Origin of the sequence: Methanosarcina acetivorans C2A (genome assembly GCF_000007345.1) — an archaeon.
GTDB classification, from domain to species: domain Archaea; phylum Halobacteriota; class Methanosarcinia; order Methanosarcinales; family Methanosarcinaceae; genus Methanosarcina; species Methanosarcina acetivorans.
In genome coordinates this window covers 1-461,373 of sequence record NC_003552.1, presented here as the reverse complement: position 1 = coordinate 461,373, position 461,373 = coordinate 1, and the positions used below count along the sequence as shown (strand labels likewise).

Sequence of the window (461,373 nt, the reverse complement as noted above, 5' to 3'; positions counted from 1 at the left end):
ACCTGCCTCCCCACCACCAGTACCTCGCATTCTACCTCTGGCTCCAGAATGAGTACGGAGCCGATGCGATTGTGAATATGGGCCGCCACGGGACTGTGGAATGGCTTCCCGGAAAAGAATTCTGCCTCTTCAGTGACGAGTGGCCTGCAATCATTAGCGGGGACATACCGGTAATTTATCCCTATATCATGGACGGGATGGGAGAAGGAATGCAGGCAAAGCGCAGGGGCAATGCGGTGATTATAGACCATCTGGTCCCGCCGGTTGTGCTTTCCGAAAGTTATGGGAATTACACCGAGTTGAGCAGCAAGATTTCCCAGTACCAGACCCTTCCCAGCGAATCCGAATTGAAAGAACTTCGTATGCAGGAAATCGTTAATCTCACCATGGAACTTAGCCTTGACGAATTTGTGAACGTAAGCCTGTCCGAAAGTGAGGATACGGAAGAAGAGTTCCTTGACGAGCTTGACGATATTCTGGAGGAACTTAAGACTACTTCCATGCCCTATGGGCTTCACATACTCGGAACTTCTCCTGAGGGAGAAAACCTCACACAGATGGTCTACTCGATGCTGGGAGACGATTTTTCCGAAGAGGTGGCTGAATACAATAGTTCTGAAAACGCTTCTCTTGACCTTCTTGACCTTGTCCTCCTGCAGAACGTGAGTATTGAAGACGCCCAGATACAGGTTCTCGGGAGCAGTTCCGAAGAAGTGACCGGTTACCTGACCACGGCCCAGGAATACGCAGAAAAACTCGGAGAAAGTAAAAATGAAATCCAGCAGGTTCTTAAGGCTCTGGACGGTGAATACATCGAACCGAATATTGGTGGAGATCCCATACTCCGGCCGGACGCGCTTCCCTCGGGGAGGAACTTCTACGCCTTTGACGAACAACTGTCCCCCACGAAGCAGGCGTGGGAACTTGGTAAGGAAATGGCTAACCAGACAATCGAAACCTACCAGGCTAATCACGAAGGGCAGTATCCGAAGAAAATAGGCCTGATCCTCTGGGCTGGGGAATCTACCCGGAACGAGGGAGTAACCGAGGCTGAAATCTTCTACCTCCTGGGAGTAAAGCCGGTCTGGGACGACGACGGAGATGAGGTCATAGATGTCGAACTGATCAATTCTTCGGAACTGGGCAGGCCGCGCATTGACGTGCTTGTACAGATTTCGGGGCTCTACAGGGACACTTTCCCCCATAAGGTAGAGCTGATCGATAAAGCAGTCTACCTTGCTTACAACGACCCTGACAACCAGTACGGAAAAGATGAGGAAAGACCGACCCCGGAGTATATCTCCTATGACCCGGAAGAAAATACGAATTATGTCCGGGAGAATACCAATGACCTTTTCCTTGTCCTTAACGAATCTCTCCAAAACGAGACCGCTTCAATGACCGTGGCTCTTCTGAGGGTTTTCGGACCCGAGGACGGCACTTACGGGACCGGATTGTCAAATGTTGTTTCTGCGAGCAACTCCAGCACCAGTGAAATTGCTGAACTTTACATAGACAGGATGAGCTATGTTTATGGAGAAGATGTATGGGGAGAGAGTATAGCCGATATTGTCTCGCAGTTCCAGGTAGATGGCAGTTCCCTTGAGAATACGGACATTTTTAAGGATAACCTTGGAGATGTTGAGGCTACGGTTTTCAGCCGCAGTTCAAGTACCTACGGAATCCTGGATAATAGTGATGCCTTTGAGTATCTTGGCGGCCTTAACCTTGCAGTTTCCTCAGTTTCAGGCGAGTACCCCGATTCGTACATAATGAACCTGCAAAATTCGGGGGATGAAGAGATAGAAACCCTGAATGAGTATCTTACAAGGGAAATTATCACCCGTGTCCTGAACCCCAAATCCATTGAAGGAATGCTGGGAAGCGGTTTTGAAGGGGTGAGCCAGTTAGCGGACTATGTTGAAAACCTCTGGGGCTGGGAAAAGACAAACCCTGACCTGGTAAGTGACGATATCTGGAACAAGGTGTATGAAACCTATGTCGCCGATTCCGAACTCAATGCCGAGCTCAAAGCTACCAATGCCTATGCATACCAGTCCATCACGGCCAGAATGCTGGAAACTGCCCTGGAAGGCAACTGGGATGCTTCGGATGAGGCCCTCAAGAACCTTGCTACGGAGTACGCAGAATCCGTTGTAGAAAACGGAGTTGCCTGCTGTCACCATACCTGCGGAAACCCGACCTTAAACAGCTATGTTGCAGGTCTGGTCTCAGTCCCCGGTTTCACCGAGGCTATTGAACAGGCAACATCAAGCGAGACTTCTCAGGAGCCGAGTGAAAGCAGCAGTAGCAGCAGTGGCGGTTCTGGTACAGGGGAAGCTACCGTAGTTTCAAAAGAAAGTATGTCCAGCAACCAGACCGCAGAAACAAACTCCGGGGAATCGGCCAGCAACCAGACCTCGCAGACATCAGATGCGGGGTACGGTGTTGATTCTCCGGAGATCGCTCCGGATGTCCGACAGGCAGCAGATTCAAATTACGTCGAGGGTTATGAGATGCAGAAAGAATCCGTAGAAAATGCAGAAAACGGAGATTTCTCTTTTTCAGGGGCCGATATTGTCGGAATTCTCTTTGTAGTAGTAGCAATGGGTGGAATCTACCTGGGCATGCGGAAGAAGAAAATGTAAAAGAAGATGTAAAAGAAGATGTAAAAGAAGATGTAAAAGAAAATGTAAAAGAAGATGTAAAAGAAGATGTAAAAGAAAATGTAAAAGAAGATGTAAAAGAAGATGTAGAATTTGTATTGAAGGAGAGCACTTTTCATTCTGTGCTCTTCTCTTTCCATTTCTTTTACTAAAAATCCGGACCCTGTATTGATCCGGTCGGCTAATCTTTTCCCTGTTTGAATGAGTAACATTTCTTCCTGTTCTTTGCCTTTTTTCTGTACTTTTTTCTTTTGTCCTTTTTTTCTGTACTTTTTGTTTTTGTTCTTTTTCCCCTTGACTTTTTTTCCTTTTTTTTCCCTTCACCCTTTCATATTTTTTTGTTATCTTCGCAGCTAATAATTATTATCTAAAATCTCCGTTTTTTATGTAAGTAAAGTAAAATTGCGTTAAAATGTTCTGGCATTGTATATATTTTGAGGTGAGCAGTCAATGATTTGTTGAGGCGATTGCTGTCTAAAACATCTTTAAAATTCAAAATATTGAGAGATGTTGCCTCTGCATTATTAAATAAAGTTTACTTTAGCTATTTATTTGCTGTGTACTTCATTTTTTCCTGCCAATCTGATTTGCCATGTCTGCTGATGGGAATTTAAAGCTAAAAATAGGGTTTACTGCAAACGGCTAACAGAATCAGGATTACGATCTGAGCTTTCCACATACCAAATTTAATCATCTTCTGGAGTAGGGATTATGAAAGAATGGATAAATAACGAAATAGACCCTTTGAATAAAATAAAAGCTGCCGGATTAGCAGTTTTAATCCTTTTAATGCTGTTTTCCGCAACTCCTGCGGCATGCAGTACTGACATTAAGTACGAACTTATCGCCAACACTACCAGTGACGCTGAAGGCAATTACGTGCTTTCCGGGATTCCGAACGGAAACTATACGCTTGTTGCTCTCTACAACGAGGACAAATGGCGCCGTGCCGACGAACAGGTCCGGGTCCTGGGTACGGATCTTTCGGTGAATCTTGATACTTCTAGCAGGGATATCGATGCAAACGGGTCCCAGGCGCTTCTTGACCTTAAGGGCAGCGGGGGTGACCTTACAGGCAGTGCTGTAATCAGCGGGCTCACCCGCCAGAAGCAGATGAATGCCGACCCTCTGCCTCTGGGCTTTACAGATGTTCTTTTGTTGAGGGAAGTGGTAATAAACGAAACTCTGGTTTCCTCCGGTTCCGGCCAGCACTTGGACATTGCCGTTGTGACCGGATACCGGAGCCATGAGCTTCCCCTCAAGAACCTTATGGAAGAGATCAACAATAACAGCAGCCTGAACCTCACTTTCAGTTATTTTATGGCGGATTATGTGACGGAAAATGACGTCGACCTGAGCGGGATGGACGTTATCTACATCAACATGTTAAGCGCCTCAACCGCCCTGAAGCTCACACCCACGGTGGACAGTGCGATTACTAACGGATGTGTGGTTATTGATGACGACACCCTGCTAAACGAAAGTATTCCCCTTCCTGAAGACCAGATAGAGAGCTTCAGAGAAAAACTGAACAATTACTGGCTTAACGGGGCTTACGACCAGAGCAACCTGAAAAACCTTGTATTCTGCATCTCCAGCGACTGCTGCGGGAGGACCGACCTCCTGTATGAGGACCCGCACACGCTTCCCGAAAGGGCGATCTATCATACGAACATGACAGGGTATTTCACCGATTCCCTGGATGACTATCTTGCCTGGTACTCAAACAGAAGTGACGGAGGGCATGTCTACGACCCGGCAAAGCCCACAGTTGCGATTACCATGTACCAGAGTTATTTCCCCTTCCAGATTGAGCCCATCGATGCCTTGATTTCGGAACTGGAAGCCAGGGACTATAATGTTATCGCCACTTACGGGGCGGATTCCCTTCCTTCCGGGGACTTTTTCAAGCAGGGGGACGAAGTCCTTGTGGACGCCATCATCTCGTTTACGTACTTTGGCAACAAGTTTGATGCCGAGGAACTTGATGTGCCCGTAATCAACGGCATCGTAAACAATTACATGAACAGGACCGAGTATGAAGCCAGCAGCAGGCCGCTTCCTGCGGATAAGATGATGAAGATCGATTTGCAGGAACTCTGGGGAGCTATCGACCCTGTAATAATGGCTGCAACGGAAGTAGACCCTGAGACCGAGACCGAGATGTCAGTTTCCATAGACTACCAGGTGGACTGGCTCATTGACCGCGTCGAAAGCTGGGTAGAGCTCGGGGAGATTCCCGAATCCGAGAAAAAAGTTGCTATCATTTATTATAACCATGGAGGGGGAAAGGACAACATCGGAGCTTCCTATCTTGATGTCGTCCCCAGTCTCTCCGGCCTGCTTGATGCTATGGCTGCCGAAGGATATGCCCTGAACGAAAGCCAGGCCCCGAACGAGACCGAACTCCTTAACCTGATGCTGACTCAGGGCATAAACATAGGAACCTGGGCCCCCGGAGAACTCGAGAAGATGGTTGATACGGGCAAAGTCGTTCTTCTCCCTGAAAGCACATATGAGGAATGGTTTTCGGAGCTTCCCGAAGAGAGGCAGCAGGAAGTCATCGACCAGTGGGGGCCGGCTCCAGGGGAAATCATGGTCTGGGAAAACGAGAGTGGAAAATACCTTGTAATCCCCAGAATCGAGGTTGGGGATAACGTGCTTCTTGCTCCTCAGCCTTCCAGAGGCTGGCTTGATGACAATGAGGCCCTTTACCACGATTCGGAACTGCCTCCCCACCACCAGTACATTGCGTTCTACCTCTGGCTCCAGCATTCCGAAGAGGAAGGCGGGTTTGGCAGTGATACCCTCGTGCATTTCGGCAGGCACGGGACTCAGGAATGGCTTCCCGGAAAAGAATTCGGGCTTACGCGCTACGACTGGCCTTCCCTGATGCTCGGGGACCTGCCTGTGATTTATCCTTATGTGATGGACGGGCTTGGAGAGGGCAATGAGGCAAAACGCAGAGGTGGAGCAGTTATAGTCGATCACCTTGTCCCTCCGATTGTTTCCGCTGGAAGTTATGGGGATTATGCAAACCTGAGCGAAGCGATCTTTAACTATGAACAGGCAGAAGCAGACGCCACCCTTAAAGCGGCTCACAGGTCTGAGGTTTTAAACCTGACCCTGTCCCTTTCCCTGGACGATGAGTTCAACATGACCGAAGCGGAAAACAACGAGACTTACTTTGATAACGTTTTCCTGGAAGGCCTTGAGGAACTTCTGGATGAGTACAAGAGCCAGTCAATGCCTTACGGGCTGCACATCCTGGGCACAAGCCCGAAAGGGGAACAGCTTACGGGGATGGTAAATTCGATGCTTGGCACTGACTTTGCCGATTCGGTAAACGAATTCAACGAAACCGAAGGGGCCCAGCTCTATCTGCTGGATCTGGTCCTGAACCGGGGTGCCAATTCTTCCGAGGCGCAGATAGAGGTTCTCGGGACAGAGAACGAAACCGTCAGTACCTTCCTTTCCAGTGCGGAAGAATATGCTGCAAACCTGGCTCTCGGAGAAGAGGAAATTCGGCAGGTTCTAAACGCACTGGACGGCAGGTTCATTCCCGGAAATCAGGGAGGAGACCCTGTCAGAAATCCGGATGCTCTGCCTTCGGGAAGAAACTTCTATGCTTTTGACCAGCGCATAGTGCCAACAGAAGCTGCCTGGACGCTCGGGCAGGAAATGGCTGACCAGGTGCTTGAAGCCTATGTTGCCGAACACGGGACCTACCCGAAAAAGGTAGCTTACATCCTCTGGGCCGGGGAGACCACAAGGCACGAAGGAGTCATGGAAGCAGAGATCCTCTATCTGCTCGGGGTCAAGCCTGTGTGGAAAAGCGGCAGGGTAGTTGATGTGGAAGCGATCCCCATGGAGACTCTGGGCAGGCCCAGAATTGATGTCGTGATCCAGATATCGGGCCTTTACAGGGACATGTACCCTGATAAGGTGCGCTTGCTGGACAAAGCCGTAAAAGTGGCTTATGCCCAGGAAGATTCTCCCAATTATGTCCGGGAAAATGCCGAAGCCCTTAAATCTTCGCTGATGAGTGAGGTCTCCCTTAATGAAACTGAGGCTCTGGACCTGGCCCTGCTAAGGATTTTCGGGGCTGCGGACGGGGACTACGGCACAGGGCTCCCCAATGCGATCGCTGCAAGTGATACCTGGGAGAGTAATGATGCGCTTGCAGAACTTTATCTCAGCAAGATGTGCAACGCCTACGGAGAAGACATCTGGGGGGAAAACCTGAGGGAGCTTTTCGAAAAGAACCTTGAGGGCGTCGAAGCCACGGTGCACAGCCGGAGCACAAACCTTTACGGGACTCTGGACAATGACGATTTCTTCCAGTACCTCGGAGGGTTGAATCTCGCAATCAGCTCCGTTTCGGGAGGGAAGTACCCGGATTCCTTTATCACGAACATGCTGACCGGGGGAGACGAGAAGGTCGAAACCCTGGAAGAGTTCCTCACAAGGGAAACTTATTCCCGCTATTTCAACCCGAAATGGATCGAAGGCATGCAGGGGAACGGCTATGCGGGAGCCGGGGAAATGGCGGATTTCATTGAAAACCTCTGGGGCTGGGAAGCCACAAACCCTGACCTGATCAGTGATGATATGTGGAACCAGGTGTATCGGACTTACATGGCAGACCGGGAACTCAGCGACTGGATCAAGCAGAATAACCCCTATGCTTATCAGTCCATGACAGCCCGGATGCTTGAGACGGCCCGTAAAGGCAACTGGGATGCCTCGGACGAGATCCTCGAAAGCCTGGCTGCGGATTACGCGGAGTCCGTTGTCGAAGACGGGGTCACCTGCTGCCACCATACCTGCGGAAACTCTCTCCTCAACAGATACGTATCGGGTCTGGTCTCTGTTCCCGGTTTTACCGAGGCAATCGAAGAGGCTACGCAGGAGTCCCTTGAGCAGGAAGAACCTGAAAAGCACAGCAGCAAAGGTCACCAGACAAGTGTTGCCGAAAAACTCAACCAGACTGCCAAGTCAAGCCCCGAGGATTCTGCCAGCAACCAGACAGTTCAAAATTCCGATGCCGGGTATGGCGTCGATTCTCCTGAGCCTGCTCCTGAGGTCCAAATGGCAGATAATCCCGATTATGTGGAGGGCTACGAGATGCAGAAAGAGGCTGTTGAAAATGAGGATGGAGGAGGCATGTCCTTCTCGGGTGCGGATATTTTCGGGACCCTCTTTGTGGTTGCAGCTGCCGGAGGAATCTACCTGGGCATGCGGAAGAAGAAAATGTAAATTCAGGTGGGGATGAGTCCGGTGAATTTCAGGAAAGTGGGGTTTTAACATGCCTTATTCTCCACTTTCTGTCCTTTTCTAAAGGCCAAATTTTAAAGGTCAGATCCAAAAACACTCTCAAAAATATATTATCCACTTTATGTTTTTTTCCTTAAAAAAGTCCCAAATTCAGAAAATAATTGAAGATCGGTCCGTACCTCCGTTTTCACACACACAGGCACGGACTGCATACTACAGGTGTTTCGATATGTTTGAAAATAGATGTATCTCTATTCAAAAAAACTTTTGTATAAAATTTTTAACTTCGGTATTGCTATTAATGCTCTTAAGCTCGCTGATATCGACAGCCGCGGCAGCGGAAAATACATTCAGTTTCGTGCTGGGAGCGGAGAACAATACGGAGGCATTTGAAGCCGTGCTTGCTGAAGGTGATCCGGGAGTGACTATAAATCTCTATAATGCCACCGAAGCAAATTCCACGGACTTCAGTTCAGAAAAGGTGCTCTTTCTTGCTTCCCTTGACGAGGAGGCCCTCGCAAACATCAACAGTACGCTAAACCAGAGTGCACACATCGTTTCTTATGACCTTCCCGAAGGTTTTGACCTGGGGAACTCAAACGATCCGAATATGACGGAGCTCTGGGAAGCCGGAGGGTACCACAACATCAAAACGCTCATAAGATACATGAACGACACGTTTTATGGAGGTGGCGTTCAGGACCCGGAAAAGCTTGAAGTTGCTTTTGTCTTTTCCAGGGAAAGTGCCGTACTGACGATGGATAAAGTGGCTCTTGACCCTGAGCTCTCCGGAGTCATTAATATCAGTACGTACTTCGGGCGTTCCAATGAGGATCTGAGCTTCGATCTGAGCGACAAGGATATTATAATAATGAGAAACCTTGACGCCCAGGTAATAGAAGCTATCTCTCCTACCGTCAATCAGGCAAAAGCCAACGGGGCTTATATTATCAGTTTGGGAGACCTGATCCAGTCTTACAACCTGCACAATGTCAACCTCTCGGACCCGAATTATGCTGATATTACTGAATATTTCACATACGATTCGGAAGAAAACTTCAAGAGGCTTGCTACTTTTGTGGGGGTTAAGTTCGCAGACAGGTATGACGTGATCGAAGAGCCCGTTTCGCGTCCTTTATACGGGCTTTACCACCCCGATGCCCCGGAAGTCTATTCCTCTGCCAGCGATTACCTTGACTGGTACCTTAACAGAGGCGATGATGAGCATGTTTATGACCCTGCAAGGCCCACTGTGGGGATTATCTCGGATAGTTTCACGTACATTGACACCAGGGATGCACCGCTTGTGGAGGCTCTTGTCGATTCCTTCGAATCCCGGGGCTGCAATGTGGTTGTTGCTACTTATTCATATAAAGACGAAGGCTCCAGGGACTACTTAATGATGAACGGGAGCTGTATCGCAGACAGTGTGGTCATAATTTCCCGGGGTTCTCGCTTCAACTATGCCGACTCCGAACAGGGAATCGAGGACCTTAAGACCTGGAATGTGATCCCCCTGAATGGAATCCGCCTTTTCTACGATGTGAGTGCGGAGGAATGGGAAAACTCCTCTCATGGGGTCGGGCCCGAGCAAACTTACCAGCTTTCGGCTGCGGAGATGGACGGGATCATAGAGCCCATAGTAATCGGTTGCAAGGACCCTTCCATCGGAGATTCGGTTTACTATCCGATCGACTATCAGGTGGAATGGCTGGTAAACAGGACAATTTCCTGGACCGAACTCCACCGCAAAGCAAACTCCGAAAAGAAGATCGTAATCCCCTATTATGCTGCAGAAGCCGGGAAAGCTGAAATCGGGGCTGACATTGATTACTACCTGGACGCTCAGGCAAGCCTTGCAAACCTCCTTTTAGCAATGAAGGAAAGGGGATACAACCTCGGAAACGACAGTCTTCCGGACAGGGACGAACTTGCCGAAATCATGCTGGAAAGAGGACATAATGTGGGGGTCTGGGCTCCGGGAGTTCTTGATTCCCTTGTTGAAAACGGAGATGTTATCCTCATTCCTGAAGCCAGGTATCTTGAGTGGTTTGATTCTCTCCCTGAAGAGAAGCAGGCTGAGATGGAAGAGATCTGGGGGCCTGCTCCCGGAGAGATCATGGTCTGGGAAAACGAGACCGGAAAGTATCTCGTAATTCCGAAGCTCGAATACGGAAATATACTGCTTGCTCCCGATCCGATGTGGGGCTGGGACCAGGATGAGTCCGTGACCTACTATGACGGTTCGATCCCTCCGACCCACCAGTGTCTGGCTTTCTACAAGTACATGGGAGAGGAGTACGGAGCAGATGCTCTTTTCACGATTTTTTCGAGTATTGAGATGATGCCCGGAAAAGAATCCGGGCTTTCCGCAAAGGACTGGGGTGCGATTCTCCTGCAGGATATGCCTATGGTTCATGTACTTCCGATGGATGCCGAAGGGATTTTTGACAGGCGAAGGGCGAACATGCTGATTGTGGACTTCCTGACCCCAACCATTGTACCTTCCGGGCTTTACGGAAACCTGACGCTGCTCCAGCAGGACATAAACCTGTTCGAACAGGCATATGACCCGGCAGTCAAGGCCGAATACAGAGAGCTCATCCTTAATACTACCAGGGAGCTTGACCTTGACACGGACCTGGGAGTGGACCTTGAAAGCATTTCCGGAAACGAAACAAAAACCGATGCTTTCATCGAGGACCTGGACGCCTACCTCGGAGAACTGAAGACTATCTTCATGCCTTACGGTTCGCATACCCTGAGTGAGCCCCCTACGGGAGAAAGCCTGGTTGCAATGGTCGAGGCAATGCTCGGGGATGATTTCAAAGCCCATGTTGAGGAAGTAAACTCTACGGATGGGTTGACGACGTTTCTTCTCAATGAGACTGTACTTTCCGGAAGGACAGCCGAAGAAGCCCAGAACTTGGTGCTGGGTACGACTTCGGAGAATGTAAGCTCTGACCTTGAGCTTGCCCTTGAGTATACGGAGAGAATCAATGCCTGTACCATTGAGATTCCGCGCATTCTCGATGCTCTGGAAGGGAAATACATCCCTCCGGGACCTGCAGGGGACCCTATCAGAAACCCGGATGCTCTTCCGACCGGAAGAAACCTCTGTACCTTTGATGACCGTTTGGTGCCTACTAAGGCAGCCTGGAATGTGGGAGTCAAACTCGGAGACGAACTTCTCGAACAGCGGCTTGCTGAAAACGGGACCTATCCTGAAAAAGTCTCTTTCCTGCTCTGGTCCATAGAGACTTCGAGGAACCAGGGGACTATGGAGTCCGAGATCTTTTACCTCCTTGGCGTGAAGCCGGTATGGGACAGCAAAGGGCGGGTACAGGACGTGGAATTGATCGATTCGGATGAACTCGGAAGGCCCAGAATAGATGTTCTGGTCACGACTTCCGGGTCCTACCGCGACATGTATGCAAGCCGGCTCCAGTTGATCGATAGGGCGGTCAAACTTGCAGCAAATGCTTCTGATGATGAAACTTATCCTAACTACGTAAAACAGAACTCTGAGAGGATTGAGGAATCTTTGCTGGCTGCCGGGTATGATCAGGAAACTGCTGAAAACCTTTCCACATCTCGTATTTTCTGCCCGTCACCCGGTTCGTATACTCCGGGAATCGAAAATGCCATTTCCGGAGCGGACTGGGAAGACAGGGAAGATATCGCAGATCTCTATATCGACCGTATGGGATACGTCTACGGGGAAAATATCTGGGGAGAACAGTATACGGATGTCTTCCGGGAAAACCTTGCTGATGTGGAAGTCGGGGTCTTTAGCCGGACATCCAATGTTTACGGAGTGCTTGAGCACCCGATGGTTGCAGCCTATTTCGGAGGGCTTTCCATGGCAGTGGAAAGTGTTCGAGGCAGCAGTCCTGACATGTACATCAATAACCTGCGCAGCTCCGGACAGGAAGGAGTGGAAACCCTGCAGCATTTCTTGAGCCGGGACCTCCGTTCTCGTTATATGAACCCCACATGGATCGAAGGCATGATGCAGGACGGGTATGACGGGACACGTTATATGAATGCTTTTGTTGAGAATATGCGGGTATGGGAAGTTGCTACCCCCGATCTGGTTACGGAGGACATGTGGAATGAAGTCTACAAAACCTATTTCCAGGACCAGTATGACCTGGGGGTTACCGAACACCTGAAAAATACGAACCCTTATGCCTATCAGTCAATTGCCCTTAACCTCATCGAATCCGTAAGGAGGGGAGACTGGAATCCTTCCGATGAAGTCCTGGAAGAGCTTGCCAGGGAGTATGCGGAATCCGTTGTGGAAGACGGAGTCACATGCTGTCATCACACCTGCGGAAACCCCACTCTCAACAGCTATGTTGCAGGTTTGGTCTCAGTCCCCGGTTTCACCGAAGCAATTGAAGAAGCTACGCAGGAATCCCTTGAGCAGGAAGTATTTGAAAAGCACAGCAGCAGTGGGAACAAGGGGAGTTCAACTCCTGTGATTCGGAGTTCTGAGAGCAGCAATCAGACTGTTATGGAGGAAGATGCCGGATACGGGGTTGATTCTCCCGAACCTGCACCCGAAGTCTCAAGATCTTCTGCAGATCCTGATTATGTCGAAGGCTATGAAATGACGCAGGAGACTGTTGAAAATGAGGATGGGGGAGGGATGTCCTTCTCGGGTGCGGACATTTTAGGAACCCTTTTCGTACTGGTTGCGGCCGGAGGAATTTACCTGGGCATACGGAAGAAAAAGTTTTAAGGTATAAATAAACCCGAATGTTAAAAACAGCTAAGGTATCTGGAAAAGGGGAAACCCTTTTTTTCCTTTCTTTTTATGCGGGAAAGACCTTTTCCAGTTCTCTATTTTATTTCTCTATTTTATTTCTCTATTTTATTCCTGTATGCCTGGTTTTATCTCTCAATATCTGATTCTTAATGTCTGATTTTTATTTCGAGTGTCAGGTTTTTGTTCCTGAACGCCTGTTTTTTCTGCCTTTTGCCTTCTAATATCTTTTTCAGTCTTTACTTTCTTCTGTTTTTTCTTCAAGCTTTTTTATATAGGGTTTTATATCCAGTACAGGGGTCCCGTTGATGGCATCCAGGCCCTTTACGTAGAGCACGTTGCCTTCTACTTTTAAGAACTCTACGATGGTCAGTCCTATCCCATTCGGGCGGAATGGGCTTCTGCTGGCAAAAACCCCGGACATCTCCCCGTCATAATGGCGGCGGTGGATCAGTTTATACCCTTTTGATTTGCTGAAATAAAAGAGAATATACAGTTTTTCAAGTTCGTCTACCCTGTAAAGCCCGTCTTCCAGGTCTTTTCTGAGGATAATTTTTGAAACCTTTCCGTAGATCTCTTCGTTATGCCCGGGCTCAAGGTAATCATTCTCAACATAGCCTATGGGGGTAAATTCGACTTTTTCGGGGATTGGCTCTGCACTTTCATTCATTTTTTGCCTCAAAACAGGGAATACAGACTATTTCTCCGTTTTTCACCCTTCCAAGGGGCTCCATAAAGCCTTCTCCGCATTTGCTGCATATAATGGTAGGATAGATTATGGCTTTTTCCGGGGGCTCGATTTCCACTTCACTCACGAAGAAAAGTTCCTCTTCAGGCATTTCCAGAATTCTCTGGCTTTTTGCTGCGTGGGAAACCCTGAATTCCTCTGCTTCTTCAGGGCTTGCAGCGCCTGCTCTCAGTTTTGCGAAGAGTGCCGTGTGTCTGTTGTCCTGGGGGAAGGCATCTGGGTTCATGGAAATTCGGAGGGCTTTTTTGTCCCCTCTCTTGAAAAAAGTATATACATGCTTTCCGTGTTCTTTAAAGATGAGATTCCCTTTCCCGCAGGTGCAGCCATTGATCGCCTGAATCGCATCCACTGCACACGACCTGTTTTCCACGACTGCAACGAGCTCTTCGTCTTCGCTCCTGTCCTTGAAACGGTCGGCAGCCAGAGCAGCGACTCTGTATCCTATGGAAATGCCCGGACAGACATGTCCGTGGAACTTTACAGCAGTATCAAAATCAGCGTTATTGAATTCCAGGTTTCCAACTCCTACTTTAATTCCTTTTTCTGGTATCTCTGATTAATTTAATAGATCAGTTTCATATTCGTTGACTATTATTTATAAATTCTGTATTTCATTGATATTACAAAAAAAATATGAAGTATTAATCGCAGATCAATCTCCTGCATTGTTTTTAGCAGCTGCAAAGTGTGGTATATCCCTCTTTTTTCGGTGCTTTTTTTCTCATGTACCTTAACATCAGGAGAGTTGGACTTTTCCTCCACTATTTTATTTCTCATTTACTATCTATCTCAGGTATGCTTTCATAGAATTTGTCTCCTGATACTATTGGTATTTAGAGAAAGAAGAAACACTGGTCAAGAAACACTGTTTAAGAAACACTGTTTAAGAAACACTGTTTAAGAAACACTGGTTAAGAAAAATTATGTCGGCTTAAAAATAGTTCTTTAATTCCGGAAAAAAAGTTCAAGCTTTACGCTATATCCTGATTAGGATAATAGGGACCATTTTTCCCTTATACAGGTCCCTACCGATGATCCAACCCCATCAGACCGAGAGCTAACCCCTTGCTCTCAATCTATATTCCTTTTTATGGTTTCTAATTATATAACATAAACGACATGAAAAATTGCTTATTCATCAAAAAAATGAGGTCACTACTTTTTTATATTTCTTTAAAATATTTATTTACATCAAATTTTTTGACGATATTAAAACTTTCAACATAATTGAAAACGCTAAATATTTTTTCCCTTTCTTTCATCTTTAAAATTTATTTCCGGATTTTAAAATACACAATCAGAGTTTTTTTAACTCAAAAAATTCATGTGTGGGGTTTCAGCTATCGATTTTTCTCTACCAAAAACTTTCCTTTTCATAGTTCTTCCACCCGGCCCCAAACTTCTTTAATTTATTTTGTCCAGCTAACCGGTTTTTTAAAAAATTAAATGCCTGGATAGTCTGGATTACTCCGTTTTTCGTGGATTTTGGCTCTTAAAAAATATTAGTGTTAGAATTGGGAGCCGTTTGCCACCTCTGATTCGGCTCCCAACTGTGTGATTCAACCCCTATACGATTAAGAGAAAAACCCCTTAACTCTTAATCGTCAACTTCCTCTTTATGTTATTGAGGTATATAACCTATACGACCTTAAAATTTGTTTCTCATTAAATAATTTAGCAGCTTCAAAATCAAGGCCTTTTGACCTGAAAATTCAATTTCACATCCTTAATTCCTCTAATTTTTTACTCTGCAATATTTATTTGGATTTATACTTTTCTATAAGGGCTATAAAATAAATTTTTTTTATATAGACACATGGTAATTTTTAGTTAATTGATAATTTTTCTGGGAAAAGCGGTGAAATATACGAAAGATACTTATCACGTGCTTACCTATATTTCAAAAACATGAACAGTCAGCTTCTTGAATTAATTTTCTTCTCTGAGAAAAGAAAAGATATTCTTTTATTCTTGAAAGAGGGGCCAAAAACTACCGAAGAAATAAAAAAATATCTGAATACCAGTGCGGTAGCTGTACTTCCTCAACTAAAAAAATTAAGGGATGATTCTCTTGTATTCAAGGCAGAAGACGTTTACAGCCTGTCTCCTCTTGGCATAGCTGTAGCTGGCAGAATGCAGGCAATGGTAAGTTTATTAAATGTTTTTGGTAAGAACTACGAATACTGGTCAAAACATGCAGTTGAGTGTATCCCACTCTCCTTAAGGAACAGGATTGGAGATCTGGAAAACTGCACATTTTCCGAACCTCCTGACTGGACCCATCTCTTTGAACCTCATAAGGAATTTGTGGAAAAACTTTCAGTATCAAGAAGGATCAGGGGTATTGCTTCTATTTTTCATCCACTTTACCCGTATCTTTTTCTCTCTTTCGCAGCAAAGGGGGCGGATATTTCTCTTCTTGTTACCCGTACGGTTTACGGGAGAGTAATAGAGGAATATCAAACTGAATTAAGAGAATTTCTAAAGTTGTCTAATTCCAGTTTCTATGTATGTGACGAAAAAATAGATTTTTCTCATGTTGTTACTGACAGGTTCCTCTCTCTAACACTTCCTTTTTCAGACGGCACTTTTGACCATAAACAGGATGTTCTGTGCTTCGATCCCGCTGGTCTTCAGTGGGGAGAAGATCTTTTTGCTTACTACAGGGACAGGTCCGAAGAAATAATCGGGGTTTGAATTTAAATAATCCGGGGTTAAATCTCCGGACTTTGCCGGAAGATAGCTATAAATCGGACTCTATCTATCCTCTATATTATGGAAAAAGTTCAGGAAACCGCAGAAAAGATCCGGACAATGGAAGTCCGGGGTGCAGGCAGGATTGCAAAAGCAGCCGCTGAAGCCATCAGGGATTACGCTGCAGGGCTGGAGGTCGCTTCAATGGAGGAGTTTGCAACCAGCATCCAGGAAGTTTCGAGTTTTCTTATCAGTACCCGCCCAACAGCTGTTTCCCTTCCGAACGCCGTAAAACTTGCTTCAAGGTATTCTTCGGGAAATGTGGAAGAAGCAAGACAGGAAATCATCACAAATGCAAACCTTTTTATTAAAAGAGCAGACCGCGCACTTGAAAAAATCGGAAAAATAGGGTCGAGAAGAATTCAGGACGGAGACGTTATTATGACCCACTGCAACTCGCATGCTGCTCTTTCCATAATCACCACGGCCTTTGATACCGGAAAGGATATTTCAGTTATCGCTACCGAAAGCCGCCCGCGGCGTCAGGGCTTATTGACGATCCGGCACCTTAACGATTTTAGCATCCCAACAACCCTGATCGTGGACTCTGCCGTACGTTACTACATGAAAGGCGTGGACAAAGTTATCGTTGGGGCGGACGCAATTGCAGCCAACGGGGCTCTTGTAAACAAGATAGGGACTTCTCAGCTCGCTCTTGCCGCCCACGAAGCCAGAAAAAGTTTTATGGTAGCTGCCGAAACTTTCAAGTTCAGCCCGAGCACCATTGTGGGAAACCCGATAGAAATCGAAGAAAGGGCTGCAGACGAAGTAGTCGCCCCTTCCGTCCTTGCAGATCTCCCTCACGTACAGGTAAGAAATCCGGCTTTTGACTTCACCCCTGCAGAATACATCGATATGATCGTAACAGATATTGGAATCATCCCGCCTGCGATGGCATATACCGTCATAAAAGAGCACCTGGGCTGGGAGTTTGAAGAGATCTAGGATGTCTAAAGAGATATATAGACATATAGGGCGTACTGCGCTAAATAACAAGAAGGAAAAAACATGATTAATGTTGAATATATAGAAGGCGCACAGGAATCACTATCTTTAATAGAACCTTTATGGCAGAGTCTTATAATCTACCACAAAAATAAATCGAAACATTTTGAAGATACTTATGAGAATAAAAGATTTCAAGATAGAGTTAACGAATTAACAGATGATTCAAAAGTGGCTATGAGAGTTAACTTAGTAAAAGATAAAGATACAGGACAATATATTGGATACTGCATTAGCACAATTAATACAGAAATGATAGGGGAAATAGACTCACTGTATGTGGAAAAAGAATATCGCAAACATGGAATTGGAAGTCAATTGATGGAAAATGCCCTGGAATGGCTGGATAAAAATAAGGTAAAATCAAAAATAGTCGCTGTAGGAGGTGAAAATGAAAACGTAATTGATTTTTATAATCACTATGGTTTCCATGTACGAAAAATAATCTTAGCACAAGTTTCGAATTGAGCCATTTTGAACCCTGATCACCCCTTATCACCTTTTTAAATGGGTTTAGGACGAGCTCTTTACTATAATTGTTTTAATTCCTGTAGCCTAATAATCTTTAATCGTTCCATCCGTAATCCTGAGCACTCTTGAACATTCCTTTGCAACTTCAGGGTCGTGAGTTACTACAAGAATTGTCTGTCCCTTCTGGCTTAATTCCTTGAAAACCCGCACAATAGAATCTCGGGTTTTGCTGTCCACCTCTCCTGTCGGCTCGTCTGCAAGGATCAGGGCAGGTTTATTCGCAAGTGCCCTTGCAATAGAAACCCTTTGCTGCTCTCCCCCGGACAGCTCGGTGGGTTTATGGTTCAGGCGGTCTCCCAGGCCCAGGTCTTCAAGCAGGGTTTTTGCTCTTTCCTTCCTCTCTTTTTTTGGCACCCTCGAAAAGCGCATTGCAAGTTCCACATTCTCAAGGGCAGAAAGTGTAGGGATCAGGTTGTAGTGCTGGAAAATAAAGCCGATTTTCTCTCTTCTCACGCTCGGAAGCAGCTTTTCCGGAACTGAGGTAAGGTCTGTCCCTTCAAGAATGACTTTCCCGTCCGTGGCTTTTTCAAGGGTACCTATCAGGGCGAGAAGAGTTGATTTCCCTGATCCAGAAGGTCCCATGATAGCAAGAAACTCTCCTTTCCTTACGGTTATACAGGCACAGCGAAGGGCATGGACAGGAATTTTCCCCTGCATATAGGTCTTGGAGAGGTTTTCAACCTGCATGATGATTTTTTGTCCGTTGTTCTGTCCATTATTTCCGGATTTTTCTGCCGACATCGGGCCCTCCATTTTTTTCAGGCATGCTTCAAAACCTCCATTGGGATCGTCTTCGAAGCTCATCTTTTGATAACAATCTATGTTTTCAGAATATCTAATTTAAATGTTTCATGCCTCAGCTTTTTATTTGCTGTAATTGATGGTAAAATTTCATCGGAAACGAGTTTTATTGTAAAATCTCTGCATTCTTGAAGTTTTGGCTCAGAATTTTCTATAGATATTTTTCCGGTCTCCGACTTCGAGAACCAGGATTATCAGTTCAAAATCATGGATCGACATAATTACCCGGTACTTGCCGACTCTATAAGCAAAAATAGGAGAATTATAAGGAGTTTTTAACTTCTTGACATGCGCATAAGGATCATCTGCTATCTCTTCAAGAGCATCGTGCACGCGATCCTGAACATCTGCAGGCAACCTCTTCAAGTCTCTTTTAGCTGCAGGAGAATAAATTATTCGGTACATTCTTCAACCTTTGTTTTCCCGGTCCTTCCTCTTCTTTCTTTTTCGATTTCTCCCCAGACTTCTTCATGAGTAAAAAACTTGCCTTCTCTATAATCACGCAGTCCTTCTTCGATTTGTTTGATTGACTCTTCACTCAGCGGCTCCCAGTCATAAGCATTGGTAGCCAATCGTTTCACGACAGAGTTATAAGATTCCTGCGGATGGATCTTCAATCCATTAAGTAACTCTTTTACTTCAGGTTCAAGACAAATTGTAGTTGTGGCTGCCATAGTATCCTATAGGTGCCTATATGTTATAACATATATCTTTGCAGGTACTGTCAAGTCTTCGGGAAAATCAGGTATTTTTTCAGCTCTTTATCCCCCATCTCACGCATGCTTCAAAGCCTCCATTGGACTCATCTTCGAAGCCCTGTAAGCCGGATAAAGCCCCGAAAGAGCCCCTATCAGCAAGGCAAAAAGCATGGAAATTACAAGAAGTCTGGGGGTTATCAGGAAAAGCACAATCCTTGTCGTTTCAAGCCAGGCATTCATGATCTGGACAGCCCCGACCCCAACTATAATTCCAAGGATTCCCCCTAAAAGCCCCATGAATGAAGCTTCTCCAAGGGTAAGGAGCAGGATGTCCCGGGTTTCTGCGCCAATGGCCTTTAAAATTCCGAATTCCCTTGTTCTCTCGGCAACGGACATTAGCATCGTATTCATCACGCAGAGCCCGCCTATGATTGCTGCAAGGAGCCCTGAGCTGATCGTTATCACGCTGAAAATCATAAAGGACTGTCTTGCCTGCACCTCAAGTTCTCCCGGAGAAAGGGTACTTGTGCCTTTTACGCTTAACTCGATGCGTTTGGAGAGCATCTCTGCATCCACTCGCTCATCAGGCACGGCAAAGATGTAGGATACGGAATTTCCCACGCTGTAAAGGTCCTGGGCAGTTTCAAGGGGGATTATAACGGCGTTGTCAAAGATCGAGCCCGTATAATCAAGGATCCCAACCACGGTAAAATATTTATCATGAATTTCGAATTTGCTGCCCATTTCTAGTTCGTATTCTCTTTTGATGTTGTTCCCGACGACCACACTGTAGGAATCCCCGGGATTGAGGAAGCGGCCTGCTTTCAGCTCCACCGGGTTAAGGGCAACGCTGGACTTTTCAGGAGGGACACCGAGGATTTGCTTTCCGGTCATTCCCATCTTGTCCTCATCAAAGGTGGTCATTAAAAGCCCGTAGGCATCTTTTACCCCGGCTACTCGAAGCACATCGCTTACCTTATCGTCCGTGAGCCCTCCTCCGAAGACCCCGCTTTCGGCAAAAACCCGGATCTTATCGCTGGTTACACTCATGGAACGCTCAAAAGTCTGGTGGAAATTCTCGGACATTGCGCCCATAACTATAACAGCAAAAATCCCGAGGGCTATCCCGCAGATTGTCAGTGCGCTCCGGACTTTCCTGTTCGTTATGTTTCGGATGATCAGGTCAAACATAGTAATCCCGTATACGGATGCGTTTTAAGTTGTCAGTGTAAGCTGTTGTTTTGGACTTATCGAGAACACTTAGCGTGCTTCTTTTCTCCCTCTCTTTTTTCTCCCCAGCAAAATTGCAAAACACAGGAAAATTCCAAATGCTGTCTTAATCCCGAAGGCTGGTGACTCTTCCGATTGGGTTATTTCGGCTACTGGCTCAAATACCCGCAGAACTGTTTCGTGGCTGTCAAGGACTTCCCCATCAAGGTTTAACGCATATATTTTCACATTATAGTCTCCTCTGGGAACTCCCTGCCAGATAATTCCCACGGTGTCTTCTTTTCCCGCGGTCAGGATATCGGCAGTTTCTTCAAAGACCTGTACGTCTCCGTCTTCAGGAGTCAGCACGACCCTGATGACTCCGTCAAAGGGCACCTGGGATTTCCCTGCGACCGTAACGCTAGCTCCGTATTCGTCCACATCGATGTCCGTATCGATGATTTCCACTTTTTCTCCGGCCCTGAAGTCCGATGTATAAGCCGTGGTAATGTCAGGGGAGTGGGAATGTAACTTCAGGAGGGCTGTGTAATTTCGGTCTTTTTCGAGCAGGAAGGGCCAGATAATTGCTTTATAGTATGCGTCCGTTACGGGGACGTTTTCCGTCTTCTCGGAGTATATTATGTCCGTACCTGAAAGGAGTTTAAGGTCCAGGTCTACCATGGCGGGCTCGGGCATCTGAACGAATCCGAGATTTGCAGAGCTCATAAGGGTTATCAGAACGGAAGCTTTTTCGGAGTCTGCAGAGAAATCCACGATTTTGAGGTTTGAAAGATACTGGTTATTGTAAGAAAAGGAAAGTTTTCGGGATTCAAGTGTTTTGCTTCCGTCCTTTACAAAAATCTGTGCCGTATAGGAGTCTCGGTCTTTCCCATAGTCCTCTTCAAGCTCCCAGAAAAGGACTTTCGTAATTTCCTGTCCTTCTTCTACGGAGCCAAGGTTGAAAGTTTCCGATTTCAGAATTTCTTTTCCCGAGCTGAGGGTAAAAACAAGAGAAACGTTTTCAAGGGACTCTTCAAACCTGACCGTTGCGTCGCTCAGGTCATGGTCCGAGAAAAAATCAATAATAAGGGTATTTTCCGCTCCGACAGCTGTCCCGTTCGCTGCTGAAACAGGTCCTGCCTGGACACAGAAGAATATCAGGAATGCAATTAAAGAAAATAAACGGAAAGTAAAATCTCTCTGTTTTAAACAGTTCTTTTTTCCTGGCAGAATCAAGCCCGGTTCCTCCTTTTTCCAAAAACTGCCGGGAACCAGAGTCGGAGACCTATCTGGCTCTCTGCAATATGAATGTATGTAGGAACCTCTATGTTTAGGTTTTGATGTATTTGAAGCCGGTTTTTGATATATCGGAGTTCGGTTTAATTCCCCGGAGAAAGGCTCAAAAGCCCTGCTTCAGGTTTTTTATTTTCTTGCCGTAATCCAGGTCCCGCAGGAAACCGGAGATTTCTTGGCTACCTCTTCACCCAGAATTTCTCCAAGCAGGGAAGGGTCCCGGGCGTCCATAACTAGGGCGTCGAGCTTGCAACGTTCGATGATCTTTGCAGCTACCGGGTCTACAGGGGACTTGGAGCCCGCCTTCATCTCAATTGCCATTACTATGTTTATGAGCTTTTCAGGAGAGATCTTATCGTATTTGACCGCACTCGGGTCGCAGTTCGGGTCAGAAGAATAAACTCCGTCAATTGAGGTTGCAATTGTCAGGAGGTCTGCCCGCAGATACTCGGCAAGGATTGCAGCTACGGCGTCCGTGGTCTGACCGGGGGTAACTCCTCCCATTACCACGACTTTTCCTGAGTTTATGGCTTTTGAAGCTTCAAGATAGTTTGTGGGAATTTCAGGGTATCCGTCGGGCCCGAGAGCTGCAATAAGCAGTCTTGCGTTCAGACGAGTGATATCGATGCCTATGTAATCGCAGGTTACTTCATCTGCTCCCATAGCCCTTGCAGCACCGATATAGTTCCGTGCCGCTTCCCCACCGCCAGTTATTACGAGCAGTGTATGTTTTTTGGATATGTCGCGCAGAACATTTGCATATTTTAAAAAACGATCCGAATCAAGGTTTTTTGCGAGAATTGAACCGCCTAATGAGAGTACTATGAGCATGATGATCTCTACACATTGACAATTCGGATTTTTAAATGTATCGATGATATTTTTTACTCGAAGTTTTCCACATTTTTCCCATTCTCAATGCAATGCAGGGTTTCCGAGGTTTTTCCGTTCCATACTTTTTCAATGTTTATGACGGAAATTTACACATCTTTACTTGATTTTGATCTACTTTTCTATCCAGATTTTTATTTTCTTGCGGTAGTCACAGTGTTAATACATAACTATTTACATGGCTTATTTTAAACTATTGAGGGGAAATACTTTAAATTTACTTTTTGGAGGAGGCGATATCTTTTGAATAACGAAGTATATGCCGCAGTAATGGCTTCAATATCAAGTATCCAGAATCTTACAAATGATAGAATAGAAGCCCTTACCAAAGGCCATGGGATGACAAATATAGGTGCTATCTGTGCTGCAAACGCTATCTCTACGGAGCTTTTCCGGGGTGTGAATATCCAGCTTACCGACGAAGATAGCGGCAGCCTGGAAATCGATCACGTACTCAAGAAGGGCATTGAAGCTGCGGAAGAAGCCGGAGCAAGCCCGGCAAATGCAGCCCTTTTTGCAGCTACGATCTGCTATTTTGCAGGCTCCAATGCCCAGGCCGGGGTTCCTGCAGGAAACCGGAAACTTGGGGCTCTTGCACGTATGATTGCCGGAGCTGACAGGACAGGAGTTATAGCAGTTCCCACTCCCAAGTCCAACAATAAGGTATCGGGCTTTGCGGCGGTTCAGGCTATTTACAACGCCATGGCAGAAGGCAAACTAACCCGTATAGATGGAAGGAAGCTTCCTCTGGGTGTTGCCGGGGGTCCTCTTTATGGACACAACACTCTTGGGGAAGACATCGGTTTTCCTGAAGTTGCCATGAATTCGGCGAGAGTTGGCACTGAAGCTATGATGCAGGCTTACTGGGGGGCAGGGATTTCCGCAAGCCCTATAATTTCGGCCATTCTCGGAGCCGCAGCAGCTCTTGAAATTGTTCACCCTGATGCTTTTGTGGGGGAGGAATACGGAGGCTTTTTTGAAGTAAATAGTGCCTATCTTGCAGGCAAAGCTGCTTGCCAGGCTGCAGGCATCCCGGAAAAGCTCCATATGCGCGGCACGGACGAAGAATATGACTCCTTCAGGCTGGTAGGAGACCTCGGGGTCATCTTGAAAGACATAGGAGCTCCCACTGTTGTCGGGATGATGTCTTTTGGCGAGATGCTGTGTGCTTTTAAAGAGTCTGTCGAAATAGGGGCAGGTTTTTCCGGCGGACCTATAATGCCTCCTCTGGGGCATATGACTGCAGATGCCATAATTGTCCTGAGAGCCCTGATTAAGTTCGAAGGCAATACCGAACAGGCTGCAGATATCGTTGCAGAAGTAAAAAAGAACGAATGGCTTGACCCGGAAATCGCTGCGGTTGCCCTTAATACGATTGCAAGAAAAACCGAACAGGTCAGGAGAGGCCCTATTACACGTACCATGATCCTCGGGACTGACGGTGTTCGCTCAGCTGCCATTGTCAGGAGGGCAAAAAAGGCATATGAAGACATAAAAGCCGGAAAGTCGGTAGAGGACGTCGTGATGGAACTGGACCTGGAAAGGAAGAAAACTGTTGAAACCAGGGCAGCTGCGATGCTCGGGGCTATGACAGGGCACGATATCAAGATTGAAATCAAAAAACTGGTCGGAGGTGCCCGCAGGTGCCATCCCTTCACGAATTCGTATTATGGGTTTGACACCGATGCCGATATTGAATTAACTATAGACGGTAAGGTTTTCGAACTGCTGGGGCTTGGACAGAACGTGATCCCGGATGCTATTTTCAATGATCGAAAAGATCTTCTGGAAATCATTCCTCTCGCAGCCATACCCGTCTCCGAACTTCAGCTTTCGGGGCACTCAATTATCAATATCACGGTACCTGCAGCCGTTGCAGCTGCAATGAAAGTTACCGACCCGAAAGATGTTGCAAAGCTTGCGGAAAAGGGGGGTAAGTCCTGTTCAGCTGCAATTCCGGGAGCCCGGGAAAAGGCTGTGGACGTTGCAAAACTGGCAGTCAGAATAATGGAATCCATGGAAGGTATCTGAGTACCGTCCGGATGAAATCACACCAATCCACAAAAAACGTCCTGAACCGGGCAGAGGAGAAAGGGTTTAAGTTATAGGCTTAACCTCTTTTTCACCTCTGCCTTTTTCCTTTATGGAAATCAACGGGAGGTCTCTTTTTGCTTTTGATGGCTAACATTGATAATATCACCTGCGATCAGGTCCCTTATCTGATCGAAGAACTTATGGAACTTGGAGCTAAAAACGTACATGTAATACCTGCCTTTACAAAGAAGGGCAGGCCTGAGTATATTTTCCTTATTGACGGTGAGGAAGAAACTCTTGATTCCCTTGCCGAGTTCATGGCCCTGGAAACCGGTACTCTCGGAGTCAGGCTTTTGAAGACCGAGCATTACCCCTTTAACTACGAGCTGAGGAAGCTTTGCCTTTCTTTCAGGGACGAAAATGACCTGCCTCTCTGGGAAGGGGAAATTGATCTAAAAATAGTTATAGGAAAAGATCAAAAGCCCCTTTCTGCCCGGGTGGAGTACGAAGAACTTAAGGAACTGGCAGGCCGGGTAAGGGAAGCGGGCCTGAAGCTTTCCATGTACGAAATCAAGGAATTGATTGAAGAAAGGGCCCTGAAAGGCATAAAGGACTTTACTATCAATTTCAATGACAGTGGTCCTGGACTGGATAACGAGCCTCTGTCCCCTGTTTCGAAAAAACTGTACTGTGAAGATAAGACAAAAACCTGCTTCAGGAATTGAAGCCCGGTTTTACCTTTTTTAGGAGTAAGGGTCATTTTCCCAGAAGCCTTTCTTATTCTGGAAGATTTTTATCGTGAAGGGTATTATCATAAAGTGCCCATTATCTTATAGTTGCCAAAAATCTCCTGTGTACTACAACACTTAGCAAGAGTTAAGTAAAAGCACCATTAAGTATTTATAATAACATAATATTAGATCATAACTGACTAATCAGTCAATTGTAGAGAGAATACATGAAAGAACAGATCAAAGACAAAAATACAGCAATTATGGATGCTGCCCTGAAGCTCTTCACCGAAAGAGGTTTTCATGGCACCTCAACCGCACAAATCTCAAAAGACGCAGGTGTAGCCACAGGCACCCTTTTTAATTACTTTCCCACAAAGGAAGACCTTATAAACAGCCTATATTTTGAGGTTAAAGGAGAGTTAAGCCAGGCTATGGGGAAGGATATCGAAGCTGAGGGTACCTTTCAGGATAAATTAAGAAAAATATGGTCAAATTTAGTCAAATGGGGAGTAGATAATCCGGAAGAATTCCTTTTTGTCGGTCAGTTCTGCTCATCCCCCTATATCACAAAGTTTACGCGGGATGAAGTGATGAAAGAGTATGTCTTCCTCCATAAGCTTGTGGATGAAGGAATAAAAACGGAAGAGATCAGAGACTTTTCTGCGGAGCTGGTCATTGCAATGTTTTATCAGGGTAGCAGGGCGGTAGTGAATTTTATCCTTGATTCAGATCCATCTCTTGATGAAAACAAGATTATAGAAGATGGATTCCAGATTATCTGGAGAGGGCTGGCTAAGAATTAATTTTTTTTCACTCTTTTTATGAGTGATCAGTCAGTCGCATACCAGATTAAGAAATACACTATATAAAAACGCACATGAAATTCTTCGAATAACGGGCACAAAAAGATGAAAGTACGCATGGACTTTCATACCAAATAAACAGGAAATAAAAGGCATCCGCTTGGGCATTACTTGAATGCTTTACATTTATAATAACTTCAAAGAGCATGATTCAAATGTGAGGAGGAAATATGAAAAGACATTTTGCTATTCTGTTAGCTTCCCTCCTGATGTTTTTCCTGATTGCAGGATGCGTCACGAATGAAAGCAATAACACCAAAAGTAACATCTCAGAGAATGTTTCTGAACCATCGATAGTAGATAGCGTTTCTGGTGAGGAGTCTCAAGCGATGGCTGCTCCGGAAAGCGTAGCGGATGGGGCACCACAAGTCTATATGACTACTGATATCAGTCCGGAAGGGCTAATGGCTGTTTACGAAGCACTGGGCCGTAATGTTACCGGAAATGTAGCGGTAAAAATCAGTACGGGCGAGCCTGGAGGTCACAACTATCTTTCGCCTGATCTGATTAAAGATCTGGTACAGTCGGTGAATGGAACAATTGTTGAATGTAATACGGCTTACGGTGGCCGCCGTGCTGAAACAGCAATGCATAAACAAGTTATGATTGATCATGGGTTTACTGCAATCGCTCCAACAGATATTATGGATGAAGAAGGTGAGATTTCTCTTTCAGTTCCAGTTGGACAACATCTTGATGAGTTTATTGTAGGTTCTCATTTTGAAAATTATGATTCATGGCTTATTCTTTCTCATTTCAAAGGTCATGCAATGGGTGGTTTTGGTGGTGCATTAAAGAATGTTGCTATTGGAATCGCCTCTCCTAATGGAAAATCCTATGTCCATACAGCTGGAAGAACTAATGTTGTCGAGCAAATGTGGGCTGAAATCTCAGAAACTCCTCAAGATGAGTTCTTAGAATCTATGGCAGAGGCTAATGGAGCCTTTATGAATGAAGTAGGAGACAATGTAGTTTACATAAATGTTTTAAATAGATTATCTGTAGACTGTGATTGTGACTCAAGTCCTGCTGAGCCTACAATGGCTGATATTGGAATTATGGCATCTTTAGACCCTGTTGCATTAGATCAAGCAAGTGTTGACCAGATTTATGCAGCTCCTAATGGACAGGATCTTATCGAGCGCATGGAATCAAGAAATGGTACGCATATCCTTGATTATGCCGATGGGCTTGGTCTGGGTAGTCAGGAGTATGAATTGGTGATGCTGGATGCTTGATTTACTCCAGAGGGAGTTTATATATCTCTGGTACTACTTCAGCATCCAATTCAACCAAATTGCAAAATACTGGGCATTTGGCATTTTCCTGGGCTCGGTAATTTCCGTATTTGGTAAGGACAAGATCCACAGGTTGTTTGTTTCAATTCAAAACAAACGTCTTGGGGTATTTGGGGTGGTTCCGGCAGGCCTGCTCGGAATCGCCTCTCCTCTTTGTATGTACGGAACCATACCTATCGCTGCTTCATTCTCCGAAAAAGGCATGAGAGATGACTGGCTGGCCGCTTTTATGATGAGCTCCATTTTGCTGAATCCCCAGCTACTCATTTACAGCGCCGCTCTCGGCAGGACAGCGTTCATCATACGTTTTGTTTCATGTTTAATTTGCGGTATCCTGGCGGGGCTTTGTGTCCGGTTCTTTTTCCTAAACAAGAATTTTTTTAATTTTTCCGGATTTGCAGAACCGGCAAATCGAGATACAGATCCCAATATGCTGATTCGCCTGTTAAAAAACATCTGGAGAAATGTCAAGGCAACGGGAGGCTATTTTCTTATTGGTATCGCTCTCTCGGCACTTTTTCAGCGCTACGTGTCTCCTGACGCATTTGCAAGCCTATTTGGAAGTCAGCGAGGATTTGGCGTGTTGATGTCCGCAACGATAGGGGTACCTCTATATGTGTGTGGCGGAGGAACCATTCCTTTGCTGCTTGAGTGGTTGCGACATGGCATGAGTATGGGTGCTGCCGCAGCATTTATGATAACGGGGCCAGCAACAAAGATAACGAATCTTGGGGCTGTGAAAATTGTTCTTGGTTCCAGGCAATTCGGTATCTACCTGTTATTCACAATTCTGTTTGCAATTACAACAGGGCTTATTATAGACTTTCATCTATAATACCTTATTATTGGAGCTATACATGGTGTTTAGAAAAATTAGAGTTCTTGTGGTTGAAAGAGCAAAAATAATTAAACTCAAAAAGATCGTGTTACATTTCTTATTCTTTTTACTTCTGTTTTGTGCAGCTCTTATATTATTTATAAACATAGACCCGGCTTTCGGTGGGCATCCAACAAAAGAACAAACAGAAATGTATCAACATTTAAATAATTATGTTGATGGGAAATTTATTAATGAGGATCCTACAGAGTTGGTTATAAATTCCTCAGACGCTTCATCAACGGATGAGGATTCTGCTTCAGAGGCTAAAGACCGCAATCCGACCGGCCCAATTCCGGTTTCTGCTATTGACTGGAACAAAATTAAAAGTGAAAATGATAGCCTGACCTGGTTTGGACACTCTGCTTTTCTGCTTAGCATTGATAATAAAAAGCTATTGATAGACCCTATGTTGAGTCCTATTGCCTCGCCGGTTTCATTTGTGGGAATTAAAAGATATGAATATAGTGAAGATATTATGCTGCATCTTATTGATGAAATGCTGCCTATTGATGCAGTTTTTATTACACATGATCATTATGACCACTTAGACTATCAATCTATTGTAAAACTAGACAGCAAAGTATCACATTTCTTTGTTCCTCTTGGGGTTAGTGCTCATCTGGTTCGATGGGGTATTCCGGAAGGAAAAATTACTGAACTCAATTGGTGGGAGGAAACGGAGTATCAGGGATTAACCGTTGCTTTGACACCAGCCAGACATTTCTCCGGAAGAGATCCGTTTAATATTGATACTACCCTATGGGGTGGATGGGTCATTCTTGGAAATAACACTCGATTATATACTAGCGGAGACACCGGATACGACATCCATTTTAAGGAAATAGGAAAGGAGTACGGACCTTTTGATATCACCTTAATCGAAGGTGCCCAATATGATCCGAGCTGGTCGGATATTCATATGGTACCAGAACAATCTGTCCAGGCCAATTTGGATGTAAATGGTGAGACCATGATGTTGATGCATTGGGGAGCATTTACATTAGCTAATCATGGTTGGAATGAGCCAATAGAAAGGGCGCTGGAAGAAGCAAACGAAAGAGAAGTGAACATAATTGCTCCTCAAATCGGTGAAACTGTTCTATTGGATTCAGACCTGCAAATGCCTCTAACTTCATGGTGGGATTTCTGATTTAGGGGTGCAAGTAAATCAGGTGGTATCGCTAGCAAAGAACAGTAAAGTGTCTTTATATCATAGGACTTACGCAGTTGAACAAAAAAGCAGTGGCATGAGACATCATACTATCTAAATCGCAATATTCATGATAAAGCCCCATGTGCTTGTTTTTACATTTCAAGTGCGTAACTCCTAATGTATAGAAATAATGTAGTTATCGTAAACTTTATGTTGACTGAAATCATTCAATGAGATATACTTTGTCTAACATACACGAAAGGAGCTTAATATGGCAAGAGTAACAAAAACAGTTGAAGAGCGCCATCAGGAGATTATAGACACTGCGAAAGCGCTCTTTATGGAAAATGGGTTTGATAAAACACAAATATCAGATATTGCAAAGAGAATGAACGTGGCACAGGGACTTGTGTATCATTATTTTAAGTCAAAAACAGAAATGCTTTATGCAGTTATTGATGAACTGGCAGAAGAAAAGCAAAAAGAAATGGAAACTGTCATGAATAGGACAGAAAGTACAGCACTTGAAAAGCTAACTATGCTGCTGAGTTTCAAGATGAATTCGGATAATTTCGGAAAGCTTATGCCGAGTATATCCAGTGATGTCGCAATAATTGAATACTGTTCTATTAAAAAAGCAGCAGTTGCTATGCCAATACTGTTGTCTCTAATAAAGCAGGGTAATTCAGACGGTTCATGGAATTGCGATTACCCAGAAGAGAGTGCACTGTTTATTTTACGTGGATTAAGTGGTTTCTCTGATAGTACGGACGATTTAGCCGTTAAAACAGAAAAAGAACAGATACTTATACACATTATTTTTAAAGTTCTTGGTTTACCATCAAATTAGGATGACAGAGTTTCTTAGTGCGTATAAGAAAGAGACAAAAATAAGCCGCCTGGTATATGTTGAAAAAAGGAAATGAAATGAAAGCAGTTATTGTTTACGCATCAGTACATCATGGAAATACGAAGAAGATTGAAGAAGCAATGGCAAGTGTCATATCTGCAGATGTTATTGATGTTACCAGGAAAATAAAACCTGATTTATCAGGGTATGATGTAATCGGATTTGTATCAGGAGTGTACTTCCATACATTTCATGAAGGAATAAAGAAGTGCATTGAGGAAAACATGTCTTCAAAGGGACAGAAAGTGTTCCTTGTAGCTACCTGTGGCTTAGGATACAGGGATTACACAAAAGGAATGAAAGATACATTGGCAAAGAAGGATGTTCTGTGTATGGGGAGCTTTCAGTGCAGGGGTTGGGACACATACGGTATATTCGGGAAAATAGGTGGGATTGCTAAGAAGCACCCGAATGATAGGGACTTAAAAGAAGCACAGGAATTTGTATTAAAAACCGTATGTAAAACAAACAATTGATTGATGCTGCATTCTTCCAATATGTTTTTGCTTTTGATCCAGTATGAATGTTTCTGGGGAGAAACTCTGCATATGCTCTCCAATTATATGTATGAATCTCATTTAATTCCTCAATAGCTACCTCATTTTCACATTTTGGATATTTTACACCTGGGCAATTCATGCATAAAAAGTGATGCAGTTGTCGTAAACTTTATATTGACTGAATTCATTCAATAGCTTGATTGAATTCGTTTAACAAGATGTCCCGATTATGACGGCTTTCCGCTTGTGAAGGGAAATGCTATCAGGAACATGTGGAGGAAATTGGTCTATGGAAAAAGAAAACAATACATCAGAAGGAAGAGGCGGAATGAGCGAAGTGAATACGATACCGGATCTTTCACAGATCTTAAGTTCAGAGCCACATTGGACAAACACCAAGTACAGTAAGAATATGCTGATGGATGCCTTAGTGAAACATCTCCTCGGCCTGATGCCATACGGTATGTCGGACCTCGGAGAGGTTCTTGAAGTAGTCGGTCATCTTAAACCCGGCGATGAAGGGCGTTGGATAAACGCATGGGGTGCCATGGCACAACGTCTACAATATAGAGCTGAAGAGGCGGAACGGGCAGATAAACAGATCACTGCATCCACTTCATTCCTTCGGGCGTCAACTTACTGGCGTGCCTCCCTGATGAACTTTAGCCAGCCCAATGATTCGCGTATCGGCGATTATGCACGTGCAAGCTCAAAGTGCTATGAGCGGTACCTTGAATTATCTGGTTATCCCGGGCAGTATGTTGAGATCCCTTATGAAAACAGTTTTCTTCCGGGTCATTTCTACAGATCTCCTGTTGCAGTAGATAACGCTCCGCTGCTCATCATCACACCGGGTAGGGACACCTGGGCCGAAGATACACGCTGGGTGTATGATGGCGCCATCAGACGAGGAATCCATTGTCTGGTGTATGATGGTCCTGGGCAGGGGTACGCCCTGAGACTCAACAATATGACCTTCAGGCCTGACTGGGAGAATGTCGTAAGCCCGGTGATAGACTTTGCACTGACAATACCGGGGATTGACCCTTCCAGAATCGGACTAATGGGATTGAGCTTCGGTGGTTTTCTGGCTCCAAGAGCCGCAGCTTTTGAAAAGAGGATCAAATTATTGATTGCTGATCCTGGGAATATCAGTTGGGGAGGTTCAATCATCAGTAGATTAAAGCCTGTGAGTAAACTGCCAAGGTTTTTGCGTCCATCATTTGTTGACTCTATGATGAAAGATTACGCGTGGAAACATGGTGTGTCCGTAAAGGAAGTCTTCAGGATCCTTGAGGAATATGACAATACATCCGTAATAGACAAGATTACATGTGAGACTCTGGTTATGGATGGAACCGCTGAAATTATTCCCGGGCAGGCGAAAAAGTTTTTTGACGCATTAAAGTGCCCCAAACACTACATGTTGTTTGATGAGACCACAACCTCCCAATCACATTGTCAAATGGGAGGTTACACTACCGCAACGGAGTATCTGTTTGACTGGATCGACGAAAGGCTATGACGCCTGTATTTGCAACTGTTTATCAATTAATTAACTGAAGGAGTCCTATCATGAAAATTGCGATTGCCCCGAAGAGACCTCACTGTTTATTTTACGTGGATTTGTGACCTGAAAAATGAACAGTTTTGAACACATGAATTGAGATAAATAATGAATGGGAGAAAATAAATGAAAGCAGTTATTGTTTATGCATCAGTACATCATGGGAATACGAAGAAGATCGCAGAAGCAATGGCAAGTGTCATATCTGCAGATGTTATTGATGTTACCAGGAAAATAAAACCTGATTTATCAGGGTATGATGTAATCGGATTTGCATCAGGAGTGTACTTCCATACATTTCATGAAAGAATAAAGAAGTGCATTGAGGAAAACCTGTTTTCAAAGGGACAAAAAGTATTCCTTGTAGCTACCTGTGGCTTAGGATATAGGGATTACACAAAAGGAATAAAAGATATATTAGCAAAGAAGCATGTTTCGTTTATTGGGAACTTTCAGTGCAGGGGCTGGGATACATACGGTATATTCGGGAAAATAGGCGGGATTGCTAAGAAGCATCCGAATGATAGGGACTTGAAAGAAGCGCAGCAATTTGTATTAAAAACAGTATGTGAAAAAACGATTGATGATGTTGCTTTACTTGGATAAAAAAATTGACCATATCCGATAAGTGATTCACCAAATGACGATTTCTATTTATCCCGCCGTACAGCCCGAATCTGAATCCAATTGAAAGAGTGTGGAATCTCACTAGAAAACTGTGCGCTCATAATCGATCATTGCAGATTTCCGGGTATTGAATCCACGCTTGTTAGTGGAAATATGGTAGTTTTTTCAAGTAAGCAGGAATAATAAAAAAGATCAGAGATAAATGGGATTATAGGGGGTGGGGGATGAACAAAATCAAGAAAGCTGCAGCATACACATTCTGCTTTTTGCTTCTATCGGGTGTTGGAATTATCCTATTCATGGACATACACCCTGCTTTCGGCGGGATTCCAACGACAGAACAAAAAGAAGCTTATCGGGAATTAGATAATTATGTTGATGGCAATTTTGTTAATGATGTACCAACAAGGAGGGCATTTGTAGATCCTTCAGATACTACATCGACAACCAACACTTCTGCTTCTGAAGTTAAAGACCGCAATCCTGTAAGCCCAATTCCTGTTTATGTTATTGACTGGAACAAAATAAACAGTGAAAACGATAGTTTGACATGGTTCGGACACTCTGCTTTTCTGCTTAACGTAGATAATAAACAGTTACTGATAGACCCTATGTTGGGCCCTGTTGTCTCACCGGTCTCATTTGTGGGAAGAAACAGATATGAATACAGTGAAGATATCATGCTGCATCTCATTGATGAAATGCCACCAATCGATGCAGTTCTTATTACACATGACCATTATGATCACTTGGATTACCGGTCCATTGTAAAGCTAAATAACAAAGTATCGCATTTCTTTGTTCCTCTTGGGTGTAGTGCTCATCTGATCCGATGGGGTATTCCGGAAGAAAAAATTACGGAACTCAACTGGTGGGAAGAAACGGAGTATCAGGGTTTGACTGTTGCTTTGACGCCATCCAGGCACAGCTCAGGAAGAAATCCATTCAATATCGATACCACACTCTGGGGAGGCTGGGTCATCCTGGGAAATAAGACCCGGGTGTATACCAGTGGGGACAGCGGATACGGTCCACATTTTAAGCAAATCGGAGACAAATACGGACCTTTTGATATAACCCTGATCGAAGGTGCCCAATATGACCGTAATTGGCCGGATCTCCATATGGTACCTGAACAAGCTATCCAGGCTAATCTGGATGTAGGTGGTAAGACAATGATGCTGATGCATTGGGGAGCATTTACATTGGCTAATCATGCCTGGAATGAACCAATAGAAAGGGCATTAAAAGAGGCAAAAATAAGAGAAGTGAATATAATCGCTCCAATGATCGGCGAGACAGTCCTGTTAGATTCAGACCTGCAAACGTCTCCAACTTCGTGGTGGGATTTCTGATCCGGAGGCGTAAGTAAATCAGGTGGTATCACTAGCAAAGAGCAGTAAAGTGTCTTGTATCATTCATGAAAAGAGAGATGAACTTCGATATAATACACATTCTGTTTTTCTCAATACAGTAGTTTTGAATACATATAGTTTACAAATATATTAATTACAACCTTCTTGAAATGTTGAAAAATCTCATCTAAACACAAGATCTTTTGTGCTTTAAACTGTGGGAAATTTTTTGCTATATTGTCTATTTTGTACATTAAAATATACCAGTTTTCTTCTTTTGGCATTATTAATCAAACATAGCTATTTCTTTATTCCGGTATTTCATCAAGAGCAAAACAGAGTATTTCAGCCTTTGAAGGCTTTTTATATATCACTTTGACTTTCTTCTTATTCTTGCCAGAAAATGCCTAAATATGCTTTTGTATCCTTCAACAGTATATGTTTCTGCTTTTGATCGAGTATGAATGTTTCTTGGGGAGAAACTCTGCATATGCTCTCAAATAATCAGTTATTACTTCTCCAACTTCTTTTGCCTTTAACTTTTCCAGAGTTTTTGTCTTGTTTTTGTTCCTCTACTGCCAAAAGAGCAGTCGATGAATTTCTTCCCATCTCTATCAACAGCAATCCAGATCCAGCAGTATTTTTTTGTTCCCAATATATGTACGCATCTCATCTAATTTCACAATAGCTACCTCATCAGGCTGTCTCAAAACTCAAACCATTTCTACAATTGGATAATGAACAACGTTGAATTTAAAAACAAGACCACCTAAATTAGAGAAATTTATACATGAATTAACCTTGTAGTAGAAAAATTTGACACAATTGTAGAATTAACTTTAGTTTTGAGACAGCCTGTCATTTTCATTTTTTAGATCCTCGAATTCACTCCCAATTTTCGAATCCATTTTTGAACAGAAACATGGCTAACACCTAAAAAACGTCCAATTGAACGAAATCCTAATCCTTCAAGATAGAGTTGTAAAGCCTGTCGTTTAATAAATGTGGGGCTAGCAGTTGATTTTATCTCTGCTGAATAATTGTATCTGTAATCATGACATTTAATAGCGTTGTCGACTATCAATTCTACCTTTCTTTTTATGACTGGAACTTTTACACCTGGGGCAATTCTATATAAAACGCACATGAAATTTCGAATTACAGGCACAAAAATGAAAGCACTCCGGAACTTTCATGCTAAATAATGTAGTTATCGTAAACTTTATATTGACTGAATTCATTCAATGTAATATACTGTGTCTAACATACACGAAAGGAGTTTAGTATGGCGAGAACAAAAAACAGTTGAGTCTCGGGAACATGGCAAAAATAATGGAAAATATCGATGCTGAAATCTCATTTCTAACTTCTTTCACGGAGGAAAGAGCATGACTCTGAAAATAATCGATAACCTGCAGAAACTCGGTTTCACGGAAAACGAAGCCAAGATATATTCCGTTCTTGTTTGCCTGAAAAAGGCAAACGCAAGGGAAATTTTCGAGGCAAGCGGGGTTCCCAGATCCAAGATCTACAAGGTCCTCCGGAGAATGGAGGAAAAAGGATACGTGCAAATAATCGACGGGCAGCCGACCTGTTACCGGGCCAAGGAACCTGAAGAACTGATATCAAGGATCAGGGATGATCTAATTCTTTCCCTTGCCGAAACCTCTTCCGAGTTAAAAGTTCTGAGTCTGGAATGTGGAGCATGTGATGTAGGGAATTCAAGCAGATACCACGGAAAAGTCCGGAGGCTGGTTTGGGCTTAAAAGAGAATGTCCAGTGAATCTTAATATTTTCAGGTAATCCGATTGATAATAGGAGAATCGGAGGATTTTCAGAAGGTCTGACTAACAGCAGGTAAATCGAATCCAGTAAATCGGATCGATGCTCAGGAAATCTGGCAGACAAAAGATAAATCAAATCGATATTCGGTAAAAAGGTCATATTTTAAGCTTCTTTTCAGGAAACACGATAGATAGCTTTTGCTGTGGAGTTTTCCTGAGGTAACAATTCAAAAAAGTGAAATTTATTGATTCAGCCCGGCGGGGGGAACCAGCCATAAAAAACACATATGAAAAATTAGGGATATTTATCCAGAACAACCGAGCAACTATCCTTGCTGTTGTCTGCGTACTGGTTTTGCTGTCTTTCCAGGGCGCTCAGCGAATATAGATGGCATCTGGGACCGAAAACCGGGTGTCAAAGGACTCGTAGCTGTACAAGGACTATGACCATCTTTTCCTGAATACCTTCGAAACCGAAAGCATCATTATCATGGTCGAGGGAAATGATGTCGGGTCTGCGGCGCTCCTGAAAGCAACCGATCGCCTGGGCCAGTAGGTTGAACCCGTGCCAGGGGTTGTAGGGGTCATAAGCCCGGCATCCATTGTTAAACAGATAAATTATGAACTTACCGGAAGGTCAAAAGTCCCGGATTCGGACAATGAAGTCCGGGAGATTATGGAAAAACACGGGGAAGACTTTTCAGCCCTGATAGCCTCGTCGTTCCCTATGCTCAGCAGTTTCGGGCTGGTCAGGTTATCGACGTCCTCCTGGCAATGTTCGTGACCTTTGTGCTTTTCCCGCCCCTGATTATTTACATGGACGGGCACAGGGGAAAAGAAATGGAGATCTTTGGGAAGATTTTTGGAAAGCTTCCCGGGAAGAGACAGCTGTCAGAACCTGTAAATGTCTGAAAAACGGTGCATGCAAATAGTGTATGAAAAGTAAGCAAGATGTAAAAAATAGACAATGTATGAAATTTGTAGGCCTAGCGAGGGACATGGATATGAAATCAACATTAACAGAGATCCTATTCCTTTCTGAAAAAAGGAAGGATGTGCTTTTGTTCCTCGCCGACGGCCCGAAAAGTGCCGAAGATATCAAAGGAGCTTTCATTGGTCATCGGTTAAGGAATTTTCTTGCCTGAAGGATATCGATTTTGCACCAAAAGTCGCCTTAAATTTTGTCCTTTTTACATGAAATCGATATCCAGTTCCAATCACCAATGGGATACAGTTTTTGAGAACTGTTACGAAAATGGAGGCAATTTATCATGATTCCTCACTTAACCGAAGACGCATGAAGGAGCTTTTGACTTTCCCTGGAAATCCATGACCCCCCAGATAAATAAACTTGTGAAAACAGGACTGATGGCAAAGGAAGGAGATACGTACCGGCTTTCGGGCATGGGACCCGTGGTGGTTGCAAACATGGAACGTCTGCTCGGGACCCTGGAGCTTTACGAAGAGAATATGGATTACTGGAAGAACCATGATCTCAGTTCCCTTCCCCCTTACCTGAAAGAAAGGATTCACGAACTTGGCAGTTGCAGAATCGTGCCCCTTAAAAAAGAAAACATAATGCTCCGGAGCGGTTTCCTGAATGAGGTTCTGAATTCAAGTAAGGTCCTGCTCCTTGCTTCGGTCTTCCATTCTGACATCCCGTTCCTTTATTCAGAGCTTCTGGGGAGAGGTATCGACACAAACATCATAATAACTGAAACCGCTTTCAAAAGCATGCAGAAGGAACTGCTTGAAGAAAAGGATGTAATCGAATTGAAGAACCCCTTATTCGGGAAACTTTTTGAGGAATACAGAAAAGAGGCAGGCAAACTCCTGAACAGTGAAAATCCGGATGTCTTCATCTATCCGGGGAATGAAGTGCCTGCATCTATCCTCCTAACAGACACCTTTTTTTCAATCATATTCTACGAGAAGAATGGGAACATTCCCAGGCAGGGCATCTGTTCCTGGGATCCGGGAGCTCTGAGCTGGGGGGAGGAGCTTTTCATGTACTACAAATGTAATTCCCCGAATCAGAAATAGTGAATGGCCGAAAGTTTTTTAGGTTCGAAAGAGCCTGAAAAAGACTCCTAACCCGGAATACTTGAACATGATCGTATGGTTTTGTTAACCGGAAGGGCAGATGAAGTAAGAACAAGCTGAACTTTAACGGTGGTTTTTCTCCAATCATTTTTGAACTTTTCCGAAGTAACCGGTATGGCATCTCCCGTGGTTATTTTCCAAGTGTCAGCGAGGCCTACCCAGAAAAACTGCCAAAATGAAAAATCGCTTTATACCTGGCAAGGAACTTAAAGGAAATTTCAATTCGAAATATACAGCACTGAAATTTTGAAATTGTGAATTCAAAAAGAAAAAATGCGGCTTCAGCTTTTGTTTCTTCATCTTTTTCATATAATTCAGGAGCAAGCTGGTTGCTGGCGCAACCGTGGAGGGCATGAGACTGGATTACGAAGCCGTAATCCAGGCAATGATCAAAAAGCAAAATGAAAAAGGCTGTAGAAACCCACTGCAAACCTGTTCAAAAGGTCCAGATATTTGAGGTCCAGTTTCCAACACCATAAGAATCTTGATGCAGGAACTTTCGGGATAGGAAATGTAAAGTTATTATAACAAAAACACAAATGAATGACTAAATGACTGATTAGTCATTATTCGAAATCGAGAGTTAAAATATGGACCCGCAGGTTAAGGACAAAAAAACCGCAATTGTGGACGCAGCCCTGATGCTCTTTACGGAAAGGGGTTTTCACGGCACATCAACCGCCCAGATTTCAAAGGAGGCGGGGGTTGCCACAGGCACTCTATTCAATTACTTCCCTACGAAGGAATATCTCATAAATAGCCTGTATTTTGAGGTAAAAGGAGAGCTAAGCCGTTGTATGGGAAAAGGGATCAAGGCAGAAAGCACTTTCCAGGACAAGTTGAGAAAGCTCTGGTCAAATTTAATCAATTGGGGGTAGACAATCAGGAAGAATTCCTTTTTGTCGGGCAGTTCTGCTCATCTCCCTACATCACAAAGTTTACGCGGGATGAAGTGATGAAAGAGTATGTCTTCCTCCACAAGCTTGTGGATGAAGGAATTAAAACGGGAGAGATCAAAGACTTTTCCGCGGAGCTGATCATTGCAATGTTTTATCAGGCTAGCAGAACGGTAGTGAACTTTATCTTTGATTCAGATTCTTCACTGGATAAAAATAAGACTATGGAAGACGGATTCCAGATTGTTTGGAGAGGGCTGGCTAAGAATTAATTTTTTTCACTTAACTCATGAGTGATCGGTCAATCCGGATATCACTCAATAGTACAAAAAAAATAGTTTGAAGAAACCGGGTGAACTAAAAATGCTGTACAGAAAAATGCCTAAATATGCTTTTGTATCCTTCAACAGTATATGTTTCTGCTTTTGATCGAGTATGAATGTTTCTAGGGAGAAACTCTGCATATACTCTTCAATAATCTGCCATTACTTCTCCAACTATGACTAACATCTAAAAACGTCCAATTGAACGAAATCCTAATCCTTCAAGATAGAGTTGTAAAGTCTGTCATTTAACAGATGTGGGGCTAGAAGTTGATTTTATCTCTACTGAATAATTGTATCCGCAATTATGAAATTTAATAGCGTTGTCGGCCATCAATTCTCCCGTTCTTTTTATGACTGGAACTTTTACACCTGGGACAATTCATGTATAAAAATAATGTAGTTGTCGTAAACTATATATTGACTGAATTCATTCAAGATATTGACTGAATTCGTTCAACAAAGCGTACTGTGCCTAACATGCGCAATCTCAAGATGAATTCGGATAATTTCGGGAAGCTGATACCGAATTAATCACAAGGAGTGTTTATCATAAAAAATATTTTTCCAAAGCTGGGTGTTTTCGTAAAGGACAATACAGTACCAATCATATTGATAGCACTGCTTCTGATAATTATTTCTTTTCAGGGTGCTCAGTTAATAGAAATGGCTTCAGGTACGGATACCTTTGTCAGTAAGAACTCAAAAGTGTATCAGAATTATGATTACCTGTATCTGAATCATTTTGGTACCGATTCCATTGTGGTAATGGTTGAAGGTAGTGATGTTACGGAACCGGAGCTTTTGAAAGCTCTTGACAGAGCTTATCTTTCTGTTCAGAAAATACCAGGTGTGGTAGAAGTAACTTCGCCTTCTACCATTATTAAAGAAGTCAATTATCAGATGACTGGCAGAAGTACGATCCCGGATGATTCGGAAACGATTGATGGGATAATTGCTTCAACAATGCCAAGTGCTCTTATGCCTGACGATACACACGCTGTAATGGCTGTTATCATGGAAGGTACTGTATCGGATTCCACTAAAGAGGAAGTCCTCAGGGAGACAGAAATTTCCATTGAGCTTGCAAATTTTCCTGCTGGTTACAACGTGATCGTTACTGGAGATTCTGCGTTCAGGATAGCGATGGATGAGGAGATGAATTCAACTATGATAATGCTACTTGCATTATCTGTTCTTCTGATGATAGTAGCATTATACCTGGTGTTCAAGCATGTCAGGTGGAGACTGCTTCCCCTTCCAATAGTACTTGTAGGCATAATATTCACTTTTGGTGCAATGGGTTTCCTCGGCATTCCGATGACAATGGTATCAATGTCAGCTTTCCCTGTTCTTATAGGAATTGGCATTGATTATTCCATCCAGTTCCATAACAGGATAGAGGAAGAACATGCACATGGGAAAACAGAGGACGAGGCTGTAATTGACACTATCAAACACGCCGGACCGGCAGTATTGAATGCACTTATAATCACAGCTCTTGGTTTCTCCTCATTGTTCGCATCCACAGTTCCAATGACACAGGATTTTGGAAAACTTCTGATTACCGGTATAGTGATGTGCTTCATTTCATCTCTATTCCTGGGAGTCGCTGTACTCTATGGTTTTGATAAATTATCCAAAATGAACATCCTTGGAAGACTTGGTTTTAATAAGAAATCCACACATCATGAAACTCATTCTACAGTTGTTGTTGAAGAAGAACATGAACCGGATTTCCTTGAAAAAGCTCTTAAGGCAATTTCTACATTTTCAATGAGAAATCCTATTCTTGTTTTATCTATAGCAGGTTTCCTGTGTGTAGGTGGTCTTTATGCAGATGGTCTTGTAGGTACCCAGACTGATATTCAGGCTTTAGCCCCACAGGACATGCCTGCTCTGCTAGAACTGGAACATATGGGAGAGATCCTTGGAGGTGATGACCAGTTAAATCTCATCATAAAGACAGATGATAATGCTGACCCGGAACTTCTGGAATGGATCGATGAGTTCTCTGAACACGAAGTCGATGGGAGAAGATACATACAGGACTCGTCAAGTATTGTTGATATTGTAAAGGAAGCAAATTTCGGTGTGTTTTATCCCGAAATTATTTCGCGCTAAATATGTCGGTTGTAATCCCTTATCTTTTGTGAAACTTAATGGAAAAAAGATACGTTGGATCATTGCTCAAAAATCGAAAGGTGAATCTACCTCGACGATAGCTGAGATCCAGGGGATCTCAGCCCGTCGAGTTCAGCAGATCTACAAAGAATACGTTGAAACTGGTCAGCTTCCTCAAGTTGGCATTAATCTTGGAAGACCAAAGAACCCCTTATCCTCCTCTGATAAGGAATTGATTGACCAAACTTACTCTGATTATAAGTTTGGAGCCTGTTACCTTGAGATTCTCATCGAAGGCAAATATAATCGTAAGATATCTCATAACAGAATCCATAACTATCTACTTAGCATGGACCTTGCCAAGGAAAACCGAAAAAAGAAACAGAGAAGAAAATGGTGTAGATACGAACGCGAACACAGCATGTCTGCTGCACACATCGATTGGCATGAGAATCCCCTGTTAGGACTGCAAGTCTGTGCCATTCTTGATGATTCATCAAGAATGATAATTGCAGGTGGAGAGTACGTTCATTGCAACACGGAGAACACCATTAAAGTGATTGATGAACTTGTTAAAGAGTACTGGGACATATACCCTTTAAGAGAGCTCATTATGGATCATGGAAGTGAATTCGGAGCTCACAGGATTAATAAGGATGGTTCATGGGATAGTGACTTTAAAAGATGCATTGAAGAACTTGGAATCAAACCAATACTTGCAAGGGTAAGACATCCTCAGACAAACGGAAAAATAGAGAAATGGTTCGATACATATCAAAGGTTTAGAGGAGAGTTTGAATCATTTGAAGAATTCGTACAGTGGTATAACAAGAGGCCTCATGGAGCTTTGAAACTTGAACAGTTAGAATCGCCACAGGAAGCATTCTGGAATAGATTACCAGTTGAGGCAAAGTTCAGAATAGGAGTGAGATTGTTTGGGTGGTGAAAACATGGACAAGAGGAAAAAAGTTTCAAAGCGAAATTATTTCAGGACAAAACAAATCCATTCTTGATGCTTTTCTTTGTTATTAATTACGTTGAGTTCTTCAGATTGAAGTTTTTGCAGAAATTTAATCTCATTCTCTCTATTATAAAATATACTTAATAACCTGTACTTCAAAAGTTCCTGTTCTATCGTTGTGTTCTTTGGAAAATCATTAACAATAAGCTTATTTAAATGCATCAAACAATATTGATGGACTAACTTATCCCTAAAAATTTCCTTTAATATATCAGGGTATCTCTTATCAAAATCCGTAACGATAAACACTGGCTCTGATGCATCAAGATTTTTCTTTAGAAATTCCTTGATGGTTTCTGGACTCTTATCTTTGAAAAGTTCATCTGCTATCGTTCTTTGAGCTTTTGCATCCAGTAAAGTTAAACGGTATTTCTGACATCTTCCTTCTTTTGGATGTTGTTCGTCATAATGCACCATATGTATATTTTCTGAATATGGAATAGTTTCCTGTTCCATTTCTTTGTAGAATGCTCTAAAAATCGTGCTTCTTGATCTTGGATATATGAAATCCATTAGATCAGAAATTCCATCATATGAAACGTTATGGTATCTGAGTAACTGGAAAAAATCATTGAATGTATCAAAAAGTAAAGTCTTCATATCTTCCCAAAAACTATAATCTTCTTCGTGTGTACTACCACAGTTTGAGCATTTATACCGACCAATGTTGATTTCCCCAAGACCGTCTTTGGTATGGGGATTATAGCCATTATGAACCATTGGAGTATTACAAATTGAACAGACGGGAGGAATTTTTCTACGAAAAATTCCTCGTGTAGTATATTCATAATCGTTTCCAAAACAACCAAAAACGTCTAAGAGAGCATGGAGCTCAGAAAAGTTATTAAGTGTAAGATTTATAGTCACCATTGCTTCTGCCGTAACATCATTACATAATTATAGGATTATAATTTTGTGTAGTGATGTTACACTTACTTTTATCACTAGATTTTGGGACTGAGTCTTAATTCCAGGGATTGAATTTATTTGTTCAAAAAATATAGCAGAACTTTTTCAGACATATACCGAAGAAAACCAGCTGGTTATTAATTTCTGAACCTTAGATTCCTCCACCGAAATCACATACAAGGAGACCACGTGCAAATATGAGGAAGTTAATTAACGGCATTTTGTACGTTGTTACGACAGGTTGTACTTGAAAGATGTTCCTCGTCGCTATGGATCTAAGTCAACAGTTCATAGATTTCATCTTTATTCAGTGGGAAGTGTGCCTAATTTTCTGAAAAATCACAAATACCAAGAAGTTACAGGGTAGAAAATTCCATATCAGAAGAACAAAATTACACACAGTACACAAAAAATTGGCTTAGAACTTAAAGCAAATTCGCGACACTGCCCTTCAAGCAAGACTTTCGAATGGGAAAGGGATCTCCTGGACATCCTGGTTGATTGCAACATTCAGGAGATCAAAGACCTTATTCAGCCTTTTCCAGCAACCTGTTGAATTATAAAGTGATGATCAGCTACTCTTATCACAACTCAACAGATGCTTCTTTTTTCCCCCTCGTTCATCTTCAGGATGTATCGGATCTACATGAGCAGCCTCTTCTTCCTTCTTCTCTTCTTTCTTTTCTTCTACCATTGAGTTACACCCCCTATAAAGAATTATTCAAGCGAACTTCCTGTGTCATCGGTCAAGCGTTGGAGACTCACTCCTGTATACGTTTTTATCCCATGCATTATATAATACTCAATAAAAGGATAATGATTCTTATGCAAATCCTAACAAGCCGACAAAAAATCGACGCGGCAGAAAAAGGTTAATGAGGTATTTATTAGGACTTACACACCTGAATTACAAAATCAATCACATTCAGCGTTGTGACTAGAGAAGTGTTTTATACAGTTGGAGGTTTAATGTTATTGATTTCTCAGTTCAACCATGTATGCCCTAATTTATATCGTTGCTTACAATGTTTCCTTGTCCGGGAATACCATAAAATTTTACAGAAAAAGTAATACTCTGACAATCAAAGTTGCGCTGGCGCACCCAGCTGCAAGCAACGGGGTATGTTCGCGCCACCGCCCAAAATTCCGTTAAAGAAAGCAGTAACCCTAAAAAATTTAGTTTAAGCAGAAGTTAAAAACCAGAAAACGGAATTGATAAACCATCTTCTCATTAACGGTTGCTGGGGAAGTTTTCCATCCCCGCAGCAAGCTAGCGGGGTATTCGACTGAAATAAATAAAAGGAAAAAAATACAGCGGTTATTGCGCCGTATTTCACTGGAGATTTAAAACTTCTTTTTCCTGAATCCCAGATAAATTCCACCGGCTGCTATCACCACAAAGAGAGTTCCAAGGATGTCAGCGCCAGAGAAAGACATACCTCCGCTTTCGCTGTCCTCAACAGCCTCTTTCTGCATCTCATAGCCCTCCACGTAATTGGAATCTGCAGCTTTCTTCATTTCAGGCGCAGGCTCTGGAGAATCTACCCCATAACCTGCATCCGAGTCCTGAACAGTCTGGTTGCTGACCGATTCCCCGGTGCTTGAGGTCTGGTTGAGTTTTTCAGCAACACTTGTCTGGTGTCCTTTGCTGCTGTGACTGCTGCTCTTACTGGACGACTGAGAAGCTTGTGTAGCTTCCTGCATCAATTCCTTATATTTTTCTGCTGTTTCCGCATCAACAACACCAGAAACTGACATTACGCCCTGAATGTATTCATCAAGCAGGGAATTTCCACAGGTGTGGTGGCAGCAGGTGACCCCATCTTTAACTACGGATTCCGCATATTCTTTTACCAGACTCTGGATCACTTCTTCGGAAGCATCCCAGTAACCTTTTCTTGCAGTTTCAAGCATCCTTGCGGTTATAGACTGGTATTGATACGGATTCTCTGTTTTCAGGAACTCGTCTACACCAAGGTCGTACTTGTCGTTGATGTAGACGTCATATATCTCCTCCCAGTCAGAATCTGTGATTATATCCGGATTCGTTACGTCCCATCCCCACAAATATTCAACCGCTTTCATTATCTGTCTGGCACCTGCATAATCACCCTCCATCATCCCGGTAATCCATGCAGGATTGAAGTCAGTTGAACGTAGCTCTGTCCTCAATGCTTCCTTCAGTGTCATAACCTCAAGACCATCCGTGTTTTCCTGGTTGGCTATATACAATTCAGGTGTTTCTCCTGTGAGCGACCTTACTGTAAGCCCGATAGTTCCCAGATAACCATAGTAACCGTCACCATCAAGCAGACCGAACAGGTTCGATGAGTCGCTGTGCACAGCTGAATCAACATCCATGAGGTTCAGAGTGAACACATCTTCATAGCCATCTCCCCATACATCCTGTCCATAGATGTAGGATGATGTTGATATGAACAGGTCGGCGAGTTCGGATTCATTCTCCCAGGTATCACTTGCTGCAATCGCATCTTCCATACCGTTGTCATAGTTTCCTGGGGCCTCGCTGAAGATCCTGCATCTTGAAAGGTACTCTGCCTGGCTCTCATTGTAGCCTTTTTCCAGGAGTGCATCTTCCATCTTTAAGGAATTCCATCTGACGTAGTTTGTTTCATTGGTCTCGTTCAGTCCGGCAACCATGCGGACAGCTTCATCGATCAGCTCCAGCTGATAGGGGAAGGTATCCCTGTACAATCCAGAGGAATGGATCAGTACATCTATCCTGGGATGGTTCATCTCTTCCAGGGGTATTACTTTGAAACCGGTAATGCGTCCGTCATCTCTTATTGGTTCGACTCCCAGGAGAGAATGGATCTGGGCTTCCATAAGTCCGCCATGGCGCAGTGTCTCCATGGCCCAGAGGACGTATGACACTTTGCTAGGGTAAGCGCCATTATTGGCATAGTAATCAGCTACCAGCTGGTCTGCAAGGATAGCACCCATAGCACTGGTCTCTTCATCCGGGAATTTCCTCTCGTCAAAACCATAGAAGTTCTTGCCTGTTGGTATTGCATCAGGGTTGCGGACCGGATCGTTTCCTACACCGGGCTCTATGTACTCTGCATCCAGTGCCCGTATGGTCTGGTCTATCTCACGGGTTGTCATAGCCAGCTTTTCGGAATATTCAAGTGCCAGCTCAAGGTCCGCTGTTATATTGTCATCTGTGAGGCCCAGTACCTTGAGCTGGGCATCAGAGACACCTGTTCCGTTGAGTATTGTCTCATTCAAAAGCAAGAGCGCATCAGCATCTGCTTCATCGTCCCGGTCTTCCTCGGTTCCGTTGTTCTCGGGCAGCACATCATAGATATGATCTGTAAAGTCATCACCCAGCATGGATTTTATCATACAGACGAGCTTTTCATCTTCAGGCGCCACACCAAAGATATGGACACCATAAGGCATGAGTTCCGATTCCAGTGTATGTAAATATTCGTGGACATTATTACTTACAAAGTCTTCAAACTCATCGTCTGTCATATTATTCAATTCGTCAGTTGAAACTCCCAGGTCTACTCCAAGGCTGAGGTTCTCATACAACTGTGTCGTAGTGTTTCGATACATTGCTGCCATTGCAGTATCATTCAGGCTTCTTGAATTGGTGTAACTGTGTATCTTATCATGCATCGTGGCAAGATCACCATAGAGGCCGGCTTCGATGATTGGCGGGGTCAGGTGGTCTATGATAACTGCAAAACCACGGTGTTTGGCCTGGCTTCCTTCACCAACATTGTCCATAATGTACGGATATATTATAGGTGTGTCATTTGCACAGATTGACGGATAGTCATATTCCCACAGGCCGACTTCTTTTCCGGGGGACCATTCCATGGACCCGTGTGTTCCAAAGTGGACAATTGCATCGGCATCATATATTTCGTTGATCCAGTAGTACGCTGCAAGATACTGGTGCGTTAGCGGTATTGAAGAATTATGATATATTAGGGATTCATCAGAGAGCTTTGCTTTGGTTGGCTGCGGGATGAAGTTGACATTCCCGAGCTGCACCGTGGGTATTACGAAATACTTCCCGCTCTCGTTCTCATATACCATTATATCGCCGGGTGCTTCACCCCAGGTTTCCTCAACTTCGGCTCTGACAGATTCCGGTAAAGTGCTGTACCAGGGCAGATATTCCTCAACAGGCAAGAGGGTGGCCATGCCGGAATCGACGACCTTCTCAAGTTCTCCGGGAGCCCATGCACCGACATTCCTGCTTTCGATGAACAGGTCAATGAACTCACTGCCGTTTGGGATGGTACCGTTGCCTATATCATAGCCTTCTGCCTGCATCCGTTCGAGCAGTAACGTGAAACTTGAACCGATATCGAGGTAACTTGCACCGATGTTCTCCTTTCCTCCGTCATGGTTGTAATACAGGATGCTGACTTTCTTGTCCTTATTACTGGTCCTTCCAAGTTCTGCCCATCCTATTGCACGATCACATAACCATTGTACCTGTCCTGTAATAGGCTGATAATATGTTTGATCATCATCTTCCGGATTAACCACGCTTCCACTGATCCAGATGAAATCAAGGCACCCGTCAATCTCAGGCTGCGTTACCATAGACGGAAGGCTCATCGTATCTATTCCAAGGGTACTGTTATAGTATTCATCCGGTGTTGTGTACGGATCCTGTACTCCTTTCAGTATAGGCACGTTGTATTTTTGAAGATATTCCACACCCGCTTCCTGATCGGTATAATTCAAATAGAAAGCCTTCAGGTGGATAATAGCATCTACAAGCACTTCTCCATCTCTGGTGAAATAATCAACATCGTCATTACATACCAGATCGGTGGTATAGATAACATTGCAGCCCCTTGATTCAAGATACCTTATAATTGCATCGTCCGTAGTAAGATAGACAGGTTCTTTTTGGATTTCGTAGCTTATGATACCTATTGTGGGTGCAGATTCGTTATACCCGTGATTGGCATACCACTCCAGATATTCGGTACTGTTCGCAAAGGTCCTTGGAAAAGCATCCGGATGATAGATACCATCGTCTGGAATTGACGGAGACTCCACAGGTGAATATTGTATATATACATCATCAAGCTCTGCTGCCATGTAACGGATCAGATTCTCCATGTTTGTGTCCCCGTCAGTAGCAAGATAGTCCACAATCACATTATGAGGAGGATTGAGCGTGTCTATAGTGCTTATCCCGTATGCATCATCACTACTTCCGAGGCTGATCTGTACACCATTGTTCTTTGCATCGGACAATACGTCCATCAACGCGGATATGTCACCAGCGCCTATCATATACAATACTATGAAGTCCTGGTCTGAAGCATCAGTGAAGTTTGCAACAGCATCGCTACCACTCATGAGGTTTATGTTGAAAAGATCAGTGATCACACTTCTCTCATCGATGACATTACTGAGATAATATGCATTTGAGTCAGCACCAATAATGAAGGTCATGTTAACTTTTTCCTGCATCAGCACTGGCTCAGGGATCTCTTCTCCCGTCCATAAACCTGCAAACTTCTGCCCCATGACCCTGAGCATGTTCTCCATGTTAGTTTCACCGCCCTGTATCCAGTACCTTTCGATTTCCGTGTAGTTCTCAGAATACAGGTCAACATTCGGCAGGGTGATATTTGATGAGAGGTTATATCCTATGACCTTCGAACCTCCCGCTTTGGCAGAATTTATACTCGAAGTCCAGCCGGATACCACTGATTCGTCCTGTGACTCGAGAAAAATAACTCCATACCCGGAGAAATCGAAGCCATCAGGCACAGGATTATCAGGCGTGAATATGGTTATGTTCAGTTCGGCTGAAACGTTAGTATTTGAAGCTGCATTACCTAAGGCAAGCTCATTGAACTCCGTACCCAGGACAAATAAGAACTCATTACTGTCTACATTTGTGTCGTTGTCCACAACTGAAGTATTCTGGAGATTTAGTTTATCTTTTACAAGGTGTATCAGCAGATTTTCCGCATTCTCAAGACCTTCACCTTCGGTACCCGTGTTGTTGAGATAGTTGCATATAGTGTCGTTAGTATTTCCATCGGAAATATAATCAAAGTAATCAGGAGGCGTACCCATTGTCCTCACGGTATACAGTTCCGTACCCCTGTTATGGGCACTTATCAGGGTCTCATTTATTACCGGATCAGCCAAAATTGTGCTTCCGATATAATCACAGAAAATGACGTCCTGGGTTTCCAAAAAGCCAGTTTCAGCGGCTTGAAGGAGTTCGTCACTTATTCCGTTTGAAGTAGCATTATAGTAATTGATGAAGGTGTATTCAATGAAATCTCTATAACCATTAGTCTCACTTGCCTTTTCAAGTGCTTCATTGGGAATGTAGCTGATATAAGTTATTTTGTTTTTAATTGAAAGATAAAAAAGCAAGTTCTCTGCATTCTCAAGACCTTCACCTTCAGTACCCATGTTGTTAAGATAGTTGCAGATGGGGTCGTTAGAATTGCCATCGGAAATATAATCAAAGTAATCAGGAGGCTTCCCCATTGTCCTCACGGTATACAGTTCCGTACCCCTGTTATGAGCATTTAGCAGGGTTTCATTTATTACCGGATCTTCCAAAATTGTGCTTCCGATATAATCACAGAAAATGACATCCTGAGTTTCCAAAAAGCCGGTTTCAGCTGCTTGCAGAAGCTCGTCACTTATTCCATTTGAAGTTGCATTATAGTAATTGATGAAGGTGTAATTGATGAGATCACTATGAGCATTTGTCTCACTTGCCTTCTCAAGTGCTTCATTTGGGGCGTAGCTGATGTAAGCTATATTTGTTGTTTGTTCTTCTGCCAGCACCCCTGGCGTAAACACCAGAAAAAGAAATGCGCTAAGGAACAACAGATGGAGAATTTTATTCATATTATCCCTCAGTTAATTTGCCAGGAGTCCTGGAACCTTACGGAAGAAAAATTACAGTTATTTATCTTTTTTTCAGCAGTCAATACATTCCGTGCTAGCAGTAAAAGAACCACTGCACGCAAAAACAGAAACCTACTTTGTGCCATATGCATCTTATCCCCAGAAAATATCATGAATCCTTCACCCCGAAGAAAAACGATCAGGGTGCTGAGTTCATATTATGATTTTAATTTAAATTTATTCTAATATCGGAACTTACACAGAAACAGCCGTCAATATTTAAATATAAAAGTAAAAGCTCTCGGTTCCGACATAAAATCCAACTCCAGAACTTCCAGAAAAAATAAAGAGCAACCGACTCTGTTTAATAGATTCGACATTTGAAGCATTGTGGGAAAAAATATATAAAAGACGGTTTTCAGCTCATAATTGTTAGCAGTTAGAGTAAAAAGGCAATTTTACAACATTATCACCAGAATTGTGATGAAAATGTGCCTTAATTAAAAAAACACACATGATACTCTTCGAATAACAGGAACAAATAATGAAAGTAATTGAAAGTACCTTCATGTCAAGACAAAAATAAGTCGAATTTCGGAAAAATTCGGACTCAAAGCCGGGAAAAAGAAAAAATACAGCAAGAATTATTTTGTACCGTATTTCACATACAATTACAAAACTTTTTACTCCTGAATTCTGTACGGGCTCCACAAATACAGAGCAGTGGATAACGAGGTTAACAAGAATAAAACAAAAATCGATATCATTATAGATATTTCTTGCATTTTTATCCCCATATAATGTATCAAAAACCTGGAGCATTCTGATAAAACGAACATGAAATTCTCTGAATAACAGGCACAAAAAATGAAAGATAAAGTACTTTCATGCCAAATAACTAGAACTCCTGGCTCATCAGATATTTAATTCCAGAAGTTTGCAATTAAACCGAACTAAAAAATATGGATTCGGAACAGACAAAAAGAAAAAAATACGGCGGTTATATTGCGCCGTATTTCACACAGGAATTTAAAACTTCTTTTTCCGGAACCCCAGATAAATTCCACCGGCTGCTACCAGCACAAAAAGGGTCCCTAAAATGTCTGCACCCGAAAAAGACATGCCACTACTTTCTGATTCAACCGATTCTTTCTGCATCTCATAGCCCTCCACGTAATTGGAATCTGCAACCTGTCGGGCATCCGGAGCGAGCTCTGGAGAATCAACACCATATCCTGCGTCTGAGTCCTGAACAGTCTGATTGCTGGCAGTTTCTGCACTGCTTGTAGAAGTCTGGTTGAGCTTTTCGGCAACACTTGTCTGGTGACCTTTGCTACTGCTGCTACTGCTCTCACTGGGAGACTGAGAAGCTTGCGTAGCTTCCTCCATCAGTTCCTTATATTTTTCTGCTGTTTCCTCATCAACAACCCCCGGAATGGACATTATACCCTGGACATAGTCGTCAAGCAGGGAATTTCCACAGGTATGGTGACAGCAGGTAACCCCATTTTCAGCCACAGATTCTACGTATTCGGCTACCAGATTCTGCAGCACTTCATCCGAAGCATCCCAGGAATCTTTCCTTATGGTTTCGATCATCCTCGCTGTTATGGACTGGTACTGGTATGCATTTTCCTTAAGGAATTCGTCCACACCGACATTCTGCGAGTCAAGTATCATTGTCTCATATATTTTGTCCCAGTCCGAATCCGTTACCAGGTCAGGGGTAGTTGCCTCCCAGCCCCACATATACTCAACAGCCTTCATCATTTCCCTGGCCCCGGCATAATCATACTCCATCATCCCGTTAAGCCAGTTCGGATTGAGGTATCTGGCTGTCAGCTCTTTACTGAAGGCCTCTCCAAGGGTGATTATCTCAGGGTTGTCCACACTTGTGAAGTCTGCAACAAACATTGAAGGACCCACACCACTCAGCGTTTTTACGGCAAGCCCGAGACCGCCGAGATACTGGTAGTAGTCATCGTTGTCCATGAGACCGTAGAGGTTAGACGTATCACTGTGGATAGCTGTATCTACTTCCATCAGGTTGAGCTTGAATACATCCTCATAATTGTCTCCCCATACATCCGCTCCGTAAACATTTGACATCCTGGAAATGAACAGGTCAGCAATCTCGGATGTGTTTTCCCATGTATCACTTGCCTCTACGGCTTCTGTCACACCGGTACCGTAAGTGCCTTCGGCTTCACTGAAGATCCTGGACCTTGAGATATAATGTGCAACACTCTCATTGTACCCGCTTTCCAGCATTGCGCTTTCTATCATGAGCGAATTCATCCTGACGTAATTCGTCTCATTCGTCTCGTTGAGGTCGGCAACCATGCGAACCGCATTGTCCATCAGTTCAAGCTGGTACGGGAAAGTGTCACGGTAAAGTCCCGACGGCACAAGCAACACATCAATTCTCGGGTGCGTCATCTCTTCCTCAGGAATAACTTCAAACCCTGTTATCCTTCCGCTGGTCCTTTTAAGATTCACACCAAGGAGTTCGTAAATCTGTGCTTCCATCAGTCCTTCATGGCGCATGGTTTCAACGGACCAGAGGACAAAGGCCACTTTGGTGGGATAGGTGCCGTTTTCTGCATAATACGAGTCAAGCCACGTGTTGATAACTGCACGCCCCATGGCTTCGGTCTCTTCATCCGGGATAGTCCTCTGGTCAAAGCTGTAGAAGTTCTTTCCTGTGGGCAAAGCATCAGGATTACGTATCGGGTCGTTACCGGTTCCGGGTTCGATGTATTCCGCATTTAGCGCTCTCAAGGTCTGGTCAATTTCACGGGTTGCCAGAGAAAGGTTATTGGCATACACGGTTGCCAGTTCAAGGTCTGCTGTTATGCTTTCATTCGTAAGGTTAAGTATCTCAAGCTGGGCAGTTGACACGTTTGTCCCATTGAGCAAAGTAGCGTTCAGAAGTAAAAAGGCGTCCGAATCCGCTTTATTTTCCCGCTCTTCGTCATCTCCGCTGTCCCCGGGTAACACGGCATAGATATGGGCTGTGAAATCATCACCCAGCATGGATTTGACCATACAGACAAGTTTTTCGTCTTCCGGTGCAACACCGAATACATGGAGACCGTAAGGCATGAGTTCCGACTGCAGTTCGTGCAGGTAATCATGCAGCACACTGTCAAGGAAGTTCCCAAATTCGGAATCTGTCATGGCAGACAATTCATCAGTTGAAACCCCGAGATCTTCTCCGAGGCTGAGATTGTCATAGAGTTGTATCGTACTGTTGCGGTACAGTGCCATCATTTCGGTTTCGTTGTCAACCTTCGAATCCTCATAATTATGGATTTTCTCATGCATTGTGGCAAGGTCTCCGTAGAGGCCGGCTTCAACGATAGGTGGGGTCAGGTGGTCGATTATAACTGCGTTACCGCGGCGCTTTGCCTGTGTCCCTTCACCTACATTATCCATGATATAGGGATATACAACCGGTGTTTCAGCCACCATGAGGGACGGGTAGTCGTATCTCCACAATCCTACTTCATTGCCCGGCAACCATTCCTGCGTACCGTGGGTACCGAAATGGATAATGGCATCGGCATCGTATACATTGTTTATCCAGAAATACGTCGCAAGGTACTGGTGTGTCGGAGGTATCGATGAGTTATGGTATGTGAGCGATTCATCGGAAAGTTTTGATCTTGTCGGCTGGGGTATGAAATTGATATTGCCAAGCTGTATCGTAGGTATTACAAAGTACTTTCCGCTCCCGTTCTCATAGGTCATGACATCGCCAGGGGCTTCTCCCCATGTTTCCTCGACTTCTGCGCGGACGCTTTCAGGCAGAGTGCTGTACCATTCAAGGTATTCCTCTACAGGGAACAGGGTTACGTAGCCTGACTCTACGACTTCTTCAAGTTCTCCGGGTGCCCATGTCCCCACATTTCTGCTCGTTATGAAAAGGTCAATGAATTCGCTTCCATTTGGAATGCTATTGTTTCCAAGGTCATACCCGGCCGCCTGCATATCATCTAACAGGAGGGTGAAGCTTGAACCGATATCAAGGTAGCTGGCTCCGATGTTGTTTTTACCGCCTTCATGGTTGTAGTAGATGATGCTGATTTTCTTGGCATCGTTATCCATTTTTCCAAGTTCTGCCCAGGAAATAGCCCTGTCGCATATCCATTCAACCTGGTACGTGAGAGGTTCATAGTAATACGTTCCTTCGTCGTTTTGAGTCCTTCCTGCTATCCATATATAATCGGTCAGTCCGTCTATTTCCGGTTGTGTGACCTGGGAAGGAATAGAAGTGGAACTGAGTCCCTGTGTATTTGCAAGGTATTCTTCAGGAGATTGATAATAATCAGTAACGGCTTTTAATACAGGGACATTGTACGTTTCCTGCAGGTATTCTACTGCTTTCTCATGGTCGTCATAGTTGAGGTAAAAACCTTTCATTGAAATGATCGCATCAACCAGTACTTCTCCGTCCCTGGTAAAAATATCCAGATTTCCGGCGCAAACATCATCTGTCGTGTGAATGACATTGCATCCTCTTGACTTGAGTTCCCGGATGAGTGCATCCTCAGCTGTGAAAGAGATATTGGTCTGTCCAAAATCGTTACTGATAATACCTATTGTGATGGCAGATGGGTCATACCCATGCTCAGCATACCATCCAAGGTATTCCGTACAGTTCTCAAATATCCTTGGGAATGCATCCGGATGATATATACCGTTCTTCGGAACATCAGGTGCCTGTGCAGGAGCGTACTGTATATAAACATCCTCAAGCACCGCACCGGTACACCTGATCCAGTTCTCCATATTCTCATACCCGCTATTTACGCGATATTCTTTCAACACATCATACGGCGATGCTTCCATGTCGAACGTTGCTATCCCGTACACATCCGCCAGCATTCCGAACATCCCTATCTGTGCACCGTTGGCCTGAGCTTCAAGAAGTTTATCCTTCAGTTCAGGAAGTTCGTTAGCTCCCACCATGTAGAGTATTATTACATCATCGTTTGATACGTCAATATCATTGTTTATGGCTTCCGTGCCTGTCATAACTTTGACATTGAACCTGTCCGTTATCACCTGTCTTTCGGCAAGGACATCCTCCATGAAAGATATTTCAACGTCAGAGTTGATGATGTAAGTCATATTCGTCTTTGCCTGCACTATCTCCGGTGTGAAGGTTTCGTTTGTCCATGAACCTGAAAACTTCTGCCCCATTTCTTTGAGCATGTTTTCCATGTTTGTTTCGCCGCCCTGCACCCAGTACCTTTCGATATCGGTGTAGTTTTCAGAATACAGGTCAACATTGGAGAGGGTGAAATTGGACGAGAGGTCGTAGCCTATGACCATGGAACCGTTTGCTTTGGCAGAAGCTATGCCTGTCTCCCAGCCTTCAAATACCGATTCTTCCTGAGACTCGATAAAGATCACCGAATATCCGGAGAAATCAAACCCTTCAGGAACCGAATCATTCTTTGTGAAAATAGTTATATCCAGTTCCGATGAAATATCGGGATTTAATGCAGCATTGCTCAGGGCAGGGTCGTTGAATTCCGTGCCCAGAATAAACAGAAATTTATTGCCTATGTTCATATTCGTGCTGCTAGAATCAGTAGCGTTGGTAGTGGGGAGAGAAGCAGTGGGAGAAGTAGTATTCACCAAAGACTCGTTGCCGGAGTTATTATCAGTATTTTGCGAATCAGTACCGGTTTCCGAGAGTCCTCCGTATTCTGTTGCAAGGTAGATTAGCAGGTTTTCCGCATTCTCGAGTCCGTCTCCTTTGGTGCCCATGTTATTGTAGTAATTACAGATGGGGTCATCAATAGAACCGTTTGTATCATAAACAAAATAAGAAGGTGTATCTGAGGAGCGAATAGCCAGGAATACAGTTCCGTTGTCAGAAGCTGCTTTGAAACTTTCCTCCATTGGTGTATATACGGGCTCCCAGAACATATCACAGAGAACTACATCCTGAGTCTCGAAAAATCCGCTCTCACCTGCTGCAAGCAATTCGTCACTTGCCCCATAAGTACTGGAATTATATGCAGAGATCCAAGTGTATCCTATGGAGCCGCTGTATGTGTTGGTCTGACTGGCAAGCTCCAGCGCATCGCTTTGTGAAAGTGAAATATAGGTTATATTGATCTTATTATCTTCTGCCGATACAGGTGCTGAAAATAATAAAAACAGGATCAGCACATAAAAGAGTTTTCTTCCAGGTTCGCCTTTCTTTCTAAACATAAATACAGCTCACGAAACACCACCATCCGATCTTCAAAAAAAGGATGGCAGCTAGGGTTTTGATGATTTATAATTTGCGGGTGGAACTAAAGGGCTGGAATAAAGGGCTGGAATAAAGGGCTGGAATAAAGGGAGTAACTAAAGGGAGTAACTAAAGGGAGTAACTAAAGGGAGTAACTAAAGGGAGTAACTAAAGGGAGTAACTAAAGGGAGTGACTAAAGAAAATTTTAGATAAAACAATTAAACTTGTGTAAATTGTTGAAAAAAATTAATCTGAAGTGGATGTACCACTTGAAGTGGAGGTCTCATTCCCCTCCGAATCTTCAGGCACGTAAATCACTCTGCCGTCAGCCAGCTTATAAGCCGTTCCCAGAGCTTCGCCTGTGCCTCCCCCGATGTTTTCGGTCATGTTAAGGACTTCTATAGGTTTTCCCTGATCCTTGATGATTATCTTCATGTCCTCAGCTCCAGGGTTTTTTACAATTGTAATGTCCTCATTCGAGCTCAGAAGTTCGGGGAGGTGGTAAGACATCACAAGAGCTACGAGCAGAGCCACGGAAAAGACCATTGCAACGTCAAAGAGGTTGGCAACCCCAGTCATGGGGTTTTGCTCTTCAGGGTCGTTTAAAAGCCCGGTCCGCCTGTATCGTCTGGATTTTCGCATGATATTCCTCCTTATTAAAAAGCGGTCAATTTCCGTTCTTTTCCTCGATGATATCCAGGATGTAATCGATATCCGACATGTCCTCCCAGTACCAGCGCCTCCTGACCTGGGTAAGCACATAGGCTATTCCGGCAGAAAAGAGCCCTACAACAGTAGTCGCAAAAGCGATCATCAGATTCTGTGCCAGGGTTTCGAGGTCTCCCTGTGAAAGCCCTATTAGAGCAGGCCCGAGAGGGATAAGGGTCCCCATAAGCCCGAGCATGGGAGCAACAGTTGAGATGATTTTCGTGTGCTCAAGGCGCTTTGCCATTCTTATCTCATATTCTTCGGAGAGCTTCCCGATCGCAGGGAAATTCTGATCTTCAAGGTATTGTGCAGACTCTTTTGCAAAGGTCGTGACCATGTAATTTTGTTTTATATTCAGGAGAGCCTTCGATGCTTCCGAAAAAGCCGAAATATGAAGACTTTGCCTGATTTTTTTGCAACTAACTTCCAGGCTGTTCCGGTCCCTGGTTCTTTTTGAATATTCGGAAAGGAATTCTCCTAACTGAATAAGTGAAACAAAGACCAGTAGAGTCAAAAGTATCATTACCGGATACAGTAAAGCCGATGAAAATACGTATATGGTCCGGAACAACAGATCCATATTGCTCATTGGTTAGACCTCACACGGTCAAGGAAAAAACCTGCAAGGATTATTATCCCGAAAGCCAGAAGGGGAAAAAGGCCTGATTCTCCGGTTTGCATAGGAGCCATGTTCATCTGTTTTGATTTCATATAGGCTGGGATTAGCAGAGCTCCCAGAAGATAATAAATTCCGAGAAGCATCATGGCGCTTCCCATAGTTTCGGGGGTCTTTCCACACCGGACCTTCCCGAACCTGAAAAGAAAAGAAGAAGCTACTACTGCAATAAAAAAAGCAATTCCCACAAGGAACCCTATTTTTATCCCGGAATAGCTGAGGCTTTGTGAGAGGAGCATACAGGAGACTGCAAGAGCCCCCAGGCAGACCGGACAGGGCATTGATATGGCCAGGAAAGTATGTCTGGAAACATCTTTTCCGGAATTCCATTTTTTCTGGGTATAGATGCCAGCCCCTATAAGGAGCAGGGAGACAAGAACATGGATTCCCATACCCATTGCAGAAAGACGCTCAAAAGCATCAAAGCTCAGGTGGTCAGCAACACTTCCGAATAAAAGAGCTAGAAAAAAATAACTGCCGCCAATTGTAAGAATCTCTCGCGTAGTGATATTTGAAAATCCACAACCTAATCCAGTTTTAATCCCGAAGATAAGAATACCTATCAAAATACCGATAACAGTCAATGTCGAAGAGTCCATAAGTACCTTCTGAGCATCTATAGTAGGATTAAATAAAAACTGGTTTTTGGGTAATGAATGTTATCTTTTAAGGTAACAATGGCTATTGATTATGTTTTTCAGAAAAAAGTATAAATCCCCGGTTGTCGCCCCCAATGAAAGAGAAAAATATTGGCAGAGAAATAAAAATCTCCGGGAGAGGTATTAATATAAAATAATTTTAAAAAATCGGATTGTATGGTACTGATAGCAAATGAAAATCGGAATTTAACAAAAATTATGCAATCATTCACTCTGTGAACTCATGAAAATTTTCAATAAATGAAGGGGAGAATGTGAAAAAATGAAAGTAAACTTGTCAAAATGAGGGATTGAATAGAAAGAATGAAAAAAGTAAAGAAAGTAAATTTGATAAAATATCTAAAAAAAAAAGATATCAATAGAAAGATCAATAAAGTAAATTTGTTAAAACATAGGGAAAAAAAGAAAAGTATAAAAGTGAAGAGCATATATTACTTGTATTAAGTAAGGCAATAATTATAAGTATTTGAGCTAAAATAGAGGATCATCATGGTAGTAGGTACTAGAGGGATAAAAGTATGAATGGTGGCGGAGAAAATCTCTTCAAAGCAATCTCAAGTGACACACGTCTTTCTATTCTTGAAAGCCTGAGTGAAGGGGATAAGCACATCTCAGGGCTTGCAAGAGAAATAGGGATCTCCGTGCCCGTTGCTGCAAAACATGTGAAAGTGCTGGAAAAAGCCAAACTCATAGAGAGGAAAAAGTTCGGAAATACTCATATGATAGGCATAAAGTTGAATAATGTCTATTCTTTTCTGGACCGTTTTGCAGAAAACAGGAAGCTTGAGGTGGAGGAGGGAACGAGTTTACTTGAAGCCCTGAAAAGTGTAGCCGCTGTAGAGGTAAAGAAAATGGGAGACAGGATAAAAGTCGTCTCTACGGACGGAGAAGAGGGCTTTTATATATATGAGGTGGATGGCAAATTATCGGATAAAACTGTAGACGAATACGAGTTTTACGAAGATGCCATCGTTGAATGGAAAAAGCTAATTCCGGTCACAAAAAAAAGGCTGTTTGTAAATATTAAAAGATAAAGCAGCCCCTTCTAGAGCTGTTTTTAACAGAATATTTCTCTGGAGCTTCACTCCCTTTAGAGATTCATCCCCTTTAGAGATTCATTCCTTTAACTTTGCCAGGACTCCAAGGTGGTCTTCGTGGTAGGGCATAAGGTCTCTGGCAGTAAGGATTTCGAATCCGGGTTCAAACGCCTGCTCAAGCTTTTTTACTTCTTCCTTGAAGATTTCCTTCGGACTTGCCGCAGTGTCGATGCTGCGAGCCTTGATCGAAAGCAGGAGATAGCCGTTTTTATTCAAAAAGCGTGCCGCATTTCTTGCAGCGATTTCTGCCTGGTTAGGCTGGGCAACGTCCTGAAAGATGAGGTCTACAGGTTCAACAATATGAGCGTAACTATCCGGTTTTCCCGCATCAGCAAGAATAGGGAAAATGTTTTTGCGTCTTGAAGCAAGCCTTATGAAGTCGCGCATGCTTCTTGAGGCAAATTCAACGGAGTAGACTGCCCCTTCGGAGGCGATATCGGAGACATGGCTGACTGTTGTCCCGGAAGCCGCCCCCAGATAGAGGACCTTTGAATCCTTACTCAGAGGAATATTGAATTTTTTGAGCACCATGGCTCCGAGCTTGCTCCTGCGAGGGTCCCATGTCCTGTACTCGGCCCCTTCAACAGAGATCAGCTTTTCTCCGTAGACCACTTTTCCGGGGTCAAGGTTCAGGGTAGCAAGCTGCCTTTTATCCTTCATAATCTCGAAAATCCCTTCGGAAAGCAGCTTTATGTCGGGCATTTACTTCCTCCTCTTCTTCTTTGGTTTTCCCCTGCCCTCCTGCCGCTTCTGGGGAGGTTTCGGGTTTGCAGCCCTGATCTTCCGGACTTTTTCTTCCAGTTCCCCCATAAGGGAAAGGTCTTTTGTTGCAGAATAAAAGTCAATTCTTGCAGCAAGGGAAATTTTTGCTGCAAGGGCTCTTGCAACTTTCCCCCTCACCCACCAGGGAGAGGTATTGATAAAGGGATGGCTGTAGATCACCCCGTGTTTAGGGGAAGGGGCCCGGGCACGCAGGTGTTTGAAGAGAGCTTTATTTGCCCCAATTACCTGAATGGTACTTGAAGGAAAAGCAGCAAGTTTTTCAAGGCTGCCTGCAATGCTTATGAGCCTTGCCCCGAGCATGGGGCCCGCAATAGTAGTCAAGTTGGGGGCAAGGGCTTCCATACTGCTCTCGATGTAAGCTTCGAGCTGCTTGCGCCGGGAATAGAGACTGCATACGCTTTCTGCAAAACCCTTAAGAAGCGCCTCATCTGCAGTTTCAAGTTTTGCTCCCATGGAGTCCCTGGCTTTTAAGTAAAGAGGGTCATCAGGAGGAACATTTTCCCGGGAGCCATATTTGACGATAAAAAGTGCTAGAGCCTCTCCGACAAGCCCGCTTTCGGGGAAATATCCCCCGTACCACTCAAAAAGCCTTTCCGAAAGGGAATTGGTGGTTTCATTGATGTCATCCAGGGCTTCTACTGCCTGAACTATGCGCTGGTCAGGGGTAATAGCTTCTGAAACCTGGAGTTTTGCGGCTTCCAGCGTGACTTCATGTAAAAGGGAATAATATTCCGAAAGGGAAGCTACAAACCCGCACTCAAGGGCTGCAGCTTTCAGGTCAAAACCTTCGGGCGGGAGATTCTCCCTGCTGCTCCTTAATGAGAGGGAACGGAGCGCAAGCTCCCTTATGCCTTTGGGGAAAAGATCGAAGGCAAGGATTTCTCCGCCACTGCCGACCTCAAGGCTTCCAAACCAAGTGTTGATTTTCAACCGGAGCCTCCGAAGATGTCCGCACCCCGGTTCTTTGCCTTTGTAAGCATTACTTCTCCGCCAAGGGATTCGTCAAGCATATGCTGGACTTCCTTCTGGAGCTTTTTGCCTTCGCTCTGGCTCCCTACAATCCCGTAGACGACAGGCCCGAAAGAACTAACCCCTGAACCGCTGGCCCCGTTGTCCTGCATATATTTCATTGCCTTGAGCACGGGTTCGGGCTGAAGTTCTACTTCCCGCTTTTTAAAGCCCACAGTCTGGACATGGTTGATTGCCTTGCCGAAACTTTCCAGGTCCTCTTCGATTATCGCAGGGAGCATCTGCATGAGAATCACATGAGATACTTCCTGGACTTCCCTTAAAGGAACGGGACAGACTTTTTTGAAGATATCGACTTCTTCGACATCATGGGCGCCCTTGGTGTCGGGAATTGCAAGGACGATATGCCAGTCGGGGAAGTCCCTTCTAAAAAGCACAGGACCTGGAGGCATATGGCTGGCTGCCGATGGAGAAAATGCCCCTTTATCCCTGAACCTGTGCCCGCCATCCAGGATAAAACCTCCATTTTCAAAAGCAGCAACTCCTATTCCGGAGGTTCCGCCTCGACCCACGGCAACTGCGAGTTCCCGGACACTTTGCCCAAGCCCGTAAATCTCATTTACGGCTGCTGCTGCCGAGAGTGCGGCCTGGGTTCCGGAGCCAAGCCCAACATGGTCGGAGAGGTCCCTTTTGATATGAATCCTGATGCCTTTCCCTGCCGGGAGTACAGCTTTTGCTGCTTTTAGCATCCTGCCTGCGAGAAGAGAATCTCCCACAACTTCGACAGCATCCGCTTCAGTTGCCGAAATTTCCAGGCCGGGTGACTCGAGAGTGATCCCTACACCTCCATCGACCCTGCCGATCTCTGCATTGAGGTCGATAAGGGTAAGATGCAGTCTGGACGGAGACACTACATTAATCATGTTCATCTGTATCCTCATTGCTTATTCATAAAGCTTAGGAGTTTATCTTCGAACTACCCCGAAGTTTTTCCTTAACAATCGAATAAGTGAAAGATAAAGTTTTCCAGTTAAATATAAATTTAATGAATGGAAAAATCAGCGAATATATTTTTATACGGATTTCCGCACTCCCCCGGAAATCCAGCAGTGTCTCCATAAACACGGGACACACAGAAAAGTTGCAGTTCCGGCAGCGGCTGTAAACCATTCCCAGAAAAGCATGTATAAACCCGCAAAGCATCCCAGTATCTGCGGGATCGGAAAGCCCGAAAGTAAGGTCAGCTTTCAGGTTCTTGATTTTTATTGCGGAAAGTGTGTCGGAAAACAGACGGAACAGTGGTTTTCGAAGGGCTTTGTAAGCTTCCAGGCCCCAGTGAAGTTTTTCCCTGGTGCTCATGCCTTTTTTTGCCTCAACCTCAGCTTCCGGACCGGCTCTCTTGTTCCTTCTTAGCCGGGCAAATAGCCCTCTCTTCTCTTTGTCCTCAGTTTTTTCTTTCAACGTGATATTTTCTTCAATCCCGGCTTTTTCTTCAATTTCAATTTTCTCTTTGCCTTCAGTCCTTTCTCCAACCGTAATTTTCTCTTTGCCCTCAGCCTGTTCTTTAATCCCGGTTTTCTCTTTACCCTCAAGGATTACAGTTTCCTCTTCAGGAGCCTTTCCTCCGGCCTCCTTATCTTTTTCCATCTGCATTTTGAGTTCTGCTTTTAGAAGGTCTTCTTTTCTGCTTTCAGACTGCTCAGGCCCTCTTTTCTCCTGTGGAGTTCCGGTTTCCACGACCATTTCTCTTTTTGTTTCTGCTTCACCAGGCTCCGATTCCGGTTCTTCGGGAAGGCATTTTTCTTCCCCGGGCTCTTTAATTGAAAAGGTATGGGAAAAAAGCAGCCATTTTACAGTAAATAGACCTCCCAGTTCTTTCTTTTCTTCCACACTCAGAACCTTGAGCTTGAAAGTGAGGCCTATTGCTGTAAAAAGTATGAATAAAACAAGCAGAAAAACCAGAAGAAAGAGATAGATGATAATCATGCTGAACAAGTTGAGGGAAAAAGATAGCCCTGACTATCTGAAGACCCAAAAGTTTAGTTCTGATCCCTGAAAAATCCCTTAAAAAGGTTTAACCCGGAGGATTTACTGGAAACATCCCCCTTTCTCTTCGGGTTCCTCATGCTCTTTAACTTCCGTTTTGCCGACTTCCGGACCCTCTTCTTTTTTATGTTTGCCGGTCTTGCCTTTGATCTTCTCCAGAACATCAGGCACGACCTCCTGAAGGGAACTGAGGATTGACCCTACATCACCTTTCTCAGAGATCCGGAAGATTTTTGCATCATCTTCGGAGAGCATAATAAAAGCAACAGGCTCGATCTTCGCGCCTGCACCTCCGCCGCCTCCATATCCGGATTCTTTCTCCTTCTTACCTTCCCCGCCTCCGCCTCCAAAACCCATTGTGAGTTTGGAAACAGGAATAATTGTTTTCCCGGCAGCTGTAATAGGATCTCCTACGACAGTTTTCGTAGTTGCAATTCTTTCAAGTTCACCTGCAATTTCTTTAATGGTCTCTTCTACGCCCATCTTTTCTATCCCCCGATATTTACGGTATCATTTGTTTATATGAATAATAAATGTTGTCCATCTTCTTTAGATTTTCCACGTAGTCTCAATAAATATCAACTTCATTATATTTGAGTAATCCTGTACTTCACAGCCACAGTTTCGAACTTCTCGTCTTTTACAATAACGTGGAAGGTAAAAAGCCTTTCCGAAGAATATACAACCGAATCTGCAACAGAATCGGAACCGAAATCAGAAACTGGCCTCACATATGAAGATATGAAAAATAGAGGGAAAGAAGTTGTCCAGAGGACTGGGGGGAAGAAGCCACACAGACCCCAAAACTTGATATAGTATACGGAATGATTTGCCGATCCACCATATTATTCTATGAAAGAAAAATAAAAAGATTAAGAATACCAAAAAAGGAAAAATTGACTGAAAACTGAGTGAAGATTTTGATACAGAAAAATTGATTGATGAAGGTTTCTCCTGTTATATATTTTTTAATATTTTCAGGTTCAGAAGAACCTTTTATCTTCATTTATGCTTTGTAACCCTATAATATAAAAGGGCTCCAGACTTCAGCCTCATATGACATATTTTATCTCTATTTAAAAGTATTAATCTAAACCAATATATTTATATCATTTCATATGCTTTCCAATTTAATTAAAGCTCTTAACATAAAGAAGTAAGTCTGTTTATAAAAAATATACTTGTTAAATCATTAAAAGTCAAATCTGTACATAGTTGGAATTTAAGAGAGGTCAGAGTAGCCCCCAACAGATGAAATTATATCCATAATACAGATTTCGCCCCCAATTTTTTGAATGGACGGAGGAATTAGAAATTAAAAGTAGATTACAAAGTAGATTAACCGTTTCACTAATTGCGTTTCTCATTTTAATATTAATTTCAGGCATCGGAGCCGCGGATGAGCTCATCGTCCAACCAGGAGATTCAATACAGGCTGTTGTTGACAATGCAAGTTCAGGGGATGTAATAACCATTCAAGCCGGGACTTATACCGAGAATCTCAAAATATATACAGATAGCCTCACGATCAGATCGGAATCCGGAGACCCTGATGATACAATAATCAAAGCTAAAAGTTCAACAGACAACGCGACCTTTGTGGATGCAGACGGGGTCAAAATTAGCGGCATAACAGTTACCGCAGCAACCGGGTCCGGCGTCTCAGGAATCTGCCTTTCCGGATGCAGTAACTGTAGGGTTGAGAATAACAAACTCACAGGCGACTCGCAGGGAGTTTATCTTGAAAAATCCAAAAGATGCACTGTCTCGAATAATCTGGTCAAAGACAATAGAGCGTATGGAATTTATCTTTTGGGCTCCAGTATCAATAACATTTCCGGAAATACAGTTACCAATTCCGGGCGCGGCATCTATATAGGCAACTCTGACGATAATATCATTTCAGGCAATACTGTAACTTCGAATAATGTTTTAGGGCTCTATGAATGCAGCCAGTGCGACTATAATACCGTGTATAACAACTATTTCAATAACACCAAGGTAACCTTAAATGGCGGAAATGGGAATTCCTATAACACTACAAAAACCGAAGGCACCAATATAATTGGCGGCTCTTATCTGGGTGGAAACTACTGGGGAAAACCTGATGGAACGGGATTTTCCGATACTGCAAAGGACGAGGACGGAGACGGGATTTCCGATTCAGCATATGATATAAACAGCAAATATTCAGATTACCTGCCTCTTGTATACCCAACGCCTGAACCTGTACCCCCTGTTGCGGACTTCAGCAGCAATGTTACCTCGGGGGATGCCCCGCTGACAGTTAAATTCACTGACAAAAGCACAGGAGATCCCACTGGATGGAACTGGGATTTCGGAGACGAAACTACTTCAACAGAACAGAACCCCGTACATACATACACCTCAGCGGGATCTTACACGGTAACGCTCACAGCAAGCAATGCGGACGGGGAATCTTCAAAAACAGATTCGATAAATGTCCTTCAAAGCGCTGAACAGGTAGTTGCTGACTTTACCAGCAATGTTACCTCCGGAAATGCCCCACTGGAGGTTTCATTTACCGATACGAGTACGGGCTCTCCAACAGCCTGGAACTGGGATTTCGGAGACGGAAACACTTCAGCAGACCAGAACCCCGTACACATATATACCTCAGCAGGAGCTTACACGGTAACGCTCACAGCAAGCAATGCGGAAGGGGAATCTTCAAAAACAGATTCGGTAAATGTCCTTCAAGCTCCTGAAATGGTGCGTCCTGTTGCAGATTTCAGCACAAACACTACTCAGGGCCCTGCCCCTCTTGCAGTCCAGTTTACCGACCGTTCACAAAATGCAGTTTCATGGAGCTGGGACTTTGACAACGACGGACAGCCTGACTCTACCGTCCAGAGTCCGGTTTACGTGTATGAAGCTCCGGGAGACTATACCGTTAACCTGACAGTAAGCAATCCAAACGGTACGGCTTCAAAAACTCTCGGAATAGAAGTGCTGGAACCGGAAGAGGACGAAGGGCTTCCTGTTGCAGACTTCAGTGCAAATGTCACCAGCGGTTATTACCCTCTTACAGTCCTCTTTACCGACCTTTCACAAAACGCAACCGGAAGAAGCTGGGATGTTAATGGTGATGGTGTCGAAGACTCTAATGAGGCAAGCTTTGCTTATACCTACACTTCCAGAGGGACTTACGAAGCTAAACTGACCGCAACCAATGAAAACGGCACGAACACAAAAACCATGGAAATAGATGTAAAGAAGAAGAGCAGCGGAGGAAGCAGCAGTGGTGGCGGAGGTGGAGGCGGGGGATCCCCCGAACCTGCAAGAAACGTTGAAACTAAAGAGCTTGCTCAGGTCTTTATCATAAACGGCAACGCTGTGAAGTTTGATTTCACAAAGAATGCAACCTGTGTTGCGTATGTCGGGTTTGATTCGATCAGAAACGCAGGCAAGACAACAACTATTGTCGAACAATTAAAAACGAAATCCACTCTTGTTTCGGAGCTGTCCAAAGGAGAGGTCTACAAGTACTTTAACGTCTGGGTAGGGAACAGCGGGTATGCAACCTCAAAGAATATAGAAAACCCGGTGGTCTGCTTCAAGGTTGAAAAGTCCTGGCTGCAGAATGAAAATATAGATCAGGATTCGATTGTCCTTAACAGGTATAATGATGAGAAAAACTGGGAGCAGCTTACAGCCAACCGGACAGCTGAAGATGATAACTACCTCTATTACACAGCCAGTGTCTCCGGTTTTTCTTTCTTTGCGATAACGGGTACGGTTACGAAGCAGATTGAAGAAGAAAGTAAACAGATTCCTGCCGAAGAAAGATCGGTTGGCGAGATTCAATCAGAAAAGGAAGAGACAGAAGAAACCGAATCGAATGAGAGCACAGGGGACTTTAATACCATAACCATATTAAGTATAGTAACCGTGATCGGATTTCTGGGGCTAGCTGGACTGATGCTGAAGAATATGAAGGAATGATAATGGAAGTTTACAAAATTCCATTTTTCCATTACATTTTTCCTTTATATTTTTCCATTACATTTTTCCTTTATATTTTTCCATTACATTTTTCCTTTATTTACAGTTAAGACAAAATAAAACATATTTGAAAAACTGGAAGCTAGCGTGAAGAAGCCGTTTTTACTAATTAGAGCTTTTCTGCAAGGCTCCCGAACTCCAGCCGACCTGAAGCAGGAGATTTAAGCCCCTTTTTTTCGTTTTCCTTATTCCCATGATCCTTTTTTTCAGGAGAGTAGGGCACTATATTTGCAAAAAATTCTTCTACAAGGCTTCCGACATCCCTTGGAGCTACATCAAGAAACTCCTTACTTTCCTCGGGCGGGAAGTAACCGAAAACCGAAAACTTGCCCAATTTACGCGCCTGTGAACCCTGGTAGCGGGCATCCAGGAGGATTCTTACCCCGAAATCTCCCGGGGAGCGGACAACTCTCCCCATTGCCTGCCTGACCTTCCTTATAGTTGGCACCTGGACTGCAAATTCCCAGCCTTCCCCGCAGCCAAAAACCGTATCATAAGCAGACTCTACGGCTTTTATCCTGTCATTCAGAGCCGGGTATCCCACACCTACGACAATTACGGTCCTGCCGCGGGAGTCTCTGAAATCGACACCTTCGCTTAAGGTTCCCCAGAGATAGGTTATGAGCACGGCTTTTCCTCCCTGCTCCCCTTTTTTGAAAAACTTCTGCCTGATTTCCTGGGCTGAGACCCCGATCTCGTCAAGAAAAACAGGGACTGAAAGCTCGGGTTCAAGGAGTTTTGTATAGCGGAGGGCTTCCGCATAGCTCTGGAAATAAATGATCACATTCCCTGGCGATGCAGCCGTGGCAGCAAGAAGCGATTCTTTCAGGCTTTCCAGAGTTTCGGGGCTGTCCCTGTTTTTTGCAAAAAGGGGTGGGACCGAAACCGCAAGGGTAAGCCTTCTTTCCTTTGGAAAAGTGATCCCGTAGATAATTTCTTCCACTTCCCGCGTAATACCGAGAGTGGATTTGATCATCTCGAAAGGCCGGAGGGTAGCTGACATCAGCACAGCCGAATAAACGGAATCAAGCAAAGGCTGAGTCACATTTTTGGGAATACAGGTGAAAAGTTCAAGCCTTCCGACTACCCTGTCGCTTTTGAAGTCTCTGCGCATGTTCAGGATCGGGTAATAGTTCTGCCTGTCCGAAAGCACAAGATAGGAAGAAAGAAAATCGGCAACATATCGAATCTGGGAGCGCTTGGGCACTGGAAGTAGCCCTTTTTTGTAATTTTCAGCGTAGATATCTTCCAGCCTACCTCCGAATTCCCCGATTTCCCGCAGCCGAGTCAGCACTTTTTCTTCATCTGCAAACCCTTCTTTCTTTGCATCCCGCAAAAAACGAGCTTTCAGGATGTCGAGGCGTTCATAAGGGTCGCTTATCTGGATATCCTGCCAGTGTTTTCCAAGCCTGTTCCTCTCTCCGAACTTCAGTTTTGAGTCATAGGTCTCCCTGACTGCATTAAGCAGACAGGAAAAGAGCCTTTTTGCATAGAGCCGGGAAGCATAGTCCTGGTCAAGAGGAATCCCAGGCCCGGATCCGGAGCCTGTCCCGGACACACCTGTACGTGTTCCGAATACAGGAGAGCTGTCAGGCTCGGGAATTTCCCCTACCTCGGAAAGAGCTTTTTCAATGGTTAGCTCGGAGAGCATTACGGAGGAATGGGACCTGGCAGAAGCCTCAATGTTGTGGGCTTCGTCAAAGATAAGAATAATGTCTTCAGGGTCTCGCTCAAGCCATTTAAGGAGGGTCATGAAGATGTCAGCATTGAGTACATGGTGGAAATTGCAGATAAGAAGTTCCGTGTTTTTAAGTTCCTTTTTGAGCAGCTCATACCCGCACATGCCCCGGTCCTCCGCATATTCCATTATCTCTTCGGGGCTTCTTACATCGGAAAAGAGCCAGGAAGAAAACTCATTTCCTTCGAACCTGAGGACTTCATAAAGCTTTGAGCAGGAGTGGCTCCTCAGGCCTTGAGCTTTTTTTCGGGCTTCTTCGAGTTCTTTTTCAAGCTCGTTTCGGAGGGCGTAAAGGGCAGGGTCTTTTGTCCGTTTGTATTTTTCATAGGCGTCCTTGAGTTCTTTTTCCTTTGAAGAGACCTCACGCTCAAAATCAAGGAGATCGTATGTGTTTTCCCCTTTCAGCCTGCACTCCTCGTAGTCGAGATTATCGGGACACATGGAGGTCTTGCCCTTGAAAACAATTGTTTTTATGCTGTTGTCCCTGTTGATGTCCCTGGCTTCGTGGATGAACTGGACCATCTGCTGGTGGACATTCGTGACTATGATTACGACCTTGTTGAGCTTTCTGCCCACGTGTAGGGCAGGAGCAAGGGAGCTCAGGGTCTTGCCTGTTCCGCACGCCCCTTCAAAAAGTACGATTTTCTGATTCAGGAGAGCAGAGTGAATCTTCTCCATGGCTTCTCCCTGATTAGGGTAGCAGCTTTTTTTTGTAAAGTACCTCATGTATCCGTTCTTCTGTTCCATGCGCTTAACCCTGTTTTTGTCTCCGAAATTCAAAATTTCCAGACCCGGAAGCCTTCATCAAGCTCCCTTAAACCTTTTTTGGCCCTTCTTTATCCCTTACCTTTTTAGCCCCTATGCCCACATAAATTCGAGTCCTGTACGGAGCAAACTAAAGAAATATTACAATGTTCTGAACCCCATACGTTTTACATCCAGATAAAAGTAGGGGCCTCAATTTATGCAGGCGTACGAGTGGAAGACTTATGTACCTGTTGAATGGTATTATTCCTACCTGTAAAGTGGTATTATTTTTATCTGTTGGGTGAAGGGTTTCTCATTGTATTGGCAGCCGAATGTATTTTCCGGGGGGTTCTTCTGAGGTTTAATCCCGATTTTCCCCGGATGCCGACCTGTTACCGATAAACCCTTAGATAAACCTTATATTATATAGGTGATTTTGAGAGTATCCATAACCCAATATAAAAGAAGAATATATGAAAAAGTTCGAGGAATTTTCAGGTGGACGAAAGAAGTCAGATGCTTGCAAACGAGAAAATAAGTAAACTTCTCCTTAAACTTTCAGTACCGGCAATGGTAGGAATGCTGGTGCAGGCTTTTTATAACCTCGTAGATACGATATTTGTAGGTCATGCTTATGGGGCAGACAGTATCCAGGCTATCGGCGGAATTGCCGTAGCCTTCCCGATCCAGATGGTAGGGATGGCTGTAAGTCTTGCCATAGGGATAGGCGGTTCATCCATAATCTCCCGCCGCATGGGAGAAAGGGAGATGAAAAAAGCCAATAAAACCTTTTCAAACCTGATATTCCTATCCATTCTTTCAAGCCTCCTGATCACGGGAGCCGGGATTTCCTTCATAGTTCCTCTCCTGAAACTATTCGGAGCTACGGAAACTATTCTTCCCTACTCTCTCGAATACCTGGAAGTAATCCTTTATGGAACAGTACTTTTTTCCCTTGCAATGGTGACAAATTCCATTGCCCGTTCCGAGGGAAATGCAAAGGTTGCCATGAACTCCATGATGATGGCAGGAGGCCTGAACATAATACTCGACCCCATCTTTATTTTTGGTTTCGGGATGGGGATTAGAGGAGCTGCCATTGCAACGGTTCTGGCCCAGGGAATAGGAGTGCTTTACATTGCCCGGTACTTCCTGAGCGGGAAAAGTACACTCAGGTTCCACCCTGCTGACCTCAAGCCGGACAGCAAAATCATAAAAGAAGTCCTGGCAATAGGAGCGTCTCCCTTTGCACGCAACGTGTCAAGCAGCTTCATGATAATAATCCTGAACAACCTCCTTGCCTTTTACGGAGGAGACATAGCCATCGCTATTTTCGGAATCATCAGTAAGCTCCTGATGTTTACCTTAATGCCCATGTTCGGAATAATCCAGGGCCTTCAGCCGATTGTAGGCTTCAACTACGGGGCAAAAAACTTTGGGCGTGTCAGGGAATCGGTAAAGCTTGCTATCATTATCACAACAGGCATGTCCATTGCAGGTTTCCTGGTACTCTACCTGTTTCCGGAGCAGCTTTTCGGAATTTTCAGCGGAGACCACCAGTTGATAGTCGAAGGAAAAAACGCCGTAAGAATTGTGGTGCTGGCAACTCCCCTGATAGGCTTTCAGGTCGTAGGAGGAGCTCTTTACCAGGCCCTCGGAAAAGCAAGACCCTCCCTGTTTTTATCCATGTGCAGACAGGTGCTTTTCCTGATCCCCCTTGTGCTCATACTCCCGAAATATCTCGAACTCTTCGGGGTCTGGGCAGCTTTCCCGCTTGCAGATACCCTGGCTTTTGCGGTAACCCTGATCATGGTTATCCGGGAGTTCAAAGTGCTTGCTGAGGAAGGAGAAAATATGAGAAACGACCCAATGAGAAACGACCCGCTTGCAGGGAATTAACCTGCTTTCGGGAGTTGCCCTTAATTACCCGCTGATAAAAAACAGTTACTGTGAAAGCCTCTCAGAGGTTTTTGCTCCCTCATTTTTCCCAAGAATGCATTCCCTGCCGAGGTAGCCGTTTCCCCATTCACAGAGCGCTTCGAGAACCGGAATTACGGTTTTTCCAAATTCTGTAAGAGAGTATTCAACCCTTGGTGGGATCTCGGGATAAACCTCCCTGAAAACAAGCCCGTCGGCTTCAAGTTCCCGAAGCTGTTTTGTAAGCATTTTGGGAGAAATACCCTGCATATTCTGCCGCAGTCCTGAAAAACGCAGTTTTTCTCCTCTCAACTGCCAGAGGATCAGAGGCTTCCATTTGCCCCCTATGACGTCCAGGGTTGCTTCCACAGGGCATTGATAGTTTTTTTTGTTGTTCCTCTCACTAACCATAAACTCTCATTCTATCCTTTTTGTTACTAAGTATCCGGATTGTATGTATGGTATATAAGTATAGTAGTTGCAAATTAAATAGCAGCACGCGTAGATTACGTAATGCAAAAAGAATTTTAGATCGGTTTTTAAAATCGGGTATAGGAATTGGATTTTAAAATCAAATTGGAATTTGATTTTAAAATCAGGTTATAGATCTGACAGATAAATGTGATTAAAAAAGAAAGGTAATTTAAAAAGCATTGAAAGGTGTGAACAAAATGAAAGTCATAGGTATTGTTGGAAGTCCCCGAAAGAACGGAAACACAAATATCCTTGTTCAGCAGGTCCTTGAAGGCGCGGCAGAAGCAGGGGCTGAGACCCGGAACTTCTTCCTCAACGAGATGGACTACAAAGGCTGTCAGGGCTGCAACTACTGCAAAGCCAATGACAAATGCAAGCTTGAAGACGACCTTGCGGAGCTTTTCGATGAACTGTTAGCAGCTGACGGCGTTGTCTTTGGCTCTCCTATTTACTTCGGCCAGTTTACAGGTCAGATGCGGCTTTTCCTTGACCGCTGCTATTCCCTCATAAACGCAGACTTCTCCTCCCGCGTCCCGGCCGGGAAAAAGGCTGTAATCATAGGAACTCAGGGAGCCCCTGACGCTGCTGCTTTCAAAGGGGTCTTTGAGGAGTTTGCAGGGCAGATCTCAAACTTCATGGGCATGGAAGTAAAGGATACGATAGTAGGAGTCGGATACCACGCCCCCGGAGAAGTAAAGGGTGATGTTGAACTTATGGAAAAAGCAAAAACTGCAGGCTTAAACCTGTTTAAGTAATCAGACATTAAAGAAAAAAACCAAAGATGCGCTGGCACACCCCGCTACAAACTACGGGGTATGCTCATGCCTCTTCTCCAGTTGCCACAAACCCTGGACTCATCAACTCCCGGATTTGTTAATGAGCGAAATATTTGAATTAATGGAAAAAAATAGTAGAAAAAGCCGACTCCCTGTGGCAATAATGAATTATAAAGAAGGGATGAACCTACGACTGAAGATCTTAAAAAAGCCCTCCTCCAGAAATGCGAAAGTATGGATATACCCATGGTTGGGGTTGCCAGTATTGAGAGATGGACTAAACCTCCTTTTTTGCCCTGGATGCCTGAAGAATTCTATCCTCAATCCATATATCCGGGAGCAAAATCAGTGATAGTTATCGGATTGCCGATCCCTTTACCGGTGCTGGAGACGTCTCCTTCGATATATTACCGCGAACTGTACAATACTGTAAATACCTTACTGGATCAATACACATATCGACTTGCCAATTTCCTGACCGATAAAGGATATCCATCTATTTTCGTACCGAGAGACGGGTATGGGAACGTTCAGGTACTCCTGGAAAATCCCATTGCATTCTTTTCTCACAGACATGCTGCTTTGCTCGCTGGCCTGGGGAACTTTGGGGTAAATAATACGATCCTTACCCCGGAGTATGGTCCCAGGGTCCGTTTAGGTTCAATTCTGTCCACAGCTGAACTTCCTCCAGATCCGATGCTGGAGACTGAACTTTGCACTCGCTGTATGCGTTGTGTAAAGATGTGCCCGGCAAATGCTCTAAATAAGGAAGATTATCCCAGCGGACTAACAGATAGGAAAGCCTGCTCCTCTTATAGCGCTGAATTAAACAAGCGTTACATTTCACCTTGCGGAATATGTATCAAGGTCTGTCCGATAGGAAATGATAGAGCGCTATATAAAAGGGACAACGATGCAATATACGTAGATAAGGATCTTTTTGCCAGCCATCATAAAGCCTGGAAGCATGTTAGATCTTATGGCGGAAAAAGACAATAAAACGGGGTGAGAGAAAACTGCAGAAGCATTTCCCCACCCAAATCATTCACGAATGAATGGGGAGTCTGAACATGGAAACTCTTGAAGCAATCCACACTCGCAGAAGCATTCGAAAATACACCGACAGGCCAGTTCCTAGGGAGCTTGTTACCGAACTGCTGAGAGCTGCAATGAACGCTCCTTCCGCAGTTAACGCCCAGCCCTGGATCTTTATTGTTATCGATGACAGGAAGATTCTGGACGAGATTCCCACTTTCAGTCCTTATGCGGGAATGTGCGGGGAAGCGCCTCTTGCAATCCTGGTCTGTGGGGATACGACTCTGGAAAAAGCGCCGGGGTACTGGGTACAGGACTGTTCGGCAGCCATCCAGAACCTTCTGCTTGCAGCTCATGATGCAGGGCTTGGAGCAGTCTGGACAGGGATTTTTCCCATGACAGACAGGGTTAAAGGTTTCAGGAAAACTTTCGGACTGCCGGATTATGTATTTCCTCTCGGGCTTGTGCCTGTCGGTTATCCTGCCGAGAAACCCGAACCTCAGGACAGGTACAGGGAAGAAAAAGTTTACCACAACAGGTACGGCCAGAAAAAAGGATGAGGCTATAATACTGGCAGGATTAAGAACTGGCAGGATTAAGAACTGACAGAATTGAGAACCGAAAGAACAGGACTCTTTATAGGTTGGGGATTTTATTGACGATAAAGGTTGTTGCCAAAAACCAGGTCAAACCTGAAAAAATTCAAGAATTTATGGATTTGTGTAAAAAGCTTGTAGAAGAATCCGTAAAAGAAGAAGGCTGCATCGAATACGGAGTATATCAGGAATCGGAGAATTCGGGAATCCTGACGATGTTAGAAGAATGGAAAGACGAAAGCAGCCTGGATGAACACTTAAAATCCAGGCATTTTACAGAAATATTTCCTTTGCTTTCAGGATGTCTTGAGAAAGAAACTGAAATTAGTGTATATAGAAAAAAGCTGTGATTTACTTTTTACTCCCCAAGCTCTATTCCCATGCATTCCCATGCATTTTTTGAAGAGGCGCAATCAAATCCGAGAACCATTAAACCCGATGCCCTTCGAACTCGATATCTTCGAACTCGATATAAGATATGAATGCATAAATAGGCTGGGGGAAAGGAAACATGGCAGAGAAAATCAAGATCAATAACAACGTATTTATTTATCCGATGCCTGTGACCCTTCTCGGGGCAAATGTGAAAGGAAAAGCCAATCTCATGGCCCTGGGTTGGGTAAGCCGTGTGAATGCAAACCCGCCCATGCTTGGAGTCGGAGTCAATAAATCCCATTACACTCCGGAAGGGATCGCGGAAAACGGAAGTTTCAGCGTGAATTTCCCTTATTCCGGAATGGTGAAAAAGACCGACTACTGCGGGCTGGTTTCCGGGGAAAAGGTCGACAAGTCAGGCCTGTTTGAAGTGTTCTACGGGGAGCTCAAAACCGCGCCCATGATCAAAGAGTGTACGCTGAACCTTGAGTGCCGGGTGGTTGAAACTTTGGAGTTTCCGACAAACTACTTTTTTGTGGGGGAAATTATTGCAGCTTATTCCGAAGAGCAGTACCTGATACAGGGAAAGCCCGACATCAAAAAGATGGACCCCCTGCTCCTTACCATGCCGGATAACAGCTACTGGACAGTAGGGGACTATGCGGGAGCAGCCTTGAAAACGGGGAAAAGCCTGATGGAGAAAAGATGAACTGAAAAAGAATGAGTAATCAGGAGAAACAAATAATGAAAGTCATTGCATTTAACGGGAGCCCGCGAAAGGAAGGCAATACAGTCACTCTCATAAAACACATCCTTGCCGAGCTTGAAAAGGAAGGAATCGAAACCGAAATGGTGCAGATTGGGGGAAAAAGCGTCCACGGCTGTACAGCCTGTGCAAAATGCTATGAGAACAAAGACAAAAGATGTGTAATTGACAAAGACATTGTCAATGAATGTATTGAAAAAATGCTTGAAGCCGACGGCATAATCCTTGCTTCGCCCACATATTTCTCAGACCTGACCCCTGAGCTTAAAGCACTTATAGACAGGGCAGGCTTTGTCGCCAAAGCTAATAACGAAATGTTCAGGTACAAAGTGGGTGCAGCCGTTGTTGCGGTCAGGAGAGCCGGGGCAGTTCATGTCTTCGATTCTATCAACCATTTCTTCACGATTTCCCAGATGGTAATCCCGGGGGCAAGTTACTGGAACATTGGAATAGGACTTGCTGAAGGGGAAGTCGAAAAAGATGAGGAAGGCATCCGGACCATGCAGGTGCTGGGCCAGAACATGGCGTGGTTACTGAAGAAAATAAATGCATAACTCTACGAAAGAGGGAGCCTTACTTTTTTATTCCGGGAAACGAATTCCATAGCTAGAAAAAGGGGGAATAAAATGAAAGTTTTGTACATTTACGCACACCAGGAACCGAAATCCTTTAACGCTGCTCTGAAAGACACAGCCCTTGCTGCTCTGAAAGAAAAGGGCCACGAAGTAGAACTTTCGGACCTCTATGCAATGAACTTCAATCCCGTGCTTACTGAGAAGGACTTCACGGATCGGAAAAAGCCGGATGTTTTCAAGCCTTTCCTAGAGGCGATTCAAGCATCCAAAACAGGAGCTTTTGCTCCCGACATACTGGCTGAGATGGAAAAAGTAAAATGGGCCGACTTCCTGATATTTCAGTTCCCGATTTACTTCACGTCCATGCCTGCGATCCTCAAAGGCTGGATAGACAGAGTTCTTGCTCCGGGCTTTGGCTTCAATCCTCTCACAAACAGCGCCTACGAGACCGGACTCCTGAAAGGAAAAACTACAATGATCACCACCACCACAGGGGCTTCGGAGGAATGGTATTCCGAAGGAGGGGAGCATGGAGACCTGAACAGGCACCTTGAATCGGTTACCCACTGTGTTTTTGAGTATATGGGGATGAAGGTACTGCCGTCCCATATTATCTATGAGGTGAGCAGCCTTACAAAGGAAAGAGGGGCCGAAGAACTCGAGAAATATAGGAAGAGAATTTCCGAACTATAAATAGGGAAGAAAACGCCTTTTTTTTACTTTTTTTGAAATACCAGTAATGGTAGACAATCTCAAGTATAAACTACTTTTTAATTATATTTATATGTTGGGTTTTTATAAAAAGATTTATTAACCGTTATGCGAGTTCAGACATAACATTGAACTTTCATCAGAAGAGGTTTTTGAATGAAAAAAGTCTGCGCACTCTTAATAATCATGGTACTTGCAATCTCCCTGGCCGGTTCAGGCTGTACTGAGAAAGGAACATCTACGGTCTCGGAAACCCAGGAAAAAGAGTTTTCCGGGCAGCAGATCACGGTTTGTTCCGGCGCAGGGTTGATAAAGCCCATGAACGAATTGGTTGCAAATTTTGAGAACGAGACCGGAGCGGATATTGAGGTTCGATACGGAGGAAGTGCCGAACTCTTCGGGATCCTGACCTCAAAGGAATGTGATGTTTTTATTCCCGGGGATTTCTACTATACCGGACAGGCTATGGAAAAGAATTATGTTTACAACGAAAGCGTAACCAACCTGACCCTGCACGTCCCGATAATTGCAGTTCCCGAGGGAAACCCGGCAAACATAAGCAAGCTCGATGACCTGGCAAACCCCGGAGTAAAACTGGCTCTTGGAGACCCTAAAGGCCCTGCTATAGGCAGAGTCTCGGAAGCAATCTGTACAAAGGAAGGCATCCTTCCTGAAGTTGAGAATAACACAATTGTCAAAACTGCGACCGTAAACCAGCTTCTCATCTACATTGTATCTGGAGAAGCGGACGCGACAATCATCTGGGAGGATATGGCAAGCTGGAGTGAAGCCAGCGGAAAACTCGAAACAATCCCTATCCCCGAAGAACAGAATAAAATAAAGACCATCCCCACAGCGGTTTCAGTTTATACCGAAGACACTGAACTGGCAGAAGCATTCAACACTTACATTGCAGGCGAAGAAGCAAAAGAGGTCTGGGAAAAATGGGGCTTTGAGCCATGCGAGTCTTAAAATCCCCGGACGTCTTAAAGTCTCTGGATATTTTGAAATTTTCAGACACCTTAAAACCCCAGGGCCTGAACCAATCCTGGTTCAGGAAACTCACCATAGGCATTGCCTTCTTCTTCACTTTGCTTCTTTTTTTATCCGTAGGGATCCTGCTCTTCGTCCTCACACCCTCAGAAATCCTCTCGGCCCTGCTTTCGGAAGAAATGTTCTATTCCATGAAGCTTTCCATGCTGACCTCATTTGCTTCGACCTTTTCGGTCATGTGCTGTTCGATCCCGACAGCCTATGCCCTTTCCCGCTTTTCATTTCCGGGAAAAAGCCTCATAAAGGCAATACTGGGACTCCCGATGGCTTTTCCGGAACTGGTCATGGGCCTTGCTCTTCTGCTCCTTTTCGGACACGGGTTTCTAGGTCCTTACCTTGAGGCAGCAGGGATAAAGGTGACCTTCACAAAGCTCGGGATAGTGGTCGCCCAGTTTTTTGTCGCCTTTCCTTATGCTGTAAGAGTTATCTACTCCACCTTTGAAGACATAAACCCGCGATACGAGCAGGTCTCAAGGAGTTTCGGGTACGGAGAGTTCGAGACTTTCAGGCATGTAACCCTGCCCATGGCCAGAAGCGGGCTCTTTGCTTCGAGCGTAATTACTTTTGCCCGTTGCATAGGGGCTTTCGGGGCCGTGCTCGTGCTTGCAGGGGGCTCTTACATGCACACCGAAGTCCTGCCCGTGACCCTCTACCTGAACATCTCCTACGGAAACCTGGAAATGGCAGTGACAAGCGGGATTTTGCTTATGGGAATTGCTTTTCTTGCAATCCTCAGCTTTGAAAGGTTTGAAGGAGGGAGGCTGTGAGTTTCCTGGAAGTCAGGGACATCTACCTTGATGTGGGGAGCTTCGAACTTAAAGGCATAGACCTGAGAGCCGAAAAAGGTGACTATGTAGCCCTGATCGGGCCCTCAGGCAGTGGGAAGTCTCTCCTGCTTGAAACCATAATAGGGTTTTACGGGCCCAGGCAAGGGAGTGTTTTCCTTGAAGGCAGGGACATAACCTTCTTTTCCCCCGACAAAAGACAGATCAGCATAGTGTACCAGGACAACATGCTTTTCCCCCACATGGATATTTTTGAAAATATCGCATACGCCCTCAGGAAAAAGCTAAAGGACAAAAAACAGATCGAACTCGAGGTAACTCAGATTGCCGGAGTCCTCGGGATAAGAGAACTCCTGCACAGGAAACCGGACACCCTGAGCGGAGGAGAAAAGCAAAGGGCATCCCTTGCAAGAAGCCTTGTTGCCAGGCCAAAGCTGCTCCTTCTGGACGAGCCCTTCAGTGCCCTTGACGCAAGGACAAGGGAAAAGCTCAGGGAGATGCTGAAAAAGGCAATTGCTGACTACAGCACCACTGTCCTGCACGTGACCCATGATTTCGAAGACGTCTGGGCCCTGGCAAACCGGGTAGTGGTCATAAGGAAAGGAGAAGTTATGCAGGTAGGAGACCCTGAGTCCGTCTTTAGGAGGCCTTCTCCGGATTTCGTGGCCGAGTTTCTGGGCACCAACGTGCTGAAAGGAACGGTAAAGGCTCTCGAAGGAAAACTCACAGTGATTGACGCCGAAGGTATGGAAATCTATTCCGCAGACCCCGCCGAACCCGGAGAAAATGTCACGGTCTCCATCCGCCCGGAAGAAATCATCCTTGCCGGAGGGACTGTGGAAAGTTCGGCCCGGAACACCTTGAAAGGAAGAGTTTCGGGAATTTTCAAAAAGGAACACCTTGTCGTGGTCGAGGTAAAGATGGGGAATTCAGAAATTAAAGCCGTGGTTACGCCGACCTCGTGTGAAATGCTCGGGATCGAACCGGGCAGGGAAATGTATGCTGTGTTCAAAGCTTCGAATGCCAGGATAATAAGATAAGATGAACGCAGATAAAGAATTAAATGAACATAAATCAGGAAAAGGTTAACAGAACCGGAAATAAAGTTAACACGGATTGGTAAAGTAAAGAAAAACATAAAATAAAAATTGTTGAGGCAAAGCATGATAGATCTTTTTGACCTTTATTTTTACGAGGATTGTCCCTATCAGGATGAAAGCGCAGAACTGCTCAGACTTGAAGGCCAGGGAAAAATGAGAATTATTTCAAGAGAAAACGGGACCTGTGCCTGCGCCGGAGAACTGGCGGAGTATTATGAAAGAAAAGGCCTGAAAACCCTGAATTACCTGGGAGACGGGGAGACTTTCAAGCCAGGAAATGCAATTTTCGAAGCCGAAGGAGACCTCAAACTCCTGTTCAGGTTATGGAGAGTCTCCCAGACCTTCCTTACCATCACGTGCGCGATTGCCACAAAAACAGCTTCCATGGTAAGTGCAGGCCGAAAGGTAAACCCGGACCTTATTATTGCAACAAGCCGAAAGACCCATCCAGGGTTCCGGATATTTGAGATGAAAGCCGTCCGGGCAGGCGGAGGAGACATCCACCGCAACTCCCTCAGCGACTCCATCCAGTTCAGCCAGAATCATCTGGGAGTTGTCGGAGAACTGGGAAAACTCAGAGCTGTAAAGAAGATAGAAATCGAACCCAGATCAAGAGAAGAAGCATTCAAATATGCCGAAATGGCAGATATAATGCTCCTTGACCACCTATCCCCGGAAGAACTGCAGGAACTCGGGCCCAAACTAAAGAAGCTCAATCCCAAACTCGAACTTGCAGTTGGAGGAATCGAAGCAAAAAAGATTCCCGAATATGCTCCCTTCGTCGATATTATCGTCATAAGCGCTCCATATTACGCAAAACCCCTTGACTTTACAACGAAGATCAACAGAATATAAGAAAAAAGAATAAGCAGGTAGCAGCATGCCGGAAACAGAATATCTCGGAAGGGTAAAGCTCCCGGAAAAAGAAGAAAAAGGAAAAAAGGAGAGAAGAATGACAGGAATTAAAAGAAGGGAAAGGGCAGAGGAAGGAATAGGGGAAAAAACCGGAATCCTCCCCGCCCTTGTATCTGCACTTAAAAACGACCTGGGACCTGCCCTTGAAGAAATCGAAGTAAAGGATGTCAGGATAGGGCTTGCCTATACGGGCGTCCTGATCTCCGAAAACTACGGAGGAGTTGCCTGCACCCCCCTCTACGAGTTTTCCTGCTGCCCTGCCCTGGGTTTTACGGAAACCCTGAAAGGGAAAACTGCGGATAAGGTGCTCGAACTTGCCCTGTCGGAAAAACCCCTTGAAGCAGCAGTCGGGATTGCAACCGCAAATGCGCTTTCTCACATGCTGCGGGACCTGGAACCCGAACACTTCCAGCGCTCCTACTCGGACATCCTGGACCTTATAAAGCCCGGGGATAGGGTTGCAATGATCGGCTACTTCGGCCCTCTTGTCCCAAAAATCCTGAAAATAACCGAGAAACTCACAGTCCTCGAAAAGCGTGAAATCGAATCCCCTAAAACCAGGACTCTCCCTTCGGGAAAAGCCAGAGAAATCCTCCCCGCATCGGATGTAATCATCCTCAGTGCAAGTACCCTTGCCAACAGGACCTTTGACGAACTCCTTTCCTTCCGCGGTACAGCAAGAGAAGTTGTCCTGCTTGGCCCGAGTGCTCCTCTCTACCCGGAACCTTTCTTCGAGAGGGGAATTACAGCAGTGATGGGGACCCGAATTATTGACCCCCGGGCAATGCTTACAGTGGTCAGTGAGGCGGGAGGCACTAAGAAGCTGCACCAGTACTGTGGGGAGAAAGTTGCATTCAGGAAAAGAGAACAAAAAAAGAATAAGTCCGCTTGAGCGAAGCGAGAAAATCAGAGCCGGTGTAGTAATATTCATCGATCATGTGCATTTATAGAAGAACCTTCTCCATGAAACAAACAGTAAAAGACATATGTTCAAACTTTTTTGATCCCGTTTCCTCAAACCCATATTTCCTGTACCAGTTCTTTAGTCTTTCATTCTCATTTATGATTCCAATTGAGACTTTCTTCCCCCCGTTTTGTTTAGCATATTCAACTACAAAGTCTATCAGGTATCCCCCATAACCTCTGTGTCTTGAATCCGGATGAACTGCTAATCTCTCCATATTAAAAATCTCATCATTTGCTTTCTCAATTGCTACAAAACCCTCCTGTTTAATTCCCAAGTATAAACCGTACATCTTTGCGCCATTTACTTTCATTTCTTTAAGCTTATTAATATTGGTAAAGCCCACATTCCGCAGTATTTTTTCAAAAATCAATATTTTCCCTGATAGCGTTTTTGAAACAAATCAAATTAATTTGGACTTTTAATGGAACTTGGTGAAAATTGAATGATATCGTTTTTTTGTCTCTATGATACACCATATAGCTGCTTTACCTCCTGCATAAAAGTCCAATAAATCCACGTTTTATTGAAAATCGATAGCAGGAAAAAATGTGAATATGCGAAAATTTACTGCGGAAAGTGGGGTAAAGGCAGGGTTTGAAGGGTTATCCTCTTCCATAAGGTTAAAATCCTTTGCTACAGTTATGAAAGAAGCCTTTATAGTCCGTAAGCTTTCTTCTAAATCACTTTCGGAAGAGGCTTCTCGGATATATATGTTATCAGTATTGCTTTGTCCTGCAGTAATCATAAAAATACCGGCTTAACCATTCTATTTAATTCTAAGGCGGGAAGTCCCCTTCCTCGCCAGCCTTAGGCTTGCAGGTGGGATGAAAGCATTGTGCTCCCTAATCCTCCATCCCCAAGGCGATATCCAGGCCTTAGAAAGCTTTTTTCTCAGTTTTGGGCGAACCGGACCCTCCCGCTCCTGAGCTGGAGGATTTATCGTGCACTCGTTTTCATGTAAAGCCGGAGCGGACGAATGGATAGAACTCAGTACGGTAGGGACTACCGGAATTAAAGCCTGTTTGAGATGCCAAAAGGTTATCTATGATTCAGGAAGCCCGTTAAATCTTTAGATTTAGCGGGTAGTTCACATTTTCCCATAATGTACTTTACAACGCTATCCTCTTCATTTGTTCCAATAATTAGGGTTGCATATTTCTTTAACTCTGGTTTTGCATTACTGACGGCTATTTTATGCCTGGCTAATCTGAACATTTTTATATCGTTTACGTTATCTCCAAATACGGTTAAGTCTTTTGATCTCAATCCATATTGCTTTAGAAGAATACTGATAGCCTGGGCTTTTGTCGCCTTATAATCGTGTACGGTGAGCCAATACCACCCCGGAGAATATTGGTTTTCCATAATGTGGACTTCAATCTGTTTTGTATATTTTTCCTGTAGCAGATTTGTTAGCTCAAGCAGATTATCTAGCTTATCCACAACAGTGAAGCATACAACATTCTCATCAAGTGTTTCTCACAGAACCGCTTTCCTTAGTCGCTTATCGTTTGCCCTTATCCTGCTGTTTACATACCATTCCATACCTTCATTTTCAACCTGTTCATAATATAAGCAGTCTTCAGTACCATTAAAGCTGGATATGAAGGGAGTAAGATTAGATTGTAAAATATGTTCGAATATCTCTTCCTTGATATCTCCTGAAATATCATTAATAATTAAATGTCTGCCTGTCTCAAAATCACTGATAAATGCCCCATTAAACTCTATGACAGGCAGCTTCAAAGGTAAATACTTTAATATTTGTTGAACAGAGACTACACTTCTTGCGGTGGCAATTGTAAAATTTAAATCCTCATTTAATAATCTCGTCAAATTCTCTACAGCAAAATCTGATAATGTAGCATTATTCTGAAGCAAAGTTCCATCCAAATCAGAGATATATATTTCAGGCATTCGACCATTCCTTTCCATAACAGGATAAGTATTATACTTTCTTGATCAATACTTTCTTACTCATCCTCAATAGACGTCTTATTCCGTGCGTCACATTTCGTACTGCATAACCTCTTCAGCTCTTCCTATATCCAGCCTCGGTTGAACCCGCTTATCCGCACCCACTGCATGAAGACGTAATGCTCCTCGGCTGCCAGGCTACACTGATACAATGGATGAATGAATCACCTGTCATTGTCATTTCCATCATTACACGTTGCCATTTCTATCATTACAGTTTGATTACACCTTCACTTATCAGTTTCAAGGTCTCCACATAGAAAGCATGTTCTCTTTCAAGTACCCTTTTTGACAGGGTATCTATCGTATCACCATCCAGGACCTCAATTTCACATTGCCGAATTATCTTCCCGGTATCATATTCCTCTTCGACCAGGTGAATTGTAACTCCTGTCGTTTTCTCTCCGGCATCAATAACCGCTCTGTGCACATGGGTTCCATACATTCCTTTGCCACCGTATTTGGGTAAGAGTGAAGGATGAATATTGAGTATACGGCCCTTGTAATGTTTCAAAACCTCAGGTCCTAACTTTTTCATGTACCCGGCAAGAGCAACTATGTCTGCACCACTTTCAGTTAGTACTTTACATATTGCTTCATCCAATTCGTCTTCTTCCGGATATGTTTTATTACTTAGATGATATTCAGGAACTCCTGCTATCCTTGCCTTCTCCAATGCCTGCGAATTTGAGTTGTTGCTTATGACAGCACATACTTCCCCGTTCAAATCCCCCCTTCTGCAAGCATCAATAATCGCCTGCATATTGGTTCCGGTGTGAGAAGCAAATATTGCGATATGTAATTTCTTTGTATCTTCACATTTCATAATTTAGAACTCCGGCTGTAAGCTTTAATCAGCACACGGACAGTACCCCTTAAAAAAGTCTTATTGAGGAACCTGCTTAAGATGCGAGTTCTATTTTCTTGTTTTAACCAAGAACAATAAGCTCAGGACTAGCATTATTGAAGTAAAGCCAGGTGTTTGATTGTTTGTCCCATTGCCAGTGATCTCTTCTTCATTACCTGATAAGTTAGTATCATTGCTTTCATTCACATCCGGTTCATCAACCTCTGCCTCAGCTTCTGTTATGTATCCTATATACTCAAAAACGACCGGTACATCACTTATGTCTTTCTTCTCACACTGTTCATCTATTACCTGATATATTTCATCAATTACTGATTCATTTACTTTTTCTGAACTGTATCCCTCGAAACCTACTGCCAAATATCCATTAATGTCGGTTCCAAAACTACTCACAGGACCCCCGAATTCGACAAAATACGGCATAACTCCTTCATCAGTTTTAGAAGGACTGGCAAGTGACCGACTACACTGAACAAGTGAATCTGTCCATTCCACTTTTTCACTCGCATCTTTAATTACAGGCATTGTTCCTCGAGCAGCCACAAACAATGGATTCTTCTTAGCTTCTTCAAAAATCTGGGGCCCATAGTCAGGTAACGCGAGATCCTCCTCATCCCATGCCCACATAAAAACCACAGGAATCTCACTTATTCCCTCCTGCTCTTCGCAGTAATCCTCGATTTTCTGATACATTTCGTCAATTCGCGAGTCGTCTACCTCTTCTTTGTAGGCAGAACCCAGTTCAATTATTATTATTTCACTATTGGAAGCAACACCCGAAATAGAGCTGTCAAATTCGGAATATGAAGGCCCTACTCGGTTAAGATTTAGCCAGCAATCTACAATTGAGTTTTTCCACTCCTGATCAATTGTTTCCGGTATGGTTCCCCTGCAGGCTATGAAAGAGGGGTCATTTGCAAATTCCTGTATAGAAGCAGAGATTTCATTAGCTTCGGAGTCATTCAATTCGTTTTCATCGGCACTTGCAAAACCAGATAATAAAAAACAAATAAATAATGTAAGCACCAGCCATTTGCCAATATTCCTTCTTTTGAACATTTTAATCAGACCTTCGGGGTTATTTTAGAGTTTGAGTTTCAATTATTGCTTAAGCTTCAATTATTGCTTAAAAAATAATTTATTGCTTAAAAAATAATTTCAAAAGCAAGCCTTTGAGAGTTTATAAAAATGAAATGTTTAGACAGGGTGGAGTTTTATGTTACTGGCTTCACATCTTAACTGCAAGAGTTCCTTAAAAGAGAGGACGGAAGAGCATAAAATACTTTTTAAATTATCTAATTATATACTAATTCACTTAAAACGAGAAACTATGGCTCAAAGGATACACACTTTTTGAAACCATATGGAGTCAAGTTTTGGATAAATTAGGAAGGAATTAATATTTATGAACTGGAGGAAAGATAGAACCGGGGAATAATTAATATTAAAAAACAGATTTGAAGAAACTTCAGCCGCTAGAGAAATTTATTTATACTAATATATAAAATAAAACTTTTTATTATCTTTTTACAGTTTTCAGTTATTTTGGGGAGAATAACTAAGAGAACTGACAATATGGCAATTTTAGAGTGTGTAGGAAGAGGTATAAAAAGCAAAATTTGGGGGTATCAAAAAATATGTTGGAGGGGCATGAAAATAAAGTGTCTGGAGTATATGAAAAAAACAGGTCCGCAGGATATGAAAAAGAGATTTTGAAACCAAAAAATGTATGGGAAGAGTTTTTTGCAGATAAAAGAAGCGGGGGCCACAGATCTTCAGCTGAGGAATTTCTTGCTATGGAGGCAAAGGAAAAATTATTCCACCTGGATGGCGGAAAAATCCTTCTTGACTTTGGGTGCGGAGCCGGAGAGCTTCTGGTCTATTATGCACAGGAATATGAAAAGACTATAGGAGTTGACTTTTCCCCTTCCATGCTTGAGGAAGCAAGCAAAAGAATAAGGGAAAGAAATTGTAAAAATACAACTTTAATCCTGGCTGACGACAAAATTGTCTGGGACAAGCTGGACTCTTCCTTCGATCGAATAACTGCAGCCGGAGTATTTCAATACCTGACATATCAAAAAATTGATGATTTTATTTTCAATGCATCAAAACATCTTAATGAAGGAGGTAAAATAGTATTATTTGATATGTTGGACCCTCGCTTATACCCCTTATGGAAAATGGGGCTGTTTTCACAGGATAAAAGTTGCCGGAAAATATTATCCAAAGCGGTTTGCGGGGTTAAAAATTCAATATCAGCAAGCTTGAAAAGACGCCCAAGAGACATTTTGGGGTATTCCCATTATCCCAATAAAATTAAAAAAATTGCAAATAAAAATGGTTTTGAAATGATTTGTGTACAATCAATGTATTACGAATACAAATATCATGCAATAATATTTCGGAGTTAAATGGCTGTTCAGATGGAGATCGAATCAAACATGCTTTCGGTAGACAAATATAAAAATTCATTTTATTTTATTTTATTTTATTTTATTTTATTTTATGTTGACGAGTAACATTCACTTTATCACCAGATACCGGAACCGAGTCATTCAGCACAGGTAAAAATAATTATCTATTTACACGGGGCTTAAAATTGGACGGAATTGAAGTTAGAGAATTATTGCCATCCGAATACAAAGAATGGAATTTGCTTGTAGAAAAAGCTCAACCCGGTACACTCTTTCATACCAGTGAATGGCTTGAAATTAGCAGGGATGTCCTGGCAAAAGATCTAAAAATCTACGGCTGTTTCAGAAACGGCGAGCTTGTGGGAGGATGTCCTCTTTTTATAAAAGATATCAAAGGAATATTGAAAGTGGCAACTTCAACCTGTAATATGACCAGCTACAGTGGACCTATTATAAAAGAGAGTGCCAGCTCCAAAGCAAGTAAACGGGAACAGGAAACTCACGAAATTCTCAATTCTCTCAGGGAATTTCTCTGCAAGCAGGGATTTGATGGCATTCATCTTACGTTCTCTCCGGGCTTTGAGGATATAAGACCCTTTACGTGGAATGGATGGAATTCTGCTGTACGTTATACCCATTATCTGAACCTGAAAGAAAACATAGACAGCAACCTTTCAGAGGAAAGGCGGATGGAACTTGAAACTGCAACTGAGGCAGGACTTAAAACCAGGGCATGGAATGATCCTGAAACATATTACCGTCTGCTTTCATTGGCTTACGAAAAACAGAATTTAAAGCCTCCCCTGCCAGGAGAGTTCTTTAAAAGAGTTTTTAATTTGATTCAGGAAAAAGACATTGGATACATGTTTGTCTCAGAAACTCCCGAGGGTGAAGCTGTTGCAGCTCACTTAAATCTTTACGGAAAAAAATGTGCTGTAATCTGGACCTCAGCCCTTGACCCGGATTTTGGTCATCTGGGTTCCAATGCTCTTCTGTATCATAATGAATTTCTTGACCTGAAGTCCCGAAACTTCGAATACATGAACGTAATGGCAGCAAATGTCCCCACATTTGTGGATTTTATAATGGGCTTTTCTCCTGAGCTAATTCCATACTACAGCGTAAGCCTGGAGAACATAAAATATTCAATCGCGAAGACCTTGTATAAAACCCTTCATAAGGAAAACTATTGATAAAAAACGAAATTTCCGGCCATATCAACCTTCACGTGGTTGATATTTTTGAAAAAACAACGCCTGAATCAAATTCCTGAATTCTGTCCTGCCCGAGAACAGCCGTTTCGGGATCACAGAAAATCGGAGATTTTCTGGGAGTTGCACTGCAAGTGCAACAGCAAGCTGTTTGTTTCGGCAGAGTTGCGGCTCTGCAGTGCGCTGTCTGTTTCGGCAGAGTTGCGGCTCTGCAATACGCTGTCTGTTTCGGCAGAGTTGCGGCTCTGCAGTACGCTGTCTGTTTCGGCAGAGTTGCGGCTCTGCAATACGCTGTCTGTTTCGGCAGAGTTGCGGCTCTGCAGTGCGCTGTCTGTTTCGCTCCGCTCAAGCAGACTACTTAATGAGTTGAGAAGTGAGCTGAGCTCAAGCAGACTAAATTACAATATCTCTGCCCCATACAATGTTATTCGCTGTATCGTGTCGTTCTTGTCCCGCTCGACGCAGGAGAGCGGTCTTTCTCGAAAAGACTGAAAAGAAGAAAGAAGAGAAGCAAGCCCGCAAGTAAAATCGACCTGATGCCTTCAACTAACAATTAAAAGTGATAGGAGAAACTGATTACTTTCTGCTTTTTTCCTTTTCTGCTTTTTTCCTTTTGTGAAGGGCCACCAGACAAGCTGGCGGAGGCGCTTATATTTATCTGTGAATTTTAATGAGGCCCCCCGGATCAAGATATGAATTAGTTCGTTCCTTTTTTATGGTGCAGACGAGACAGGTTCAGCCTGCAAGGAGTAGAATCAATAAAACAAAAAATTCCGGTTTCGGATATCCAGATAATGTCAACCGATTAATAAGGGACCACCAAATTTCCTTAAAAAATATAAAAGTAGGGATTTTGACCCCATTCCAAAATCCAGTGATTTTGCATTTTTTGATTGAAATATTCAAAAAAGACACATTGACCTGGGAAGTTGCAAACAGCATTCGTTGTCTGCAACTTCGGATCATTTGTACGCTTCAGTTTTCAAACCGCTTAGCCCAATTTTGAATTATAGGATTTCTTATTCAATATAATACGTGACCTGTACTGACATTGAAACCGTAGACTCGCCTGGCTGGACAGGAGTGGAAACTGCCCCTGAGCCCGCTTCTTCCGTTGCAATAGCGTAATCGTAATAGACTCTGGAACCGCCGTTTTCACTTATGGATGAGGTCTGCACACCAGTAATCTCAACCCCCAGGCTCTTAGCAAGCGCAGTGGCTTTTGATGATGCATCGGCTACTGCCTCATTCATCAAGTCTTCACGAAGCTGCTTTTGCATATCATCTGAGACCGAGAAGGAAATGCTTCCTATTTCATTAGCTCCAGCGGCTGTGGACCTGTCAATGATCTCACTCAGGTTGTCGAGATTTGTGGTTGTGATCTGCACGCTGTTGGATGCAGAGTAACCTGTGATTGTTCGTTCGTTCTCGTAGTTGTATACAGGGTACACGGAAACATAGGATGTCTTCATTTCCCTGTCCTGAAGTCCCATTGCCTTAAGTTCTGCTATTACGGCACTCATAAGGGCTGCATTTTCATCGGATGCTTCCTTTGCAGTTTCAGACTGAACTACAACACCTACGTTCAATGTTGCCGTGTCAGGGACAACTTTCTGTTCAGCATATCCACTCATGGAAATAGTATTTTCCGCACCCTTTTCGGACCCACTCTGTGAAATGGCGTATATTGTTGCTGCCATCAGCACCAGAACAACTGATAGCGCAATGATAACGTAATAAGATTTATCGTTTTTATTTTCCTGTGACATTTTCACATACTCCTTGTTCAATGCTTTATTAACTGTGATTCAGCCAATTCTAGCAAGTAATAGATACACATGCACATATTAAATAATTACTTAAACTTCAACTACGGCCGCAGTTATGACAGTCGCCTGATATCGAAGAAAAAAATATACCGAAGTAATGGAAAGAGGAAATTGGGTGAAAGATGAAAAAGGGATCTCTGTGGGAGGGCGAAGCAAGGGAGGTAGTTCTGCTCAGCTCAAGTGCGCCTCTCTATTCTGCCCCGTTCTTCAATAAAGATATTACTGCAAATTCTGAACTCGAATTATTGACCCCTTGGCAATAGCTTATTATGGTCAGTGAGGTGGGGAAACGAAGAAGTTGCACAAGTAATTGTGGGGAGAAGGCTGCGTTCAGAAGAAATGAATAAAAAGAAAAAAGTCTGCTTGAAAGAAGTAGGAAGGGCAGTACCGATGTAATAATCGCCATTGATCATGTGCATCTTATGGACGCTTGATGATCAGTACCGATAAAAGCCCTAAAATAACCATTATAGAAGTAAAGCCAGGAGTTTGATTGGCAGTCTCGTTACCGGCAATCTCCTCTTCATTATCTGATAAGTTGGCGCCGTCAACTTCACTCACATCCGGTTCATCAACCTCTGCTTCAGCTTCTTTTATGTGCCCTATAAACTCAAAAACGACTGGTACGTCACTTATTCCTTCCTGTTCACACTGTTCGTCTATTACCTGATATATTTCATCAATTAGCGATTCATTTACTTTTTCGGAACTGTATCCCTGGAAACCTACTTTTAAATATCCGTTAATGTTTGTTCCAAAGCTGTTCACAGGACCACCGAATTCGACAAAATACGGAAGAATTCCCGTATCAGTACTATGAGGGTTACCAAGTGACTGACTACACTGAACAAGTGAATCTGTCCATTCCACTTTTTTACTGGCATCTGTAATTACAGGCATTGTTCCTCGAGCAGCTACGAACAATGGATCCTTCCTAGCTTCTTCAAAAACCTGGGGTCCATAATCAGGTAATGGAAGATCTTCTTCTATGTGTGACCACATGAAGACCACGGGTACTTCACTTACACCTTCCTGTTCACAGTAGTCGTTTATTACATGATAGATCTCATCGATTGTTTCTTCATTTACCTTTTCTGAAGAATCAGACTCCAGTTCCACTATAATATAACCCGCACCCGCATAACTAAAACCTATCACAGGATCATCAAATTCAGTAAAAAATTGATCTTTTCCTGTCACATTATCCCAACATATACAAACCGGATTTGAAAAGAAATCCGTTGTTTCGTAATCGCCTGATACTTTAGAAAATGACCCCCTGCTAGCTATGAACTGTGGATCCTTTTTAATCTCGTCAGGAACACCCGAATCCGAACTCAGCAGTAAAGGACTTCCATCGACGTATTCAGAATCAGTAGAGTTGTTTTCGCTTAAATCAGAAGGTTCTGCCAATCCAATTCCAAGAAACAAAACTGATAGAATCAGTATGCTTACAATTGATTTCATGCTAATTTTCACGTAGCTTCCTCTTTAGTTCATTCTAATAGTTTTACATACTTGACCTCAAAACCAAGCGCCTACGAATTTGTGAAAAGCAGCATATTTAGATAGTTTGATGTTTTATGCTACGGGTTCAGAGCTCAACTGTGCAGGTTCCTTATTTAAGATATAGGCAGAGCATAAAACACTTTTTAAATTTTCTTTAGTTTTATAAATATTCGCATAAAACAGGAATTTTTAAAAAAGATTCTTATTTCCGCTTACTTCGACTTCAATGATGCCGAAAAACTGCATCAGTACTGCAGACAGAGAAATTACTTTCAGAAGGACTGAAAACTGTAAAAAAAGAATATTTGGAATATATGAAATGTCACACATCACTTTTCAAAAAACAGAGGGGGGATTTTCCCCCTTTTATTCACTGCGTTTTTCTTCCCTGGCGTAGAAAGAAAAAACTTAACCGCTTATTATTTTCTTGCCTTTATCTTCTCAAAGAGCTGTTTTAAGGTGTCTTCGTTGCTCTTCGTAAACTCGAAGGGCGAGCTTGTGAAGGGTTCGAAGTGCACTGCGACATCGTCGAGCCTGTAGAAAGTCCCGTCACATTCCATGGCGTCAATGACTCCAGGAAGCACAACATCCGAAGCGGCTGTGCTCGGGCAGGGGGCGATGTCCAGGCAGACCATTGGGATTTCGGCAAGATAGGCTGCACAATCCGCAGGGATGTGGCAGACAAGGTCGGCACACATAACGAGGGCTGCATCCACGTCCTTTTCTCGCAGCACGTCCACGGTTGTGTATTCGCCGGGGTTGTAACGGGGGTGTCCGCGCATGAAGTCGAGCCCGAAGGGGTAGCCGTACATGTAGGAAGCTACCTGGTTAAAGCCTGCAACGTTGCAGTGACCACGGAGAGCTCCGAGAGTGAACTTGGCGTAGTTGTTCAGCTCCTTTACCAAGTTCATTGCAATTTCGGCATTCCTGTGCTTTCCAATGGAAGATGAGAGCCCGAGCCCAACGGAAATGGCCCCGAAGTTGCAGTTCTTCATCATATCGAGCATCTCTTCCATGACCGGGATTGGGACCCCTGTGATCTCTTCTACTGAAGGGTGAGGAGTTTTTCCGTGGAGCATGGTGAGGAGAGCACTTGCCAGTTCGTAGTCCGAGCTGGGTTTGAGCTGCACGTGCAGATCGGAAGCAGCAGCAGTTGGAGTTCTTCTCGGGTCCACGGTGATGACCGTACGGTCAAAACGCCCGCGTTTGGTCCAGTAACCTCTCGGGAAAACCCCGTACCTGGACATCTGCCTGGGCATGGACTCGAGAGGATTGGTTCCCCAGTAGACAATGAGGTCACCTCTGTTTTTCTTCTGCCCTTCGGTTGCACCGACTTTTCCGGACTCCTGAATTCCCATTGCGGTCGGGCCGTGGCAGATAGTTGCGTTTGAGTCAACAAGTGCACCCAGGTATTCCCCGATCTTGAGCCCGATTTCATGGGCTTCGCAGGAGGTCTCACTGCCCATGAAAAGGAGGGGGCGCTTTGCCGAGACGAGGATATCGGCAGCTCTCTCAAGAGCTTCGTCCCAGGCTGCAGGGGTCAGTTTGCCGCCATCTTTGATAAGAGGCTGCCTGATCCTGTGGGAACTTACGACCTCCTTGAACTTGGCATTCCCCATTTTACATGCATTTCTGGCCTCAATCTTTCCGTCCCCGTACTCGACCTGAATATCATCACAGGCTGCCCCGCATACAGGACAGACTATGTTTTTGTAAATCATGCTCACTGCCCTCCGATATAAATTTTCAATACTACATCTTCGGCGCTGAGAACCTCTTCTCCCGAGGGCTCAACGTTTACAGGGGCGCCCTTATAGAGGGGAGAACCCGTAGAAAGGGTGTCGGGATCGATGATAACGTTCGACCAGATAGCCCTCGGCATGAACACCTGTCCCGGCTGGACCGAATCCGTACATTTCGCATAAACAACAATCGAATGTTTCCCGTCCCTGCTTGTTACTTTTACTTTTTCAGGGGAACATAGGGACACGAAATCCACAGGAGAAATCCAGCAGGATGCACACTCCATGGTGTACTCATCCGTGAACTTGTCCCCGCCTTTGGCAAGCCTGCCTTCGTCAATCGTACTTCCGGTAATGAGTAATACTTCCATGCCTCTCACCTCAGAGCTCCGGGTTTGCGTCTGCAGACACATAGAGAGCTCCTTTTGCCCTCTTACTGATCGCATAGTCCCCTGTGAACTTCTTGAACTCGCCTATTATCTCAGTCTCACCCGAAGTGACTTTGTTTTCCATGGACACAAATTCGAAACCCGGGGAGAAGCGCTGAATTTTACCCCCTACAACTATGGTTCCGCCTGCCATTTCTACTCCCACTGTGCGGAGAGCCCCGCCTTTTACGACAATGAGCCCGCCGTTCTGGCGAATCCCGCAGAAGCCTTCAACATTGCCTTCCACAAGAATTTCGCCGCCGTCCATGCCGCCTCCGAGCTGGTGCCGGGCCGACCCTTCGATAATTATGCACCCGCCTTTCATGCCGTGCCACTTGCCTCTGTAAGCACAGCCCACATGGTCCCCGGCATTGCCCTTGATGTGCAGGAGCCCGCCAAGCATTTCCATGCCAGCCCAGGAATCGGCATCTCCGTAAACGACGATCTCGCCTCCTTTCATTCCGGTCCCGACATGCATACCTGCAGAACCCTCAATTTCAATTTTGCCTGCACTCATGCCTTCTCCGATCCTTTTGATCCTCATTGCATCACCTTTTATGCGGATCAGGGTCTCGGCGGCAGAACTGCCTGCATTGCCTAACACTTCAAAGAAATCGGAAAGAGGATAGGTCGTAGGTCCCTGCCAGACGGAAAGCATTCCTATTTCTTCTGCACTTTTGCCTGCAAAGGAGTCAGGAGTAATCACGTCTGCTTCCAGTTTAATGTCAATTGCTTTATTAGGAATAAGCGTTACTTCTTCCATTTCTCCGGCACTTTTTCCGGTTTCGGTCATTTTATTAATAAGTACTCCCTCTGTCATGCCTTCACCTCTCACCGTTTACCTGTATGGGAGTCGGGTTTGCCAGGTATTTCTCTGGAGTCGGGTAGTTGGCAAAGCCCAGGGTATAGTACCTGAACCATTCCTTCACGTCAGCCAGCATCTCCTTTTCCCGCTCATTTTCTACGTGCACTTCGGAATAGTAAGTCCGCTTCTCAGGCAGGGAAACAATCTCTCCTTTAACCGCCACAATTTCTCCTCCCTTTACAGTGTATTCTGCCTTTCTGAAAGTCCTGAGGAGGGCTTCGTAGTTGTTCGGGTCAAGCTGCTGAGGGTTTAAGTTGTAGACTGTAACATCTCCGTCTGCGCCCTCTCCGAGAGAGCCTTTTCTGTGAGCCATGCCAATTGTCTTGGCAGGATTGGCCCTGGTCAGGATCGCAAGGTCGTAGAGGGAAAGCTCACGGTTTACGCCTCCGAGTGCACTCCTGTCATTTGCCCACTTGTGGCATTCACCGAAGGTCTGCTTCCTGAAAGCCTCGGACATTATCCAGGTCATTACCTCAGGATATTTCGTAAACGGTCCACCGTTGGGGCTGTCCGTGGTCATGATCGTCTTCCAGGGGTCATTGATAAGTAAAAGACATTCAAGACCCATTGCCCACTGCAAGCTATGCACAGGATTGGACTTGAGATAATTAAAGGGAAGAACACCTGAGCCGCACTCCATCTCAATGTCGGTGTTTGACCATTTGTTTCCTGTAAGAGTGTAAAGGTCGTGAATGGCGGGTCCGTCTCCTGTCATAACTGTGGCTTCTCCGAAAGGTACGCATCCACTATCGATTACCACATGGTCCCTATTATTGATGTAATCTGCAATATCTTTAACACCGGATTCACAGTCTGCCCAAGTTGTGCCTGCAAAACTGTTAAACATCAGGTGGGTAAGGTATACGGAACGATCTCTTAAAGGGTCGATTTTGGTTTCTGCCCATTCCACGTCCATGTTCTGCCTGGTCTTTACACCATCAGGAATTTTAAGAGAATCTTTGGTAATTGCATAGCAGCCGGGGTGTCCCAGGTTGTTTGCGTGCAGGTGGACTGGCATTGGCATACCGAGGGTTTCATTGATCTCAGTAAGCCCTTTAATGACCTCTCTTGGAGTAATTTCGAAGTGGATGTTGGCTTCGTCAAGATCACTTACGTTTTTACCCCAGGCCCAGTTTTCGACGCCTGCAGGGTTAACACATTTTATCCCGTATGTCTTGTGCGTCTTCATCATCCAGGCGACATATGCAGCAGCTTTTTCCATGTCCCCGTTACGTATATAGCGCATCAAAAAGAAGTTGTTTCCGAGTACCAGGTACCCGCCCATGTCAAGGAGAGGAGTTGCACGCATTTCTTCATGAGTGTGGCGAGCCTCAAGAGGAGGAACCGCAGCTTCAAAAACAGTTGTATAGCCCATTGCTGCGTAATCATATCCCTGTTTAAAGACAGATGGGACCGTATAACCCGAACCTGAATGAGTGAGTGCAGTTTTATTAAGATTTGCTTTATAGTGATCTTCAGGACGCATCGACCTGCCGGCATTAACTTTTGCGCCTGCAACGTGGGAATGGGAGTCGACTCCTCCCGGCATAACGGTCATGCCCGAAGCATCGATAACCTTTGCCTCTTTCATCTCGGCGGACGAAAGCTCTTTTACGACTTTTCCGTCTCTGATGAAGATGTCCATTTTCTCCCCGTTTATTTCGTTGAGGGGGTCAAAGACGTATCCGTTCTTGATTGCAATTGTTCCTGCCATTTATTCCACCTCTTTTTTCACAAGCCAGATAGCATTTACAGGGCAGATAAGGGCGCAGGTCCCGTCTCCTCCGCACACTTCCTGGTTTACAACCGAAACTTTCCCGTTCCTGACCTCAAGGAGAGCTTTTTCATCCATGTCGTTGAGGTACCCTGAAGCAAGTTCACGGTTATCGAGAGCGTTTACAGGACAGACGATCACACAGTTCCCACAGCCAAGACATGCAGCTTCATCCGTTTCCAGGCGGGTGCGGAGTAGGGCTTCGGGGACCGGGGCGTCAAGAAGCTTTTTCTCGAGAGGACCTTTTTTCTCCATCTCCGGCAGAATTGCAGTTTTTCGGACATCAATAGCATCTACAGGACAGGAAACCGCACAGGCTCCGCAGTAAATACAGGCATCGGGCCGATGAGTGATCTTTTCGACTCTTTCTCCGGATTTAGCCTTTTTATTGAATATGGCATTTGCAGGACAGACGTCAATACAGGTGTGGCATGTCTGGCAGACATTTTCATCCCGGGTCCAGGCCCCTGCAAAGGGTTTTTCCACGGAAATAGCGTTTACGGGACAGACCGCAGCACACCAGCCACAGTGGACACAGCACTCTGTATCAATATTGGTCTTTCCGACCAGTTTCAGGCTTCCATCCCCTGAAATCTCCCGGGTTACCTCAATACAGCCCTGAGGGCAGATATCTTCACAGAGCCCGCAGTGGACACAATTTTCGTTTACTGAAGTCGGCTTCACGGCCTTTGAGATATAGGATGTGTCATTGAGGGGCTTTCCTTCCTGCCTCAGTTCAAGGGCTCCTGTGGGGCAAACCCTTGCGCAGATTCCGCAGACAAGGCATTCTTCTTTTTTCGTCATTTCCAGGAAATCAGCATCCAGGAGCCCTCTTGCTATAACTCCCACGGCCCCCACAGCCAGGGTGCCTTTAGGGCATGCCTGTACGCAGGTCCCGCAGCCAATGCATATTTCAGGCTTATAGACCAGCTGTTTGTCCTTTTTTTCGGAAAAGACAGACAATCGCATATCATTTTGCATTTTGCTTACCTCTCAGCGTTATTCTGTGCATCCGCCGCACAGAAGCTCATTATCATGTTGAATGAACATTTCACCGCACTTGTTACAGCGTAGTATCCTCTTTTTCTTCCGGACCGGAACTTCCAGGTCCACAGGTTTCCAGGAATACACCTTTTCTCCTGCAGCCAGAAGGATGGGCACGACCTCTTCATGGTGAAGCTTTTCAGTGTTCAGGTACCAGGCGTGGAGTTTGGGATAGTCCTTTGTCTTCTCAGGATCAAGGATGATCCGGATACCTTTTATGCCGTGAACTCCTTCAGGCGCCTGTTTGTTTACCGTAACCGCCATCTTCCCCAGGTTATTGATCTTTAACCCGTTGTTTCCGATGGTAGCTCCGGCAAGGATCTGGAAAGGATCAGGCATGCAGCTTTTCGTTTCGCAGGTCACGTATATACGTTCCCCTTCCCGGACATCGAGCTCCCTTTTTGCAATATTGAGCATCTGGATGCCGATTAATGCCCCTGAGGTCAGGAAGCCGTGAAAGGGGACGACCTTTTCAATCTGCGAAAGCAACTCAGGATCCTTTACCTGCTTTAGAATTGCTTCCATATTGGCTTTCTCTGAATCTGAATTCTTATGCAATGTATACACCGCCACAGGTTCACCGTTATGTTTAAATAAACATAACGACAGAGATATTGAAGTCAAGACAGGGTAAATGCCAGATAGTTGTGTTATCTGGGAAGTTATTATGTAGATTTCAACATAACACAGAAGGATACACCGTACTTATAGTTGACTTCTTCTGGACAGAAATTTCTCGGATTTAGACGATTCAGATGGACGAAATTCCAGTTTAAGGGATCTAACTCCCTTGAGGGATAGAATCCCTCTTAATTGGCCGGCGAATCTGAACGAAACCCAGCCAGGTCTCTGCATCTTCCAGATATGTAGAGCTTGGCACATCTATAAAAATGGAAGACAGGACTCTTGCGTTCAAAATATATAAACAGGTATTTTATAAAATTATCGATTGAGAAAAGATTTACCTCCAAAGAACAGAACAGCAAAAACTAGAGCTTTAAAAGGCTTTTTTTCAACGGAAAAACAGAAATAGAGGATTATTTCGGAGCAATGGATTGAAATTATTAAGCTTTCTTGGTTCCCCCCGGAATCTTTTATTTTTCGATTCTACTTCTGACAGAGCTGAACTCATCTCTTCTACAATGCAAAAAAATAACCGGCGGATTCATACCTTCACCGGGAGAAAAGGGATTCAGAAACATTATCTCTGGCCGGAGAATACTTTTCTTGAGACAAGTGCCTCATTTTAATTACAGATGAAGATAGTGTCCCCACCAGCTTGTCTGACGGCTCTTCACAAAAGGAAAAAAGCAGAGTAAATGAAAGAGAAAAAAGACTGAAATATCTGCCACTTTGACCTTTGACCTGTTTAGTTCTTTTTCGTACTCCCAAACGCCTACAGCATCTGTCATTTTCTAGCTACTATTTTCTTCTTTTTTCCTTTCTCTTTTTTTGCGGGGAAGACCGCTCTCCTGAGTTTCTTTATTTTACCGTTGTTTTTAGTTAGTCCTCTTGAGCGCAGCGAAAAAGACCTCGTGCTGTTGCACTGCAAGTGCAACTCCCAGAAAATCTCCGATTTCCTGTGATCCCGAAGCGAAACTCGGGCTGCAGAGCCACAACCCTGCTGCCGGGACAAAAACGGCACAATACAACGAATAACATTGTATTGGACAGAAATCATAATTTAACCTTCTTAAGCGATACTAACTGTAAAAACCCATCAAGTAGTCCGCTTGAGCGAAGCGAAGTGGAGCGAAACGGACCGCGTACTCCCGAGGCGCAATTCGGGTGGCTCAACTCTGCCTGGATAGCAACCATGTAAAAGTAGACAACCGAAGATCCAGTGCCTGAATAAAAACTGTTCAGATTCTCACCCCATCATGAATGAGAAAACTGAGAGAAAATTTGGAAAAAGCCTGAAGTAATATATCCTCGAACGTCATTACTCTTTTTGTAACTATCTTCACTATAGTACTGCAACTTAATACTACGAAAATATATTTTAATTACAATTAGTATTACAAAATAGAAAATTATTAATTGTAAGATATGCAAGTACTGGTTGATGTCTTCATCAGAAATCCAGATCAAAGAAATGGTAGCCAATAGGTGGGACCTTGCTTCCGAGACTTTTGATACCCATGCAGGACACGGAATTCAGAGTCAAAAAGAAAGAGATGAATGGAAACATGCTTTTCGAGGGATTTTTCCGGGAAAAGGCTTGAGAATTCTTGATGTCGGCTGCGGAACAGGAGAATTAAGCCTGCTCTTTGCTGAGATGGGGCACAGAGTCACGGGAATTGACATTTCCAGAAAAATGCTAAAAACCGCGAAAACAAAGGCTGAAGCCTGTAGGGCTAATGTAACCTTTGGAGAGGGAGATGCAGAAAACCCTCCTTTTGAACCTTCTTCTTTTGACATTGTATTCAGCCGCCACCTGCTCTGGACCCTTCCTAACCCAAAAAAGGCTGTGGAGAACTGGGGACGGGTGCTCCGAAAAAATGGGAAGGTTGTGATCGTTGACGGAGTATGGGACAGAGGAACCCTGGGAGACAGGGCTCGCAAAAACGCAGGCGCCCTTTTGACCCTGATTCTTGAAAGAAAAGACCCACGAAAGGGACACGCCGGATATTCCGAAGAACTCAAAGCCCGGCTCCCGCACGCCGGAGGAGCTCCGCTTGAAAAAGTAAAGGAATACCTGGTAGCTTCAGGTTTTGAGGAAGTCCGGACTTTTGACCTGAAAGAGGTCCGGCAGGCTCAGAAAGAGAACATGCCATTAGGCGAACGGGTTGTACGCAATTATCAGTACTATCTCATCTGCGGCCGGAAATAAAAATCATCAAAAACAGTGGAGATTCCGAAATGAAGAACAAAAATTCCCCCCTGCTTATATTGTTAATTATCCTGCTGACCTGCGCCTTCCTGGTGACTTCCGGGTGCAGCAGCACAGAAGAAAGTAAAGCACAGGAAGAGGTCTCCGGGATGGAACTTGTCTACGGATCGGAGGCCACCTCTCAGGCAGATGGTGACTCCGAATCGAATACCCTTATACTTGGAGAGATGTGGGAAATAGACTCGATTAATACTATTGACGGAGACGGCGGAACGCTGATCTGCGAGAAAGCTGCAGTGACCGAGACTCTCGTTGGCGCAAACGAAGATTTTTCCCTGAAGCCCAGGCTTGCAAGTTCCTGGGAGCAGCTCGATGAAAATACCTGGGAGTTCAGGCTAAGAGAGAATGTTACTTTCCATGACGGAAGCCCGATGACTGCAAATGAAGTCAAATTCACCCTGGAAAAAGTCATTGAAGTAAACCCGAAGGTTGATTCCATGCTCAAGATAGACTCCATGGAAGTCGTTGACAACCATACCCTCAAAATCAAAACCACGGAAATCAACCCTATCCTTCCCGGAATTCTCCATTACCCCGATACCGCCGTAATAAGTCCCTCTTCTTTTGACGAAGCCGGAGAGTTCGTAAAACCCATAGGGACAGGCCCGTATAAGTTCGAATCCTTTGACGAACAGACCAGAGTCCTCACTGTAGTCAAGAACGAAAACTGGTGGGGAGGAGAAGTCGGGCTTGATAAGATGATCCTTAAAGGAATCCCTGACCCGAACACAAGGGCGATGGCAATCGAAAACGGAGAAGTTGACTTTACCGTAGATGTACCCTACAGTGAAACGGACCGGATTGACGCTATAGAAGGCATTAATGTTGAAAAGTACAAGACTCCCAGGGTTTACAAAATCGATGTCAACCTGAAACACGAACCTCTTGAAGATGTCAGAGTCCGGCAGGCGATGTCCTATGCAATTGACAGGGCCGAAATCGTGGAACACGTGCTCTACAATGTAGGGGAAGCTGCTACAGGCCCCTTCCTCCCCACAATGGTCTGGGCAAATCAGAGCCTGAGCCCTTACACCAGGGACCTTGAAAAAGCCGATGAACTCCTGACAGCCGCAGGCTGGGTGGACACCGACGGGGACGGGATAAGGGACAAAGACGGAGAGCCCCTCAAGCTCAACATGATGACCTATTCCGCAAGGCCGGGCCTTCCTCCAATGGCTGAAGCTATGGCTGCCCAGTTGAAGGAAGCAGGCATAGATGTGGAGACAGAAGTAATGGAAATGGGGTCAATCAGTGACAGGAAAGAAAAAGGCAACTGGGATCTTTACCTTGCCGCCTACAACATTGCAATGGTTCCGGACCCCGAATATATTCTGACAAACTGGTACATGACAGGCGGGCCTGACAACGGACCCGGCTACTCCAATCCGGAAGTAGATGCCCTGATTATGGAAGCCAGGAAGATAACGGACCTTGAAGAACGCTACAAGAAGTTCAATGAAGTAGAGGCTATTGTGTACGACGAACAGCCCATGATCATTGTGGCTTACTACGGCTGCGCAATAGTCAAGAAGGACTATGTAAAAGGATACGTCTTCGATCCGACAGCTCATGACTACCGTATAAACGCCGATATGTATCTCGAAAAGTAAAGTAGGAGTAAAAAGAGGAAATCTCAAAAGGGTGAGGGTTTCAAGCCCGTACCCTGAGTTTCTCCTCATTCAAAGTAAAACGTAAAGAACGAGGGGACTGCCCTCTGTTCGCATGAGGATGAAGCATGAAATATTTCTTGAAAAGGGCAGCTTTCATGGCACTTACGCTTTTTGCAGCCTGTGCCCTGACCTTTTTTCTTATGAACGTAATTCCCGGGGGTACAGCCGAGCTAATTATCAAACATACTTTCGTGGGGCTGGAGGAAAGCGTAACCGAAGAACAGATTAACCAGATCTCAAGCCGGTACAACCTCGATGACCCTCTTTACCTGCAATTCCTCAGGTGGGTAAAAGAAGCAGTATTGAGAGGAGACATCGGGACTTCCTATGTCTTTAAGAAACCGGTCCTTTACCTCCTGGCCTTGCGGCTGCCTGCAACGATCCAGCTTGCAGGGGCAAGTATGGTCCTTTCAGTACTTGTTGGAGTAAGTCTGGGAATTTATTCCGCCCTCCGGGAAAACAGGATTTCGGACCACGTCCTCAGGATTGCAACGCTTTTTGGGGTTTCAATGCCCGGATTCTGGGTGGCTCTGATTCTTATCCTGATATTTTCCCTGAAGCTGAAACTTGTCCCCGTGTCAGGGTACGGGAGCCTGGAAAACCTGCTTTTGCCCGCAGCAGCCCTGTCCCTCCATTCCGTTGCTGCGGTTATGAGGGTCACCAGGACAAGCATGCTTGAAACCCTGGGACAGGAATACATCAGGTTTGCAAAAGCCAAAGGGCTCCCCGTATGGAAGATCATAAGCCGGCACGCCCTTAAAAATGCCATGCTCCCTGTTATCACGGTTATCGGGTTTCAGATGGGAAGCCTGCTTGGAGGAGCGGTTGTGATTGAGAAGATCTTTGCCTGGCCCGGGATAGGAAGCCTGCTTGTGGACTCGATCTCAGCCAGGGACCTGCCCATGGTCCAGGGCTGCGTGCTTGCCATTGTTATGATGTTCCTCCTCGTGCATTTCTTTGTGGATATGCTCTATACGCATCTGGACCCACGGATAAGGTACGGCTGATACTATGAATAACGCATTTGCTGACAGGTTAAGAAAAAAAAGTTTTCTGCTGCCGGAAGCTTACGGAAGCGAACTTGCAAAAAGAGTCTTTCAAAGAAAAGATATGCTTTTTGCCCTGGCAGCCCTTTTGCTTTTTGCCGGGCTTGCCCTTTTTGCTCCCCTGATATCTCCTTACGACCCCAATGCCATTGACCTGAAAAACAAAAACCTGAACCCTTCAGGAGAGCACCTTCTGGGTACCGATTACCTTGGAAGGGACCTGCTCAGCAGAATCCTGATAGGGGCACAGACCTCCCTTTCCATTGCTTCGGGAGTGGTACTGATTTCCCTCTTGCTTGGAACTGCTCTTGGCTGTGCAGCAGGTTATTACGGAGGAATTGTGGACGAAAGCGTTTCAAGGGTTATAGACATCTTCCTTTCTTTTCCAGGAGTAATTTTTGCCCTCACCATTATGGGAGTGCTCGGGAGCGGGGTTTTCAACCTGATGCTTGCCCTCTCGATTGTCCACTGGGCAAAGTATGCAAGAATGATGCGAGGACAGGTCCTTTCCATCAAAAAACAGGAGTTTGTCCTTTCCGCCATAACAAGCGGAGCAGGAGACTTCCATATAATCCGCAAGCATATCGTGCCCAATGCCATTGCCCCGCTCCTGGTACTTGCAACAATCGACTTCGGGCACGTAATCCTCTCAATTGCCACCCTGAGTTTTCTCGGAGTGGGGTTGCCTGCAGATGTTCCGGAATGGGGGGCAATGCTTTCCGCAGGAAAAGAGTTCATGAGAACGGCTCCTTACCAGACTATCTTTCCGGGGCTTGCCATAACCTTCATCGTGGTCATCTTCAGCATCCTGGGCGACGGCATGAGGGATATCCTTGACCCGAACCATGACGGAGGGGAAATCTATTGAGTCTGCTGGAAATAAGAGACCTCTCAATAGAGTTTCCTGCAGGAGAAGACAGCGTAAAAGCCGTATCTAAGGTCTCTTTTGAGGTCAGGGAAGGAGAGACCTTCGGGATTATAGGAGAAAGCGGGTCCGGAAAATCCGTGATAGGGCTTGCCCTGCTAAGGCTTCTTCCGGCAAATGCAAAGGTTTCAGGAACCGTCTTTTTTCAGGGCCAGGACCTTTTTTCCCTTAAACCTTCCGAACTCCGGAAAATCCGGGGTAAACGCATCTCGCTCATGCCCCAGAACCCGGCTGGAGCCCTCAACCCTGTCCTGAAAAACGGGGTTCAGGTGGGGGAGGTTTTCGAGGGAAGTAGGGCTGAAAAAAAGGAAGGAATGAAAAAAGCCCTGAAACTCATGAAACAGCTCTTTTTGAGAGACCCCGATAGACTCTGTAACCTTTATCCCCACCAGCTTTCCGGGGGCATGAGGCAGCGGCTGCTTGCCTGTATGTCCCTTTCCTTTGAGCCCGAACTTTTGATTGCGGACGAACCCACAAAAGGGCTGGACCCTGAGGCAAAGGAAGGAGCGGTGGAGCTTTTCACGAAAATAAAAAAAGAGTATGGGAAGACAATGCTCCTGATCACCCATGACCTCGACCTGGCTCTTGAGGTCTGCGACCGCATAGCCGTAATGTATGCAGGAGAGATTGTGGAGCTGGACGAAGCTTCAAAAGTCCTCGGCATACCCCTTCACCCTTATACAAAAGGGCTTGTCAGGGCTCAGCCCAGAAACGGGCTTGTCCCTCTGAGCGGACAGACCCCAAGCAGGATAAAGCTTCCTGAGGGCTGTTTTTTCCATGAAAGGTGCAGATATTCACGGGCTGAGTGTTCCAGGAAACATCCTGAAATTAGAAACCACAAAGGAGGCTGGATCAGGTGCCACTTCCGGTCCTTGCAGTAAACGAACTGGCAATGAGGTTCGGGACTTCAGAGGTGTTCAGAAACGTCAGTTTCTCGGTAGCCCGCGGAGAAACCCTGGGACTTTTTGGGAAAAGCGGATCCGGAAAAACCACTATTGGTAGGTGTATTGTAGGGCTTGAAAAACCTACAGGGGGAGAAATTCTGGTTCAGGGAGCGGATATCCTGAGCATGGGCAAAAAAGAGTTTCGGAAACTTCGCCCTAAGATCCAGATGATCTTCCAGCACCCTGAAACTTCCCTTGACCCCCGAATGAAAGCCTTTGAAAACCTTATCGAACCCCTGAAACTTCATTCCGGGCTCAAGCCGGATGCCCTTCTGAAACGAGGAGAAGAGCTGGCAGAACTCACCGGCCTCCGCCCGGAACACCTTGCCCGCTATCCGGGCCACCTCAGCGGGGGAGAGATCCAGAGGATAGTACTTGCCAGGATCATGGCTTTATCTCCTGATTTTATAGTCGCTGACGAGCCCACTTCCATGCTTGACGTCTCAGTCCAGGCCCAGATCCTGCGCCTTATGCAGAAGCTCCAGAGAGAAACAGGGGTCTCCTACCTGCTCATCTCCCATGACCTTGAAGTATTAAGGAAAGTCTGCCACAGAATTGCCTATCTTGAAAACGGGACTATTACCACAATTGAAAACATAAACAGAGGCATTAAAACATGACCATTCAGGAAAACCAGATCAAACAAAATATTGCTCGTATCTGGGATGTCTCATCCGAGACCTATGACAGCCATGAAGGACACGGGATTCAGAGTGAAATGGAAAGGGAAGCCTGGAAACGTATTTTTAAAAGCCTGCTCCCCCCGGGAAGGTTAAAAGTCCTGGATGTGGGCTGCGGGACCTGTGAAATCGGGCTCCTGTTTGCGGAGATGGGACACCAGGTTACAGGCCTTGACCTTTCGGAAAAAATGCTTGCAAAAGCCAGGGAAAAAGCATCCAGAAAAGGGTTTGACAGCGTATTCGAAAAAGGAGATGCAGAAGCCCCTCCATTTGAAGAGGATACCTTTGATGTTGTTGTCAACCGCCACCTGCTCTGGACCCTTCCGCACCCTGATACCGCAGTCATGAACTGGAGAAATGCGCTGAAGAAAGGAGGGGTGCTTATTGTTGTTGACGGGGTTTGGAATGACGGTTCCTTTGAAACGAAGGCCAGGAGGTTTGTCAGCGACTTCTGCACTTTGCTTGCCGAAAGAAGGAACCCCAGAAAAGGGCACTATTCCAGAGAGATAGACAGCGAACTTCCTAACCGGCATGGGGTCCCTCCTGAAAAAATGCTTGAATATTTCAGGGCTGCAGGATTCAAAAATGTAAAGGACCTGGATCTGAAAGATATCATGGAACTTCAGAAAAAGAAGATGCCGTACCGAAAACGGATAGCCTATAACTACAAATATCATCTGATTTGCGGGGAAAAATAAGTGAAAAAGCAAGTGAAAAAGCAAAGCTCAAGGAAAGAAGTTTATACTTAAATATTGATTACGCACCTGAAAGAAGAAATAGATAGTGAGAGACGTCAAAGAGTCCAGATATCTATGATGGATCTCATATGACGATCTTCATGCTTTATTTTTCTCCCCAGGTGCTTAAACCTTATCAGGAATATTTTACAGCCAGATTTTTCATTTTTTCATAGCTATTTCATGAGAATCCTTCAGTATATTTTACAGTCAATTCTCATGATTTTCCACATCAATCCTCAATGGTTGTTTCTCCATTTATTATAATTTGTTTCCCATTTCCTGTGATTGCTTTCCCATTTGTTGTACTTGCTGAGCCACATGTAATAATTATATAACCAGGAATTATATTTATTTAACCAGATGTTATACTCATTGCCCCTTTTCTTCTTACTCCACTGCTTCTTCTCTGTATCCCACTTCTTCTTCTCGTTGCTCCAGGTGTTCTTCTCCTTATCCCACGTCTTCTTCTCCTTATCCCACGTCTTCTTCTCCTGGTTCCATTTACTGGCATCATTTGACTCTGCACTTACCGACACAGCTGTAAATGACATTACAAAAAAAACCAGTGTAAACATACACAGGGTCTTTTTTAGCCTATCAAATGTTAGTTTACCCATATGTCCTAACCCCCTAATTTTTGTAATATTTAATACAATTTGATACACTTTAGAGTAGTTTTTGATACACTTTAGAGTGGTTTTCGTCTCTCAGGACTTTCTCTCATAGAACTTATGCACATGATATGCACTGAATGGTATGCACATGAGGTCAAAAAGAAAGCACAGACAATTCTGTCATAGATACTAAGATTTCGACATTATGGAGTCTTATGCTACCATTTCCCCCAATTCAAAAGCATAAGTCCTGCTTTGCCCCAATTGTCTTGCCGACTATCCGCCGGTCGACATCCCTGGAATTATCCGGATAAAATAAAAGCATACTTATAAAAACAGAGAATATTAGCGAGATTAATTTATAAAATAAGCTTTATAATACGATTAATTTGAAATCTAACTTAAAGTGATGGGATTAAAACTTATCGAAGCCTCTAAATGTCTTATATTTTAACAGGAAAAATTAACAAAGGACTCAAAGAAGTAAATTTTGAAGTTCAGCATAAGAATTTAAATTCAGTATCAATTGCACATATGAAACTAAAAATCAAGCACAATCGAGATTAGGGACAAAAGCCCTAATCCAACAGGTGATTATTATTGCTATTGAACTCTTATCCCCATCATATAAGTCCGATTGAAGAAAAAAGTTCGAAATAACACCAATGAAGCTTTTTGGAGATACTTAACCCAGAAATGCTAATGTTGAGGAGAATTAAATAGCCTGATAAGAAAAAAAATGGCACTTAAAGAGTGGATCGGAAATTGAACCCAAAAACCAACCTGAAAAAGAAAGAATACTCTTATTTCCAAATCCATACACGATATTCTGTCAAAAACAAGCTAAGTTTCCGCCCAAAAAAGTGTTAAGCTTTTCAAATTTCGAACCTTTGCCGCCCTTGCGGCAGACCCCCTAAGACCAGGACTTCCCTGAGACCGGAGCATAACAGACAGACGGGGAAGCGGATCTGCGAGTCGTATTCGCATTCCGGACAGGCGGTTTTCAGTGGTACACATGGACGCGAGGAATACGATGAATATTATCTGAATTTTCGGAAAGCACTTTTTGCTCCCGGCTTGAACTCAACGGAAGCTCAATAGCGCTACCGGATGTAAGACAATTAAGCAGGAAATAAAAAAAGAGACTCTTCGCTGTTTCCTGTGGGTTGGAAATATTTGCATAGTTTTAAAGTTGCCAATCCAAAAAGAAAAACATCAAGCTTGAATATGATTTTCAACCATAAGTGTTTCTAAATTTTAGATATGCTACTTCGACATTTAGAAGATGAATGTAAGTTACCCACTCAAAACAGCGAAGATCCAAAAAAGATTTGACCTTTCCATTTTTGCATTTATCGTTTAATTCCTGCCACAAGCTTTTGGAATATCAATCGGCAAGTTTGACAATAGTTTTTCTTTTGGCGATCACATTTCTGCCTTTACCGTCAACAACATTTAGAGTTATTTCAGTACCTGCTTTAAAACCGTAGTTGTCAGAGGTGTTATAGTTCCCATCCACGCCCACTTTTACGCTGGATTCTACAGCTCCTACTGCACTGTCCTGCCCACAGAGCACAAGTCTTTCTCCGACACCCCACAAGCCGTCTTCAAGAGTAACGCTGTTGTGAACAACGTAGCAGGTGGAATTTTTCCCTCCGGAACTTAGATCCCTGTAGAAGACGGAGAGTTCCCCGCTGAGAGGACTACCCCCATTTCCGGGGACACCCTGATAGGAGTTTCCATGTCCGGAAATCTTTATAGAGACAGAGTCCAATGGGAGGGGATCTCCCCCCTCATGCATGAGGACAATCTGATTTTCTTCAAGCCGGGCTCTCTCCGAGTCTGGACCGACCCCGTAGAGCCCCCCTTCACAGGATTCAAGAGTTATTCTCGCCATAGGATACTGAAAATTTGTCCTGGAGCCGGAGAGATTAATGCTGCTTGCAATTGCGCCCGCAAGCACAAAAACCATTAGTAGAAGGAGAAGGGAACCGACAATAGGAGAGAGACCCTCGGGTGAAGATTTTAGGAAATACAAATTTCTATGCCGGAAACTTCCCCACTCCTTCACATTAGCATAATATGCCGAGATTGAATAAATAGGTTATTGTTTGATGAAAAATAGACTAGTTTTGAAAAAGAAATCTTAGCAAAAAATAAAGGGAATACTTGCCCCTTGTTTATTTCTTTTTCCTACGTTCTTTAGCTTCATATTCCTTTTCGAGTTCAAAGACCTCTCGAACACTTTCCAGTTCTTTTTTGCTTTGCGAATAACGTGAAATCACCAGTCCAACCCCAAAGAGCAGAGCTACGATTGCGGCGAAGAAATACATTGGAGCGGATTCGGTATAATATTTAACCTGAATAGCCTCTTCCCTTTCTCCCATCTTGGAGGAGATCCACAGAAGAGTCTGCCTTCCTTCCTCATCGACGCTTACATCATAAGGCTCTGGCCTTGCTATCCCGAATATTCTGTTCCCTGTAGCAAACCCTACCGGAAGGACTACCCGGATGAACTCGGAGTCAGGTTTCATAAAGGCAAAACTTTGAGTTGCCGGGATATCAAGGGTATATGCAATAAAGCCCGTAACAGGTTCCTCAAATTCAAGGTTTATCACCTTCATGTTCCGGGCAATTTCCTGTGTGAGAGTATAATTGAGGTCCGAAACGTTGCTGCTGTTTGCAAGCCACATAAAAGTTTTTGGACTTGCTACGGTTTCGTTTGCAGGCTCTACCAGAAGTACGAAATTTCGAATCGGCTCTTCACCGGACCCTCCCCCAAGGGTATCAGGCGGGTAAATCTCAAGCTTACTGCTATTTATGACAATGTGGACGACCTGTACTTCGGTTTTGTCTTCCAGAATGTAATATGTGGTGGTATTTGCCGGAATATTATTGTCCCAATCATCCAGGAAAACCTCAAATTCATAATTCGAGATATTGCCGGGCTCGTCCAGAACGATCTCTTTTTTTTGATCAATACAGCCCGACATGAAGACCACCAGGAGGGCAAGGAGCATAAATATACTTTTTGTTCTCATTTTCACGAAAGAATTCTCCCTTGGGCTTGAAGCGATCTCTTTTCAACCTGCAGTAATTTTCCTCTTAATCCTCTTAAACTGAGTCTTCCCCATATGCAGAGAAGCTTTCAGGATCTGTAACAGATCAGCCTTTATCCTATGCTCTCTCTTCTTAATAAACAAAACGGATAACCTCACAAAAGAAAAAACACAAAATCGCTCAGGCTCAGCTAACAGAAAAGTAAAAACTTATAGTGTAAGAACAGCTCAGGTTTCTGAGTCACCTGAAGCATTCAGATACCTTTCTACCATAGGCCAGTCAATTTTTTTGATATATTTTGCCTGAAGTTTGGAAACGTAAAGAACATTACTCCCAACAAGGATTTTCATGTCAGAGGGTTTGAAGGAGGATTCCCCAAGCGGGAGAAGCACAGGACCATTCGGGGAAGTGGAAAGCCTGAAGTTCTGCCCGCTTTTTCTGATGTAAGCTCTGACTTTTTCGTCGATTGAAAACGCCGGAATCATATTGATACACCGTGCAGAAATTGTTCAGGAAAGATAAATAGTTACAGGTCATCATTGCAGATTATCACATCAGGAGGAAACCCGGAATCTTCACATTGATGCACCGGGAAAAAGAACCTTCAGAACTTCAGAAGCTGCCGGGCAGTTTTAAATTTGATGAAAGCAATTTAGAACGAAGATAGCATGATGATGAAAGATAAGGGAAAACTTGTAATCTGGCCTGCATATATCGACCAGACCAGATCCAGAAGCAATGGGAGGATAATCTCTCGAAAAAATGCTGTAAAGGAGCCGCACCTGAATGAGATTAAAGATGCTGCAAAGAATCTGGGCCTGAACCCCGAAGTGGAGCCTGAAAAAGCCTATCCCAAATCCTGGTGGGAGGTCAGCGGGAGAGTGCTAGTAGACGACAGGGGCCCAAAATCCGTCATTGCAAAGCAGATCTCACTGGAGATAAGAAAAAAAAGAGGGAAGGGAGTACCTGCAAAAACATGAATAATAATGCTGAAAACTAAAAAGAACGTTTATATCATTTGAAAACAAAACCTGCAGATATGTCTGAAAATAACAAGAAAATACTACCTGTCGTAAATAATGGATCAGGTAGTCCCAAAAAAGTGGTCCATCCCCCATACAAAGAAATAACTATCGGATGCGGATGCGGATCTGCTTCCTGTGAAAACTGCCCCGGTGCCATGGGAATAAAAGCGGGATCAGAGAAGGATGTAGTTTACAGAAACGTTTTTGTATACCTTATGATCGCTGCAGTGATCCTGATTGCTACCTACGTTGTAAAAGAATTGTTGACAGCACTGCTAATATGATCCGCAAAGATAGGCTACAGACCATAGTCTTTACTTTAATTTTTTATAAGGATATCTCATTTCTTTTCCGCATTGTTCGCAGGATATGACAAGATACCCATTCTTCAACCTGTAACGGGCATTGCTACCGGGCACCAGGAAAGCATAACAGTGCTTGCAGATTCTGCTTTTGATATCCCTCGGGATGCTTATCCTGTTTCGCATAGAGATATTTCGTATGAGCTGCACGTAACGCCTGCTGCGCTCAGGGTTTTCTGGAAACTCGGCTTTTGCAAGCTCAAAAAGCCTCTGCATACGCTGGACTGCTATATTCTGGATAAGGTTTTTCTGCTGTTTTCTGGCTAATTTAGGCATTGGTAGACCGGTCCCTGAGTTATTCTAGTCTAAGAATTCTGTTTCAGTCCTTTGCTCAAAAAGCAAGATCAGGAGTAAAGATTATACATCAAGAATGATTACATTAATATCCGGGTTCTTGCTGTTCACAAAGGCTTTAAACTTTTCGGGGTCTCCGTCGATCCCTTCTGAACCGTAGTGCATTGGAATGACAACCTTCGGAGAAATAGCTGCAGCTGCTCTGGCGGCTTCTTCCTCATCCATAGTATACGTACCCCCTATTGGCAGAAGAGCTATATCGGCTCTGATATCCTCCATCTCCGGGAAGAAATCACAGTCTCCTGCATGGTAAATCCTCAGCCCTCCAAGCTCTACGATGTACCCGACTCCAAGTTCCCTGGGGTGGTAGGGCTTATCAAGGTTATAGGCCGGAACAACATCAATTCGGACCCCCTTGATCTCAAGTCCGTCAGCAAGGACATCCCCTTCGGCAACCCTTCTGGCATCGCCTCTGAACTCAAGGGAACAGCTCTCAGGGATCAGGGTGGTTGTATCCGATCTCCGTACTTTCCGTATATCCTCAGGGCTGCAGTGGTCAAAGTGCTCATGCGTAATGAGGAGAATATCTGCCCTGTCATCAAAAGCCGGTTCTGCACCGATCTGATACGGGTCGATATAGATTTTTTTGCCGTTCCCTTCAAGCAGAAAACCGGAATTTCCGAACCATTGAATATTAATGCCTTCTATTTTTACACTATTCATATTATACACCTTATACACCTGCTAGCTATGGCCCCCATACCTATGAAAAAACCGGATATAGAACTCTATTTTCAGATAATATCAGACCATATTATAGTGTAGAATTCATATTAGATCATATTAGTAGTAGCCAAATTCATATCAGACCATATTATAATGTAAGAGTCTTTTTAATTTTTTCTGGTTTTTCTTCAATTTCAAGACAACCACAAAATTTCATCCCAATTTGAGCAAATCAATTCACTCATTTAAAAATGTTGATTCATTTACACAAGCATTCACCAAAATTTTCCAAATTGTGGAACTATTTTTGTGGGAATTTCCGACAGCTACAGCTATAAGCCATCAAGTTTAAGAACTAATTATTCTCCAATTCTAGCATTATCCATATTGGAATCTTGCTCTCATTAAAGGTGAGAAACCTTTCCATTTTCCAGTGCTGAAACACCGTTTGTTGAAAAAAGTAAATAGATTGTAACAAAAATTAGTTAGTCCATTATCGGTTTTGAATGACCTTACTTTGTCTACTATATCACATATCAAAGAAAATATTTGTTCCATTGTATTATCTGTCTCAGGTGTAAAACCTTTTTTCAAGAAGCTCACATTCTTGCTGAAAATCTCTTCGGCATAAGAAATCGCTTTATGAGACGCTTCAGAAAGTTCAAGATCAGAGTTAAATTCTCGTATCTTCTGAATATGCGCAACAGCACTGATAACCGTATCAGAAAGTATCAATTGAGATATCTCATTGTAGGTAATCTTATCGTTATCTGGAATCTCTTCAATAGAACTGAATTCCTCATAATACCTCTTACTAACGTTTTTTAATTGATGAAACACACAAAAAGAATGAGTCACTTCAGGAAAGACCATTTTTACGGCTCCAATGATCGCTTTATCCTCATCAGAAACAATCTTTTTGATTTTATCTTCAGGAAATCGGTTCTTTATTCGTATAAAAAGAGGCATCAGAGCCTCAATTGTTGGTAACCTCTCAGTTACTTCAAAATCTAAAATGACCTTCTCTTTGGTAGCAACAACGTAAACAGATTTATATCGCATTTTTTTCCATTCTTTCTTTGTGAGTTTCGTTCCAATAAATTCTTCAAGCTTTTTTTTCCATCCATTCTTGATCCAATTCCCATCAACATACAATGTTTCTTCAAAGCTAACTCCTTGGTTCAAAAGTTCTTGCTTTGAAAGTTTTGCTAGTTTCTGTTCATATAACCACAATGAAGTGGGACAAGGAGCTCTTCCACAGACATTTATTACTCCTTCTGTATATGTTTCCCCAATTCGCCGAGAATTGTGCAGACTGCATCGTCCATCGTATCTGACATTTATTTGTGTATCATAATATTCAGAACTGTAATTTGCAGAACCCTGAACACCAATAACCCGATCATGATAATGTTTCTTACAAGTGGGACAAAGCCAGTATGTAACATTGAGAGATATAGTGCCGTAACGTGATATAATAAAACGAGTGTGATGAGAGTTAACATGTAATTTACTTCCACAACTATCACACTGAGTAGGGGAGAATATAGAGAACATAGGATAGTATCGATTTTCAACCAAAACTTTTGGCAAAGGAATTATTATTTTGCCGTCAACTATCGTTTTTATCATTGATTTATCTATTGCAATGTTTCCTTTTCCCATAAATAGAAAAAATATATCAATATAATTAAAATTTTATTGTTTTGCACGATATAGAGGGAAAACGAAAAACCAGAAAATAATAAAAAGTCTCTAATGTAATGTAAAATTCATATTAGATCATATTAATAGTAGCCAAATTCATATCAGACCAAATAATAATACAAAGACCAATTAATAATACAAATCAATAGTATCCGAAAGTAGAACTTCTTGGAATATGCAAGCTGTTAAGGTTCTCAGACAGAATTTCGCTCCTTATTAAGAAAGCTCCTTTTTAATAAAATTCGGTTCAAGCACTCTGTCATAGATCATTTTCTGCATGTAACAAACCAGTGGAAGCTTGATTACGACTGCTTCCTTTGTGTTTCCCGCACTGTGGACTCCAATTGATTCCTTTCCATCCGCAATCATAAAGAATTGTTCGTCGTACCGAACCCCATCAATTACAATATTACTTATGAAGTCCGCAAACTCTTTTGTAGGCACTCTAAACTCAAAGGGCAGGGATTCGAACCTCTCAAGGTCATTCACAATAAGGGTTAAACGGCAGGTTTTTTCCAATCTTTTAAGGTCAGCCTCAAATTCCTGGAAGAACTCCAGGCTGGAAGAAAAAACAATCAGCTCTTCCTTGACCCCGCTGAGAATTTCTCGGATCCTGTTTTTAATACCCCACTCACTCTGGATACACCAGACAGGAGAGGTTTTAGGAAGTTCGTAACTCAACTCGTTGAGCTGGTCAAGCGTTTCTATTGCACAGTTGATGAATTCGTCTTTTATCTTGCCTATTACCTGCTTGGGGTCAACAGCCCGGAAATAGGTTGGAGAGCCCTGGCGGATTTCCAGATAGCCCTTCTTTGCCAGCACTTTGAGGACCTCGTATATTTTGGCTCTCGGCACATTCGTAAGTTCATGGACTTCCCGGGCTGTAGCCTCTCTCAGACTGACAACCCCGACATAGGCTTTTGCCTCGTTTTCAGTCAGCCCTAACTTCTCTAGATTGCGAATTAACTGAGGATTAAGCGGCGAAAACATCTGTTACCCCTAAAGTAACAATAGATTTAAATCTTTTCTACATATAATACCAAACAGATAGAGAACAGTAAATAACTATTCATACAGTACAGAAACAAAAAGATGGATATTAATAAGCCTTGAGAGGTAGTTAATAAGCCTTGAAAGGCAAATCTCCTGCCAGAAGGGAGAACTGCCGTTCAGGATATGCATCAAGGGCCCAAAATTGTACTTCATATTAAAAATTATGAGGGGAATCCGCTATTAAAAATGCTTTTGAAAAACTGGGATTTTTTATTCAGAATAACCGTTTTTCCATACTCCTGGTAGCTTTCCTGTTTATAGTCATCTCAATGCAGGGTGCACAGAAAATAGAGATGGCTTCAGGGACAGAGACCTTTGTAGGGAAAGACTCCCCTCTCTATCAGGACTATGATCACCTTTATCAAAAAATATTCCAGACACAGTCGATTGTGGTGATGGTAGAGGGGAATGAGGTAAAAAACGCTGAACTGATGGAAGCCGTAGACAGGCTCGACCATCAGCTCCAGTCCACGGAGGGGGTCATAGAGACCACAAGCCCTGCTTCCCTGATTAAAACGGTCAATTACCAGATGACAGGAAGATACGTGATTCCTGAAACCGATGAGGAAATCGGGGCCATAATAGACCAGAACCCTGATGTCTTCAGCCAGCTCATCCCTGACAATACACACATGCTGATCTCGGTGGTTATGGCCGGCTCCGCCAGTGATACTGCACAGGAAGATATCCTTCATGCTACTGAAGATGCAGTTTCATTTGCTGAATTTCCACCTTCTTACAACATTATCGTCACAGGTGATCCGGCTTTCATGGTCAACATGAATGCTGAGATGAATTCAAGTATGGGCGTACTGCTGGGGCTTTCCGGCATTTTCATGGTCATTGTACTGTTTTTCGTATTCAGGCACGTCCGCTGGGGACTTCTTCCTCTGCCGGTGGTTCTCCTGGGGATCGTTTACACCTTCGGAGCCATGGGATACATAGGGATTCCTCTTTCCATGGTTTCCATGGCTGCATTCCCCATCCTCATAGGCGTAGGGATAGACTATGCCATTCAGTTCCACAACAGACTCGAAGAAGAACTGCACAAAAACGAGGGTAAAAGAAGAGCAGTTGTGGAAACCATAAAGAATACCGGACCTGCGGTCTTAATAGCCCTGGGGATGACAGGACTCGGGTTTATTTCGCTTTTTACATCCTCGGTGCCAATGATTCGGGACTTTGGAAAACTGCTCTTGATAGGCATTATTATGTGTTACCTCTCGTCCATATTTGTAGGAGTCGTAACAGTCTCGCTCTTTGACAAATATTCAGAAAAAAATCCTTTGAGGAAAGTTGCTCAGAGGATAAAACCGGCAGGGTTGGGGAAAAAGGAGAAGCTGGAAAAAAAGAGAACAGGAAACAGCAAAGAGATACTTCTCCAGAAAACTACGGACTTGACGATCAGATACGATATTATTGTATTAGGGATTGCGGGCTTGCTCTGTCTTGGGGGTCTTTATGCTGATCAATCCGTAGCTATTCAAACTGATGTCGAGACCTTCGTGCCGCAGGACATGCCTGCCCTTGTAGATCTCCAGCATATGGGAGATATCATGGGCGGAACTGATGAATTAAACCTTATTATCAAGGTTGAAGATACCGCCAACCCGGATGTCCTGAAATGGATGGACCAGTTTTCTGAGCATGAAGTTGAAGGCAGAAAATATATTTACAGCGCATCAAGCATCGTATCCCTGGTAAAGGAAAAGAACGGAGGCACAATTCCCGACACCAGTCAGGAAATAGAAGATATATATGCCGAGATCCCGGAAGCGCAGAAAGAGCGCTACATGTACGGAAAGAACATGCTCCTCCTGAACTTCAACATAGGAAATGCGGTTTCGGATATTAAGGTTACAGGAATCCAGGAACTGACAGATGTTGTCAAGCAGGACATGCAGTGGATGCCAGCCCCTCCGGGCACGACGGTCACGATTACCGGGAATAACGTTGTATTTACGGAGGTCATTACCGCCCTTACCAGCGGGAGAGTAGCGATGACTTTCCTCGGGCTTGCCCTTGTGCTAGCAGGGCTTTATGTAGTTTACAGGGACTGGCTGAAGGCAATAGTCCCTATCATTCCCATGTTCATAGTTATCGGCTGGTCAGGCGGAGTCATGTACTACCTGAACATCGAGTACACACCCATGACAGCAACCCTTGGGGCTCTGATTCTTGGGGTGGGTTCCGAGTATGCCATCCTCATGATGGAACGCTACTTTGAAGAAAAGGATGCAGGAGCAAGTCCTATGGAAGCGATCCATATGACCAGTTCCAAAATAGGAACTGCAATCATTGCCTCAGGAGCCACCACCGTGTTTGGGTTCCTGGCCCTGGTCGCGTCCCCCTTCCCGATGATCAGCAATTTCGGAAAAGTTACGGTCATAGATGTCCTCCTGGCTCTCCTGGCAACCTTTGTGGTCTTCCCGCCGCTTATAGTCCTGCTTGATACCTGGAGAGACAGGAGAAGAGGAGCCACGACGGCAGAAAAAGAGACAAAAAAACAAATTCAGGGGGCAGAAATATGATTCAAGCACCCGGAAAAACCAGACAGAAAATACTGAGAAAAACTTCCATATTTGTATTAATCCTGTTAATAGTCTCAACCACTGCATTCCCAGCCTTCGGAGAGGATGATGATGAAACAAACTTCATTATTCCTGACTATGGGTACACCGTAGACTATTACAGGAGTTACGGAGAGCCTGTTCTGCAGGCATCAGTCACAGGAGATCCCGAGTTAAGCAGGGGAGAGACTGCAGCCCTGCAGATCAAAATTGTAAATAAGGGAGTGGTTGAAAGTTTTCAGAGGCTGAACGTAAATCAGACCTGGGTTAGTGATTCCTCTGAAGAGCTGCTTGCAGGGGAGGAGATGGAAGAAGAAAAAGAATGCACAACGGCAAAAAACATCAATGCCTACCTTGTTTCCGAAACAGAGTACATTGAGGTTGAATCCACAACCAATGTCCAGAATGTGGAAGAGCTTGAAACCGGACATACCGCAAACCTCCAATACACCATAAGTGTCGACAGTGATACTCCTGCCGGGAATTATGTACTCCTCCTGCCGGTAAGCTATGACTACCAGGCGAATGTCCGGACTGCAACCGGGGCAGTAGCAAACCTGGGGCTTACGGACACGGAATATACCAGAGAATACAAGACAAAAACAGAGACGCTCAAAATACCCGTTTCCATAAAAAGCGAACCGAAATTAGAGGTGGCAGAGGTTAAAGGCACCCTCAAACAGGGAGAGAATAGAGTCATTGAGGTCACCTATACGAATACAAGAGAAAGTGTAGCACAGGACACAATGGCCCGAATAATCGTGATGACACCCCTGAGCACGGAGAAGTCCATAGTTAGACTCGGCGACATAGGACCCGGAGAGAATAAGACTGCCAGCTTCGAAATCGCTGCAACCAGAGACGCTACCGTAAAAAACTATGGAATAGATAGCGAAATAAAATACGTTGATGAAGACGGAGAAACCGCCTTTTCAGATAACCTGAAAGTACACGTGCCTCTTGAAGCTGCTGAGAAAAAGATCAGCACAACAGGCATAGCAATTATACTGATTATCCTTATCGCCCTTTACCAGATCGTAAATATGCACCGGAAAAGAAACAAGAATGATGATGAGAACGCGTCAGGTGATGAGAATGAATAAAAATGGACTTTTTACTACAATCACAGCCCTTCTGATTCTTTGCTCCGCTGCCCTGCCCGTACAGGCAGCTTTTCCCGAGAATTTCGATATCAGTGAGAACTATTACACCGTCTACGGAGGACCTGACCTTACCGCAACACTCGTTGGAGACAACGAATATTCAAGGGGAGATACGGTAACTCTGAGCATTAATATGATGAACAAAGGAGCAGTCACCGGATTTAAATCCGAAAGTGACGTAGACCTGGGAGACTATACAGAGGAGATGCTTCAGCAGGCTGAAATGCAGTACGAAGCACAGGCTGTAACGGCAGTGGGTATCCTTGCAACCCTCAAATCAGACGACCCGAATGTCAAGGTGAAATCCGGACCCCAGGAAGCAGGCACCCTCAAACAGGGCAAGCAGAGCTCAAGCCCGACAAAATTCACCATTGAGATTAACAAGAACGCCACAGCCGGAACTTATCCCTTAACCCTTGAACTTACATATATGTACCAGAACAATGTGCAGGTAGGCGGGGATGATTTTGACAGTACTGTTGGACTTGTGACAAACAAGGAAGTAGGCATCTGGTACGAAAACAAGACCCAGACCCAGACTATAGAGGTACAGGTCAAAAAAGAGCCTTACTTTGAAGTTACTGAAGTGAAAGGAGACCTCTACCCGGATGAAGGCGGACTACTCTATGTTACATACAAGAACACGGGAGAAGAACCTGCAAAGGACGCAACCGTCAGAGTCAGTGCAGGAGATCCCTTCAGTACGACCGATGACCAGGCTTACCTTGGAACCCTGAACCCGGGAAAAAACGCTGTTGCCATTTTTGACATGGATGTGGACGAGGATGCAACCCCCAAACCATATTCCCTTAACAGCGAGATCCTCTATGAAGACGTTGACGGGCACGACCAGGTCTCAGACAGCATAAAGATCAACACCGAAGTCCTTGCTTCCGAAAAAGGTCTTCCGGGATACCAGCTTGGAACCGGTGTTGTATTCATGGTTCTTGCTGCCTGCTTCGTCCTTTTCAGGAAGAAACAGCAGAAGGACTGAAATAAAAAGGGAAAATGAAAAACTAAAAAAATCAAGGAAAAGTGCTTGTAAATATAATTCTTACAGGCACACAGTCCCTTTTTGATTGAAGATCTTAAACTAAAGATCTTAACCACAAATTTTTGTTACCTGAGTACAGATCAAAAGTATACAGGATATAAAGAGAAATATTCAGTCTGAGGGACCGGACTTTTTCAAACCCGGATTTACGGACTCTTTTTCCCTGACAGCTTTTGCTACCATTACCTCAGTGGACTTTATGACCGCATAAATCCGGTCTCCGGGCTTTACATCAAGCTTTTCCACTGCCTCTTCCGTAACTACGGAGGTCAGGACTGAAGGTTCCAGTTCGATAGTGATCTTGGAGACTAGCCCGCTTTTCTCTACATTAAGTACTTTTCCTGGAAGCTTGTTTCGGGCTGAAAGTTTGAAACCCACATTTTCCCAGGAGGTTTCGTCTTCTACGGCTTCATAAATTAGTTTTTTGTTCGCGTCGTATTCAGCCAGCAGTTTTCTTCCGAGGTCGGTCAGGAAGGTACCCTGATCCTTCCCCCCTCGAACAGTAATTACTGCCGGCTCGCCGAGAGCTTCATTCATTTTTTTAAGCATCATCCAGGCGTGCTTGTACGAGATTCCGAGTTTCTGGCAGGCTTTCCGAAGGGATTTTTCCTCATCAATTGTTTTCAGCAACTCGGCTCTGCCAGCACCCATAACCGTTCTTCCATCTTCAGTAAACCAGAGCTTTGTTTTCGCTTTCACAGACCTTCACCTTTTCAACGGAGTACATGGACAGAACTTGCCTTGAACCGGGCATAGATCTGGACCCCCGGAGAGAGCTCCATTTCTTCTGCCGACCGCCGGGTTATGAGGACGTTCAGGGGAACCCCACAATCGACTTTCACCCGCACAAGAGCTCCAAGTACCCAGGCTTCCGTAACCCTGCCCTGCAGAGAGTTTCTGATGCTGGATTGCGTGGAGCTTTTACTTAAAGCTATGTTTTCAGGCCTCAGAAAAGCATAGACCTGGTCTCCGACCTCCATATCCCCTGCAGCATCGATCACTACTTCCCCGACCCTGATCCGGAGTAGCCCCTGTTCGGCAGAGATAACCCTGCCTTTCAGCACATTCTCAAACCCTACGAAACTGGCCACCCGGCCTTCAACAGGTTTTTCAAAAATCTCTTCAGGCTTCCCTACCTGTATAAGTTTTCCGTCCATTACGACTGCGATCCTGTCAGCCATTATGCGGGCTTCAGTCTGGTCATGAGTAATATGCAGCACAGTCAGTTTATTTTTTTTATGGAGAACCGAAAGCATCTCCCTGGCATTTTCCTGCGTACGGGGATCAAGCGCACTCAGAGGTTCGTCCAGAAGCAGAATTTTAGGGTTGGTAACAAGGGCTCTTGCAAGGGCAACTCTTTGCTGTTCTCCTCCGGAAAGCGTCAGGGGGTTTCGGTCAAGAAGATGCTCGATTTTCAGGTCCCGGGCAGTATCCAGAACCCTTTTCGGGTCTTTTATTTTTTTCATCCGCATCCCGAACTCGAGATTCTTTTTCACGTTCATATGAGGAAAAAGCGAATAATTCTGGTACACGAAAGCAATGTCGTGTTTTTCCGGGGAGAGGTCAGTTACATCTTTTCCGTCAAGCAGGATCCTTCCCGAATCAGGGACATGAAAACCTGCGATCAGTTCGAGGAAAAGGGTTTTTCCGGCTCCCGTAGGGCCGAGGATCACAAAATACTCTCCGGATTCAACTTTCAGGCTAAGGTTATCCAGGGAAAAGTTCTTCCATTTCCGGGAGAGGGATTCAATCTCTATCATATATACTCCAGCCTGCGGAAAGGGTTCTTATTACAAGGAATATAGAAAGCGTAACCAGGATGAGCAGTACGGCTATAGGTCTGGACGCTGAGAGCCCGTAAGAAATAAAACGATCATAGATAAGCGTAGGTCCTACCATCGGGTAGTAGGCAAGAATCACAACTGCCCCAAACTCACTTATAGCCCTTGCCCAGGTCATGACCGAACCTATTAAGAGATACCTTGCCGAAAGCGGGAGGGTTACAAAGAAAAAGGCTTTCCAGAGAGGAGCTCCCAGAGAACGAGCTGCATTTTCAAGCCTCGGGTCCACACTTTTGAAGCCTTCCCTTGCAGAATTTGCCAGATAGGGCATGGACACGAAAAGCATTGCGACAACAATTCCCGGAAGAGCATCGCGAAACTGGATATAGGATTCAAGGGGCTCGCCGATAAGTCCCCTTGACCCGAAAACAGTGAGGAGGGCGATCCCTGCAACCGTGTGCGGGACTACAACCGGTACATCAATTATGCTCTCGACCAGCCTTTTCCCCGGAAAATCAAACCTTGCAAGAATGTAACCTGTAGGGGCTCCCAGGAGAAGAGCAAGAAGGGTTGCAAGAAAACCCGCATATAGAGAGAGGAAAATCGAACTGATCACCGACCGGTTTCCTGCGGCTTTTACCAGGCCTGAAAAGTCCTCCGTTATTTGCTCGAAGATCATGTTTGAAAGAGTCAGGAAAATAAAAAGAAAAAGTACCAGCAATAAAAAGGAGAAGACGAAAGTCAGAGGCTCGAATTTACGGGTTTTTCGGTTTTTGGCTTTCATTCTTATACCTTTTTACTGCTGTTTTTATTACTAAATGATTCCCTGGGGTCTTGAGGGCTGAGCTTCAACTCAGTTGTTTGAAACAGCTTTTCGGACGCGGAAAAAGCTTCACTTTTATACTACAAGGGCCTGCAATTCTTCAGGCATTGAGTCCTTTCCTTCGGCAATGGCAGGGACAATAGGTGGCTGTCCATTCTCAATGAAAATCTGCTGACCGGTCTCACCAAGGAGCAGGGCTACAAACTCGGTAGCAAGTTCCGAATTTTCCGCATTGTTGGGGATGGTCACCCCGTATACGATAGGAGAGCCGGTAACCACTTCTCCGTTTACCATTTCAACCTGCACCTTTGAATAATTGTCAGCATATTCGAGAGAGCTCAGGTCAATTGCAGGTGGGAGTGCCACATATTCAAAACCGTGCTGTTCAGCTACACTCCGGTAAATGTAGAGATAATCTATTTCCCCGGTCTCAAGGGCAGAAGAAAGTTCGACTTCCATGCTTCTGAGCATAATTTTACTGGTATTCGGAGATATTTCTTCGGATGCAGGAACGTGTATAAGGGCTGTCCCGTTTTCTTCGGTGGTAAGAGTCATCCCCGTATTAGCCAGCATCAGGTCATCATAGATCATGTCATCATTATAATAGGACTCGGCTAACTGGGTTACCATCTGCGACCTGTAGCCTGCAGGGTCATCGTTGGGGTTGGAAAAACCATATCGGACATCAGGGCGCCTCAGGATTTCATACCAGTTGTCCGTATTGATCTCATCACCGTACTTGCTTTCATTCGTGTAAGCAAGTATCATCTGGTTCCTTGCAAAAGCGGCGTACCAGTCAGCGTACTCAGGCACCATCAGGGACGGAATAAGGGCATAGTCTGCAGATGCGAGCACATCAGCCTTTTTCCCAAGTTCGGTGATCTTTCTTACACTCTGTGCACTGCCTGCAGCTTCCCGCTGAACATCAACACCAGGGTGCTGAGCTTCGAACTCGGCTTCAAGCTCTTCGAAAGGTACACTCAGACTTCCCGCATGGAAAACGGTAAGGACTTCCCCTTCACCTGCAGAGGTATTCCCGGGCTCTGGCTGGTTATCAACGCAGCCAGGGCTGGCAACCACTACAAGGATTAAGAAAACCAAAAAGAACCTGAAAACTCTGGAATCGACATTCATGGTTATGTCTTCTTGAATATAACATATATACCTTTGGAAGTCCGGAAAACTATTTCTTTACATTGAAGAAGTAGAATTCAGGGAAATAAAAAGAATTAAAGGCAGAATAACGACTTTTTACTCATATAAACTGCAAAAATAAAAGAAAAGAAAGAAAAGAACCTGAAGAGGACTTCAAGGATATAAAAAAATACAAGTAAAAAAATAAAAAAATGTTTTAAATCAAGTTGGCTTGTATAGGAAGTAAAAAAGGAGTTCATCAAGCAGAAAAGAAGTAAATAAAAATTATAAGTAAAGTAAAAGTTTATTTATATATAAGTCGATACAATGAGGATATTTAAATAGTCATAAATTATAGAAATAGAAATTAAATTTCAGAAATAGAAATAATATTCCTTGTTTCGATAGGGAATAAACTCGTAGACATTAATTAACCTTTCTTGGTGTGTCCTTATGGATGGTTATAATATCTTCATAGTGCTGCTTGCAGTCTACATAGCCGGACTTGTGGCTATTGGCTGGTACTTTAATAAAAAACAGAAATCCGTTACGGACTTCTGGCTTGCAGGACGCAGGATCGGACCCTCGGCCCTTGGATTTTCAGCCGCAGCTTCCTGGCTGACGGCCGGAGGAATTCTTGCAGTCATCGGGTATTACATGCTGCAAGGAATGGGGTCAATCTGGGCTTTTGTTGCCCCGAACATCCTCGCCCTCCTTATCATTGCTTTGCTTGTGGGAAAAATCAAAAACCTGCCTGCAATCACACAACCCGAACTTCTGGAACAGCGCTATGGCAGCGCAGTCCGATGGCCGATTGCCCTGATCATTACCGTGGTGATGATTCTTTTTGCGGTAGCCGATGTTACAGGTTTCTCCCTGGTGCTTCAGGTATTCTATGGCGTTGATCCTCTTTATGCTGCAGCTATCGTTGCAATTGCAGTCTCTCTTTATGTAACCATGGGAGGGCTTTCGGCAGTAGTCTGGACCGATGTCGTCCAGTTTGCTTTCCTCTCTATATTCACAATAGCAATGGCTTTTGCCGCAGTAGGCACAGTAGCTGACGGAGGCCTTAATACTCCTGCAATAAGCAGCTCCGAACTTTTCGGAAACGTATCTTATGACTGGTGGAACCCTCTCTCGATCGGCATTCCCATGGTCCTTATATTTGTGTTTGCAATTATCCCGGGCTGGATTACGGAACAGGACCCCTGGCAGAAGGTCTGGGCTGCAAAAGACGCTAAATCAGCCCGACTCGGGATGGTCTTCGGGTCCCTCATGATCACTGTAGTTTTCGCGGCATGTGCTGTAATCGCAATAGCCTTTAACAACATTTACCCTGACATCGCAGGCATGGGCTTCCCTGCAGGTATGGCTCAGGCAGAACCCGCACTCCTTGCTTTTGTCAGCGAACGTTTCGTCTCAGCCCCCCTGATAGTAGCCCTCAGCGCAATAGGGCTTGCAGCAGCCTCCATGTCATGTGCGGACACTTTTGCAACCTCAGGAGCTTCCTGTATCTCAAGGGACATATTCCAGAGATATATAAAGCCTGATGCTACAATGAAGGAGATGCTGGTTGTAAACAGGATCAGCGTGCTTATTATTGTGCTTGCTGCAACCGCAGGCTCCTTTGTTATCCCCAATATTATTGATGCGATTCATATTGCAACCTTTATTGCAAGTGCTTCCTATTTCTTCCCCCTCATGGGAGGCCTTTACTGGAAAAGAGCTACGAAAGAAGGAGCTTTTGCAGGGATGGTAGTCGGATTTGTTGTTCAGGTCACCCTTGTATCCCTGGACCTGATAAAGACCCCCCCTATGGCAGCCAACTACCTTGAAAGCGTCCATCCAGCCCTGATGAGCCACGGAGTTATTGTAGGAATGGGGCTGAGTGCCATTGCTTTCTTCGGAGTTTCCCTTATGACAAAGCCCTCAAGCAGAATTAACCTTGCACCCTTCTTCGAAGAGGAAGCCGAAGAGCTTGCCCATTACGAGGCACGCGAGATCGATGAGAAGGATCCTACATACGGTGCTTTCCTCAAAAACGTTGATGAGAAAGTCGCAGGAGAACGCGCCCACCTCCAGCTCAACCTCCGGGCTTCAGGAGCTCTCAGCTGGCACGAACTCGTAGAAAAGCTGAAAAGCAGCTCACCGGCATGGGTCACTCCAACAGGGCTTGATTCCGTATACAGGCTCACTCATGGAGACATGCTCGCCTGCGTCACTGTTACAAGGGGGAGCGAAGAAAGAGATATATGGCTCAAAGCCGAACCAAGACTTGAAACCGTGGGGAGGCAGAAAAAAGAGCTTTTCACAGCTTATGAAGAGCTGAAAAAAGTGCTTGGCCAGAAAGGGGTTAATCTGGACTTCTACTAAAAAAGATAATTAAAAGGTGAAGTACTGAAAAAGGCTGAGGTTCTCAGAGGAACACGGCCATAAATTTCTTTTTTTAGATTTAATTCCCATTGGTCATCGGTTAAGAACTTGTTTCCCTCTACTAATAGTGTTTGTCATTTCATTTTTCATCTCTTCTTCCGTACTTCCCGATTTTGTATGTGGTATCCTTTACGAGTTTACTAGACTTTGAGGACATGTTTAACAGAGAAGTCCTAAGTTGTCGAACTCTTTTCTGACGATCCGTAGACCCCCATTACAATCTTCCTCACATTTTCCACCTGTGATAACCAGCTTGCCAGAGCTGAACACAAGCACTACTACCTTGGGAGCCTCGACTCTATAAATAAGCCCAGGAAACACCTCTGGCTCATATTCGACATTCTCCAGACCAAAAGCTATAGCAATGGTGTTCAGGTTAAGGGTTGTTTTCAAATCAGCACTGGCTACAATGTTCTGAACATGTATCTCAGGTTCGAGATTTATTTTATCGCAGCCGATGTCCTTTAGTTTGTTAGCCAGATTGGTTATGGCTTTATGGGCATTATTGATAGTTTTAGCTCCAGTGCATACCACTTTTCCGGAGGTGAAAATTAGAAAGGCAGCTTTGGGGTTATCAATTCTGTATACGAGGCCTGGGAACTTCGTTTTGTTATACTCTGCACCTTCCAGCCCAGAATCCATTATTTTTACCAAGTCGAATTCTGTCGCCAACGCGGTAGATGCCACCACGTTCTCTATAGTTATTGTGGATTCCATGCCACACGTATTTGTAAGTTCTATAGTTCTGATTGTCGGTTCAAGGCAAAAAATAAAAATCTGCGGTATTCAATCTATTGGTCTGCTTCCTAATTTTACTGCATACGTCTTCGGTTAAGTGAGGAATCAGGGCAAATTACCTCTATTTGGCAACAGTTTTCAAAAATTGTATCCCATTGTTGATTGGAACTGGGTTTCGATTTCATGTAATAAGGCCAAAATTGAAGGTGACTTTTGGTGCAAAATCGATAGCTTTCAGGCAAGAAAGTTCCTTAACCGATGACCAATGGATTTAATTCAAATTCTGAAGTTAATTCTAATTCTGCGGTTTAATATTAAGATAGAGCCTTTTCAATGATTTGTTTCCCAAACTTGACATCTTCCAGGGAAAAAACTTCCAGATTATAGATGCCCCTGTAGCCGGAAAGCAGTTTAAGGACCGAAAAGTCGGCACATCCTTTTCCCGGGGCCATGTGTTCATCACCATCGTATTTTTCAGTCCAACTCCCGCTATTGTCGTGCAGGTGAAGGTGAATAATATGTTTCTGCAGGGTCCGGACAAAAGTCCTGAGTTTTCCAGAGTCTCCCCCGCAGGTGAGGTTTGCGTGCCCGATATCAAAGGTAGCTTTAAGGTGGTCTGAATTCACAATTTCAATGGCCCCGGCAAGTTCCTCAGCTTCACAGCAAAAGTTCGAGGGGTCTGTACCCTCCTTATTCTCCAGTCCCAGCACAACCCCATGGTCTTCAGCCCTAGAAGCAAGAAAGCTTAGGTTTTTGACCATTGAAGCAAAGGATTTTTCTCTATCAGGTCCGATTCTGCCAGGGTGCAACACCACTACATGAGCCCCTATTCTGTTTGCAATTGTCATGGACTCTTCAAGGAGAGTGAACTCTCTGTTTCCCATTTTTGCAGTATTTACCTGCAGGGCTGCAGGATATCTGGGATCAGCTGCGAAATAGGGAGCATGAACCGTGCCTGCAAAACAGTATGTTGACATTTCGTCAAGGATACGTTCAAGTTCTTTCTTTTCAAGTACCGAACCGGTATAAATTCCCAGTTTGGGGATATATAATTCTATAGATCCTACACTTTCCTTCAGTTCCGGCAGGGAACCGGCAAAGGATGATGCTCCGAAAATCACGCATTAAGCAAGGAGCCCAGATATAAAGTTCTTTTGCGATGCCCGGAACAATCGGGACACCAAAACTGAATAAATTTATAAGAATTGACCGAACCCCGATAGAAATAAAGATCCGGTTTACATTTGACTTGGGGCAGAAGGCTTTAGAGAACTATAAAAATCGGAAAATAGCCAACATATTTATATATAATAGATTGTTATCGACCCAACTCACGAAATAAATACATCGATAGTTTCTGAGTAAATATATAGTTTAGTCATTGAGAATATATTTTCAAAGAAAAGACCGACAATAAAAAATAATTATAATTTATGAAGTGGAGAAAATGTCCTTTTTGTCCCTGAAGAAATGAAGAAAATTACTGGGATTTGATTTATATAAAATTTAGAAATATAAAAACTACATCGGGAAAACTGATTATTATAAAAATTGTTAATATATTTTTAAAAATAAATAAAAAAATTCATTAGTAATAATCGGAATCTTTATATGATACTGGAAGAAGTATAATTTATTTTCTTTTATATATATAGGATTTTGTTTATTTTAACCGGTATCACACATCATATAAAATTGATTGTATATTGTATAAATATATAATAATATTTTAAAAGCACCCTTATTTCGAAAGGTTTATGAATGATCCTCTCTAATCCAAATTTTAACGCTCGTCATCATCATTTTTCTTTGCAATGATGTGGCAGACGATTCTAAAAAAATGTATTGTGTTTTTGAATCCAGCTTATTAACATGTTAATAACTATAAAGGAGGAAAATGAATGGAACCACTCATAGGCATGGGAGTGCTGGCACTTATTGGCGTAGCTGCAACCATTGCAGGTGCCTCAGAAGACCTAGAATCCGATGTCGGATCCCAGAGTAACCCGAACTCACAGGTCCAGTTAGCTCCCCAAATGATGTTTCCGCACAGAATATTTAACAAAGCGGTATCAGGGGAACCCCCCTCAAACGCATTGATGTGTTCGGTCGGTGCAGCCGTCGCTACAGTATTAATAAGTGAATTCACTTTATCTCCGCTCTTTGCACTGGTCTTGGGTGCTCTTATTGCAGCATGTGTCCACGGTACCTTTGCCGTCACATCTACAATGGGCCGTGCAGCCAGTCAGAGTCGCTTCAAACAGCCAGTTTATCTGGATATGATCAGAAGCCACACCCCCGTAATTATGGGATATTCGTTCATAACGACTTTCTGTATCCTTGTGGTGTCATATCTGATGACCGTTGTACTCGGACACCCCTTCCCGCTAACCATGCTGGCCTTTATCTGGGGTATTACAGTAGGTGCAATTGGCTCATCCACAGGTGACGTCCACTACGGTGCAGAGCGCGAATTCCAGCAGTTCGAGTTCGGTTCCGGGCTCAACGCTTCAAACTCGGGAAACATTGTTCGATATGGAGAATCCGGGGTCAGAAACGGGTATGACAACTCCTGGTTCTGTGCCAAGTTCGGAGGCCCTGTCACAGGTATGGCTTTTGGTATGACCGTATTCCTTGGAAGCTGGGTAACCACTGTTTTTGATCCTGCAGTAAGCATTTCCAGAGGCTGGATCTCTGTTGTTGCTGGTGTCATTATTGTCCTTATCTTAATTTTCTGGAACTGGAAGATTGAAGTCAAAGCCCGTAATGCTTACGGACCCTACAAGGAAGACAAAACCGAGGAGGCTTCAGCATGATTGACGCTCTCATGGCAAACATCCTGTGGTTGGTATTCATTATAATTGGTGGCGTCCTGATTTCCTGGAGTGTCCACTTCGTACCCGTAGGTGGCGCACCTGCCGCCATGGCTCAAGCAACTGGTATCGGTACAGGTACCGTGCAGCTGGCAGCCGGAGCAGGACTGACAGGACTTGTAAGTGCAGGGTTCATGATGAACGTAACCGATAACCTTCCGCTGATTCTCGCATCGGGTGCAGTGGGAGCAATGATTATGATCTCTGTGACCATGATTGTCGGAACCTGGGTCTACGTCTATGGTGTGGGCTGTGTGCCTTCTTCAGCAAAAGTAAAATACGACCCAATTACAAAATACAGGCAGGACCTGTATGTATCCCAGGGTACTGAAGGACACGGACTTCCAACCGTTTCTTTTGTCAGTGGTGTTATTGGCGGCTTACTTGGTGGAATCGGCGGAGCCCTCGTATATTATTCTCTTATTGAAGTGGGCCTTACCGCAGGACTCAGTACAGGTACAAGCTCTGGTGTTACAGGACATGAACTTGTAGGAATTGCTGCAATGTTCGCAATAGGCATCTTCTTCGTAAACGCTGTGATTCCTTCCTACAACATCGGAGGTACAATTGAAGGGTTCCACGACCCGAAGTGGAAGAAGTGGCCAAAAGCTGTAATTTCTTCCTTTGTAGCAACGATACTCTGTGCCATCGTGGCAGTAATCGCAATTTCACAGCTTGGAGGTATCTAAAAATGTCTGCAGGTGGAGCAGGAGGAGAAGCTAAAGGCGGATTTCCTCCACAAACAATAATGGCTATCGGTGCAATAGGCGGCCTTGCAGGGATTTACCTCGGCAACTTCATGCCAGCACAGTTTTCCTTCTTTGGAGGGCTTGGAGCAATCTGCGCCATGGTCTGGGGCGCTGATGCGGTCCGCCGTGTTGCAAGCTACGGACTTGGGACAGGAGTTCCGTCTATTGGTATGATTTCCCTTGGTATGGGGATTGTCGCTGCCCTCTTCGGGCTTTCCGTAGGAGGCATTGCAGGACCTATCGTATCCTTTATTGCAGCTGCAATTATAGGCGCTGTTATCGGTGTCCTTGCAAACAAAGTAATCGGGATGGGCATTCCTATAATGGAACAGGCCATGGTGGAAATTGCAGGCGCAGGCACTCTTGTAATTATCGGATTGAGCGTCGTTATTGCCGGAACCTTTGATTATGCAGAAGTCGTCGAATACGTGGTCGCCAACGGATACATCGCACTGATCTTTATCATCGGCGGCATGGGAATCCTTCACCCCTTCAATGCAAACCTGGGCCCTGACGAGAAGCAGGACAGGACTCTTTCTGTAGCTGTCGAAAAAGCAGCTATTGCATTGATAATTACAGGTTTTGCGTCTTCACTCCATGAAGGACTGATGGCAGCCGGATTAAACATCGCTGTAGGAGTCATTATCTGGGCTTGGGCCTTTATGAAGTACTATGGATATGTTAAGAGAGACTCATATGCGGTCGTTGGAACCGGGCTGCTGCCAAGCGCGGAGGAATTGGAATGAGCATGATTCGCATAGCTCCCGAAGTACATCTGGTCATGGACCCTGACACTGCAGTTGTAGCAGAAGAAAGGGAAGACTCGATTCTCTATTCTATGGACCCTGTCTTTGAGAGAATGGATAAACTGGACGGGATTGCAGAGGATCTGCTGAATTCCCTTTCGCCCAGCAAACCGCTCCTGAATTCCTGGCCCGGCCGTGAGAACACTTCCTATATGGCAGGAATTTACGGGAACGCTTTCTATGGAATCGTTGTAGGTCTTGCCTTCAGCGGGCTGCTTGCCCTGATCATATTCATACAGAGACTGATCGAGGGAGGTATGTAAAATGGTAGATAAAAAAGAACCCGCATCAGGCTGGCCAATCCTGAAAGGAGAGTATGAAGTGGGTGATGTAAAGGGCTGTGTTGCAGTCATTACCTGCGCATCACACCTCCCCGGAAAACCCGTACTCGATGCAGGAGCAGCAATTACCGGATCCTGTAAAACCGAAAACCTGGGTATAGAAAAAGTCGTCGCCCACGTAATTTCGAACCCGAATATCAGGTACCTGGTTGTAACAGGAGCTGAAGTCAAAGGGCACGTTACAGGGCAGGCAATGCTCAGCATCCATGCAAATGGTGTAAAAGAACACAGAATTGTAGGTGCAGTTGGCGCTATCCCTTATGTAGAAAACCTGAACGATGATGCAGTTGCCCGCTTCCAGCAGCAGATCGAGACCGTAAACCTGCTGGACACGGAAGACATGGGCGCAATCACAGCCAAGGTAAGGGAACTTGTAGCAAAGGACCCTGGAGCCTTCGATGCAGAACCAATGGTTGTGGAAATCAGCGAAGAAGGAGAAGAAGAAGAAGAGGGCGGTGTCGTCAGGCCGGTCTCCGGAGAAATTGCAGTCATCCGTAGCAGGCTGAAAGCCATTGAAGCCCGGATGCTAGATATAGGAAACTTGAACAAGTTCCACTCAGGGGTTCATGCAGGAAAGATTGAAGGTGCCATGATCGGGTTGACAGTAACCATATCCCTGCTTGGGTTATTACTGCTCGGGAGGTAATGAGAATGGCAGAAGAATACGGAAAAGGAGTCCCAATGGTGCTCAACCCTCAGATGGGCGCAATAGACGCTACTGTTGAGAGCATTCGGTACAGAGCACAGCTGATTGCGAGGAACCAGAAGCTGGATTCCGGGGTAATGTCCACTGGAATAATTGGCTTTGCAGCAGGCTTCCTCTTTTCACTGCTGATGGTGATTATACTCCCGTTAATGGCCGGTCTCTAAGCTTGAGAGGTGAAAATATGGATGGAAAAGCACCAGCAGCGTATGTAGATCCAGCTGAGTTTAACGAAGTAATGAAAAGGCTCGAAAAGATCGATGAAAAGGTTGAGTTCGTCAACAGTGAAGTTGCACAGAGGATCGGAAAGAAAGTAGGAAGAGACATCGGAATTCTGTACGGTGCAGTTGTAGGACTGCTTCTCTTCCTGATCTATGTCTCGGTATCATCAATGTTCACAATATAATGAGGGATCAAAATGTTCAAGTTTGACAGGAAACAGGAAGTTTACGAAGTAGGTGGAGTTAAGTTCGGCGGGCAGCCGGGCGAATACCCTACCGTGTTAGTCAGTACCATGTTCTACGCAAGGCACAAGATCGTGACCGATGAGGACAAAGGGATTTTCGACAGGGCAGCCGCAGAAACTCTCTGGAACACCCAGGTATCACTGAGCGATGCCACAGGAAACCCCTACGTAAACCAGATTGTAGGGGAAACCCCTGAATCCATCAGGAAGTACATCGACTGGTTCATAGAGATCGATGACAAGACCCCCTTCCTTATCGACTCTTCAGCCGGAGAAGTGCGTGCAGCTGCTGCCCAGTACTGTACCGAAATAGGTGTTGCTAACAGGGCAATCCACAACTCCATCAACGCAAGTATCGAACAGAGCGAAATCGATATACTCACTGAGAGTGATGTGGAAGCTGCCATCGTCCTGGCTTTCAACGCAACCGACCCAACCGTAAAAGGAAAACTTGACATCCTTGAAGTCGGCGGTTCCGGACAGACAAAGGGTATGCTTCAGGTTGCCGAGGAATGTGGAATCAAGATTCCACTGATCGACGTTGCAGCAATGCCCCTTGGTGCTGGTTCTGGCGCAACAATCCGTTCAATTCCGACAATTAAGGGAAAACTCGGCCTACCTGTAGGTGGCGGATACCACAACATGGCTTCAGCCTGGGACTGGCTACGCAAGTTCAAGAAGACTCAGCCTGACCCGAAGGCAATCTACATGCCTGCTGACATAGGCACCAACCTTGTCGCCCAGATTGCAGGTTCTGACTTCCTGCTCTACGGTCCGATCGAGAACGTCGAGAAGGTATTCCCGGCAGTCGCAATGGTCGACATCATGCTCGGAGAAACCGCAAAGGAACTCGGTGTTGAAATCGCAGATTCAGAAAACCACCCTGTTACCAGATTGACATAAGTTCAAAATTTATTAAAAGGATCGAAAGATCCCAGAGCAAAGAGACATTTTCTCTTTGCCCTTTCTTTTTTACTACGGAATTCTGTAATTAATTTTAAATTCTTTTCATCATCAGTTTTTTATCATCAGTCTCTCATCATCTATTTATTTCATTATCAGTCTTTCATCATCTGTTTTTTCATCATCAGTATACCCATCATTAGGTTCTCACTATTAAATCCAGCTTCCTTGTAGGCAATTGTGGATTTGTACAGCCCAAAACAGTTCTTAAAACAGCTCTTTAAAGATTCCTCTTCTTATGGATCTCCTACAATATTTAAAGAAAATTGAGGCCGAGACCGGAAAACTCAATCGTAAAAAATTGAAAAAGGTGTTGTAAACATTGGAGAAAAAGATGAATAAAAAACAACGTGAATAAAAAACAACGTGAATAAAAAACAACGTGAATAAAAAAACAACGTGAATAAAAAAACAACGTGAATAAAAAAACAACGTGAATAAAAAACAACGTGAATAGAAAACAGCGAAAAGGAATGGAACTTAAAGAAATTTTCGTACATTCACATATTTTGGAAGGAAAGTACCTGACAGGTGAGGAAGTATAAGAACCTGCCAGATACGATGAATCCACTCCCAACTCGCTTTATAGGGAGAACAAATATACCCTGGAGAAGACCAGATTATTGAGGATGTTGTAGAGACCTGAATGAGTGTATACGGGACCCCCCACTCAATCGAGGCACACAAATCCATTTCCAGGCTCACCATTGTTAGAGTTAAACAATGTCTTCCATAACTTGAGAGAACAACAAAGACATGCAAACTGTGAGCATACCGGAGATCAGCAACCTGATTTTCAAGGTTATTTGTGCCCTATTCACATTCTAATTTATTTGATTTACATTGCGTACACTGTCTTACATATATATATAAAGAATTGTGAACCGATATTACCTGTTTTAGACACTTTACCACTTCCCACTTCAGTAAACAGGTGGAAAGTTATGCCTGATATGAACCGTAAAATAACAAATGGAAAAGCACAAATAAGAAAAATTTCAGTGAATTTTTAACAGAGGAGATTATGTGCAACTGCAGAAAATTTACCTACCTGAAAAATAACATAAGTCGGCAAAAATTCTCAAGATAATGGCACTAAACAGAAACATTTAATATTTGGTAGCACTTACCAACATATAAGCTACTGGCTAATGTTTTTAGGCTTATAAATTATATTTTGCATATTAAAAAAATAACTTTTCTAAGCTTTGAGTCAGAAGAGATAAAAAGCCATTATATCAGGGGCACAGATCATGGATCGTAGCATAAAGGAGCGAAAAACCAGACCATCTCGGGTGAAAATATGCTGATCAGAAAAAACATATCCCTTGATGACAAGTACCTCAAAAAGTTGCAGCCCCTCCTGGATGCCAATGACGGGAATCTTAGCGCCGCAGTAAGGGACACAATTGAAATTGCAGACACAGCACTTACATATCACAAAAGCATTGACGAAGCAATCAAATTTTTAAAAGAAACTCCCGCAAAAGAAGAACTGAGTGACACAATAAAAAACGGGGAAAATACCATAATAAATCGAACAATGCTCGAATGGCTTTTCAGGTATACAAAAGGAAGGCTTACGGATGAAGAGCTGGTAAATGAGCTTATCAATCCTTTTGAAATCAGTGATATGAAAGAACTCGAAGACTACCTTAACCAGATCTCCAAAAACTATCAGTGGACAATCAGAACATCAATCAAGTGTGAGGATATCCACAATCCTGACTCTGCACTTTTACTCCTTTCCAATTCCACCATAAACAGCAGGGAGTTTTTTGCCCAGCTAATAGCCCATTTTCTGGCCAGATGGAAACAGCTGGACGTAGAACACATTTTCAGGCGGGCAAATTCAACCCAGATCTCATTCAAAAAGAACCTCTCAGTTTCTCAAAATGAGACTATGCCTGGAATCCGAAAACACTTTGGCTACCTTGACATTGTATGCAGAGAACTTGACGATAATACGGAGTTCTGGACCCAGCTAATGTATACATATAATGTTGAAAGGTACAACCTTGTGACTCTGCACAGAACCCAGTTCGAAACTTTTGCAGCCGGGGAAGTCCCAAACCCGACAAAGATACTGGAACGCCTGTGCAAACAATCCGTAAACGAAATGGCTCTTCCCGATTTACTGATGTACTTCAGGAAGATGTACCTTGCAACCCAGCTGGTAAAGAATATAGAAATCGGCCTCGAACCTGGAGATGAATCAGTAACTATCTTCCATGATTTCAAAAATGAAAAAGTAATCAACAGCCTTGTCGAATATTTCTCAAAAATATTTAGAGAGCAGGGTACACCTTTCGTAACTTCTTCATATTCAAGCATGATCGTGTTCAGATTCCATAAGGAACACGGACCTGCAGACAGCTCTGACTTAACCGGAGAGGAAGAATTCAAAGAGCTCGACTTCTTTTCAAAAGAATGAAGCTCCTGGGAAAGAAAAGGGGCTTAAATCTGAAAAAAATTGAAGAAAAAGAAGGTAAAAAAGAAAACCGAAGAATTCTGAAATTCCAATCAGTTTAACCCTTTGCGACCCCAAGAGGGATGACTCTTGCAACCTTGCGGGCAATACCAAGCTCGTGCACGACATTTACCACCTCACTGCTGGACTTATAAACCCCGGGAGCTTCTTCGGCAATTACGGAGGGGTGAGTTGCCCTAACAGTGATTCCATGGGCTTCAAGGTTCTCTTTTACACTTTGTCCGCGGAACTCTTTCTTTGCATGGGCCCTGCTCATAACCCTTCCGGCCCCGTGGCAGGCACTGCCAAAAGAAACGTCCATAGCATCTTTTGCCCCGCAGAGTATGAAAGAAGGCGTACCCATGCTTCCGGGAATTAAAACCGGCTGTCCCACGTCCCTGTATGCGGCCGGAACTTCCGGGTGCCCGGCAGGAAATGCTCTTGTTGCCCCTTTTCTGTGCACGTAAACCTCTTTTTTCCTGCCTTCAATGTTATGTTCTTCCAGTTTTGCCACGTTGTGGGCAACGTCGTACAGAAGGCTCATTCCCATTTCATCGGCATCCCTGCCAAATACCTTTTCAAAAGACTCACGTGTCCAGTGAGTGATCATTTGCCTGTTCGCCCAGGCATAATTTGCAGCGCAGAGCATGGCTTTGAAATAGTTTTGGGCTTCCCTTGACTGAGCCGGAGCACAGGCAAGTTGCTTGTCCGGAATTTCAATCCCGTATTTCTTCACAGCCTGAGAGAGTTCTTTCAGGTGGTCAGTGCAGATCTGATGCCCTGCACCCCTTGACCCGCAGTGAACCATTACCGTAACCTGGCCCTCTTCAAGCCCGAAAGCCGAAGCTACTTCCCGGTCATAAATCTCGTCCACATACTGGACTTCAAGGAAATGGTTGCCACTACCGAGAGTTCCTAACTGAGGTTTCCCGCGGTTCCTTGCCTTTGTGCTTACATAAGAAGTATCTGCCCCTTCAAGGTAGCCATTCCCCTCACAATGCTCCACGTCCGCATCCACACCATATCCGGCATCTACTGCCCACTTTGCCCCCTCAAGAAACGCACTGTCCAGTTCCCGATCAGAAGCCCTGAACCGGCTTTTTGACCCGACCCCGGCAGGCACATTAGTAAACAGCTCATCGGTCAGCTTTTTGATTTCAGGAACCACATCTTCCTTCTGGAGGTTTGTGCGGATTAGCCGAACCCCGCAGTTGATATCAAAACCCACTCCACCGGGACTGATAATTCCCTCTTCGACATCAAAAGCTGCAACACCCCCTATAGCAAAACCATAGCCGAGGTGGGCATCAGGCATTGCCATGGAATATTTCTGAATGCCAGGAAGAGTTGCAACGTTTGCAATCTGGTCTATAGTGCCGGGCTCGATGCCTTCAAGCAAACTTTCGGATACAAACAGGCGTCCCGGAACCCTCATATTGGGGATATGACCTTTCGGGATTTCCCAGTTATTATCGGAAAGCTTCCGGACCATACCTCTTATATCCCGGTGTCCACTTTCCGCGCTAGATTCCTCGCTTAAGATGTCTTCACTCTCTACCATAATTGATGCTCCCTGCTCCTTTACGTTTTATGAATATGGTTTGAATATTATAATCCTGATATAATATAATCCCAAAATGACTCATTTACCTTGCGTTCCCCAGAGCAACTGCAGATTACTCCGGAAATCCATAAGATACATTTTCAGACTGCGTAACTCATTTAACCCGTTAAAGCGTGAAAGGTTGATTTGGAATATCAAAATCTACTCCGGATTTATAGCTCAGGATAGGATAATAATTCACGTACATGAAGATTTGTATGGCATAAAGTAGCAGAAATGAACAGGAGGCAGACATGAGGATTATGCAGTGCAGCCATACATTCCAGCCATGCACAGAAAAATCAAAAACAACTGCTTCTCAAATATCAACAACAACCTGAGCCTTCCAGCCATCTGCAGTCTTCTCGAGTTCCAGCTGGTTATAGGTGACAGCCTTAATTTCAGTTTCAAAGGGGTGGCTCTCAGGATAGTATTGTTCACCTGATGCTACGGCTTTTATTGAGTATTCCCCTTCTTCTTCCCGGATTTCCTCTACCCGGAACTTCCAGAAAACAATCTCATCAACTTCGAAAAGATACAAAAGCTCGGAAAGCCAGTCCACAAGCAGAGATTCGAGATCAGGGGACGTAAGGCAAACCTCTCTTGCCGTCTCTCCTGAAACCTTCCCCGTATCAATTATAACATTGAACATGGCAAGAGCTGCATTTTCAAATACCTCTTTCAGAGTATTTCCGTAGGCCAGGAACTTTATGTCTGCGGTATGTTCCAGATACTCATACTTTTTTCCTTGAGACGGCATAGTCCAGTATTGGGTTTTGTCTTACATTAACCTATCCGCCTCAGAAACCGGTTTTCGGGCATAAAAAAGAAGCAAAAAATATTTTGGCGGACTGAAATTAACAGGCTAAACCTCAGGGATAAACATAAGAAGCCAAACCTCAAAAAACCGAAACTCGAAGACTAAAATCGAAGACTAAAATCGAAGACTGAAAACCAAAGACTGAAAACCAAAGACTGAAAACCAAAGACTGAAAACCAAAGGAAGGGGGCTCAGAAAATGGCTGGAACAAAAAGCTGAAGGGTATCAGTCCAGCCTTCTCCAGATATACATAATCCGCTGGATTGCAGTAATATGACTGGTTACAGCAATCAGGATAACAGCCCAACCCAGGATGGGAAAGCCTGCAATCGAAGCCGGATAAACCGAATTAGCAAAAGCGGCAAGGATTATGACTACGAGACGGTCAGCCCTGCCCATGATCCCGCCGTAGTACCTCCCGAGATTAAGGGCCTGGGCCTGAGTCCCGAGATAACTAGTAAGAAGCACACCCACGATTGCCGCAACCCCTATCTGCCAGGACACATAACCTGCAAAAAAAATGCTGCAGATAATGAACACGTCCGAATAGCGGTCGATTACGTGGTCGAGGAAGTCTCCTCTCGGGGTTGCCCTGTTGGACTTGCGGGCAATTACCCCATCCAGGGCATCGAAAAGCGAGTTAAACACTACCAAGATGCCTGCCAATAGGGCAAGTTCCTGATATGCAGGAGAGTAATAAAAACTGAGTCCCGCAAAGAAAGCACAGATAAGGGAAACTATGGAAACCGTATCAGGAGAGACCTCATATCTTATGAAAAAATCTGCCAGCGGGTCGATAACTTTCGAGGCAACGGGTCTCAGGGCATTAAACGTCATGGTATTTGGGATCTTCCTTTTAGTTGTATTTCCGTTATATAGAAGACAGGCCTGAAAGAATAGTAGCTTTATCCTGCGCAGCTTTATCCTGCATCTTATGCCGGATTGGATCCACTTGGGTTGGATTTACTTAGGTTGGATCTGCTTATTTATATTAATCCTCTGTGTACCTGTCTTTTGATATTTATACTTAAGGCTGTATGTTTGAATATCAGTGCACTCCATAGATAATACTTACTTATATCACTTTTACTTCCTATTTTCACTTTTTTACGGCTGCAAGCTCATACAGGTACTTTATTCTGCAGGAGTGCTCAAGCTGCGTGGTCACAATATAAGCTTCTCCGAGAGTCCTTCCGATGGCAAAAGTTCCGTGGCTGAAAACCACAGCCCCTCTGTGTCCTGAAAGCTCACCTGCAAGGTTTTCGGCAAGTTCCAGGCTCCCGATTCCGCCGCTTACCACCGGGATATTCCCGAGGAAATACTGACCCTCACTGTCCACAGGAACAATCGTTCCCGCAGGACCGGCAAGCAGGGACTCAACCACCGAATAAGGGCAGTGAGCGTGGATTATTGCCAGAGCAGAAGTTTTCGTGTAGATCTCCCTGTGCACTACCGTTTCGGAAGACGCAATTATATCCAGAGACGAGGTATCCTGAATCTCCACCTCAACAACGTTATCCCCGGTGATTTCATCAAGAGCAGTCCCACTCCGGGTAATAAGCATCCGGTCTCCGGCCCTGACACTGATATTCCCGAAGTTTGATTCCACAAGCCCGTGTCCCACCAGCTTGCGCCCGTATTTTGCCATTTCCTGCCACATCTATGCGAGATATGGATAAAGAATGCCATAAGGCTTATGCACCGTCAAAACGGTAGAAAGCTGTAAAAGCAGATCATAAGCCTACAGTTAAAGCAATTTAGAATATGTCGGGAAAGGAGGGTTCTGCCATAAAGTTTATCTGTGAGTATTGTATTTAGATAAGTCTGCAATCAGTTTCATTACGCCTCGTTGGCTCAGCCCGGTAGAGCGAGTGACTTGTAATCACTAGGTCGCGTGTTCAAATCACGCACGGGGCTTTGTACTTCTTAATTAAGGTCTGATTCCAGAGGATCTTTTCGGGACGGCGGCAGATATTTATATAATAGAGTTTCTTGTTTCTTTTTTGGAAAGCTTCAGGGATTTTTTGACAACATTCTGAATCTGTTTTTTGATTCCGGGATTTTTTCGCTACCTCACAATTTTCAGAGTTTTTCGAGTTATACTTTGTAGTCCGGTTTTAACCATTGCCTTCTGTCCAACTGTCCTAACCCGGTTTAATCTGAGTTGTTAACCCGGACTCGGACCAAATTTTAAACTCCCATTGAAAATAGGGGAGTGAATGACGTGAAGATTATCGAACCCTATTAATACCAGAGTCTGGAGAAAAACGATTTTAATTGTGAACCTGCTTTATGGAAAATTATTATATAAAAATTGTATATAGAATTTAACAAGAGATTCCGGAAATAATATGCAGATCTCAAAATCTGGCGGTATAAATGAAGTTTTACAGGAGTATTGCAACCAGTATCCATAGAAATTTGCCGAGATGTTGCATGAGGACAAAGGAGTGGAGTGTATGTTCTGGAGTAAAGACAATATCATAGAAAGGTTGAGCAAAATACCTCGGACTCTGGAGGATGTTTCAATAGAGATCTTTGAAGGCATACCCTCAACGAATGATTTCATACATAAAGTAAATCTTTCAAGGGGAGACTGTACAAACACCTCGTATATCTGCAGAGATCTGCTGAGGAGTGTAAGTATAGAACAGGAACTTATGTACCCTTATATGGATGACTCTCTGTCTAATGAATTTGCTATTAACTCCAGCCAATACCGGTTTATGCTCCCCTATGAAATACTCGGTAACAACGTAAGAAAAGAATACAGAATCTTTCAGCCAGAAGAGATGAAAACAAGGTTTCCGATGGCTTATAAACGGCTTAGGGAGATCAAATATAAGTTCAGGACAGATGGAGAAGGGTTGAATTCAGCTGATTGTTACCGCCTGAAAAATGAAAGCTTCCTGCATTACATTAACACGCCTAAAATTATCATTACTGACCACTATCGTCTGCAGGCATCATATGATTTTGCCGGAAACCATGTATTTGCAGAAGGAATTGGAATTGTCCTCGGAGACCCCACAATCTACCATTATGTAACAGCGGTACTTAACTCCTCGATATCAAGGGTTTTTCCGGAGATCTGGAACCGCGAAAAAGTGAGAGAGAACAGCAACCTGTATCCCAAAGTGCTCAAAAGGTTTCCGATTGTATTTCCTGAATGTGAGACCGTAGAGACCCTGATAAACACAATATCGCGCTACCTGATTTATCTTAACATTCAAAAACATACAGCAAAAGTTTATTCCTTATCAAACTACCAGAGACTAATCGAATTTTATAAAAGAATTGCAGATCTTTTGATCCTGGACACTTATATTACAAATGATCTCGACCCAAAATTCATCGAAATCCTTGCCGAAAATATAGTCTCATCAGAAGATGAATTCGAATATAGTAATGATATGAGCCTTTTAATCGCACTGCAAGGAATAAAGAGAAATATTCTGGAAAATCCTGATTTCCGGAAATGTAAGTTCAGCAATGAGTTCACAAATATTCTTGCTACCCTGAAGAACAACGGGGTATGGTAAAAGAAAAACTCACCTAATTCATATTAATACTTACATATTTTCTTTTCAGATATCCTGTTATCTGACTTTGCCCTTGAGAAGTCAAAGATTGTAACCAACAACAGAATCGATAACCAACTAAAAATCACTATTTTTGAAAAATAATCTCCTGTAGCTCACGATGAATAAAAGAAAGGAACCTGATCAGGAGAAAAAAAGATTCCATATATTAATCAAGAATTATCGTGATGTTATTCCTGCTTGAATGGAAAAAATTCAAGCAAGTCATATAGAGGACAGATGTAACGTTAATTATAGCTACACATCACTCTACAGAACTAGGAGAACTCCTCAGGTACTAAAATAACCTGGGGTTATTTATCACCTTCAAGGTAGTCTCTCATGATTTTTATGGCACAGTACTCGCCGCACATGGAGCACGGGCCTGTCATGGGGCAAATATCCCTTGGCCTGTCAGAATCAAGGGCAAGCTCCATTTGTCCTTCCCAGTCAAAACGGGCACGCTTTTGTGCAAGCAGCAAATCTCTGTTGCTCATCCCGTATTTCATGGAATCCCCTATATGGGCAGCTATCTTGAAGGCTATCAGCCCTTTTCTCACCTGCTCTGGACCTGGAAGGGAAAGGTGTTCTGCTGGTGTAATGTAGCACAGGTAATCGGCTCCTGCCCCGCTTGCCATGCTGGCGCCCACTGCACCTGCAATATGGTCATACCCAAGGGCAATGTCTGTGGGCAGGGGCCCTGCAACAAATAGAGGAAAACTTGATTTTGACTTATATAACTTAACGTGAGCAGGAATATCGGCTGCCTGTATGTGCCCACCCATGCCCTCTATTATGACCTGTACACCTGCCTCATTAGCTCTTTTTGCAAGCTGGACATTGGTATTGATCTCCATCATCTGGGCACCATCATTCAGGTCATGAATGCAGCCGCTTCGCATGGTGTTTCCAAGGGAAAGGACCACATCCTTCTTCCGGAGAACATCAATCACCTCGTCAAAGTTCTCTATGAAGGGATTCTCACAACCGTTTATGAGCATATAAACACTGGTAAGGGAACCTCCCTTGGATACCATCCCCATTACTCTGCCCATGCCTTTCAATTTTTCAAGGGTAGCTTTTTCCACACAATGCAAGACCACAGAACTCATACCTTCATCCACTTGAGCCCTGAGATATGAAAAAATATCGTCAGCAGTAACCTCCTTCATCCCGCATTCAACAATCGTTTGATAGATCGGAACCGTGGTAATGGGGAGTTTGCTGTTTTCCAGTACGCCTGTACGTATGGCCCGGATATCCCCGCCCATAGAAAGATCGGTGATCGTATCCGCTCCATATTTATCCGCAATTCTTACCTTTTCTATTTCGGCATCCACATCAATTTTTGCAGCAGATGTTCCCAGGTTAACATTTACTTTAGTGCTGGCACCTTTTCCTATAGCCACGGGAGGACAGCCTTTCCTTGTCATTATAATAAGACTTCCTTCGGCCACGCGGGAAAGCAGCGTATCCTCATCAATATTTTCTTTCCCAATAATTTGTTTCATCTCGGGAGTAAGTATTCCATTACGGGCGTAATCAATCTGTGTGTCTCTCATGGGGTTTTCCGCTCTCTGTATTTAATAGTGTAGAAATACCGGCTTGGCAGTTCATCCGTGCAAGTTTGGTATTATATTTATTAAGAAGATAATATGAGAAACAATTCCCTGGTTATTAAGGCATAGGTTAACAATAAGCCAAAAACAGGTTAACAATAGACTTCAAGCTTATTGGTTCCGATAAGCTGAGCGGCGGGATCTAACATAAAAAAGAATTAAACAGGCCACTTAAAAAGGAACATTTCCCACTTGCACCCGCAAATAAAAAAATGCAAGCAGCGAAATCGTTATCGCTACCTTACTTCACCGCGAGTTATTTACTCTTGATTCAGCTCAACATCTTCGCTAAGATAATGCTTCAGACTCTTTTTTCACTATTGAGCTGAAAGTAGATTTTCCAGCTCTGGTAAAGATATGAAGTTCAGTGACGGCACTTTTGGAGTTTACTCCCCCGTCAAAATCCTGCTACAGGAGTCCGTTTTCAAGCATGCACTCCTGTCAGGAATGTAACATAGATACTACCGCAATCTGACCAGACAACGATGTTGTCGGATATAACCGGGGTTTGTGCAGTGTTACCCGAAGACAGTTGTATGCTCTTTCCTGTAGCTATGTCATAGAGATATACATCACCAGAATCCATATCTGCAAGGTCATTGTGTTTTAGATACACAATATTATTGCCGTGAATATCAGTCGAACCCCCTGTATCGTAGCCGGTCATATCATCTCCGGTTGTGACTTCTGTCTGTTGCCGGGTAGCAAGGTCATACATGCGGATATTGCCAAGCCGGGTGTAAAAATCCGACCATATGACTTTATCGCCATAAATGTGTGAAAACATATTATCGCCATACTGGCTGACGTCTATTGATTTTTTAGTGGTGAGATCATATACGTAGATCTGCGAGGTATTTTTAGCAGAAGCGTATTCATATGAGATTTTGCTACCATAAATGTCAGGATTGTTCCCAGCTGCTATCCCGGTCTGTGTGGAGGTAGAGACATCATACATATAGACACAGGAATTTGCACTCCACACGATTCTACTGCCGGAAATAGCGGGAACGCTGTCGTGGTCCACGCCCTTTGTAATATAAGACCTGGCCCGGCTCTCATGGTCATATAAGGTAAGTCTCGGCACTCCGGTACTCTCGTCATGCCATACCAGGATGCTGCCCGAGATAGCCGGATGAGACGCTGCAGAAGAATTGATTGTAGCGTCTTTTTTGGAGGCCAGGTCAAAAACATGAACTGCTCCCCCACTTACCCACACTATATTATTAGCATCAATAGCAGGCTCAGATCCGCTGCCAATTTTTGTACATTGAGCGGCTGACGCCGCAGTCGATGCCAGAATCAAAAACATAAGAACCGACGATATCGAAAGTAACCTACCGTTCATCTTTTCCCCACCATATGACAATAAAGTCCAAATCTCCTCACTTATAATGACAACATAAACCAATATTAATATTAGGATAATTATAATAACTCGATTTATATATTGATTTATTTTTCCACCAATAATATTAGAAAAATCAGTCGCCGATTTTGATACGCGTCCATATTTCGTTCCTACTTACAATTCTTTTTAGAAACCCACAGGAGTTTTTTGACACCCATTGCTCTGCAGGGAATAGAGCTAAATATATAGAAGTGGTTTTATAATTAATATAATAAGCTCTCCAAAGTTCTACCTAACAATCCATTCAAACGCCTACCGTTGCCGAAAATGAGAGATAACTGTATTAATTTTATTACAAAAATACCAAAAATATTTTATAACAGGACTGCGTAGACTCTGAATGTCAGCTCGGTGATTCAATAACAGGTGAATGAAAACTTTTTCAAGTAAGAGCTGACCTGGCTGAAGGCCATGAATAATCGAAACAGGAGGTATTGACCGAAGGAATAAAATCCAGATGGTCAGTAGCAAATTTTGATTTGTAGAAGTCAAAACTTCTAACTCCGCCACCTCCAGTACTGATCCCTATAATGTGTTGGAGAGTGGAGACTCTGTGTGCACGTGTCCGCCCGCATAAATCGCAGAGAACCGAATTGGATAGGTTCAAAAGTATTACGCAGACGTAATATGAAATTTTGAATAAAACATAGAGCCGATCTGGTTAGAGAAATTAAACCAATCTAATTAAAGATATCGGAAAAAAGGTATTACGAGTACGTAATATGGAATTTTAAGAAATATTTGGGAAAGTAGAGAATTACCCTATAAATTTTGATTTCACTGAAATCCCTATAAAAATCCAACCCAAAGGTGATACGATGCTGAAAAAACAGCTAGGAACCCTATTCCTGGCAACATGTCTTATTTTAACAACCTTACCTAACGTAATGGGCGCTCAGAGCACAAATGTGATTACTGTTGCTGGAGATGGAAGCGGAGACTACAACTGTGATGGAAAAGACGATCACGTCCAGATTAACCAGGCACTGGAATATGCAGCAAAAAATCCAGGCACAACTGTCCACCTTAAAGGCCCGTTCACATATGTCATAGGTGACAGTCTTCTGATAGGCAGCAAAACAATCCTTGAAGGAGAGTCAGGTGTAAAAATTAAGCTTGCATCTGGATTACCCGTATGGGGTGGGCGCGAGAGCAGTATTGTAGATAAGAAAGCCATGCTTATGATTAGAGGCAGTTCTGCAAACGATATTGCAATAAAAAACTTAACTGTTGACGGAAGCCAGAGCGACTATTATCCTAACGTCAGGCTCGGAACTTCCTGCTATAACATGGCAACTATAGTAAATTGCAATGGATTAACAGTAAAGGATGTTACATTCCAGAACGGATGTAATGATGCCATGCTTATTTCAGATTCCAGCAACATATTAATAGATACGGTAACCGTAAACAAATGTGGGCATGATGGGGTATATGCCTATCACGTAACAGGCATTACAGTTAAGAACTCCAAATTTATTAACCGAACCAATTCGTCCGTTCGGTTCGATTCCGTTACCAACGGAGTCATGAAAAACAACGAATGTACCACATCTGGCGGCGGATATGCAGGCCTGGAATTACAGGGAACTCTTAAAAACATAGAAGCTTCCGGCAACTATTTCCATGACTTGCCTGCTCCTGCAATAGTACACTTGAATACAAAAGAAACAAATGTAAACATCCACGACAACAGAATTGAAAATTGTGCATAAGAAACTTAATACCTGGAAAACTCTCAGTTCATTAACTGAGAGCCAATCCACTTATTTTTCAAAAAAACACACACGACTTCGAATAGCAGGCACAAATAATGAAAGTAATTGAAAGTACTTTCATACCAAATCGGTTTTCCCGGCTTAATCATTTTTGTTGAATCATTTTTGTTGAATCATTTCTGTTGAATTCAATCATTATCGTTATTATCTCCCATTGCCCTCAGAATGTACAGGAAGAGGTTTACAAAATCCAGATAAAGGACGAGGGCTCCGAGGAGTAGATCTTTATGAGCTGCAGATCCGGCTGCAATCATTTCTGGGGATTTTATTTCTCAGGCTTTTTTTTCGGATTTCTCTTTTCCTTCAGGTTTTGCATCGGTCTGATTTTCACTTTTCTCTTTGTTTTTATCATTGAAAAACCCAAGTTCGTTAAGCACCTCAAGATCTCCCTGGCTCAACTTTTTTAGTTTCTGGGTATCATAGGCTGTAAGCCTTGAAAAGGTAAGGACGCCGATACTTGAGATAATGAGATCAAACTGCGAACTTTGTAAGAGTGAACTACCACTCAGCTAAAGACTGAGTTGCTTCTTGGTTCATTCTTCCCTCTATTGAGGGCAAGTCCCCAAGCTCTTCCCCACGTTCCGTAGGTGTTACAATCCAATTAGATTTTGATCTATGAGAGCGAATTTCTTGATATTGATAGCGGCATTTATGTCTCTATCATGTTTTGTTTTACAATCAGGACAAGTCCATTCTCTGTCTTTTAACTGAAGCTCTTTATTATGGTATCCACACACGTTACAGAGCTTAGAAGAAGGTTCAAATTGTCCTATCCTTAATACGCCTTTTCCAAACCATTCTGCTTTATATTCTAACTTTGTTACAAAGCTGCTCCATGCAGAATCACTTATAGCCTGTGCCAAATGATGATTTTTAACCATACCTTTAACATTCAGAGTTTCCAGAGCTACAGCTTGGTTTTCGCTAACAAGTCTAAAAGAGAGTTTGTTCTGGAAGTCATTCCTCTGATTTGTTATTTTGTCGTGGAGTACAGCAAGCCTCTGTCTGGCTTTTGCCCTATTTTTAGAGCCTTTTTGTTTCCTTGATACTCTTTTCTGAAGGACCTTTAACCTTTGCAAAGAGTTTTTCAGGTATTTAGGATTCTCAATCTTTTCTCCTGTGGAAAGGACGGCAAAATCTTTGATACCCACATCTATTCCTACTGTTGTTGATTCTGAGAATCCCTGTTTTTCAGGAAGTTCTTTACCGTCTTCAACAAGGACGCTGATGTAGTAATGCCCTTTACAAGTCCTTGATACCCTAGCTGTTTTAAGCTCTCCATCAAATTTTCGGTGAAGAACTGCTTTAATCTCACCAATTTTAGGAAGTTTAACGGTATGGTTTTCAAAATTCACAGAATAGTGTTGGGGTACGGGAAAAGACTGGATAGGATTTTTCTTTGACTTAAACTTCGGAAATCCATTCTTCTCTCGGAAAAATCGAGTGAAAGCAGACTCAACCTGCTTAGTCATCCCCTGTAATGATTGAGAATTGACTTCTCCTAACCATTCGTTAGAGGTCTTCAAAGCTGGAATTAATTTGTTTAAGTCAAATCTGGAAATTGATTTCCCTGTTTGTTCGTATGTTTTAATTTTCTGATCAAGTGCCCAATTATAGACAAACCTACAGCTACCTATATGTTGATTGAGTTGATCAGCTTGTGTAGTTGTAGGATAGAGCCTAAATTTGAACGCTTTCATCATACAAAGAGATCATATGCTTTAACAATTCATATATTTTTTTGTAAATATGAAATATGAGACAAGGAATCATAGCAAATTTCTGTTAATGTATCATATTATCTTTGTTTGCAAATATCGAAAAGCTATACTTGAACCAATCAGCGAAGAACTCAAACAAATTGTGATTGATATTTCAAAAGGGTCAAACTTTGAAATTCTTGAAATGGAAACTGACAAAGATCACATCCATTTCTTAATTAAGAGCGAAACGAAAGTCAGTGTTCTATCTATTGTCCGAAAACAGAAACATGAATCTACGAACAGAATTTGGAAAACACAAAAAGAATATCTGGAAAAGTATTATAGGGGCGAAAACACATTGTGGAGCGATGGATATTTTGCTTCTACCATCGGAAACGTTAGTAAAGAAGCCACAGAATATTATATACGGAATCAGGGTTGAAGTTGACGCTTATATCCCCTGAGCTAAAGACTCAGGGGTTTTACGCTTCTTTATATAAATTGATAATCAGAGCTGCTATCAGGCCCACCACAAATGTCATAAGCAAATTACCCACGCCACTCAGGTCAGTATTTGTGGTGCAACCATAAAGGCTCATAGCCCCGAATACAAAAGCTAAAACCCAAAATAAAGAAAAAATGGAAGCTTCCGTGTAAATGAAAAAAGAAAAAGATTAGAGAAGGGATAAGGGAAAGAAATAAAGAAAAGATCAGAGAAGGGATAAGGAAAAAAACCAGAAAATGAGAAGAAGCCTCTCTGACTCAACTAACCCGCAGCCTATCAATCCCGTTATACAGCCTTCTCAGGGCTATGCTGAGTCTGCGGACTTCGACCTTCCATATATTTTTGCTGACATGGACGTCCCCTCCGGCTTTGACACCTGCAATCCAGGCATATCTCCGGGCTAATTTTTCATTGTTAGAGGGGGAATGAAAAACCTTTCCCGTTTTCTGGTTACTGTATTTTTCATTAATAAGAAATTCATAGATTTCCTGGACTCTTTCGAGCAAAGTCTGTTCGTTTTCGGATCCTTCGGCCCCAAACAGGACGAGATTCCAGAGGCGGAACTGTACCTCATGAAGTTCGGATATCAGTTTTTTTGAGTGGGGAATCTCAAGCATCTGTTTGAACTCAAGATAGATATCCGTATTTCCAAAACCCGCTGGCAGGGTATTTCCAAGCGAGATCATAAGATGGATGCACTCGTGAAAAAGGATTCTGGCTATAAGGAATTCGACTCTTTCCTGCAAGTTCCAGAATCGGGTTACAAGGGATTCGTCCCAGAGCTGATAGGGGTTAACAAGGATTACGGACCTGTAAACAATCTTTTTTTCATTTTGGGAAACCAGACGTTTGGGATAAAGAACAATCCCCTGCATTTTCCCGAAAAACTGAATCCTGACTGCAAGGTCCCAGCAGTATTCCCAATCCCCGGAGTTTACACACTTTACCCTATAGTATTTTCCATCAAAACGGACCTTCTCAAGCAACCGGTACATATCTTTGCTGTGAGCCCTGATCAATGACTTAACCTGGGATTCCCGACAGATCCCAAGGTCAAGATAGGGAAAATTAGGGGCAGAAGCAGAAGAGAAATAAGGGGCAGATGGGTTAAGGTCGTGAAATCCCTCAGGCAAGAAGCCTGAACAGTCTTGCCGGTTAAAGCCTCCGGTTTCAACTGGCGGAGCCTTCCTTTTCATGAAATCTCCTCCTATGACATAAATAACTCATAAGATATTATTACTGAGGATATATAAAAAATGATCAATGGGGAGGGAACAAAGGATTATGATTCCTTAGAACAGGAAAAAACCTCATTTTTTCATTTATTTTAAGTTATTTTCAGATATTTAGATGATTTTCAGAAATTCTCAGAGATTTCCAGCTAATTTCAGAGATTTCCAGCTAATTTCAGAGATTTCCAGCTAATTTCAGAGATTCCCGGTTGTTCTTGGCTATTTTCATGTAGTTTCATTTATTTTCATCCGATTTGTTAAGAAATCCGCAAACAGGACAACTGTTTAACTTTGAGAGAGAGATTTCACTGAAATTCCCCGAAAATCCATTCCAGAACAGAAGGCGACCTTCGAGAAGTTTTCCTTTTCCTGTCAGGAATTTAATTACTTCATTTGCCTGGATAGAACCTATAACTCCCGGAGTTGCCCCTAAAACCGGGAAAACTTCTTTTCTGGAAATCCGCGGAAAAATACAGTAAAAACATGGAGTTTTACCGGGAATTATCGTAGTCACCTGCCCATCGTATCCGGTAACTGCTCCATGAACCAGAGGAATTTTCCTTTTTACGGCAAGCCTGTTGAGCAGATGCCTGGTTTCAAGGTTATCAAGGGCATCGACAATAATATCACATTCGGGAATCAGGGATTCGATGTTTGATTCGGAAATCATTTCCCCGATGGTTTCAACCTCAATCCCTGGGTTCATAGAAAGAAGCTTTTCCTTCGCAGATTCGATCTTGGCTCTCCCAATATCCTTTTCGTGATGGAGAAACTGCCTGTTCAGATTACTGAGCTCAACCGAGTCAAAATCCGCAAGAATAATTTTCCCGACCCCGGCTATTGCGAGATATGTGGAAATAGGGCTTCCGAGTCCGCCTGCACCTGCAACCAGCACTCTGGAATTCTTCAGCTTTTCCTGCCCCTCCTCCCCAAAAAGAAGGATCTGCCTGCTGTATTTTTCACGTTCTAAATCATTCATTTAAGATCTTCCAGAATATTCCTCTCGAATATTGATTCTACCGGCCAGTTCCGGATAACACCAGTTTGTCTCCTAACAACTCTACTATCCAGAAAAGTTAGAACATTTCAGTAATGATTAACTTCCTTATGCATAACATCTTCGGACAGCATTCGAGTGATACCCAGATTTCGTACTTTAAGGTAGAGAAGCATATAACTGAGAAGGAGATATAACCCGCAAGCATATCCGAAGTTACGAACAAGGGTTATAAATAAAGGTTACGAACAAGGGTTATAAATAAAGGGTTGCGAACTAGAATTTTTTTGGAAAAATTAATTAAGGCGAGACCCATAAAAATGGTTAATTATTTTTAAGATTTTTTGAACCGGGTACTGCTGCTTATTATTGCATAGCCCTTTTTGCATGATTACGGATGAGATGCTGGAAAAGAGAGATATAAAAAGGTTTGAAATTCATGAAAGTTCTGGATTTGAAAAATACTATCCTCAATATTAAACAGGAATTTTCTGGTTACTTTAAAGAACGAGACGCTGAAATCAACGGTTCCCTGCTGGCGCTGCTTTCAGGAGAGCACGTTCTTTTGCTGGGCCCGCCGGGAACTGCAAAAACCCTGCTTGCAAACAAAATCTGCGAAACTATCGAGGGAGGGAATTTTTTCCATTATCTCCTTACCCGGTTTTCCACTCCGGAAGAAGTATTCGGACCGCTTTCTCTAAAGGCGCTTGAAAAGGATGAATTCAGCCGAAGAGTAGAAGGCTACCTGCCGACTGCTCATATAGCCCTTCTTGACGAGATCTTCAAGGCGAACAGCTCTATTTTAAACAGCCTCCTGACAGTCCTGAACGAGAGGAAATACCATAACGGAAAGGAAGTTATGGATGTCCCTCTCTTTTCCGTTTTCGGGGCTTCCAACGAACTGCCCGAAGAAGATGAAAGCCTTGAAGCCCTTTATGACAGGTTCCTTTTCAGGTACAGCGTGGACTACATCCAGCATGAGGAAAACCTTGAAGCCCTCATTTTCGAAAATACCGAAGACTTCACGCCTTCAACGAAACTCTCGGTCGAAGACATAAAGGAAATCCAGAAGAAAGCCAAGGATATGCGTGTAGACCCAGAGGTCCGGGCAACTATCAGGGGGTTAAGAAGAGAGCTTAAGAACTCAAATATCTTCGTTTCGGACAGGCGCTGGAAGAAGATTATAAACGTGCTCAGGGTCGCTTCTGCCATCAACGGGCACGAAAGCGTAAACAGGATGACTGTTGTCCTGCTCCAGCACATGCTCTGGGACCTCCCTGAGCAAAAGGAAACTATAAGGAAACTTATTCTGGACAGGGTCGTCTCCGGAGGCACTGATACCGGAAAGCTCAAACAGAACGTGCTTGATCTTAGAAATTCCGTCTACAGCTGCCTGCAGCAGGAACTTCCGGACCTGATATACTGCAACAAGTGCTTCGAAGAGGAGAAAAAAACAACCGGTGGTATGAAGAGCTCCAGATTTACGGCAGTGAAAACCCCGAAGAGTCTCACATTCAATAATGCCCTTGATTTTTTAAAGCACCATGCAGAGTTTCCTACCCACACCTACAGTTTCGGGCTTGAATACAGAAACAACATTAACGGTTCACTGAGCTTCGAAGCAGTAGCAGAGCAGTTCCGCCGGAAGTACGGGTTTGAGTTCAAGCTCAGCCTGGACTACGGAGACAAGAAGCTCTACGAAAAAGAGTACGAAAACCTTGAAGAAAAGCTGAACTACTTCAGAAAACAGGTGCAGGAAGAAGAAAAAGCCCTTGAGGAGACCCTCAGGGAGAACATCTGGGTTTCCGGGCAGGACAGCAAGGAGATCCTGATGAAATACCGCTCCAAAAACACGGATATTTACGAGATCGCAAACTATCTGAACGAAATCCGGGCCCTGCTCGAAAAACCGAAGATATTTGACGTGGAACTCGAAGAAGCAGAAGTTGCCTGAGAAAGGGTTCTCAAAAACCCGAAAAAGACAGGAAATAAGAAACTATGCAGGACCTGAAAAGCTCGAAAAGAGATTTCAAAGACCTTTCCGGATCAAACAGGGCGTTATCTTTTGACCAGGCATTTAACCCTTATACGATATTGAATATAGAACTCCGGGAATTTCTGGCAACCCCCCGAAAAGTCCCTCACAGGCTCAGAGAAGAGATTGCAGAAGTACTTATTTATGAACTCCTTTCAGGGAAAGACTATGAAATAAAGGACGAAAAACGCTTTATGGAAAAATTCGGGGTTTTTTATCCGATCTTCCTCAGCATGAGAAACCAGAAGGTCTGGGAAGAAATAAAAACCCTTGCAGGAAGCAACAGGATGGCAGGAATTTTTATCCTGAGAAGCCTGCTGGAACATCTTTTTACGCTCCTTGGAGAATACGAAAAAATAGAACCTGATCTGTTGAGGAAATCCCAGAAAGGACTGGAAAAGAGCCTGAACGCCCTGAAAGAGCTGATCAGTGAAACTCAGGCAGCATGGGAAAGAAACAGGCTGGAAAAGTCTGAAAGTCCTAAATACCCTGACTGGCAGAAAAGTCCTGAAGAATTCCGGGAAAAAAAGAAAGAAGGTGAGAATAACCGGGAAAGTTTCCTTAAAAATTGGGGAGCCCGGGAAGAAAAAGACCCGAATCTGAGAACTGAAAACGGAGAAGGATCGGAAAGACTTGCCTCAATGACCCGGGAATTCATGCTCAGTGAAAAAGCCAGGGAAGCAGTTGACTCCTTAGTAGAGGAAGAGATAGCTGCAGAGCTTGAAGAGCTTATCCCTGCCCTTGAAGACCACCTTGAAATGCTTGAGATCCTCTCCATGCTCTTTCCGGGGAGAATGTGGGACTATTCCTTACAGGCCCTGCACAGGGAATACTTCGAAAACCTTGAGAAATATGCGGCAATCCTCAGGAAAAGTTCCGACCTGCGGAAAATTCTCGAACAGGTTGGCAGGATGGAGCTTGAGTACGGCTCAAAAAAACTGCAGTTATCACCGCACAGCAGAAGCGAAGTGCACTCAATCACCTTTTCAGGGGAAATCCAGACTCTTCTTCCGATAGAAGCCGTAAAACTCAAAAACCCCATCCTGAAGCGCAAGTTCTATGCTGACATGCTCGAGGAAAAGCTCCTTACATACCAGCTGCGAGGGAAAAACTGGAACTCGAACTCCGCAGGCAAAAGGAGAAAAGGGCCCGTTGTCGCCCTTGTCGATACCTCGGCTTCCATGCGGGGAGCCCCTGAGATCCTTGCAAAAGCCGTGGTCCTGGCAATTGCAAGGAGGATGTTAAGAGAAAACAGGGATGTCAAAGTAATTCTTTTCTCATCGAAATGGCAAACGGTTGAGATCGAACTTACGCATAAAAAGCGTATGGGTAAAGAGTTTCTGGACTTTCTCAAATACACATTCGGAGGCGGGACAGATTTTAACACTGCGCTCCGTTCAGGGCTAAAAGCAGTAAAAGGGGAAAAAGCCTTTCAGGGCGCAGACCTCCTTTTCCTGACCGACGGGGCCTCCGAACTCTCGGAAAGACCCCTTATCCGGGAATGGAATGAAATAAAAACCGAAAGAAAAGCCCGCATCTTTTCCCTGATAATAGGAAACTATGATGCAGGAGGGTTGGACCAGGTCTCGGACCAGACCTATATTATCCCTGATGCAGGAAGCTGGCAGGTTGAGGAAAGCCCTGCAAGATTTATAAGAGCAGTCAGCAGACCTGCGAGGATGTTTTAAACGGAGCAGAGTTTAATGCCTGCGCTTAAAACGCCTGTTCACCTCGTCTATGAACTCCTCAAGATCTTTCCTGCCCGGCGGTTGATGCCTGTAGATGCTTGACAAAACAACAAATGCCGCCCTTCTACCTTTAGAGGAATTCCTGAGCAACCCGATTTCAATCACTGTGATAAGGACCTCGGAAATCATCTTGCGATCGTTGGGACTTAGATTACTCCACCTGTCATTGAGTTTTTTCGAAGAGACTTTTACCGACTCTTTGCCCCCGGAAGCTATTGTTGAAGCTTTCGAAGATACTGTTTTTGAAATCTTAATTACTCGGGCCTTTCCGCAAGAAGCTGTTTTCGTAAATGTCCTGAAAGCTCTTCCCGGAATCTCCTTCATCCGTATTTTTTCGCAGGCAGAAGAACCTCCCATTGAGTCTCCCGAAAACCGACCTTCGGAAGTTCTGCTTTCCAGGATTTTGCGAATTTCTTCAAAGATTTCGGTGATTTCCTCTTCAGACCTCGTCCGGAGGTATTCCCTGAGATTTTCTATCAATTCAGGGTCCAGCTCGGGAGAATCGTCATCGTCAGAGGCTTCGCAGACCTCGACAAAATCAGCATCAATTACAGGACAGGACCACATGAGAGAGTCATGTAAGGAACCCTTCCCGGACCCGGGGCTTTTCCTGACCCTGCAGCCGGAGCTTGAAAATTTCCTGAATATGTCCTGTTTGCTTTTGAGCAAGAAAATCACATCCGTACCTGTGTTAAATCAAGAATTACTCTGTTTCTACTAATTTCTTCTGAAAACGTTCGTAGCTGAAAGTGGTTTCAGCAAACTATTTCCCATTATATCTTTGCATATAGGCACATATATGGTTTAACATAAACAGGTTTCATTCTGAGGTTAAATATCTTTTTCTGTTTATGCTGCAGCTAAATTCGGATATCGTGCTGGGATTCTGGAAAAACAGTATTTAATAAGGGAACTGAAAAAAGCACAAAAAGAATTTTTTCCCTGAATAAGCAGATAAAATAAACCTATATGTGTAAAAAAACGTTTAAAATCCTTATTTTTAGAAAATAACTACAGATTGATTCGTAGTTTAAGTAATTTTTTTATAAGTCCCATGCCTTAGTTAGTATCAGGCGAGGTGAAAAGCATGAGTATGCAGAACATGAAGACATTGAAAATAGTCATATGCGGACTCCTTCTCGTATCCATTCTCTCGGTTGCCTGTGCAGGAGCAGGGACAGAGAATAGAGCAGTGGCTGCAGAACCTGCAGAGATTGGAGTGATAGAGACAAAAATGGTAGCCGGTTCAGGGGTTGTATCCGCGAGTTATGCTGAAGACTTTTATCCCGAGTTTGAAAAAATCAGTGTAGATCCAGCCTACCAGTACCTTGAACTGAAACCCGGAGACGGTAAAAACTTTACCGCAACTGTTGAAAACAAAGACAATAAAACCATTGCACTGGATCCCAGGCTCGTAATCATCCCTTATACTGAAAACTTCATAGATGAAAGCTGGGTCAGCATCAGCCCCTCCGCAAAAGACCTGGATCCGGGAGAAAAAGCGGAGTTTGAGATCGAAGTGGACATACCTGAAGATGCGGATTTAGGGAACTATGCCGTACTAATCGCCTTTACGGAAAATGTGCCTGAAGGAGACGTAGCAGGATATTATCCGAACTTCCCGGGCACAATGCAGCTGAACCTGCAGGTCTGGACCCCACCTGCAGTCCAGATCCTTACACCTTACGTCAACGACCTTGTAGAAGCAGGAAAGACCTACACTTATGAGATAAAAATCCGGAATACGGGCAATACGGATATTGCAATCTCCCCCGAGCTTACAGAGGAAGGCGACATAATCTATTATGATAGTATCTCCCCTTACGGAGGGGGAACGTATGCCTTCGGAAATGATGCGATAAATGTCGACGCCCCGGAAAAAGTAAAAGCAGGAGAAACTGCCATCGTAAAGCTGACACTTAAAGTTCCGGCTGATGCAAAGGGAAGCTACACCGGAAGCCTCGACCTCAACATCGATGACCCGGGAATCAGAGACTATGCAGGGAAGGTTTCGCTGAATTTCCGCATTCTGCCTATCCCCGAAGAGCCTTACGAAACCACCTTTAAAGCCGGAAACAACGGCACTATCAGCATAGAGGTCAGCTCCTACCAGTATGGATACGGTCTCTACACCGCAGGAGGAAACCGGGACCTTACCCCCTCTTTTGAGGTAAATCTGAAAGACCCCTCAGGGAACGAAGTAACACCTACTCTCGTAAGCACGAAATACAGCGGTTCTGTAAGCATAATAGATGACACATACCCGCAACCCTATCTTTCATATGTCTCCGCAAGAATTGCAGGCGGCATGGAAACTTCCAACCAGGGGAGCTACCAGGCAGGGACCACAACCTTCGTAGAAACCTATACGGTTCCGGGAGCTACAGGCGACTGGACACTTTCAATCCTGCCCAAAAACACTGAAAACTTTGAATATTCCGTCACAATAGGGGCTGTAGAAGAATAAACTGCCCCCTTTCTTTCTTTTTTTTGGTTTATTTATCTATAAAAGGCTCATTTCCCTTTTTTATATATTTTCCTTTTTTTTATTTATTTTCTTCTTTTTTTATTTACTTTCCGTATTTTTGATTTATTATTCTATGAAGCCCTATGCTCTTTTTCGGACAATTTATCCTTCCATCAGAGATTCAGAATGCCCTGGACCCTGAGACTATTTCCCGGTCTCTGAACTTCATATTCCGGAACTTGACGGACAGATTAGAAGACTCGATTGGCCAAGGGTAATTATATGGTGCAGCGTATAATATTCAATGGCATATAATCAAAAATAGCATACAAATAAATTATTAATTTCCAGGAAAATGCGAGAACAGGGAATCAGTCGAAGAAAGAAGGGATAAACTTCCTGCCTGCAAAAACATGGAGATAAAAAGCCCGAAGGAATAAAATAGTCTCAGGGATAAAAGGAGGGAAGTTTCATAAGATAAAGAGTTAATGGGTGAACATTAGTCACGATTATCTTAAATCACACTTATCTTTACGTCATATTTTTGCTGGAGGTAAAAAGTACAATGAGAGAAGGTCTGGACCCCTTTGGGGTAAGAGATAGCATCGAAACAACTGCCGGAAAAGCTACGATTTACAGACTGAGCAAATTGGAAGAAAAGGGCTTTGAAGGGATTTCCCTGCTCCCCTACTCTATAAGGATCCTTCTGGAATCCCTGCTCCGGCATGCAGATACGGAAAAGCACCTGATAGCTGCAGAGGATGTGGAAGCCCTTGCCCGCTGGAGCCCTGGAAACAGAATTGAGAGGGACATTCCGTTTATTCCTTCAAGGGTAATCATGCAGGACTTCACAGGTGTGCCTGCGGTAGTCGACCTCGCCGCCCTCCGTTCGGCAATGGAGCGCCTTGAAGGGGACCCCGCCAAAATCAACCCTGTAATCCCTGCCGACCTGGTCATTGACCACTCGGTTCAGGTCGATTCCTACGGGACAGCATATGCCCTTGAGGAAAATGAGAAAAAGGAGTTTGAACGCAACAGGGAGCGTTATATTGTCCTTCGCTGGGCACAGAAAGCCTTTGACAATTTCAGGGTCGTGCCCCCCGGAAGAGGGATCATTCATCAGGTGAACCTTGAATACCTGACCCCACTCGTGCACCTGAAAGAGAAGGAAGGTGAGTTATTTGCATTTCCTGACACCCTTGTTGGAACTGACTCCCATACCACAATGATCAACGGGATAGGAGTGCTCGGCTGGGGAGTAGGCGGCATAGAAGCCGAAGCCGTAATGCTCGGGCAGCCTTACTATATGCCCGTTCCCGAGGTTGTGGGCTTCAAACTCTACGGGAAACTGGAACCCGGAGTTACTGCCACGGATCTTGTCCTTACGATCACCAAAATGTTAAGAAAACAAGGGGTAGTCGGCAAGTTTGTCGAGTTCTACGGGCCCGGCCTGAATTCCTTAAGCCTTCCGGACAGGGCGACGATTTCGAATATGGCTCCCGAATACGGGGCAACCCTTGGGATTTTCCCGCCTGACACGGAGACCCTAAACTACCTTAAGAGAACAGGCAGGAGCGACGAGCAGGTTGACCTTGTTAAGAAGTACCTGGAAGCCCAAGACCTGCTTTATTCGATCCACAAACCCGAACCTCTTTTCAGCAGCAATCTCGAACTTGATATGGAAACCGTAAAGCCCTGTCTCGCAGGCCCGAAACGCCCTCAAGACCAGCTTTTCCTGAACGAGGTTTCGGAGAACTTCCGTGAAACAATGAGGCAGACCTTTATAAGAAAAAAGGAAGGAGGCGCTGAACTTGCAGGAGATCCGGCTTATCAGCGCTGGCTGGGGGAAGGAGGAGCCCCGGTAGAAGAAACCGGAATAGAAGAGGTAAAAAAAGTTGAACCCCATGAGAAAGGCTTCAGGGTCACGCATGGGTCCGTGGTAATCGCGGCCATCACTTCCTGTACCAATACCTCCAACCCCTCGGTCCTGATAGGAGCCGGGCTGCTCGCAAAAAAGGCGGTTGAAAGGGGCCTGAGGGTTAAGCCTTTTGTGAAGACAAGCCTTTCTCCGGGCTCAAGAGTGGCTACCGAGTACCTTGGAGCCGCAGGCCTTCTGCCCTATCTGGAAGCCCTTGGTTTCCACCAGGTAGGGTACGGCTGTACGACCTGTATAGGGAACAGCGGCCCCCTGCCCGAACATATTGCAAAGGAAATTGAAGAAAAGGATCTTACGGTTGCAGCCGTGCTCAGCGGGAACAGGAACTTCGAGGGCAGGATCAATCCCCATGTAAAAGCAAACTATCTTGCCTCCCCGCCACTTGTCGTTGCATATGCGATCGCAGGTACGGTGAACATAAACCTCGAAACCGATCCTCTTGCTTATGACCCGAACGGGCTCCCTGTGTACATAAGGGACATCTGGCCCGGAAATGAAGAGATAAGGGAAGCTGAAAAGAACAGCATTAAGCCTGAAATGTTCAAAAAAGAATACTCAGGAGTTCTGGAAGGTTCAAAACTCTGGAAAGAGCTGGATGTGCCTGAAGGTACCCTCTATGCCTGGAGCCCGACCTCCACCTACATTCAGGAGCCGCCTTATTTTGTGGATTTCCCACTTACTTTGCCCCTGCCCGGAGATATACAAAATGCCAGAGTTCTTGCCCTTTTCGGGGACAGCATCACCACAGACCACATCTCCCCCGCCGGAGATATCCCGGCAGACGGTCCTGCAGGCAGATACCTGATATCCTGGGGTGTAGACCAGAAGGACTTCAATTCCTACGGTTCACGCCGGGGCAACCATGAGGTAATGATGCGAGGGACTTTTGCAAACATCCGGCTCAGGAACAGGCTTGTAAGCAGGGAAGGAGGCTGGACGGTCTCCCACCTCAAAGGAGAAGACTTCCCACCGGAGGCCTGTGGAGAAGGGATTCCGATCTATGATGCAGCTCTGCTCTATGCGGAAAACGATGTTCCCCTGATTGTACTCGCAGGAAAAGAGTACGGGACAGGTAGTTCCCGCGACTGGGCAGCAAAAGGCACATTCCTCCTCGGAGTAAAGGCGGTTATTGCCGAGTCCTTTGAACGCATCCACAGGAGCAACCTCGTGGGCATGGGAGTTCTGCCCCTGCAGTTTAATGTAGGAGAAAACGCAGATACCCTCGGGCTTACAGGAAAAGAAAGCTACGATATCCTTGGCATTGAGCAGATGGAACCCCACGGAGAGCTTACCGTAAGGGCAAAGGACGATAACGGAGGAGAAACAGAGTTCAGGGTAACATTGAGGCTGGACTCTGCCGTGGAGATAGAGTACTACAGGAACGGCGGAATTTTGCATAAGTTCCTGCGGGATTCGGTGAAGAAAAAATAACGGGTTGAGTACGCCATATGGTATGAAAAGATATTTAGAGTGGTTCCGCAAGCCTTAATACGGCTCCTTCTTTTTTCCGGAACCTAGCTTTTTATCCGTATTGGAGACCCGTTTATTTGAGTTCAAAAAGGTATTTTGAAGCGGAACACATTACGAAAAATATTAGGCTTTACAATTAAAATAGGTGGAGAGATTCGGAAAGCAGGAATTTGAACTCCAAGAAATATATTTAAAATGATTTAAAGATACAATTTCAACAAATTTAATATACTTATTCGATGATAATACAATTGCATTGTCATCCTATTTTTGGGCCCAAAAAGGTCCTCGTGCTAAATCTTTCACGTATAACCAGAGGATCCCCTAATTTCAAAATTTTTTGAAAGTCCTCTAGGCATAACTGTGAGGTAGAAAATGAGTAAAAATATATGTTTCATCGACGGGCTGGAGGGCGTTCTGAAATACAGGGAAGTAGACATAAACGAACTGGTCAAACTTCCTTATGACGCGGTTTCCTATCTGCTGATCCGGGGAAGACTTCCCGGAGAACAGGAACTTGCCGAGTACTCAGCCCGCCTGCATGCGGAACGTAGAATCAATAAGGAGGTAATAGACGTTATCCGCATGTGCAATTTTAATATTGATGCTATGGCAGCACTGCGTACGGTCATTTCTTTCATATCGCAATTCGACCCTGACCTGAATGACAGTTCCCCCGAAGGAAATATGAGAAAAGCCATAAGGTTAATTGCTATAGTCCCAACCATTGTTGCTACTTATTATAGAATGGCAAATGGAAAGGAACCTTTACCTCCGGACCCTTCCCTTTCCCATGGAGCCAATTTCCTGTACATGATAAAAGGCAGCAAGCCAGATCCTCTGGATGCTGAAGTCATGGAAAAAGACTTTATTCTCAGTGCCGAGCATGAGCTGAATGCTTCCACCTTCTCTTCCAGAGTTACAGCTTCAACCATGTCCGACCTCTATTCAGCAGTTGTTTCAGGGCTCTGTACCCTTAAAGGTCCCCTTCATGGAGGGGCAAGGGCAGAGGTTATGACCATGCTCGACGAAGTTGCAAGCCCCGAAAATGCCGAGAAATTCGTCCTTGAAAAAATCTCACAGCGAGAAAAAATAATGGGTTTCGGGCACAGAGTTTACAAGACTTATGACCCAAGGGGCGTAATATTCAAGCAGCTCTCAAAGAAACTGGCCGAATCCAAAGGGGACATGCACTGGTACACAACCGCCGAAGCAGTCGAAAATGTTGTTGTCCGCGAACTTGTAGAAAAGAGAGGAAAGCCGATTTACCCGAACGTTGATTTCTATTCCGGAGTCATCTACAAATATATGGAAATTCCTCCGCAGCTTGCAACCTCGATCTTTGCAATAGGGAGAGTTTCAGGCTGGATAGCCCATTGCTTTGACCAGTATGAGAGGAAAAAAATCATAAGACCCAGAGCCTTCATGCTTGACGAATGTTGAAATAACTAAAAACTTTTGAAGCAGAAGTGAGAAGTGGTTATTTGGGGACTCCATTTTACCTCCCCTTATTCTTAGAGATTCAGTTTACGGATTTTCTATATAGTCCATTTTTTTAGAAGCAGATAGAAGATAAGTAGTATCTAAATAGTATCGGAGGGTGACAGTAAAAATATTTTTAATTAGAATAGTATATTTTTTGCATCAAAGCAACATAAAAAACATACAATTGACATTCCAGGTACTTACAACTTATTCTAAGACATTTCAGGGGTCTTTGCTGATTACAATGTTGTCGAAATAAATTTCCCTTGATGGATAATTGCTGTGGCTACTCATTTGAAAATAAATATAAGCTGATGTGAAATTCAAATAGTGTGGCGAGGAAGTAAATAATTCCTTACCATTTTCCCAAATTTTAAAAATTCCATTATCAAGGTTTATCCTGATATGCTGATCTGCAATTTGCCTACCGGTTCGCTCCTCAGGCCAGCCATCGGCATATAATATCCTTCTGTTCCCATCAATTTTACTGGAGATAATACTACGAACATTTTGCCCGGGAGGAACACCAGCGTATTCAAACTTTACCCAATTATTTTCGTCTTCTGGATTCCCTTCAGTTACGGTAGGGCAAAGGTATAAAGATCCCGTCAGATAACATCCATTGCCCTGGTTGTTCCAGTCAAGATCAAATGAGATTTCCTTTCCTTCGCTGAAATCCACTTTATCAACACTTCTGACTCCGTGGAACTTTACCGTATCATCCCTTGTGCCAATTGTATTCATACACAGCCTCAATCGAAAATCAACGTTCTCCGAAGGATCAACATCGTATACATCTACTATGCTTTCCTTGAAATCTCCTTCGCGAGTGATCTGCCATTTTTGTAGATTCAAAACTCCTTCACTAAAACTTTCATTAAATGTAGAGGTATTTTTAAAAGAGATAGAGCCTGATGCTGTCTCCCCTATCTTAAAATTGTTAACATTTAACAGAGTTCCCAGAATAATAAGGATCAGACAAAGTATAAGAACAAATTTATGTGCCCCACTCTTATGTGCCCCACTCTTCCCAATTCCTGATTTCATCTGCTTTCCTCATTAAAACAGAAATTAAATCAAAAAAGTGAAAAAACAGAAAGATAACTCTCTGTCTTTTACGTTAATAGGTTACCACATCCACTTCAATTAAAGAACAGATATGTCCGTTCAGGGATAGTTCACCGTATATCCTGCGGCTGCCCCATCATCAACGGCTGTAGTTCCTTCGTCCTGATCATGAGGAACCCAGACCTGACAGGACCCGGTTGCCGTATTACCGGATGCATCCGTTACTTCATAATTAATTGTGTATACCCTGCCGTTTCCATCTCCCTGCCTTTCTGCTCTCAAATCAACTGTCTGGGGATCCACAATAACAATGTCTTCTAGTGTAGCCCCATCTCCTTTGTCCGGGGAGTCCTCTGGTTCATCGCTACTTACCGATGTGATTATTATGTCATCAACACCCACATCAACATCACATATATCGGTCACCGATTCAACACAATCGGAGATCGAAACCGTTTCATATTTGTGATTGGGAGCCCAGAATATTATCGGTTCACCTGATGCTGTTATCTCTGGCAAAGTTGTGTCCTGCACAGTGATTTCAACTGTATCGGTATCCGAAAGCTGCCCATCGAAGACTTCCAGAGTTATTGTCGTTGTCCCAAGTGGGAGGGATACTGTAGGGCTGACACCACTAGCTGATTCACCATCCCAGGTCCAGGTATATGTCAAGGGTGAGACCAGCCCGTCGTCTGTGGAACCTGACCCATCAAGAGTTACAGATGTGCCCGCCCAATTAGCCTGCTCAACAACCTGATCTTCACCGGCATCAGCCACGGGTGCGCCATTGACGGTAATATATGCCTGAGGAATATTCACAGACCCGCCATCTCCCCCTTCACTATCTTTATAATTTACTTTTGCAGTTCCGAATACATCAACTTCCAGATTAGTTCCACTCTGGTCGGACTTTGCATTGAACGACAGGACTACCGTTTCGTCATCGGACAAATCAGGATCCCCATCACTGCTCAAACCGATATTGTTCCAGATAATGGTAGTAGTCCCACTGCCATCCGGGATGACGGTGTCCGGGGCAATGTTAAAGGAACTTTCATCGACGATATAGTCCTGAGTTACCTCCACAACGTCCACATAATATGGAATCGTAGAAGTCGTGACCTCAGAAAATATATCATCGAAAATTGCCTGAAGGCTCGTGGCATCTGGGGAAGAATAATATGCCCCACCTGTTGTAGTTGCCATATCCTGTAAAGGAGTAGGATTGACACCGCCCAGCCCAATACTGTAAATAACATAACCTTTATCGGCAGCTTCTTGTGCAGTTGAATGAAGATAAGTTCCCTGACCATCAGTAAGGAAAATTATTACCTCTACTGAATTTTCAGTTCTTGGATTTGCATCAAGTATATCTATTGCTTCCTCCAAACCGACATTAAGATTAGTACTCCCAGAACTGTCCACACTATCAATGTTAGTTTTCACAAGCGGAAAATCATTAGTTAACGGTAGGGAAAAGTCAATGCTATCATCCCAGCTGACAACTCCCGCAGTATCCCTGCTTGAATCCATTTTGTCGACAAAACTTTTAGCGGCGGTTTTCCGCAACCCTGAAGGGTCGTTTGATTGCATACTTCCAGAACTGTCGATTGCAAAGACCACATCCATAGGTACAGCAGAAGTACTTGTGCTTCCGGCCCCTGTAACTTCTATGGTCACAGTCGTCTCTTCATTCACTCCACTGCCAGCGATATTTATAAGTGCAGGAGACGCTGTCTTTGAAACTGCAGGCTCAGCAATAGCCTGAGCACTTACTGCACCCGTTAGAACAATTGCTACAACGCCCAATACGGATGCGAAAAAGATACTTCTCAGCAAATTCTCTTTTATCTTTTTGTTCCATTCCATTTGAGTCTACCCCGTTCATATTAAATAAAACCAGACGTATCAAAAAAGAAAAATACGTACAGTTAGTCCTTACAAAATCCCCAGTTAACTTGGGAAGTTGCAAAGTGTAATATGCGCGTCCGTGCATAAAAGACTTGTTTATAATAAAATTGTCAAATTTAATGCTTGAAACCAGACATTAGAGATTAATAAGGGATTTAAAAGATTCCTATTTAAAATACCTCGACTTAACAGACACTTTATACGAACAATTCTAAAACGCTACAAAAAAATCCAAAAGATGTCCAGTTAACATGTATGGTCAGGGTGGGTATGACCGGATAATCTTTTTATCATCTGACAGCTTTTTGATATCCAGATACCCATGACTTATAGAGATTTTATAGACCAGTTAAGAGAAAACGGAAAACTGGTCGAAGTTCCGCAGCCCGTTTCCCCGAGATTCGAGGCATCAAGGATCGCAAAAAAAACAAAAGCTCCTGTTCTTTTCCACGACATTTCGGGTTCAAAGGTTATTATGAACCTGCTCGGGTCCAGAGACGAGCTTGCTTCCATGCTCGGAGTCCCTAAAGAAGAAATTATAAGAAAGCTTTCGGAAGTATCCCCTGAAGGCGAAGTCCGGATAGTTTCGGAATCTCCTACCCTTGAGGTCATAGAAAACGAGGTTGACCTAACAAGACTGCCCATTCTTACCCATTATGAAAAAGACGGCGCCCCTTACATAACTGCAGGGATTGTAGTTTCCGAATACGGAGGTGTGATGAATGCTTCGATCCACCGCCTTATGCTTGCGGGAAAAGACAAACTCGCAGCCCGCCTTGTCCCTCCGAGGCATACCTACCTCCTGCATAAAAAAGCTGTAGAAAAAGGCGAGCCTCTGCCTGTTGCAATTGTTATCGGCTGCGACCCCACGATTACTTACGCAACCACTACAAGAGTGCCCGTAGGAAAAGAATTTGAATACGCAGCCGCCCTGAGGGGAGCTCCTGTAGAACTCTTTGAGTGCTCAAACGGGGTAAAAGTCCCTCATTCCGAGATCGTGCTCGAAGGGTACGTTGATCCTGTGGAAAAAGTTGATGAAGGGCCATTTGTGGACATTACCGGGACATACGACATGGTAAGGAAAGAGCCTGTAATCCGCATTACCCGTGTCCTCCACAGAAAAGATCCTATCTATCACGGAATTCTGCCGGCCGGCCCCGAACACCTCTTGATGATGGGAGTGCCTTATGAACCCAGGATATACAGGGCTGTAGGAGAAGTTACAACCGTCAAAAACGTGGTCCTAACAGAGGGGGGATGCTGTTACCTGCATGCAGTCGTGCAGATCAAAAAGCAGACCGAAGGAGATGCGAAAAACGCTATTATGGCAGCCTTTGCAGCCCATACGAGCCTGAAGCATGTGGTGATCGTGGATGAGGACATAAATATCTTTGACCCTGCCGATGTCGAGTTTGCAGTTGCTACAAGAGTGAAAGGGGATATGGATATCCTTATTATTCCCAATGTCCGCGGCAGTTCCCTTGACCCGAGAGGAGCTCCTGACGGGACGACTACGAAAGTGGGAATCGATGCTACAAAGGTCCTTATTGAAAAAGAGAACTTTGAAAGGGCAGTGATTCCTGAAGAGTAATGAGATGAAACTTTTAAAAAATACGAAACTTTTAAGGGGTAGACAAACTTTAAGGAACCGCAAGCAGGGATATATAATACTCTTACCTTGCTTTAACATTTTAGATTTATTTCAGTGTTCCGTATTTGCTTTAATAGTTTGTGCATCAATAATTATATCTGCCTCAATATATGTTTGCTTCAATATTTTACACCCTTGCTACCTGGCAGTTAAAGAGTGAATTTTCATGTATCTTACAAAAGAAGAAGAGCAAATCCTGAACGGAGAGGCCGGAGAGACTCTCAGGCAGGCAATTGAAATCCTTGTGGCTCTCGGGGACATCTACGGGGCGGACAGCTTGATCCCTATCAAAAGCGCCCAGATTGCGGGAGTCTCTTATAAAACCATAGGTGACGCCGGATTGGAATGGATTTCGGACCTTGAAGGGCAGGTAAAGGTTCCCTCAATCCTGAACCCGGCAGGGATGGATCTGGAAGACTGGGGAAGGCTGAAGATCTCCCCTGAATTTGCAGAAAAGCAGAAGGCAATTGTTCAGGCTTACAAAAAGCTCGGCATCCGCTGTGAATGTACCTGTACTCCCTATACCCTCGAAGGCTTTTCCGTGGGCTACGGCGACCACCTGGCATGGAGTGAATCGTCAGCCATCTCTTACGCAAATTCCGTAATAGGGGCCCGAACGAACAGGGAAGGAGGACCGTCTGCCCTTTCGGCAGCACTCCTTGGAAAAACTGCAAATTATGGGTTCCATCTTGAGGAAAACCGCACCCCTGAGGTCTCCATCCGGGTGGAATGCCCGCTCAAAGAATCGGATTACGGAGCCCTTGGTTATGTGGCAGGCAAAATCATTGGGAGCCAGGTGCCTATTTTCCGTTTGAAGGATGCTCCGGAAAAAGACGAACTTAAAACCCTTGGAGCTGCAATGGCGGCATCCGGAGCAGTAGCGCTTTATCATGTGGAAGGAGTGACTCCTGAAGCCTGCAGGCTGGGCTTTGAAGAACCTGAAGAAAAAATAATTATCGAAAGAAGCCAGCTTGATGAAGTTTATGAGAGCAGAGGAAGGGCCTGCAAAGAACCCGAACTGATCACTATCGGCTGCCCCCACTGTTCTGCGGTTGAACTTAAAAAAGCGGCTGAACTTCTGAAAGGAAAAGCGGTTTCAAAGGAAACCTGGATCTTTACCTCGCGAGAACTTGCAAACCGCTACCCCGAATATGTCAGGTCCATTGAGGAAAGCGGGGCAAAGGTGGTCTGCGATACCTGTATGGTAGTTTCCCCGGCAACCAACAGCTACTCCTGTGTTATGGTGAATTCGGGAAAAGCCTTTGCCTACTTGCCCGGGATGTGCGGGGCTGAAAGTGTGTATGGGAATATGGAAACCTGCATCGAGGAGGCAACCGGAGGGAAAAGAAAGAAGGCGGGTGGTTCCTATTAAACTCAAAGGCAGGACAATTTCCAGGGGATGTGCAGAAGGGGAAATTTTGATTTCCAGAGACCCAATATCCTTCCTTGGCAGTGTGGACCCTAAAACCGGAATTGTTGTCGAGGAAAAACACTCTCTTGCAGGAAAGTCAATCAAAGGGAAGGTGCTTGTTTTCCCCCATGGGAAGGGCTCGACTGTAGGTTCCTATGTAATGTACCAGCTGAAGAAAAACGGAGCTGCTCCGGTGGCGATTATCAATCTGGAAACCGAACCGATAGTAGCTGTAGGAGCAATTATATCTGAAATCCCTTTAGTTGATATGCTGGAAAAAAGCCCATACGAGTCTTTAAAGGATGGAGATGTTGTCCAGGTAAACGGTAGTGAGGGGTATATAGAATTGATTAAACCGAAAGGCAGTAAAATAGAAGAATGATACAGGTTAAACTTTAAACCTGAATACCGTGCCGTTTAAGCTTAAAGCATGAAAATTGTATTGATAGAACCTAAAAGAAACCTCAAGCTCCAGAGACGTGAAATTTAAAATGAAACAGAGAAGAAAAGGTCAGGAGAATTCAGATACTGAAGAGATGATTTCACGCATATACCCTTACATAACTAGGGTATTTGACATATATGAAATCCAGAAGTCCGGAGAGATTCTCTATTTCTTTGGCACCCCTAAAACTGATGCCGAAAATGTAATGGGGGAACTCTGGGCTCCCCTCGAACAGCGAGGACTCGGCGGCACTCTGAAGTACGAGCTTGGGGAGCACGTTCTTATTGTTACTCCTGTAAAAAAGGCAAAAGAAAAACACTGGGTAAACCTTGCACTTTTCATAGCAACAGTGTTTACAACCATGATCTGCGGAGCCTGGTTGTTTGGAGTTGATCTCTGGAGTGAGCCCCTGCAGATTTTCCAGGGCTTGCCCTTCACCCTTGCAATACTGGCTGTGCTCGGCTCTCATGAGATGGCCCATTATGCAATGGCAAGGCACCATGGGATGAAAACATCTCTCCCTTATTTTATCCCGTTTCCGACTTTCATAGGCACGATGGGAGCTGTAATCCGTTACAGAGGACCTATTCCTGATCGGAAAGCCCTCTTTGATGTGGGAATCGCAGGACCCCTTGTAGGGCTTCTTGTCTCAATTGTGGTCACCATAATCGGGCTGAATCTTGATGTTCCTGCAGTCAAACCTTTACCCGATTCTCTGATGTTTGAGCTTGGTCTCCCCCCTCTTTTCGTAATGCTCCAGAAACTTGTAGGGGTTACGGGGAGCAACCTGCACCCTGTGGCTTTTGCAGGCTGGGTGGGGATGTTTGTAACCCTTCTGAATCTCCTTCCCGCAGGGCAACTTGACGGCGGGCACGTGCTCAGGGCAATGCTTGGCAAAAAAGCGGATTGGGTATCTTCAATGATGCCAAGAATCCTCTTGATGATAGGTATTTATGTGGTTTACGGGTTAAAAGGAGACGGCTTCATATGGATATTCTGGGCGCTCTTCCTCTGGGCTTTTGCAGCAGCCGGGCACCCGTCCCCCCTTCATGATAAAATGAAGCTGGACAGAAAACGTATCCTTATAGGAATCCTTACCTTTATTCTCGGGCTTCTCTGCTTTACCCTGATTCCTTTTAAGCCCATAACCTGAGAAGAAACGGAAAAACCGAAGAGAACTGGAAAAACTGAAGAGGACGAAAAAGGCCCGGAAAGAGGAGAAAAAAATGGATGTGAATTTTCGGTATAGCAAAAAGAACTCTTACAGCTTTGCGGTTCTTTCCCCTTTACTTCCCGAGGCAGGGTTTACGGACAAACCCCTGAATGGAATCATGATCTACAGTTTTACTACACAGCAGGCAGCGAAAATCTTCAGGGAGATTGAAAACGTGGAGACGGATTCGATCTTCATTGCAGGAGGACCACATCCTTCCGGGTCCCCTGAAGAGACACTTGAGTATTTTGATTACGTGGTTATTGGTGAAGGGGAAGAAACCCTTCCTGAACTCGTGAAAGTCCTGAAGGAGGGAGGAAACCCAGGAGAGGTAAAGGGAATCGCTTACAAATCAGATACCTGCAGAATAATCGAAACCCCTGAAAGGCAACATGTGAACCTGGACGCATATCCCTGTTTTGACCCGAAAAGACTCCGGGCTCCCATTGAGATTAGTCGCGGATGCCCCTGGGGCTGCAGGTATTGCCAGACACCCAGGCTTTTTGGAAGAGAGGTCAGGCACAGGAGCATTGATTCCGTCCTGAAGAACGCCCGGTATTATGACGACCTCCGTTTCATAGCTTCAAATGCTTTCGCATACGGAAGCGATGGGATTCACCCAAGGTTCGATAAGGTAGAAAAATTGCTCTCTGCCCTCCATGAACTGCCCGATAAAAAGATCTTTTTCGGGACTTTCCCCTCCGAAGTGCGCCCCGAGTTCGTGACCGAAGAATCTGTAGAACTTGTGAGAAAATACTGTGCAAACGACAGCCTTAGCCTTGGAGCCCAGTCAGGAAGTGACCGCGTCCTTAAAGAAATAAGGAGAGGACATACGGTTGAGGACAGCATTTCGGCTGTTGAGTGCTGCCTGGAACATGAGATTGCTCCGGCAGTTGATTTCATTTTCGGGCTTCCCACCGAAACTGAAGAGGACCAGGAAAAAAGCCTTGAACTTGTCCGCTGGATCTGCAAAAAAGGCGGAACCGTCAGGGCTCACTACATGACCCCCCTTCCGGGCACTCCGTACGCATCAGCTGTTCCTTCGAAGGTAAGCAACCGGGTAAGGAGGGAGCTTGGAAAACTAGCCCTTGGAGGAAAACTAACAGGTTACTGGGAAAAACAAAGGAAGGTATAAAAAAAGAAGGAGAGTAGGATCGAGGGAAGTCGGCATAACTCCGGTACCGGCTTTTAAACCCCAATCCTCTGTTTGCTTTGAATCTGTTTTGAATTAAACCGCACAAGGAGCCTTTGTTTTTGATCCAATAACTTTACCTTGAGGCAATTCCGTTAATAGGAATTAAATCTCAGGTCTATAGTCTGTATTTAATTTTCAAGAACTCTTTTCAGGAACCCGCTTAAGGAATCCGTTAAGAGCTTTCTTCTTTTCAAGAATCCTTCTTAAAAACGTTTTATGTTTGCAGGTTTGATCTATGCCTGTTTTTAAATTATGTTCACCGATTTCTCAGGTTTAATAGCTCGTATATTTCAAAGGTAGGTGTTGATCCCGTATTCAGTTCCCGTTTTGGGATATACTTATCGATCCTGTAATGCTCTTTCTGTTCTTCTTAGCAGGTGACTTCGAACCTTCTCTTTTTACTGATTTAGGAGGTGTATGTTTTTCAGATTAGGAGGCTCTCAGACTGACACATTTATCTGCAGGAAAAATGCATCCGTTTTAATTCCCAGAAGTAAGAAATACTTCAATCTATTTATAATTTATTGTTACATATCTTAACATAATACATAACAAATAACAATTGAGCAGATCGAGATTATAAAATAAAATATGCTGAAGAAAACATCCGGGAAGAACAATTTACAGAATTAAAGTATAACAAAAATACAAGAGCCAATCACTGAGAACTTAAAACTGAAAAACTAAATGATCACTTAAAATTAAAGCTAAAATTAGATCAGGAACTCAAGGCCAATTCATCTTTCTAGCCTCCGCTCCCGGCTTCAAGCAGATTGTAATCAATAAAAAAGTAACGATTAAGTTCGAATTAAGAAAGGGAAGATAAAGGCTCAGATCAATTTGAGCCCCACATGAATTTGTAATCTACCCTTTTGAGTCAATTTCCAGAAAATTCAATTTCCTGTTCAAGTCTTTTCCACTTTTAAGACCATTTCCAAACCTTCATGCATCAATTCTTCCGCCCTTTCCTGTTTCTTTGCCTCGGCAAAGATTCGGAAAATAGGTTCGGTACCTGAAGGGCGTATAAGGACCCATCCATCGTCATACCAGATCTTGACCCCGTCAATAGTATCTATTTTGAGCCCCAGGTTTGAAGTCTCATTTCGGATTTTTTCCATAGTGCCCGCAACATCCCTGGAAGGCGTTTTGGTCTTTGAATTGAAGTACACGGGTACGCTTTTGGTTATTTCGGAAAGCTTTTTTCCTCCGGAGAGTATCTCAAGGATTTTGGCGCATGCCATTGCCCCGTCCCGGCAGTACTGGTGTTTGGGGAAAATAAGGCCTCCATTACCCTCACCTCCAAAAACGGCACCTGTTTCCATCATCTTTCGGGCGACATTGATCGAACCTACAGCGGTCCAGTGAAGTTCAATCCCTTCTTCCTTTGCGACATCAGCCATACGCTGGGAAGAACTTACCGGCGTAACTATCGGGCCTTTTTCACGCTCAAGTATATATTTCGCCATCATGGCAAGCAGGACTTCCTCGTTTACGAATTCCCCGTTTTCGTCCATAAAGACTATTCTGTCCGCATCTCCGTCATGTGCTGCCCCGAAAGCTGCCCCTGTCTTTTTGACAAGGTCCGAAAGTTCGGTCAGAACTTCTGGCGTTGGTTCCGGGTTTCTCCACGGAAATGTCCCGTCAGGTTGAGCCCCGAGGGTGAGCACCTCACAGCCAAGTTCCCTGAGCAGGAAAGGAAGGGTAAGGGAACCCGCTCCGCAGCCCGTATCCACAACAACCTTGAATTTCCTGCTGCGGATGGCTTCGGCATCTACTGCATGGATTATATTTTTGATGTAATAATCGTTAACGGAAGGATCAATCCTGAAATTCCCTGTTTTTTCCCATGAAACCGTAGAAAATTTGCCCGAAAAATAAATTTTTTCAATATCCTTTTCCCCATCCCTGGGGAACTCGGAGCCATCTCCTGCAATAAACTTGATTCCATTGTACTGTCTGGGATTGTGAGATGCCGTAATAACAATCCCTGCATCAGCATAATCGCGCACATAGTACTGAATGGAGGGGGTAGGGACAGTCCCAACATCAATCACATTCAAGCCTGTTGCAAGAGCCCCGGCAATTGCTGCGGATTTCAGCATATGGCCCGAGATCCTGGTATCACAGCCTATTGCAACCGTACCTCTTGAGCCCATGTATGTACCAAGGCTTTTGGCTAAATTGACTGCCAGTTCAGGATTTATAAATTCATTGGCAATACCACGTACACCATTAGTTCCGAATAATTCCATCTAAGATCTCCATCTCATCATTTGCATCAAATTATACTATTAAAGGAAATTAGGTTCTAATTAGATTTATTCCTGAAACCAGAGCCCTGATAAGAAAACAAAGCTTCGGTACAGGGAGATTAAAGTATGAAAGATTAAAGTATATTTGAAGTTGAGTAGCATTTGAAATGATGTTGATTCAAGAGTTATATAAACTCAGGAAAAACACCGATTAGAGTACACCCTTATGTCCCTATTGTGGCTGCCATAAGGCACCTTCTGACTATAGGAATGGAAAATACATATATCTTATTAGCTGAAACTCGTAATTAATGGATGCCGCAAAGATCGGGACGATAAGGAAGGCTATAAAAGCCAGAGAAAGTGCAGTCATTGCATTTTCAGGAGGAGTGGACAGTTCAACTCTTGCAGCGCTTGCTTTTGAGGAACTGGGGGAAAAAGCCCTTGCCGTAACCATAGATTCTCCGCTGTTTCCCAGGCAACAGCTCGAAACCGCTGCCCAGACAGCCTGTGAAATAGGAATTCAGCATAAGATCCTTCCCTTCTCCCTGACCAGTGTGCCCTATTTTTCCGCAAATACGATAAACAGGTGCTACTTCTGCAAAAAAGCCCTTCTTGAAACCCTTGTAGAATTCGCGGAGAAAGCCGGATACAATGTCGTGCTTGAAGGGACAAATGCTTCGGAAATAAAAGGGGAAAACCGCCCAGGGTACAGGGCAATTGAGGAAGCCGGGGATAAGATATTTTCCCCATTTGTGGAGTTCAATGTTACAAAAGAAGAGATCCGGGAGATTGCCTCGAATCGCGCCCTTTCGGTAGCCAGCAAGCCATCGGCAGCCTGCCTTGCAACCCGCATTGCTTATGGGCAGCCCATCACCACTGAATCTCTTGAGAAAATAGAAAAAGCAGAAGAATATCTTTTAGCTCTGGGTTTTACACAATTCAGGGTAAGGATGCATTCAAATCTTGCCAGAATAGAAGTTACCGGTGAGGAATTTGAAGATGCAATCCGCAAAAAAGAAAAAATATCCAGGTACCTTAAGAGTCTCGGATTTGACTTTGTAACCCTAGATCTTGAAGGTTTCCGTTCCGGGAGTATGGACGAACCCTACATGCGGAAAATGGCTGAGAAAGCAGAAGAAGCAGAAGATGACTAAGCTTGAAAGAATAAAATATCGAATAGTCGGACTTCCAGGGCGAACGGAACCGATCAAAAAAAGCTGTTGCTGAAGAAATATGACAGAAATTTTAATCCGAAAAGCCGAAAAAAAAGACCTGCCTGCAATCCAGAGGCTCCTCTCCACTTATTTTCTGGACATTGAAGAACTGGAACCCGAGGACTTTGTGCTGGCGGAAGAAGAAGGAAAAGTGGTAGGATGTGCTGCCCTTATCAGGAACAGATCAGGTGAGAAGACCTTTATGGAGCTCCACTCCATCGCTGTACATCCAAATCTTCGAGGAAAAGGGATCGGGACCAGACTTATGGAGTACCTCATAAATACAATTGACGAACCTGAGATCTCTGAAGCCCCTGCACTTGAATTATATGTACGGACGACTGCTCCGGGCTTTTTTGAAAAACTTGGTTTTATAATGGTGCAGAACACTGAAAAACTACTTCTCTGGGAAGATTGCAGGAATTGCGAGCATTTTGGAAAGTGTGCACAGCATTCCATGAGGTATTTTCGAGTTTCCTGAAAAGTAAGAGTTTCTGGGAGAATAAAACTGAGAGAGGTTAACGAAACATTATTTTACAAAAAAACATATGAAGCAGCTTATGCTCACTCTCGGAATCGTTAATACCTACGACAAAATCAAAGTTCTTGATGCGCATTACCGTGCAATTGCCAGAGCCGCACCAATCTGCCATGCTTTTGGGTTCCATCTCGCCCTTTATGACTTCCCATTCAAAATGACCGCCGAAGAGCTGGTTGCTTTCGTAATGGAGAAAACCACCATAGGAGAGTCGGGAAGTTATCTCAGGGTCCTTTACGAAAAAAACCACCTTTCAGTTGCCGACCTTCCTAAGAAAGGCTTTCCTTCTCAATTCGGAGATACCGTTATTACCACTTCAAAGCCAGACCCAAAAAGGAAGGTCTTACCTGTGGAAATCGCTGAAGAAGCGTTACGCAACCATTCATTTCTATTTCTTGTGGGCCTGGGGCACAAAGGGCTTCCAAAAGAACTTTTTGGAAGAGGGAAATACCATCTTGATATCACCTCTAAAGGACTTTCCCTTGAGACATGCACTGCAATAGGAGCTATACCTGCGCATCTCTCAGGGCTCATGGGAAATCTGGAGACAAGGAAATGAACCTGAGCTTAAGATTCGGAAGCTCTGAAGACAAAACAACCAATGCAGCACCTATCTCGAAAGCTCTGAAGACAAAATAACCAATGCAGCATCTATCTCAAAAGCTCTGAAGGCAAAATAACCAATAGAGCACCTAGCCTAAAACTTGGATGATTCACAAAAATTTCAAGGCAATTTAAAAAAAAATCCGGAATAGATATATATTGCGAATTACAATTAATATTTTGTTGTGGGTAAGAACGACACCTGCTGCGCTGCCGCGGGTCTGGAACCAGGAGAACTGGAATTCTAGCCTGCATTTAAAGGGCTGCCATTCAGAAGCGTGGAAATCAAATACATTCTGAAGGAATCTATTATTCTGGAGTATTGGGAGATCTACCTTAATCTGGAGGCTTACATCCGGAAAAAACAAAATTCCAGCCCCGAAACAAGCGCGAGCATTGAAGAGACAGGAGGAAAACTTATGAGTGAGCTGAATCAAGAAGAAAGAAAAAGAAGTGAATATAGATACAAAAACCGTAAAAACGGCTACCACACAGTCGTAAAAGGCTGCACAGACAACCTAGACTCAGATGAATTAGACCTTTACCGCTTTATGATAGGCGGTGTGCAGGGGAAATAACCTGCATAAGCTTTTTTTATTTCTCATTCCTTAGAAGGGAAGCATGTACGATGTATATGCGGTCCGTGAAGATTTTCCTGTTCTAAAAGAAGTCGTGTACCTTGACAGCACGGCAACCACCCAGACCCCGATTCCTGCTGTTGAAGCCATGGTGGAATATTTTTATAAGTACGCCGGTAACCACGGGAGAGGAGCGCACCGCCTTGCAAGGGAAACAACAAATCGCTATGAAGATGCACGGGAAACTGTTGCCCGTTTCCTGAATTCAGAACCTTCAAAGACCGTGTTTACGAAAAATACTACCGAGGGGATCAACTTCGTTGCAAACAGTTACCCCTGGGAAGCAGGTGACCACATTGTCACGACCCTCCTCGAGCACCATTCAAACCTCCTGCCCTGGTTGCGCCTGCAAAAGAAAGGAGTAAACGTAACGGTTGTAAGCCCGGACCGTAAAGGCATAATTGATCCTCAGGTGATAGAAAATGCCCTCACTGACAGGACAAAACTCATTGCTGTAACGCATATCTCAAACGTTTTCGGCTCTGTCCAGGATGTCATCAGGATTACGAAACTTGCCCACAGAAACGAAGTTAAAGTCCTGATCGACGGTGCTCAGTCTGCAGGTCATATTCCAGTGGATCTGAAAACACTCGGATGTGATTTTTTTGCAACCGCAGGGCATAAAGGATTGCTCGGCCCGCAGGGTACCGGCGTACTCTACATAAAACAGCCGGAGGTGCTTGAAAGCGCCTCAGTCGGAGGGGGCACGGTTTCGGGGGTAAAAGGACTTGCATACACGCTTGAACCGTCTCCGGCCTGTTTTGAAGCCGGCACCCCCAACATTCCCGGGGTTATCGGGCTTGGAAGAGCAGTAGAGTATGTGGAAAAAATAGGGGTTTCCGAGATTAAAAAACACGAAGAGAAACTCTCCCGGGAAGCTGCAAAGAGACTCTCCGAATTCGAGCACGTGGAGGTTTACGGACCTGAAAACCGGGCAGGAATCGTACCTTTTAATGTGAAAGGGCTTCATGCTCATGATGTTGCCCTGATCCTCGACCAGACAAAGAAAATTTGCATCCGGAGCGGACACCATTGTGCAATCCCTGTTACTCGCTTCCTGGAAGTGGAAAGCACTGCCAGAGCATCTTTTGCACTCTATAACACCGAAGAAGAAGTAGATATATTTGTAAATGCTGTCGATGCGCTCAAAGCCCTTGTATCCTGAAAAATTTGTATTGTGAATTCGAAAAATACCTTCATTCTGAATCCTGAAAATACCTGTATTATGGAAGTACCCCGTATCCTGAAAACTATCTGTATCCTGAATCCTGAAAACTAGATCTGAAGAATGGACCTGGAACCTATTATTAATTCCGGGCTGCTCACGGTAGAAGACGTATTTCGGAACAGGATTCAGAAAACACTTTCCTCTTGCCGCCTGGGAAAAGGGCTTGAAGTAGTCGAAAAAGACAAAGTTGGGACAGTAAGAGATCCGACTGAAAATGTCGACGTTGTCGTTCTGGACAGCCCTGGAGCTCTTACCAGAATACGAAATTGTGCGGAGGGGGAAGCCCTCAACAAATTTGACGCTATTTACAGTATCCTGGCAAAATATGGTTGCACTTCACTTTATTTCATGGACGGCCGTGCCCACCAACATCATCAGGGTTTTGCAGATTATATCGTACTCGGAAAAATAGAGCTGAAACTTGAGGAAGATGCCGCAAACGGAAAAATATTACATGTGCTTTCTATTACAAAAATGAGGGGGATGGAACTTCCCGACAAAAAGCTCTTCTTTGAACTTACTCCTTCAGGGATAAGAGACAGGTAAGGTTTTGAGAATAAAATTGAGTAACGGATTATTAAGGCCCAACTTAAAGACCGGTTTATTTAGGTTCAGTTTAAGGGCCGGTTTAAAAACTGGGAGCTATATAAAAGAAGGAAAAACTCCCTCACCAGATCCTGTCTCGAATTTTTTGCCATTGAAAGAATTATTACGTCCTTATTTGTTGATATCATGTTTTACCGGCCTGTATGGTTCAGTTTTGAATTATTCACGGGCGTTAATAATGGCTCTAAGAACAGCGATAACAACATATGATTTTTAAAAACAGCATATGATTTTTAAATTTCTTCCAAAAGCTTCATTTAAATTAAAGCCAGCAATCATTAGAAGAAAAATGAGTGTCTACATTATAATTAAATTTATACATCAATAATCTGATCAAGTGAAAAAAAGGCTTAAAAAGAAAGATAAAAGGTTTTTTCGAGAAAAACTATTTATTAAAATTTATTAATATATCGATATATTATAGAAATATTTTATAAGATGTTGGGACGTATATAGCTTAAGGAGAAATCTGAAGGCGAGAGTATGGATGAAGTAACAGAAATCTCGGAAAAGAAAAGTTTTATTTCGGGGTTATTCGGGAAAACAGGCGATAATAACTCCATTTCAGATATTCTGAAAAGGGCTAAAAGTTATTTTGATAAGCCTTTGAGAAGTATGCCGCCATACGACCGGGAAGAATATGGACCGCTTGTAGAGTTTGAAGTACCTGAAGGAATGAAGGAAATAGAAAGGTACTGGCTCCAGGAGCCTTATGCTCTTGTGTCCATCCTCGAAGATCGCAGAACAAGGTACTACAAGCTTATTGAACCTGCCCTTACAAAATTTGAGAAGGAGTTGCTTGAAAGAATTTATGAGGATTTTCAGGACATCCTGATTTTGAACTCCACAACATCTAAAATAGAAAAAGACGCGCTCCTTGTGGACAAAACCCTTTTACTTCTTGAACGTTACAAAGCTGAAGCTTCGTCCTCAGCCATTCACAGGATAATGTATTACCTCAGAAGGAACCTGCTTGGTTATGAAAAAATCAATCCTCTTCTTTATGATCCTTATATTGAAGACATATCATGCGATGGTGTCGGAATTCCGCTCTATATTTATCATACGAGGTATCTCAACATTGAAAGTAATATTTCTTTTGAAGAGGAAGAACTCGACTCCCTCGTAATCAAGATGTGCCAGCTGAATAACAAACATATCTCTGTCAGCCAGCCAATCGTTGATGCGACAATCCAGGACGGGTCAAGGCTTCAGGCTATGTTAGGGAGAGAAATCACTCCTCGCGGCAGTTCGTTTACCATCCGTAAGTTCAGAAAAGACCCGATAACGCCTATCGACCTGCTAGGTTTTAAGACGTGCGATATGGAAATGCTGGTATACCTCTGGCTGGTCATTGAAAACGGCTACAATATGCTTTTTGCAGGAGGGACGGCTTCAGGAAAAACCTCAATGCTTAACGCAACGTCCCTTTTCATGCCTTCCACAGCCAAGATAGTCTCTATAGAAGATACAAGGGAACTCTTACTCTACCACAACAACTGGGTCTCGGGTATTGCAAGAGAAAGCTTTGCCTCGGACGCTACCGGGGAAGTTTCCATGTTCGACCTTTTAAGGGCAGCCCTGAGACAGCGTCCTGATTTCATCATTGTAGGTGAAGTCAGAGGCAGTGAAGCTCTTATGCTTTTCCAGGCAATGTCAACAGGACATGCAACAAGCTCGACAATGCATGCAGGAGATATGCAGACCGTTATAAACAGGCTTACCCACGAACCCATAAATGTACCTAAGCTTATGCTGCAGTCTCTTGACGTACTCTGTATTCAGGAACAGGTGTACATCGAAGAGAAAAGGGTAAGGAGGACAAGGAGCCTTGTGGAAGTCCTTAACGTTGACCCTGAAACCGAAGACCTTGGCATAAACGAGCTTTTCAACTGGGAGCCTTTTAAAGACAGTTTCCTGAAAGTTGGGGACTCCTATCTCATGCAGGAGATCATGCACGTCAGAGGATGGGATACAGTCCAGTTGAGAAGTGAAATCGAGAATCGGAGAAAGATCCTCACTTACCTCTATGAGAAGAATATGAGGAGCTACATCCAGGTATCTCTTGTAGTGCAGACATATCAGAGTTATCCGAAAATGGTTCTGGAATCTATAGAAAACGATACCCTGCAAACTATGATACAGGACATGGTCGCGTAAGAGGGAGAGCATGACTTACACTTCCGTGGACGAACTGGCATACAGAGCTTTTGGAGACTTTTTTTATAAAAATAAAGAAAGTTTCAAGGAGATCAAAATAAAGATACGCCACTCCCATATTCCAAAGTCAGTGGATCAGTACCTGGCATCAGCCTTCATGTACTCACTCTTCGCAGGTATAATAGGAGGGATCTTCGGATTATGGCTAGGACTTAAGACTTTCGGAGACCCGATCTCCCGCCTCAGCCTTTTTGTGGATTCCACAAGGGCATGTTTTGCAGAAGAATACCTTTATTTGCTTGCGATATTAGTCGCCCTTTTGTTATTCATTATAAGTTTTCTTGTCGTCTTTGGGATGATATACATCTACCCTTATTTCCAGGCAGATATCCGGAACGCCTGTATAGATAAGTCCATGCTGCCAGCGGTAACTTACATGTATGCCCTGACCAAGGGAGGCATGTCAATTTATGATGTATTCAGGTCTCTTAGCAGTTATACCCATATCTTTGGCACAAGCGCGGAAGAAATCTCCTATATTGTGCGGGATATGGACTATCTGGGAAAGGACTTTATAACGGCCCTTAAAGAAGCAAAGGAACGCACCCCTTCGGAACGTTTCAAGGATTTTGTTGACGGCCTGATCCTTGTTTCAAGCGGTGGGACCATAACCGAGTACATGAAAAATAAATCCGAGCAGTACCAGGAGATGGCGGATCTTGCAAACCGCAACCTGTTAAAGAGGCTGGACGTCCTTGCAGAAGTTTATGTAACTGCCTTTGTTGCAGGTCCGTTATTCATAATGACAACCCTTGTAGTGCTGCAGTTTCTCAAGCCGGCTTCAGCCCAGATCCTTTACATGCTGATTTATGTTATAATACCCCTTGCAACCCTGCTCTTTATCGTGCTTCTCGATACAGTAGGAGAACTCTCCATGAGTCCGGAAAAGAGCAGGGTTCCCAGGTACCCCATAAACCTTTACGATATCCCGGAACTCAGCTCCAAGCTCAGTGCAGAAGAGGAGGAGAAGAGGAACAAAAAGTTAAAACTGTACAGGCAGCTTTACAATATGAGAGACCTGGTTTTTAACCCGTACAAAACTATCCGCGACGAACCCAGATATACCTTCTTTTTCGGAGTCCCTCTCGGGCTTTATTATCTTATCCACCTTCCGAAAACTCTTAAAGAAAGCCTTAATTATAGTTTCCACTGGAACCTTAACTTTGCCCATATCAGTGACAGCAGTGTCCAGTTAATAAGCTCTATTGACGATTACCTGGTCATTTTCACCGTAATCGCACTCATCCCCTTCATTATATTTTACGAAATAAGGGCATGGAGGATGCGAAAGATTGATGAAAGAATGCCTGACCTGCTGAGAAACCTGTCAAGCATGAACGATTCAGGGATTCTGCTCTCTAATTCCTTAAAAATAATGGCAGAATCCAAGATGGGAATCCTCAGTAAAGAACTCAAAAAGCTAAAAGAAGACCTCTCATGGGGAAATTCAACTTCAAGAGCCCTTATGAAACTGGAAAACAACATAAGGACCGCAACATCCAGCCGGGTTCTCCATACTCTCATAAAAGCAAACGAGTCCACAAGCGACATCAAAAATGTGCTTTCTATTACCGCAGAACAGGTAAAGAGCGAAGAAAGGTTGAAAGAAGAACGTTCTTCGGAGATGGTTGTTTACGTCGTCACCATCTACGTTGCCTTCTTTGTCTTCCTTTTCATAGTTTATATATTGGCCGTATACTTTTTCCCTGAAAGTGCCTCATTTAAAAATTCTTCTCAGGGAATGGGATACGGAGGAATCGGAAACGGTTATTTCAACATAGATGAGTATTCTATGCTCATGTACCACTCAGCCCTTGTTCAGGCTTTTACCTCCGGGCTCATTGCCGGGAAGATGGGTCAGGGTTCGGTATATATGGGCCTGAAATACAGCGTCAGCATGATGATAATTGCCTATGCAGTCTTTACGATGTTCGTTTAAGATGTTTTTATGCAAGAAACTCCCGGAACAGACACCACAAAAGAGGCTGCAGTTTCAGAAGTAACGGGCGTTGTACTTCTTACAAGTGTAGTAATTATCATGCTCAGCATCCTCAGCATATCCATTTTTTCCCTGGACGGACCTGACGATATCCCTCATACAAGACTGCAGGAGTGGATAAACAAATCCGCGGATACAATTTATCTGAAACATAGCGGAGGGGAATTCCTTGACACGGAAAAATGTGAGATCGTACTTAATGTCAACGGAGAAAAGTATGTGTATCCATCGGAAGACATTTACGAATGTCTGGGGAACAAAAGCGTCTGGGAACTTGGGGACGTCCTGACAATAGATGCGAGAAGGGAGTGGAATCTCGACATCAAAAATGATGATGAGGTAGAATTGTTTCTGATAGACATCCCTTCACAGAAGCCGATTCAGGTGGCCAGGCTCAAGACAAATTATGAAAGGAAACCTCTTTTAAAAATATGAATTGCTCCACAAGGAGACATACTTGATACTTCAGGAGGCTATGGAGACCTCGAACAGGTCAAATATGTGGATAGCACTAAAACTGATGATGTACAGGACCCGCATACAGATCTAATGGATAGAAATTGACCACTTATCACCCTTCAGAAGATGAAATAAATTCAAGTGAATATCAAGAATTTGATTTCAAAACCAGTCCTTTAGAATACAGATTGTATCCGGGATATATTTTTTCAAATGTTACTTTAAAAATTGTATATTACTCAAAAGATAGCGCTACTAAAGAGATTAAAATAAAAATCTATGATAGTAACGAGCCCGATCGATGGGGTTATATCACAAATTTGCCGAAAGAAACCGATGATTTTGATGTCGAATACTATGATATCACCAATTACATCCACGATGCCGAAAAACTTTCAAATTTTAAAATAAGAATTGAAGTTTGTATAACCAATAGTAATCAAAGAATATATATAGACTAGATACCTATATGAATAGAATGACTTTTTAAAAAAATGACCGTTGATTCTGAAAGACCTGGTTTAGAGAAAAAAAGTTCAAGAGAGGAATCGGTTTTGCCGAATATAAAAGAATTCATGAAAGACTGCTCTGCGGTTTCAGATGTTGTAGGAGAGGTTCTTATGACAACAATTGCAGTAATCCTTATAAGTTCAATTGCAGTTTTCATATTTTCTTATGACGGAGCTGCCGACGTACCCCGCACCCATGTGAAAGAATGGACAGATTCTCGGATAAATACAATCTACATAGAACACAACGGGGGAGAATTTATCGAGACCGAAGCCCTTGAAATTGTAATAAACATCAATGGAAACCGATATACTTATTCCTCGCCCCAGATTTATGCAAATATCGGGAATAAAAGCAGCTGGGAACTGGGAGATAAAATAGAGATCAATACCTACAGCGAATGGAATGTCGACATAAAAGATGAAGATGATATAAACGTATACCTGATAGATAAGCCTTCCAGAAAAGTGTTCCAGAACCTTCGACTTTCCACCGAAGAAAGTGAGGATTCCAGCTGGTATACACCCCAAAGCTCAGCAGTTGACACTTCCGAGGGAGGTTCAGCAATCCTCCTCCATGTCCAAGAAGAAAACGATGGGTTATATACCAGCTACCATCCACCTGTAAGTCAAAACGACAACATATATGAAGAATTTAATTTTGGATTAAGTACTGCCCTCTGGAGGGATAATATTACTTCTGTGACCCTGAAGCTTGTCTACAGCGGAAACAATAACACCTGTGAACAAATAAAATTGAAGTTATGGGACGAAAGCTCAGGAACCTGGCAACAACAGAATCTCCCTGAACATACCTCATTTGCAGCTTACTCCACGGACTTATCCTCATATATAAACAACACCACTGATCTCGAAAACTTAAAGATCCAGCTAGTTGCTACGGGAAACGCCGGTGCAAACACCACAAATCTCCATGTTGACTACATGGCATTGTATGTAAATTAAAAAGCAGGAAAGGGAAAAAGATGAAAAATAGGTTCTTTGAATCAATCTCTTCTTTTTGCAGTTCCGAATATGGAGTTTCCTCCGCCGTTGCCGCAGCCCTTCTGCTAGGAATAATAGTTGCCGCGATGACAACAATTCAGCTAAATTACGTGCCTGTCTGGAAAGAAGACGCAGAATACGCTCACATGTCCAACGTCTGGCAGGATATGTCCAGACTTAAATCTAATGTTGATATTCTTGTTGCCGGACTTGAAATAAATCCTGATGCAAGAATTGTCCTGAACAGCCCGATCCAGGTAGGAGGAAACGACGTTCCCTTCATAGGCGGCACAACAACAGGCGGTACCCTTGCTGTAAACAATGAAATATCGGGGCTTTCGATAGTTGTTACGACCGACAATGCAACCACCGAGTATAACAGTGGAACAAGTCTCTTTTACACAGGTACGGTCACTTACAGTCCGACAAACACCCATTACGTGGACGAGACTTATTGCTATGAAAACGGAGCTCTCATAGTATCCAGAAACGGCAGGTCGATGATGAAATTATCCCCGGGAATGGTTCTTGAAAGAGATACAGGTTCGGTAAATCTTTCCGTAAGGGCTGTAACTCTTGATGGGAACCGCGGGGTCATGGCGAGCAACAGCATTGAGGACATAAGGCTTACATCCGAATATTTTACCCCTCTTTTCGATCTTACAGGGATAGAACAATTTTTCAACATAACCTCGGTCAACCTCACGGTCTATACGGAAAACCAAGAAGCATGGGAAAGATATTTCGAAAATTCAGCCGGAGAGATCGATCTTCAGGAAGGTACTGATTACAACCTTACCAACGGCACCTACACAGTCACCTTTTCTCTCTCCCCTGAAGATGAAGACCTGTACGTTAACGTCTACAAAGCCGCGATAAAAGTCGAAACGGGGATTTAATCAAAATTGTGCTGGCAAGCCCGCTGCGAACAACAGGATATTAGCCTAAATGAAATTACTTACAGCCATCCAAACCTGAAGAGAAAGGGAACCTTGGGCTGCACATGTCCATTTTCGAGGGAGCCATAAAGTGCCCCTTGTCAGATTTTCCTACATTGAAAGATTGAAACCCTGCATCAGGTTCTCCCTGAAATTCTATAACACAGTTATCAATTGTGTCAGCTATTACATTTCTAACTCAGTTATGATGCGAAACTCATTTTACGAAAAACATTGATTTAGAATTTTAAACTAAAATAAAATACCCCCTTCTGACCGATTGTTTATCTACTCTTGTCACCAAAACATTGTTGGTGGCACTAATGGTCTTGAAAATCCCAAAAGAATATCTCTCAACTTTTAATCGCCAATTACAGACTCAACTTTACAATGAACTGATGCAGGATTATTCCTTTCCTCGTGCTGTTTGCAGATCTCTGTCTGAGCTCTTCATGTCTTACATTGACCTATATTTCAGCAGTCAGCGCAAAGAAGGCCAGATTATCTTCCATGGAGTTTCCAAAGACGTTCCTCCTGGCGTACCAGTTAATGAGATGAATCTGGTTTCTGTCATTATCACTATCTACGACCCTGAAGACTGCAAAGTTAAGAACCAGCGAGAGCTGCTGGATAAACGGATCATGCGCATAAGTAATGAAGCACACACTCAGGGCGCTTTGCTCACCCAGGCTGACATCGCAATTCTTCTGGGAGAGAGTACAAAGACAATTTCACGACATATAGAAGCGCTGGAAGAGAATGGAGAACTGGTTCCAACCAGAGGAAAATGGAAGGATATAGGTCCCGGAGTAAGCCACAAAAAACGGATTCTGGAGCTATATCTTAAAGGGTACGAATATACTGAGATCGAGAGAAAGACCCAACATAGTGGCGAAGCCATAATGCGTTATGTAAAGGATTTTGCAAGAATACTGGTGCTGACTGAAGAGGGATTCGAAGATGAAGAACTCAGGATCATAACAGGGCTTTCTGAAAAAACAATTCAGGAATACAAAGAGCTGATTGAGACTTATTCTACCGAGGAATATCAGGAACGTTTAGACCAGCTTCATAGCATTTTTGGAAAAAAAGAGATCAGCAGAATGAACACGGAAACAGGTCCAAAAAACAGTTCGGGGAGATGGAGAAGATGAAAGTACCTTCAATGATTGAAACAAAGGTAACAAGCTCCCTGAAAGGTTCAGTTCTGGATCTGATACAAAATGATTACCAGTTTATTGCAGGTGACAAAATTCAGGAAATGTTTGCCAATGATCTCGTGGAAGTGGTGAGGAAATCTTATAGAGAGCCATGGAAACTGGAAGTTGGACAGATTTTGTGGTATGGAGCAAAGGCTTCAGAGAAGCCGAATTATGGTAAAAACAGTAAGAAAACACCATTAACACCAATTGTTTTGACCTTGATTTCCAAAGATGACCTGGAGATGAAGAAGGAAGGGTATTCAGATAGAGAAATAATGGAAACAAAAGTGGTTAGGATATTTAAAGAGGCATATGAACAGGAAGCACTGCTAACACATTCTGATATGGCATATCTGCTAAATGTTTCCACGGGTACGGTAAGCAAACAGGCAAAGGGGTATATGCAAAGAACAGGCGAGATATTGCCAACAAGAGGAATCATACATGATATTGGTAGAGCAGTCACTCACAAGAGGATTATACTAAACTTGTACATAAAAGGATATCAAACACCGGATATTGCAAGAATGACAAATCACACGCAGGAAGCGTGTGATAGGTACATTAAAGCATACAAGAAGGTAGAAAAGCTTAGCAAAAAGATGAAAAGTGAGGAAATTGCACAAATTCTGGGAATGGGAAAATCCCTAGTAGAAGAATACATAAGAATTTTAAATGAGGAGGAATGAGTGATGGGCGAAACAAACTACGGCAAGTGTGAGTGCCTATCGGTCAAATGGGGGTTTAGAAAATTTCACATCAGTCTAAAAACAACAGAATCATACAGAAAGACATTACAAACTTTTAGTAGATTCATATTTAAGTTTATAAAAGGCTTTCATTTTCCAAAAAAAGAAAGAAAAGGAAATTATCACTCCATGTTCACTTCATCAAACTTGAAAACTGAAACCGAAAAAGAATCGGTTTCAGGTTCAAAACTGAATTTTTTCTGCTAAAGTTCGATTTCCACCTGAAAACTTAATTTTCCGGTGCTGGATCGATCGACATCAGAACCACAAAGTCCTGGAAATCAGCCGCAGAACTGTGAAGATCGGTTGTTCCCAGTTCAAACAGGAAAATAGCCTCATTTCCTTCCAACACTAACTTACCATCCCCCACATAGTCTTCTATAAACTCTGCAACATCTGGCTGCTCATCCAAACCCGGAATTGTAGGGACAGCATCTCCGTTCCTGAGTACTATTAAATTCGATGAATAACTCGAAGAACTAACTTCCATATAACTCTTCCAGTCTGAGTCTTTTGTAGAGAGTTTTTTACTATCCTTGGTCCAGATCCAGGATTTGCAATTTATAGTTACAGGAGTGCCTGCCGGATAAGTGGCCGAAAGATTCCATACGTGTATTTCTTCATCATTAACATTACCGGTAACTGGCAATGAGTATTGCCAGGGATCTAAAATGTCATCTCCAACTATAAATTGAGTAGTCACCTTTAGATCATATCCGCCTGATTGAATTGCAGCCCCCAGAACTGTAAAACTGCTGATAAAGTCCTCCTGCGGAACTACTGTATCTTCTATTATCTCAAAGTCAACAGGATCTTCAGGTAGATCATATTCAGAATCATTTACAGAGAGATCGTCTTCAGATGAACCAGTAGAGGATTCCGGAGAGAAGCCAATTCTGTATTTAGGAAGTACTTCCTTTGAACTCGTATCAACCAATTTTACATCTATACCTTCTTCATTTTCGATGCCGATACCCCATTCCTGGATAGTATCGATTTGAATAACATCTGCCAGTTCCCAGAAGCCTTGTCCGCCTAAATTTTCAGAAATATTAGAAGAGGAATATACATAGTTGGTACCATTTATTTGGACATTGATTTTCAGGTCTTTTGTATCAATAGGTTCCCCTCCAGCGTGGCGCAGGAAAATAGTGTCAGAAGGTGCATCTATCCATTCTTCTGCCAACAACCTGGTAGAATCAACCGGCTTGTCAATGTAAGTCATAATTACGAATAGAGAACCAAATGCAATAACAATAATTCCTGCAATAAGAACCTCACCCATGACAGATGAAACTCCTATGGAATCTTTCATGAATTTTTCAAGTATATTCAAAGTAAATCTCCCTACATAATTTTCAGGCTTTGCCTTCTTCTGCAAAAGGAAAAAATAATGACCCTTTGTAGGTTTATATGAATAAACTAATTGAAACAGTAGCTACAAACTGCTCTCTTCATCGATTAATATTATTTAATTTCCCTTTGGAAAAAGAGCAAAATTAGTTAAGACAGTTATACTCTACAATTATAGAAAAAGTTGTATTTATAGCTAATTTGGCTGAAAAGATGGTGTTTTATCCCGAAATTAGCTCACTTTTTTAATTTCTTTTATTGCAAATATATATCGTCGACAGGTACCCGCTATTTTACTTCAACTTCGAATTTGTTTCATTTTATGATCATCTCACAGTACTTAAACGGAATTTGAATTTACTCAACGTTTAACCTTTTGAGCCGCCTGCTATTGTATCATATATTGAACTTTCAAATGGCTTTGGATCTGCGAAATCATTTCAGGATACAACAGCTGAAAAGATGAGGTGAAAAAATATATTAAGATCCCGGACAAGCAAACAGTATAAATAAAAATAGACTTTTTGTGTAAAGAATTTTCATATGAATAATTTATTTAATATATGTATTATCCGAAAGAATTGAAAAAATAGAGACATATTTAGAACAATAAATAGAGACAGTAAAGAAGTTTAAAAATATAAATATTTAGAATGATTACTTTCCAATAATATTAAATTCCATAAAAGAATTTTTCAACAAATTTAATACAAATGTAATTCGACGTTAGTAAGATGTGATACTTTAGAGATATTTCTTTAGATGAACGATGTAAATAAGATAAATGCGTTCATTGTAGAGGCAAACATTATAAAGAGATTATGGATTAAAAGAAAAAATGGAGAATTGCCAGTAAAAAAAATCTGTGTCAAGTTAAAAAGAAAAAGTACCTTTTTAAGGTGCTTAAGATTTAATTTAGAATCTCACGTCCTTATTACAGATAAGCTGCTTGGTTTGGACATCTATAATTTTGATATTGACAGTGTCACCAGAAGATAAACCGGTGAATGCAGTAGTATTACTATCAGAATATTTATCCAACCCGATTGTGACCATATCACCCACATCCAGTGTACCAAGGCCAGTAGCATCGATCTCTACGGATGTACCATCAAGAGCTGCCATAACCTTCGTGGTGGAGTTTTCATCGAAATAAATAGGATCACCACCAAGGTGTTCAAACTTTATATACCCGGGATCTGTGGTGTTAACTGCTTTAATATCAAGGTTAGCTTGCGGTGCAGATTTAGCAGGACTCTGACCAAAGACAGATGAACCGATTGCGGCAGCAAGGATGACAGTAATTGCAACCATCAGCACGACACCGATGACCGGGGACACTGCCTTATTATCATTAAATATTTTTTTGAGATCCATATGTTTCTCCCTCCTGAGGTAAAGACATTCTGACAGGATCTACTGTCAGAATTTTCACATTTGAGTACATATTTGCAATTAATACTTTTTATAACTTTATTCAAAGATATCCTTCATTCGTATATAAATTTTTGCAGATACATTTTGAGATTATTTAGTAATTATCTTCCTTATTTATTATAAGTGTTTTCCAGGCAATTTTAAAGAAGAGAAGAGAGTTTTTCAGACAGTCAGGTTAATATTTGATTAATAACATTTAGAAAGTTAGACAAGAATTTATATAAGGTGACTGTTATCGTGGAGGGTAAAAAAAACAGGGCACTCGAGGGGGACTGTCAGGCAGTTTCGGAGGTAATGGGGCAGGTGCTCATGTTAGCTGTAGTTATGTTGGCTTTTTCTTCAATCGCCGTGGTCATATTTTCGGATGAGGTAAATATAAATCCACCTCACACGCCAAAGGCTGACCTGCAGGAAAGAATCGACACGGGTGCGAATACCGTGAAGATCTTCCATAAAGGGGGAGAAGCCATCGATCTGGAAGATGCAAAGATTGTTCTCAATATTAATGGGCAGCAGGAAGTATTTGAGTTGTCTTCCGACCCCAGTGTTAGTTACGACGCCACAAATAATGTCCTTATGGCCGGGGATTACATTGTAATCGATACTAACCTTAGTAGGGGAATCGACCTGAAGAGTACGGATACAATTGATATGTACTTTGTAGACACCGAATCAGATCAGTTAATCCAGAGAGTTATGCTCCAGAGTGGAAGCGAAGAAAGTGAAAGTTCTGATGACACTGATGATACCGGCAGATACTGGATAACTCCCCATCCGAATGGAACAGCAGATGATACTTCCGAAGGGTGGATATCTACAAAAGCGGTTAATGAAACCGGAGATGGGATTTTTACTACTTACTATGCCCCAGATAAAAAAGACGGAAACCCCAATTCCACAGCCCAGGTATTCGATTTCGACATCGACGCAGACGATGAAGGAATTACAGAACCTTTCAGCAACGTAACCTTAAAAATAGTATATAGCGTGCACGATAAAAATTACGAATATATTACACTTGACATCAGTGTTGACGACTCTGAAGAAAACCCCGAATGGGTAAGAGTCGAACCAAATATGCCAGAGTACAATAAAAATTTCGAACCTTATTACATAGATCTTACTTCCTATGTGAGAAATATTGAAGAACTTGAGGCATTCAAGGTAAGGATAGTTGCTGTAACGCACGCAGACAAAAAAGCCGATAAAACCGCATGGATAGACTTCCTGGGAATCCACGTCGAATAAAAATAAACGCACAAAAGGAGGGGAACGGGCGGGAAAATGAAGGAAGCATGGAGGAAAAAGGCATCACATTAAAATTTGGCAAAGATTTTTTTTCCCGATCTGAGTCTGCTGAATCTACAGCTATTGCAGCTATTTTACTTTTAGGGATATTATTTGCAGTTTTTTCCATGATCCATCTTGGATATGTTCCGGAATGGAAAACTGACGCAGAATATTCTCACGTATCCAGTGTATGGGAAGACATGACAGAACTCAAATCAAAAATAGACAGAACTACAATATTCCTGATGTCAGACCCAAATTCCTCTTCCTCAAGCATTACAATAACAATGCCCCTTCATACCGGAAGTAGGGAAATGCCACTCACCGATTATTCAAAGTTCAGCGGGACGGTTTCCATAAATACGGATACATGCAAAATTACAATCAATCCTGCAAACGATAGTGAAAAAGTTATAAACTGTGGCACCGTTGCATATAGTTCTAATAATAATTATTATGTTGACCAGACCTTCAAGTATGAAAATGGGGCTTTGATCCTTGAGCAAAAAGATCAATCGGTAATGAAACTTTATCCAATGATGCGTGTCTCCGAAGTTTCGGATAAAAACTACAGTTTTTCAATCAATGCAATTGAGATCAGGGGATTGGAAGACACACTTTCATCAACTTCGGACTGTTCCATTTACCTTAGAGATTGTTCATTTAGCTCTTTTTACGACAGTGACGACTACGAAAATATGAGTTCTTTTGCTTTAAAAATAAACACTACCCATCCAGAAGCCTGGGAAGCCTATTTTAACGAAACAATGATAAGAGCCGGACTGGAGAAAGATAAAGACTACACCCTTGACATCGTAGAAAATGATTACCTGTACTTTTCATTTCCGGAAAATGGAAGTGACAGAAGCTTGGACAGACTGTACATTGGCAAAACCATAGTTAATGCAGAGCTGATTAATGGTTTGATCTGAACTTTGCCATTATCGTTGCCCGTAGATAACAGACTAAATCGGATGGAATAAAATAAGCCGTAATTAATCCACTCTCAGTATAAGGTTAAAAAACGGATATTGAAAGGTAGAAAATTAAAAAACGGAAATTTAAGGATTTACATTTTAAGAATACTAAAAAAATTATGTGATGTTCCGCTATGAAGACCAGAAAGAACAGAATCAGGGAAAAGGCCAGAAAAAACCTCTTCAACTCGGAATCTGCGGGAGCTACCGTAGTTGCGGCAGTCTTGCTGCTGAGTATCATATTTACTGTACTTGCAGTTGTCAGGGTTGAGTATGTTCCGGCGTGGAAGACTGATGCAGAACAATCACATATGAGTGAAGTCCAGAACGACATGGCCGAACTCAAATCAACGGTAGACATGATATCTCTCTTTACTTCTTCAGAGCTTAATTCTTCAGAATATGGATTTCCAGTAACTATTTCGTTTAGTATGGGAGGAGGGGAAATTCCCATTCTGGAACCATCAAAATCAAGCGGAACACTTTCATTAAACACTGAATGTTGCAGAATGACCATAATTCCAGAAAAATCTTCTATTTCGACCTCCCCTCAAATAGTGGACTGCGGAGGGATTACCTATTATTCAAACAACAGAGAATATTTAAACCAGGCCTTTAGATACGAAAACGGAGCCCTTATCCTTTCCCAAAAAGGCAGATCATTAATGAGGCAGTTCCCCTCATTCAATATAAAACAAACTGATGAAGATAACTATACAGTTTCGATCAATGCGATCAAAATTACAGGGGAACCTGACAGCATCTCTTCAAACACCGATGCTTCTTTGAGGCTGACCGGGCTTTATGCAGTCCCTATCTATGACAGCAATGATTCAGAAGGAATCGACTCTTTCACCTGCACAATTCTCACCGGATACCCGGATGCCTGGATCTCCTACCTCAACGAAACCTCAAAAAATGCAGGTCTTGAATACGGAACGGATTATGCGCTTGACAAAATAGGTTCAGACACCGTATACTTTTCTTTCCTGCCCGGTAGTAATAAAACTCTTGAGAGGCTCTGTATCAGCAAGTCCGTGATTGAAGCAGAACTGGGGACAGGCGGCAGCCTGAAAGAGGGAGAAGTCGACGGTTCTGAGTCCGGCGAAGACGAGGACGGATCTGAAGAAGAGGATGAACCTGAAGAAGAATTAACTCATGGAAACAGCATTATATTAAATAAACCTGGAATTGGAGGAGTCATCTCTTCAGGAACTTACATCCAATTCAAAAATAATGGAAATAACGGAAATAATAACTATTATTGGATTAAAATCGATGGTTCCGAAAAGAAACTTAAAAAGAATGACATTGTAAAGCTCGTAATAGATGGAGACCAGACGTCTGGAACTGCAGATATGAACACCAACCAGATCACCAACTTCAACTTTAATGTTAAGATGTATATTGATGGAGAATATGTGGATCAGGGAAAAGTCACTGGAATATATGTGAAAGACTATTCCGACTATGAGTCGACTTTAACATATTTACTTCCTTCTTATCTATCAGGAACTCAATTCCAGGTTGATGGAGTGAATCTTATTGGCTGGTGGCCGGAAAATGACTCCGCAATTAATCTATATAATATCGGAATACCAACAGATGATAACATTCTGAGAATTGAGTTTAACTCAGGAAGTACATACTTTGACTGCAGTGCAGACTATGAAATTGTAAGCAGTTAAAAGTAGAAAAAAGAAATTGAAGGGACATTCAAAAGCTAAACAGGCAATAAACAATGAACCGCTATCAATGAAATAATAAATCTGAAAAACATATCAAAATTCAGACCAAAAATGCCTGAGAGATACACCACTCCTTACCCTGCAAAAAGAATCCATTCCGACGGCACGGCAGAAGATACGGAAGTGCTGCTTGCAAGGGAATGCCCTGTCAAACTTTTTCTGGACGGGAAAGCTTTTACAACCCTTTTTGCCTCTCCTTTTGAGCTTAAAGAGCTTGCAGTAGGGCATCTGATCACGGAAGGAGCTGTCAGTTACGGGGAGATTGCAGGGACTGAAGTGGAGGGTGATGAAGTCCATATCCTGACTCAAAAGAAAAGCTCCCCTCCTCGTAATGAGACAGCCCCGGCAGAGATTTACGTAGAGACAAATACTGTTTTTGATCCGGAAGCTATTTTTGCAGGCACAGGACACCTTGAATCCGAGACTTACAAGCTTACCAGAGGCACCCATCTTGCTGCACTTATAGACAGAAAAGGAAAGCTCGCAGTCCAGATTGTTGATATAGGCAGACACAATGCCGTAGACAAAGCAGTGGGGACTGCCTTCCTCCGGGGACTCGACCTCTCACAACACTACATGCTTTCCACAGGCAGGCAACCTGCCTACATGGTCACAAAAGCAGCTAGGGCAGGAATCCCCCTTGTTGCCACCAAAGCCATGCCCTTTGACTCCGGAGTGAAAGCTGCAAAAAAAGCAAACATGTGCCTTGTCGGGCAGCTCAGACCTGAAGCAATGCTGGTTTTTGCAGGGGAGTGGAGGATCAAAACAACAAGATAAAGAGCTTAAAACTTAAATGCTAAGTATTGCTACCAAAATGATCCATAAGTTAGTCCTCTTGAGCGAGCGAAGCGAGTGAAAAGAACCTCGTGCTGTTGCGATTACATCGCAACTCCCAGGAAATCTCCGATTTCCTGTGATCCCGAAGCGAAACTAGGGAAGCGAAACTAGGGTGGCGCAATTCGGGTGTTATAGAGTGCCCTTCGTACTTTTTACTTCTTTGCCTTCGATTTTTACAGCCCTTTTCATTGCATAGGCAAAAGCCTTGAAGAGGGCTTCTATCTTGTGGTGGTCGTTATCTCCATATACACTGGCATGCATGGTAATTTTTGCATTTGAAGCGAGGGTTTCGAAGAAGTGACGCACTAGCTGGGTACTGAACTGTCCTACCTGAGGGCTTGCAAACTCAGCTTTCAGGACAAGATAGTTGCGACCTCCGACGTCCAGCGCAACTTCGGCAAGGGCTTCATCCATGGGAATTCTGGCTTCCCCGAAACGGGCAATACCGGACATGTCTCCAAGAACTTCGGCAAGAGCCCTCCCGAGAACTATCCCGACATCTTCTACCAGGTGGTGCTCGTCTACATAGAGGTCACCTTCGGCACGCACTTTAAGGTCAAATTCCGAATGCCGTGAAAAAGAAGCGAGCATGTGGTCAAAAAAACCCAATCCGGTGCTGATGTCTGCAACGCCTTTACCGTCAAGGTTCAATTCAAGCTGGATATCGGTTTCCTTTGTCTTGCGGGAGATTCTGCCGGTTCTCATACACCATCACATTCTCTTTTAAATTTCTTAAATACTTTGCCCATGATTACATGCAAATCAATCATTTCGAATAGTTTCGATAGCTGCCTCAAGGGTAAACCTGCCTGTGTAGAGGGCACTGCCTACCACAACTCCTGAGGCTCCGGTCTGCTTTAAAACCTTCAGGTCTTCGAGGGAACTTACCCCTCCGGATGCAATTACAGGGATGCTGACCGATTCCACAAGTTCCCTTGTCGGGCCAGGGTTTACTCCCTGCATTAGTCCTTCGGTGTCGATATTCGTGAAAAGAAGGCTTCCGGCTCCAAGCTCTTCAAACTCTCTGCCCATTTCGACAGGGGTTTGCGCGCACTCCTCGGTCCAGCCTTTGATCGAGATTTTCCCGTTCTTTGCATCCAGTGCAACATTTACACACGAGCTTCCAAAGGCATCGGAAAGCTGTTTTACAAGTTCGGGGTTCTGGAGGGCAGCAGTTCCGAGAATTATTCTTGAAACCCCAAGCTCAAGCAGGGAAGCCGCATCTTCAAAGCTCCGGATTCCTCCTCCAACCTGGATACTCACACCTTTCTCCCTGCACGCCTGGACTATCTTTTCAATAATAGGGGCATTTTTTCTTTCCCCTTCAATCGCTCCGTCAAGGTCTACCAGATGAAGGGTCTTCGCTCCTTTTCCTATCCAGTCAAGGGCAACTGCAAGAGGGTCATTAAGGGACACGATCTCACTGCCAGGCACACCCTGCACCAGCTGAACGCATTTTCCTCCCCTCATGTCCACTGCAGGAATCACTTCAAAAGCCATAGAAAACCACATCTCCGGTATATCTGCAAGAAAAACATATTCTCTATCAATTTTAAGCCTTCTCTATTTTCAGGGCTATTTACTTTCAAGGCTATTTACTTTCAGGCTATTTACTTTTAAGGCATGATCCTTTCTATGGGAACGACAAGTATATCCCTTGCACCTACATTCTTGAGCTTGTTCACGATGGTAAAGATCAGGTCTGCGTCCACAACGGAATGAACGGCAAGGAAGGATTCTTCAGACGACCTGCTGGATTCAACCTTCATGACTGTTGGCCCGGACATTCCCGGAAGGACCTCTTTTACCGCTTGGAGGGATGCTTCGGGAACGTTCATCATCAAATAGCGCTTTTTCTTTGCGTTAAGCACACTTTCGAGTGCGGTTTTTATGTCCAGGATTTTGCCTTTTTCCTTGAGACTTTTTTTGTTCGCAATCAGATGGACGGTGGAAGAAAAGACTGTGTCGATAGCTTTCAAGTGGTTTATCAGGAGGGTTGTCCCGGAACTCGAGATGTCTACAATGGCATCTGCAATTCCCACATGAGGAGTCATCTCACAGGCTCCGCTGACCGTTATAACTTCAACGGTGATTCCAAGGTTTTTGAAGTACTGGCGCGTGATCTCCGGAAACTCTGTTGCCACTTTTTTGCCTTCAAGATCCCGGGCGCTCTGGAAAACAGATTCCTCGGGGACAGCCAGTACAAGGCTTGCTTTCCCGTATTTAAGGTCCAGAAGAGCCTCAACATCTGCCCCTCTTTCCGTAATAAGGTCCATGCCTGTAACACCTACATCCGCAGCTCCGTCCTGCACATACTCAGGTATATCAGCAGCCCTGGCAAAGAGAATATGAATATCCGGGTCCGTAGTTTTTGCAAAGAGTATTCGGCTCTCGGCTCCTCCGCTAATGGGAAGCCCTGCATCTTTAAAAAGAGACATTGTAGGTTCGTGAAGGCGACCTTTATTGGGTATTGCAATGCGAATCATCTGCTATGTCCTCTAATAAGTGATCTGTCGGGAAACTTACTCCGGGTATGCTCGTTCCGTATAAAACATTTATCCAGAATACTCTTGTATAATATAGACTTCACGGTAAGGCTCGGTGTAAACTTTTTTCCCGAAACCCTGTTGATTGGGGACGTTCAGTCCAAAACGAGATGAATTTTTACACAAAGAAAAAGGACTTATTTTTGGAGGCTAAAGCCGAAAGATAGCCCTATTAAATGAGATATTACCACCAGTAATGAATACATGAGAAGCATTATATAGCCGTAGTAATTTAATAGAAACAGACTATCCGATCATAAAAATAATATTATAAATGTTACAATCGCATCAGCAAGTAATTTAAGTTGCCTCCAGAAAAGTAAATTACGACAACAGAGTAAAGATTAATAAAGTGGTAATATTAACATCTAGCAATAAAAGACCAATAATTTTGGTCAGCATTATCAGCAATAAAAATACCAATAATTTTGATCAGAAATAGAAGCACCAATAGTTTTGATCTAGCAAAAAAATTACCAACAATTTTGAAAAAAGAGGATCCAAATGGCCCGAAATATAAAAGTGGAAGAGCTCTTGCAAACTCCTATCGAAAAACAACGAATAGAGCTTGTAGAACGCAAAGGGATAGGGCACCCTGACAGCATATCGGACGGACTTGCCGAAGCCGTAAGCCGAGCGCTATGCAGGGAATACATAAGCAAATGTGGAACTGTACTCCACCACAACACTGATGAAACCCAGATAGTAGCCGGAAGATCTAGCCCGAAATTCGGAGGAGGAGAGGTACTGCAGCCAATTTATATGCTCCTCGTAGGCAGGGCGACTAAAGAGTTCGAAGGTGTAGAACTTGCTACCGAGTCCGTAGCCCTCCAGGCCGCCAGGAATTACCTGAGGAAGACTATGGTAAATATGGATCTTGAAAGAGACGTTATCATGGACTGCAAACTCGGAACAGGGTCCTCAGACCTCAGAGATGTCTTCAAGAGAGACAGAGTCCCGGTTGCAAATGACACCTCTTTCGGAGTTGGGCACGCCCCATTTTCTGAGCTTGAAAATATCGTCTACAATACCGAAAGACGGCTCCTTACCGATCTGAAGTCCCGCATGCCTGCAATAGGAGAAGACATGAAGGTCATGGGGCTCAGGGATGGGGAAGATATAGCCCTTACAATATGCAGCGGCATGATAGGAAAGTATATTGACGATCTGGACAGCTACATAAACATGACTCAGGAAATGAAGATCTATGTAGAAGAGCTTGCAACTCACTATACCGAACGGGACGTAAATGTTTACATTAACACAGGCGATAACCTGAAAACGAGCTGCGTCTTCCTTACCGTCACCGGGACTTCAGCCGAAATGGGAGATGACGGCTCGGTAGGACGCGGAAACCGCTGCAATGGGTTGATCACACCTAACAGGCCTATGAGCATGGAGGCAACCAGCGGAAAGAACCCGATTAACCACATCGGAAAAATCTATAACCTCCTCTCGACCCAGATGGCCAGGGATATTGTAAAACAGGTCCCGGAAGTACAGGACGTCTATATAAGACTGCTCTCTCAGATTGCAAAGCCCATTGACCAGCCACTTGTGGCAAGCGCTCAGATCATTCCAAAAGAAGGTACTTCCTTTGAAAAGGTCAAATCGGAAGCTGAAGTTGTAATTGACGACTGGCTTTCCAATGTAACAAAAATCACTGAAATGGTTATCAGGGGCGAACTGAACACCTTCTGACAGAACCAAAAATTTCTGAGCCCGGAGAATATCAAGAGGAAACTTCGGGTTCTTTTCACATCTTTGGTTATTTTCACATCTTTTTTACTGTATCTTTCCTTTTACTGTATAGTTATTTTTGCCGTACCTTTATTTTGCTGCAACTTTCTTTTGCCTCAACTTTCTTTTACCTTCCTTTTCTAACATCCAGTCCATTAACCGCCCAGAATATTAAGATAGAATTTTAAAATGGGGCATATAGCTTAGAGCGTGTCTTAAAATTCAATTTGATTATACAATTGGGATAGTACTCATGTATTTGGACTAAAAAACGGTAGAATTGAACCGTTAAATGTCTAAAGTTTAAATTTTAACCATGATGGCTAATGCATTTGATATTATGCATCGAGCTAATATGTTAGATATAATTAATTTACTGAGTGACCTTAAGATCAACAATGCGTACTATCCAAATGTAGAAATGATTTGAATTTTAAGACAGCCTCTTAGAGAGGAATCACTAAAAAAGGAATTATTCAACCTTTCAGGTACTTGCCAAAATCAAGTGTTAAATAGTGAAAGCGGTCTCAGGGACCAGGTTAACATTTTCAACTATGTGAGGCAAATTTTAATCAACTTAGGAGCCTCAAAAAAATAAAAATGTTTGAATTCAAAAAGTTTTTAGACAACCTTAACAGTTAGTTTGAACTTTCTCTCGCCTCCAAAACGGAAAATGGTGTAAGTGCCTTCAACATCCCAGGTACCTGGTTTTACAGCCTCGTATTCCCATTCGTGAATCCCTGGAATAGTCTTTGTGTCCGGAATATCTGGAGTGAATTGTTCCCGGAGCAATTTGAGACCTTCTCCGGTCTCCATCTTCCATACAGTTTCAGCAACGGGCTCTTCCTTACTGTAAAGGTGCTCTCCAGGCTCATCCCTGAGTTTTATCACAAAGGTGTCTCCAAGGTTGACGCTGACCGTATCGAAACAATTGGCGTTCGTAAAAATTTGGGCGACCATATTCCTTACCCTTTCTATTTGTGAGATCTGTCCGTTTTCTTACTGTAATTATGCTTTATGTTCCCTGTAATATACAAAAGTATTTTTAATATATATGGGAAATGTCATAAATGTCAGCTATTATTCCCACATCCAGCGAAAAACATAAATATCATCACCATATATGGAGATGGTGCACTGAAGCAGTGTAGCCCTATGCAACACTGAAGCAGTATCATTGTCCCGCCTTAACTCAGTGGTAGAGTGCGCGGCTGTAGTTCGGCTCGTGCGGGTTCCTCCCGTACATCTCTGCGCAGGCACCGCGATGTCCCCGGTTCGAGTCTGGGAGGCGGGACCTGAAACATTCATCAGAATCGGAACCAGTCAACGGGAACATTTATATACCGGAAAGACATTTAAGATTTGCTCGCAACGCGGGCAAAACAGCAGCTAAAAAGACCGAAGTGTCCGGATAGTGTAGAGGCCTATCATGGAGCCCTGTCGAGGCTCCGACTCGGGTTCGAATCCCGGTCCGGGCGCTTCTTTTTTTCGATTGCATAACTTTACAAATTATATTTCACATTTAGGTCTTGAGCCTGTTTTTATATAATTTAGAATTTTTACCGGTGTTATCCATTTTTATTTCGATTCCCCCAATTCTGAGATTCGTGACCCTGATTACCCTGCACCGAACACTCTACTGAATGTCTTGCTTTCAACCTGTTGCTCCCTGTTTGGTCAGTTACTCCCTTCACTACCCTACCCTTCCGACTTCTTCGAATCCTTTTAATCTCAATTTCCGGTCAAACCCAGAACCTCGAAACCCGGATACTTTTCCCATAAAAACATGTAAAGAGAAGAGCATTAAGGAATTAAGCCGAAGGAACATTAATGAATAAAGCTGAAAGAAGAAGTAAAAAAATGGGAATTAAGTCCCACATTCAGGATTGTTCCGGAGAAAGAGCCGATAGAGTTAGAGAGCTTTGCAAGAAGATTGAGAGTACCGGAGAAAAAATGGAAGAGGAAGCTCTAATTTTTATAGAAGCCACCAAAAGTTTCTCCCTGGAATGGATTCAAAAGGAACTGGAATTAAACGTGCCTACTCCGGAAAAAGACGCTCATTCCGGGAATGAAGACGCCGACAAAAAGAAACGGAATGAATTGACACGCCTGAAGGAAATGAATTCCAGGATCCCGCTTATTGTTGAAGAGAACCTCAACCTGGATGAGTACTGGGTCCACAGGAACCAGCAGCTTCAGTACGACATCTCCCGCGACTACCTTGAGTTTAAAAAAGATAAAATGAAGAAGGGGCTGACATCAAGCATCCGGATGATTCTGGGCTGCGCGGCAGAAAATTTCGCCGACCTGAAAGATGAAGCCCCTGGAGATAGGATATGGGTAAAAGAGCGGGGGAGACGAAAATATATATGCATTCTCAGGTTTTCGGACGAGATGACAGCTTCCCTTGACCGCTATTTCACGATGCTAGAGGAACTTTTAATTCTTGGGAAAGAGATGAAGGAGATAGAAAGGAAGAACAAAGAAAAAGGAAAATGAAAAAGGAAGATGAGAAGGGAAGATGATAAAGAAAGAAATGCCCCGGATCAGTATCCATACACAGACCTGCACGCAAGCCGACGATAACAACTTTATCTACGAAACCAGAATTACCTTGCATGACAGAGCCAGACTTCAGCATAAAAAAGGCCCTTGAGGAAGCAGGAACAGATGCTTACCTGATGACAGGGAATATTCACAATGCCGATATTTACTATGTAACCCGCTTCCTGGCATCGGACGAGTTTGTGTACCTGCAAACCGAAAACGGGAAAGAAGTCCTTTTTATTTCGGAAATGGAGCGTGGAAGAGCTGAAATCGAGTCAAGGGTTTCGAATATAAAAACCACTCAGGACTTTGGCTACCGCGAAAAAATCAAAGAGAAAAAGGATGCATCTACTGCCTATGCAGCCTGTATATCCGAGCTGCTCCTTGAAGAAAAAGTAAAAAAAATTGCTGTTGCCTACGATTTTCCGATTTTTTACTCAAACTATCTTACAGAAGCAGGTTTTACCATAGTGCCTGTAAAAAGCCCTTTCAGGAAAATGAGGAGCGTAAAGGGACCGGAAGAGATTGAAGCCATAAAGTATGCTCAGATGGCAGGAGAAAAGGCTATGGAGGCAGCAATTACCCTGATAGCAGATGCGGAAGAAAAGGACGGCGTACTCTATTTTGAAGGACAGGTTCTTACCGGGGCTAAAGTAAACTCGGTCATTGACCATACTCTACTGGATTTCGGGTGCGAAGCCGAAGAGACGATTGTTTCCTGCGGAGAAGATACTTCAAACCCTCACGGAACTACGGAAGGCCCTCTCAGAGCAAATGCTCCGATAATCCTGGACATATTTCCGAGGAGCAAAAAGAAGCGTTATTTTGCGGATATGACACGGACCGTGCTCAGAGGCGAGGCTTCGGAAAAACTAAAGGAAATGTATGAAACCGTACTTGTAGCCCAGCAAAAAGCGCTGGAAATGGTCAAACCCGGCATCCATTCATCTGAAATACACAGGGCAGTCTGTGATCTGTTTGAGGCAAGGGGGTATCACACCTACAGAAGCGGGTCAAAGGCCGGGTTTACTCATTCTACAGGCCATGGGGTAGGGCTTGATATCCACGAACTTCCCAGCGTAGGAGAAAGCGGGGTTCTTCTGGAGACAGGTAACGTGATAACCATCGAACCCGGGCTGTATTATCCGGGAATCGGGGGTATCCGGCTTGAGGATATGGTACTGGTTACCAAAACAGGGTATGAAAACTTTACAGGACTGGAAAAAAAATTTGTATTAAAATCTTTTTATAATTAAGTAACAGATTGTAACAAGAATTTAACTTTAAAAGCCTGAAAATGCATTAAAAGCTCCAGGAAAGGATTAAAAAAAATAATATACCCTGAATTCAGGAATAGAAATCCATAACTATGGTTGCTGGCAAAATATAACTTAATAAAGCTTACAAATAGGTACGGTCAGGAAGAATTAACTCGAATTATCAAGGTGGGGTTAACATGACGGATAATGTATACAACAAAGAAGATATCATTGAAAAGTACAGAGAAGCGGGCAGGATCCTGAAGATTGTCAGGACCGAAGCCGCAGACATGATAAGAGTCGGGAACAGCCTGCTTGAGGTTGCTGAATTTGTAGAAAAGAAAACCATAGAACTCGGGGGCAGGCCTGCCTTTCCCTGCAATATCTCAAGAAATCAGGAAGCTGCCCACGCAACTCCTAAAGCAGGGGATCAGGATGTCTTTGGAAATGATATGGTGAAGCTGGACCTCGGAGTCCATGTCGACGGGTACATAGCAGACTCGGCAGTGACTGTGGACCTTTCAGGCAATTCCGATATCGTAAAAGCCTCTGAAGAAGCCCTTGCAGCAGCGATTGATCTCATGAAACCGGGGGTCAGCACAGGGGAAATCGGGGCTGCAATAGAAGAGAGGATCCACAGCTACGGTTTAAAACCTATTACGAACCTCACAGGCCACGGACTTTCCCATTACGAGGCCCATGACAATCCCCCGGTGCCCAACAAACACGTAGAAGGCGGAGTTATCCTGAAGGAAGGAGATGTGCTTGCAATCGAGCCCTTTGCAACTAACGGAACAGGCCTTGTACATGACGGAAGCTGGGCAGAGATCTACAGCCTGATAAAGAAAAAGCCTGTCCGCTTGCCAGCAGTCAGAAATGTCCTGAAACAGGTAGAAGAGTACAGGGAACTCCCCTTTGCAAAGCGCTGGCTCGAATCGGACAAACTTGAGTTTTCATTGATCCAGCTTGAGAAAGCCGGAATTCTCCACTCCTATCCCGTACTTGTTGAAAGTGCAGGAGGGCTTGTGTCCCAGGCAGAACATACGGTAATAATAACTAGGGACGGGTGTGAAGTTACAACAAAATAAGCCCGGAAAAAACAGAAAAACGAATCAGATGAAGAAAGAATAAAAAAGAGTTGACAGCCTTGAAACTGTACCCTCTCCTCTCAGCCAGTCTTTTACTGGCAACTTTCCTTATTCCGGCCTTTCTTGCAGAACCCTGCTCTGCTGTCTTCATTCCAGGTAACAATATCACAATGGAAAGAGGTGGGATGACGTGGAATTACGACGAAAAAATTACGGATAACGAAGCTGTTTTTTTCAGGAATCTCATAGATGTCGAAACAGGTGACAGTGACGGTTTTGTAAATGCCTGGGAAATCCTAAAAATGGAAGTTCTTTTAAGCGGCAAAATGGAGGAATCCATAGAAGAAGAATCTGATGTAAAGCTCAACTCGACTTCTGATTCTGTTGAATTAAAGAACGTTGAGCTCCGGATCTCGAAAGATGCCCTCGGAAGAACTGGAAAAAAATCGGCAATTACAGACAGCGCCAGTGCAACCTACATGTTCAGGGAAGAAGCAGGCCCCGGAACAGATATATGGTTGATGGGCACTCCGAATTCAAGCGTTACAATTACTCTCCCACAGGGCCTTGACGCAGAATTAACGAAAGGGCTTGACAACAAAAGCCTTGAGTTTAAAAATAACCGGACCTTACTGAAAGGGAATTTTGGCTCTGAAAAAAACATTACCATATGGCTTTCGGAAAATGAAACTTTCAAATCCGAACTGCAGAGCATGGAAATGAATAGAGACAAAAATGCGGAAAACGAGAGTGAAGAAAACGCAACCCAAGCAGCCGGAGAAAAAGCTGAAGCCAGTCAGGTAACCGGGTTCTTCAAAAATATCCTTAAAGAAATTAATAGGAGCCTGACCTGAGCCCAAAAGTTAATCTGGCTTGAGGCTTATTCAGAAAAACATGCTCATTGAACAAATTCCACTTGAAAACGGATGTGCACTTGGCCTCCGATTTGAAATGCAGAAATATCCTTTGCTTGTCATAAGGGTAGAGAAGGGTTTTCTGATGTGCGGCTATCTTAATGTCAGTGCCGCGGAGACCCTGGGGGATACGGCAGCAAAAGTAAAAGGCGTGCAGAGTTTTGAAGATATGCTCAAAGCCCCTGTTGTCGAGCTAACGAAGTTTGCCGGAGAACTTGGAATTGAGATAGGAATGACTGGCAGGAAAGCCCTGGAAAAGATGTTTTGAAAAGATACCTGCTTCACAGGCAACCCTCTTCGGAAACATCTCAATAAATGTGAACTCTTACACTCGGACCTGTCATAAACCGAGCTCTTACAAACGGATATATCATATTATCATATATCGAACTCTTACAGGCTGCTTCCGTTTAAGACAGCTTTTCTCTTACCTGTAACCCGTTTTTGACTTCAATTTGGACCTTATTTAGACCTCAATATTCTGCACAGAACCCGAAATCGAGTCATTTTGAACTGCCCAAAGATCATTTTGAACTATATTAATCAACTTATTTCCGATCATCAATGTTATACGCTTTTGAACTTTCCGGAGAACACGAAGAACTGCCAGCTGCCGAAGTCCTTGCCTGTCTCAAAATTGAGGGGCTTGATTTCCAGCCCCATTCAAGAGTAGACCAGTGCCTTGTAGTGGATATAGCAGGCAGAGAAGAGGATGTTGAAAAAACCCTTGCAGGTTCCGTAACCGGAAGACTGGCGATGACCCACCATATCCTGAAGGTGGTGGGAATTACCGAAAACAACCCTGATGCAGTCCTGAAACTTGCTGAAGCCTTTGAACCTGAAGGATATATCATAGAGGGAGAAAGTTTTGTTGTCAGGGCAAAGCGGATCAAACACCATGTTGATTTTCCGTGCGAGTACCTAGAGCAGAAAATTGGAGGCTGCATCTACAGGAAGGGGTTCAGGGCAAACCTGAAGAACCCTGACGTGGAATTCCGGCTAATCCTGAGTGAAAAGGCTGTTCTCGGGACTCTCCTGTCCTCGGTTGACCGGAGTGCATATGAAGCCAGAACTCCCCAGAACAAGCCATTTTTCCACCCCGGCGTTCTCATGCCGAGGGTTGCCCGCGCCCTTACGAACCTTTCCGAGATAAAAACTGGAGAGCTTTTTCTGGACCCCTTCTGCGGCACGGCCGGGATACTTGTAGAAGCCGGGCTTGTGGGGGCAAGGGTTATAGGAATCGATGCCCAGGAAAAACTTGTCCTCGGGGCTCATATGAACCTTGAAGCCTACGAACTGGACTACCTACTGATGGAAGGAGATGCCTGCAGGATCCCTCTAAAGGACTCTACAATCAATGCCGTTGTCACCGACCCGCCCTACGGGAGGTCGGCAGCAATCCTTGCCGGATCCTTAGAAGAGCTATATTCCGGCGCCCTGGAAGAGATCCACCGAGTCTTGAAACCCGGAGGTATCGCAGTTGTTGTCTCGGACAAAGCCTCATTTGAGTATGGAGAGAAAGCAGGACTTAAGGTTCTTGAGATTTATGTGCAGAGAGTGCACAGAAGCCTCACAAGGATAATAACTATTTTCCGGAAAGATATGGAGCAGAATTATTCAGAGAGCTGAAAGAGTAAACAGTAAAAAGTGAAGAGAGGAAAAAAAATAAAGAGCGATATAACCTTAGTTCCGCATTTTTAAGCGCATAGACGTCGGCTGATGCTGACTTATGCGCTTAGGCTTAAGCGCATTAGATTCAAGGTAAAATCTCTAAACTGCAAGCACCTGACTTCACAGATTTGCGGAAAAGCATGTACGCGCTTAAAAAGACGGAAGTTAGGATATAAAAGTAAAAAACGGAAAAAAGTAAAGAGCAGTAAAAAGTGAAGAACAGGAAAAAGGAGAGGACTGTATAAAAGTAGAAAATAGTAAAGGTAGAAACTCGGGGACAGGAAAAAAGAATAAAGTAAGGTGAATAAAGTTGGGTAAAAGGGGTTTAAAAAGTGGAGTAAGATAGAAAGGTGATTTTTCACCTTTAAATGTTTCTCATTCATGGGAAATTAGTTCTTCCAGCACCTCAGCCATTACCCTGTGCCTGAGAATGCGTTTGTGGTTCTGCTCACCTGCTCGCCTGATCGAGTAATCGTCTTCAATCCATTCTATATTTTCTCCATAATTTACTCCCATAAGGGTTAGCCCGTAGGGAGGAGCCGGTTCGATTCCTTCTTCATAAATCTCGGGATTCAGCATCTGGAGCAACCAGTCATTATCACGCACCCCATTTCCGATCATTGAAAGGGCAGTCACTATTTTTCTGACCATGTTCCAGAGAAAACTGTTGCCAACGACATCAATCTTTGTAATTTCCCCATCTACACGGACGTTGATCCTTTCCAGAGTGCGAACAGTACTTTTTTCACCGTTTGACCTGGAAAAATTTTCAAAATCATGGGTTCCGAGCAACAGTTTTGAAGCTTCCCTCATCTTTGAGATATCATAATCTTCGCCGCTCATCACGTAGTGGTAGTGCCTGGAAACCGCACTTCTCCTTGCATCAAAGTAGTAGGGGACTTCTGCATGAGCCCATGCCCATATGGCCGGAGGAAGTTCGGAGTTGATAACTCTGGGAATTGCCAGGTTCGGTTTTTCCGTATCAAAAGCGACAACCTGTCCGAGCGCGTGGACTCCTGCATCAGTCCTGCCCGCACAGGTATAGTCAGCAGATTTGGGGCTTTCTATAATGCTGAGGTTCCGAAGAGCCTTGAAGAGTTCTTTCTCCACGGTCTCAACATTCGGCTGAATCTGGGACCCATGAAACTCGGTGCCTATGTATGCAAGTTTTAAAGCGACTCTCATACAATCCCTGATTACTTGGTTTTTTTCTTATAATAGACTTCTCTTACAATTATCAAAAATATTACAAAGATACACCCGAAAAGGAACCAGACCCCCGGGTGAAGAGAAAGAGTATCGTAAAGCCCATGAAGCCCTCCGAGAGGGGTGAGCCCTTCCGAAGGAACAGAAGGAACCGAAGGCAGTTCGGAGGTTGAGTCCAGAGTCTCCGTGGCAGAGATTTCCCCAGCCTCTTCTCTCTGGAAAGTGTCCGCTCCCGAAGACAGATTTCCCGCACCCCCGCCGTCTTCTACCTGCTGCCCGGCAAAGGTTTCGGGGGTCTCATCCATTACTTCCTCTACTTCCTCTTCCATTACCTCCTCTTCCGGCACCACCTTGTCAAAATCCGAATTATAACTATCTGCTTCCGGGCTCAGGTTTTCGGTTTCAACGGTCTCCATAATTGTTGCTTCTGGATAAGTCTCATTTGCCGGACCTGTTATCCCCATCCGCAAAGGAGCCGTGGCATCGATAATCTTTTTTGCCCGCAGATAAGCCGAGAGATACTCTATTCCTGCAGCTGCAAAGACGGCTGCTCCTATTACTCCGATGTATTTCTGCAGCAAGTTTATAATGGAGAGTTTATCCATTGGACTCCTGGAAGGGACAAGGACAATCAGCTTTTCCACTGACTCGTAGATCTTGACCTGCCTCCCTTTCTGGCTCCACTTTATCTGTTTGACCTTAATCAGGTCGGATTCGACCAGAGAATCCAGGTTATATTTGACCGTGGTAAGGGGAAGCTTCAACTCTTCTGCAATATTGGTTGCAGACATGCTTTTTTTCCCGAGAAGTTCAAGAATCTTCAATGAAGTTTCGTTGGAGAGGATCTGGGTAATTTTTCTTGAATCCCCGTTTACAGGGAGAACAAGCACCCTGCTATCCTGCTCCCCGGGTCCAGGCCCCTGAGGAGGCTCGCCGGTTTCGGATAAACCGTCTCTATCTTCAAGCCCGTTCATGCGTATTTCCTGAGTTAAAAACCTTATTATCAGTATTTATTAGGTACACTCTGTACTGTACTTTGAACCGATCTTAATATAAAGTTTTTATTTCTTCAATTTATTATAGATCGGCTGCTATATTTATATATAGAAGCCTGCCCTTAACCTTAAATATAACATTGTGTATTCTAATCTAAATTTTCCGCTGGTAGCAATCATGATCACAAAACAGCAGGTTCTTGAATTTCTGAAAAATTACGATTTAGAAAACATTACTATTGCAACAGTCTGTTCTCACTCAAGCCTTCAAATTTTTGATGGAGCTCGAAAAGAAGGTTTCAGAACTCTGGGGATCTGCGTTGGCAAACCGCCCAAATTCTACGAGGCATTCCCCAAAGCAAAACCCGATGAATACCTTATTGTCGACAGCTATTCGGATATCATGAATAAGGTTGAGGAACTCAGAAAGAAAAACGTAATCATCATCCCTCACGGTTCATTTGTTGCTTACCTTGGCACCGAAAACTTTGCAGAGCTGACCGTGCCTACCTTCGGGAACCGGGCTGTACTGGAGTGGGAATCGGACAGGGACAAAGAGCGGGAATGGTTGCTTGGAGCAGGCATCCACATGCCCGGGAAAATAGATGACCCCCGTGATATTAACGGGCCTGTGATGGTTAAGTACGACGGGGCAAAAGGAGGAAAAGGCTTCTTCGTTGCAAAAACCTACGAGGAATTCGACGAGCTCGTTGACCGCACCCAGAAGTATACTATTCAGGAGTTCATTACAGGAACTCGCTATTACCTGCATTACTTTTATTCCCCTATCCGAAACGAAGGATATACCTTAAGCGAAGGAAGCCTGGAACTTCTCAGTATGGACCGCAGGGTAGAATCCAATGCCGATGAAATCTTCAGGCTCGGTTCTCCCAGAGAACTCATAGAAGCCGGGATCCGCCCAACATATGTAGTTACAGGAAACGTCCCTCTTGTTGCAAGAGAATCCCTCCTACCTCTTATCTTCTCTCTTGGAGAAAGAGTGGTTGAAGAATCCCTGGGGCTTTTCGGCGGGATGATAGGGGCTTTCTGCCTTGAAACCGTTTTCACGGACTCCCTTGAAATCAAGGTGTTTGAGATTTCTGCTCGGATCGTGGCAGGGACAAACCTTTACATATCAGGTTCTCCCTATGCGGATCTGATTCAGGAAGACCTCTCGACCGGACGGAGAATAGCTCAGGAAATCAAAGAAGCAGTCCGGACAAACCAGCTGGATAAAATAATATCCTGAAACTGTTGAAATATTCTGGAGCCACTGAAGTATTTTGAAATTTGGAAGTATTCTGAAGCTACTGAAGTATTCTGAAATTCTGGAAGTATTCCAGAACTATTGAAATTTTCAGAAGGTTTCAAAACTCATATTTTTTTGTCCTATTTTCAGGCTTGAAACAGGCTTTCAAGCCCTGATTTTTTCTGTTTTCCCCGAATTTATCATTCTTTCTCAATAGTCCTGGTCTGTAAAAAACATTCTTTTCACGACCAGAAAGTTTCCTTGGGTCAGGATTTATCACATACCGGGATTTTTTCAGAGATCAGGGAATTAGCTTCATCTCCTGAGACTTTTCTGGAAAGGTCCTTGTAGTACGTGAAAAGTTCTTTACCCCATTCTATTGCCTCACTGTCGAAACTTATCAGGAAGTTACGGTCAAGTATCCCTTTTTTATTGGGAAGCAGTAAAGCCATAAACCTCTCGGTTACGGTAAGTGAGACTAAGGATGAAGCCCCTCCGTATAGATAGAGGTTTGAATTGCCCGGCAGCATTAAATCAACGGTTTCCCCTGAGGGAAGACTGAGAATTCTTTCAAAAAAGTTTTTTGTGAAAATGAAAGTAGAATCTGTTTTTCTCTTCAAAAAATCCGGGTCAAAACCTGAAAAAGAAGGCTGGAAAAACGAAGAAAAATACATGATTTCGGCGGATTTTTTGAGGGAATCTATGAATTCTTCCGGCGGCTCAAACATCCTGGGCTCAAACATCCTGTTAAGCGGGGGCTCTATAATCCTGGAACAGGCTAACTTTCCGAATTTCAAACGCAAAAAGGAAGGAATCCCGGTCAAGTCTTTTTGCCCCCAGTAATCAAGGTTATTTTCGAAGACCTCGAAAGTTCCCGTAAGAGAAGCCATCTTTTCAGTGATTATCAACCCAACCGTGGAAAGTTTGTAATTTTTATCTTCCTGCTCAATCAGCCTTTTTTCTGCCAGTCTTTTAATCTGGGGGAGGGTTGCGATACAGGAAGAGCCCAGAAATCCAGTGATTTCTTCAATATTTTTCGGCCCTTCCCTGAGAAAAAGCAGAATTTTTCTTCTTTTATCCGACCTTAAAAGCAAATCTATTAGCGTAGCTTTCTGAAGAGAATCCACACTACCCACCACCAGATTATAGCAAATACACGGATTATTACATAAAGATCAAACTGGCATAGACATCAAACTGACGTAGACATTGGACTGATATAGGCATCAGAATAACATAGATACAGGACGATTAGTCTCAGGACAACAAACCTATTTCCAGGACTTTTGCCCGGAACCGGATGTAGCGGCTTTTATGAACTATGAATCTACAAACTATGAATTTACAAGCTATGAATCTACAAACTATGAATCTACAAACTATGAATTATGACTCCTCTTAAGCAAAATCTGTCAGGCTGAAAGCTTTTCCCCTCATATTCTTGAAGCCGACTTAAGGATTTGACAAATTGCCGGTTTAATACTGGCGCAGACTCAAGTACACAATCCGTAAGACTTATTTTGATTTTTCAGAGAGATAAACATTTCTATTCAGGGAAAACATACGCAGAATTTTTTATTCAGACCTGAGTATTTCCTGAAAAGGAGTGGACTCAGAGCCGTATTTAAAACGAGGACAAAGAAGATCGAAGTGAGATTCGGGCTTGAAAATCTTAAAGATAGGCATTATTATTTTATCACAGATAAACAAATTATTTTAAGTAGAAGTCGGTCCGATACTATCAAGGATGCCTGAAGGAAAAAATAAAGAGTTCAGACCTGCTTTTCGAGGAAAATTCAGCGGAACGCTGCGAGTGCTTGGGAACGAAGAAAATAATGGAGAAGGTCTCCTGTTTCTTGGGAACTATATGGCACTTGACCATTCAAGGGGCGCTGCCGTTTATCTGGACGCCCTCAAGCCACATGCTGTTTTGATCTGCGGGAAAAGAGGATACGGAAAGTCCTACACGATGGGATGTATGCTGGAAGAACTTGCCTTTCTCCCTCCCGCCATCAAGGGAAAACTTGCCTCCCTTATCATTGATACTATGGGGATTTTCTGGACCATGAGTTATCCGAATTCTTCCGAAGCAGGAAGACTGAAAAACTGGGATCTAGCCCCCAAAGGCCTTGAGACCGAGGTTTTCGTGCCAGCAGGAAAGGTGGAAGCCTATAAGAAGCGAAACATAGAGGTAAAACCTTTTTCAATTTCGATCCGGGACCTATCCGGAAGCCAGTGGTGCAGGGTTCTCAGGATTGAGGAGGTTTCTCCTCTTGGGATTCTGCTCGTAAGGACTATTGAATCCCTCCGGGAAAAAGACAAACCTTATTCTTTTGAAGATATTATCAGCGAGATCTTCCTTGACACACGTTCGGACCTGACAACAAAAGGGGCTGCGGAAAACTATTTCAGGGCTGTGAAAGCCTGGGGGCTGTTCTCAAAAGAAGGGACATCTCTATCAGAACTGATATCCGGAGGCAGGACAACCGTTCTCGATGTAAGCCCCCTGGAAAACGAAAACGTTTCCGCTGCAGCAGTATCAATTCTTGCAGGCAGGCTTTATGCAGAAAGGCTTGAGGCAAGAAGAGCCTATGAAAAAAAGCAGATGGGAGAAATCCCTGAAGGAAAAGAGTTTCCCATGGTCTGGCTTTTTATCGATGAGGCTCACATCTTCGTACCTGCGGGAAGAGAAAGCCTTGCTTCGGAAGTGCTTATTAACCGCTGCCTCAGGCAGGGCAGGCAACCCGGGCTCTCCCTGGTACTGGCAACCCAGAGGCCTGCAAGCCTTCACCCTGACGTTGTCTCGCAGAGCGACCTGCTTATCTGCCACCGCCTCACCTCAAGTGATGATATCCTTGCCCTTGAAAGTTCCAGGCCCCTATATATGCAGGAAAGCCTCAGGACATACCTGAAGAAAATGGGAAGTGAAAAGGGAGCTGCATTGATAGTGGACGACCACTCCGAATCTGTCCATATGGTACGCGTCCGTCCGAGGAGGAGCTGGCATGGAGGAGGAGAGCCGAGTGCTCTTGAACCTTATTCCAAGGAAAGAAGCGAAGAAATGACAGTTCAACGATCAAAATAACTTTTTCATATTATTCATGATGAACTTGATCAAAAAATGAGTTTCTTACAAATCTTTTGAACCAAATATAAATGAGGTATATTAAGCTAATTTTATTGATCTTCCTTAAGCTAATTTTATTGATCTTTCTTAAGCCAATTTTATTGATCTTTCTTAAGCCAATTTTATTGATCTTTCTTAAGCTAATTTTATTGATCTTTCACCGATGCTTATTCATTTTTATCTCTTACTGTGAATCTTACAGTAAACTCTGTCCCATTGTTCCTTTTCAGTTCAAGTTTCCCATCTAACTGGTCTACAAGGGAAGTTATTAACTGAAACCCAAGACTATCAAGATCTTCAATATCAAAGTTTTCGGGAATGCCCACGCCGTTATCTGAAACGGTTAGAGTAAAATTGTTACTCTTACAGCCTCCGTTTTTGCTTTTTACTCCACTGTTTATATACTTTCCATTTTCTTCTCTACGGAATTTGATTCGGATTTCTCCCCTGTTTCTCCCTTGAAATGCATACTTGAAGGAATTGGAAACAAGTTCATTAATGATCATCCCTAACGGGACTGCAGTATCCATATCAAAGAAAATGTTTTCTTCCAGATCCATGTTTAAGCTGATGTCGGTATTTCCAAGCCTGTAGGTCAGGAAAAGATTTTCAGTGAGTTCCTCAATGTAAGACGAAAAATCAAGTGTATCGAACTCTCCACCTTTGTACAGTTCCTCATGGATAAGAGCCATAGATATTACTCTATCCTGGCTTTCCCTGAAGGCTTCCAGAACTTCCGAATCCTTAATATCCTCTCTGCTATTGAACTTTTCAGCCTGCAGGTCCAGCAGGGAGGAAATTACCTGCAGGTTATTCTTAATTCTGTGGTGAATTTCCTTTTTGCGGGCAATCTCGAGATTTGCAAGGGTCTCTTCAGCTTCTTTTCGCTCGGTGACGTCAGTAAGCATGCTCAGAGAGCCTGCAAACTTGCCATCCTTATCAAAAAGAGATTTAGCGTTTATAAGTACCCACAGGGGTGAGCCATCCCCACGTATCAATTTCAATTCGTAGCTTCCATTGGCACCCTGCCGCCTCCTTTTCAGGTTCAGTTTGGCAATAGCCTTACTTCCTTCACTGATGAAGTCCCATATAGATCTTCCAATACCTTCTTCCAGACGGTATCCAGACATATCCGTCATTTTTTTATTAGCATAAGTGATCATGGCGTTATCATCAATTATGAGCACACCTTCGTTGGCTGTCTCTACGATGTTGCGGTACTTCTCCTCACTTTCTCGAAGTTTATCTTCTGCTCTTTTGCTTTCGGTTATATCTCTGGTAATAGCCGAGATAGCGGTGAGGTTTCCATGAATGTCAAAAACCGGGGAAAGAGCCATTGAAACGGATATTCTCGTACCGTCCTTTCTTAACCGCATAGTCTCATGATGGTGAACCCTTTCTCCCTGTTTAACCATCTCAGTTAATTTCTTCGTTTCTCCACCAAAAAAGGACGGTTCCAGAATAGAGATAGGCTTGCCCAGAACTTCTTCAGCCGAATAACCATAAACCTTCTCTGCGCCCTTATTCCAACTTGTAATAATACCATCAAGAGACTTGGTTATAATTGCATCATCCGATGACTCTACAGCATTCGCAAGTATCTGAATTTTCTCTTCTGCTCTTTTACGTTCCGTAATATCCTGAACTATTCCCTTTATTCGAACAGGAGTATTTTTCTCATCACAAACAACTTCACCCTGTGCATGGACTATACGCTCTGCTCCGTCAGTTGAAATTATTCTAAAATCAATGCTACAGGGCTTTCCATCTAAGGCTTTTTTAATGGCATCATTCACATGGTCTCGATCATCCGGGTGTACGTAACTTAAAGCTTCACTGCAAATTGTGCTGAATTCTCGAGGATTAAGTCCAAAAATACGATATAATTCATCGGAACAGTGTATTTCACCAGTCACAAGATTCCAGTCCCAATTTCCCAGGTGTGCCATTCTTTGAGCTTCAGCAAGACCTTTTTCGTTTTCCTTCAACAAATTATAAGCTTTCTCAAGCTGCGCTGTCCGTTCTTTAACCAGATTTTCCAAATTGTCGAGTGTTTCTTTCAGCTTAGCTTCTGCTTCCTTGATATCGGTTATATCACGGGAAATAGCAAGAACAGAGGTCACTTTGCCATTAACGAACTCGGGTACTATTCGTGTATTAAAGTGACATTCTTTTCCTTGAGACGACGTATAATGGAATTCCATTGTTTCGGAGTTCCCTGTGGTAAAAACTTTCTCATTATGTTTTTCCCAAAACGTTACATGCTTCAGGTTTCTTCCCAGTTCACTATGAGTTTTCCCGATAATTTCTTCTTGAGAAAGATCGTAAACCTCCGCAGCTGCTGGATTAACATATGTATGGTGATTTTGTCTATCAAAGCGGGCAATCATGTCAGGAGAATTTTCAGCCAACGTTCGAAACTCATTTTCTCTCCTAATCAGCGCTTCTTCAGCCCGCTTTCGCTCCTGTTCCGCCTTTTTCCTCTGCAGAGCCTGCGTCACCGCAGGTGCGATAGCTTCCAGATCTTCCTGCTGCTCGCAGCTATAACCTCCTTCACGGTTCGCGACCGTAAGCACACCTATCGTTTTCCCATCCTGGACAAGGGGCACGCCGAGAAATGATGTGAGCGGGGGATGACCATTCGGCACGCCGATACTATCAAAATGTGATGGAGGATCATTGGTAAAAAAGCTTTTTCCACTGTTGACGACACTGCCGTACAAGCCATGTACAACAAGAACGCCTGGGCGGTAGCGATGCCCTGTCTTGTCGTACATAAGGCACTGATCCAATCCCGATTCGCTGATTGCGATATCGTGCAATATCCCGTCGATGCCTAGTTCACCAATGAAACCAATCTGGCTGCCGGTCATTTCCAGGGCTACAGACAGACATGCATTTCCCAATTCTTTTTCTGTTTTTGCCTGCACTACATTGCTGAAGATTCTGTTAATTTCCCCAAGAATACGGTTGTATCTGTGTATTCGGTGCTCTTCTTGTTTGCGTTCATTGATATCACGGGCTACATGAATACTCCCGGTGAGTTTTCCTTTCGAATCATATAGTGGCGAGACGCTTACTATTGAATAACCACCAAGACAATCCTCGTAAACCTCTGCGGTATGTTCAGCCCCGTCCTTAAGCAACTGCCGGTGCGGGCAGGAAGAAGGAGGTTTGCTCTTCCCATGAATAATCCGATAGCAAGTCTGTCCAATGCACTCTTCTGGTGTCACTCCTAATTTTACCGCCATAGCTCTGTTTGCACGAACAATTTGATATTCGGTATCAAGTATAGCTATCAGGTCTGGTATAGCGTCAAAAGTTTGTTCCCAATCCCCTGCATCTCGAACAGCTGCTTCTTCAGCTTTCTTCCTCCCAAAATTGTCTTCCCTTTCCCATTTTCCTTCCTTTTTGATCAAAGAAAATTGATGGCTGGAGACGACTTCAATAATCTCAGTTGCGCTGCACCTGTCAAGTGGGCAAGTAGAGAGAGCTAACATATGGTAGTTGCCGATGACTCTGTCTATTTCTTTCTCGTAGTTAACAAAATTATTCCAATCCTTTTTTCCCCCCCAAAAAGTGCTTTCACTCAACCTCAAACCGTCGTATCCATTTGCCAGGGCCTGATCAAGTTTTTCAACATAGCCGTTTAAGATCCTTCTCGAATCGAAAATACCTTCATTTAAATACCAGCAGGTACAGGGAATAATTTCTATTTGCCCTTTCTCCAGATAAATATCAAGATCAGGAACAGATTTTCTAAGTGCTTTTTTTGCCTTTTCTACTTCTAGAGGTTGCGATGTAACCCACATGCAGAATTCGTTACTTTCCAGTCCTGCTTTAAAATAGGGAACAAGCATGTCCATCAAATCTTCTTTTGTCTGATAGAACTGGCAGAAGTGCGTTCCAAAAGACACGTTCCCAACAATATCAATGCCAGAATTTCTCAGATATTTTCTCATTCCATATTTTCTCCAATTTTGATGATACAAAAGTGTAAGAATTAATCGTTCGGTTCTGTAACATAGAATAAATTAAGGAAGTTGTTGAAGTAAAATGATCGCTCCACTCATCCATCTTGATTTTTATTACGAGCTTGTACCCACCCTTTACGTTGGCGTAACCTCTAACCACCAAAATATACCATTTTTAATTTAAAGTATACCATTTTTAATTTAAAATATACCATTTTTAATTTAAAGTATACCATTTTTAATTTAAAGTATACCATTTTAATTTAAAATATACTATTTTAATATAAAATATATCATTTTTAAATTGACAAAAAATCTACGATTTAGCTTATCTCGTCTCTCAATTTTTGCTTATAAAATTTAGTGAGTTTTAGAAATTAATAAACAGAAGGTATTTTTGCAAAAAAGCCCCTGTAGGAAAATAATTTAAATATTACCTGTGATACTTCAACCCTGAGAGTTTAGCTGAGTTACAGGCTGTGAACATTTGTATCAACAGCATTTAATTACAGCAAATTACTGGTGATTTCATGGAAGGAAGAGCCTGGAAATTCGGAGATGACGTGGATACGGATGCAGTAATTCCCGGGAGGTACCTTATTTTCAATACCCCGGGAGAGCTTGCCAAGTATACATTTGAAGGCGTACGCCCTGATTTTGCAAAAAAAGTTCACGAAAATGACATTGTGGTCGCTGGAAGTAATTTCGGCTGCGGGTCCTCACGCGAACACGCTCCTCTGGCCCTTAAAGGGTCAAAGGTATCCTGTGTGATCGCAAAGTCTTTCGCAAGGATCTTTTTCAGAAACGCGATCAACATCGGAGTCCCGGTCCTTGAATGTCCGAACACGGACAGGATCGATGACGGAGATGAACTTGAAGTGGACCTTTCAACAGGGGACATCCAAAACATAACAAAAGGAGAGACCTACCAGGCAACCCCCCTCCCGGATTTCGTTCGCGAGATCGTTGATGAGGGAGGGCTCATAGAGTATGCCCGGAAACTGGTCTCTGAACGCTGAAAAACAGGAAAACTGTCCGGAGACAGTCCTGATCCACGTTTAACATCTCGCAGTAAGAAGGCAGTTTTGCCTCTAAATTTGATAGGAGTATTAACATGACGCAGTATAAGGTTCCGGTCCTTCCCGGCGACGGGATAGGCCCAGAAATCATCGCCGAAGGCAAGAAAGTAATAGATGCCGCAGGCGAAAGATTCGGTTTTGATGTAGAATGGATTGAATACCCGCATGGAGCAGATCACTACCTGAAAACAGGAGAACTGATCTCGGAAGAGACCTTAAAGGAATTATCCGGCTACCCTGCCATTTACCTTGGCTCCATCGGAGACCCCAGGATTGCCCCAGGAGTTCTTGAAAAGGGAATCTTATTAACTGCACGCTTTTACTTTGACCAGTACATCAACCTGCGCCCGATAAAACTTCTCGAAGGAGTCTGGACCCCGATTAAAGACAAGACAGCAAAAGACATCGACTTTGTCGTGGTCAGGGAAAACACCGAAGACTTCTACATAGGAGTCGGCGGCAGAGCAAAGAAAGGAGAGAGCAAAGACCTCCTTGAAGTCAAAAGGACGCTCTACTCTGCAAAATTCGGCCTGGACATCGAGACTGACAGCGAAGAAATAGGCTACCAGATAGGCCTTATCTCCAAAGAAGGCACAAAAAGAGTTATCGAATACGCCTTTGACCTTGCAGAAAACAGGAAGAAACACGTCTCCTCGGTTGATAAAGCAAACGTCCTTTCCGACATTTACGGCTTCTGGAGAGAAGAGTTCAATGCAGTCGCCGCAGCCCACCCGGACATTACCACCGACTTCAACTTCGTTGACGCCATCACAATGTGGTTTGTGAAAAACCCCGAATGGTTCGATGTGGTCGTAACCCCGAACATGTTCGGAGACATCATCACCGACCTCGGAGCCATGATCCAGGGCGGCCTCGGACTTGCCCCCGGCGGAAACATCAACCCGAAGGGCACAAGCATGTTTGAGCCCATCCACGGTTCAGCCCCGAAATACAAGGGCCAGAACAAAGTCAACCCGATTGCAACAATCTGGGCAGGCGCCATGCTCATAGAACAGCTCGGAGAAAAGGAAGCTGCTGACACCATAGTTAATGCAATCCAGAAAAACATCCTGGAAGGCAAAGTCAAAACCTACGACATGGGAGGCAAAAACACCACTTCAGATGTCGGAGACGACATTGCAAGGATAGTAAAGGGAGAATAATTCAACCCTCCCTTCATTAATTTTCTTTTAAAACAACTGACACGACAGAGCCCGAAGATTCGGGTTCCTTTTTTGAGAATTCAGGGCCTTTTCGGATCAGATTTATATCCTGACCGGGCAGTAAATTAAACCAGCTTTAATTAATCAGCTTTTTCAAAAAATTAACACGAGGGTTTAAACAATGCAATCCGCACTTCTCCGCATCTACCTAAAACAAAACGTAACCTACCACGGCAAATCCGTCCACGAAGCAATCCTTGAACTTTTGCGCGATTCCGGCATCAGTGGTGCAACCCTGCTCAGAGGAATTGAAGGTTATGGAGCGGACGGAAAGATTCATACCCTGAAGATCCTGAACTTGAGCAATGACCTTCCAGTAGTCGTGGAAGCTGTGGACGAAGAGGAAAAAATCAGGGCTCTGGTCCCTAAGCTGAGAGAAATTATAGGAGAAGAACTGATGACTATGCAGGCAGTGGAGATTCTTTAAACCGAGAAATCTAATTTCAAACCAGAAAAGGTTGAAACACAATTATATTTAATGGCATTTATTTTTTGGGATTATTTTCGGGTACGGTACCTATTATCAGAGAAGTATAACCTCCAAAGCGTAGCATTTTTTTGATAACGATTTTCTTCAACCCTGAATTCCTAATCATTTAGGAGAAGTGCACGAGAGGATTACGTCAAAAACCACGACATTAACCATCTAACGATCTGGAAAACGATTGAGTATTGGGTTGTTTTCCATCGATCATGAGTGGCAATGAGAGCATCTTAAGGCTCGAAATGCACAAAATAAAAACAGAATTTTATTGTATGAAATAAATTGAAACGTCATAAGAAATGCTGCTAATCAGTATATAAGAAATCCAGTACATGCTTTAGTATAAAAAGTAGAACTATTTAAAAAGTTGCCTGGTATACAGGCAATTACGTAAGCCTTGGCAAGAATAAGAACTCTATAATATTATGATTATAGACAGATGACATTTTATCTTAATATTTAGATTTTATGTCCAAAGCTTCAAATAATCAGAGAAAATAAGTTATTATATAAAAAGTTAATAAATATAAGATATAGCTAGATCTTTTTTTCCAACAAATTAATAAGGATAGTCATCAGGTAGTTTGTTGAGCTTAAGTATTTTTTTTAAGTTCATGTGATTCCAAAAATACGAATTAAAAAATTTAGTTTTAAAGATATTTAAGCTTTTTATCATAAAATTCTAGAAAAACATGAGTGATAGAAGTAATTGTAACAAAAAATGAACTTATTGAAGGATGAGTAGAGTGATAACAACAAAAGAGCTTAAATCAATACTTGTGTTGGCATTCATAGCTATAACACTCTTTGCCTCAGGCTGCACGGAAGAAAACCTAAGTGCAGAAGAAATTGCTACCCAGATGATGGATAAACAGAACAGCATTCAAGATTATTCATATACAATGTACATGACCTCTTACACTGAAGGACAGGTTGAAGAAATCGAATCAAAATTTATGTTCAAAAAACCTAACAAATTCAAAGAAATTATGACGGAATCCGGAAAAGATAGTCAGATCACTGTATCGGATGGAGAGATCTCCTGGAGTTACAACCCGGATGCAAATACGGTCATAAAAATGAAACCCTCGGAAGATCCTGGCGCTCAGAAAGGTGACTACATCTATGCTATAAATGAGTTCCTGGACGATAATAATGTAACACTACTAAGAACAGAAAATGTAGATGGAAGAGCCACTTATCTGCTGAATATAACCCCAAAAGAAATACATACAGATGATGATCTGAAATCTAAAATAATAAAAATCTGGGTAGATAAGGAAACATGGATGCCTCTTAGGTGGGAGTATTATAACGCTGATGGAAATCTAACTGATAAAAACGAAATTCGAGACCTGAAAGTTAATACTGGAATTCCAGACTCCGAGTTCAAATTCGAAATCCCGGATAGTGCAAAGATAATTGATTTAGGAATGATACCACCATATGAAGAATTGAGCCTTGAAGAAGCCAGAAATAATGCAAGTTTTAAAATCCTTACTCCTGAATACTTGCCTGATGGTTATAAATTCAATTATTCAATAATCACCAACAACAGTAAATATTCCACAGATCCAGAAAGCCATTACGAAACGGTTGAACTGGTATACGCGAAAGAAGGAGCCAGCAAGAGAAAACATATAATTCTCACCGAAACCGTATATGAGAACTTATCTTTCTATCCTACAGTTATTAACGGCACTGACATTCAGATTAATGAGATCGAAGGAAAATGTTTCTCTGATGAAGATACGACAAGGCTGATTTGGAGGTTAGGAGATATTAATCTTTTACTTGGTACACCCCTGGAAAAGAATGAAACACTGAAAATAGCGGAATCAATTTCAGAAAAGCTATAAACTTACATTAGGCAGGTGCGACAAGAAGCTATGCTATGAATTGCGTCATAAGCTACCTTTTCCATTTGAGGTAATCCTACTGTGGCATGCATAAATGTTAACGTTTGTGTGTGAAGCTCACAGGACAATATCAAGAATTCAAGGAGCCTGACTTTGACATGCGTAGTATGGAACTTGGTAAACCCTATATGCTCCTTCCTTTTTTTATAAAAAAATGTTTCCCGAAGATTGGTTAAGGCAAATTGCTAAAGAAACTGGCCTTATAGTACGTGGACATAAAATTGATCCTGTAATCCTCTTTTGGGTTTTCACTCTCAGTTTTGGTTTACGCTTGAAGCGTACACCTGCCAGTTTGAAAAGAGAATATGAGAACGAACGAGTATGATTTCGATCAGACCTTTTAATGAGGCCGATAATAAAAGCATGCTTGAAATAGAAAGGCTGTGCCCGCAGGGAGAGGAAACCTGTGCACTGGGTGTGGACAAGAAGGATATAATCGCCCGCTATAAAATGTATGATAACTGGAATGTGCTTGTGGCAGAAGTGGATGGAAAAATAGCTGGCTGGATAGGGCTGACTGTGAAACCGACTCATGGACGGGAAGAAAAGTATGCATACCTTCCTGAAGTGATGGTCCATCCGGCCTTTCGGAAGAAGGGGGTTGCTACAAAACTTGTAGAGGAGGCGGAAAAAAGGCAAGGGAAATGGAAGCAAATTATGCCTATGGATACATATACGAACCAAATACCGCCTCTCAATTCTTATTCAATAAGCCTGGGTATTCTAAGGTAAGAGATATAAAAATGCCAGCAATAGCAACTTATAAGAAAATTCGATGCATCATCAAAGTATTCGATAAAGCCTGCTGATAAGAAGGGGCTCAGGGATGCAGTTGACCTTATTAACGAGTACAATTCAAGCTTTATACATTTCATGCCGTTTACCGATCAAACCTTCGAGTAGCGTTTAAACGCTATTCCTTTTTATGGACCAGACAACTTCTGGGTAACCCGGGACGAACATAACAGGGTAGTAGCCTGTGCCGGATCATGGAATAACTCTAAACTGGCTGAGATATATTATGCCAGAGAGCCGTCACAGATGAAGATAATGAAATCATTTCTTGGAGTTTTGAGCCTTATTACAAAAGTGCCCAAAATTCCGGCAGAAGGCGAACACTTCAAAACCCTGACTATTGTTGATTATGCTTTCGATAAAAAACAACCCGATGCCATGCTGGCACTTCTTAAACATCTTAATAACCTCTCAGTTGAAATGAAACAGGATTACCTGATGAATGCGATTGATCCGGAAGACGAATTTCTTACAGTGATGAAAAAGCTGAAACCCCAGATAGACTCCTGGGCTATATTTGTCAGATCATTTAAAGGCGACCTGCCGACTTTCAGCCCGTTTTATGTAGATATCAGGGACATGATCCTCTGAAGAACGACTTAAGAATTGCCCGTTTCAAGCCCCCACCCCGACACATGAAGGACCAGTATAGAGGTCCAGAGTCTTGATACTCCATTAGACTATTCACGAGCAAAATCCACCAGGACAGGAATTGAGGCAAAACAAGAATCCGAACTATGGACAAAAGTGATATATAATCCAGGATATATAATATGATACGGATAATTAAAAGGGCTGGAATTTTTTCAGTCACCGGGGAAAAAGCATGGATAGTCAAGAGGGTCAGAAAATGATAGGGGTCTGTCCGAACTGTGGAAAACCTTTCAGGATAGAGTCGGAGGGCGGCGGAGAAGAATGGAGCTACTGTGCAGAGGTATGCGTTAATCCTGCAGCAATACCGGCAGGAGTAAGGTTGATGGCAGATCAGGCCAAAATGCGCTTTGTGGACGGCAATATGAACGAATACACACGGGAGGATTACATCAAAACCCACGGGATCGATCCTCTACCGATCTGGAAAGCGATCGAAAAATGGCGGGAAGGACAGATGGAGAAGTGGAAAACGTAAATCTGATGAGCGATTCCAAACTATTTTTACAAATCTGTTTTTGCCGAGTTTAAACTATTTTTACCTTTTTTTAATTTTCCGATCCCATACTCATTGACGATCTCCGCTGAAATTGGGCCTGGACCAGAGCAATCATGTGACGCTCCTTCTCAATTGTTCTTCTTCTCATTTGTTCTTCTTCCCATTTGTCCTCCTTCTCAATTGTTCTACTTCTCAGTCGCCTTTAAATCCCATAAAATTCCTACTAATTCTCTGATCGACGTGGCACGGAAAAAGCAATTTGAAAAACCCCTGCACGGGGATAAGGAAAGCGTGCGCTTTGCAACTCCCGAGCCTATTGCCCGCTACAGGGCACAGCGCCTGAGATGTAAGACTCTTGCTGATATCAGCTGTGGGATCGGAGGGCAGACAGTCTTTTTTGCACAGCAGTGCGAGTTCGTATATGCAGTGGAAATCGACCCGAAGAAAATCGAGTATGCAAAACAGAACTGCGAGATGTACGGGCTTGACAATGTAAAATTCATCTGCGGAGACGCCCTTGACCCGAAAGTTATCGAACAGATCCCGGCAGTAGATGTAGTTTTTTCTGACCCCTTCCGCCCGGCAGAAGAAGACAGGAGACAGGTCTCAAGCCTTGAGCCGGGAATTCCGAAGGTGCTTTCCGCTTATGGGGAAAAGACAAAAAACTTCGCCTTCGAAGCCCCACCCCAGATGCCACCGGAAAGGATTCCTTTTGACTGCGAAAAAGAGTATATTTCCCTGGACGGACAGCTCAACCGCCTGACTCTTTACTTCGGCGGGTTGAAACAGTATGACAGGCTTGCTGTGGCTCTTCCTGCAGGCGAAGGGCTGGTCTCAAAGAATCTGCCGCTTCCGCAAATAAGGGAAACGGAAAAGATGAAACTCTGCGCTTACGAACCCGAACCCTCGGTTGTTGCAGCAGGGCTACTTCCCGAACTTGTGGAATCCATGATGCAGATGGCAGGCCCGATTGTCGGGGCTTTCGAACTGTTCAGGGTTGACAAAAAGAGGCTTTTGCTGACCTCGGATGCCCTCATCAAGCAATCAATGATCAAAAACCATTACCTTGTACTGAAGGTTTGTCCTTTTGAACCCCGCGAGATCAATAAGTTCCTGAAGGACGGAAACGTCGGGAGTGTCGTACTTCGGGCAGGAGTAAAACCCGAAGACTACTGGGAAGTTCGAAACGAAGTCGAAAAAGGACTTGAAGGAAAGAAAACCATACATCTCTTTGTAAAAGACGGGATAGCAATCCTCTGCGAAGTGCTCTTTAAGGTATGAAAAGATAAAAAATGCATAAAAAGGTAAAAAAAGGCATAAAAAGTAAAAAAGTCAAAAAGCCACAAAAAAGTAAAAAAATAAAAGAACCAGGTCTTAAGACCCGGTGCTGGTTTTTGATCCCGGGCTCAACCTGTTTGTTGAGCCATTCCTAATTAACCATTTAACCTTAGGATCTTCTCGACTTTCCAGCGTTATGCAATGTCTTAGACTTTATGCGATGTCTTAGAGCGTGTCTTAAAATTCAATTTGATTATACAATTGGGATAGGACTCATGTATTTGGACTGAAAACGGTAGAATTGAACCGTTAAATGTCTAAAGTTTAAATTTTAACCATGATGTCTAATGCATTTGATATTATGCATCCAGCGAATATGTAAGATATAATTAATTTACTGAGTGAACTTAAGCTCGACAATGCGTACTATCCAAATGTAGAAATGATTTGAATTTTAAGACAGCCTCTTAGACTTTATGCAATTTCTCAGGCTTCTTTGCAAGCCTCTTTTACGAGCTCAAGCCCTCTGGAAAGTGCATCCTGAATCCTTGTGGGGTCAGTTCCACCGCCCATTGCAAGGGCAGGCTTTCCGCCACCTCCTCCGCCTACAATCTTTGACATCTCACGGACAAGGTTTCCGGCATTAATTCCGCATTCTATGGCTTTTTCTCCGACAGATGCCACAAGCTTGACGCCTTCAAGATCACTTGCAAGAAGGGTAACTACGTTTTCCTGTTTCAGGAGTTCGGTAGCTATCTTCTGGAGTTCAAGGGAATCGGCTCCGGGAACCTGTTCGGAAACAACCCTGAGACCTGCAAGCTCGGAAGCATCCCCAAGCATCCTGTAAACTCTGGATCGTGCAAGGTCTTCTTTGAGCCTTTCGTTTTCTTTCTTAAGGTCTTTCCATTCCCCGAAGAAACGCTCCACACTTACCGGAAGGTGTTCCGGAGGCACGCTCAGGGTCTTTGCGGAATCAACAAGGAGAGATTCCATTTTCTGCATGGCACGTACGGCCGCGATTCCGGCTGCAAACTCGACCCTTTCCACCCCGTCCTGAATTCTTTCGGTTTTAAGGATTTTAATAGGGCCTATAACACCTGTACTCAGGCAGTGGGTTCCGCCGCAGGCTTCCACGTCGTCTCCGACCTTTACAATCCTGATCTTCTCTCCTGGGGGTACTCCACCCTGATAGAGCCCGAAACCGTAGACCTGCTCAGCTTCAATCCTCGGCATCCATTCCGTGATCACCCGTTTGTTTTCCATAACCGTCCGGTTTGCTAGAAGCTCAATCTGCTTCAGTTCTTCAGGGGAAATATGCTTGTAGTGGGAAAGGTCAAGCCTGGAGTGGTCTTCAAACTTCTGGGCCCCAGCCTGCCAGATGTGTTTTCCGAGAACCTTTCTGGCAGCATCATTTACAATATGGGTTGCTGTGTGGTGCCTTGCAAGGGTCATCCTGCGCCTTTCATCGACCTTTCCTGTGATAATATCGCCTTTGGTAATCTCAAGTTCCCCGTCCGGAATGTCAACTGTGTGTACGATTACACCTTCATAGACCTGGACATCAACCACCTTATATACAATATCTCCTACGGAGATGGTGCCTATATCTGCAGGCTGCCCTCCGCCTTCTGCATAGAAGAAGGTGTTATCCAGCACAATATGGTTGTCAAACACATCAAGGACAACTGCCTCGAACTCCAGACGGGTGGGTTCGTCATAGAAACGGCGTTTGGTTTTCGGTAGGTGTTTGAGCCTTTCTGCAAAAGGAATTACTTCTTCTTCCTTTTCTTCAGCCTTGTTGTGCAGTTCCCCAATAATGGAATAGAAATTATCAGGGAACTCTACGCCCACCCCGATATCGGCTGCAACTTCTTTTGCCATCTCGGGAGGGATTCCGTGTGAGTCATAGAGTTCGGTTAACTGGGAAAGAGGAATTTTTTCTCCGGTCTTCTTGAAATGGGACGCCGATTTCTGGATGATCCTGCGCCCTCTCTCCATGGTGATGTTGAACTTTTCTTCTTCGGATTCCAGGATGTCCTGAATGACAGGGAAGTTTGCCCTGAATTCGGGGTACTCAGGCATGTTCCTTATGTGCATGTCCACGATTTCGGAGAGAGGAGTCCTGATATCAAGATCTTTCATCATGCGCAGCGTCCTTCTCAGGACAAGGCGGGCCAGATACCCTGCTTTGACATTGGAAGGAATGATTCCGTCCCCGAGCATGAAGGTGAGACAGCGCGTGTGGTCGGTGATTGCATAGACCTTTTCTACGGGTTCCATGATAACCGAGAGTTTGTCAACTGTCATCCCGATGCTTGAGGCGACCTTTTTCCTGAGTTCTAACAGGTTTGCCTTTTCGCTTACATCCATAAACCCTGCAAGCCGGGCGTTCTGCGCAAGGATGTTTGAATACTCAGTGTTATTCAATTCGTGTTCAAGTCCGGCAAGCCCCATGAGTTCGTTTACTATGCCCGGGAAAAGCGCATCATATATCGTGGGGGAACCTTTGGAAGCCCAGACAAAACGCTCAAGACCGTAGCCGGTATCCACGATGTAATTGTCCATCTTTGAATAGGTCTCTCCCTTGATCAGGATGTCTCCTTTTTTGTCGGTCTTCAGGTCCATGAAAACAAGGGTCGCAAGCTCAAGCCCGTGCACGATAACCTCAACACAAGGACCGGCATTGCCTCCACCTGCCCAGGGTTCTTCTTTATAGGTTACGGCGAATGGGTCTACCTTGAGAGAGGTTAAGAGCTCGTCGCAGAGTTCCAGAGTGTGTTCCTTCCAGTAAATTTCATTGCCCCTTTTGTTGAAAGCGTGATGAGCCATCATTTCAAAATTAGTCAGATGGCGGCCGCTCCTGCCTACCGAGTCCAGGTCGTTTAACCTGATGCAGGGCTGGGAAATCGTCAGGGGGTTTGCAGGAGGAGGAACCTGCCCTGAAGTTACAAAGGGCTGGAAGTCTGCGATTGAAGCAATGGTCAGGTAAATGTCGTCTCTCCAGCGGGCTACCACAGGATAGCGGTCAAGCCTTGTATGCCCTCTTGCTTCAAAGAAGGAGAGGTAGTATTCGCGCATCTCTGAAATATTGAATTCCCTGGAAAAGACAGGGCTTCCAATAAAGGAATAGGGATCACAGGGCGCATCTCCGCACGTATTTCTTTCAGGGTCACGTGTCCAGAAGAATTTGCCACATTTCTGACATTGCTTCCGGACGAAACCGTTGTTTTTGAAAAAGTCAAGTTGATACTCATCTTCAAGCATGATAATCTCTCCGGATGGTGGGTGCGATCTGCCCCGTTGTATATGAAAATAAAAGGAAAGCAGAAGTATCCCAGCTCAACCGTCTCAGGGGTTTCAGACACTTTAGTGCTTACATGATGATCTTAATACGTTTATTCGTTAATTTTTACATACAGAGGTGAAAATCAACCTCAAATAATAAATATTGTGGGCTTGTATACGAATAAACTTTACAGCCAAACTTAACAGCTAATTTTTTTCGATATTTATACAGCCAGTTGTTTCCATTATAAGTGCTTACATAATACTGAGGAAATATATAATAATGTCACATAATAATGTGTATTTAAACGGGCCCACACTTACGAACCTTAACTATTACAGGCACTTCTACAGAAAAACTTTGTTCTTCACTATTAAAGATAAAAAAATATTTTTTGTTGCCGGAACTGAACCTTTCACCTGTAAAATAGCCCGAAAAAATGAGATTTCAGAGAGAAGGTTAAAGGAGGCATACTTCAGCTACTTGAGGACCAATATTACTTACTGTTACTCATCAGGAGCTTCAACTTAAACAGCTCAAATCAGTACCCCCAAATAAAATGCCTCCAATAGGTGACACTAAAAAATACCGATAGTCAAACCTTTTACTAAGTGCCTATCCGAAAAGTCGGTAATGCGATCGAAAAGTTACAGCAGGTCTATAATAGCAGGGCATCCTCTTCGGTTTTGCATATTGCTAATGGTAAGTTACATAGGTCACAACACTTTTCGGATAGGCTCTAAGTACGCCTGCTTCCCAAAATCATTACCTGTACAGCACAACTGTCCTGCCGCGTACGTCGATCAGTGTGGATCTTGTAGCTTCGGCAAGCTCATCTGCTATGGTTTTCAGATCTTTTCCTTCTTCTGCACTCTTGAGAACCTTGACCTTTACAAGCCTGTTAGCTTTTATCTGTTTGTTCAGTTCTTCGATCAAAGTCTCAGTGACCCCATTCTTTCCAATATTAAGAATAGGACTGATCTTGCTTGCATCGGATCTCAGCTGATATAGTTTTTCTTTCTCCATTGCCCTTCCTCACATCGCTAATGATAAAACTCGCCTGCCAGTTATAAAAAGCTCACATCATCAATATGATAAGAAATGCACAAATCGATGAAATAATTCCTTCTACCTTGAAGCCAGTTTACCCTTTGAGTATGATTTCACCCATTCTCACCAGCACCTATATCAAAGTTTCCCGGTTAGCCACATTTCACGTACAGCTAATTTCCAGTATTACGAATTAGTTTTTCACCCGGACCCGAGCTTTTTGAATTTACAGATGCCGAACCTGAAAAGGAATTCCAAATAATTTCGACATCTTTATTATCGGCTTGCTACTCAATAAACTATAGAGATCCTAAACTATAGAGATCCTAAACTATAGAGATCCAAAACCGGAAATAAAACCCCACTCTTCCACCTCCGGACGGCGAATGTAAATGAACCCTAATTTGCTTGACTTGATCCTATTTTCAGAGAAGAGGAAAGCTTTTCTCCTGCTCCTGAAAGAGGGACCAAGGAATACCCAGGAAATTCTTGATAAGCTTCAGGTTCCTAGAACCGCTCTCCTTCCCCAGATAAAGAAGCTGAAAGAACAGAACCTCGTAATCCACGAAGAAGGAATGTACAGCCTCAGCCTGATAGGAGAGATTATTTTAGAAAAAATGCAGCCTCTTCTTGATACCCTGGAGGTTTTTGAGAAAAATGAGGATTTTTGGACCGACAGAAAACTCACACCCATTCCCCCTCATCTTATGAAACGGATCAACGAACTTGGGGATTACCACCTGATAGAACCGGATCTGAGCCATACTTTTGATCTTAGCCCGGAATTCGTAAAACATACTTCTAACTCAAGCCATATCCACATGTTTGTCTCTTATTTTCATCCCCAATTCCCCATCTTCTTCCTGAATCTTGCCAAAAGAGGAATTGAGATATCCCTCGTCCTGAGCGAATCTGTGTACTTACGGTTTGTAGAGGACTTCAAAAAAGAAGGAGGGGAGTTTCTCAGAATGGAGAATACAAGTATCTTTATTCTCGACAAAGAAGACGTGGAGATCCCTGCAGTTGTCGAATCTTCCGATAAAATAATGATTCTGGGACTGTTTAATGAAAGTGGAAGGTTTGACCGCCAGTATATAATAAGCTTCGAACCCAGGGCAATAGAATGGGGAAAAGAACTGTTTGAATACTTAAAGGATATGAGCAGAGAGATAAAAATTGAAGAAAAATGAAAATTAAAGAAAATTGAAGAAAAATGAAAATTAGAGAATAACTGCGAAAGAAAAGTTGGGGAAATTGCAGAAAAACATAATTTCATTTAAAGGATATTTTCAGAATATTTTAGACTTTCAGACCATTTTAGAATATAGAATAGTTAAAATTAAAGAATATTTTAACTAATTAAGAATAATAAGATATTTTTAAAAAGTATTTATTGAAATAATATATTTTCAGGCATTTTTTAAACAATTTTCACCTTGAAGAAAAAATGAAAGGCATTTATTTACGTTCCCCAAGGAAAATCATCACCCCTGCCGGTGAAGCTTTTTTGTAGATTTCCTCCAGCACTTCAAGTAAATCTTCTTCGCCACGCCAGAATGGGAATTTTCCAAGCCTTTTTGGAAGAGCGGCAGGAACCTGAGGGATGTGAGCCTCAGAGGAGGAGCTTTTTTCCCCTTCAGGGCTTTCAGAGAGCATCCCCCAGAAAGCTTCGGGGTCAAGGGGTAGAGGTTCAGGAGAAACAGGAGAGCCTTCAGCTTCTAGTGCAGTTCCGGTTTTATCATCGGCCTTTTCTGAAAGAACCCCCGCTTCTGCTACCCGGTCCACGGTTTCCGGAACAAAGCCCTTCCCAAGAATGGACATAAAATCGTCCATATCAACACCCCTTAGCTTAAAGATAAGGAAGGGGTCCCTGTCAAATTCTTCCCCGAGCAGGTAGTAAACTGCTGCAATATGCTTGCAGGGGTTTGACCAGTCAGGGCAGGAGCAGTCGGTTTCAAGGTCATCGAGTGTTTCAGGAAAGAGGGAGAGACCTATTTCCTTAAATGCGGAGTCGATATCTTCCGGCATCTCGCCTGCAAGGAGCTTTGCTGCAAAGATCGGTTTCAGGGCAAGTTTTTCTGCAAGGAGTTCCCATTCGGAACCTGTAAGGGTCCGGACTTTGATCGTTACCGAATAGGGCTTAGGGTCTGAACCCTGGACTTTAGCCCTTACAAGTCCGGTCTCTATTTTTATAGAGGTTACCTGCCCTTTGCGAGCATAGCTTTTTCCGCGACTTAACCTGGCCCCTATATTAAAACTTTCAAGGGTTTTGATCCAGCGTTTTGCCCACCAGCTCTGGGCGAAACTTCCACGTTTGGACTTAGCCTTGATGCCTCCTTTGACTTCAATTGGTTTTGTGGGTTCGTAATTCCCATAGCCGTCCCAGTAAGCTGCCATTTTATTCACCTACCGCTTCTTCTCGGAGAGCAAGAATATCCTTCAATTCCTCGTTGGAAAGTTCTGTCAGCCAACCTTCACCTGTTCCGACAACGTTCTCTGCAACCTGCACTTTGCGCTCGATAATCTCATCGATTTTTTCTTCAAGCGTACCCGCACAGATGAACTTATGCACCTCTACATTTTTCGTCTGGCCTATACGGAAAGCCCTGTCCGTAGCCTGGTTTTCAACAGCAGGGTTCCACCAGCGGTCAAAATGGAAAACGTGGTTCGCTCCTGTAAGGTTAAGCCCCGTGCCTCCAGCTTTAAGGGAGAGGACAAAGATAGGGAGGTATTCTTTTCCCTCCTGGAAACGCTCAAGCATCCGATCCCTCTGCTTTCTGGGGACCCCGCCGTGCAGGAAAAGGACTTCACAGCCAAAACTTGCCTGCAGGTGTTCTTTTAGCATTTTTCCCATCTCCGCAAACTGGGTGAACACAAGGGCTTTTTCCCCATTTTCCAGGATTACATCCAGCATTTCGGTAAGCCTTGCAAGTTTTCCTGACCTGCCGGGTACAGCAGAGTTATCCTTCAAAAACTGCGCCGGATGGTTGCAGACCTGTTTGAGCCTGGTAAGGGCGGACAGGATTATACCTTTTCTCTGGATGCCTTCTTCAGCCTCTTCCATCGTCTCTTCGATGTCTTCGAGGACTGCGGCATAGAGGGAAGCCTGTTCTTTTGTCAGCGTACAATAGGTTTTCATTTCCATCTTTTCCGGCAGGTCGGAGATAATCGAAGTATCGGTCTTCAGACGGCGCAGGATAAAGGGGCCCGTAATTTCTTTTAACCTCCTTGCAGCTTCCTGATCCCTTTCGGCCTGAATGGGAATAAAGAAATTCCGCTTGAAACCTGCCTGGTTGCCTAGGAAGCCGGGGTTTAAAAACTCCATGATAGACCAGAGGTCTCCCACGTTGTTTTCAACCGGAGTCCCCGTAAGAGCTATGCGGTAATCGGCTTCAAGAGCTCTGGCTGCCTTTGCCTGTTTGGTTTCCGGGTTTTTGATATTCTGGGCTTCGTCAAGTACCACTCCGGCCCAGGAAACCCCTTTTAAAAACTTAAGATCCCGCTGCAAAAGCCCGTAGCTTGAGACGACAATAGAATGATTCGTGGCTTCCTTTTTGAATTCCTCTTCCTTTTTCCGGCTGGTCCCGTGGTGGACCATTACCGAAAGTTCCGGGGTAAAGCGAGCCGCCTCTTTTTTCCAGTTGTTGATGACAGAGGTCGGACAGACCAGAAGAACCGGTTTTGCAGCTTTAAGTCCTTCAACTTTTTCTTCAGCATTTTCTATAACCTTTTCTTCAACCTGCCCTTTAACCTGTTCCAGGTCGTGCTGGATAAGGGCAAGGGTCTGGATGGTTTTACCAAGCCCCATGTCGTCTGCAAGGCAGGCTCCTATGCCCCACTGCCTCAGGAAAGCCAGCCAGGAGTAACCTCTGAACTGGTAGGGCCTGAGGGTGCCTGAAAAACCGTCAGGAGCCGGAAGTTCTTCAAACCCGGTTTTGTCCTTCAGGCGGCGGATTAATTCTTCGATCCAGCCGGCTGCATTAAGCCCTTCAACGTCTACACCATCGGCTTTTTCGGAGACTCCCACAGCCAGTTTTAGAACTTCGCGCAGACTTGCTTCCCCGTGGGGGTTTTTCTTCCAGAACTCAAGGGCAGCCCGGATTTCCGCATCGTTGACCTCGACCCACTGCCCGCGGAATTTCACAAGCGGAGCTTTGAGCTTTGCAAGAGCCTGCAGTTCCCTGACTGTGAGTGCACGGTCTCCAAGGGCAATTTCCCAGTCAAAGCTGACGATTTTATCGAGTGTAAGCCCGTATCCGGCCTTCAACTTCTTGCCCTTAACATTAGCCTGGGCTTTTAAGTGGGTCTTTGTACCTTTACGGGTCCACCAGCCGGGGAGAAGTAACCCGAAGCCCGCCTGGCTTAAATCCGCTGCACTTTCAGTCAGGAAGCGGTAAGCTTCTTTCGTATCAAGGGAATATCCGGACGGGTTGGGAGCTTCAAGGCTGGAAGCAATTCCTGCACTGATGCCAGCAGCCTGTCCAAGGGAAGATAACAGAAATTGGCGAATGTTTTTTACATCATATCTTTTCAACGGGCTGCCCTTCTTTGGTTTCCAGGCCTCTTTTACAGGAATCAGAAGGCTTGGGTCTTCGTAGGACTGAAGCATATAGCGGACGTACCAGAGTTCTTCGGGAACTTCTATGTCAGCTATCCCTTTCCTGCCTTTTTTAGTATCCATTTTTCCGGCTTCGGATTCCTCGGTTTCTTCGAGTTCTTCTTCCGCAGCTGGCTCTTCAAGCCGGAAACAGAACCTGAAGGGAGAAGTTGTAAGTACAGTAAGGGGGCGCTGCCATTCACGGGTCCGGAACGCAAGCTGCAGGAGTTCTTTTTCTTCTCCGTGGATCAACCCGTCAGGGCTTTTAAGAGCGGAAACCCAGGCGTCATGGACGCTATCAAAGGATTTTCTTTTACGCGCCTCTTTTGCAAGCTCTTTTTCCCCGATCTCGGACCGGACTATCCAGTCAAGAGCCTCTTCGATAAACTGCCTTGCCGCTACAGCAGCAAGTATTTCCGGCTGCACGGAAGAGGTTTCAAGAGCAAGAGCCTTTGCAGCCGGAGGCATTTGCTTTGCAAGTCTTGCCAGCTCCCCCGCATCTTCTCCGGAAAATACGGGTTCCCAGAAAGCCTTGTACTCTCCTTCCCCGCCCCTGACGCCAGGCAGGTATTTCTGTCCTGCTACCAGCGAGCCTGCAAATTTCAGGGCATCCGCCCACCAGAGAAGATCATTTCCCGAGATTATGCCGGGAGCAAGAACCTTTTTTCCCATACAGGCGCAGAGGAGAACAATAGCTTCTTCAGCTTCCAGAGGATATGCGTGAACAGTCCAGGGAGCTAGGGAAAGTTCTGCTTTCGAAGCCGGAATTTCAGCAACGAGAGGACTGGAGGGGATTGGATTCCAGCCTGCTGTCGGGATCCAGACATTGATTTCCTCTGCCTTTTTCCGGCCAGTACTGCCCAGCAGCAGCTCAAGAGCAGAAGACAGGTTTTCAACACCCGAATCGTAAGGATAAGGTTTTGCAACCGGCTTCTTAGGCTTTCTCCCGCGCCGGACAGGCGGAGTTTCATTTTCAGCCGGGCTTTCGCCCCACAGAAAGAACTGTTTTCCGACTCTTCCTGCATGCAAAATTATCATGTATTTTGTATAATAGAGAAGACATATAAAAAAGGATCGGAGAAGGCTGTTTCAAAACTTTGATTTTACAGTGGTACTCCGGCAAATTTTCAGCTTATTATTGATGGATGTCTTTTGCCTGGTAATTAGAAATGAAAGATTTCAATAGTGTAATATAGAGTAAGTTGAAAATACTTCAATTGATTGGAAATTTAAGCTGACTAAGAACTTATTTTCAGAGGAATTGGGTGTCAGTTTGTCCTACAAATTTTGATGAAAAAGTAGAATGTCCATTCGTTGATAGGAAAGAGTTCACTGAAGCTTTTGAAAAAGCCTTCAATAACATCGACCAACAGAACTACAGTATCCTGGTCTATTATGGCGTTGCCGGGATTGGAAAAACCAGTCTTAGAAAGGAACTTCCAGCCTTGCTTGAAAAACACAACGAATCGGACCTTCACACAAGAGTTATATGGACTTCAATAGACTTCGCCACCGAACAATACAAGCAGCCTTATAAGTTCCTCGAAGTTCTTTCCAGCCAACTGCGCCAGAAATACAACGTCAAATTCAACTCTTTTGACATTGCCCTTGCCACCTACTGGAAAAAAATCAATCCACATAATCCCCTGGTAAAAGAAAACTACTCTGAAGGCAGCATCGTTCATGATATTCTGGATGTCTGCGACGAATTTGTTCCTGCAAACCTGATACCAAATGTGTATAACCTTACAAAAAATTTACCAAAACATTATCAGAAATGGGTTCTAAAACGCGAGGAAGATATTTCCGGACTTCAGAATCTTGAACCTACAGAGATATACAAACGGTTACCTGTTTACCTAGCCCACGACCTTGCTGACCACCTGCAGAACACTTCAGAATTAGCAGTTATTTTCATAGACACTTACGAAGCTCTCTGGGAAAAAGAAAGAGATAAGGGAAGTTTCAATTCCAGGGACGAATGGCTCAGAAAACTTATTGAAAAAATACAAAAATCCTGTCTGTGGGTAATCTGTGGAAAAGAATCCCTTCGCTGGGAAGAAGTAGATGAGGACTGGAAAAATTACCTTGACCAGCGTAAAATTGGAAAACTTCCAGAAAAAGATGCTCTCGATCTGTTGAAACAGTGCGGAATCACTGAAGAGGATATCCAGAACGTACTCATTGAAAGCAGTGAAGGCGTACCTTACTATCTTGAACTCTCTATCGATATCTACAGAAAAATAAAGAAAAAAAAGCAGCCCACTCCAGAAAACTTCGCAAAAGTTCCGGAAGGTATTTTCTGCAGGTTTGTCAAATACCTTGACAGGGAAGAAAAAGAAACACTGAAAGTCTTATCGGTCCCCAGATACTGGAACCGTGAATTATTCAAAATCCTAGTCGAGAAATTTAATACTGGATATCCTGCAACCAGTTTTTCAGAACTGCATAGCTTCTCTTTTATGGACGTTGACGATAAAGGAAAATGTTCCATGCACCAGCTTATGAGAAAAAGCCTGAAGGATTACCAAGATCAAGATTTGAAAAAAGAAGTCCATAATTTTATGCTTGACTTCTACAGCAATCAACTAAAAGATATCGATATTAAGGAGATAACACCAGAACACGAAATAGCCTTAACTGAAGCCTTCTACCATGCAAAAGAGGCACTTGAAGCTGAAGATTTGCTCAAATGGTTTATTTCTGTATCTGATCCGTTCAACAGAGCAGCATTCTGGCAATTAATTACCCCTATGTATGAAGAAATGCTGCAAATTCTTGAAGCAAAACACGGACCTGAACATAAAGATATTGTAACAACTCTAAACATTCTCGATGTACTCTATTACAAAATGGGAGAGTACAAAAAAGCACTCCAATTTTCTGAACGGGCACTTGCCATTGGCGAAACGATTCTGGGTGTTCAACATCCAGACGTTGCAACAAGCCTGGACAATCTAGCCGGGCTCTATGAAAGTATGGGAAATTACAAACAAGCACTCCAACTGTCAGAACGAGCACTTGAAATATATGAAAAGGTTCTGGGACCTCAACACCGAGATGTTGCAATAACCCTAGACAATCTCGCAGGACTCTATGAAAGTATGGGAGAGTACGAAAAAGCACTTATATTTTATCAAAGAACAATTGAAATAAAAGAAAAGGTTCTGGGACCACAACATTCTAATTTTGCAACAAGTCTAGATAATCTCGCAGTACTCTACCGACAGATGGGGGAGTACGAAAAAGCGCTCCAACTTTCTCAGCGAGCACTTGAAATATATGAAAAGGTTCTGGGGCCACAACATCCAGATATTGCAACAACTCTAAACAACATTGCATTACTTTATGATAGTATGGGAGATTACCAAAAAACACTCCCACTTTATCAAAGAGCACTTGAAATAAATGAAAAGGTTTTTGGTCCACAATATCTAGGTATTGCAACAACTCTAAACAATCTTGCCGGATTCTATAGGCGTGTAGGAGATTACGAAAAAGCACTTTCTCTTTCTCAACGTTCACTTGAAATAGATGAAAAGGTTCTGGGATCACAACACCCAGATGTAGCAAGAACCCTCAATAGTCTTGCGTTAATCTATGAAAATATTGGAGATTACGAAAAAGCACTCGCATTTTATCAAAGATCACTTGACATTCGTGAAAAAGTTCTGGGGCCACAACATCCAGATGTTGGAAGAACCCTAAATAATCTCGCCAGGCTCTATGAAATTATGGGAGATCACGAAAAAGCACTTACACTTTATCAAAGGACAATTGAAATAAAAGAAAAGGCTCTGGGTCCACAACATCCAGATGTTGCAACAATACTAAATAATCTCGCAGGACTCCATTATCGGATTGGAGAATACAAAAAAGCACTCCCCCTTTATCAAAGGGCATTAGATATAGTTGAAAAAAAGTTGGGACAAAATCAGCCCAATTCAGTAGTAATAAAGAACAATTATAATAGGCTTCTTTCAAAGATGAGCGAAAACGAAAAGAAGTGATTTTTGGAATTTCACGATAGTACTGAGATTACCTCTTCTTCAAACTCATTTATTTCATGAGAAGCCCATCTCCCAAAACATATCAGAATTATTCCCTCACATGCCTGACAATGTGCCCAGCTTCAGGAATGATAATCTCAGAAAGGGCAAGCTTCACCGCGTTTGGTGATCCCGGCAGGCAGAATACAGCCTTTCCTTTAATCACGCCTGCCGAAGCCCTGGTCAGGATTACCGATGTCCCAATATCTTCAAGGCTCTTGTATCTGAAAAGTTCTCCAAAGCCTGGGATTTCTTTCTCAAAAAGAGGAGTTACGGACTCGATAGTAAGGTCTTTTGGGGCAAGCCCTGTTCCTCCGCTTGTTATAACGATGTCCGCAGAGCTGTCAAGAGCATCAGAAATGGCATTTAGAAGTGTATTTTTTTCGTCAGGCACAAGCCTGTAGAAAGAGACATTGTTGCCTGCAGCCTCAAGAAGTTCTTTCATGGCTTTTCCCGAAAGGTCTTCTGCCTCGTCGGGAGAAACTGAATCCCCATACTTTTCGTACCTTGAGGTCGAAACTGTGATTAAAGCGAAAGAAAAAGATTTTTTAGCGTTTTTTTTGTGAATTTCCGGTGTAGATTCTGTCATGAAAATCACCTAATTGATTTCGATATAATCTTCAGGTCTTTAGTCTTAATGATCTTAGAGTATTTTTCAGTTAGCTTCGAACTCCTATAATTACCCAGCCCCCGAAGACTGCATAGAATCCTGAGGATTTGTCCTGTCAGCAAACACTCAGGCATGACCTATCAGACATGCAGCATACTTTCCCTTATCTGTTATGGAAATAATATTATTTCTGCCCCTTTTTTCAATAAGGATGTACCCGTTTCGTTTTAACTCATTAAGCAGGCCTCTATTTATCCTTACCAGCATATTACTGGACGTCCTTTGTTTTCCACCCAAACTCTCATTGAGATCCTCAAAGCCCGGAAGCTTACCTTCTTTGATCATATTAATGATGTCATTGGTTGTCATTTTCTTTTTTAGATAGAGTTCGGTGAGGAATACGCTTTTTGCTCCGGTCGGGATGTCAATGGTAAAATTGGTTAAAATGAAATACTTCAGTTCCTTAACGATGGACGAACCGTGCTCTAACAACTCTTCTTCATTTTTTGAGTAACCCCCATCCGCATATACGTAGTATACTTTAACATCATGATGCATGGCTGCAAAAGTTGATGAGACAGCGGTCAATTTCCCTGACGCGCTCATATTGACATAGATGAGGTTCTTCTCTTTTTTCTCCCGAACGATTATGTCACTTATAGTCGATAAAAGAGGAAGCGGATCGGACAGGTCACTCTCCACGGTGATAACCTCTATGTTCTTCTGTTCAAGGCGTTTTGTTACTTCCTGTAAAAAGTATTCATGACTTCTCGAACCGAACTTTTTACTTACGGGCCTGGTATGTAAGAGGTAGACTTTATTAGCTCTCATTTTGTCAAATGGCTTGACAGCCATATCGATTTCGGAGGCAAGGGGTATAATGTGTACGATCTCTTCCACCGGATCACCATATTAACGATATTAACGTTATTAACGATACTTACGCAGAAGTTATTAAATTCTCCCTGAGGGATAAAGGGCAAACTGGAGAGAAAAAACCCTCATGACAGCTATACGTCCAGCCTCTGTCGGCGAAATGGAGCAGTTGCAGGACATATAGCATTCGAATCACGAGTTAATATCCAATCACAAATTATTTTGTCACTACAATAATCGTGACCGAAACATATCTATCCTTGCCGCCGCAGATCCTGCCAGTTCACTGGCCGGCAGTAAAAATGAGGTAATAGTTTGAGTAAAAACAGTAATGTAACGGATAAAAAGAATACGGAGATACAAAAACAGGGCATCGGATACAAGTGGACTGCACTGTTCAATATCACACTGTCATCACTGATGGGCACAATTAACAGCAGTATAATTCTGATATCATTGCCCGCCATATTCAATGGAATCAAGCTCAACCCCATGGAGCCGGAGGCATTCCAGTACCTTCTATGGACCCTTATGGGTTATGGACTGGTCACTGCGACAATACTCCTCAGTATAGGAAGACTGGCTGACATGTACGGTCGAGTTAAGCTTTTCAGGCTGGGTTTTTTGATTTTTACCATCGGCTCGGTCCTGCTTTACCTGACCCCGGACACAGGAAACACCGGCGCACTGGAACTAATTATCTTCAGGATAATTCAAGCCGTAGGCGGGGCCTTTACCATGGCAAACGGTGCAGCGATAATTACCGACGTATTTCCTGCCGGTGAGCGTGGAAAAGCTCTCGGAATCAATATGGTTGCACTTATGTCCGGCCAGTTTATCGGGCTGCTGCTGGGCGGAATACTGGCGACATACAACTGGCGCTATGTATTCCTGGTCAATATTCCCTTTGCCCTCCTGGGAACGATATTGTCCTACAGGAAGATGAAAGAAGTTTCTTTCAGGGCTCCAAAGACAAGCATAGATATTGTAGGGAACTTATTCTTTATCGGAGGGCTGACCTCTCTACTTGTCGGCGTAACCTATGGCCTGATGCCTTACGAACACAACGGCATTACAGACGCAATGGGATGGAGCAATCCTCTGGTGATTGCTACGGTTGGGATCGGCATACTACTCTTGATTGCTTTCCCATTTGTAGAGAGCAGGGTAAAGAATCCAATGTTCAGGCTGGAATTCTTTAAGATTAGGGCTTTTACCTATGCAAATCTTGCCAGCTTTACAGCAGCTATTGCACGTGGCGGCATCATGTTCATGCTCATCCTGCTGCTGCAAGGTATCTGGCTCCCACTTCACGGTTACCGCTTTGAAGATACGCCTTTCTGGGCCGGCATCTATATGCTTCCCATGACCCTCGGGTTCATTATCATGGGACCTATTTCAGGGATACTTTCCGATAAATACGGTCCGAGATGGATAGCAACTGCGGGTATGACCCTTGTCACTCTGGTCTTCGTCGGACTCGCAATGCTTCCCTATAATTTCGACTACTGGGAGCTTGGCATCCTTATTTTCCTGATGGGCATAGGCAGCGGCATGTTCAGCTCACCGAACACTTCCTCGATAATGAACTCGGTACCTCCGCAGGACCGGGGCGTTGCGTCAGGAATGATGTCAACGTTAATGAATTCGGCATCGACGCTGAGCATGGCTGTGTTCTTTACAATCGTAATAGTTGGTATTCAGGGAGCTTTTCCGGAAGCCATCCACAGCTCATTCGCCAGCCTTGGATCCCAGATAACTCCTACCATGCAGGAACTGGCAGACCAGCTTGCCAGCATGTCTCCGACCAATGCCCTGTTCTCCGCTTTCCTGGGCTACAACCCGATGGATTCAATTCTGAGTTCAATGGGTTCTGGCATAGTAAATACGATACCGCAACAGATTGTTACCACGCTGACAGATAATTACTGGTTCCCGCAGACACTTCAGGAAGCATTCATGCCGGCGCTGAGGATATCATTCATAATCGGGGCTGTACTTTCAGGTATGGCTGCGGTACTGTCAGCAATGAGGGGACAACTGTATGTTTACGAGATTCACAGTTCTACCAGCGATATTAGCAGCGATATTAGCAGCGATATTAGCAGCGATATTAGCAAAGATAGTATTGCAAGAGCAGATGAAAGAGCGCAGATCTGATAATAACGCTGAACAAAATAAGATAGAGATAACTGATTGCAGTAAGGGGAAAAATTCGGTTATCTCCATTTTTTTTAGATTCAGTTCCCTGCTTACCTCCATTTTCCCATATTTTAATAACTTATCAGCCCAATGCTCAGGGTATGCATATACTAGCAGCGGATATAGGTACAGGTACGCAGGATATCCTGCTCTTTGACTCGGAAAAAGAAGTTGAAAACAGCCTGATAATGGTCATGCCCGCCCCCACACAGGTTACTGCGGAAAGGGTGCGGAGAGTGACAAAGGCAGGAAAGGCGCTTGTACTTACCGGGACCATAATGGGGGGAGGACCATCAGCATGGGCTGTCCGCGCTCACTTAAAAACAGGGCTTCCTGTATATGCCACGGAAGACGCTGCTTTAACCATTCATGACAACCTTGAGCGGGTGAAAGCTTTCGGAGTCCAGATCGTCTCAACGGAAGATGCAAAGAAACTTGCAGCTTCGGGAGAAGCGCTGGAAGTTATTATGCAGGACTTTGACCCCTGCGCCGTTTCCTGTGCACTTTCAAATTTTGAGGTAAGGATGTCGGAAAATTATGCAGTGGCAGTGCAGGACCATGGAAACGCCCCGGACAAGAGCAACAGGGTCTACAGGTTCGAACTTCTAAAGGAACTTATCGAAATGGGGGGAAAGCTCGAAAACTTTGTGTTCCTGCCCGAAGAAATCCCGCAGGCTTTTACCCGCATGAAAGCCCAGGCGGATTCGCTTCTTAAATCCACGACCGTCCTCAAGACACGGGCAGTTTTCATGGATACGGGCCCCGCAGCCGTATTTGGGGCGCTTATCGACCCTGCGGCCGTCCAGCCTGCCATCGTGGTCAATATAGGAAACGGGCATACGCTCGGAGCACTTGTGAATGAAAACAGGATCACAGCCATTTTCGAACACCACAGTTCCAGCATGGATCCGGAAAAGCTTCAGGACTACATTATCCGGCTTGCCGACGGGGCCCTTGGCTTTGAGGAAGTCTTTGATGACGGAGGACATGGAGCTTATATAAAGGAAGTCTGCGGCTTTGAACAGGTGAGCTCGATAATGGTTACCGGCCCGAAGAGGGAGATGCTTGAAAAGCTCCCGGACTCGGAAGTCAGGCAGGAAATTTCAAAAAAGCTGCATTTTGCCGCACCTTTCGGGAGTATGATGCTTTCAGGCTGCTTCGGGCTTCTTGCAGGATTTTTAGAGAAATACCCGGAACCATCAATAAAACTTATAAACCACTAAGTAGTAGGGAGTAAGTCACCTAAGCCCGGGATATATAAAATTTCAGGAACTGTAGAGTTTCAGATACGAAATTCCCTATCGGAGAACCCGGGGACACAGAAGTTTCCTGCCGGAACCCGTGAGGGCAGATTTACAGATAAATGTAAATACAGGCAGGTATCTCTATATGCACATATCTCCATACTCAACGGTTTGCCAGACAGTTTTTTCGTAAACTTGAAGCAAACGCTTATAAATGGGTTATAAGTGGAAAAAGGTTCCACTCAAAATTTTATCAAAATCATCATTTTCAGGAGAATCAAACTAATGGTACGAAAGCCAGGAAGTATGTATAGAAACGTGAGACAGCGCTCATTTACCAGAAGAAAATACATGGGCGGTGTTCCCGGAAGCCAGGTTATTCACTATGATATGGGAGACAAAGCAAACACAAGTTTCCCTGTAAAAATTTCCCTGATCGTAGAAGAAAAATGCCAGATCAGGCATACTGCACTTGAAGCAGCCCGTATCACGGCAAACAGGCACCTTGTAGCTGACACAGGAAAAATGGGCTTTTACATGAAGCTCCGTGTTTACCCCCACGAAGTAATCAGGGAAAACAAGCAGGCAACAGGCGCCGGAGCAGACCGTGTGTCCAGTGGAATGCGCAGGGCTTTTGGAAAGAATGTCGGTACCGCAGCAAGGGTAAAACCGATGCAGAAGATCTTTACAGTAGCCGTTGAGAAGCAGAACTTCAAGGCTGCAAAGGAAGCTCTCTGGCACGCCGGACAGAAGCTGCCTACCCCTTGCAGAATCGTTGTCGATGAAGGCGCAGAACTGGTACAGTAATCGGGAAGAAGCCGTAAAATTGCAAGGGAGTCTAAAGAATGTATGATTACGAAGAGCTTTTGAACCGTGCAATGGCAAAGATGCCGGACACAGAGACTACCGATGCTCGATTCGTAATCCCTGAACCCAAACTCTTTTCCGAAGGAAAAACCACAATTCTGGATAACTTCGGGAATATTGCAGACACCCTTAACCGGGACCCTGACCACCTGATGAAATATCTCACCAGGGAACTGGGGACTGCAGGGAAGATAGAAGGCACACGTGCAGTCTTCCAGGGCAGGTTTACGAGAGCTCAGATTTCAGATAATATTCAGGCATATGTTGACGAATACGTCATGTGTTCGGAATGCGGACGCCCGGATACCCAGCTTGTCAGGGTGGACAGGGTGCTTGTCCTGAAATGTTCTGCCTGCGGAGCTCACAGGCCTGTCAAAAAGAGAAAGGTAAGTAACGTGGTTGTCAGGGATGCTATCGAAGAAGGCGGAACCTACGAACTCCGGATAGATGCCGTTGGGTCCAAAGGTGACGGGATAGCAAAAATTGATAAGTACACAGTCTTCGTGCCCGGAGCCGCAAAAGGCGACGTGGTAAAAGTAAAGATAAAGAAAATCAGCGGAAACCTCGCCTTCTCAGAAAAAGTATGAGGTTTAAGCTTTTTATTTCAAAGATGCCGTCCGGGCAGACTACTAATTATTTCGGTTTTCGTGCCTGGGCAACTTAAATTATTATTTTAGTGTTTTATCCCGAAATTGTTCGTGTTTTTAAGTAACAATTCAGGTAGCCTTTTAAATCTATCTTAATTGTTACAAAATATGTCTCCATTTCCGGAGATTAATTTTTCAATATAGTATTTTTTTTGCTATTCATATGATCGGTGAAATCCCCATAACCAGTTTAAAAACAGTTGAGATAGCATACACCAGCACCAGCGAGAAGAAAATATTCTCCCACTCCAAAGCTATCTTTTTTGTATCAAGTTCGAGCTTTTTTCCTTTCTCGCCAGAATCCTGTATTTTGCATTGCATCATCTAACAATCAACAAATTATTGATGTGACAACGATATTTTATTCTCTCTTATGCGTTCCTCACCTGAGTTTTCAAAAATCTTCTTCATTAAATATGTCATCAGAGCAACAAGCAACCCAAAAGAACCTGATACAATGAAAACCGTCTCAAGATCAAAATGTGCCAGGACTACACCAAGTAAGATGGGAGAAAGACTCTGCCCAATATATTTCATTGTGTTGTGAATAGATAACACACCGCCTTTTGATTCTGAAGGGGCGATCTGGACTATCTGTGCATCAATTGCGGTTTGAGAGAGCCCAAAACCTGCTCCGAATAGCAATATTAAAAGAAGAACCGTGACAATAGAATACGCAAACGAAATCGAAAATATTGCCAGTCCATCAAGTGCAAAACCAATAGCAATAATTAGTATCGTTGAATGCTTACTAGCTAGAGTCTTCACACGCGGGACCATCAAAATGATAGCTATTCCCTGAAAAGCCAGTATAAGTCCGGATTCCTTTGCAGTATAACTTAATACATTCTTAAGCATAAAGGGGACGTAGGTGAGAACTGAATATAGTATAAAGAAGACCGCAAAGCTCAGGAATACCGTGTATAATATTCTCATTTCCTTGAGTGCTGTAAACCCATCTAATATGCCTTTGTGACTGACATTGTCCCTCTGGACCCTTGTCTCTGGAAGGAAGAACATCACAACAAAAGCAAGCGGAAGTGAAAGTACATAGAAAAGGAATGGATAGTTCCACCCCAAATTTGCAAGTCCTCCGCCTATAAGAGGGGCAGATACCGAGCCAATGGCAAGAGCCATACTAACCTTATTCATGGCATACAAACTTTTATGGTCTTTGTACACATCCGCTATGACCAACATGGGCAAAGACATCATCCCTGCTACCCCTATGCCCTGTATGAACCTCAAGATAAGAAGTGAGTGCAGGTCAGAAGTAAAATAACTTACAAGTCCTGTTAGACCGTAAATCACAAGGCAGGGAACAAGTATCTTCTTACGGTTCACACGGTCGATGAAATGTCCAATTACCAGTGCAAAAATAGCCGTTGAGATAGCGTACGTTGATATCAACAGTCCTACTTCATGGGACGTTGTATTCAGAGGTTCCACCATATCTGGCAAGACTGGTGCTAAAAGAGAGCCTCCCGCCATTGCAAAATATGTAGTGGTACAGAGCATTAGCAGATGAATATTTTTAAATTGCATGATCCCATCTCGTTTTTTAAATTGCATGACCCTATCTCGTTATTTCACATTATTTTCAATACATTCTCAAACATAATTTCAAGGGAGTTCGTAATCTCTTTTCTTTGACTGTCGTCAAAGCCGGAAAAGAGAATATCCTCCCACTCCAAAGCTATTTTTTTCATATCAGGCTCCAGCTTTTTCGCTTTCTCACTAAGAAAAATCCTGTATGATCGTCTGTCCTTCTCATCCCTCTGTCTGAAAACATAACCCTCATCAGCAAGTTTCTGTATAGCCCTTGTAGTAGTGCCTTTATCAATTTTTAGATAGTCAGAAAGACTCTCCTGATTGACCCCGTCCTCACGATACAGTCTCATAAGAAAAGGAAACTGTCCGCTTCCAATACCATAAGGTTCAATTTTTTTCCCAATGTAAACTTGTTCGTATCTATAGAGATATGAGATAGCCTTTCCGATGAATTCCTTACCACATAGTTCTTTAGCATGTGAGTTTCCATCGAATTCAATTGTACCCATTTAATTACTCTCCACATTGTAGGTTCAAAATAGTTGCAGATGCAACCAAGTTGGTTGTGCACACAACTACTTAGAAAGATAAATAGTTGTCGATACAACTAAATGGGATTCGAACTTTGATCATTTTTTAGATTTGAATCATCGATGAGAAAAACCAGCTTGATATGTAGTATTAGTAAAATATAAATAATATGTAGACCAGTCACTATAATTGATAGAAAAAAAAGTAATCCGGCTATGGGTGTGAGTAACTGATCAATTCCAAAAAAGAGTATATCCTCCATGTTTGATAAAAAATAGATAGATACTGTTTATTTACGTTTTTCAATAACCTACACCATTGCCAATAATTATATGGGATGTTGTATGGAACCCACAATAACTATAGAGAACATAGTGGCATCTACCAGGCTGGCAGAAGATTTCGACCTGCAAAAATTACTGGATACCGGGCTTAAAGGCGCAGTATATAACAAAAATAAGTTCCCGGGTCTCGTATACAGAATTGAGAATCCAAAGGCTGCTTTTCTAATTTTCGCTTCCGGAAAAGTGGTATGTACCGGAACTAAGAATGTCGAGAACAGCCGCATAGCTCTTTTCAATCTGGCTAACGAGCTCAATTCCATCGGTTACAAAGGAATATATCTGAAGCCTGAGATTCATGTTCAAAATGTCGTAGCTTCCGCAAACTTAAGGACGAGTTTAAACCTGAACGCCGTTTTGAGCGCCTTTGGCGTGGAAAACGTCGAGTACGAACCAGAGGTATTTCCTGGACTAGTTTATAAGCTTGCGGATCCCAGAGTGGTAGTGCTTGTGTTCAGAACTGGCAAACTGGTAATCACAGGTGGAAAATGTCCGGAGGATTGCGAAGAAGGCCTTCGGATCATCAAAACACAGTTGGACAACTTAGGACTTCTTTATTAAATAGACCCCAAAAACATTATCCGCTTTAAAGATTCCTGCGCCTTGTTCTATCAACCCAGGTCCTGACAGAACTGTAAAAACCGAAATCTTACAAAGTTGGGTATCGAAAATTACAAAATGCTGAAAAATATCAAAAATAGTTAAGTTCTGGCATAAGAAGTTTTTTAGGATTTGTTCTTGAATGGCTTTAAGTTTACAGCTGTAGTAATGCGTCAGAAGAGTCAGTAAAACATATATATTATGTAGACCAGTCTTTATAATTGCTGGAAAATAATTATGTCATGTCCGTGAGTTACTAATCGATTCCAAAAAATAGAGCACAGCTCCCATGTTTGAAATAAATGAGAAGGTATTCTTGACCTATGTTTTTCAGTTACCATGCTTGTTATCAAAAAATTTTGTGGAATCCAAAATGAATACACGTGAAAAAATCCTTACTACAGCTGCTTTTTTATTTCAAAAAAAAGGTTATCATGCTACGGGGTTAAATGAGATTATTAAAGAAAGTGCAACACCAAAAGGATCATTGTATTATTATTTTCCAAACGGAAAGGAGGAATTAGCGGAAGCTACTATAAAATTGATGGGGGACAAGATTCAACACAATATAGAAGAAGAATTAGCAAAGAATAACGATCCAGTACAGGCCATCGAGGAGTTGATTCTGGATTTAGCACGGAAATTCAATGAAAAAGACCAGGAAAATTGTTTTTCTATCGGTTTGCTGGCATTAGAGACGGTCTCAATAAGTGAATCTTTACGAAAAGCTTGTATTGAAGTCTATGATCTGTGGACTGACACATATTATCAAAAATTAGTCAGTAGTGGATTTTCATCAGAAAAATCAGCAGAACTAAGCTTAATTCTTCAATTAACGATTGAAGGCGCAATAACGATATCTTTGATTCGTAATGATAATACAATGCTGATAGCTGCTGCTGAAAAAATCCCGATTTTATTAAAAAATAAATAACTTAAATTCCCATATATTTTTTACCTGATATATACAGACCAGTCTATATAATTTATAGGATTGAAAATTATGTCAACTCAAATCGAGATCAATGGAATAGTTGTACAAATATATGAATCAGTATATGACTATGCGTCTCGAAACGCGAGTTTTTCTAACTATGCAGATGAGAAAGTGGATGTGTCATATTTCTCAGACAAAGACGAGGAATCGAAGCTTCCGAAAGTGTTTGTTCGACCAATATTACTATATAAGGACTTGAATTTTTCAGTCGGGAAACAGTTATTTGATGGCATAGAATTTCCTGAGATAATAGAAATAGATGGCTTGGAATATATACTGGTAAATTTTGGTGAGTATGAAATCAGCTATCTGAAAGCAGATGCCATGGACAAACCTGTTTACACTCTCATATACAGAACCATGCAGGTTACTGATAGAATGTATCTGTATGTCTACCCCTTCACAGAGATCTTCGAAACAATGGAAGCAGCGCAAGTAAAAGCTGAAGAGCTAAACAAAACATGGGCAATATAACGATAATTCATTTCCATTTATATCGGGTTAAAAAGCAAAACATCAAAAATGTAATTTTTATGCTAAAATTCTAACATTTGAATGATGTTGATTTGTTACGAGTGAAAATTATGAACGAAGAAACAACGATCAAGTGGATCGAGGATATTGACACCGTTGACAAAATGATATCATTTACGTACAGTTCTGTTCAGAAGAATTTCGAAGAAGAACTGGCACAATATCGCATGGGATGGGTACATTATGCCATCTTGATGTCATTGTTTGATCATGAGGGATGTAGCCAGGAAAGTCTTGCACGGTCAGGCGAATTTAATAAAACAATGATTACAAGATCCATACTTCGACTGGAAGAAGAAGACATCATCTACCGTAAAATCGATTTGGATGACAAAAGAGTCAAAAGGCTCTACCTTGCAAAAAAAGGAAAAAAACTGAGATACAAGATGGAGAAAATCAGATTAGAGCTAAATATACTTCTTCTCAAGGGGTTTGACTCAGAGGAGCTGGCATCTGTTACTGAGATCATGCGGAAGATTGCATTGAATGCAAGCAGGCTCTAACGGCCTCAAATCCAGAGACAAAGACAGAAGATTTCTCTCAAAGAAGCTTTTCATATGAATTTTGGAATTCCAGCTTTCTGTAGAAAACCCCTGAAATAACATACCTCCATTATTTAAGCTCACTTGACGATTTATTGTTGAAGATTGATTTTTAGCCTATTGAAGCTGATTTTGAGATTTTTTTTGTAGGGAATCCGCCGTTGTATTTATTGAAATTTTAAAGTATATCTTTGTATTATCCCAAAGTTGCTCATAAATGATTTGGGTCGGCTGAATAGTTACTTAAATCCCACATTCCGCAGTATTTTTTCAAAAATCAATATTTTCCCTGATAGCGTTTTTGAAACAAATCAAATTAATTTGGACTTTTAATGGAACTTGGTGAAAATTGAATGATATCGTTTTTTGTCTCTATGATACACCATATAGCTGCTTTACCTCCTGCATAAAAGTCCAATAAATCCACGTTTTATTGAAAATCGATAGCAGGAAAAAATGTGAATATGCGAAAATTTACTGCGGAAAGTGGGTTAAATTCAAACAGAGCCATAATAAACAAATCTATAAGCTTCATTGAAATAATTTAGATATTTATTATGTAATTCAATAACAGAAGCATTCAGTTTAATCGCTTAAGTTTGAAAGTTCTAAAGAATCTAAACTTTCTTAAGAGAAAAGCCTTATAGATTTCAGCCTTCAGAAAAACAGGGACGATTTTAAATATATTCCAGTCAACCACATAATAAAGCTATAAGCCTGAATGAGGAAAAATGACTCCTGAAAAAAAGAATGCGACGGACTCTCCAGCAAGAAGCGGAACTATAGAACTTTTTTCCATGCCAGGGCTGTCTGTGAACCTTCAGCGGCAGGAAGGGAAAGCCCTGAAACTTGTAACAAACGGGCCTCTGAAAGCGGCCTGCAGCCCTGTACTGAAAAAGATGAATTCACGCCTGCAGGAGGAAAAACCGGCTCTTGTGCAGGAGGACAGGATTATTCCATCCGCCTGGCTGCCTCCCATCCCGAGCCCCGTTTTCAAGCGCCTCATTTTTGCAGAAATCCAGATAGCTATGGGAAAATACGTGCCCGAAACCGTCTCAATCGAGATCACCCGCCGGAACAGTGCAAGGTATCCGCCGGAAACTGCTACTGACGAACTTGATACGGATACAATAAAAAGAGTAATAGACGAAGCCCTGGAACTTGGCACCCTCATTATTAATTTTACCGAAAATGACCCCCTGCTGCGGGAAGATGTATTTGAGCTTATCGAGTATGTGGACAAAACCCGGGCTATAGTTAACTGTTCCACCTGGGGTACGGATTTTTCAAAAGAAACCGCCCTTAAACTGAAGGAAGCCGGGATTCATGCCCTCATGGTAGGTGTTTACTCTACCGACCCCGAAAAACACGATGCAGTCCGAAACTCTGCAGGAGCATATGAACGGGCAATCTCTGCCATAAAACTGGCTCTTGAAGCCGGGCTTCTTGTTGTAATGACAACTCACGCCTCTCCCTCAAACATGAAGGAACTTCCTGCCCTCTATGCCCTTGCAGCGGAACTTAGGGTACATGAGTTTTCGGTCTGGGAATCAATGCCGAAAAACAGAGGCGAACCTGTGATTACGGGCAGGGATCGAAAAACAATTCTTGAAATGTACCAAAGAATTAACTCAACCCCGGAAGGTCCAAGGATGTTTTCAAACACCTATTTCGAGGGGCAGATGATGGGTGCCATGGCAGGCAGGCGCTGGATGCATGTAACCGCAGACGGCGATGTAAAACCAAGCCCTTACCCTCCTTTCAGGTTCGGGAATGTAAAAGAAGTGTCCTTAAAAGAAATCTGGCAGAGGATCAGGAGCTATCCGTATTTCCAGAGGCAGAAGAGTTTGAGCCCCATGCATGACCCCGAGTTTATGGATCTTGTAGACAAAATCCCCGAAGAGGCAAAACTACCCTATCCTTTTGAAGAGATCTGCGAGAAATAACCTCTTAAAACCCAGAGATTCATTCAAAAAATGAATCCTGACCTAATAATTCCTTAACTTCCTGCAAAAAGGACTTCAGAGTCTTAAGGTCATTTTGCAGGACGCCATATACCTGATCAAGATCTAGCTGCCAGTATACGTGAACGAGGACATTTCTGAACCCCGCCAGATCCGAAAGCTCTTCAGCAAGTTCTTCCGGGATCAAACCGGCCTGACCCAGTATTTCAAAGGCTTCTCTATATGTCGTGGGTTTCTCCAGATCCTCTTTAGCTATTAAGCTGGTAGCTATATCTATGGCTGCCTGAATGCCGACCAGCATGGCATGAAGAACCATATTCCTTTTTCCCTATCTCGCAGGTCTTCCAGGGATATGGTCTGATATCTTTCCCAGTCCTTCTGGTATTCATCAAGCTCTCTGAGATGGGCCAGTATTCTCATTTCATGCCCTCGCCAGGAGTTCCTTGTCTATCAAATCATACATATACTTCAGGTCCAGATAAGCCGAAATTACCTCAGATTCGTAATCGATTCTGTTGGACTCGTTCCTGGAGAAGATAATATGTCCTTTTTTAATAACCTCGAACTGAAATTCTATCGGAGAACTGTTAAGTATTTTTACGTCAAACTCAAATCTGGGCCTGATTCGCCTCTCCAGCTCACCTGCAATTCTTAAAGAAAACTTGAGACTTTGATAAGGATCTAAACTTTCGGACAGGAGCAAAGCTACATCGATATCGTTGAAATTTTTTCTTTCAAGAAATGAACCGAATACGTAGGCTGTATCTACCTCTTTTAATCCGGCTAAAGTCTTGCTTATATCTTCTAAGAATGAGCTCTTGTCCATCTAATTACAATTGAGCTTTTGAATATATATTTCTGGGGGTCAGAACCTGATATCAAGATTAATTAGAAGACAGAAAAGGCGTGGGCTAACTCCTAAATTTTTTACAGATTACATTTCAGTTTTTGAGAAAATTTCTTCCAAATAGCCTTAAGAAAAGATATGTAAATTGATATTAATGTCTGGAACTTAACGCCAGAAGATAAACATTTACATATGAGCAGGTATTTTTAAAGAGCGATTTAGCCGGAAAGAAGTTTACACCCTTATTTACGTTACCCTTATTTATGTAGCAAGAAAAAGCTGCCTGCGGCAATTTTCCGGAAAAGACAGCTTATGAGGGGATTTTATGGATACCAAACTTGACCCGTGGAGTTCAAGCGACATTACTGACTATTCAAAGTTATTCGAAGAATTCGGGATTTCTCCTTTTGAAAACGTACTTCCGGAAATCCCTTCCCCGCATATGTACATGCGGAGAAAAGTTATCTTCGGGCACCGTGATTACGAACAGATTGCAGAGGCCATGCGGACAGGTGCCCCTTTTTCGGTCATGGACGGCTTTATGCCTTCCGGAAAGGTTCACCTGGGACACAAGATGGTCATGGACCAGATCGTCTGGCATCAGGAAATGGGAGCTTCCGCCTTTGTCGGGATTGCAGACAGAGAAGCTTTTTCCGTACGCGGTTTTTCCTGGCAGAAGTGCAGGGAAATAGGGGTTGAAGAATACATATTAAGCCTTATTGCCCTCGGATTCAAACCCGACGGCCTTATTTACTTCCAGTCAGGCTGCGGAAGCGTCAAAGACCTGGCGTTTGAACTCGGGGCCAAGGTAAATTTCTCGGAACTGAGTGCAATTTATGGATTTTCGGGAGAGACCAGCCTCTCCCATATGCTCAGCGTGGCAACCCAGGCTGCAGATATCCTCCAGCCCCAGCTTGAAGAATTCGGAGGGCCTAAGCCGGTTGTCGTCCCCGTAGGCCCGGACCAGGACCCTCACCTCCGCCTGACAAGAGGGCTTGCAGGCAAGATGAACATGTTCAGGGTAGAGGAGCGGGAAGACGTAAAGACAGGCAGGAAATACCTGAGCGTCAGGGGAAAAACCGCCCAGAAAGAGGCTCTCCAGGAGCTTAAGAAACGCATTCCCGGGAAAGTAAAACTCTATGAAGAGCATATTGACGTGCTCGAGTATCCCGATCTTGCAGGACTTGAAAAGCTTGTCAGGGAAGTCACAGTCGAGTTCGGAGGCTACGCTTTTATTCCTCCAGCCTCCACCTACCACAGGTTCATGAGCGGACTGCAGGGTGGGAAGATGTCCAGCAGTATTCCCGAAAGCCAGATTGCCCTTACGGACTCCCCGAAGGAAGGGGCAAAAAAGGTAAAGCGGGCAAAAACCGGGGGCTGCGTAACCCTCGAAGAGCAGAAAAAACTGGGAGGAAAACCCGAGGAATGTTCGGTCTTTGAACTCATGCTTTTCCACCTGATTGCCAGCGATGAAGAACTGCTGGAAATCAAGCAGGAATGTATCTCCGGAACAAGGATGTGCGGCTCATGCAAGCAGCTTGCAGCCGAAAAAATGCAGGAATTCCTTAAAGACCATCAGGAAAAGCGAGAACTTGCACGGGAACATCTTGACGAATACAGAATTATCTACAAGGACTGAACTATTCATAATTTGCAAAGACTGAATTATTCATAAATTTACAAAGTCAGATTAATTAGCAGACTTATCAGATTCCGATAAAAGATCGGATCCTTATAACAATCAAATCCTTAATCATTTCAGGAAGATCAGGACGTGATTACAATATGAGTGCTCAGGATAACCTTACAATCAACGAAAAAAAAGTCTTGCTCGCCCTTGAGGAACTGGGGTCGGCAGCTCCCGATAAACTGGAAGAGAAGTCCGGGCTGCAGGTGGATGCGGCAATGCAGGCAGCCTTCATGCTCCAGGAAAAAGGACTTGCTTCCGTATCTGAAAAAGTGCTCGAACGTTACTCCCTTACAAAGGAGGGAGAAGAATATACGAAAACCGGACTTCCGGAGCGCCAGATAATTGACGCCCTGAAAGCTCCCGCCCCTCTTGAAGAACTCAGGAGCCGCTTTTCCCCCAAGACCGTGGGGATCGCAACCGGTTGGCTCATAAAAAAAGGGTGGGCAAAGGTTGAAAACGGAGTTATGGTACCTTCGGGAAACGCTCCTGCAGGCAGGGACGAAGAAGTTCTTGCGGCTTTCGCAGGCAAGGCAAAAACTCTCGAAGAGCTTGCAGCCGACGAAGGAACTGTAAAGGAACTGCTCAAGCGCAAACTTGTCATAAAGCACGAAGAGAAGTCCAGGACTGTTTCCGTAACAGGAGCAGGGAGCGCTCTTGCTGCCGAAGGCATTGTCCTTGAAGAAGAAATTGCCCAGCTCACTCCCGAACTGCTGAAAAGCGGGGCCTGGAAAGGGAAAAAGTTCAGACCTTACAGGCTTGACATTGCTCCAAATCCCCTCTACGGAGTCAAAATCCACCCTTACAGGCGTTTGATTGAACAGATGCGCCAGATCTTCCTGGAAATGGGCTTCACGGAAATCAAAGGCGGCATAATCCAGAGCTCTTTCTGGAACTTCGATGCCCTCTTCCAGCCCCAGGACCACCCTGCAAGGGACATGCAGGACACCTTCCACCTTGGCAGCATCTGCCAGCTCCCGGCTGAATATTCCGATAAAGTAGCAGCAATGCACGAGAGCGGGGGGGATATTGACTCCTGCGGCTGGGGCGGGATCTGGGACAGGGAACTTGCCAGACGCAATGTGCTCAGGACCCATACCACTTCAGTAACCATAAAGTACCTCGCAGACAATCCCGAACCGCCTGTAAAAGCCTTCTGTATTGACAGGGCTTACCGCAGAGAGACGATTGACCCGACCCATACCCCCGAATTCGAGCAGCTTGAAGGCGTAGTTATGGACAAGGACATGTCCTTTGCAGACCTGCTCGGCCTCCTTGCAGAATTCTACCACAGGATGGGGTTCGAAGAAGTCCGCTTCCGCCCTGGATATTTCCCCTACACCGAACCGAGTGTGGAACCGGAAGTCTACGTGGACGGCCTCGGCTGGGTCGAACTAGGAGGCGCAGGCGTCTTCAGAAAAGAAGTCACGGAACCTTTCGGGATCAAAGAACCCGTCCTTGCCTGGGGGCTCGGAGTAAGCCGGCTCGCCATGCTGAAACTGGGGCTTAAAGATCTGAGGCTCCTCTACCAGTCCGATATCGACTGGCTCAGGAAGAGCGAAGTCTGCAGGATTTAAAGCTTTAAGCAAAAATTCAAATTTTAAACATTAAAGCGGCTCATGGGCCGTAAAAACTGCCTGCTTCAGCCCGCAGGCAATTCTTTTTTTCACATTTTTTTGATCTTCCGTTACAAAGTTGTTGAAATTTTGATGCTCGATTTTACCGGTGCAATCAAAGATTACTCACCAATTTGCCTGAAAACGGCTGGTTCAGCCGCGCCCGGCCACCTCCTGGCATAGGAAAAGTTGGGCTGACATATGCAGTTGACTACACTTTCTCCGCATAAACTATTCGCTCGACCGGCGTAGAGGCAAGTTCCCGACCTGTGGGCCTGATATACCGCCCAGCAAGCTCTTCATAACCGACGTGCTCGACTACCTTCCAGCCGTACCTCTCAAGAAATTTCGGCCACTCTTCCGGATCCATCCCGAAAAGCCAGATCTTATCCTTTACGTACTTTTTGTAGACTTTCTCCCAATCGTACATGACCCGGCCATCGAGAAAGTCTTTGCGAACATATGTGAAAACCAGGCGGCTGCCACGCTCAGCTTTAGCCAGGAAATCAAATGTTGTTCTGATACCGGTTTCAGTCAGATACTGTGTGACTGCCTCCCAGATGAAAAACGTCCGCTTATCCGCAGAATAGTCGTAAGATGCCAGAACGAAACCCAGTTCTTCGCGATCGAAGTCTATCGGCACAAGCCTGACATGGGAAGGGACCGTTCCGAACAATCCTGAAAGCCGGGTTTGCTTTGACCGGATGTTTTCAGGCTGATCGACCTCCCAGACTGGAGTTTCAGATAGAGATGGAAACCTGTATGCCCGGGTGTCAAAGCCCGCACCCAGATTCACGACCGCATCAACCTGATTGACCGACTCGACCAGCTTCTCATCTATATACCGTTTTCTGCACATCATCCCGCCCCAGATGCCGGGAGTGTCCTTCTCGGTAACCCGGATCATCCAGGCCCTTAACGAATCAAACCGCATCAGCCATACAAAAGCTCTCATGCCTAACGGCAGTATTCTATAAGCCAGGTCGTCTTCGATTATTCGCTGATTCTCAGGAAAATGTTGTTCAATAGCGACCAATGCTGTTGGGCCCACTCCTGTTTTAGCTGCAGCTTTTGTCATGATTCCCCTCTCTATTCACTCTCACTATTCATTTTATTTACTCTCTATTCACTCTCAGTATTCATTTAGTCGGTCTATGCGTTTAATTTTGCTATAACAAAGACAACAAAAAAGTTTCCGGGTTGCAGATAACATCGGGCTCATGTATCGAATATCCCATATCCGGTTGTATTCGAGCATCTATTCCTGCACTCATCCCTGAAAATTTCATGGGAAATAAGGATTAAGTAGCTCCGGGACCTTATTTCTGGCACAAAACCTTAAAAAAGAAAAAAACTGGCATGAATATGGAAACAGATCCGGAAAGCGTGAGGCAGGAAAATAGGCCTGACCCTTCTGCACGAGAGAGGATTTCCCTTCTCCCTCTCCTTACAGTCAATTTCATAGGTACACTCGGGTTCAGCATCGTCCTACCCTTCCTTGTTTTTCTGGTAAACCGGCTTGGAGGCAATGCTTTCATTTACGGACTTGCAAGCTCTATGTATCCGGCTTTCCAGCTAATAGGCGCCCCTATTCTCGGCAGGTGGTCTGATATCTACGGACGTAAAAAAATCCTGCTCTTTAGCCAGGTGGGAACCCTCCTTTCATGGATTATCTTTCTCGGAGCTCTTTTTCTCCCGGTTGTAACCCTTTTTCAGGTCGATTCCGAAGTCCTGGGGACTTTTGCCTTCACTCTGCCCCTTGCAGCGCTCTTCTTTGCTCGGGCTTTCGACGGGCTGACCGGAGGCAACGTGTCCGTAGCCAATGCCTATCTGGCAGACATTACCGAAGAAAAAGACAGGAACCGAAATTTCGGAAAAATGTCGATTTCCTCAAACCTCGGATTCATAGTGGGCCCTGCCCTTGCCGGACTTTTGAGCATAACAGCATACGGAGAAGCAGCCCCGGTCATTGGTGCAGTGGTAATTTCCCTTATAGGGACTTTACTGATTATATTTTATATCCCCGAAAACAAAGAATGCTCTCTTGAAGGACCTGTAGAGGCCAAAAACATACGAAAAGTGTTTGGCTACGAGATAAAGGAATGCCGGACCGTGCGGGAAACCGGGAAGCCTTCCTTCAGGGAAGTTTTTAAGCTTCCGAATATCCCTTACATGCTCGGCCTTTACTTCCTCATCTTTCTCGGCTTCAATATTTTCTACACCGCTTTTCCGCTGCATGCAATCGCAGCCCTTGACTGGGGCATCGCAGAAATGGGGGTATACTTTACGATCCTGAGCGGCCTTCTGATAATTGTGCAGGGTTCCATACTCCCAAGGCTTTCAAAAAGATATTCGGATGCCTCACTGATAATATTCGGAAGCCTTATGCTTGGCACGAACTTTCTGCTGCTTATCCCCGGGAACCTCTTTCTGACCTATCTTGCAACAGGGTTTTTTGCGATGGGGGACGGGCTTATGTGGCCTTCTTTCCTCTCCCTTCTATCAAAAATTGCAGGGAAAAATTACCAGGGCACGGTACAGGGTTTTGCCGGCAGTTTCGGAGGGCTTGCAAGCATAACCGGGCTGATCCTCGGCGGGCTTTTATATGAACTGCTTGCAGGAAGAGCCTTTTTGCTTGCAGGTATGATAATCTATGTCGTATTTTTACTCAATTTCAGACTCAGGCGATTTGAGAAAGAACTAAAATACTGAGATCGAATTTGAGACAAGAACTTGAGACCGAAGAAAGATGGGATTAAAAAAGGCGAAAAACCAAACTGTTTTAGTAAATAGGGCCGTATATTGAAAAATAGAACAGGGCTGAGAAAAATCCAGATTAAGAAAAACTTTGGTTAAGAAAAATTTCGAATTAAGAAAAACCAAAACAGGAAACAGTAAAATGCCAGGTAATTACCTTATTCTCATTATATTCGGATTTATCTTTCTTCTTTCTTTTATCCTCTGGGCCTGGACCCTTGTTGACTGCCTGCGAAATGAAACGGACAAAGGGAATACGCGCCTTATCTGGACCATAGTTATCGTTTTTACATATATTGTAGGAGCTTTTCTTTATTACCTGATAAGGCAGCCTAAAAGAGTCAAAGAACTTGGCAGGTAATTCCAAGAGCTCAGGCATCTCCCGATTATCCGGAGAAAAAGGAGAGGGGATTCCCCCTCAAAGTGTTTTCAGGTATTCAACGACGTCATTCACATCCTTATCGGTCATATTCCATCTGGGCATGGTAAGGTCAAGAGGCTCGCCTGCAGAATCAATGCCCTCCCGGATCGCCCTTTTGATGGTCTCATCCGTATATGGAGGATGTCCTTCCTCTTCTTCGTGCTCTTCAGAAGTAAGGGTCTCATATCTGATATCCGGAGGGATTGCGTAACCCATCATCACCGGATATCCTCCTCTCCCGTCCGTCCGATGGCAGTCAACACAGCTCCCTCCATGAACGTACAGCCAATGAGGACCGTACTCTGTCTCAATACGCTCACCGCTTTCATTAAACCCGGTATAGTAGATTAACTCCCCGTTTGACTCAAAATCACTTATGTTATAGGAAGGATACCCTCCCGGATACATACCTCTTCCCGGATACATTCCACCTCCCGGATACATTCCACCTCCCGGATATATTCCAGTGCCAGGATACGAAGTCCTGTTTTCCGAATAAATATCAGGCCGGCCATAGAAGCCGTCCCCTGTACGAGAAAGTCCCCACATGGTCCCGAAAGTAAAAATAAGGAAAACTATCCCTGCGACTATCAGAACCAGCAGGATAATCAGGAATGGATTGCTTTTGCTCTCCCTGTCTGCGATGCTTTAACCCCCCTTTAAATCATACCTGAGTTTATCTGTTAAAATAATCAGCCAAAATAATCAGCCAAAATTATCAGCCAAAATTATCAGCCAAGATTATCAGGTTTTTTGTTCACTGCTTATTATTTTCTTCGTTTTCTCCGTACATGCTTTGAGATAAATTTGACTCCTGCAGAAACTAGAGCTGCCAGAGCCAGTATCTTCATCAAACCACGAATTATTCCGAACATTAAATCACCCCATCTTTAAAGCTCTTGCATTTATAGCTACGATCACGGTACTCAGGCTCATGAGAACTGCCCCTATGGCAGGGCTCAGTAAGATGCCGTATCCGTAGAGTACCCCCGCTGCAAGTGGAATTGCAAACACGTTATACCCGGTTGCCCAGAGCAGGTTCTGGTACATCTTGGAGTAAGTCTTTCTGGAAAGCTCAATAATGTACAGCACATCTCCCGGATCGTTTTTCACCAGTACGATATCAGCGGTTTCGATTGCAACATCCGTACCCGCCCCGATGGCAATTCCCACATCAGCCTGGGCAAGGGCGGGAGCGTCATTGACCCCATCTCCGACCATGCCGGTAATGTACTGCTTCTGGACTTCCTTAACCTTTGCGGCCTTTTCGTGAGGGAGAACTTCCGCAAAGTAGTCGTCAAGCTCCAGTTCCTTAGACACCCAGGCAGCAACATAGCGGTTATCTCCGGTAAGCATCAGGCATTTTATGCCCATTCCTTTGAGCTTTGAAATTGCTTCCCTTGACTCTTTCCGGACAATGTCGGCAAGGGCAAGGGCTCCAAGTACCGTATCTCCTTCAAGCAAAAATACAACGGTTTTTCCCTGCTCTTTAATTTCTTCTATTTTTTCGGATTCGATTTTCCCGCCATTCAGGCTAATTCCTTTTTCTTCAAGGTAGCCCGGGCTTACTACAAGGAATTTCTTGCCTTCGATTATGCCCTCGATTCCTTTTCCGGGAATGGAACTGAACTTTTCGACCGGTAAAGGCTCTATCCCTTCTTCTCTGGCACTCTCAAGGATTCCCCTTGCAATCGGGTGTTCCGAACTTGCTTCAAGGGAGGCTGCAAGGCTGAGAATCTCGTTGTCGTTCATTTTGTCGACCTCCCCTGAAAGCGAAATTACATCGGTTACTCCAAACCTGCCTTCGGTGAGAGTTCCGGTTTTATCAAAGATCACAGCCTCAAGGCTCCGAGCTTTTTCAAATGCCTGCCGATCCCTGATGAGAAGCCCGGACTTTGCCGCCAGGGACGTGGAAACTGCAACCACGAGAGGGATTGCAAGCCCGAGGGCATGAGGGCAGGTGATAACCATTACGGTAACTGCCCTCTCCAGGGCAAAGACAACTTCATGCCCGAAGAAAATCCAGAGGAGAAATGTGAGCGCGCCCACTGTCAGGGCTATAATCGTGAGGTACATTGCAGCCCTATTTGCCAGGTCCTGAGTCTTTGATTTGCTTTCCTGAGCTGTTCTGACGAGTTCAACCACCTGGTTGAGATAGGTGTCCTTGCCTGTTTTTTTGACCTCCACGACAAAAGCCGCCTCTCCGTTAATCGAACCACCTATGACCTCAGTTCCCGGATTTTTCGTGACAGGCTTTGACTCTCCTGTAAGCATTGATTCGTTAACGCTGCTCGTCCCTTCTAAAACAGTTCCGTCAACAGGAATCTTTTCCCCGGGTTTGACCAGAACCCTGTCCCCTATTTTTAATCGGTCAACTCCCACGTCAACAGTTTCGCCGTTTTTCTTCAGGTGGGCAATCGAGGGCATGATTTTTACCAGCTCTTCAAGGGCTCTTGAAGCCCCCATTACCGAGCGCATCTCCAGCCAGTGCCCGAGCAGCATTACATCGATAAGGGTCACAAGTTCCCAGAAGAAGACTCCCCCGGGAAGCCCGAAGACCACGGCAGAGCTGTAAAAATAAGCCACGCTGATAGCAACGGCTATAAGGGTCATCATTCCCGGAGCTCTCTCTGCCAGCTCGTCTTTGAGCCCTTTGAGAAACGGATAGCCGCCGTAGAAATAAACGACAGTGGAAAGCAAAAAGGTAAGAATATCCGCACCGGGGACTCGAAACTCAAAGCCAAAAAAACCCTGAATCATGGGAGAGAGCAGCAAAACCGGAAAGGTCAGTATAAAAGAAACAATGAATCTTTTTCTGAAATCTGCAAGCATATGAGCATGGTGATCGCCATGACTTTTGCCATGACCTTTGCCCCCCATTTCATGCCCCTCATGTTGCATTCCTTCATGCTGGTCATGAACCTGATGCTTCATCTCGGTGTGCTGGTCACGATCCTGAGATTCCATTCCTTCGTGCTGATTATGCTCCTGATGTGCCATCTCAGGGTGCTGGTCATGACCCTGGGGGTTTATCTTGGAGTGCTGCTCAAGGGCCTGAGATTTCTCTCCCTCATGCTCTGTTTGCCCTCCATAATGGCTCTCATGCAGCATATTTTCAGAATTTTTGTGCCCGTTTTCTTCGTGCAACTCATGAGAGTTTTTGGGCATTTCCATTCCAGAGTCATGTTTTTTATCGTGAGAAGATGGTTCATTCACCCGAACAATAGAACTTGCAGTATCAATCCCATCCTTTTCAGCCTGCATATACCCAGTTACCCTCCGATTTTAATTTTATGTTAGATATTATAACTCTTAATATATTTGAGAATAAGGGAATCAAACGTCCCATATCGAACAGAACTAGCTTAAAAAAGTTACAAAGAATGAAAGAAAATAAGGGAAGACGAAGAAAAAAAGGAAAAGAAAAGAAGAGAAAAACATGAAAAAAGAGAACTTCAGTAACTAGGTTTACTCTTAATACCCCGACGCACAATAAATATCAAAAAATAGAGCATAATGAAGCAAACAACCCCGATGAAGACCGTAGACCAGAAAGCCACATCTGCAGGAATGTAACTGGTTGATCCAAAATCCCCAAGCAATGTCGACATATTATAACATATATGTTCACAAGTAATAAACTTACCTGATCACCTTAGAAAGGAAAAAGAAAGACAAGAGAGTTAATGAAGGGAGAGAAAAATACAAAAAAAGCAGATAAAAATACAAAAATATCAAAATTGTACAACCTCACGAAGGATAAACATAAGTTTTGCCTTCGAATCTTATCTTTTTTACTGTCTCCTTTCATCCATGAATTATTAACTCTAATCGATACAATGTCATTAGCTGTTTTAAGCCATTTTTTTACGCTCGATGCAGAAAAGCGGGCTTTCCCGTAAAAAAGAAGAGAAGAGATAAACTAAGATCCAGAAAGCAAAAATGGCATATAAAGAGCAGGAAAAACGCTAGAAAAAGTTGTAATTGCTTTTCATGCGTCTTCGGTTAAGTGAGGAATCATGATAAATTGCCTCCATTTTCGTAACAGTTCTCAAAAACTGTATCCCATTGAGAGTTGGAACTGGGTATCGATTTCATGTAAAAAGGACAAAATTTAAGGCGACTTTTGGTGCAAAATCGATATCCTTCAGGCAAGAAAATTCCTTAACCGATGACCAATGAATTGCTTTTTAGACAGGTAGCCAGACATGATGGCAGAGGTTTTTGTTTTTACCTGAATTGAAAAGATAGTCCCCAGGGTTAAGGAAAATATGTATCTGGTTGGCAGGCGATCTAAATCCCGTGCGGCGAGGAGAGAGAAGGGAGATTTTTTCCGGGATCCCGGAATGATTAATCGATTATATATAAGGGAACATCACCAAACATATATAAAAATCGGCCAGAGACGAATAATCCAATTCTCAAATGAAATATCTGCTAAAAAAGAAATCAGAGAATTAATTTCTCCGATACACTGCTGGTGAGGGCGACTCCCTCTCATATTCTTTTGTCTCATATTCTTTTGTTATTTTTTCTTTGCAGTATTGATCCCGAGAAGAGCATATGGAGTGCAGTGTCTCAGGATCGAGCTGAAGAGCCCCGTAAAAGCTATCAGTGCAACGATCCATTTCAAAGGAGAACTTTTTATAAGATTCATTGCCAGAGCAGTAATTCCAAGTGTCCCTAATAGGGTCCGGAGTACCAGATCAAAGCCGCCCACATTTTCTTCCAGAAACAATTTCTTGAGATTCGTCGGACAAAACCCCCATATAAACCTTCTTACATACTTATAGAACCTCGCAATATATAGCGTTGTTCTGTTTGTATTCCGTTGTATTCCGTTGTATTCCGTTGTTCCGTTTAATATTTACTTGCAAAAAGCCCTGAACAGGAGATGTAAAAATTCCTGTAAAAGGTCTGAAAATTCCCGAAAAATCACAAAATATATAACAAGAGATGAGAAGGTTTCTAACTATGCCCGAGATAAAAATTGACAGGTCACTCTCATACCTCGAAGGCACCCAGCGCGTGTATGACGAAGCCACTACCCTTGAAAACACCAAAGATCAGATAAAAAAGATAGGTGTTACCCGAATTGCAGATATCACAAACCTGGACAGGCTCGGGATTCCGATCTTCTCGGCAATCCGCCCCAGTGCCGCTCCTGGAGCGATCAGCATCTACTCAGGCAAGGGCTCAACCGAACAGCGGGCCCGAATTTCGGCAATAATGGAGAGTTTTGAGCGCTGTCTGGCAGAAAGGCCGGGCGTGAACGCAAATATCGAAGGCGGAATCTCTGCCCCGGCCCTTGTGGAGTCCTATTCCAATGCACAAGAAAACTGCAATGTGCTTGACCCCAACTCTCTCCTCCTGTCCCAACCCTTTAACCCCGGATCCCTTTTGGAGTGGGTTGGAGCATATGATTTGATGAACAGGGAAGAGGTCTTCGTAAATGCAAATGCGGTTTACCACCCCTATGACGCTCCCGGGCAGTGTCAGAAACTTTTCCTGAGCAATACCAACGGACTGGCATCCGGAAACGTGCTTGAGGAAGCAATCCTGCACGGGCTACTTGAAGTTATAGAAAGGGACGCAATCAGCACGGCCCAGTTTACCCGGAACCTTGGAAAAGAAATCGTGCTGACTGAAGAGGACGGCTACCTGTACGAGCTTGCCCGGAAGTTCAAAGATACCGGAATAGACCTCAAAATCTGGCTTGTCCCGACTGACACCGGGATTCCCACAATAATTGCAGCAACTGATGACGTTAAATTAAAAGACCCGGCTCTTCTGGTCATGGGAGCAGGTTCCCACCTTAAACCTGAGATCGCAATTGCAAGAGCAATAACCGAAGCCGCACAGTCAAGAGTAGTCCAGATTCAGGGCGCAAGGGAAGACACGGACAGGGAAGGCTTTATCCGAAGTGTAGGATACGACCGCATGAAGCGTCTGAACTGGTTCTGGTTCGAAGAAGGAGAAAAAATCTCCCTTTCCGAAGTAAAGGATCTCTCCGGAAAAAGCCCGACAGAAAACATCGATATAATACTTGAACAGCTAAAGGGGCTCACCGAAAAGGTAATTGTCGTAGACCTCTCAAGAGAGGAAATCGCAGTGCCTGTAGTCAGGGTGATCATTCCGGGCTTTGAACTCTTTACGATCGACCGCGACCGCAAAGGACAAAGAATCACTGCCGGAAAGAAGAAAGAATTTACAAGAGATCAAAACGATAAGCCGTGGAAAAGAAGATGAAAGCAAGAGCAGTTATCTTTACCGGTAACAGCATCAGCCATGAGGATGCAAAAAAAATCCTCAGGGCAAACTACCAGCCCCCCGTACGCAGGTTCCAGCTGGAAAAATTCGTCCAGCAGGGGTATAAGGTCATAGGGATTATAGACGGGATCTTCTTTGATCGGGCTGCAGTAGGGCATAGAGAGATCTTGTCCGCCCTTAATGCAGGAGTGAAGGTTGTGGGCGGAGCCAGCATGGGAGCCCTCAGGGCTTCGGAACTGGATACACACGGTATGGTAGGCGTTGGAAAGGTCTATGAGTGGTACAGGGACGGGGTTATCGAGTCCGATGACGAGGTGGCTGTAAGCACAAACCCTGACACCTTCGAACCCATTTCCGTGCCCCTTGTAAACATCAGGGAAACCCTTAAAGCTGCTCTCGATACCGGGCTTGTAAGCGAAAAAGAACACAATGCTCTCCTGGACCTTGCGATCAACACCTATTACCCTGACCGGAGCTATCTCGGGCTTACAAAGGAAGGGGGAAAAAAAGGGCTGATACCGAAAGAAAAAGGAAAGCAACTTCTTGATTTTTGCCTTAACAGCGAAGTTGATATAAAGAGACAGGACGCGGTTCTTGTACTTGAAACCGTAAAAAAGCTTATTGAAGAGGCCTGATACTTAAGGTCTCCTCAAATCAAGGGTTTCGGCTCTTCAAACTTTTTGATATCATGCTTTTCCTATATTTCATACATTTCATACCTGCTTCCAGCTTTTCAGGCAATTATTCACATTTATTTCAGCGCTGTACTATGTACAGCCTGAGAACGTACAGGCTTGCAAGCAGGACAATGAAATTGTATACAGCCCTGAAAATGGGGATATATTGGTACTCAAACCAGATTTCGATTACTCGCTCTATTGAAAAATAGAGCTGGAAGGTTGCCACAAGCAGAAGCAGCATGACAATCACAAAAACTCCCTTTTTGAAGTTATCCCCGAGATCTGAAGTTTTTGCCTCTTTTGTCTCTGAGCTGAGCTCTTCTGTTTCATTCATCCAAACCGCCTCCTTAGAACTGCTGCCGAACAGAGCAGGACTGCTGCCAGGAACAGGCTAAACCCGGGAGTTGCTCCTTCTTCAGCGTATTTCTCTTCAGGGACCATTTCATAATCATCCACGTTTTCAAATTCACTGGTCTGAATCTTCTTTGTTTCCGTGGAAGTTTTATCTTTAACCTCAACTTTCGGATTAAGCTGGATATAATCTTCCCCGCGCCTTACAATGGTATCATTGTTCCAGATCAGAACTTCGACAGCGTAGTTGTACTGATCAGGCATGGTCAGGTTAACACTACGGATAACTGTTGTTTCGGGCTTGATCTCTCCTGTCCGAGTCCAGACCTTATCGGCAAGTAGCCCCGCGTCCAGTTCCCGGACCTTGACAAGCATACGGAGATCCCGGCTGGTTTTCTTGCCCTCATTTGTCAGATAGATGTCACTTTCAATGAGAACTTTTCCGTCTTCCACTTTCCTGACCCTGAAATCCATTTCGGAAATTTCAAGCCCTATATCCTGCACATCCGCAGGCAGAAAATCAAGGTTGTAGACATTGATTTCTCCGCTGCCCTTCTGGGTATCCTCTTCGAAAAGGACCGAACGTATATTGTAGCCTCCGGTCTTGGGCAGGCTCAGACTCTGGCTTACGGCTTTTGTTTCCCCTTTTTCCAGCCTCCCTAATTCAATTTTTTCCTGTGTTTCAAGCAGCCCGCTTTCCCTGCTGTAAACTTTCAAAAGAAGAGAAGCATTTTTCTCCGTATCCCCCTGATATTTTTCTACATATGTGGTAACATTGAGGTCTACAAAAGAAGTCCCGGCACGGTCTGCTGAGATGTCCATATCTTTGATGTTGTAGTTGCTTTCCTCTTCAAAACTCCGAACGCAACCGCTTCCTGAAGCAAAAAGGAAGATAATAGACATCAAAAACAATATCCGGATTGGCTTGATCCTCTGTTTTCCCAAAGTCCATCCTCCTCTTCATTAATTGTATTAACAAGTATATGCCTTTTGCCGTTATCGACAGGTTTTCCATTTCCTGGAAAATTATTAGGTGAAAATTATTAATATAAACATACGGATATTCAGATATGGGATAATATTTTGGGGGTTAGATAATGAAGAGCAAACTCTATAGAAAAATTCTGCTTGCAACCGATGACTCCGAAAGTGCCAGAAAAGCTGCAGATGCCGCGCTTGAGCTTGCTCACCTGAGCGGAGCAAAAATTTATGCTGTCTATGTTATCGACAGATCGATTTATTCTTCGGTTCCTGAAGATCTGGAGTGGGAAGAGGCAATGTATACCCGGTTCAGGGAACTGGGAGAAGAAGCCGTTTCTTATATGGAAAAAGCTGCAAAAGATACTGATTTGCAGGTCGAATCCGTCCTTCTCGAAGGACATCCCGCAGAAGAAATTGTCAATTTTGCAGAAAAGAACGGAATGGACCTGATTATCATCGGCTCGCTTGGAAAAAGCAAAGTCGAACGATTCCTGATAGGCAGCATATCCGAAAAAGTGATCAGGAACTCAAAAGTCCCGGTACTTGTCGTACACTGGAAGAGACCGTAAAATCGGGATTTTACGGGAAAAATCAGATCGGATTCAACAAAGCGAGGGAAAATAATGCTGAACGAAAAGATGGAAGAAGCGCTGAATGAACAAATTAACAAGGAACTGTACTCTTCTTACCTTTACCTTTCCATGGCGGCATACAGCTCCTCTATAGGCCTGCCCGGGTTTGCCCACTGGTTTAAGGTACAGGTCAAAGAAGAGACCATCCACGGGATGAAGATCTTTGATTATGTCAACGAAGGAGGAAGGGCTAGGTTAAAGGAGATCAAGGAGCCACCCATGGAGTTCGGGACACCGATGGAAATGTTCCAGAAGACCCTGCAACATGAGCAGTTCATTACCCGCTCAATCAATGACCTGGTAGAGCTTGCCCATTCGGAAAAAGATGAAGCAACGGCTTCCTTCCTTCAGTGGTATGTCGAAGAGCAGGTAGAAGAGGAAGAAAACGACAACGAGATAATAGATAAGCTGAAAATTGTCGGGGAAAACAAAGATGCTCTGTCAACACTTGATGCTGAGCTGGCAAAGAGGCTCCCTCCCGATGATGAGGAATGAAGTATCCGGGAGCAAAAATCTGAACAAAAAAAAAGGGGACAGAAAACTTGAGAAATTTAGGAGAAATATACAGGCTACAATAAAAGATACAGTAAAATAGTCTGGGATGTTCCTCTTTCTCAGAGAAACTTGACGATGGTTCCGCTTCCAAATGCTACAAGCTCTTCCCCCGAAGCCAATCTCATTTTCCTTTTATTCATTTTTTCCTAGCTCACTTTACCTGTGATTTATTTTGTCCTGTAGTACTCCCCGGTTTCCGAGTCTATTTTCTCTATTTTGCTTTCACCAAGCAATTTTTTAAGGACAGAGCGAAGACTTTTAGGGTCCATATTCAGACCCTGCCAGATCTGTTCGAAGGTACAGGGTCTCCTGAGGAGAAGGGCATAAACCTCTTCATCCAGCTCCCGGTGTAAAACCCTTGACCTCTTGTTTTTTCCTTTTAAAACCAGCCTTACTTTTTCTTCCCCAAACTCCGAAACAAAGCGCTTCGCAATTTCCCTTAATCTTTCCTCAGAGACCGGTCTTACCCATTTTTCCGCAGGGGGACGGCTGACTGTCAGAATTTCAATCTCGTCAGGGCATATGTACCTGATTGTTGCTATCAGGCTTTCAACCTCTTCATCAGTACTGTTCAGAGGCTTCCCTGCTTCACTCTCAAGAAACATGACCTCAAGTGCAAGTTTTTTTCCGGCCCCTCCTTTTGCAAGTTCCCTCAAGCCCTCGATTATTTCCTGCAGGGCTATGCCGGAGGCGGGCCTATGGATCTTTCTCCAGGTATTTTCATTTCCCGAAACCAGAGTAGCAACAATAAGGTCCGCCTGAGCCAGATTCTTCCGGACGTCCTCCCTTCCCACAAGGGAAGAATTCGTGATGACACAGACAGGGATTCCACCTATCTCCCTGACAGCCCGGATCATCTCCCCCAGAGAAAGGTTCAGAGAAGGTTCGCATGTCCCTGAAAAAGTGACATAGTCCAGACCCTCGATGTCTTTATGGAAATTCCGGAAACTTTGTGAAACTTCTTTTGAAGTTACCGGCTCCTTTACATCTTCAGGACTTCCGAGCTTTGATTCAACGTGCCCGAGCTGACAGTAAATGCAATCATAGTTACAGTTTTTTTTCGAGCCGGTGTTTTTAATCACATCGACCCCGAGAGATCTTCCGAGCCTTCTTGAAAGAATTGGCCCGTAAACGATTCTTGATTTCATTGTATAGGCTCTTCTTTTTGTCGTGTAAGCGGTCACTTCCTGACCATAGGAGTCCCGCACTCTTCACATTTTGTCTCAATGCAGGGCACTCCCGGCCTGTGGGACACCTCGTATCCGCATTCAGGGCATATGCACGTCCCTTCCGGGCCGCCGGTTCCTCCCTTACTCCTGCACCGCCCTCTAATCTCCCGGTTTGTGCCCACACCCGGACCTCTACCTTCCGGACCGCTGCCGTCTCCACCTGGCATTCTGTAATCTTCTCCTTCAATTTTTACTGCTTTTAATTTTTACTGCTTTTTATATATACAAAGGCTTCAGTCACTTTTTCAAGTACGCTTCTGAGAGCCCTCTGAAAAGTAGATTGTTGAACATCAGGCTGCATTTCCAGTTAGCCTGCCAGTTTATAAGAAACTGGAGGAACCTACCGGGAAATCCACCAGGAATCCCTCATTTCCCAGTTCAAAAATTATTTTTCAAACTAGTACCGTGAAAACCCAAATGTTGAACATACATTTTAGTGACTACCATCAGTTGATATTGTTTTTATCTAAATTGATGATCCATAATTAAGTTTTCATGGTACTAGTTTATAAATAAATTCGGAGCCCATCAATGAACCATCAGTTAATGGACTCATTTTTGAATTTGTTTATAAACTCATTCCTTTTTATCGTTTTCCTGGGACTGGAAGTTCTTCAAATTTTCTGTTAATTTATCAAGCTCCTGTTTCAGAGCCTTTATTCGGCCCTCAAGGAAATCTATATCCGATTCCGCCCCTGTCTGAGAAGGTGCAGGATAGTAATATCCAGAGTACTCACCCCGGGAAGCAAACTGCCCACCTTTTCCGGAACCAGGAGTTCGCCTGTGTCCTAAACCCCGACCTGCTCCGCAACCTGCTTTTCGGTTCATACCGCGTCCGGCCCTGCGGCCAGCTCCCACAGGAGTAACCGTCTTATAACCCGGCTCGTCACTGCCCGAGCAGTAACCCATAGCTCTTCCTGTCTTTGGTCCCTGGCCCATCGGACCTGTTCTATCTCCATGTGGCATTGTTTCCAACTCCTTTCATTGTACTATTCGATACATTGTTAATTCGATACATTGTTATATTGTGCGTAAAGTAAGAGTGGTCGGGGAAGAAGCTTTAAACAGTTCCGATAAGACAAACTGAAATGGAACAGCAAAGGAGCGCTGATTGCACCTTCCTCCCACTCTTTTTCGACCTTCCTTTTAACTTACTTCCTGACCATTGAGCTTCCGCATTTCTCGCATTTCACCTGGCTACAGGAGACTCCCGGCGTATGGGGAGTTTCATACCCGCAGGCAGGACATACACAATTTCCATCAGGTCCGCCGAACCGTCCACCCCGACCCTTGCCCTGTCCACGGCTTCTTCCACCGCCAACCGGGCCCTGGCCTGCAGGACCTGTTCCGTCTCCTCTTGGCATTCTGTAATCTCCTCCTTCAATCCGTATTGCTTTTCCATGGACAAGCGCATCGGTTACTTTTTCAAGTGCTTTTTTCAGAGCCCTCTGAAAAGTAGACTGGTGGATTTCCATACGAAGCGCAGCTTCGCCCTGAGAAAGATTTTCCAGAAAGCTGAGCCTCATGACCTCAAGTTCATCGATAGTTAGCAGAACCTCTTCGGGAATTTCACTTTCGGGACCGAAAGGTCTGAACTGCCTTGCCGAATGTTCGAAATCCACTATCCTTCTTTTTCTAGGGCGCATAATTATGCATAATAATGCAAAACTATATATAATTTTGCATTCATGCCAGGATCCGGACCTGAAATAGCTTTCAGAGGAAAAAAGGGGATTTGCCAGTCAACTTTTAATACATGAAGCTTGAAAAGCACCGTTAAATGTTAAACAACCTGGAATTTGATATTGTGAAAAAAGGTTTCGAATGGCTCTCTTCCCGGCAAATCCAGTCCGTAAAAGAACTTGCAAGTACAGTATCGGCTCATGCTTTATGGGGACTTCCGAACCTCTATACCCCTCTTCTTATCCGTAAAAAAGAAGGCAACTGCTGGAACTCCTCAATAAGGGATACGGCAAGGGCCTGTTCAGCCCTTTCGGCGGAAGGAATCATATTCCGGGCTCCGGAAAAGTGGTTACTTTCCATGAAAACAGGAAGCTCATGGAATGAAGACGTCTATGACACTGCCTACAGTCTTGGAGCTCTTGCGGACATGGAAGTTTCTGACAGGGAAGGATGCGGATGGTTATACGAAAACTACGGGCCTGACTGGGAACAGGTCGGCACTACTTCCCTTGTAATCACAGCCCTGAAAAAACAGGACAATCTAACCGAAAGTAGGGATTTTGAGGCTTTTGTCCGGGAAAGGGCTGAATGGATCCTTTCAAAAAGAAAGCAGGACGGAGGCTGGGAACATATTTCCACAAGCAATCTGGTAATCCAGGCTCTCCTCCTTGCAGGTTTCAAAAAGGAATTGGGAGCTTCCATTGACTGGCTCCTTGGAAAAGCCCGTGAAAGCGGGGCCTGGGGGAACAAAGAAGACGATATAAACGCAACTGCCCTGACTCTGAGCACACTCGGGATGTACGAAAAAGCCTGAACAGGAAAACTTGATTTATTTCTTTATCCATTTCCCTCTTTCATTCGAGCTTTTCTCCCACATTTTTCATCCGGATTTTTTCACCGTACTTTTTTTATTTTTTAATCTTTATAGAGATCTGTTTAATGAGAACTGCTTTCCAAAAACTATAAATAAGAGCGTGAATTTTGCCGGAGTTTCACCAAAAAACGTATATATAAAAAAATAATATTCTATCTTATCAATTAAGATTTATATAGAGAAAAAACAACATATAAAATTTAATTCTATTTTGTTGAGGAGGAAACCTGATCATGTAGATCGAATGGACTCTAAATCCGTTCAGCCGGGTTAGATTCCCGGGGTTTCCGCCATGTTTCTGAATCCCGGAATGGCACTTGCATAACATTCCACCGAGATCTTTTATAGAATCAGGAAACACTTTCCAGAGCCTATAAACTATTTCTGGATTACCTATTTCTTTTCCGGGTAGCTGTCAGCAATTGCTGGCTCCACGCTTATGTTCTATAAGCCGGGGTTCTGAATACTGTTCTTGGAAATTACCCGGGTTTTAGTTCACCAAGGGGTAACACTATGGATAAAAAACCGCTAGACACTCTGATATCTGCAACCGGGCTCTGGATGTCCAGGACCGGAATGATTCACAAAATCAAGCACCATGAAGTTTCAAGAAGCAAGATCTATATCGAAATGGCATGTGGAGAAAGGCTCGTTGTAAATAACTCCCGGAGCAGCAGGACTGCAAGAGCTCTCAGGCACCACAAATACAGAAAGACCTGCAGACACTGCAGGGTTTCGGACGAGGATATTAACAACTTCCTCACAAAGACCAGCGAAGAGAAAACCACCGTGAAAGTCAAGGTTGTTTCTGCTCCCAGAGTCAGGAAAGCCATGCCGAAATCCGTTGCCAGAGCTCCAAAACCGCTTGAAGCCACAGCACAGGTTCCGCTTTCCGGATCAAAACCTGCACCCGCAACCCCGGTTTCCGCACCTGCACAGGCTCCCGCACCATCAACAGGCTCGGCTTCGGCAACATCTGCATCAGCACAGAGAATGGCAAACTCTGCTGCGGCTCCGGCTGCTCCTGTTCCGACGAGTGCTCCTGCACTTACAAAGGGCCAGCTTGACAGGCTTGAAGGGCTGTTAAGTCCTAAAGATGAGATTTCCCTGGATTCCGAAAAGCCTTTCAGGGAGCTTGAGTCCGAACTGCTCTCCCGGAGAAAAAAAGACCTGAAGCGGATCTATGCCGAAGAGAGAGAAAACTATCTGGGAAAGCTCGAACGCGAAATTACGAAATTCTTTGTGGATAGGGGTTTTCTGGAGATCAAGTCCCCGATTCTGATCCCTGCGGAATACGTGGAGAGAATGGGCATTAACAGTGACACGGAGCTTTCAAAGCAGGTCTTTAGAATCGACAAAAATTTCTGTTTAAGGCCAATGTTAGCCCCGAACCTCTACAACTACCTGCGCAAGCTTGACAGAGCCCTGCCTGACCCGATAAAAATCTTCGAAATCGGGCCCTGTTACAGGAAAGAATCGGACGGCAAAGAACACCTGGAAGAGTTTACCATGCTGAACTTCTGCCAGATGGGGTCAGGCTGCACACGAGAAAACCTTGAAGCCATAATCACGGAGTTCCTGAACCACCTGGGGATCGACTTTGAGATTATAGGGGATTCCTGCATGGTCTACGGAAATACCCTTGATGTCATGCACGACGACCTTGAACTTTCTTCTGCGGTCGTAGGGCCCGTCCCTCTTGACCGGGAATGGGGAATTGACAAGCCCTGGATAGGAGCCGGTTTCGGGCTTGAACGCCTGCTGAAAGTCATGCACGGCTTCAAAAACATCAAAAGAGCTGCAAGGTCCGAATCTTACTATAACGGGATTTCCACAAACCTGTAAACCTGGAATTCCCTAAAAATGACATCTAACTGTTCGGATTCTACCGGACAGGGATATCAGAGTAGCAATAAACGGCAATCTAAACTTAAAATGGCAAAAAACCGGTTTCGGGACTTAAAATGGCAAACTCGGAACCTGAAAATGGAAAAACGGCATGATTAGACCTGTCCTGAAAGAAATCTGAAAGGAAGGCGGTAAAGATGGGAAAAACTGTAAAACTATGAGAGGGTGAAATTTTGATCAAAAAAATGGCAACCGAGGACCTTGACAGGTTCGGAGAGAAAATAATTGAAGGCTTTCAATTGTCTGATGATGACCTGAGGGCTCTTCTCTCCCTCGAATCCGAAGAAGAGCTGGAAAAGCTATACTATGTAGCCCGAAAGGTCAGAAACCACTATTTTGGTAACAGGGTGTTTCTTAACTGCTTTATCTATTTCTCTACCTACTGTAAGAACCAGTGCGCTTTTTGCTACTATAACTGCAAAAACGAAATCAACCGCTACCGGCTGAGCAGAGAGGAAATAAAAGAGACCTGCAAAGCCTTAAAAGGAGCAGGTTTTCACATGATCGACCTGACCATGGGAGAAGACCCTTATTACTATGAGGAGCCGGACCGCTTCGTTGAGCTTGTCCAGATGGTAAAGAACGAACTCGGGCTCCCCATTATGATTTCCCCGGGAGTGATGGACAACGCCACCCTTCTCAAAGCCAGGGAAAAGGGGGCAAATTTCTTCGCCCTGTACCAGGAAACCTATGACCAGGAACTTTACGAAAAACTCCGGGTAGGCCAGTCCTTTAAAGGGAGATATAACACCCGCCGCTTTGCAAAGGAACAGGGGTACTGCATAGAAGACGGGATTCTCACGGGTGTTGGGAACGATATTGAGTCAACAATCAAGTCCCTGAGGGGAATGAAATCAAACGATCCTGATATGGTCCGGGTTATGACGTTCCTGCCTCAGGAAGGTACCCCACTCGAGAGGTTCAAAGAGAATTCAAACCTTTCGGAACTGAAAATAATTGCAATCCTCAGGCTCATATTCCCGAAATGCCTGATCCCGGCATCCCTTGACCTCGAAGGCATCGACGGCATGGTTCACCGCTTAAATGCAGGCGCAAACATTGTCACTTCCATCCTCCCCTCGGATTCAAAGTTAGAAGGCGTTGCCAACTATGACCGCGACCTTGAAGAGCGGGATCGGGATATAAAAAGCGTAATCAAAAGGCTTGAAGGCATGGGGATGGAACCTGCTCCGCAGGCAGAATTCGAAACTGTCCTGAGGTGCTAGCTTGAAAACCATATGCCTTATAGGCGGGAAACTCCAGGGCTTCGAAGCGGCTTACCTGTCTAAGAAAGCCGACATGAAAGTAGTTGTGATAGATAAAAACCCTCAGGCGCTTATAAGGAACTATGCCGACGAGTTCCACTGTTTTGATGTAATAAAAGAGCCTGAAAAACTTCTCGAGATCTCAAAAAACGTTGACGCCATACTCCCTGTAAATGAAAACCTTGAATGTATAAAGTTCCTGAGTTCCGTAAAAGAGGAATTCTCCTGCCCTGTCCTCTTCGATTTCGAGGCTTACCGGATCAGCAGGGACAAGAAAAAATCAAAAGAATACTTCAGGTCCATAGGAATCCCGACCCCGCAGGACAAACCAGGCAGGCCGCCTTATTTTGTAAAACCCCCCTGTGAAAGCAGCAGTGTGGGAGCAAGGATAATTTATGACGAAGAGGAGCTTGGAGAGCTTGAGCCGGGAATGCTGGTCGAAGAATATGTGGAGGGGGAAGTGATTTCCCTTGAAGTCATAGGAGACGGGACCCATTTTGCAGTGGTAAAGGAAACCCTTATACACATCGACAGAACCTACGACTGCCACATGGTAACCCCTCTTCCTTCTGACCTTTCCTTCAGGGAGATATCCTATTCCCTTGCAGCAAACCTGCCCTTAAAAGGGATCATGGACGTGGAAGCAATTTCCGGCCCCCAGGGATTGAAAGTAATCGAAATCGATTCCCGCTTCCCGAGCCAGACCCCAACTGCAGTCTACTATTCTTCGGGAGTTAACCTCATAGAACTCCTGTTCCGCGCCTTCGGAGAAGGTGTCGAAGAGGTCAAAACCCTTCCTGAAGACAGGTACTGCATTTACGAACACCTCATGCTTGCAGAAAACGGAGCCCTCATCCCGGTGGGAGAGCAGGTGCTCTCTATGGGAAACGATTACGGCAAATATTATGAAGAGCCCGGCATTGAGATTTTCCTGTGCAGAGGAGAGGACCCTGTGTTCACCCTGGTCTTCTGGGGCAAAGATAGGGAAGAAGCCGAGAATAAAAAGAGAACAGGACTCTTGATCCTGAAAGACCGCTTCGGAGCGGCTGTGTAAAATGGCAAAAATCGGATAAGAATAAAAATTTGCCCAAAGTAAAAATTTGTTTAAAACAGAAAAAGGAGATAAAAAATGGCACTTTTAACCCCGGAAGACCTGGAAAACATTAACAGACAGCTTCATGAAGCTGATTCTACTGTACGGAGAGTTACAGGGCTTGACATTAAAGGAGTCTGCAAAGACTTCTACGGCACGACCCCATGCTGTGAAAAGGTAGGCATTGTACCTGTGACCTCGGGAAACGGGATAATAGGAAATTTCTCGGAATCCCTGCGTGCAATTACCGAATATTTCGGATTTGACAGCTTTGTTACGACTATGCCTGATGTAAGCGGGTACTATGAGGCAGTAAGAAACGGCGCCCAGATTATCCTCATGGCGGATGACAATACCTTCCTTGCCCATAACCTCAAAAACGGGAAAATAGCCAATAACCAGCCCTGCACAGGCATAATTTATGCGGAAATAGCCTCCAGATACATGAAAGCCGATTCAAAAGACGTACTTGCCGTTGGCCTGGGAAAGGTGGGTTTTCCGGGAGCAGCGCACCTCGTAAATAAGGGCTTCAGGGTCTATGGCTATGATGCTGATAAAGCCCTTCTTGAGAAAACCGTTTCTGACCTTGGAATTACTCCTTTTGAACCCGAAAACCCGAGAAGATTTTCCATTATTTTCGAGGCAACTCCCTGTGCGGACACGGTTCCCGAATCCGTAATTTCGGATAACTGCGTAATTTCCACCCCCGGAATCCCCTGCGCAATTTCCAGGGAGCTTCAAGAAAAGTACGGAGTGGAACTTATAATGGAACCTCTCGGGATAGGGACGGCATCCATGCTGTATTCTATCCTGTAAAGAATAGTTCGGTGAAAAAAGCCGTGGGGAATAAACCCCACCAGAATCTTATTTTGCGGTGACTTTTAGTTTGTTGATGTAGATGGTGCCTTCGGGACAGAGGTTGACACAACGACGATAACTTGCACCTCCAAATTGCGATGCGGGATCACAGGAAATCGGATATTTTTAACCGTTCTTTTTTATAAGATTTATGAGAATACTGTAAACTTTCTAACAATTTATAAAAAATAAGGAATATAAATTAAAGAAGTTGAGGGGAAAAATACAGGAGCCCTGGCTGAAAGATAGAAACCAAATGACTTAAATAATTGCAAAGTGTATCTTATTAAAAATTAATATAGTTAGATATAAATCTCCCGGCAAGGACAAAGCGAAAAAAAATGAAAATTGCAATTATTCTCGGCACCTGGCCTGAGATCATAAAATTATAAATGAAGAGATCCTGCCGATAATGAAAAGAAGGCTCAAAGATTGCATGTTTGGAGGGGTCCAGGGACCGGGAAGATGCTCAGGAACGCACCTCCAGAACCTTACAGGCTCTGTCTGAAAGCCGGAGCTGAATTTATGTGTGCACGTATGTTGTAGGACCACAATTTGAGAAGTAAGTTAAGTTTTCTATCATTTTGGAAAAAGGACAAACACCATGTACGAAAAATTAAAGGAAAATACCGAACTCTGGGACCTCTTTACTAAAAAAGAAGAGTACAATTTGACCTTTTCCGACCAGTACAATAGATTTCCTTATTATTTAAGCAGGCACAAAAATATTTTTGAGCCGAGAGTTTCCAAATTTCTGATAGAAAACGGACTGCAACCTGAGTATCCGGACGAAAAAAAATTCGCCGTCTGCCTTACACACGACATTGACACGGTTTACCCGGATAAACTATATCCAGTAATCGGGTCTCTTAAAGCCCTTGCCCGAAGGGACCTGACTGGGGCGATGAAAACCCCTTTTTGCAGAGTTAACAGGAAATGGAATCCATGCTGGAACTTCAAGGAGATAATGAAACTGGAAGCCAAATATGATGCAAAATCCAGTTTTTATTTTCTGGTTCTGAACCCTGAAGAGACAGACTTCAATTATAACATTAAAGATCTTGAATCGGAACTGGGCTTTATATCCGATAGCGGGTGGGAAGTCGGCCTGCATGGCGGGCACGAATCCTACAACAGCCTTGAAGACCTGAAAGAAAAAAAAAGTCGGCTTGAGGGAGCCCTGGGTAAAAGAATTGTAGGGTACAGAAATCACTTTTTGAGGTTTAGAGTCCCGGATACATGGGAATTGTTGAGCAAAGCGGGGTTCAAGTACGATACCACATTCGGGTATCCGGACTGTGCGGGCTTTAGAAACGGGATGTGTCATCCGTTCAAACCTTTTAATTTGAATACTGGACAACAGATTGATATTGTGGAAATCCCGCTGGTTATTATGGACCGTTCGCTTTTTATAGACTACATGCGACTCGATTTTAAAAAAGCCTGGGAATTCACAAAAAATATTATTGATACCGTTGAACAGTATAACGGCATAATTACAATCTTATGGCATAATACATACATGCAAGGAGAAAATCTAAAATTTTATGAGGAAATTCTCAATTACTGTTCCAGGAAAAGTGCCTGGATTACGAATGGAGAAGAAGTTTGCGACTGGTGGAGCAAAAATTCCTGGATATAAAACAGGTTAACCGTATTCACTTTTGAATAGTCACAATTCAAGTTTCAAAAACGCTCGTTTATAATAGATGTTCATTCAGAATATCACAAATATCTGCGCATGCATTTCCGGTTCCAAAAACATCACTTTTGATTTCAGCCCCTTCAAAATTTAAAATAGCATCCTTGATTTTCTTATAATCCACCTCCACAAGCACATTCCCTCCATCCTCTACAGTCTCAATCCACTCGGCATTCTCTCTCATGGTTATAAAGGGCACTCCAAGAATATATGCCTCTTTCTGCGCCCCTTCTCAGTCTGTGAGGATCTTTTTTGCATGTGCCATAAGTTTTAGCATCTCAAGATATCCAACTGGAGATCTCAAGATATCTAGCTTGGGAAACAGCCCTAACTTTTTTACATTGTTTGCCCCGGAGACCATACTGCTTCAAGTATTTTTCAGTTCTTGGGTGTACCGGAAAAACAATAGGATATCAACCCCACAGAAGGCATTAACAATAGAGGAAAGGTTCTTGAAGCTATCGGCATTAGAGACCCTATGTACAGTAGCAACCAGATATTCTTTTGGATTGACTCCCAGGTCCTCCGGAACAGTGACCACTCCCCCGGCAATTTTTAGATTGTATTCCAGAGCATCAAGCTTACATCTCCAACATTGTACACCCCGGTTGTTACTCCCTCATTTTTGAGGTTTAAGACCGCCGTTTCAGTGGGGCAGAAGGGCAGGTCCGAGATATGGTCTGTGAGTACTCTGTTAATTTCTTCCGGCATAGCTTTCTGGACATACGCTGAAACAGAATTGTGTTTCTCTCAAAAGGATGGAGGGAAGAATCGGTAAAGGAAAAGAGAGGGAAATGAATCCCAAAAATCTTATTTTTCCTTTATTTTGAGTTTCGTGATATCGAGGGCGTTTTCGGGACAGATGCTAACACAGCGCCGGCAGCTTGTGCCCAGGCATTTCTGGCTGTCGTATTTTGCGATTCTGTTACCGTTGGTTTCTACTATTTCGAGGGCGCCTTCAGGGCATTCTTCTACGCATTTCTGGCAGTAGATGCACTTGTCCACAGAGACTTCGAGGATTATGCCTATTTCTTTGAGGATGGCAAGTCCGCCAACTCCGACCTGCTCTATGTCCTTACTCACCCTCTTTTCTATGTCAGCGTGCTCGAGGGTCCGGGGAAGTTTGGGCAGGCCGTAGAGTTCAAGCATCTGGTCGTACATTTCGAGGGGCATGCCCATGGTCCAGTAGGAAAGTTCGCAGAGGTAGAAGTTGTTGAAAGTATCGCTAGTTGCCATCATCAGGTGGTCGGCAGTAATCTTTTTTGCTATCTCTATAACGTCGTCCAGCCTGGATTTGTCCAGAACAAGTTCCCAGGCAAGGGCGAGAGAGGTGTTTCCGAACTGTACGACTTTTCTGGCATATCCCGGGGCAGCCCCGAGCCTGCGAGCAGCTTCGGCGTCTACATAGGCTCCGGAAGCCCCTGACATGTACGCATACTCAAGGTCTTCGTACCTGATTCCGGATTCCACTATTAGGGTCATGTGAGCAGCCCGGATTGCTCCTATGGCTTTTCCGGCTTCTTCGACATCCTTTTCAGTAATCTCGATTCCGGGGCCCAGAATCAGTTTTCCGTTAGGGAGTTTGGGAGGCTTTTCAATCAACCCGCTTTTCAACGCAAGAGCAAAAACCGAGATCACTCCCGTTCCTGTAATGCCTGAAACCTCATATCCGTTAGACTCTTTTATCTCACCGCTTACAGGGTTGATCAGGTAAGCTTCTCTCTTTTCCATCTCCCTGTCAAGCACCAGAATTTTCCAGTATTCGCCTTCAGGCTTCACATCGCAAATCGCCCCTGGGCTTGCAAGCATACCGGAACTGATCCCCTGCCCTTCGATTGCAGGGCCTGCAGCAGCGCTTGCCGTTATAATTCTGTCCCCTACCTTGAGAGCCATTTCGGCATTTGTCCCGTAATCGGTCACAAGCGCAGGCTCGGTCTGTGTAAGGAAATCGGTTTCGAGCATCATGGCAAGGGCATCAGCCCCAATTTCATGCTTGATTGCGGGAGGCACGATCACTTCACAGTCAGGAAGAAAATCGTTTCCGAAAAGTTCTGAGGCAAGAAATACCCGGGCATCTCTTTTTACATCCTGAACCCCGAGCATTTTCTGTTTGTTTTCCCCGGCGTATGCGAGGTCCCTTATTTCGATGTTCTGAAAAAGAGAAAGCTGGATAGGGTTCCCACAGACTGCAAGCCTTTCCACTTTCGACAGGTCGGCATCGAATTTCAGGAACATCCTCCTGACGGTTTCGATAATTACACCGTGAGCCACATCTTCCCCGGTCGTTATTGCAAAATCCAGGTGGTCCATGACATTTCCCCCAGGAAGGGGGTGACCCATGGTTATGACTGTTTTTAAGGTCTCATGCGTATCAAGATCAATAATCTGGGCTCGAAAACCACTGGTACCCAGGTCAAGTGCTATTCCGTACATTTTTAGATTCTCCTGAAGTATACATCGTCCCGAGAAGTCCGGCACCATAGACTGCATCGGAAACAGATGACATGAAGAGTTTACATTTTCAAGTACAGGGAGAGGATGCAATATTATTCGATATGAATTATGTAAAATAGAACCCATGAATTATATAAATTAGTATTATTGGTTGAGTATCTGGACACAATTCCATAATTTAGTGATTTCTCATTTTTTTCCATCCTTTAAACTTCAATTTCTCTGCTAACTTCCTAAATAAACTGTAATATAACCCTTGAGAAACAATTTTTTTGGCATTTCTGCCAAAGAATTCTTTTACTTCTGTAATTTTTCACTGAACCTATTGACTAAAATCGACACGCTCCGCTATGTCATTCTGAACTACTCTCTCAAAAATAGATATTACTAAAGCTTAAATGGAGAAAATAATCTGAACAATTCCATAAATGACTTTTGTGGTTTCTTAAGTAAATTTAATCTTCTCATCTGAGTAAGTTTAATCCGATTTTCAATTCCTTTGTCAGTTCTAAACTTCTTCTTGTTATCCGTTTTTAGACTTTTTGAATAATAGCTTTCGATAGGGTTATTTGTCGCTGGCGCTCCTGGAAGATAATGGAACAAAGTAAGATTTAACCAGTGTTTATTGATCATCCACAATCGTTTTTGAACCTTTTCATCATATGTTCTTATATTTTCCATTAATTTATCAAAGTTATATTTTGCTTTTTCAAGACTATTACGTGGAAGATTTTCCTTTTTTCTTCTGATTTCAAGCTTTAATTTATGTCTATACTGGCAAAATTCCTTTTTTGCTTTTTTAATCCATTCTTGATGCTTTTCTTTGTTATTAATTACGTTGAGTTCTTCAGATTGAAGTTTTTGCAGAAATTTAATCTCATTCTCTCTATTATAAAATATACTTAATAACCTGTACTTCAAAAGTTCCTGTTCTATCGTTGTGTTCTTTGGAAAATCATTAACAATAAGCTTATTTAAATGCATCAAACAATATTGATGGACTAACTTATCCCTAAAAATTTCCTTTAATATATCAGGGTATCTCTTATCAAAATCCGTAACGATAAACACTGGCTCTGATGCATCAAGATTTTTCTTTAGAAATTTCTTGATGGTTTCTGGACTCTTATCTTTGAAAAGTTCATCTGCTATCGTTCTTTGAGCTTTTGCATCCAGTAAAGTTAAACGGTATTTCTGACATCTTCCTTCTTTTGGATGTTGTTCGTCATAATGCACCATATGTATATTTTCTGAATATGGAATAGTTTCCTGTTCCATTTCTTTGTAGAATGCTCTAAAAATCGTGCTTCTTGATCTTGGATATATGAAATCCATTAGATCAGAAATTCCATCATATGAAACGTTATGGTATCTGAGTAACTGGAAAAAATCATTGAATGTATCAAAAAGTAAAGTCTTCATATCTTCCCAAAAACTATAATCTTCTTCGTGTGTACTACCACAGTTTGAGCATTTATACCGACCAATGTTGATTTCCCCAAGACCGTCTTTGGTATGGGGATTATAGCCATTATGAACCATTGGAGTATTACAAATTGAACAGACGGGAGGAATTTTTCTACGAAAAATTCCTCGTGTAGTATATTCATAATCGTTTCCAAAACAACCAAAAACGTCTAAGAGAGCATGGAGCTCAGAAAAGTTATTAAGTGTAAGATTTATAGTCACCATTGCTTCTGCCGTAACATCATTACATAATTATAGGATTATAATTTTGTGTAGTGATGTTACACTTACTTTTATCACTAGATTTTGGGACTGAGTCAGTATCTGGCTACTTCAATTTTTCAGGTGAAATTATTTCTTACAAATGTAACTTGCCATAAATCCGTCATATTTAATATATTCGATATAAAATCCCACACCTGTGAGAAGACCTTCCATAACCCAATCCAGTGTTGAAAATTCTTCTTTTATGTGGATTTCCGTTTCTTCAGCAATTTTATCCCCGGCAGATATTTCCAGATCAGTTATAATTTTATCGAAATAGCTATCATAATTCTGAATAGAAGAAGGGAATACAACATCGTGCAAATAGAATTTTCCTTCTTCCTTTAACATCCCGTAAATTCTTCTCAAAGCCATCATTTTCCAATAGTCAGGAAGATGGTGTAAAGCTAGTTGAGTGACAATCACATCAAATAGTTCATCATGATTTTCATATGTTAGAAACCCAGCATTATAAAATTGTATATTTGTTTTATTCTGGCTTTCAGCCTTTCTTCTTGCAAAGTTTATCATCATTTTCGAAACATCGATAGCTATAACCTGTTTGCAGTGTGCCGAGATATTAAGGGCCAATTCTCCTGTTCCTGTCCCTATTTCAAGAACCACATCACTTTTCTTTAGTTTTAGGAGTTCCCGAATGCGGTTAGACTCATTTTCAATATTTCTCAAGTTCTGCATACGTAAATCATAAGTATTTACTTCTTCGATATCTGCATAATCCGCTCCAGATTGTTTGAATTCATCATAGTACCATCTTGGATATTGGCGCATATAAGCTCCTCCGATAGGGCAAAGAGAAAAAGACGAGTATGCCTATTATTGCTTAAAACCATATGATAAATACCGGTAAAGTCAGGCTGACCGAAAACATCAATGTTTAAAAAAATCTACTCCCAAACTATATGCCTTTTCCAGATTTGATCTTTTTATAAGATCGTCTTTGTTCACCATACCGCCCAGTATTTCCATTTTCACATCCGTAAAACCAACATTATTCAAACGGTCTTTAAGCATGATGCAACGCATACTTTGAGCAATTCCGGTCTCTTCGAGGTATTCAACCGTATGCCCGGCGGTACACATTACAAATGCTTTTTTTGGCTTAATGAACGACTTTCTTTCTGCGTTTTCATCGTAAAAATAAGCGTAACCGATTGTCCAGACCCGGTCAAACCAGCCCTTTAATATGCCGGGGCAGTCACTCCACCAAACGGGATAAATAAAGGCTACCGCATCGGATCTCTGTATTTTTTCCTGTTCTTTTTTTACATCATCAGGAACCGGTGGCAATACCGTCCTGCTCATTTCGCGAGTATACTGGTCAAGATCCAGCTCACATTTAAACTTCATCGCATAAAGGTCCCCGATTTCAAAAGTATTACCTGATTCATTCAAACCTTTCAAAAAAGAGTGTAAAACTTCATAAGTAAAAGAAGATTTACTCGGATGAGCATAAACAACATACAGGTGCATCCTATTTCCCTCCTGAATAAATACAATTAATGTAAAAAATCAATAACACAGTATAAAAGAAAGAATAAACTCCTGTATAAATTATTTCATTGAAAACCATTAATCTTACGAATGCTAAATTGTGCACGGAACTGCCGTGTTTGCCACTGTTTCAAAGCAGCTGGCCGTCTTCAATCAAAGCTGCAAATCCTCAGATATTTTAAACTTTCTGCCCGTGAACCCTGGATAAAACAAGTTTACTTGTTTTAAGAAAATTTTCAGCCCTTTCCGCCGGTTATAATTAAGGCGTATATATAATAAGAGCTTTAATTAAGGAATAATAATACATATTTATTTATAGTATGGGTTTTTGAATCTAGGGCTGTCTATAGAACTTAGAGAGGGATTATAGATGACAGAATATACCCCAAAAGAAAGATTATACCGTGCATTGAGGAAACAGCCAGTAGACAGAATGCCTGCCGTCTGTTTCACCCAGACCGCAACCGTCGAACAGATGGAAGCCTCCGGAGCTTACTGGCCCGAAGCCCATGCAGACGCAGAAAAAATGGCAACACTTGCGGAAGCAGGACACACTGTAATTGGCTTTGAAGCCGTTAGGGTTCCCTTTGACATCACAGCAGAAGCAGAACTTTTTGGCTGCGGAATAAAGGCTGGCGACCTGAAGCAGCAGCCGTCTGTGATCAAACACGTTGTGAAGAACATGGAAGACATGGAGAAGCTTAAGGGCTACAGCCTGAATGAAGGCAGAGTAGGTTTAATCCTTGAAGCTATCAAGATCCTTTCCGAAAAATACGGAAAAGAACTCCCGATTATAGGGTCCATGATAGGCCCCTTCTCCCTTGCCCAGCACATTAATGGAGACGCCTGGTTCGGAAACCTTTTCACAGGCGAGGAGATCGTTCCGGCACTCCTAGACTTTTGCTCGGATTTCAACGTAGCATACGCAAAAGCAATGGTTGAAAACGGAGCAGACACCATAGCCATCATTGACCCTACAGCAAGCTACGAGCTTATCGGCGGGGAATTCTATGAGAAATACGCCCTTCCCTACCAGAAAAAGATCGTTGATGCTATGAAGGAGCTTGATGTCGGCACAGTCCTCCACATCTGCGGAAACACAACCAACGGCCTTTCAATTATGGACAAAACCGGCGTAAACGGTATCAGCGTAGACCAGAGAGTGGATATCAAGACCGCAACAGACAACGTGGAAAATGCAATCATTATCGGGAACCTTGATCCTGTTGCCATACTCTGGAATGGGACTCCTGAGGATGTTGCAGAAGCCTCAAAGAAAGTACTCGATGTCGGAGTGGGGCTGCTTTCCCCGGGATGCGGGATTGTGAGCATGACGCCCAGCGCCAATCTCCAGAAAATGGTTGAGTGCGCTAAAAACTACAAGTACTGAGTAAACAAGTACTGAGTAATGCATTGCTGAGCAATGTACTTGATCACCAACAAGTGGCTCAAAACAACAAGTATCAAAAAATTTGGTAACTAAACTGCCGGCCTGGAGCCGGCTTCACTTTTTTGTACTCAATCTTTAGTCGGTTTTACACTTACTCTCCAGTAGGCCTGAAAAAAGGTCGTATGAAAAAATGTCATATTTTGATATTCGGCTCTCAAATTTTCCGGAAGCTTGCTCCAATCCTGTTCCGGGAGCACACCGTTGAAGACAAACTGATATTTAAAGTTTTCTCTGTGATTAATATATTGCTAAAAAAATATTAGAGCCAACGAATGCAGTTTTTTAGATGAAACTCGATATTCGAAGAATCTAATATATATAATTTTCTTTTTCTTTGATCCACTTAAAGCACTTTAGAGAGAAAAATAAGGCAGAAATCCTAATTTTGGGTGCTACAACCGGAAAAAATCTCCGATTAAAATTTTTAATATAATATATAATAAAGAAAGATAGTGTTTGTTTATATAGTATAATTCTCATCTTTATTTCAGGAATCTGTATCTGAGTATTCAGGACAATTCCAGGCAGTTCCAGCAGGCATACTGTTGGGAAATTTGGGACTGCTAATCGACTGGGAAATAACATATTTGCAGTCTCCAGCAAAATTCCCCGGTATCAATGTCGGGAGAAAAGAAATTATTCACGGAAAAACCCGAAAAACCGGGAAAGAAATGGCAAAATGGCAGTGAATAATTTCGAAAATAGACAATCAAGAAATAATGCAAAAGCATCCCTTGCACCTAATGGCAAAATTTAAGGTAGCGGGGCTTGCAACATAAGTAAGGACCCCATGCAAACGCTTTTTTTACCTAGCGGAGCTTGGGTATGTGCTTGAGCAATACTCTCGTTGTCTAATTTCATACGCATTGTACGCCCAACGATACTGCACAGGAAAGCCAGTTTTCGACGGAAATGGAGGTTTAAAAATGGCAAACCAAGAGATTTTTGATAAATTGACCAACGCGATCGCAACTCAAAATGTTGCAGGTTGCGCACAGTTAGCCCAGGAAGCCCTGGATGCAGGAATTTCACCTCTTGACATTATCACAAAGGGTCTTTCCCCAGGGATGAAGATTATCGGGGACAAATTCGAAGCTGCTGAGGTCTTTCTACCTCAGATCATGATGTCTGCAAAGGCCATGGAAGCCGCAATGAAAGTCCTTACCCCCGAGCTTGAGAAGACAAAAGTAGAAGGAGAGGAAGGAACCGGGCTTGCAATCACCTTCGTTGCAGAAGGAGACATCCACGACATCGGACACCGCCTTGTTACAACCATGCTCGGAGCAAACGGCTTTGATATCCTTGACCTCGGAACCGACGTCCTCAACGAAACCGTTGTCGAAGAGGCTGCAAAGCACAAGGGAGAAAAAGTCCTGCTTGTTGGTTCAGCCCTTATGACCACCTCCATGCTCGGCCAGAAAGACCTTATGGACAGGCTCAGGGAAGAAAACCTCAGAGACAGCGTAAAGTGCATGTTCGGAGGAGCCCCGGTATCCAGTAAATGGATCGATGAGATCGGGGCGGACGCAACCGCAGAAAACGCTGCCGAAGCTGCAAAAGTTGCACTTAACATAATGAAATAAGCCTGGGAGGCAAAGCACATGACATTCAGAAAATCATTTGACTGCTATGACTTCTACGACAGGGCAAAAGTAGGAGAGAAATGCACCCAGGATGACTGGGACCTTATGAAAATCCCCATGAAGGCAATGGAGCTCAAGCAGAAGTACGGGCTTGACTTCAAGGGAGAGTTTGTCCCCACAGACAGGGACATGATGGAAAAACTCTTCCAGGCAGGATTTGAAATGCTGCTTGAGTGCGGGATCTACTGTACCGACACACACAGGATCGTGAAATACACCGAAGACGAGATCTGGGACGCAATCAACAACGTCCAGAAGGAATTCACCCTCGGTACCGGCAGGGATGCAGTAAACGTTCGGAAAAGAAGTGTCGGGGACAAGAGGAAGCCAATTGTACAGGGTGGTCCCACAGGCTCTCCGATTTCCGAAGATGTGTTCATGCCAGTCCACATGAGCTATGCTCTTGAAAAGGAAGTAGACACCATTGTAGACGGTGTAATGACTTCAGTCCGCGGGAAACCTCCGGTCCCAAAAAGCCCGTATGAGGTCCTTGCAGCAAAAACCGAAGCCCGACTCATAAAACAGGCATGTGCAATGGCAGGCCGCCCCGGAATGGGCATATAGGGCCCGGAGACTTCCCTGTCTGCTCAGGGAAATATATCCTCTGACTGCGTTGGCGGCCAGATCTCTTCGGATAGCCACGAAGTCTCCCAGCTCAACGAACTCAAAATTGACCTGGACGCAATCGCCGTTATTGCCCACTACAAAGGAAACAGCGACATCATTATGGACGAACAGATGCCGATCTTCGGAGGATACGCAGGCGGCATTGAGGAGACTACAATTGTCGACGTTGCAACCCACATCAACGCCTTTGTCATGAGCAGTGCAAGCTGGCACCTGGATGGTCCGGTCCACATCCGCTGGGGCTCAACCAACACCAGGGAAACCCTTACCATTGCAGGATGGGCATGTGCAACCATTTCAGAGTTCACGGACATACTCTCAGGAAACCAGTACTACCCATGTGCAGGGCCATGTACAGAGATGTGCCTCCTTGAGGCGTCAGCTCAGTCCATCACTGACACGGCATCAGGAAGGGAAATCCTCTCAGGTGTGGCATCAGCAAAGGGTGTTGTTACTGACAAGACCACGGGTATGGAAGCCAGGATGATGGGAGAAGTGGCAAGGGCAACTGCAGGTGTGGAAATCTCAGAGATTAACAAAATACTTGACAAACTAGTAGCCCTTTACGAGAAGAATTACGCAAACGCACCGGCTGGAAAGACTTTCCAGGAGTGCTACGACGTAAAGACAGTAACCCCGACTGAAGAGTACATGCACGTCTATGACGGAGCAAGGAAGAAGCTCGAAGACCTGGGACTTGTATTCTAAGCCGAAAGTTCGACCTGAAATCAAGTTAAATAAATAACAGGCCAGCGAGCTTTTCGCTGGCTAACTTTTTTTGGAAGATTTCAGGCACAACAATTACAGACATATTGCGAATTATGAAGAAAATTTTTTCATGAATAGGTGAACGTATACAAGAATTCATTGTGTAAAAAAAAGAAGGGGATACAAAAAATGGACATCTGGAATGTTATAAACGGACTGATATATCTTCTGGCCTTTGGGCTGATAGCCTGGGTTTTACTGGACGCCAGCAGGATTTCAAAAAGAAGGGGTTGAGGCATCATGTCCGAACACTATGAGTCTGCTAGCCTGGTAAAAACTTTGCGACCTTTCCATGTATGGGCTCTCGGCGTAGGAATCGTGCTGGTAGGAGAATACATGGGCTGGAATTTTACTGTCGCAAAAGGAGGAGTTCTTGGTTCCCTGCTTGCCATGCTGGTCGCAGGAACAATGTATGTCATAATCTCCCTCTGCGCCAGTGAACTCGGGGCAGCAACCAAACTTGCAGGAGGACCTTACGACTGGGCAAGGTTATTTATCGGACCCGGAGCAGCTGCCAGTGTAGGGCTGGCAGTTTATATGGAATACATAGCCCTTGAAGCGGCAGATGCTATTGTTGTCGCATTCATCGCACAGAGTATCTTTCCGGAGCTACAGGTCTTTCCTGTGACTTTGCTTGTCATTGCACTTTTGACCTTCATCAACTACCGTGGCGTTGTTGCGGCATTAACCCTGAACTTTTTCCTGACCATGATAGCTTTCATCTCGATAGTGGTCTTCTTTTTCGCAACAGCCTTTGGAGGAGTGGACATCCACCCTGAATACCTGTTTCATGGAGCCCTACCAAACGGCATGATAGGCCTCTTTGCAGCTTTGCAGTTCGGGCCGTGGTTCTACCTGGGGATAGAAGGGGCGGCAATGTGCGCCGAAGAGTGCAAACACCCGTCAAGGGCAGTGCCTCTCGGACAGCAGGCCGGGATGATCACCCTGCTCGTGGGAGCAGCAATGACCCTCTATCTATGTTCGGTACTGATCCCGACGGACCAGCTAGGAGTTTCAGTGTATCCGCTCTTTGAAGCTGCACAGAACAGCGGCATGTTCATTTTCATTGCCCTGCTAGGACTCGGGACATTCCTGACCTGCGTTGCCAGTGCAAATGGTTGTGTCTGTGACTCCTCACGCTCCTGGTTTGCCCTCTCCAGAGACAATTATGTTTCTTCCTGGTTCTCTGCAGTGCACCCGAGATACAACACACCGTACAGGGCAGTGATCTTCACGATGCCCGTTGCAATTGGCTTTGCATTCAGCGGTTTCCTTGACCAGGTAATTACCTTCTCGATTGTCTCGGGGCTACTCTGCTATGTGCTGATTCCTTTCGCCCTGATTCGTTTCAGGAGCCTTTTTCCACAAAACACAAGCACGATCAGGCCTTTTGTGAGCCCCCTCCAGCCGTATATTGCTTACTTTGCAATTGCAATCGCAATCACAATTCTTTCAACGCTGTACTGGGGCTACAAATATAACCTGATCTTCGCCTTTGTGTTCTACGGCATTGCTTACTTCTATTTCAGTCACAGACACAGGAGTTTAAACATAGAAAATAACTGGACTGAAATGGGCTGGCCCTTACCCAGGGGCTCGGAAAATACAGGGATACGAAAGGAGGCGACAGGCATTGGAGACGAATGAACAGGCAATGGAGAGCAAATACCAGAGCAAACTCAACGGAGATACGGTTCTTGTTGTCGGCATGCTGGCCTTGCTTGTAGGTGTGGAAGGATTTATAATATACAAAATCTTTACCGAAACCTGGGAGATTGTTTCCGATTTCTCCTATCTCTACGTAATCTTTCTCGGATTGATCGTTTCGGTTGAGACTATCGGATGCCTGAGAGTTAGAAAGTCCATAAAAAACCATATGTTCGAGTTCAAATACTACGATTGAGGAGGCAAAAGATATGGCACAAAAGAGCACCATTGCAGAGGTTTTTGACATTGTGTTTATTTTCATCCTTGCCTTCGCCTGTGTAGTTATTCCAACCGTAGTTCAGGGAGCTGTACTTGTTTCCTGGGAAGAAGGAGGATCAGGAATAGGCTTCGTCTGGGACCCGGTAGGCTTCTTCAGTTTCTTACTTGTCATAATTGCTTTCTTTGTAGTGATCCTGTATCACTCGGTAAAGCACTACAGGTACTGAAATACTGAAAAACGCGGAAAAAAAGCCGGGATAAACAGGATGCCTGCCTGAAAATAAAATCGGGCAGGCAATATTTTTGAAGGTTTTTTAGAGCAAAGAAAAAAATTTCGTTTTTCAAATGCAGCTATGTTCAATTCTGCTGCATGAGCATTATCTCCCTGAAATGAGGGATTATTCAGGGAGCAATGGAGGGATTTTTTGTGGTGTGGATTCGACCCAGAAGCCCGATCAAACTTCTGCTCAAGGGAATACAGGCTCTAAACCCCCTATAAAAAGTACAGGACACCTTTCAGATGTATCCTGAGATCTCAGGTCTGTACCCCGTTTAGAAAGTTTTATTGAGCCGTTTAACTCCTGAGAAGCATGAACTTCCGGTTCTTTTACAATAAAAGATAAAAACTTATTGTATATATAATTTACTGTATAGTTTTTGCATATTGACCAATAAGATATATAGTTTACTGTTTAATCAAAAAATTAAATAGAATTACTTATATAATAGATTTAGAAGAAACATTAAAGAAGGGAAAGATATAAAAATAAACTGCTCACATCTAAAATAAATTAGGAGAAGAGGAAGAAAATTCTGATTTCCGGGTTAATCAGGAGAATGTGGAAATCAATTTTTCGAGCTGGATTCTCTCACTGGTAGCATCCGTAAGCCTGGCATCGGCTTCAGAGATACTGACAATAAGGCGTGCAATATCAGCATCGGTTTCTCCTGAGTCTATAAGAGCTTCGGAAAGTCCTTCAAAGATATCGGTCCCAGAAAGCCCTTTTTCAATAATCATTCCATCTATGAGCTGGCGCCCTCTTGCGAAGTCTCCTGCAAGAGCCGCTTCAAGCAGTTCATCGATAGTCTCGTCCCTGCCTTTCATAGTAGCTTCATAGACGATTTCTTCCGTAATTTCAGCACCTTCTGACCTGAGCGCAGCAAGCTGGAGAGTTTGGACAGCTCTTGCAACATTCCCTTTAGCCAGATAAAGAACCGCATCAAGTGCACCATCGGAAAGTTTCAGTTTTTCTGCAAGGGCGATCCTCTCAAGATGGGTTTTCAGAAGAGAATCCGGAACATAGGCAAAGAAAACCTGAAGCCCCCTTGAACGGAGGGGGGAAATGAGTTTCGAAGGTCTTGTTGTAGAAAGAATAAACCTGCAGGTTGAACTGTATTTTTCCATGATCCGCCTGAGAGCGTGCTGTGCATCCGAACTCAGGGATTCGGCATTATCGATATAAATTATCTTGTAATCAGCATCAATGGAAGCCATTCCTGCATATTCGTTAACGACTTCCTTAAAAATATCTATTACGCTCTTGTAGATTTTTTTCGGATCATCCGTACCCAGAATGCGGACAAAACGTTTATCCCGTACAAGATAACGTTTTCCCTGGTCGAAAAAGTCCGAGGCATTGAAATATACAAAGTTGTTTTTCCAGGTCTCTCCGTAGAGCTCCCGGGCAAGGGCAAGAGAAGCTGTTGTTTTTCCCGAGTTTTCAGGCCCGTAAAAAATAAGGTGAGGCAGGGTCCCGGACTGCAACAGTTCGGAAAGCGTTCTTACGGCATGTTCGTTTCCAAGCATTCCTTCAAGGGTTTCTGCCCTGTATTTTAGAGTCCAGAGATCCTGCATTGATTCCACCTTGTTTTTCAGTTTTGAATACTCAGTTCGTTCAGGGATTTTTTATCTTTTCGGGTACTCAGTCAGCCGTACTTTCCTGGGAGCCGTTTCCGTCTACCTCAAGCAGTTCCTTGATTACCACACCGTAAACAGGCCTTGCGATAACCACACCGATGAAAACACCAATGATAGTGGTGATGGCAAATCCCTTCAGGGCTCCGAAACCCATGACTACCAGGGGAGACATGGCAATTATCGTTGTGGCGGCTGCCCCGAAAATGATTGCAAAGGCCTTTCCAATTCTGGAAACGAAGACCTTTGTTGGCGGGAGTCTACCTTCGTAAAGCACCTCGTCCGTGATGATTACAAGATGGTCAATACCTGTCCCGATCGCGGCAATTATACCTGCAATTGCTGCAAGGTCAAGCTGCCAGCCGATAGCTGCTGCAACTCCCAGGATCATAATGACTTCACTGACGGAAGTCCCGACCATTGGCACCAGGATTTCAGATCTCCTGTACCTGCGGAAAACAACGGCAGCGACTGCGATCAGAGAGAGCAAACCTGCCATGACCGCTTCGGTTTTGAACTGTTCTCCAAGGGTTGGATCAACGTGCCCTGAACCTACAAGCACCACATTTACAGGTAGAGCCCCTGCCCTGAGGTGAATCTGGAGTGTTTCGGCTTCGGTCTTTGCTGCCTCGTCCGTGCCTGTGGAAGCCTCCCAGGAATAGATGGGAGTTTCTTTCAGTCTGGATGCTGCAGAGTAACTGAGGGGAGCCCCATAGATCTCCTCTTCATCCAGATACATGTTCAGGTAGTGGCTTTCGGGATAGTCCGTAGCTCCCGTATCAATTGCAACTTTCTGGAGAGCTCGGGCTCCTTCTTCATCCAGGGTAAAAGGAGTATGCCACTGGTTATCGTGGTAACTCGGAATCCCCACACTTACAATAGAGTCACCGTAAAGGACATGCTGGGTCTCATTTCCAGTAGTCTGTATGCGGATCTCGAATTTTCCGGGCTTTTCGGCAATATCCTTTGCCGTTGCAAGGTCGATCCCCGCAAAATCGATGAGGATATAGTCCTCTCCGACAGTCCTGACAGGAATATCCTTCAGACCAAGGGAGTTAAGTTTGTCGTTTAAGATATCCCTGGTAAGATCCCTTGTATCGGTGCTGACCCCTTCTTTATAAGTCGAGGTCCCGTCTTCATTCTTGAGGATTGTCCCTCCGACTTTTTCCATAAGGGCTTCAATCTCTTCTTCTGAGGCTTCAGCCCTGATTTCATAAACAGTACCGTCTTCGGTATCGATGGGAAGCACTTCCGCATCAAAGGCCTGTGCGAGGTAAGCCTGAATCAGGGTTTCCTTGCTGGTAGTAAGAGTTACCTGGGTCGTGCCCTGGCTAAGCTTATCAACGCTTACACTGCCAAGGTTCAGAAGCTCAAGCTGGGATGCACTGACCGTAGCGGATGTTGTGAACGTGAGGTAACTGTCAGATGAACTCACCCCACTGACTTCAAGGTTGCTGTCCGTGACCTGGATAGGGGCGCCGATTACAGGTTCCACCAGTTGACTGACTATCATTTCAGGATCCGCATCTACCTGGACAAGAGCTCCCTGCAATTTGATCTGAAGCCAGGAACCACCTTCAAGGTCAAGTCCGTAATTCAGATTAGTGTTCAGCCCTTCTTCAGAATTATAACCCGGATGGATAAGCAGAACAGAAGCAAGCAGGGCAAGTATGAAGATGATAACCCTTACATTTTTAAAGAGGCTTTTTTTATCTCTCATCTGTTATACCTCCCTCTGAATTCGGGTTTTGTCACATACCACCGCAGAATCCCGGTGTTAAGAAGCCAGGTATTCATAATATCGGCAAGAAGCCCCACGAGCAGCACACTTGAAATCTGCGAAAGCAGGGTAATCTGTGTGAACGAAGGAATTACCAGGTAAGGGAAAGTTGAAACTACATACATAACCACAAGGGCTGCAAGGGTTGTTGTGGTCATGGTAATCCCCGTCTGCATTGCCCTTGAAATCTTTTCCATCACCGTGCCCCTGCGTTTGAGCACTCTGTTTGTCAGCAAAATGTCACTGTCTACCGAATAACCAATGAGCATAAGCAGAGCTGCAACTGTTCCAAGGGAAAGTTCGATCCCTACAATCCGCATGAAAGCAGCAGCAATCATAATGTCCGAAAAGGCAGAAAGTACCACTGCAAAAGAAGGTATAATGCTCCGGAAAATAAGGAAAACTACAATGGACATTCCTATAAATGATATAAGAACAGCCCGAAGAGCCTGAACCTGCAGTTCCTGGCCGTAAACGGGCCCTATCTGTTTGATTTCTACGTTAGAATAACGGCCCATCACATCGTCTTCAAGTTGACGCTGTTCTTCATTGTCCATAATCCCAAACTGCATGATAACCCTGCTTCCGGCCTGCCGGGCATCTTTGATGGGATAAGAGGAGTACATTTCTTCAAGCACAGCGGGGGAATCGGTTGTCTCTACCGAAATCTGGGTACCGCCCTGGAACTCCATTCCCAGGGTTACCGGCGACCCGCTGCTTGCAAAAGAAACCAGCAGTACGGCTAAGGAAACTGCAAGTACTGCAAGGGGGATTGCCAGCAACTGGCGATTATCGTGATTTTTCACGAAATTATCTAAAAATACGGTCAAACCTGTTGCCATAATTAAATACTCCGGATGAATGCATATATTTTTTAGAATTTATCCGAGCTTATTTTTCCGGATTACAATCCAGAAAACGTCCAAATTCATAACACGGAAATGTCCTGATTTACAGGCCAGAACCATCCAGAATTATCGTCCGGAACGTACCTGGTAACTTGAAATTATCAGCCCTTTTCGAACTCTGGTCCCGGGAAAAATATTCCACATTCCACATAGTATAAATAAGTCACTTCATTTCAGTTCTATACACCATAGATTATATTAATTATTCCTCGAAAAACGATTCTTTTTCTATATAGCGTTAATTCATTTCATTTAAAATTTATTGTCAAAAGTGACACAAGTTTTAACGTTACAACTATATATACCAGTTACTGTTCATTAAAAATAATGACAGAAAGACCTTCCCTTGACGAGTACTTCCTGGAAATCGCCTTCGTTGTAGCCAAAAGGGCGACCTGCCTCCGTAACAATGTTGGGGCAGTGATCGTTCGGGATAAACGTATTCTTTCAACCGGATATAACGGTGCGCCAAGCGGCCTGGAACACTGCCTTGATATAGGATGTATCAGGGAACTTGAAAAGATCCCTTCCGGCACGCGGCATGAAAAATGTCGGGCAGTGCATGCGGAACAGAATGCCATTATCCAGGCTGCAATCCACGGGGTCAGCATTTCCGGAGCAACCATTTACTGTACCCACCAGCCCTGTATCCTGTGTGCAAAAATGATCATAAACTCAAATATCAAAAGGGTAGTATACTCAACACCTTATCCTGACACTGATTCCCTGGATTTCTTCAGGAGTGCCGGGGTGGAAGTAGAATGCCTTCCCTTAGAATGAGAAAACAGGAATGGTAGAAAGAATTACCCGCAAACTCTAAAACAGGGATTAACAGACTCTTTGAATAAATCGTTTATTAAAAGGCGTCAGAGAGGCTCTTTATTTCAATTCTTTTTCTGCAGGCATCGAAGCCATTTTTTGATAACATCCATATCTTCAGGGCGGCAATTCTCACTCATGGACGTGCCTTCTTCACAGTAGTAATCAAGCCCGCGAATAGCCATTTACCAGAAACTGGCGACTCTTGTGTTTTTCACGAAATTATCTGAAAATTAGGTCAATTCCGAAAGAATTTGAAATTAATTGCCAGAAACGGCACAAGTTCTAACACTATAACTATATACCAGCTACTCTTTATAAAAAATAATGACAGAAAGACTTTCTCTTGACGAATATTTCCTGGAAATTGCCTTTGCCGTAGCCAGAAGGGCGACCTGCCTCCGGAGTAACGTCGGGGCAGTGATTATGCGGGATAAACGTATTCTCTCAACCGGATATAACGGAGCTCCAAGCGGTCTGGAACACTGCCTTGAGATAGAGTGTATCAGGGACCTTGAAAAGATCATTTCAGGCACGCAGAAAGAAAAATGCCGGGCAGTGCATGCGGAACAGAATGCCATTATTCAGGCTGCAATCCATGGAGTCAGCATTGCAGGAGCAACCATTTACTGTACACAACAGCCCTGTACCCTGTGCGCAAAGATGATCATAAACTCAAATATTAAAAAGGTTGTATACTCAACACCTGATCCTGACACTGATTCCCTTGAGTTTTTCAGGAGTGCTGGCGTGGAAGTCGAATGTTTTCCCTTAAAATGATAAAAGGGGATGTGGACTGGAAATTTATCCGTACAACCAAAAACCAGAATTAATAGACTCCAGACTCCCCAAATAACTCGTATATTAAAGGACATCAGAGAGGCTCTTTATTTCAATTCTTTTTCTGCAAGCATCGAAGCCCTTTTTTGATAACATCCATATCTTCAGGGCGGTAATTCTCACTCATGGATATTTCTTCTTCACAGTAGTAATCAAGCCCGCGAATGACCGCTACCGGGATTCCTCCTGCCCCTTCTCCCATCAAAAGGTTGGCAGCCCCTGCAAGCTCATCGGCAACTGCTTCTTCCGTAATCTCCAGGACTTTGTCGAAAAGATCCTTTTCCCCTATCCAGCGTTTTATGGGCTTTATTTTGTAAATCCCTATGGCTACTCCGGTCTGTCCGATTTTGAAAGCTCTTCCGTTTGTGTCCGTAATAATAACACTTAACTTTTTCCCGCTAATGCTTTCAAGCCGCTCTCCAAGTTTTGAGGCACTGGAGTCCGGATTTTTAGGAGGGTAGAGCAAAAACCCATGCTCAATATTGGATTCGTCAACCCCTGCATTTACACAGGTATGCCCTGCAAGTGTTGTAACAAGCATAAAAGGCGCCTCAACAAAGACTTCCCTGCTCCTGGAAAGGACAGCCTGGATAAAGCGGGCATCTTTCCCTGTACGGGACGCAATCGCGAGTGCTTCCTCCCCGGGGGTGATGTCTTCGAGCCTGAAAGTTTCCCCTTCGGCTTTTGCAACAATGGTCGAGGCAATAACAATGATGTCTCTGTCTTGAAGTTCAATCCTCTCACAGATGATGTAGGGCAGGTCGTCCCCTTTCCGTATCAGGGGGATCTTTTCTACGGCAATTGCTTCAAATTTCAAGAGGCTTCCTCAAAAATGTTAAATTTTATAAGATATAGGGCAACAAAATATGGAATGGTAGATGTTATAGGATGTTAGATATTATGGTATGGAATGGTAAATTTGCTATGGCAATAAGATCTTTTTCATTGAGTTAGGGAAACTTTTCCGTTGAGTTAGGGAAACTTTTCCGTTGAGTTAGGGAAACAGCCCCATAATGGAATAATTTACAGCAGTAAAGGCAGTAACCATAAATAAGACCACCGATATACAGGATTTTGCGGCGATGATGAGAGTTACCCCAGCTGAGCAAAAGATGATGAGAACAATTTCCTGATGCCGCACTTTTCACTCTATTTTCCGGTTATTTTGAGATTTTCAGTTATTTTGGTTTTCAATACCTTGTTTTCCGACCATTTTTGCTTGTATTAATTAATTTTTAATCTTCCCCATTCTAATATAGGCTTCTTTTTGAAGGCATAATTAAGAATTTTTATCTAGGTTGTAGACCAATTTCTTAAGGGGTGTTAAGTATCAGCCAGTACGACCTGAGTGAAATCATAGAGAAAATCAAAGAAAAAAGCCCGTTTGAGTATAAAGACAGTCACCGTGGGAAAGCTCGAGCCTTAAGAATTATTGCAAGCAAGTTGTACTATTCCCTGAACTATGAAAACGAGCCTCAGGCAACCAGGGAAAAGGTAACCCAGCTTCTTCTTTACCACGGGCAGTTCAGCAGGGAAGAAATCGATGAAACCTTCAAAACATCAGCCAGGAAAACCACAGATTATTCCATCGAATTTCTAAAGCAGCATCCAGAACTTGCAAAAGCCGAAGCCCTGAAGAGTAAAGAGTTTCGCGATGAAGAAGGAGAAGAAGCGGAAAAACTCTTAGAAACTAAGTATATTTTCCCGCATTACACATGAGTTTTTGAGAAAATTGTTTCTGAAAAAACAAACATGAAATTCTTCAAATGCAGGTGTAAAAGAATGAAAGTACTTTTGAATGAAAGTACTTTTCAGATCGAGCACTTTCATGTCAAGAAATGAAGAAAAAGTAAATTGAAAGGACAAATTGAAAAGCCAGGAAATGAATTGGAAATAAATTGATGGATGAGAAACTTACTGGAAAAACATAAGCAAGAAAAATAAAAAAGGGTTAAGCGACTGCGAGTTTTTTCGCAGCCCCTCTATCTCTTCTTACCTCTATTCATCTTATAGCAGAGTCTACTTTCCTTGAGATGTCACTCAATTTCTATCTTCTTTTTAGGCTCTTCAATTTGAGCTTTTGGAAGAGAAATTGTCAGGACACCATTTTCCATTTTTGCAGTAGACCCTTCCTCTTTAACACCTACTGGCAGGCGGACGGCACGGTAAAACTGAGTATATGCCCTTTCCTTGCGCAGGTAACCTTCTTCCTCAGTTTCTTTTTCCTCGCCGGTCTTTGCGCTGATCTCAAGCATGTCTTCTTTGAGATTGATTTCAACATCTTCCTTGTTGATTCCGGGCAGGTCGGTAGTAACCACGAGCTTGTCGTCTTCTTCCATGATATCAATGGCAGGAGTGTACACTTTTCCGCCCCCCCATTCTTCCATCGGCATGAAGTCTTCAAACAGCTGGTTTAGACGTTCCTGTGTTCTTCTAATCTCTTCAAAAGGATCCCAGCGTGCGGGTCCTGAAACTGATCTTTTAGCAGGCCATTTCATTTTGATATTCCCCCTTAAGAAAAAGATAATGCATCTATAGATATGCTATTTTGAATATATTGAGAAAGGATATATATGTTTTCCTGAGAGAGAATTTCACTAAAATGTAAGGAAAAAACCTAAAAATAAAATTCATGAAAATAAAAATCCCCGAAAACCCGGGAGGAATTTCCGGAGAAATTAAAAACTTCAGGGCTGAAAACCGGTGACAGGCCTTTAACAAACCTGAACACGGGTTTTGTTTTACAGGCTTAACATTTTATAAATTTAGCCGTTACAGGTCTAGCCTTTTACAAGCTTAGACTTTTACAAGCTTAGACTTTTACAAGCTTAGACTTTTACAAGCTTAGACTTTTACAAGCTTAGACTTTTACAAGCATTCCTATCAGGTCTGAAGCTTTTACCAGACCCATAGAACCATTTTTGACCGATTCCTCATCAAAATATTCCACACCATCTGGATCGGCTGCATCAGTTCTGTAAATTGCAAAAGGAATCGGATCCCTCGTATGGGTCTTTACCGAGATCGGAGTCGGGTGGTCAGGCAGTACAAGGATAGTAAAAGTTTCATCCGAAGCTTCGGCATGCTTGAGGATGGGAGAAACAATCCGGCTGTCAAAGTCTTCAATTGCTTTCATTTTTTTCTCAAGGCTTCCTTCATGCCCTGCCTCGTCAGGGGCTTCCACATGGACAAAAACAAGATCCCTGGTCTTCAGAGCTTCGATAGCTGCACTGGCTTTTCCTTCATAATTGGTATCAAGATAACCGGTTGCCCCGGGGACTTCGATTACATCCAGTCCTGCATAGATTCCGATTCCCTTGAGCAAATCCACAGCTGAGATGATAGCTCCGCTTTTACCGTAGAGTTCCTGGAAAGTCTTGAACTTCGGGGCATAACCCTGCCCCCAGACCCAGATAGAATTGGCAGGGTTTTTGCCTTCCTGTACTCTTTTCAGGTTAACAGGGTGCAGTTCCAGAACGACTGTTGACGCCTCAATTAACCCTGAAAAAAACTCTCCGTCTTTTCCTCGGGGAAGATAATCATCTTTTCTCTCGCCTGTGATATCATGCGGAGGCGTACATTCCGTTTCAGCTCCCAGGTCATTCCCGGCAACAATAAGGTGCCTGTAACTTATTCCAGGATAAAACCTGACTTTTTCAGTCCTGAGTTCGGAATCAAGCGTATCGATCAGAATCTCGGCTTCGTCACTGCTGATATGCCCTGCACTGTAGTCTTTTATCTTTCCGTTTTCGATTGTTATGAGATTACACCTGAAAGCCACATCATCGGCTGCAAGGGCTACTCCCATACTTGCAGCTTCCAGAGGAGCCCTCCCTGAGTAATAGATTGCTGGGTCGTATCCGAAAATGGACATATTTGCCACGTCGCTTCCGGGGGGAAACCCTTCAGGCACGGTTTTTGCAAGCCCTGTTTTTCCGCGGGCTGCAATGGAATCCATAGCAGGGGTTCGGGCTGCCTGCAGAATGGTTCTGCTGCCCAGCTCCTCTATGGGATAATCCGCCATTCCGTCTCCTATAAGTACGGCGTATTTCATTGCTTCACCTGTTTCCAACTGTTTTACACTTTCATCTTACGGATAAAATATATCATTTTCTGCTGGAGGACTGTTCCGGTATTTTATTGGACACCTGTCAGCAGGTTTTTTCTGCCAATCCTAACGTTTCAATTCCTATACCCATTTTACACAAACATTATAATATAGTATCCATATCCTATACAGGACAGGTTCCCGGCGTAAAATATATTAAGTGTCAGGAGAGCCAGCGTATGCTGTTCTTTACAGGAAGGGTTATTTATAGAGAAGTGAACCTGTAAACGTAACAGGACACATGTCAGATTATTGTTAGTACTAATGCCGGATTATAATGTCAGCATAATTAGTGCTATTTCGGGTTACCCTGAATACGATCAGGATAGTCAGAATTACTTAAACAAAAATACCATAAGTAACATATTAGAAAAAATAACGATGTAAGAATATCCTACTTAAGGCCAAAACGTGATCCGATCATGAAAATTGTAATGAAATTTGGAGGAACTTCCGTTGGGGACGGAAAAAAAATCCGTCACGTTGCCCAGCTCCTTAAAAGATATCATGAGGAGGGCAACCAGATCGTGGTAGTAACCTCGGCACTCGGTGGAGTAACCGATAGGCTTCTGGAAAATGCTCGCCTTGCTTCAACAAAAGGCAAGGTTTCACTTGTTAAAGAGTTTAAAACAGAGCTTACAAACAAACACCACGAAGCTGTGAAGGATGCCATTGAGGACCCCAGGGTCGCAAAAGAAGTCCTCCAGGTCCTTGACCTCCGCATCGAAGAGCTCGAAAAAGCCCTGATCGGGATCTGCTATCTTGGCGAACTTACCTCCAGGTCGATTGACTATATCTCCTCCTATGGAGAGAGACTGGCAGCTCCGATAGTTTCGGGTGCGGTCCGCTCCCTCGGGGCAGCTTCAATCGAATACACCGGAGGAGAAGCCGGAATTGTAACCACATCGGATTACGGAAACGCCCGCCCTCTTGAAAAGACATACGAGCTTGTCTTAAAGAGGCTTGGGTGCAGGCTTGAGTCCCATATCCTTGTGGTCACGGGATTCATTGGAGAAAATGAAGACGGAATCATTACCACCCTTGGAAGAAGTGGGTCTGACTTCTCGGCTTCCATCCTTGGGGCAGCCCTGAAAGCCGATGAGATCTGGCTCTGGAAAGAAGTCAACGGGATTATGACAACGGACCCGAGAATCGTGCCCGAAGCAAAGACCATCCCTCAGATCTCCTATGCAGAAGCCATGGAACTCTCTTACTTCGGGGCAAACGTGCTGCACCCGCGCACCATTGAACCTGCAATGCGCGAACATATTCCCGTACGCGTCAAAAATACTTTTAACCCGGAGTTTCCGGGCACACTTGTGGTTGCGGAGAAGTTCCAGTGCAGGCACGTAGTAAAAGCAGTAAGCCTGATCAAGAACGTAGCGCTTATTAATATTTCAGGAGCCGAAATGCCAGGAACGGTCGGAACAGTGGCCAGGCTCTTTACCGCACTTGCCCGAGCTGGGGTAAATATTGTTATGATCAGCCAGGGATCTTCAGAGTCAAACCTCTCTTTTGTGGTCAGTGAGTCACACGTAGAATCTGCATTAAAAGCCCTCCATGCCGAGTTCAACCGTGAAATCGTAAAGGAAATCACCTCGGATAGAAATGTCTGTGTGGTTGCAGTTGTGGGTGCGGGCATGGCAGGAACTCCGGGAGTGGCAAAAAGAGTCTTCGGAGCACTTGGGAATTCAATGATTAATATTATTATGATCAGTCAGGGATCTTCCCAGTACAATATCTCTTTCGTGGTCAGAGAGGGCGACGCATTTGCTGCAGTCAAGACCCTGCATGACGAATTCGAACTTTACAATGGAAATGGAATTGAAAAAAAGCTATGAAGCAGACAGGAAGGGTCAGAGAGTGAGCGAAAAGCACCTAACATACGCGGACTCAGGCGTGGATATCACAAAGGAAGAAAAAACCGTCAAAACCCTGATCGACAAACTGAGTTATGTTCGAAAGGGTATTGGAGCCCCTCTTACAGGAATAGGACACTATGCAGGGCTCTTGGACTTCGGAGAATATGCCCTTGCCATGACGACGGACGGGGTAGGATCAAAAGTCCTTATTGCAAACGAGATGAAGCGCTGGAACACCGTGGGGATAGACTGTATCGCAATGAACGTTAACGACCTCCTTGCCATCGGGGCCGAACCCGTAGCCTTTGTGGACTACCTGGCCCTGGAGAAGCATGAAGAGGGTTTTGCCGCCCAGATAGGAGAAGGGCTGCTGAAAGGAGCCGAAATCTCAAGGATGTCCATTGTAGGCGGGGAAACCGCAACCCTCCCTGATATCATCAAAGGTTTTGACCTTGCAGGCACCTGCCTGGGGGTTGTCAAAAAAGAAGATATCCTAGAAGGAGGAAAGGTCCGGGTAGGCGACGTACTTGTCGGCATCCCGAGCACAGGAGTCCACAGTAACGGCTATACTCTTGTAAGGAAGATCATTGAGAAATCCGGCTACTCTTACCACGATCCCTGTCCCTATGACAGTTCAAAGACCATAGGAGACGAACTCCTTGAGCCCACCCGGATTTACATAGAAGTCCTTGATGTCCTTAAAGCGTGCGAAGTCCACGGGCTTGCCCACATAACAGGCAGCGGGCTTTTGAAACTGAGAAGGGTAACAAAACTTGGCTTTGAATTTTCCGACCCTATCGAGCCCCAGGAGATCTTCAAATTCCTGCAGAAAGAAGGCGAAGTCGAAGACCTTGAGATGTACAGAACCTTCAATATGGGCATGGGCTTTTTGATGATCCTGCCGGAAAAAGACGCCGCAAAAGCTGCAGAGCTTACCGGTGGAAAAATCGTAGGAAAAATTGTGGAAAGCGGGATCAGGGTTAAAGACCTGATAATAGAGTGAGATTAAAGAAAAAGTAAGAGTAAGAGTATAAATAAAAGTGAAAGTGAAAACAATAGTAAGAGTAAAAGTATAAAATTTAATTTTACAAGTCAACTTAGAGGGGAGCGAAGGGAAAATCTCCCCCCCAACTTCCTCTAAAATCAATTCTCCTAATTCTTTTCTTCCAGCTCAATTCTCCTAATTCTTTTATCCTGAATTCTATTTCTTAAATTCTATTTCTTAAACTCTAATCCCCTAATCTTAATTCATTTTTTCCACATATCCAGGTAGCTGCCAGAGGGAGCCTTCGGGCTCTCAGGAGGTTTGCTCTTCTTCAAAGAGGGCTTTACCTTATTCTTCTCCGTCTCTCTGAGCCGGTCAATTTCTTTTGTGCTGTCCTCGCTGTCTACGGTCAGGACAAAGGTTCCGTAGCAGGGCTTTGTATAGGTGAAAATCAGAGAGTTGCCCTTAACCCCCATAGCAATGGGCGGCACTCCTATTATGTGGTAGTCCTTGAAAATCTTGTATCCGGGGTCTACATAGTAGACTTCCTCTGAGTTTTTCTCGATGTACTCTCTGGCCTCTTTGTAAGTCGTCTTTTCCAGGAGAATCTCGTACTTCATCTGCTCAATACAGCTCATATGGCTATCCCCTCCACAATTTTATCCAGCCTGTTCTTGAGGCGGAGGGGGTTGTGAACATCCTTCGAGACGATCTTTTCACCATCGAATTCGATGGTTTCAGCCAGTTCGTCGGCGTGTCTGCCAAAGACTATCGAATAAAGCTTTGCCTGAGAAAGGGCACTCATGGTCGCTGCATAGGTCATTCCGGCATCGTTATGCATAAAGGCGAAACAGATGTCGAAATCCGATCTTTTCTCAATAATGTCCTCCATGGTTTTATCGAGATTCACCAGCTTTTTTGCATAATAGCCATCGGAATCGGAAACTTTCAAAAGTCTTGTTGCAGCTTCCGTCCCTGCAACCGTTACATCGAATCCTAAGTTGGTCAGCTTGTGGGAAAGATATAGGGCAATGCTGGTTTGAATCGGGATCTCGGGGCATCCCATCATGAGGAGCACTTTTGCGCCGGTCATAATATTTCATCTCTGGATAATCTTGGATATCATCTGTAAGAGTGGGATAGGTTAATCCTGAATTTCAACCTTTGCAATTGACATTCGGTAGAAACCCTTGAAAACGAGACAACGTTTTATTCAACCATCCCCATAGGTTTGAGTTTTAATCCCTCTAAGTTTTGTTTTTGATCATTCTAATGATAGAACCAATTATGTATTAAACCTGTTGAGATCAGTCCTGAAAATTTTCAGCCTTTCAGAATGAACCATTATCAAGATCAGTTTACCAGATATGTTCATACCCGGTATATCAACATTGTATCCTTGTTTTATTGAAGGAATGTACAGGTATAGACTATCACACCTTTATAGAACTTATCGACCTCCTGAAGAACAGGAAGGAAAAAAAATTTCATGAGGCAATTGATACTGTGAGAGTCACAGACTTCTATTCATGCTACTGTGCTTACATAGCAAAAAAATATTAATCAGTATTACATTATAGAGAAATATTATGGAGAATTATGATTCGATTGTAATAGGCGGTGGCGTCAGTGGCTTATTATCTGCTCTGGTATTGTCCAAGTCCGGGAAAAAAGTTCTTGTTTTAGAGAAAAACAGAAAGCTGGGAAATAATTGTAATAGCTATCTTGTTAACGGTTATCAAGTCGATACCGGGCCTCATGCCATTACTCAACTCCATGAGGGTGGGCCACTAAGATATTTAATGGAAAATTATTTTGACTATATTCCTGCTTTTGTTGATTATGGTGATTATTTTATACGTGATAAAGATGGTTTAAAGGAAGTTCCCACCACTCTTACGGGCTACCTTACAATGGATGTGTTGCCAAGAAAAGATCGTCTCATAATTGCGCAGTCATTGACTAAAATGCTGCTTTCATGGCAATTCGGAACTGACATATCTAATATTTCAGTTTATCAATCCCTGCCATGGAATACACTCTCATCTGACACGAAAGAATTCATGGATACATTTAGTTATTTTTTATCCGGAAAATCCGCAAAAGAGACATCGGTTCAGAGGATGTTTGTCGGAGGTGGATTTATTGAAGAGGATATAGAAAAGGATATTACTCACGAAAATAGTGAACATCAGTATATTGATAAATTTAAAAGAATGTCTTATGTCAGTCGATTGTTGAATAATAACAAAGTAAATTATAATCAGTATTATCCGCGAAACGGTTTGAAAGCGATATTAAATGCCATTCTGTATTCTTTGCCAGAAACGGTGGAGATTAAAACTAATACTGCCGTAGAACAGATAATCACAGAAAACAACACTGCAAAAGGAGTCTTAACAAATGAAGGTTCCTATTTTGCAGATACGATTATTTACTCAGCTTTTGCAAAAGATCTCCCTAGATATGTTACTGATTTACCTGCGTCTTATGTTTCGGATTTAAGCAGAATCAAACAGTCGAAGTCCTTAACAATATGGCTTGGTCTGGACGAAGAGTTTGAAGAATTCAACTACACAGGGGGAGAAGTGTGGTTTAAACAAAAACCTTTCTGGGCAATGCCGATAAGCAATTATAACAAGAGTTTTGCTCCTGCGGGCAAAAAGCTTGTAGGTTTTATGTTTTCCATAGATGAAAATAGTTCATTAGAATCTGAAAAATCGGATGCTTACGAGACTATTTTGCGAGTTTATCCTGGTATAAACAAACATATAGATATGATTCATTATCAAATGACCGTTCCGGAAAAAGCTTCTATGGCAATAAATGGTTTTATCGCAGGGATAACTACGCCAGTAAAAAATCTGTATCTAGTTGGTACAGATGTGGATGAACGCAGTATGGGAATAACCAGAGCTGCTTATTCTATAGTGAAACTCATAACCGTTTTGAGAAAGGAACAAATTCCAAACCTATGAAATTTATCTTTTATTTTGGCCTGGAAGTACTGTGATCGGAGAAGTATTTTTATTCCTTTGTGCCTGTTGTTCGAAGAATATCATGTGTGTTTTTGGAAATTTCAAAAATTATCGAGAAAAAGTTTTTCGAAAACAATATTGTGGACTATGAGATCAGACTAAAGTGTATTATTCAGATTGAATCAGAATTTCTACAGAACTCTCCGTTTCTCGTTTCAAAATGTTATCTCTATATATCATCCCCCCTAATTCTAATTTGTAGATTTGATTAGCTGTCATTCGAAGCAATGATAAACGTCAGAATCTTTCTGGACTCTCTAAAGAAAAAAAATCATAAAAGGTACAAAAATGGTATGTTTAAGCGAATTTGACTACGAAATCCTCCTGAAAAATGCATCCCTTAAAGAATGTGAAGACCTTATTAAAAAAAACGCGGAGGAAGTGTACCTGGTACCGGGAGGGTACAATATAAAAGGCATTTTCCTTCTGGGTACATCCGTCCCCGTCGGTTTTTCAGGAGATGCAATCCTATTTCAATTCATAAAGCCCTGCTTCGGCCTCTTTGTACTGAGAATGAAAAACGAAGCGGAAGAAATCAAGAAACTTAGAGAGCAATATAAAAAGGATAAAAATGTAAAGAAAATAAAATAAGGGCTGACAAAAGAGCTACAGTCTGTAGCTGTTTGTTTTCCCTTTAAAGCTTCCTTTATGTTTATTATCGAGTTCTTTTTACGCCGGTTATACTGTATTTCTTTATTTCGGGTTAGATATTTCAGGTTTTAGAATTTCAGATTTTGGATTTTTCAGGTTTTCAGGCTTTAGATCATAGAACGAAGCTTTTTGGTTTGAAATTTCATTTTTCAGACCTTTATCTGTCTAATCTTTACCTTTCTGACCTTCATTTATCAAACCTTCATTTATCAAACCTTCATGTATCAAACCTTCATGTATCAAACCTTCATGTATCAAACTTTTATTTATCAAACCTTCATTTATTAGACATTCACTGATAAGACATTCATTTATCAAACATTCATTTATCAAACATTCATTTATCAAACATTCATTTATCAAACATTCATTTATCAAACATTCATTTATCAGGCCTTCACTTTTCTCGTACATACGGCCCTGCACTCAAAAAACTCGGCTGCTGGCAATTCATGGATTGTGGTTGCGACAATCATGCCTTCCCCAATTCCTTTTGCGACCATAATAGGCCTGCCCCTTTCGTCTTCAAGTACAACTTCAGCATCGGTTTCTGAAAAGTAGCCGTCGCATCCTGCAGGGGGGACAATGTTTTCGATAAGTTTCTGAGCTTCATGCTCGCCCACAGGACGTGGTGTGCAGGAGTTTTCTTCCATTACGTATTTAAGGGAGAAAGGCAGCCACTCATACTCATATTCGGGGACAAGGGGACCGAAGACGAGCAGGGTTCCGCCTTTTGCCACAAATCTTTCAAGGGAACGCTTGCCGCGTTCAAGCCCGACTCCTGTTTTTGTATACTGTTTATTGGCAAACCCTGTAGGCAAGATAAGGATCTTACAGGCGGGCAGATAAGGAGTACCAAGGGAAGTCGAGAGCGCTCGGCTGCACTCAAGCCCGTATTCCACAAACAATTTTTCAAAAAGGAGAGGACAGTCCCAGAGCAGAATTACATCACTCATGAAAAGTGATAGGAAACTTCCGCATATGAAATTATCTGCCAAAAACTCAGGGAGTAAAGGAAAGCTCGGACTCGGCCCCTGCAAGCCCGGGTTCGGAGATATGGCTGGGACTCAGGTTTTTCCCGAATTCGAAAACAATCATATGGGGGCTTGAAGTGACTGTAAAAGGATGACCAATAGACCTGAAGATATTTGAGTAGTACTGTATAACGCGTTCACATACTTTTCTGTCGGAGTAGTCGTGAATCAGTTTAACATATTCGCGTCCTTTCTCAGTACAGACTTCAATATCGCTTCCTATACTGTCGGTAAGGTAAAGTTCTTTGAAAATCATTATGTGCTCTGCAAGGGTAAAAGTCTCCGGGGGTTTGCCCGCAAGCAATTCGAATTCTCTTCCCATATCGTCAACTGAAGGAAGATCTCCTGAGACAAATGCTTCAAAAACTTTTTTGTTCATGCTGAGCCGCTGGTAGTTCTGCTGTCTGTATGTCTTGACAAGGTTCTTCCAGAACTCCGGCCTTTTCTGGATTTCCCGAAAAGTGCTTTCCATTGACCCGAAATGTTCTTCAAATCCTTTAGGGATTTTTTCATAATTGAGGAACTCGAACCGCTTAAAATAGATTTTAGTTGCATTTGACCTGTTGAACAGCCCCTGTACATCCATTTTCATCTGCTTTGCCAGATAGAGGGCAAGGCTCTGGGCAACTACTCCCCTGAAACAGGGATTGCCGTTTGAAAGGGTCAGGATCAAAGTTCCAGGTTCCGGTTCAGCATATTCGGCACCAACTTTAATTTTCCATCCCATCCTATCATTCAGGACGTTTACATAATTAACAAAATTAGGAATTTTCTTAATAGTATAGGGATTTATTAACTCGTATACAGTCGCTTCTTCAAGAAGCAGGCCTGAGGTTTTTTTGATAAACCACTCAAGCATGGTATGATGAATTAGCAGAAATTCTTCATCTTCAACCATTTTGTTACGTAATTCGATAGTCTTCAAAGCACTACGTGAGTCTTTTTCTCCCTTCTCCTTCTTTTTCTCATCAAGAACCTGAGAGGCAGCTTCTATAGAATCTCTTATCGCTGCACTTAAATTTCCATTGTTTTTGTCCAGAAAGGGCTTTAATTTATCAATGTAACATTGATCGATCGAAATATTTTTGCGGACTATCAAGCAGAGTTCCTCTTGTCCCTTTTTGGAAGCACAGGAAATTCGAATTTTCCCCGGTTCCTGCACTTAACCATTTTTATAAACCAGTAATAGATTGTACCTCCTACTTATTAATATTTTTGCCAGAGGTCGGAAAGAAAAATTTATAATAAGAGACGAAGCATTAAAGAAGAAAAGGACAGAAAAACAATATCATATAACATATAACGAGAACAGATAGAAAGTTTCACTTAAGAGAGGACTTTAACTAAATTTTTATATAGTTTGGATGATGAGAAGGAAGAGAATTTTCAATATTTACCGTTGCTTGAAGAATAGGCAGAACAGGGTTCTTTGAACTCGAGGGTAATAAGATTTGATACGGTCCTGGCCTCAAATGCATGCCCTGCTGCCATGAACAATTTTGAAAAAAGAGCTATAAGTTTTTCAATAGCAATTTCATCGGAAAATTGATGCCGAATTTTGATGTTTATCTTGCCCCTCTCAACCGTCCTTTCAACATCCGTTGCAAGCTGAGTAACAAAAATTAATTTTTTGGAAATAGCAAACAGTTCGTAAAGCGGAATTTCCTGGATAGGCTTGCCTGCAGAGGCCTCAAAAAAGCTTGTAACATCAGGAATCTCCCCTGAAAGAAATGCTTCAAAGACATCCTTGTTAAGGTTTACCCGCTGATACCTCTGCTGCCTGTACCTTTCCACCAGGGAAGTCCAGAATTCCGGCTTGCTTCGAATTTCCTTAAAGGTATAGTCAAGAGTTCCGAAGTTCTTTCTAATTCCCGGAGGAACCTCCATATCAGATCTGTGTTCCTTAAGAAAGATACGGATTGAATTGGATTTACGGTGGACAAAGGAAACGTCAAGGTTGAGATAGCGGCCAAGAAAGATAGAGATTGCCTCAGCAAGATAGGCTCTCAAACTGGGATCCCCGTTTTCAAGCAATATTACCTCGGTTTTATCCTCCTGCAAGGTGTTGATAGAAACTTTAATTCCCCAGCCCATATTCCGGCTACGTGTATTGAGATACTCCAGGAGATCCGAAGCAGTCTTTATCTGATAAGGATTGAAAAGTTCACTTACAAGCTCGTCATCTACCAGTATCCCATCGGTATTTTCAATCAACCATCGGAACGAAAGCTGGCTAATCAATATACATTCTCCGCTCTCGATCAGGCTGTTGCGGATCTCAGGATACTTTGTTGAGCCCTCCGTAAAATATTCCAGAGCATCTTCTACGGACTCGTGACCCCGAAGAGCAGCATCTGCGAGTTCTATCGCATCCCTTATTGCAGCACTCAGATTCCCGTTATTTTTGTCCAGGAAGGGCTGCAGTTTCTGAAGGTACTCATCTTCCATAGAAACGTTTTTGCGGATCAAAGCTTATCCCTGCTTTATAAAAAGTGTTTTTTCGACAAACGTTCTGGCAGTGCAAACATATCACAAACTTAAAGACTACAGGTAAGTTTACAAGACCGAGATATATAAAAAATTTGTTATTTTATTCCAGATCCAGCCCGGAAGAAACTTTTACAGCGTCCCGTTCCGAAGTATCAGGAAGAGAAAAATCGAATATTATGAGTTCAGAGACATAGTTCACAGTGAAACTGTGCCAGCCTGCATTAAATACATTGGAAAACAGCTGAATAAGGGTTAAAACCACGCTCTCTTCAGAATAATCATGCCGGATTTTTATCTGCTCTTTTCCTTTCTCGGTACATATTTCCACATCGTTTACCAGCTGGGGGGCAACTACCAGGTATTTAAAGAGCGGGAGAAGTTCCGAAAGAGGGATTTCACGGAGGGAACGGTCGGCTTTAAGCTCAAAATATTTTGTTATATCAGGAAGCTTTCCGGCTACAAGAGCTTCAAAAAGACTCTTGTCCAGATTTACTCTCTGGTAATTGAACTTTGTATAAAGTTCTGCAAGGGTTACCCAGAAATCAGGTTTTCGTTCAATCTCCCTGTACAGGAGATCCTTAGCACCGAAATGTTTCCTGACGCCGGGGCTTATACTCTGGCTTTCATGCCGGACAAAATGAATCAGGTACACGGTAACCGAATTGGACTTCCGGTGCAGAGCCTCTACATCCAAGTCCATCCAGCGGGAGAGGAAAATACAGACAATTTCTACGAGGAGCTCACGAAAATCCCTGTCTCCGCCAACGAAATCCATGGTAAAAGATTCAGGCACGACTTCTCCCCTGAAAGAACAGGAGACTTCTATTTTCCAGCCCGCGGTTTTACTGGCACTGTTGAGGAACTCCTTTAACTCGGGAACTGTAGTGAGGAGATAAGGATTGAGCAGTTCGTGCACAATATCCTCTTCCATAAGCCTCCCAGAACTGTTTTTCACAAGCCATTTCAGAATCTGCTGGCTTATCATTACACATTCGCCGTTCTGAATAAGCTGTTCCCTTACCTCAGAGGATTTCCTATTTTTCAGATCTCCGGCCATTTCCTCAGGGGTGCGGAGGCTTTCAGGATCAGGGCTGGCCAGGTCGATGACTTCACGTATAGCTGCACTCAAATTCCCTCCATGTTTTTCCAGCAGGGGCTGGAGTTTCTGGAGGTGAGCCTCATCTAAAGAAACGTTTTTGCGAATCAACAAAATCCTCGAATTTTCTTTTTTAAGTTGGGGCTACTCTGGAGAAATTTCTACCTGCAGAATTAAATACCTGAGGGATCGCAAGATTTGGATTCGGATCCCTTTCAAATCAGGAAAATTACTTTTTAATTTACATTATTATGGAATTTGCACTTCCAGACAGTTATTGTTAGAAATTGTACAAAATATAAATAATTTAGTATTTCATCAGGAAAATATAAATTTGTTCCATCTTAATCATTTATTTTTCTAAGTCCGGTGACCGGAACGGCTTTAAGGTCTGCATATATTATCTAGCCTCATGAACAGCAATGTGGAAAGACTTTCGAGGGTCCGTATGATTGCGGATTACCAGTTCGGGAAAGGTACGGGAAAGGAACTTTTCCCTGAAGGATCAACGTTCCAGTTATCCCGGACAAAAAGAGTACGCCAAGTCTTTCACTCAGGCAAGAGAATTGCAACAGCCAGAGCAAAAGATGGCTTTTTCACGCTCAGTATTGAAGGAGCTGCCGTAGTCCACAGGCTTCTTCCCGGAAAAAGGCTCAGGGTAGCTGTTTCTGAAGACGCTGCTCCTTTTGTGGAGGCAGGCAAAACAGCTTTTGCAAAGCATGTAATTGAGATCGACCCCGAACTCCGCGCAGGAGAGGAAGTGCTCGTCACGGACAAAGCAGACAGGCTGCTTGCAACAGGACAGTTGCTCTTATCCCCTGCAGAAATCCTGGCTCTTGACAGCGGTGCAGCTGTAGATGTACGGACAGGAATTGCTTCGAAAAAAAAAGGGATAAACCTTTCAGGCCCGGAAAGTCAACCAGTAAGTCATAAAATCTTAATTTAAAAAATCTTAATTTAAAAAATCTTGATTTAAGAAAGCCTTGATTTAAGAAAGCCTTGATTTAAGAAAAGAAAAAATAAATTTTAAACCTGATACGGGAAGACAAAAGGTATTTTTACTTTTTACGCAAATTTTCATATAGCTGGATACAATATATAAAGGACTACTCTTACTGCTCAAAAATGCCAGGCTGAACGGAAAAAATGGATAAGAATATATCGTAGATAGTTATTTTTGAATGAATACTACTCGCAAAATAAATAATTGTATTTTCAGCCCTGCGGTTTTAAAAGCAAAACTCGTACCAGATTGTAAAAACAGTTCCCCCGGAGAGTGAAAGCATCCCAGAACAAGAGCAAATCCTAAAACACCTTCTGGTTCCCGATAATACCAGAATAGACACAAGCAGGATTGTAGTTGAGGGAGACGTTATTGTCGGCAACCACTCCAGCATCCAGTATAGCATATCCGGGGATATGGTCATCATGGGAGAAGGAGTGGCTGTTTCCGGAGATGTGGTAGCTTGCTCTGATACCAGGATTGACATGTGGTCAAAAATGGGGAGCAATGTGGAAGTCGGCAAAAACGCCTATCTGGGAGAATTTGTTAGCATTGAGGGAAAACTGACCGTAGAAGGGGACCTGGACGTAGGCAAGGAAGTCAAAATCAAAGGCGGGTTTGTAGCCAAAGGCTGGATCGTCGTCAGAAACCCTGTCCCTGTAATCATGTTTTTATTCCTGTACATCAGGGAAATGATGCGTCTTGGAAGGGGAGAAGAAATCGAAAAAGCCCTTGAAGAACTTTTTGACGAATCCGAAGAAGAACATGAATCCGAAAGCAGGGAACCCGCTGAAAAAATACTTATCATACCCACAGGCACAAAAATCACTCCTGAAGTCATTGAAGTTGGTGGGGATGCAGTTGTCGGAAACAACTGTTATCTGATAGGAAACCTGAAGGCACAATCTGTAGAAACCGGAAATGCCCTGATCCTGAAGGGAAGCATTTATTCCGAAGGGAAGATCAACATAGGAGAAAACAGCACTATCTATGGGAATCTATCTTCAAAAGGACAGGTAAATATTGGCCGGAACACCAAGGTCTTCGGAGGAATAAAAGCAGAGTCTGTCTTACTGCATGAAAACGCAAGGGTAGAAGGCACTATAAAGGCACCTTCAGGATTGTCTTTCTTAAGGGATGCTGCAGAAATGCCAATTCTTGCAGATGTTAATGCTTTGGGAAAAGTGATTCCGAGAGAAGTCAAGGAACCCGTACCCCGGGACGGGCTTCTGAAAGCTCCGGAAATAATCAAGATTGACTCGCTCATTAAAACCAGTGCAAAAGCTAAAAATGGCTTTGTACCCGGCAGGGAAGGAATGTCTGCCAGGACCGTGGCGTTAGGGAGGACCCGGCGCACCGGCGGAGTGAGAAGATTGAGAAGAAGACACGAAGCCGGGGAGCATCAGAGCTGATCATAATCCCGGCTTAAGTCCGAAGCTCCTGAAACCAGAATCTTCCTCCCGGAATTTTTCCAGACGGGCTGCTCCTGAAATATAAAGTCTTTCTGTGAATCCTGATTTTGTCCTTATGCAGGAAAAATCCATAGAACATGGAAAATGATGCAGAAAATTTCTTTTTTCAGAGAAAGGGCAGCAAATAGCCGACAATATTCTCAGGGAAGTAATTCTCAAGGAACCAGTTTTCAGAGAATCGGGGATCCTCAAGGAGCCAGGAATTCTTGGAAAATCAAAGCTTTTCAGGAAAGCAGGGAATTATCTGGGCTCCGGCGAAGGTAGGAGAAAAGCTTAAACTGAGAAGTCCATTAATCAGGAAGTTATTAAATTAAGGGATACAGTCTGTAGAAACCAGCAGTCCATCAATAAATACCATTAAAAGAATGAACACAGTTGAAATTAAATATAACTTAAACTGAACACAGCTGAAACATTGATTAAAATCCAAGAAAAACTTCAACGCAAACTTTTAAAAATAAACTTATGATCACAAATTCAAGGAAAGGAATTCACTTGACAGAAAACATTATTGAATCCGGGGACCCGCAGGCAAGGTACGATTCCGTTATAGAAAAAGACTCAAAATATGTAATGCAGACCTACGGGCGCCAGCCCCTTGTGCTTTCAAAAGGTAAGGGAGCGGTCGTTCAGGATATTTACGGGAAAGAGTATATCGACTGCGTGGCGGGGATCGCGGTAAACAATGTAGGGCACTGCCACCCGACAGTTGTTAAAGCAATCCAGGCACAGGCAGAGAACCTGATTCATGTTTCAAATCTTTATTATACTGAAATCCAGGCAGAGTTTGCGGAAACCCTTGCCTCGATTACAGGGATGGAGCGCGTCTTTTTCTGCAACTCGGGAGCCGAATCCGTAGAAGCTGCAATGAAACTGGCTCGTGTGGCTACGGGAAAAAGCGCTTTTGTAGCTGCCGAACACTCCTTCCATGGGAGGACTATAGGAGCTCTCAGCGTGACCCACAAAAGCATGTACAGGGACCCCTTCATGCCACCGGTAAGCTCCGAAACCACCTTTGTCCCGTATTCCGATGCCGAGGCTATCAGGCAGGCAATTTCCGAAAACACCGCAGCAGTAATCCTTGAGCCCATTCAAGGAGAAGGCGGGATAAACATACCGGACCCCGGATACTTAAAAGAAGTAAGGGAGATCTGTGACGAGACCGGCGCCCTCCTGATCTTTGATGAAGTGCAGACCGGCTTTGGAAGGACAGGCACCTGGTTTTGCAAAGAGCAGTTCGGGGTTGAACCCGACATCATGAGCATGTCAAAAGCCATAGGAGGAGGTTTCCCTATGGGCGCCATTGCAGCCCACAACGGGATCAATTTCGGGCGCGGACAGCATGCTTCTACCTTCGGAGGCGGGCCACTTGCCTGTGCAGCCGCTCTTGCTTCGGTTAAGGTGATAAGGGAAGAAAAGCTTCTCGAGCGCTCAAAGGAAATGGGGGCTTATTTCATGAAAAAGCTTGCAGGCATGGTAAGGGATGACGTTGTGGAAGTCCGCGGGAAAGGGCTCATGATAGGCGTTGAGATCAAATACCCCTGCGGCAAATTTGTTGACTTTGCAAGGGAACAGGGTGTACTTGTAAACTGCACCTCGGATTCAGTACTCCGCCTTGTCCCCCCACTTGTGATTACGAAAGAACAGATCGATACGGTAGTTGATGTTCTTGAGCAGGCCTGAACTGATAAAAAAAGAAATCTTTGAAATCGCAGAGTACGTTCCCGGAAAATCCATAGAAGAGATAGCTGCCGCTTACGGGATTGACCCGCCTTCGATTATCAAACTCGGCTCAAACGAAAACCCCCTCGGGCCCTCCCCGAAAGCCGTCAGAGCTCTCGTAGAGACAGCTCCAGGAGCAAATATTTACCCCTCAGCCGATGCACGGGAACTGAGAGAAGTCCTCTCGAAATACACCGGTTTTCCGGTATCGAACATCGTCGCCTCCGGCCCCGGAATGGACGGGCTCCTTGACGGGCTTTGCAGGATAATCATTGAAAAGGGAGACGAGGTTATTGTCCCTACCCCAACCTTTGCTTATTACGAACTGCCTGCCAGAGCCTGCGGAGGAAAACCGGTTTTTGTCAGGCGGAACCCCGACTTTTCCCTGGATCCTGAAAAGATCCTTGGAGCCGTCTCGCCCAGGACAAAGATCATTTTTCTCTGCTCCCCAAACAATCCTTCGGGCAACCTACTTCCTGAAGCCGACCTGAGGAAAATCGTCGAAAACACCCATGCCCTCGTGTTTGTGGACGAAGCATATGTTGAGTTTGCGGACAGGAACCTCACAGGGCTCGTAAGGGAATATGACAACCTGGCGGTTGGGAGGACTTTCTCCAAGGTGTTCGGGCTTGCAGGCCTGCGCCTGGGATATGGGATATTGCCAGAATGGCTCGTAAAAGAGTATTCAAGGGCAGCCACCCCATTTTCAGTGAGCCTTCTGGCTTTAAGGGCAGGAGTAGCCGCACTTTCGGATACCGACCACCTGAATAAAAGCATAAATCTTGCAAGGGAAGGTAGGGAATACCTTAAGAAAAATATCCCGTTCGCGGTTTATCCTTCGCAAGCAAACTTCGTGCTCGTAGATGTTACCCCCCTGAAAGCAAAAAAAGTCTCAGAAAACCTTATGAAAAAAGGAATAATCGTGCGGCCATGTGATTCTTTCAGAGAAGCCGGAGATTCCCTTATCAGGGTAACAGTCGGCACCCCCGAACAGAATGAAAAGGTAGTCAGAGCTTTTGAAATTTCAAAAACAGAGGTTTGAACACCTCTGGTTACCTTAATTAAGATTTAATTTTTCTTAGGTTTAGCTTTCAATTTATTCTAAACTTTCAATTTTCATCAATGGATAATTCAGTTCGGAGTCGAATTCCATTGCAACTTTCACCCGTGAAGAGCCGTATTTTACAGTGATTTTGACATCAAGCATGGGACCCTGAAGCTCGGTGTATCCGAACTCACTGTTTAGCTTACTTTTCAAGAGATCCCGGTCAATTTTCACGGAGATGCTTTCCACAAAAGGCTGAACTGAAATGCTTTCCTGAATAGCCTGCTCAAGGCTTGAAGCCGTTCTCAGGTTTACCGGGGAACCCGTAAACTGATGGTAGAGAGCTCCCAGTTTTATTCCTGCTTCAAAAAGTGCGTTATCTCTATCGGTTATTTTATTTCCGGCCAAATAAACCTCTCCTTTTCAATCCAATATGCCTTGTTGCTCCAATACCCTTACTAATTCAAATTAATCTTGCCGATTCAATTCATCGCTGCCGATCCAACGCAATCCTGCCGAACAAATGCGCTTCTGTTAATTCGATCTGCCCTGTTGATTCAATGTGCCTGTGAGAAATTAGAATCAAATACCAGCTATTGAGTGGTTAAGTGTGAATTTAAGTGTGGATATTTAAGTCCGAAACTACAGGAAACTACAGTAATATTTGAACTGACTTTACTATTTGAACTGACCTTACTATTTGAACTGACTTTACTGCTTTTCTTTTCCCCCTCCGGCTTTCAGTCCCTTTTTGTTCCCCTGCTCTTTACTGTTAACAGGGCTGATCAAAGGGACCTTCAGGAAAGGAGAAAACAGGTAAGTAAGCATAAGAATGAAGGGCAGGAAAGAAAAAAGCCGCATGTACTCCAGATCAATAAAGTACAGAAGAATAGTTATCCCGAAAACCGCAGCTACAAAAGCAAGGACCCTGATATTCCGGATCTTGGGATAACTTACGGAACTCACCATAAGGATAGAAAGGGCTAAAGTCAGAGCCAGCAAAAAGGTTATACCTACGATACTTTCTCCAAGCAAAAGATAGGTAACCAGCATAATACAACCTGCAGTGATGGGGAGTCCTTCAAATCCGGGCTTCGAGGTAGATATCGTAGAATTGAAACGGGCGAGCCTTAGCACTCCGCATACAGCATAAAAAGCTGCAAATATCGCGACAAGAGGGTCCTGTTCTCCGAATTCCAGAAAGATAAGAAGAGCGGGAGCGACCCCAAAAGAGACTGCATCGGCGAGGGAGTCGAGTTGCTCCCCAAGTTCTCCTCCTTTGAACCTGCGGGCGATGTATCCGTCTGCTCCGTCTGCAATTGCCGCAATCAGGAGTAAGATCAAAGCAAAGCCAAAAGAGTTACTCTGGGCAGCTACTGCAATGGAGCCAATCCCGCAGATCAGGTTCAAAAGAGAGACCAAGTCCGGGAGCCGTAACATTTGAAATACGTTCATATCAAAAGTCCCTGTCATTTTTTATTGTTGCTATAACGGTTTTGCCTGCAAGCACCCGCTCCCCTTTACAGACTGTAATATCGAAATCATGAGGAATTGTTACATCGACTCTTGACCCGAAACGGATCATCCCGATCCGCTGTCCCTGTTCTACACTGTCATTCACATTCGAATATGTGACAATTCTGCGGGCAATAGTGCCTGCAATCTGTGTGACCTCTACATCCCCGTACTTGCTATGAATAATGAACTCGTTTCTTTCATTCCTTTCCGAATCCTTACAAAAAGCGGGGAGATAACCGCCTTTCTTGTAGGTAATTTCCCTGATTTTTCCGGAAATCGGAGCTCTGTTTACGTGTACATTCTGAAGAAACATAAAAATGCAGATTTTCCTGTCTCTGATGTCGATAACCGTACCATCGGCAGGAGAAATCATATAAGCGTCAGAGATTTCCACCTTTCTTTCGGGGTCCCTGAAAAAGATAACCATAAAGAAAGTTAATGCCATTCCCATGTGAGCTGCATGATTAAGGAATGGTAAACTATCCGTTGCCCATGAGAGAATTGCAAACAGGGCAGTTGCGGATGCAGCTGCGAAAAGCCAGGGTTCGGATCCTTTTGCAATCATTGATTTCAATCCCCAGCAAATCTATGCAGAAGATATTTCAATTCTTCGGAAAGTATTACCCAGAGGCCATCGATCATTCTCAGCAACTCAGGCAGAATCTTGAGTACTGCATATGAAATTGCAAAGAGAGCAATCCCTGAACCCGCCTTCGCAATATAGTTATGGGCAATCATGAAACTGTCAGCCCCAAACCACTGTTCTCCATAAGCTATAACCACAAAAATATCTCTGATAAGATTAAGCACATAGATCACAGGAACGGATACGATGAAGGCCATGGCCAGACGGTTCAGGGGCGCTTTGACCGCACCTATTAACCCCATAAAAAGAGCTATACTTTCAATTGCGGTACATGCAAGGATAATCTCAACCGTATAGCCGTTAAGGGTTATCATATTCCAAGCTTTCAAGGATGCCGGAATTTCGAAGTATTGAAGAACCCAGAGAACCTGTGAGGTAACATTTCCAATAATCCAGGTATTCAGGGTAGAGAAATTTGCAAATGGGAAATAAACAAGAGCTCCAAGAGCACTTGCACTCGTAAGCATTGAAGTTATGTCAAGGGAATCTCCCTCAATCGGAGCTGAAACTTTTGAGTGTACCACTTCTCTGTTCTGTTTTATGAGAAGAGGGCCTTCCCTGTACTCCCGAAGCATGATATACGCCACAAGTAAGCAGAACAGGGCAAATAAAAATGTAAGGACCACATTGGCATAGTCCTGGATCTCGATGTAGTGGAAAGGCTGATAACCCCAATGAATGGAAAACACACCCCACCCTATTCCCCCTAACAGTTTACGAACTCTTGAGGTTCTGGGGATAACGGATGACGCAATCATTAACCCGACTGCAAGCCAGAGTACACTTTCTATCATTTTTCACGCACCTTTTTGCCCGGGCCGAAGACATTCCAGATTCCCTTTTTCTTCTGTGGTACTGGAAAATCCCGAACAAGTTCTGAAGTTTCCGGAAAGTAAAACATGAAATTCCCTAAAATAATTAATAGATTTCCATAGAGTTTCTATAAGTAACTTGAAGTTTTCATAATTATAAGTATTAAGGAATTCAAAGCTTATGGATTTTATCGATATAACGGACTTACAGCCAGTGGACTATATAGCCAGCAGATTCACAGCCTTATGAATTGTTACCCTTTGAGAAGCTGTGATCGGGTACTGGCAAATACATACCTTATTGCAGATCATAGGCAACTGACATAACTCGCACATATAAATACCTGCGCAGATTTCTACAGTCAGCATTTGAGAATATTGAGAGCCCTGTAGATAGGTAACAAATTTCTATTATAGAAAAATAACGATTATAACCTTAGTTCCGCATTTTTAAGCGCATAAATGTCGCTTGATGTCGACTCATGCGCTTAAACATAAGCACATAAGATGTAAGGTAATATTTTTTAAATCACAATCATCTTGACCTCTCAGATTTGGGGAAAAGCATATATGCGCCTAAAAAGACGGAATTCAGGTTATAAAGTCTCTATTTATAAGAAAAATGATCCAGATAAAATGGTTCTTAAAAAATTGATAAAGAACTTTTTGGGAACCTGTAAAGGAGAAACCTTTAATAAAGACTACTGTATAAGTGACTTTTTTTCTTGATAGAACTCGGCTCATAGCCCTGAGACCCAAAGAATAACTCAAAACAGAATTGAGAAGAATAAAAAAGTTGATAAGAATAATTGAAATATGATGACGAATTTCTACAATAGGCACTATACTAATATATTATTTTACCTGGCGATGCGCCAGAAAAAGCTAATCAGGAAGGAGATTAGCAGAAGAAAAATATCTCCCGGAAAGTGAACTTCGAAGGCGTTTTATGAAACATAATACCCCCAGCCTGACCGTTGATGCTGTAATTCTCTTTAAAAACAAGCTTGTTCTGGTGAAGAGAAAAAACCCTCCGTATCAGGGAAAATTTGCCCTTCCTGGCGGCTTTGTCGAAATAGGGGAAAGTACAGAAGAAGCAGCGTCCAGGGAAGCTTTTGAAGAAACTGGGCTTTCCGTAGAAATTCTCAAACTTATCGGTGTCTATTCCGACCCTGAACGCGACCCGAGAAGGCATACGGTCTCGGTGTGCTACCTTGCGAAAGGATACGGAGATTTGAAATCAGGCTCTGACGCTGATGCCGCTGAACTTTTTGAGTTTGATTCTGTTCCTGAGCTGGCTTTTGACCACAATAAAATGATAAATGACGCAAAAAGTGATATTAATGCAATTCTGTACCAAATGTAAAAGTATGATGTTTCCTAAAGACGGCAACTACCATTGCAGAAAGTGCGGAAACACAATACCGATTGAAAGTGACGCAAAGGGTTTTGTCTCCAAAGCCAAGATTGACGATCACGAAGTAGTAGTACTCGAAGGGGAACAGACTTCAGGCCTGCCAACAACGAATGTAAAATGCCCGGAGTGCGGAAACAACACTGCAGCCTGGTGGCTCAGACAGCTCAGGTCTGCTGACGAGTCCGAGACCCGTTTCTTCAAGTGTACAAAGTGCGGGTTTACGTGGAGAGAGTACGACTGAATTTCATAATTTTTCCTTCCGGCCCTTCTAAAAAACGTAGTTCTGGAAAATGTGCTTCTGGAAAACTAATTCTCAGGTCAGAACTTCTTTTATGTTTCAGGCAGAGCCTGAAGCTTCCTGATTTTCTGACCAAGATTTATATAGTTGCCGGGACTTTGAATCTACTGGTTTAACCCGATTCAATATATGGCTACTTATTCCGATTCGGGGAGTTTTCCTCAAAAGGAAAGAAAGTTCCAAATTGTAAGGAAATTTATATATCCAAGGATAGATAAGGGTTTAAGGCTTAAATTTATTTGATGGAGAAGAATCATGTTCAAGGCAGCAATTAATGCAGAGCTTCTGAAAGACGCGATTGCCGCACTGGCTGTAATTGTAGATGAGGTTAGATTCAAAATTAAACCCGAAGGAATTTCGGTAAAAGCAGTTGACCCGGCCAATGTTGCAATGGGAATTTTTGAACTCGGGTCATCGGCTTTTGATGAATACAGCGCTGATGAGTGTGAGATCGGACTTGACCTGAACAAGATTACCGACCTTCTGGGAATTGCGGATAGGAACGATACAGTCAGGATGGGACTTGAAGAAGGAAGCAATAAACTCCTGATCGATGTAGGAGGGCTGTCCTATACTCTTTCTCTGCTGGATCCTTCAACAATCCGTGCAGAACCCAGAGTTCCCCAGCTCGAGCTGCCTGCCAAAGTTGTCCTGAACGGTGCGGACCTCAGGCGTGCCGTAAAAGCCGCAGAAAAGATAAGCGACCATATGCTCATGGGAGTCTCCGGAGATACTTTCTATATGGAAGCTAAGGGCGATACCGATCAGGTCCGCCTGGAGATGGGCAGAGACCAGTTAATTGACCTGAAAGCGGGGGAAGCCTGTTCCCTCTTCTCTCTGGACTACCTGACAGATATAGTCAAGCCCACAAACAAGGTAAATGAGGTTACACTCTCTCTTGGCAGAGATTTCCCTATCCTGATTGACTTTGAAATTGCGAACGGTGCAGGAAGAATATCTTACCTTCTGGCCCCAAGAATAGAATCAGACTAAGGATGGCATGCAGGCCGAAAAACTTGCATATTACCCATTTATTTCAGAAGCGTCTGCCCATGTTGGAGATCTGGGAATTTCCCTGGAAAGCCTGCTCAATTCGCGGGCTTACAGGACCGCAAGAGCTCGCGGAATAGAAAGAGTAAAGGAAGCTCTTGAAGGGGAAATCAAAAAGCCCCCCGTATCAGAGGAAGCCCAGGTGCTCTCGGAACTCCTTTCCTATCCCTTTGCCAGGATGCTGGTCGCCTGCGTGGATGACCAGCTCTTTACCCGGCGCTATGCCCTGGCAGAAGCCAAGGCTGCCTATACTTTTTTGAGAAACGAAACCCCGGACTTTTTGCTCGAATTCGGAGAAGACTTCGGAATCTCGGCAGAGATCAGGGACTCCCATTTCAGTATGCATTTTACGGACTATATCCGCTTTTCCAATTCCCTCAAAGAACCTTCCTGGAAACTGACAAACCGACAGTTCAGGGCAGGGAAGATAAAAATAACAAAGGAAGAGTTTGCAAGGCTTCTTGAAGAAGCAGTCAGGGAAAGAATAGAACAATCCTTCCCCATCCCGGAAATCCCTCCAGAAGTCTCCGCTTTCTGTGCCCCCTATGTCGCCGAAATAAAGGAACAGTTTGAAGTCCAGAAAAAGAAATTCGGAGCTACGGACTTCGGGGCAGTTGAGCCCGAACTCTTTCCCCCATGTATTTCCCATGCTCTTGCAAACGTACAGGGAGGGGTTAACCTTGCACATTCGATGCGTTTTGCAATGACTTCATTTCTCCTGAACGTAGGGATGTCCGTGGAAGAGATCCTGAACCTCTTCAACGTCTCCCCCGACTTTGACGCGGAAAAGACCCTCTACCAGATCGAACACATCGCCGGGGCTACGGGCAACGAGTACAAACCCCCTGCCTGCGATACCATGCGGACATACGGCAACTGCATAGGAAAAGACGGGCTCTGCGCAAAGATCAGCCATCCACTCGGGTATTACGAGAGGAGGATTTTCCTGAAAAATAAAGAAAGGGAAAAAGAAGAGGGAAAAGAAAAAGGAAACGAAGAGAAAAAGGAAAAGAGGGAGGAACATGAAAAGAAGAACGAAAAAGGAAATGAAATTAAGGAGAAATGAAAAAGGAAAATAAAAGGCTGCAAACTATTGGCTATTCACAAAAACTGCCTTATAAACTCCTCAGGCATTGAGGTGCGTTTTGAGGTTTCTTCAACCGATAGTCCTTCCCTAAGGAGTCTTTTTACCACGCTTTCCATGGGTTCCCCAATTTCAACGATGTGCATATCAGGATCGTAAAATCTGATAACTCGCTGTCCCCAGGGCTGTTCTTTTAATCCGTGTACATATTCAATGGAATCAATGTCTTTCAGCTTTTGAAGGAAACTATCTAAATCAGCCTCTTCAAAATATAATTCAGAGTTATTTGATTTTTGAGCAATGTCGTTTTTGTTTATGTTTATTAAGTCTGAAAAATGCGACTTTAAGTGTATCACAAAACCACCCTCAAATGATACGTTTTCACCAAAGTCGTACTGTACTTTTTGATCGAGAACTTTTTCGTAAAAGTTCCTGGAAATTTCCATATTGTTGGCAACAATAAGCGGACATATGAATTTCATTCTATTACCTCCTTTTGTAGCGAGCATGATACTGGATACTGATCATTATTCCAAATTATTGTTTATATACGGTTAAAAACTGTTCAACAAATCTTCTCAGTATTCATTCAAAGTATCCGTTCCGGTACATTACTTCTGTTCCTAAAAATTACTTTGGTATTTATTAATCTCAGCCTGGCAGGCTGAAAGTATCAAATTCGAGGATAACACACAGTACAACATACAAACATTTAAAATGAGCAAAGAACTCTAAAATGTAATAAAAAATAGGAGGATTGGGAAATGAAAAATCTATTTGATTTAACAGGAAAAGTTGCTATTGTAACAGGTGCTTCCTCAGGGCTTGGAGTAGAGTTTGCCAGAGCCCTGGCAAATCAAGGTGCAAATATTGCTATAATTGCACGCCGTGAAGAAAAATTGAAGGAAGTACAGAAGGAAATTGAAAAACTTGGAGTAACCTGCCGCTATTACCTGTGTGATGTGATGAAAACAGAACAGATTAAGAATGCTGTGGAGCAGGTAGTAAAAGACTTCGGAAGAATAGATATCCTTGTAAACAATGCCGGTCTCGGACTTGTTGATGCTGCGGACAAAACAACTGATGAAATGTGGCACAATATGATTGATACCAACCTGAATGGGGTTTATTTCTTTGCCCGCGAAGTTGGGAAAATAATGTTAAGGCAAAAACATGGAAGAATCATTAACATCGGGTCAATTCACTCAACAGTGTCAATGAAAGGATTACCGGTTACAGCTTATTGCTCGACAAAGGGTGGAGTTTTAATGCTCACCAAGTCTCTGGCAACTGAATGGGCAAAAGAAGGCATTACGGTTAATGCAATAGGACCCGGTTATTTTGCTCTTGGAATGGCTGAAGGAGTTGTTGCTGATCCGGAATTTGCAAAAATTATTGAATTTATGTGTCCGATGGGACGTGCGGGACAGTCCGGAGACCTGGATACTACCGTTGTTTACCTCGCATCCGATGAATCAAAATATATTACAGGCCAGATAATTACAGTTGACGGCGGCTGGACAGCACTTTAACGCAAAAAGTTGTTGATTTAAAAAGCTGAATTCTATAAAGAATTGAGTTATTTAAAGAACGAGTTTCGAATTTTTCAACCAAAAAAAGAAAGAATAATACAGCCAGTAAAAAGAGAGATTTGAAAAGGGTATTCTTATCTCTCCTATACTGCTTCAACTGCGTAAGATCCTGAACTTTTACTCGAGTCCTGAACCTGAACTAAGTCCTGAACCTGAACTGAGTCCTGAACCTGAACTGAGTCCTGAACATTTACCTTTTTTTGTATTCCCTGCATTTTCCCACGAACTTATCTACCGGGAAGCTGGCAGGATGGGAGTGCATATACCCTGCGAGGGTATTGTGTTCCAGAAGCCCGTCAAAACCGTTCTGTATGCCTTTTCCGCGGATCATTTCGTATGCAAACCTGGCATCTCGGTCGCATTCCGTAAGGGAGTAATGGAATTCGTGGCCACGGATATTGCGGGAAGAGAGGTTCCTGTCAAGAGGGCGGGCTTCGGTATATCCGAGAGCTTTCAGCCGGTTTGTCATGCGGGTATTTGCGGGCACAACATCAGCCAGTTTATAAGTCCTGTCATCGACCTCATAAGTTCCGCAGAGATAGAGCAGGCCGCCACACTCCGCATAGATGGGCAAGCCGTCGGCTGCAAGCCCTTTGAGTTTCCGGGTGGTTTCCGAATTTTCAAGGACTTCCGCATAGAGTTCGGGGTAGCCACCTCCGAAATAGATCCCGTCCACGTCCGGAAGTTCTCCTTCCATGGGGCTGAAAAACACAACTTCGGCTCCGTGGTCCCTGAAGGCATCGAACATGTCCCGGTAGTAGAAACAGAAAGCAGGGTCCCAGGCAACCCCAATCCTGAGATCTGTCCCGGTATGTGGCGTTTCAACGAAATCCGGAACCGAACAGGGCTCGGCAAGTTCAAGCACTGCATCAAGGTCAACATTTTCTTCGATAAAGGCTGCCATTTCCGCAGTGTTGTAGTCCTTTTCGTGCGCCATGTAGAGCCCCAGGTGCCTTGAAGGGACCTCGATATCTTTCCTGCGGGGGATGGTTCCGACAACGGGAATGTTGCCAGGGAGGGAATTAACTACAAGTTCTACATGGCGGGGGCTGCCTACCTGGTTCAGGATCACGCCTGCAATCCTGACTTCCGGGTCGAATTCGGAATAGCCTTTCAGGATAGCTGCAGTACTTCTTGACATGCCGTGGACATTGATAACAAGGATCACCGGGATATCCAGGGTCTTGGCTACATGTGCCGAGCTTGCGATTTCCGTGGAGTCAATTCCGTCAAAAAGCCCCATGACCCCTTCAACGACAGCAATGTCAGCGTCTGCAGACGTACGGGCAACGGTCTGCCTCACCCCTTCCGTACCCATCATGTAGGTGTCCAGATTTCTGGAAGAACGCCCGCAGATGGCTGTGTGGTGGGAAGGGTCAATGTAATCTGGTCCTACCTTGTAAGGCTGGACTTTAAGCTGCCTGTGCTTTAGGGCAGCCATGATACCCATGGAAACTGTGGTTTTTCCAACTCCGCTATGGGTTCCTGCTATAAGTATTCCTTTTGTCATTTGGTACTTATTGGACAGATTAATATATATCAATTCGGCTGTAAAGGAGCACAGCAACTATTTATCTGAGAGGAATTCGAAGAAAAGAATCAAACTTTAGTATTTTTCTTCTGCCAGTTCCTGAAATAATATGCGCTACCAATTTATATTAGCTGTAATTATGTATTATATTGGTTGAAACATATCGCTAGCAGATATTCTTTTTAGCCATGATACTTTTGAGAATTTTAGGTGGTCAGATCAGAATACCTGATTGGAATTCTACCGAAAAATATTATTACCTCGATAATATAAATACGCCGAGGAAATATGAAAAACAACAACTCAGGAAAAACTTCCCTGTATCCGGAAGAAAAAGAAGAAAAAATCCTGGTCGACCCTTACGGGCGCAAAGTAACCGGGCTTCGGATATCCATTACTGACAGGTGTAACCTTTCCTGCATGTACTGCCACAATGAAGGAGCAGACTGCTGTTCCTGCGGCTCGCTCGGACACGAAATGAGCCCGGAATTGATCTGCGGAATTGTCCGGGAAGCAGCAAAATTTGGGGTCCGTAAAGTGAAGTTCTCGGGAGGAGAACCGCTTTTTCGGAAAGACTTTGAGGAAATCCTTGCCTGTCTCCCTCCTCTGAAAGAGGTCTCGGCAACTACAAACGGCATCCTGCTTGAAAAGCGTGCAAAAACCCTCAAAGCTGCGGGCCTGGACAGGGTAAATGTAAGCCTTGACTCCCTTAACCCTGAAAAGTATGGAAAGATTACCGGAGCTCCGCCAGGCACTCTTGAGAAAGTGATTAAAGGAATAGACAGTGCAGTTGAGGCCGGGCTGACCCCCGTAAAGCTGAATATGGTGCTCCTGAAGGGCGTTAACGACAACGAGATCGATGCGATGATGGAATTTATCCGCCCTTACGGAGGAAAAGTTATCCTGCAGCTGATCGAGCTTATGAACATTGACCCGCAACTTTCAAAGTACATGATTGACTCAAAAGCCCTCGAAAAAATCCTTGAGGAACGAGCAAGCGAGGTAAGAGTCAGGCACCTTCACCACCGGAAAAAGTACATAATCGACGGGGTTGAAGTGGAATTTGTGCGACCAATGGACAACTCGGAGTTCTGCGCCCACTGCAGCAGGCTCAGGGTCACCGCCGACGGAAAGTTTAAGCCCTGCTTGCTTGTACACGATAATCTTGTTGATGTAAGGGAAGCAAAAAGCCCCAAAGAGATCGAAAAACTGCTCAGACTTGCAGTAAGCCGGCGAAAACCTTACTATATTCCGGCTACAGGAGTCACAAAATTGGAGAAGTGGCAAGAATAAAACAATAACCCGGAAAATAATTAAAATAGTGAAGAAGAACACAAAATAAAACGCAAGAAAAAAGAAGAAAAAGGAAAAGAAAAAGAAAAAACGCAATAGGGAGGAGAAAAAAATGAAAATCGAACTTATGGTAGACGGTAGAAAAATCCCAATGAACGAATTTGTCCAGAAAATCGTAGGAAACGTCATTAAGGCAATGGTAGAGACTCTTCACACAATCAACAACGACTGGAAGGAAATCTCCATCCATGTAGAACAGGAAGAATCAAACTAAGAAAAAAGTGCAAATAAAAAACAGAAAACTTTTTCCGGAATAAAAAAGCGGTCTTTATCCGGCAAAGGACTCTATTCTCTTTTTTCATGTAAATTTATCTAAACAGGCTTATAGCCGAAATTAGATCACTGTTCTGGATCACTGTTCTGGATCATTATTCTAGATCATTGTTCTGGATCATTATTCTAGATCACTGTTTTAGATCATCGTTCTGGATCATTATCCTAGATCACTGTTTTAGATCATTGTTCTGGATCACTATTTTCAGAGATATTTTTCTATCTCCGAAAACTCAATTCTTGCCGTTGAGTCCAGGGAAATGGGCGTTATGGAAACATACCCTTTCTGCATGACAGCATGCACATCGGTGCCTTCTTCTTCTTCCCGGATCAGGTCTCCTGCAATCCAGTAGTATGACCTGCCTCTCGGGTCCCGCCGTTCTTCCACGTCAGTTTTGAAGACCTTCCTTGCAAGACGTGTTATTTCTATGGGGGTATCTTCTTCGGCATGGTAGGGGATGTTGATATTTAACAGGTCAACATTTTCGGGCATACCATGCCTGAGGACGTTCCGGGCTATTTTGTTTACGATTTTGATCCCGGCTTCGAAGCGTTCCCTGTGGTAATCCCTGGGATCATCGAACTTCTGACCTTCGTCAAGCACCTGCATGGAGGCGGCAATTGCGGGAATACCATAGCTTGCAGCTTCCAGGGCCCCTCCTATGGTCCCGGAGGTGGTGATCGTATCCGTACTGATGTTTTCTCCGATGTTGAAGCCGGAGAGCACAAGGTCCGGCATCTGCTTGAGGATCGTAAAAATTCCCAGAATTACGGAATCCGTTGGGGTCCCGCCCACAGCATAAGCAGGTATGCCTCCTACATCGGTTTTTGTAATCCGGAGGGGCTCAAAGATAGAAATCGAACGTCCGACCCCGCTCTGCTGGACAGCAGGAGCCGAAATCGTAACTTCCCCGAGGTCCGAAACGCTGTCAAAGGCAGCTTTCAGGCCTGTGGAATAAACACCATCGTCATTGGTAACAAGAATTTTTGGGGCCATCAGTTTTCCCATAAGTTTCAGGATGATTTAAAATTAATGGAAAAAGGCTGTATGGAATGAAAAAACCGAAGGGGAGGTTCTATGTTAAGATTATTATAAAAATAAGGATAATATATGTAGAGCAATATATTTATTAGTAACATGTTTTTGGGGGTGGAACAAACCGGAAGGCTCCGGTACAAAGGAAATGACAAAAAGAACAACAAAAGGAATAAGAAAGGGAATCGTCCCGAATTGTTTTTCTTTTCATTATATTCGTGACTCAAAGGGTTCCATACAGGATCTTTAGTAGTGCTGATGCTTGTTATTATCAAATAAGAATTGAAAATCTCCATAGAATCAAGAATTTCCGTCGAATCAAAAACTTCCATTAAAATTCCGGAGAAAATCCGGGGAGTGATATTGATGGTAGAAGCACAGGAAATAGTAGCAGACGTGCATGTAAAGGACAGGACTGCAAACCCTTCACCTCTGGGATTTACAGGACTTGGCCTTTCAGCAACCCTCCTGAGCCTTAGTTACATAGGTCTTTACCCTGTGGACTCGATGATAGTGTCCATGGCAATATTCCTCGGCGGCTTTGCCCAGGTCTTTGCAGGCTTAATGGCCTGGAAAAAAGGGAGTGTTTTCGGAGGAACGGCTTTCTGCGCATTCGGCCTGTTCTGGTTCTCTCTTGCAGGTCTTATACTCTTGCCCGCAATTGGCTGGATTGAAGGCCCTGAGCCTATGTCCCTTGCAACCTACCTTTTCTTCTGGGGAGTTTATACCTTCGTAATGCTTATAGCCACTCTGAAGCTGGGCAGCAAAGCCATAATGTTCATATTCTTGACTCTCTTCGTGCTGTTCATCCTCCTGGCTATTGTAAACGCCACGGAAAACGCAGGCCTGCTTGTCGTAGCCGGCTATGTGGGGCTACTCCTGGGCCTTTCGTCCCTTTACACCGCCCTTGGAGAAGTGCTTAATGACGCATACGGAAGGAAAGTTGTGCCTATCTGAAGATAGAAAAAACTGAACGCTACACAAGTAAAAACCAAACAAAAGCGTGAAATTAAAAACAAAAAACGCAACGTCAAAAGTACCAGAATAAAAAATAAAGCACAGGGCTGTTTGTTTAACATTTGCAAGCCCTGGTTCTTTTTGATTTGATAACGCTTCTTTTTGTGTGATAACACTTTCTTTTAGTAAAACGTTTATTTTTGATCTGATTTTGGTCTGATTTTGATCTGATACTTCCTCTGGTTTGGGAATGTTTCCTCTCATGTCTATCAACTGGCTATTCGATTCCTATTCGATTCCAGTTAGTTTTTTACACCTGAGGATTTTTGAAACAGGCGGGGTATTAGAGAGGGGTGCTTGATCCACCCTGTGTTGATTATTTCAACCCCAGGCATTTTGAGGCCAGACTTGAAGTATCCCACGGGTTCACCTCAGATTTAGCCCGAAACATTCTGTTTCAGTAGAATCATTTTTTTCAATTCAAACTCTAAAGGAGGCGAACATGCGGACCCATATTGGCCGCACTTTTAAATTACAGGTTTAAAGTACAGCTTTAAAGTGCGAGTTTAAAGTACAGCTTTAAAGCACATGTTTAAGCGTATATTCATACAGGTGATAAACACTTAAAGAGAACATTATCACCTTCATTGTTAGAAACTCCAGACTGTGGAGCCATTCCCCTATCTCCACAATCGTTTCCGGTTGTAAACTTTTCTTTTTCATTACGGTTTTTACAATTTCATGTAAACTTTTTGCTAACATTTTGTCTTAACCCCACTGATAATGTATTCCATCAGACGTTGACTCAGAGTATTCCCTGTTTGAAAATACCCTGCGTGAGATATATTCCAACATAGTCTCAAAAGGAGCCTTCTGTTTAAAGACGTCCTTCATAGTATACACTATCCAACGTAGTCTCAAAGAGGCATCCCCATATTGAAAATGCCTTACTTAACCCCACCGGCTCTACCTTTAGAAGCTTGTCATATTAAAAGTTGTTGAGCTTGTATAAGAGAATTTTATATGATCACTCAAATAATATCCAGACCCTCCAATGAACCTTTTGATCAAAAATTAAGAAAAGGAAGCTGAATATTAATAGTAAAAGAAGAGAAGCAACGAAATCAGGATGGAGATTATAAACCCGGGATCGAAAAAAGAAGGCAGTACTGGATGTTAATTCCTGACCTGCATGTATCATGCAAAGCGAAACTTAAGCGCAAATCCGGTTGAGGACAAAAGAGAACTCTTATCAGGCATACACAACTTCCTTCATGATGATGTCCTCCAGTTGTGGCCTGAGAGCTTTTTCAGTAACGAGATCAACCTCCCGACCAAATAGATCTTCCAGATAAAACTTCAGATCCATATAATTGTCAAAAGTTTTCTGCCCTTCCTCAAACACTACGAGCACGTCGAGATCACTATCCTCTTTTTCCTCTCCTCGTGCAAAAGACCCGAATATCCCGATCCTTTTGACCCCGAATTTTTGATGGATCACTTCCACATGTGATTTTAAAATATTTAGGCTTTCCACAAATATCACCCGGATCAAAAAGAACCCTTTTTTCAGAGATGTGAGTTGTGAAGAAATCAGGATGAAGTGTTTCCCAGATCTTTTAGAATCTCGGAAATCTGATCTTTCAAGGGAGGCAAATTCTTATTTACCGTTTTCCAAACGACGTTCAGATCTACGCCAAAATAGGAATGTATAAGCTTATCACGGGTTCTTGCCATCTCTTTCCAGGGAACTGAAGGATAATTTTCTTTTATTTCTAATGGAACGTTTTTCGCAGCTTCCCCTATGATCTCCAGAGCCCGGACAACAGCAAAAACTCTCATCTCATCTTCTACAAATGCGTCAAAAGAGATGTCCTGAGTAAAATTTTCGATTTTCTCAATGGCATCGAAAATATCGGATAAATAATCCCTGAATTCCCTTTTTTCCTTCATACTGCCACGACTTCCTCAAGGATATGTTTCCCAATAGCAGGTTTCAGGGCAGATTTCATTACCAGATCAACTTTCACGCCCAGAATCTCACTCAGATAATCTTCAAGCTGAATGTACTCAAAAAAACCTGGAGCTTCCTCAAACTCAACCAGAATGTCAAGGTCACTTTCAGGCCCCTGTTCTCCCCTCACATAAGAGCCAAAAATCCCGAGATAACTAACTTTATATTTCCTGGAAATCTCCGGCAGATTTTGACGTAAAATAGCCATGAACTGGATAGTATCTCTGGAAGGAGCAACAGGACTGTTTTCTACCATATATTAGTACTCGGCTTCAATCTTTAAATATTTGTCTTGAAGCAGCGACAGGCTGTAAAAATCAGAAGAATTGAAAAACAGGCCATCATTAATAGCTGTCTCAAACCTGTCTTTTCCCCGCGCCTCAGCGTGGTCAGACCGCAAAACCCCTGAAAAAGCAAGAGAAAAGAGAACTCGTCCCATTTTTAAGAAGAAAAAAGCAAATCCTAACCGGGTTTTATAACTTTATTTTTATTTTTCTTCGGGGCTCCCCGGAAAATCCAGCTCTACTCTTTTGACAACGCGCCTGAGAACATCATTCTTTCCATACGACCCCTTCTCTTAGAGCTTTGTTTCTAAAAACCTCCGAAACCCTGGAAAGATCCACAACATCAACTGTGTAGGGAATATTAAGGTCCTCAGTCTTTTCTTTTAAAAAAATCAATTTTTTCCGATCAAAGTTTTTACCTGGAAGAATCCCAATGTCTATATCTGAAACCCGACTAAAATCTCCTCTAGCCCTAGAACCGAAGAGTATGACAGTGACATTTTCTTCATTTAAAGTTTCAAAAATAAGGGATTTCAGGTTCTGAATGCTTTTTTGATAGATAGGAGAGGAACGGCTCATCTATTATTCATCTATGGATTTAAATACATGAATTTACTGTTAACAACTTTGAAAAATTAAAAAAAGCATATTGAGGAAGAGACAGAGGGATTGAAAGAGAATTAAATATATTTGTTTTTAGAATAAATTTCATTTAATTCCTCTTTAGATAAAGGACATCGAATCAGATCATCAAATTGTTGATGTGATAACTTAAGTTGATTTCTCATTTTGCCTAACAGCTTGTCACCATATTCATCTTTTCCATGGCTTATAAAAGTATGAATTCTTGTTTTGGTTCCACTAACATAGTATGTATACAATTTATGATGAGAATTTTGAAGCTGAAATCCCTTTTTAGATAAAGAAGACTCGATGTCTTTTACTTTATATTTAGACATTTTAAGCACCCACAATTGAAATTAACATTTCCCTCAGATCTTTGCCACTGGGTGCCAACTCCTCTTCATCGGCAAGCACATATTCTTGCCATAAAACGTTAAGCTGTCCTTTGAGTTCCTCGATCAAAAGCTTCATTTTTGGTTGAACAGCAAGAAGCCCTAAATCATCATTTGAAGCTATATAATAATCATCCTCAAATTCAATATCAATTGGAACTTCTTCTTTCAATTTCACTTCAATCTCATCTCTTTTAATTGAGGCAAGATAGTATCGTGAATTTCTTTCAATCGAAACTTCGCTGTCAATACTCAAAACGAATTTGCCTTTTGAAGGCTTCATTACACCACGTATGGTAACAATATTTCCAATAATATCTTTGATATCTTCTTCGATATCCGCAGTGAAATTACAATCTATTGCTCCTTCCGGAGTGTCGATTTGAATCCTTCTGTTTTTGTCGACCCGTAGCTCATAAACTCTTCCAAAAACCTCTTTTTCGTATTCTTCAACGGGTTTACGTAAGATGGATCGTATTACCTCTTTTTGTTCTGGATTTAAATTTTCTTCAACTTTTCCTGAGAAACCAAAAGTTAGACTTCTTTTCGATTGCGGATCAGGCCACATTAAGTAGAATTCTTTTAATACTTTGTTTAACCTGTGAGGATCTTTAATTATTTCGCCCAGTTCTTCTTTTGAAACATCTGCGTGAGAAAGAGTTTCAATTAACTCGTTTGTTGCACAAATCGCTCTCTCACCCAATGTTCCCAAATCTGTTATACCAACTTGAGCGTCACCTATTTGCATTTCAGCATGAACGCTACCCATTTCTATATTTGTTACAAAAAGGGTACATGAATCTTTGATAACCTGCGGAAAGTCCCCTTTCGGACGACTTGGATTGCCATAAAAATAGTCACCCAAGTGAAAAATAATATTTTGTATGTGTTGTATAGTCCCAACCATTTCGATTGCAGGTATTTTTTCTTCTCCATCGATTGAAAATGAAAGTTTCTGCGCCTCGAAAGACTTGACCACGCAATCTACCTCATAATCCCTATTTTTATGGGCATATATTGGTTTTTTGATATAAGGAATTTATGTAAAAATTAGGACACAGAGGTTTAGGTTTGTATAAAGAAACTATTATTTAGAGCAAAATCGAATCCATAATCTTCTTCTCACCTTCTTCAACCCGCCGTCTCAGAGCAGTGCAAATTTAATATAATGATTCCCTTTATCCATAGTATTTCGGACAAGTCAAAAATTCACAATTACCCTATATCCCCCGATCAATTTTACGAGGATTTATAAAATGGATAAATACGAAAAAGTATTCGAGCTGGCAAAACGCCGCGGCTTTTTATGGAACTCCTTTGAGCTGTATGGCGGAAGCCGCGGATTTTATGATTACGGGCCGCTCGGGAGCACGCTGAAGAGGCGGATCGAACAGGTCTGGAGAGAGTTTTACGTTATCCAGGAAGGGCATATGGAAATCGAGTGCCCGACCATAGGAATTGAAGAGGTCTTTATCGCATCCGGGCACGTAGGAGGCTTTTCTGACCCTCTGTGTGAGTGCATGAACTGTAAAGAGGCATTCCGGGCTGACCACCTTGTGGAAAACGTAACTGAAGCGGCAGGGACCCTGAGTGCAGAGGAACTTACGAAGGTCATAAGGGAAAAAGAAATCAGGTGTCCCGAGTGCGGCGGAGAGTTCGAGGACGCTTATGAATTTAACCTGATGTTCAAGACCACAATCGGTCCCGGGACCGGGAGGCAGGGTTACCTCAGGCCGGAAACGGCACAGGGGATGTTCGTGGACTTCCAGAGGCTGTCCCGCTTCTACAGGGATAAGCTGCCTTTCGGGGCGGTGCAGATCGGCAAGTCTTACAGGAACGAAATCGCTCCAAGGCAGGGTGTAATAAGGCTCAGGGAATTTACCCAGGCCGAGTGCGAACTTTTCGTTGACCCCAGGAACAAAAAACATCCTAACTTCGAGCGATTCGCAGACAAAGAGCTCGTTCTTTATTCGCAGGCAGCCCAGCAAACCGGCGAACCTGTCAGGTTGACCGTGCGGGAAGCTGTAGAAACCGGCGTTATTGCCCATGAGATTCTGGGCTACAACATCGCGCTCACAAACGAGTTCCTGACAAAAGTAGGGATCGACCCTGAAAAACTCAGGTTCAGGCAGCACCTGACGGATGAGATGGCTCACTATGCAATCGACTGCTGGGACGCCGAAATCGAAACGGACCGCTTCGGTTGGGTAGAGATCGTGGGCATCGCCGATAGGACGGATTACGACCTCAAAGCCCATGCAAGGGTCAGCAAGACCGACCTTTATGTTTATGTGGAATATGACGAACCCAAAATAGTTACCCGCTTTGTCGTAAAACCGAACATGGGAAAACTCGGCCCCCTCTTCAAGGGCAAAGCAAAAGCCGTTGCAGACGCCTTAAAACAGCTTTCGGAAGAAGAGCTCTCAAAGGATCAAATCAAGGTTACCTTGGATGGAGAAGAACTGACTGTCAGCCCGGACGTTGTGGACTTTGCCGAGGAGAATATAAAAGTCAGCGGAGAAAACGTCATTCCTCACGTGATTGAACCTTCCTACGGGATAGACAGGATCTTCTACGGCATAATGGAGCATGCCTTTGACGAAGAAAACGTTGCCCAGAAAGCGGCCGAATCCGGACTTAAAGGTGCAGGAGAAGCAGAAGGTACAGAGGATGCAGGAAAAGAGTCAGGGGGAGCAAAGAGTGAGAGTGAAGCCGAAGGCGAAGAAGCCCGCCTTGTGATGCATTTCTCAAGTGCAGTCGCCCCCGTGCAGGTTGCAGTCCTCCCGCTCCTAACAAGAAAAGAGCTTGCAGACCCGGCAAAGGAGATTATTGCAAAACTCAGGGAAAAGACCCTGCTTGTCAATTACGATGACTCCGGGACCATCGGGCGCCGTTACAGGAGAAACGATGAAATCGGGACTCCTTACTCGGTAACCGTGGACTATGACACTCTTCAGGATGGGACTGTCACAATAAGGGACAGGGACTCCATGCGCCAGGTTCGGGCTCCTATCAACGGGATCGAAAACGTGCTCTATGAGCTTATCTACAGGGGCAGAGATTTCGAATCCGCAGGCAAGCCCTTTAACTTCTAAAATAAAGGATTTAAGAACCCTTTAAATTAAGGGTCCTCTAAATTCCTGATCTGCAGGTAAAAAGCCTGCAGCAAAGTTTTTAATTTTATATTACTTTTTTATAATTGAAATAAAGCCCCAAATAAAACCGAAATAAACAAAACTGAATAGAAATGAAAGAGAGTTTTTTTCCTGAGAAACCGGCATGCATGAAGCATCCGTTGATTAAGCCCGACACAGTTGAGCAGAGGCTATACCAGCTCAACCTTGCAGGCAAAGCCCTTGAAGGGTCAAGCCTTGTTGTGCTCCCTACAGGGCTTGGAAAAACCATAATAGCTCTTTTTGTAATTGCTTCAAGGCTCCAGCGTTTCGGGGGAAAAGCCCTGATCCTTTCGCCCACAAAACCTCTTGTAGACCAGCATGCTGCTTTTTTCAAAAAGGTGATGGCCCTTCCCGAAGAAGAGATTCTGGCTTTTACAGGCAGCATCGCCCCTGCAGAGAGGGAAAAGCTCTGGGCACAGGGAAAACTGATAGTATCCACCCCCCAGGTAATTGAAAACGACCTTCTTACAAAAAGGATCAGCCTTGAGGACGTAAGCCACATCACCTTTGATGAAGCCCACAGGGCTGTTGGAAATTACGCCTATACCTTTATTGCGGAAAAGTACTTTGAAAGCGCAAAAAATCCCCATATACTCGGAATTACCGCAAGTCCGGGCAGCTCGGACGAGAAAATCGCAGAGGTCTGCCAGGCTTTACATGTTGAAAACGTAGCTGTGAAAACCGAGAAAGACAGGGATGTTCGCCCTTATGTGCAGGAAAAAGAAATAGAGTGGCTTCAGGTCCAGCTTCCTCCCGAAATGGCCGAAATCCGGAGCTATCTGGAAAAGATCCTCGACGACCGGCTCAGAATCATAAAAGATCTCGGTTTTTCTGCAGGCAGCGGGAAATATATCTCCAAAAAAGACCTCCTGCTTCTCCAGAAACAGCTCCAGGGAGAAATCCGTGTGGGAGGAGACCCTGCGATATTCTCTGCCATGTCTGTGGTTGCCGAAATGATGAAGGTGAACCATGCAGTGGAGATGGTGGAGACGCAGGGGCTTGAGACTCTCAGGAAGTACCTGGAAAAGCTGGATTCGGAAGCTTCCTCGAAAAGTGCGAGCAAGGCTGCAAAAAGGCTCATGGACGACCTTTACATGAGAAAAGCCCTGTACAGGGTAAAGGAATGCGATGTTGAACATCCCAAACTCGAGCTTGCAAGGAAAATCGTATCCGAACAGCTAAAGAAAAATCCTGATTCCAGGGTAATTGTGTTTACCAACTACAGGGACACTGCCGAAATAGTGGCAAATGCCCTATCCGGGTTTTCCGGAATTATTCCGATCCGTTTTGTAGGTCAGGGTTCGCGCAACAAGAACAAAGGGCTTACACAGAAGCAACAGGCAGAAATCCTGGATAAATTCAGGGCTGGAGAATACAACGTCCTGGTAGCCACTTCAGTTGCTGAAGAAGGCCTTGATATCCCTGCCACGGACATGGTACTATTTTACGAGCCTATCCCTTCGGAAATCCGCAGCATCCAGCGTAAGGGCAGGACCGGCAGGCAGCAAAAAGGCAGGGTAATCGTGCTTGTGACAAAGGGCACGCGGGACGAAGCCTATTACTGGAGCAGCAAAAATAAGGAAAAAAGGATGCTTAAAAGCATGCACGGGCTTGAAACCGCCCTTACCCCAAAGGTTTCAAAAAAAAGTGCAGCACTTTCGGATTTCGAAAACCTGCCCTGTACCCCGGACCCACAGTTGAAAACTGAAAAAATAGAAATTGAAATTGAAAAAGAAGAAGAGGATGAAGAAGGGGACGGTTTCGAGAACAGAACAGATCTATACTCGGAAAAAAGCTCACACCCTGAAACAGGCGTAAATGGGGATGGCAAGAAGAGCGGAAATGAACAAGCTGATATAAACGCAAAAGAGAGGCAAAAAACCCTTGTGGATTTCGGAACCGCATCCGAAGACAACGCAAGCGAATCCCTCAGAATAGTGATAGACCACAGGGAGACTAAAAGCGGGGTTGCAAAAACCCTGGACAGGCTCGGCATGGGACTCAGCTTTGCAGTTCTCGAAGTAGGGGACTACGTGGTAAGCGACCGCCTTGCTGTGGAAAGAAAGCGTACTGACGACTTTACAAGTTCCCTGATTGACGGAAAAAGAAACCTTTTTGCCCAGCTCTCAGACCTTGCGAGAGTGTATGAAAAACCTGTCCTGATCATTGAAGGAGAGGACCTTTTTACTTCCAGGCAGATCAATCCTAATGCCATTTATGGTACACTTGTATCCATTGCTATCGATTTTGGAGTATCCATTCTCCACTCCCGGGACGAGGAAGAAACAGCTTCCATTTTAAAGATACTTGCAAAACGCGAGCAGACAGAGAACAAACGTGAAATCAACCCTCACGGGAAGAAATCTGCCAGCACTCTTTCCGAGCAGCAGGAATATCTCATTTCTTCGATTTCGAATATCGGGCCGAAAGCCGCCAGAAACCTCCTTTTGCACTTCGGCTCCGTAAAAGCGGTCCTGCAGGCTGATACGGAAGAACTCAAGAAAGTAAAATTAATAGGGCCAAAGACCGCAGCCAGGATAAAGGAAGTTCTCGAAAGCCCGTATAAAGGTTGACGAACCTGAAAATGGAGACTTTTTATTATTTTCTGGTTTTTCGTTTTCCCTCTATATCGTGCAAAACAATAAAATTTTAATTATATTGATATATTTTTTCTATTTATGGGAAAAGGAAACATTGCAATAGATAAATCAATGATAAAAACGATAGTTGACGGCAAAATAATAATTCCTTTGCCAAAAGTTTTGGTTGGAAATCGATACTATCCCATGTTCTCTATATTCTCCCCTACTCAGTGTGATAGTTGTGGAAGTAAATTACATGTTAACTCTCATCACACTCGTTTTATTATATCACGTTACGGCACTATATCTCTCAATGTTACATACTGGCTTTGTCCCACTTGTAAGAAACATTATCATGATCAGGTTATTGGTGTTCAGGGTTCTGCAAATTACAGTTCTGAATATTATGATACACAAATAAATGTCAGATACGATGGACGATGCAGTCTGCACAATTCTCGGCGAATTGGGGAAACATATACAGAAGGAGTAATAAATGTCTGTGGAAGAGCTCCTTGTCCCACTTCATTGTGGTTATATGAACAGAAACTAGCAAAACTTTCAAAGCAAGAACTTTTGAACCAAGGAGTTAGCTTTGAAGAAACATTGTATGTTGATGGGAATTGGATCAAGAATGGATGGAAAAAAAAGCTTGAAGAATTTATTGGAACGAAACTCACAAAGAAAGAATGGAAAAAAATGCGATATAAATCTGTTTACGTTGTTGCTACCAAAGAGAAGGTCATTTTAGATTTTGAAGTAACTGAGAGGTTACCAACAATTGAGGCTCTGATGCCTCTTTTTATACGAATAAAGAACCGATTTCCTGAAGATAAAATCAAAAAGATTGTTTCTGATGAGGATAAAGCGATCATTGGAGCCGTAAAAATGGTCTTTCCTGAAGTGACTCATTCTTTTTGTGTGTTTCATCAATTAAAAAACGTTAGTAAGAGGTATTATGAGGAATTCAGTTCTATTGAAGAGATTCCAGATAACGATAAGATTACCTACAATGAGATATCTCAATTGATACTTTCTGATACGGTTATCAGTGCTGTTGCGCATATTCAGAAGATACGAGAATTTAACTCTGATCTTGAACTTTCTGAAGCGTCTCATAAAGCGATTTCTTATGCCGAAGAGATTTTCAGCAAGAATGTGAGCTTCTTGAAAAAAGGTTTTACATCTGAGACAGATAATACAATGGAACAGATATTTTCTTTGATATGTGATATAGTAGACAAAGCGAGGTCATTCAAAACCAATAATGGACTAACTAATTTTTGTTACAATCTATTTACTTTTTTCAACAAACGGTGTTTCAGCACTGGAAAATGGAAAGGTTTCTCACCTTTAATGAGAGCAAGATTCCAATATGGATAATGCTAGAATTGGAGAATAATTAGTTCTTAAACTTGATGGCTTATAGCTGTAGCTGTCGGAAATTCCCACAAAAATAGTTCCACAATTTGGAAAATTTTGGTGGATGCTTGTGTGAATGAATCAACATTTTTAAATGAGTGAATTGATTTGCTCAAATTGGGATAAAATTTTGTGGTTGTCTTGAGATTGAAGAAAAACCAGAAAAAATTAAAAAGACTCTGAAAATGAGAAATTACTGACATTTATGTACGTTTATGAATCCATACATGTTCCATAAATATATAAATTCGCATATAAAAAATATAATGATCCCCGGAGACTGAGGCTGAAAAGACCCATATGGCGATTAGGAGGAAGCCGGCAACAGAATCGGAGGAAAACCGCATACTATAAGCCTGCAATAACAGGATTCAACTGTAGGCTCCGGGAAAAACGTTTTTAACAAGGAATTCCCGAGGGAATTCCCGCGAGAAAAAAACCTGTCTTATCAATACTTTTTGACGTTGCAGAATACTTTTTCCATGTGCCGCCTGTGAACCGTACACTTCGGCTCAGGCAGTACACCGAGGAGGATGAAAACCCATCCCAGAGGGAAAAGAAGAATCATCGCTCCAAGCAACCTCAAAAAGGTAACCAGATACGAAAGCAGGTCTCTGTATATCTCTCGCATGCTTTCATCACCTCTCAATATACATTTATCGTGTCCTAAAATATAAACACTCCTAAAAGAAATTTATGATAAATCATGATAGATCTGTTCACCCTCAAAATGCCGGTTTTCAGAAAAAGGGCAAAATTTATAACGAAAGATAATGATAGAAAAAGCATCCTCCCAAATCACTTTGTGGAAGTTAACGGAGTTAAGGGCAAAACCGATATCGCATGGAAAAGATACATACTTTTATAAAATGCTGTCCCTGTAGAAATGAAAAACAGGAAAGGGGATTCCTGTAATCAAAAAGCGTAAAACTGTAATGAAAGATCAGGAAATATGGGAGAAATAAAAACTATTGAATATATAATAGATATATATTGAAATTATAATTAAAATGTCCATATACAATGAAAGAAATGCCTTGAATGAGACCCCACAAAGCTAAATCGATATCTGTCGGGGTTTGCCGCAGGTATGAGAGAAAAAAGTTGCATATTGAGATCGGAGTTTCCTGAGCAAAAGCTTCAGTTTTTCGGCGAAAGTCCAGCCAGTCAGGGCATATTAAACTTTTTAAGGACGAAAAAAGAGCAGGAAAATCCAGATTCTTCAAGCAAATTCATAAAAGATCTGTTTTTTCCAGTTTTTAGCCTGAAAATCTTCTTTTTTGCTCTTTCTACCCTTCAAAAGCTTTTTTATACCAACCGGTTTTATTGTAGCCGTTTATTCCGATTATCAGATATATATACAATCATTTTTTCCTGGCTTCCTCTATCAGCTGAGGTTTTTCGGCATATCTTTAATCCCGAATATTTTTAGCGCTATTTCTGCCCATTATTAACTTGAATTTATCGTTTAACTAAAGTTAATTTAAATTTTTAGTTTAAATACAGTCAATTCAAATGTATCAGATGTTAGAATTTAGATCCGCCTCAACCGCTCTATCAGGCCAATGCCTTTTTCGATTAGCTCAAGCTGCTCGGCAATACTACGCGGATTCTTCTCATTCTGAAGGGAAGCTGCAATATTGACCATCTTTTCAAAGAGAAGGTTTTCCAGCTCCTCGCGTTCTCCATGAACTGAAGAAACCACTTCCTGCTCCGTCCTTTTCTCTGTCCGGACCGCAGGAGCAGCCTGAACTTCGGGAAACGTGCTTCTTGCGGTTTCAGCCTCATAAGAGGGTTCCGGAATCTCTTCTTCTGCAAACCGGAGGACCTTATCTTCTTCCCCTTCGGTTTCCGGGGCTTTTTGCCCGAACCTCGTTTTCGGTCTGCGTGCCTGTATTTTCTTTCTTGTCTCAGAAGATGACCTGTCTCGCTCAGCTGGAACTCTGCCCCTTTCAGGTGAAGATCTGTCTTGTTCAGGTGAAGGTCTGTCTCGCTCAGGTGAAGATCTGGCTTCTGGAACCTGGACTTCTGCCGCAGGTTCTGGAGCCGGAGTTTCTTCTCCTTCTTCCCGGACATCACAGATAGGGCAGATTACCGTACCCTGGTAACGAAATTTTGGGGCTCCGCAGACCTTGCAGTGTTCGGCAAGCATTGTGCCCCCGAGTTCCAGGAAACGAGCGATTCGCTTTACTTTTTTGTCTCTGTCAGAATCCATATGCCTAACCTTCCTTTTTGCACGGTTTTTCACTCATATTATAAGATTTCTCGTGTAGCTCCCTCTATATGAAACTACCTTTATCATGTGCAAAACGGAAAATGGGTTGTTTACGGAATCGCAAAGAGAAAACACTAACACAATCGATTTCACGGATTACCGATAATATTTTATATAACTAGCCTGTCTTACACTAATTTATTAGCTCTAATTTTTACATCATAATTGACTGCGAAGGTGATTCAAATGTCATCAAATGATTCAGCAGAAGTTATCAGACAATGTCTTCAGGTCCTTGACAGCATAACCAGTGACTCTTCAGTTCCAAGAAATATCAGGCGTTCTGTGAATGAAATCATGGATATCCTGAACAATGAATCCGAACCCCTGTTCCTTAGAGCAGCATCAAGCATTTCAATTCTCGAAGATATAAGCAACGACCCAAACCTCCCACTGCACACAAGGACTCTGATATGGAACCTTTCAAGCCAGCTTGAAACCATTCCAGTAGATGAGTAAAAAAAGAAAAACAGAAGAGTTCTTCTTAATCCTGTAAAAAGGATTTGCTCCGAGAGTTCCTTAGAGAAAAAATTTGGCTCCCGGAAAGAAAATATGCTCAGATTCGTTCCTTGAGACGATTCTGTTAAAAATCTCGAACTTTATCTGATTCTAAACTAAAAACTGCCGGGAAGCGACTTGGTAATTTTGATAGTCGTCTCCGGCTGATTTTAGAATTAAATCAGGGGATCAGGGATACCGACAAGGTAAAAACCTTTTTCATCTTTTTTCATTCTAACTCCAATCTTGTTTCTTTCTAACTTCAATCTACTTCGATTTTTCCGGTCTTTTTTCGATCTGATTTTGACCTTCTTCCATGTTTTCCCTACTCGAATTAAAATTCAGATTATGACCAGAGCTTCGAAAGAAAATAAATGCTTAAAGCTTGTTAGCGAAAGAAAAGGCAAAAAAAGGGATAAAGATATAAAGAACTTCAGAATCATTTTATACATATTAAAAAAATTAGAGATTTGATCAGGTAAGAGGGGTAAGACTACAGACAAGATAATCAGAAAAAATCAAAGAAAGAATACAATTTAAAGGAAATTCATAAAGAATGCAGTAGGAAAGATATCAGAAAAGAAACTCTGAGATAGTGGCGTGAAAGCTTGAAAAAGAATATAAAACCGGGAACACATCTAAATGCGTAAAAATAGGGGATAACATGATACAGGGGGATAACATGATACGGGCGGAAAGCCAGCAGGTGGAAAAACGGTATCATAGAAATATGAAATATTTACAGGGGGGGTAAAAGTAATGCTGGAAGAAATTTCTATCCGGATAAGGGATAATTTCGAGACTAAAGATAAGATCAGAGAAGAAGGACTGAAAATTTCAAGGGAAATCGTCAGGGAATGCAGGATAGCAAGCTTTGCCCTGCAAGGGAAAGACTTTGAAAAAGCAAATAGAAGTATAGACGCGGCTGGAAGAGCTTTAAAGAAACTCAAATCCCGGTTCGAAGGGCATGCTGACATTTACCATGCCGGTTTTGTAGAACATGCCCAGCAGGAATATTCAGAAGTTGCAGTTCTCTACAGCTTATTAAAAGAAGAAGGAAAGATACAGAATCTTCCTTCCCCGGATGAACTGGGAGTCGAGTATGCTGCCTATCTTAACGGGCTCGGAGATTTGGTGGGGGAGCTCAGAAGACATGTCCTTGACCTTATAAGGGAAGAATCCTTTGAAAATGCCGAAGTATTTTTGGGGATCATGGAAAATATCCATGCAGTCCTTATGGACTTTGATTACCCTGACGCGATAACCGGCGGGCTCAGGCGAAAGACCGATATCTCCCGCTCCCTGATAGAAAAAACACGCGGAGATGTGGTAAACTCAATTCAACAGAAAAAACTTGAGCTTGCAATGAAGAGCCTGGAATCCAGGCTGTAAGACGATCAGAATATATCAGAATATAAGACCACAAAGCTGTAAGACTACAGGGCTGTAAGACAATTTACTCCTTCAGCACCCTAGTAGAGCTCCAGGATGAGAAGAAAAACTGGATAAATTTCAACCATTAAAATCATTTACTATTCAGCGCAGTTACATTACAACTTAGCATGTTTAATTACAGCTTAGCGCGATTAATTACAATTTAACGCGATAAATTGCAGTTTAGAACCAGCTACCTGACGCCCGCTATCCGATATACTTCATAGGGCTGCCAGACAATTCAACATATTCATATAAACGATAAAACCGTAAGGGTCTGATAGACCCAGAATTCCAATAATCAGTTACAAGAGGATATCCATGAGATTCGATCCAGAAAAAATAAAAAAAGATGCAAAGGAGAATTTTGACCTTACCTGGAACGAGGGTAAAAAAATGGTCAAAACCCCTACCCTTAATGAGCGCTACCCCAGAACCACCTTTAGATACGGGAAAGCTCACCCTGTTTATGATACAATCCAGAAACTGAGAGAAGCCTATCTGCGCATGGGTTTCGAAGAGATGATGAACCCCCTTATAGTTGATGAAAAAGAGGTCCACAAGCAGTTCGGAAGCGAAGCCCTCGCAGTCCTTGACCGCTGTTTCTATCTTGCAGGGCTGCCTCGCCCGAATGTGGGGATTTCCGACGAGCGTATTGCACAGATAAACGGAATCCTGGGGGATATAGGGGACGAAGGCATAGACAAGGTAAGGAAAGTCCTCCACGCTTACAAAAAAGGGAAAGTCGAAGGCGATGACCTTGTGCCTGAAATCTCGGCAGCTCTTGAAGTTTCGGATGCCCTTGTAGCCGACATGATTGAAAAGGTCTTTCCCGAATTCAAAGAACTTGTAGCCCAGGCAAGCACAAAAACACTGCGCAGCCACATGACAAGCGGCTGGTTCATATCCCTTGGTGCCCTCCTTGAGCGAAAAGAACCGCCTTTTCACTTTTTCTCAATAGACCGCTGTTTCAGGCGGGAACAGCAGGAAGACGCTTCCAGGCTCATGACCTACTACTCGGCTTCCTGTGTTATCATGGACGAAAACGTGACCGTAGACCATGGAAAAGCCGTTGCTGAAGGGCTTCTCTCCCAGTTTGGCTTTGAAAAGTTCCTCTTCAGGCCCGATGAAAAACGCAGCAAGTACTATGTGCCTGACACCCAGACTGAGGTCTTTGCCTTCCACCCGAAACTCGTGGGTTCGAACTCCAAGTACTCGGACGGCTGGATCGAGATCGCAACCTTCGGGATCTATTCCCCGACAGCCCTTGCCGAATACGACATCCCGTGCCCTGTCATGAACCTGGGACTCGGAGTCGAAAGGCTTGCCATGATCCTTCATGACGCCCCTGACATCCGCTCCCTGACCTATCCGCAGATCCCCCAGTATTCCGAATGGGAGATGTCGGACAGCGAACTTGCAAAACAGGTCTTTGTGGACAAGACCCCGGAAACCCCCGAAGGGAGGGAAATTGCAGATGCCGTGGTCGCCCAGTGCGAACTGCACGGGGAAGAGCCAAGCCCCTGTGAATTCCCTGCCTGGGAGGGGGAAGTTTGCGGACGGAAAGTAAAAGTCTCCGTAATCGAACCCGAAGAGAATACGAAACTCTGCGGGCCTGCTGCCTTCAATGAAGTCGTTACCTATCAGGGAGATATCCTTGGCATCCCGAACACGAAGAAGTGGCAGAAAGCCTTTGAGAACCACTCCGCAATGGCAGGCATCCGCTTCATAGAAGCCTTTGCAGCCCAGGCTGCCAGGGAAATTGAAGAAGCTGCAATGTCCGGAGCAGATGAACATATCGTCAGGGTCAGGATTGTAAAAGTTCCCTCGGAAGTCAACATCAAAATAGGCGCTACTGCCCAGCGTTATATCACGGGCAAAAACAAAAAAATAGATATGAGAGGCCCGATCTTCACCTCCGCAAAAGCGGAATTCGAGTGAAACAGGCAGTAAAAACAGGAAATGAGCTGCATGCAGAAAGAAAAAGTGCCGTTTTCAAGATACCCTGAACTCAGGCGATTGATGGGAACAGGAGAGCCTGCCTGTGTTACCTTTGAAACGGATGAAAAAGACGGAAAAGGAGGTGAAGAGCTTCCTGAAAAATCCGGCTTTCTATTTTGCGAACTTGTGCAGAAAGCCCGTATGGGAGAGAAATTCCGGATTTCCGGACAGAACTGCGCTCCCGGAGATTATATCCTTGGGCTTTCTGAGGAAAGCCCTGCCGGATATTATCTTAAATCCGGAAGGTACAGGGATATTCAGGCTGCGGAAAAGGCAGCCCTGTCCCTTCCGAGATTAAAGAGAAAATTCTGTTCCGTAGCGATAGAGCCTCTGTCCCTTAACAGGGGCACCTTTGATGTGCTAATTCTTTTCCTTAAACCTGAGAAAGCCATGCGTATTATTCAGGCAAATGCCTATTCCGAAGGAGAAAGGACATTGATGGACACGATGGGAGCGGCTTCAATATGTGGAGATTGCACCGTACTGGCTCTTGAAAAAGGCATTGGTTTATCTTTCGGGTGCAAAGGTTCAAGAAAACATAGCGGATACAAAGATTTTGAAGTCCCTCTCGGGATTGCTTTTAAAAAAATAGAGGAAATCGAGGAAGGGCTTTCAAAGCTTCCCGAAACAACGCAATGAAAGGTAGTAAGAGTCACTCGATAGGAAACGAAGAAATAAAAGAGGAGGCTTCTCATATTATTTTGGCGAAGAGGTTCACCACACTTTCGATCCACATAGCTTTTAACTGGCCCGGAGCAACAACTGCAACGGTTGCCAGAAGAAAGATCATGACTAGAGCAAAGGCAAATACCTTCATTAAAAATGAGCCCGCTGAAAAATTCTCTTTGTGCTTGCTGTCATCGACTTCTTCTAGCAGTCCCTGATAACTGACTTTTACACTTGACCAGTCGGCATTTTCCCCTTTTGATTTTCCTGACGGGTCTTCATCCTCAGAATCCTGTTTTTTTCCGGAATAGACATATCTGGACCAGTCAACAGTATCTGTTTCGGGAGAGGAATTTGATTGGGCAGAGCTCAGGGGGTCACTGGAAGATTTGAACGAAACGTAGGAGATGGTAGTCGACCTGAAGGGAGATTTAGAGCCTGAAGGTATCTCGGGAACTTCCGGAACCAGAGATTCCTGCGTAACTTCCCGGTTACCAGGATTCTCAGAATTGGCAGAAATTTCCGTTGCCTTTTCTTCCGGGGGCAAAAACATGTCATATGCCTTTCTTTTTTGAGGATCCTTGAGAATTTCGTAAGCTTCTTTGATTTTTATGAACTTTTCATGGGCATCAGGGGACTTAGCTCTGTCCGGATGATATTTCTTTGCAAAATAGTGATACCTGTTTTCGATCTCCTCCGGGTTTGCACCTCTGGGAATATCGAATAACTGATAATAGTCCACTGCTTTCCAACCCTCTGAACCTGTATAATTGAGCAATTAACCGATTTTGAGTATTGAGCAATTAACCGATTTTGAGTATTGAGCAATTAACCGATTTTGAGTATTAAGTGATTAACCGATTTTTATTGCTGAGCTGTTAACCTATTAAGCGATTACTCGTTGAGACCTTCGGGCCTTTCGATAGTAACACTTCGCATGATTCCGGTCCCAAGGTCTTTTGCCGTAGCATTTATTATTCCGTTAGCGTCAATGTCAAAAGTAACCTCTATACGCGGGATGCCTTTTGGGGCAGAGGGAATGTTATCGAGCACAAGCATTCCAAGGGCAACGTTTTTTGATGCGACCCGTTCCTCTCCCTGAAGGATTTTACCTCTCACAACCCTCTGGTTATCGTAATGTGTGGTGAAAATTTTACTATTCCTTGTGGGAATTGTTGTATTTCTGAGAATTATTGGCGCCATCAGATCTCCCACAGTTTCAAACCCCAGGGAAAGAGAGATCACGTCAAGAAGCACAAGGTTGCCTGCATCAACTTCTTCTCTGGGAGACTTAAGAAACTCGTTTCCAAGAATTCCTGCCTGAACCGCAGCCCCCATTGCTACCACTTCGTCAGGGTTAATACTCTGAAGAGATTTTTTTCCCATGAAATCCTCTACGGCTTTCACTACAGAAGGGATTCTGGCAGAGCCGCCTACAAAGATTACTTCATCAATTTCGGAGGGAGAAAGCTTTCCATCCTGCAGGGTTTTTTTCATAATTGATAAAGTTTTTTTAACAAGGTCTTCTGTCATCCTGTCGAACTGGTCTCTTGTTACATCTATATCCAGGGTTTTACTTTCAAAAATATAGGGCAGGTTAACATTTGCAGTTGTAAGGGTGGACAGGTCAATCTTGCAGCGTTCTGCAGCCTCTTTAACGCGCTGCATCACCTGCGGTATACCTGAGATGTCCGTGCCTTCAGCCTTCTGGAACTCAGCAAGCAGGTGTTCAACAATCCGCCCGTCGAAATCGTCGCCTCCGAGTTCGGTGTCCCCACTGGTAGCCAGGACTTCGAAAATTCCGTTTTTGATCTTAAGAATTGAAACATCGAAAGTACCGCCCCCAAGGTCGTAAACCAGAATTTTCCGGTTGTCAACTCCATCCTTCAGGCCGTAAGCGAGAGCAGCTACAGTAGGTTCGTTTATGACTCGAAGTACTTCCAGACCCGCAAGTTCACCTGCTTTTTTTGTGGCAAAGCGCTGGGAATCGTTAAAGTAGGCAGGGACAGTAATTACCGCTTTTTCAACGGCGTCCCCCAAATACTTCTCCGCATCATGTTTCAGTTTTTGAAGGATCTTTGCGGAAATTCCATGAGGAGTGTATTGCTCGCCATTCAGTGTCACCCTAAAATCGGCTTTTCCCATATGCCTTTTTATGGATTGGACAGTATTTTCAGGGTTTGAAATCATCTGCCTTTTAGCAAGGTCTCCTACAAGTAACTCGTTCCTCTTTGAAAAACCTACAACTGAAGGCGTAAGTCTTTTTCCTTCGGAATTAGTAATGACCTTGGGTTCACCAAGCTCAATTATCGCCATACAAGAATTAGTTGTTCCCAGGTCTATACCCAGTACCTTTCCTCTAATATTTGCCGTTGGCACATCCCCCAAAATATTTCAATGTTTCCAAAAGATATTAATTTTTCTACTATGGTTAAGACTATATACATTGATTTAAATTGGGCAGATCAAGCAAAGATAGAATACAATATTTACACAGATATAAAATATTCTTCTTTATATTTTTTAGCAATATAAAGGAAATGAGATTAAAAAACGTTTTCGCGAGAAATAAAATAATCTGGCAACTCAGTGTCAAAATCCCAAACAATTTCAAAGTTTTCTCTATCTTTCCGTATTTTTTGCAATTATGGAGAAGGATATAGAGCTAAGTGGAAGTAAACATTTACAACCTAAATTACAGTTATAAGATATTCTTAGTAAAAACATGAAAACAGATAAAAATATTTTTTAATAATAAGAAGTAGGGGTCTATAAGAATTGATGAAATAAATTTCAAGATTTAACAAATTTCAAGATTTAACAAATTTTAAGATTTAATAAATTGCAGGATTTAATAAATTGCAAGACTTTTCTGGAAAATTGGCGGAATGAATTAGAATGAGTTATAAATCAGGGCTTTTTACTCCGGTTTTCTGTTAAAGAAATCCGGTATAAATCGAGTTCATTCCAGGCTGTTTTCTAAAAGAAGCAAATCCCAAGACATACTTATTACAGAGAGAACTACGGGATGAGTTTATATAGAAGTACAAACATGTAAAATGCGATTTTAATTCCAGAGCTATTCCAAATTCACACTAATGGAGGATTAAATCATGGCAGGACAGCCAATATTCATTTTGAAAGAAGGAAGTAAGCGAACCAGAGGCAGGGATGCCCAGAGCAATAACATTATGGCTGCAAAGGCAGTAGCCGAAGCGGTCAGAACAACCCTCGGTCCCAAAGGCATGGACAAGATGCTTGTGGACTCTATGGGTGACGTGGTCATCACAAACGACGGGGCAACCATTCTCAAAGAGATGGACATTGAACACCCTGCAGCAAAGATGGTAGTTGAAGTATCCAAGACCCAGGACGAACAGGTCGGAGACGGAACTACCAGTGCAGCCGTGGTCGCAGGCGAACTCTTAAAGAAAGCTGAAGATTTAATCGAGCAGGAAATACACCCGACAATTATTGCGTCCGGGTACAGGCTGGCAGCCGAAAAGGCAGTAGAAGTCTTAAACTCCCTCGCAATGAACGTTGAAATGTCCAACCGTGAACTGCTTGTCAGCATCGCCGAAACCGCCATGACCGGAAAGGGTGCAGAGGCCTCCAAGAAACTCCTCTCCGGAATTGCCGTTGACGCTGTCACAAGCGTTGTAGACACAAACGGGAAGAAGACAATTGACAAGGACAACATCAGCGTAGTCAAGAAAGTCGGCGGCAGGATTGAGGATTCCGAGCTAATCCCGGGCATGATCATCGACAAGGAAAGAGTTCACACAAACATGCCTGAAAAGGTCAAGGACGCAAAGATTGCCCTCCTGAACAGTGCAATCGAACTTAAAGACACCGAAGTGGATGCGGAAATCTCAATTACTTCTCCTGACCAGCTCCAGTCTTTCCTTGACCAGGAAGAAGCCATGCTCAAGAAGATTGTCCAGAAGGTAATCAGCAGCGGTGCAAACGTTGTCTTCTGCCAGAAGGGCGTTGAAGACCTTGCCCAGCACTACCTTGCAAAAGCAGGCATCTTCGCTATCCGCAGAGTCAAGAAGAGCGACATGGAAAAACTCGCAAGGGCAACAGGCGGCAAGCTCATCACCAACCTCGACGAAATTACCCCCGAAGATCTCGGTTTTGCCAAGCTCGTTGAAGAGAAGAAGGTTGGAGGCGACAGCATGACCTTTGTCACAGGCTGCGACAACCCCAAAGCCGTTACCATTCTGCTGCGCGGCGGCACAGAACACGTAGTTGACAGTGTCGACAGCGCTCTTGAAGACGCCCTTCGTGTAGTAGGAGTTGCAATCGAAGACGAAAAGCTCGTATCCGGTGGCGGCTCTCCGGAAGTTGAAGTTGCCCTCAGGCTTCAGGAATACGCAGCAACCCTCGAAGGCAGGGAACAGCTTGCAGTTAAAGCTTACTCCGAAGCCCTTGAAGTTATCCCCAGGACTCTTGCAGAAAACGCAGGTCTCGACCCGATCGATATGCTCATGGAACTGCGCTCCCAGCATGAGAAAGGCATGAAGACAGCAGGCCTTGACGTCTATGAAGGCAAGGTCGTTGACATGTGGAATAACTTCGTAGTCGAACCCCTTAGAGTCAAGACCCAGGTCATCAATGCAGCTACCGAGTCTGCAGTCATGATCCTCAGGATTGACGATATCATCGCTTCTACTCGTGCAGCCCCTGGCCCTGAAGAAATGGGCGGAATGCCACCAGGAATGGGCGGAATGCCACCAGGAATGGGCGGAATGCCACCAGGAATGATGTAATTCTCCAAAAGTAAAACCGAATACTGATTGAATCAAAAAGGGTGCAGTTTCCATACTGCCCCTTTTTATAAAGTTCGATCAGAAAACATTTCAAGCCTGAAAGCCTGTTTTCCGGCCTCTCACCGGAAAAAATCCATGTGAATCTTCATCCTCTTTTTCTCTCTCAGGCTTCTTTTCAGATTTTTCGAATAATCAGAATTCTTTCAGGTTTTTTTAATTATAGGCTATTTTTGCAGCCGGAACCTTATAAATGAATTCATAAAAGAACTTATAAACAAATTTATAAAAAATCCATAAGAGAATTCATAAAAGAGTTTTTTTGAAAATTAACTCGCTTTTCAGCCTTTTTTAAGGCAGTTAAGGATATCTTCAGCTTCATACTTTGCTTTTATTATCCGTGTCCTGCCTCGCTTGCCCTTGCCAGTAAAGTCGGCATCCACATAGTTAAGCGTCTGGAGTCTGTTGACCATGCCGTAAAAACGGGTGTATCCGAGCTGGGTCAGTTCGTGGAAAGATTTGTAGAGTTCTCCGGCCTTAACATCATCTGCCTTTGCTATCAGTTCAAGCAGCTGTTTTTCAGAGTCCGAAAGGAGGCTTATGCCCCTGCACAGGTGGAGAAGTTTGGAAGCTTCGTAGGCTTTTTCCACATCCCCGGATGAGATCGTGCGGCTTCCCCTGCGCTCGGCATTGAAACCCGAACGCCTTAGAAGGTCTATCCCGACCCTCAGGTCGCCTGTCTTTTCCACATACGAAACAACAAGTTCCAGTACGTCGTCAGAAATTACTTTCGGGTAAAAACCGTATTTAACCCTGTCTTTAAGGATATCCAGAATCTCTGCCTCCCCATACCGCAGGAAGGAGATTTCTTCAGGCAGGAAAACAGAGTTGACCCTTGAATCCAAGCAATAAAGGTCAGATGCATCGTTTACGATCCCGATAACCCCTATCTTTGCTCCAGGATACTGCTCGTGAGCCCTGAGCAGGGAGTACATTACTTCATTGGCATGCCCTTCACAGCAAAGATAATTAAGATCGTCCAGGGCTACAATCAGGACTTTTTCCGAAGAGACCAGGAAATTTACAACGGTTTCGAAGAGTTTCCGAAAAGCAATCCCGGAATTCGGAGGGGAGATCCCGAATAGCTGTCTGTAAATCCTGGAAATTACGGCAAAACGTGTGGAATCGATCTGGCAGTTGACCTTTACAGCTACAACCCCGGGAGCATGAACTTCAACCTCCCTGAAAACCTTCATAACGGCACTTGTCTTTCCAGTCCCCGGGGGGCCGACCAGCAGACAATTCAAAGGCCTCATGCCGCGCAGGGACGGTCTGAGCGCAAACCTGAGCGCATTTAACTGTGAGTCCCTGTGGGGAAAATATTCCGGGAGATAATCCGGCTCAAGCACCGAAAGGTCCTTAAATAGGGTTTCGTCCCAGAGTAGAATATCATTGCCTGTCAAGGAAACTTGCTCCTTTGTTATTGATGTATCCTTTATAATGTATCCTTTTTGCCCCGGATTTTTTTGAGGGATCTTTTGCAATTGCTGGATACTGCCAGTTGAGTACTGGTCTGGAAAAGCATATTTGAATGGCTGAATCACAATCTAATGCCATGCAATTAAATATTCGGGGTAAGCAATATTCAGCGTAAATAACATTAGGTTTAATTTAATATTCAGAGTGAGTAAATATTAGAAGTTTTACAGTTTGAGCAGTGTCTTTAAAACATTATACTCCCGTTTTGATATAAATAAGTTAAATTTTTAGTAAATATAGCTATTGTTCTGTTTAAATTTTTAATAAATATGTTTTATTACATTTTAGCTTTTTGAATTTTTACCGGATTAATGAGCTACTTATGGACTACTATTTTACCACTTGAATATTTGGGTAAGGAAAAACAAATAAAAAATATAGAAAATAACTAATCTGACTTCCGTCTTTTTAAGCGCATACATGTTTTTCCGCAAATCTGTGAAGTCAGTTGATTGCGGTTTAGAGATGATTCTACCTTGAATCTAATGCGCTTAAGCTTAAGCGCATAAGTCAGCATCAGACGACATCTATGCACTTAAAAATGCGGAACTAAGGAACTAAATTTCGTAAATTCCTGAACACATATTTTAAGACGGAGTACATATTTGAAGAGCAAGTACAGATAATTGAAGAGCAAGTACAGATACATTCAGTATTCATGGAAGGACGGGGAGAAGAATATGGAAATAGAGTCAAAATTTCTGGTACCGGAAGAAATTGATTTTAAAGCTCTTGAAAATCTCTCCAAGCTTGCTTCATATACTATTTCGGAGGCCCAGATACAGGTCATCGAGGACACTTTTCTTGATACAAAAAATAAGGATATTATGGCTGCCGGGTATTATCTGAGAGTGAGAAAAGCCGCCGGAGAAAAAGGGAAATGGGTTACAATCAAAAGCCTGGGAGGCTTTGAAGGCGGGACCCACAGGAGAGAAGAATACGCCAGTTTCCTGCCCGAAGGGCTTTCCGTGCTTGAATGTCCCTCTCTCCGGATAAGAGATATGATTTTTGATTTTACCTCAGGGCTTGACCTGACTCCACTTATTACTCTCAAACAGAAAAGGATAATTCGCCAGCTAAATCTGGAAAAAAAGTTGGTAGCTGAAATCTATCTGGACAGAGTGAACCTCAAAAGCGAAAGCAGGAAAAAATTCTACAATGAGTTTGAGGTGGAACTTAAAAGCGAAGGGACTGTTAAAGACCTAGAAGCTGTCCGGGATTTCCTCCTCGACAACTATAACCTTGAAGAGAGCCGTTTTTCAAAGTTTGAAAGGGCTTATCTTTTCAGGGAAAATCTTCCGGAAAAAACCTTCCTGAATATGCGAGAAAGAGCTGTCTGTGCACAGCTGGCAAACCACAAAAACGTCTACGGCAAACAGGCTAAAATCCTTCTTTTACTTGATAGGGGGAGCAGCCCTTCAGAAATCAGCCTTCTGATCAAAATCCCCGAACCCGAGGTCGAAGCTCTGCTCTCTCGGTTTGAAAAAGAAAGGCTTTCAATCTTTCCTTTTACAGGAGCTAAAGAAAAAATTCCCGGAAAAAATCCGATATTTTATTTTCAATCAGAAAGAGGAAGTCCGGTGAAGGGCTGGACAGAAATAGGTTATAAGGAGTGGACTCCTGAGACCCTCTTAAAGTTCTATGGGGTTGACAGAGAAAAGGCAGAAAATATAAAGGCAGGAACTTTAGCCCTCTTTGACGGGCTTTCTGCCTACCATGGGCTCGGAAAGGAGGAAAAGGAGCTTCTCAGCTTTTCAGCTCTCCTGCATGGCATCGGAAGTTCAGTATCCAGAGGAGAAGAAGCCTTAATGAATAGGGAAATCCTCCTTACCCATCCGGTTAAAGGCCTGAAACTAAGCGAATTGCGAATGCTTGCCCTTATCACGGAACTCCAGAGCCCTGAAATAAGTGAAAAAAAGCTTCCTGCAGCCCTTGAAGAAAATAATACGGGTCTTTCTCCGGCTTTTCAGAATAAAACCCTCATTCTTGCAGCTTTTCTCCGGATCGCAAACCTTTCCGAAACAGGAGCTCAGGATTTTTTCCCCTGCAGATTCAGGCAGCTTGAAGGAACCGTTGAAATAGAACTTACGGGACTTGATGCGGAAAAAACTGCAAAAAAAGCGGAAAAAAGAAGTGAACTCTGGGAATATCTCTTCAGCACCAAACTCCGGTTTACGCAGGCAAGGGAACCACCGGTATCAGGAGACTCGGAAAAAACTCTGGAAAAAACCCGGGAGAAAATTGAAGAAAAAGTTGAAGAGAAAGCTGAAGAAAAAGCAGAGAAAAAGACTGAAAAGAAAAAAAGAAAAGAATCTCAGAAATTCACGGTCAGCCCGGAAGATTCCATGGCTTTTGTTGCGCACAGGATCTTTGCATACCAGTTTTCCCAGATGCTCGCCCATGAAAAAGGTACCCGAAAAGGGGAAGACATCGAAGAGCTCCACGACATGCGCGTTGCAGTCCGCAGGACGAGGGCAGCAGCAACAGTATTTAATAAATATCTGGAATCCGAAAAACTGGAACCTCACCTTAAAGGGCTCAAAAGAACACTTGGAGCTCTCGGAGGAGTCCGGGATTTGGACGTTTTCCGGGAAAAAGCCGAAACTTATCTGGAAACCCTACCTACCGGACACGAACACGACCTTGACCTCCTTTTTGTCACGCTTACAGAGGAGAGAGAAAAAGCCCGGGAAAACATGCTTGAGTACCTTGACAGTGAAAAGTACAGCCGTATTAAGAAAGACTTCTCGGAATTTCTGGAGTTTCCGGAAACCTGGGCTTTTCCCACAACTACGAAGAAACATGACGCTCTGCCGCACAGGGTAAAAGATGTGCTCCCTTCGATCCTCTATGCCCGTTTAGCCGACATAAGTGCCTACTCCGAATGGGTGGAAGGGCCCTATGTTTCGGTTGAAAGGCTGCACAGGCTAAGGATTGCAGCCAAAGGGCTGCGTTATACTCTGGAGTTCTTTGAAAGCGTGCTCGGAAAAGAAGTCGGATCCTTAATCAAAGATTTCAAAGTTTTGCAGGACCACCTGGGAGACCTGCATGATGCAGTCGTTGCAACCGATATGCTGGGTTTTTACCTGAAGACAGGGACCTGGAACCCTTCGGAAAGTGAAGAAGTGCCGAACGAAACGCAGGTTTCCGAAAGCTCGGGAGTGGAAGCTTACCTTGCATATAGGGAAGAAGAACTTCTGACCCTTCTCAACACTTTTCCGGATGCCTGGGAAAAAGTCCGGGCGGGAGATTTCAGAAAGAGAATTGAAAGTGTGATTAGAAGCCTGTATGAAAGCCTCTGACGAATTTTAAGTTTATCTTTGAAATATAATCCATGGTGAAGAAGTTTCATTCCCGAGGGACTTTCTCGACCTCAGCGCTGCCCTCAAAAATTAAAGGGGCGCCTGCGGCCTGTTCTATAAGAACTTTGGACTGAAGGTTATACCCAAACATCTTTTTAAAATACTTCTTCTGTTTCTCGACCTCCCAGATTTCGAGCTGGCACTCCTCCCGGGCATGCATCTCAAGCACAAGGCTGTCGGTTGAGGCGATATAGAAACGGACGTGGGAGATAATTCCTGTATGGGAACGGTCAAGCCCTTCAGCTATACGGAGCAGGGCACTGAGCAGTCTGACGCTTTTTACGGCTTCTTTGCTGAGCCCTTCAAGATTTGGATGCTTCTTTTTAGGGGTGTTTTTCCTGTGAAAATACGCAAGATTTGCGATAATTTCTATTTCCTCAGGCTGGAAACCGGGGAGGCTGCTTTCCCTTATGAGGTGATAGGCATGTGCCTGGTGGGTATCGTATGAGAGAAACGTCCCTATGTCATGCAGGGTTGCACCGTATTCGAGAAGCTCCCTCTCACTCTCCTTAAACTCATGGACCCCAAGGGCCTGGATACTGTCAAAGAGTTCGAGGGCAAGCCTGGTAACGATATGGGCGTGTTCCTCGTCAAAGTTGCAGGCAAGTCCGAGCTGCATGATACTGCGTTTTCTTACCGACATCTGCGTGACCATGTAAGAGAACTCGCTCTTTGAGATATAGTCCACAAGCAGTCCTTCCCTGAGCCCTCGCTTGCTGACCGTTATCTCTGGAAGTTCAAGCTCTTCCATAAGAGTTTCGATGATTGCGGAGCCTGCAAGAATTATGTCTGCCCTCTGGGCGTTTATCCCAGGGAATTTACGCCTTTCTTCAAGCGGCAAAGCGCACATTGCCCTGACAATTTTCTTCAGGTCTTCGTACTCAAGTTTCTCAAAACTTTCATGGCCTGCCTTACGCAGGTAAACAAAAGCTATTTTTGCAAGATTTTCGATAGTGCCTGAGCTTCCAACCGCACACCCTATCCTGTATCTGGATAACTCCTTTATTATATTCGCACTCTTGCGCCTGATGTATGCCTTGATCTGCTCATAACGCTCCTCGGACACCGGACCTGTTTCGTCCGGAAGGAACATGTTTGTCAGGCGGATTGCCCCGAGATTAAAAGAATGAAGAAAATAATGCTGATTCTGATCTCCTATCGACACTTCAGTGCTCCCACCCCCGATATCAATGAAAAGAGCTTTTGAATATCCGAGCCGGAGCCCGCTTGAGACCCCCAAGTAAATCAGCCGTGCTTCTTCGATTCCGGAAATAGGGCAGACTTCGAGGTATGCTTCTTTTTTCAACATTTCGAGGAACTGGACTTTGTTGCTTGCATCCCGGGTAGCCGAGGTAGCCACAGCTATAACCTCTTCTGCACCGTAGGCCCTAGCAAGTTCCACGAATTTTTTGCAAACAACAGCAGCTCTTTCCATTGCTTGCGGCTGCAGAATCCTGTCAATGAACTCTTTTTCCCCGAGCCTAACCGTTTCCTTCTGTTTGGTCAGAGGCTGATAAGACCCGTTAGGATTGATCCGGACCAGAAGAAGCCGGACCGAGTTAGTTCCTATATCAATAAATGCAACAACCCTGCCTTCGGAAATTTTCTCGGGTTCCATTCATGACCACCTGAAAGCCCTGCCTCTCGTTTTTATAGAAGAATTTGCAAGCTTCATAAGCTTCACAATATCATTTCACATTTTTATTCTATTTGAGATTTATTTTTCGGACTCGTATTTTCCTGAATTCTGTTTTGTCCTGAATTCTGTTTTGTCTTGAATTCTACTTTCTATATATGTAAAATTATAAGTTCAAAAACCCTGCCCATATGAAGTTCCGGAGAGCAGCATAAAAACTTCAGGTGGGAAAGGAAAACACAGGAAATTAGAGGGAAAGAAGAAAAAAAGGGAGATAAAAAGAAAAGAGAAAACAAAAACGAGAGAAGAAAGAGAAAACAAAAAATGAGAAGCAAAAGAAAAGACAAAAATGAGAAAATGGAAACGAGAATGAAGGGAAAACAAAGGGAAGAAAGAAGAATATAAAGAAAAAAAGGAAAAAAGAAGGAAAAAGAGGACTGAAAACTTTTTCAGCTCTTTTCCGTTTTAAGCTCCCAGACGCCTCTATTCTCAAGCATCCAGAGCTGGGAGTCCAGTTCTTCTTCTTCAGGCTGCGGGTAGATCCTTTCAGTTCTGCCGTTGGGGAGGAGAAGGCGAGCTTTTATGTTATCCTTCATGTGGGTCCCGAGAATAGCATCGCGCAGAATAGGGATGTAATCCGAAGAAACGGGAAAGAGGACTTCGACCCGATTGTCGAGATTTCGGGGCATAAGGTCTGCACTACCCATGAAGATCTCTTCTTTTCCGCCGTTCCTGAAATAGTATGCCCTTGAATGCTCAAGAAAACGCCCGACTATTGAGGTGACCCTGATATTTTCGCTCAGTCCGTAGATTCCGGGCCTGAGGCAGCAGATGCCCCTGACAATGAGATCTACCTTTACTCCAACCCGTGAAGCCCTGTAGAGTTCCCGGATGCACTGGTAGTCCACAAGGGAGTTCATCTTGAAGATCAGGTGTCCGTTTCCGAATTTTTCTTGCATGTCAATCTCGCGCCTGATGCGTTCGAGGATCTGATGCCTCATGTTCTGGGGCGCTACAAGGAGCTTGATGTAATGATCCTTCCTTGAATAGCCTGTGAGGGCATTGAAAAGGTCAGAGATATCTTTGCCTATGAAGGGGTCACTTGTAAGATAGCCGAAGTCTGTATAGAGTCTTCCGGTGACGGCATTATAGTTTCCAGTGCCCATATGCACATAATATTTAATGCCCTCTTTTTCGGCTCTTACAATAAGGCACATCTTGGCATGGGTTTTACGCCCCGGAAAACCATAGGCTACGTGAACGCCTTTGCGCTCGAGTTCCTTTGCCCAGCCAATGTTATTCTCTTCGTCAAAGCGGGCTTTAAGTTCGACAAGGACTGCAACCTGCTTGTTCCGGTCCGCGGCTTTCATGAGAGCCTGGATAATCCTGGAGTTGTCGTCTACCCTGTACAGAGTCATTTTAATTGCCAGGACATCCGGGTCATCAGCGGCTTCTTCGACCAGATCGACTACCGATTCAAAACTGTCGTAAGGGTGATAGAGCAGGATATCCTGCTTTTTCAGGGCTGAAAAAATGTTTTCTTTATCAGCCATAAGGGAATGTTTTCTTGGCTTAAAAGGCTTATATTTAAGCTCAGGGCGGTTAATTTGAGTAAGCTTCATGAGGCTTGAGAGGCCCAGAGGCGCCGCTGACCTGAACATAAGAGGAGAAGTCAGCTCCAGATTTTTAAGGAGAATCTCAGAAACCCTTTCAGGCATGGTATCGTCGGTCTCAAGCCGAACAGCAGGCCCGAAGTAGTTTCTCCCCACCCTCTGCTTAACAGCGGTCAGGAGGTCCTTGTCCCCATCTTCGTCAAAGCCTAAGTCAGCATCCCGGGTGATCCTGAAAGGATAGGCTCCGAGGATACGCTGCCCGGGGAACAGCAAATCGAGGTTTGCAGCAATCAGCTGTTCGAGCCACACAAAACGTCCTGATTTCAGTTCTTCAAAACTGGAACTTATTTTTTCCTGACCTTCTTCAGGGACAACAATAAGCCTTGCAAACATTGGAGGGATCTTAACCCTGGCAAAACGTTCCCCGTAGTCAGGGTCATCAATAAGTACGGCAAGGTTGAGACTGAGGTTTGATATATGGGGGAAAGGATGCCCCGAATCGAAACCGAGGGGAGTAAGTAATGGAAAAATATTTCTTTCGAAGTAGTCCCTGAGTTTTTCTCTGTCTTCTCCGGAAAGCTCAAAGTAGTTAAGGACTTTAATTCCCCTTTCCCTCAGAGCCGGTTCGAGCATTTCGTTCCAGCAACTGTCGTTTACGGGAAGCTGCTTTAGAAGTTCTTCCCGGATTACCTGCAGCTGTTCCTGGGCCAGTTCATCTGCCTGGTCTTCTTTTGCCCCTTCAGCAATACGTTTCTGGACTCCGGAGACCCTGACCATGAAAAACTCATCAAGATTGCTCCCGAAGATGGAAAGAAATTTAACTCTCTCAAGCAGGGGATTACGTTCATCCAGAGCTTCTTCGAGTACCCGGTCATTGAACTGGAGCCAGCTGTATTCCCTGTCCGCATAAAGGCATGGGTTGCTCAGGTCAGTCATGCCTGATACTTCAACCCGGATCCCCTCAACACTATCCGTAACCAATCTATCAAAATCTGCACACTGAATTGGGAAGTTCCGCTCCATTCCTATCACGCGTGGTTCAGGTTTTGTGTTTCTTCAGATCCATCCTCAAAAATATAAGAAGATCGGGATATAAGATTTTTGCCTGTGTTATTATTTGACATTATTACCAGATATTTGTTCAGTATAAGTTAGTAGGGTTGAAAAGAAGATAAGCCCCCAATCCACTCAACGGCCAGAGTAACCAGTTTCCGGGAAAAATTTCCAGAACTGCGCACCAACCTATTAGATAATCGTTTAGCCGGCTGAGTTTTCGATTTCCTGTCCGGGGGTAAAGCGCATCTTCTTATTAAAGTGATCGGAGATGCATTGACACTAAGACGTATATAGACTTTTGGATTAACAGGAATATAGGAACTGTCCGAAATCCCAGCAAACTCATTACTATTTATTAATATATAGTACTAAAGATTTATAATATTATCTCTAAGAAAACTGAAAAAATAAACAAAAAAAGAATATAGTGGATTTACAAAAACGAAAATTGCAGGATATTATACAGAGAAAAACGCCAGAAATAGCCAGAGATTTGAGATAAAGATGTTTTAAAGGATATTTTAAAAAGAAATTTAAAAATTACCCGGAAAGTAAACTTATTAGAGAGTAAACTTATTATTAAGATCTTATTTTGTAAAGTTGCCTCCCAAATCGCTTAATCCTTAATTCGACAATAAAAAGATTCTTGATTTAAAAGTAAAATAATTCCTAATTTGAAGTAAAATAATTCACAATGTAAAGGGGAAATCGTTCACAGTTTAACGGTCAAATAATTCGCAATTTGACACAATTCGCAATTTGACACCCAATTTGCATCTTAATGCCCACTCCACTTATCCTTTAATTTTTAAACTTATTCTTTAAATGGGCATAGAACTCCTGCTCTTTTCCCGTTGTCTTTCTCAGCAGCCTTTCTACAATAAGTTCCGGGGTGCTTCTTGCCACGCGATTGTATATCGGATTTCGGTTTACGATCAGCTCCAGGCGGGAGTCCAGCCCCTCGGCTTCTATTCCGTCCACTCTGATATCTGTCCCGGTATTTTCAAGGATCAGTTCCGAAAGGTGGGAAACAAAAACCCCAAGGCTCTCTTCGCTTCGGGTAAGGTATTCAAGGATTCCTGCTATGATCCGGGCTGAAGCTCCGGGTTCGGTAATTGATTCCAGCTCATCGGCAAGCACGAGTTTCCCGGAAGCTTCGGAAAGCACGGAAAACTGCTTGAGGGTGGTTTCAAAGGCTCCTGCATCAAGTGTTCCTTTTGATTTTCCGAAATAATAGAATTCTTCTACAGAACCCAGCTCAAGTTCTTTTGCAGGGACAGGAAAGCCCATGTACCCCAGAACCACACACTGGGCAAGGAGTTCAAGTAAGGAGGTCTTGCCCCCGGAGTTTACTCCGCTCAAAAGTACAACCCTGTTTTCAAACCCTTCCGGAGAAAAACGAGTTTTTCCGACGGAATAACTGACAGGGTCGATTTTTCCGTACCTGGCTTTCAGGAAAAGGTTTTCTCCTTCTTCAAAGCCGATTCCGGCTTCAGAGATTGGCTCCGGCATTTTCAGCCTGAACCGGGAGGCAAAGCAGGCTATGGAAAAACCCAGGTCAAAGTCGAGGACCTCCCTGACAAGCCTTTCTACAGGCCGGCGGAAGCTTGAGAGAACTTTTGCAAGCTCCCTTTTGCGGGCAAGCCTTACTTTTTCAAAGGACATGTTCAGCTTTTGCCTGAGAAGCTGCAGCTGAGCCTGTTCGGCCCTGAGAGGATAGGCGATTTCATCGGAGAAGAGAGAGTCAAGCAGCAGTTTTTCCTGTTTCTGGAAATCGAGCTTTTCTGCAAGTTCCTCTTTTACAGCTTCGATCTCGCCTGTATAGACCCTGTGGAGTTCTTTTGCAAGCAGGTCTTTAATTTCCATTCCCCCGCTCACAAGCTTGATGAGTTCCTGCCCGCTCAGGGTAAGAGAACTTGCTTCAAGTGTTCGGTTCATGCGCTGGTTTGCCTCATTTAAAACGGAGGTCAGCACAGGATCAAGGTTTTGCAGGGCAGCTTCGAGCCTGTCAAGTTCGGGGTCAAACCCTTCAACAGGCTTTCCGTCATCTCCCACTTTCAGAAGGGCTGTTTTGAGAGTCTCAAGCTCCTCATCAGAGAGTTCCTCAAAGAAATCAAAGCCAAGAACCCGCAGGGTTGATGTGATATCCAGGCAGGCAAGAATGCAGTCCAGGTTCCTTGCAAAAAAAGCCAGCTCTACTTCGGGAAGGATCTGCCAGAATTCCGCTTTTGAAGGGTCCTGGAAAAACTCGGGTTCAAGCCCTTCAGGCAGGTCAAAAGCAAGATAAGTATCGTCAAAAATAATCACATTCGAGTAGCCTCTTGCGAGGTCCACGAACTCGGAAAAGCTCTCCACCGCCTGAACAGGCAAAAATGCCTGGAACCTTTCCTTTGCTTCATCCAGAGTTTTCCGGTCTCCGGAAAGAATGACCCTGTCCCTTACCCTCAGGCTCCCCGGGACCGGCCTGAGCTTTTTCACGCTGGAAAGGAGGTCCAGGAACTCTTTATCTGCAGAGAGAACATCGCCAAGCTCCAGATACTCCCCTACAAAAGCCCGTCTTTCCTGAATAAGGTCCATGCGGGATGCAGGGAACGGATAAAAAAGGTCCAGCTTGTCCCTTGCATGCGCCGTATGAGCAAAGGTTTTTATCAGCTCGAGCAGGCGGGAGTAGAGGTCAAGGGCTTCTTTTGTCTTCAGAAAATCGGAAATTGCACAGCCTTCAACCCTGGCCCTGAAGTCCCTGGCAAGAGAAAGAGCAAAGGTATGGCTGACCCCATTGACCTCGGAAAGCGAAGCTATGTCCCCTTCAAGGATCGCCTGGAGAGCTGCCTCCTCACTTCCGAAGTGCTCGACAAGCCTGCAGGCTACTCGCTCTCCTATTCCATTAAGTTCCTGTAAGCCTGAGATACTTTGCCCTGACATCATTCGAATAACAATTTGAAATTATTTAAATAATATAGTTAAGAGAATTAAAATAAAAGTTTCAATATAAAAACCTTGGCAAACAAATTAAGCTAGTGCAGCTTACTGTCGAACTATGTATTACTCAGAATTCAATTCATAGCATTTTATATTCTTACGGTAACAGATCTTCGGATTTGGAGATTTTCCGGACAAGATCAGCCACAATCTCCTTTTCTTCTACCTGTAGTTTATAATATTTCTGAACATCTTTTGTTTCTATAATTTCAACTGCTTTTATAATAGGTTTGAGAAGTCCAAGATAGTCATCTACTTTAAGTTCTGAAATTTCACCAATAGATATTTTTAAAATTTCAAGTTCACCAGAATCGATCGCTGTTTTGAAAAAGTTGATCATTGAAGCTTCAAATATTTCTTTTGTAAGTAGATGTTCTAGATCAAAAATAGCATTTATATACTTTCTTCCACTTCCAAGATTTCCAGTTCTTAATTCTTTAAAAACAATTTCCCAACAAACGTCAAGGAACTTTTCAATTAAGTTAGGAGTTTGGTCAGATATTTTACTCTTAATTGACTCGATTTCAGCAATTGCTCCAGCAACTTGATCAAGGGAAAGATAGGCTTCAATCAACTCAAGGGTACTTTCAAATTTAAACGATTCATTACTTGTTATGTTTTTGACTTTGACAAACATCTCAATAGCTTCTTCGTACCTTTCCAATGAAAATAAAGTATGCCCTTTTCCGGATAGCGCATATTCATTTTCAGGATTTAGGTTCAAAAGCTTGGTGAAAACTTCAACAGCTTCTTCATATCTTTCCAAATGATTTAGAACGTATCCTTTTCTTAATAGCGCATACTCGTCTTCAGGATTTAGGTCAAGAATACTGTCTAAAACTTCAGTAGCTTCTTCGTATCTTTCCAATATAATTAAAGCATTTCCTTTTCTTGATAGCGCATACTCGTCTTCAGGATTTAGATCCAGAATTTTATCAAATGCCTTCAACAGCTTCTTATATATTGTAACATTGCCAGAATCCAAAAGATCAGAATAGTCTTTAGTATCAAAGTTTAGAGTTTTTTTAAATGTTTCAAGAGCAGTTTTGTCATGCTTATAATTGGAAAGGCTTTCAAGGATCAGGGATTTTGCTTTCAGATCACTATCCGTACTTTTACTTGCACTTTCCTTTAATTTTTGAATATCATGATCAGCTTCTTCCCATTCCTCAAACTTTATAATTTTTGGGATGAGATTCAAGAGAGCTTTGGTCTTATATTCATCCGGTAAAACTTCAACATAGTAGCAGAGATCTTTTAGAACTTCTTTATTGCCGGACCCAAGAAGGTAGAATTTTTTCTCAAAAAGTTCTTTTTGTTCTTCCGAAGTATACCAGAGTTTCAAGAAATCTAGAAATACAGAAATTCTATTTCTTCCAAGAGGCTGCCGCATATCCCTCCAGAGACGGAAAAGCCTCTCACGCACTTCGTAATAAGTCTCTCTTCCCGAAGGCCTTGAAAGAACATAACCATCCTTTTCAAGTCTCCGAAGTTGTGTTATGACAACTGAAGCATCAACTCTCGTTTTCTCAGAAATCTGCTTTGGAGTTATGGGAGACTCAGAAGAGATAACTGCGTCGAATATCAATCTTCTCTGACCTGTTAAAAGCTGGAATATTTCTTGATAATAGGGGGTGTGTTCATCCAATATTTTGAAAAATACTCTCTCCATATCATCAAAATTATCTCTGGTAATCAGTTCATAAAAAAAGATTATAAGCCTGGGACTCCCACCTGTGAGATGTGATATACCTTCTATTCTTGGTTCACATTTTTTAAAGTTCTCCAGAAATTCGATGTTACCTTCAATTTCAGCAATTTTTTTAAGCAGGATCTTTATTTCATCAATTGTGAGTTCTCTCAAATGCTGAATTCTGAAAAAGTTATAAAAAGGTTCTTCGCTTTCAGCCACTCCAGGAAAAATAATTGGAGAAGAAGCTATTACTGAAAAAAAATCATACTTTTGGAAAATTGACCTTAATTTTTGAACTTCTTTTGCGTCGAATTGTCGGAACACTTCGTGTAAATTCTCAACAAAGATCAGATATGTTTTATTTTCTTTTTTGGCAATTTCTTTAAGCCTATCAAGAGAAGCACCAAGGATCTCGTCTTCATCAGTAAGAGACAAAATACCGGAAATATCTTCATTTCTCTCTTGCAAAACCCTCAAGAAGAAATCTGAAGCTCGGTAAACTGAATATTCTTCTTCTGCAAATTTAATCGGAATGTAAAGAGAGCTTAGCTCCTGCTTTATTCTGTAATACAGCATGATTAAAAAATGCGATTTTCCTATTCCTCGCGAACCTACAATCAAATAAAACCTTGGAGTTTTATTTTTTCCAGCGGTTTCAAGATCTTTAAATGTTTTTTCAAAAAGGTCATCTCTTCCAACAAAGATATTTTTTAAAATTTCAGGAGGAACATTTTCTGGAGAATACCTGTATAAAGTGATCCCTTTAGGATTATTAGAAGAAACGCTAATAGAAGTGCTAACAGCAATAGATGAATTACAATTGATGCAATCAGACATAGTACCTTTAGACCTTTCCATGGAAAATCCTCCACCAATCTTTGAGCATCTTGGAGTAAAAATTAAGTTCTCCATTATTGATTTCGATGTAGAAATCATTTTCAAGGTCAGAAATCAGATCTAAAAAATGTTCATAATCATAAGACCCTGTTTCTTGCTGGAAAGCGTCAAAAGCAAGTTCAAGAGGGTAATTTTCTGTAGTTGAAATTCTTCCTAATATTGCTTTTGCAGCTTTTACATCCATTTCATGATAAAAAATTCTAAGCCTATCGAAGTAAGGATCAAAATAATGCTTACTTTTACTCCCAAGGAGACGAGCATTATAAACATTTTCAATTAAATCACTATCTACAGCCTTACGGGTGATAATTTGCTCGTCCACTATAGCACTGAGCATAATTCCAACAAAATAAGGAATATAAGATTCTCCAACGCAATCTAGGATTTTATTTCCTAATAAAGGTGTATATTCCCAATCCTCTTCCTCAAAACCATTTTTGACAATTTGGAGTGCGACATCCCTTTCAAAACCATTTACCCTTATTGTTTTAAAATCATTAATGACATTGGTGCCCCCAACATTTCTCAAGACACGTTCAATACTTACAGAACCCCCAACAATAAAACGTACATGAGTACAGGTCTGCCGCAACCCTCGGAACCAAGATAAAAATATTTTTGCATCCATTGAATCCATATTTTTGATAGCAATGGGAAATTCATCAAAAATGAAATAGACATTTAAATTATTATTATTGATCATTCTAAATACTGCATCAGATTTATCTATCCAGTCTTCTTTCAAACTTTCCTCAACGCTACTTCTTAGTTTAGCCTTGAAAATCGTATGAATCTCTATTTCCTCTATGTTATCTTGAACTAATTTACAAATATTTTTTATTTTAGGTAGAAACCCAGATTTGATACTGAACTCTTTGAAGTCAGTCAACTCCAAGATAATTTCAGATAAGAATCTTTGTGGAGAATTTATACTTTCAACATCGAGAAAAATGACAACATTACCATCACCAAATAATTCTCTTTCTAACTTTCGCATAATCGAGGTTTTTCCAAATCTTCGAGGTGCGGCAAGAAGAACATTGTCTTTTCTTAATGTTGCCAGAATTTGTTTGATCTCCTGTTCACGATCAACAAAGTCTTCTCCAATTGCAGGGCTCCCTACAGGCATCATAAGATATCACTCAAATTTACCATTCAAAGTTCAGCATATTGTTATATAACAAATTTGTTATATAACAGTTTTGTTATGGAATATAAAATTGAACAGTATAATTGCAAAAGATACAAATGAGCAGAAAGAAAATCGCAAATAAGAAAACCTGAAAAATAAAATCAGCTAAGCTTAGCAAAAAGAATATTAGAATAAAATCAAGAAAGAATTTGTGCAAGTTCTTTTTCAAGATCAGAGCGCATGGAAGCTGTGAATCCGTGCGTTTCTTCGGTAGTATTATACATTGCCTTTGGTTCTTCTGCAAGGTCAAAGGTCCTGAGTGCCAGGTCATGCGGGACCACGGTATCATTAAAAGAGTGGAACATGACAAGCCTTGAGGGCGGTAGGGCACTGAGGTATGTGTCTGGGTCAATTGAACGGTAAAACCGATAAGCTTCGGAGTCAGCCACACTTGCAGGGTCGACCCCTTCGGTGCCGTACCCCGACGTGCTGATCCCCATAACTCCTTTAAGGGAAGGCTCAAGGGCACAGGCAATAATTGCAAACCTGCCGCCGTTACTTTCCCCGAGGACTGCAAGCCTTTCAGGATCTATTTCAGGCTGGACGGAAAGCACGTCTGCGGCTTTGAGGACGTCATAAACCATAAGGTATTCGACAGGTTCGAGCCCTGCCCTGAAGAGTTCAAGGTCCCTATCAACGTTTATTGCACCCTTGTTGCGCTGGTCAAGGGTAAGGGTCGCATAGCCCATTTTAGAGAGTTCTACAGCCAGCCCCTGTTCACCTTCTTTGCTGACTCCTGCTCCAGGCAGCAAAACTATGCCCGGGACAGAAAAAGCATTATCAGGAATTCTCAGGAGGGCCTGGACATTTTCGCCGCTGCTCTCAAAAGAGACCAGTTTCAGAATATCCGGGTCCTCAGGAGAGTAAGGATCCTCAATTTCTTGAACCGTGAACACGGGCTCTTCTCTCGGAGAAAAAGATAATGTGCCTGCCTTCGAAACTTCCCAGGAAAGAGCTTCCTCTATGGAATTGGAGGGGTTGTATATGACCCCGAAGATACCCACAACTATCAGGAGAAAACCCAGAATAAAAACTATAGGTTTAGGTGTTCTGGCGCCTGAAGGAAATTTCTTCGCGTTTTTGGTATCTTTTTTTCCAGAACTATGCCTGCTCAAAGGAACCCTGCCGGAAAACTGTAGTTATGGCCAGAAGCCGTTTACAGCACTTAAGAATAGTACTGCTATGCCTGCGAGGGCACCGACAATCAGCACTGTTTTTGGCTGGATGTGAACTGCATTTTTGTCAGCTTCATAGTAGCGCATGAGCCCTGCTGAGGACTGAAGTCCGGAACCTGATCTTTTAGCCATGAGTAATAACACCTTTAAGAATACATATAGTATTGATTAATTGAATACACATATGATATTGATTGATTATATAATATTGATTAATTGATTTGTTTTTGATTGTAAAACACTAGTAAATTACTTTTGAACTTCTCATTTAGATAGTTATCAGATAATTTACAGTTCTCATATATAAATCCTGCAGAGCTATTCCGAAACAGGGTTACTCAAGGATGGAAAAACTGTGTCCTCAAATTCCAAAAACCGGAGGCGGGAGATCTCAGACAAGAACCTCGTCCAGCAGGAAAGGCGGATAAAATACTCCTTTATCCGTGATTATCGCAGTCACGTTTTCCATGGGGGTTGCGTCAAAAGCGGGATTATAAACCTCAACATCTTTCGGGGCAAGCTGCTGGCAGCCTGAGAACCGCAGCTCGTCAGGATCACGCATTTCAATTTTTACACTTCCTTCCCAGCCTTTGAAGTCGAAAGTAGAGATAGGAGCTGCCACATAGAAGGGAATTTCATGCTCTTTTGCAAGGATCGAGTGTGTATAGGTTCCGATCTTGTTAAAAACAACATCCTGGGTAATCCGGTCGGCTCCTACGAGCACACTGTCCACAAGCCCCTGATGCATTGCCCAGCCAGCCATCGAATCTGCAATAAGGGTTACAGGGATTTTGTCCTGCATGAGTTCCCAGGTAGTGATCCTGCTTCCCTGGTTCAAAGGCCTTGTCTCGCAGGCAATAACTTTGATCTCTTTGCCTTCTTCAATAGCCGAACGTACAACTCCGAGAGCCGTACCCCAGTCAACACAGGCAAGCCTTCCCGCGTTGCAGTGAGTAAGGACGGAATCTCCGTCTTTCAGGAATTTTGTCCCGTACTTACCTATCAGCTTATTTGTTGCTATATCCTCTTCCGCAATGTCCCTAGCTTCCTGAAGGGCAATATCCCTGGCTCCCTGGACATCGAAGGCATCAGAAATTGCATTTAAAACCCTGTCCACACCCCAGCCCAGGTTTACGGCTGTAGAGCGGGTCGATTTAAGGGCTTTTGCCGCAACCTTGAGGTCTCTTGTCATTGATTCTAGATCTTTTGCCCCGCTGAGGGAAGCTGCCAGGGCAATTCCAAAACCTCCTGCAGCGCCAAGCGCAGGTGCGCCCCTGATCCGGAGAGATTTTATAGCTTCACAGAGCGAACTCAGGGTTTTGCATTCTATTACTTTGTATTCCTGCGGGAGTAAGGTCTGGTCTACCAGTACCACAGAATTGGACTCTTCATTCCAGTCAATTGTCCTCATTAAATCACTTTCCGATGTGAACATCAAGTTCTGCCGGGAAATCTCCCGACTTCACTTTCAAGCCATCCATCCGATAAAAACCTATTCAACTCGTTCCTTCTCAAAGGGGAGTGTTTCATTTACCGGAAACTGCCTTTATACACTACATTTGTTTATCCGCATTTGTTTATCCGGCATTTGTTTATCCGGCATTTGTGTATTCGGAATTGCTTACCCCCTTATCGTGATACCCTGCATTATTACCTGCATTATTATATCCTGTATAAAGCAACCTGAAAACTTGAATAAGGGTTTAAATAAAAAAAAGCTCTGCCTCGGATAAAAAATAACATATAAGTAAGCTGTTCAGAAACGGACATCAGATTAATAATTTTGTTTCATTAGAAGCTAGCAAATTTTAGAGTGCTCTCTGAATATATATAAGCAAAAAGAATATTTCTTTCACGGGGGGCAAAGTTAGATATAATAGATTTATAAAGTAACAGTACAAATAAGAGAAGATTTAAAATCCATAGCTGAGATACAGGAAGATTCGTAATTTCAGGAATCATAATTTCATAAATTTCAGGGACCTTGAACCCATAAATCCTTAAATTTCGGAAGTTCTGAGAATCTGTTGTTTCATGCGAACTATGGTTTATGAGAGTCAGGGTATTAATCGGAGAGTAAGCGCTTATGACAAAAATAAAAATAGCAATCGCAGGAATCGGGAACTGTGCAAGCTCTTTGATACAGGGCATCGAGTACTATAAAACCGATGATAAAGATCCCATAGGACTTATGCACAGGGACATTGGGGGATACAGGCCCGGAGATATCAAAGTTGTTGCTGCCTTCGATATTGATGCCAGGAAGGTGGGGAAAGATGTATCCGAAGCTATTTTTGCTCCTCCAAACTGCACTGCGGTTTTTTGTCCTGATATCCCCCTCACAGGCGTGAAGGTTAAGATGGGAAGAGTTCTTGATGGGGTCTCTGACCACATGAAGAATTATGGAGAAAATTACACATTTGTTGTCAGCAAAGAGCCTGAAGCCACAAAAGCCGATATTGTGAAAGAACTGAGGAATTCGGGCGCCGAAATGCTTCTTAATTACCTCCCTGTGGGGTCTGAAGAAGCTGTCCGTTTCTATGCCGAATGCGCCCTTGAAGCCGGGGTGGCTTTAATCAACAACATGCCTGTTTTCATTGCAAGCAATCCTGAATGGGCAAAACGGTTTGAAGAAAAGAATATTCCAATTATAGGTGATGATATCAAAGCCCAGCTTGGAGCAACAATCACTCACAGAGTCCTTGCAGACCTTTTTGAAAAACGCGGTGTAAAACTCGAAAGGACATACCAGCTGAACACGGGCGGAAACACCGATTTCCTCAATATGCTCAACAGGAACAGGCTTGCCTCAAAGCGTGAATCCAAGACCGAAGCCGTCCAGTCCGTGCTCTCGCATAAGCTTGCAGATGAAAATATCCACATCGGACCGAGTGACTATGTTGCCTGGCAGAAAGACAACAAGGTCTGCTTCCTTAGAATGGAAGGCAAACTCTTTGGGGATGTGCCCATGAACCTTGAAATGAGGCTTTCGGTAGAAGATTCCCCTAACTCCGGGGGAGTAGTTATTGATGCCATTCGCTGCTGCAAGCTTGCTCTTGACCGTGGAATAGGAGGAGTTCTGTATTCTCCAGCTTCCTACTTCATGAAACATCCGGCTATCCAGTATCCTGATGATGTGGCATATTGCAGGACTGAAGAGTTTATAGCTGGCACCCGGGAACGTTAAAGCAAAAAACAAAATATTCCCGAGAGAAAAGTTTCAAAAAGCAGTTTAACCCAGAAAATCCCGGAAATATTCGGGAACCCTACTTTTTTCCTTTTCTGAAATACTTCCATTAAATGAGATAGCCGAGAATCTTACTTTTTTCCTTTTCTGAAATACTTCCTGCAAAACAAAATTTTTTTTACTAAATTTATCTCAGCATGTTTCCCGATTTAACGAATTCCTTCTGCTGTAATTGTAAATTCCGCACTTGAGCCTTCAGGACGGGATCGGTGTTTGTAAAGGACAGCGCGCCTTTTCCCTTCACCTGTTTTTTCGAGCCTGAGGATTGTTTTTGAGATATGTTCCAGGGAACTGCCCCCCAGTGGGCGCACCCCCCCTCCAACGACATCAGAATAGACCTGATTTGTTATAACTGCGGCAAAGCCGTATTTGCGCGCAAGGGCATGTAAGAACCCTATCTGGTTAGCAAGCTCTCTGCGGCTTTTTATGCCGGTATCCTCATCTTCGAGTTCAAACCTGTAGTATGAGGTGGCAGAATCCAGAATCACAAGTCCTACGTTCTCACCTGCTATCCTTTCCACCTCTCTTACGGCTGAATACTGCTCTTCAAAACTCAGAGGTTCGTAGATAATTATGCTCCCAGCTATTTCCTTTGCATTTTCCCCTGCAATCTGCTTGAAACGAACAGGAGAAAGCCCTTCAGTATCGATGAAAATGACTTTTTGCCCCTGCTTTACACATTCCACTGCAAGCTGAATGCAGATATTTGTTTTTCCGGTCCCTGCGGCTCCGAAGACCTGAGTTACAATCCCTCGCTCGAAACCTCCTCCCAGGAGCTCATCAAGTGGTTTACAACCGGAAGATAATAGTCTCTCTATGGTGTGACACCTCTCTTTGCACTTGACAGAGGTATGAGAGATCAATGATATAATGCTTTTTTCATATTTTTTTCCCTCTTTTAAAATGAAAGGCTTAAAAGCTTGAAAGGCAAAGGAGGCAGAAACGAAGGCCAAATTCTCAGCCTTTCCCTTGAAACTGGGAGGGTTTCTCTCCCTAATATATTATAATGTTTTCAAGGAATAGAGCCATATATATAATAACTGTACCTGTATTTGTTAAAGTGCCTTCCATACAAGATAAAGTCTCATGTATTTGAAAATATTCTCACAAATCAGACATTATTTTAAAAACAGAAGCCATTAAGATTGTTATCAGATCTGATAACAAAGGAAGTTCTTTGTATACAAAGTAAGAGTGTTGAAAGTGGATATTGTATACAAAACAAAGGATCTTTTGTATTCAAACCTGAGGTTAAAAACCATTATAAGTAAGATCGAGCATTTAGAATAATTACCTGGAAATTAAGATAACCTTCACTCAGTAGAGTGAAAAATGATATCTAGAGGGGCAGTCTTTGGGAACCACATGCCCTGTTCCGATGTTGCTGACGAGTCTGGGAAAATTATTATAGAATAAATCGGGTTGGCTAAGGAATGGTACCCATGTGGGGGTTTGTTTTGTTGCTGTGATGCGCTCTGCGCCGGCACACTCACCCTCCCCACAATGGAAATAAAACAAGAATGTAGTGACAAAAAACGAAACATGTAAAAGGCATGTAAAAAACATGTAAAAAAACTGTACCATAAATCAGAGGGGCGCAAGCATGGCAAAAATAATCGTCTATACAACTGAACGTTGCCCGAAGTGCAACAAATTAAAAAAATATCTTGAAGCAAATTCAGTACCCTTCGAAGTAGCAGATATGTCCACCCCGGAAGCTCTGACCGAACTACGTTTCAACGGAGTCTTCACAGTGACAGCGCCTGTATTACAGATCAATAGCGAATTCCTGACACACGACGAAATCTTCCGCGGGGAAGAAGTTAATCCGGAAAAACTCCGGGGAATTCTGTGACAAAACCCGCTAAACTTAAAAACGACTAAACAACGTACTTAACCTCCTTAAAACAACTTCCTTAAAATAACTACTGAAGATGAGAAAATGACAGGCGATATTCTCTTACACGATGACGAATTATCTGAGAACCAGTCAGGGAAAAAAACACTTGACAGACTCTCAATCTCTCCCCTTCCTAAAAATGACCAGTTATCCGACAATCAGCCCGTGCAAAAGACACTTGACGGATTGTCTGTCTCCGCTCTCCCCAAGGTAAGGACAACAGACGGTTTCATGCTTAACTGGGACCGGAACATCATTGTGAACCAGCTTCTGAAAGAAACAAAACTGAGCGAAATATTTTACGCCAAACCTGCAATCACAAAAGAGGAAGCCGTTGATATTGCAAAAGAAGCGGAAAAAATCATCCGAAAGATGAACATCAAGTTTCTTTCAGGCCCCCTTATCCGGGAAATAGTAAACAATATCCTTCTTGACAGAGGGCGCGTGGAATGGAGAAACATAATGACAAGAGTCGGGGCATCTGTTTATGATGCTTACGAAATCGACTCCGGATACGGCTTTGGGGCAAACGATAATGCAAACCAGCTAAACAATGCCGAGACCTCCCACAAAAGAAAAGCCGACAAAATGTCCAAAGAGCAAAATCTCCTCCTGATGCCAAAAGAACTTGCAGACCTGCACCTGAACGGGGACTTTCATATCCATGACCTCGAATACATGGGCACAAGGCCTTTTTGCCAGGACTGGGACCTTCGCTACTTCTTTTATTACGGGCTCATGCCTGACGGCGTAGGAACCCAATCAAGCGTTGCAAAACCTGCAAAAAATGCCGAAGTAGCTTTCCTGCATGCAGTAAAGGCAATGGGTTCTGCCCAGACCAATTTCGCAGGCGGGCAGGGCTTTTATAACTTCCTGACCTTTATTGCGCCCTATCTTGAAGGCAAGTCCGAGGTCGAAATAAAGCAGCTCATGCAGATGTTCGTCTATGAAATGATGCAGATGATGTGTGCAAGAGGCGGACAGACTGTCTTTTCCTCAGTGCAGCTTTCCCCGGGGGTCCCGAAGCTCTGGAAAAACATTCCGGTTGTTGCTATGGGCAAAGTCTGGGACGGAAAACATGCCCCTCTCAGAACCTACGGAGAATTCGAAAAAGAGGTCCGTCTTGGGTTTAAGGCCCTTATGGACGTCATGCTTGAAGGAGACGCCTGGGGTAAACCTTTTAGCTTCCCAAAGCCCGAAATCTCTCTCGAACCCGACTTCATGCAAGAAGACGAGAGCTTTAACGAGGCTCACCCCGAAATTCCGACTTACAAAGAACTATACAGGTTGACCTTTGAACTGGCTGCCAAATTCGGAACTCCCTACTTTGACAACCAGCTTCCCGAATACAGGGGTGCAGGTGAAGGAATTTCATGCTACCAGTGCTGTGCCTACCAGTTCTCTGCAAACCCTACCGATGATAAAGAATTCGATGACAAGCTGCATTTCAAAGATGGAAAACACTTCTCTATGGGTTCGTGGATGGTTCTGTCCCTGAACTGCCCGAGAGCTGCGTACAGGGCTGAATACGATGATGAGAAACTTTTCACCGAACTCAAGACCCTGATGAACAGGTGTGTGGAAGTTTTCAAGATCAAGCGAAGATGGATGAACAGCCTGATCAAGAAAAACAGGATCCCCTTTGCATCCCAGTGTCCCAAGGACCCGAACACCGGAGAAAAAGGATCAATGGCTGTGGACTTCGAAAGCCTTGTGTATACCATAGGGGTCGTAGGGATCAATGAGATGGTCCAGTACCACACCGGCTACCAGATCCACGAATCTCCTGTTGCATATAAGCTTGCCATCAGAGCAATGTTTGAGATGAAAATGCATGCTCAGAAGCTCTCAAAGGAAAACGACATGGAGATTGCCCTTGCAAGGACGCCTGCAGAAACTACAGCCCAGCGCTTTGCAGTCTCAGATCTCCTGCACTGGGAATATGCCGAAAAAGCCGAATTCACAATTAAAGGGGACCTGAAAAGTGCAAAGAAAGAGATCAATGAGACCCATGACCTGCCCATTTACTATACCAACGGGACTCACATCCCGCCAGGCGCAGACGTGTCTCTTCCTGAAAGGATAAAGTATGAACACACTTTCTTCCCGATCGTAGACGGAGGAAATATCATGCATATCTGGCTTGGGGAAGGAAAACCGGACCCTGAAGGCCTTCAAGAACTTGCCATGCATATAGCAAAGAACACCCAGACAGGCTACTTTGCCTTCACCAGGGACATGACCGTATGCATCGACGAGGGATACGTAGCCGCCGGCCTGCTGGACAAATGCCCGAAATGCGGGTCCGAACATGTACAGCACCTTTCAAGGATCACAGGGTACCTCCAGTCCGTGGAAGGCTGGAACAGGGGTAAGCGCCAGGAACTCAAGGACAGGAAGCGCTACGGTACAAGGGAACTCAGATAAGAGTTCCTTAGCCTTTTTTATTTAAACTGAAAATGGTAACTTCTATGAAGGTAAACTACGCAGGCACTGTCCCGCTTTCAACCCTTGACTGGACAGGAAAATCTGCGGTCACAATCTTTTTTAGGGGATGCCCCCTCCGCTGCCCTTACTGCCAGAACTATCCCTATCTTGAAGGAGCGGGTCTGGTAGAACTTGATTTTCTGAAAGAGCAGATCAAAATATCGAAACCTTTTGTAAGTGCAGTTGTTTTTTCAGGAGGAGAACCCCTTATGCAGGAAGCTATAATTCCCCTTGCAGAGTTTGCAAAAATTCTCGGGCTTGCGGTAGGGGTCCATACAAACGGTTGTTACCCCGAAAGAGCAGCCGAACTGGTCGAGCGAAAACTGGTTGATAAGTTCTTTATCGACGTAAAAGCCCCTCTTGACGACCCGGAGCTTTACGGAAAAGTTTCAGGTTGGGTTGAATACAAAGGGGCAAGCGTTGCTGTCAAAAGGAATCCGGAAGAGATCGCTGCAGCCGTTGCAAAAACCATCGAGACAGCAGATACTAGCGACCTTGAACTGGAACTCCGGACAACGGTAATCAGGGACTTCATCGGAAACGAAAAGGAAATTTCCCGGATAGCAGTCTGGATTTCGGAGCACGTCAAAAATAAAGAGGTCACATATGTGCTGCAGCAAGGAATTCCGGAACACAGCCTGGAGGAGAAACTCAGGAAAAACAGGGTTCTGGAGAGAGAAAAACTTCTTGAACTTGGAAAAATAGCAAAAGGATTCCTGGAAAAAGTAAGGATAAGGACAAGAGAAGAAGGGGAAGAAATTATCTGAGATTATCTGGCGCCTGCAATCAACCTTACTGCAACCTGACTATAAAACGACCTTACTGATGCCTGAATACAAAACTAATCTGACTATAACCTGAGATGAAACAACCTTATAGATACCTGACTATAAAGCAAACTTACCCGGACCTGATAGTGTCCATTAACTCTTTTATCCTGTCCACCCGTTCTTTCATTGCGCCATCCATTTATCTTTTTACTAATTGTTATCTTACCAAAACTTTTACAGAAAAAATATGTTTTAGGTTCAAATGAATTTGAAGTTTACAAAAGCCTTATACATGCCAAAGCATAAAAGAAAATGATTAAACCCCTGGTAAAACCCCATTACCTGGAATTCAATTGCCTGTATTCGAAAGTACAGATATTCCGGAAAGTTCCCCCATATTTTCTCCGGGGATATTCCCTGTTGTACTCCTGACAATAGATCGAAAAATCCTGTATGTGCACCACCAAACTTTTGTGTAACCACAGGGGTTACAAAAGTTAAATAAAGGAGAGAGACTCAGTCCATTTTAACCCGGAGAAGGGTACGTATCTAAAAAAAGGAAAGCAGAAGTAATCGCTTCCAAAAAATGACCATGAAAGAAACAAAAGTATATTCAATCGGAGAGCGCGCTCTAATCTCCCGCTTATCTGGGATTTTCAATACCCCTGAAGGAAAGGAAAGAGGACAGGAAGGAATCCTTGTAGGTGCCGGTTCCGATGACTGTGCCGTCCTTGACCTGAAAGGTGAAGACTGTCTGGTTGTCACGACCGATATGCTGCACAGGACTACGGATTTTCCTCCGGAAATGACCCCCTGGCAGATGGGCTGGATGTCCGCAGCCGTAAACCTGAGCGATATCGCAGCCATGGGTGCAGAGCCAACAGGCCTCCTTATGGCAATAGGCATACCTGCAGATACTGAAATTGCTTTTATCGAAGAACTTGCAAAAGGCATACAGGCATGCGCCGAATTCTGCGAAACTGCTGTTATCGGAGGTGACCTCGATACTCACGCAGAACTAACAATTACAGGGACAGCTCTCGGAAGAGTTAAAAAAAGCCATCTTCTCCTGCGAAAAGGGGCAAAACCCGGAGATCTTGTCTGTGTCACAGGACATACAGGATCAGCCGGAGCCGCCCTTGAAGCGATTCAATCAAAAAAGTCAGTCAGCGAAAACGTCCTGAAGGCTCTTTTTGAACCCGTTCCCCGCACCAAGGAAGCCCGGAAACTTGCGGAGTCGGAGGCAGTTACATCCATGATGGATACAAGTGACGGCCTTGCCATGTCTCTCTACGACCTTGCCAGGCAGAGTAAGGTGGGTTTCCGGATCCGGGAAGAAGCTCTTCCAATCCTCCCGGAAGTCGAAGATTTTACTTCGGACCCTGACGAACTGCTGGAATTTGCCCTTTACACAGGTGGAGACTTCGAACTCATTTTTACAGTTGACCCGGGACGGCTGAAAAAAGTACAAAATATATGTAACTTGACTATCATAGGAGAATGCACAAAGTACGATACCGGTATTGCGCTCGAATCCCCGGAATTCAGGCTGACAAATATAGAACAGCGGGGATACCTGCAGCTGAAAGCCGAAAACAGTTAATCGTCCATCCTGATAAAAATTAAAGTTAACCACCTAATACAAAAATTCGCAAAATACAAAATTTTACAAATCGAGAGATAAAATAAAAAACAATCGACTTCTAAAAGTCCACAAATTCAGGAAAAAAAATAGAACAAGGTTAACTCAAGTAAGATAATTCAAATTGCAATATTCTCACGACAACTAAAATTTACGCACAAGGTTCAGAAGGTAAAATATGAAAAAAGCTAGTCTACAAATTTTCACAGCAATTCTGGCGCTGGGGCTACTATTCAGCGGGACTGCGGCTGCAGTTCCATCCATATCAGGAGATGTCAACCCCAACCAGAATTCTACAGTTACAGGAACGGTAGGAGATACTCAAGACTTCACCATTCCTTTAAACGAAAGCGCTGATGTTATATGGACTGTAAATGGTTCGGACACAACAAGATCAACTGATTCAAGCAATATTTCAACTCTCAGTCACGAAATCCAGTCGGGGTCGTACCAGATAACAGCTTCCATAGACGGTGTAGGGCAAATAGCAGCCTGGAACGTAACCGGAACAGAAGGAGCTCCTGTGATCACTTTATCCGACCCTTCATCGTCAAGTGTCAGCGATAATGTAGGAGATTCAAGAACGTTCACCGCGACTGTGAGCCGGACATCGGATATGACTTGGTCCCTTGATGGTGTTGATGTTCAAACAAACTCATCTGTAGATTCGTCTTCATATACTAACAGTTCTGCAGTAGAGGGTACACACACACTCACAGTGAACGCAGTAGATGGAAACGGAACTGCAGCAGAATCAAAGTCCTGGACATGGACAGTGTCCTCCTCCTCATCATCAGGAGACGATGAAATAGATGTAGAAATTGATCCTTCCGATGACACAATTGAGATGTCTGAAGGAGAATCCCAGACTTTCTATGTCAATGCTACAGACAGTCCGAGTTATATCAACGTTGAGTGGTTTGTCAACAATGAAACGGAAGCAAGTAAAACCGAAGATGGCGTAACTTCTTCTTCATACGATTTTGAACCAGATACTTCTGGCACCTACAATATTGAAGCAGTGGTCACGGACCCTGACGATAATTATGATTCGGTTACAAAAACCTGGAATGTGACAGTCCAGTCCAAGTACTATTTAAGCGGGAACAGGATCTGGGATGAAGACCTCGGGCTGTCCACCACATACACATGGAATGCCCAGAGTTACTCAGGCTTCTACTATGACCTTGATTCCGGGGAGTCTTCCGAAGAGATGACAATCACGGATATAGGCAGAAACATAGATGAAGGGGACATCGAGTACATCACAAAACCTACCGAAACCGACTTTGAATACAATGACTGGGGTTCGTACCAGATAATAGGGTTTATGGCAGAGAAATACTTCGCAGGCTACACTGACAACACCACAGTTGACGATGTGGACGACGTAAGCCTGATATCCGACGGAGTACTTTCCAAGATCCTTATTGACAGTGATGATAAAGAGTCCGCATATACAGGAGACTCCTTTGAACTTGAAGATGGTTATGCCCTTGACATCGTAGAAGTCGATGTTAATGGGGAAATCGTCTGGGTCCAGCTTGAAAAGGACGGAGACGTAGTTGACGACAATTTCATAGCCTCAGGCCAGGACTACGTCTATAAAACCGAAATAGGAGATGCAGAAGACGTACCTATAATCATTATCCACTTTGGAACAGTCTTCCAAAGTACTGAAATCTCTGCAGTCTACATACAGGGGATCTTCCAGATTTCGGATACTTATCTGGAACTTGAAAACGGAGATTCCTACGGGGAAATGGAAGTAACGTCCCTCAGCAGCGATCAAATAAAAATGAAGAATGAGGATGATATAAGCCTTGATAAGGGCGACACAATTGACCTTATGGGCAAGATACAGATTCAGGTGGCTGATGACAATACATTGCGCTTTGCCCCGGTCCTTGATACCTCTGAAGAAGGGACTTACGAACTGCGCGGAACTGTCTATGATGAAGATGAAGATAACTCTCTCCCAACCTGGACTCCCTACAACTTTGAAGGTTTCTATTACAACATAGATGAGGGAATAGGAACCGAAGAGATGGCAATCGAAGAACTGAATGACAGGGAAATCCCTGACGGAAAACTGGTCTACACATCCACACCTCAGGAAGTTGAGTTTGAACACGACGAGTGGGGCAATTTCACAGTTGTCGGGTTCATGGCAGAAAAATACTTTGCAGGATATCCCGATGATACCGTCGACGGACAAATTGACGATGTGAGCCTTCTTTCGGACAATGTCCTTTCCAAAGTCCTTACAGACAGCGACGACAAAGAGTCCATGAATTCAGGTTCTGCCCTTGTGCTTGAGGAAGGCTATTCCCTGAACATCCTGGAAGTCGATGTTAATGGGGAAATCGTCTGGGTCCAGCTTGAAAAAGACGGAGACGTCGTTGACGACAATTTCATTGCATCGGGCGATGACTACATCTACGAAACCGAACTTGGGGATGCAGAAGACGTACCCATAATCATTGTCCACTTCGGTACGGTTTTTGCAGGTGAAGAAACCTCTGCAGTCTTCACACAGGGAATCTTCCAGATCTCGGACGAGTACATTGAAATCAATAACGGAGATTCCTTCGATGAGATGGAGATCAGCAGCGTCTCGGAAAGCGGCATCACAATGAAGAACGATGACGACATCGGGCTTGATGATGACGAAACCATTGACATAATGGGTGATGTCAAGTTCAAGACAGCTGATGACAGCACTCTCAGGTTCTACCCCTTCGTTGAAGTCGAAACTGGAAGTGATGCCAGCAGGGAACTCTCGATAAGCGTGCCTGATGATATTATTGTAGGCGACACTTTTGATATCGAGGTGACTGCAGAAGACGAACCGGTAGAAGGTGTCACTGTAAAGGTCAACACATCCACAATAGGCGAAACCGATGCTGATGGACTTGTTGAGTACACTGCCGAAGAGGTAGGTACTTTCAAGATAACCGCAACAAAGGACGACTACACCACCGCAAACAAGAATATGGAAGTTAATGTTGAAAAAGAGAAGATGAGCCTCAATGTTTCTCCCGAAACTGTGTATGTGGGAGATACGATAACCATAGAAGCTTTAAAAACAATCGGAGGAGATCCGATTGAAGGTGCAAACGTCTCAGTCGATGGTGATCTGATTGGAGAAACCGACTCCGACGGACAGATCACTTACACCACGGAAGAAGTCGGGAAAATAAAAATAAGCGCCAGTGGAGAGGGCTTCATTGACAAAAGTACTGAAGTCAATGTAAAGGACTATGAAGCTATCTTCGAGTTCTCGAACCTGGTAGTTGATCCGATAGAGGTTACAGCCGGAAAGGAGGCAACAATCACTATTGATGCCGAAAACACGGGGAATGCTGCAGGAGAATATGATGTTGAACTGATTGTAAACGACAGTTCGGTTGATTCCCAGCAGATCTCCCTTGATGTGGGACAAAGCACAACAGTAACCTTTGAACACATCGAAGAGGCCCCAGGCTCCTATACTGTCGAAATAGAAGGCCAGGAAGCCACCTATACGGTAAAAGAGAAGTCTTCTATCCTACTTTATGCCCTGATAGCTATTATCCTGTTACTGGGCGGTGGGATAGCTTACATGTTTACCAAAGGTGGCATGGATGCTTCAGCCTTGCAGGCAAAGATGGATGAACTCATCAGGTCTGTAAAAAAGTAAACTGAGAAAGTAAGCTGAGAAAAAGAAAGCTTAAACAAAAACGAGTTTAAACTCCCGCGTTAACTGAAAAACGCGGGTTTTTCTATTTTTAAAAAATGTTAAATTAATAATAAATAGTTTTCAGTTTTATTCGAGCTTTACTATCAAACGATTTACATGTGTTTTTTACATGTGTTTTACGTGTGTTTTTTACATGTGTTTTATTCCATCTTCTTAAGTGCAAGCTCGATGGCATCTATAAGGCTGCTTTTTGGGATAATGGTTGTAACTGGGATGTTCAGGATTTTCTCAACAGTCGGGCTTACTATGGGAGCACAGACCAGGGCTTTTGCCCCATCCCTTTCAGCATTAACGGCTGCAATTATGGCTTCTTCCATCGAGGTCGCCGAATATTCCCTTATTGTGACAAGCCTGCCAGCGATTTTTTTCTTCGTTTCCACGATGTTGTCAAGTACCGATCGGGCTGCAATTACAGCAATAAATTCTCCGCTATCCGACTCCTTGATATCCCGGATAGTTTTTACAATCTGACGGAGGGTTTTGATGTTGGGATCCCGGTTACCCGATAGGATCTTATAGAGGGTACTGGGAGGGATGTTTGCCTTTTTTGCAAAATCCACAGCAGTCAGGTTAAGGTCCTCCTTAATTACAGCAGAAAGTGTTTTCTGAAACACTTCATCGGATTCGAATGCGGATTTGATGACCTTGTCTGCAACGTTCATTAAAATTCAACCTCTGATCCTGTAAAAATTTTCAATAATTATAAACAACTTACGTTTTACAGGAGTTTTATTCCTGAATGAGAAATACCTCCAGATGTATTAATACATTTGGGTCATAATAGAAAAGCATTTGAGAAAATATATATAGCAAATTTCAAAGAATATTGGCGCGTAAGAGACTGCTATTTATTTTCACGGGAATTGTTCTTTCAGGCAAAAAAATGGAAGAACAGGATGGAAGGAACAGGATGGCTTTTTAACAAATTTAAAAAAGCTAAGAAAAAAGGACGTAAAAGCCTTCAAATTTCTCCGAAGAAAAACCGATCCCAATAGATCTTATTTAGCAGGTAAGGTCTATTAGTGTTAGTGTTCTTAGTGTTAGTGTTTAACGTTAGAAGAAGCAATTATTGAGGTGTAGTTTTGAGAAAATCAAGTATACTTATCCTTATTTTACTGCTGGCCGTATCTATCTTCGTATCCGGTTGCGCCGAAGATACGGATGAAAACGCAACTGAAGAAGCCCCTGCAATTACAGAGCTGAACTTCGGCTATCAGCCGAGTACCCACCAGATTGCATACATGACTGCCTATGAGAAAGGATGGTGGCAGGAAGATCTTGCACCTTACGGAATTGAAAAAATAAACGAATACCAGTTCCCAACAGGTGCCCCGGAAATGCAGGCTATGATGGCCGGAGAACTGGACTTTGCATATGTTGGGGCAGCCCCTGTGATTACAGCCCTCAGCCAGGGACTTGACGCAAAGATCATTGCTCCCGTTCAGATCCAAGGTTCAGACCTGGTCCTGCGACCTGAATACGAATACGAAAGTCCCGAAGACTTGAAAGGGCTCAAAATTGCCACTTTCCCGGTAGGGACAATTCAGGACACCCTGCTCAGAAACTGGCTCAGGGAAAATGGACTTGACCCTGATAAAGACGTGACAATCCTTGAAATGGGCCCAGGAGATGCGGTTACCGCCATCTCAGCCAAACAGGTCGATGCAGTTTTCCTGCCTCACCCCTCACCTGCAATAATTGAAAGTGAAGGCAATGGACGTTCGATTGTATCTTCCGGAGAAATGGAAGCAAACCACGCCTGCTGTGTACTCGTAGCAAGCGGAGAAATGATCAGGGAACACCCTGATATCGTGGAGCAGGTTGTAAAAACCCACATTAAGGCAACCGAATACAACCAGGCAAACGTGGACGAAGCAGCCCAGATCTTTTCAAACAAGACTTCAGAGGACGTGGAAGTTGTACAGAAATCCCTTGAAGAATGGGACGGCGCCTGGATTACAGATCCCACACTGATTGAAAACTCAACTGTCGAGTATGCAAACATTCAGTATGAACTCGGGTACATCCAGAAGCCCCTGACAAAGGAAGAAATCTTTGACACGAGCTTCTACGAAGAAGCCAAAAATGAGGAATAAAAAAGAGTTTTAAAATAAAATTTTGAGATAAGTTCAAGCTGCCTCTTTTATAAGAAGGGGGTGGTTTGGACTCCAATTTATTCTAAAAAATGAGAAACTGCCGGAAAGATAAAAAACTAAGAATCCTTTTAATTAGACATGAAAATTAATTTCACAAAAACAATCGAAGAAAAAGGCGTTGAAGCGTTATCTCTTATATTCGCAATCGCCATATGGCAGTTTGCAGCGGATAGGATCGTACAGAATAAATTGCTTCTTCCGAGTTTTTATGATGTGCTGATCTCTTTTTCCGTGATTGTCAAAAATGGACTAATTTATACGGATACCCTGACAAGTTTACTTCACTTTTCAATTGGCATAGCCGCTGCTTTTATCCTCGGAATTCCCCTGGGAATAGCTATGGGATGGTTCAAAGCAGTAAACAGAGCTGTTGACCCTATAATAGAAATCCTGCGCCCGATTCCTCCTCTTGCCTGGATCCCTTTTGCAATAGTATGGTTCGGGCTTACCCATCAGGCAGCAGGGTTTGTTGTTTTTGTAGGAATGATCTTCCCTATTATCATCAATACATATACGGGTTTTAAAAACGTACCGAGGGTTTATGTTGAAGCAGCAAAGGTCCTCGGCTGTACCCGAAATATAGACCTCATCCGTTTTGTTGCGATTCCCTCAGCCATGCCCTCGATTGCTGCAGGGATAAGGATTGCGATGGGCGTAGGCTGGATGTGCCTTGTAGCTGCAGAGATGTTCGGAGTCAGCAATAGAGGGCTTGGCTACCAGATCTGGCACAATTACTACCTGCACAGGATGGATTTCGTACTCGTCTATATGCTCCTGCTGGGGTTCATAGGGCTTCTAATAGACCGCTTCTTCAGATACTACGTGGATGAAAAACTACTCAGATGGAAGACAGGAACTGTGGTATAAAATGGGTAGAGTAAGTGTAAAAAATGTTTCTCGTGTCTTTAGCAAAAAAGAGGATGAGTCCGGAACCGAAGCTCTGCACAATATAAGCTTTGATGTGCAGGATGGCGAGTTTATCTGCCTCCTCGGACCTTCAGGTTGCGGGAAGACAACGCTGCTCCGGATAGCTGCAGGACTTGAGACCCTGACCTCAGGAGAGATTACACTCAATGGAGTTCCTATAACAGGTCCTGATCCCAAGAGAGGCATGGTTTTCCAGCAGTATTCTCTCTTTCCCTGGAGAACCGTTATAGATAACATCACCTTTGGGCTGGAAATGCAAGGAATCAAAAAAAGCGAAGCCCGGAAACAGGTGGAAAAATACCTGGAGCTTGTGGGCCTGGGGCAGTTCAAAAACAGCTACCCTCACGAACTCTCAGGCGGTATGCAGCAGAGAGCAGCCATTGCAAGAGCTCTTGCTAACGAACCTGAGGTTCTTCTCATGGATGAACCCTTTGGAGCTCTAGATGCTCAGACTCGAAATGTACTCCAGGATGAACTCCTGAAGATATGGGAACAGAAACATGTAACATTTCTTTTTGTAACTCACAGTGTGGACGAAGCTGTCTTCCTCTCTGACAGGATAGTGGTTATGACTTCAAGACCCGGAAGGGTAAAGGAGATCGTAAGTGTGGAATTACCCCGCCCAAGAAGCCGCACAAGTCCAGAAGTAAACCGTTTAAGAGATCATGTCCTCAAACTTCTGGAAGAGGAGCGGTTCAGCAAGTGAAATGCTGAAGAAGCCGATAAAGAAAAAACTGCTAAAAAGAAGCTACTAAAAAAGCTGCTAAGAAATTCACTGAAAAAAGTGCTATAAGTCATGAACGAACCGAAATCATTATTCGGCCCGAATGATCACTTTTGTTAGCGGTTCGACTCTTTTCACGGCAACTTTTCCTACAAGCTCAAGAGTCCCTCCTGCTTTTACTGAACCGAGAGTGCATCCGGGTCTTACACGGATATCCCCCTCACAGGATACAACATTTACCCAGGTTCCGTCAAGAAGTACAAGCTCGGAAACCGTTTCTATACTACCCAGGATTTTTGCTGCCGCACAGATAAGGGCACTTCTGGCTTTCACATTGCCCTGGATAATCGAACCTTTCCCGAGCTCAAGCCTGCCTGATACGGTGAGGTTTTTCCAGAACTTCACGTCCTGCCCGACAATAAGATTGCCTTCCAGGATAAGGTCTTCTTCGAGAAAAGCTCCTTTTTCAATCACGTAAGTGTTGGACCGGGGGTGGTACTTAATAAAGCTCATCATTAGAAATCACTCCGGGTTACTGTCCCCGGCTATCGATCGAAGAAAGCCGCAAACAACGGTTTTTAAGGCATCGGTAAAAACTTTGCCAGTTGGATTTCAAAGTATGATTGAATAGCTATTATATAACAGCATCGAATGTTCAATATCAGAAGCCCGAAAAAAAGGTTGGTAAAGCTTAACGTATGGACATGGAAACTAAAATACCCCCTTCTGACCGATTGTTTATCTACTCTTGTCACCAAAACATTGTTGGTGGCACTAGTGGTCTTGAAAATCCCAAAAGAATATCTCTCAACTTTTAATCGCCAATTACAGACTCAACTTTACAATGAACTGATGCAGGATTATTCCTTTCCTCGTGCTGTTTGCAGATCTCTGTCTGAGCTCTTCATGTCTTACATTGACCTATATTTCAGCAGTCAGCGCAAAGAAGGCCAGATTATCTTCCATGGAGTTTCCAAAGACGTTCCTCCTGGCGTACCAGTTAATGAGATGAATCTGGTTTCTGTCATTATCACTATCTACGACCCTGAAGACTGCAAAGTTAAGAACCAGCGAGAGCTGCTGGATAAACGGATCATGCGCATAAGTAATGAAGCACACACTCAGGGCGCTTTGCTCACCCAGGCTGACATCGCAATTCTTCTGGGAGAGAGTACAAAGACAATTTCACGACATATAGAAGCGCTGGAAGAGAATGGAGAACTGGTTCCAACCAGAGGAAAATGGAAGGATATAGGTCCCGGAGTAAGCCACAAAAAACGGATTCTGGAGCTATATCTTAAAGGGTACGAATATACTGAGATCGAGAGAAAGACCCAACATAGTGGCGAAGCCATAATGCGTTATGTAAAGGATTTTGCAAGAATACTGGTGCTGACTGAAGAGGGATTCGAAGATGAAGAACTCAGGATCATAACAGGGCTTTCTGAAAAAACAATTCAGGAATACAAAGAGCTGATTGAGACTTATTCTACCGAGGAATATCAGGAACGTTTAGACCAGCTTCATAGCATTTTTGGAAAAAAAGAGATCAGCAGAATGAACACGGAAACAGGTCCAAAAAACAGTTCGGGGAGATGGAGAAGATGAAAGTACCTTCAATGATTGAAACAAAGGTAACAAGCTCCCTGAAAGGTTCAGTTCTGGATCTGATACAAAATGATTACCAGTTTATTGCAGGTGACAAAATTCAGGAAATGTTTGCCAATGATCTCGTGGAAGTGGTGAGGAAATCTTATAGAGAGCCATGGAAACTGGAAGTTGGACAGATTTTGTGGTATGGAGCAAAGGCTTCAGAGAAGCCGAATTATGGTAAAAACAGTAAGAAAACACCATTAACACCAATTGTTTTGACCTTGATTTCCAAAGATGACCTGGAGATGAAGAAGGAAGGGTATTCAGATAGAGAAATAATGGAAACAAAAGTGGTTAGGATATTTAAAGAGGCATATGAACAGGAAGCACTGCTAACACATTCTGATATGGCATATCTGCTAAATGTTTCCACGGGTACGGTAAGCAAACAGGCAAAGGAGTATATGCAAAGAACAGGCGAGATATTGCCAACAAGAGGAATCATACATGATATTGGTAGAGCAGTCACTCACAAGAGGATTATACTAAACTTGTACATAAAAGGATATCAAACACCGGATATTGCAAGAATGACAAATCACACGCAGGAAGCGTGTGATAGGTACATTAAAGCATACAAGAAGGTAGAAAAGCTTAGCAAAACGATGAAAAGTGAGGAAATTGCACAAATTCTGGGAATGGGAAAATCCCTAGTAGAAGAATACATAAGAATTTTAAATGAGGAGGAATGAGTGATGGGCGAAACAAACTACGGCAAGTGTGAGTGCCTATCGGTCAAATGGGGGTTTAGAAAAAAGGAAACTAAAAAAGGAAACCAAACAAAGAAATCCGTACTTCAGAAAAAGAGGTTCCGGCACGTTCTGGAAGCCGGAAATTAGTTAGAATATCTGAAATTAACAGAAAAAAGACTGAAAAATGATTTTTTATTATTTTTCAGTCCTGTTGTTCTGATAAATTGTCCTGTTTATTCAACAAGGCTGGCAAAACCGTATTTAGGAAGTACCCTTTCGATTTTGATCCTTACCTCATCGCCGACTTTGGTGCCCGGGACAAAGATTACGAAGCCCTCTATGCGGGCAATGCCGTCTCCCTGACGGGCGATGTCCTGAATTGTAACATCGTAGACTTCGCCTTCTTCAACAGGAACAGAGCTGCTTTCTTCTCTGAACATTAAAATCATTCCTTTAATTTAGTAGAATTTCGCGTAACCGAGTGTTTTCCGGCTACCTTACTCGACAACGCTTGCAAATGCAAATTTCGGAAGTACCCTTTCGACCTTGATGCGGACTTCATCGCCGACTTTGGTACCCGGGACAAAGATTACAAAGCCTTCGATACGGGCAATGCCGTCTCCCTGGCGAGCAATATCCTGAATTGTAACATCGTAGACTTCGCCCTCTTCAACAGGGACTGAGCGACTTTCTTCTCTGAACATGAAAACCATTCCTTAAATTTACTTGAATTAATTTTTAGTACTATTAAATTGATTCTCTTACCCACACTTACTCGACAACACTTGCAAATGCAAACTTGGGAAGGACTCTTTCGACCTTAATCTGGACTTCGTCACCAACACTGGTGTTAGGGACAAAGACTACAAAACCCTCAATACGAGCTATGCCGTCTCCCTGACGGGCGATGTCCTGAATTGTGACATCATAAACTTCACCTTCTTCGACAGGGACTGGGCGACTTTCTTCTCTGAACATTAAAATCATTCCTTAATTTTACTTTAGTTAAAAATTAACATAATTGACTTATTTTTCAACCCACACTTATTCGACAATGCTTGCAAATGCAAATTTCGGAAGTACTCTTTCGACTTTAATCTGGACTTCGTCGCCAACACTTGTATTCGGGACAAAAACCACAAAGCCTTCGATACGGGCAATGCCGTCTCCCTGGCGAGCAATATCCTGAATAGTTACGTCGTAAGTTTTGCCCTCTTCAACGGGCACAGAAGTACGTTCATCTCTAAACATCAGGTTCATTCCTTTGACTTTATTAACCAGCTTATGAAAGCTCCATCGATAGAACAGAAAAGAGTAAAAACAGTACTTAATAAACCAAACTGGAAAAACCAAATTTCGGAAGTACACATTCTACTTAATCTATTACGGTAAACTAATCCCCAATAGAGCTTCGGATAAGTCAATTAATTGGTCATACTCATATCCGCTTGTATATAACGTTTTGCTTTAATGCCCTGCCATAAAGAAAAATAAAGAAGTTCGGAGATTATCTTAAACTCGGTTTCCGGAATTTAGCATTCTTGCTTCAAAAACACAATAAGTAATGACAGTTATTATTAATTAATATAAAAAATAAAACTATTCAGAATAAAAATTAGTCTTACCATAAAAAGTAACTGTTTCACATAAATGTAAAATTTTTCTGGATCTTAAAGAGAACACAGAAAAAATTCGGAGTTCATTTCCTGAAAAACTATATAGAGTACCCACTTAGGCGCAACCTATAAATATTTGAAAATACATTGTGAGAGTCGCTCATTGAATGAGAACAACAATGCGTGGGCCCGTAGCTTAGTCAGGCAGAGCGATGGACTCTTAATCCATAGGCCGGGGGTTCAAATCCCTTCGGGCCCGCTGATCTCATTAATCTCTTTTACAGCTATCTCTTTTACATATTTTTTTAGTATAAATCATTTCCAAAATCCTTTTCAAAAACCTTTTTCGAGAACTATTCCATAATTCATTTTCGAAAACCATTTTCAAGTCCTGATCCAATGTTTCCGCTTATCTGATACTTTCCCTTATCCGATTCTCTAACCTCACCTAAAAAGATTCAGGTATCCCTCCATCCGATTTAATTCCACCTTAGATGATTTGCAGATAACGATCAATGTAACTTGAATAGTCCTTTCTGGAACCAAAAGAATCCATCGGATCTGGAAGAGAGAAATATGAGTTGAAGGAAGAAGTTATCAATCAGAAAAGACAAAATTCGAAATCAAAAAAGAAAAACATTGGAGTGCAACCCTGATGCCAAAAGTAAGTGTTGAAATTCCTCAGGAGCTTCTGGATGACCTCAACAGGCATGTAGGAGATAACAAAAAGTTCGTCAGCCAATCTGATGCTATCCGGACTTCTATTCGGAAAATGCTGGATATGATGGATGACATAGACAGAAGGCACGGAAGGCTGAATGAGTGAACCACTGATACATTTATGAACGAACTCTATGGAAACTCATATGAATAGACCCATAAAACTCAAAGACAGAAAAATATGTAAAAATATAAATCAAGCATAAACTTAACCAGAACCCACATCCGACCGGAAAACTGCCGGAAAAGTCCACCCCTTTATTTCTACTGTGTATTGACATCAGTAGACTAATTTTAGTAGATTTCTACGGTCAAGCAGTGTTTCCACTGGAACAAAAAATGAGGGCTAACCTGGATATAGTTCAGAGGATTTTCCAAAATTCCGGGTTGAAATTTCCGGGCAAAATCTCTGGTCAAAATTTCCGGCTAATCAGGGTAATCTTTCTGGCTAATTCTCTGTTTTATCCCAAAATTAGTTCACTTTTTTAATTTCTTTTATTACAGATATATATCGTAGACAGATGACCCGCTATTTTACTTCAACTTCGAATTTGTTTCATTTTACATGATCATCTCACAGTACCATAAACAGAATTTGAATTTACTCAACGTTTAACCTTTTGAGCCGCTTGCTATTGTATCGTATATTGAACTTTCAAATGGTATCGGATCTGCGAAATCATTTCAGGATACAACATAAATTCTGGCTAATTCTCAAAAAGAAATGATTTCAGAGTTAACAACTTTCCCTGAAATCCTTGATTCCCTGAGCAACGTTCGAAAGCAGGATAAAAGCTATCTTCTGGTTGGGCCAGGAGCCCAGACCGCAGTCAGGACCTACGTACTTTATCAGGCTGCCAAAACGTCTGTAAGCCAGTCTCAGCCTTTTTGTAATAACAGCCGGGGTTTCCAGTTGCGTAACGAGTTCTGGCAGATACTGCTGATCCTTCCAGACGTTGGTACAGTATTTCTCATTCAGAACCCCTGCCAGGGAGTAGATATCGGTTCTTGCGACTCCGAGCCTCAGGAAAGAGTCCGTGTCTTCAAGCACTTTTTTGTCGATCAGCTCCAGATAGGAAGGCGTGCCCGCAGACTCAATCCCTATCACATTAATCGTAGGGGTCTGGCAGGCAAAATTATAATAGAGAGCAGAATGAAGATGAATCTCCACATCAGCCCCCCTCTTACTCGCTGCCTTCGAGGCTTCGGTAAGTGCAGAGATGATTTCGTTCTCGTCAAAGGCAAGTTCAGGGTTCAGCCCTATGCTTGGCTCGTCAATCGAAACCGTTGCAATCTTGAAATGCTTTGAAGATTTCATTGAGTTCCGGACGAATTTGTTGACGTTTTTTGCAAAAATAGTATATATGTCCGTATACCGTGTACCCCCAAATTCCTTCAGGTAAAGTTCGGTCGGACCGGTTACACAGATCCGGACCTTCAGGGTTTCCCCGAATTTTTCTTTATAGGCTTTTGCAACCGTTTCTATAGCCTCAAGCTCTTCGATTCTTGCACATTCCAGTTTTACCTCAAAAGGACTTTCAGTGCATTCCGAGTCCCGGATAACCTTCAGGAACTGTTCATTCATGTCCTGGTACTGAGGATAAGTAGGAACCTCTACACCTGCATCGATTTTCTGCTGGAAGGCATCGTTGATCACAGTAAAGAGCTTCTCATCTTCAGCTCTCGTTTTAAATGCGTTTTGGACCCATTCCTTACTGACTCCTTCAGGGAGAGGATAACTTCCGATATCGTCAAAGATGATTTCTTGCATGCCCTCTTAGTATACCTGCAAGAATTTATCATTATTGGAAAGACAGTAAAATTATAAAAAGACAGAAGAGAAAGCAGAGGAAAGATATCAAAAATTTCCCTGCTCCTATTCCAGAGTTATTTTTCTGGATTATTCTTTTCCCGCATTTTTCTGGGTTATTCTTTTCTGAGTTATTCCGGACTCTCTTTTCTGAGATTTTTATGGATCACTATTTTTCAGGGTTTATTCCTTGTTTTTCATTTCGGCATTAAATGCATTGATGCCTTTTGCCGTATTCTCAAGCAGCCTGAAAGCAAGTTCCTGGTCCGGCCAGAATGCCAGCCCGCAGTCAGGACTTGCATATTTTATGCGGTCCCCAAGGATAGAAAAAGCAGTCTCAAGTCTCTTTTTTACGAGGTCGGGAGTTTCAAGATCAGTAACAATCTTTTGCATATACTTCCTTTCCTTCCAGGCATTGACTTCATAGGTCTCGTTAACCATACCTATGAGGCTGGAAATATCGGTCCTCGAGACTCCGAGCCTTATGTAAGTATTCGAGTCCTCCAGAATTTTTTTGTCCAGGAGGTCTATGTAAGAAGGAGTTGCAGCATACTCAAACCCAAGAACATTGATAGGGGTCTCGCAGACAAGTTTGTACTTCAATGGAGAGTGCAGATGGATCTCCACATCTGCACCCTGTTTCCGCGCGTGGGTAGAGGCCATAGTAAGGGCAGAGACGATATCGGAGTCCGAAAACTGGATTCGGTCGTTCATTCCGAGACTGGGCTCGTCCAGGGCAATAACCCTAATTTTGAAATTTTTCGCGGCTTTAAATGCCTGCCTTATGAAATTCTCGATATCCAGAGCCATGATATGGTATGCATCTGCAAAAGGAGTTGCTCCGAAAGCCTGAAGGTACAGATCCGTGGGGCCGGCAACGCACACTCTCACTTCCAGAGTCTCTCCTGTCTCTTCCCTGTGCTGCTTTGCAACCTCGTCAATTATCTCAAGTTCAAGGATTTTTGCGTACTCCTCTTTTACCACATAAGGCTCGTAACAGTTCTTTTCATCCTTGATTATGTCCAGAAACTGCCCTATCATGTCCCTGAACTGCGGATAAGTAGGAACGTGTACCCCAACATTAATTTTTTTCTGGAAAGTCTCCCTTACCAGAGAAAAGAATTTTTCATCCTCATCCCGGTTTTCGGCTGCCGCTTTTACCCATTCCCTGGTAAGACCTTCAGGTGTGGGTAGGCTGCCTCCGTCGATAAAAGTGATGTCCTGCATATGCGTAATGTAAGGCAGATCGGGTATTATAAGTATTGGAATTACTCTGGATAATAAATTAAAAAGCAGGGGTATTGAAACGTTTTTAATTGAAGAATAAATGCGGAAGTGAGGCTCAGGGTTCTAAAAATAATATAGAGTAAATTATTTAACTGATAGAATATAAAAAGAATTTTAAGGTATTGATGACTATATAACGATAGGAGTTTTTGGGGAAAAATTCCCTAAAAAATCTCCTGTGGGGAAAAAAAGGCAATTAAAGGGAAATAAATTACGGCTAGATTGGGGGAAAATAGCTGGACAAGGCCTTAACTGATTTGAAATAAGGTATTTGTTCTTCCTTTGGAAAGGCATTACATTCCAAAAAAATAAGTAAATTTCATGAGGTTCTTTCTGAAAACCGATCCAGAAAGAAGAGCTTTCCCAAAAAGAAGAGGTTCCAGAAACTGGAGGTTCCAGAAATTAAATTTTCCGGATACTTGCCCGGAAACAAAGTCAAGAATTTTGCCAAAAGCAAGAATTAGACTAAAAACAAGAATTTTGCCAAAAGCAAGAACTCGACCAAAAGTTAGCTCCAGACTAAAATCCCATACTTTTAGCCTTTTCACTTTCATCCCTTTCCTGTTATTGTTGAAATAATCCTCAGAATTCAACCAAAAGTGTGTCTTCGACCGGATATATCCAGGTACAGAAAACTATCAAAGTACATACGAGAAAAATCACTTAAGTATATAAGAAAAATCTCAGTAAATACAAGAAAACCACCGAAGTATATACGAGAAAACCACCAAATTATGCCTGGATGCAATAAAACCCCGGCTTTATAATTAATTTAGAGACATTGAAATTTAAAGCTGGAGACATGATGTCCAAATTAATAAGAAATACTGCAAGACCTGTACCAGGAAAAACCATTACGAACTCTGAGCTTTCAAATTTCGGGGGTCTGGACTATGAAAAATGAAATAAAGTTACTGAATGAGTATTACCCCTGGAAAGAAGTAAAACTTAGGGGAGCCAGATGTTACCTGAAAGGAAACGTATTTTTCGAGAATAAACTTCAGAGTCTGGAAAAATTTGCTGAGCTGGTATCCGCTTTAATCTGCAAAGAGGAGCAGGACCGGGAAAAAGAAATTGGAGCTTTTCTCGAGAAATTAAATGGGGAGTTTGCATTTGTTGCCGAGACTAAAAATACCATATTTTGCGCTGTTGATAAAACAAGAAGCATTCCTCTGTTTTACATAAAAACAAAAACCGGTTTTATTGTATCGGACAGTGCCCATTATTTAAAAGATAAAATTGATCAGCCCCTGAATGAAGAAAATGCCGCAGAGTTCATGGTTGCAGGATACGTAACAGGTAATGAGACACTTTTTGACGACGTAAAGCAGATAAGAACCGGAGAATTTTTACTTTATCAGAAAAATGAGAAGCGTCTGAAATCCTGTCATTACTTCCAATTTTTACATGGAGACTATTACGAACTACCTGAAGCCGGATTGTTTGAACTTCTGGACCTGACCCTTGTAAATACCTTCTCAAGGCTTATAGAAAGCACCAGCAAGCAGGGAAAGAGGCTTATAGTCCCGTTAAGTGGAGGGCTTGATTCGCGCATCATTGTCGGAATGCTAAAAAGGCTCGGAGTTAATGATGTTATATGCATGAGCTATGGGAGGAAGGGCAGCCGGGAATCAGAGATCAGCAGACACGTAGCAGAAACTCTCGGATATGAGTGGCTTTTTGTAGAATACACAGCGAAAAAATGGCATGGGTGTTACAATTCAAAAGAAGCCGATTTATTCCGGATACTGGCCGGAAACCTTTCATCTCTTCCGCACATGCAGGACTTTCTGGCAGTTAAGGAACTGAAAAACCAGGGGAAGATTCCGGAAAATTCAGTATTTATTCCCGGACACAGTGGAGATATGCTTGCAGGCAGCCATATTCCTCCGTATTGCCTCAACAATTCAGGAGATTTCAGTTCGGAAGCTTATCTGGAAGCCTCCTTGAAAAAACATTATAACCTCTGGAAATGGCCTAATGGGCAGGGATTTGAAAACATCTTCAAACAGAGGATAAGCAAATCAACAGCAGGGCCGGAAATCAAAGATAACGAAACATTTGCAAACGCAATAGAATTCTTTGATTTCAATGAAAGACAGGCAAAGTTCATTATCAATTCAGTGCGAGTCTATGAGTTTTTCAGATATGAATGGAGAATTCCATTCTGGGACACCGAATTTGTTAATTTCTTCTTAAAAGTCCCGATAAAACACAGAATAAACCAGGATCTCTATAAGAAATATGCCAGAGACTACCTGTTTTCAGGAGATCTGGAAATACTCAAAGAAATCGATTGTACTACCGATATACTGAACCTCAAGGCCCTGGAAAAGCGCTCAAGGTATGAAAAACTCCTGCATTACAGGACATTCATTCACAGCTACTACGATGAAAAAGTGAATAACCCGACATGGGGAAGATACTTCGAAAACCCTCTTCTGTCGAGGCTTCTAATTAAAGTTTCAAGATATGACAATGAAAACGTTAAGGAATACCCGCTACTAAAAATGATTCTGGAACACAGAAATGAAGAAAAGTACCCTATATCAGTGAACGGAATGAGTTCCCTGGAATACCTGACAGGCATAAAGGGAGAAGCTTATTCGGCCAGAAGCAAGAAGGTTCTGAAGCCAGCCGGCTACCCGACAAAAAGGCCTCTTTAATTAGCTGACATTATAGCTAACACTGAAGAGGGCAAAATTATGACTAAAAAAAGATTTAAAATAGAAATTGAGCGAAATTAACTGTAAAATACGGGAAAAAGAATAATAGAGGAGAAAAAGGGCAATAGATATTTTTTAAGCTGTATTTACCTTTTTCTCCTCCTTGTTTATCTTTTTTCTCTTCGATCCCAACTCTCTGCCAGTAAAGTAAAATCTCAACGAACTGCTGTTACCAGGATAATTTCCTTTGAAACGGACTTAACTTTGAAGCAGATTTAATTTTCAACCAGGTCGTCCAGTTCCAGTACCAGATAGCCATCTCCAAGCAAACGTTTTTTTCCTCCTACCTTTTTCCCAACCAGCATGTACTTTTTTTCCGGACCTTCCTGGATTTCGCCCGATTTCAAGTTCTCCCCCCATTTTACCTCCACCGATTTTTCCACAAGCTGGTTCAGAGTCTGCCTTGCCTCCTTTTCCGTGAGAGCTTTCCACTTAACCTCACCGAAGATGATCCTGTTCTGGCTGCTGTCCAGCCCGACAACATCGATTTCTTCCTCTTTATCCCACCAGCGCCCGAAAATATAATCCGGAAATCCGGGACTGGATTTCAGGTATTCGAGGACTATTTCTTCGTAAGCAAAGCCTGCAAAGTTGTTCAGGACCGGGCTTATTTTATCCCCTATAAGTTTCTCCTGCCTGCCCTGCTCGATATATTCGGCATTTTCAAAGACAAAGCGGAACCAGAACTTGAAGTAATTGTCTTTGAGAAGGTAAATGCCCTTCTTTGAACTTTCAGGGCTTTTTTCCGTGACAGGAACCCTTCTTTCGATTATATGGAGGTCTTTTAAGACACTCAGGTACTTCGTAATCTTGCTCTTCTCAAGCCCTGTGTCGTTCATTATCTCTCCCAGTCTGGTATTCCCTTTTGCAATGGAATTTATTATCGAGTAATATACCCTGGGTTCGGTGAGCTCCTGCTGGAGCACAAACATTGTGTCCTGATAGAGGAAAGTGTTCTTCTGCAGGATTCGGTCCCTTATGTTTTCCAGAAGGGGTTTTCCATAATCGAATTCGAGAAGGTACGCAGGTGTCCCCCCCAGTACCGCATAAGCAAGAACTTTATCTTCCTGCTCCAGCTGCGGAAAAAACTCACAGGCCTCCCTGAACTTCAAGGGCTCAAGCAGGATCTGTTCCGTTCTCCTGCCGTAAAGCGGAGATTTATACCCGAGCAGAGATTCCATCATGGCAATGGAAGAGCCGCAAAGCACCAGAAAAGTCTTCTTTTTACTGAAATAGCGGTCCCAGTACTCCTGAAGGATTGAAGGCAGATCCCTGTTTGCCTCAACAAGATAAGGAAACTCATCAAACAGGACAGGCGTTTCCTTTTGTGCAAGATAAATGAAAAGGGCATCGTAATTCTGAAAAGGGCTGTGCCTCAGGACATCGTCATCAAAGAATTCCGCAATCTCGGAACTCATCTTCTTAAGCTGCCCCTCGTATGCCTCCTGCCGGGCCACAAGATAGAGAGCCCTGTGCCTGCGAGCAAATTCGTTCAGAAGCTCGGTTTTCCCAACACGGCGCTTCCCGTAGAGGAGGATCAGTTTGGGCTTGCCTTCAGCATGGAGGTTTTCGAGGAGGGAAAGCTCAACTTTCCGGTTGAGAAACATGATAGTATTAAGAACATTAAGATACTTAAGAGTATACTAATTTAAAGTAGTATATTCTTAAGTATAATACTTGAAAGTATATAATTTAAAAAGAAGAGCAGAATTAACTGGAACAATCCGAAACATAAAATCATGAAGCAAAATCCGGGAATTCATTTGTAAATGTCCCTTCGATGCCCTACCTTAAGTACGAGTATCACCAGAAGGCTGCCCTGAATCTCCAGAATCACCCCGTAGTCCCCAATTCTCAGCCGGTAATTCGGAGACCCAACCAGTTTTGTCACATAACGGAAAGGATCCTCCTGCAGTTCCGAAACCTTACGGAAAATTCTTTTCGCAAGTGGGCGGTCCAATTTTCGGAGTTGCTCTGCCGCAGGTTTGGACCAGACTATTTGAAAACGCATCAGAACCCCTTTCCTGAAATCCAGTTCTAAAAATTCAATCCAAAAAGTTCTCTCTCAGAATTCAGTCCTCAGAATCCCAGTTCTTCCTTCAACTTTTCATGTGTGATGTACCTGTCCTTTTCAACAGCTTTTCGGGCAAGCTCAATTTCTTTTTCTGTCTCTTCGTTCAGTTCCTGAACATCTTCTATCAACCTTTCCAGAACGTCATTGTAGGTTTCCCGCTTGTATATTTTCATGCGCTCTAGGGCTTCTTTCGTGCTCTGTTTAATCTGGATGGTCGTCGTTTCAGCCATGTTCAGTTCTATGAATTGGCCTTTACTTATAACTTGTTATAACTAGTTATAATTAGCTATAGCAAAGGAAAAATAAGATAAAAATTAGATTGGAAAATTGAAAAAAGAAAAAAACAAATAACCAAGAAAATAAAATCTGCAGATTAAACACATGACCTGGAAACAGATCAATACTCGGAAAGCGGGTACACAGCCCTACTATCAAGAATCCTCCACTCATCCCCTTTCTTTCCTATCCAGAGTACGACTGTCCAGCCGACCCTGCACCTGGAACTTATGTCCTTGGAGACGAGGACAGGCCCTATAAGCTTCCCTGAACCCAGAAAATCCTCAAACCATAATTTTCCGGGCTCTATTTTTTTGATGGTGAAGCGGCTGTTCAGCTCTTCCGCATATTTCCCGTGCGGAGACTTTCCTGCATACTCTGATATCAGTTTACTAACTTCCATTGTTGCCGGAAGGTCGGCTTTGAGCTTGCTTACACGTTTATTCGTTTTCTCATATACTTCATCAGCCATGCACCCCTTCTCATGCAGCCACTGCACCAGCTTGTGCATGACCCTCGCCGTAACCTTCAGGAAGTTTTTGCTTATTGGCGCGTTCAGGATAATGTATCCGCTGAGGAAGTCCTCTATTTCCCTGAACCCGATATGTCCGGGACCGAAGATTTCACAGTATTGCCTGCCATTTTCCAAAAGTTTCTCATACCGCAACAGGTCTTCCTCTATCAGGTACTCGGAACCATAGCAATCTAGGTAAAACTCAAAATATCTCATTGCAGTTTCGTAGCTCGAATAGGACTGAGGTTTCAGGTTTTGTTTTTGCTCTGCTAAGAATTCCCTAAATACTCTATGTAAATTCTTTTCTTTCTTGCCCACGGTATCTCCCTCACATTACTGCCTAAACACAGAGCTGGATTCTGCCATTCAGCGGGGCAACACATTCCCACTTTCCAAAATACTCCAGACCTTTCCTGTTTTCACGACCCAGAGGGAAACAGTCCACCCAACCTTGCATTTCGAGCTGATTTCCTCGGAAACAAGAACCGGTCCTATTTTTTTCTTGGATTCCAAATAGTCTTCGAGCCATAGTTTTCCGGGCTCTATTTTTGCGATTTCGAAATATGCATCAATGTCACTGGTATACCGGGTTTCAACCGGGTGTCTCTGGATATAATCAGAGAGTAAATCGGTCACTTCTCCAACAAGTGGAAGGTCAGCTTTAAGCTCTTTTACATTTTCTTCTGCTTCTTCATATTCTTTGTCCGGCATGTAACCTTTTTCATGCAGCCACTTCACCAGCTTGAGCATGACCCTGCCGGTAGTTTCCATGAGAGTCCTGCTGCCTGCCACTTTCCTGGGCATAAAATCGGCAAGGAAATCAGAGATTTCCGAAAGGCCCAGATGTTCGGGGCCGAAGATATCCCAGAACAGTTTATCTTCAGAAGCTTCAAGTTTCTCATATCTTTTAGACTCAGTCCGATTTAGATGTTGATGCCCGTAGTTATTCAAGTACGTCCTGAAAAAATATATTGCTTCTTCATAGCCCGAATAGGTTTTGGGTCTAAGTCGGGCCTGCTGCTCGGCCAGGAATTCCTCTAAAATTTCCCTGATGGTTTTCATAGAATCTGAATGGAATTCGTCGTACTGGTTTTTTAGATTTCCGTCCGCTTGAGAACAACGTTTTCCTAAAAAGAATCAAAGATGAAGAAGAGGATAAAAAAGAATAAAAAGAAAAACGATAGCTGAAGACAGATTTTCCCGCTTTCAGGAAATTTATTTCAACCTTTTCAATCCTTCATTGGTCTTAACCTGTGCCTCTTCAATTTATGCTAAAGCAAGAAATCCCATTTTTCCTATACTCAATGCCTCTTCCTGTACTTTGCGAGGATTTCGTTATTTGTCTCAAAAGCTTTTTCCTCAATGTACCCTTTTTCTAGAGCCCATTCAAAAAAGTTCTGGAAAACTTTTGCAGCTGTCCCGATTAACTTTTTACCTCCTCCGACCTCAACCACGTAATCCTCCAGGAAATCTTTAATTCCATCAGAGCTAAGCTGTTCGGGGCCAAAAACATCAAAGTAACTTTTGTCTTCAGGCCGGGCGGTACAAAGAGCCCTGTCTTCATCGGACAGGTAATCCTCTGCATTGAGTTCGAGAAATTCCTCGTAAAGAAGGATCACATCTTCACAGTCCATGAAGGCATCAGGCTTTAAACAGGTTTCCTGTTCACTCAAAAATGTCCTAAAAGCTTCATTTATAGTGATCATACTTATCGCTGCAACGTTACTTTGTAGAGTAATATGAGTTTGTTATAAAGGGTCATATATTTTTCTAGAATATTTTTTGTGCAAAACTACTATCGTTGTTTCTAGTGTCCTGTCAATCAAGTAATGCCGTATGAAACGGATTACAGTCATTCATTCAATACTTGATGATTGACTCGACACTAGTTACAGTGTTTTAGTTACAGCGTTTCAAATAGCGAACGAAGAACAGGAAATGAAGAACAGGAAATGAAGAACAGGAAATGAAGAACAGGAAATGAAGAACAGGAGATAAAGAACGAAAATCGTAAAACAAGGAGGATAAAAAGAAAAGGAAAAGGAAAAGGAATAATTTATTACTATTTTCCTTTTTTCCGTTTTTTTCTCCTTGTTGCTTCCTCTTTTTCCCTTTTCTTCACATTGATTCGGGGGCACCTATTCCCAGGGTGTCAAGGGAATTTGCAAGGACGATCCTTGCGCAGTCCACAAGGGCAAGCCTTGAGGCTCTGACCTTCTCGTCCTCGGCTGCGATAACCGGGACAAAGCGGTAGAACTGGTTGAAGGAGTCGGCAAGTTCGCGGGCGTAGATGGCAAGGACATGGGGCTTGAGTTCACGGGCTCCAAGGTCGATTATGCTGTCAAACATTGCCATCTTCTTGATGAGATCGATTTCGCTGTCCTCGACAAGGAGTGAGGGGGTAATCTCCTCTGCAGGGTCCCAGGCTGCTTCATCTTTTGCTTTCTCAAGGATGCTGCAGGCACGGGCATGAGAGTACTGGATGTAGGGAGCGCCCTGTTTTTCAAAGTCAAGCGCTTCTTTCCAGTTGAAGACCGTGGATTTTTCGGGGGAGACCCTTACAATGTCATAGCGGACTGCACCTATTCCGACCATTTCCGCAACCTGTTTCTTAAACTCAGTTGAGGTTTCGGGGCGGCGGGATTCTACCTGCTCGAAGGCGGCTTCCGTTACCCTGTCAAAAAGGTCATCTGCACTTATGAACTGGCCGCGGCGAGTGCTCATTGAGCCTTCAGGGAGAGAGACAAACTCAAAAATTACGACCTCGGGTTCTTTGATTCCTATTGCATTCAATGTAGCCCTGAGCTGGCCGGAAATAAGCTTGTGGTCGGCTCCGAAAACATCGATTATACGGTCTGCCTGCCCGGCTTTCCATTCATGGTAGGCAAGGTCGCGGGTCGTGTAGAGGGAGGTGCCGTTTGAGCGCTGAATAACAAGGGTCTTTTCAAACCCATAGTCCGAAAGGTCTACCACAAGGGCTCCTTTATCCGTTTCAGTCCTGCCGGTAGCTTTGATGCGCTCGACAATGTCGTGGACTTCCCCGGACTTGAGGAAGCGAGACTCATTCACGAATTTATCATGCACGACATTTAAGCGGAGGAGGGTTTCTTTGATCCCGGCAATAGCCAAGGAAACTGCCTTATCAAAACGTTCTATAGTCTGGAGGTCTCCGACTTCGACCTTTTCCATGAGGGCATCGATTTTCTTTACATAATCAGGGTTTTTGTCCAGTTCGACATTAGCTTTGATATATACGTCAGCAATTGCAGCATCAGACTTCCTGGAAAGGTCAAGCTCAAAGCGTTCGCATGCCCAGGAAACCACCGCAATCTGACGTCCCATGTCGTTAACATAGTACTGGACCTCAACATCATATCCTGCGCGCCTGAGGATGCGGGCAAGAGTGTCTCCTATAATCGAATTGCGGATATGCCCTACGTGCAGGGGGCCGTTAGGGTTTGCCGAGGTGTGCTCAAGGAGGATTCTGTCCTTCGGAGCTCCACAGCCGAATTTTTCCTTTTCTTCCCGGACAGCCGTTACGGTTTCGTCCATATAGTGCCTGCCTGCAAGGAAGTTAATGTAAGGGCCCGCGGCACTCACTTCTCCTATGTACGAGCCTTCAGGAATTTCAATTGCAGAAACGATACGGGATGCAAGCTCTTTTGGATTTTGCTTGTGAATGCTTGCAAGCCTGAAGGCGACCCTGCTTGCAAGGTCAGCATGGGAAGAGGTTTCGAACTGAAGTTCGGAATCCTCAACCTCAAACCCGACCTTTAGGATAGCTTCTTTTAAGATTGATGTAGCCTGAGCTTTGAGTTCCAGGAACAAGATAAATCACCTGTATAAATCACCGTGAAAAATTATGAAAGTCCTTGATACGATAGCCTTAGATAGCCTTTATTCTATTAACTTTTGATCCACTGATCTTAGGACAGTTTAATTAAAAGAGTATTGGATAAAAAATTAGTGGATAGGGGACTTTGCCCCTTCTGGAGAGATCAGCCTTCGGTACTCAGACTCCGGTGCTGTACCGCAGGATTGCAGCAATGCCTCCGAAAGCATTCATTAGCTGGGAACCTTCGTCAAAGTCAGTGGATACGAAGACAACCTTTGCATTACTCTTGTCAGCAAGCTCTGAGAATTCGTCCACGACGTCTATAACATCCGTAACCTCAAGGGAAGAACCGCATTTTGGGCAATTTCCGGCTGTAGGAGCAGGTTCTCCGGGTTTCCAGCGCCGTGTCCATTTATTCTCGTATCCGCAGACACTGCATTTCGTGGTTACCCTCTCTGCTCTCAGGTCTTCGGAGAGCAGGAGCACGTCCACTGCATTGATCTCGAGATTCGCCCTGACCTGGGTTTCTCCGTAAGCTACCTTCCCCGAATCGGCAATCAGTTCCTTGAAAAAGTCTCTGACGGCATTCTTCTGCCCCATGAGCTCAAGGTCCTGGAGCTTCTCCCCCGCGGCATTAACAAGCTCGGAAAGCCCGGATTCGTCGGTATATGCCGTATCAAAGAGCCCGAGGATTTTCTTCTGGAGCTCATGGTGCAGGAACTCCCCGCCGTAGAACTCTTCCTTTGTCGGAGAGGGACCTCCTATCAGGACCCCTTTAAGGTCTTTATGGTCAACAGCCATGAAGATCTCACTTGCAGCATCTCCTATCCTCTTGTAGAAATCATGAATTGCAATGAGCCTGAGCTGCTGGAAACGGTGAGCACTCTGACCACCTTTCCTCTGCTTTCCGGGAACCGTTGAGGTCAGGTTGCGGAAGGCCTGGATTCGTTTTCCGACCAGAAGCCCTATGGTCGCTTCTCTGCGGTCAAGAACAAGAAGTCCGAAGGTGCTCTTATCCTTGAGCATATCCTCAAGAGGCTCAAGGTAAAAAGATGAGTCGCAGTGGTACTTGTAGACAGTAATGGGTTCGGGAGGAATGATTACCTCGCTTTCCATGCTTGTCTTGTTGGCTCCGATGTCCACAGCTCCTGTAAAGTATACTATCCCGTTCTCAGGTACTTTGTCCAGGTATCTGAGCCTTGAGAGCAGAGATTCAATTGCTCCCTGCACATTCGTCCTCGTAAGTTTGGACTTTATGTTTGCAGCCTGCCCGTGCTCGTCTTTTAACTGGTTTGTGACATCGAAAATCTGCTTGTCAGCAGGAATATAAAGGGAAATAAGCTCCGTGCTCCTTCCTTTCTTATCCCTGAGGCTTTCAAGCTTCTTTTTAAATTCGTATTTCTCGTGTGCGGATTGTTCAGTCATTTTAAAAATTCCCCAATGAATAAAGAAGTAAGATTCGTGATTATCGTGAGTCTGTAGTAAATTGATTTGTATTGAGATTGATTTGTATTGAGATTGATTTGTATTGAGATTGATTTGTATTGAGATTGATTTGTATTGAGATTGATTTGTATTGAGATTGATTTGTATTGAGATTGATTTGTATTGAGATTGATTTGTATTGAGATTGATTTGTATTGAGATTGATTTGTATTGAGATTGATTTGTATTGAGATTGATTTGTATTGAGATTGATTTGTATTGAGATTGATTTGTATTGAGATTGATTTGTATTGAGATTGATTTGTATTGAGATTGATTTGTATTGAGATTGATTTGTATTGAGATTGATTTGTATTGAGATTGATTTGTATTGAGATTGTCCAGTTTAACCAGGATATATCTGGTTCAGTTAGAGATTTCTATTGAAACCGATGATTTCTATTGAAACCGATGATTTCAACTGAAAAGTTATAAAGTCCGGCATCATAATAAATTTAGTTGTTCAGTGTGATATTCGTTTGGCATGTCGGACTCGTTTAGCGTATCGGTTGGCATACAACGGATAACCGGAGGATTTGATAAGGATAAATCACACAGTGAGTTCCTGTCTCACCCGAAATCCGGGTATAAAAACCGCCTGGAACACGAAGAACCTGAGAGTGAGAAATACACCCTTCAGAAGCCGGCATCTAGCAAATCGCTAAAACTTGCTCTTATGCTGCATAAACCCGCCAGGTTTCGCATTCTTTTGATCGCACTAGATATGAGACATAATATTACTCAGACTGTATGTGATAATTAACGGCTTGATTTAATTTAATACTGGATTAATCCCTGTGGGATGATACTCTAATTGGAACTTAGGTTTATATTTGTTTCTATTCCCCGACTTATTTTATATATTCGTTTAACTATAAAAATATTCCTGTACACTAATCTCTTACTTTAGAATCACTTTCAGATAGAGGAGAGATAGAGAAAATAGAGAAAAAAGGGAGAACTGACCGGATAAGTGAAAATCGAAAATAAAAAAGTCGGATAAAAAGAGTTGATAAAAAAAGGAAGGTAAAAAATATTGAGTACAAAAGGCAGTTAAAATACTGTGTAGAAGGGGAAGGTAAAAAGGAAGGTAAAAAAGCTGGTAAAAACTGTTATCTAAGAAAGGTTTAGTCCTGACAGGAAATCTTTTTCACAGGAGACTTTTTTCCGTCCTTTGAGAGCAGGACAACCCGGCTGATTTCGGATTCATCTGCAATCTCATACCCCAGGTGCTTTGCAAGCTCTTTTGAAAACTCCAGCACCTCTTCATGGGTCGGCATGGCAGAACGGTCCAGACGGAGGCGTGAAAAGCCAAGGTGCATGTAAGCCTTTATTTCCACAAAATCCGGGGAGGCTCTTTTAATCAGTTCGGCGTAGCCTTTCGGATTGAATATATTTTCACCTTTGACCAGTGTGGTCCGGATGACTGTTCTTGAGCATTTATCTTTCATGATGTCAAGAGACTCGTTGATTCTATCCCAGAGAGCAGGCGATTTTGGCTGGCAGACTCTGAGGTAGGTTTTGAGGTCCGGGGCGTCAAGGCTCATGTATAACTGGGAAGGGTTGACCTTTGCAAGCATTGAAGGGACGGTTCCGTTTGTAACCAGAAAGGTGGTAAAACCTCTCTTTTCATATTCCTCGATAAGTTCAGGAAGGTAAGGGTAAAAGGTCGGCTCTCCGGACAGGGAGATTGCAACGTTATTGGGTTCATTACCTTCAAGCCAGCGCTCCCTGAGTGCATTCGGAGAACCCCCGAAACCTGTTATCAATTTGCGCTGGCAGGCGATGCTTTCCTCAACTATTTTTTCAGGGGAATCCCATTCTCCGGGTGCAGGGACCGGAACCTCAGTCGGGCGCCAGCAGAAAAGGCAGCGCTGGTTGCATATGAGAGTAGGAGTCATCTGGAGGCAACGGTGGGACTGGACGCCATAAAACTTCGATTTGTAGCAAAAGCCTTCGTCGTTCATGGCTTTTCTGAGCCAGAGACAGGTTTTTACCGCCGAGTGGCGGCCTGCGAGAGCATAGCCCTGCTTTTTAAGAAGGGTCGCAAAATCAGGGATATCAAAGGGAAGAGAACTCTGTTCTTCGCCCCGATTTTCTTCCGGGATTTCCGGAAAGTTTTCCCCGGAATTTTCTTTTTCTTCCTTTCTTTCTTCAAGCGGCATTTTCCGGATATTAAATCTTTGTGGTATATATAAGGATCGGAAAATAATTTTAGAGAATTGTAGATAGAGTATTTAGATTTTTAGACTTGAATTAATAGACTCAAATTAGAACCTTTCCGAAAAATAAATATTCGCATGGCGTGTAATATGCGAAACTGAATAATTAGTAAGCTCGAAGACAACTGAAAAATACTCTAAGCCTCCGAAGACTACACATACCCTTTTATTTCAATTCTCGAGGTTGTTTATGCCTGGGCACTACTGGCAACTCCGTAGTTGTTATCAAAAGAGGGCTTTTGATATCTTTTATTCTCTCAATAATAAGTTCTTTTCCTTTTTGTGTGAGGACAAATAATGGGATTGCGGCTGCTACTTGAATTATGGGTTTTGCAAGCTCTCTTATATATTTAGAAGCGCAACCGGTGACTAGATCCGAATTTTCCAAAAGACCTTGAGCTTCTTCATTGCTGACACCTGTAACATGTACAGCAATTACTATAAGATCAAGCCCAAATTCAGCTTCGAGTTTTCTCAGTTTTTTTGCAGTTGTTGAATCAGCAGTGGTTACTGCAACCTTTTTGTAACTAAGTTCTGCAGCTTTTTTTACTCCACCTACAGGGTCTATGGATGCAGTTTTAGTATCAAGCACAATTCCACCAAGTTTTTGAATTCTATCGATAACATTTTCGATGGGTTCAGTTTCTACCAAACCTGACATCCTGCCGCCAATACCCTGGACAAGCTCTGGATTGCCGGATATAACAGTTCCTGCTCCGTCGCAGGCAGTTACAGTTGCATCAAGAAAACCGCTGCGTAAACCAGACATCATTATTTCGGAGGCTCCAAAAGCTACAAAAGTATCATGCCCAAGTAGTTGGCGTTTGGTTGTGAACATTCCGTAGTCTCTTATTTTGGATTCTACATTCTTTTTGACTTCTTCAGAGGTAATTTTCTGGACTCCGCTTAGCTTGTCAATGAGAGGACACCATTCGAGTTCAGACTCTCCGACTTCAATTACTTTACCATTCTTTACTACCACCCTTGTTTTTCCCATTATTTCCATTATATGAGACATGCTTACACCTTCAATTGTTGGCATTTTTAGCTTTGGCTTCTGCCTTTGAGTTAAATTTGGCAGCGTCGATTATAAATCTCTCATGTGTGCCCTCAGAAATCTTGTCGACGCCATCGTCAGCTATAATTGAAAAAGTGAGCTTTCTTCCCTCTATTTTTTCCAACTTTATCTTAACAGTAACTGTCAGACCAGGTGGTGTAGCTGCCGAATGGCTTAATCTAACATCGGTACCTACAGTCTGCTCAGCGGGGAAGTCCAGATAGGGATTTATTGCTTGAATACAAGCCCATTCAAATAATCCAACCATGAACCCAGTGGCAAAAACTTTTGGCATAACCTGAAATTCAGGTGATTCTGGGTAAAGGTAGGGTACAGTCTTATTCTCTGGAATTTTGAACCTGAATTCGTAGGCTAGACCAGGCTTCAAAGTAGAACTATCCATATATGACCTCCTTTTAGAACGATCTACAAAAATAATTTTTTTTAACTCCAGGACTTGCGCAGTTGAACTGATGAAAAAGTAGAACTAAAGATCAACTGTCCAAAATACAAATTTAAACGACAACGTGTGACTACTTTTGTATTTAATTCAAGCGTGTCAGTCCTGCAATTTAAGCTTTTACTTATCTCTATAAAGTTGTTCTGGTCTCAAAATAAGGAAAATGCTTCACTATTCGATCTTTGATTAAAAATGTTTAAGAGTCTATCAGAACAGTCAATTGACAAGTTATAAAATAGTTCTACGAATTCTTTCTACTTGTATACGTTCCCTTTATAAATCCAATTGGGCACAACACTTTTTGGATAGGCTTTTAATCAAATGCCAGGATTTTCACGTCAAAATCTGCAAGATCCACAACGGGAACTCGAGCTGGCATAGGCATCAGGTTTACACGCTTCTGGAACTCGGTCTGAGCCTGCCAGGTTCCGGAGTTGACCAGCAGGACATTTTTGTATCGCTGGACTCCCAGGGTATGGACGTGCCCCGTATGAATGATATCCGGAACAGGGTCGATTATGAAGTAGTCTTTTTTCTCAGGGGATATGGAAACCCTGCTTCCGTAAGTCGGAGCAAGATGCCTGCGCTTAAGCATTTCAAGGACTGCCCCTGCAGGTTCCTGATACGAGACGCCGGGAACGCTCGCCACCAGATCGTCAATCGACCTGCCGTGGTAGATAAGGATCTGGACACCATCAAGATCCACAAGAGCAGGGTTGCCTACGAAGGTGACATTCTCAGGGAAATCCGCGCAGATCCTTTCTGGCAGGGCGGGTTGCGGTTCTGCCTGACGCACAGCGTCGTGGTTTCCGGGACTTATGATCACATGGATGTGTTCAGGAACTTCTCTGAAGTACTCTGCAGCTTTCCTGTACTGTTCATAGACGTCCAGGATATCCAGTTCCATTTCCTGGTCAGGGTAAATCCCTATGCCGTCCACCAGGTCGCCTGCAACAACGAGATAGCGGACCTGGGCTGCAATCTCCTGCATTTCTTCGGAGTCGGATTCTCCTTTCAAAAAGTCAAGGAAGTCCAGCCAAGAATCTTCCAGGAACTGGGAACTGCCCACATGCACATCCGAGATCAGGACGACTTTTCCGTGGCTTCCTGTCCTGCGCTGAACACTGTTAGGGACATCAGGCTGGAGGAGTTTTGTGGCAAGCATAAGGTTTCCGTCATTCGTAACCGAGCCAGTTACCCCGATAACCTCGTCCAGAAGGAGCCGCGAAGCCAGCTCAAAGAGCTCCTTGTCACTATTTCGGATAAGCACGGAAAAAGAGCCTGTCGGGTCTTCGAGAGAAAGGATCTTGTGCCCATTGGTGGTGGTGTTGATATCGGAAACCATCCCTATGATCGATAGTTCCTCGGTCCCTCCATCGGACCCCCGGCGGAAACTCCTCCTTTTCAGACTCTCTATAGGCCGGGCATTCATCCTGCCCCGAAGGATCTCAGAGAGCCTGCTATACCTGTCCCTGAAATACTGCACAAACTGAATATACTCCCCAACACAGGTCGAATGCCCGGTAATGTCGGAAAGCACGGCAACTGGGTTGCGGCCCGGAAGATATCTGACTCCTTCATCCCTGGAACTCGAAGAAAAAGAATTTTTCTGATTTGAAAAAAGAGAATCAATCCTTAAAGCATTTTTAGAGGCAGAAGAAGGATTTGTATTCCCGAAAAAAGAGGAAGCTGGTCTTTCTACATTTTTTGGAGAAACAGAGGGACTAAGAGGATTGGGAAAAGAGCTATGAGCAGCACCATGAACAGTATCGTGAATTGAATCAGAATCAAAATCAGAATTCGAACCCTGAGAAGAAAGAATTTCAAGTTCAATCTCTGGATTGGAGTCTGAGACTTCAACTGCTGAAACAACCTCCGGTTCGACACTTGGGATTAATCCTGGTTCCTCAGAGACATCCAGAGCAGAGTCAAAAACTTTCATTGTGTCAGGATTTGCAGATTTCAGGGTTTGTTCCGAAGTGGGTTCTGAGACAGGAGTGAAAACATTGTTTGCAACCCTCCCTGAAACAGTTGTAGAAGCCTCAAAGCCCTGCAGGTCGACATGTTCGGGTTCGATAACGAAAACACAGTCATCAATAGTTGCAAGAATGTATTTTAGAAGATTTTCAGGGGAGTTACTTAATTTGATTAGTTCTACGGCTTGCGGGCTTATCTGGTACCCTTCCTCTATAACTGCCCTTACAATATCGATTTCATTCATAATTCCGACCTGACTTTCTCGACCTGATTTTATGGCTACCAGCATCTATTAAACCTTATTTAACCTGGAATCAATCAGCCTGAGTTCAAAGGATTTAAAGCAAAGATCCACTTAAAATATAAAAACTAAACACATACAAAATTGCTTCGATAAAAGCAAAATAACAGTATAGTAAAATAACAGTATAGTTTGATAAGGATTTTTGATTTTTATTCCCGTGAGAATAACCTGTCAATAGGATTATATTTTAGATTCGGATTGGGATGCTTTTAGGATTCGAATTGGACGTATCTGGATTCGGGTTGAATGCTTATATTCTTCGGTCTTATATCAAATTTCCAGACAGATTCCTAAAAAAGATTTCTAAACAATTATTCGAATTCGAGGAGCTTTCAGTCTATTTTTTAAATAGTTAACTATAAAAATATCATAACCTGCTGATAAATTGTAAGTTAATATAGGATAAAAGCAAATCGTATAGGCAAGTATACCTAAAAGACTTATACAATAAAGCAAAAGAGTAGGGTAAAATTAAAAGTGTCAGAGTGGGATCTATACAAAAATATAAATTACATAGCTTACGAAGTGCTGGCACAGGTAATACAGACCAAATGAAATGTAATACAGCACCGGAAGAATAAAATAAAGAGAATAAAGGCTTACTATGAGCAACACTAATACACAAAACAGTACCCAGGAAGAAGAAAGCTTCCTGGTTTCCCTTGGAAAGGATTTGCTGTCAGTTGCGGCTGTCCTGATAGCCTTTATGGTTCTTTCCAAACTGGCGTTCGGGCTCTGGACACCCATGGTCGCAGTGGAGTCCGGAAGTATGAAACCACATATGCAGGTAGGAGACATTATCTTCATTAAAAACATCGATCGAGTTGATCTTGTTACCAATGAAGAAGGGAAAGAGTCAGGTTACATGACCTTTGGGGACTATGGAGACGTGATTCTCTATCGACCCTACGGGCAGGAAGGTATAACTCCTATAATACATAGGGCAATGTACTGGGTGGAAGCCGGCGAGCCTATGTGGGAAAACGGTCCTGCTGCCCCTTACTCAGGATACATTACTAAAGGAGACAACCCTACTACCAACAAGCACTATGACCAGGAAGGACAGATAAGTTACTATGTACCTGTGAAGGACGAATGGATAATAGGGGTTGCAAGGTACAGAGTTCCTTATCTTGGATATGTCAGGCTACTCTTTTCATGAGTCCTTTGATCATAAACCCTTTGAATTGTATGCCAGCCATATGTCAACTGGCAGATGATCGCCTCAAAGATATACCCAATGGCTATTATCTTCTCGTGGTTATATAGCCACATTAACTGTATAACCACATAAACTGTATAACCACATTATCTGCACATTTAATTTCAAGTATAAACTCCGTAATTAACCTCCGTAATTAACTCCAACCAACTATCAAACCTCAATCAAGTTTTGCGTTCTTCATGGAGGAAACGAACCAGACTTTCACTCCTGGTTCAAGTATCTGGCTTTTAACTTCTTTTCATCTATAGAAAAAGTTGGAAATCATAAGAGATACGAGACTTAGAAAACATAAGAGATACGAGACTTAGAAAACATAAGAAACATGAAACTTAAAAAACTAAAAATTGGCAGGACCGAACTTCCCGGAAATCTTCTTCTTGCACCCATGGCAGATGTAACAAATCTGGCTTTCAGACTGCTTTGCAGGCAGGATGGAGCTGACCTGGCCTACACAGAGATGATCAATGCAGATGCCCTGCTCAATGAAAGCAGGAAATCTTTTATTAAAGGGCTGAATTCTCCTGAAGACAGGCCTTTTGGGGTTCAGCTTGTGGGAAGCTGCCCTAAGAAACTTAGGGAAGCTGCACTTTTTGTTGAAGAAGAGTATGAACCTGAGGTCATAGACATTAACATGGGCTGTCCTGCAAAATGTATCACAGGGGCTGGTTGCGGCTCGGCTCTCCTCAATTCTCCGGAACTTGTCCGTAAAATAATCTCAGAACTTGCGGATGCCCTGAATACTCCGGTCAGCGCAAAGATCCGCCTCCTCGGAAAGGAGGAAAAAACCCTTGAAATTGCCTGCCTGATAGAAAAGGCAGGAGCATCTGCCCTTACCGTGCACGGTAGGACAGCCGCACAGATGTACTCGGGCAATGCGAACCTTATGGGGATAAAAGCAGTCAAAAATGAGCTTTCGATCCCTGTGATTGCAAACGGGGACATCAAGGACGAGGAATCTGCAAAAAAAACTCTGGAGCTGACAGGCTGCGACGGACTTATGATAGGGCGCGCAGCAATGGGAAACCCTTTTATTTTTAGAAGGATCAGGCACTACCTGGAAACCGGTGAGAAACTTGAGGTTGAGAGACAGGCCAGACAACTTGAAGATTTTGAAAAATATATTTCCCTTCTTGAGAAACACAACCTGCTTTCATCCATAAACCTCAGGATGCACGCACACTGGTTTACTAAAGGACTGCATGGCTCGCGGCACGTCAGAGAAAAAATTAATAGTCTGAAAGATGGGAAGGCCATAACTGAACTGATGAGAAGTTCCTGTCAGGAAAAATATTAAAAATACTCAATTTTTAGAGTTAAGCTTTGTTTACAATAGGATAAAGAGAGAACATGGTTAGGAGACAGGTTAACCTGAAAACCATAATAATAAAACGTTTAAAAAATAATTTAAAAGGAGAAATATTTGTAAAGAGTTTCTCGACATTCACCGAAAAACTAATAATAATCTACACTATTATCCATGAACTATCAGGCACCAAACGGCGTGAATATATAATTGAAAATATATTACAATCAAAATAATTATGATCCATCAATTATGAATACTATGAGGTTAACAATTTTGCCGTCCAAAGTTTTGAACCATTACCAATCCGCCTTTGGATATTAATTGGTGTCTGAAGAAAAAGCCGGATACAAAACCGTACGGGGTAGAGGTACGGATTCCTGATCTGGCAAGAATTAATAAGAGATTAACATCAGGTTAACTCGATTAACAGCAGTGTGCCGACATCCAAACTACAAATATGCCATACAGACTGCCGAAAACAGCAAAAAATGCTTGAAAAACATTAAAAAATAATAAATTAAAACCGCATTTAACAAGGAGAATCCAGATGAAGGAAATCAGAATACACGGTCGAGGAGGCCAGGGTTCTGTTACTGCAGCTGAAATGCTTTCCGTTGCAGCTTTTGAAGACGGAAAGTTCAGCCAGGCCTTCCCTGCTTTTGGGGTAGAGCGCAGAGGTGCTCCTGTGCAGGCATTCACGAGGCTCAGTGACAGTCCGATCAGGCTCCGAAGCCAGATATACACACCAGATTACGTGATCGTCCAGGATGCCACCCTGCTCGAAACAGTCAATGTTGCAAGCGGGATAAAAGACGATGGCATTATCATTATCAACACAAAAGAAAAACCCGAAGACCTCAAACTTGATACAAAAGCAAGAGTCATGACCGTGGACGCCACAAAGGTGGCAATGGACATTATAGGTCTTCCTATTGTGAACACCGTCCTCCTTGGAGCTTTTGCAGGTGCAACCGGAGAAATCAATGTGGAATCCATTAAAAAAGCCGTAAAGGACCGCTTTTCCGGCAAAGTAGCCGATAAGAACGCTCAGGCTATCCAGAAAGCTTATGAACTTATCAGGGGGGAAGAAGCATGAAGGTCCCAATTGGAGGAACTTGTGAACCGGGTTCAACCCTAGCAAATAAAACCGGAGGCTGGAGAAACTTCCGTCCTGTTTATATTTATGAAAAATGCACCAAATGCGGAATCTGCCAGATTGTGTGCCCGGATATGTCAGTTCTTCCCAGAGAAGATGGCTTTTTCGAGTACAACTATGATTACTGCAAGGGATGCGGCATCTGTGCAAACGAATGCCCTGCAGATGCAATTGAAATGATTCTGGAGGAGAAATAATGCCGCTCAATTCAGCTGACAAGGCCAAAATGGTCGTTGTGGAAGGTTCCTATGCAGTTGCCCATGCAGCAAAGGTCTCCCGTCCAAACGTGATTTCCGCCTATCCTATCACCCCTCAGACCCATATTGTCGAAGACCTATCCCAGTTTATGGCAGATGGGGAAATCCCGAACTGTGAATACATCAACGTGGAATCCGAATTTTCGGCAATCTCGGCCCTTGTGGGAGCCTCGGCAGTCGGGGCAAGGACATATTCCGCAACCACATCCCAGGGGCTTTTGCTCATGCACGAGGTGCTCTTCAACGCTGCAGGAATGAGGCTTCCCATTGTCATGACCGTGGCAAACAGGGCAGTCAGTGCCCCGATCAATATCTGGAATGACCACCAGGACTCAATCGCCCAGAGAGATACAGGCTGGCTCCAGCTCTATGCCGAAGACGTTCAGGAAGCAGCAGACATGGTCCCACAGATCTTCAAAATCGCAGAAGACAAAGATGTGCTCCTGCCGGGCATGGCCTGCATGGACGGGTTTATCCTTTCCCACGTCTACGAACCTGTAGTGCTGCTTGAGCAGGACCTTACTGACGAGTTCCTGCCTAAATATGAGCCTGAATACGTGCTTGACCCCAAAAACCCCCTGACCTTCGGAGCCTTTGCAGACCCCTCGACTTATACTGAGTTCAGGTACCTGCAAGAAAAGGCAATGCAGGCAGCCCTTCCGAAGATCGAGGCTGTTTCCAAAGAATTCGCAGAGATCTACGGCAGGGACCACGGAGGTCTTATTGACGGTTACCAGCTTGAAGATGCTGAGGTCGTAATCATGGCTATGGGCTCCCTTGTGGGCACTCTCAAGGATGTAGTTGACAGGTACAGGGCAAAAGGCGAGAAGATCGGTATCCTGAAAGTCAGGTCTTTCAGGCCCTTCCCGAAGATGCAGATCAGAAAAGCCCTGGCAAATGCCAATGCTGTTGTCGTGCTTGACAAGAACATCTCCATCGGAACCAATGAAGGTGCTCTCTTTACCGAGACCAAGGCCTGCATGTACAACAGTAGATGCGATATTCCGATTATCGGCTACACCTTAAACCACGGAGGCCGCGATGTGTCCGTACAGCTCGTAGAGAAGATAATCGAAGAGACCAAGAAGGTTGCAAAATCCGGTATCACGGTTGAGAGCCAGTTTGCTGACGTCAAGGAGGAGTTGCTATGAGTAAACCCGCACCAAAAACTTACCTCTCTCCGGGGCACAGGGGCTGTGCAGGCTGCTGTGACGCCCTTGCCTCAAAATTCATGCTCATGGGTGCAGGCCCGGACACTATAGTGATTAACCCTACAGGCTGCCTGGAAGTTATGACCACACCCTTCCCGGAATCTGCCTGGCAGGTCCCCTGGATCCACTCCCTCTTTGAAAACGGAGGTGCAGTAGCATCAGGCGTCGAAGCTGCTTTAAAAGCCCTCGGCAGGAAAGGAAACACCAGGGTCATCGGAGTCGGCGGTGACGGCTCGACTATGGACATAGGGATTAGATCCCTTTCAGGTGCCTTCGAAAGGGGCCACGACATTACCTACGTCTGTGTAGACAATGAAGCCTACATGAACACCGGGATCCAGAGAAGTTCAGGAACCCCCTTCGACGCTTCCACAACAACAAGCCCCGCAGGTAAAGTTTCCTTCGGAAACCCGCGCCCCAAGAAAGACATGCCCGCCATCATGGCAGCTCACGGCTCCCCGTACGTTGCCACAACTTCAATCGGTTTCCCGCGGGACATGATGAGAAAGGTCAAGAAAGCTACCGAAATTGTGGGCCCTACCTACATCCACTCCCACGCGCCCTGCCCAACCGGTTGGGGCTTCGATGGCTCCAAGACCATCGAAATAGCAAAACTCGCAGTCGAGACCTGCCTCTGGCCCATGTATGAAATGGAAAACGGCGAGATCACCCAGGTCAGAAAAGTCAAGGATTCGAGACCAGTCGAGGAATACCTCCGCGCTCAGAAGCGGTTCAAACACCTTTTCACCATGGAAGGCGGCGAAGAAGAAATCGCAAAGATCCAGGCTGCTGCAGACTGGAACATAAAACACTACGGACTTCAGTAAAAACTGAAGTTTCACTTTTTTATTCTTTTATTGAGTTTTGATTACTGGATTTTTGATTTCAATTTTTTTGCCGGATTTTTAATTTTCAGATCTGTTTTCAAACTTCGGAAGGATGTTCCGAGACTCAGGAGTTTCGGAGGAATCTGGCATACAACCGCAATTATTTAACTCATGTTTTCTGAGTAATTAATGAAGATATTTTCCAGAAACTTTTTCCAGAGATCTTTTTCATGATCTTTTCTAGAGATGATTCTATGACTTCAACCAGTTCAGTCTTCAGCAAGCTCCCTTCCCGTTATGACACCCTCCAGAAACAATGCCTCCCAAACTGGCAGGCATTCTTCTCCACAGTAATCGAATTTATCCCTGAGCCAATCCTAGAGCCGATCCTGGAGTCAATTCCCGAAGGAACAGAAAGGACGAACAGGGAAATCGAGATCCTCGAACTTGGAAGCGGGACCGGATTCCTCACCAGTCTGATAAGGAAAGAAAAACCTGATGCTAAAATCACCTGCATCGACAGAAACCCTGAAATGCTGGCTGTGGCAAAGGAGAAGCCAGAACTGCAGAAGAATGTCACATTCATTGAGGGAGATATTCTGGAAGAGTGCGAAAAGTGGAAAAATCTCGGAGGGCAGGAAGGGCCCGGGTGGAAAGAAAATTCAGAGGGAAAAGGAAAATTTGATGCTGTGGTTTCCACACAATGCCTCTGCTTCCTTGCTCCAGGTACAAAACACCGTGTTTTCAGACGAATTTATGAGGCTCTCAAACCAGATGGAAGGTTTATTGAAGGAGATGTCTTCAGGCCCGAGAGTGAGTGGGAAGAAAAGATTTACATAGACCACTGGAAACGGTACATGGTTGACCAGAAACTCACCGTTCAAGAAGCGGAAGAAATGTTGAAAACTTTTGAAGATGTGAGGGAGAAGATCGATACCCCGGAAAAGTTCAGGAAGAGACTTGAAGAAGCAGGATTTAAATGGATTTTCTGTCCTTACTGGTACGAGATGTACGCTATTTTTGTATGTACATATTAAGAATGAACAAAAAAACATTGAGTTTTATTTTGACGATGTGAGTGCCTGAATCTGTTTTCATCTGGAAAGAAGGAACCAGAGATTCATATAGGAATACCTCAAAACCAGGAATCGGCTCAAACATTCCAGAAACGGTTCAATGCCTCTTTATCATGGAAGACGGCAAAAGAAATCGCAAGGATCCGGACTGCTACAGGCATGAACATAAAACACTAAGGTCTTCAGTAAAAATCGAAGTCTGAATTTTTATTTTTCTTTTATTTTCTTTTTGAAATTTTGTGAACTTTTTAGACCTTTAAATCCTCAGGGCATTCTTTCTGAATGACACTTATTTCTGAATGTTACTTTTTGATTTTTATTCCCTTTAATGCCTCTGATTTTAATCAAGTATGATTAATTATTTGAAAAAAGATTTCATTTTTAATAGTTATTTGTTTTTTAAAGTAGTGGCATTGCTGAGCTGTGTCAAAATTTTAAAAACTAAAGTCTTGAAACATCATTTGAAAAAATATTTGTTTTTTTCCCCATAACAATATGAATAAAATTGGGATTAAATTAAGAACATTTTAGATAGGAAAAAAGAAACATTATAAAAAAATAGAATTAAAAAAAGGATTAAAAAATCTTTAAAAACAAAAAAAAAGCTTTAAAATCCCAATAAACAATCTAAGTTTTGTCAAATATTTTTGATCCCAAATTATATATTACAAGGTATCTTATTATGAATATTATCAGGAGTATGGTACTAGAAAATACAATAAGTTTGACGATAAAAGATTCAAAGGAAAGAGAAAAAGGATTAAAAAATTAATGGCTGTTTAACTTTGGTTTTATTGTTTGAGGATTAACTGTCTAGATTTATTTGCTGTCAACATCATTTCCAAAATTTATTCAATAGGGAGTGAGGAATTAAAAATTGGTATTTGTCCAACTTAGATTACCTTTTCGGCAAATGTTAATTTTTTGAGTTTAATTATAAATATAGATTCAAATTTTTGAGAAAAAAATCTGGAAGTGAATAAATGAGAAAGAATATCGCAAACCTTGTGGGGATGACCATGTTATCCACTTTCCATTGGATAAGAAAAAACAGGTTATATTCGCTACTTTTGCTGATGTTTTCAGTGATGTTGATCATGTCCAGTGCAGCATCATTAGTACAGGTCGCATCGGCAACCGTATCCTCCGACCAGCTGGAAACCGAATCGAACAATGAAACAGCGCCTGTAGAGGTAACTTCGGCTTGCTACCCCAGTCCGGCATATAAAATAGAAAAGTGCGTTACAGACGTAAATTGTATGGGATCGCAAGCCAGCGTAAAAGAAGCAGGAGATGTTATCACCTACCTGATAGTTGTGACCAATACCGGAGAAGTCGACCTGACAAATGTAACTGTTACGGACTCCCTGATTGCTCTGTCAGGTCCGACAGAGTCAAAGAATGAGGACTGTATCCTGGAAGTTGGGGAAACCTGGACCTACAAAGGCTGCTACGAGGTGACACCGGAAGATATAGACACCAACGGCGACTGTGATGGATACATCGACAACGTAGCAATGGTAGATTGTGATCAGCTGGGGGCAAAATGTGATAGCGTCAGGGTACCCATAGAAGAAACATCTTCAGGAGATGATTCAACAGGGGATGATTCAACAGGAGATGATTCAACAGGGGATGATTCAACAGGGGATGATTCAACAGGGGATGATTCAACAGGGGATAATTCAACAGGAGGAAACCCTGATTATTCAATATATAAATCAATAATCGGAACTGATGAAGCTGGAGATCGTATAATCAACGAAGCTGGGGACATAATCGAATATCAGATAATTGTGAAGAATGAAGGCAACGCGAACCTGACAGGAGTTTCGGTAAACGACCCGATGATTACATTGACAGGACCTGCTGGAGACGATCTTGACTCAGGAGTGTTGAATCCGGGAGAAACGTGGAACTTCTTCGGAAACTATACGGTAACCCAGGAGGATATTGACAGTAACGGTGGAGGAGATGGGGTCATCGAAAATACGGCAATAGTAGGTTGCAACGAACTTCCTGATGAAAACAGCAGTGTACAACAACCGATTACCCTTAATTCAACCGATAGTGATAGCAGTAATAACGCTAGTATAGCCCACTACCACAGTGATGGCGGTACCGGGGAAGCCCGTATCATTCCTAAACCTACTAAAAACGTTGAAGTGAACGAAACTGACAATGAAACGCAGCTTGGACCAGACGCTAGAAATTTTGACCAGAAAACTGAGAGCACAGAAACAGATCTTGGAGATGAACCTGAACAGGAAAAGGCTGGCTTACCAGGGTTTGAACTCGTTTATGGCGCAGCTGGACTGCTTGCTGCAACATTCCTGTATAAAAGGAAGTAAAAACAAAGTGAATCAGATAAAAAAGCGTTAAATAGGCCCGATTCAGAAACAATTAGATGAGGGAATTTAGCCTTCATCTAATTTGCTAACTTTTCTCAATCTAAAGAGATGTTCAAGAAAAATATGATCTTTTTGGTTTATTTCAAAGAACAGCAAACCAGAAAAAGAGATAAAAGTATTTTTTCCGGGGGTTAATCTTAAAAGGCTTCAATAAAATTAAGAACCGGGTATAATGCATCAAAACCCATATTTTCAATATGAAGTAATTAGAAAACGCTAAATGTTAAAAACGAATAGACTCGGAAACCATTGAATGAGCAAAACTTAAAAAATCTACTTATCGAATTGATGGTAGGCATCTGTTTTATAATGCCGTTTTTAGGGAATATCGTTTTTCAGCCTATCGTTTTTCGAGAATTCCGTTTTTTAGGCTACCGTTTTTTAATATATCGTTTTTTAATATATCGTTTTTCGAGAATTCCGTTTTTTAGGCTACCGTTTTTTAATATATCGTTTTTTAATATATCGTTTTTCGAATACTGTTTTTCAGCCTATCGTTTTTCGAGAATTCCGTTTTTTAGGCTACCGTTTTTTAATATATCGTTTTTTAGGCTACCGTTTTTCAAGACACCGTTTTTTATATTCCGTTTTTTTCACAGATGCCTTGAACGCCAGATATCTTTCCCTAAATATAAGACTACGGATGTACTGAAAATTGAATATAACTATCCAGAAGTACTGTAAATTTTCCATAGAGTTTAGGGCTGAAATCAAAGTCGGAAAAGCTTTTTCATATTTATGAGGGACTTTTAATGAGGCCCCGGTTACTTAAAAAACTTTAGATTTAGATCGGCTTTAAATTTACAAAGACCTGATTTCACAAAACTCAGGTATTCAAAATATGAGTCTTTTTAATTTTTTCTGGTTTTTCTTCAATTTCAAGACAACCACAAAATTTCATCCCAATTTGAGCAAATCAATTCACTCATTTAAAAATGTTGATTCATTTACACAAGCATTCACCAAAATTTTCCAAATTGTGGAACTATTTTTGTGGGAATTTCCGACAGCTACAGCTATAAGCCATCAAGTTTAAGAACTAATTATTCTCCAATTCTAGCATTATCCATATTGGAATCTTGCTCTCATTAAAGGTGAGAAACCTTTCCATTTTCCAGTGCTGAAACACCGTTTGTTGAAAAAAGTAAATAGATTGTAACAAAAATTAGTTAGTCCATTATCGGTTTTGAATGACCTTACTTTGTCTACTATATCACATATCAAAGAAAATATTTGTTCCATTGTATTATCTGTCTCAGGTGTAAAACCTTTTTTCAAGAAGCTCACATTCTTGCTGAAAATCTCTTCGGCATAAGAAATCGCTTTATGAGACGCTTCAGAAAGTTCAAGATCAGAGTTAAATTCTCGTATCTTCTGAATATGCGCAACAGCACTGATAACCGTATCAGAAAGTATCAATTGAGATATCTCATTGTAGGTAATCTTATCGTTATCTGGAATCTCTTCAACAGAACTGAATTCCTCATAATACCTCTTACTAACGTTTTTTAATTGATGAAACACACAAAAAGAATGAGTCACTTCAGGAAAGACCATTTTTACGGCTCCAATGATCGCTTTATCCTCATCAGAAACAATCTTTTTGATTTTATCTTCAGGAAATCGGTTCTTTATTCGTATGAAAAGAGGCATCAGAGCCTCAATTGTTGGTAACCTCTCAGTTACTTCAAAATCTAAAATGACCTTCTCTTTGGTAGCAACAACGTAAACAGATTTATATCGCATTTTTTTCCATTCTTTCTTTGTGAGTTTCGTTCCAATAAATTCTTCAAGCTTTTTTTTCCATCCATTCTTGATCCAATTCCCATCAACATACAATGTTTCTTCAAAGCTAACTCCTTGGTTCAAAAGTTCTTGCTTTGAAAGTTTTGCTAGTTTCTGTTCATATAACCACAATGAAGTGGGACAAGGAGCTCTTCCACAGACATTTATTACTCCTTCTGTATATGTTTCCCCAATTCGCCGAGAATTGTGCAGACTGCATCGTCCATCGTATCTGACATTTATTTGTGTATCATAATATTCAGAACTGTAATTTGCAGAACCCTGAACACCAATAACCCGATCATGATAATGTTTCTTACAAGTGGGACAAAGCCAGTATGTAACATTGAGAGATATAGTGCCGTAACGTGATATAATAAAACGAGTGTGATGAGAGTTAACATGTAATTTACTTCCACAACTATCACACTGAGTAGGGGAGAATATAGAGAACATAGGATAGTATCGATTTTCAACCAAAACTTTTGGCAAAGGAATTATTATTTTGCCGTCAACTATCGTTTTTATCATAGATTTATCTATTGCAATGTTTCCTTTTCCCATAAATAGAAAAAATATATCAATATAATTAAAATTTTATTGTTTTGCACGATATAGAGGGAAAACGAAAAACCAGAAAATAATAAAAAGTCTCCAAAATATAGGTTTTCAGGCTGTCTCAAAACTCAAACCATTTCTACAATTGGATAATGAGCAACGTTGAATTTAAAAACAAGACCACCTAAATTAGAGAAATTTATACATGAATTAACCTTGTAGTAGAAAAATTTGACACAATTGTAGAATTAACTTTAGTTTTGAGACAGCCTGTTTTGTGAAATTTTAGACGTTGGAAAAAGAGGAGAGTTATAGAAATGAAACATGAATGAACATAATGAAAAAGAATGGAAAAAAGTTAGCTGCCTGGGAGTTAAATGTCAACCAGGGGCAGCTGTCTTCTGAGGTCCGGCAAGTAACCTTCTCTGTGAAGGGCGATCTTATAATCACTGATTGACCTGCATACCTTGTGTGTGTATTTTATGCAGTCGGTACCAACCACCCCTTTAAACAGCAGCCTTTCTGTCTTTTCTATGAATTCCGGATAGGTAAATACCAGTTCTTCTTTGGTGTGCAGGAAAAGGGCTGTAAAGTCCCTGTGAATACCCATGCTTCTTTTAAGGAGCTCAACGTTGAGGTGATCCTCGGAGAGATAGTTGTTGAACTTCACAAATGTGTAAAAATCTGCGATGTTCTGATTCAAAGAGTTCAGGATTGAATATAGCACATTATCTGTTTCCGGAAGAGGGATATCAGGAAGGTTTAGGTTTTCGCCATCAAAGATTTCGTTTTCTCCAATATTTTGATCCCGGGTTGTCTCGCGGTCCATTTTATCACCCTGGTATAACGTTTTATATTTTAGGTTTTATATTTTAAGAGATAGATCTGGCGGTTTCCGATTTATGGGAACCGAACCAAACGTTAACCTCTTTGAGGTGGCTTACGGACACACCTGCTGGCTTGAGATGGTGGCATTGCAAGTGTATCAGTTGTGCGCCCGGGTGAGATCTGACTGTGCAGGCTACCCTAACCTGTCGCAAATGCATCGCTTCCCCACTAGAAGCGGCTTTGTGGCATCTCACACGGTGCTGTAGACTCCGTTTTTGAATTCCATTTTTGGATTCCATTTTTGGGTTTCTCTTTTGGATTTCGTTTTTGGATTTCGTTTTTAATTACTAATTACTCCAGGAATGTTAACCTTGCAGACCTGGTAGTATAAAAGACTTGATTTAACAATTAGGCTTCTTGCATTTTACCATATATAAAATTATGTCTTAATAAAACTATTCAAATATAATTCTATAGAAGTCAAAAATTTAGTCTTACCAAAAAATTACTTTAATGTATTATATACTGAGAAGCACTGGAATATGTACCTGAGCCTTCAGATCCGAACCTTATACCCGAATTCTGTACAATACCCGAATCCCGTACAATATACCCGAGTTCTGTACAATACCCGAGTTCTGTACATTACCTGAACTCCGTACAATACCCGAGTTCTGTACATTACCTGAACTCCGTACAAATACATTTATAATAGAAGTTCCGGCTGATACAAAAAACCTTGAAAAAAAAATGGCAGGTTTCAGCTCTTTGAAACCTGCCCGCCTTCAAGTATATCCATTCCGACAGCTACAAGCCCGTATACAAAGCTCAGTACAAGAATAATAGTGGCTCCCGACGGGACGTCCAGAGCATAGGAAAGGCCTATTCCCGCAACACTGATCAAGGTCCCGAAGACGGTGGATATAAGCATCATTCGCTTCAGGTTATGGGTAAATTTTCGGCTAAGGGTAGCAGGGATGGTTAGAAGGGCGATCACAAGGATAATCCCCACGACCTTAATAAGGACAACAATTGTTAGAGCAATAATGCAGAGCAGGAAAAGATAGAGCTTTTCGGTAGGAATCCCCTGCACAGTTGTGAACTCTTCGTCAAAGCATAACGCGAGAAACTCCTTATAGAAAAGATATACAGCGCCCACTATGACAGCGTCAAGGACCAGCATCAGGTACAGGTCAAGACGGGGAACCGTAAGGATGTTTCCAAAGAGGTAGGTCATAAGGTCAGGAGCATATCCGGGAGTCAGATAGACAAAAATAACTCCAAGAGCCATTCCGAGAGACCAGAGAATCCCTATTGCGCTGTCTTCCGGGATTTTGGATTTCTTGCTTACGATACCCATGACAAGAGCGGAGAACAGGCTGAAAGGAAGAACCCCATACATGGGATTAATATCTAAATAATAACCAAGCCCGACACCTCCGAAAGAAGCATGGGCAATCCCGCCGCTGATGAAAACGATCTTTTTGACAACAACAAAAGCACCTATGATTCCGCAGGCAATGCTTGCAAGGATTGCGGCTATAAGGGCATTCTGGATAAAAGTATATTGCAGAAGCTCAAACATTTATTATTTCTCCTCAAGAAACTGTTTTTCAAACCCAATCCTTGACTTCAAGAATTCCCTTTGTGCTGCTCCAGCACTCTATGGGGTACTCCGTGAGCGATCAGTTCGACAGGGCACTGGTAAGTGGCTTCCAGGTCCTCAACCGGGATTTCCTTAGAGTTATGGTAGTGGAACGTGCGGTTCAGGCAGGCTATCCTGTCCACATAGACAGAGACTGCGCTGAGGTCATGTGTAACCATAATGATTGCCATTTCATGTTTGAGCCTGTTCAGGAGCCTGTAGAGTTCGTCCTGCATGTGAGGGTCAAGCCCGGAGTTGGGTTCGTCCAGAAGCAGGAGTTTGGGATTAGTTGCAAGAGCCCTGGCGATAAAAACCCTCTGCCGCTGCCCGCCCGAGAGCTGGCCTATCTGCCGATCCTTAAGGTCGAACATCTCCACTGTTTTCAGAGCCTCTTCAGCAGCCTTTTTGTCTTCTCCACTGTACTTTTTCAGAAAACCCGTATGGCTCATCCTGCCTGTCAGGACCACTTCCCAGACACTGATAGGAAAATCGAAGTCAAAACCTTTGTACTGGGGGACATACCCTACAAGATCTCTGCTTTTTTCCGGAGGCTTCCCAAAGAGTTTCACACTGCCTTTATAGGGCTTCAAGAGTCCGAGAAGCACTTTGAGAAATGTGGTCTTTCCACCACCATTGGGTCCTATAATCCCGAGAAGCCCATAAGGCTCTGTTAATTCGAAATTTACGGCTTCGAGGATTGTCTGGTTTCCGTATCGTACCCAGACATCCTTTAACTCTATAACCTTCTCCATTACCTTTCCTTCACCATCGTTTTTATCTTAACCCCAAATTAGGTTCTTTTTATATTTAGATATAGAACCTGATAAGGACCTGAATGAGAACCTGAATAAGAACTCAAACAGGAACCTGAATGAGAACTTAAACAGGAACTTGAACACGATATTACACAAGGTTTCTGGCAAATACATCGGATACATTGTCCATGTTTGCAATGTAATCCTTTGCAAGAGGGTCAACAGCTACAACTTCGCCGCCAATTTCCTGAGCTAAAACCTCCGCACTCCTCGTACTGAACTGGGTCTGGACAAAGATAACCTTGACATTCTTTTCCTTTGCAAGATCCACAAGCCCCGCAAGATCCTGTGCACTCGGCTCTTTTCCTTCAATTTCAACAGGAATCATGGTAAGTCCGTAATCCGCGGCAAAATATCCCCAGGATGGATGATAAACCATGAAACTTTTTTCCTCTTTTCCTTCAAGTTTTTCCCGAATCCTCGCATCCAGAGCGTCCAGCTCTTCAAGGTAAGCATCTCTATTCTGGGCATAGTAAGCTTCGTTTTCAGGATCGATTTCTACAAGCCCTTCATATATTTCTTCAACCATTATTTTTGCGTTTGCAGGGGATGTCCAGATGTGGGGGTCCAGTTCTTCATGCTCCTCATCACTTTCGTTTTCATGCCCGTCTTCAAGCTCTTCATCATGTTCTCCTTCTTCATCATGTTCTCCTTCTTCATCATGTTCTCCTTCTTCATCATGTTCTCCTTCTTCTCCTTCATGGTGATGCTCTTCAAGTTCTCTCAATTCAATCCCTTGAGAAGAATTTACAATAAGAGTGCCGCTATCCATAGACTCGAAATGGTCAATCCAGCTTTCCTCAAAAGGCATACCAACCCCGACTGTTACTAACATCCTAGCTTTGCTGATTTCCTGGACTTCCTTTGGTGAAGGTTCATAAGTATGAGGATCTGCCCCAGATGGGACTATAACAACAGTTTTTACTTTATCTCCTCCGACCTTTTCTACAAATTCAGCCTGGGGAACAATACTTACGGCAACGATTGTAGGTTCATCCGTTCCCGATACTTCAGCTCCCTGTCCCGCAGTCTCGTTATCGGAGTTGCCGGAATCCGTGCAACCGCTGACAAAAATGCTCAGACCAACAATCAAAAGTACTAATGTAGTTATGATTTTTGTTTTCATAATTGAACTCCTGTTTTTTCACTTTCGTTCTGCTTCATTGATTCAATCGATTTCATTTCAGGAAAGAGTTGAAATGAGGTTGATATAAGTAAGATAAACCTGGAACAAGATAAATTTGGCATATATCCAAAAATATGAGATGTATGAATTATTTTTTGGGGATATGCCAAATTTGATTCAAAGCCGGATCAAAGACATGGGTCAAAAACATACCCGAACCAGAGACCGGGACCAGAGACCGGGACCAAAGACCTGTATCAAAGATCTGGATTGAAGAATTTATTCAACTCTTCGTTCATAACGGAAATTAAGGATAATGTTCCTTTAATGACGATTCTCCTTTAATGATTATGCTCCAAATGAAGGCTTTGATCCAAATGAAGGCATTTCTCGTGACTGATTTCCCCGCATACGCCGACCATCGGATGGCCCATCGAATTACATATTTTGTTTACAGCGTCCCTTGAAACAAAAGCTTCAAAACGAGAAACTTCAGCGCATGCTTCCTCCGTTGAGAGCCCGTAATGAGTAAACAGAAGACTCAAAATTCTGTGCCTCCTGATAAGAAATTCCGCATATTCCTTCCCCATTTCGGTCAGATCCACTCCCCTGTACGGAATGTGGTTCAGATAACCGGCTGCTGCAAGTTCGTTTAAAGTCTTGGTTGTTGTTGAAGGGTCAACCTGCAGACAGGAGGAAATTTCAGTCGTTTTTACGGTGCCTTTTTTTTCAAGAATGAACTTGAGATAATCTACCTTTCTCGGAGAGAGTTCGAGGCCTGTAAACTCGGGATAATTCTGCTCATTCATATAGAGAAATATAAAAAACTGATATTTATTATTTGTCATGCACCAAATATCAAGTTAAAATTTGTAGTATATCAAAATAAGAAGGAAAATGAAAAAAATTCAGTGGAAAGAAAATGAAAAAAATTCAATAGAGGAAAACATACACTCCGGCAACCAGCAGGAAACTTACCACGCCCATCAGAGCGTTCCCAAGAGTATTTGACCTGAAAACCTCGGAGGGTTCAAGTTCTGCCAGCTCCCCGAAAATCCAGAAAAATGGATCGTTGACGTGTGAAAACAAGAATGTACCTGAAGCCATTGCAAGGATCAGGATTTCCACAGGAAGCCCAAGTTCCGGAACCAGAGGAAGCAAAAGGGACGGTGCGACAAGCATTGTTACAACCCTTGACCCCTGTACGGTTTGAAGGGCTACTGCAACAAGAAAAGGAACAAGGATATGAGGCAGGTTAATCTGCAGGAAAAACCTACCAAGGGCTTCTCCTGCCCCGGTCATGGCAAGAGTCGCTCCTAGGGCACCTCCCCCGCACAGGTCGAGTAGGACTACACCACTTCTCTTTACAGCTTTTTCAACCAGAGTCCTGACCATTTCAAACCCCAGTGTCCTGCCGGAAAAAATGGAGAGCAGAACTCCGATAAGGAGTGCAACATTCGGGTTTCCCAGAAAAGCAAACAGAGGAGAAGGATGCTCAAAACCAGCCTGGAAAAGGATCAGAAGCAAAGGAAGAAAGATTGGGGCATATGCTTCAAGCCTGTTCGGCTCTCCAGTATCATTTCCATGAATCCTACATCTTACCTTCACTTCACCTTTTCTTTGTACCACTTCTTCCCTGTGCACTCCATCTTTTTCCTTAACGCCGATATCTTTTTCCTGTACTACTCCTGTCTCCCCCTTTTGTAGGGGCTCTTCAATTTCTGAAACTTCTGCCTGTGCAAATCCAAGCTGAACTTGCCCGAGATTGTCGTTTTCAGAACTTATTGAGGTTTCAGTCTTCCCCAGGCTTCTGGCATAGAAATAACCTGCAGTAGAAGTGGGAACAGCAATAAAAAATCCTAGAAGAATGAGTGTATCCGTGTTTGCCGAAAGTTCTTCTGCTGCCGAAATAATTACAGGAGAAGGATACACCAGATTAAATGATGCAACAGCTCCGAGTGCAAGTGAGGTTGCAGTGGAAATGAAGGGGTAATTAAGCTTGGCAGCTAACTCTTTTGCTATAGAAATAAAGATGACATAAGCAAGGATATAGCACATCATTGGCACGGAAAAAAGAAAACCAAGAATAATCAGGGCAAGCAGAGGGTTTCTGGAAAAGTGCATAATGTCAGAAGCTATTAAAGACATTCCACCGGTCTTCTGGAGCAAAATTCCGATGATACTCCCGCAGGTGATAATTATAGCAAAACGGGAAAAAACACTGCCAAGTCCCCTAGTTACCGCTTCGACTGCACCTATAGGTTCTCCTGCAAGCACTCCCGTGAGCAGAGATACGAGAACAAGGCTAAGAAATGGATGAAGCCTGAATTTTGCTGTAAGCAGCAGTATGGAGATAAGGGCGAAAAGGAAAATAAGAGCAGGGTGCATATATCCAGACTCCACTGGGGGAGTTTATAGATTTTCGGTATGCTCCTCAGGAAGCTGCTCAGAAGAAGGAGATGAAGCAGAAGAAGAAAGCTGGCTGAGCTCGTCAATTTCCTCTTCTCCGAGTACCCTTGCAAGGTTCAGCAGGATAAGAAGCCTATCCCCCATTTTCCCGACTCCTATCAGATATTCGGCATTAATCTTTGATTTAATCATATCCGGAGTAGGTTCAACAGAAGAAACAGGCAGTTTCAACACCCCGGTTACGGAGTTTACAAGCATGCCTATAATTGTATCCTTGACTTCAACTATGATAATTTTGGACAGGCTGTCACTTTCTTTCGGACTGAAACCAAGGCGCCTGTTGAGATCTATTACTACGATAATTTTTCCCCGCAGGTTAATTAGGCCTTTTACACATTCCGGAGCCTGAGGAACACGAGTGATTTTTGAAATCGGCATAATCTCGGAGACCTGCATGATATCGACTCCGAACTCCTCGCCTGACAGTTCAAAAACTACTACATGAAGCAACTCCTCAGAAGGGGTTGAATCTTCCTTTTCTGCTCTTTCCTCAAACATTTCAATTCCTCAGGGCCAATTTAAGGATTTTAACGGCTGTTTTTAACGGCTATTTACCCACAAATCAGTTAAACCATACCGGACAACTTTGACAGGCCGAATAGGTACCTAAAGTTATTCAAAACTGCTTTCAGATTCTTCTTTTGAATCGCCGAGCCTGAATTTTTCAGTGGCTTTTTTCATCTTTTCCCCAAGCAAAGAGAGGTCATTCGCCATGCTGGCAAGTTCGGACATGGAGGCACTCTGTTCTTCAAGAGCTGCGGCAGTTTCCTGGGTTCCTGCAGCGGACTGCTCCGATATTGAAGATATATCTTCCAGGGTAGAGGTAATTTCTTCAATGGATGCGGACTGCTCTTCCGTAGCAGCTGCAACGTCCTCGATCATATTCGTGATCTCATTGATCGTGGAAACGATCCCGGTAACCATCTCAACCTCTTCACTAACCGATATTGAGCCATTCTTCACGTTCTTTTTACTTGCTTCTATGCTTTCCACCGTATCGCTTATACTCTCCCTGATCTCATCAATCAGCCTGGAGATATTCTGGGCTGCACTTCCGGATTCCTCAGCAAGTTTTCGGACTTCATCGGCTACAACAGAGAATCCTCTGCCATGTTCGCCTGCCCTTGCGGCTTCAATTGCGGCATTCAGGGCAAGCATATTGGTCTGGTCTGCAATTCTGGTTATCAGCGTTATGATTTCATTGATCTGCTGAGACTTGGAATCAAGCTCCTTGATAACAACTTCGGTGCCAGCAACAGAAGAACGGATAAGGTCCATCTTTGACAGGACGTCCCGAGAAACATTTCCTATATTACTGACGGTTTCATTCACCAGATTTGTGCTCTTAGAAACTTTTTGGGTATTATCCGCAACTTCCTGAATATTGTGGGTCATATCCTGCATTGCATGAGTTATATCAACAATTTTTGTGCTCTGCATCTCTGCACCGTTAGAGATTTCACCTGCGGTTTCTGAAATTCTCCTTGATGCAGATGCCACTTCTTCGGAAGAGGAAGACATTTCCTCCGAAAGGGTAGCAAGGTGCAGTGAGCCTTCCTGAATTTCTTTAATCAGGCTGCGCAGGTTTTCAACCATTGCTTTAAAAGCCTCTGAAAGCTGGTAGATCTCACTTCTTGAGGAGCCTTTGATATCAACATCAAGGTCTCCTTCAGAGATCTTGTCGGCAGCTTCAAGCAGTTCGTAAATAGGCTTTCTGTAGATGTCCAAAATCACAAAAACAAGTAAAACACCAATAAGTATCGAAAGAAAAGTTACCAGAAAGATTTGATTTATGGAGTTTACGATCAGCGAGTCCAGTTCTTCTTTCTGGTCAGCACTGGCAGCTGTCGCTACTTCTTCAACCTGTGTAGCTATAGCCCTCATATTTTCTTCTTCGAGCGTTTTTCTCTCTTCCAGAACCTTAAACTGCTCGAAATCAGCCTGGAAATTTTCCGCACTTGTAAGGATTTCATCTCCCAGAGCAATATTTTCCGGCCTTTCCATCCGCCCGTTCAAGTCTGTAGAAAGTTCGATAAGATCTTCCATATACGCATCAAAGTTATCCGCATATTGCTGATCCGAGCTCATGGCATAATTTTGATACTCGTTTCTGGCCTTCATTGTCAATACAATGATACTCCGTGAGCTCTCAGCGTTGGAGAATTTTTTCTCGAGAGTTCCATTTGAATATCCACTCTCGAATTCCTCCCTGTACTGGATCATCTGATTTTTAGAAAGCTCATCTGCATTTGCTATTAGAGTTTCGCTATCCGCAACCAGTTTATCTCTTACAGCTGCCTGTTCGTCATCTGCTTCGACATATCTGTCAAAAGCTTCACTGAAATTGCTCGAAGCTGAAAGAACAAAATCCATCCTGTCGCGGTTCACAGGATCCAAATAGCCTATGTATATTTCTTTGGATATGGCCGCCTGTGTGGGTACGAGACTAAGATAGCGATAAACTTCTTCTTTGTAAGCCGGATCGCGGTGAATAATATAGCTTTCCTCTGCTTGCAGGGCATCCTGCATGTTATTCATGATAAAAGTCATATTCTGGATAGCCCGGCTCTTCTTCTCAACTTCGGTCATGCCCTGATAACCCGTATAGCCTACAAAAAAGATCAAAATGAGGAGAAGGGCAAATCCTATCACCACATGCCCTATCTTTGTGCTTTTGTACATCTTTTTCACCCGTGCTTCCAGCTTCTTTGCCTTTCTGCCCTTTCTATCCTGCAACCACATTACAACCCACGGCGACCCCTGTTGAAAAGGACAGAAGGATATAACACCTGTAAAGGAAATGCCTGTAAAGGTCTTATTCAGATTTCCCAACTAGTACTCAATATAGATTGTTTAAGAATTCATAAATTTTCTGCTTCTTAAAAAGGATAAGAATCTGAAATAATAGGAAAACCTGAGATCCGGCACTCGTCAAGAGTTCTCCTTTTAAAGTTACTCCTTAGGAAAAATCCAGTGAGGAGAATTATTCAACCAGAGAATCCCAGGCAGGAGAATTATTCAACCAGGAGAATTCGTTGCTGTAAGAAACTCCTTGACTTGCGCTCCAAAAAGATCAAAATTTATGGGTTTGGAAAGGACAGCATGACATCCAGCTTTAAGAAATTCCTGTTCACTTTCAGGATCACAATGTCCTGTGACGGCAACAACCCTTATGCCTTGTGTCTCAGGGTTGCATTTTATCCTTTGAAGTAATTCAAGACCATGCATCTTTGGAAGTTCCATATCCATCAGTACAAGATCAACTTTAACCTTACTGAGAACTTCCAGCGCTTCAAAGCCGTTTTTCGCCTTCTTCGGATCATATCCGCAGGATTTCAGAAGGTCAGCTTCAATAACAAGGTTAAGCAGGTTATCCTCAACGATCAGGATTTCAGGCATTTGATCACTCCTGTATTTGCATGAAGAATTTTCAGGATGAGATCCTTATGTAGAGATCCCGGAATGAGATCCTTGTTATAGCGATCTCGGGATGAAGTTCTTCTTCTAGAGGTGTTTTTCTTATTGAATTATTATTCATATAGGGGGTATTTTTGGAAAACAATTTTTACTATCGGAATAGATAAACGACTTAATATGCGAGAAATCTCATCAATATACATCAATATTCCTTTATATTCCTTCAATATTCCTTTATACTCTTTCAATATTCCTCTATACTTCATCAATATTCCTTTATACTCCATCAATATTCCTTTATACTCTTTCAATATTCCTTTATACTCCATCAATATTCCTTTATACTCTTTCAATATTCCATTATATTCCATCAATATTCCTTTATACTTTATCAATATTCCTTTATACTCTTTCAATATTCCTTTATACTCCATCAATATTCCTTTATACTCTTTCAATATTCCATTATATTCCATCAATATTCCTTTATACTTTATCAATATTCCTTTATACTTTATCAATATTCATTTATACTCCATCAATATTCATTTATATTCCTTCAATATTCATTAATACTTCTTTCAGGAAAAATTCCATCAAATAATCACATGAATTTTTTGTAGTGAGTGGTGATCTCTTTGTTACAATTCCTGGCATTATTCGTAAGATTTAGAGTATGTTAGTTGCGGGTATAGTTAGTATTGTGAGTGCGTTAATTGGAATTTATAACCGACATTCAAACACTTATAACTAAATTTTAACACCGGATAGATTAAATACCAGTGACGAAAAGAAAACATTCAGTTCACAGTGTTGATCCTTTGTATAGTGATATAACAGTAGCGGTAAATTCCCCGTCTTGATAAATATATATGAATCCCCCGCATAATATAAAGTTATTTATTAGTATACATAACTATTTTAATATGTATGAAACACAAGCCTCCTTCTCTTTGTATTCATCATTTTATAAGGGTTAATTTAAGTAGAAATATTTGAAGTAAAAAGAAATCTAGTGAGAAATCTAGTTAAAATAAATCTAGTCGAGTAATCTAATCAATTCATCAGTCTTTACTCCACACATGGGAAACTCAGTCAAAGTTAAATGTATCTTTGCAAATTTACATAACTTTTACAGATTGTTTGTTAACATGCAAACATTCCAAAATTGAGACGGGTTTAAAGCTATATAATTTGATAAAGATAATTAAAAAAGTTTAATATAGCAGGTTTCGCATATATTTTTTCACATTAACATGGAATTTTTAGGTTAGCAAAAAAACTTGCGCCGACCATTATGTTAACCTTGTGAGTATTCTAGCAGAAGTTATTTGGGAAATAGTTACAAAAGGAATCCTTCGGTTTAAGTATAGGAGATTTGAAAAAGACTCTAAAAGACCGAAATAGATCAGAAAAGTCAGAAAAAGACTGGAAACAGAGCCATAAGGTTAGCATGAGTATTCCTAAACTCCGAGTATTCTTAAAAAATAAAATTGTGATGTTAGATAATTTCAGGGTTATCGAATATAAAATAGGACACAATATTATCATAATAATCACAATATAAAGTGGAACAAATAAGCCACAGTAAAAAAGTAGAATCAATACTCTTCAATATAAAACAGAACACAATACTTTCACATAAGGTATTGTCACTTGCTTAGTAAAAATAAAGAAGGGAAATCGATGGCAAGAGTAATGATCGTGGACGATGCCGAATTTATGCGAATGGTAATCAGAGACATTCTTTTGAAGCACGGACACGAGGTGGTTGCTGAAGTAGGTGATGGAGAAGAAGCGATTCAGACATATCTGGAGGTAAAACCTGACCTTGTACTGATGGATATAATAATGCCAGATATGGACGGAAAAGAGGCATTGCAAAAACTTCTTTTAATAGACCCTGATGCGAAAGTAGTAATGTGTTCTTCTCTTGGGCAGCAGGCCCTGATAACGGAATCCATGAAAATAGGTGCCATGGGTTTCATAATAAAGCCTTTCGAACCCGATGGCATGCTGGATGTAATTAAAAAAATTGCTGAACCAAATTAATTAAATTGAGTTAATTGAGTTAGGTCAGAAGTCCGTTTCTAAACTAAACATCCAGATGACGAATAAATAGATTATTTCTGAATCAAATACTGAATTACTGAAAACCAATCATTTCTGGTAGCTTTCGATTACGGAATTACAAACAGTTATTTTCTGGTAGCTTTCGATTGCGGAACTACAAACAGTTATTTTCTGGTAGCTTTCGATTACGGAATTAAACAATTATTTTCTGAACTATAAAATGCATTCTGGATTGGATAGACTGAATCAAAACACCAGAGCTAAATAAAACGGATTTTAAAAACAATTTTTAAATTAAACAATTCAACAAAAAGTGCTTGAGATGACTATCCGCGCACTCGTAGTAGACGATTCTGCTTTAATCCGCAAGGTTCTTTCTGATATTCTCAACGAAGATCCGAAGATCAGGGTTGTAGGGACTGCGGTCAACGGAAAGGACGGCCTTGAAAAAGTCATAAAACTCAGGCCCGATGTAGTACTTCTGGACAATGTAATGCCGGTTCTTGACGGCCTCAAGACCCTTGCCCGTATCATGAAAGAGCAGCCGACTCCCGTAGTTATAGTGTCAGCTCTGGGAGAAAGAGCCGAAGAGATCACCCTTACGGCTTTTGAGTACGGAGCAGTGGATGTGATTGAAAAACCCTCAGGTATTCTCAGCCAGAGCATGCCTGAGATGGCAGAGGAAATTTGCAGGAAAGTCAGGACAGCTCCCAAAGCCAACCTTAAAAACCTGGAGTGTATGCGAGATTCTGAACCCTTGAATCCGGAAAAAAGGGAGACAAAGGAAAACCGGGTTCTGAAGAAAGCAGCTCCCAGAAATATACTGGCGATAGGCGCATCCACAGGAGGGCCACGAGCGCTGGAAAAACTTATATGCTCGCTTCCAGCTGAACTTCCGGCTGCAGTTCTTGTGGTACAGCACATGCCTCCGGGATTTACGGCATCGCTTTCCAAAAGGCTTGATTCAAAGTCAGCTCTCAGGGTAAAAGAAGCACAGGAAGGAGATAGGGTCGAGGATGGAACTGTGCTTATAGCCCCCGGAAATTATCATATGGAAATTGTACGAAATAAGGTAAACAGCCTTGAAGAAGAGACAATACACCTGTCTTGCGGCCCTAAAGAACTGGGGTCCAGACCTTCGGTAAATGTCCTTTTCAGGTCAATTGCCTCTGTTTACGGTTCCAGAGTTATTTCCCTTGTCCTTACAGGAATGAACTGCGATGGAGCTGATGGAGCTGAGGAAATTAAAAAGATGGGAGGCAAAGTAATCGCAGAAGCCCGGAGTTCATGTGTAGTATATGGGATGCCCGGAGAGATTGTAAGGCGAAACCTGGCGGATCTTGTGCTCCCCCTGGACAAAATGGCTGAAGAAATTATCAGAATAATTGGATGAACTTTAAAGTATAATTGAATGAACTTTAAAGTAGAATAATTTAATAACTTCTTACTTACCAGAAATTTACTGGAAACTTATCAGAACTTATCAGAAGTTATTGGAAATTCAGATTTATCAGAAGTTATCAGAAGTTATTGGAAATTCAGATAGTTCTCAGGATTATAAAAGGCAGGCAAAATCATGGACATGTCAAAGTATATGGCCATTTTCAGGTCCGAATCTGAAAAATACATTAAAGAAATGAGTGATTCCCTGCTGGCGCTCGAATTGGATCCTGAAAATATCGAGCAGATGAACATAATGTTCCGTGCAGCCCATACTTTCAAAGGCATGGCTGCAACCATGGGGTTCAGGCAGATTGTCGAACTGACACATGAGATGGAAAGCCTGATTGACAGGTTCCGTACAGGGCGGCTGATTCTGGATTCTTCTTTAATTGATATTCTCTTCGAATGCCTGGACGCTCTGGAAGGGCTTGTTGAAAATGTCTGCAAGGGGGCAGAAAGTAAAACCGAAGAGAGAAAAAATGATAGAAGTGAAAATAATAAGTCTTATCCTGATGCGGGGGAAGTTCTGAAAACTCTCAGAGCTATAAATAGTCCCTCAGAAGAAGTTATCCCTCGAAAAATTGAATCCAATTCCTTTTCTGCAGACAAAAAAAGAGAGGGAAAAGCAGAGAAAAAAGAAGCAGAAGTGGAAAAAGAAAAGAAAACAAACGAAAGAAAAGAAGATAAAAAAGAGACAGAAAAAAGAAAAGAGGAAAAAGAAGAGGAAAAAGAAGAGGAAAAAGAAGAGAAGCAGCTCGAAAATATAGAAGACAAGGAACTCGAAAGGATAAATGAAGAACTAAAAGAAAAGAAAAACTGCACTGACTCTGGACCGGATTTTAAGGTAAAAAGGGTACAGAGCTCAAGAATGCAGGATTCAAAGCCCCAGAGTCCAAAAATACAGAGTTCAAGGATCAGCACGGAACAGTTAGATAAATTGATGAATCTTGTGGGTGAGCTCGTAATTAACAGGAGCAGGGTAAAAGAGCTTACAGGGGAGTCAAAATCAAAGGATCTGGAGCTCGCACTTTCCGAATTCCAGAAACTGACCCGGGAACTTCAGGAAGAAGTGTTAGAAATAAGAATGGTTCCTCTGGATCATATAACCAATATTTTTCCCAGAATGATAAGGAATCTGGCAAGGGAGCAAAATAAAAAAATTAACCTTGTAATCAGAGGAAAGGAGATCAAGCTCGATAGAGCCATTATGGAAGAAATCGGAGATCCTCTGGTGCATCTGTTAAGAAACGCGGTGGACCACGGAATAGAACTTCCCGAACAGCGCGTGGAGCTCGGAAAAGAGGAAACCGGCACTATAATGATTACGGCTTCAAAGCAGCAAAATTACGTTCTTGTCAAAATAGAAGATGACGGAAGAGGGATAAATGCAAAAGAAATCCTGCAAGCTGCCCTGGAAAAAGGATTCATTTCAAGAGACGAAGCTGAACAGCTTTCGGAAAGAGAAGCGATCCAGCTGATTTTTGCACCGGGATTTACTACTGCCAGCACGGTAACGGACCTTTCAGGAAGGGGAGTTGGAATGGACGTTGTAAAGAACCGGATTGAACATCTGGGGGGTTCTGTTAAAGTGGAATCGAAACTCGGATTCTGCTCAAGGTTCGAACTGAGGCTTCCCATAACGATTGCTCTCTATCAGGCTATGCTCGTAAAAGTCGGAATGGAAAGATATGCGATTCCTTTCACCAGCATAGTAAAAAGTATCTCGGTCAGGAAAGAAGAAGTCCGGCATATCAGGGGTGAAGAGGTTATTGTAATAAACGAAAAAGCGCTGCCCCTTCTTAGATTGCGTAAGCTGTTCCAGTTGCCTGCTGTTCAGAAAGAAGAAAGTCTTGTTGTGGTTATTGTGGAAAAAGCCGGACAATATATAGGACTTGTTGTTGATGCCCTGCTTGGAAAGCAGGAAGTTATCATTAAAAATTTTAAGAGCAGGCTGCTGGAAAAAACTCGGGGATTTGCAGGAGCGACAATTCTGGGAGACGGGAGTGTCATTTTAATTCTTGATGTTAACTCCATAATCTGAAATCCAATCAGAGACTGATAATACCAGTAAATACTGGTAAGAAAACGAATGCTTCAGATAAAGAAAGTTAATGGAAATAAACAAAGGTGGGGTAAAAATAAATGAAGAAGGAGTTAAAGAAAGCAAAAACAAAATAAGATTAAATGAAAAAATAGGTTCAAATGAAAAAACAGATAAAAACGGAATCAGAGTAAACGAAAAAGGAGATAGAAGTGGAACAAGAATAAGTGAAGAGAGAAGAAAAGACGGTAAAAGAGCAAAAACAGGTAGAGAAGCAATAGGTAGAGAAGCAATAGGTAGAGAAGCAATAGGTAGAGAAGCAATAGGTAGAGAAGCAATAGGTAGAGAAGCAACAGAAATAAACAAAGAAAAAATAAAGGCAGGCCAGAATTTCAAGGAAGATCCGGGATTTGAACTGCTAAAAAGAGTGGTTACGGAAAGTACTGGTTTTAACTGTGAACATTATAAAGAAACCCATTTCAGGCGTAGAATTAATATTCGGATCAGAGCTACCAACTCGGAGAATTACGAAGAATACCTCAGAGTGCTGAAAAAGGACTCGGCAGAATATGAGCATCTAGTTAAAGCCCTTACAATAAACGTCAGTGAATTTTTCCGAAACCCGGAAACTTTCGGAGTAATTGAAAAAGAAGTTATTCCCTATCTTATAAAATCCAGATCTGACTCCCTGGTAAAATCAATCCGTATCTGGAGTGCAGGCTGTGCAACAGGAGAAGAGGCATATTCTCTTGCCATTTTGTTGCACAGAATTCTCGGGAGAGACTTCGGCAGGTATAGAATAAGCATTATAGGAACTGATATTGATGATTTAAGCCTTAAAAAAGCCTTAAAAGGTATTTACCGGGAAAATGTGCTTAAAAATGTGGACGCCAGTACAAAAAAAAGTTATTTCTTAAAGCAGGGTGAGACATACCAGGTTTCAGAGCAGCTAAGAAGTATGATACGTTTTAAACGGCATGATATGTTATCGGAATCGATATCAGAATCCTATGCAAACCGTTTTGACCTCATAATCTGCCGAAACGTCATGATATACTTTAGAAAGGAAATTCAGGAACAACTGCAGCTTAATTTTCATCAGGCATTGAACAGAGGAGGGTTCTTTGTGATAGGAAAAGCAGAAACACTACTGGGAACCGCCTCAAATCGTTTTAAGCCTTACAATGCAAGAGAGCGCCTGTATATAAAAGAAACTTAGAATGCTTGAAGAGATTTGAAAGATCTGAAAATCTGAGAAACCTGGAAAATCTGGAGATCTGAAAAACCTTAAGAGAATTAAAGGGGACTTTCATGGAGAAGATCAGAAGCTTGAGTGAATTTGAATATGGAGCGCTGAAAGAGATTGGAAATATAGGGGTAGGAAACTCAGCAGTCTCTCTTGCCAGGCTCGTAAACGACATTGTCTATACCAGAGTTCTCGACATAAAGTTTGGGTTAATTGAAGACATACCGAAAATAACAGGTTTTTCAGAGTCCCCGGTGCTGGGTACATTAATGCGTATCAAAGAGGATCTCACTGGCTATATCCTCGTTTTTTTCCCGGAAAATGGCGCAAAAAATCTCTGCATGAGCCTCTCAGGTGAAAAGGAAAAGGAAGATCTGACAGACCCTATGAATCTATCTTTAATTGAAGAAGTTAGCCATATCCTGGCAGGAACTTACGTAACTTCTCTTGCAAAATTCTTGAAACTTAATCTTTCGATATCTATTCCCTTTGCAACATATGATATGTCTGGCTCCATTTTCAATTCGGTAGTTACAGAGATTGGTTACATAGCAGATTTTGCACTTATGCTTGATGCGGAGTTTTTAATAAAAGAAAAGAAAATTAATGGAAACATACTGACTTTATTTGACCCGGAATCTCTGGACTGTCTATTAAAAAGAATTAATTCAATGATTGATCAAAACCCCTGAAAAAGAATTAGTTCAATGATTGATCAAAACCTTTGATTTACTTTCCAGATCAAAGCCCCTAGTTTACCGAACAGAACAGCAGTTTATGAAGATGATAAACAAACAATAAGGAGGTTTTTACATATTGGCAGATCCAGGCATAGTTATGGTTGGTATTGGAGACTGTGCAATAGCCAGATGCCCTGTAAAAATTAAAACCTCCGGCTTGGGGTCCTGCGTGGGAGTAACCATCTATGACAGGCATGAAAAAATAGGAGGGCTTCTCCATACCATGCTCCCAAATATAAAAAAAGCAGGGATAAAGGATAATCCCACCAAATTTACAGACGCAGGAATAGAGTACCTTGTAGCCGAAATAATAGAAAATGGAGGCTCCAGAAGAAAACTCGAAGCAAAACTTGTCGGGGGCTCAAGCATGTTCGAAAACTCACATATGAATATAGGTGAGAGAAACATAAAGAGCGCAAAAGAAACCCTGAAAAAACTGGGATTGGAAATCATAGCGGAAGATACAGGGAAAAACTACGGACGCACAATAATATTCGATACTCTTACTGGCGATCTTCTCATAAAGACAATGCTCAGAGGAGATAAAGTAATCTAAGGGCAACAAAGCCCCTCTCTTCTAAAACCCTCTTTACAAGTTATTTATGGTCTTTACAATTTTATTATGACCTAGCTGGAATAATAAGTTCTTCTTGATTCGTTTTTTTTAGCGGAATAACTTATTTTTAAATTCATTCTAACATACTACATACTACCAGCTTTCGTATTTCTGATTCATTCAAACCCGCTGCTCAACATTTTTATTTCCTGCATTTACTGATTTATTTTAATCTGCTTTCCAAAATTGTGTTTCCTGTATTTACTGATTCTAAAATACCATCCAACTACCATCCAACTTTTTTTAATTTCTTTTCCTTGAAAAATTATATATTTGATATAAATATTATAATAGACATTCATTAGCCAATCGATTAACCGATTAATTAAACCCTAGAGAATCAAAAGTACCACAAAACTTTAAGTGGATGCCTGAGATTAAGTAACTCTGCGATTATGTGACTTTTTCTGTAAGGCATAAATAATCCAGCCAAACACGGACAACCGGTATAGCACAAAAAATTCATAGCACAAATAATTCGAACCAGCATAAATAGTTAAAAAAATATCTAAAGCAGGCTAAAAGAAAAATAATGTGTTATGTCTGACTGTGCCGGATAATGTTGGTCTGGATTACACCGGTACTGGATTGTACTGGAATATGTTAAAATATGCTAGTTTATAGTAAGATATCAAGCCTGGATATCAGAATAATTGATAAAAAAAGTAAATAGGGGATTTTCATGGAAATCAACGGAGTAGAAATTGAAGATACGTATGCAGAAGCGTTTCCGATCAAGATTGCAAGAGTGCTTATCACAGCAGCCACCAAGCGCTGGGCACAGGTAGCAGCCACTGAAGCTACTGGTTTTGCAACATCAGTTATAATGTGCCCTGCAGAGGCTGGAATTGAAAAATTCGCAAGTCCCAGCGAGACCCCTGATGGAAGGCCTGGAGTATATGTCCAGATCTGCACCTTCAAATACGAAGCTCTCGAAGAACAGCTGCTTGAGAGAATAGGACAGTGTGTACTTACAGCCCCCACAACTGCAGTATTTAACGGGCTGCCTGATGCTGAGAAACAATTTAATATTGGCTTTAAACTCAAATTCTTCGGAGACGGTATGGAGTCCGAAGCCCAGGTTGCAGGCCGCAAAGTATACAAAGTCCCGATCATGGAAGGAGACTTTGTGACCGAAGAAAACATCGGAGCCATAGCCGGAATTGCAGGCGGAAACTTCTTTATCTTCGGAGATTCCCAGATGAGCGCCCTGACTGCAGCCGAAGCTGCTGTGGACGCAATTGAAGAACTTGAAGGCACAATCGCTCCCTTCCCTGGCGGCATTGTCGCAAGCGGATCCAAGTCCGGAGCAAACAAGTACAAATTCCTGAAAGCTACTGCAAATGAAAAGTTCTGCCCCTCCATAAAGGACAAAGTAGAAAACACTGAAGTCCCGGCAGATGTCAATGCTATTTATGAAATTGTCATTAACGGGCTTGATGAAGCAAGTATAAAAGCAGCTATGAAAGCCGGAATAGAAGCTGCAGTTACTGTCCCCGGAATCAAGAAGATTTCCGCAGGGAACTACGGCGGCAAACTGGGCAAATACCAGTTCAAACTTCACGAGCTCTTCTGAGCTCAAAAATTCTCTTTTTTAGCAATTCCATTTCTTTTTTTCAGACTTCACAGGCTCTTTTGAGTTCAAAAATTCTTTTTTCTCTCATACTTTTTAATCACGTACTGCTCCATCTTTCTCTCACACTTTTTTGTCACAGATCTTTCAGTCGCATACCTTTTTATTTTCCGGACCTAATTACTTTCAGGAAAATATTTTCCAAATAAGCTTGAAGTAAGCTTAAATTATGCTTGAATAAACTTAAAGTAAGTTTGAAGTAAACGTTAAGATCCATTCTTTAGAAGCTATTTTTAAGGGGTTGCTTTTCGGATCAAGAAAGTTATTTTTCAGATTCGGAGAAACAAAGTGAGAGTGGAAACATGACCAGACAAAAAACCAATTATCTAGTAGACCTTGCCCTGACAACACTGTTTTTTGGGGTAGCAGGCACGGGGCTTTTCATGTATTTTTTCATACCTTCGGGAGTTCAAAGGGGTAGATACATTGTGTACATGGGACTAACAAAAGCTACCTGGGTCTGGATACACAGCAGAATTGGAATCTTGATGATAATTCTGGTAGTCATCCACTTTATCCTCCATTGGAAGTGGATTGTATGCACTACAAAGAATTTCTTCAGGAAAGAACGGTGTGAACTCGAAAAAGTGGATTCATAAAAAGGGGAACCGGAAAAGAAAAACCAACAGAAAAAGTATGGAAAAAATCGACTACGAAGAGGTAGAAAAAAGCTCTGGAAAGCAAAGATGTCATCCCGCTACCAGAGAAATATTTCGAACAATTATTCAAAGAACCACTTATTACCCTATCAGAGTTATTCAAAGAACCACTTATTACCCTATCAGAGTTATTCAAAGAACCACTTGGTACTCTATCAGAGTCCAAGAGCACTGAACCCTGATTGAAGAAGATCCTGCGGGTCAAAGCCTGTAACCTGCATCATTACATATGCCCCGAGGAAGGTACCCATCACACTTCCGATATTGGCAAAACTTGCTACCAGAAGGACGCGCATGAACCTGTTTTTGAACATTCCTTTGAAAGTATCTATCCCTGCAAGGGCTTTAATATCGTCTGTAGTAGGATTTCGCTGTTTTGCTTCTACCAGACCTGCAAACCAGCCTGCGGCCATCATGGGGTTCAGTGAAGTTAACCAGGCAACTGAAAAGGCAGTAAGGACAGAGTAGGGATGTCCTCCCGCCAGCAGGGCGCCGGCTGCGCTCAGAACCCCGTTAATGATGAACCACCATATGAAAGCTATTAAAAGGAGTTTTAGGGGAGTACCTGATGCTATAAGCAGTAAAAAAACCAGAATGGCAAGCCCAACAATTCCAAAACCAACAATTTTGCCGATTCCAATACGCTTCTTCGGAAGTTCCATAAGACTGCTGAGTGGAGGAATACTCTTTGGGTTTTTCAGATAGTTAATTACTCCTGGCTTATGTCCTGCTCCGATTACTGCAACAATAGTTTTATTTCCACCTGCAGCCACCCTGAGGATGCTTCCTGCAAGGTATGCGTCCCGCTCATCTATGAGAGTCTCAGCCGCAGTTGGGGCAAATTCTCTAAGCTCGCTGACAAGGGCTGTGACTACATCCTGCTGAGTGATCTGATCGATATCGATCTCGGATCCTCCAATTCCTATCAGTCCGCCTATGAGAGAACCGAGCATCTTTATTTTCTCCGTGAATTTCATGCGACCCCAGAAACGCTGGAGTGTCACCTGAATATCCCTGTCGATTAAAGCCACTCTGGCTCCTGATGCTTCTGCCTCCGCAATTGCGGAAAGCATCTCAGCACCGGGTTTTACACCCATGTCATCCCCGATCTTTTTCTGCACATAGGCAAGCAGCCAGTGGACCAGGTAATAGTACACCTTTCCTTCACTGAGAATTTCCTTTATTGGAAGCTGATTCGTCTCCGGGATATTTCCTTTCAGAGAATCGTAACGTGCCCGGCAAAGCTCGACGGCTACGATATCTGGTTTAAGGTTCCGAATAGCATTCCTGACTTCAGCCACGCTCTTTTCCGAAACATGAGCCGTACCTATGAGCACAACCTTTGAAGGCTGGAACGGAACAGCAGGATTGCTTCCATCCAGAGCCGGAGGCCGAATAGAAGAGGGAACAAAAAGTTCCGAAGCTGAATCAGGAAGAGGTTCCGCTATAAGCTCGGAACTTATATCGAGCTTCACTTCAGAATCTCCGGCTTCTGCTACAGAAGACGGTATAGAAACCCCAGTATCCTCTGGTTTGTTGATTGAAGAATCAAAAAGCTTAGACTTTCCAACAGAAACACTGTCTTCCGCGGATTCGGTTGTAAGTTTGTCCATAGAGTATATTGACCCCTTAGATGAACTATGAAAATTGTATTCAGGATCCTTGCCCTGAGAATCTGTAATTTTAGACCTATCCATTATCAGTCTCTCTATTGCGGCAGATTAGAAATACGCTTACCGCTGCCAATTCGAAGATATTAAGTGAACGGTTTAGTACACAGGTAATTTAATGAATGGTTTTATTAACCTATACACATTAAATAAGTTACATATGTTATATAACTGATCCGTAAAATGGCTGATCTGTAAACTGTCCGTTTATATATAACCAAACTGCTTCGTAGCCAATCTTACACAAGCAACTACTTCGTAGTCAGTCTTTAAATAGCCGATTAATACAAACCTGAATTTTAAATAAGTTATATCATACAACGAAATAACTAAACTATAACTCTAAATATCAAACTATACTTCAAAGATATAAAACTATATCTTGTAGGCTAAACTATACTTCAAAGATATAAAACTATATCTTGTAGGCTAAACTATACTTCAAAGATATTAAATTACACGTTCCAAACTAAAGTTCTAAACCACGTTCTAAACCACGTTCTAAACTACAAATTTAAAATCCCAGATGCATAGTTCCAAAAAGGAATTTTTGGAGCAGCATTCTGGAAGTGTCATTTTGGAAACATTATTCTTATCTAAAGCATTATTCTGATCTGAGCCTAAGGGTTCGGACCAGGTCTGTTCTGGAAAGTACTCCTACAAGTTCCCCATTATCAATGACCAGAACTCTTCCTATGTTCCTGGCTGTAACCAGTTTGAGAGCATCACTTGCCTGAGCACCCGAAGTAACGGATATGATATCTCGTGTCATGATATCTGAGACACGAGTTACAGGGCGGTCAAGGGTGGAAACGCGCTGGATATCGGTAAAAGTCACTATCCCTTTCAAGCTGCCTCCGTCTACTACAGGGTAACCCATATGCTTTTTCTCAAACATAAATTGAACAAGTTCATCAATATTCATGGAAGAGGGCACTGTAACTACATTTTTTGTCATTATATCTTTTACAAGAACATTTTCCAGAGTTACGGATGCCTGGGTGGAGCGTTCCTCTTCAGATGCACCAACATAAATGAAGAGAGCAATCAAAGGGAACCAGAGGTTTCCTACAAGAATTCCGAAAATCGCCAGCAGAATGGCAAAAAACTTCCCTACGGCAGCTGCACTCTGTGTAGCTTTGATATAAGACATTCTTCTGGCATAGAAGGCACGGAGTACTCTGCCTCCATCCATGGGGAATGCGGGCAGCAGGTTGAAAATTCCAAGAATTATATTCATGGCCCCGAGAATCCAGATTGTCAGAAAAACGGGATTTGCAGAAAGTGCAGAGTTTGGCGCAATTATATATCCATATATTAGCAGACAAACGCCACCTATAAGCAGGCTTGTTAGAGGTCCTGCGGAAGCCATCTTTGCTTCCTGTCCGGGATCCCTTGGCATCTCTTCCATTGAAGAAACTCCTCCGAAAAGGAAGAGCGTGATGCTCTCAATATTGACACCGTAGCGCATTGCCAGATAGGAGTGTGCAAGCTCATGCACAAGGATTGAGGCAAAAAGCAGGATTGCAGTCAGGGTTGAAAGCGCGTATTTTATCGCAGGTGGCTCAACTCCCTGAAAGCCATAAGGGTATGGATTGATTGCAAAGACATATGCAAAAATGGGAAGTATCAAAAGAAAAGTGATGTGCAGTCTGATAGGTATGCCCATTACGCTTCCGATTTTCAATGCAGATTTCATAAAATAAAGTACCCCCTTTATTTATATAATACAAACACTTGATGAGATATATATGAAATACTTGGTGAACTATACGTGAAATACTATACGTGAAATACTTGATAGACCGTAATTAGACTGTAATTTGAAATATATGTAAAACAAGGCCGATAAGCCATGTGACGTAAGGATATTCATATCTGAAACAGGCTGGCAGACTGCATAAACAAGTGACAAGTTTCTAAACTTGAGTTGAAAGCTGATAAACCTGAGCCCAAGATCGTTAAACCTAAGTTGAAGTCTATTTAAACCTGAGTTGAAAGTCGCTAAACCTAAGTTTCAAAATATTTGTTTGATTTCTTAATTTTACTTATTATTTCTATTACTTTTATTCCGCTTATTCCTCTTATTACTTTTAGCCCGCTAAACCTGTTTGAGAGACAGAAACCATCATGTACCCAAAAGCATGCATTATATTAATTTAAATAGTATAATTATTTTTGCATGCCTTAAATAAGCAAAGAGCCACAAATTGACTCATAAACTAAATCATCATCTGAATTATTTCCCACAACAAAAAAGCTAAAAACGGGAAAAAGAAAAGGGAAAAAAGTGGTTACCTTAAATTTCTACGGTCACTTCTTTAAGATCCTGTACAAATATTTCGATATCTTCGAGAGTATTATGCGGCATCAAGACCAGCCTAAGGGCTCTTGGGGTACGGGTAATTGAGACATTCCAGCCGAATCTTTCAAGCATCTGTTCTCTGACAAAGTCAGGATTAGGGACTTTCAGAGCAACTACATTCATGACGGGTTCAAGCAGGGGTTCGAAACCAATTTTTCGAGCTTCTATGACCAGTTTTTCGGTAAGCTGCATGCAGTACTGCACATTCTTTCTGTAGCCTTCATTACCAAGATATTTCATGACAGCGCAGGTAGCGGCAGCTGAAGCTCCGCTTCTTGTGCCGGTAAGTGTAAACTGGGCCTTTGTGGTAAGGTATGGGGTGTTTACCTTAAGGGAGTCGAGGAAGGAAGCAGACCTGAAAAGCAGAGCTCCTGAAGGAATTGTGGAAAGACCCATCTTGTGGGGATCTACGGCAATCGAAGTAACGCCTGGCAATTTGAAATCAAAAGGTTGGGGTTTTTCGAGGAAAGGAATTACGAAACCTCCGAAAGCCGCATCGATATGCAGAAAAAGCTCGTTTTCAAGAGCTATTTCCGAGAGTTTGTCAATGGGATCTATCTGGCCAAACTCGGTATTCCCTGCTATCCCTATAAGTCCTATAGTGTTTGCATCAATAAGACTTTCAATGGAGGCCATGTCAACCCTGAACTCCGAATCAAGCGAAGCCCTTCTGACCTCTATCCCCATCATGTCTGCAACCTTATCGAAAGAAAAATGCGCCGACTCTGGAATTACAATGTTTGGAGCTCCTTTCAATTCTTTTTTTCCTGTGGTTACAAGGTTTTTCATTCCTCTTACAGCCTGAATATTGGATTCGGTACCTCCTGTAGTAAGGTAGCCGCAAGCCGAACTCTCACAGGAGCCTCCGAAAGGAACGTCAATTGAAGGAGCGTGGAGAAGCTCCCCGAGCATCCCGACAACCTCCTGTTCAAGCCTGCTAGCTCCAGCAAAAAGCCCGAGATCGCCCAGGTTGGCCTCGATAAAGAGCCTGTTAGCTTCAACTGCGATCTTATGAGGGTGAGTACACATTGAACTTAAAACCCGATAATAATCCGTATCTTCTGACTTTGCATTTTCCAAATAGGAAAATATCTCTTTTTCAGAAAGACCCTGCTCATTCATACAGGTAAAGTAAAACCAGTTTTATTTAAAATACTTATGGAATAAACCTAGAAAAATTAATCTCCTCAACTTCCTAAAAGCCAAAAAACAGGAAGAAATGAACTAAGTGTCAAGGGCGGTTAAGAATCTTCCAATTACGGCGGTTTAAAAACTTCCAATTCTCAATCCTTGTGAAAAGTTCGAGGATTGTAGATAATGCTGAAAACGGAGGAATGGCTATTGATACGAGATTTGTATTCACAAGGCTTCAGCATCAGTGAGATCTCTAGAAGAACAGGTTATGCTAGGGAAACTGTGAGGAAATATCTTAAAAAGAAAACTGCCCCAGAACCTCAGAAACGTCCGCCAAAACCGAGTAAACTTGATCCTTTCAAACCTTACATACAAGAAAAACTCAAAGAAGGTCCTTATACTGCTGTTCGCCTTTATAGGGAAATCAAAGAAATGGGTTTTGATGGAGGAAAAACCATAGTCAAGGACTTCGTAAGAGAAGTCCGACCTAAACAGGGAGTCCCTGCTGTACTCCGCTATGAAACAAAACCAGGTGTACAGGCTCAGGTTGACTGGGCAGAGATGGGAACAGTTGAGGTTGATGGAAAGGTAAAGAAACTCTTTTGCTTCAACATGATTCTTGGATATTCCAGAATGAGATATGTTGAATTTACACTGAGCATAGACACTCCCACTCTTATTCAGTGTCATCTGAACGCTTTTGAGTACTTTGGAGGATTTACACAGGAGATCCTCTATGATAACATGAAACAGGTTGTTATCAAAAGAGCCTTAAAATCATCAGATTCCGAATGGAACCCACAGTTTGAGGAGTTCTTCAAATGCTTTGGTTTTATTCCACGGTTATGCAGGCCTTACAGGCCTCAGACAAAAGGGAAAATTGAAAATACAGTCGGTTTCGTCAAGAGGGATTTCTTCCTTGGAAGAAGGTTTACCTCTCTCGAAGACCTGAACGCCCAAGTTCACAGGTGGTTGGAAAGGGTAAATTCAACTGTCCACGGAACAACCTATCAAATCCCTCTTGAACGCTTTAAGGAGGAGAAACTGAGCCCTCTGGATCAGGTTCCTCCTTACAAAGTTGTCCATAAGGAGACCAGAAAGGTCTCCAGAGACTGTTATATTTCGTTCCTTGGAAATAAGTATTCTGTTCCTTACAGGTTTGCAGGGAGAACTGCAGAGCTTCAGATCCTTGAAGGAATATTCGAGGTCTATGTTGATTATGAGAAAGTCTGTGAACATGAAATCCTTCCTGGAAACTGCAGAGTTTCAAGGAAAAAGGAACATTTCCAGGGTCTCCTGAGTGAGATTCTTAAAGAGAACTCAAAATGCAAAAAAGATTCACAGATCCCGTTGAAGTTCTCAGATCCCGAAGTTGAAAAAAGGTCTCTTGATGTCTATGAAATATTTAGTGAAGGTGGTTTTGAATGAACAACTTCACCTATGAGAGACTTCACAATAACCTGCAATACCTGAAACTTAATTCTATCGAAGAGCTTCTGGATAACTACCTTGAAATTGCTGCAAGGGACAACAAGACAACAATGGAAGTCCTTGATTACTTGTTTGAACAGGAAAAGAAACACAGAGAAGCTGTTGCAATTGAGAGAAGGATGAAAAGTGCAGTTTTTCCCGTTAAAAAGACTCTTGAGGAATTCGATTTTGAATTTCAGAAATCCATTGATAAAAAAGCAATCGAAGACCTTGCAACCTTGAGATTTGTTCATAATTCAGAGAATGTCGTTTTCCTTGGTCCTCCCGGAGTTGGAAAGTCTCATCTTGCAATCGCTCTTGGGATTGAAGTAGCAAAAGCAGGGATTTCGGTTTACTTTACCAATACAGGAAACCTTATCGAGAAGTTGAAAATAGCAAATCGAGAAGGAATGCTTGAAAAGAAACTAAGGGACTTGATGAAATATAAAGTGCTGATAATTGACGAAATAGGGTATCTCCCATTTGACGAAGAAGGAGCTCACTGCCTATTTCAGCTGATCTCAAGACGGTATGAAAAGAGTTCAACGATCTTGACATCAAATAAATCATATGGAGAATGGGGAGAGATATTCAAGGACCATGTAATAGCGGCTGCTGTACTTGATAGGATTCTCCACCATTCAACTACGATTAACATCAAAGGGGAAAGTTACAGGCTGAAAGAAAGGAAGAAACAGGGAATAAAAACAGGAAATATATGCCAGTAATTTCTAAAAGTTTATGAAAAATTGAGTAAAATTTATATTAAAAGGTTGGCAAATTCTAAACCGCCCAAAATGGAAAAAAGTTAACCGCCCTTGACACTTAAGAAACGAGGAAAAAGAACTAAGGTAAGGATTGAAAAAGAATAATTAAGGAGATTAAGGGATTAAGGAGATTAAGGGAGAAAAAAGGAAAAGTAAAGAAAAGACAATAAGAAAAAACAATGCTGGAAGAAATAACGAGATTATGGGAAAATTGAAGTAACTATATGTTTAAAGAGATTATTAAGTAAATGGATGTTTAGTGCCTATCCGAAAAGTCGGTAATGCGATCGAAAAATTACAGCAGGTCTATAATAGCAGGGCTTCCTCTTCGGTTTTGCATATTGCTAATGGTAAGTTACAGTAAGTCACAACACTTTTCGGATAGGCTCTTAGTTAGGCTTTTGACTGATTTTATGAATTAATTTTAGTTTGATGTTTAAATCGGTTTATGGATTAGTTTTTAGATTGAGTTTTAGATTAAGTTTTTACATTGGGTTTTTACATTGGTTCATGGATTAGTTATAGATTAAGTAGATTAGTTATAGATTAGTAGATTGGCTCTGTAGATTTTTTTATTGATTAATTTTTTGATTGGTTTTAGATTGATTTTTAGGATTAACTTAAAATTATTGACAATTTAGTGAAGATAAGTTACATTAAAAATTGTTTTCAAGAGATTTGTGAGAGAGACCCCTTTATTTCTAATGGAAACATAAATCTGGGTTTGAATAAAAGGATTTTTTTGAGTTATTTAATAAAGCTAGTTTAAAAAAGTTAAATTTATTTTTAACGAATTTTAAATTGAATTGTGTATTTTCTTATTTGAAATATCCAAATTCAATAACAAAATATATATACATTTAATGTTATAACAAAACAACATTATTTTGTTCCCATAACAAAATAAAACTATTTTTTATTTTGTTCTGCAAAGCCCAAAAAACTCTTCATTGGAAATCATAGGGTCTGGGGGTTATATAAACGTTCCATTGGAAACAGAGGGGTCTAACCAATTTTACATAATGTCCAATCCAAGATTATTCCCACAAGTAGAAACCCCCAGAAAAATTCCATCTTGAAATTTAAGGTTGAAATGAGTGAAGCTGTTTGAAATGAGTAAAGCTTAAACTTGAGATTTTGAAGAAATTTAACTTTTTCAGTTCTAATGCTAAACTCCTGTTTTCAAATGTTCATTATAAAATGTTCATTCTAATAACTGGACTTCTAATAACTGGACTTTTCATTTTAATTTTGAACTTCTTTTTGTACTTTATTTCTCCATTTCTTTGTTTTATTCTCTTATACTTTTTTTATAGTCTCAATCTTTCAGGAAATTACGACCATACTGATGCCATACTTACTGGAGAATGATAATAACAGTAAATCTTGAAAGTAGAATTAAATCTTGCAATTTTAAAACCTAAAATGGATTTTCTCGAAATTCCAATATTTAAACCTGCTTTCGGCAGGTAACTTGTTTTTTTCGTAATATTTTTACTGATAGCGTTTTTGCTAGAAAACACATTATTCCTGATACTAGACATTATTGCAAAAACGACTCATTGTTTATATATGCCGTGAGATTTGGGTCATATGTTAACCAGTTTTGAACCCAACATATATTACATAATGTTTGAAAAACGCCATCATTAAAAATACTTAAAATCTAATGTCGACCTGCCGACTATAGGTTTAAACTAGCTTTTCTGGAAATCTCAAAACCTAAAAATGGCTTTTTAAAAATTGTTTTTTTTTCCGTACATCAGTCCAGTTTCTCAGGATGAAAAATCAGACTATATGATAAGAGAATACAAAAATCAAAGGAATAAAAAGAAGGGAATTTTTCATTTGAAAAGAGTCAATGCCAGTTAAGCTGGCGAGCACTCTCAGGCACTGTTATATATTCTTGCATTTTGTGGATCAAGAAGCGTTTTCCCGGATGACGGGGAAACGTTTCTCATATTATGTTTTCTCAGCTTTTACGAAGATCAGTTTTCAGTGGTATTGTGTCTTCTTTGTGGGTTGACATTCCATGAAGAGCTATGTGGTTTACGCGGTCGAATTCTTTGAGGATTTCTTCTGCAGGGCCTTCTTTATCCAGAATGCTGATGGTGTAGAGTGTTATGCATGAAAGGATAAAGCCGGGTACAATTTCATACATGTCAAAAATTCCACCTGAGAGCTGCTTCCAGATGATAACCACGAGTCCACCGACAATCATTCCGCCGAGTGCACCATTCCTGGTCGTTTTTCTCCAGAAAAGAGAGAAGAGGATAACAGGTCCGAAGGCAGCTCCAAATCCTGCCCAGGCATATGAGACCAGTCCCATGACCGAGTTATTCGGATCTCTTGCTATTACATAAGCAATTGCTGAAATTAGAATAACTGCAAACCTGCCCATCCAGACGAGCTCTTTTTCTCCTGCATTCTTTTTTAAAGTTATCCTGTAGATATCTTCAGTAAAGGCAGAAGCAGCTACAAGAAGCTGGGAATCAGCAGTACTCATAATAGCTGCAAGGATAGCCGCAAGGAAAATTCCTGCAATTATCGGAGTAAACGTGTTGTTTACCATTACCATGAAAATAGTTTCACTTCCCCCATCTCCCAGAAACTCAGGATAGAGGTAAGCTCTTCCGATGATCCCGATTGCTACGGCAAAAAACAGAGAGATAGTGACCCAGACCATTGCAATAATTCTTGCCTTTTTGATTTTTTCAGGGGATTCTATGGCCATAAAACGGACCAGAATGTGAGGCATACCAAAATATCCCAAGCCCCAGGCTAGGTTTGAGATTAGAGGAATTGAACCACCGGCAAGAGCGGTCCAGGGATTAAGTAGCTGAGGGTCGATACTCTCAATCAGGCTCACGGTCGACTCGTAACCTCCCATTCCCTTTAAAACTGCAAGGGGTACAAAAACAATGGCAAAGACCATCAGCATGCCCTGGAAAAAGTCGGTCCAGCAGACAGCCATAAAGCCCCCAAGAAACGTATAACTGATGATTACCAGTGCACCGATAAGAAGGGCTTGTTGATAGTGAATTCCAAAAACAGTATTAAAAAGTTTTCCACCTGCGACAAGGCCTGAGGAAGTATAAAGAAGGAAAAAGATCAGAATAAAAATGGATGAGATAATTCTTAAGGAATGGCTTTTGTCTCTGAACCTGTTTTCAAAGTACACAGGAATGGTAATGGAATCGCCTGCAATCTCAGTATACTGGCGCAATTTCTTTGCAACAAATTTCCAGTTCAGATAGGTCCCGGCAGTTAGCCCGATTGCTAACCAGATAGATTCCATCCCTGACAGGTAAGCGTATCCTGGTACTCCCAGTATCAGCCAGCCACTCATATCCGATGCCTGTGAACTAAGCGCAGTAACCCAGCTGTTTAGCTTTCTTCCTCCTAAAATATAATCTGAAAGATTCTCCGTTTTCTTATAATAGAGAATTCCGATACCGATCATAAAAAGCAGATATACTGTGAAAACAAGTATAATACTAAAATTATCAGATACCATTGTTTAACTCCTTTTTTTAGTAAAATTTCAGTTTTTTAGTAAAATTTCGGTTTTTTAGTAAAATTTTAGTTGTTGTCGATTTTTTTAGTTTCTTATGTTGGACAAGTATTCTGTATTAACAAATTTTGTGCAGTTAAAGTTGTTCTCGCCAAGAGCACATTCGCTAAGCAAGATTACTTCTGTCGACACTACTTTTGTCTGCAAAGTTGCCAGTTACAGCATTCAGTTGGCAGCTATGTTCAGAGACGTGTATTTCAGAGAGGTATATTAATTTTAAAATTTTATAATATGTTATTTATATTGTGGAACATAATTATTTGGAGCAGTTCCATACTTTCTTGTTACCCAGACATTAAAAACAGTTCGTTTTACTTCAGTACTTTTAACAAATATATTAAGAACATTATCATTTTCGCTCCTTTCTTCAAAAAGTCCCTTCAAAAATGATGAGTATAGAGTATAAAATGATTAAAATGGTGAGTATTAAAATTGTAGTCATGCGTCTTCGGTTAAGTGAGGAATCATGATAAATTGCCTCCATTTTCGTAACAGTTCTCAAAAACTGTATCCCATTGAGAGTTGGAACTGGGTATCGATTTCATGTAAAAAGGACAAAATTTAAGGCGACTTTTGGTGCAAAATCGATATCCTTCAGGCAAGAAAATTCCTTAACCGATGACCAATGAAATTGTAGTAGATATTACGGGATGATGGATGGTAGTACTGTAGACGGTAATGGTAGATAAGTAAAATTGCAGCAGATAGTACGAAGGATAGTACGATAGTACTGTAGATAATATGGTAGACAAAGGTAGACAAATATAGATTAACAGTTCCGGAACCAAACTAACAGGTCTAAAAAAAATCTTTAGAAAAACAATAGGACTTTGAAAAATATGCAGTTAACATAAAATTTATAAGTTAATGTATACACAGAGCCAATTTTTTATGTATTTACACTCCACGAATATAGTTACTTTTGATGTCTATTCTTTATTTCCAGTCAAACTAGCTGTATTTTTTTAGTAATTGTATTGTTATCAATGATCTCTCTCACATCAAAACTGTTATTATTTTTAACACATCCACTTTCGTTTCAGTAAAGTCATTTCTTTGTTTATCTATATTATCTGATTATAAATATTTTTTGCAGTTTAATGGAAGTGAAGGGGTCTAAAATGCTCCTATTTTCTTCCATTAGAAAAAGGGGATTTAAGACTGATCTCAAAAGGTGCTGGAAATTCTAATGTTTTATTTTTTTAAAACTGATTTTGATGATCTCGATTTCTTCAAGGGATATTTAAGGTAAAATACTATTCCAGTGGAAACAAAGGGGTCCTCACCATAACTATTAATACCGTGTACTTCCATTGCATCTACTGCAAATATGCCCTGAAATCATGTGCTTATATACAATTATTATTGAAAATTTTAGCTAAAGAACATTCCGAATACAGATTTTATCAGAGCTTAAGAGATACCATAAAGTGCGCAACCAGCTCTTCAACTTGCCCCCAATCTGTTTGGAACAAAAATTTCAGGCATTATCTTTAAGAAACATGCATTTATCTATGTATCTTCCTTCGTGGAGCTCTCATAATAAGGTTTGACTTATCAAAATAATACGAAATAACAAACTAGGTTTCCAGAATTATCGAGAATCAAGAGTGAAAGACACTTTGAAAATTAACAATTACACCTTCCCATATATCTTTTCCATGTCTGGGTAATATTATACCTGAATATGTTCAGTCTCAAATATTCAATCTAAAATATTCAGTCTAAAATATTCAGTCTAAAATATTCAGTCTAAAATATTCAGTCTGCAATGTTCTGAATTTACGAAATACTAACTTCGAAATAATGAAAATGGTTTAAAATATCTTCAAAAAACTCTTTCAAAATCTGGATTTCGCATTTACAACTTTCTCGATTATCGTACAAATGGAAAATTAATAATATGATTTTTTTAGGCAGGGCTTTCAAGCAGTTAAACTTAATGTAATAATTTGGACTGTAAATCAGGGTTTAAAACTAAAAAAATTAAGGGCCAAAAAAGGAATTGCAAAACAAGGTTGAAAAGCGAAACTGGAAATTAAGGTTGAAAAACAAAACTAAAAATTAAGGTTGAAAAATTAAGATTAAAAAAAGAAAAACGCGTTCAAGCTTGTTAAATTTATTTGATTTGCTATTAACTTTGCACATGCTGTCTGTGTATTAGGCGTACATATTAATTGTCCATATAAATCCGCTCAATCCGTTATTTTATAACTTTTATACGAAGAGGGTCATTCATGATAAAAGCTCAATCATTAGACGGTTTATTCGAAAAATTACTTGACGGAAAGTCAATTTTCAAAAACAAAGAGGTTCTTCGTCCTTCTTATACACCGGACCTGTTATTACACAGGAATGAACAGATAAACAGTCTTGCAACTATCTTGGTTTCTGCCCTCAGGGGAGAGACCCCTTCTAATGTCCTGATTTATGGAAAAACAGGGACAGGAAAAACTGCAGTTACCAGATATGTAGGAAAGGAACTTGAAAGGGTAAGTGAAGACAAATCACTTTTTTGTTCTGTTGTTTATATTAATTGCGAGGTAATCGATACTCAGTACAGGCTTCTTGCAAATCTTGCCAGGCATTTCGAAGAAGAAGTCCCTATGACCGGGTGGCCCACGGATCAGGTTTTCATGAAATTCAAGGAAGCAATCGATGCAAGAGACCAGGTTATCATCATAATTCTCGACGAAATTGACAAGCTGATCAAGAAAGGCGATGATGTCCTATATAACCTGTCAAGGATCAATACAGACTTAAGGAAAGCTAAGGTCAGTATGATCGGGGTTTCTAACGACCTTAAATTCACGGAGTTTCTGGATCCCAGGGTCAAAAGTTCCCTGGGTGAAGAAGAACTGATCTTTCCACCCTATGATGCCGAGCAGATCAGCGATATCCTGAAGCAAAGGGCAAAAATGGCTTACAACGACGGAGTACTGGGTGAAATGGTAATTCCGCTCTGTGCAGCCTTTGCAGCCCAGGAACACGGTGATGCCCGCCGGGCCCTTGACCTCCTGCGCGTTTCGGGAGAAATTGCGGAGAGAGAAAACCAGCCCCAGGTCCTTGAAGAACACGTCAGGCGCGCACAGGAAAAGATCGAAATCGACCGTGTTGTGGAAGTTGTAAGGACTCTTCCCACCCAGTCCAAGCTCGTCCTCTACAGCATTATCCTGCTCAGGAGCCGGGGAAGAGAAGGCAAGAACGTCACAACCGGGGAGATGTATAATGTCTACCGCCAGCTCTGTCATCATATTGACGTGGATATACTTACCCAGCGCAGGGTCACCGACCTGATGTCAGAACTCGATATGCTGGGCATAGTGAATGCCGTGGTAGTTAGCAAGGGCCGTTACGGCAGGACAAAAGAAATTTCTTTAAGCGTGCCTGTGGAAAATACTCGTAAGGTACTTCTTGAAGATTACAGGCTTAAACCTCTTGTAGATTTCAAAACTGCCGTCTTCAACAAGATGTTCTCATAAAGTCCGGATATATTCCTGATCCGGCCTTTCTGGCTTTTCCTTCAATCTTTCAGACATAGCCCCAGCTTTTCAGGAAATAATATATACGATCCTGTGGTTTGACTAGGATCATATCATAATTCATAGTCAGGTATAGATCAACTCACATTATTGATCGACTCATTGTCAGATGTAGATCAATTCCCATACAAATATTGATCAATTCCCATACAAATATTGATCAATTCCCATGCAGGTATAGATCAATATATTCAGGTTTCATACT

General features: G+C 43.2%; 386 protein-coding genes, 4 tRNA genes and 7 pseudogenes (1 of these 397 only partly in view). 217 read left to right on the top strand and 180 right to left on the bottom strand.

Features of this window, described 5'->3' with window-relative positions; translation table 11 throughout:
* The 3 genes from cobN (MA_RS02025) to MA_RS02010 form a co-directional block, all read left to right on the top strand.
* A protein-coding gene (gene cobN / locus MA_RS02025; RefSeq protein ID WP_162013063.1) for a cobaltochelatase subunit CobN crosses the window boundary here: on the top strand, positions 1-2,648 show its final stretch. 3,049 nt of this gene lie to the left of the window's left edge; the window shows 2,648 of its 5,697 coding nt (coding positions 3,050-5,697); the start codon falls outside the window, past its left edge; it ends in the stop codon at positions 2,646-2,648.
* 729 nt (positions 2,649-3,377) lie between these two features.
* Positions 3,378-7,925: a cobaltochelatase subunit CobN gene (cobN, locus tag MA_RS02015; RefSeq protein WP_011020441.1), complete on the top strand. Its 4,548-nt coding sequence runs from the start codon at positions 3,378-3,380 to the stop codon at positions 7,923-7,925.
* Between the two features lie 376 nt (positions 7,926-8,301).
* A complete protein-coding gene (locus tag MA_RS02010; RefSeq protein WP_226990725.1) occupies positions 8,302-12,690 on the top strand; it encodes a cobaltochelatase subunit CobN in 4,389 nt (1,462 codons plus the stop codon).
* A 256-nt stretch (positions 12,691-12,946) separates the two neighbouring features.
* On the opposite strand, the gene tsaA is transcribed toward MA_RS02010, so the two are convergent.
* A complete protein-coding gene (gene tsaA, locus MA_RS02005; protein ID WP_048064869.1) occupies positions 12,947-13,384 on the bottom strand; it encodes a tRNA (N6-threonylcarbamoyladenosine(37)-N6)-methyltransferase TrmO in 438 nt (145 codons plus the stop codon).
* Positions 13,377-13,886: an FmdE family protein gene (locus MA_RS02000; RefSeq protein WP_248698124.1), complete on the bottom strand. Its 510-nt coding sequence runs from the start codon at positions 13,884-13,886 to the stop codon at positions 13,377-13,379. The genes tsaA and MA_RS02000 overlap by 8 nt, the downstream gene beginning before the upstream one ends.
* 1,484 nt (positions 13,887-15,370) lie before the next feature.
* On the opposite strand from MA_RS02000, the gene MA_RS01990 reads away from it, so the two are divergent.
* From MA_RS01990 to MA_RS01980, 3 genes are all read left to right on the top strand, one after another.
* Complete coding sequence (locus MA_RS01990; protein ID WP_011020437.1) at positions 15,371-16,159, top strand: helix-turn-helix transcriptional regulator; 789 nt, start codon at positions 15,371-15,373, stop codon at positions 16,157-16,159.
* Between the two features lie 78 nt (positions 16,160-16,237).
* Positions 16,238-17,161 carry a ribose 1,5-bisphosphate isomerase gene (locus MA_RS01985; protein ID WP_011020436.1) on the top strand — a complete coding sequence of 308 codons (924 nt, stop codon included), beginning with the start codon at positions 16,238-16,240 and terminating at the stop codon, positions 17,159-17,161.
* 63 nt (positions 17,162-17,224) lie between these two features.
* Positions 17,225-17,689, top strand: a complete 465-nt coding sequence (locus MA_RS01980) for a GNAT family N-acetyltransferase (protein WP_011020435.1) — start codon at positions 17,225-17,227, stop codon at positions 17,687-17,689.
* A gap of 87 nt (positions 17,690-17,776) precedes the next feature.
* Here MA_RS01980 and MA_RS01975 read toward each other — a convergent pair whose 3' ends face one another.
* From MA_RS01975 to pyrH, 6 genes are all read right to left on the bottom strand, one after another.
* On the bottom strand, positions 17,777-18,493 hold the full coding sequence (locus MA_RS01975; RefSeq protein WP_048066087.1) for an ABC transporter ATP-binding protein: 717 nt from the start codon (positions 18,491-18,493) through the stop codon (positions 17,777-17,779).
* 201 nt (positions 18,494-18,694) lie between these two features.
* Positions 18,695-18,958, bottom strand: a complete 264-nt coding sequence (locus MA_RS01970; protein ID WP_011020433.1) for a type II toxin-antitoxin system RelE family toxin — start codon at positions 18,956-18,958, stop codon at positions 18,695-18,697.
* Positions 18,946-19,227, bottom strand: coding sequence for a DUF7557 family protein (locus MA_RS01965; protein ID WP_011020432.1), 282 nt, complete (start codon positions 19,225-19,227; stop codon positions 18,946-18,948). Before MA_RS01965 ends, MA_RS01970 begins: the two co-directional genes overlap by 13 nt.
* A gap of 99 nt (positions 19,228-19,326) precedes the next feature.
* A complete protein-coding gene (locus MA_RS01960) occupies positions 19,327-20,442 on the bottom strand; it encodes an ABC transporter permease (RefSeq protein WP_011020431.1) in 1,116 nt (371 codons plus the stop codon).
* Between the two features lie 69 nt (positions 20,443-20,511).
* Positions 20,512-21,696: a hypothetical protein gene (locus tag MA_RS01955; RefSeq protein ID WP_011020430.1), complete on the bottom strand. Its 1,185-nt coding sequence runs from the start codon at positions 21,694-21,696 to the stop codon at positions 20,512-20,514.
* Between the two features lie 186 nt (positions 21,697-21,882).
* Positions 21,883-22,584 (bottom strand): UMP kinase, encoded by a 702-nt coding sequence (gene pyrH / locus MA_RS01950; protein ID WP_011020429.1) that lies wholly within the window; start codon positions 22,582-22,584, stop codon positions 21,883-21,885.
* A gap of 303 nt (positions 22,585-22,887) precedes the next feature.
* Between pyrH and MA_RS01945 the strand changes: the two genes are divergently transcribed.
* The 12 genes from MA_RS01945 to MA_RS01895 all read left to right on the top strand — a co-directional run bounded on the left by MA_RS01945 (position 22,888) and on the right by MA_RS01895 (position 34,565).
* Positions 22,888-24,675 (top strand): hypothetical protein, encoded by a 1,788-nt coding sequence (locus MA_RS01945; RefSeq protein ID WP_011020427.1) that lies wholly within the window; start codon positions 22,888-22,890, stop codon positions 24,673-24,675.
* A gap of 146 nt (positions 24,676-24,821) precedes the next feature.
* Positions 24,822-25,403 carry a nickel insertion protein gene (larC, locus tag MA_RS01940; RefSeq protein WP_226990917.1) on the top strand — a complete coding sequence of 194 codons (582 nt, stop codon included), beginning with the start codon at positions 24,822-24,824 and terminating at the stop codon, positions 25,401-25,403.
* Positions 25,404-25,636: 233 nt separating this feature from the next.
* Positions 25,637-26,215: a TetR/AcrR family transcriptional regulator gene (locus MA_RS01935; protein WP_011020425.1), complete on the top strand. Its 579-nt coding sequence runs from the start codon at positions 25,637-25,639 to the stop codon at positions 26,213-26,215.
* Between the two features lie 230 nt (positions 26,216-26,445).
* The gene (locus tag MA_RS01930; protein WP_011020424.1) at positions 26,446-27,513 is read left to right on the top strand and encodes a DUF362 domain-containing protein; all 1,068 of its coding nucleotides are present in this window, start codon (positions 26,446-26,448) and stop codon (positions 27,511-27,513) included.
* Complete coding sequence (locus MA_RS01925) at positions 27,506-28,408, top strand: permease (protein ID WP_011020423.1); 903 nt, start codon at positions 27,506-27,508, stop codon at positions 28,406-28,408. Before MA_RS01930 ends, MA_RS01925 begins: the two co-directional genes overlap by 8 nt.
* A gap of 22 nt (positions 28,409-28,430) precedes the next feature.
* Positions 28,431-29,603, top strand: a complete 1,173-nt coding sequence (locus MA_RS01920) for an MBL fold metallo-hydrolase (RefSeq protein WP_083755866.1) — start codon at positions 28,431-28,433, stop codon at positions 29,601-29,603.
* A gap of 274 nt (positions 29,604-29,877) precedes the next feature.
* Positions 29,878-30,456: a TetR/AcrR family transcriptional regulator gene (locus MA_RS01915; protein ID WP_011020421.1), complete on the top strand. Its 579-nt coding sequence runs from the start codon at positions 29,878-29,880 to the stop codon at positions 30,454-30,456.
* A 56-nt stretch (positions 30,457-30,512) separates the two neighbouring features.
* Positions 30,513-30,992 (top strand): flavodoxin family protein, encoded by a 480-nt coding sequence (locus MA_RS01910; protein ID WP_011020420.1) that lies wholly within the window; start codon positions 30,513-30,515, stop codon positions 30,990-30,992.
* A 352-nt stretch (positions 30,993-31,344) separates the two neighbouring features.
* Positions 31,345-32,541: an alpha/beta hydrolase family protein gene (locus MA_RS01905; RefSeq protein ID WP_157860075.1), complete on the top strand. Its 1,197-nt coding sequence runs from the start codon at positions 31,345-31,347 to the stop codon at positions 32,539-32,541.
* Positions 32,542-32,709: 168 nt separating this feature from the next.
* Complete coding sequence (locus MA_RS01900; RefSeq protein ID WP_011020418.1) at positions 32,710-33,189, top strand: flavodoxin family protein; 480 nt, start codon at positions 32,710-32,712, stop codon at positions 33,187-33,189.
* Between the two features lie 50 nt (positions 33,190-33,239).
* Positions 33,240-33,341, top strand: coding sequence for a transposase (locus MA_RS29685; protein ID WP_083755980.1), 102 nt, complete (start codon positions 33,240-33,242; stop codon positions 33,339-33,341).
* Positions 33,342-33,434: 93 nt separating this feature from the next.
* Positions 33,435-34,565, top strand: coding sequence for an MBL fold metallo-hydrolase (locus MA_RS01895; protein WP_048064866.1), 1,131 nt, complete (start codon positions 33,435-33,437; stop codon positions 34,563-34,565).
* 286 nt (positions 34,566-34,851) lie between these two features.
* On the opposite strand, the pseudogene MA_RS24950 reads toward MA_RS01895, so the two are convergent.
* Both MA_RS24950 and MA_RS01890 read right to left on the bottom strand, forming a co-directional pair.
* A pseudogene (locus MA_RS24950) lies at positions 34,852-35,260 on the bottom strand (IS1 family transposase); the annotation flags it as partial.
* Between the two features lie 165 nt (positions 35,261-35,425).
* Positions 35,426-35,650, bottom strand: a pseudogene (locus tag MA_RS01890) (helix-turn-helix domain-containing protein); the annotation flags it as partial.
* Positions 35,651-35,953: 303 nt separating this feature from the next.
* Between MA_RS01890 and MA_RS01885 the strand changes: the two are divergent.
* The 7 genes from MA_RS01885 (at position 35,954) to MA_RS28285 (ending at position 39,620) form a co-directional block, all read left to right on the top strand.
* Positions 35,954-36,331: a TrmB family transcriptional regulator gene (locus MA_RS01885; RefSeq protein WP_011020416.1), complete on the top strand. Its 378-nt coding sequence runs from the start codon at positions 35,954-35,956 to the stop codon at positions 36,329-36,331.
* 583 nt (positions 36,332-36,914) lie between these two features.
* Complete coding sequence (locus MA_RS01880) at positions 36,915-37,133, top strand: hypothetical protein (protein WP_048064865.1); 219 nt, start codon at positions 36,915-36,917, stop codon at positions 37,131-37,133.
* Positions 37,130-37,261 (top strand): hypothetical protein, encoded by a 132-nt coding sequence (locus MA_RS29260; protein WP_281085314.1) that lies wholly within the window; start codon positions 37,130-37,132, stop codon positions 37,259-37,261. The genes MA_RS01880 and MA_RS29260 overlap by 4 nt, the downstream gene beginning before the upstream one ends.
* Before the next feature lie 92 nt (positions 37,262-37,353).
* A complete protein-coding gene (locus MA_RS01875; RefSeq protein ID WP_157860074.1) occupies positions 37,354-37,494 on the top strand; it encodes a hypothetical protein in 141 nt (46 codons plus the stop codon).
* A 208-nt stretch (positions 37,495-37,702) separates the two neighbouring features.
* Positions 37,703-38,392, top strand: a complete 690-nt coding sequence (locus MA_RS01870; protein ID WP_157860073.1) for a helix-turn-helix transcriptional regulator — start codon at positions 37,703-37,705, stop codon at positions 38,390-38,392.
* A gap of 650 nt (positions 38,393-39,042) precedes the next feature.
* Positions 39,043-39,330, top strand: a complete 288-nt coding sequence (locus MA_RS28290) for a TetR/AcrR family transcriptional regulator (RefSeq protein ID WP_011020412.1) — start codon at positions 39,043-39,045, stop codon at positions 39,328-39,330.
* Positions 39,246-39,620: a hypothetical protein gene (locus MA_RS28285; RefSeq protein ID WP_226990723.1), complete on the top strand. Its 375-nt coding sequence runs from the start codon at positions 39,246-39,248 to the stop codon at positions 39,618-39,620. The genes MA_RS28290 and MA_RS28285 overlap by 85 nt, the downstream gene beginning before the upstream one ends.
* Before the next feature lie 103 nt (positions 39,621-39,723).
* Here the strand turns inward: MA_RS28285 and MA_RS24945 are convergent.
* Positions 39,724-40,057, bottom strand: a pseudogene (locus MA_RS24945) (IS1 family transposase); the annotation flags it as partial.
* Between the two features lie 280 nt (positions 40,058-40,337).
* On the opposite strand from MA_RS24945, the gene MA_RS01855 reads away from it, so the two are divergent.
* On the top strand, positions 40,338-41,795 hold the full coding sequence (locus MA_RS01855; RefSeq protein ID WP_248698071.1) for an efflux RND transporter permease subunit: 1,458 nt from the start codon (positions 40,338-40,340) through the stop codon (positions 41,793-41,795).
* A 28-nt stretch (positions 41,796-41,823) separates the two neighbouring features.
* A complete protein-coding gene (locus tag MA_RS01850; RefSeq protein ID WP_011021141.1) occupies positions 41,824-42,741 on the top strand; it encodes an IS481-like element ISMac4 family transposase in 918 nt (305 codons plus the stop codon).
* A gap of 54 nt (positions 42,742-42,795) precedes the next feature.
* Here the strand turns inward: MA_RS01850 and MA_RS01845 are convergent.
* The 7 genes and pseudogenes from MA_RS01845 to MA_RS01815 form a co-directional block, all read right to left on the bottom strand.
* Positions 42,796-43,686 (bottom strand): annotated as a pseudogene (locus MA_RS01845) (ISNCY-like element ISMac19 family transposase); the annotation flags it as partial.
* Between the two features lie 610 nt (positions 43,687-44,296).
* A complete protein-coding gene (locus MA_RS29255; protein ID WP_282679512.1) occupies positions 44,297-44,419 on the bottom strand; it encodes a hypothetical protein in 123 nt (40 codons plus the stop codon).
* A gap of 650 nt (positions 44,420-45,069) precedes the next feature.
* Complete coding sequence (locus MA_RS01840) at positions 45,070-50,607, bottom strand: cobaltochelatase subunit CobN (RefSeq protein WP_011020406.1); 5,538 nt, start codon at positions 50,605-50,607, stop codon at positions 45,070-45,072.
* Between the two features lie 1,029 nt (positions 50,608-51,636).
* Entirely contained in the window at positions 51,637-56,838 is a 5,202-nt protein-coding gene (locus tag MA_RS01830) for a cobaltochelatase subunit CobN (RefSeq protein ID WP_011020404.1), read from the bottom strand.
* Positions 56,839-57,107: 269 nt separating this feature from the next.
* Positions 57,108-57,503 carry a DUF2149 domain-containing protein gene (locus tag MA_RS01825; RefSeq protein WP_011020403.1) on the bottom strand — a complete coding sequence of 132 codons (396 nt, stop codon included), beginning with the start codon at positions 57,501-57,503 and terminating at the stop codon, positions 57,108-57,110.
* Between the two features lie 25 nt (positions 57,504-57,528).
* Positions 57,529-58,158: a MotA/TolQ/ExbB proton channel family protein gene (locus tag MA_RS01820; protein WP_011020402.1), complete on the bottom strand. Its 630-nt coding sequence runs from the start codon at positions 58,156-58,158 to the stop codon at positions 57,529-57,531.
* Positions 58,155-58,844: a DUF2162 domain-containing protein gene (locus MA_RS01815; RefSeq protein ID WP_011020401.1), complete on the bottom strand. Its 690-nt coding sequence runs from the start codon at positions 58,842-58,844 to the stop codon at positions 58,155-58,157. Before MA_RS01815 ends, MA_RS01820 begins: the two co-directional genes overlap by 4 nt.
* Positions 58,845-59,422: 578 nt before the next feature.
* Between MA_RS01815 and MA_RS01810 the strand changes: the two genes are divergently transcribed.
* A complete protein-coding gene (locus MA_RS01810) occupies positions 59,423-59,938 on the top strand; it encodes a winged helix-turn-helix domain-containing protein (RefSeq protein ID WP_011020400.1) in 516 nt (171 codons plus the stop codon).
* 81 nt (positions 59,939-60,019) lie between these two features.
* Here MA_RS01810 and MA_RS01805 read toward each other — a convergent pair whose 3' ends face one another.
* From MA_RS01805 to MA_RS01785, 5 genes are all read right to left on the bottom strand, one after another.
* Complete coding sequence (locus MA_RS01805; protein ID WP_011020399.1) at positions 60,020-60,703, bottom strand: fibrillarin-like rRNA/tRNA 2'-O-methyltransferase; 684 nt, start codon at positions 60,701-60,703, stop codon at positions 60,020-60,022.
* Positions 60,704-61,714 (bottom strand): NOP5/NOP56 family protein, encoded by a 1,011-nt coding sequence (locus MA_RS01800; RefSeq protein ID WP_011020398.1) that lies wholly within the window; start codon positions 61,712-61,714, stop codon positions 60,704-60,706.
* Positions 61,711-62,676, bottom strand: a complete 966-nt coding sequence (locus MA_RS01795) for a beta-ribofuranosylaminobenzene 5'-phosphate synthase (protein ID WP_048064863.1) — start codon at positions 62,674-62,676, stop codon at positions 61,711-61,713. Before MA_RS01795 ends, MA_RS01800 begins: the two co-directional genes overlap by 4 nt.
* A 34-nt stretch (positions 62,677-62,710) precedes the next feature.
* Positions 62,711-63,739 carry a DUF2953 domain-containing protein gene (locus MA_RS01790; protein ID WP_048064862.1) on the bottom strand — a complete coding sequence of 343 codons (1,029 nt, stop codon included), beginning with the start codon at positions 63,737-63,739 and terminating at the stop codon, positions 62,711-62,713.
* A 102-nt stretch (positions 63,740-63,841) separates the two neighbouring features.
* Positions 63,842-64,282 (bottom strand): GerW family sporulation protein, encoded by a 441-nt coding sequence (locus MA_RS01785; RefSeq protein WP_011020395.1) that lies wholly within the window; start codon positions 64,280-64,282, stop codon positions 63,842-63,844.
* A gap of 831 nt (positions 64,283-65,113) precedes the next feature.
* Here MA_RS01785 and MA_RS01780 point away from each other — a divergent pair.
* Positions 65,114-67,765: a PKD domain-containing protein gene (locus MA_RS01780; RefSeq protein ID WP_011020394.1), complete on the top strand. Its 2,652-nt coding sequence runs from the start codon at positions 65,114-65,116 to the stop codon at positions 67,763-67,765.
* A 169-nt stretch (positions 67,766-67,934) separates the two neighbouring features.
* On the opposite strand, the gene MA_RS01775 is transcribed toward MA_RS01780, so the two are convergent.
* Positions 67,935-70,310, bottom strand: coding sequence for an ATP-dependent DNA helicase (locus MA_RS01775; protein WP_048066079.1), 2,376 nt, complete (start codon positions 70,308-70,310; stop codon positions 67,935-67,937).
* 498 nt (positions 70,311-70,808) lie between these two features.
* Between MA_RS01775 and MA_RS01770 the strand changes: the two genes are divergently transcribed.
* On the top strand, positions 70,809-72,209 hold the full coding sequence (locus tag MA_RS01770) for an MATE family efflux transporter (protein ID WP_011020392.1): 1,401 nt from the start codon (positions 70,809-70,811) through the stop codon (positions 72,207-72,209).
* 45 nt (positions 72,210-72,254) lie between these two features.
* On the opposite strand, the gene MA_RS01765 is transcribed toward MA_RS01770, so the two are convergent.
* On the bottom strand, positions 72,255-72,638 hold the full coding sequence (locus MA_RS01765; protein WP_011020391.1) for a winged helix-turn-helix transcriptional regulator: 384 nt from the start codon (positions 72,636-72,638) through the stop codon (positions 72,255-72,257).
* Between the two features lie 260 nt (positions 72,639-72,898).
* Here MA_RS01765 and MA_RS01760 point away from each other — a divergent pair, with 260 nt between their 5' ends.
* From MA_RS01760 to MA_RS01705, 12 genes are all read left to right on the top strand, one after another.
* The gene (locus MA_RS01760) at positions 72,899-73,456 is read left to right on the top strand and encodes a flavodoxin family protein (RefSeq protein ID WP_011020390.1); all 558 of its coding nucleotides are present in this window, start codon (positions 72,899-72,901) and stop codon (positions 73,454-73,456) included.
* Positions 73,457-73,711: 255 nt separating this feature from the next.
* Positions 73,712-74,476: an epoxyqueuosine reductase gene (locus tag MA_RS01755; RefSeq protein WP_011020389.1), complete on the top strand. Its 765-nt coding sequence runs from the start codon at positions 73,712-73,714 to the stop codon at positions 74,474-74,476.
* Positions 74,477-74,547: 71 nt separating this feature from the next.
* On the top strand, positions 74,548-75,072 hold the full coding sequence (locus MA_RS01750; RefSeq protein WP_048064860.1) for a nitroreductase family protein: 525 nt from the start codon (positions 74,548-74,550) through the stop codon (positions 75,070-75,072).
* Between the two features lie 95 nt (positions 75,073-75,167).
* Positions 75,168-75,458: a putative quinol monooxygenase gene (locus MA_RS01745; RefSeq protein WP_157860072.1), complete on the top strand. Its 291-nt coding sequence runs from the start codon at positions 75,168-75,170 to the stop codon at positions 75,456-75,458.
* Between the two features lie 161 nt (positions 75,459-75,619).
* On the top strand, positions 75,620-76,192 hold the full coding sequence (locus MA_RS01740) for a flavin reductase family protein (protein ID WP_011020386.1): 573 nt from the start codon (positions 75,620-75,622) through the stop codon (positions 76,190-76,192).
* A gap of 35 nt (positions 76,193-76,227) precedes the next feature.
* The gene (locus tag MA_RS01735; RefSeq protein WP_011020385.1) at positions 76,228-76,803 is read left to right on the top strand and encodes a flavodoxin family protein; all 576 of its coding nucleotides are present in this window, start codon (positions 76,228-76,230) and stop codon (positions 76,801-76,803) included.
* A gap of 72 nt (positions 76,804-76,875) precedes the next feature.
* Complete coding sequence (locus tag MA_RS01730; RefSeq protein ID WP_011020384.1) at positions 76,876-77,517, top strand: NAD(P)H-dependent oxidoreductase; 642 nt, start codon at positions 76,876-76,878, stop codon at positions 77,515-77,517.
* A 174-nt stretch (positions 77,518-77,691) separates the two neighbouring features.
* The gene (gene modA / locus MA_RS01725; protein WP_011020383.1) at positions 77,692-78,507 is read left to right on the top strand and encodes a molybdate ABC transporter substrate-binding protein; all 816 of its coding nucleotides are present in this window, start codon (positions 77,692-77,694) and stop codon (positions 78,505-78,507) included.
* Positions 78,495-79,355: an ABC transporter permease gene (locus tag MA_RS01720; protein WP_011020382.1), complete on the top strand. Its 861-nt coding sequence runs from the start codon at positions 78,495-78,497 to the stop codon at positions 79,353-79,355. The genes modA and MA_RS01720 overlap by 13 nt, the downstream gene beginning before the upstream one ends.
* Entirely contained in the window at positions 79,352-80,413 is a 1,062-nt protein-coding gene (locus MA_RS01715) for an ATP-binding cassette domain-containing protein (RefSeq protein ID WP_011020381.1), read from the top strand. The genes MA_RS01720 and MA_RS01715 overlap by 4 nt, the downstream gene beginning before the upstream one ends.
* A 123-nt stretch (positions 80,414-80,536) precedes the next feature.
* A complete protein-coding gene (locus MA_RS01710) occupies positions 80,537-81,328 on the top strand; it encodes a nicotinate-nucleotide pyrophosphorylase (RefSeq protein WP_048064859.1) in 792 nt (263 codons plus the stop codon).
* Positions 81,329-81,353: 25 nt separating this feature from the next.
* Positions 81,354-82,280: a Rossmann-like domain-containing protein gene (locus MA_RS01705; protein WP_011020379.1), complete on the top strand. Its 927-nt coding sequence runs from the start codon at positions 81,354-81,356 to the stop codon at positions 82,278-82,280.
* A gap of 52 nt (positions 82,281-82,332) precedes the next feature.
* Here the strand turns inward: MA_RS01705 and MA_RS01700 are convergent, their stop codons facing one another.
* From MA_RS01700 to MA_RS01675, 4 genes and pseudogenes are all read right to left on the bottom strand, one after another.
* Entirely contained in the window at positions 82,333-82,725 is a 393-nt protein-coding gene (locus MA_RS01700; protein ID WP_011020378.1) for a GNAT family N-acetyltransferase, read from the bottom strand.
* Positions 82,726-83,393: 668 nt separating this feature from the next.
* Positions 83,394-84,272, bottom strand: a pseudogene (locus MA_RS24935) (Cof-type HAD-IIB family hydrolase).
* Between the two features lie 271 nt (positions 84,273-84,543).
* On the bottom strand, positions 84,544-85,158 hold the full coding sequence (gene purN / locus MA_RS01680; protein ID WP_011020374.1) for a phosphoribosylglycinamide formyltransferase: 615 nt from the start codon (positions 85,156-85,158) through the stop codon (positions 84,544-84,546).
* 90 nt (positions 85,159-85,248) lie between these two features.
* Positions 85,249-86,259: a hypothetical protein gene (locus MA_RS01675; protein WP_011020373.1), complete on the bottom strand. Its 1,011-nt coding sequence runs from the start codon at positions 86,257-86,259 to the stop codon at positions 85,249-85,251.
* Between the two features lie 650 nt (positions 86,260-86,909).
* Between MA_RS01675 and MA_RS01670 the strand changes: the two genes are divergently transcribed.
* The 3 genes from MA_RS01670 (at position 86,910) to MA_RS01660 (ending at position 89,190) form a co-directional block, all read left to right on the top strand.
* The gene (locus tag MA_RS01670; RefSeq protein WP_048066076.1) at positions 86,910-87,614 is read left to right on the top strand and encodes a class I SAM-dependent methyltransferase; all 705 of its coding nucleotides are present in this window, start codon (positions 86,910-86,912) and stop codon (positions 87,612-87,614) included.
* A 188-nt stretch (positions 87,615-87,802) separates the two neighbouring features.
* Positions 87,803-88,810 carry a GNAT family N-acetyltransferase gene (locus tag MA_RS01665; protein WP_011020371.1) on the top strand — a complete coding sequence of 336 codons (1,008 nt, stop codon included), beginning with the start codon at positions 87,803-87,805 and terminating at the stop codon, positions 88,808-88,810.
* A 152-nt stretch (positions 88,811-88,962) separates the two neighbouring features.
* Positions 88,963-89,190 (top strand): hypothetical protein, encoded by a 228-nt coding sequence (locus MA_RS01660; RefSeq protein ID WP_048064857.1) that lies wholly within the window; start codon positions 88,963-88,965, stop codon positions 89,188-89,190.
* A gap of 657 nt (positions 89,191-89,847) precedes the next feature.
* Here the strand turns inward: MA_RS01660 and MA_RS01655 are convergent.
* The 8 genes from MA_RS01655 to MA_RS01620 form a co-directional block, all read right to left on the bottom strand.
* Positions 89,848-90,597, bottom strand: a complete 750-nt coding sequence (locus tag MA_RS01655; protein WP_048064856.1) for an SIMPL domain-containing protein — start codon at positions 90,595-90,597, stop codon at positions 89,848-89,850.
* Positions 90,598-91,077: 480 nt separating this feature from the next.
* Complete coding sequence (locus MA_RS01650) at positions 91,078-92,124, bottom strand: hypothetical protein (protein WP_157860422.1); 1,047 nt, start codon at positions 92,122-92,124, stop codon at positions 91,078-91,080.
* 461 nt (positions 92,125-92,585) lie between these two features.
* Complete coding sequence (locus MA_RS01645) at positions 92,586-93,887, bottom strand: formylmethanofuran dehydrogenase subunit B (protein WP_011020367.1); 1,302 nt, start codon at positions 93,885-93,887, stop codon at positions 92,586-92,588.
* Positions 93,888-93,889: 2 nt separating this feature from the next.
* Complete coding sequence (locus MA_RS01640; protein ID WP_011020366.1) at positions 93,890-94,279, bottom strand: molybdopterin dinucleotide binding domain-containing protein; 390 nt, start codon at positions 94,277-94,279, stop codon at positions 93,890-93,892.
* Positions 94,280-94,289: 10 nt separating this feature from the next.
* Positions 94,290-95,156, bottom strand: a complete 867-nt coding sequence (locus MA_RS01635; RefSeq protein WP_011020365.1) for a formylmethanofuran dehydrogenase subunit C — start codon at positions 95,154-95,156, stop codon at positions 94,290-94,292.
* Positions 95,157-95,160: 4 nt separating this feature from the next.
* Positions 95,161-96,915 (bottom strand): formylmethanofuran dehydrogenase subunit A, encoded by a 1,755-nt coding sequence (locus tag MA_RS01630; RefSeq protein ID WP_011020364.1) that lies wholly within the window; start codon positions 96,913-96,915, stop codon positions 95,161-95,163.
* Entirely contained in the window at positions 96,916-97,956 is a 1,041-nt protein-coding gene (locus tag MA_RS01625; protein ID WP_011020363.1) for a 4Fe-4S binding protein, read from the bottom strand.
* Between the two features lie 18 nt (positions 97,957-97,974).
* Positions 97,975-98,544 carry an FmdE family protein gene (locus MA_RS01620; protein WP_226990722.1) on the bottom strand — a complete coding sequence of 190 codons (570 nt, stop codon included), beginning with the start codon at positions 98,542-98,544 and terminating at the stop codon, positions 97,975-97,977.
* 987 nt (positions 98,545-99,531) lie between these two features.
* Between MA_RS01620 and MA_RS26400 the strand changes: the two genes are divergently transcribed.
* From MA_RS26400 to MA_RS01575, 8 genes are all read left to right on the top strand, one after another.
* Positions 99,532-99,678 carry a hypothetical protein gene (locus MA_RS26400; RefSeq protein WP_157860071.1) on the top strand — a complete coding sequence of 49 codons (147 nt, stop codon included), beginning with the start codon at positions 99,532-99,534 and terminating at the stop codon, positions 99,676-99,678.
* A gap of 406 nt (positions 99,679-100,084) precedes the next feature.
* Positions 100,085-100,852 carry a class I SAM-dependent methyltransferase gene (locus tag MA_RS01605; protein WP_048064853.1) on the top strand — a complete coding sequence of 256 codons (768 nt, stop codon included), beginning with the start codon at positions 100,085-100,087 and terminating at the stop codon, positions 100,850-100,852.
* A 29-nt stretch (positions 100,853-100,881) separates the two neighbouring features.
* Positions 100,882-102,522, top strand: coding sequence for an ABC transporter substrate-binding protein (locus MA_RS01600; protein WP_011020360.1), 1,641 nt, complete (start codon positions 100,882-100,884; stop codon positions 102,520-102,522).
* Between the two features lie 125 nt (positions 102,523-102,647).
* On the top strand, positions 102,648-103,589 hold the full coding sequence (locus MA_RS01595) for an ABC transporter permease (RefSeq protein WP_011020359.1): 942 nt from the start codon (positions 102,648-102,650) through the stop codon (positions 103,587-103,589).
* 4 nt (positions 103,590-103,593) lie between these two features.
* Positions 103,594-104,496, top strand: a complete 903-nt coding sequence (locus MA_RS01590; protein ID WP_011020358.1) for an ABC transporter permease — start codon at positions 103,594-103,596, stop codon at positions 104,494-104,496.
* Positions 104,493-105,434 carry an ABC transporter ATP-binding protein gene (locus MA_RS01585; RefSeq protein WP_011020357.1) on the top strand — a complete coding sequence of 314 codons (942 nt, stop codon included), beginning with the start codon at positions 104,493-104,495 and terminating at the stop codon, positions 105,432-105,434. The genes MA_RS01590 and MA_RS01585 overlap by 4 nt, the downstream gene beginning before the upstream one ends.
* Positions 105,410-106,117: an ABC transporter ATP-binding protein gene (locus tag MA_RS01580; RefSeq protein ID WP_011020356.1), complete on the top strand. Its 708-nt coding sequence runs from the start codon at positions 105,410-105,412 to the stop codon at positions 106,115-106,117. Before MA_RS01585 ends, MA_RS01580 begins: the two co-directional genes overlap by 25 nt.
* Positions 106,114-106,875 (top strand): class I SAM-dependent methyltransferase, encoded by a 762-nt coding sequence (locus MA_RS01575; RefSeq protein ID WP_011020355.1) that lies wholly within the window; start codon positions 106,114-106,116, stop codon positions 106,873-106,875. Before MA_RS01580 ends, MA_RS01575 begins: the two co-directional genes overlap by 4 nt.
* A gap of 278 nt (positions 106,876-107,153) precedes the next feature.
* Here the strand turns inward: MA_RS01575 and MA_RS01570 are convergent, their stop codons facing one another.
* The 4 genes from MA_RS01570 to MA_RS01555 form a co-directional block, all read right to left on the bottom strand.
* Positions 107,154-107,582, bottom strand: coding sequence for a hypothetical protein (locus MA_RS01570; protein WP_011020354.1), 429 nt, complete (start codon positions 107,580-107,582; stop codon positions 107,154-107,156).
* A 1,336-nt stretch (positions 107,583-108,918) separates the two neighbouring features.
* Positions 108,919-109,569, bottom strand: coding sequence for a type IV pilin (locus tag MA_RS01565; protein ID WP_226990721.1), 651 nt, complete (start codon positions 109,567-109,569; stop codon positions 108,919-108,921).
* A gap of 142 nt (positions 109,570-109,711) precedes the next feature.
* Complete coding sequence (locus tag MA_RS01560) at positions 109,712-110,572, bottom strand: DUF5803 family protein (protein ID WP_226990720.1); 861 nt, start codon at positions 110,570-110,572, stop codon at positions 109,712-109,714.
* A 246-nt stretch (positions 110,573-110,818) separates the two neighbouring features.
* The gene (locus tag MA_RS01555; RefSeq protein ID WP_011020351.1) at positions 110,819-111,076 is read right to left on the bottom strand and encodes a hypothetical protein; all 258 of its coding nucleotides are present in this window, start codon (positions 111,074-111,076) and stop codon (positions 110,819-110,821) included.
* Between the two features lie 189 nt (positions 111,077-111,265).
* On the opposite strand from MA_RS01555, the gene MA_RS01550 reads away from it, so the two are divergent.
* Together MA_RS01550 and MA_RS01545 are read left to right on the top strand one after the other, a co-directional pair.
* Positions 111,266-111,571 (top strand): signal recognition particle protein Srp19, encoded by a 306-nt coding sequence (locus tag MA_RS01550; RefSeq protein WP_048066074.1) that lies wholly within the window; start codon positions 111,266-111,268, stop codon positions 111,569-111,571.
* Between the two features lie 38 nt (positions 111,572-111,609).
* The gene (locus MA_RS01545) at positions 111,610-111,900 is read left to right on the top strand and encodes a hypothetical protein (RefSeq protein ID WP_011020349.1); all 291 of its coding nucleotides are present in this window, start codon (positions 111,610-111,612) and stop codon (positions 111,898-111,900) included.
* Between the two features lie 30 nt (positions 111,901-111,930).
* Here MA_RS01545 and MA_RS01540 read toward each other — a convergent pair whose 3' ends face one another.
* The 4 genes from MA_RS01540 to MA_RS01525 all read right to left on the bottom strand — a co-directional run bounded on the left by MA_RS01540 (position 111,931) and on the right by MA_RS01525 (position 115,695).
* A complete protein-coding gene (locus tag MA_RS01540; RefSeq protein WP_011020348.1) occupies positions 111,931-112,254 on the bottom strand; it encodes a ribonuclease P protein component 4 in 324 nt (107 codons plus the stop codon).
* A gap of 81 nt (positions 112,255-112,335) precedes the next feature.
* Positions 112,336-112,995, bottom strand: a complete 660-nt coding sequence (locus tag MA_RS01535) for an MBL fold metallo-hydrolase (protein WP_048064852.1) — start codon at positions 112,993-112,995, stop codon at positions 112,336-112,338.
* A 381-nt stretch (positions 112,996-113,376) separates the two neighbouring features.
* Positions 113,377-114,663 carry a transposase gene (locus tag MA_RS01530; protein WP_011020346.1) on the bottom strand — a complete coding sequence of 429 codons (1,287 nt, stop codon included), beginning with the start codon at positions 114,661-114,663 and terminating at the stop codon, positions 113,377-113,379.
* Between the two features lie 258 nt (positions 114,664-114,921).
* Complete coding sequence (locus MA_RS01525) at positions 114,922-115,695, bottom strand: TrmB family transcriptional regulator (RefSeq protein ID WP_011020345.1); 774 nt, start codon at positions 115,693-115,695, stop codon at positions 114,922-114,924.
* Positions 115,696-116,027: 332 nt separating this feature from the next.
* On the opposite strand from MA_RS01525, the gene MA_RS01520 reads away from it, so the two are divergent.
* Genes MA_RS01520 through MA_RS01510 form a run of 3 tightly spaced genes read left to right on the top strand, consistent with a single transcriptional unit; the run spans position 116,028 to position 120,485 of the window.
* Positions 116,028-118,289 (top strand): hydrophobe/amphiphile efflux-3 (HAE3) family transporter, encoded by a 2,262-nt coding sequence (locus tag MA_RS01520; protein ID WP_248698070.1) that lies wholly within the window; start codon positions 116,028-116,030, stop codon positions 118,287-118,289.
* Complete coding sequence (locus MA_RS01515) at positions 118,286-119,431, top strand: COG1361 S-layer family protein (protein WP_011020343.1); 1,146 nt, start codon at positions 118,286-118,288, stop codon at positions 119,429-119,431. Before MA_RS01520 ends, MA_RS01515 begins: the two co-directional genes overlap by 4 nt.
* Positions 119,424-120,485, top strand: coding sequence for a COG1361 S-layer family protein (locus MA_RS01510; RefSeq protein WP_048064850.1), 1,062 nt, complete (start codon positions 119,424-119,426; stop codon positions 120,483-120,485). Before MA_RS01515 ends, MA_RS01510 begins: the two co-directional genes overlap by 8 nt.
* A 171-nt stretch (positions 120,486-120,656) precedes the next feature.
* Here the strand turns inward: MA_RS01510 and MA_RS01505 are convergent, their stop codons facing one another.
* The 4 genes from MA_RS01505 to wtpA form a co-directional block, all read right to left on the bottom strand.
* Positions 120,657-121,244, bottom strand: coding sequence for a TOBE domain-containing protein (locus MA_RS01505; RefSeq protein WP_011020341.1), 588 nt, complete (start codon positions 121,242-121,244; stop codon positions 120,657-120,659).
* A gap of 14 nt (positions 121,245-121,258) precedes the next feature.
* On the bottom strand, positions 121,259-122,305 hold the full coding sequence (locus MA_RS01500) for an ATP-binding cassette domain-containing protein (RefSeq protein ID WP_011020340.1): 1,047 nt from the start codon (positions 122,303-122,305) through the stop codon (positions 121,259-121,261).
* Positions 122,292-123,110, bottom strand: a complete 819-nt coding sequence (locus MA_RS01495) for an ABC transporter permease (RefSeq protein WP_011020339.1) — start codon at positions 123,108-123,110, stop codon at positions 122,292-122,294. Before MA_RS01495 ends, MA_RS01500 begins: the two co-directional genes overlap by 14 nt.
* A 114-nt stretch (positions 123,111-123,224) precedes the next feature.
* Positions 123,225-124,283 (bottom strand): tungstate ABC transporter substrate-binding protein WtpA, encoded by a 1,059-nt coding sequence (gene wtpA, locus MA_RS01490; RefSeq protein WP_011020338.1) that lies wholly within the window; start codon positions 124,281-124,283, stop codon positions 123,225-123,227.
* A gap of 453 nt (positions 124,284-124,736) precedes the next feature.
* Here wtpA and MA_RS01485 point away from each other — a divergent pair, with 453 nt between their 5' ends.
* Complete coding sequence (locus tag MA_RS01485) at positions 124,737-126,656, top strand: sodium:solute symporter family protein (protein ID WP_011020337.1); 1,920 nt, start codon at positions 124,737-124,739, stop codon at positions 126,654-126,656.
* A gap of 219 nt (positions 126,657-126,875) precedes the next feature.
* On the opposite strand, the gene MA_RS01480 is transcribed toward MA_RS01485, so the two are convergent.
* Together MA_RS01480 and MA_RS01475 are read right to left on the bottom strand one after the other, a co-directional pair.
* A complete protein-coding gene (locus MA_RS01480) occupies positions 126,876-127,433 on the bottom strand; it encodes a TATA-box-binding protein (RefSeq protein WP_011020336.1) in 558 nt (185 codons plus the stop codon).
* 335 nt (positions 127,434-127,768) lie between these two features.
* Positions 127,769-128,575 carry a sugar phosphate isomerase/epimerase family protein gene (locus tag MA_RS01475; protein WP_011020335.1) on the bottom strand — a complete coding sequence of 269 codons (807 nt, stop codon included), beginning with the start codon at positions 128,573-128,575 and terminating at the stop codon, positions 127,769-127,771.
* A 780-nt stretch (positions 128,576-129,355) separates the two neighbouring features.
* On the opposite strand from MA_RS01475, the gene mtrE reads away from it, so the two are divergent.
* The 9 genes from mtrE to MA_RS01425 all read left to right on the top strand — a co-directional run bounded on the left by mtrE (position 129,356) and on the right by MA_RS01425 (position 136,789).
* Positions 129,356-130,270, top strand: coding sequence for a tetrahydromethanopterin S-methyltransferase subunit E (mtrE, locus tag MA_RS01465; RefSeq protein ID WP_011020334.1), 915 nt, complete (start codon positions 129,356-129,358; stop codon positions 130,268-130,270).
* A complete protein-coding gene (gene mtrD, locus MA_RS01460) occupies positions 130,267-131,016 on the top strand; it encodes a tetrahydromethanopterin S-methyltransferase subunit D (protein ID WP_011020333.1) in 750 nt (249 codons plus the stop codon). The genes mtrE and mtrD overlap by 4 nt, the downstream gene beginning before the upstream one ends.
* A 2-nt stretch (positions 131,017-131,018) precedes the next feature.
* On the top strand, positions 131,019-131,822 hold the full coding sequence (gene mtrC / locus MA_RS01455; RefSeq protein ID WP_011020332.1) for a tetrahydromethanopterin S-methyltransferase subunit MtrC: 804 nt from the start codon (positions 131,019-131,021) through the stop codon (positions 131,820-131,822).
* Positions 131,819-132,145, top strand: coding sequence for a tetrahydromethanopterin S-methyltransferase subunit B (locus tag MA_RS01450; RefSeq protein WP_011020331.1), 327 nt, complete (start codon positions 131,819-131,821; stop codon positions 132,143-132,145). Before mtrC ends, MA_RS01450 begins: the two co-directional genes overlap by 4 nt.
* 1 nt (position 132,146) lies before the next feature.
* Positions 132,147-132,869, top strand: coding sequence for a tetrahydromethanopterin S-methyltransferase subunit A (mtrA, locus tag MA_RS01445; RefSeq protein WP_011020330.1), 723 nt, complete (start codon positions 132,147-132,149; stop codon positions 132,867-132,869).
* Positions 132,869-133,093 carry a tetrahydromethanopterin S-methyltransferase subunit F gene (gene mtrF / locus MA_RS01440; RefSeq protein ID WP_011020329.1) on the top strand — a complete coding sequence of 75 codons (225 nt, stop codon included), beginning with the start codon at positions 132,869-132,871 and terminating at the stop codon, positions 133,091-133,093. Before mtrA ends, mtrF begins: the two co-directional genes overlap by 1 nt.
* Positions 133,094-133,110: 17 nt before the next feature.
* A complete protein-coding gene (gene mtrG, locus MA_RS01435; protein ID WP_011020328.1) occupies positions 133,111-133,332 on the top strand; it encodes a tetrahydromethanopterin S-methyltransferase subunit MtrG in 222 nt (73 codons plus the stop codon).
* Positions 133,333-133,344: 12 nt separating this feature from the next.
* Positions 133,345-134,295: a tetrahydromethanopterin S-methyltransferase subunit H gene (mtrH, locus tag MA_RS01430; protein ID WP_011020327.1), complete on the top strand. Its 951-nt coding sequence runs from the start codon at positions 133,345-133,347 to the stop codon at positions 134,293-134,295.
* A gap of 1,363 nt (positions 134,296-135,658) precedes the next feature.
* Positions 135,659-136,789: a hypothetical protein gene (locus MA_RS01425; RefSeq protein ID WP_011020325.1), complete on the top strand. Its 1,131-nt coding sequence runs from the start codon at positions 135,659-135,661 to the stop codon at positions 136,787-136,789.
* Between the two features lie 94 nt (positions 136,790-136,883).
* Here the strand turns inward: MA_RS01425 and MA_RS01420 are convergent, their stop codons facing one another.
* The 4 genes from MA_RS01420 to MA_RS01405 all read right to left on the bottom strand — a co-directional run bounded on the left by MA_RS01420 (position 136,884) and on the right by MA_RS01405 (position 140,908).
* On the bottom strand, positions 136,884-138,386 hold the full coding sequence (locus MA_RS01420) for an RtcB family protein (protein ID WP_011020324.1): 1,503 nt from the start codon (positions 138,384-138,386) through the stop codon (positions 136,884-136,886).
* A gap of 361 nt (positions 138,387-138,747) precedes the next feature.
* Positions 138,748-139,188: an archease gene (locus MA_RS01415; RefSeq protein WP_011020323.1), complete on the bottom strand. Its 441-nt coding sequence runs from the start codon at positions 139,186-139,188 to the stop codon at positions 138,748-138,750.
* Between the two features lie 285 nt (positions 139,189-139,473).
* On the bottom strand, positions 139,474-140,085 hold the full coding sequence (locus MA_RS01410; protein ID WP_011020322.1) for a CDP-alcohol phosphatidyltransferase family protein: 612 nt from the start codon (positions 140,083-140,085) through the stop codon (positions 139,474-139,476).
* Positions 140,086-140,347: 262 nt separating this feature from the next.
* Positions 140,348-140,908 (bottom strand): aldolase, encoded by a 561-nt coding sequence (locus tag MA_RS01405; protein WP_011020321.1) that lies wholly within the window; start codon positions 140,906-140,908, stop codon positions 140,348-140,350.
* Between the two features lie 183 nt (positions 140,909-141,091).
* On the opposite strand from MA_RS01405, the gene MA_RS01400 reads away from it, so the two are divergent.
* Positions 141,092-141,165: transfer RNA gene (locus MA_RS01400), tRNA-Thr, on the top strand.
* A 542-nt stretch (positions 141,166-141,707) separates the two neighbouring features.
* Positions 141,708-142,790 carry a hypothetical protein gene (locus MA_RS01395; RefSeq protein ID WP_048066073.1) on the top strand — a complete coding sequence of 361 codons (1,083 nt, stop codon included), beginning with the start codon at positions 141,708-141,710 and terminating at the stop codon, positions 142,788-142,790.
* 353 nt (positions 142,791-143,143) lie between these two features.
* Here MA_RS01395 and thiC read toward each other — a convergent pair whose 3' ends face one another.
* Positions 143,144-144,391: a phosphomethylpyrimidine synthase ThiC gene (gene thiC, locus MA_RS01390; protein ID WP_011020319.1), complete on the bottom strand. Its 1,248-nt coding sequence runs from the start codon at positions 144,389-144,391 to the stop codon at positions 143,144-143,146.
* A gap of 481 nt (positions 144,392-144,872) precedes the next feature.
* The gene (locus tag MA_RS01385; protein ID WP_083755865.1) at positions 144,873-145,796 is read right to left on the bottom strand and encodes a hypothetical protein; all 924 of its coding nucleotides are present in this window, start codon (positions 145,794-145,796) and stop codon (positions 144,873-144,875) included.
* Between the two features lie 881 nt (positions 145,797-146,677).
* Between MA_RS01385 and MA_RS01380 the strand changes: the two genes are divergently transcribed.
* Entirely contained in the window at positions 146,678-147,574 is an 897-nt protein-coding gene (locus MA_RS01380; protein WP_011020317.1) for a right-handed parallel beta-helix repeat-containing protein, read from the top strand.
* 191 nt (positions 147,575-147,765) lie between these two features.
* Here the strand turns inward: MA_RS01380 and MA_RS29250 are convergent, their stop codons facing one another.
* Both MA_RS29250 and tnpB read right to left on the bottom strand, forming a co-directional pair.
* Entirely contained in the window at positions 147,766-147,891 is a 126-nt protein-coding gene (locus MA_RS29250; RefSeq protein WP_281085532.1) for a hypothetical protein, read from the bottom strand.
* Between the two features lie 336 nt (positions 147,892-148,227).
* Entirely contained in the window at positions 148,228-149,340 is a 1,113-nt protein-coding gene (gene tnpB, locus MA_RS01375) for an IS200/IS605 family element RNA-guided endonuclease TnpB (protein ID WP_011020316.1), read from the bottom strand.
* Between the two features lie 46 nt (positions 149,341-149,386).
* Here tnpB and tnpA point away from each other — a divergent pair, with 46 nt between their 5' ends.
* Positions 149,387-149,782, top strand: a complete 396-nt coding sequence (tnpA, locus tag MA_RS01370; protein WP_011020315.1) for an IS200/IS605-like element ISMac7 family transposase — start codon at positions 149,387-149,389, stop codon at positions 149,780-149,782.
* A 40-nt stretch (positions 149,783-149,822) separates the two neighbouring features.
* Here tnpA and MA_RS24930 read toward each other — a convergent pair whose 3' ends face one another.
* The 3 genes from MA_RS24930 to MA_RS01360 all read right to left on the bottom strand — a co-directional run bounded on the left by MA_RS24930 (position 149,823) and on the right by MA_RS01360 (position 152,056).
* Entirely contained in the window at positions 149,823-149,999 is a 177-nt protein-coding gene (locus tag MA_RS24930) for a Bax inhibitor-1 family protein (RefSeq protein ID WP_083755864.1), read from the bottom strand.
* Between the two features lie 103 nt (positions 150,000-150,102).
* The gene (locus MA_RS01365; RefSeq protein WP_011020314.1) at positions 150,103-151,041 is read right to left on the bottom strand and encodes a hypothetical protein; all 939 of its coding nucleotides are present in this window, start codon (positions 151,039-151,041) and stop codon (positions 150,103-150,105) included.
* Between the two features lie 271 nt (positions 151,042-151,312).
* A complete protein-coding gene (locus MA_RS01360; RefSeq protein WP_011020313.1) occupies positions 151,313-152,056 on the bottom strand; it encodes a HesA/MoeB/ThiF family protein in 744 nt (247 codons plus the stop codon).
* Positions 152,057-152,513: 457 nt separating this feature from the next.
* Here MA_RS01360 and MA_RS01355 point away from each other — a divergent pair, with 457 nt between their 5' ends.
* Positions 152,514-154,028 (top strand): AAA family ATPase, encoded by a 1,515-nt coding sequence (locus MA_RS01355; RefSeq protein WP_048064848.1) that lies wholly within the window; start codon positions 152,514-152,516, stop codon positions 154,026-154,028.
* A 44-nt stretch (positions 154,029-154,072) separates the two neighbouring features.
* Positions 154,073-155,797, top strand: a complete 1,725-nt coding sequence (locus MA_RS01350; protein ID WP_048064847.1) for a vWA domain-containing protein — start codon at positions 154,073-154,075, stop codon at positions 155,795-155,797.
* 12 nt (positions 155,798-155,809) lie between these two features.
* On the opposite strand, the gene MA_RS01345 is transcribed toward MA_RS01350, so the two are convergent.
* Positions 155,810-156,535 carry a hypothetical protein gene (locus MA_RS01345; protein WP_011020310.1) on the bottom strand — a complete coding sequence of 242 codons (726 nt, stop codon included), beginning with the start codon at positions 156,533-156,535 and terminating at the stop codon, positions 155,810-155,812.
* A 409-nt stretch (positions 156,536-156,944) separates the two neighbouring features.
* On the opposite strand from MA_RS01345, the gene MA_RS01340 reads away from it, so the two are divergent.
* The 3 genes from MA_RS01340 to MA_RS01330 all read left to right on the top strand — a co-directional run bounded on the left by MA_RS01340 (position 156,945) and on the right by MA_RS01330 (position 163,173).
* On the top strand, positions 156,945-158,324 hold the full coding sequence (locus tag MA_RS01340) for a COG1470 family protein (RefSeq protein ID WP_048064846.1): 1,380 nt from the start codon (positions 156,945-156,947) through the stop codon (positions 158,322-158,324).
* Positions 158,325-158,889: 565 nt separating this feature from the next.
* Positions 158,890-161,691: an aconitate hydratase AcnA gene (acnA, locus tag MA_RS01335; protein WP_011020308.1), complete on the top strand. Its 2,802-nt coding sequence runs from the start codon at positions 158,890-158,892 to the stop codon at positions 161,689-161,691.
* A 414-nt stretch (positions 161,692-162,105) separates the two neighbouring features.
* Entirely contained in the window at positions 162,106-163,173 is a 1,068-nt protein-coding gene (locus MA_RS01330; protein ID WP_011020307.1) for a citrate/2-methylcitrate synthase, read from the top strand.
* 264 nt (positions 163,174-163,437) lie between these two features.
* On the opposite strand, the gene MA_RS01325 is transcribed toward MA_RS01330, so the two are convergent.
* On the bottom strand, positions 163,438-164,262 hold the full coding sequence (locus MA_RS01325) for a hypothetical protein (protein ID WP_011020306.1): 825 nt from the start codon (positions 164,260-164,262) through the stop codon (positions 163,438-163,440).
* A gap of 120 nt (positions 164,263-164,382) precedes the next feature.
* Positions 164,383-166,152 carry a vWA domain-containing protein gene (locus tag MA_RS01320; RefSeq protein ID WP_011020305.1) on the bottom strand — a complete coding sequence of 590 codons (1,770 nt, stop codon included), beginning with the start codon at positions 166,150-166,152 and terminating at the stop codon, positions 164,383-164,385.
* Between the two features lie 364 nt (positions 166,153-166,516).
* Here MA_RS01320 and MA_RS01315 point away from each other — a divergent pair, with 364 nt between their 5' ends.
* From MA_RS01315 to MA_RS01295, 5 genes are all read left to right on the top strand, one after another.
* On the top strand, positions 166,517-167,785 hold the full coding sequence (locus MA_RS01315; RefSeq protein ID WP_011020304.1) for a UbiD family decarboxylase: 1,269 nt from the start codon (positions 166,517-166,519) through the stop codon (positions 167,783-167,785).
* Positions 167,786-168,011: 226 nt separating this feature from the next.
* Positions 168,012-169,217, top strand: a complete 1,206-nt coding sequence (locus tag MA_RS01310) for an aconitase X (protein ID WP_011020303.1) — start codon at positions 168,012-168,014, stop codon at positions 169,215-169,217.
* A complete protein-coding gene (locus MA_RS01305) occupies positions 169,204-169,638 on the top strand; it encodes a DUF126 domain-containing protein (RefSeq protein ID WP_011020302.1) in 435 nt (144 codons plus the stop codon). Before MA_RS01310 ends, MA_RS01305 begins: the two co-directional genes overlap by 14 nt.
* Positions 169,639-169,747: 109 nt before the next feature.
* Positions 169,748-170,854 carry a site-2 protease family protein gene (locus MA_RS01300; RefSeq protein ID WP_011020301.1) on the top strand — a complete coding sequence of 369 codons (1,107 nt, stop codon included), beginning with the start codon at positions 169,748-169,750 and terminating at the stop codon, positions 170,852-170,854.
* Positions 170,855-170,927: 73 nt separating this feature from the next.
* Positions 170,928-172,049 carry a TIGR04013 family B12-binding domain/radical SAM domain-containing protein gene (locus MA_RS01295; RefSeq protein ID WP_011020300.1) on the top strand — a complete coding sequence of 374 codons (1,122 nt, stop codon included), beginning with the start codon at positions 170,928-170,930 and terminating at the stop codon, positions 172,047-172,049.
* Positions 172,050-173,014: 965 nt separating this feature from the next.
* On the opposite strand, the gene glmM is transcribed toward MA_RS01295, so the two are convergent.
* Complete coding sequence (gene glmM / locus MA_RS01290) at positions 173,015-174,361, bottom strand: phosphoglucosamine mutase (RefSeq protein WP_011020299.1); 1,347 nt, start codon at positions 174,359-174,361, stop codon at positions 173,015-173,017.
* Between the two features lie 311 nt (positions 174,362-174,672).
* On the opposite strand from glmM, the gene larE reads away from it, so the two are divergent.
* The 15 genes from larE to MA_RS01215 all read left to right on the top strand — a co-directional run bounded on the left by larE (position 174,673) and on the right by MA_RS01215 (position 188,479).
* Complete coding sequence (larE, locus tag MA_RS01285; protein WP_011020298.1) at positions 174,673-175,518, top strand: ATP-dependent sacrificial sulfur transferase LarE; 846 nt, start codon at positions 174,673-174,675, stop codon at positions 175,516-175,518.
* Between the two features lie 79 nt (positions 175,519-175,597).
* On the top strand, positions 175,598-176,059 hold the full coding sequence (locus MA_RS01280) for a GNAT family N-acetyltransferase (protein ID WP_011020297.1): 462 nt from the start codon (positions 175,598-175,600) through the stop codon (positions 176,057-176,059).
* Positions 176,060-176,126: 67 nt separating this feature from the next.
* Positions 176,127-176,675, top strand: a complete 549-nt coding sequence (locus MA_RS01275; RefSeq protein ID WP_011020296.1) for a DUF531 domain-containing protein — start codon at positions 176,127-176,129, stop codon at positions 176,673-176,675.
* 322 nt (positions 176,676-176,997) lie between these two features.
* Positions 176,998-177,297 carry a hypothetical protein gene (locus MA_RS01270; protein WP_048064845.1) on the top strand — a complete coding sequence of 100 codons (300 nt, stop codon included), beginning with the start codon at positions 176,998-177,000 and terminating at the stop codon, positions 177,295-177,297.
* Between the two features lie 43 nt (positions 177,298-177,340).
* Positions 177,341-178,522 (top strand): cysteine desulfurase, encoded by a 1,182-nt coding sequence (locus tag MA_RS01265; protein ID WP_011020294.1) that lies wholly within the window; start codon positions 177,341-177,343, stop codon positions 178,520-178,522.
* A gap of 123 nt (positions 178,523-178,645) precedes the next feature.
* Entirely contained in the window at positions 178,646-179,131 is a 486-nt protein-coding gene (locus MA_RS01260; protein WP_011020293.1) for an RAD55 family ATPase, read from the top strand.
* Between the two features lie 543 nt (positions 179,132-179,674).
* Entirely contained in the window at positions 179,675-181,351 is a 1,677-nt protein-coding gene (locus MA_RS01255) for a type II/IV secretion system ATPase subunit (RefSeq protein ID WP_011020292.1), read from the top strand.
* A gap of 10 nt (positions 181,352-181,361) precedes the next feature.
* Entirely contained in the window at positions 181,362-183,350 is a 1,989-nt protein-coding gene (locus MA_RS01250) for a type II secretion system F family protein (RefSeq protein WP_011020291.1), read from the top strand.
* 9 nt (positions 183,351-183,359) lie between these two features.
* Complete coding sequence (locus tag MA_RS01245) at positions 183,360-183,845, top strand: type IV pilin N-terminal domain-containing protein (protein ID WP_011020290.1); 486 nt, start codon at positions 183,360-183,362, stop codon at positions 183,843-183,845.
* A 125-nt stretch (positions 183,846-183,970) separates the two neighbouring features.
* Positions 183,971-184,330, top strand: coding sequence for a hypothetical protein (locus MA_RS01240; protein ID WP_011020289.1), 360 nt, complete (start codon positions 183,971-183,973; stop codon positions 184,328-184,330).
* A gap of 93 nt (positions 184,331-184,423) precedes the next feature.
* Complete coding sequence (locus tag MA_RS24925; protein WP_011020288.1) at positions 184,424-185,344, top strand: type IV pilin N-terminal domain-containing protein; 921 nt, start codon at positions 184,424-184,426, stop codon at positions 185,342-185,344.
* 20 nt (positions 185,345-185,364) lie between these two features.
* On the top strand, positions 185,365-186,282 hold the full coding sequence (locus tag MA_RS01230) for a DUF7289 family protein (protein ID WP_011020287.1): 918 nt from the start codon (positions 185,365-185,367) through the stop codon (positions 186,280-186,282).
* A 362-nt stretch (positions 186,283-186,644) separates the two neighbouring features.
* Complete coding sequence (locus MA_RS01225) at positions 186,645-187,475, top strand: DUF1670 domain-containing protein (RefSeq protein ID WP_052279092.1); 831 nt, start codon at positions 186,645-186,647, stop codon at positions 187,473-187,475.
* Positions 187,463-188,212, top strand: a complete 750-nt coding sequence (locus MA_RS01220) for a DUF1670 domain-containing protein (RefSeq protein WP_048064844.1) — start codon at positions 187,463-187,465, stop codon at positions 188,210-188,212. The genes MA_RS01225 and MA_RS01220 overlap by 13 nt, the downstream gene beginning before the upstream one ends.
* Before the next feature lie 3 nt (positions 188,213-188,215).
* Positions 188,216-188,479, top strand: a complete 264-nt coding sequence (locus tag MA_RS01215) for a hypothetical protein (protein WP_157860070.1) — start codon at positions 188,216-188,218, stop codon at positions 188,477-188,479.
* Between the two features lie 22 nt (positions 188,480-188,501).
* Here MA_RS01215 and MA_RS24335 read toward each other — a convergent pair whose 3' ends face one another.
* Together MA_RS24335 and MA_RS01205 are read right to left on the bottom strand one after the other, a co-directional pair.
* Positions 188,502-189,608 carry a type IV pilin N-terminal domain-containing protein gene (locus MA_RS24335; RefSeq protein ID WP_157860069.1) on the bottom strand — a complete coding sequence of 369 codons (1,107 nt, stop codon included), beginning with the start codon at positions 189,606-189,608 and terminating at the stop codon, positions 188,502-188,504.
* A gap of 932 nt (positions 189,609-190,540) precedes the next feature.
* Positions 190,541-191,002: a type IV pilin gene (locus MA_RS01205; RefSeq protein ID WP_011020282.1), complete on the bottom strand. Its 462-nt coding sequence runs from the start codon at positions 191,000-191,002 to the stop codon at positions 190,541-190,543.
* A gap of 297 nt (positions 191,003-191,299) precedes the next feature.
* On the opposite strand from MA_RS01205, the gene MA_RS01200 reads away from it, so the two are divergent.
* The 4 genes from MA_RS01200 to MA_RS01185 all read left to right on the top strand — a co-directional run bounded on the left by MA_RS01200 (position 191,300) and on the right by MA_RS01185 (position 195,854).
* Positions 191,300-192,310: a type IV pilin N-terminal domain-containing protein gene (locus MA_RS01200; protein WP_048064843.1), complete on the top strand. Its 1,011-nt coding sequence runs from the start codon at positions 191,300-191,302 to the stop codon at positions 192,308-192,310.
* Between the two features lie 47 nt (positions 192,311-192,357).
* Positions 192,358-193,284: a DUF7289 family protein gene (locus tag MA_RS01195; RefSeq protein WP_048064842.1), complete on the top strand. Its 927-nt coding sequence runs from the start codon at positions 192,358-192,360 to the stop codon at positions 193,282-193,284.
* Positions 193,285-193,463: 179 nt separating this feature from the next.
* Positions 193,464-195,017 carry a hypothetical protein gene (locus MA_RS24330; RefSeq protein WP_011020279.1) on the top strand — a complete coding sequence of 518 codons (1,554 nt, stop codon included), beginning with the start codon at positions 193,464-193,466 and terminating at the stop codon, positions 195,015-195,017.
* Positions 195,018-195,128: 111 nt separating this feature from the next.
* Positions 195,129-195,854 (top strand): formate dehydrogenase accessory sulfurtransferase FdhD, encoded by a 726-nt coding sequence (locus MA_RS01185; RefSeq protein WP_011020278.1) that lies wholly within the window; start codon positions 195,129-195,131, stop codon positions 195,852-195,854.
* Between the two features lie 189 nt (positions 195,855-196,043).
* On the opposite strand, the gene hisB is transcribed toward MA_RS01185, so the two are convergent.
* The 3 genes from hisB to hisG form a co-directional block, all read right to left on the bottom strand.
* Positions 196,044-196,619 carry an imidazoleglycerol-phosphate dehydratase HisB gene (gene hisB / locus MA_RS01180; protein ID WP_011020277.1) on the bottom strand — a complete coding sequence of 192 codons (576 nt, stop codon included), beginning with the start codon at positions 196,617-196,619 and terminating at the stop codon, positions 196,044-196,046.
* 57 nt (positions 196,620-196,676) lie between these two features.
* Positions 196,677-197,414 (bottom strand): 1-(5-phosphoribosyl)-5-[(5-phosphoribosylamino)methylideneamino]imidazole-4-carboxamide isomerase, encoded by a 738-nt coding sequence (gene hisA / locus MA_RS01175; protein WP_011020276.1) that lies wholly within the window; start codon positions 197,412-197,414, stop codon positions 196,677-196,679.
* Between the two features lie 116 nt (positions 197,415-197,530).
* The gene (hisG, locus tag MA_RS01170) at positions 197,531-198,400 is read right to left on the bottom strand and encodes an ATP phosphoribosyltransferase (protein WP_011020275.1); all 870 of its coding nucleotides are present in this window, start codon (positions 198,398-198,400) and stop codon (positions 197,531-197,533) included.
* A gap of 564 nt (positions 198,401-198,964) precedes the next feature.
* On the opposite strand from hisG, the gene MA_RS01165 reads away from it, so the two are divergent.
* Positions 198,965-200,161, top strand: a complete 1,197-nt coding sequence (locus MA_RS01165; protein ID WP_011020274.1) for a methionine adenosyltransferase — start codon at positions 198,965-198,967, stop codon at positions 200,159-200,161.
* A 660-nt stretch (positions 200,162-200,821) separates the two neighbouring features.
* On the opposite strand, the gene MA_RS01160 is transcribed toward MA_RS01165, so the two are convergent.
* On the bottom strand, positions 200,822-201,160 hold the full coding sequence (locus MA_RS01160; protein WP_011020273.1) for a protease inhibitor I42 family protein: 339 nt from the start codon (positions 201,158-201,160) through the stop codon (positions 200,822-200,824).
* 221 nt (positions 201,161-201,381) lie between these two features.
* On the opposite strand from MA_RS01160, the gene MA_RS01155 reads away from it, so the two are divergent.
* The 8 genes from MA_RS01155 (at position 201,382) to MA_RS01120 (ending at position 207,637) form a co-directional block, all read left to right on the top strand.
* Positions 201,382-201,494, top strand: a tRNA-Tyr gene (locus tag MA_RS01155).
* Positions 201,495-201,605: 111 nt separating this feature from the next.
* Positions 201,606-201,678, top strand: a tRNA-Asp gene (locus tag MA_RS01150).
* A 352-nt stretch (positions 201,679-202,030) separates the two neighbouring features.
* Positions 202,031-202,699, top strand: a complete 669-nt coding sequence (locus MA_RS01145) for a hypothetical protein (RefSeq protein WP_011020272.1) — start codon at positions 202,031-202,033, stop codon at positions 202,697-202,699.
* A 119-nt stretch (positions 202,700-202,818) separates the two neighbouring features.
* Positions 202,819-204,003, top strand: a complete 1,185-nt coding sequence (locus MA_RS01140) for a M24 family metallopeptidase (RefSeq protein ID WP_011020271.1) — start codon at positions 202,819-202,821, stop codon at positions 204,001-204,003.
* A 200-nt stretch (positions 204,004-204,203) separates the two neighbouring features.
* Positions 204,204-205,094 (top strand): type II methionyl aminopeptidase, encoded by an 891-nt coding sequence (gene map, locus MA_RS01135; protein WP_011020270.1) that lies wholly within the window; start codon positions 204,204-204,206, stop codon positions 205,092-205,094.
* A gap of 50 nt (positions 205,095-205,144) precedes the next feature.
* On the top strand, positions 205,145-205,948 hold the full coding sequence (locus MA_RS01130; RefSeq protein WP_226990719.1) for a hypothetical protein: 804 nt from the start codon (positions 205,145-205,147) through the stop codon (positions 205,946-205,948).
* Between the two features lie 40 nt (positions 205,949-205,988).
* On the top strand, positions 205,989-206,276 hold the full coding sequence (locus tag MA_RS01125; RefSeq protein WP_048066065.1) for a YunC family protein: 288 nt from the start codon (positions 205,989-205,991) through the stop codon (positions 206,274-206,276).
* A 296-nt stretch (positions 206,277-206,572) separates the two neighbouring features.
* Entirely contained in the window at positions 206,573-207,637 is a 1,065-nt protein-coding gene (locus tag MA_RS01120; protein ID WP_011020267.1) for a TRM11 family SAM-dependent methyltransferase, read from the top strand.
* A 417-nt stretch (positions 207,638-208,054) separates the two neighbouring features.
* Here the strand turns inward: MA_RS01120 and truA are convergent, their stop codons facing one another.
* Together truA and MA_RS01110 are read right to left on the bottom strand one after the other, a co-directional pair.
* Positions 208,055-208,864, bottom strand: a complete 810-nt coding sequence (truA, locus tag MA_RS01115; protein WP_011020266.1) for a tRNA pseudouridine(38-40) synthase TruA — start codon at positions 208,862-208,864, stop codon at positions 208,055-208,057.
* 11 nt (positions 208,865-208,875) lie between these two features.
* Positions 208,876-209,859 carry an ArsR/SmtB family transcription factor gene (locus MA_RS01110; protein WP_011020265.1) on the bottom strand — a complete coding sequence of 328 codons (984 nt, stop codon included), beginning with the start codon at positions 209,857-209,859 and terminating at the stop codon, positions 208,876-208,878.
* A gap of 199 nt (positions 209,860-210,058) precedes the next feature.
* On the opposite strand from MA_RS01110, the gene MA_RS01105 reads away from it, so the two are divergent.
* On the top strand, positions 210,059-211,129 hold the full coding sequence (locus MA_RS01105) for a formate--phosphoribosylaminoimidazolecarboxamide ligase (RefSeq protein ID WP_048064840.1): 1,071 nt from the start codon (positions 210,059-210,061) through the stop codon (positions 211,127-211,129).
* Between the two features lie 118 nt (positions 211,130-211,247).
* Here the strand turns inward: MA_RS01105 and MA_RS28280 are convergent, their stop codons facing one another.
* Together MA_RS28280 and MA_RS01100 are read right to left on the bottom strand one after the other, a co-directional pair.
* Positions 211,248-211,409 carry a hypothetical protein gene (locus MA_RS28280; RefSeq protein WP_157860068.1) on the bottom strand — a complete coding sequence of 54 codons (162 nt, stop codon included), beginning with the start codon at positions 211,407-211,409 and terminating at the stop codon, positions 211,248-211,250.
* Positions 211,396-212,256 (bottom strand): helix-turn-helix transcriptional regulator, encoded by an 861-nt coding sequence (locus MA_RS01100; protein ID WP_157860067.1) that lies wholly within the window; start codon positions 212,254-212,256, stop codon positions 211,396-211,398. Before MA_RS01100 ends, MA_RS28280 begins: the two co-directional genes overlap by 14 nt.
* A 620-nt stretch (positions 212,257-212,876) precedes the next feature.
* Between MA_RS01100 and MA_RS01095 the strand changes: the two genes are divergently transcribed.
* A complete protein-coding gene (locus MA_RS01095) occupies positions 212,877-214,214 on the top strand; it encodes an ATP-binding protein (RefSeq protein ID WP_011020262.1) in 1,338 nt (445 codons plus the stop codon).
* Between the two features lie 209 nt (positions 214,215-214,423).
* Here the strand turns inward: MA_RS01095 and MA_RS01090 are convergent, their stop codons facing one another.
* Positions 214,424-218,218 (bottom strand): PAS domain S-box protein, encoded by a 3,795-nt coding sequence (locus MA_RS01090; RefSeq protein WP_048064839.1) that lies wholly within the window; start codon positions 218,216-218,218, stop codon positions 214,424-214,426.
* Positions 218,219-218,760: 542 nt separating this feature from the next.
* Here MA_RS01090 and MA_RS01085 point away from each other — a divergent pair.
* The 9 genes and pseudogenes from MA_RS01085 to MA_RS01050 all read left to right on the top strand — a co-directional run bounded on the left by MA_RS01085 (position 218,761) and on the right by MA_RS01050 (position 226,161).
* Positions 218,761-219,249: a 3-isopropylmalate dehydratase small subunit gene (locus tag MA_RS01085; RefSeq protein WP_011020260.1), complete on the top strand. Its 489-nt coding sequence runs from the start codon at positions 218,761-218,763 to the stop codon at positions 219,247-219,249.
* A gap of 95 nt (positions 219,250-219,344) precedes the next feature.
* Positions 219,345-220,472 (top strand): isocitrate/isopropylmalate dehydrogenase family protein, encoded by a 1,128-nt coding sequence (locus tag MA_RS01080; protein ID WP_011020259.1) that lies wholly within the window; start codon positions 219,345-219,347, stop codon positions 220,470-220,472.
* A 181-nt stretch (positions 220,473-220,653) separates the two neighbouring features.
* Positions 220,654-220,959, top strand: a complete 306-nt coding sequence (locus MA_RS01075; protein WP_011020258.1) for a DUF190 domain-containing protein — start codon at positions 220,654-220,656, stop codon at positions 220,957-220,959.
* Positions 220,960-221,753: 794 nt separating this feature from the next.
* Positions 221,754-222,875, top strand: a complete 1,122-nt coding sequence (locus MA_RS01070) for an outer membrane lipoprotein-sorting protein (protein ID WP_011020257.1) — start codon at positions 221,754-221,756, stop codon at positions 222,873-222,875.
* Between the two features lie 214 nt (positions 222,876-223,089).
* A pseudogene (locus MA_RS26385) lies at positions 223,090-223,251 on the top strand (IS4 family transposase); the annotation flags it as partial.
* A gap of 5 nt (positions 223,252-223,256) precedes the next feature.
* Entirely contained in the window at positions 223,257-223,667 is a 411-nt protein-coding gene (locus tag MA_RS01065) for a GNAT family N-acetyltransferase (RefSeq protein ID WP_011020256.1), read from the top strand.
* A gap of 309 nt (positions 223,668-223,976) precedes the next feature.
* Positions 223,977-224,321 carry a hypothetical protein gene (locus MA_RS01060; protein ID WP_011020255.1) on the top strand — a complete coding sequence of 115 codons (345 nt, stop codon included), beginning with the start codon at positions 223,977-223,979 and terminating at the stop codon, positions 224,319-224,321.
* Between the two features lie 235 nt (positions 224,322-224,556).
* Positions 224,557-224,859, top strand: a complete 303-nt coding sequence (locus MA_RS01055; RefSeq protein WP_157860065.1) for a hypothetical protein — start codon at positions 224,557-224,559, stop codon at positions 224,857-224,859.
* 261 nt (positions 224,860-225,120) lie between these two features.
* The gene (locus tag MA_RS01050; protein WP_048064837.1) at positions 225,121-226,161 is read left to right on the top strand and encodes a methyltransferase domain-containing protein; all 1,041 of its coding nucleotides are present in this window, start codon (positions 225,121-225,123) and stop codon (positions 226,159-226,161) included.
* Between the two features lie 483 nt (positions 226,162-226,644).
* On the opposite strand, the gene alaS is transcribed toward MA_RS01050, so the two are convergent.
* Positions 226,645-229,422, bottom strand: a complete 2,778-nt coding sequence (gene alaS / locus MA_RS01045) for an alanine--tRNA ligase (protein WP_011020252.1) — start codon at positions 229,420-229,422, stop codon at positions 226,645-226,647.
* Positions 229,423-229,726: 304 nt separating this feature from the next.
* Between alaS and MA_RS01040 the strand changes: the two genes are divergently transcribed.
* Positions 229,727-229,975: a hypothetical protein gene (locus tag MA_RS01040; RefSeq protein ID WP_011020251.1), complete on the top strand. Its 249-nt coding sequence runs from the start codon at positions 229,727-229,729 to the stop codon at positions 229,973-229,975.
* Between the two features lie 234 nt (positions 229,976-230,209).
* Here the strand turns inward: MA_RS01040 and MA_RS01035 are convergent, their stop codons facing one another.
* Positions 230,210-230,470, bottom strand: coding sequence for a YhbY family RNA-binding protein (locus tag MA_RS01035; RefSeq protein ID WP_011020250.1), 261 nt, complete (start codon positions 230,468-230,470; stop codon positions 230,210-230,212).
* A 416-nt stretch (positions 230,471-230,886) separates the two neighbouring features.
* Here MA_RS01035 and MA_RS01030 point away from each other — a divergent pair, with 416 nt between their 5' ends.
* Entirely contained in the window at positions 230,887-231,684 is a 798-nt protein-coding gene (locus MA_RS01030) for a helix-turn-helix transcriptional regulator (protein WP_011020249.1), read from the top strand.
* Positions 231,685-231,952: 268 nt separating this feature from the next.
* On the opposite strand, the gene MA_RS01025 is transcribed toward MA_RS01030, so the two are convergent.
* Positions 231,953-232,891, bottom strand: a complete 939-nt coding sequence (locus tag MA_RS01025) for an SWIM zinc finger family protein (protein ID WP_048064836.1) — start codon at positions 232,889-232,891, stop codon at positions 231,953-231,955.
* A 1-nt stretch (position 232,892) separates the two neighbouring features.
* Positions 232,893-236,129 (bottom strand): DEAD/DEAH box helicase, encoded by a 3,237-nt coding sequence (locus MA_RS01020; RefSeq protein WP_011020247.1) that lies wholly within the window; start codon positions 236,127-236,129, stop codon positions 232,893-232,895.
* Positions 236,130-236,356: 227 nt separating this feature from the next.
* Here MA_RS01020 and MA_RS24325 point away from each other — a divergent pair, with 227 nt between their 5' ends.
* A complete protein-coding gene (locus MA_RS24325; protein WP_011020246.1) occupies positions 236,357-239,101 on the top strand; it encodes a tetratricopeptide repeat protein in 2,745 nt (914 codons plus the stop codon).
* An 88-nt stretch (positions 239,102-239,189) separates the two neighbouring features.
* Here the strand turns inward: MA_RS24325 and MA_RS01010 are convergent, their stop codons facing one another.
* Entirely contained in the window at positions 239,190-239,729 is a 540-nt protein-coding gene (locus MA_RS01010; RefSeq protein WP_048064835.1) for a MogA/MoaB family molybdenum cofactor biosynthesis protein, read from the bottom strand.
* Positions 239,730-239,876: 147 nt separating this feature from the next.
* Positions 239,877-240,650 carry a DUF6293 family protein gene (locus tag MA_RS01005; protein WP_011020244.1) on the bottom strand — a complete coding sequence of 258 codons (774 nt, stop codon included), beginning with the start codon at positions 240,648-240,650 and terminating at the stop codon, positions 239,877-239,879.
* Positions 240,651-240,941: 291 nt separating this feature from the next.
* On the opposite strand from MA_RS01005, the gene MA_RS01000 reads away from it, so the two are divergent.
* From MA_RS01000 to MA_RS00985, 4 genes are all read left to right on the top strand, one after another.
* Positions 240,942-242,786 carry an MFS transporter gene (locus tag MA_RS01000; protein ID WP_011020243.1) on the top strand — a complete coding sequence of 615 codons (1,845 nt, stop codon included), beginning with the start codon at positions 240,942-240,944 and terminating at the stop codon, positions 242,784-242,786.
* 143 nt (positions 242,787-242,929) lie between these two features.
* Positions 242,930-244,051 carry a DUF1786 domain-containing protein gene (locus MA_RS00995; RefSeq protein ID WP_011020242.1) on the top strand — a complete coding sequence of 374 codons (1,122 nt, stop codon included), beginning with the start codon at positions 242,930-242,932 and terminating at the stop codon, positions 244,049-244,051.
* Between the two features lie 306 nt (positions 244,052-244,357).
* A complete protein-coding gene (locus tag MA_RS00990) occupies positions 244,358-244,879 on the top strand; it encodes a 50S ribosomal protein L16 (protein ID WP_011020241.1) in 522 nt (173 codons plus the stop codon).
* Positions 244,880-244,917: 38 nt separating this feature from the next.
* Entirely contained in the window at positions 244,918-245,526 is a 609-nt protein-coding gene (locus MA_RS00985; RefSeq protein WP_011020240.1) for a translation initiation factor IF-2 subunit beta, read from the top strand.
* Positions 245,527-245,925: 399 nt separating this feature from the next.
* On the opposite strand, the gene MA_RS00980 is transcribed toward MA_RS00985, so the two are convergent.
* Positions 245,926-247,158 carry an MFS transporter gene (locus MA_RS00980; protein ID WP_011020239.1) on the bottom strand — a complete coding sequence of 411 codons (1,233 nt, stop codon included), beginning with the start codon at positions 247,156-247,158 and terminating at the stop codon, positions 245,926-245,928.
* Positions 247,159-247,175: 17 nt separating this feature from the next.
* Positions 247,176-247,646 carry a MarR family winged helix-turn-helix transcriptional regulator gene (locus MA_RS00975; RefSeq protein ID WP_011020238.1) on the bottom strand — a complete coding sequence of 157 codons (471 nt, stop codon included), beginning with the start codon at positions 247,644-247,646 and terminating at the stop codon, positions 247,176-247,178.
* A 366-nt stretch (positions 247,647-248,012) separates the two neighbouring features.
* Between MA_RS00975 and MA_RS00970 the strand changes: the two genes are divergently transcribed.
* The 5 genes from MA_RS00970 (at position 248,013) to MA_RS00950 (ending at position 252,628) form a co-directional block, all read left to right on the top strand.
* Positions 248,013-248,570, top strand: a complete 558-nt coding sequence (locus MA_RS00970) for a TATA-box-binding protein (RefSeq protein WP_011020237.1) — start codon at positions 248,013-248,015, stop codon at positions 248,568-248,570.
* A 412-nt stretch (positions 248,571-248,982) separates the two neighbouring features.
* Positions 248,983-249,543: a TetR/AcrR family transcriptional regulator gene (locus MA_RS00965; protein ID WP_052279091.1), complete on the top strand. Its 561-nt coding sequence runs from the start codon at positions 248,983-248,985 to the stop codon at positions 249,541-249,543.
* A 69-nt stretch (positions 249,544-249,612) separates the two neighbouring features.
* Entirely contained in the window at positions 249,613-250,080 is a 468-nt protein-coding gene (locus MA_RS00960; protein WP_048064834.1) for a hypothetical protein, read from the top strand.
* Positions 250,081-250,190: 110 nt separating this feature from the next.
* Entirely contained in the window at positions 250,191-250,643 is a 453-nt protein-coding gene (locus MA_RS00955) for a MarR family winged helix-turn-helix transcriptional regulator (RefSeq protein ID WP_048064833.1), read from the top strand.
* Positions 250,644-251,413: 770 nt separating this feature from the next.
* The gene (locus MA_RS00950; RefSeq protein WP_011020233.1) at positions 251,414-252,628 is read left to right on the top strand and encodes a radical SAM protein; all 1,215 of its coding nucleotides are present in this window, start codon (positions 251,414-251,416) and stop codon (positions 252,626-252,628) included.
* 19 nt (positions 252,629-252,647) lie between these two features.
* Here the strand turns inward: MA_RS00950 and MA_RS00945 are convergent, their stop codons facing one another.
* The 3 genes from MA_RS00945 to MA_RS00940 are packed head-to-tail and all read right to left on the bottom strand — an operon-like array spanning position 252,648 to position 253,472.
* Complete coding sequence (locus tag MA_RS00945) at positions 252,648-252,962, bottom strand: type VII toxin-antitoxin system HepT family RNase toxin (protein ID WP_011020232.1); 315 nt, start codon at positions 252,960-252,962, stop codon at positions 252,648-252,650.
* Positions 252,920-253,066 (bottom strand): hypothetical protein, encoded by a 147-nt coding sequence (locus MA_RS28275; protein WP_226990718.1) that lies wholly within the window; start codon positions 253,064-253,066, stop codon positions 252,920-252,922. Before MA_RS28275 ends, MA_RS00945 begins: the two co-directional genes overlap by 43 nt.
* A 1-nt stretch (position 253,067) precedes the next feature.
* Entirely contained in the window at positions 253,068-253,472 is a 405-nt protein-coding gene (locus tag MA_RS00940) for a type VII toxin-antitoxin system MntA family adenylyltransferase antitoxin (RefSeq protein WP_011020231.1), read from the bottom strand.
* A gap of 346 nt (positions 253,473-253,818) precedes the next feature.
* Between MA_RS00940 and MA_RS00935 the strand changes: the two genes are divergently transcribed.
* Both MA_RS00935 and MA_RS00930 read left to right on the top strand, forming a co-directional pair.
* On the top strand, positions 253,819-255,132 hold the full coding sequence (locus MA_RS00935; RefSeq protein WP_011020230.1) for a tryptophan--tRNA ligase: 1,314 nt from the start codon (positions 253,819-253,821) through the stop codon (positions 255,130-255,132).
* Between the two features lie 146 nt (positions 255,133-255,278).
* Entirely contained in the window at positions 255,279-256,757 is a 1,479-nt protein-coding gene (locus tag MA_RS00930) for a phenylalanine--tRNA ligase subunit alpha (RefSeq protein ID WP_011020229.1), read from the top strand.
* Between the two features lie 250 nt (positions 256,758-257,007).
* On the opposite strand, the gene MA_RS00920 is transcribed toward MA_RS00930, so the two are convergent.
* The gene (locus tag MA_RS00920) at positions 257,008-257,874 is read right to left on the bottom strand and encodes a class I SAM-dependent methyltransferase (RefSeq protein WP_011020228.1); all 867 of its coding nucleotides are present in this window, start codon (positions 257,872-257,874) and stop codon (positions 257,008-257,010) included.
* A 281-nt stretch (positions 257,875-258,155) separates the two neighbouring features.
* Here MA_RS00920 and MA_RS00915 point away from each other — a divergent pair, with 281 nt between their 5' ends.
* Both MA_RS00915 and MA_RS00910 read left to right on the top strand, forming a co-directional pair.
* Positions 258,156-259,508, top strand: coding sequence for an MFS transporter (locus MA_RS00915; protein ID WP_011020227.1), 1,353 nt, complete (start codon positions 258,156-258,158; stop codon positions 259,506-259,508).
* A gap of 187 nt (positions 259,509-259,695) precedes the next feature.
* Complete coding sequence (locus tag MA_RS00910) at positions 259,696-259,914, top strand: PLDc N-terminal domain-containing protein (protein WP_048064831.1); 219 nt, start codon at positions 259,696-259,698, stop codon at positions 259,912-259,914.
* 57 nt (positions 259,915-259,971) lie between these two features.
* Here MA_RS00910 and MA_RS00905 read toward each other — a convergent pair whose 3' ends face one another.
* From MA_RS00905 to MA_RS00890, 3 genes are all read right to left on the bottom strand, one after another.
* On the bottom strand, positions 259,972-260,586 hold the full coding sequence (locus MA_RS00905; RefSeq protein WP_011020225.1) for a c-type cytochrome: 615 nt from the start codon (positions 260,584-260,586) through the stop codon (positions 259,972-259,974).
* Between the two features lie 267 nt (positions 260,587-260,853).
* On the bottom strand, positions 260,854-262,974 hold the full coding sequence (locus MA_RS00900; RefSeq protein ID WP_083755978.1) for a heavy metal translocating P-type ATPase: 2,121 nt from the start codon (positions 262,972-262,974) through the stop codon (positions 260,854-260,856).
* Positions 262,975-264,499: 1,525 nt separating this feature from the next.
* On the bottom strand, positions 264,500-264,712 hold the full coding sequence (locus MA_RS00890) for a YgaP family membrane protein (RefSeq protein WP_226990715.1): 213 nt from the start codon (positions 264,710-264,712) through the stop codon (positions 264,500-264,502).
* Positions 264,713-264,948: 236 nt separating this feature from the next.
* Here MA_RS00890 and MA_RS00885 point away from each other — a divergent pair, with 236 nt between their 5' ends.
* Both MA_RS00885 and MA_RS00880 read left to right on the top strand, forming a co-directional pair.
* Positions 264,949-266,223, top strand: a complete 1,275-nt coding sequence (locus MA_RS00885; protein WP_011020223.1) for a YcaO-related McrA-glycine thioamidation protein — start codon at positions 264,949-264,951, stop codon at positions 266,221-266,223.
* A complete protein-coding gene (locus tag MA_RS00880; RefSeq protein WP_193589512.1) occupies positions 266,220-266,879 on the top strand; it encodes a TfuA-related McrA-glycine thioamidation protein in 660 nt (219 codons plus the stop codon). Before MA_RS00885 ends, MA_RS00880 begins: the two co-directional genes overlap by 4 nt.
* 121 nt (positions 266,880-267,000) lie before the next feature.
* Here the strand turns inward: MA_RS00880 and MA_RS00875 are convergent, their stop codons facing one another.
* On the bottom strand, positions 267,001-267,258 hold the full coding sequence (locus MA_RS00875; protein WP_048064828.1) for a hypothetical protein: 258 nt from the start codon (positions 267,256-267,258) through the stop codon (positions 267,001-267,003).
* The gene (locus MA_RS00870) at positions 267,255-268,220 is read right to left on the bottom strand and encodes a DUF7490 domain-containing protein (protein ID WP_226990714.1); all 966 of its coding nucleotides are present in this window, start codon (positions 268,218-268,220) and stop codon (positions 267,255-267,257) included. Before MA_RS00870 ends, MA_RS00875 begins: the two co-directional genes overlap by 4 nt.
* Positions 268,221-268,372: 152 nt before the next feature.
* Here MA_RS00870 and MA_RS00865 point away from each other — a divergent pair, with 152 nt between their 5' ends.
* Together MA_RS00865 and MA_RS00860 are read left to right on the top strand one after the other, a co-directional pair.
* Entirely contained in the window at positions 268,373-268,825 is a 453-nt protein-coding gene (locus MA_RS00865) for a universal stress protein (RefSeq protein WP_011020220.1), read from the top strand.
* A gap of 54 nt (positions 268,826-268,879) precedes the next feature.
* Positions 268,880-269,383, top strand: a complete 504-nt coding sequence (locus MA_RS00860; RefSeq protein WP_011020219.1) for a ferritin — start codon at positions 268,880-268,882, stop codon at positions 269,381-269,383.
* A gap of 227 nt (positions 269,384-269,610) precedes the next feature.
* Here the strand turns inward: MA_RS00860 and MA_RS00855 are convergent, their stop codons facing one another.
* The 4 genes from MA_RS00855 to MA_RS00840 all read right to left on the bottom strand — a co-directional run bounded on the left by MA_RS00855 (position 269,611) and on the right by MA_RS00840 (position 272,318).
* The gene (locus tag MA_RS00855) at positions 269,611-270,591 is read right to left on the bottom strand and encodes a radical SAM protein (protein ID WP_011020218.1); all 981 of its coding nucleotides are present in this window, start codon (positions 270,589-270,591) and stop codon (positions 269,611-269,613) included.
* Positions 270,592-270,623: 32 nt separating this feature from the next.
* Entirely contained in the window at positions 270,624-270,839 is a 216-nt protein-coding gene (locus MA_RS00850; protein ID WP_011020217.1) for a hypothetical protein, read from the bottom strand.
* Between the two features lie 409 nt (positions 270,840-271,248).
* Entirely contained in the window at positions 271,249-271,638 is a 390-nt protein-coding gene (locus tag MA_RS00845; RefSeq protein ID WP_048064827.1) for a DUF5320 domain-containing protein, read from the bottom strand.
* Positions 271,639-271,823: 185 nt separating this feature from the next.
* Positions 271,824-272,318: a DUF134 domain-containing protein gene (locus MA_RS00840; RefSeq protein ID WP_011020215.1), complete on the bottom strand. Its 495-nt coding sequence runs from the start codon at positions 272,316-272,318 to the stop codon at positions 271,824-271,826.
* 134 nt (positions 272,319-272,452) lie between these two features.
* On the opposite strand from MA_RS00840, the gene MA_RS00835 reads away from it, so the two are divergent.
* The 6 genes from MA_RS00835 to MA_RS00805 all read left to right on the top strand — a co-directional run bounded on the left by MA_RS00835 (position 272,453) and on the right by MA_RS00805 (position 279,995).
* Positions 272,453-273,169 (top strand): hypothetical protein, encoded by a 717-nt coding sequence (locus MA_RS00835; protein ID WP_011020214.1) that lies wholly within the window; start codon positions 272,453-272,455, stop codon positions 273,167-273,169.
* A gap of 573 nt (positions 273,170-273,742) precedes the next feature.
* The gene (gene pylS, locus MA_RS00825; protein ID WP_011020213.1) at positions 273,743-275,074 is read left to right on the top strand and encodes a pyrrolysine--tRNA(Pyl) ligase; all 1,332 of its coding nucleotides are present in this window, start codon (positions 273,743-273,745) and stop codon (positions 275,072-275,074) included.
* Positions 275,075-275,310: 236 nt separating this feature from the next.
* Positions 275,311-276,363, top strand: a complete 1,053-nt coding sequence (pylB, locus tag MA_RS00820) for a methylornithine synthase PylB (protein ID WP_011020212.1) — start codon at positions 275,311-275,313, stop codon at positions 276,361-276,363.
* Position 276,364: 1 nt separating this feature from the next.
* Positions 276,365-277,456, top strand: coding sequence for a 3-methylornithine--L-lysine ligase PylC (gene pylC, locus MA_RS00815; RefSeq protein WP_011020211.1), 1,092 nt, complete (start codon positions 276,365-276,367; stop codon positions 277,454-277,456).
* 75 nt (positions 277,457-277,531) lie between these two features.
* Complete coding sequence (pylD, locus tag MA_RS00810; RefSeq protein ID WP_011020210.1) at positions 277,532-278,311, top strand: 3-methylornithyl-N6-L-lysine dehydrogenase PylD; 780 nt, start codon at positions 277,532-277,534, stop codon at positions 278,309-278,311.
* A 646-nt stretch (positions 278,312-278,957) separates the two neighbouring features.
* Positions 278,958-279,995, top strand: coding sequence for a polysaccharide deacetylase family protein (locus MA_RS00805; RefSeq protein ID WP_011020209.1), 1,038 nt, complete (start codon positions 278,958-278,960; stop codon positions 279,993-279,995).
* A gap of 58 nt (positions 279,996-280,053) precedes the next feature.
* Here MA_RS00805 and MA_RS24320 read toward each other — a convergent pair whose 3' ends face one another.
* The 7 genes from MA_RS24320 to MA_RS00780 all read right to left on the bottom strand — a co-directional run bounded on the left by MA_RS24320 (position 280,054) and on the right by MA_RS00780 (position 285,731).
* Positions 280,054-280,239: a hypothetical protein gene (locus MA_RS24320; protein WP_052279090.1), complete on the bottom strand. Its 186-nt coding sequence runs from the start codon at positions 280,237-280,239 to the stop codon at positions 280,054-280,056.
* A 183-nt stretch (positions 280,240-280,422) separates the two neighbouring features.
* Entirely contained in the window at positions 280,423-280,596 is a 174-nt protein-coding gene (locus MA_RS26380) for a hypothetical protein (RefSeq protein WP_157860062.1), read from the bottom strand.
* A 14-nt stretch (positions 280,597-280,610) separates the two neighbouring features.
* Positions 280,611-280,766, bottom strand: coding sequence for a UDP-N-acetylglucosamine 2-epimerase (locus MA_RS24920; RefSeq protein ID WP_083755863.1), 156 nt, complete (start codon positions 280,764-280,766; stop codon positions 280,611-280,613).
* Between the two features lie 99 nt (positions 280,767-280,865).
* A complete protein-coding gene (locus MA_RS00795; RefSeq protein ID WP_011020208.1) occupies positions 280,866-282,488 on the bottom strand; it encodes a methylamine methyltransferase corrinoid protein reductive activase in 1,623 nt (540 codons plus the stop codon).
* A gap of 408 nt (positions 282,489-282,896) precedes the next feature.
* Entirely contained in the window at positions 282,897-284,201 is a 1,305-nt protein-coding gene (locus MA_RS00790; protein ID WP_011020207.1) for an ISNCY-like element ISMac19 family transposase, read from the bottom strand.
* Between the two features lie 126 nt (positions 284,202-284,327).
* Positions 284,328-285,029: a class I SAM-dependent methyltransferase gene (locus MA_RS00785; RefSeq protein ID WP_011020206.1), complete on the bottom strand. Its 702-nt coding sequence runs from the start codon at positions 285,027-285,029 to the stop codon at positions 284,328-284,330.
* A 99-nt stretch (positions 285,030-285,128) separates the two neighbouring features.
* The gene (locus MA_RS00780) at positions 285,129-285,731 is read right to left on the bottom strand and encodes an NAD(P)H-dependent oxidoreductase (RefSeq protein WP_011020205.1); all 603 of its coding nucleotides are present in this window, start codon (positions 285,729-285,731) and stop codon (positions 285,129-285,131) included.
* A 391-nt stretch (positions 285,732-286,122) separates the two neighbouring features.
* Here MA_RS00780 and mtbA point away from each other — a divergent pair, with 391 nt between their 5' ends.
* The 6 genes and pseudogenes from mtbA (at position 286,123) to MA_RS00740 (ending at position 292,393) form a co-directional block, all read left to right on the top strand.
* Complete coding sequence (mtbA, locus tag MA_RS00775; RefSeq protein ID WP_011020204.1) at positions 286,123-287,142, top strand: methylcobamide:CoM methyltransferase MtbA; 1,020 nt, start codon at positions 286,123-286,125, stop codon at positions 287,140-287,142.
* Between the two features lie 986 nt (positions 287,143-288,128).
* A complete protein-coding gene (locus tag MA_RS00765; RefSeq protein WP_011020203.1) occupies positions 288,129-288,785 on the top strand; it encodes a methyltransferase cognate corrinoid protein in 657 nt (218 codons plus the stop codon).
* Between the two features lie 18 nt (positions 288,786-288,803).
* Positions 288,804-290,180: pseudogene (locus MA_RS24915) on the top strand (monomethylamine:corrinoid methyltransferase).
* Between the two features lie 300 nt (positions 290,181-290,480).
* Positions 290,481-291,887, top strand: a complete 1,407-nt coding sequence (locus tag MA_RS00750; protein WP_011020201.1) for an APC family permease — start codon at positions 290,481-290,483, stop codon at positions 291,885-291,887.
* On the top strand, positions 291,874-292,143 hold the full coding sequence (locus MA_RS00745) for a hypothetical protein (RefSeq protein WP_048064822.1): 270 nt from the start codon (positions 291,874-291,876) through the stop codon (positions 292,141-292,143). Before MA_RS00750 ends, MA_RS00745 begins: the two co-directional genes overlap by 14 nt.
* Positions 292,144-292,156: 13 nt before the next feature.
* Entirely contained in the window at positions 292,157-292,393 is a 237-nt protein-coding gene (locus MA_RS00740) for an efflux RND transporter permease subunit (RefSeq protein WP_011020200.1), read from the top strand.
* A 602-nt stretch (positions 292,394-292,995) separates the two neighbouring features.
* Here MA_RS00740 and MA_RS00735 read toward each other — a convergent pair.
* The 3 genes from MA_RS00735 to MA_RS00725 all read right to left on the bottom strand — a co-directional run bounded on the left by MA_RS00735 (position 292,996) and on the right by MA_RS00725 (position 296,703).
* A complete protein-coding gene (locus tag MA_RS00735; protein WP_048064821.1) occupies positions 292,996-294,021 on the bottom strand; it encodes an AAA family ATPase in 1,026 nt (341 codons plus the stop codon).
* Between the two features lie 67 nt (positions 294,022-294,088).
* Positions 294,089-295,801 (bottom strand): preprotein translocase subunit SecD, encoded by a 1,713-nt coding sequence (locus MA_RS00730; protein ID WP_011020198.1) that lies wholly within the window; start codon positions 295,799-295,801, stop codon positions 294,089-294,091.
* Complete coding sequence (locus tag MA_RS00725; RefSeq protein ID WP_011020197.1) at positions 295,798-296,703, bottom strand: protein translocase subunit SecF; 906 nt, start codon at positions 296,701-296,703, stop codon at positions 295,798-295,800. Before MA_RS00725 ends, MA_RS00730 begins: the two co-directional genes overlap by 4 nt.
* 393 nt (positions 296,704-297,096) lie before the next feature.
* Between MA_RS00725 and MA_RS00720 the strand changes: the two genes are divergently transcribed.
* Together MA_RS00720 and MA_RS00715 are read left to right on the top strand one after the other, a co-directional pair.
* Positions 297,097-297,549 (top strand): deoxycytidylate deaminase, encoded by a 453-nt coding sequence (locus tag MA_RS00720; protein ID WP_011020196.1) that lies wholly within the window; start codon positions 297,097-297,099, stop codon positions 297,547-297,549.
* Positions 297,550-297,915: 366 nt separating this feature from the next.
* Complete coding sequence (locus MA_RS00715; RefSeq protein WP_011020195.1) at positions 297,916-298,368, top strand: deoxycytidylate deaminase; 453 nt, start codon at positions 297,916-297,918, stop codon at positions 298,366-298,368.
* A 112-nt stretch (positions 298,369-298,480) separates the two neighbouring features.
* On the opposite strand, the gene MA_RS00710 is transcribed toward MA_RS00715, so the two are convergent.
* Positions 298,481-299,245: a coenzyme F420-0:L-glutamate ligase gene (locus MA_RS00710; protein ID WP_011020194.1), complete on the bottom strand. Its 765-nt coding sequence runs from the start codon at positions 299,243-299,245 to the stop codon at positions 298,481-298,483.
* A gap of 503 nt (positions 299,246-299,748) precedes the next feature.
* On the opposite strand from MA_RS00710, the gene MA_RS00705 reads away from it, so the two are divergent.
* Positions 299,749-300,147: a hypothetical protein gene (locus MA_RS00705; RefSeq protein ID WP_011020193.1), complete on the top strand. Its 399-nt coding sequence runs from the start codon at positions 299,749-299,751 to the stop codon at positions 300,145-300,147.
* 317 nt (positions 300,148-300,464) lie between these two features.
* Here MA_RS00705 and MA_RS00700 read toward each other — a convergent pair whose 3' ends face one another.
* Both MA_RS00700 and MA_RS00695 read right to left on the bottom strand, forming a co-directional pair.
* Entirely contained in the window at positions 300,465-300,926 is a 462-nt protein-coding gene (locus MA_RS00700) for an Hsp20/alpha crystallin family protein (RefSeq protein WP_011020192.1), read from the bottom strand.
* Between the two features lie 362 nt (positions 300,927-301,288).
* Entirely contained in the window at positions 301,289-302,482 is a 1,194-nt protein-coding gene (locus tag MA_RS00695) for a cofactor-independent phosphoglycerate mutase (protein ID WP_011020191.1), read from the bottom strand.
* Between the two features lie 476 nt (positions 302,483-302,958).
* Between MA_RS00695 and MA_RS00690 the strand changes: the two genes are divergently transcribed.
* Positions 302,959-304,377 carry an aspartate kinase gene (locus tag MA_RS00690; RefSeq protein ID WP_011020190.1) on the top strand — a complete coding sequence of 473 codons (1,419 nt, stop codon included), beginning with the start codon at positions 302,959-302,961 and terminating at the stop codon, positions 304,375-304,377.
* Between the two features lie 22 nt (positions 304,378-304,399).
* Positions 304,400-305,401 (top strand): phosphoribosylformylglycinamidine cyclo-ligase, encoded by a 1,002-nt coding sequence (purM, locus tag MA_RS00685; RefSeq protein WP_048066059.1) that lies wholly within the window; start codon positions 304,400-304,402, stop codon positions 305,399-305,401.
* Positions 305,402-305,646: 245 nt separating this feature from the next.
* Here purM and MA_RS00680 read toward each other — a convergent pair whose 3' ends face one another.
* On the bottom strand, positions 305,647-306,021 hold the full coding sequence (locus tag MA_RS00680) for a DUF1894 domain-containing protein (protein WP_011020188.1): 375 nt from the start codon (positions 306,019-306,021) through the stop codon (positions 305,647-305,649).
* Positions 306,018-306,476, bottom strand: a complete 459-nt coding sequence (locus MA_RS00675; RefSeq protein ID WP_011020187.1) for a DUF1890 domain-containing protein — start codon at positions 306,474-306,476, stop codon at positions 306,018-306,020. Before MA_RS00675 ends, MA_RS00680 begins: the two co-directional genes overlap by 4 nt.
* A 496-nt stretch (positions 306,477-306,972) precedes the next feature.
* On the opposite strand from MA_RS00675, the gene MA_RS00670 reads away from it, so the two are divergent.
* Together MA_RS00670 and MA_RS00665 are read left to right on the top strand one after the other, a co-directional pair.
* Positions 306,973-308,361: a phytoene desaturase family protein gene (locus MA_RS00670; RefSeq protein WP_011020186.1), complete on the top strand. Its 1,389-nt coding sequence runs from the start codon at positions 306,973-306,975 to the stop codon at positions 308,359-308,361.
* Between the two features lie 348 nt (positions 308,362-308,709).
* On the top strand, positions 308,710-309,012 hold the full coding sequence (locus tag MA_RS00665) for a DUF1894 domain-containing protein (protein ID WP_011020185.1): 303 nt from the start codon (positions 308,710-308,712) through the stop codon (positions 309,010-309,012).
* 449 nt (positions 309,013-309,461) lie between these two features.
* Here MA_RS00665 and MA_RS00655 read toward each other — a convergent pair whose 3' ends face one another.
* From MA_RS00655 to MA_RS00640, 4 genes are all read right to left on the bottom strand, one after another.
* Positions 309,462-310,028, bottom strand: a complete 567-nt coding sequence (locus MA_RS00655; protein WP_048066058.1) for a hypothetical protein — start codon at positions 310,026-310,028, stop codon at positions 309,462-309,464.
* 46 nt (positions 310,029-310,074) lie between these two features.
* Complete coding sequence (locus MA_RS00650; protein WP_048066057.1) at positions 310,075-311,205, bottom strand: hypothetical protein; 1,131 nt, start codon at positions 311,203-311,205, stop codon at positions 310,075-310,077.
* Between the two features lie 287 nt (positions 311,206-311,492).
* Positions 311,493-312,575, bottom strand: a complete 1,083-nt coding sequence (locus MA_RS00645; RefSeq protein ID WP_011020182.1) for a hypothetical protein — start codon at positions 312,573-312,575, stop codon at positions 311,493-311,495.
* 121 nt (positions 312,576-312,696) lie between these two features.
* A complete protein-coding gene (locus tag MA_RS00640) occupies positions 312,697-313,803 on the bottom strand; it encodes a hypothetical protein (RefSeq protein WP_048064819.1) in 1,107 nt (368 codons plus the stop codon).
* Between the two features lie 301 nt (positions 313,804-314,104).
* Here MA_RS00640 and MA_RS00635 point away from each other — a divergent pair, with 301 nt between their 5' ends.
* From MA_RS00635 to hisC, 4 genes are all read left to right on the top strand, one after another.
* On the top strand, positions 314,105-314,638 hold the full coding sequence (locus MA_RS00635; RefSeq protein WP_011020180.1) for a PUA domain-containing protein: 534 nt from the start codon (positions 314,105-314,107) through the stop codon (positions 314,636-314,638).
* Positions 314,639-315,120: 482 nt separating this feature from the next.
* Complete coding sequence (locus tag MA_RS00630) at positions 315,121-316,107, top strand: hypothetical protein (protein ID WP_157860060.1); 987 nt, start codon at positions 315,121-315,123, stop codon at positions 316,105-316,107.
* A 555-nt stretch (positions 316,108-316,662) separates the two neighbouring features.
* The gene (locus MA_RS00620; protein WP_048066055.1) at positions 316,663-317,850 is read left to right on the top strand and encodes an acetylornithine transaminase; all 1,188 of its coding nucleotides are present in this window, start codon (positions 316,663-316,665) and stop codon (positions 317,848-317,850) included.
* Complete coding sequence (gene hisC, locus MA_RS00615; protein ID WP_048064817.1) at positions 317,831-318,931, top strand: histidinol-phosphate transaminase; 1,101 nt, start codon at positions 317,831-317,833, stop codon at positions 318,929-318,931. The genes MA_RS00620 and hisC overlap by 20 nt, the downstream gene beginning before the upstream one ends.
* Before the next feature lie 54 nt (positions 318,932-318,985).
* On the opposite strand, the gene MA_RS00610 is transcribed toward hisC, so the two are convergent.
* From MA_RS00610 to artA, 4 genes are all read right to left on the bottom strand, one after another.
* Positions 318,986-319,342 (bottom strand): dihydroneopterin aldolase family protein, encoded by a 357-nt coding sequence (locus MA_RS00610; protein WP_011020176.1) that lies wholly within the window; start codon positions 319,340-319,342, stop codon positions 318,986-318,988.
* 303 nt (positions 319,343-319,645) lie between these two features.
* Entirely contained in the window at positions 319,646-320,389 is a 744-nt protein-coding gene (locus tag MA_RS00605) for an archaetidylserine synthase (protein ID WP_011020175.1), read from the bottom strand.
* Position 320,390: 1 nt separating this feature from the next.
* Positions 320,391-321,017: a phosphatidylserine decarboxylase gene (locus tag MA_RS00600; protein ID WP_011020174.1), complete on the bottom strand. Its 627-nt coding sequence runs from the start codon at positions 321,015-321,017 to the stop codon at positions 320,391-320,393.
* Between the two features lie 5 nt (positions 321,018-321,022).
* A complete protein-coding gene (artA, locus tag MA_RS00595) occupies positions 321,023-321,892 on the bottom strand; it encodes an archaeosortase A (RefSeq protein WP_048064816.1) in 870 nt (289 codons plus the stop codon).
* 967 nt (positions 321,893-322,859) lie between these two features.
* Between artA and MA_RS00590 the strand changes: the two genes are divergently transcribed.
* The 4 genes from MA_RS00590 to priL all read left to right on the top strand — a co-directional run bounded on the left by MA_RS00590 (position 322,860) and on the right by priL (position 325,741).
* Positions 322,860-323,276, top strand: coding sequence for an NUDIX domain-containing protein (locus MA_RS00590; RefSeq protein ID WP_011020172.1), 417 nt, complete (start codon positions 322,860-322,862; stop codon positions 323,274-323,276).
* Positions 323,254-323,568: a transcription factor S gene (locus MA_RS00585; protein WP_011020171.1), complete on the top strand. Its 315-nt coding sequence runs from the start codon at positions 323,254-323,256 to the stop codon at positions 323,566-323,568. The genes MA_RS00590 and MA_RS00585 overlap by 23 nt, the downstream gene beginning before the upstream one ends.
* Positions 323,569-323,880: 312 nt before the next feature.
* Positions 323,881-324,618 carry a DNA polymerase sliding clamp gene (locus MA_RS00580; RefSeq protein WP_011020169.1) on the top strand — a complete coding sequence of 246 codons (738 nt, stop codon included), beginning with the start codon at positions 323,881-323,883 and terminating at the stop codon, positions 324,616-324,618.
* A 7-nt stretch (positions 324,619-324,625) separates the two neighbouring features.
* Positions 324,626-325,741, top strand: coding sequence for a DNA primase regulatory subunit PriL (gene priL, locus MA_RS00575; protein WP_011020168.1), 1,116 nt, complete (start codon positions 324,626-324,628; stop codon positions 325,739-325,741).
* Between the two features lie 35 nt (positions 325,742-325,776).
* On the opposite strand, the gene MA_RS00570 is transcribed toward priL, so the two are convergent.
* Positions 325,777-326,241: a glyoxalase/bleomycin resistance/dioxygenase family protein gene (locus tag MA_RS00570; protein WP_048064815.1), complete on the bottom strand. Its 465-nt coding sequence runs from the start codon at positions 326,239-326,241 to the stop codon at positions 325,777-325,779.
* Positions 326,242-326,523: 282 nt separating this feature from the next.
* Here MA_RS00570 and MA_RS00565 point away from each other — a divergent pair, with 282 nt between their 5' ends.
* Positions 326,524-327,291: an SDR family oxidoreductase gene (locus MA_RS00565; RefSeq protein ID WP_011020166.1), complete on the top strand. Its 768-nt coding sequence runs from the start codon at positions 326,524-326,526 to the stop codon at positions 327,289-327,291.
* A 250-nt stretch (positions 327,292-327,541) separates the two neighbouring features.
* On the opposite strand, the gene MA_RS00560 is transcribed toward MA_RS00565, so the two are convergent.
* Positions 327,542-328,861, bottom strand: coding sequence for a cobyrinate a,c-diamide synthase (locus tag MA_RS00560; RefSeq protein ID WP_048064814.1), 1,320 nt, complete (start codon positions 328,859-328,861; stop codon positions 327,542-327,544).
* 309 nt (positions 328,862-329,170) lie between these two features.
* On the opposite strand from MA_RS00560, the gene moaA reads away from it, so the two are divergent.
* Entirely contained in the window at positions 329,171-330,175 is a 1,005-nt protein-coding gene (gene moaA, locus MA_RS00555) for a GTP 3',8-cyclase MoaA (protein ID WP_011020164.1), read from the top strand.
* Between the two features lie 112 nt (positions 330,176-330,287).
* On the top strand, positions 330,288-330,449 hold the full coding sequence (locus tag MA_RS28020; protein ID WP_162829672.1) for a hypothetical protein: 162 nt from the start codon (positions 330,288-330,290) through the stop codon (positions 330,447-330,449).
* 264 nt (positions 330,450-330,713) lie between these two features.
* Here MA_RS28020 and surE read toward each other — a convergent pair whose 3' ends face one another.
* Positions 330,714-331,517: a 5'/3'-nucleotidase SurE gene (surE, locus tag MA_RS00550; RefSeq protein ID WP_011020163.1), complete on the bottom strand. Its 804-nt coding sequence runs from the start codon at positions 331,515-331,517 to the stop codon at positions 330,714-330,716.
* Positions 331,518-331,910: 393 nt separating this feature from the next.
* Between surE and MA_RS00545 the strand changes: the two genes are divergently transcribed.
* Positions 331,911-332,501: an acetate uptake transporter gene (locus MA_RS00545; protein WP_048066054.1), complete on the top strand. Its 591-nt coding sequence runs from the start codon at positions 331,911-331,913 to the stop codon at positions 332,499-332,501.
* A 579-nt stretch (positions 332,502-333,080) separates the two neighbouring features.
* On the opposite strand, the gene MA_RS00540 is transcribed toward MA_RS00545, so the two are convergent.
* From MA_RS00540 to MA_RS00505, 7 genes are all read right to left on the bottom strand, one after another.
* A complete protein-coding gene (locus tag MA_RS00540) occupies positions 333,081-333,263 on the bottom strand; it encodes a hypothetical protein (RefSeq protein ID WP_048064813.1) in 183 nt (60 codons plus the stop codon).
* Between the two features lie 490 nt (positions 333,264-333,753).
* Entirely contained in the window at positions 333,754-334,038 is a 285-nt protein-coding gene (locus tag MA_RS00535; RefSeq protein ID WP_048064812.1) for a nucleotidyltransferase family protein, read from the bottom strand.
* 56 nt (positions 334,039-334,094) lie between these two features.
* Complete coding sequence (locus tag MA_RS00530) at positions 334,095-334,454, bottom strand: HepT-like ribonuclease domain-containing protein (RefSeq protein ID WP_011020160.1); 360 nt, start codon at positions 334,452-334,454, stop codon at positions 334,095-334,097.
* On the bottom strand, positions 334,451-334,771 hold the full coding sequence (locus tag MA_RS00525) for a nucleotidyltransferase family protein (protein ID WP_011020159.1): 321 nt from the start codon (positions 334,769-334,771) through the stop codon (positions 334,451-334,453). The genes MA_RS00530 and MA_RS00525 overlap by 4 nt, the downstream gene beginning before the upstream one ends.
* A 295-nt stretch (positions 334,772-335,066) precedes the next feature.
* Positions 335,067-335,378 carry a nucleotidyltransferase family protein gene (locus tag MA_RS00515; protein WP_011020158.1) on the bottom strand — a complete coding sequence of 104 codons (312 nt, stop codon included), beginning with the start codon at positions 335,376-335,378 and terminating at the stop codon, positions 335,067-335,069.
* A gap of 101 nt (positions 335,379-335,479) precedes the next feature.
* Positions 335,480-335,758 (bottom strand): hypothetical protein, encoded by a 279-nt coding sequence (locus tag MA_RS00510; protein ID WP_048064810.1) that lies wholly within the window; start codon positions 335,756-335,758, stop codon positions 335,480-335,482.
* 1 nt (position 335,759) lies between these two features.
* A complete protein-coding gene (locus MA_RS00505; protein WP_011020157.1) occupies positions 335,760-336,794 on the bottom strand; it encodes a hypothetical protein in 1,035 nt (344 codons plus the stop codon).
* A gap of 277 nt (positions 336,795-337,071) precedes the next feature.
* Between MA_RS00505 and glyS the strand changes: the two genes are divergently transcribed.
* The 3 genes from glyS to MA_RS00490 all read left to right on the top strand — a co-directional run bounded on the left by glyS (position 337,072) and on the right by MA_RS00490 (position 342,956).
* Positions 337,072-338,910 (top strand): glycine--tRNA ligase, encoded by a 1,839-nt coding sequence (glyS, locus tag MA_RS00500; RefSeq protein ID WP_011020156.1) that lies wholly within the window; start codon positions 337,072-337,074, stop codon positions 338,908-338,910.
* 188 nt (positions 338,911-339,098) lie between these two features.
* Positions 339,099-341,564 (top strand): DEAD/DEAH box helicase, encoded by a 2,466-nt coding sequence (locus tag MA_RS00495; protein WP_011020155.1) that lies wholly within the window; start codon positions 339,099-339,101, stop codon positions 341,562-341,564.
* A 105-nt stretch (positions 341,565-341,669) separates the two neighbouring features.
* Complete coding sequence (locus tag MA_RS00490) at positions 341,670-342,956, top strand: transposase (protein WP_011020154.1); 1,287 nt, start codon at positions 341,670-341,672, stop codon at positions 342,954-342,956.
* 487 nt (positions 342,957-343,443) lie between these two features.
* Here MA_RS00490 and MA_RS00485 read toward each other — a convergent pair whose 3' ends face one another.
* Positions 343,444-343,626: a hypothetical protein gene (locus MA_RS00485; protein WP_048064807.1), complete on the bottom strand. Its 183-nt coding sequence runs from the start codon at positions 343,624-343,626 to the stop codon at positions 343,444-343,446.
* A gap of 75 nt (positions 343,627-343,701) precedes the next feature.
* On the opposite strand from MA_RS00485, the gene MA_RS26365 reads away from it, so the two are divergent.
* Entirely contained in the window at positions 343,702-343,863 is a 162-nt protein-coding gene (locus tag MA_RS26365) for a hypothetical protein (protein WP_157860059.1), read from the top strand.
* A gap of 666 nt (positions 343,864-344,529) precedes the next feature.
* Here MA_RS26365 and MA_RS00475 read toward each other — a convergent pair.
* A complete protein-coding gene (locus MA_RS00475) occupies positions 344,530-345,210 on the bottom strand; it encodes an Sjogren's syndrome/scleroderma autoantigen 1 family protein (RefSeq protein WP_048066053.1) in 681 nt (226 codons plus the stop codon).
* 246 nt (positions 345,211-345,456) lie between these two features.
* Here MA_RS00475 and MA_RS00470 point away from each other — a divergent pair, with 246 nt between their 5' ends.
* The 4 genes from MA_RS00470 to MA_RS00455 all read left to right on the top strand — a co-directional run bounded on the left by MA_RS00470 (position 345,457) and on the right by MA_RS00455 (position 349,842).
* Positions 345,457-345,729: a UPF0147 family protein gene (locus tag MA_RS00470; RefSeq protein WP_048064806.1), complete on the top strand. Its 273-nt coding sequence runs from the start codon at positions 345,457-345,459 to the stop codon at positions 345,727-345,729.
* 798 nt (positions 345,730-346,527) lie between these two features.
* Positions 346,528-347,160 carry a haloacid dehalogenase gene (locus MA_RS00465; RefSeq protein ID WP_011020150.1) on the top strand — a complete coding sequence of 211 codons (633 nt, stop codon included), beginning with the start codon at positions 346,528-346,530 and terminating at the stop codon, positions 347,158-347,160.
* 363 nt (positions 347,161-347,523) lie between these two features.
* On the top strand, positions 347,524-349,143 hold the full coding sequence (sepS, locus tag MA_RS00460; protein WP_011020149.1) for an O-phosphoserine--tRNA ligase: 1,620 nt from the start codon (positions 347,524-347,526) through the stop codon (positions 349,141-349,143).
* Between the two features lie 30 nt (positions 349,144-349,173).
* Complete coding sequence (locus MA_RS00455; protein WP_048064805.1) at positions 349,174-349,842, top strand: DUF169 domain-containing protein; 669 nt, start codon at positions 349,174-349,176, stop codon at positions 349,840-349,842.
* A 52-nt stretch (positions 349,843-349,894) separates the two neighbouring features.
* On the opposite strand, the gene MA_RS00450 is transcribed toward MA_RS00455, so the two are convergent.
* On the bottom strand, positions 349,895-350,611 hold the full coding sequence (locus MA_RS00450; protein WP_157860058.1) for a DnaJ domain-containing protein: 717 nt from the start codon (positions 350,609-350,611) through the stop codon (positions 349,895-349,897).
* Between the two features lie 152 nt (positions 350,612-350,763).
* Entirely contained in the window at positions 350,764-352,248 is a 1,485-nt protein-coding gene (dnaK, locus tag MA_RS00445; protein WP_226990713.1) for a molecular chaperone DnaK, read from the bottom strand.
* A gap of 734 nt (positions 352,249-352,982) precedes the next feature.
* On the opposite strand from dnaK, the gene thsB reads away from it, so the two are divergent.
* The gene (gene thsB, locus MA_RS00440) at positions 352,983-354,641 is read left to right on the top strand and encodes a thermosome subunit beta (protein ID WP_011020145.1); all 1,659 of its coding nucleotides are present in this window, start codon (positions 352,983-352,985) and stop codon (positions 354,639-354,641) included.
* A gap of 338 nt (positions 354,642-354,979) precedes the next feature.
* Here the strand turns inward: thsB and MA_RS00435 are convergent, their stop codons facing one another.
* Complete coding sequence (locus MA_RS00435) at positions 354,980-356,101, bottom strand: ORC1-type DNA replication protein (RefSeq protein WP_011020144.1); 1,122 nt, start codon at positions 356,099-356,101, stop codon at positions 354,980-354,982.
* 756 nt (positions 356,102-356,857) lie between these two features.
* Here MA_RS00435 and MA_RS00430 point away from each other — a divergent pair.
* Positions 356,858-359,479 carry a CHAD domain-containing protein gene (locus MA_RS00430; protein ID WP_048064804.1) on the top strand — a complete coding sequence of 874 codons (2,622 nt, stop codon included), beginning with the start codon at positions 356,858-356,860 and terminating at the stop codon, positions 359,477-359,479.
* Positions 359,480-359,525: 46 nt separating this feature from the next.
* On the opposite strand, the gene MA_RS00425 is transcribed toward MA_RS00430, so the two are convergent.
* The 8 genes from MA_RS00425 to MA_RS00390 form a co-directional block, all read right to left on the bottom strand.
* Positions 359,526-361,157 carry a Ppx/GppA phosphatase family protein gene (locus MA_RS00425; protein WP_011020142.1) on the bottom strand — a complete coding sequence of 544 codons (1,632 nt, stop codon included), beginning with the start codon at positions 361,155-361,157 and terminating at the stop codon, positions 359,526-359,528.
* Positions 361,158-361,624: 467 nt separating this feature from the next.
* Complete coding sequence (gene ppk1, locus MA_RS00420; protein ID WP_083755861.1) at positions 361,625-363,811, bottom strand: polyphosphate kinase 1; 2,187 nt, start codon at positions 363,809-363,811, stop codon at positions 361,625-361,627.
* Positions 363,812-364,645: 834 nt separating this feature from the next.
* A complete protein-coding gene (locus tag MA_RS00415; RefSeq protein ID WP_011020139.1) occupies positions 364,646-366,769 on the bottom strand; it encodes an endonuclease MutS2 in 2,124 nt (707 codons plus the stop codon).
* 151 nt (positions 366,770-366,920) lie between these two features.
* On the bottom strand, positions 366,921-369,374 hold the full coding sequence (locus MA_RS24315; RefSeq protein WP_052279089.1) for a tetratricopeptide repeat protein: 2,454 nt from the start codon (positions 369,372-369,374) through the stop codon (positions 366,921-366,923).
* Positions 369,361-370,545, bottom strand: a complete 1,185-nt coding sequence (locus tag MA_RS00405) for an ATP-binding protein (RefSeq protein ID WP_011020137.1) — start codon at positions 370,543-370,545, stop codon at positions 369,361-369,363. The genes MA_RS24315 and MA_RS00405 overlap by 14 nt, the downstream gene beginning before the upstream one ends.
* Positions 370,546-370,742: 197 nt before the next feature.
* Complete coding sequence (locus MA_RS00400) at positions 370,743-371,720, bottom strand: alpha/beta hydrolase family protein (protein ID WP_157860057.1); 978 nt, start codon at positions 371,718-371,720, stop codon at positions 370,743-370,745.
* Between the two features lie 24 nt (positions 371,721-371,744).
* Complete coding sequence (locus tag MA_RS00395; RefSeq protein WP_048064803.1) at positions 371,745-371,912, bottom strand: preprotein translocase subunit Sec61beta; 168 nt, start codon at positions 371,910-371,912, stop codon at positions 371,745-371,747.
* A gap of 259 nt (positions 371,913-372,171) precedes the next feature.
* Entirely contained in the window at positions 372,172-373,191 is a 1,020-nt protein-coding gene (locus MA_RS00390; RefSeq protein WP_048064802.1) for an S-methyl-5-thioribose-1-phosphate isomerase, read from the bottom strand.
* 675 nt (positions 373,192-373,866) lie between these two features.
* Here MA_RS00390 and MA_RS00385 point away from each other — a divergent pair.
* A complete protein-coding gene (locus tag MA_RS00385) occupies positions 373,867-374,967 on the top strand; it encodes an inositol-3-phosphate synthase (RefSeq protein WP_011020134.1) in 1,101 nt (366 codons plus the stop codon).
* A gap of 209 nt (positions 374,968-375,176) precedes the next feature.
* On the opposite strand, the gene radB is transcribed toward MA_RS00385, so the two are convergent.
* Complete coding sequence (radB, locus tag MA_RS00380; protein ID WP_157860416.1) at positions 375,177-375,887, bottom strand: DNA repair and recombination protein RadB; 711 nt, start codon at positions 375,885-375,887, stop codon at positions 375,177-375,179.
* A 743-nt stretch (positions 375,888-376,630) separates the two neighbouring features.
* Between radB and MA_RS00375 the strand changes: the two genes are divergently transcribed.
* The 5 genes from MA_RS00375 to MA_RS00350 all read left to right on the top strand — a co-directional run bounded on the left by MA_RS00375 (position 376,631) and on the right by MA_RS00350 (position 385,508).
* Complete coding sequence (locus tag MA_RS00375) at positions 376,631-376,882, top strand: glutaredoxin family protein (RefSeq protein ID WP_048064801.1); 252 nt, start codon at positions 376,631-376,633, stop codon at positions 376,880-376,882.
* A gap of 87 nt (positions 376,883-376,969) precedes the next feature.
* Positions 376,970-379,354 (top strand): anaerobic ribonucleoside-triphosphate reductase, encoded by a 2,385-nt coding sequence (nrdD, locus tag MA_RS00370; protein ID WP_011020131.1) that lies wholly within the window; start codon positions 376,970-376,972, stop codon positions 379,352-379,354.
* A 32-nt stretch (positions 379,355-379,386) separates the two neighbouring features.
* Positions 379,387-380,181 carry an anaerobic ribonucleoside-triphosphate reductase activating protein gene (locus MA_RS00365; RefSeq protein WP_011020130.1) on the top strand — a complete coding sequence of 265 codons (795 nt, stop codon included), beginning with the start codon at positions 379,387-379,389 and terminating at the stop codon, positions 380,179-380,181.
* A gap of 595 nt (positions 380,182-380,776) precedes the next feature.
* Positions 380,777-381,787 (top strand): thiamine-phosphate kinase, encoded by a 1,011-nt coding sequence (gene thiL, locus MA_RS00355; RefSeq protein WP_048066048.1) that lies wholly within the window; start codon positions 380,777-380,779, stop codon positions 381,785-381,787.
* Positions 381,788-382,004: 217 nt separating this feature from the next.
* Positions 382,005-385,508: an S-layer protein domain-containing protein gene (locus tag MA_RS00350; RefSeq protein WP_011020127.1), complete on the top strand. Its 3,504-nt coding sequence runs from the start codon at positions 382,005-382,007 to the stop codon at positions 385,506-385,508.
* A 200-nt stretch (positions 385,509-385,708) separates the two neighbouring features.
* Here the strand turns inward: MA_RS00350 and MA_RS00345 are convergent, their stop codons facing one another.
* A complete protein-coding gene (locus MA_RS00345; RefSeq protein WP_011020126.1) occupies positions 385,709-386,230 on the bottom strand; it encodes a helix-turn-helix domain-containing protein in 522 nt (173 codons plus the stop codon).
* A 420-nt stretch (positions 386,231-386,650) separates the two neighbouring features.
* Between MA_RS00345 and MA_RS00335 the strand changes: the two genes are divergently transcribed.
* The 3 genes from MA_RS00335 to MA_RS00325 all read left to right on the top strand — a co-directional run bounded on the left by MA_RS00335 (position 386,651) and on the right by MA_RS00325 (position 389,357).
* The gene (locus MA_RS00335; RefSeq protein ID WP_011020124.1) at positions 386,651-387,664 is read left to right on the top strand and encodes an ABC transporter substrate-binding protein; all 1,014 of its coding nucleotides are present in this window, start codon (positions 386,651-386,653) and stop codon (positions 387,662-387,664) included.
* A 138-nt stretch (positions 387,665-387,802) separates the two neighbouring features.
* Positions 387,803-388,591, top strand: a complete 789-nt coding sequence (locus tag MA_RS00330; RefSeq protein WP_011020123.1) for an ABC transporter permease — start codon at positions 387,803-387,805, stop codon at positions 388,589-388,591.
* A gap of 1 nt (position 388,592) precedes the next feature.
* Positions 388,593-389,357, top strand: coding sequence for an ABC transporter ATP-binding protein (locus tag MA_RS00325; protein WP_048064800.1), 765 nt, complete (start codon positions 388,593-388,595; stop codon positions 389,355-389,357).
* Positions 389,358-389,465: 108 nt separating this feature from the next.
* Here MA_RS00325 and MA_RS00320 read toward each other — a convergent pair whose 3' ends face one another.
* A complete protein-coding gene (locus tag MA_RS00320; protein WP_011020121.1) occupies positions 389,466-389,891 on the bottom strand; it encodes a hypothetical protein in 426 nt (141 codons plus the stop codon).
* A gap of 336 nt (positions 389,892-390,227) precedes the next feature.
* Here MA_RS00320 and MA_RS00315 point away from each other — a divergent pair, with 336 nt between their 5' ends.
* From MA_RS00315 to MA_RS26360, 3 genes are read left to right on the top strand one after another with little or no spacing between them, the layout of a single operon-like run.
* A complete protein-coding gene (locus tag MA_RS00315) occupies positions 390,228-390,983 on the top strand; it encodes a DUF1670 domain-containing protein (RefSeq protein WP_011020286.1) in 756 nt (251 codons plus the stop codon).
* On the top strand, positions 390,971-391,720 hold the full coding sequence (locus MA_RS00310; protein WP_011020881.1) for a DUF1670 domain-containing protein: 750 nt from the start codon (positions 390,971-390,973) through the stop codon (positions 391,718-391,720). The genes MA_RS00315 and MA_RS00310 overlap by 13 nt, the downstream gene beginning before the upstream one ends.
* 3 nt (positions 391,721-391,723) lie before the next feature.
* Complete coding sequence (locus tag MA_RS26360; RefSeq protein ID WP_157860056.1) at positions 391,724-391,867, top strand: hypothetical protein; 144 nt, start codon at positions 391,724-391,726, stop codon at positions 391,865-391,867.
* 86 nt (positions 391,868-391,953) lie between these two features.
* Here the strand turns inward: MA_RS26360 and MA_RS00305 are convergent, their stop codons facing one another.
* From MA_RS00305 to MA_RS00290, 4 genes are all read right to left on the bottom strand, one after another.
* On the bottom strand, positions 391,954-392,160 hold the full coding sequence (locus MA_RS00305) for a TRAM domain-containing protein (protein ID WP_048064799.1): 207 nt from the start codon (positions 392,158-392,160) through the stop codon (positions 391,954-391,956).
* Between the two features lie 57 nt (positions 392,161-392,217).
* Complete coding sequence (locus MA_RS00300) at positions 392,218-392,424, bottom strand: TRAM domain-containing protein (RefSeq protein WP_011033303.1); 207 nt, start codon at positions 392,422-392,424, stop codon at positions 392,218-392,220.
* A gap of 67 nt (positions 392,425-392,491) precedes the next feature.
* Positions 392,492-392,698 carry a TRAM domain-containing protein gene (locus MA_RS00295; protein WP_011033302.1) on the bottom strand — a complete coding sequence of 69 codons (207 nt, stop codon included), beginning with the start codon at positions 392,696-392,698 and terminating at the stop codon, positions 392,492-392,494.
* 66 nt (positions 392,699-392,764) lie between these two features.
* The gene (locus tag MA_RS00290) at positions 392,765-392,971 is read right to left on the bottom strand and encodes a TRAM domain-containing protein (RefSeq protein WP_048064798.1); all 207 of its coding nucleotides are present in this window, start codon (positions 392,969-392,971) and stop codon (positions 392,765-392,767) included.
* A gap of 550 nt (positions 392,972-393,521) precedes the next feature.
* Between MA_RS00290 and MA_RS00285 the strand changes: the two genes are divergently transcribed.
* Both MA_RS00285 and MA_RS00280 read left to right on the top strand, forming a co-directional pair.
* A tRNA-Lys gene (locus MA_RS00285) sits at positions 393,522-393,595 on the top strand.
* A gap of 396 nt (positions 393,596-393,991) precedes the next feature.
* Positions 393,992-394,162: a ribbon-helix-helix domain-containing protein gene (locus MA_RS00280; RefSeq protein WP_011020114.1), complete on the top strand. Its 171-nt coding sequence runs from the start codon at positions 393,992-393,994 to the stop codon at positions 394,160-394,162.
* Between the two features lie 630 nt (positions 394,163-394,792).
* Here MA_RS00280 and MA_RS00275 read toward each other — a convergent pair.
* Positions 394,793-395,827: a methionine synthase gene (locus MA_RS00275; RefSeq protein ID WP_011020113.1), complete on the bottom strand. Its 1,035-nt coding sequence runs from the start codon at positions 395,825-395,827 to the stop codon at positions 394,793-394,795.
* A 222-nt stretch (positions 395,828-396,049) separates the two neighbouring features.
* Positions 396,050-397,093: a methionine synthase gene (locus MA_RS00270; protein WP_011020112.1), complete on the bottom strand. Its 1,044-nt coding sequence runs from the start codon at positions 397,091-397,093 to the stop codon at positions 396,050-396,052.
* Between the two features lie 953 nt (positions 397,094-398,046).
* Here MA_RS00270 and MA_RS00260 point away from each other — a divergent pair.
* Positions 398,047-399,819: an asparagine synthetase B family protein gene (locus MA_RS00260; RefSeq protein WP_011020110.1), complete on the top strand. Its 1,773-nt coding sequence runs from the start codon at positions 398,047-398,049 to the stop codon at positions 399,817-399,819.
* Positions 399,820-400,094: 275 nt separating this feature from the next.
* Here MA_RS00260 and MA_RS00255 read toward each other — a convergent pair whose 3' ends face one another.
* From MA_RS00255 to prf1, 8 genes are all read right to left on the bottom strand, one after another.
* Positions 400,095-401,486 carry an ATP-binding protein gene (locus tag MA_RS00255; protein WP_011020109.1) on the bottom strand — a complete coding sequence of 464 codons (1,392 nt, stop codon included), beginning with the start codon at positions 401,484-401,486 and terminating at the stop codon, positions 400,095-400,097.
* 152 nt (positions 401,487-401,638) lie between these two features.
* Positions 401,639-401,890, bottom strand: a complete 252-nt coding sequence (locus MA_RS00250) for a type II toxin-antitoxin system RelE family toxin (protein WP_011020108.1) — start codon at positions 401,888-401,890, stop codon at positions 401,639-401,641.
* Between the two features lie 68 nt (positions 401,891-401,958).
* Positions 401,959-402,183 carry a DUF7557 family protein gene (locus MA_RS00245; RefSeq protein ID WP_011020107.1) on the bottom strand — a complete coding sequence of 75 codons (225 nt, stop codon included), beginning with the start codon at positions 402,181-402,183 and terminating at the stop codon, positions 401,959-401,961.
* A gap of 167 nt (positions 402,184-402,350) precedes the next feature.
* A complete protein-coding gene (locus MA_RS00240; protein WP_011020106.1) occupies positions 402,351-403,061 on the bottom strand; it encodes a hypothetical protein in 711 nt (236 codons plus the stop codon).
* Between the two features lie 48 nt (positions 403,062-403,109).
* On the bottom strand, positions 403,110-403,805 hold the full coding sequence (locus MA_RS00235; RefSeq protein ID WP_011020105.1) for a hypothetical protein: 696 nt from the start codon (positions 403,803-403,805) through the stop codon (positions 403,110-403,112).
* A gap of 239 nt (positions 403,806-404,044) precedes the next feature.
* Positions 404,045-404,416 carry a hypothetical protein gene (locus MA_RS00230; protein ID WP_226990712.1) on the bottom strand — a complete coding sequence of 124 codons (372 nt, stop codon included), beginning with the start codon at positions 404,414-404,416 and terminating at the stop codon, positions 404,045-404,047.
* A 445-nt stretch (positions 404,417-404,861) separates the two neighbouring features.
* A complete protein-coding gene (argS, locus tag MA_RS00220) occupies positions 404,862-406,571 on the bottom strand; it encodes an arginine--tRNA ligase (RefSeq protein ID WP_048064797.1) in 1,710 nt (569 codons plus the stop codon).
* Between the two features lie 184 nt (positions 406,572-406,755).
* Positions 406,756-408,003: a peptide chain release factor aRF-1 gene (prf1, locus tag MA_RS00215; protein WP_011020101.1), complete on the bottom strand. Its 1,248-nt coding sequence runs from the start codon at positions 408,001-408,003 to the stop codon at positions 406,756-406,758.
* 544 nt (positions 408,004-408,547) lie between these two features.
* Here prf1 and MA_RS00210 point away from each other — a divergent pair.
* Entirely contained in the window at positions 408,548-408,826 is a 279-nt protein-coding gene (locus MA_RS00210) for a hypothetical protein (protein WP_011020100.1), read from the top strand.
* A 364-nt stretch (positions 408,827-409,190) separates the two neighbouring features.
* On the opposite strand, the gene twy1 is transcribed toward MA_RS00210, so the two are convergent.
* The 4 genes from twy1 to MA_RS00190 form a co-directional block, all read right to left on the bottom strand.
* Positions 409,191-410,228 carry a 4-demethylwyosine synthase TYW1 gene (gene twy1 / locus MA_RS00205; protein ID WP_011020099.1) on the bottom strand — a complete coding sequence of 346 codons (1,038 nt, stop codon included), beginning with the start codon at positions 410,226-410,228 and terminating at the stop codon, positions 409,191-409,193.
* Positions 410,229-410,451: 223 nt separating this feature from the next.
* Positions 410,452-411,303: a methanogenesis marker 8 protein gene (locus tag MA_RS00200; RefSeq protein ID WP_048066046.1), complete on the bottom strand. Its 852-nt coding sequence runs from the start codon at positions 411,301-411,303 to the stop codon at positions 410,452-410,454.
* Positions 411,304-411,313: 10 nt separating this feature from the next.
* Positions 411,314-411,745, bottom strand: coding sequence for a thioesterase family protein (locus MA_RS00195; protein WP_011020097.1), 432 nt, complete (start codon positions 411,743-411,745; stop codon positions 411,314-411,316).
* Positions 411,746-412,115: 370 nt separating this feature from the next.
* Positions 412,116-414,023 carry a DNA-directed DNA polymerase II small subunit gene (locus MA_RS00190; RefSeq protein ID WP_048066045.1) on the bottom strand — a complete coding sequence of 636 codons (1,908 nt, stop codon included), beginning with the start codon at positions 414,021-414,023 and terminating at the stop codon, positions 412,116-412,118.
* 664 nt (positions 414,024-414,687) lie between these two features.
* On the opposite strand from MA_RS00190, the gene MA_RS00185 reads away from it, so the two are divergent.
* The 8 genes from MA_RS00185 to MA_RS00145 all read left to right on the top strand — a co-directional run bounded on the left by MA_RS00185 (position 414,688) and on the right by MA_RS00145 (position 423,492).
* On the top strand, positions 414,688-415,245 hold the full coding sequence (locus MA_RS00185; protein ID WP_011020095.1) for a S26 family signal peptidase: 558 nt from the start codon (positions 414,688-414,690) through the stop codon (positions 415,243-415,245).
* A gap of 385 nt (positions 415,246-415,630) precedes the next feature.
* Positions 415,631-416,602, top strand: a complete 972-nt coding sequence (gene dusB / locus MA_RS00180) for a tRNA dihydrouridine synthase DusB (protein WP_011020094.1) — start codon at positions 415,631-415,633, stop codon at positions 416,600-416,602.
* Positions 416,603-417,161: 559 nt separating this feature from the next.
* Entirely contained in the window at positions 417,162-417,710 is a 549-nt protein-coding gene (locus MA_RS00175) for a pyruvate ferredoxin oxidoreductase subunit gamma (RefSeq protein WP_011020093.1), read from the top strand.
* The gene (porD, locus tag MA_RS00170) at positions 417,707-417,967 is read left to right on the top strand and encodes a pyruvate synthase subunit PorD (RefSeq protein WP_011020092.1); all 261 of its coding nucleotides are present in this window, start codon (positions 417,707-417,709) and stop codon (positions 417,965-417,967) included. The genes MA_RS00175 and porD overlap by 4 nt, the downstream gene beginning before the upstream one ends.
* Complete coding sequence (gene porA / locus MA_RS00165; protein WP_011020091.1) at positions 417,967-419,178, top strand: pyruvate synthase subunit PorA; 1,212 nt, start codon at positions 417,967-417,969, stop codon at positions 419,176-419,178. Before porD ends, porA begins: the two co-directional genes overlap by 1 nt.
* Positions 419,175-420,065, top strand: a complete 891-nt coding sequence (gene porB, locus MA_RS00160) for a pyruvate synthase subunit PorB (RefSeq protein WP_011020090.1) — start codon at positions 419,175-419,177, stop codon at positions 420,063-420,065. The genes porA and porB overlap by 4 nt, the downstream gene beginning before the upstream one ends.
* A gap of 254 nt (positions 420,066-420,319) precedes the next feature.
* On the top strand, positions 420,320-421,102 hold the full coding sequence (locus MA_RS00155; RefSeq protein ID WP_011020089.1) for a class I SAM-dependent methyltransferase: 783 nt from the start codon (positions 420,320-420,322) through the stop codon (positions 421,100-421,102).
* 1,022 nt (positions 421,103-422,124) lie between these two features.
* Positions 422,125-423,492 (top strand): DUF7507 domain-containing protein, encoded by a 1,368-nt coding sequence (locus tag MA_RS00145; protein ID WP_048064794.1) that lies wholly within the window; start codon positions 422,125-422,127, stop codon positions 423,490-423,492.
* Between the two features lie 1,122 nt (positions 423,493-424,614).
* Here the strand turns inward: MA_RS00145 and MA_RS00135 are convergent.
* From MA_RS00135 to MA_RS26355, 11 genes are all read right to left on the bottom strand, one after another.
* The gene (locus MA_RS00135) at positions 424,615-425,901 is read right to left on the bottom strand and encodes a transposase (RefSeq protein WP_011020086.1); all 1,287 of its coding nucleotides are present in this window, start codon (positions 425,899-425,901) and stop codon (positions 424,615-424,617) included.
* A gap of 367 nt (positions 425,902-426,268) precedes the next feature.
* A complete protein-coding gene (locus MA_RS00130; protein ID WP_011020085.1) occupies positions 426,269-426,724 on the bottom strand; it encodes a hypothetical protein in 456 nt (151 codons plus the stop codon).
* Between the two features lie 759 nt (positions 426,725-427,483).
* On the bottom strand, positions 427,484-428,308 hold the full coding sequence (locus tag MA_RS00125; protein WP_011020084.1) for a metal ABC transporter permease: 825 nt from the start codon (positions 428,306-428,308) through the stop codon (positions 427,484-427,486).
* A 47-nt stretch (positions 428,309-428,355) separates the two neighbouring features.
* The gene (locus tag MA_RS00120) at positions 428,356-429,120 is read right to left on the bottom strand and encodes a metal ABC transporter ATP-binding protein (protein ID WP_011020083.1); all 765 of its coding nucleotides are present in this window, start codon (positions 429,118-429,120) and stop codon (positions 428,356-428,358) included.
* Between the two features lie 151 nt (positions 429,121-429,271).
* A complete protein-coding gene (locus tag MA_RS00115) occupies positions 429,272-430,309 on the bottom strand; it encodes a metal ABC transporter solute-binding protein, Zn/Mn family (RefSeq protein WP_011020082.1) in 1,038 nt (345 codons plus the stop codon).
* Positions 430,310-430,650: 341 nt separating this feature from the next.
* Entirely contained in the window at positions 430,651-431,118 is a 468-nt protein-coding gene (locus MA_RS00110) for a metal-dependent transcriptional regulator (protein ID WP_048066044.1), read from the bottom strand.
* A 124-nt stretch (positions 431,119-431,242) separates the two neighbouring features.
* Positions 431,243-432,697: a GntP family permease gene (locus MA_RS00105; RefSeq protein WP_048064791.1), complete on the bottom strand. Its 1,455-nt coding sequence runs from the start codon at positions 432,695-432,697 to the stop codon at positions 431,243-431,245.
* Positions 432,698-432,721: 24 nt separating this feature from the next.
* Complete coding sequence (locus MA_RS00100) at positions 432,722-433,276, bottom strand: chemotaxis protein CheW (RefSeq protein WP_011020079.1); 555 nt, start codon at positions 433,274-433,276, stop codon at positions 432,722-432,724.
* 114 nt (positions 433,277-433,390) lie between these two features.
* A complete protein-coding gene (locus MA_RS00095; RefSeq protein WP_226990711.1) occupies positions 433,391-435,520 on the bottom strand; it encodes a methyl-accepting chemotaxis protein in 2,130 nt (709 codons plus the stop codon).
* Positions 435,521-435,796: 276 nt separating this feature from the next.
* Positions 435,797-436,177, bottom strand: a complete 381-nt coding sequence (locus tag MA_RS00090; RefSeq protein WP_011020077.1) for a response regulator — start codon at positions 436,175-436,177, stop codon at positions 435,797-435,799.
* 131 nt (positions 436,178-436,308) lie between these two features.
* A complete protein-coding gene (locus MA_RS26355) occupies positions 436,309-436,716 on the bottom strand; it encodes a hypothetical protein (protein WP_048064790.1) in 408 nt (135 codons plus the stop codon).
* 1,165 nt (positions 436,717-437,881) lie between these two features.
* Between MA_RS26355 and MA_RS00075 the strand changes: the two genes are divergently transcribed.
* The 8 genes from MA_RS00075 (at position 437,882) to MA_RS00040 (ending at position 446,586) form a co-directional block, all read left to right on the top strand.
* Positions 437,882-438,247, top strand: a complete 366-nt coding sequence (locus tag MA_RS00075) for a response regulator (RefSeq protein ID WP_048064788.1) — start codon at positions 437,882-437,884, stop codon at positions 438,245-438,247.
* A gap of 343 nt (positions 438,248-438,590) precedes the next feature.
* The gene (locus MA_RS00070) at positions 438,591-439,661 is read left to right on the top strand and encodes a protein-glutamate methylesterase/protein-glutamine glutaminase (protein ID WP_011020074.1); all 1,071 of its coding nucleotides are present in this window, start codon (positions 438,591-438,593) and stop codon (positions 439,659-439,661) included.
* A 189-nt stretch (positions 439,662-439,850) separates the two neighbouring features.
* Positions 439,851-441,752 carry a chemotaxis protein CheA gene (locus MA_RS00065; RefSeq protein WP_226990710.1) on the top strand — a complete coding sequence of 634 codons (1,902 nt, stop codon included), beginning with the start codon at positions 439,851-439,853 and terminating at the stop codon, positions 441,750-441,752.
* A 70-nt stretch (positions 441,753-441,822) separates the two neighbouring features.
* On the top strand, positions 441,823-442,971 hold the full coding sequence (locus MA_RS00060) for a CheR family methyltransferase (protein WP_011020072.1): 1,149 nt from the start codon (positions 441,823-441,825) through the stop codon (positions 442,969-442,971).
* Positions 442,972-443,063: 92 nt separating this feature from the next.
* A complete protein-coding gene (locus MA_RS00055) occupies positions 443,064-443,690 on the top strand; it encodes a chemotaxis protein CheC (RefSeq protein ID WP_011020071.1) in 627 nt (208 codons plus the stop codon).
* Between the two features lie 145 nt (positions 443,691-443,835).
* Complete coding sequence (locus tag MA_RS00050) at positions 443,836-444,294, top strand: chemotaxis protein CheD (RefSeq protein ID WP_394295998.1); 459 nt, start codon at positions 443,836-443,838, stop codon at positions 444,292-444,294.
* A gap of 742 nt (positions 444,295-445,036) precedes the next feature.
* Complete coding sequence (gene fhcD, locus MA_RS00045) at positions 445,037-445,930, top strand: formylmethanofuran--tetrahydromethanopterin N-formyltransferase (protein WP_011020069.1); 894 nt, start codon at positions 445,037-445,039, stop codon at positions 445,928-445,930.
* A gap of 359 nt (positions 445,931-446,289) precedes the next feature.
* Positions 446,290-446,586: a DUF4405 domain-containing protein gene (locus MA_RS00040; RefSeq protein WP_011020068.1), complete on the top strand. Its 297-nt coding sequence runs from the start codon at positions 446,290-446,292 to the stop codon at positions 446,584-446,586.
* Between the two features lie 215 nt (positions 446,587-446,801).
* On the opposite strand, the gene MA_RS00035 is transcribed toward MA_RS00040, so the two are convergent.
* The 3 genes from MA_RS00035 to mfnA form a co-directional block, all read right to left on the bottom strand.
* A complete protein-coding gene (locus MA_RS00035) occupies positions 446,802-448,343 on the bottom strand; it encodes a TraB/GumN family protein (RefSeq protein WP_011020067.1) in 1,542 nt (513 codons plus the stop codon).
* A gap of 577 nt (positions 448,344-448,920) precedes the next feature.
* Positions 448,921-450,015 carry a CBS domain-containing protein gene (locus MA_RS00030; protein ID WP_011020066.1) on the bottom strand — a complete coding sequence of 365 codons (1,095 nt, stop codon included), beginning with the start codon at positions 450,013-450,015 and terminating at the stop codon, positions 448,921-448,923.
* Positions 450,016-450,615: 600 nt separating this feature from the next.
* Complete coding sequence (gene mfnA / locus MA_RS00025) at positions 450,616-451,803, bottom strand: tyrosine decarboxylase MfnA (RefSeq protein WP_011020065.1); 1,188 nt, start codon at positions 451,801-451,803, stop codon at positions 450,616-450,618.
* Positions 451,804-451,998: 195 nt separating this feature from the next.
* On the opposite strand from mfnA, the gene istA reads away from it, so the two are divergent.
* Both istA and istB read left to right on the top strand, forming a co-directional pair.
* On the top strand, positions 451,999-453,243 hold the full coding sequence (istA, locus tag MA_RS00020) for an IS21-like element ISMac3 family transposase (RefSeq protein WP_011020064.1): 1,245 nt from the start codon (positions 451,999-452,001) through the stop codon (positions 453,241-453,243).
* Positions 453,240-454,013 (top strand): IS21-like element ISMac3 family helper ATPase IstB, encoded by a 774-nt coding sequence (gene istB / locus MA_RS00015; RefSeq protein ID WP_011020063.1) that lies wholly within the window; start codon positions 453,240-453,242, stop codon positions 454,011-454,013. Before istA ends, istB begins: the two co-directional genes overlap by 4 nt.
* A 2,011-nt stretch (positions 454,014-456,024) precedes the next feature.
* On the opposite strand, the gene putP is transcribed toward istB, so the two are convergent.
* A complete protein-coding gene (putP, locus tag MA_RS00010; protein WP_011020062.1) occupies positions 456,025-457,569 on the bottom strand; it encodes a sodium/proline symporter PutP in 1,545 nt (514 codons plus the stop codon).
* A gap of 2,294 nt (positions 457,570-459,863) precedes the next feature.
* On the opposite strand from putP, the gene MA_RS00005 reads away from it, so the two are divergent.
* Positions 459,864-461,108, top strand: a complete 1,245-nt coding sequence (locus MA_RS00005; RefSeq protein ID WP_048064787.1) for an ORC1-type DNA replication protein — start codon at positions 459,864-459,866, stop codon at positions 461,106-461,108.
* Positions 461,109-461,373 lie beyond the last annotated feature (265 nt).

What these genes read in the sequence shown, in the direction of transcription:
- MA_RS01540 (WP_011020348.1), bottom strand. Translation starts at nt 112,254, where the DNA reads ATGCCTAAATTAGCCAGAAAACAGCAGAAAAACCTTATCCAGAATATA.
- MA_RS24330 (WP_011020279.1), top strand. Translation starts at nt 193,464, where the DNA reads ATGAAGACCAGAAAGAACAGAATCAGGGAAAAGGCCAGAAAAAACCTC.
- MA_RS00855 (WP_011020218.1), bottom strand. Translation starts at nt 270,591, where the DNA reads ATGAAATCAAGAATCGTTTACGGGCCAATTCTTTCAAGAAGGCTCGGA.
- MA_RS00290 (WP_048064798.1), bottom strand. Translation starts at nt 392,971, where the DNA reads ATGTTTAGAGATGAACGTACTTCTGTGCCCGTTGAAGAGGGCAAAACT.
- MA_RS01265 (WP_011020294.1), top strand. Translation starts at nt 177,341, where the DNA reads ATGTACGATGTATATGCGGTCCGTGAAGATTTTCCTGTTCTAAAAGAA.
- MA_RS00415 (WP_011020139.1), bottom strand. Translation starts at nt 366,769, where the DNA reads ATGATGTCAGGGCAAAGTATCTCAGGCTTACAGGAACTTAATGGAATA.
- MA_RS01605 (WP_048064853.1), top strand. Translation starts at nt 100,085, where the DNA reads ATGTCTTCATCAGAAATCCAGATCAAAGAAATGGTAGCCAATAGGTGG.
- MA_RS00835 (WP_011020214.1), top strand. Translation starts at nt 272,453, where the DNA reads ATGTTAAACAACCTGGAATTTGATATTGTGAAAAAAGGTTTCGAATGG.
- MA_RS28275 (WP_226990718.1), bottom strand. Translation starts at nt 253,066, where the DNA reads ATGAGAATACTGGCCCATCTCAGAGAGCTTGATGAATACCAGAAGGAC.
- MA_RS01785 (WP_011020395.1), bottom strand. Translation starts at nt 64,282, where the DNA reads ATGGGCGTAGAAGAGACCATTAAAGAAATTGCAGGTGAACTTGAAAGA.
- MA_RS01530 (WP_011020346.1), bottom strand. Translation starts at nt 114,663, where the DNA reads ATGGGAAAAGGAAACATTGCAATAGATAAATCAATGATAAAAACGATA.
- MA_RS00495 (WP_011020155.1), top strand. Translation starts at nt 339,099, where the DNA reads ATGAAGCATCCGTTGATTAAGCCCGACACAGTTGAGCAGAGGCTATAC.
- MA_RS00565 (WP_011020166.1), top strand. Translation starts at nt 326,524, where the DNA reads ATGAAAAATCTATTTGATTTAACAGGAAAAGTTGCTATTGTAACAGGT.
- priL (WP_011020168.1), top strand. Translation starts at nt 324,626, where the DNA reads ATGCAGGCCGAAAAACTTGCATATTACCCATTTATTTCAGAAGCGTCT.
- MA_RS00490 (WP_011020154.1), top strand. Translation starts at nt 341,670, where the DNA reads ATGGGAAAAGGAAACATTGCAATAGATAAATCAATGATAAAAACGATA.
- MA_RS00850 (WP_011020217.1), bottom strand. Translation starts at nt 270,839, where the DNA reads ATGCCAGGTGGAGACGGCAGCGGTCCGGAAGGTAGAGGTCCGGGTGTG.
- MA_RS29255 (WP_282679512.1), bottom strand. Translation starts at nt 44,419, where the DNA reads ATGGTAGAAGAAAAGAAAGAAGAGAAGAAGGAAGAAGAGGCTGCTCAT.
- MA_RS00900 (WP_083755978.1), bottom strand. Translation starts at nt 262,974, where the DNA reads ATGGCACATCAGGAGCATAATCAGCACGAAGGAATGGAATCTCAGGAT.
- MA_RS00200 (WP_048066046.1), bottom strand. Translation starts at nt 411,303, where the DNA reads ATGTCTCATATAATGGAAATAATGGGAAAAACAAGGGTGGTAGTAAAG.
- MA_RS00750 (WP_011020201.1), top strand. Translation starts at nt 290,481, where the DNA reads ATGTCCGAACACTATGAGTCTGCTAGCCTGGTAAAAACTTTGCGACCT.
- MA_RS01385 (WP_083755865.1), bottom strand. Translation starts at nt 145,796, where the DNA reads ATGAACGGTAGGTTACTTTCGATATCGTCGGTTCTTATGTTTTTGATT.
- MA_RS00190 (WP_048066045.1), bottom strand. Translation starts at nt 414,023, where the DNA reads ATGAATGAAATCGATATTGTAAGGGCAGTTATAGAGGAAGGGTACCAG.
- MA_RS01965 (WP_011020432.1), bottom strand. Translation starts at nt 19,227, where the DNA reads ATGGCAGCCACAACTACAATTTGTCTTGAACCTGAAGTAAAAGAGTTA.
- MA_RS01320 (WP_011020305.1), bottom strand. Translation starts at nt 166,152, where the DNA reads ATGGAATGGAACAAAAAGATAAAAGAGAATTTGCTGAGAAGTATCTTT.
- MA_RS00945 (WP_011020232.1), bottom strand. Translation starts at nt 252,962, where the DNA reads ATGGTTCTTCATGCCATGCTGGTCGGCATTCAGGCAGCCATAGATATA.
- MA_RS00105 (WP_048064791.1), bottom strand. Translation starts at nt 432,697, where the DNA reads ATGCACCCTGCTCTTATTTTCCTTTTCGCCCTTATCTCCATACTGCTG.
- MA_RS01905 (WP_157860075.1), top strand. Translation starts at nt 31,345, where the DNA reads ATGAGCGAAGTGAATACGATACCGGATCTTTCACAGATCTTAAGTTCA.
- MA_RS01295 (WP_011020300.1), top strand. Translation starts at nt 170,928, where the DNA reads ATGGATGTGAATTTTCGGTATAGCAAAAAGAACTCTTACAGCTTTGCG.
- MA_RS01035 (WP_011020250.1), bottom strand. Translation starts at nt 230,470, where the DNA reads ATGGAGAAAGAAAAACTATATCAGCTGAGATCCGATGCAAGCAAGATC.
- MA_RS01215 (WP_157860070.1), top strand. Translation starts at nt 188,216, where the DNA reads ATGGGCGAAACAAACTACGGCAAGTGTGAGTGCCTATCGGTCAAATGG.
- MA_RS24320 (WP_052279090.1), bottom strand. Translation starts at nt 280,239, where the DNA reads ATGAGAGAGAATGCCGAGTGGATTGAGACTGTAGAGGATGGAGGGAAT.
- MA_RS01080 (WP_011020259.1), top strand. Translation starts at nt 219,345, where the DNA reads ATGACGCAGTATAAGGTTCCGGTCCTTCCCGGCGACGGGATAGGCCCA.
- MA_RS00300 (WP_011033303.1), bottom strand. Translation starts at nt 392,424, where the DNA reads ATGTTCAGAGAAGAAAGTCGCTCAGTCCCTGTTGAAGAGGGCGAAGTC.
- MA_RS01730 (WP_011020384.1), top strand. Translation starts at nt 76,876, where the DNA reads ATGAAAGTTTTGTACATTTACGCACACCAGGAACCGAAATCCTTTAAC.
- MA_RS01395 (WP_048066073.1), top strand. Translation starts at nt 141,708, where the DNA reads ATGTTCTGGAGTAAAGACAATATCATAGAAAGGTTGAGCAAAATACCT.
- MA_RS00880 (WP_193589512.1), top strand. Translation starts at nt 266,220, where the DNA reads ATGAAAGCAAGAGCAGTTATCTTTACCGGTAACAGCATCAGCCATGAG.
- MA_RS01095 (WP_011020262.1), top strand. Translation starts at nt 212,877, where the DNA reads ATGCCTGAAGGAAAAAATAAAGAGTTCAGACCTGCTTTTCGAGGAAAA.
- MA_RS00590 (WP_011020172.1), top strand. Translation starts at nt 322,860, where the DNA reads ATGAAACATAATACCCCCAGCCTGACCGTTGATGCTGTAATTCTCTTT.
- MA_RS00120 (WP_011020083.1), bottom strand. Translation starts at nt 429,120, where the DNA reads ATGGAGAAGGTTATAGAGTTAAAGGATGTCTGGGTACGATACGGAAAC.
- MA_RS01195 (WP_048064842.1), top strand. Translation starts at nt 192,358, where the DNA reads ATGGAGGAAAAAGGCATCACATTAAAATTTGGCAAAGATTTTTTTTCC.
- thiL (WP_048066048.1), top strand. Translation starts at nt 380,777, where the DNA reads ATGAAAGAAACAAAAGTATATTCAATCGGAGAGCGCGCTCTAATCTCC.
- MA_RS00270 (WP_011020112.1), bottom strand. Translation starts at nt 397,093, where the DNA reads ATGCAGGACATCACTTTTATCGACGGAGGCAGCCTACCCACACCTGAA.
- MA_RS01985 (WP_011020436.1), top strand. Translation starts at nt 16,238, where the DNA reads ATGGAAAAAGTTCAGGAAACCGCAGAAAAGATCCGGACAATGGAAGTC.
- MA_RS00325 (WP_048064800.1), top strand. Translation starts at nt 388,593, where the DNA reads ATGGGTAGAGTAAGTGTAAAAAATGTTTCTCGTGTCTTTAGCAAAAAA.
- MA_RS00280 (WP_011020114.1), top strand. Translation starts at nt 393,992, where the DNA reads ATGCCAAAAGTAAGTGTTGAAATTCCTCAGGAGCTTCTGGATGACCTC.
- mtrD (WP_011020333.1), top strand. Translation starts at nt 130,267, where the DNA reads ATGATTGACGCTCTCATGGCAAACATCCTGTGGTTGGTATTCATTATA.
- MA_RS00310 (WP_011020881.1), top strand. Translation starts at nt 390,971, where the DNA reads ATGGAGAAGATGAAAGTACCTTCAATGATTGAAACAAAGGTAACAAGC.
- MA_RS00125 (WP_011020084.1), bottom strand. Translation starts at nt 428,308, where the DNA reads ATGTTTGAGCTTCTGCAATATACTTTTATCCAGAATGCCCTTATAGCC.
- MA_RS00560 (WP_048064814.1), bottom strand. Translation starts at nt 328,861, where the DNA reads ATGACAAAAGGAATACTTATAGCAGGAACCCATAGCGGAGTTGGAAAA.
- MA_RS01935 (WP_011020425.1), top strand. Translation starts at nt 25,637, where the DNA reads ATGAAAGAACAGATCAAAGACAAAAATACAGCAATTATGGATGCTGCC.
- MA_RS00455 (WP_048064805.1), top strand. Translation starts at nt 349,174, where the DNA reads ATGCAGAAAGAAAAAGTGCCGTTTTCAAGATACCCTGAACTCAGGCGA.
- MA_RS01830 (WP_011020404.1), bottom strand. Translation starts at nt 56,838, where the DNA reads ATGTTTAGAAAGAAAGGCGAACCTGGAAGAAAACTCTTTTATGTGCTG.
- MA_RS01760 (WP_011020390.1), top strand. Translation starts at nt 72,899, where the DNA reads ATGAAAGTCATAGGTATTGTTGGAAGTCCCCGAAAGAACGGAAACACA.
- MA_RS01365 (WP_011020314.1), bottom strand. Translation starts at nt 151,041, where the DNA reads ATGAAAAGGAAGGCTCCGCCAGTTGAAACCGGAGGCTTTAACCGGCAA.
- MA_RS00960 (WP_048064834.1), top strand. Translation starts at nt 249,613, where the DNA reads ATGTCAACTCAAATCGAGATCAATGGAATAGTTGTACAAATATATGAA.
- MA_RS01340 (WP_048064846.1), top strand. Translation starts at nt 156,945, where the DNA reads ATGAGTATGCAGAACATGAAGACATTGAAAATAGTCATATGCGGACTC.
- MA_RS00585 (WP_011020171.1), top strand. Translation starts at nt 323,254, where the DNA reads ATGCAATTCTGTACCAAATGTAAAAGTATGATGTTTCCTAAAGACGGC.
- MA_RS01710 (WP_048064859.1), top strand. Translation starts at nt 80,537, where the DNA reads ATGATAGATCTTTTTGACCTTTATTTTTACGAGGATTGTCCCTATCAG.
- MA_RS00055 (WP_011020071.1), top strand. Translation starts at nt 443,064, where the DNA reads ATGGAGAAGATCAGAAGCTTGAGTGAATTTGAATATGGAGCGCTGAAA.
- MA_RS01010 (WP_048064835.1), bottom strand. Translation starts at nt 239,729, where the DNA reads ATGACAGAATCTACACCGGAAATTCACAAAAAAAACGCTAAAAAATCT.
- MA_RS01805 (WP_011020399.1), bottom strand. Translation starts at nt 60,703, where the DNA reads ATGCCCGACATAAAGCTGCTTTCCGAAGGGATTTTCGAGATTATGAAG.
- MA_RS01900 (WP_011020418.1), top strand. Translation starts at nt 32,710, where the DNA reads ATGAAAGCAGTTATTGTTTATGCATCAGTACATCATGGGAATACGAAG.
- hisA (WP_011020276.1), bottom strand. Translation starts at nt 197,414, where the DNA reads ATGGCTTTTGAAGTGATTCCTGCAGTGGACATGAGGGGAGGAAAATGC.
- MA_RS00030 (WP_011020066.1), bottom strand. Translation starts at nt 450,015, where the DNA reads ATGAAATCTGCATTGAAAATCGGAAGCGTAATGGGCATACCTATCAGA.
- MA_RS00315 (WP_011020286.1), top strand. Translation starts at nt 390,228, where the DNA reads ATGCAGGATTATTCCTTTCCTCGTGCTGTTTGCAGATCTCTGTCTGAG.
- MA_RS00510 (WP_048064810.1), bottom strand. Translation starts at nt 335,758, where the DNA reads ATGTCTAAATATAAAGTAAAAGACATCGAGTCTTCTTTATCTAAAAAG.
- MA_RS00735 (WP_048064821.1), bottom strand. Translation starts at nt 294,021, where the DNA reads ATGCAGGATCTCTGGACTCTAAAATACAGGGCAGAAACCCTTGAAGGA.
- MA_RS01085 (WP_011020260.1), top strand. Translation starts at nt 218,761, where the DNA reads ATGGAAGGAAGAGCCTGGAAATTCGGAGATGACGTGGATACGGATGCA.
- MA_RS01480 (WP_011020336.1), bottom strand. Translation starts at nt 127,433, where the DNA reads ATGGAATCCACAATAACTATAGAGAACGTGGTGGCATCTACCGCGTTG.
- MA_RS00050 (WP_394295998.1), top strand. Translation starts at nt 443,836, where the DNA reads ATGGTTGGTATTGGAGACTGTGCAATAGCCAGATGCCCTGTAAAAATT.
- larC (WP_226990917.1), top strand. Translation starts at nt 24,822, where the DNA reads ATGGCTAACATTGATAATATCACCTGCGATCAGGTCCCTTATCTGATC.
- MA_RS00990 (WP_011020241.1), top strand. Translation starts at nt 244,358, where the DNA reads ATGGTACGAAAGCCAGGAAGTATGTATAGAAACGTGAGACAGCGCTCA.
- MA_RS01765 (WP_011020391.1), bottom strand. Translation starts at nt 72,638, where the DNA reads ATGGTTAGTGAGAGGAACAACAAAAAAAACTATCAATGCCCTGTGGAA.
- MA_RS00375 (WP_048064801.1), top strand. Translation starts at nt 376,631, where the DNA reads ATGGCAAAAATAATCGTCTATACAACTGAACGTTGCCCGAAGTGCAAC.
- MA_RS01450 (WP_011020331.1), top strand. Translation starts at nt 131,819, where the DNA reads ATGAGCATGATTCGCATAGCTCCCGAAGTACATCTGGTCATGGACCCT.
- hisG (WP_011020275.1), bottom strand. Translation starts at nt 198,400, where the DNA reads ATGATTCGCATTGCAATACCCAATAAAGGTCGCCTTCACGAACCTACA.
- MA_RS00630 (WP_157860060.1), top strand. Translation starts at nt 315,121, where the DNA reads ATGGGAGAAGGAGTGGCTGTTTCCGGAGATGTGGTAGCTTGCTCTGAT.
- MA_RS01500 (WP_011020340.1), bottom strand. Translation starts at nt 122,305, where the DNA reads ATGATAGAGATTGAATCCCTCTCCCGGAAATGGAAGAACTTTTCCCTG.
- MA_RS01205 (WP_011020282.1), bottom strand. Translation starts at nt 191,002, where the DNA reads ATGGATCTCAAAAAAATATTTAATGATAATAAGGCAGTGTCCCCGGTC.
- MA_RS01075 (WP_011020258.1), top strand. Translation starts at nt 220,654, where the DNA reads ATGCAATCCGCACTTCTCCGCATCTACCTAAAACAAAACGTAACCTAC.
- MA_RS00075 (WP_048064788.1), top strand. Translation starts at nt 437,882, where the DNA reads ATGGCAAGAGTAATGATCGTGGACGATGCCGAATTTATGCGAATGGTA.
- MA_RS00600 (WP_011020174.1), bottom strand. Translation starts at nt 321,017, where the DNA reads ATGATTGCAAAAGGATCCGAACCCTGGCTTTTCGCAGCTGCATCCGCA.
- MA_RS01775 (WP_048066079.1), bottom strand. Translation starts at nt 70,310, where the DNA reads ATGGAACAGAAGAACGGATACATGAGGTACTTTACAAAAAAAAGCTGC.
- MA_RS01535 (WP_048064852.1), bottom strand. Translation starts at nt 112,995, where the DNA reads ATGAATAGTGTAAAAATAGAAGGCATTAATATTCAATGGTTCGGAAAT.
- mtrA (WP_011020330.1), top strand. Translation starts at nt 132,147, where the DNA reads ATGGTAGATAAAAAAGAACCCGCATCAGGCTGGCCAATCCTGAAAGGA.
- MA_RS01230 (WP_011020287.1), top strand. Translation starts at nt 185,365, where the DNA reads ATGAAAAATAGGTTCTTTGAATCAATCTCTTCTTTTTGCAGTTCCGAA.
- MA_RS00185 (WP_011020095.1), top strand. Translation starts at nt 414,688, where the DNA reads ATGAGCAACACTAATACACAAAACAGTACCCAGGAAGAAGAAAGCTTC.
- dusB (WP_011020094.1), top strand. Translation starts at nt 415,631, where the DNA reads ATGAAACTTAAAAAACTAAAAATTGGCAGGACCGAACTTCCCGGAAAT.
- MA_RS29250 (WP_281085532.1), bottom strand. Translation starts at nt 147,891, where the DNA reads ATGATTGCAGCCGGATCTGCAGCTCATAAAGATCTACTCCTCGGAGCC.
- MA_RS00865 (WP_011020220.1), top strand. Translation starts at nt 268,373, where the DNA reads ATGAAGAGCAAACTCTATAGAAAAATTCTGCTTGCAACCGATGACTCC.
- MA_RS28290 (WP_011020412.1), top strand. Translation starts at nt 39,043, where the DNA reads ATGGACCCGCAGGTTAAGGACAAAAAAACCGCAATTGTGGACGCAGCC.
- MA_RS01315 (WP_011020304.1), top strand. Translation starts at nt 166,517, where the DNA reads ATGACTTATAGAGATTTTATAGACCAGTTAAGAGAAAACGGAAAACTG.
- MA_RS01980 (WP_011020435.1), top strand. Translation starts at nt 17,225, where the DNA reads ATGATTAATGTTGAATATATAGAAGGCGCACAGGAATCACTATCTTTA.
- surE (WP_011020163.1), bottom strand. Translation starts at nt 331,517, where the DNA reads ATGGGAAAACTGATGGCCCCAAAAATTCTTGTTACCAATGACGATGGT.
- MA_RS01735 (WP_011020385.1), top strand. Translation starts at nt 76,228, where the DNA reads ATGAAAGTCATTGCATTTAACGGGAGCCCGCGAAAGGAAGGCAATACA.
- MA_RS01065 (WP_011020256.1), top strand. Translation starts at nt 223,257, where the DNA reads ATGATTTCGATCAGACCTTTTAATGAGGCCGATAATAAAAGCATGCTT.
- cobN (WP_011020441.1), top strand. Translation starts at nt 3,378, where the DNA reads ATGAAAGAATGGATAAATAACGAAATAGACCCTTTGAATAAAATAAAA.
- MA_RS01125 (WP_048066065.1), top strand. Translation starts at nt 205,989, where the DNA reads ATGCTCATTGAACAAATTCCACTTGAAAACGGATGTGCACTTGGCCTC.
- MA_RS01520 (WP_248698070.1), top strand. Translation starts at nt 116,028, where the DNA reads ATGCAGGGTGCACAGAAAATAGAGATGGCTTCAGGGACAGAGACCTTT.
- sepS (WP_011020149.1), top strand. Translation starts at nt 347,524, where the DNA reads ATGAGATTCGATCCAGAAAAAATAAAAAAAGATGCAAAGGAGAATTTT.
- MA_RS00680 (WP_011020188.1), bottom strand. Translation starts at nt 306,021, where the DNA reads ATGAGCTGTATTGAGCAGATGAAGTACGAGATTCTCCTGGAAAAGACG.
- MA_RS01525 (WP_011020345.1), bottom strand. Translation starts at nt 115,695, where the DNA reads ATGTTTTCGCCGCTTAATCCTCAGTTAATTCGCAATCTAGAGAAGTTA.
- istA (WP_011020064.1), top strand. Translation starts at nt 451,999, where the DNA reads ATGCTGAAAACGGAGGAATGGCTATTGATACGAGATTTGTATTCACAA.
- hisB (WP_011020277.1), bottom strand. Translation starts at nt 196,619, where the DNA reads ATGAGAACCGGCAGAATCTCCCGCAAGACAAAGGAAACCGATATCCAG.
- MA_RS01020 (WP_011020247.1), bottom strand. Translation starts at nt 236,129, where the DNA reads ATGATAATTTTGCATGCAGGAAGAGTCGGAAAACAGTTCTTTCTGTGG.
- MA_RS00665 (WP_011020185.1), top strand. Translation starts at nt 308,710, where the DNA reads ATGGTATGTTTAAGCGAATTTGACTACGAAATCCTCCTGAAAAATGCA.
- MA_RS00530 (WP_011020160.1), bottom strand. Translation starts at nt 334,454, where the DNA reads ATGAAGGAAAAAAGGGAATTCAGGGATTATTTATCCGATATTTTCGAT.
- MA_RS01325 (WP_011020306.1), bottom strand. Translation starts at nt 164,262, where the DNA reads ATGAAATCAGGAATTGGGAAGAGTGGGGCACATAAGAGTGGGGCACAT.
- MA_RS01280 (WP_011020297.1), top strand. Translation starts at nt 175,598, where the DNA reads ATGACAGAAATTTTAATCCGAAAAGCCGAAAAAAAAGACCTGCCTGCA.
- MA_RS01630 (WP_011020364.1), bottom strand. Translation starts at nt 96,915, where the DNA reads ATGGCAGGAACAATTGCAATCAAGAACGGATACGTCTTTGACCCCCTC.
- MA_RS00910 (WP_048064831.1), top strand. Translation starts at nt 259,696, where the DNA reads ATGCCAGGTAATTACCTTATTCTCATTATATTCGGATTTATCTTTCTT.
- MA_RS01825 (WP_011020403.1), bottom strand. Translation starts at nt 57,503, where the DNA reads ATGCGAAAATCCAGACGATACAGGCGGACCGGGCTTTTAAACGACCCT.
- tsaA (WP_048064869.1), bottom strand. Translation starts at nt 13,384, where the DNA reads ATGAATGAAAGTGCAGAGCCAATCCCCGAAAAAGTCGAATTTACCCCC.
- MA_RS01635 (WP_011020365.1), bottom strand. Translation starts at nt 95,156, where the DNA reads ATGACAGAGGGAGTACTTATTAATAAAATGACCGAAACCGGAAAAAGT.
- MA_RS00470 (WP_048064806.1), top strand. Translation starts at nt 345,457, where the DNA reads ATGTCATCAAATGATTCAGCAGAAGTTATCAGACAATGTCTTCAGGTC.
- wtpA (WP_011020338.1), bottom strand. Translation starts at nt 124,283, where the DNA reads ATGAATGTCGATTCCAGAGTTTTCAGGTTCTTTTTGGTTTTCTTAATC.
- mtrE (WP_011020334.1), top strand. Translation starts at nt 129,356, where the DNA reads ATGGAACCACTCATAGGCATGGGAGTGCTGGCACTTATTGGCGTAGCT.
- MA_RS01720 (WP_011020382.1), top strand. Translation starts at nt 78,495, where the DNA reads ATGCGAGTCTTAAAATCCCCGGACGTCTTAAAGTCTCTGGATATTTTG.
- MA_RS01620 (WP_226990722.1), bottom strand. Translation starts at nt 98,544, where the DNA reads ATGGAAGCAATTCTAAAGCAGGTAAAGGATCCTGAGTTGCTTTCGCAG.
- MA_RS00365 (WP_011020130.1), top strand. Translation starts at nt 379,387, where the DNA reads ATGGTAACTTCTATGAAGGTAAACTACGCAGGCACTGTCCCGCTTTCA.
- mfnA (WP_011020065.1), bottom strand. Translation starts at nt 451,803, where the DNA reads ATGAATGAGCAGGGTCTTTCTGAAAAAGAGATATTTTCCTATTTGGAA.
- MA_RS01915 (WP_011020421.1), top strand. Translation starts at nt 29,878, where the DNA reads ATGGCAAGAGTAACAAAAACAGTTGAAGAGCGCCATCAGGAGATTATA.
- MA_RS00670 (WP_011020186.1), top strand. Translation starts at nt 306,973, where the DNA reads ATGGAGAATTATGATTCGATTGTAATAGGCGGTGGCGTCAGTGGCTTA.
- MA_RS00295 (WP_011033302.1), bottom strand. Translation starts at nt 392,698, where the DNA reads ATGTTCAGAGAAGAAAGTCGCCCAGTCCCTGTCGAAGAAGGTGAAGTT.
- larE (WP_011020298.1), top strand. Translation starts at nt 174,673, where the DNA reads ATGGATGCCGCAAAGATCGGGACGATAAGGAAGGCTATAAAAGCCAGA.
- MA_RS01920 (WP_083755866.1), top strand. Translation starts at nt 28,431, where the DNA reads ATGGTGTTTAGAAAAATTAGAGTTCTTGTGGTTGAAAGAGCAAAAATA.
- MA_RS24920 (WP_083755863.1), bottom strand. Translation starts at nt 280,766, where the DNA reads ATGCCGGAAGAAATTAACAGAGTACTCACAGACCATATCTCGGACCTG.
- porA (WP_011020091.1), top strand. Translation starts at nt 417,967, where the DNA reads ATGCCGCTCAATTCAGCTGACAAGGCCAAAATGGTCGTTGTGGAAGGT.
- MA_RS01855 (WP_248698071.1), top strand. Translation starts at nt 40,338, where the DNA reads ATGGCTTCAGGTACGGATACCTTTGTCAGTAAGAACTCAAAAGTGTAT.
- MA_RS01485 (WP_011020337.1), top strand. Translation starts at nt 124,737, where the DNA reads ATGGATGGTTATAATATCTTCATAGTGCTGCTTGCAGTCTACATAGCC.
- MA_RS24315 (WP_052279089.1), bottom strand. Translation starts at nt 369,374, where the DNA reads ATGGAAAGGTCTAAAGGTACTATGTCTGATTGCATCAATTGTAATTCA.
- MA_RS00035 (WP_011020067.1), bottom strand. Translation starts at nt 448,343, where the DNA reads ATGGATAGGTCTAAAATTACAGATTCTCAGGGCAAGGATCCTGAATAC.
- modA (WP_011020383.1), top strand. Translation starts at nt 77,692, where the DNA reads ATGAAAAAAGTCTGCGCACTCTTAATAATCATGGTACTTGCAATCTCC.
- MA_RS00720 (WP_011020196.1), top strand. Translation starts at nt 297,097, where the DNA reads ATGACAGAAAGACCTTCCCTTGACGAGTACTTCCTGGAAATCGCCTTC.
- porD (WP_011020092.1), top strand. Translation starts at nt 417,707, where the DNA reads ATGAAGGTCCCAATTGGAGGAACTTGTGAACCGGGTTCAACCCTAGCA.
- MA_RS01060 (WP_011020255.1), top strand. Translation starts at nt 223,977, where the DNA reads ATGAAGATAATGAAATCATTTCTTGGAGTTTTGAGCCTTATTACAAAA.
- MA_RS01590 (WP_011020358.1), top strand. Translation starts at nt 103,594, where the DNA reads ATGAATAACGCATTTGCTGACAGGTTAAGAAAAAAAAGTTTTCTGCTG.
- MA_RS00395 (WP_048064803.1), bottom strand. Translation starts at nt 371,912, where the DNA reads ATGGCTAAAAGATCAGGTTCCGGACTTCAGTCCTCAGCAGGGCTCATG.
- MA_RS01655 (WP_048064856.1), bottom strand. Translation starts at nt 90,597, where the DNA reads ATGTCACAGGAAAATAAAAACGATAAATCTTATTACGTTATCATTGCG.
- ppk1 (WP_083755861.1), bottom strand. Translation starts at nt 363,811, where the DNA reads ATGGAGCGGAACTTCCCAATTCAGTGTGCAGATTTTGATAGATTGGTT.
- MA_RS01185 (WP_011020278.1), top strand. Translation starts at nt 195,129, where the DNA reads ATGCCTGAGAGATACACCACTCCTTACCCTGCAAAAAGAATCCATTCC.
- MA_RS01750 (WP_048064860.1), top strand. Translation starts at nt 74,548, where the DNA reads ATGGAAACTCTTGAAGCAATCCACACTCGCAGAAGCATTCGAAAATAC.
- MA_RS00965 (WP_052279091.1), top strand. Translation starts at nt 248,983, where the DNA reads ATGAATACACGTGAAAAAATCCTTACTACAGCTGCTTTTTTATTTCAA.
- MA_RS01405 (WP_011020321.1), bottom strand. Translation starts at nt 140,908, where the DNA reads ATGTGGCAGGAAATGGCAAAATACGGGCGCAAGCTGGTGGGACACGGG.
- MA_RS01025 (WP_048064836.1), bottom strand. Translation starts at nt 232,891, where the DNA reads ATGGCAGCTTACTGGGACGGCTATGGGAATTACGAACCCACAAAACCA.
- MA_RS01140 (WP_011020271.1), top strand. Translation starts at nt 202,819, where the DNA reads ATGACAGAGCCAGACTTCAGCATAAAAAAGGCCCTTGAGGAAGCAGGA.
- MA_RS26360 (WP_157860056.1), top strand. Translation starts at nt 391,724, where the DNA reads ATGGGCGAAACAAACTACGGCAAGTGTGAGTGCCTATCGGTCAAATGG.
- MA_RS01350 (WP_048064847.1), top strand. Translation starts at nt 154,073, where the DNA reads ATGCAGGACCTGAAAAGCTCGAAAAGAGATTTCAAAGACCTTTCCGGA.
- MA_RS00860 (WP_011020219.1), top strand. Translation starts at nt 268,880, where the DNA reads ATGCTGAACGAAAAGATGGAAGAAGCGCTGAATGAACAAATTAACAAG.
- MA_RS01755 (WP_011020389.1), top strand. Translation starts at nt 73,712, where the DNA reads ATGGATATACCCATGGTTGGGGTTGCCAGTATTGAGAGATGGACTAAA.
- MA_RS00845 (WP_048064827.1), bottom strand. Translation starts at nt 271,638, where the DNA reads ATGCCACATGGAGATAGAACAGGTCCGATGGGCCAGGGACCAAAGACA.
- MA_RS01420 (WP_011020324.1), bottom strand. Translation starts at nt 138,386, where the DNA reads ATGGTAGAGAGTGAAGACATCTTAAGCGAGGAATCTAGCGCGGAAAGT.
- MA_RS00785 (WP_011020206.1), bottom strand. Translation starts at nt 285,029, where the DNA reads ATGCGCCAATATCCAAGATGGTACTATGATGAATTCAAACAATCTGGA.
- MA_RS26365 (WP_157860059.1), top strand. Translation starts at nt 343,702, where the DNA reads ATGATAGATCTGTTCACCCTCAAAATGCCGGTTTTCAGAAAAAGGGCA.
- MA_RS01885 (WP_011020416.1), top strand. Translation starts at nt 35,954, where the DNA reads ATGACTCTGAAAATAATCGATAACCTGCAGAAACTCGGTTTCACGGAA.
- MA_RS01120 (WP_011020267.1), top strand. Translation starts at nt 206,573, where the DNA reads ATGTTATACGCTTTTGAACTTTCCGGAGAACACGAAGAACTGCCAGCT.
- MA_RS00405 (WP_011020137.1), bottom strand. Translation starts at nt 370,545, where the DNA reads ATGATGCCTGTAGGGAGCCCTGCAATTGGAGAAGACTTTGTTGATCGT.
- MA_RS00525 (WP_011020159.1), bottom strand. Translation starts at nt 334,771, where the DNA reads ATGGTAGAAAACAGTCCTGTTGCTCCTTCCAGAGATACTATCCAGTTC.
- MA_RS01160 (WP_011020273.1), bottom strand. Translation starts at nt 201,160, where the DNA reads ATGGTCGCCCAAATTTTTACGAACGCCAATTGTTTCGATACGGTCAGC.
- MA_RS01090 (WP_048064839.1), bottom strand. Translation starts at nt 218,218, where the DNA reads ATGAGAAAATATCTGAGAAATTCTGGCATTGATATTGTTGGGAACGTG.
- MA_RS01875 (WP_157860074.1), top strand. Translation starts at nt 37,354, where the DNA reads ATGAAATCAACATTAACAGAGATCCTATTCCTTTCTGAAAAAAGGAAG.
- MA_RS01575 (WP_011020355.1), top strand. Translation starts at nt 106,114, where the DNA reads ATGACCATTCAGGAAAACCAGATCAAACAAAATATTGCTCGTATCTGG.
- MA_RS00975 (WP_011020238.1), bottom strand. Translation starts at nt 247,646, where the DNA reads ATGGGTACAATTGAATTCGATGGAAACTCACATGCTAAAGAACTATGT.
- MA_RS00540 (WP_048064813.1), bottom strand. Translation starts at nt 333,263, where the DNA reads ATGTTAGCAAAAAGTTTACATGAAATTGTAAAAACCGTAATGAAAAAG.
- MA_RS01550 (WP_048066074.1), top strand. Translation starts at nt 111,266, where the DNA reads ATGAAAGATAAGGGAAAACTTGTAATCTGGCCTGCATATATCGACCAG.
- MA_RS01360 (WP_011020313.1), bottom strand. Translation starts at nt 152,056, where the DNA reads ATGAATGATTTAGAACGTGAAAAATACAGCAGGCAGATCCTTCTTTTT.
- MA_RS00430 (WP_048064804.1), top strand. Translation starts at nt 356,858, where the DNA reads ATGGAAATAGAGTCAAAATTTCTGGTACCGGAAGAAATTGATTTTAAA.
- prf1 (WP_011020101.1), bottom strand. Translation starts at nt 408,003, where the DNA reads ATGACTGAACAATCCGCACACGAGAAATACGAATTTAAAAAGAAGCTT.
- tnpA (WP_011020315.1), top strand. Translation starts at nt 149,387, where the DNA reads ATGAAATATGAGACAAGGAATCATAGCAAATTTCTGTTAATGTATCAT.
- MA_RS01105 (WP_048064840.1), top strand. Translation starts at nt 210,059, where the DNA reads ATGATCACAAAACAGCAGGTTCTTGAATTTCTGAAAAATTACGATTTA.
- MA_RS00130 (WP_011020085.1), bottom strand. Translation starts at nt 426,724, where the DNA reads ATGGACCGCGAGACAACCCGGGATCAAAATATTGGAGAAAACGAAATC.
- MA_RS00920 (WP_011020228.1), bottom strand. Translation starts at nt 257,874, where the DNA reads ATGACAAAAGCTGCAGCTAAAACAGGAGTGGGCCCAACAGCATTGGTC.
- truA (WP_011020266.1), bottom strand. Translation starts at nt 208,864, where the DNA reads ATGAGAGTCGCTTTAAAACTTGCATACATAGGCACCGAGTTTCATGGG.
- MA_RS00515 (WP_011020158.1), bottom strand. Translation starts at nt 335,378, where the DNA reads ATGAGCCGTTCCTCTCCTATCTATCAAAAAAGCATTCAGAACCTGAAA.
- mtbA (WP_011020204.1), top strand. Translation starts at nt 286,123, where the DNA reads ATGACAGAATATACCCCAAAAGAAAGATTATACCGTGCATTGAGGAAA.
- MA_RS00765 (WP_011020203.1), top strand. Translation starts at nt 288,129, where the DNA reads ATGGCAAACCAAGAGATTTTTGATAAATTGACCAACGCGATCGCAACT.
- MA_RS00255 (WP_011020109.1), bottom strand. Translation starts at nt 401,486, where the DNA reads ATGTTTCTCAACCGGAAAGTTGAGCTTTCCCTCCTCGAAAACCTCCAT.
- istB (WP_011020063.1), top strand. Translation starts at nt 453,240, where the DNA reads ATGAACAACTTCACCTATGAGAGACTTCACAATAACCTGCAATACCTG.
- MA_RS00245 (WP_011020107.1), bottom strand. Translation starts at nt 402,183, where the DNA reads ATGGCTGAAACGACGACCATCCAGATTAAACAGAGCACGAAAGAAGCC.
- MA_RS00235 (WP_011020105.1), bottom strand. Translation starts at nt 403,805, where the DNA reads ATGAAAACCATCAGGGAAATTTTAGAGGAATTCCTGGCCGAGCAGCAG.
- MA_RS00950 (WP_011020233.1), top strand. Translation starts at nt 251,414, where the DNA reads ATGACTCCTGAAAAAAAGAATGCGACGGACTCTCCAGCAAGAAGCGGA.
- MA_RS01895 (WP_048064866.1), top strand. Translation starts at nt 33,435, where the DNA reads ATGAACAAAATCAAGAAAGCTGCAGCATACACATTCTGCTTTTTGCTT.
- MA_RS00065 (WP_226990710.1), top strand. Translation starts at nt 439,851, where the DNA reads ATGTCAAAGTATATGGCCATTTTCAGGTCCGAATCTGAAAAATACATT.
- acnA (WP_011020308.1), top strand. Translation starts at nt 158,890, where the DNA reads ATGAGAGAAGGTCTGGACCCCTTTGGGGTAAGAGATAGCATCGAAACA.
- MA_RS01330 (WP_011020307.1), top strand. Translation starts at nt 162,106, where the DNA reads ATGAGTAAAAATATATGTTTCATCGACGGGCTGGAGGGCGTTCTGAAA.
- MA_RS01070 (WP_011020257.1), top strand. Translation starts at nt 221,754, where the DNA reads ATGAGTAGAGTGATAACAACAAAAGAGCTTAAATCAATACTTGTGTTG.
- nrdD (WP_011020131.1), top strand. Translation starts at nt 376,970, where the DNA reads ATGACAGGCGATATTCTCTTACACGATGACGAATTATCTGAGAACCAG.
- MA_RS01145 (WP_011020272.1), top strand. Translation starts at nt 202,031, where the DNA reads ATGAATAAAGCTGAAAGAAGAAGTAAAAAAATGGGAATTAAGTCCCAC.
- MA_RS00875 (WP_048064828.1), bottom strand. Translation starts at nt 267,258, where the DNA reads ATGAATGAAACAGAAGAGCTCAGCTCAGAGACAAAAGAGGCAAAAACT.
- MA_RS00305 (WP_048064799.1), bottom strand. Translation starts at nt 392,160, where the DNA reads ATGTTCAGAGAAGAAAGCAGCTCTGTTCCTGTTGAAGAAGGCGAAGTC.
- MA_RS01975 (WP_048066087.1), bottom strand. Translation starts at nt 18,493, where the DNA reads ATGTCGGCAGAAAAATCCGGAAATAATGGACAGAACAACGGACAAAAA.
- MA_RS01250 (WP_011020291.1), top strand. Translation starts at nt 181,362, where the DNA reads ATGACTTACACTTCCGTGGACGAACTGGCATACAGAGCTTTTGGAGAC.
- MA_RS00580 (WP_011020169.1), top strand. Translation starts at nt 323,881, where the DNA reads ATGTTCAAGGCAGCAATTAATGCAGAGCTTCTGAAAGACGCGATTGCC.
- twy1 (WP_011020099.1), bottom strand. Translation starts at nt 410,228, where the DNA reads ATGCCGCTTGAAGAAAGAAAGGAAGAAAAAGAAAATTCCGGGGAAAAC.
- MA_RS00485 (WP_048064807.1), bottom strand. Translation starts at nt 343,626, where the DNA reads ATGCGAGAGATATACAGAGACCTGCTTTCGTATCTGGTTACCTTTTTG.
- MA_RS01990 (WP_011020437.1), top strand. Translation starts at nt 15,371, where the DNA reads ATGAACAGTCAGCTTCTTGAATTAATTTTCTTCTCTGAGAAAAGAAAA.
- MA_RS01640 (WP_011020366.1), bottom strand. Translation starts at nt 94,279, where the DNA reads ATGGAAGTATTACTCATTACCGGAAGTACGATTGACGAAGGCAGGCTT.
- MA_RS01705 (WP_011020379.1), top strand. Translation starts at nt 81,354, where the DNA reads ATGCCGGAAACAGAATATCTCGGAAGGGTAAAGCTCCCGGAAAAAGAA.
- MA_RS01030 (WP_011020249.1), top strand. Translation starts at nt 230,887, where the DNA reads ATGAACCCTAATTTGCTTGACTTGATCCTATTTTCAGAGAAGAGGAAA.
- pylS (WP_011020213.1), top strand. Translation starts at nt 273,743, where the DNA reads ATGGATAAAAAACCGCTAGACACTCTGATATCTGCAACCGGGCTCTGG.
- mtrH (WP_011020327.1), top strand. Translation starts at nt 133,345, where the DNA reads ATGTTCAAGTTTGACAGGAAACAGGAAGTTTACGAAGTAGGTGGAGTT.
- hisC (WP_048064817.1), top strand. Translation starts at nt 317,831, where the DNA reads ATGTTCTTGAGCAGGCCTGAACTGATAAAAAAAGAAATCTTTGAAATC.
- MA_RS01560 (WP_226990720.1), bottom strand. Translation starts at nt 110,572, where the DNA reads ATGAGAACAAAAAGTATATTTATGCTCCTTGCCCTCCTGGTGGTCTTC.
- MA_RS01925 (WP_011020423.1), top strand. Translation starts at nt 27,506, where the DNA reads ATGCTTGATTTACTCCAGAGGGAGTTTATATATCTCTGGTACTACTTC.
- MA_RS01515 (WP_011020343.1), top strand. Translation starts at nt 118,286, where the DNA reads ATGATTCAAGCACCCGGAAAAACCAGACAGAAAATACTGAGAAAAACT.
- MA_RS00195 (WP_011020097.1), bottom strand. Translation starts at nt 411,745, where the DNA reads ATGGATAGTTCTACTTTGAAGCCTGGTCTAGCCTACGAATTCAGGTTC.
- glmM (WP_011020299.1), bottom strand. Translation starts at nt 174,361, where the DNA reads ATGGAATTATTCGGAACTAATGGTGTACGTGGTATTGCCAATGAATTT.
- MA_RS01510 (WP_048064850.1), top strand. Translation starts at nt 119,424, where the DNA reads ATGAATAAAAATGGACTTTTTACTACAATCACAGCCCTTCTGATTCTT.
- MA_RS00465 (WP_011020150.1), top strand. Translation starts at nt 346,528, where the DNA reads ATGCTGGAAGAAATTTCTATCCGGATAAGGGATAATTTCGAGACTAAA.
- MA_RS01820 (WP_011020402.1), bottom strand. Translation starts at nt 58,158, where the DNA reads ATGAGCAATATGGATCTGTTGTTCCGGACCATATACGTATTTTCATCG.
- MA_RS01245 (WP_011020290.1), top strand. Translation starts at nt 183,360, where the DNA reads ATGCAAGAAACTCCCGGAACAGACACCACAAAAGAGGCTGCAGTTTCA.
- MA_RS00635 (WP_011020180.1), top strand. Translation starts at nt 314,105, where the DNA reads ATGAACAGCAATGTGGAAAGACTTTCGAGGGTCCGTATGATTGCGGAT.
- MA_RS01675 (WP_011020373.1), bottom strand. Translation starts at nt 86,259, where the DNA reads ATGTTCAAAAGAAGGAATATTGGCAAATGGCTGGTGCTTACATTATTT.
- MA_RS01650 (WP_157860422.1), bottom strand. Translation starts at nt 92,124, where the DNA reads ATGAAATCAATTGTAAGCATACTGATTCTATCAGTTTTGTTTCTTGGA.
- MA_RS00885 (WP_011020223.1), top strand. Translation starts at nt 264,949, where the DNA reads ATGCCCGAGATAAAAATTGACAGGTCACTCTCATACCTCGAAGGCACC.
- MA_RS01910 (WP_011020420.1), top strand. Translation starts at nt 30,513, where the DNA reads ATGTTGAAAAAAGGAAATGAAATGAAAGCAGTTATTGTTTACGCATCA.
- MA_RS01930 (WP_011020424.1), top strand. Translation starts at nt 26,446, where the DNA reads ATGAAAAGACATTTTGCTATTCTGTTAGCTTCCCTCCTGATGTTTTTC.
- MA_RS01220 (WP_048064844.1), top strand. Translation starts at nt 187,463, where the DNA reads ATGGAGAAGATGAAAGTACCTTCAATGATTGAAACAAAGGTAACAAGC.
- thsB (WP_011020145.1), top strand. Translation starts at nt 352,983, where the DNA reads ATGGCAGGACAGCCAATATTCATTTTGAAAGAAGGAAGTAAGCGAACC.
- purN (WP_011020374.1), bottom strand. Translation starts at nt 85,158, where the DNA reads ATGAAATGTGAAGATACAAAGAAATTACATATCGCAATATTTGCTTCT.
- MA_RS00330 (WP_011020123.1), top strand. Translation starts at nt 387,803, where the DNA reads ATGAAAATTAATTTCACAAAAACAATCGAAGAAAAAGGCGTTGAAGCG.
- MA_RS01225 (WP_052279092.1), top strand. Translation starts at nt 186,645, where the DNA reads ATGGTCTTGAAAATCCCAAAAGAATATCTCTCAACTTTTAATCGCCAA.
- moaA (WP_011020164.1), top strand. Translation starts at nt 329,171, where the DNA reads ATGAAAAACAACAACTCAGGAAAAACTTCCCTGTATCCGGAAGAAAAA.
- MA_RS00545 (WP_048066054.1), top strand. Translation starts at nt 331,911, where the DNA reads ATGGTAGAAGCACAGGAAATAGTAGCAGACGTGCATGTAAAGGACAGG.
- MA_RS00475 (WP_048066053.1), bottom strand. Translation starts at nt 345,210, where the DNA reads ATGGATTCTGACAGAGACAAAAAAGTAAAGCGAATCGCTCGTTTCCTG.
- MA_RS00700 (WP_011020192.1), bottom strand. Translation starts at nt 300,926, where the DNA reads ATGAAATGGCCTGCTAAAAGATCAGTTTCAGGACCCGCACGCTGGGAT.
- MA_RS00690 (WP_011020190.1), top strand. Translation starts at nt 302,959, where the DNA reads ATGAAAATTGTAATGAAATTTGGAGGAACTTCCGTTGGGGACGGAAAA.
- porB (WP_011020090.1), top strand. Translation starts at nt 419,175, where the DNA reads ATGAGTAAACCCGCACCAAAAACTTACCTCTCTCCGGGGCACAGGGGC.
- MA_RS00570 (WP_048064815.1), bottom strand. Translation starts at nt 326,241, where the DNA reads ATGAAATTCATATGTCCGCTTATTGTTGCCAACAATATGGAAATTTCC.
- MA_RS01740 (WP_011020386.1), top strand. Translation starts at nt 75,620, where the DNA reads ATGGCAGAGAAAATCAAGATCAATAACAACGTATTTATTTATCCGATG.
- MA_RS01595 (WP_011020359.1), top strand. Translation starts at nt 102,648, where the DNA reads ATGAAATATTTCTTGAAAAGGGCAGCTTTCATGGCACTTACGCTTTTT.
- MA_RS01555 (WP_011020351.1), bottom strand. Translation starts at nt 111,076, where the DNA reads ATGATTCCGGCGTTTTCAATCGACGAAAAAGTCAGAGCTTACATCAGA.
- MA_RS00090 (WP_011020077.1), bottom strand. Translation starts at nt 436,177, where the DNA reads ATGCCTGAAATCCTGATCGTTGAGGATAACCTGCTTAACCTTGTTATT.
- MA_RS00995 (WP_011020242.1), top strand. Translation starts at nt 242,930, where the DNA reads ATGCATATACTAGCAGCGGATATAGGTACAGGTACGCAGGATATCCTG.
- MA_RS00730 (WP_011020198.1), bottom strand. Translation starts at nt 295,801, where the DNA reads ATGAGAGATAAAAAAAGCCTCTTTAAAAATGTAAGGGTTATCATCTTC.
- pylD (WP_011020210.1), top strand. Translation starts at nt 277,532, where the DNA reads ATGGCACTTTTAACCCCGGAAGACCTGGAAAACATTAACAGACAGCTT.
- MA_RS00740 (WP_011020200.1), top strand. Translation starts at nt 292,157, where the DNA reads ATGGCACAAAAGAGCACCATTGCAGAGGTTTTTGACATTGTGTTTATT.
- MA_RS00250 (WP_011020108.1), bottom strand. Translation starts at nt 401,890, where the DNA reads ATGCGTTTTCAAATAGTCTGGTCCAAACCTGCGGCAGAGCAACTCCGA.
- MA_RS00210 (WP_011020100.1), top strand. Translation starts at nt 408,548, where the DNA reads ATGTCGGACTCGTTTAGCGTATCGGTTGGCATACAACGGATAACCGGA.
- MA_RS01625 (WP_011020363.1), bottom strand. Translation starts at nt 97,956, where the DNA reads ATGCAAAATGATATGCGATTGTCTGTCTTTTCCGAAAAAAAGGACAAA.
- mtrG (WP_011020328.1), top strand. Translation starts at nt 133,111, where the DNA reads ATGGATGGAAAAGCACCAGCAGCGTATGTAGATCCAGCTGAGTTTAAC.
- MA_RS00115 (WP_011020082.1), bottom strand. Translation starts at nt 430,309, where the DNA reads ATGAAAACAAAAATCATAACTACATTAGTACTTTTGATTGTTGGTCTG.
- map (WP_011020270.1), top strand. Translation starts at nt 204,204, where the DNA reads ATGACGGATAATGTATACAACAAAGAAGATATCATTGAAAAGTACAGA.
- MA_RS01310 (WP_011020303.1), top strand. Translation starts at nt 168,012, where the DNA reads ATGTATCTTACAAAAGAAGAAGAGCAAATCCTGAACGGAGAGGCCGGA.
- tnpB (WP_011020316.1), bottom strand. Translation starts at nt 149,340, where the DNA reads ATGATGAAAGCGTTCAAATTTAGGCTCTATCCTACAACTACACAAGCT.
- MA_RS01840 (WP_011020406.1), bottom strand. Translation starts at nt 50,607, where the DNA reads ATGAATAAAATTCTCCATCTGTTGTTCCTTAGCGCATTTCTTTTTCTG.
- putP (WP_011020062.1), bottom strand. Translation starts at nt 457,569, where the DNA reads ATGGTATCTGATAATTTTAGTATTATACTTGTTTTCACAGTATATCTG.
- MA_RS00985 (WP_011020240.1), top strand. Translation starts at nt 244,918, where the DNA reads ATGTATGATTACGAAGAGCTTTTGAACCGTGCAATGGCAAAGATGCCG.
- MA_RS00915 (WP_011020227.1), top strand. Translation starts at nt 258,156, where the DNA reads ATGAATATGGAAACAGATCCGGAAAGCGTGAGGCAGGAAAATAGGCCT.
- MA_RS00725 (WP_011020197.1), bottom strand. Translation starts at nt 296,703, where the DNA reads ATGGCAACAGGTTTGACCGTATTTTTAGATAATTTCGTGAAAAATCAC.
- MA_RS01815 (WP_011020401.1), bottom strand. Translation starts at nt 58,844, where the DNA reads ATGGACTCTTCGACATTGACTGTTATCGGTATTTTGATAGGTATTCTT.
- thiC (WP_011020319.1), bottom strand. Translation starts at nt 144,391, where the DNA reads ATGAGAGACACACAGATTGATTACGCCCGTAATGGAATACTTACTCCC.
- MA_RS00970 (WP_011020237.1), top strand. Translation starts at nt 248,013, where the DNA reads ATGGAACCCACAATAACTATAGAGAACATAGTGGCATCTACCAGGCTG.
- MA_RS00655 (WP_048066058.1), bottom strand. Translation starts at nt 310,028, where the DNA reads ATGAGTGATGTAATTCTGCTCTGGGACTGTCCTCTCCTTTTTGAAAAA.
- MA_RS00840 (WP_011020215.1), bottom strand. Translation starts at nt 272,318, where the DNA reads ATGCGCCCTAGAAAAAGAAGGATAGTGGATTTCGAACATTCGGCAAGG.
- MA_RS00275 (WP_011020113.1), bottom strand. Translation starts at nt 395,827, where the DNA reads ATGCAAGAAATCATCTTTGACGATATCGGAAGTTATCCTCTCCCTGAA.
- MA_RS01810 (WP_011020400.1), top strand. Translation starts at nt 59,423, where the DNA reads ATGAATGGTGGCGGAGAAAATCTCTTCAAAGCAATCTCAAGTGACACA.
- MA_RS01055 (WP_157860065.1), top strand. Translation starts at nt 224,557, where the DNA reads ATGGATAGTCAAGAGGGTCAGAAAATGATAGGGGTCTGTCCGAACTGT.
- MA_RS01425 (WP_011020325.1), top strand. Translation starts at nt 135,659, where the DNA reads ATGCTGATCAGAAAAAACATATCCCTTGATGACAAGTACCTCAAAAAG.
- MA_RS01795 (WP_048064863.1), bottom strand. Translation starts at nt 62,676, where the DNA reads ATGATTAATGTAGTGTCTCCGTCCAGACTGCATCTTACCCTTATCGAC.
- MA_RS00005 (WP_048064787.1), top strand. Translation starts at nt 459,864, where the DNA reads ATGATAAAAGCTCAATCATTAGACGGTTTATTCGAAAAATTACTTGAC.
- MA_RS00940 (WP_011020231.1), bottom strand. Translation starts at nt 253,472, where the DNA reads ATGGACAAGAGCTCATTCTTAGAAGATATAAGCAAGACTTTAGCCGGA.
- MA_RS01040 (WP_011020251.1), top strand. Translation starts at nt 229,727, where the DNA reads ATGTCACATAATAATGTGTATTTAAACGGGCCCACACTTACGAACCTT.
- MA_RS00135 (WP_011020086.1), bottom strand. Translation starts at nt 425,901, where the DNA reads ATGGGAAAAGGAAACATTGCAATAGATAAATCTATGATAAAAACGATA.
- mtrF (WP_011020329.1), top strand. Translation starts at nt 132,869, where the DNA reads ATGAGAATGGCAGAAGAATACGGAAAAGGAGTCCCAATGGTGCTCAAC.
- artA (WP_048064816.1), bottom strand. Translation starts at nt 321,892, where the DNA reads ATGATAGAAAGTGTACTCTGGCTTGCAGTCGGGTTAATGATTGCGTCA.
- MA_RS00790 (WP_011020207.1), bottom strand. Translation starts at nt 284,201, where the DNA reads ATGGTGACTATAAATCTTACACTTAATAACTTTTCTGAGCTCCATGCT.
- glyS (WP_011020156.1), top strand. Translation starts at nt 337,072, where the DNA reads ATGGATAAATACGAAAAAGTATTCGAGCTGGCAAAACGCCGCGGCTTT.
- MA_RS01790 (WP_048064862.1), bottom strand. Translation starts at nt 63,739, where the DNA reads ATGATTATCATCTATCTCTTTCTTCTGGTTTTTCTGCTTGTTTTATTC.
- MA_RS00260 (WP_011020110.1), top strand. Translation starts at nt 398,047, where the DNA reads ATGAAAAATGAAATAAAGTTACTGAATGAGTATTACCCCTGGAAAGAA.
- MA_RS00070 (WP_011020074.1), top strand. Translation starts at nt 438,591, where the DNA reads ATGACTATCCGCGCACTCGTAGTAGACGATTCTGCTTTAATCCGCAAG.
- MA_RS01970 (WP_011020433.1), bottom strand. Translation starts at nt 18,958, where the DNA reads ATGTACCGAATAATTTATTCTCCTGCAGCTAAAAGAGACTTGAAGAGG.
- MA_RS00675 (WP_011020187.1), bottom strand. Translation starts at nt 306,476, where the DNA reads ATGACCGGCGCAAAAGTGCTCCTCATGATGGGATGCCCCGAGATCCCG.
- MA_RS00930 (WP_011020229.1), top strand. Translation starts at nt 255,279, where the DNA reads ATGAGTGCTCAGGATAACCTTACAATCAACGAAAAAAAAGTCTTGCTC.
- MA_RS00805 (WP_011020209.1), top strand. Translation starts at nt 278,958, where the DNA reads ATGTACGAAAAATTAAAGGAAAATACCGAACTCTGGGACCTCTTTACT.
- MA_RS01645 (WP_011020367.1), bottom strand. Translation starts at nt 93,887, where the DNA reads ATGATTTACAAAAACATAGTCTGTCCTGTATGCGGGGCAGCCTGTGAT.
- fhcD (WP_011020069.1), top strand. Translation starts at nt 445,037, where the DNA reads ATGGAAATCAACGGAGTAGAAATTGAAGATACGTATGCAGAAGCGTTT.
- MA_RS00795 (WP_011020208.1), bottom strand. Translation starts at nt 282,488, where the DNA reads ATGTACGGAATAGCACTTGACCTGGGTACCAGTGGTTTTCGAGCCCAG.
- MA_RS01380 (WP_011020317.1), top strand. Translation starts at nt 146,678, where the DNA reads ATGCTGAAAAAACAGCTAGGAACCCTATTCCTGGCAACATGTCTTATT.
- MA_RS00980 (WP_011020239.1), bottom strand. Translation starts at nt 247,158, where the DNA reads ATGCAATTTAAAAAACGAGATGGGATCATGCAATTTAAAAATATTCAT.
- MA_RS00385 (WP_011020134.1), top strand. Translation starts at nt 373,867, where the DNA reads ATGACAAAAATAAAAATAGCAATCGCAGGAATCGGGAACTGTGCAAGC.
- MA_RS00095 (WP_226990711.1), bottom strand. Translation starts at nt 435,520, where the DNA reads ATGTGGTTGCAGGATAGAAAGGGCAGAAAGGCAAAGAAGCTGGAAGCA.
- MA_RS01410 (WP_011020322.1), bottom strand. Translation starts at nt 140,085, where the DNA reads ATGACGTTTAATGCCCTGAGACCCGTTGCCTCGAAAGTTATCGACCCG.
- MA_RS00695 (WP_011020191.1), bottom strand. Translation starts at nt 302,482, where the DNA reads ATGAAATACGCCGTACTTATAGGAGACGGAATGGCGGATTATCCCATA.
- MA_RS01355 (WP_048064848.1), top strand. Translation starts at nt 152,514, where the DNA reads ATGAAAGTTCTGGATTTGAAAAATACTATCCTCAATATTAAACAGGAA.
- MA_RS00425 (WP_011020142.1), bottom strand. Translation starts at nt 361,157, where the DNA reads ATGGAACCCGAGAAAATTTCCGAAGGCAGGGTTGTTGCATTTATTGAT.
- MA_RS01275 (WP_011020296.1), top strand. Translation starts at nt 176,127, where the DNA reads ATGAAGCAGCTTATGCTCACTCTCGGAATCGTTAATACCTACGACAAA.
- MA_RS00345 (WP_011020126.1), bottom strand. Translation starts at nt 386,230, where the DNA reads ATGAACGTTGCAGACAAGGTCATCAAATCCGCATTCGAATCCGATGAA.
- MA_RS00040 (WP_011020068.1), top strand. Translation starts at nt 446,290, where the DNA reads ATGACCAGACAAAAAACCAATTATCTAGTAGACCTTGCCCTGACAACA.
- MA_RS00175 (WP_011020093.1), top strand. Translation starts at nt 417,162, where the DNA reads ATGAAGGAAATCAGAATACACGGTCGAGGAGGCCAGGGTTCTGTTACT.
- MA_RS01960 (WP_011020431.1), bottom strand. Translation starts at nt 20,442, where the DNA reads ATGTTTGACCTGATCATCCGAAACATAACGAACAGGAAAGTCCGGAGC.
- MA_RS00155 (WP_011020089.1), top strand. Translation starts at nt 420,320, where the DNA reads ATGACTTCAACCAGTTCAGTCTTCAGCAAGCTCCCTTCCCGTTATGAC.
- MA_RS01600 (WP_011020360.1), top strand. Translation starts at nt 100,882, where the DNA reads ATGAAGAACAAAAATTCCCCCCTGCTTATATTGTTAATTATCCTGCTG.
- pyrH (WP_011020429.1), bottom strand. Translation starts at nt 22,584, where the DNA reads ATGCTCATAGTACTCTCATTAGGCGGTTCAATTCTCGCAAAAAACCTT.
- MA_RS00935 (WP_011020230.1), top strand. Translation starts at nt 253,819, where the DNA reads ATGGATACCAAACTTGACCCGTGGAGTTCAAGCGACATTACTGACTAT.
- MA_RS00715 (WP_011020195.1), top strand. Translation starts at nt 297,916, where the DNA reads ATGACAGAAAGACTTTCTCTTGACGAATATTTCCTGGAAATTGCCTTT.
- MA_RS00145 (WP_048064794.1), top strand. Translation starts at nt 422,125, where the DNA reads ATGAGAAAGAATATCGCAAACCTTGTGGGGATGACCATGTTATCCACT.
- MA_RS00350 (WP_011020127.1), top strand. Translation starts at nt 382,005, where the DNA reads ATGAAAAAAGCTAGTCTACAAATTTTCACAGCAATTCTGGCGCTGGGG.
- MA_RS01255 (WP_011020292.1), top strand. Translation starts at nt 179,675, where the DNA reads ATGGATGAAGTAACAGAAATCTCGGAAAAGAAAAGTTTTATTTCGGGG.
- MA_RS01300 (WP_011020301.1), top strand. Translation starts at nt 169,748, where the DNA reads ATGAAACAGAGAAGAAAAGGTCAGGAGAATTCAGATACTGAAGAGATG.
- MA_RS01260 (WP_011020293.1), top strand. Translation starts at nt 178,646, where the DNA reads ATGGACCTGGAACCTATTATTAATTCCGGGCTGCTCACGGTAGAAGAC.
- MA_RS01495 (WP_011020339.1), bottom strand. Translation starts at nt 123,110, where the DNA reads ATGAAAGCCAAAAACCGAAAAACCCGTAAATTCGAGCCTCTGACTTTC.
- MA_RS00955 (WP_048064833.1), top strand. Translation starts at nt 250,191, where the DNA reads ATGAACGAAGAAACAACGATCAAGTGGATCGAGGATATTGACACCGTT.
- MA_RS01110 (WP_011020265.1), bottom strand. Translation starts at nt 209,859, where the DNA reads ATGAACGGGCTTGAAGATAGAGACGGTTTATCCGAAACCGGCGAGCCT.
- MA_RS01415 (WP_011020323.1), bottom strand. Translation starts at nt 139,188, where the DNA reads ATGCCGTCTCAAGGAAAAAAGTATGAGTATCTGGAACATACCGCAGAC.
- MA_RS28020 (WP_162829672.1), top strand. Translation starts at nt 330,288, where the DNA reads ATGAAAATCGAACTTATGGTAGACGGTAGAAAAATCCCAATGAACGAA.
- alaS (WP_011020252.1), bottom strand. Translation starts at nt 229,422, where the DNA reads ATGCTTGAAGATGAGTATCAACTTGACTTTTTCAAAAACAACGGTTTC.
- MA_RS00390 (WP_048064802.1), bottom strand. Translation starts at nt 373,191, where the DNA reads ATGAGGACAATTGACTGGAATGAAGAGTCCAATTCTGTGGTACTGGTA.
- MA_RS00780 (WP_011020205.1), bottom strand. Translation starts at nt 285,731, where the DNA reads ATGCACCTGTATGTTGTTTATGCTCATCCGAGTAAATCTTCTTTTACT.
- MA_RS00110 (WP_048066044.1), bottom strand. Translation starts at nt 431,118, where the DNA reads ATGAATGAGCAGAATTATCCCGAGTTTACAGGCCTCGAACTCTCTCCG.
- MA_RS00605 (WP_011020175.1), bottom strand. Translation starts at nt 320,389, where the DNA reads ATGAACGTATTTCAAATGTTACGGCTCCCGGACTTGGTCTCTCTTTTG.
- MA_RS00100 (WP_011020079.1), bottom strand. Translation starts at nt 433,276, where the DNA reads ATGTTTGAGGAAAGAGCAGAAAAGGAAGATTCAACCCCTTCTGAGGAG.
- mtrC (WP_011020332.1), top strand. Translation starts at nt 131,019, where the DNA reads ATGTCTGCAGGTGGAGCAGGAGGAGAAGCTAAAGGCGGATTTCCTCCA.
- MA_RS00060 (WP_011020072.1), top strand. Translation starts at nt 441,823, where the DNA reads ATGGAAATAAACAAAGGTGGGGTAAAAATAAATGAAGAAGGAGTTAAA.
- MA_RS00320 (WP_011020121.1), bottom strand. Translation starts at nt 389,891, where the DNA reads ATGATGAGCTTTATTAAGTACCACCCCCGGTCCAACACTTACGTGATT.
- MA_RS01165 (WP_011020274.1), top strand. Translation starts at nt 198,965, where the DNA reads ATGGCCCGAAATATAAAAGTGGAAGAGCTCTTGCAAACTCCTATCGAA.